Genomic DNA, 461373 nt, shown 5'->3' with positions numbered 1-461373 from the left:
AATTAAGCTTTAACAAATATTTCTATGAACCTGCACCATTAAGAACTTTAGATGAGGTTACGGAAGATATATTGGCTTTGGAGAAAGAAGGAGATGGGCTTTTAGCTGAAATTTTAAATTTTTAAAATGAAAAAATACGACAGCTATAAAGACAGTGGTGTAAAATGGTTGGGTGAAATTCCCGAGCATTGGAACGTCAAGAGATTAGGCGCAATCTTAGAAGATATTTCAATTAAAAATCAGCCAGATAAACCTTTGTTATCAATAACGAGAGAAAAAGGTGTCATCCTAAGAGACTTAGAAGATGATTCTGAAAACCATAATTTTATTCCTGACGATTTGTCTGGCTATAAATTTTTGAAGAAAGGTCAGTTTGGAATGAATAAAATGAAGGCTTGGCAAGGTTCATATGGTGTTTCAAACTATGATGGGATTGTTAGTCCAGCTTATTATATTTTTGATTTAAATTCACAGATAGTACCAAATTATTTTCATAAAGCGATAAGAAGCAAATTTTATGTTGCACATTTTGGTTCGGCTTCTGATGGAGTACGAATTGGTCAGTGGGATTTGTCAAAAAGTAGAATGAAAGAAATACCTTTCTTTATTCCTCCACCTGAAGAACAACAAGCCATAGCCGAATTTCTAGATGAAAAAACTGCCAAGATAGACCAAGCCATTGCCATCAAAGAAAAGGAAATAGAGTTGCTGAAAGAAAGACGGCAAATTCTGATACAGGAACTCGTAACTGGCAAAAAAATCTGGGACGGCAACCAATGGACAAAACCTACCAAAACCAAAGACTCTGGTGTAGATTGGATTGGAGAGATTCCTGAAGATTGGAAACTAAGTAAGTTGAAGTCATTTTGTGAAGCTTATGGTAGAATTGGTTTTCGAGGATATACTACATCAGATTTAGTTGATGAAGGTGAAGGAGCTATTACAATTAGTCCATCAAATATTAAAGAGAATGATATGGAATTTGAAAAGAATTCTTTTCTATCTTGGGAAAAATATAATGAATCACCTGAAATTAAAATAAGAGAGAATGACATACTAATTGTGAAAACAGGTTCTACATATGGCAAGATTGGAATGGTTAAAAGCCTACCCCAAAAGGCAACAATTAACCCACAATTACTTGTTTTAAAAAATATAAAACTAAATGTTGATTTTTTATATGAGTCATTAAAATCTAATTGTTTTAAAACTCAAATTGAAAAAAACGTAATTGGTTCAACAATACCTACTATTTCAGAATCCAAAATTTTAGGTTTTGTAATTCCTGTTCCAATTGACAAAAAATATCTAACAGGAATTGTTGATAGATTAAAGAATATTAATGAAAAGTATTTTAAAATAATTTCAATAAAGCAGCAGGAAATAGAAAAGCTTAAGGAGTACAAAACCGTACTAATAGATAATGTGGTAACGGGGAAAGTGAGGGTAACCTAACCAAAGTCATTTTTTATTTAATTAATTTTGCTACAATAAAACTTAAATATTTTCTTGAAGGTACACCATAACATAGGAAGAATTAATTTTTTGCTGGCTCTTTATCAGATGTCAGAAGAAGAATTATTGTCTATAATTAGTGGCGATTTAAAAAATCCCATTACGAAAGACCAGATTTGGACAGAAGAAATAAAAATTTCTCATCTTAAGAAAATTGATAAAATCTTTAACAAAGGCATCCAATATTACCTTGACCCAAGCACACCTGAAAAGAATAAGGAAGCAAGTATATTTTTTAGAAAAACAGAATTAGGTGGGGAATTAAACTTAGGTGCAAAGCAGATAGTAAATCAGTTTGAAGAAACAAGCCTGTCATTGTCGGCTCTTGCAAAATTATCTGATGTAAAGTTTGAAAGAGTACTTCCAAATTATTCCGTAACAAGTTCTCCAAAACAAGCAGGGAAAGAAATCAGGGAAAAGCTAAATCCAATATTCAAAGTTCAGCCTAAGGAATTTCTTGTAGAATTGATACGGGTTTTAGGTTATGCCAATATAATAGTTTTTGAATATGTGGAGCACCATGCTAAAATTGAGAAATCAAACATTGATGGTTTTTATATAAAACCCAATAACATTGTACTCAAAAGAAATCAACGGTTTTTCAGAAGAGAAATTTTTACCCTAATTCATGAATTAGGACATTACTTATTAGATGAAGAAGTTGCAGAAGAGGTAAATTATAACTCGATGCAAGCACCTATCAACAAAATTGAAAGATGGTGTAATGAATTTGCGTATTATTTTCTTGTTGCAGAGTATGATAAGATGATTTCGAATGTAGAATTTGCCAGTCCCAAAAATGATTATCATCATGACTTGATTACAGAAGTGTCTTCTAAAACTCATCTCAGCAGAACTGCTTTGATGACGAGGTTGCTGATTAATGAGAAAATAAGTCCAGCTTATTATCAAAAATTCAAAAAAAATCTTCAAGAAGAGTTTGAAGCTAAAAGAGAAGAAGAGAAAAAGAAACGAGAGCTTGACAAGGAGATGGGTGTAAAAACTTTTGCACAACCAGCTGTTCCCATAAAGTCCCCATTAGTAATCTCCACTTATCAAAAAGCATATTTTGAAGGAGCGATTTCAGAATATGAATTTTGCCAGAAATTAAATATTAAATCGGAAAATTTTGAAAGGTATATCTATGATAGCAGTAATTGATTGTAGTTCTCTGTTGTCATTAGCCAGATATTACCTACCCAATGACAAGAAAAATAAACTTTACGAATTCCTAAAAAAGAAAATTGAAAATGGGGAGATTTTAGTCATTGATAAAGTCTTAGAGGAGGCGAGATTTGTCTCTCAAAAATTAGTCGTGCAAAGATTGGATTTCTTGAATGATAAAGAATTTTGTAAAAAGAATCAAGTAGGAGAAAAGACTGAAGATTTAATTCCGTTTGCACATGAAAGGTTTTATAGAATGGTTGACAATAGTTTTGCAGTAAGAGCATTAACTAATCGTTTGTCTTCAGCTGAATATGAAGTTGAGAAAAAGTTATTTCTTAATTCTGCTGATATTAAGATGATTGTAAAGTGTCATAATTTTAAAAATGCAGATATTGAAGCAGTTTTGATTACTGAAGAAACAAATAGAGCGAATGATAGGAAATATTTCAAAAAAATTCCAGCGATATGCGATTTCCTAAATATTAGAACACTTAATATTCAAGAATTTTTAGAGTTGCAAAATGAGTTAGTTATCGAAATAAACTAATAATTAAATGAAATCCCAAACCAACGAAAAAGCTCTCGAAGTAGCCATAGAAAAAGCTTTGGCAGGTTGCTCCACCGAAGATATTAAAAACGGAATAGTAGCAGAATCTCAGTCACCTTATGGTGGCAACGGCTTTTATATCGGAAGCCCTGATGATTACAATGCCAAATTTGCAGTAGATGAACACCGATTCTGGAACTTCCTGGAGGAAACCCAAGCTGAAGAACTTGAAAAGCTAAAACGTCAATCAGACTGGAAACTCAAGATTCTGGACAGATTGGATAAGATGATTAAGAAGTATGGAGTTCTAAAAATCCTTAGAAAAGGTTTGGATGTTGATGATGCTCATTTTACTTTATTCTATGTTTATCCTTTACAAAATAGCAGCAAATCCGTAAAAGAAAACTTCGAAAAAAACCAGTTCAATGTAACTCGTCAGTTAAGGTATTCAGAAAGTAATCCCTTAGAAGAAATAGATATGGTAATTTTCCTAAATGGAATTCCTATAATTACCATAGAACTTAAGAACCATTGGACAGGGCAGAATGCCAGAGTTCACGGCATTAATCAGTACATGTACAAACGGGATATTGCCCAACCTTTATTAAATTTTGGAAGGTGTATTGTACATTTTGCTGTTGACACCGATGAGGCTTATATGACTACAAAATTGGCTGGTGGCAATACATTCTTTTTACCTTTCAACCTGGGTAATAATTTTGGAAAAGGAAACCCACCAAATCCTTTTGGGCATAAAACCAGCTATTTGTGGCAGGAAGTTTTAACCAGACAAAGTATTGCCAATATCATCCAGCATTTCGTGAGGTTTGATGGCACTGACAAAGATGCTTTGACTAAGAAAACACTGTATTTTCCAAGGTATCATCAGTTAGATGTTGTGAGGAAACTTATTGCAGATACAGAAAAGAACGGAGTGGGAAAAAGGTATCTAATACAGCACAGCGCAGGTTCTGGTAAATCGAATTCCATAACATGGTTGGCTTATCAATTAATCGAAGCCTATCCTGAAAATGCATTAAGTGCTGGTACAAGAAGTTTGGATGACCCTTTATTTGATTCAGTAATTGTAGTAACAGACCGAAGGTTGTTGGATAAACAGTTGAGAGATAATATCAAAGAATTCTCTGAGGTAAAAAATATCGTTGCTCCTGCATACAACTCCAAAGACTTGCAGACAGCACTTGAAACTGGGAAAAGAATCATCATTACAACTATTCAGAAATTCCCATTTATTGTGGACGGAATTGCTGACATGAGTAATAAGCAGTTTGCCGTGCTGATAGATGAGGTTCACTCAGGAAACAGTGGCACAGCAGCAGATAATCTTAACAGAGCTTTAGGAGCCAATGAAGACCAGGATGCAGAGGATTGGGAAGACAAGATTAACGAGGCAATGAAGTCACGTAAAATGACTCCAAACGCATCTTATTTTGGATTTACAGCTACTCCCAAGAATACGACACTGGAAAAGTTTGGTGAACAGCAAGAAGACGGTTCTTTTAAACCTTTCCATCTGTATTCTATGAAACAAGCAATTGAGGAAGGATTCATTCTGGATGTTCTTGCCAATTACACTACCTATAAGAGTTATTATGAACTGACAAAATCAATTGAGGAAAACCCTTTATTTGATACAGCCAAAGCTCAGAAAAAACTGAAAGCCTATGTTGAAAAACATCAGCAAACCATCAATACGAAGGCAGAAATTATGCTGGAGCATTTTCTGGATACAGTTTATAAGCCTAAGAAACTGAAAGGAAAGGCAAAAGCAATGGTAGTAACCCAAAGCATCGAATCTGCTATCCGTTATTACAAAGCTCTTCAAAACCTTTTGAACCAAAGAGGGAATCCGTTCAAAATTGCAATTGCCTTTTCAGGTGAGAAATCAGTTGATGGCATAAAATATACTGAGGCTCAAATGAATGGATTTTCAGAAGCTGAAACCAGAGAAAAGTTTGATGAAGATGAGTACAGAATTCTGGTTGTAGCTAACAAGTATCTCACAGGGTTTGACCAGCCCAAATTGACTGCAATGTACGTGGACAAAAAGCTTCAGGGAGTTTTGGCGGTGCAGACATTGTCCAGATTGAACCGTTCAGCCAATAAACTGGGTAAGAAAACGGAAGACCTTTTTGTGTTAGATTTCTTTAACTCTACTGAAGATATCAAGACCTCGTTTGACCCATTCTATACATCCACTACTTTAAGTGGTGCGACAGATGTTAATGTGCTTCATGAAATTAAGGATTCTTTAGATGGTACTGGAATCTACGAACAGTTTGAAGTTGATGATTTTAATCAAAAATATTTCAATGGCGTAGATGCCCAGCAATTAAGTCCAATTATTGATGTTGCAGCGCAAAGATTTAATGTAGAATTTGAACTTGAGGACAAAGAAAAAGCAGACATTAAAATTAAGGCTAAACAGTTTGTGAAAATTTATGGACAAGTTGCTTCAATATTGCCTTTTGAAATTATTGGATGGGAAAAACTATTCTGGTTCCTGAAGTTCCTTATCCCTAAACTGATTGTAAAAACTGGTGTTGAAGGTCTTGATGAGCTTTTAGAATCAGTTGACCTTTCTACATACGGCTTGGAAAGAAGTAAACTTAATACTACGATTCAACTTGATGACTCTGAAACAGAAGTCGACCCACAAAAGGCAACGGTTAGAGGAGCTTACGGAGATGAAAATAAAGACCCACTGGAAGAAATTATCAAAAATTTTAATGAGAAATGGTTCCAGGGATGGGAAGCAACTCCTGAAGAACAAAGAGTGAAGTTCTTAACTCTTAGTAAATCGGTTCAGGCTCACCCAGATTTCAAAGTGAAGGTTGCCGAAAACCACGATGCCCAAAATCGTGAATTAGCACTGAAAAAAATTCTGGATGAGGTAATGGCTCAACAACGTAAGCAGGAGCTTGAACTTTATAAGTTATACGCTCAGGATACTTCCTTCTACCAGGCATTTTTGAATACTATGAAACAGGTGATTAACGTAAGATAAAAAATTGATTATGTACTATCAAGAAATCGCAGACAAAGTTTTGGGACAGTATTCTCCCCATCGAACATTAAGAACTGTTTTCGATTATTTATCCGATGAGTGGACGAGAACTACAATTGATAAAAAGTTGGAAATTTTGGAAAAAATGCTTGACACTGAAGAAATTACCCTGGGACACATCCTTCAAGAGTATAGACATTATTATACTGAGGAACTATCCAACAAAGCATACGTTGTCGATGCTATAGAAGAATCTTTGGAGATTCTACTTACGCATTCGTTAAAAAGAAAATCCCAATGAAAACTTTATCTTCTTACAAAGGCTTGATTAATGAAATGCCCGTTCAAGAACAGGCATTTGTAACAAAACGCATCACCTGGGAAAAGAAAATTGATACAAAAATTCTTGATGAGATTTTTGTGGGTTTACCAGAAAGGAAAATTTCCAGAAACGATATTTTTTCAAAGTGTCCCATTGACCTTTTTGTTTATTTGGTGATTATGTGGGGTTATCCAAGAGGAATGCGTGGTCATTCCAATGATACTGCAATTTTCGAAAACATTAATGAGCTTTCAGAAATAATCAATTTACCACGAAGAGGTTTGGTCATTGAAAATGAACTGGAAGATGTTCTTCAGAAACTAAGTGATTTCCCAGGATTAGGAATATCAACAATTTCAAAATTGCTTTATTTCAGGACTTGGAAATTTGGAGATTATGATGCGTTGATTCTTGATGAAAGAATATTGCGGGTTTTTCAGGCAAAGGTCTTTGAAGAATTTGAAAACCTTCAAAACCTATCCAGGCATAATGCGCTGAAATATTACTTAGATTATCTAAAGACAATGCACCGAACTTCGAATCAGCTTAAGGTTAGTCCAGTAAATCTGGAAATGTTTTTGTTCATCTTCGGCAATAACTTGAAGTAAATCTTCTTCCCCACATTCTCCCCACATCTAATGTTGAAGAGAAAAATTACATCATTTGTTTTTCAATAATTTAAAATTGGACTTGTGAAATTTTGCTTTTAAACTATATAATATGAACACAAAAGCCAGATGAACCCAATGCTGACCAATAGTTTATGAACCTCCTGCTCCACTTTAATAAAAATAATCAATTGATTTTCAGTTGGTTATTTTTTTTGCTTAATTTCTTATTTTAAACCAAAAAATTCCCCCAAAATCAATTGGAGGAATTTTATTTAGCTCGAAAGCTTATTTCTTAATTATTTTCTGTCTGTCCGCAGACAGATTACTTGTCTCATTACAATTGAGGTCCCGCAGAAACCAATCTTCTTCCTTCTTCAGTATCGCAATACTGCTCAAAGTTTTTCACATATTGCGCACCCAAATCTCTTGCTTTCTTCTCCCATTCTGATGCATCGGCATAAGTATGTCGAGGATCAAGAATTCCTTCTGAAACGTGTGGAAGATTTGTAGGGATTTCAAGGTTCAAGATTGGAACAACCGCTTTTTCAGCACCATCAATCGATCCGTCTATGATGGCGTCTATAATTGCGCGTGTATCTTTCAGGGAAATTCTTTTTCCGGTACCGTTCCATCCGGTATTTACCAAATACGCTCTTGCTCCGTGTTCCTTCATTTTCCCGATTAAAGTTTTAGAATACATCGTTGGGTGCAAAGTGAGGAAAGCCTCACCAAACGCCGGTGAAAACGATGGTTGTGGTTCGGTGATCCCTCTTTCTGTTCCCGCCAATTTTGAGGTATATCCGCATAGGAAGTGGTATTGCGCCTGATCGTCATTCAAAATAGAAACCGGAGGCAACACTCCGAATGCGTCTGCAGACAGATAAACGATTTTTTTCGCATGTCCTGCTTTGGAAGGCAACACAATTTTGTTGATATGGTAAATCGGGTAAGAAACTCTGGTGTTTTCCGTAATTGAATTGTCTTTGTAATCCGCTTCTCCGTACTCATTTACGACCACATTTTCCAATAATGAATCCCTTCTGATTGCGCGGAAAATATCCGGTTCTTTTTCCTCGGTCAAATCGATTACTTTCGCATAGCATCCACCTTCGTAGTTGAAAACGCCATCATCGTCCCACCCATGCTCATCGTCACCGATCAAATATCTTTTCGGATCTGCCGAAAGTGTGGTTTTCCCGGTTCCTGAAAGTCCGAAGAACAAAGCCACATCACCTTCTTCGCCTACGTTTGCTGAGCAGTGCATGGAAGCCATACCTTTCAGCGGAAGATAGTAGTTCATCATCGCAAACATGCCTTTCTTCATTTCGCCGCCATACCAGGTTCCACCGATAATCTGCATTTTTTCGGTGAGGTTGAACATCACGAAGTTTTCAGAATGAAGCCCCTGTTCTTTCCAATTTGGATTCACGGTTTTGGACCCGTTCATCACGATAAAATCCGGCTCACCAAAATGTTCCAGCTCATAAACTGAAGGTCTGATGAACATATTGGTCACAAAATGCGCTTGCCAAGCCACTTCCATAATGAATCTCACTTTGATCCGGGTATCCGGATTGGTCCCGCAAAATGCATCTACTACATAAATTCTCTTGGAAGTGGAAAGTTGTTTCAAAACCAATTGCTTGCAGCTTTCAAAAATTTCGGGTGTAGTCGGAAAATTCACTTTTCCATCCCAGTTGATGGTATCTCTGCTGATATCATCTTCCACGATATACCGGTCTTTTGGTGAACGGCCAGTAAAAATTCCCGTCTTTACTGCTACCGCTCCCGATTCGGTGACTGCACCTTTTTCGAAACCCTTATTTCTGGTTGACATTTCTGCATTATACAATTCCTCGTAGCTGGGGTTATAAACGACTTCCTCGTAACCTGTAATTCCCAGCTCGTGCAATTGCTGAATGATTTTGATGTTCTTCATAGCGACTTTTAATGTAGATTTTAAGTTAAAAAGCAAAATTAGCCATTAAAGAAATTTAATGACCTTTAAAATTACTGATATTCATCAGATTCTGCAAGAAAAATCCGCTACAGTATTGTATTATGAATCAAAGAATTAACTCGTCCCATTCAAAAATTGTGGAGAAATCTCTTCCCGAAAAATACTCCCTGAAACCGGAAAATTTGCGACTTAAGACAAAATCACCACCCCATGCTCCCAGACTTTTGACAAAAACCGGGGCATTTTCGAAATATTTTTCCTTCACCGTTGCCATTCCGAGAAATTCAGAAAGTCTGCACTCATGATCCTCCATCTTTTCTGAAAATTTTTCAAGATCACCGGTCAGAAAGATTTCGTGGGTCAAAGCAGAAAGTTGCGCAATGAGATCCGGAGATTTGGGTTTTGAGCGATACATCTCGATTCCCTTTCTGCTGTCCTGTTTCCGGTTCAAATGAATGAAAATCAGCTCGCTTCGGAACTCTGGTTGGAAATGGAGTTTTTCTGTCTTCCGCTCCCCTTTAAGATACCGGTAAAAGATGGCCGATTTTGCCTGCGCAACCGCTATGTCATAACCACTGCCGCCAAGACAGCTTGCATTCAGTTCGAAGGCATCAATTTCAGCCCAATCCGAGAGATTAGTCATCAAAGTGGAACTGCTGCCCAATCCGAAATCAGCAGGAAACTGAAGATTGGTTTGTATTTCGTAAGAAGTGCTTCCCTGAAATTTTAGGGCAGAGCTTTTTTGAACTTGCTTTAAGACCTTTAAGACAAACCGCGCGGAATCCGGAATGTTGGCTTCTGTAATTTCCCAATGCTGATAATTGATTTTAGCGCTTAACCAAGGTTGATTTTGGTGAAAGGCATTCCAGGAAATCATAGACTGCCCGTCCTCCATTTCCACCACAGATAATTCCTGCCCTAATTGGGTGGGAACGGCAAGCGCCAAAGCACCGTCCAAAACAGCATACTCCGAAGTGAGCAGCAATTTTCCGGGTGAAAAGAAACTTCTTTCTGATTCAGCTTTCAATTCTATATATTAAAGATTGGGGCTGTAAATCCAGCCAGCTTAATGGTCTGAAATGAAACGGACTCGCTTCAACACTGCTTCAGTGCAGGCAAGTCCGGATATTCTTAAAAGTAGTCTTATGAAACTCAAACAGCAGAGGAAACAATGACACTACCATCTATTTTCCTGATCAGTCCCTGCAGTGTTTTCCCCGGTCCTACCTCCACAAAGTCAGAGGCTCCTTTTTTGATCATATGTTGAATAGACTGCGTCCATTTCACAGGTCCTGTTAACTGTGCGATCAGGTTGTTTTTGATTTCTTCGGCATCATAAACCGCCGTGGTCGTGATGTTCTGATAAACATCCATCGTGGGTTTGTAGAACTTTGTTTTGTTGATGGCTTCAGCTAATTTTTCCTGAGCCGGCAACATTAATGGCGAATGAAACGCACCGTTTACAGGAAGGAGCAATGCTCTTTTTGCGCCGGCTTCCTTCATTTTTTCGCAAGCCAACTGAACGGCTTCAGTTTCACCGGAGATGACGAGCTGACCGGGGCAGTTGTAATTCGCAGGAACCACAATTCCAGGGGTTTCCTCGCAAACTCTTTCCACCACATCATCTGCAAGTCCGAGAATTGCAGCCATGGAACTCGGATTCGCATCACAGGCTTCCTGCATCGCTTTTGCACGCGTGGACACCAATTTTAAACCGTCTTCAAAGGTGAGAACTCCATTAGCCACCAAAGCTGAAAATTCACCCAGAGAATGTCCTGCAACCATATCCGCTCCTATTCCGTTGACCGTTTTTAAGGCCGCAAGGGAATGGATGAAAATGGCGGGTTGGGTAACTTCTGTTTTCTTCAGGTCTTCCTCCGTCCCTTGGAACATGATGGAAAGGATGTCAAATCCTAAAATATCATTGGCAGAATCCATGATGTCTTTAATGTCTTTTCGGGAATCATATAATTCCTTACCCATTCCGACAAACTGGGAACCCTGACCAGGAAATACAAGTGCTTTCATAGTTTATTTTTAAAAATAATGGATGGTTCACGATCACATGGTGCCATCAGATATCGCTTGTTACAATTTATTGAGGAACCAGACGTACCACTCGGTAACCTTTGTTCACGTAAGCTCCTGTTTTGGTTTTTTCGAATTCAAATTTAGTGGCGAGTTGGGTTTGAACCTTGTTCATCTGTTTAAAGATTTCGCCTTTTTTATTTTCCCTGCTCAACATGTCGTTGACCACATCAAACCCGATAATTGCGTATCTGGAAGGTGTTTTGCAATATTTGCTTTTGAAAGAGGCCAAAATTTCCTTTTCAAAACTGCCGTCGGTATCAATCTTTCGGTCCATTAAATAAACCAGATTAGTCTGACTCAGTTCGTCCACTTTTTTCTCAAAAGACGGCGCGAAATACATGCTGAACGCCTTGATTCCCTGCACCTCTTTGGAAAGTGAAATCATTTTTGCCGCAAAAGCATCACCAACCGAGGAATTGTCACTGGCCAAAATCCCAATGACCGGCGCTGATTGTCCTGTCATCATATTCTGATCCGGCTGAATCTCTGCAGCGGAATTGACCACGGTGATTTTGGGATTTTTCAGCGATTTTTCCAAACCGGTTTTCAGATAGTTGGCACGGGTTTTTTCGCTGTCGGCCACAATATAGATTTTTTGGTCCTGGAAAACGTCTTTCACTTCTTTGATGATGCGGTCTGCATAAACTTGGTCGTTGGTCTCAATAATGACCAGATTGCTGTACCCTAAAAGATCATCGGAATTGGCAAAGGGTGCCACTACCGGAATCCTTTTGTCTTTCACAAAATCCAGCACCTCCAAAACGTTTGATTTAAAAAGCGGACCGATAATCAAATCGGTATTGTCTTTATTGATTTGGGTGAGAGAATTCTTGAAACTGCTCTCATTTCCTGCATCAACCACTTTCACATCAAGCTTCTGACCACTTTGCGCGCTTCTTTCAATCGCCAATTTTGCTCCGGAAAGGAAATCGAAAGACAGTGCTCTGTATTTGGCATCATTACTGTCAAATCCGAATGGAAGCATCAGCACTACATTCAGTGCGTCTCCGGTTTTTTTCACATAGCCGGCTTCCAGTTTTTTGATTTTCAGGACCATCCCGGTTTTCAGGCCGTTTGCCAGATTCGGATTGAGCGAAAGAAGTTCATCTAAGGTAATCCCGAATCTGTTCAGAATTCCAAAAACGGTGTCGCCATCCCGAACCGTATAGGTCACATAATCATCCGCTGCTGCGGCCGGATCTGAAACCGTGGAAGATATGGCGGAAGAAGTATTTCCCGAAAACTGCCTGGAATCGGAACCGGCTGAATGCTCCGTTTCAAAATTGGCGGAATCATCTGCCTTGATTTTGATGACATCGCCGGGTTGAAGACCTTTCGCCTCCAAACCTGGATTCAGGGCGAATAATTCTTTTTGGGTGATGTTAAAGGTTTTGCTGAGCTTATAGTAATTGTCTTTCGGCTGCACTAAATAGGAGTCATCCGCAACTTTTTCCGAAGGTACTTTCACATCGGTTTTAGTGGGAACCGCTTCGGTCCTGCTGCTATTTACTGCAACCTCTGATACCGGCTTCTGGGTACCGCCATATTTTTTTATGTTGGCCAGTGGAAGCGTCACCTGATCCCCGATTTTCATATGGGAATCCAGATTGGGATTCAGTTTCCGAAGCTCGGTTTCCGAAATTTGGTACTGTTTGGTAATTCCGTAGATGGTTTGTTTAGGCTCCAATACAATTTTGCCCAACGCTCCTGAAGTCGCCTGAGGGTCTTTCGCAACTTTCCCCGATTCAGGAGTTTTAACACCTTGTTTTTCTGTTTTCTGCACTGCCAGAACTTCGCCGATGGAGATCTTTCCTTCTTTCACATTCGGGTTGAGTGTATAAAGCTCATCCACAGTCAGTCCGTATCTCTTTGAGATATTATATGGATTGTCACCTTTTTCAACCGTGTGTGTTTTTTGTGCGGAAACCGCCGCAAAAGCGATGACACCAGATAAAATGAAAAACTTTTTAATCATGTTTTGTTTCTAACGGATTACAAAAATAATGCTTTAAAATTAAAGTGAAAAAATTATCAATTGTGACTTTTCAGCATCCATTGCGTGGTAACAATTTCTGAGCCATTCCTTGCCGGATTCCGAATAAAAAACCGAAAAATTGAACACCCTTTCTTGCCAGATCTTTCCGGGATGCACCTTCAAAAACAGCTGCTCTAAACGTTCCAGTTTTTCCTGCTGCTTGATCTTTTCTGCACGGAGAAGCCGTTTTCTCATCCTCGAAAAGGACTTTAACTGACGCGCTCTTTCCGCATTCACCAAATTGCCGAAAGACTGATCTGTGAGTGCTGCCTTAGCTGAAATCCGGTCAAACTGATTCATTAAAGATTTTTCTTCTTCGTCCAAAAGACTTTTGATTTCATGGTCATCCAGCAGAATGCCCTTCGAAACTGAAGCAAAATTCCTGAACCAATCTTCAATTTCCAGGCCCAAATTTTTGCTTTTGGTTAATGTCTTTTCAGGCACGAAAAGCATCGAATTTCTGGGAATCAAAACCGGAAAAGTGAGATGGGTTTTCCTGAAATAATCCTTCAGCTCCAGCCAATACATAATTTCGGCATTTCCACCGATATAAGCCAGATTAGGCAAAACCTTTTCCTGAAAAACCGGCCGCATCAATGCATTGGGACTGAATCTTTCGGGATGATTGTCCAGTTCATTCAAAATTTCCTCCTCAGAGAAAAAAAGATCCGTATCAACCACGTGGAATCTTCCGTTCTTGAACTCAATCCTGTTCCGGGTTTCCGTTAAATAAAAAAGATTGATTTCCCGCGGGTTAACCTGCACTTTTCCATATTTTCCGGTTAGAAAATCAACGGTATCTTTTGTAGCATTTTGTAATTCCTGATGAAGGAGTTCATTTTTGAATACTTCCTTCATTTCAGATTTCAACGAGGCTTCATCCCCATCAATTATGATTAATCCGTATGCTGAGAAAAGCTCTTGAACCAAAAGTTTAGTGCATTCAGCAAGCGTTTTCCCTTTTTTGTAGGCACGTTTCATCATCAGAATCAGTTCTGTCCCAAAAACAGTGTCTTTAAACTCATTTTCAAACTCGGAAATAAAGAAATCGTCTTCCAAACGGATTTTGCCGACTGCTCCGCCAGATTTCGCTTTGGTTTCATAATAGCCGGTTTCGGTCCGGAAATGGTTGATTTCCTCAAAATCATGATCTTCGGTGGCCATCCAAAAAACAGGAACAACTTTTCTGTCCGGGAATTTTTGGTTTAAGAATTCGGAAAGCTTAATGGTCTGCAAAATTTTATACACAAAAAAAACAGGCCCCGTAAAAAGGTTGAGTTGATGACCGGTGGTTACGGTAAAAGTGTTTTCATTCGTCAGCAATTCCAGATTTTCTTTTTGCTGATCCGTTAATTGGAGGTCGGCATTTTGTTTTTGCAAAACACCGCAAAGTGTATTTCTCTGTTCTGAACCGAAGTTTCCAAACTTCAGAACAAATTGTCTTTCAATGTTTTCGGAGCTGAATACAGTGTGCTCAAATCCATCAATTTCCCTGTTCAGGAAATCCTTGATGATTTGTGGAATGCCCTCGATGGAGGTGAATGGTATGTTGGTGAGGTTTTTCAAAACTGTTTTGGTAATACCGGTGTTTTATTTAATTTTTTATGAATCCCGAATAATCCCCTGCTCTGATTCCCTAATCCCTAAAGCCTGTCTGCCGACACGTAGAGAAGTGGAGGAAGGAACTTTCTTTGCAGTAGATCACAAATTTATGAAAGTCATTTCTTTATCATTCCAAACCTGGAAAGCCAAAAATTCAATTCCCTTCAGGGTCGGGGAAATTTGGATCTTTGGTTTTTGACAGGATGTTATCAACTGTACTTTCTATTTTATTTAATACTGATTCTACGTTTTTCATCACATTTTCGTTCGTGAACCGGATAACTTCTGATCCGTTTCAAGCCAATATAGCGCTTCTTACCTTATCTTTTCAAACTGTTCCTTGGTACAATGAAAAGCACCATCAATTCCAATGATCAATTTCAACTGATGAAAATAAAAATCTGCACTACAAAATATCTATCGGATGTTGCCTCCTGAACTTCAGTCCCCGTAATTCATTTGCTCCCAAATGTTCCCCTAAAAACTTTTCCGCGTCAGTTGCAAAATGCCTTAAATACCGTTCCTTTGAAAAAGAATCTTCGGGCGCTCCTTCCCACATTCCATCGTCATATCCTGGTTTAAATTTCTTCATGATGGTCATCAGCTGAAAAGATACCAGACAATTCCCAGATTAAACCGGAAATCGTAGAGCGGATAATTGGGTGCGGTGAAAGATTTGTTTTGCATGAAGGTGGTGTTCAGATGCTGCGCTTCGATGAAGAAAAACATTCTCTTCACTTTCAAATTGAAATATACATCGCCGATGGGCTCTCCTCCGATGGAATAGGAATTCGATCCGGGCAAAATAAACTCGTTTAAGATGGGCGAAAACTCCCTGGATGCAAATTTGGTGAAGTAATAGATTTTGATGCCGGTTTGGATTTCGGCGACCTCTTTAAATGCTTTTGTCTGATAGAAAAAATTAAACCTTCCCACAAAATTTGGCATGGGGTATAATTCCTTGTTGGTGAGTGCACTTTGGAAAAGCACCCGCGGATTCAGATGGAATTTTCCGTAAGAAAAAGTAGCTTCACCACCGATTTGGGAAATATTTAATGACGAACCGCTTTGCTGCGGCTGCGTGTTTGAATCCAAATACGTGTAATGATCAATCCTGAAATAATTGGCAAAAATCAAGCTACGGAACCATTTCAGGTGCACATCACCACCGATTTCTGTAATGGTTTCGTTTTTGGGCCGGTCCAGAAAGAAATTGAATTTTCTGTAAACCGATGGGTTCATCAGGAGATTAAAGCTTGGCGATGCCGTTTGAAAATTCACTTTGGCATTGACAAAATAATCTTTGATGGGTTCAAATTTCATGAGGTTTTGGGAACGCAGAAAACTTCCGAACTCATTTCCATTGGAAAATTCCAGGTTGGAATTCAGCTGAACTTTGTCCCAAAGTTTTATCAGAAGATTACCAACCGCGCCGATTCTGTTTTCTGAAAGTTCCTGCGGAAAACCGGCAAACGGTTCTGCAAAAGGTGCTCCGATACCGAGTTTAATCACTTGGTGACGGACACCCGCATCCAGTTTAAAGTTTTTCCGGTCGAATAGGACACTGATGGTATTGCTGAGATTTTCAGAATACTTCTTGGAAGAAAGCGGGTAATCCACCAAATCTTCAGGTACTGAGAAAAAATACGGTTCCGGCTGCGATTGGTTGTAATAATATTTATTTCCCTGATGAAAAATGGTATGGCGGATTTTGAATGGGAATTTCTCTGATGAAAACGGCCGGAACTCATGACTGAAATAATATCTCCGGTAACCGAATCTGGAATCCGAAAACTGTAGATTAACCGGGAGGTTGAGCCGGGTATTGAAATTGCTGTTTCCACCCAGAAACAGCGAAACATCGGAGATTCCACCATTTTCTTCATTATTCACGTTGGAATGAAGGTAATGTGCGAATGCTTCGTATTTGGAATTCTTTGATTTGAAATGTCCGGAAAAAATAATGTTGTTATTCGATGCAAGATCATGCAGATAGAAACCGAGTGAGCGAAGCCCCATATATTCCACTGCAAAGTTGAAATTTTTACCGATATTCTGGGTATAGGTCGATTGGAGCGCTGCACCACTGCTCACCGAATTATGGTAGATGAAAGCGGTAGTCGGGGTTTTTACATCATAATATTTAATATCGTCAATTCCGGGAATAAAATGTGATTTTCTGGCCGGAAGAAGTGAAAGATTCTGCTCGGTGTTCACTTGGTAAACCATGGGGTTAAAGCCTGAACCGATATTGGCAAACTGAATATTCCCAAAATTATCGCGGTTGTTGTACTGACTAAAAATGAATGTTTTATCCTGCGTGAAATCGGTATCAAATATCTTTTTCTCTGAAAACCGGGTTTGGTATTGGTAATCGTAAATAGTCGGTTTAAAGATTTTCAGGGAATCTCTTTGCCCGGAATCGATAATGAGGGTATCCTGCGGTTTGATTCGGTTGGAATCTGTTTTGCTGATCACCTGCGCTTGGATGGTGCTGCAAAAAACCATTAGGCAGAGAAGGAGGTACTTCATTTTTTTTCTTTGGTGTACAAATTTAAGAAAAGTGGGGGAATAAAAAAGCCGCAATCGGTGGATTGCGGCTTGGGTTGTTTTTTAAACCAATTAATATCCAGGGTATTGAGTTAAGTTTTCATTATTATTTAGCGAAATTTGTGAGATTGGCAAAACGTATAATTTATCTCCCGGCTGTACGCTACAGTTCATAGCACAGTTAGATGGCTTCACGATAGGAAGATTGTATCTCTTCAAATCTAGGAATCTTTGCCCCTCTGCAAAAAGTTCTTTTGAGCGTTCTTCTAAGATATCATTTAAGATATTTGCACCTGTATAAACGTTACCGTTTCTTGAAGCGGCAAATGCATTAAGTTCTGCAAGTGCTTGCGGATCTTGATTGGTCAAATGCAGGGCTTCGATTCTATTAAGATAAGCTTCAGAATATCTCAGGATTTTGATATTTCTCTTGTAGTTTCCTCTTTCAGTAAGTCTTGGATATTTCCCTATCCACCAACCATTACTTGCCGTTGGAACTGCAGGTGCGGTATTGGAAAACAATCCTCTTCTAGCATCAGTGGAAGCGAAACTGGTATAAAAAGTATTATTAGCTAGCAAAGATCTTTTTGGGTCTTGTTTCGAAAAGAAGCATGGAAGCGATACATTGGAACCAATTCCCGTAGCATTCTGGGTTAGAGTATTGATGTCTAATTCCCAGATGGTTTCCGGTTGCTTCTCAGCAACACTGTCGGAACTCCCAGCAAAATAATTAACATAAGTTGCATTTTGGATTGGTAAACCGGTTACAGGCTTGAACGCACCCGATGGCGCAGAAGCAATAAGTTGGTCAGTAAGTTGCAAAGCAAGTTGCGCATCTCCAGAAGCGCGTCTTGTCAAATAGACTCTAGACAGTAATAATTTTGCTGCATCTTGGCCTAAAAGTACTGACGATTCCGGTTGGGAATCAGCGTATATTGCTCCATTCTTTAAGTCTGAAATAATTTGATCATAAACTTGTGCTACAGTCGCTCTCGCCGGCTTAATCAATACATTATAATTTTCAAGCACGATAGGCACACCGTATTCCTGATTCACTCCAGAAGTTGGAGATGGTGAATAATAACTGGCCAAAATATAATACGCATAACCACGAAGAATATAGGCTTCGCCTTTTATTCTCATCACATTAGGATTACTTTTTACAACCGTATTGTTAATAATTAAGTTTGCATTAACAATTAAGTTATACATCTTGCTATAAAATTCAAACTGGTTTTGGTATCCAGAATAATTCATGTTATAGGTTGTCAAATAACTTCCGTTTGATGTGTTAAAGATTTTGTCTCCTAATATTTCGCCAAAGATAATAACTTCTGTACCTAAAGCATTTGCAGATGCAATATTGAAATAGGAGCTATTCAATAACTGCTGTAATTGTTGTTCCGTAGTAATTAGCTCTATCGGATCTTCATTGTTGGGAAATAAATCTAGTTCCCTTTCACTACACGAGTTCGAAACATGTAATAATAGGATCGATACTAAAATTAAAAAATATTTTTTCATTATAAATTTTCTTTTTTGTTAAAAGCCTAATTGAATTCCCAAAGAAATTGTTCTAAGTACAGGCGATGAATACCAATATCTACCTTTTCCAATCCAAGACCATGAGTTTGAAGTAGATTCTGGATCGTAATTCAAATTCTTGTCAAAAACATATGTCAACAGGTTGGTTCCACGAGCATAAATCGTAAGATTATTTAGTCCTGTTTGTTCTTTAAACAATTTACCAAAAGAGTAAGAAATTCTCATCTCTTTCAATCGTAAATGGTCTCCCTTACTGATAAAACGTGAAGACGCCAGTCTGGATTCAGTAGGGTTTCCTAGCACAGCTTTTGGATTATCATTGCTGTAATTTTCCATGCCGGGTGCATTTGTCCAAGAATCATATAACGCTTCTACGACTTGGTTTCTATTCGGGAATCTACCATCGTGGAAAGTGTATGAACGAACTCCATTTTGTACATAGAAATCAAACTGCCCAGAAATCATGAAACTTAAGGAGAAATTCTTGTACTTAAATTCATTGGTAATACCAATATTATAAAGTGGGAATGCGTTTTTGCCTAACCAAGCTTTTTCAGCATTATTTTTATTATTGGTTACGTCTGTTCTAGTATCGTCAGTGTACCACAATCCATCTCCTGCCTTAATTCCTTTTGTAGGATTATCTTGTTGAGCTACACCTGCCCAGATCCACGTATAATATTCTCCAAAGATATGTCCGGGAGCAAGGGCTACCAATTCATTAGTATCATCTGCCGTACCTGGGAATTCATATAACGGAACGCTCAGTTTTTCTAGCATATTTTTGTTATAAGAGCCATTCGCAGAAATATTCCATGAGAAATTTTCATTTCGAACTGGGATTGCATCAATCGTCAAATCGATACCTTTATTGCTAACAGTTCCAACATTTGCCTTGTACTTTTCAGTATCGGATGGACCTCCAGCTTCTGATGCAGGAAGGAAATAGAAAATTGCTTTATCTGTCACTTTGTTGTAAACATCGATCGAGAATTTTAATCGGTCATTAAAAAGACCAAAATCTAATCCAATGTCAAGATGCTTGGATTCCTCCCAAGTCAACTCTTTGTTTCCTGGAAATGAAATTCCCGCATTTCCCGTATAAGTGCCCCAACCTGTAGATCCATAACCTAAAGTTGCATATTGATTATATTGACTATACCATTGATCCGCATAAGGAATATTTCCTAGTACACCATAACTTGCACGTAATGTAGCAGATGAAATGGCTTTTGGTATAAACGCTTCATTTCCAAGATTCCAAGATCCACCGACTGACCAGAAGTCACCAAACTTTTTTTCTCCCAAAGTAGAGTTACCATCTCTTCTGAATTGCCCAGAAAGGGTATATTTGCTATCTAGGGTATAATTCAATCGGCTGAAATAAGAAATTTGCTTCCATTGCTGATCGCTATTATAGGCATACATTTCCTCCGCAAAATCAAAGTAAGGACGAGGATCCGTCATCGTGTAACTCCAAGCTTGCAGATTATTATATCTGTGATCCTGATATTCAATACCTAAATATGCTTGAAGATTATGTCTTCCATTAAAAATGTTTCTGTATGAAAAAGTGTTTGACCAGTTCCAATCAAAAATCTGCGTACGCATATCTGCAAGAAATCCTTTTTCTCGATCCATATTTGTATAAACAGGATGCCCAGCCAATACAAGTTGCATTTCTTTCATTAACTGCAACTGCATACCATAAAGTGAATTAAAGTAAAAGTTCTTCGCAAACTGATAATCCATATTTGCTGAACCAATAATGGTATTGATTACAGAATATTGGCTGGTTTCATTCAAGATTCCAAGTGGATTGAAACCAGATGTCATCTCGTTTGGATCTTTAGGCCAGGATTCCTCATTGTATTTACCATCGATAAAAACTGATCTCCATGGAGACAACATGATAGACGATGTAACTGGGTTTGCAGATGCTCTACCTCCAAAATACGTATTTCTTTTAATATTGGAATAATTCAGATTGAGTCCAAACTTCAGTTTTTCTGACGCCTTGTGATCAATGGCAGAATTAATACTAAGTCGGTCAAAAGATGAAGTCTTTACTAATGGAAGGTTCTCATAATAGGACCCACCTAATCTGAAAGAAGTGTTTTCACTACCACCAGAAGCCGAAAAATTATAGGTATTAACAACAGAACTTGTTCTGTTGATTACTTTCGTCCAATCTGTATATTGTCTTGACTGCTTTATTGGCTCGCTATCAGGTATGAAATTATTATAATAATACTGTGTCGCTTCCTCCAAAGTATTAAAATGAGTATTTACCAGCTCCGTATTATCCGCCCCTTGAGAGTTCCACATCAACATTCCTCCATATTTCAGATATTCGTCGCCATTCATCAACTTCATTTTGTCGAATGCACGATCTTGAACACCTGTTTCTGAAGAAAATTCAAAACGGGTTTTTTGATTATATTTACCTTTTTTAGTCGTAATCAAAATTACGCCATTTGCACCTCTGGAACCATATAATGCCGTGGCAGAAGCATCTTTCAAAACATCCACCTTTTCAATCGCGTTCGGATCAATTGCAGCAAGTGGATTCCAGGATTCCATCATCGAAGCATTATCTGCACCTTTACCCACGACTACTCCATCAATTACATATAGAGGATTTGGGGTTCCCAATAATGAAGCTACCCCACGGATGGTAATCATATTTGAAGATCCCGGATCACCACTCGCAGAAGAGAAGTTCAAACCGGCAACCCTTCCATTCAACACGTCATCAACGGATGAAAATGGCGTCGATTCAAAATTCGCTTTGGATACGGTGTTGTATGATCCCACTTTTTGCGCCGGATCAAGCTTAATCCCTCCAATCAAAACAACTTCCTGAATTTCTCTTGTCTTGGTTGCAGTGTCCTTTTTAGCTTTCTGAGCGATCAGCGTGCCTCCTGCGAAAAACAGCACACCGATACTTAAAACTCGTAGTTTTACATTCATATTAACACTATTTTAATATTTTAAGGGACAAATATGTTAATTTTTTTTAAGATACGCAAATGGAATTTAATTATCTCCATTCTTTTTTCCAACTGCTTATGATTTCCACATCCAACAGCAATTTATTTCAGCAAAATATTAATGGAAAAACCACTTGCATTAATGACCCTTCAAAATGCATATGCGATCCGTTAGGAGCCATATAAAAGCAAACTGCGTCGGTTGACGCAGTTTGTGAAAAAATTTAACTGATATGATTTATTTCGAAAAAATTCTTTCAAAATATTGCAATACAATCTTAAGCAATAATTAAAGGTTCGGATTGTTATTCACTTCTGCCTGAGGAATAGACAAAGTCAGTCTGGGATCATCAAAGCTGAAGGATTGCCCTGTGAAGAACAGATGATTTGATCCTCTGGTGATCGTGGCCTGATTCCTCTTCATTGCCAAATAACTTTTACCCTCTCCCCAGAGTTCAATTCTGGTCTGAAGATAAATCTCCTTTTGCAAAGCCGCTCCACTGAGGGAATCGATATAACTGGTATCGTTCAGTCTGTGGCTCAGGTAATTTTTCAAGATGGTTTTAGCCTGTGCTTCACTTCCGGATTTCGCAAGTGTTTCTGCAGCTAGCAAATAAAATTCATCCGAACGCATAAACAGATAATCGGTGGTGATAATTCTTTGACCTCCAATAACTCTTCCGGGAGCATAAAATTTGTTAACCGGAACCGCTGGATAATCTCCATCTTGTGTCGCAGGCTGGTAAACATACCCTAAAGGATTGGACGGAGTAACAGCTACTTCATCAATGGTTGCAAACTGCTGCTTTCTGATATCATCAGTCCTCATAGAACTGTACAATCCTAAATCAATCGATTTGGCGTCCCCTGCCCAAGAGTATGAGTAGGTGAAAATATCTGTTTGTCCCCACCAACTGATTAAATCCAGACCGTTTGCCTCGGAGATATCATATCCCCACATCCAGCTGCTGGTTTTTAGGTCATTGAAGCCGCCTCCAGATCCTGAATCGATCGAGAAAACCGCTTCTGATCTGCTCGTCACAGGATATGCTGCCATAATCTGTTGTGCCAAAGCCGCCGCCTTTACATTGTTTTCGTTTCCACCCATTGCTGCATAGGTATAGGCAAGGAGTCCCTGAGCTACCGATTTATTGATAATACCTTTGTTGGCCCTGCTGAAACCTTCAAGCAGCTGAATTGCTTCAGTAAGATCCTTTACAATCTGTGCATATACCTCAGATTGCTTAGCTCTTGGTTTTGCAATGACACTGGTATCAGTGTATAACGGAACGGATTTCGCTTCCGGATCATATTTTGGCGTGAAAAACTGCAGTAAATAAAAATAAGAGTAGGCCCTCATCGCCTTTGCCTGACCCATGGCAAATTTATCGGTACTATTTGTTGGAACAGCATCATTTCCACCTAAGCCTGAAATTACATCATTGGCAGCATATCCAATCCTGTAATAATATCTCCAAGGCTGGTAATTTGTATTTTGTGTATAATCCACCGGAGCGGTAAGGTTCGCAACATTCCGGTACCATCCATAGGTTACCCCACTTAAAACCATATCCGAGGAAAGTAGATCCGACAGAATATCATAACCCTTTTGCCCAAAATCATCATGTCCGGTAGTTCCTCCTGTTCCGGTATCAACCATCATCTGATACAAGCCATATAACTTTGCCTGTGCTGGTGGGTTTGAAAGTGTTTCTGTGGGTTCACTCTGCAAAAATTCTTCCCTGCAGGAAGTAAGCGTTACTAAAAGCCCTAAAAAGGCACTCAATATTATTTTCTTTGTCATGTCTTTAATTTAATTAAAAAGTTGCTTTTACACCAAATGTAATTGTTGAAAGTGGAGAATATCTGTACATGGTACTTGCACCATCATTTGACCGCCCACCAGTTTCCGAGGTAGTCGGGTTGAAACCTCTTCTTTTAGTCTGCAGCCACAGATTATCCCCTGATACAGAAAGTGTTAATCCATTGAACCCTATTGATCTGGCATATTGACCAGGTAAGTTATAGGCCACTCTCACATTGTTCAGCACCAAATAATCAGATTTGGTCAGGAATCTTGTGGACATACTGTTAAAATTGGTATCCCCGGTCCTGTTACTGGTCAATCTTGGAACATTGGTGATATCACCGGGATTTTGCCATCTGTCCATGATATCTTGATGCCAGTTGTTATTTCCTACCACCGAGTTATGCATTAAGTTGGCATATGCATCATCATAAGAATAACCACCGATGCCATACAGGAATTGAGCGGATATTGAGAAAGCCTTGTAGCCCGCATTCAAAGAGAACGCACCGCGAAGATCTGGAATAGCAGATTTACCTATGAATTTTTGCGTAGCCTGTGCATAGACCTCAGTAGTCCCTTCCATCACATTCGCATTAGGGTTTTGAGCCATGTACTCATGGAGCGATGAGATCTGTTCGCCGGAATCAAACTTGCCATTATTATTGGCATCTACATAGTGTACAGTCCATTGTGCAGCACCCGTATCCGGATTTACACCTGCCCATTCTCTCATGTAGTAATCATACAGTGAATGACCAGCTGCTCTCCCGAATCCCGCCTCAGAAATATCCAGAAGTTTTTCCAGACCGGTTCCGTCATCTATCGGCATTCTGGTCAGTTTGTTTCTCAAATGTTCCCCATTGATGGAAAGATCAAGATAGAAGTTTTCTTTGTTGATAATATGCCCTGTAAACGCAAACTCAATTCCCTGATTAATCATCAGTCCATCATTTACTTTAGTAATGGCATTACCGGTGGATGGGGCAAGTCTTTTATCAAAGATCAGGTTGTCTGTGGTTTTATGGAAATAATCCACGGATCCCTCAATGATTTTATTTTTAAATAAAGTGAATTCTGTACCCACATCAAAAATCTTTGATTTTTCCCAGGTCAAATCCGGGTATCCAATCCTGTCAAATGCTGCTGAAGGCAGTCCCATGAAGTTTCCTGGGTTATACACATTGTAACCCGGGTAATATCCCATATTCTGATCACCTGCGTATTTCGAAACCAGAGACTGGTTACCAACAGTTCCGTAATTGGCCTTCAGTTTAAGACGATTAATAAAGCTGATGTTTTTCATGAAGTCTTCTCTGTTCACTACCCAACCCAATCCAACTGAGTAGAAAGTGTCCCATTTGTTGAACAGAAATTTAGAACTTCCATCACGTCTTACACTACCGGAGAACAGGTACTTATTGTTATAATCATACATCACCTGACCAAAGTAACTTTCGAGTGTGTAGTTATAGACATAAGAATAGGCCGGACTCTGATTGATTGCGTTATTAAATTCTGAACCATCCGGAATGATAAGTCCATATTTTGATGCGGAAAGGTAGTTGTACTTCCAGTCAGTAGTTTCGTGCGCAGCAAAAGCCTGAACCCCATGGTCACCAAATCGGTTCATATATCTGGCCAGCTGCAGGAAATTCCAGGAGAACAATTCCGTTCGGACTTTATATAATGAACCAAGCATCGACGCAGCACTTCCATAATATGGATTGCTGTAATCATTCCTTGAGTTATTGTAATATTGCCCTCCGAACCTGGTCTCTAAACTCAACCCTTTCATCAGATCTGCCTTTAGGAAAAAGTTTCCGTTAATCTCATGTTTTTTCCTGTTATCCAGGTCGTATGTAGCATCTGCAATGGAATTGGTAAGTGCTCCAAACCCTCTACCGGTACCATAATCATACTGGTAACCCCCGAAAACCGGATCATTAACAAATCCTCCCTGAGCATTTCTTAGGAAAAGTGGATAGATGGATGGAATATTATCCACAAACCAGAAAATACTTCCACTATCTGCCGATTGCCCGTTTCTGTTAGTATTGGAATAGGCATATCCGAGATTAAACTCCCCTTTCAACCAGGGTTTTGCCTGATGAGTTAAATTAAGTCGCCCACTGTATCGTTCGTAGTTGGAGTTGATAATGTAACCTTCGTCTTTCAAATAGCCCAAACCTGTATAATAAGTAGTTTTTCCTTCACCACCACTGATGCTCAGATTAGTTTCGCTTCTCATTGAGGTCTGGAAACCATAGTCACTCCATCTTTCCGGATCATATTTTCTGGTAACTCCCGGTCTCACTTGGTGGGTTGCAGGATCAATCAACTGTGCTGCGGTCGCATTCCACATATTATACTGTGGTCTGATCCCCGCTGAAGAAAACAGGCGGGTGTTCGCATAAGCAACCGGATCTGCTGATCCACTTAACTTCCCTTGGTTATAAAGTGCTTCCCATGAAAGTCCGATGTATTGCTCCGGACTGGTAATCACATCATACCTGGGAATCAAAGGACTGTTAAATCCAATTTTAGTCTCAATCGTGATTAAATCCTTTCCGGCCTTCCCTTTTTTAGATTGAATCATCACCACTCCATTTGATCCCCTGGAACCATAGATTGCTGTTGCTGCCGCATCTTTCAATACAGTCATGCTTTCAATGTCCTCCGGGTTCAGTGCAGATACATTACCATTATATGGCAAACCATCTAATACATATAAAGGCTCCCTGTTTCCACTCACCGATCCAAATCCTCTGATCCGGATATCTGGCTCAGATCCAGGTTGACCTGAAGACGTCATTACCCGCACACCGGCTGCCTCACCAGTCAAGGCTTGCGCCACATTGGACACATTCTTCTTTGAAATGTTTTCAGTCGATACCTTCGAAACAGAACCCGTGTAGTCTTCTTTTTTCACTGCAGTATATCCCACAATGATTACCTCATCAATTTCTTTAGTCGTTGCGCTATCTTTCTGCGCCAATGCAAAATGGCCACCGATAAAGAATAGAGCTCCGGCTGTCAAAACTTTAAATCTCACATTCATTTTAATATTATTTTAATATTTAGCCCGCAAATATGTTAAAAATATTTAACCTAAACAATTATCGTTATAGCGCTGATCCCTCTTATTCACGCAATAAAACGGAAAAAAAAATATTGTGCCAACTTAAAATTAGACAACCCTCAACTTTATTCATGGATTGTTTACATTTCGACAGCCCGCCATCGGTTTTGGTATCTGTTCTACAATGCCCATATTTATATTTTAGAACGTTTCCATTTTAGACCCTTGGCAATAAAAAAACCTGTCCGAAGACAGGCCTTAATCAATTATTTTATGCTCTAGAAATGAATTATTTCAGTTTCTTCTTCACCGCTACTTCTTCATAAACTTCCAGGATATCGCCGATCTCAATATCGTTATATCCCTTGATATTCAATCCACATTCGTAGCCTTTTGTTACTTCTTTTACATCGTCTTTGAATCGTTTCAAGCTTTCCAGCTCTCCATCGAACTTCACGATTCCGTCTCTCAGCAATCTGATTTTAGAGTTTCTGGTGACCTTACCGCTCAGAACCATACAACCTGCGATTGATCCTACTTTAGAAATCCTGAAAACTTCTCGGATTTCCACGTTGCCAATCACCTGCTCTTTAATTTCAGGAGACAACATGCCTTCCATGGCTTCTTTCACGTCATCAATGGCAGCATAGATTACAGAATAGGTTCTGATTTCAATTTCTTCCTTGTCTGCCAAATCTTTTGCGTTTGCACCGGCTCTCACATTAAACCCAATCATAATCGCATCTGAGGCGGCAGCTAATAGGACGTCGGATTCGGTAATCTGACCAACTCCCTGGTGAATGATGTTCACGCTGATTTCCTCGGTGGACAAACTTTGCAATTGATCGGAAAGTGCTTCCACTGAACCATCCACGTCACCTTTAAGGATAATATTGAGTTCTTTAAAGTCGCCAAGTGCGATTCGCCGGCCAAGCTCATCAAGAGTTAGGTGTTTTTTGGTTCTGATAGATTGTTCACGCTGCAATTGCTCCCTCTTGGTTGCAATGGTTTTCGCTTCTCTTTCATCTTCAAAAACCCTGAATTTATCTCCAGCTGTCGGCGCTCCATCCAATCCTAAAATAGTGACTGGAATAGAAGGTCCGGCTTCCTGCATAGGTTTTCCTCTTTCATCCAGCATCGCTTTCACTTTACCGTGATTTTTTCCGGCCAAAACATAATCTCCCACTTTCAAAGTTCCGGCTTGCACCAACATGGTAGTCACATAACCTCGTCCTTTATCCAAAGAGGCTTCAATGACCACTCCGTTTGCAAGTTTATTGGGATTTGCCTTTAGTTCCAGCATTTCCGCCTGAAGCAACACTTTCTCCAGAAGCTGATCCATATTGTTTCCAAACTTCGCCGAAACTTCCTGCGATTGCACATTTCCGCCCCATTCTTCCACCAAAATATTCATGGCAGAAAGCTGTTGGCGAATATTGTCAGGATTAGAGTTCGGCTTATCTACTTTGTTTAAAGCAATAATCATCGGAACTCCCGCCGCTTGCGCGTGGGAAATCGCTTCTTTGGTTTGAGGCATCACGTCGTCGTCTGCTGCAATTACAATGATCACGATGTCGGTGATTTGCGCACCTCTTGCACGCATTGCGGTAAACGCTTCGTGACCCGGAGTATCCAGGAAGGTGATTCGCTGACCGTTTTCCAGTTTCACGTTGTATGCACCGATATGCTGCGTAATTCCACCGGATTCACCGGCAATTACGTTTGTTTTTCTGATATAGTCAAGTAGCGAAGTTTTACCGTGATCCACGTGTCCCATTACGGTTACAATGGGAGCTCTCGGCACCAGATCTTCTTCCGAATCCGGTTCCTCTTCTGCCACCGATTCTTCTAAATCCGCATCAGAGAATTCAATTTTGTATCCGAATTCATCTGCCACCAGCAATAAGGTATCCGCTTCCAGACGCTGGTTCATGGTCACCATGACTCCAAGCGAGAAACAAGCTGAAATCACCTCGGTCGGACTCACGTTCATCAGGCTTGCCAATTCCCCCACGGTGATGAATTCCGTCACCTTCAGAGTTCTGTCTGCTGCATCAATTTCCTGCTGAAGCTCATCCTGTTCCCTTCTGTAAACTCTTTTCTCTTTCCTGTATTTTGCCCCTTTGTTTTTACCTCCTTTCTGGGTCAGTTTTTCCAGGGTTTCTTTAATTTGATTTTTAACTTGCTCATCGGTCAGTTCCACTGGCATAGTTGGGGCATTCCTTCTGCTTCCGCCTCTCCTGTTTTGTCCGCCGCCTTGCGGTGCACCTCCGGGACGGTTTCCGCCCTGCCCTTGCGCAGGTCTGTTTCCTTGTGTGCCGCCTTGAGTCTGCTGATTTCCCGCTCCCGGTGTTCCAGGTTTTTCGATGCGTTTTCTCTTTTTCTTCGCACCGGCTCCTGTAGATTTTGGTTTGTTGAACTGGGAAAGGTCAACGGTCTGTTTCAGGATTTTCGGCCCGTCCAGTTTTTGGTAAACGGTCTCAATTTTTTCAGGCTGCGAAGTTCCCGCTTCCTGATTTGCCTGTGTTTTCGGGTTTTCTGTAACTTTAGGAGTTTCCACATTTTTAGCAGGAGTTTCCTCTACTTGAGGTGCTGGTTTTTCCTGCTTTTCAACCGCTGTTTCTTTGTTTGCTTTTGGTTTGTGTCCTTCTATCTGCGAAAGGTCAATTTTATCCAGAATCTTGAACTCCTGCCTTTCAGAGACCGGCTCAATCACCGGCTCCGGTTTGGATTCCGGCTTTGCAGCTTCCTGTGGCTCAGGTTTTTTAGGCTCCAAATCGATTTTGCCCAAAACTTTTGTTTCAGGTTTCACAGAGGCTTTCGCACGGATCACTTCCGGTTTCGAAGGTTCAATTTCAAGTTTTTCTTCCGGAACCTTGGTGATCACTACCTCGTGCGAAGCTTTCTTTTGTTCACTATCTTTCGCAAACTCTCCGCTCAACGCATCATATGCCGATTCATCCAATTGCGCGTTCAGGCTTCCGTCAAAATCGATTTTCCGTTCTTTCAGAAAATCCTTGAGACGGTCCAATGAAATATTGAATTCCTTTAACGCTTTATTTACTCTAATTTTGGGCATGTATAATCTAAACTATTATTTAAAAATTTTGGCAAAGTTAACCTATTTTAACTTTAATGACCGTTTTTTGCAGATTTAAGGAGCATAAAATCCCCGAAGCTCAGTCAAATTATCATTTGTGGTGGATTAATCCTCAAATTCTTCCCTTAAGATTTGCTTGACTTCCTCGATGGTTTCTTCTTCCAAATCGGTCATGTTCAACAGGTCATCTGTATCTTTATCTAAAACACTTTTCGCTGTGTTTAATCCTACTTTCTGGAACTCGTCGATGATCCACTGCTCGATATCGCCCTCTTCAGTTCCGGCAAATTCTTTCAGTTCCACGTCATCATCTTCACTGGTTTCTCTGTAAACGTCAATCTCAAATCCACTCAACCACGAAGCCAAACGGATATTCTGTCCCTGTTTACCGATCACTCTGGAAATTTCCTCCACCGGCGTATAAACCAAAGCGTAATTGGTTTCCGGATTGATTTCGATCTTGTTCACAGTTACATTTCCAAGTGCTCTTTTCACCATGATTTCTGGATTTTTAGACCATTGGATCACATCGATATTTTCATTCTTCAGTTCACGTACTACACCATGAATCCTGGAACCTTTTACCCCCACACACGCTCCAACCGGGTCGATTCTGTCATCATAGGCATCCACGGCAATTTTTGCTTTTTCACCCGGGATTCTCACTACCTTTTTCAGGATGATGGTGCCGTCCTGGATTTCCGGGATTTCTAATTCCAGCAATTTTTCCAGAAATTTCGGAGCGGTTCTGGAAACAATGATTTGAGGTTTTGATCCTTTGAAATCTACACTCTCCACAATTGCTCTGATGTTTTCTCCTTTTTTAAAAAAGTCTGAAGGAATTTGATTTTCTTTAGGCAGGATGAATTCATTGTCTTCATCATCCAACAAAATTACATGTTTGTGACGGATATGATGAACTTCCCCCACCACAATCTCGCCAATTCTGTCGTGGAATTGCTCATATAAAACCGCATTGTTGTGCTCCTGCAATTTGGTTGCCAGAATCTGTTTCAAAGTCAAAATACTTCTTCTTCCCAATTGTTCGATCGGGATCTCCACCGTGTAATCTTCGCCTACCTCGAAGGTGGGATCGATTTTCTTGGCTTCGGAAATTTCAATTTCCAAATCGTCGTCTTCAGACATCTCATCTTCTACAATGGTTTTATTTAAAAAGATCTGGAAATCTCCCTTATCAGGATTCACAATGACGTCGAAATGGTCATCAGAATCAAATCTCTTTCTCAAAAGGGTTTTCAGTGAATCCTCAATGATTGCCATCAATTCCGTTTTGCTGATGCTTTTTTCTTCCTTGAAATCGCCAAATGCTTCTATCAGTGCTAAACCGTTCATAATATAATATAAATGATAATAGATTGTCGATGAATGATTGAATCACCATCAATCCAAAGTTATGTTAAAATTTTATTGCAACCAGTGCTTTTTTAATTTCGGTGTAGGGAATTTCTTTCTCTTCCACCACATCCATTTTTCCTTTTCCAATTTCTTTTGGTTTTCGGTAGCGCAGAACCAAAGTGATTCTGTCTTTGTCCACCTTCCCCAATTCGCCTTCTATTTTGGTGTCATCTTTCAAAAGGACATCCAAATCGCGGCCGATATTTTTCCGGAACTGTCTCTCGGAATTAAGCGGCTCGCTCAAACCCGCACTCATCACCTGAAGTGAAAAATCGTGTTCTTCCCGATCCATATTGAATTCAATGGCTCTGCTCGCATCCAGACAATCTTGAAGGGAAACCCCATGATCGCCATCCAAAATCACTGTCACCTCGTCAGCTGCAGAAATCTTCAGATCAATCAGGAACAAATCTGCCCTTTCTGCAAGAAAGCCGTTTAATAACTCTTCTATTTTACTTCTGAAATCCATATTCTCAATCATTTCGGTACGAAAAAAGGCTTTCTTCCGAAGGCCTTTTCATTTTTTTCCGTAAATCCGGTTGCAAAGATAGGCATTTTATCTGAAAAAGCAAAAATTTAATTCTTTAGGAAAAAATAAACATTGATAATCAACAATATAACCCATTTTCGAAATCAAGCCAATTCGCCATTGGGCTTGCAATAATTTCGGCAAACAAAAAAAGTTAAGACAATTTTTACCTATTTTTGTCCTCTAATTGGAGCAAAAAAAAGATGAATATCACAATCGTAGGAACCGGTTACGTGGGTCTGGTCACCGGAACAACTTTGGCAGAGTTGGGAAACAATGTCTATTGTGTGGACATTGACAAAAAAAAAGTGGAAGGAATGCGAAATGGCATCGTTCCTATTTACGAACCCAATCTGGAGGAAATGTTCCTGCGGAATATTCAGGCACAAAGATTATTTTTCACTACCGAATTAAAAGAAGCACTGGATAAAAGTGAAGTCATTTATCTTGCTTTACCCACTCCACCCGGAGAAGACGGCTCTGCGGATCTGTCCTATGTATTAAAGGTTTCCAGTGATATAGGTGAAATGATGACCGGTTACAAAGTTATTGTCAACAAATCGACCGTTCCCGTGGGAACTGCAGACAAAGTTCGGGAAACCATTGCTGCAAAAACCACCATTCCTTTTGATGTGGTTTCCAATCCGGAATTTTTGCGCGAAGGTTTTGCTCTGGAAGATTCCATGAATCCTGCAAGAGTCATCGTGGGAAGCAGCTCCGAAAAAGCAAAAGAAATCATGGCTCAGATTTACCAACCCTTTACCAACACAGGGATTCCCATTATTTTCATGGATGAAAAATCCTCTGAGCTCACGAAATATGCCGCCAATTCATTCCTTGCAGTGAAAATCACTTTCATGAATGAAATCGCCAATTATTGTGAAAAAGTGGGTGCAGATGTGGACAAGGTGCGCCTTGGAATGGGCAGTGACGACAGAATTGGGCATCGGTTTCTTTTCCCGGGAATCGGTTATGGTGGAAGCTGCTTTCCAAAAGATGTCAAAGCACTGATCAAATCGGGAAAACAGGAAAATTTTGATTTTCAAATCCTGGAAGCAACCGAAAACGTGAACCAAAAACAGAAAACCATCCTGGTTTCTGAAATTGAAAATTATTTCAACGGAGATCTAAAAGGTAAAAAAATTGCTTTGTGGGGACTTGCCTTTAAAGCAAATACAGATGACATCAGAGAAGCTTCTTCTTTAGACAACATCCGGATGCTAATGGAAAAAGGCGCCGAAATCATTGCTTATGATTCCATCGCCGAAGGAAATGTGCGGAAAATATTGGGCGACCAAATTTCCTACGCCAAAGACATGTATTCCGCTTTGGAAAACGCAGATGCACTTTTAATCGCCACTGAATGGAGCGAGTTCAAAAATCCAAATTTCGAACTGATGTCAAAAAAAATGAGAAACAAAGCCATTTTCGATGGTAGAAATATGTTTGCCATCGATAAAGTAGAAAACTCCGGATTTTATTATAAGTCCATTGGAAGGAAAACCGTGAAATAAGTGAGTTTTAGTAAGAATTAAACTGTTGGAATTTGAAATTAAACCTATTTTCAAAACTCGTTTTCGCTGCGGCGCTGGCTTTCTTAGCCAGTATTTTCATCTATTTTTCCTATGCAAACGTTTATTCTTCGGTTCTTTTTAATGAGGAGACTTTTCATCAGCAGTACGGCAACGGGATTTACCAGTACCGGATTCTGAGCAGCTACATGCTGGAATCGGTTGATGCGCTCATCAAATCAATGCCTTTCGGGATCAAGATCACGCCTTACCTTTGGGACAAAGGTGCAGATCCGGGTTTTTACATTTCCTTCGCGGTTCTGAATACTTTTTTCACCGTCCTTTCTGCGATCATGATGGTTTTCATCACAGAAAGCAAATATTTCATTGCCACTGAAACAGAAAAAACCCTCTTGATTTCTGCGTCACTATTCGCAATAATCATTACCCAGTTCGTCATTGTTCCATACGATTGCAGCAGTTATTTTTTTCTTTTACTGTTTTTTTGGGTATTTTTAAAATTTCTGCACAAAGAATCATGGTCCATCTTAGCAGTGCTGATGCTGATCATGGTCATTTCATCCCTGAACAGGGAGACTTCGGCGCTTTCCATTTCCCTCGCGGCCACCATTCTGTTTGCGAAATCCGGCACCGGAAAAAAATTCCTGATCCCGGTTATTTTCCTGGTCCTGTCATTTGTGGTCGTTTATTTTGGAGTACGGCTCTATTTCGGGAGATTCGCAACCCATGACAATAACCTTCTTGCGCTTAATTTCAGACTTTTCAGAAATTGGCTGGGAATTTTCTTTTGGCTGGTGTTTTTTGCCTTCTCGCTCATCATCGCGAAGGACAGAACCGCGGTCAGAAACATTGTGATCTTCCATTTTTTTGCAATTCCATACATCTTCATGTCTTTTTATGGGGGAATTCTTTATGAAACCCGACTTTATGTACCTTTATTTTTGACATCAGTATTCCTCGGAAGAACAGAATTGAACAGAAATTGAATAATTTGGTTTATTTTTGTTAAAGATACATTGTGCACAAATGACCGAACCACAACAACAATGGACAGAAACCATTGAATCCCACCATTCCCTTTTCGGGCTTAAGCTTGGCGAAGTCTGGCGTTACAGGGATTTGATTTACATGTTTGTGAAACGGGATTTCGTTTCCAGTTTCAAGCAAACGATATTGGGACCGATTTGGTTTTTCATCAATCCGATTTTCACCACGCTGGTTTACATCTTCGTGTTCGGCAACCTGGCGAAACTTCCCACAGACGGCGCTCCAATGATTTTATTTTATCTGGTGGGAGTCACTTTATGGAATTATTTTTCAAGCTGTCTGACCGGGACTTCTTCCACTTTCACAGGAAATGCATCGATTTTTGGTAAGGTTTACTTTCCGCGCTTAGTCACTCCAATTTCGGTAGTAATTTCCAACCTCATGAAGTTTGGAGTGCAGTTTCTGCTTTTTCTTTGCTTTTTCTTTTATTATTGGTACAAAGGGGAAGTTGATCCCAATTTATGGATCTTGGCGACTCCGTTTCTCATTTTACTGATGGCAGCGTTTGCACTGGGAGCGGGAATGATTTTTTCTGCGCTGACCACGAAATACCGGGACCTCAACATGCTTCTGGGATTCGGCGTCAGTCTTTATATGTATGCGACTCCGGTCATCTATCCGGTTTCTGCACTCTCCGGAATCTGGAAAAAATTAGCGATGTGCAATCCGCTCACCGGAATCTTTGAATGTTTTAAATACGGTTGGCTCGGCAAAGGGGATTTCTCGGCTTTAATGCTGGGAATCAGCACCTTGATAATTTTCATTATTTTAGCAATTGGAACCATCATATTCAATAAGGTAGAAAAAAGCTTCATGGACACGGTTTAATTGTCGCTGAGCACTGGGTAATAAGAAATGATTAATCTGCAAAGTAGAATTTCAAAATAAAATGCTGGCTTTAAAAGCGGAAAACATATCAAAACAATACCGTCTCGGTCAAGTAGGAACCGGAACGCTTTCGCATGACCTGAACCGATTATGGGCGCAACTCCGTGGGAAGGAAGATCCCTACCTTAAAATCGGCGAGTCTAATGACCGCACCACAAAAGGAAATTCAGACTATGTTTGGTCACTGCGCGATATCAACTTCGAAATTGAGCAAGGCGATGCTGTGGGAATTATTGGCCGCAATGGAGCCGGCAAATCTACGCTCCTAAAGCTTTTAAGCAAAGTCACCAAACCCACTACCGGAAGAATCCATACCAATGGAAGAATCGCATCTCTTTTAGAAGTGGGAACCGGTTTTCACCCGGAAATGACTGGGCGTGAAAATGTGTTTCTGAACGGAGCCATTTTGGGAATGACCAGAAAAGAAATCACCAGAAAATTTGATGAAATAGTGGATTTCTCGGGAGTTGAAAGATATATCGATACACCGGTGAAACGCTATTCTTCGGGAATGTATGTGCGTTTGGCGTTTGCAGTGGCGGCACATTTGGAATCAGAAATATTGATTGTGGATGAAGTTCTGGCAGTGGGAGACGCGGAGTTCCAGAAGAAATGTTTGGGGAAAATGGGCGATGTGAGCAAAGGCGAAGGAAGAACGGTTTTGTTTGTGAGCCATAACATGGCGGCGGTCACAAATCTCTGCAAATCCGGCATGCTTTTAGACAAAGGATTGCTTTTGAAATCCGGTAACATCGAGCTGGTAAGTGCAGCATACAAGCAACTCCGAACAGATGGCTACCAAAAATATCTTGCTCAGAAAGAAAAGGACATTTATGTCACAGAAGCCGAAATTCTTGGAAACCATGCCGAATTCTATAGCAACGAAGCAATCAGCTTCCGGTTTAAAATTGAAAATCGCTTGAAAAAAATGGACAATACCTATATTTTAGTGCGGATCATGGATCATGATGAGCAACCTTTATTTTCCTCTGAACGAACCATTAAGGACATCGATATCTTCACTTTCGAAGTTCCTGCAAATACCCTTGTAAAGGGAAATTATTTCCTTAGCATTTATCTCTACAACCCGGGAAGTTCTCCATATGATGTGGTGGAAAGATGCTGCGAGTTTTCGGTGATTAATAATAATGAGGATTTCGCACACCTGGAAAATTTCAATATAGGAAAAGTGTATATGCCAACTGCATGGAAATAACCGACTTTCAGCTATAAACGTTATGTGGAGCCTTGTTAAAAACAAAATAATAGAAAAACTCTTCTTTCTCCTTGAAAATTACAGGGAAAGGAAGATTTATGCCGATAAGAAATCAATCCCATTCAAAGCTGTGGGATCCCATTTCAACATAGGGAACGATTATCGGATTTCTGGCTCAAAATACATCAGTATTGGCAATAATTTTTGGTGCCTGAACCGATTAAGGCTTGAAGCGATCGACCATTACAACCAGGATAATTTCTCTCCGGAGGTGATCATCGGTGACCATGTAAACATGAATAATGACGTGCATATTGCCTGCATCAACAGAATTGAAATTGGAGATCATTGCTTATTGGCCAGCCGAATCTACATTTCAGATCACGATCATGGCGCATTCACAAAAGAATCATTAAGAACCGCGCCCAACAAAAGACCGCTTATATCAAAAGGACCGGTAATCATTAAAGACCATGTTTGGATTGGCGAAGGTGCTGTCATCCTGGCAAATGTGACCATTGGTGAAAACGCAATTATTGCCGCTAATGCAGTGGTTACAAAAGATGTTCCTCCCAATTGTATTGTTGCGGGAGTTCCTGCAAAAATCATCAAGAGAATCGAAAATGACTGATTACAAAAACTTCAGATCACCATATTAAACAACACCATGCCAAAAGTCTCCATCATCATTGTCACCTACAACGCCATGAAATGGGCGGAAAGATGTTTCTCAAGTTTGAGGAAATCATCGGTTCCCCTAAACTGCATCGTGGTAGATAATGGCTCTGAAGATGGAACTCAAGAGTTCATCAAAACCAATTTTCCAGAAATAGAATTCATGCAGTCGGTAGAAAATGTAGGTTTTGGGAAAGCCAATAATATGGGAATTGAGAAGGCATACCAATCCGGCGCAGAATTTTTCTACCTGATGAATCAGGATGCATGGATTTTTGAGGACACCTTTGAAAAACTTTTAAAAGTGTACAGCAACCATCCGAGAAAAGAGGAGATTGGGATTTTGAGCCCGATGCATTTGGATGGAAGTGAACAGAAACTGGATTTTCATTTTGAGCGGTATCTCGGAAAAAACACCGTTCACAACAGCATCATTTCAGATCTCTATTTAGGAAATGTACAGGCGTTTTATGAAGTTGATTTCGTCAATGCAGCACATTGGTTGCTGCCGAGAAAGACCATTGCTGAAATTGGAGGGTTCAATCCCTATATTTTTCATTACGGTGAAGACTTCGAATATGTCAACAGGGTTCGTTTTCGAAACTTAAAAATATTAGTTTCCGCGGAAAGCAAAGTGGTTCATGATGCGGTGCAGGGATTCTATAAAAACGAGCCCAAAACCAAGAAAGAAATGCTCACCGAAACCAGAATTTCTGCAAGAAAGCAAAGAGAAAACAGATATTTTGACCCTGCTTACGATTTCGATTTATGGCAAGAAAAAAAGGAATTTATCAGCAATATGATCAAACTTGCGTTAAAGGGAAAATTGGAGGAATCCAGGTATCACTACCAATTATACCAGTTTTTCTTGAAACGGTTTCCCGCGATCATCCAAAAAAGAAACCTCATTTTGAATGAAAAACATCCGTTTCTCAATCTTTAGTCAAAAGAATTGCACGCCACCGATAAAACAAATTTTAGATGAAAAATATTTTTTCTTACGCCACTAATCTGACTTTGAGAATCAAAGACATCCAGCGTCATCAAAAAAAAATAATGGATCTGCAATACGAAACCATTTGGGCAAATATTTACCATGACTGCATCAAAGGAAACCGTGAAATTGAATCACTCCCGCTGAATATCGGCCGCTTTGCAGGAAATTACACATTTTTTTATGTGCTTTTCCGAATTATGACGGATAAAAAGCCGAAAAGAATCATCGAATTTGGATTGGGAGAATCGTCAAAATTTATTTCGACTTTTATAAAGAACGATATTCACGAAAATGTTCACACCATTGTGGAACACGATGAAAATTGGCAAAAAAACTTTGAAAAATCATTCAGTTTCTCCGCCGAAAGTCAAATCGTAATCTGTCCGTTAATCACCAAAAATGTAAAAGGATTTAATGTTAATTCTTATCAGAATATAGAAAATACTATAACCGAAAAATATGATCTATACGTTGTTGACGGTCCTTTTGGCAGCGAGAGATATTCCCGATACGACATCGTAGGTTTGTTGACCCATTTGGAAAAAGGTGATGATTTTATAGTGATTCTGGATGATTACCACCGGTCAGGAGAAAAAGACACCTTAGCGGATATTGAAAACCTACTGAAGGAAAAAGGAATCGCTTCCGAAACCGGAATATACCGCGGAGAAAAATCCGTAGCCGTGGTGGTGAGCGAACACAATAAATACTTTACCACATTGTAGCACCTATGGAGCCTGTTTTAATTTCCATCATCATTCCCACTTACAATCGGGCAGATCTGCTCCCCGAAACCTTGGATTCTGTCTTGAACCAATCCTATGAAACCTGGGAATGCATCATCGTGGATGATGGAAGTTCTGACCACACCCCCGAAATTGCAGACCAATATACCCAAAAAGATGCCCGGTTCAAGTTTTTTCAAAGACCAGCCGATCGGAAAACGGGCGGAAATGGAGCCCGAAATTTCGGTTTTCTAAAATCAAACGGAAAATATATAAAATGGTTGGATAGTGACGACCTCATTGCGAAAGACCTTTTGCAAAAGGAAACACAATTGCTTTCCCAGGAAAATCCCGACCTCATTGTAAGCAGCTGGATGTATTTTGATTCCGCAAACACCCATTTTCCGGAGCGGAATCGCCTGGTAAAAGCAGCTCCAAAAAATGGCATTGATCTTTTGAACAAAATGGGTGAACTGGGCGAGTTCACTCCGCCGCCAAGTTACTTGCTCAAGCGGGAAATTGTGTATTTAACAGGATTATGGAACGAAAACTTAAGAAACAATCAAGACGGCGAATTTTCTTTTCGCTTCCTCAATTACTGCACCTCAATTAAATATACAGATACAATCGGCACCATCGTTCGAAAAGACTCCACAGAAAAAGCGATGCAAAAACAAATAAGCGGAAATATGGAAGCAAGGCTCAAGTCTTGGCAGTGCATTGAAAGCATGATTGAAGCCCGCGAAAATCCGCAGCAACTCGCAGCATACATCGAAGGTCACCAATCAATTCTCTACCACGAATTAAAAAATACCGGGAACTGGAAATTAATCTTAAAATTCAGGGGCTTTTTCCGCAAAAACATAAAATCGGAAAGGAGCAGGAAAGCTAAAGCCAAATTCCTCTATTATCAGTTTAAAAATTTTTTCAGTTAATCCGCTTCAATATGAACAGACCAATAAGCATTTGCATTCTTTCCTGGAAAAGCGAAAAAACGCTCCGGAATACTTTGGATTCCTACCAAAGAAATGGTCTGTTGGATTTTTCGGATGATATTACAGTACTTTTTCAAGAAATTTCTGAAAATGACGCATCCATCGCCAAACAATACGGGCTGAAATTTTTGGAGTTGCATGAAAACATCGGCATCGGAAAAGGCATCACCCAACTCATCGAAAACGCGAAATATGAAATCGTTCTCTTTCTGGAACATGATTGGGAATTGATTGAAAAGAAAGAAATCCTCAAGTCCAGATTACATTCCGGTATTGAACTTTTAGAAAACGGATTCGACATTGTTCGCTACCGAAGCAGAAAAAACCCGGGATTCCCCGTTCATTCGCTTCGGCACAAAGGAAACGAACTCGATTATTTTGATGATTGGCACCAGGTAAAGGCTCCCCATTTGCTGGAATCCCTTTATTGGCTGGATCCGGCGGAAAGCTTTCCGGACAAAATTCAAAAACAGGGCGATTATTTCACCACCACCGCAAGATGGGCAAACTGGACCAACAATCCGTTTCTTCTGAAAAAAGATTTTTACCACAAGAACATCGCCGAAATTGCTGTTTCATCAGAACATTTTGAAAGAGACATCGCCGAGTGGTGGGTAAAGCAACCATTTAAAATTGCGCAGGGAGAAGGTTTGTTTATGCACCATGATTTGGGAAAACATCCCAAAACCTCCACTTTATCAAAGATTACAAAAAAAATAAAAACCGGATTCAAAAAACTTTTTCCATGAAAATCCTTTTCCATGAAAACGAACTGAATTACCGCGGAACTTCCACCGCGTTGTTCGATTATGCTGATTTCAATGAGAAATTTCTGGGGAACGAATCTGTGATCGCTTTTGACAAAAACTGCAAAACCAATCATCCGCTGGGAATCGAAAAATTCAAGAACCGTTTTGAGGTTTTCGGCTATGAAGATTTTTCAGAAGTAGATGATTATGTCAGAAAAAATAATGTCGAACTTTTATATGCCATAAAAAATGGCGACAATGACGGGATTATTTCCAAAGAATGTAAAACCGCAGTTCATGCGGTATTCAAACATTTCGAGCCGCATGGAGATGTTTACGCCTATGTTTCGGAATGGCTTGCCCAGGAAATGACCGGCGGAAAATATCCGTTTGTTCCCCACATGGTGAATTTTTCGGCAGATACCGATGAAGATTTGAGAAATGAATTAAACATTCCCAAACATGCAAAAGTATTTGGTTATTTCGGCGGCGCGCAAAGTTTCAACATTCCATTTGTTCAGAAAACGGCGGAGGAAATTGCCAGAAAATACCGGGATTATTACTTTATCTTCATGGGAGTGGATTCATTCATCAGGAAAAGTTGGTGGAAAAGCGAGTTGAAAAATATCGTTTTTCTGCCGCCGAGCAACGACGTTTTATACAAACTGAAATTCATCAATACCTGCAATGCCTTATTGCATGCGCGCGAACGGGGCGAAACTTTCGGAATTACCGTCGCAGAATTTGCATTAAAGGGAAAACCGGTCATCACTTTCGCCGATTCGCCCGAGAAAGCGCACCTCAAGCAGTTGGGAAATCAGGCCTATTATTACCGCAACAAAAAGGAGTTGAAAAACATTCTTTTGGAGAGCGAGCTGAATCTTTCTGCCCGAGAATTGTACGGCAAATTTTTGCCGGAACCGGTGATGGAGCGGTTTAAAGAAATTTTCATCAGGCATTGATTTTTAAAACGTATTTTGCATTACAGTAATCCCAACATTACAAATAATTAAACCATGTGCGGAATCGCAGGAATTATATCACCCAACGCTAAAAAATATTCTGAACAAATCCAGAAAATGACCAACGCAATGATTCACCGCGGTCCGGATTCCGGGCACCATGAATTTTTTGAAAATGCGGCACTCGGTCATCGGAGACTTTCAATTATCGATTTGTCGGAAACCGGTAAACAGCCCATGTTTTCGCAAACTAAAAAAGCATGTATCGTTCTGAACGGCGAAATCTATGGTTATCAGGATTTAAAGAAAAAATACGGCGATTATCACTATCGCGGAAGCTCGGATACCGAAGTGATTCTGGCGATGCATCAAAAATCTGGCAAGAAATTGCTGCACGAACTTCCGGGAATGTTTGCCTTCGCCATTTGGGATGATGAAAAACAGGAACTTTTTTGTGCAAGAGACCGGTTTGGCGAAAAACCATTGTATTATGCAACCGGAAGAAACGGGGAATTTATATTCGCCTCAGAAATCAAAGGAATTTTAGCATCCGGTTTGGTAGAACCGAAAATCAATCACGAAGCGCTTTATCACTTTCTGCAATATGGTTATGTGAGTGCTTTTCAAAGCATTTATTCCAACATTTTCACGCTTCCTCCTGCTCATTTTCTAGTATATTCTAATGGAAAAATTTCGACCGAAAGATATTATGAAATCCCAAAAAATGACTTGAACATTTCTCTTTCAGAAGCGAAAGAAGAATTTACGGCGCTGCTGAAAAAAGCCATCCAGAAGCAAATAATAGCGGATGTGGAAGTGGGCAGTTTTTTAAGCGGCGGTTTGGATTCCTCCACCATTGTAGCGATGGTGAATGAATTTAAGAATAAACAAACCACCATCAGTTTCGGGTATTCCGGTGAACACAGCGAACTGGAATTTGCAGAAGAAATTGCCCGGAAATACCAAACCAATCACTTTGAAATCCAGGAAAACCGAGGAAATATCGCGATGGATTTGCTTAAAATTGCTCCCTATTTTGATGAACCGTTTGCAGACATGAGCTTTATTCCTCAGTTCAAAATCTGCGAAGCAGCTTCAAGACACCTGAAAGTGGTTTTGGCAGGCGATGCGGGCGACGAACTTTTTGGCGGATACAGTTTCTACCGCATAGAAAACCTTTTAAGAAAGCATTTCAGTTATCATCATCCTTTGGTGAAATTCGGACTGAAGCAGTTTGGGAAATTTCGTGAAACCTCTTTTCTGACTAAAGAAAATATTGCCCACAAAAATATTTTAGACTACCATCAAAACAGCGTGCGGATTTTTTTTAACCCGAGCCAAATTTCCGAACTGGGAATCAACTTAAAATACCATCAAAGCTATAGTTTTAAGGCAAATCCGGATTCCTTGAACGACATCATGCGGACTGATCTGGAGAAATACGTTCCCGGAAATATGCTGGTGAAATCTGACCGGATGGCAATGGCCAATTCGTTGGAAGTAAGAACGCCTTTCTTAGACCAGGATTTCGCAGAATTCTGCATCCAGCTTCCGGAAAACCTCAAACTCGATGCCGAAAAGGATAAGATGATCCTGCGTGAAGCGATGGGGAATTACTGGACAGAAACCATAAGAAACCGTCACAAACAGGGATTTGGATCTTCCGTTGAAAATTGGTTTGCAGAAAAAGGATTGATGGATCTGTCGGATGATTTATTGAAAAACAAGACTTCAGCAATTTTTGAATTGATTAATTTTGAGGCGGCGCAAAAGTTTCTGAACAAAGGAAAACAGCATTGGAATCTGCTCCAACTGGCGATTTGGGCAGAAAACAATCAGCCACCAAACTCCTAAACCCGAATTCCACCTTGAACATTTCCGTAATCATTCCGGTTTACAACGCTTCCGCTTTTTTAAAGAAAGCAGTAGAATCTGCCGTGAATCTGGAAGAAGTGAAAGAAATTCTGTTGATTGAAGACGCTTCTACCGATCATTCTTTAGCATTGTGTAAAACTTTGCAGAATGAATTTCCAAAAATTAAACTTTTCCGGCATCCGGACCAAGGAAATCACGGAGCCGGCGCAACGAGAAATCTCGGAATGCAGAACGCAACACAGGAGTTCATCGCATTCCTGGATGCAGATGATCACTATCTTCCGAACCGTTTTCAGACTGACCGGGAAATCTTTAAGGACCCCACAATCGAAGGCGTTTTTAATGCCGTCGGAACCGTATTTCTCACTGAAAAAGGAAAAGCCGAGTTTCAGGCAAAATTCAAAAATACCGAACTGACCACGGTGAAAAAACCGGCAGAAGGAAAAGATGTTTTTTATGGTCTGTTGGGACTCAACAATGATTTCGGAACTTTTTTTCATTTGAACGGTTTGACTGTCAGAACCAAAAGCATCAGAAAAAACCATTTGAAATTTAATGAAAACCTCCGTGTTCATCAGGATTCTGACTTCATCATTAAGCTCTCCTATCACTGTCTTCTGAAATCGGGCAATATTTCGGAACCGGTAGCCATTCGCAGGGTTCATGATGATAATCGAATTACGAAAATCAAACTGTATTCTGAAGTATATAATCAGCGGCAGTCACTGCTGTGGAATTCGGTTTGCAAATGGTCACAAGGCAAGGAAATCAGGAAGGAATATCTTGAACATATTTCCCTAAAGAGAAAATCATTTGAACTATCTTTGAAAAAAGGACTGCCGAAAATTCCGGCAATTATTTCAGCAATCATCCAAAATCCTAAAATCCTAAAAACAAAATATCGTTTCCAATTCTGGAAATAACCTCTGAAAAACTCCATCTCTCAATAAATATTCCACTACACCTTTCATGCAAATCTCCGTCATCATTCCCGTTTACAATGCCGAAAAGTACATCACCAATGCAGTGGAATCCGCACTGCAATTTGATGAGGTTTCGGAAGTGATTCTGGTAGAAGACCAATCTCCGGACAACGCATTGGAAGTGTGTGAAAAATTGGCTGAGCGATTTGAACGCGTGAAGCTTTTTCAACACCCCGACAAGGGAAATCACGGAGCCGGCGAAAGTCGGAATGTCGGAATGACAAATGCCACCGGAGATTTCATCGCTTTTTTGGACGCAGATGACTTTTACCTTCCCAACCGTTTTGACGCGGAAAAGGAATTGTTTAAAAATCCTGATATAGATGGGGTTTATGGCGCCATCGGGGTTCATTACTGGTCAGAAAAGGCAAGGGAACAGTTTTATTCCATTTACGGGGAAAAACTCGCAACCGTTTATGAGCCGCATCCTCCGGAAGATGTTTTTCCCGGTTTAATCGGCATGAGAGGAAGTTTTGGATTATTCAGCATTAATGCTTTAACCATCCGAAAATCAGCTTTAGATCAACTGGATGCGTGGATGAAAAAAGATTTAAAACTTCATCAGGATACGGATTTTTTAATGAGATTGGCTTTTTACACCAAACTCTATCCCGGCATTTTGGATCAGCCGGTCGCCGTTCGCGGCGTGCACGAAAACAACAGAATTTCGAAAGTAGATTCAGGGAAAGTGAAAGCAGCACATTCCAGAGTCCTGTTGTGGAACCACCTTAAAAACTGGGCAGAAAAAGAACCGGAAATGCCCAAAGCAGAATTGCTTCAAATCACCAGAATTCAGCGCAGTTTTGAAATCGCCAACTCGCCTTTCTTTAAAAAATGGAAGATGATTTTGAAGTATTTGGTTTTGGATTTTAAGAGTATTCGAAGCGGTTTGTATAATATTAACTTCAGAAAAACCCTATTCCAGAGATGAGTAGGAATAACTGGATTGAGTTTTGGAACCGGAACCAAGTTGGTTTTGATACCATTATGGCAAATACCACCAAATATTTCACCATACAATATTTCAAAAAATTCCCAATTTCCTCAAAAGAGGTCTTGTTAGATTACGGTTGTGGACCGGGCTTTTTCCTGCAAAATTGCACCCATTTTTCCAATTCATTTTTCGGGGCAGATATTTCTGGCAAATACATTGAATTTTGCGGCAATAAATTTAGGAATCATCCCAACTTTGCGTTTTTTCACATTCAGGATCCTTTTGATTTTTTAAAAACCACATCATTGATTCGCGACCATCAAATTACCAGAATCGTTTGTTTGAGTGTGTTGCAATATTTTCCTGATGAAGAAACGGTCACGCAATTTTTGGATCATATTTTCGATTCCCCAAAAGTTCATGTGGTATTTGGCGATGTGATTCCGAAGAAAAGCAGCATCCTGAGAGAGACCGTGCATGTGTTTTGGGAATCCTTAAAAAATGGATTCTTGAAGGATTACCTGATTTTCATGACGAAGACTTTCTTTTCGGAGTATTTTTGGAGAAATAAAGCTCCACTGCTTCAGCTCGACAAAAGTTTTTTTGAAAATTATGCGGTCAAAAACAATCTAAAATGGGAGTTTCTAAATCTTACCATTCCAAAAACGAGGTTCACTGCAGTACTCTCCAATCGGGAACAATAGTGAATCCTATTTGATGGAGATCGTTTTCAGCCGATAATAGTTTTTCAGATTCTTTTCCACCGAAGTATCTTTCGTGGGATCACGGTCAATATAATCTTCTCCGGTCTCCAATAATACTTTTCTATCAAGATATTTTGAGAACCGATAATTGAATCCGGAGTCCAGAACCACATCGGGCGACTTTTTCCTTTGCGTCTCAATCTCTGAAGTAACCCGTTCAAAATTTTTATGCGCATGAATAGAAATTACAGCCGCAAAAACAAAGAAAATCAGCAAGAAAACATTCACCATAATCTGAAAAATTCCGGTTTTGAAAAAGACGACATTTTGCGAAAAAAAGATAAAAACGGATACAATTAAACAGATATTACTGAAAAAAAGAACCCGGGTTCCGAAAAATGGCGAATAGGCAGCAATGATCAAACTCAATATTCCCGCAATGGAAAACCAAATCATCCTATAGAGTTCCTTTTGCACCAATTTATTTCTAAAAAAATATACTAAAAAAGGCATCAAAACCAATAGCGAAGCCAATCCAAAATTATAGTAGTAATCTATTTTGAAAATCATGTTCCAATTTTCAAAATATCGGGCAAAATCAAAATGGTAAGGTTCTTCTCCAGCTGCTTGAAATCTTACTGCATTGGCAGGTGCAAAAAATAACAGCAGATAACCAAAAATCACTGCAGCCGATAAAATGAATAAATTTTTATTGGGCAATTTTCTCCACTTTAAATATTTCACCACAGAAAAAAACAGATACATCCCTATTACTGCAGGAACCGTGTGTTCATTTCCAAGTCCGGTAAAAATACCAATCAGGATCAGCAACCACTTTTGCACCATCATTTCATCTAACCATGCTTTTTTGTAAACAAATTCGTCAATGATCAAAAAAAGATAACCAAACGAAAAAATGTGGGTAAAAGTGTAATTTCCACTATAGGGAATGTAGAAAAACATTTCCCCGAAATAGTTGATCAGTAAAACAAATCCCGCAATAAGGAACAAAAATTTTTTGACCGGTATTTTCTGAAATTCAAAATTTCTTCGGAAAACCACCAAATAGATCAACCCAAAAAACGATGCAAACAGCAGGACCGAAAAAATAGGCTGCAAGTACCTGCTACGTCCGACCAGGTTTGAAAAAAACTGTCCAATTCTGGGATTAGTCTGCCAATAGGAATGGTAATATTCCACAAAAGGATTGGTGTAACCTGCCAAATAATAGAATTGGTCGCGGAGAACGGGGTAAAAAAAACCGCAGAAAAGAACACTGCAGAATACAATGCCCAAGGTAAAAGCATCAAAAATACTAATCTTCATTTTTGATGATTTCGTTATAATAAAGTGGACGATTCTTCACCTCAATATGTATTCTACCAATATATTCACCAATCACACCCAGAAAAATAATCGTAATGGAACTGAAAAAGGTGGTGATGGAAAGCAGAGTCAAAAATCCGGTTTTGTCTTCGCCATACCAATAACTCCGGTAGATCGAATAGAACAGTACGCCGAACGAAAATAAACATCCCAAAACACCTACACCAAATGCAATACGCAAAGGTTTCACCGAAAACTGTATCACACTGTCTATGGCCAACTTATACAATTTCAGAAAATTGTATTTGGTGCTTCCGGCGTTTCTCCTGGGCGCGGCAAACTCAATGATATGTGCATCTTGCATACCCACTAAAGAGAGCATTCCGCGAAACATTCTGTCGGTTTCATTCAATCTGTTGATCCACAAAACGTATTTTTTATCGAGTAACCTGAAATCGGGCATATTCCGGGGAATTTGCAGATCAGAAAACGAGTTCAAAATCCAGTAGTATAAATTTCCCAGTATTTTGTATCTCCAGCCTTTGCCGTGGTTGTTTGTTCTTTTCGTGAGCACCAGTTTTCGGCCGCTCTGCCAAAGAGTGATCATCTGGGAAACCAGTTCCGGCGGATGTTGCAAATCGGCATCCATAAAAACGACCGCAAATTCATCAGATTTATTTTTGATTTCATCGGCAACATAATTCAAACCTGCGGTCATTGCGATTTCATGGCCGAAATTCTTAGATTGATTGACAATGGTGAGATGGGGAATCGTTTTTTGGGATTCCAATAAAACCTGCAAAGTCAAATCATCGGAACCGTCATTCACGAAAACCATTTCATAGAGGAACTCCTTTCCATCGAGATTTTTCTTCAGCGCATCAATCAAAGACAGAATGTTTTCCTGCTCATTGTAGGCGGAAATAATGATAAAAACTTTTTTCATATCATTAGTGTTTAAAAAAAATCCCCACAAATTTTCCTTCGAAATCCACCACGGTAGGTTCAATATCATTCTTTTCGCAGAAGTCCTGAAACGCAGAATTATCATTGATATCATCACTGATAAAAACGCCGCCCTTTCTCAGTCTCGGATAAAGCTGTGCATACGCCCAACTCATTCCTTCATAGGCTTTGTCGGAATCATAGTGAACCACATCAAATTCCTGAGCTTCACCGAAGATTTTAGGTAAGGATTCTTTATCTGCGTGTCGAAAAAGTTTCCAATTGGATTTCAATTTTTCCGGAACTACACAACCTACATATTGGTCACCATTTTGACCCAAATAAGGCATATCTGAACTGTAAAGCATTCCGTTTCTGGGAGCCAATGAAAGCAAAGCCGCAAATGAGGACCAACCATAAGCAACCCCTGTTTCCACGACATTTTTCGCGTTGGTATATTCACATGCCGAAAAAATTAATTCCAATGCTGCCGCTCCACCCATTTTTACGGGGCAGGATTTTTCCTTTTGCTGGGCAGCTTTTAATTCTTCCGGAAAAAGTGCAGAAAACGGTTTCATTTCAAAACCAAAGAGACTCCTGATCGCTTCCTCTGGTGAAATCGCACGCGCCGATGCCCACATTAAAGTTTTTTCTTTTCCTTGGAATGCGGCATTCCTGCTGAAGATATTTTTGATGATTTTTCTTCCCAGTTCAGGGTAAAGGTCGGGTCTTTTCAAATAACCAAAAAAGGTTTTTGAAATGCGTAGAATTTCATTCACTGTGTTTTGCTTTGAACAAAAATAAAGAAAATCTTTCGATTGTTGTGAATTGTTTATCAAATCCTTACAAATGCCTCAAATTCTTTTTCAAAGCAAAGTTCGAACTCTGTCCTTCGCGAATCGTCTTTGAAAAAAGATACGAACCGGGAATCCAAATTCCTCAGATATTCCTCGCTGTCCAAACTGTTGATACCCGGATGCAGCATGATTTCTACCGTCTCGTAACTTTTGCTTTCCCTTAAGAATCTGAACAAATTTTTTGAACGGACATCACAGGTATTCATCATGCAATAAAAACCGATCTTTTTTTCACCTTTATTAAAAAGTGAAAGTGTTTTCAGAAGTATCAGTTTAATGATGTTCGCTAAATTAGTGGTGGAACCATTAAACTTCAGACTTTCAAAAAAATTTTCATTGATTTCCCTGATTCTTGGAATTTGATGCTTTTTGGCGAGTCTCCGCACGATTTTGTTGATGGAAGGAATAATGTGAACATGTTCATGGCCGTCAATATGGGAGATTTCGATTCCATTTTCCTTAATTTTTAAAATCTGGTTTTCAATCTCATTTTCTAAAGATTCCAGCACCTTTGACGTTTTCCTCAAAAAAAGAAGCTTCGCAAAAGTCCAGTCAAGTTTGCCATTTTTTGCCAAGACATTTTTGTCATATAAAGCTTTTCCACAAGTTAAAGTGACATGAACTCCAATCCTGAGATTCTTGAATTTCGGGATTAATTGAATGGCATCCTGAAAATATTCCGTATTGGCCATCAAACTCGCGTGAGTAAGGTAACCTTCTGTATTTGCTTTTAAAATCGCCTGATTGACTCCCACCGAAAACCCAAGGTCATCTGCATTAATGATTATTTTTTTCATCTTTTTTCGGAAATTGAGAAAATTAGTGACTGTTTTTACGGTGTTCAAAATTACTAATTTTCAGACTGTTTTTAAAAAAGCAGCTATATTTGTGAGCTATTACATTTCAAATAGCCATTTAACTGTGATTGCAGCATCTGTGATTTTAATTTTGAGATTAAGTTTAAATGAAATTCTCCATCCTTATCGCCAATTACAATAATGGAAAGTATTTTCAGGAATGCTACCAAAGTCTGCTTTCACAAGACTATCCAAATTGGGAAGCAGTCATTCTAGACGACTGCTCCACGGACAATTCGGTGGAGGTCATGAAGAATATCTTTAAGGATGACGCACGCTTTCGATTTTACCAAAACGAAAAAAACGAAGGAGTCGGATTTACCAAAGGAAAGCTGATTGAACTTGCACAAGGCGAAATTTGTGGTTTCGTGGACCCCGATGACGCAATACTTCCAACGGCCATAAAAAAAGCGACAGCCATTTTCGAGAAAGAAAAAGATGTGGTTTTAACCTATTCCAGATTGATCAAATGTGACGAAAATTTGCAGCCGCTTGCTGAGAATAAATCGGCAAATCAGATTCCAAACGGCAATCGCTACTTTTTTAATTGCCCGATCGTCATCAATCATTTCGTCTGTTTCCGCCGGAAAACTTATTTCGAAACCGAAAAAATAGATCCCAATCTGAAGATTTCGGAAGATCAGGATCTTTATCTCAAGTTATACGAGCGGGGAAAAGTAAGATTCATTGACGATGCCAATTATCTGTACCGTTTTCATGCGGGGGGAATTTCACAAAACGACAACAAGCAGAAATCCCGCGAATTTTGGGGCGAAGTAATTTTCAAAGCAATGAAAAGAAGAAACCTAAAAGTCATTCATGGCAGAAAAACTCCCCAGAATTACAGGAATTCCGAGGAAATTTTCGAACTCCTGCATTACCAGAATTCCATTCCATACCGAATCAAAAAAAAACTCATCGTATTTTTCCAAAACTTTTTCTAACCCATGTCACAAAGCACTAAAAAATTCTTTCCGGCGCTTACTGGTTTTCGTGCAATTGCCGCTTGGATGATATTTGTGCTGCATTTCTTTCCTTTTAACAATCCGATTTTTCCAGATTTCATCAAGAAGTTTGTGCAGGAATTTCACATCGGTGTCGATATGTTTTTTGTTTTGAGTGGCTTCTTGATTACTTACCGGTATTTCGGCCAGAAGCAGATGAATCTGGGAGAAATCAGGAACTATTTTATCAATCGGTTTTCCAGGATATATCCCATGTATTTTTTAATCACCTTGGGCGTTTTTGCAGATTTCATCATCAGGAATCAATATTGGAACCATGAAAAAACCATAGAAGCGATCCTCAGTTTCACTATGACAAAGGCGGTTTTTGCCAAATATTTTTTCTCTGCCGGTATCTCGCAGGGATGGACTTTAACCCTGGAAGAAATGTTTTATTTCACCGCACCCCTTTATTTTCTGTTTATCAAAAAGCACAAATTCTGGCTGATTGTAATTCCGGTCTTCATTTTTGTCTTCGGAATCTTTCTCAGAAAAATCACTGCAGTTCCGGAAAATACTTGGGGATTTATGCAAAAGAACTTTTCCTACTATATTTTCGAGTTTTTCGCGGGAATGTTTCTTGCCTTGGTTTTCACCGGTAAAAAAAACCATCTTCGAAGCCAGGGATTCTTCACCTATTTCGGGATTTTTTCAATCGTTTTGTATCTGTTTCTAAATCCGTTTGGGTACAGCAGTCCAGATTTTATTCGGGCGTCACAAACCATTTTATTGGCGGGTCTTGGAATTCTGCCACTTTTTTGGGGTCTTTTGCATGAAGAAACTTTCATAAGTAAATTCCTGTCAACCGACTTCATGGTCTTACTCGGCAAAAGTTCCTACATCTTCTATCTCATTCACAAAGGATTTATCTCGATTTTTATTTACGAATATGTTTTCCCTAATGTTTTGGCAATTTTTATTATCTTGAACATTATTTCGATCCTGATGTTTAAATACCTGGAAGAACCCGCAAATCAATGGATAAGGAGAAAGTACATACCGACCAAAAAATAAAACTGCTCTTTCGTCACCGGTCCATGGAAATGGGCGGCGTGGAAAAAGTGATGCTCAGTTTGCTGAATCATCTCAACAAAGAGAAGTTCCAGATCACGGTTTTGCTCAATCTGAACCAAGGAGAACTTCGGGATGAAATTCCGGATCAGGTGCGGAAAGTATTTTTAGCAGAGGGAAAAGAAGATTTCTCAAAGAATTTCTTGATCCGAAAACTTCAACTTTTTTTAAGGAAAAGAAAACTCAACAAATTCCGGGAAAACCCCAAAATCATCGACCAACAAATTTTGAAGGAAAACTTCGACATTGAAATTGGGATGACTTATAATGATTTCGAGGCGGTATTGAATTCTACCAACAAAAACTCGAAAAAAGTCGGCTGGTTTCACTCCGAAATCCACCTGCCAAAATTGCAGCCACTGGTTCCAAAAATTCTGGAGCATTTCCCGCAATTTGATTATATGGTTTACTGTTCAAAAAGAATCAAGGATTTAATGCACGAACATTATCCGAATTTGGATTACCCGAAAGAAAGCGTGATTATTAACGCCGTTCCCATTGAGGAAATTAAAAGAAAAGCTCAGTTAGAGGGAAGTGGGGAGATGAAAAAACGAAGCAGCATAAAACCGGAACTTGCAGAAGTCCATGCCGAAAATTTTTCGGAGGCCAAAAGTGAAAGCAAAATTCCGCAGTTTATTTCCATTGGTCGCCTCCACAGCAGAAAAGGATACCACAAATTAATGGCAGCTCACGCCAAATTATTGCAGGATGGATTTGCACATTCCGTCCTGATCATTGGTGATGGCGAGGAATTGCCGAATCTTTTGGAACAGCGGAAAAAGTTGGGTGTGGAAAAAACCTTCGTCTTTGCAGGAAATAAAATGAATCCGTATCCGTATTTGAAAAACTCGGATTTCTTCATCATGCCGTCTGAAAGTGAAGCGTGGCCATTAGTTATTGCAGAAGCTTTGATTTTGCAGAAACCGATTATTGCGACAAAAGTGGGCGATGTGGAAACGCTGATTGCACATCGAAAAACCGGCTACCTCATCCCATATGAAACTGATGAAATGTACAGCGCCATGAAGGAATTTTTAACCAACGGAAAATTGGTTTCGGAAATCAGGGAAAATTTGGTGGGGATTGAAAAACAGTTTGATAATAAAAAGATTTTTGAGGAAATCGAAAAAATATTCTTTAACTTAGTTCAGTCTAAAATCTAATTTTTCCCTAATGATCATGCACTTTTTCTACAGAATTATTTTAAAGATCAATACATTTTGTGAAAGTTTGGTTGGAAAAGCCTACATTGAAATCTGCAAAGCAAGAGGCTTAAAGGTGGGAAAAGACGTTATTTTCGTGGAAGCCCCGAAATTTGGCTCTGAACCCTTCCTCATAGAAATTGGCGACCGCACCAAAATCACCGCAAACTGCACTTTCATTAATCATGATGGAGCCATGTATGTCATTCGGTCCATGGAAAAATACAGCGATGCGCGCAATTTCGGACGGATTAAAATCGGGAAAAACTGCTTCATAGGAAATAACTGCACGATTCTTCCGGGAATTGAAATGGGCGACAACTGTATTTTAGGAGCAGGTTCCGTATTAAGTTCATCAATGCCCTCCAATTCCGTTTTTGCGGGAGTTCCCGCCAAGTTCATTTGCTCCATTGAAGAATATGGCGATAAAGCATTGAAAAACAACGTAATGTATCCAAGAGAATTAGAACCCACCCGTAAAAAACTCGAAGATTACATCCGGAAAAATCTTCCTCACACCTACAAACCGATCAAATAATAGCTTGTTTTCGTGGAATCCAAAAAGAAAATCCTCATCAGAATCGGCTCTCTGCGTCATGGTGGCGCAGAAAAAGTGTTGACGACTTTTCTGAAAAACCTGCCCGAAAATCAATACGAAATCGATTTACTTTTAAACCTTTATTCCGGGAAATATTTGGCGGAAATTCCCAAATGGGTCAATATTTTGTACCTCAACAAAGGCGAAATGATTACCACCAACCGAATTCAGGATATTCCACGAAAGGCATTTCGGGTTCTATATCAAAAGCTATTGAAAACTTTTCCGAAAATCCTGTACTCCACCATCTTAAAGGGGAAAAAATACGATATCGAATTTGCGGCAATTCACGGATTTCGGGACGAAATTTTGAATTCGCCATTACCCTCATCCAAAAAAATCGTCTGGATTCACAATGATTTGAGAAAGACCCATTTCCAAAATGATCATGAAATCCGAATATTTTTTGGGTTTGATAAAATCATGGTCATCTCTGAACAGATTCAGCATGATTTTCAGAATTTGGCCAAAAATGAAGAGGAACGAAACAGAATTGTGAGGATCTACAATCCTTTGGATACGAAGGAAATTCACTTGAAGTCAGATGCCCCAAAATCTCCGGAAGGGATCTTAAAAACCTTTTCCAACCTGGAAAAACCGATTCCAACCTTTGTGGGTGTGGGAACTGTTTTTCCTCAGAAAGGTTTTGACAGATTGCTCCATGTTCACAAAAAATTGCTCAATGAAGGATTTAGGCATCATGTGAAAATAGTGGGAGACGGCTACGATTTTGAAAAAATAAAAAAGCTGAAAAAAAATCTGGGAGTGGATGAAACTGCAGAAATGATTGGGTTTACCAATAATCCATATCCTCATGTTAAAGAAGCAGATTTCTTTATCTTGAGTTCAAGATATGAGGGTTTTCCAACAGTACTTTTCGAAGCAATAACATTAAAAAAGAACATCATCGCCACAGACGTTTCGGGAGTACGGGAAATGTTGCTCGACGGAAAACTGGGTTTAATCGTTGAAAATTCCGAAGAAGGAATCTATGAAGGAATTAAAAAAGCATTAACCGATCCTGGAAGTTTTGAGCCCTATCAACGGGAACTGAGAAATTATGAGATGCCTTTTAATCTGGAAAATTCCGTGAGCTCCATAATGAAAATCATCGATGAACTTTAACCTTAATGGGTAAAGAAATTTCATTCTTTACTTGATGGATAGGAGAAAATCTGTTCAATTCTGTGAAAATTGTGAGATAAAAATTATCTTTGTTCCAATGTCTAAAACAACCATCCAAAAAGATTTCTATCGGGAAAGCGGGAAATGGCTCTCCACTTTAGAGATTTGGGCAAAATGCATCAATCCGAATCTGCATTTCGTCTATCTTTTAAGGAAAACCCAGCAATTTCCGAAAAAATCATTTTGGGGAATTTGGTGGCGTTTGATTTTGAGACATCATCAAATTAAATACGGTTTCCAGATTTATCCTGAAACAAAAATCGGGGAAGGTTTTTACCTGGGACATTGGGGAACGGTGGTGATCAATCCAAAAGCGAAAATCGGCAAAAACTGCAATATTGCGCAAGGTGTCACCATCGCACAGGCAAACCGGGGAAAAAATGAGGGAGTTCCCGAAATCGGAAATGAAGTTTGGATTGGACCCAACGCAGTAATCGTTGGCCGTATAAAAATCGGCGACAATGTGTTGATCGGCCCGAATTCCTATGTCAACTTTGATGTTCCTTCTAATTCTGTAGTCATCGGTAATCCCGGGCAAATCACCGAAAGTAAAAATGCAACCGAAAGTTATATTAACAATAGAATACCGTGATTAAAATCTAAAATCAATTCAGTCTAAAAATGAAACAGTCTTACCAAAAAATCTTCGAAAACAACGAAAAATGGATCCAGAAAAAATTGGAACTGGATCCCCAATATTTTGACACACTCGCAGCAGGTCAAAATCCACAGTACCTGTATATCGGTTGCTCAGACAGCCGTGTTTCTGCAGAAGAATTAATGGGATTGACCCCGGGAGAATTATTCGTTCACAGAAATATCTCCAATGTGGTGAACACGCTTGACATGAGCTCCACAGCGGTGATCCAATATGCGGTGGAACATTTGAAAGTGAAACACATTATCGTTTGCGGACATTATGGTTGCGGTGGCGTGAAAGCCGCGATGACTCCACAAGATTTGGGATTGCTGAATCCTTGGTTACGGACCATCCGCGACGTTTACCGACTTCACCAAAAAGAACTTGATGCAATTGAAGATGAACATGCACGCTACGACAGACTGGTAGAATTAAATGTGGAAGAAAACTGCATCAACGTGATCAAAATGGCATGTGTGCAGGAACAGTATATTGCCAATCATTTTCCGATTGTTCACGGATGGGTTTTCGATATGAAGACGGGAAAAATCATCGACCTGGATATCGATTTTGAAGAAATCCTCAAAGACATTCAAAAAGTGTATGACCTCACCAATACAGAATGGCTGATGAGCAAGAAAAATAATAAAAATTTTGACTAAGATGGTCTAGATTTTCGGATTTCCAATACTGCATATTGACAGATAGAATTTGTGATTCTTCTCTTTCGTCCTGAGAATCGTATTTTAATCATTTTCCGTTAAATGCAGACATCGTATTTTGAATTCCCGCGAAAACAAATGACAGAGAGGCTTTCGCAAAAAGACCGATCCTTTCTTGCAAAGTTTTCAGCTCCTCCTCATTCCATTTTCCGAGGACATAATCCACCTGTTGACCTTCGGAGAAATCCGCAGAAATCCCGAAACGGATCCTTGCATAGTTTTGGGTTTGAAGCTGTTCGTTGATGCTTTTCAGACCATTGTGACCGGCATCTGAACCTTTTCCTCTCATTCGTAATGTTCCGAAGGGAAGCGCCAAATCATCCGTGATAATGAGCAGGTTTTCCAAGGGAATATGCTCTTTCTGCATCCAGAATCTCACTGCATTGCCGGAAAGGTTCATGTAGGTATCTGGTTTTAAGACAAATACTTTTCTGCCTTTGTATTTACCTTCCGCCATCAAACCGAAATTCGCAGATTTGAAGGGTGCATCCATTTCCGCAGCGATTTTTTCAGCAACTTTAAACCCGACATTGTGCCGGGTTTCAGTATATTCTTCGCCTTTATTGCCAAGACCTACGATGAGGTATTTCATTTCATGGAATTATTTGTAGGTATAAATGATATACTCGTCCGCAGAAGATGTAGTCTTCATAGGATATCCCTCGCTATCATAAATATGAGTGTAGTTGGTGGTTTCTGCCGGCGTACCGGTCGCCGAAATCTTCAGCTGCAAATGGTTGTTTGCTGATTGCAAAAATGCTCCGTGTGGTCCCATTCCAAACATATAGGAAAGATATTCCGAAGGAAGCAGCTTATACGGCGATTTTTTGTCATCAAAACTTATGTCGTACACTTGGTCATCCGGACTCATTTCAAGTTGTCCATCAAAATTATAGATTCCGGTCTTGATAATTGTTTTCACAATATTAGAGCCCGAATAGGTGTAATTCCCCTCAATATAGCTTTTCATCGGAATAGGAAAAGTGAATTCATGGATTGTTGCCACTTTGGTGAGTTTGCTTCCGGAGTAGGTAAAAGTAGAAGTGGTTTTAAGCAATCCGGTGATATCGCTGGTCAACTTAGAAACATTGGATCCGCTGTATTCCAAAGTAGCTGTTTGACCCGCACTGGTTAATTTAGAAATCCTATTATTTGAATTATAGGTAATCAACGTCACATTGCCATCCTGATCAGTTGTGGAAACAAGCTTTGTTCCTTCGTACTGGAAAGTCAATGTTTCGTCAGACATTTCACCCGTTTCCAGATCAATCGCATGGGATTCCATTTTTGTCAGCAACCTTCCGGAAGGTGGTGTTCCACCGCCTCCAGTTCCACCGGCTCCATCAACACCGAAAAGCAGATCACCGTTTTGATCTCTTGCCGGTTCACAGGAAAAAACGATTAATAAACTGAATGCAAACGTAAAAAAATAGAGTAACTTTTTCATTTCTAAAGTATCTTGCGCAAATGTAATGTTTTTTTTTGAACGGAATTTTGGTTGGAAAATTACTTTTGGTAAAATTTTTCAAGCAAGTTAACCTCGCAACCGGCAACTTATCTGCCGGTAACCTACCGATTGTTTTTGTAAAATATGGCTTTTCTCAAATCATAAAATCCTTTCCAAAACTCCGGTCACTTCATCCACATTCTGCACATTCTCTTTTCGCATCATCAACTGATTTCCTTCTGCTGAATGTTTCTCCTTTAAGGTTGCTTCTTTCGGATTCATTGATAAATACGAAATAATATGCCGGAATTTATCGCTCTGGTAAAATTTATCCTGCGGATTCGATGGGAAATAGCCGAGGAAAATCCCGTTCTTCACCACGATTTTCTCAAAACCGATTTCTGCGGCGATCCATTTTAGTTCTACAGATTTTAAAAGATTTTTGGCTTCTTTTGGCAAGATTCCGAAACGGTCAACCAATTCACTTTCAAATTTTTGAAGTTCTTGCTTATTTTGGATTTCCGCCAGTTTTTGGTAAAGTGAAAGTCTTTCCTCAATACTTGAAACATAAGAATCCGGCAACATCAATTCCAAATCGGTATCGATATTGACTTCCTTCGTGGACTTGAATAACTTCTTCCTTTCCTCCTCATTTTCAAAAAGATGGTCAAACTCTTCATCATTCTGAAGTTCATCCAGCGCTTCCTGCATAATTTTCTGATACGTATCGAAACCCATTTCGTTGATAAAACCGCTTTGCTCACCGCCGAGCAAATCTCCAGCGCCACGGATTTCCAGATCCTTCATCGCAATCTGGAAACCGCTTCCCAAATCAGAAAACTGCTCGATTGCTTCCAGCCTTTTTCTCGCATCTGAAGTCATCATATCAAATGGTGGCGTGATCAGATAACAGAACGCTTTGCGGTTGCTGCGACCAACTCTTCCCCGCATTTGGTGCAAATCCGCCATTCCGAATTTCTGCGCATCGTTGATAAAAATTGTGTTGGCATTGGGAACATCCACCCCACTTTCCACGATGGTCGTGGAAACCAAAACATCATATTTCCCTTCCATAAAATCCAAAACATTCTGCTCCAACTGTTTTCCTTCCATTTGTCCGTGACCGGTGATCACACGGGCATCCGGAACGAGACGCTGAATCAGTCCCGCAATATCTTTCAGGTTTTCAATTCGGTTGTTAATAAAGTAAACCTGTCCGTCTCTTTGAATTTCATAGGAAACCGCATCGCGTAAAATCTCCTCACTAAACCCAATAATCTGGGTTTCCACCGGTTGCCGATTTGGGGGTGGCGTTTTTATCACCGACAAATCCCTTGCCGCCATCAGAGAGAATTGCAGCGTCCGCGGAATCGGAGTCGCGGTCAAAGTCAATGTGTCAATATTGCTTTTTAAGGTTTTCAGTTTGTCTTTTACCGAAACACCAAATTTGTGCTCTTCATCGATGATTAAAAGACCCAAATCCTTAAATTTCACTGAACTTCCGACCAACTGATGCGTGCCGATCACGATGTCGATTTTTCCGTTCTTCAGGCCTTCCAAAGTCTCGGATTTTTGTTTCGCAGTGCGGAAACGGTTCATGTATGAGATTTCCACCGGAAAGTCTTTCAGTCTTTCCTTAAAGCTTCGGTAATGCTGAAAAGCCAGAATCGTGGTGGGAACCAAAACCGCCACTTGTTTTCCGTCCGTTGCCGCTTTGAACGCTGCACGGATTGCCACCTCAGTTTTCCCGAAACCTACATCGCCACAGATCAAACGGTCCATCACGGTGTCGTTTTCCATGTCTTTTTTCACATCGAAAGTAGCTTTTTCCTGATCCGGAGTATCTTCGTAAATAAAACTGGCCTCCAGTTCATTTTGCAGATAAGAATCGGGGGCGAAAGCAAACCCCTTTGCGGTTTTCCGCTTGGCGTAAAGTCTTATGAGGTCGAAAGCGATCTGTTTGACTTTCGCTTTGGTTTTTTGTTTCAAAGATTTCCAGGCAGGCGATCCGAGTTTCGAGAGCACGATTTCTCTTCCGTCTGGACCATTGTATTTCGAGATTTTGTGCAAAGAATGAATGGATACATAGAGCAAATCATTGTTTTTGTAAACCAGTTTGAAACATTCCTGCACTTTTCCGTTATTATTCACTTTCACCAACCCCATGAATTTCCCGATTCCGTGGTCGATATGGGTAATATAATCGCCTACCTTCATCTGCATCAAATCCTTCAGGGTCAGTTGTTCTGATTTCGCGAATGCATTTTTTGCCTTAAACCTTTGATATCGATCAAAAATCTGGTGATCAGTGTACACTGAGATTTTATGGTCCAAATCCACGAATCCGGAATGCAACTCAGATTTAAAGGATTTAAAGGGAATATTTTTTTCCAAATCCTGGAAAATTGCTTCGAGCCGCTCCTTTTGTTTTTCGGTGGAACATGAAATCCAGGTGTCAAAACCATCATTTTGCTTCTCTTCCAAATCTTCAATCAAGAGTTGGAAATTCTTATTAAAAGCAGGCTGCGAAGTCTGATTGAGTTGGACTGTCGCAAATCCGGAAGACTGCAGCGTTGACGAAAAATCCAGCCAGTGGAATTTTTTGATGTCCTTTCTAAGATCTTCTTCTGAAACGAAGAGTTCAGCAGGTTTTTGATGCTTGATCACTGCACTTAATGAAGAAAATCTTTCTCCCGCTTTTTCATAGAAATCCTTGATCTTGGAAAAACCCAATTCTGCATTTTTGGTAATAATCATCAGGTTTTTGGGAGCCATTTCCAACAGTGAAACCTTGGTTCCTGTCACTGAAAAATTCATATTGGAAACCAATTGAAATTCCCTTACTTTATCCTTTGAAAGTTGGGTTTCAATATCGAACGTTTTGATGCTTTCTACCTCATTTCCGAAAAATGTAATTCTGAATGGCTCTTCACTGGAGTAAGAAAAAACGTCCACAATTCCGCCCCTCACCGAAAATTCGCCGGGTTCAGAAACGAAATCGGTCAACTGAAAATTAAAGTGGTTCAGCAATTCTTCGGTAAAATCGAAATCCAGGGAATCACCGACTTTTATCGTGTGGGAAATTTGATTGAAGTCTTCTTTTTTCATCACTTTTTCCGCCAGAGAAGAAAACGGTGCCACCATGATTTGCGGTTTTTTGTTGTGGTGGATGTTGTTCAAAACTTCCGTTCTCAAAACCAAATTCGCATTCTGTGTTTTTTCCAATTGATAGGGATCCAGATGCGTCGGTGGAAAATACAGCACGTTTTCTTTTCCGAGCAAATCTTCCATTTCGGCAGAAATATAGAGCGCATCTTCTTGGTCATCCGTCAGAAAGAGAACCGACTTCTTTTGAACTAAAAATAATTCCGCTGCGAAAACCGAGGGAAAAGAACCCGCAAATCCTTTTATAGAAAGGTGTTTGTGTTGCTCGATTTGATTAAAAATTTCCTTCCCGAATTCATTTTGCAGGAGATTCGGAAGAAAGGTTTCATTAATTTTTTTTAAACCCATTACTAAAAAGTGTTTATTGAATGTCGCGATCAATCCAAAACGACAAACGCGATTTCGGGACTTCTCCGAAATCGTGATTCAAGCCGCAAATTTAGTGAAACTTCCGGAAAGGGAATGTGAACAGGAGCAGACAAGAGCATTAATCGCAAAGATTAATAGAAGAACTTTCCTATTTATTTAAAACCTAAATCCCTTCTTCTGTATTCTGATCGTCTTTTAACCAGACGGATTCTGCAAGATATTGATCATCTGGATAATAAATAAAGAGGCAATTTTTCCCTTTAATCGTGTTGATAATCGGCACTGCCAATTCTCTCGGAACGGCGGGACAACCCCAGCTTCTGCCGATACGGTTTTGCGATCTGATAAACTTCTCGCTCACATAATCTGCGCCATGCATCACAATCGCACGCTGGAAAGCGTTGTCATTAAACCCGTTATCCATTCCCAAAAGTTTCAGGGAATATCCATTTCCCCCAGTATAGGTTGATTCTGTAATATAAAAACCGAGGCTGCTTTGGTAGGAACTTTCACGGTTTGAAAAACTTTTTGCAAACTCCTCGCCGGTATTTTTTCCGTGTGCGACTAAAGAATTAAACAAAACTTTCCGCTCATTCAAATCAATGATCCAAAGTCGTTTTTGAGTAGAAGAAAGAGAAAAGTCACCAATGCTTAGAAGATGGGAATCGGCATCAATCTTCCCGGCTTTTTTCAGATTGCTGAAACCCAGGTATGCTGTCTCAAAAACTTCGGCACGGAGCGTATTTGATGATCCGAAATCGATCGATTCGTAAATCTCCGCCGCAGCTGAGATCGTATTCGTTTTGGTATTTTCAGCAGCTTGATGCTTTAAGGGTACAGAAGAAACTTTGGTTGGATTTTCAGATATATTTTTGGAATGAATTTCATTTTTGTAAAAAGATGTTGCAATAAACAAGACCAGACTAAGTGACAAAAGGATTTTCCTCATTCGATATTATGTTAAATAAATTGACCGGCGCAAATCTACAAAGATTTAGTTTTCAGAATATTGTATTTAAAATTTTTAACGGTTATTTATGAAAATTTAACGGGATTTTCTTCTTTACAATTAATTTCGCTAACTTTGCAGAATCATGTTCAAGGCATTGAAATTATTTCTGATTGTGCTGAGTTTGGGGGCGTTTGTCCTTCCAAAACAAATGCTGTTTGCTCAGCAGACAGAGCAATGCTGCGAACAGAAAAAACAGGAAGACCGCTGCTGCAAGACTGAAAAAAAACAACCTTGTCACAACAATACTTCGAAAAAACATTCCGATCAGAATCACTGTGGAAACGATTGCGCAAATTGCCATTCCTGCTCCCTTTTTTCTTTTTTTAATTTCGTTTCCCCGGAAATCCAGGAGTCTCAATCGGTTCATTTGGTAGAAACCAAACTGAATTTCAAATACAGCGTCTGCTTTATTTCCAACAATTTTCAAAATATTTGGCAACCGCCGAAAATAGCTTAATTTATTGAATCACAGCCAGAAGTCTGTTCTTTTGGCAACTATTTTTAAATTAATTTATTTTCGAAATATGAAAACTTTATTGAAAGTATTTTTTGCTTTCTCCATCTTATTTTCAACCTTTTTGTCTGCGCAAACCATCACCAAATCAACATTTTTAGTCAAAGGTGAATGTGGAATGTGCAAAGACCGAATTGAAACCACCGCCAAAAAAAATGGTGCAGCCTCCGCAAGTTGGAACGCAGATACCCAAAAACTCGACTTAGAATTCGACGCCAACAAGGTTTCCGCAGATGAAATCCTAAAAAAAATCGCCGAAGCGGGACATGACAATGAGCGATTCTCCACTACAGAATCGGTTTATGAAAACCTTCCCGCCTGTTGTCATTATGACAGGTCACCTTCTTTCCTGAAGGCCAATGTCACTGAGCAGCCCCAAAAGAAAGACCATGAGTTTTTCGTTCGCGGGAATTGCAGTTCCTGCAAAGCAAGAATAGAAAAAGCCGCAAAAGATGCCGGTGCAAATTCCGCAAACTGGGATGTGGAAACCCAGAAAGTGACTTTGGATTTCAATCCCACAAAAACTTCTGCAGAAAAAATCCTGAAAAAAATTGCAGATGTTGGTCACGATAACGAAAAGTATAAGGCTTCAGACGATGTTTATAAAAACCTTCCAGGCTGCTGTTTGTATGACCGGAACCTTCCATTCGGCGTAAAAGGAGAATTGGCGCACAGTGATGAAGAGCCAACTCCCAAAAACGATTCTCCTTCCAAGGCAGACCATGTCGGTAAAACCCTGGAGGAAATCCGATTGGTAAAACTGAAAGAAGCAACCGCATTAAGCAAAAAGGAAGCAGGTTTGACTTACAACATTGGGTCAAAAGAACTGCTGAAAGCTGCATGCTGTAATCTTTCCGAAAGCTTTGAAACCAACGCCACAGTTGACGTTTCCTTTAGCAACGCCGTTACCGGAACCAAACAGCTGAAAATGCTCGGTCTGGACCAAAAATATACCGCATTGACTAAGGAGCTTTTCCCAGAAATCCGCGGACTCGCTTCTGCATACGGACTGAATTTCATTCCGGGAAGATGGATTTCGGGAATCCAACTGACCAAAGGAGGAAGCACGGTGACCAACGGCTACGAAAGCATTACCGGACAAATCAACACCGAATTTCTGAAATATAAAAATGAAAACGAATCTTCAATCAATCTTTTTGCAGATTTGAATTTGAGGACTGAAGCCAACATTACTTCCACCCAAAAACTTTCCGAAAAATGGAACCAAAGCATTCTGCTCCACGGAAACGGAACTTTTGGCGAAGCAGATTATAACGATGACGGATTTTTGGACCAACCCAAAGGAAACCAGCTGAATGCGGCTTATTTGTTGAATTTCGATGATTTGAATGAGAGTGGTTTCGGTTCCCATTTTGGGATTAATTTCCTGAAAGACGAAAGAATTGCAGGACAAAAGGGATTTGATAAGAAATTACCGCAATCTGCACAGAGTCTTTATGGCGTTGGAATAGATATTTCAAGAATTCAGCTTTGGAATAAAACCGGATATATCTTTAAAGGGAAACCTTACCAAAGCATCGGTTGGATGAACCAATTCACCCATCACGAGCAGGATAGTTTTTTCGGTTTTAGAAATTATGACGGCAAACAAAACACCTTTTATTCCAATTTGATTTTCGAGGGAATTTTTGGGAATACCAATCACAAATACAAAACCGGAGCGAGTTTTCTGTACGATGATTTTAATGAAAATTATCTGATTCAAAATTATAAGCGAACCGAAACCGTGCCCGGAATTTTCTTTGAATATACTTTGACCGGCGAAAAATACACTTTGGTTGCAGGAGCCAGAACTGATTTCCACAATTTGGCAGGAACACAGTTTACTCCGAAAATCAACTTTAAATATGATTTTACCCCAAAAACCATTCTGCGACTCTCTGCAGGACGGGGTTTCAGAACTGCGAATATCTTTGCGGAAAATCAACAGTATTTTGCCTCAAACAGACAAATTGAAATTTTAGGTAATGGTGGAAAAATTTATGACCTAAAACCTGAAATCGCCTGGAATTACGGAATAAGTCTGCAACAGGAATTCCAGTTGTTCCAAAGGAAATCCACCGTTGTAGCCGATTTTTTCAGAACCGATTTCCAAAATCAGGTTTTGACGGATTTGGATGCATCGCCTCAAAAAATGCTGTTCTATAATTTGGACGGAAAATCAGCGGCAAACTCTTTTCAGACCCAGTGGGATTTCTCCCCTGCAAAAAATTTCGATGTGCGTTTGGCGTACAAGTATTATGATGTGCAGGCAGACTATCTTTCTGGTAGAAAAGAAGTTCCGTTTATGGCAAAAAATCGTGGATTTGCTAATTTTTCGTATTCTACCCATAAAAATGACAAAGGCGGTTTCTGGAGTTTCGATACTACTTTAAACCTGGTCGGAAAGCAAAGAATTCCTAATACCAAAAGCAATCCGGCTGAATTTCAGCTGCCGGAATATTCAAATTCCTACGCTACTTTGAACGCACAAATCGCAAAAGATTTCAATAAAAATATTCGTGTATATTTGGGTGGAGAAAACCTCACCAGTTATACCCAGACTAATCCGATTTTGGATGCAAAAAATCCGTTCGGAAACTATTTTGACGGGGGAATGGTTTACGCACCGATTATGCCCGCAAATGTCTATATTGGAATTGATTTGAAATTTTAGAAAATATGAAAAGAGTACCCTTGTTGATGATTGTTGCCGCCTCGATTTTCTGGTCGTGCGACAAAAATAAGACCGAAACCGATTTGAAAGAGCATGCAAAAGTGGAATCTGCAACTGCCGATTCTGCTTCCGTAAACTCTACCCAAACGGAAACTGTGCAATCGGAAGAAGCCGGAAATGCTTCCACAGAAGCCAAAGCCGTTGCAGCAAATAATGCCGAGAAAAAGCCACAGCTTAATCCGCCGCACGGAGAACCTTTCCACCGTTGCGAAATTCCTGTAGGTGCACCGATTGACAGTCAACCTGCACCAACTCCGGCTCCGCAAATGATGCCGCAAAGTGCTGCAAACAACAACTTCAACACGAATCCGATTCCATCGGCTCCGCAACCGGTTGCTGCACCTTCTGCACAGAATCTGGGACCCAAACCGGCACTGAATCCACCACACGGAGAACCGCATCACCGATGCGATATCCAGGTTGGAGCACCTTTGATTTGATTTTAAATTAATGGATATAAAAATGCGGAATCTGGAAGGTTCCGCATTTTGTTTGTATTGTAGAGAATTTCTGATCTAAATTTTCACGAGCAAATTTCTGAAATTCGTCTTCTCATCGATAATTCTCCGCAAGTCAGCCACCGGAACCCTTTCCTGTTTCATGGTGTCGCGGTCTCTCAAAGTCACGGTGTTGTCTGTCAAAGAATCGTGGTCCACCGTGATGCAGAACGGCGTTCCAATCGCATCCTGTCTTCTGTATCGTTTTCCGATGCTGTCTTTGTCTTCGTAAATCATGTTGAAATCATATTTCAAATCGTTGAAGATTTTCTCGCCATATTCGCCAAGTCCGTCTTTTTTTATCAAAGGCAAAATCGCAGCTTTCACAGGAGACAAAGCAGGAGGAAGTGCTAGAACCGTTCTTTCTGAGCCGTCTTCCAAAACCTCTTCTTTCAGGCAATTGGAGAAAATCGCCAGGAACAGTCTGTCCAAACCTACCGAAGTTTCCACCACGAAAGGCGTGTAGCTTTCATTTCTTTCACTATCGAAATACTGCAGTTTTCTGCCTGAAAATTTTTCATGCGCCGATAAATCGAAATCAGTTCTGGAGTGAATTCCTTCCAATTCCTTAAATCCAAACGGAAACTTAAATTCGATATCTGCAGCTGCATTTGCATAATGAGCTAATTTTTCATGATCGTGGAATTTGTAGTTTTCATTTCCTAAACCTAAAGCCAAATGCCAGTTCAAACGTTTTTGCTTCCATTCTTCATAATAACCGAGTTCGGTTCCAGGCGGAACAAAAAATTGCATTTCCATCTGCTCAAATTCCCGCATCCTGAAAATAAACTGTCTTGCAACGATTTCGTTTCTGAATGCTTTTCCGATTTGGGCAATTCCGAAAGGAAGCTTGTGGCGGGAAGTTTTCTGCACATTGAGAAAGTTTACGAAAATTCCCTGCGCCGTTTCCGGACGAAGATAAAGGTCGGTTGCATTTTCCGAAGCCGCACCAAGTTTGGTTCCGAACATTAAATTGAACTGTCGGACATCGGTCCAGTTTTTTGAGCCGGTATCCGGATCGGCGATTTCCAATTCTTCGATGAGTGCTTTCACATCGGCTAAATCATTGTTTTCCAATGAGCGCGCCAGTCTTTTCAGTATCACCGATTGTTTTTCACGATATTCCAAGACTCTTGGATTAGTAGATTCAAACTGAGCTTTATCGAATGAATCACCGAATCTTTTTTCTGCTTTTTCGATTTCTTTCTGCGCTTTGTCTTCCAGTTTTGCGCAGTAATCTTCCAGCAAAACATCGGCTCTGAAACGTTTTTTGGAATCCTTGTTGTCTATAAGAGGATCATTAAACGCATCTACGTGACCGGAAGCTTTCCAAATGGTGGGATGCATAAAAATCGCAGAATCAATACCCACGATATTTTCATTCAGCTGAACCATCGCCTTCCACCAATATTGCTTGATGTTGTTTTTCAGTTCCGCTCCATTTTGACCATAATCATACACCGCCGAAAGTCCGTCATAAATCTCCGAACTAGGGAAAATAAAACCGTACTCTTTAGCGTGGGAAATCACCTTTTTGAAAACATCTTCCTGTTTTGCCATCGTATTTTGAATTTGTGCAAAAATAGGGAAATTAATGGTGAGGATAAAATGCAAAAAAGCAGAAAATGAATCTGCTTTGGTAGGGTGAAAAAGAATTTTTTCTTAAAAATGATAACTCAGCGCAATTCCGTTTCCCACATTTTCTAATTTGAAATAAGGCTGAAAACCTGTTGATCTTCCGTTTTCAATCTGAACAGCTCTATCGGAATTCTTTTTTGCCGCCACTGCGAAGGGAATTGCAGCTCCGACAAATCCCGCACCCAAAAGGAGATAACCGATTCCATAAGAACCTTTTGTCTGTCCGTAAACAGGTCCGGATGGCGTTTGACCAACTACACCTTTTTCCTCTTTGGTGAGCAGCATGGGAATACTTACCCCGATTCCCGCACCCCCAATCACCCCCAAAACGGTTGCGATGGTGCCATTTGTACGTGCTTTTTTCATGGTACCCAATGCTTCAGGATTTTTGAAAACCTCTTCATACTCTGACAGTTTATAGGTTTTCCCATCTTTCACCAGTCGGTTTTTCTCCAAACTCACCTGTGAAAATAATGATTGAAAAAAAAGAAAAAAGCTAAAAAACAACAGTTTTTTCATAAATAATTTTTTTTCGAATATACATACAAATGTGCTTGTGCCAAAATGAATTTTCATTACCAAACCCACATATGCTGATAGGGGTCGTAATTATACCTCATCACCGTAGAACTGAATGTTGCATTTTTTAGATTCACGACGAGTAGATTTAAGGTACTTTCATGAACCACATAAAACGCCTTGATAAAGTTATATTTTGTTTGGTATTCTTTATGGAAGAATACGCTCGCAAGACAACTGTTGGTAGAGTAAACCTGAAACTTGCGCACCTTCCAATTTTTGTCAAAAGTCAATAATCGATACCCCGTCTCTGGTTCGGTCGCTCCACAAAAACCCTGCTTATTAAAATTGGAGTCTCTCTCGAAATAGAAAAGAATCCTGTTTTCCTCTTTGTCTTCGAATGTTGAAATAATCTCGTTTCCACCATATTCATCCAGAACTGTTCGAAGATTATATTTTTTTCCGTTGGGCAGACTGAGCCATTCATTTCTTAAGGTGATGTCCAAATCATCTTTATAAATTTGAATTCGATAATTCTTATTGTGGTATTTCATTATTCCATTTTGCGATCTTCCCGATCCTTGTCGAATTTGCAGGAACTCAGTAAAATTAGAGAATTCCGGACAGGGCGAAATCCAACAAAATAACTCTTCGTCTGAAATTTGTTTAAAATCCTGCTCACTGGCAAAATTGTACAGCATTAAATTACCGTCATAGAATCCCATCAAAGGAATTTTCCGCTTATATTTATCATAATAATACCATCCTTTTACAGTAAAAACTTTATCGTGCCATCCGGAATGACCCAGGTATTCCAAATACATGGTAATTGGTTGTCCCGCAATATTTCCTTTGAAAGTGGCTGAAGTTTGCCAATCTTTTTGCAGCGAGATCTTCGGATCTTTAAATTGGGCTAATAAAAAAAAGCTTCCCATCAGGAAACAAAAAGTGATCATTTTTTTCATTGTGATAATTGGTGTTAATTTCTATATAGCAATGAAAATTCAATGCCATATTTAACATTTCATTAAGAAGAATTTAGGATTTATTTAAGATTTTATTGTAGGCAATGATTTTTGTAATTTTACCGAACAATAATTCCTATGTACAAATCCCTGATCCGCCCGATTTTATTCAGACTCGATCCCGAAAAAGCGCATCACCTCACTTTCTTTATGTTAAAGAATTTTGGTTGGCTCGCAAAAGTTTTTCTACCAAAACCGATTGAGGACAAAAGGTTGGAGCGTGAAGTTTTCGGGCTAAAATTTAAAAATCCGGTGGGTTTAGCAGCCGGTTTGGACAAAAATGCAGTAGCGTTCAAAGAGTTTTCAAATCTTGGATTTGGATTTGTGGAAATTGGTACTCTCACTCCGAAACCGCAACCAGGGAATCCACCCAAACGACTTTTCAGGCTGATTGAAGATTCGGGAATCATTAACAGAATGGGGTTTAACAATGAAGGAGTTGATGCCGCTATTGACAGATTAAAGAAAAACAAGAACGTCCTCATCGGTGGAAATATCGGCAAAAATAAAGGGACGCCAAATGAAAATGCAGTCAGCGATTACCTCCACTGCTTTGAGAAACTTTTTAATTTTGTGGACTATTTCGTGGTGAATGTCTCCTCGCCAAACACCCCGAATCTGCGAGAACTTCAGGACAAGGAGCCTTTAATGAAACTTTTAGGTGAACTGCAAAACCTCAATGCAACAAAAGAAAAACAAAAACCGATCCTCTTGAAAATCGCACCGGATTTATCGGATGACCAGTTATCAGACATCATCGAAATCGTCAAAGAAACCAAAATCGCCGGCGTAATCGCAACCAATACCACCCTTTCCCGAGAAAACCTAATATCCGAAAACAAAACAGAATCTGGCGGTTTATCCGGGAAACCATTAACAAAACGCTCCACCGAAGTCATCCGGTTTTTATCTGAAAAAAGCGGAAAAGCTTTCCCGATCATCGGAGTCGGCGGAATTCATTCGGCAGAAGATGCCATCGAAAAACTGGAAGCAGGCGCAAGTTTAGTGCAGCTTTATACGGGATTTATTTATGAGGGACCGGAGTTGATTCGGGAAATTAATAAGAAGATCCTTGAAAGATTTTCTGTGTAAAGTTGTTCCTTTTTTCTACCTCTGAAAATCAAAAACGCTATCAATCAAAAGATTAACAGCGTTTTGAGTACCTCGGACGGGACTTGAACCCGTACGTCCTTGCGGACACAGGATTTTAAGTCCTGCGTGTCTACCAGTTCCACCACCAAGGCAGGTAGATAAATGAGCGAAAAACGGGATTCGAACCCGCGACCCCGACCTTGGCAAGGTCGTGCTCTACCAGCTGAGCTATTTTCGCAGTTTCGGAGCATTAATTGATGCTCCAAAGTTTTGTGTGCGGATGAAGGGACTCGAACCCCCACGCCTCACGGCACCAGATCCTAAGTCTGGCGTGGCTACCAATTACACCACATCCGCTACTGAACGCTGTTCTTTTTTTTTGGTGAGTGCAAATATAAAAACTTTTTCTCTTTCAGGCAAAGAAAAATTTGGAAAAATATTGCCGCTGTTGAATTTCATCCCGTGTTTCTGAAATCTGAAATCCCTTGTAGGCTATTTTCCAATATTATAGAAAAAAATCCCCCATAATCATTAATTTAAATTTACTGCTTTTGGGCGTCGGCACTAATAATTTGAAAATTTAAATAGGAATCCTTAAGAATTTTTCGTTCCCCGTTTTATTTTCTCTCTGTAATTTCTTACTTTTACATCTTATAAAATTTGATTATGGAATTACAAGGAACAGTGAAGAAAATATCTGAAATCCAAACTTTTGCGAGCGGATTTCAAAAAAGGGAAATGGTGATTTTGACCGAAGAACAATATCCACAGCCAATTAATATAGAGTTTCTGCAAGAAAAAGGAGACCTGCTCAACAACCTGAAAGAAGGTGATAAAGTGAAAATCGGAATCAATCTGAGAGGCAGAGAATGGACTTCACCGCAAGGCGAGGTGAAATATTTCAACTCCATTATCGGTTGGAGGGTAGAGAAATTGGATTCGACCAGTAACTTCAGTGAACCTACGGAAGCGGCTTCAGTTCAAAGAGCAGAACCGGCAAGTGAAGTAGCGAAAGATGGTAATCCTTTCGGAAATGAGGAAGAAGACGATTTACCTTTCTAAAACATCTGAATATAAAACTAAAATCCTGCTGAAATAGTGGGATTTCTTTTTCAAAAATGGTTAGGCTTCCTTCCAATGAAATTTCATTCCCCGATCCGGAACTTTTGATTTCGGACTCCGGTTTGATGGCAATTGGTGGCGATTTATCTCCGGAGCGATTGCTTTTTGCTTATCAACTTGGTCTCTTCCCCTGGTTTAATGAGGGCGAAGAAATCCTTTGGTGGTGCCCTGATCCGAGATTTGTCTTGTTTCCAAAGGATCTAAAGGTTTCCAAATCGATGAAGAAAATCCTTCGTGACAAAGTTTTCACCTTTACCGAAAATCAGTGTTTTCGAAAAGTGATGGAGGAATGTAAGAACACCTTTAGAAAAGACCAAGATGGAACATGGATTTCAAAACAGCTCATCGATTCTTTCGAAATCCTTCATCAGCAAGGTTTTGCGAAAAGTGTAGAGGTTTGGCAACATGAAGAATTGGTCGGGGGTTTTTATGGCGTTCAAATCGGGAAGGTTTTCTGTGGCGAAAGCATGTTTTCCAAAGTGAGCAACGCCTCGAAAGCCGGATTCCTGGATTTTGTTCAAAAAAATGCAGAACACTTCAAACTGATCGATTGCCAAATCCACTCCGAACATCTGGAATCACTTGGCGCAACCATGATTCCAAAACTTGAATATTTAAAAATTTTAAAAGAAAATCAATGAACCACGAAAGAGAAAAATGGATACTACTGATAATTTTGACCATCATTTGGGGTTCATCATTCATTCTCATCAAAAAATCTCTGGATTATTACAATCCCTTTGAAGTAGGGAGTTTGCGAATCATGATTGCCGGATTATTATTGATGCCGGTCGCATTTTTAAACATGAAGAAGTTTCCGAAAAAAAATCTGAAATGGCTTTTGCTCGCAGCGGCGTGCGGAAATTTCTTCCCGATGTATCTTTTTCCCATCGCGGAAACCAAAATTAGCAGCAGCGTGGCGGGAATCATCAATTCCATGGTGCCGATATTTGTCATCTTAATCGGTCCGTTTCTGTGGAAGGAAGTTTCCACGAAGTTTCAAAAAATCGGTGTAGCAATCAGTTTCGCCGGCGTTTGCATTCTAACTCTCGGAAGCCATGAAGCAGGCGAACTCAAACTCATTCCGATTGTATTATTATTGTTGGCCACTTTGATGTATGCGATCAACGCTTTGACCGTGAAAAAAAAACTAAATCACGTGGAACCGATAGCACTTTCCGCATTTGTTTTTGGATTTGTACTTTTTCTGCCATCTTTAATTTCACTTGCTGTTTCAGGATTCTTTCATGATTTCCACTTCACGAAAGGAAATTTCATCGGAATTGGATTTGTTTCATTGCTCGCCATTTTCGGAACCGGTTTGGCGATGATGCTGAATTACAGAATATTGCGGATCTCCACGGCTTTGTTTGCATCCACTGTTACTTTGCTGATGCCGATTGTGGCGGTAATCTGGGGAATTATTGACGGAGAAAAGCTCACCTTCATGCAAATTTTCGGCGGCGTAGTTATTATGGGCGGTTTGATTTTCCTAAGGTCCAGACCGACCCACAAAAAACAAAAAACTGCATTGCCCGAAGACAGCGCAGTTTGAAATAAATCTAATAAAAAGTAAAAATGAAAGGCGACAAAGATATGTAATTGATTCCATACCAACCAAATTTTTTTTAACAAACTCTAAAAAAAAATTAAAAACACCTTTCTCTATCAGAATTTTGCTAAATTTGACTGATGTTTATCAAAGATTATATTTCCAAAGACTACCCCGCATTTAATGTAAGTGATTCGATAGAAGAAGCCAGCGAAACCGCAAAAGAATTTGGCTACTCACACGTTTTTGTGAAAAAGAAAGGGGTGTTTCAAGGTGCACTGAGTCAGTCTTTTCTAGAGGAAAGCCCGGAAGGAAACCTGTCTTCACTCGCGATTCATTTTGAAAAGTTCGCCATATTGGAAGACAGCCACTTTTTTGATACCATTAAACTTTTCCACACCTTCAACGCCAATGTGGTTCCCGTGATCAACAAGGAAGAAAAATATCTGGGATATATCTCTACCGATGATGTTTTCAGCGAACTGTCAAAATATCCTTTGGTTTCGGAAATGGGCGCCATGCTCATTGTGCAGGTTCACGAAAAAAATTATTCCATGACCGAAATCTGCAAAATCGTGGAGTCCAACAATTCGAAAATTTATGGATGCTATATAAGTGCGATGGTGGAAGACGAAGTGAGGATAACGATAAAAATCAGCTGCGACAATTTGACCTCAATTGATGAAACCTTTGAAAGGTACGGCTACAGCGTAGTTCACAAATATTACAATGACGAAAAAGAAGAACTATTAAAAGACCGTTTCGGATTCTTTCAAAAATATCTTGAATTTTAAGTAATGAACGCAGCCATCTACACTCAAAAAAACGATCTGGATACCTTTCTTTATCTGAGCAAATTCGTTTCCGAACTGGAGAAACGCGGAGTAAAGTCCATTCTTTACGAAGAAATGGCGAATGCGCTGCAATTTTCAAATATATTCGAAACTTTTACCAATAAATCTGATTTGCTGAAAAAAGGGGTAGATCTTTTTTTCACTTTCGGTGGCGATGGGACCATCGTGAACTCCCTGCTCTTCGTTCAGGATTCGGGGATTCCGGTAGTAGGAGTAAATACAGGTCGGCTGGGATTTTTGGCAAGTTTTACCAAGGAAGAAATCTTTTTGGAATTAGACGACATTATAAAAGGAGATGTGAAAATCAGCAAACGCTCCGTAATTGAGGTGGTTTCACCAAGAGAAGGAATGTTTTTCCCGTATGCCTTAAACGATGTTTCGATTTCCCGAAAAGAAACCACCGCCATGATCACCGTGGACTCCTATATTAATGACGAGTTCCTGAATATCTTCTGGGGCGATGGTCTGATAATTTCTACACCTACCGGTTCCACAGCTTATTCGTTGAGCTGCGGCGGTCCGATTATCGAGCCCAATAATAACAATTTCGTGATCACGCCGATTGCTCCACATAATTTAAATGTTCGTCCGCTAATTGTTAATGATGACGTGGAGATCAGATTAAGGATAAAAAGCCGGGTTCCGGAATATTCCATATCGCTCGATTCGCGGTTGTTCCATCTGGAAACCGGCGTGGAAGTCCATATCAGAAAGGCTCCATTCGAGATTTCTTTGATTCATCCAAATAATTTGAGCTTCTACGAAACCATTCGCCAAAAACTGCTTTGGGGGAATGATAAGCGAAATTAAATTAATGTGTAGCCGCGATGAAATTTAAACTTCTCTTTATTTTCCTGTTTATAGGTTCATTTTGTTTTCCCCAAATGTGGATCAATGATCTGGACCAGGCAAAAAGACTGGCAAAGACTGCCAATAAATTAATCATCCTGGACTTTACCGCCAATTGGTGTAAACCATGCAAGGAGATGGAACGCGAATACTGGAACAACCCAAAGTATAAAGAATCTTTGGACAGCTTCATCGCAGTTTCGATTGATTTTGATTCCGAAAAATTCCTGAGGTCCTACTATGACGTAAAGTCTATTCCAAATGTAAAAATCATTGATTACCAAGGAAATGTCATCCACCAGTCTTTAGGTTTTTTGAATGCAAAGATGTCTGATTTGGAATTTGGCGGCTTTCCTCCCGACGTCTCTTTGCTTTATGAAACCCTCGAACTTCAAAAACTTAAAAACCCATCTGATGCAGAACTGATCGAACTGGGCAGCGCTTATCAAGGTTTGGTTCAAAAGTCTACGAATTTCAGAGCAAAGAACGCATTTGCCAAATTAAGTGACATTTATTTCAGCAAATGCATTAAGAAAACCGAAAATGAGGACTTCAAAGAAAAAGCGGGTCTTGCAAAAGCTTTTAACAGTGTACTTACCGACAATCCAAAACGGGCGCTGAAAAACATAGACCTCACCAAAATTTCCGATGACAATAAGCTCTTTGCGCTCTATGTCCTTCTACATGCTTCTTACTCCACTGAAAACAGCGCAGATGCTGAAAAATGGCTCACCGAAATTGAAAGAACCGGGCAAGAGGATTGGATCAGAAACGCCCAAAAACTAAAGGCTAAATACTCCAAATAATTCCTTTAGTTTGCTTATCTTTACGTTTCTAAAAAAGTAAAAATCAAATCTTTTAAAAAAATTAAATTATGAGCAGAAAGTTTCCGGCAGGTGTTGCCACAGGACAAATGGTTACAGACATTTTTCAATATGCGAAGGAAAATAAATTTGCACTTCCGGCAGTCAATGTGATTGGTTCAAGTAATATGAATGCCACCATGGAAACGGCAGCAAAACTCAATGCACCGGTGATCATCCAGTTTTCAAATGGCGGAGCAGCATTCAATGCTGGAAAAGGAATGAGCAGCGATGGTCAAAAGTCCGCAATCTTAGGCGGAATCGCAGGTGCACACCACATTCATACATTGGCGGAAGCATATGGAGCAACCGTGATTTTACATACTGACCACTGCGCAAAAAAATTATTGCCATGGATTGACGGATTGATGGATGCCAACGAAGAATTTTTCGCAAGAACCGGAAAATCCCTATATTCATCTCACATGCTGGATTTATCTGAAGAGCCAATTGAAGAAAACCTGGATATCTCATGCAAATATTTCGAAAGAATGGCGAAAATGGGAATGACTTTGGAAATTGAATTGGGAGTAACTGGTGGCGAAGAAGACGGAGTGGACAATTCCGGAGTAGATTCCTCTAAATTATATACCCAACCGGCTGAAGTGGCTTACGCTTATGAAAGACTGAAAGCGATTTCGCAAAACTTCACCATTGCAGCGGCATTCGGAAACGTGCACGGCGTTTATAAACCGGGAAACGTGAAACTGACTCCTAAAATTTTGGACAATTCCCAGAAATTCGTTCAGGAAAAATTTGGAACAGGAGCAGAACCTGTGAATTTCGTATTCCACGGCGGTTCCGGTTCTTCACTGGAGGAAATTCGTGAAGCAATTGGTTATGGCGTCATTAAAATGAATATCGATACAGATTTGCAATTCGCCTATACAGAAGGAATCAGGGATTATATGATCGGAAAATTGGAATATTTGAAATCCCAAATCGGTAATCCGGATGGTGAAGACAAGCCCAATAAGAAATTCTATGACCCGAGAGTTTGGGTGAGAAAAGGCGAAGAAACATTCGGAAAACGTCTGGTCCAAGCTTTCGAAGACCTTAACAACGTCAATACGCTTTAAGAAAACTGAAGTATTTAAAAAGAAATTTTCTTCTCGGAGAAGATTTCTTTTTTTAACTTTGACCCCGAAATGTTCAAAATTTCAAATATTTCAATTCTATTTTTTTTAATGATCAACATTTGGAACTTGAAATCTACCTGTCAGAGGACAGGTCTGCAACCTTAAACAAATTTTACAATGGCATTCGACTGGTTTAAAAGAAAAACGCAAAACATCACCACTTCCACGGAAGACAAAAAGGATGTCCCGAAAGGACTTTGGCATCAAACACCGACTGGGAAAATCATCGAACACGAAGAACTGAAAGCAAACAACTATGTTTCACCAGAAGACGGATTCCATGTGAGAATCGGATCCAACGAGTTTTTCTCCATCCTGTTCGATGACAACAAATACACGGAACTCGACGCGAATGTGGAAAGTGTGGATATGCTGAATTTTAAAGACACGAAAGCTTATTCTGACCGTTTGAAGGAAGTGAAATCAAAAACCAAACTTACCGATTCCATAAGAAATGCAGTGGGCACCGTAAACGGAACCAAAATGGTGATTTCCTGTATGGATTTCGCTTTCATCGGTGGATCACTCGGCTCGGTGATGGGCGAAAAAATCCGCAGAGCAGTTGATTATTGCATCGAAAAGAAACTTCCCTACATGATTATTTGCCAATCCGGAGGAGCCAGAATGCAGGAAGCCACCTATTCATTGATGCAGCTCGCAAAAGTACAGTCCAAACTGGCACAACTTTCCGAAGCCGGACTTTTGTATATCGCCTATTTGTGCGACCCTACTTTTGGAGGAATTACCGCATCATTTGCGATGACCGCAGATATCATTATGGCGGAACCAGGAGCTTTGATTGGATTTGCCGGACCAAGAGTCATCCGCGAAACCATCGGAAAAGATTTGCCGGAAGGTTTCCAAACATCAGAGTTTTTGCAGGAAAAAGGATTTGTGGATTTCATCGTGAAAAGAACAGAAATCAAACAGAAAGTTTCACAAACCGTGAATCTTTTGACAAACGCTTAATTTTTCAACAGTAAGGAAATCAAACACTTAAGGGTGAATTAATTGTTGAATCATCATGGTTTTCGCAGCCAAAAAAATTGAAGCGCTTTTGATTTAACAGTAAATAAATTCTTTAGAATTTCTGTACAACATGCTGCATGGATTTCTTAACTTTTTACATCCCTTAAAGATTAAAAGAAAAAAATTGAAAAACCCTGTTTTTAATCTGTAACAAACCAATAAAAATCTCACCTCATTGGGTGGGATTTCTTTTATGAGGACTGCAAGAATTTTTATAAATACCTTAAAAACACTGAGTTTAGCAAAAATCGTCAAACTTCTAAAATTGACGGTGCCACATCCTCTTTTCACCATCCTGAGTTTTTTTGCCACCATCAAGAGTTTCACACTGGCTCAAATGTATTTCCCAAAGACCAATTCCAACAACGGAATTGGAAACGCTTTTCGGCATGCGCTTTGGACCTGTCTGATTCTGATGTATTGCTGCAAAATCTCATCGCCGAAAAAGGCTTTGCAATTCTGCAAGAGAATGACCAATCTGCACGAGGAATTGTTCCCCAACGAACCGCTTGAAAAAGAAATGGACCTGCACAACAACAAAGTCGGAATGGACCTTTTCATGGAAATGCTGCAGGGAATCCACCGCCAGTTTTTTGAAACCAGCTTCTTTATCGAGCAACTTTTATATAAAGCCAAAACTGCCCGGATTCTAGAAAATTTGGACGAAGATTACGGAAACGAACTGATCTATCTGAGGGGAAAAGAAAATTGGGAAGAAATTCCCAAAAGCTTAGTTTCTGAAAATTCATAAAAAAATTCCGCCAATTGCTGAGCGGAATTCTTAATATGTTTTCTTGAATTTTCTGAATCATTTTTTTTCGTAAAGATTGACTACCTTTTGAGAAACTCCGGTATTGCTGAAACCACCGTCGTTATAAAGGTTTTGCATGGTCACTTTCTTGGTCAGGTCAGAGAACATCGCGATGCAATAATTCGCACAATCCATCGCATCAGCATTTCCGAGTGGTGACATATCTTCCGCATATCCCATGAATCCAGTAAAACCTTTCACCCCGCTTCCTGCAGTCGTCATCGTAGGCGATTGAGAAATCGTGTTCACACGCACTTTTCTTTCCCCCCAATAATAGCCGAAAGTTCTTGCGATGCTTTCCAAATAGGATTTGTTGTCCGCCATATCGTTGTAATCCGGGAATGTTCTTTGAGCAGCAATATAAGTCAGAGCCAGGATTGAACCCCATTCGTTCATGCAGTTTTTTTCCCAGGCAACTCGCATCACTTTGTGGAAGGAAACCGAGGAAACATCCCAACCTTTTTCGAGCCAGTCGTAATTCATTTCGGTATAGTGTTTCCCTTTTCGCACATTCACCGACATTCCGATGGAGTGCAAAATGAAGTCAAGTTTGCCAAATTTAGCGATTGCTGCGTCAAAAAGTTTTTCCAAATCTTCAATCGAGGTTGCATCTGCACCGATTACTTCAGAACCGGTTTTTTCAGCAAGGGCGTTCAGTTCGCCCATTCTCATTGCGATTGGCGCGTTCGACAGGATGAATTCTGCACCTTCTTCATGGCATCTTTCAGCAACTTTCCATGCGATTGAATGTTCGTTCAGCGCACCAAAAATAATTCCCTTTTTCCCTTTTAGTAATCCGTATGACATAATATTTATTTTCAACAAAAGTAAGAAATATATTGTTTTAGGCATAAAAAAAGGAAGTCAAATTGCTTTGACCTCCTCTCGTTCATTGAAGTATGATTAGTTAGTTGATTTCCTAAATTCGGATTTGACATCTTCTGCGGCGTCTTTGGTTTTTTCCCAGGCACCGTCGGCATAATCTTTGGCTTTATCCCATGCGTCAGAAATGGCGTCTTGGGTATTTTCCCAGGCATCGGCTGCGTTATTTTTTGCACGTTCTATCCAGCCTTCGCGAGTTGGCTCTTCGTTATTATCACGCTTTTCACGGATATATGCCTTTGCTTTTTCAGCATATTCGTTGATGGTCCATCGTGCTTTTTCTACGGCATTTTCTGCCTTGTTATAATCTTGTGTGTCCATAATAATATCTTTGAAATTAATAATTTGGTTAATCGAAAAAAATCTAATTAGATAAATAACGAGATCCAATAACTGTTCCGTTGACATTTTAATATTATGTTAAATTTTATTTAAATATTTCATAATACCATAGAAAAATATCCAATACTCCATTTTTCCTTTAAAATCATTTACTTTTACCTAAAATTTACAAAACAATGGAAATCATCCGCTGCGCTTGGTGCGAAAAAGACGACCTCTACCGAAAATACCATGATGAAGAATGGGGAAAAGCTGTTTACGACGACGATAAGATTTTCGAGTTCCTGGTTTTAGAAAGTTTTCAGGCGGGACTTTCCTGGCACACCATTTTAAAAAAAAGAGAAAATTTCAAGAAAGCCTTTGAGAATTTCAACTATAGAAAAATCGGAAAATATCAAGAAGAAAAAATCGAAGAGTTGATAAATGATGCAGGAATCATCAGAAATCGGTTGAAGATTTTAGCCACCATCAACAATGCCCAAAAATACATGGAAGTGCAAAAAGAATTTGGAACGTTCAGCAAGTACATCTGGGATTTTGTAGGCGGCAAACCGATTGTCAACCATCCAAAAACCTTGAAAGAAGTTCCGGCCACCACAGAAATCTCAGACGCATTAGCAAAGGATTTGAAAAAACGAGGCTTCAAATTTCTCGGCTCTACAGTGGTTTACGCGCACATGCAGGCAACCGGAATGGTTTGCGACCATTTGGTGGATTGTCATTGTAAATAATTACCAAGAAAAAAATTACCAATGCATCCGTCAAAAGAAAAAATCTCTTGATCTGATTACATCGGTAAGTTAAGAGCTTATTACATTAAGGAATAATCCGCTCCAAAACCCACTCAATCATATTTTTCTCTGAAGCGTGGTGGTCGGCTGAAAATTCGCCGCGTCTTCGGTTGGCAATCACGCAATTCACCGTCAATGCTTGGTGTCCCAATAATTTAGAAAGTCCGTAAATTGCTGAGGTTTCCATCTCGAAATTCGTGACCCCCAAATCGTTCAATGTTTCCAAAAACTGGTCATCGATAGCTTTCAAGCGGAGTTGTCTTCCTTGCGGCGCATAAAATCCAGGAAAAGTAGCGGTATTTCCGTGGTATTTTGCGTCTTTATAATAATCCGAAATATCTTCCGCCCAATCTGAAAAATACAGCATCGGTTTGATGTTTTCATATGGGAATTTCTCCAAAAAGTTTTTGGAAAACTCATTTTCAAACTGATAATCGGAATAGAAATGAAGCAGGCCATCTAATCCCACCACATTTTGGGTAACGAGCATATTGTCCACTTCCACATCGGGATTCACACTTCCGCAGGTTCCCAAACGGAAAAGTTGGAGCGCAGTATGTTCGGTTTTGAACTCCTTGTTTTTCAGGTCAATATTCACCAAAGCATCGAGTTCGTTCATCACAATATCGATATTTTCAGTCCCGATTCCGCTGGACATTACGGTAATTCTCTCGCCACGGAGAGTTCCGGTGTGGGTGTAGAATTCCCTTTTATTTTTCTTGATTTCAATGGTGTCAAAATATTTCGAAACCTTCGGAACACGATCAGGGTCGCCCACTAAAATGATTTTTCCGGCAATATCTTCCGGCAATAAATTGAGGTGATAAACGCTTCCGTCTTCATTCAGAACCAGTTCGGAAGCCGCGAGTTTATTGAGCATAAAAAAATTGTTTAAAGTTTAAAGTTTGAGGTTTGAAGGATTGGAGTTAAGCCAATTCAATGGTTTCGATTTTCATGTTGCAATTTTCAAGTCGCACAAATATGCACTCAAAGAAATCTTCTGCGAAGCGAATTCAAATTATTTCTTCATCCTCCCACCCTTTTCGTCTTATATCCCATTTCCTGTAGGATTTTCATGATTTTGTCCCGATTATCGCCTTGGATCACTATAATTCCGTCTTTTTCAGAACCACCAATTCCGAGTGTGGTCTTGATTTTTTTTGAAATTTTTTTCAATTCCTCATCACTTCCCTCGAAACCTTCGATCAGTGTCACGGGTTTTCCGTTCCGTCCTTTCTTCTCAAATTTGCAGACAAGCGGCTCCTTTTGCACGAATTTCTCCTCCGGCATTTCAAAGTCCTGCTCTTCGTGTTCTGGAAAAAGGTTTTGGAGTTGATCTCTTAAATCCATGAAGCAAAATTAAGGAAATAATGGTTCTAACGAACGCTAAATTGAAAATTTCTGCTCGTATAAAAATGTGATTTTACTCAATTTAAGACGATTGTACTAAAAATATGATTGGAATCTATGAAATATTTAGAAACTTTAGAGAATTCATGTCCTGTGCGGTATAAAAATTTGTTAACAGCAGATTTGGGTAAAAATGATTAATCCATAAGGTTTCAACGCATTGGCAAACCAAAATTAACAGATTCCATTTTCTATAAATAATTTCAATCGTTAAGATTTCCCAAAACCTAAAAACAAGTTCGTTTCGTTCCGAACCATTTCAATACCTTTGCATCTCATTTGAATAAAAATGAAAATCGACAATAGTATTTTTCAGGATTTAGTGAAGTTTTATGGTGAGGCATTTCATCTTCCGCCACTTTCTGCAAAGATTTACGCCTATCTCATTTTTGATTTTGAAAGGAAAGGGATTTGTTTTGACCAGTTCGTGGAAATTTTTCATGCGAGTAAAAGTTCGGTCTCCTCAAATCTACAACACCTGCTTACTTCCAATCTCATCATGGATTTCACTCCAATCGATGCGCGGAAAAGGTATTTCGTGATTAACCCCAAGTATATTCAGATCCGTTTCCAGGAAATCATGCGGAAAATGGCAAACGAAATAGAAATTTTGGACAAACTGCATCGATTTCGAAACTCAGATGATGAGAATTACAATGAAAAATTCGAAATTTACAAATCGCTTTTACGTAAAAATATTGAAAATATTCAGGAAACCCTCACGAAATTATAGTGTATGAAAAACCAACTTCTAGTATATTCCATCGCCGCATTCAGCATGATCGGATGCACCAAAAAGGATGAAAAAAAACCGGACGCCCCCAAAGAGGTCCCAGTAGTTTCGGTAGATCAGCGAAATGTGACAGGTTACCAAACATTTCCGGCATCCATTCAGGGACGGGTAAATAATGATGTCCGCGCAAAAATCCAGGGCTACATTACCCAAGTCTTGGTGGATGAAGGTCAACATGTAACGAAAGGGCAGCCACTTTTTCGACTGGAAACCAACACCTTGACTCAAACCGCGGATGCCGCCAAAGCCGCCATCGGAGCCGCTCAATCCTCGGTCTCTGCCGCAAAAGCGAACGTCAATGCCGCGCAAGCTGCGGTAAATGCAGCACAGGTCGAGGTGAACAAACTAATTCCTTTGGTGCAGAAAAATATCATCAGCAACGTACAATTGGAAACTGCGAAAGCAAATCTTTCAAAAGCACAGGCACAACTTTCCCAAGCGCGTGCTGCCGAATCGCAGGCAAATGCCGGAGTTTCGCAGGCAACCGCCAATTATCGCGGCGCACAAGCAAACATTGATTATTCCATCATCCGTGCTCCGATTTCCGGAGTGATTGGAAAACTTCCATTAAAAATGGGAAGTTTAGTCGGGCCAACTGATCCCACTCCATTAACCACCGTTTCAGATACGAGCGAAGTTTATGCTTATTTTTCAATGAACGAGAAAGAATACCTGAATTTTCTTGAAGATTCTAAAGGAGCTACCGTTCCTGAAAAACTGAGAAATATGCCGCTGGTGGAACTTGAACTCGCGAATGGAAGCACTTATCCAGAAAAGGGAAAAATCCAGACTGTAACCGGGCAAATCGACGCACAAACCGGAACCATTCAGTTCAGGGTTGCGTTCCCGAATGCCACAAAACTGCTGAGCAACGGAAACAGTGGCACTATTAAAGTACCTAAACTGTATGAAAATGCCACCATTGTTCCGGAGAGTGCCACTTTCGAGCAACAAGGTTTAGTCTATGTTTACAGAGTGGAAAAAGATACCGCGAAGAATATTCTGATCGGCGTGACCGATCGGGTGAATAATTTGGTGGTCGTGAAAGACGGCGTGAAAAAAGGCGAGACCATAGTTGCACAAGGAGTTGGACAGATAAAACCAGGAACCGCCGTAAAATCTAAGCCAGTTCAGTTCGACGATATCGTTAATGCCATAAAACCGATTTTCTAATGGTAAAACATTTCATAAACAGACCGGTTTTTGCATCCGTAGTTTCAATTCTCATTGTGATATTGGGCGTTTTGGGACTTCAGGCACTTCCGGTGACACAGTATCCAGATATAGCGCCGCCCACGGTGAGTATTTCTGCAAATTACACCGGAGCGAGTGCGGAAACTGTGATGAACAGCGTAGTGATCCCAATTGAAGAACAAGTAAACGGTGTGGAAGGAATGGACTATATTTCTTCTTCCGCAGGAAATGACGGTTCGGCGAGAATCCAGGTGTTCTTCAAGCAGGGAATCAACCCAGATATCGCTGCAGTAGAAGTCCAAAATAAAGTCCAAAGAGCAATTCCGCTTTTGCCCGCAGATGTTACACGATCCGGAGTTACTGTTCAAAAGCAGCGAACCAGCGCATTAATGTTCCTTTCATTTTATACCGAGAATCCTGACCTGAATGAGGTTTGGTTACAAAACTACCTGAATATCAACGTTATTCCTGAATTAAAAAGAGTGAACGGCGTGGGTGAAGCACAGGCATTTGGCGGAAAAAATTTCTCCATGAGGGTTTGGATTGATCCCGCAAAAATGGCGGCTTATGGTTTACAACCCGCCGATGTAACTACTGCGATCAACGAGCAGTCGCGGGAAGCAGCGGCAGGACAGCTAGGACAAAACAGTGGAAGCGCATTTGAATACGTGATCACCTATAAAGGAAAATTTAACGAATCTCAGGATTATGGTGACATTATTCTGAAATCTCTTGGAAACGGGCAGTTTCTCCGGTTGAAAGATGTCGCCGAAATCAAACTCGACGCTCAATCTTACACTACAGTTGGAGAAAATAACGGTCGAAGTTCGGTGAGTATGGGGATTTTTCAAACTCCAGGCTCTAATGCGCAAACGATCATCAACGACATCAAGAAATTCCTGGAAGAAAACGCCAAAACTTTGCCGAAAGGAATCGGCTACACCATTAACTTTGATACCAACGATTTCCTGGAAGCATCAATCAGTAAAGTGGTGACCACACTTCTCGAAGCATTCTTGCTCGTCTTTTTGGTGGTCTACATTTTCCTTCAGGATTTCCGATCCACCCTCATTCCGGCAATTGCGGTTCCGGTTTCGATTGTGGGTTCGTTTTTTTTCTTGAACTTATTTGGATATTCTTTAAACCTGTTGACGCTTTTCGCTTTGGTTCTGGCAATCGGAATTGTGGTAGATGACGCGATTGTGGTGGTGGAAGCAGTCCATGCTAAAATGGAACACGGAATCAATGACGCCAAAAAAGCGACAGTTTCTGCGATGGATGAAATTACCAACGCCATTATTTCGATAACTTTAGTAATGGCGGCAGTTTTTATTCCGGTGACTTTTATTACCGGACCAACCGGAGTTTTTTACCAGCAGTTTGGGATTACGCTGATTGTTGCGATTTTGATTTCGGCGGTTAACGCTTTGACTTTAAGCCCGGTTTTATGTTCCCTATTTTTGAAGCCCAATGCCGCACATCATGAAGAATACTCGAAATTAAACTTTCATCAGAAATTTTTCTATAAATTTAATGTGGCGTTTAAAGCAGCGACCAACCGCTATGGGCGGGCTTTTGTTTATCTTTTAAGACATAAATGGGTGACTTTGATTATCTTCGGCTTGGGCGGATTATTTTTCTGGTGGTCCAATTCCACCATGCCAAAAGGATTCATTCCGAAGGAAGACCGCGGAATTATTTTTACAGATATCTCACTTCCACCTGGAGCATCAATGGAACGGACTTACAACGTCTTAAAAGGTTTGCAGGAAGATGCAAGGAAAATCCCAGGAGTGGCAAACGTCACCTTCACGGCGAGTCGTGGGTTCATGTCTGGAAGCGGCTCTAATACGGGACAGGCATTTGTGAGGCTAAAACCTTTTGCCGAAAGAGCTCATGACGCAGACCTTTCTGTAGAAACCATTACCAAAAAACTGTTCGGGATTGCCTCGAAATATCCGGATGCTAAAATCGTGTTTTTCTCACCACCAAGTGTTCCCGGATTTGGTTCCAGCGATGGTTTTGCCGCCGTCTTACTAGACAAATCTGGAGGTGAGCTGAAAGAGCTGGATAATGTTTCAAAGAATTACATCGGCGCACTGATGGAAAGACCAGAAATTCAGTTTGCCAACACCTCTTTCAACACGAATTATCCGCAATACGAAATGATTATCGATGTTCCGAAAGCGAAGGAAGTCGGAGTCAACATTTCGGACATTTTGAGCACGATGCAGGGATATGTCGGCGGAGTGTATGCCGCGGATTTTTCGAAATACGGAAAGCAGTTCCGGGTGATGGTTCAGGCTTTTCCTGATGCGAGAAAAGAACCGAATGACCTTAACAGTATTTTTGTGAGAACTTCATCGGGACAAATGACACCGATTTCCCAGTTTGTGACCATGGAAAAAACCTTTGGACCAAAATCAGTAGAAAGATATAATCTGTTCACCTCTATTTCCATTTCAGGATCCAACAATCCAGGATATTCAACCGGCGATGCGATCAAGGCGGTGCAGGAAGTTGCGGCACAGAAATTACCCGCGGATTATGTAGTGGAATTTACAGGTTTATCCAAAGAAGAGATGAATTCCGGATCACAAACCGCCATCATTTTTGTACTGAGTTTAGTCTTCGTCTATTTTATTTTGGCAGCGCAGTATGAAAGTTTCCTGCTGCCTTTAGCAGTGATTATTTCTCTTCCACTGGGCGTTGCAGGCGCTTATTTTGGGCAAAAAATTGCCGGTTTGGAAAACAATATCTATTTCCAGATCGCTTTGATTATGCTCGTGGGATTATTGGCGAAAAACGCCATCTTGATTGTGGAATTTGCGGTGCAGCGAAGACACCATGGCGAAACTTTAGCGATGTCGGCGATTAATGCAGCAAAAGCGAGATTAAGACCCATTTTGATGACTTCTTTTGCCTTTATCTTTGGGATGCTGCCGTTGGTTTTCGCATCAGGAATCGGTAAAGTGGGCAACCAGTCGATTGGAACGGGCGCTGCTGCGGGACTATTAATAGGAACATTCTTCGGGCTGATTGCGATTCCTGTTTTATACGTGATTTTCCAATGGTTGCAGGAAAAAATAAAGCCAATCAAAATGGATGAGATTAATTTGGCGGAATAAAAATCTGCATGGAAACAAATCATCTCGTTTCAAGAGCAATTGTCAAAAAAAATAATATGAAAAACATATTCAACATAAAAATTCTGATTTTATCATTTGTAGGAATTCTAACGCTTTCCTCTTGTATCTCGCGCAAGAATTATGAGAGACCGCAAGATTTTGTTAACGAAAATCTGTTCCGAACTGATCAACTTCCAGAAGATTCTTTGAGTATCGCGACCGTTTCCTGGCGAGAGATTTTCACGGACACCGTGCTGCAGAAACATATCCAGAACGGTCTGGACCATAATCTCGACATCAGAATCGCACTTCAGAACATCGTGGCTGCAGAATCCTACCTAAAACAAAGTAAAGCCGCTTATCTTCCGACAATTGCAGTGGGACCAGGATACACTTTTCAGACTCCGTCTTTGAACTCGGGAAGCAGTCAACTTACCAATGAAAGAAGATTTAACAATACTTTTGATTTAAGTGGAAACATTACGTGGGAAGCCGACATTTGGGGCAAAATGAAAGCTTGGGAAAAGGCCCAATACGCTAATTACCTGGGAACGACCGCCGCACACAAATCGGTGAAGACGGATTTGGTTGCAGCCATTGCTTCTGCCTACTATCAGCTTTTAACTTTTGACGAACAGAAACGGATTATTCATGAAACCATTGTTTTAAGAAAAAAAAATCTGGAAACCACCAAAGCGCTGAAAGAAGCCGGAACTTTAACCGAAGTGGCGGTACAGCAAAGTGAAGCCCTGGTTTTCAATGCAGAATCACTGCTGATCAATATCGAGACCCAGATCACGCTTTTGGAGAATACCATGAGTCTGTTGATGGGCATTCCTTCCCAGAAAATTGACAGGAGCACTTTGGCCCAACAAAAAATGCCTGCTGAGTACAAAACCGGTTTTTCGGCCAATCTGTTGTCGAACCGCGCCGATGTGATGCAGGCTGAATATGGTTTAATCTCCGCTTTTGAATTGACCAATGCCGCGAAAGCACAGTTTTATCCAAGTCTAAGGATTGGCGGAAGTGGTGGAATCCAAAGCATAGACATTGACAAACTGTTTAGTGCAAATTCTCTTTTTGCGACGGTGATCGGAAGTCTGACCCAGCCTATTTTGAACCAGAGACAAATCAGAACCAATTATGAGGTGAGCTTGGCCAACAAGGAAAAAGCGTATCTCAATTTCAGGAAAACCCTTTTGAATGCCGGGAAAGAAGTTTCAGATGCTTTGAAAATCTATGATTCACAGGATGCCTTTATCGACTTAAAAAGAAAAGAACTTCAGGCGTATCAAAATTCAGTGCAGTATTCTCAGGAATTGGTGAATTATGGTATGGCAAATTATCTGGAAGTGCTGAATGCGACGGTAAATTCCCTAAATGCTGAACTGAATATTTCCAATGCCGAATATGCAAAAATGAACGCGGGAGTTGAGCTTTATCGCGCTCTTGGAGGTGGATGGCGCTAAACCTAATAAAAATAAAAGTTCAGAGATTCCTCACTTCTTTGAGAATGAAAGCTTGAGATCGAAAAAAAAATTTTATACCTAATCAGTTTTCAAATCAGTCAAATGTTTTCGGTAATAAAACATCGGAATAATCAGCAGCAGAATTAATGGTTGAATAACAAATCTTCTCATATAAAAGGAAAACAGGTATCCAATCTCGAATTTGGAGTACACACAATACAGATAAATTGGAAAAGTGATTGCGAAAACAATCGAAATCAGAATCGCCGCTTGAATTGTCCAGTTCCAATTCTTAAAAACACAATGAACCACTACTGTTGAAAACAACAAATTCAGCAAAAATCTGAACAGGTGGTTTATGACCAACTTCCCCCAATCGAAATCCGGGAAAAGTGCATGCTTATTGGCTTCGTGAAAAAAATTCAGAAAGGGATCGTAGAACAACTGGTCTTCCACCACCCGAACTGCTACCAATCCCGAAATCCCGAGAATGACTAAAAACCAGTTAAGAACCTTCATGATCCGGAGTTTTTAGGGCAAAGAATTTGATCCAAATCAACCAAAGTACAACAACACTTCCATAGATAATCACCGGAAAAAAGAAGTTATGGGAGATTTTTCCGTATTCAGGGTATTTCAGAAAGACAAAATTCAAACCAACAATTCTTGAAACATTCATAATATGCAGAAAAAGCAATCCCAATCCTGCAAAAACAAAGGTTTTGATTCCTTGATAAAAAGCAAAAATAAAGGCAATGAACAGAACCATTACCGACACGGCATTGCAACCTTCCACCATTCTGGAAACATATTTTCCTTCCATCAGAAACCATGTAGTTTCCTGTGTTGGTTTTCCCTCGATGAGTTCCGTCTGGTAATTGCAGGTGTTTTGCACCCATCCCGCCTGCTCTGCAACCCAGGTAGAAATTGGATCCAATCCAGAATTCTTAAATTCATTCAGATAAAATTGATATGCCAAAACCAGCCCCACATAAATCAAAATGAACCGGAGAAGGATTTTCAGTACAGGTTTGAAATCTTGCAACATGCTACAAATATAATCTTTTCAGAAATTCTATTTTCGCTATATTTGTAAAATATGACCACTGAAAACGCGAGGCATTTCTTTGAAAAATACACCGGTGCTAAATCATCGGAATTTTATATTTTGCCGAAAAGCGGTTCTTCCAGGATGAATTTTGTGGGCGAAAGTTCCGGTCAAAAATTCATCATCACTTTTAATGAAAATCTTGCCGAGAATGAAAGTTTCTATTATTTCTCGAAAATATTTTCTGATCTGGGTCTGAATACTCCGCAAGTTTTGAATATCTCGAAAGACCGCAAACTCTATATTCAGGAGTTTTTGGGAGAAAAAACCTTATCAGAAATCATTGCAGAAGAAGGTCCAACTGAAAAGACCAGGTTTTTGGTTGAACAGGTTTTGCGAAAGCTTTTCGAAATTCAGCGAAAAACTGAAAACATCATAGACTGGACAAAGACATTCGAGTATGAAAAGTATAATGAATTCCCCATCACCAATGATTCATTTTATTTCAAAAGTTTTATCGCTGATGTTTTAGAAATCCCGTACCATAAAGGAAAACTGCTGAAAGAATTTAAAAAACTCACTGCCATACTCTCAAAGCTGGAGCCGAAAGGATTGATGATCAGGGATTTTCAGGCGAGAAACATTATGGTGAACGACCAAGGTGAAGTTTTCTTTATCGATTATCAATCCTCCATGAACGGACCACTGATGTATGATGTGGTTTCTTTCCTTTTTCAGGCAAAAGCCAATTTTACAGAAGAATTCAGGAATGATATGTTGGAATATTATTTCAGTTTATGGGAAAATGATTCCTCTGAGCATCAAACTAAGAAAGAAAAAATAACTCAACTAAAAAACTCGTTGAAGCCGATTCAACTGATTCGCTTCCTACAGGTTTTGGGAGCGTACGGCTTTCGAGGATTGATTCAAAGGAAAGAACATTTTATTTCCAGCATCGAAAAAGGAATTGAAAACCTCCACAGTTTCTCGGAAAATTGGCAAGAAATGAATGATTTCCCAGAATTAAAGAACTTGATCTCAATTTTGAAATCTGATGAAACCTCACAGAAAATCCAAACGATCATAACCCAATAAAAATGAGCCTAACCATAGAAATACACAGTTTTTCATATAAAAAAGGAGGAATCCCAAAAGATGAAAGTGGAAACGGAGGCGGATTTACCTTCGATTGCAGAGGAATCCTGAATCCCGGCCGAATTGATGAATACAAACAGCAAACCGGCTGTGATGTGGGCGTTCAGGAATATCTGGAAACAAAAACCGAAATGCCAAAATTCCTGGAATTGGTCAAAAACCTTGTTTCCATTAACATTAACAATTACCTGGCGCGCGATTTTGAACATCTGCAAATCAACTTCGGATGTACCGGCGGACAGCACCGCTCGGTTTATGCTGCGGAAAAAATCGCTACATTTATACGGGAAAAATACCCCCAAATTACCGTAAAACTCAATCATGACGAACAACCTCAATTAAATTATCATGTTTAAAAACCCTTTCTCATTTGATGGCAGAATCCGCAGAACGGAATTCGGAATCTCCTACCTTATTTACACCGCTTTTGCTGTTGCAGCTCAATTTTTTTTGAGCATGTCACGGGAAACTAATAATCCGGCATTGATTTTTGTGTTTCTAGGAGCTTACCTCCCACTATTTTGGTTTTTGCTGGCACAGGGTGCGAAAAGATGCCACGACCGAGGAAATTCCGGATGGTTTCAGCTCATTCCCTTCTACGTTTTGTGGATGCTTTTTGCAGACAGTGAAGTGGGCGAAAACGAATATGGTCCCAATCCGAAAGGTATTGGAAATGCAACCGAAATCAATGAAATAGGAAGAAGTGAAGCCATTTAAATGAAAGCATTAATCTTTGCAGCAGGAAAGGGAACCCGGTTAAAACCGTTTACCGACCACCACCCAAAAGCATTGGCCGTGGTGAACGGAGTTCCGCTATTGGAACGCAATATAAAATATCTGCAAAGTTTTGGGATCAATGATTTCGTGATCAATGTGCACCATTTTGGCGAACAAATTATAGACTTCTTAAAAAAGAACGACAATTTCGGGGCGAAGATTGAAATCTCAGATGAGCGAAAAGAACTCCTGGAAACCGGAGGCGGACTGGTTTTCGCAAAAAAATTTCTGGATTTCGATGAAAATTTCCTGATTATGAATGCCGATATTTTGACGGATTTGGATCTGAATTACTTCGTGAATTACCATTCCGAGAAAAAAGATTTTGCTACATTAGCGGTTTCTGACCGAAAAAGTTCACGTAAACTTCTATTCAACGAGCAAATGGTCTTAAAAGGATGGCTCAATGTGGAAACTGGCGAACAAAGGCTTGCAGAATTCAACAAAGACTTCAAATCATTGGCTTTTAGCGGAATACACTGTGTGAATCCCGAAATTTTCAAGAAAATTAAAAGAACGGGCAAATTTTCAATCATGGAGGAATATCTGGATTTAATGGGCACGGAGACCATTTACGGATACGAACATTCGGCAAAATTGATTGACGTGGGGAAACCCGAAGCTATTTCCGCAGCTGAAAAACTATTTAAGTAAGATTATGTCTAAAATAAAAAGAGGAAAAGGACTGATCAGGGAAAACACCGGAGACGAACTCGAATTCGACCAAAAAGTACAGAATTCCTTTCGTGAAAAAACCTGGGACCAAACCGTGACGAAAGACAGCTGGATGGTCTTTAAAATAATGGCCGAATTTGTTGATGGGTATGAAAAACTGGCGAAAATCGGTCCGTGTGTCTCCGTTTTTGGATCTGCACGATTGAAGAATACCGATCCTTATTACCAGGTAGCGGTGGACATTGCCGAAAAAATCACTGAAATCGGTTTCGGAGTGATTACCGGAGGAGGTCCGGGAATCATGGAGGCCGGAAACAAAGGAGCTAGGAAAGGCGGTGGAAAATCAATTGGGCTGAATATTGAACTTCCTTTTGAACAGCATTTCAATCCATTTATCGACAAAGGGTATAGTATGGATTTCGACTATTTCTTTGTGAGAAAGGTGATGTTTGTGAAATATTCCCAGGGATTTATTGTGATGCCTGGAGGATTCGGCACACTGGACGAGTTAATGGAGGCCATGACCCTGATCCAAACAAATAAAATTGGCCGCTTCCCGATTGTCTTGGTAGGCACTACATACTGGTCCGGACTCTTGGATTGGTTTAGAAATACTTTGCTGGCCAGCGGGATGATTTCGGAAGAAGATTTGAACCTTTACCGAGTGGTGGATACGGCTGAAGATGCGGTTGCTCACATCAAGGCATTTTACGATAAATACACTGTTGACGTGAACTTTTAATTGGCATTATATTTGAGATTATAGCTTTACAACTTAACGAGATGAAAAAAATTTTACATATAGCAGGAGTTTTTGCATTGATGGTAATGATGAGTTTTGCGGTGGCGGATTTTTATTCCTCAATGACGAAAGTAGATTATGTGGAAGGCAGCAAGACTTTAAAGTTTACTACAAAAATGAACACCTCACATGTTTCTGACGCCATCAAGATCAATCCCAATACGGCAGGTTTTGAAGCAGAAGTAAAAAAATACGTGAACAATAATTTTGATGTGTATGTGAACGGAAGTCCCAAAGTGCTCACTTTCACAGGTAGCCAGGTCAATGGTGAATCCGTTTGGATTTATTTTGAAACCGGAGGAGTAACCGAGATCAACACGATAAAAATAAAAAACACCATCTTGCTGGGTACTTTTCCCAAACAGCTTAATCTGGTCAACATCGCCTACCGGGGAAATCAAAAAACGATGAATTTCCAGCGGGGAAAAGAAGTAAATGAAGCCAGTTTCTAAAATTGGTTTTCCAATAAAGCAAATGAATCTGTCTCAGAAATGAGGCAGATTTTTTTATGGGAAATCATTTGCCATATACAGACCATCACACGGCACTTCAAATCAGGTCCTAATCAATCAAATATGGGCAAAATCAGAGGTGATCATAACCTCCTGTTTCGGAAATCCAGATCTTAAATTTTTTGGGAAACAAAAGAAATACAGGCATAAAAAAACCGTCTTAATCACAAGACGGTTTTCAATTTTTATAAAATTTACGCAGAATTACTGAACAAGAATATTGTCAATCTGTATCGTAGTAGTGATTCCCGCACCATTTCCGGAATATTTAAACAAGATGAAACCATTTCCTGTATTTGGGAAAGTGTAACTGCCTGCAGGCACGAAAGTTCCATATCCACCAGCCGGCCAACTGGTGTTGATTCCTGTAAAACTTGCAGTAATGTCTGTCAAAGTAGCCTGTCCTACATCTCCAAGAGGCGTGTAGTCTGTAGAGGTATAAACTTTCAACGGTTTACCATTATCATATCCTCCATTCACATCGAAAGTTAATTTCTTACCTTGTACGAAGCTGATCGGTACAATGAAGTAAGTTTCTACCACAGTAGTACCACCATTATTGTTGGTTGTGGCGCCATTTGCGGTCAGCTGGATGTATTTATTGCCAGAAAAAGTTCTAACTTCCCAATATCTAGCACCTAGGAAGGCGTCATTAACATATGCCGGGAATGTATTAAAATACGGAGAGGTTGCAGGATAACTCTCAAAATTTTCACTCAAAGTGGTTGGATAAGTAATCGCTGTACCACCTTTTGGTGGATTTGGATTAAACCTAGGTCCATCTGCTTTTATTTTTACATCTTCTAAACCTCGGATGATCATTTGATAGTTGGCATTATACCTACTCACAACAAAAGTTAAATCTCCTTGTCCTTTAGGCAAAAGTGCAGCACCGAAAGTTGAAAAACCAGAACTTCTAAGAACGGTTGAGCCACCTGTTGGATCTTCAATTTTCCTGTCAGAATCTACACCAGCACCACCCACAAAATCTACATATGATTTGTTGACAGGATAGATCTCATTCTTGTTGAACTGCACGTTTGGTACAGTTACCAATGTATTAAGGTATTTTTCCTGCATTGCGACGGTCAGATTCGGGAGTGCCGTAGGTTTGATAGTTGCTATATCCATCGCATTTCCGTTACAAACGGCGGATAAATATCTGTTTAACAAAACGCTTGGAATTCTACCGATTGCAAAATTGGGATCCACAGAACCGATTTTCCAAGTTCCTCTGTCCAAACCTAATCTCAAACCTTTTGCGTTAATTCTAATGTGGGTCCCGATTGGGAAATCCGCAAAATTGCTCGATTTATCCACTTCTATCTGAAGACCTACAGTGGGGTTTTCCGGTTTATCCTGAAAAGAGATTGTTTTGTAGAAGTTACCGTTTTCATCGCTGGAGACGACATAACCGTCAAAAATCTTATCTTCAGTAATCAAGACATAACCCGAAGCAGGGGCCATCGCTTTGAAATCAGCCATGCTGATGTTTGGTGCATCAAATTTGTTGTTACAAATAATCGGCGGGGTATCCCACTCGTCCTTGTTTACACAAGAGCTTAGTGCAATTGCAGAAGCGACAACTGCAAAAGCGGATTTTAGAAATTTTGTGATATTCATTGTATTGTTCTTTTTTAAATTTAATTAAAGGTATTAAAATCTTACTTGAAGGTTGATGAAATACGATCTTCCCTGAGTGTACCAATATTTCGGTCCGAATAATGGGAATTCACGGCTTTTTTCAATCAGATACGTATTATATTTCACGTTTCTCACTTGCTCAAAACCACCGGTAATATATTTGGTGTTATCCAAAATATTGTTTACCGATGCGGTAAGCATCACATAATAGCTTCCGAATCTCCACGATTTACCAGCATTTGCGTTCAAGAAGAATGCTGATGGAAGCTGAACCTGTTGCAAAAGTTCACGCAATTTTTCAGGAGTCACGCCATCAAAAGGAGTACCTGTGACAGGATTTTGAACAAAATTTTCAGTCCTCAAAATTGCCGCCGGATTCAAATAATTATCATCCAGATAATTCCAGCTTGCTCCAAACCACCAGTATTGTGGTGAGCTGTATCTGAATCCTAGAGAGAATGCCTGCTGTGGCGTTCCTCCTTGTTTATATCCGTTCAAAGATGCTTTGCCGAAATCTTGGTAGGATTTGCCGTCTTTCGAAACTCCTGCCGCATCAGATGCGAAATATAAATGTGGGTCATTTCGGTAAGTAAAGTTCCCGTAACTTGCAACTCCCTGCAAAGATAAAGTAGGTAATACTTTCACGTCAACACCCAATTCTGCACCCACATTTCTCTTGTCCACATTAGAAAGGACTTCGGTCACAAATGCACTTTGCACGGTGCTCTCATCACCTTCCTGTCCATTCTTTGAAAGCGTGATTCCATCCGCGAAATATCTGGTAACATCGGTGCTGTTCTGGGTATCCACCAAATATCCAGTCAATCGGAATTTCACGAATGGTGAGTTCAAAACATAGCTCAAATCATTGGCATTCACATAAGAATTCTTAACATTTGGCGCAGTGGAAGAATTAACTCTCGGATTGATGAATAAATCTTCCAAGAACGGAGCTTGTGAGAATGTGGCACCGTTGTAAACAAAGAAGTTTCTTCCATCTACTTTATAGATAACTTGCCCTTTCAAACCAAAATCAAAGAATTCATAGTTTGGACTTTTTCCGAATGAATCAGCATAAAGATAATGGTGATAAAGTCCTTCTCTGGAGGAAGTCGAATAAGCCGCCAAACCTGAAACGAACACATCAAATTTCCCGGACTGGAATTTGAATCCCGGATTCATTTTCACTTCCTGACGGGACAAGATGTAGTCATAAGTCATTTTATCTCCTACCCTTTTCGCCACATTGGTTTCACCCTCATTATAAAGTCCGCTCTTTCCCGGATTGTTTGTCGCAGCAAACGGGTCTCTGTTTAGAACAAAATCTGCTCCTAACAAATCTTTCACTTCCCTGTATAATTCAGATTTGTAATTTTCGTAAGAAAGGTTCAGGATAAATCTGGAAGTATCAGAGAAATTGTAGGTATAATGTGTTCCCGCATTGAAGATCTTGTCGTCACTCACATCATTAACCTGATAATACAAAGCTTTCCTGCCCGTTTCTCCATAATAGGTTCCGGCAGGCTGGGTCATGTTTCTTCTGTAAAGTGCTTCCCAATTTAACTGGGTAAAATCAGCTCCGGATCTCCACCCCTGAAGTGCGGTTTGAAAAGCATCCTGAGCAGTGGTAAGATTTCCGAGTGGATCAATTACCGAAGCGTTCGGATCTAAAGAATCATAGTAACTTGGCAACCATCTGTAATAAGTTGGTGAAGGGTTCTGAACTCCTTGCCAGTCCAATCTTGCGCTTTTATCCTTGCCCCACTGGTAAGAAATAGCAGTTGCCAGGCTGGATTTTTTATTGATCTTCCAGAAATCCTGCATCTGCACGATCGGCTGGAAACCGGCTCTTACTCTTTCACTTCTTTTCTTGCCATCTTGCCATCCCCAGTAGGAATTGTAATGAACACCTCTGTAATCATAAACCTCCTGAGTACTTGGACTGGAAGTAGATCTTCGGTATGGTGATGCAAATGCATTTAAAGTGATGGTATGTGCATCATTGATTTTTTTCTCAATTCCTAAGAATCCGCCGTAAGCATCATAGAAAGTTCCTTCCTGGATTCCTTCCTGTGCCCATCTTCTTGCTCCCATCACGGTGAAAGCCCATCCGTTTTTGTTCATTCCGGAGGTATATCTCAAAGAAGCACGGTTATTATAGTTTCTGTTGGTCAATGAGTATGTAGCCTGGAAACCTTTTCGGTATTCGCTTGCGTTGGTATTTTTAAAGATTACACCGCTCGCTCCACCAAATGCATATTCGGAAGGTGCGTGATTTGCCGCAGTTTCAGGATATCTGGTGATTTCATTAAGTCCACCCCAGTTGCTGAAATCTACGTTTCCGTTGTCGGATTTCACCATGGAGATCCCATTCATCATGGTTTCGCCGGTTCTTCCGTCTATACCTCTTGGCCGAAACCAATATGCGCCCAAATCATAGGCGGCAATTCTGTTGAAAACATCCTGAGAAGACTGCAGCAAGCCGACAGTTGTGCCTTGGCTGGAATTTTCTTCATCACCAGTATTTTCAATGATCACAAGTCCCTGATCAGCACTGCTCAATGTCGAGTAAAGCGTGATCACTCCCAAATCTTTTCTCTTTTCCTCGTTAATGTCAAACTCCATTACTTTGGTTTCGTAATTCGGCTTCGTAATCACGATCTGATAATGACCAGCTTTCAGGTCCACAAACTGGAAATAACCAATCTTGTCTGCCTTGACATCATTTTCAGAACCTTTCAAGTCAACCTCTGCGCTTTCCACCGGTTTTCCGTCCGCATCTTTCAAGTATGCGAAAACAGTAGTCTGCGCAAAATAAAAAGAAGCTGGAAGCAGCGTAAACATGGAGATTAATGATAGCTTTTTAATCATGTTTATAATTTAATTTTAACTTTCTTGACAATTCCCAATCCATATTATGAGAATTGGGATTGCAAATTTAGTCTAAAAATCAGTAGCTTAAAACTTTTTAACATAAATTTACTTAAATTTCCCTTAAAACTTTTATCATGATAAAATATAGTCGGATCGATTGTAATTTATTATTAGATTTGCACCTCAAAACCTTATTTTATTTAAAATGAAAAAATTCCTCACTTTGTTAGCGATCGCAATTTTTTGCTATTCTTTTTCCCAGCAGAAAGGTCAGCTGCGAAGAGTGGCCACCATCGGGTTCCTAAATGTGGAAAACCTGTGGGACACCATTGCTTCCGCAGATTATATTGATGGGACTAAAGACATCAGCAATCCTGCCTTTCACAGAAGCGTTCCTTTGGATTCATTAAAATACCTGGAAACTACCGAAGATTATAAAGGAGAATGGAGCGACAACCTCCTGAAAGGGAAAAAAGTGGTAAGAAACCAAATCCTTTCCGATGATTTCACGCCGAGAAGCGGAAAAAACTGGAACACCAAAAACTACAAACAAAAGTTGGCCAATGAAGCTCAGGTCATCTCCGAAATGGGGGCACAATACACCAAAACCGCTCCTGCAATCGTGGGACTTATTGAAGTGGAAAACAGACAAGTGATTCAGGATCTGATCAAGCAGCCACAACTCGCAAAATACGATTATGGAATCATCCATTATAATTCTTATGACGCAAGAGGAATTGATGTGGCCCTTATTTACCAGAAAAGACGATTCACCCCTACCAACTCACTGAAAAAGGAAATCAAAATATTTGATGACGGAAAACGAGTTTATACCCGTGATATCCTAGTCGTTACCGGATTACTGGACAACGAAAAAATCGCAGTTTTCATGAATCACTGGCCTTCAAGAAGTGGTGGCGAAGCAAAATCAGTCCCTAGAAGAAACGCTGCAGCAGTGGTCTTGAAACAACAAATGGACAGTGTCCGTGCTATCGATCCACACATCAAACTTTTCGCTATGGGAGATTTTAATGATGATCCGGTGAGTTCAAGTCTGAAGAACTATCTAAAAGCAGCTTGGACCCCAAAAGATCTTAGTCCAGATACGCCTTATCTGAATTTGATGTACCCACTTTACAGGAAAGGAGTTGCTTCTTTGGCTTACCAAGATGCACCCAATCTCTTCGACCAGATTATTGTTTCCGGAAATTTGATTTCTGATCAGGTCGGGAAAGAATATTCCGTATACAAAACCGAAATTTTCGCACCGCCTTACCTTATTACCAAAGAAGGAAACTGGAAGGGTTACCCGTTCCGATCCTGGAATGGCGATAAATTTACCGGCGGCTATTCCGACCACTTTCCAGCTTTCGTAGTGGTGCAGAGGGACAATTAATAAAATGATATCTGCAATCATAAAACCGCTTTCGGGCGGTTTTTTTATGCACAATCATTTCCATTCACAAGACAAAGAACTCGTTCACACTATTTTATTTATCTTTAAAGCAAAAAAATGAGGTTTTATATTTACATTTGCTGCCTTTTTTTGTGGTTTTCTTTTTCTTCCTGCAACAGCAGTGATCCCAGCAATTCCAGAGGATACGTAACAGGAAAAATCACCGGAACACAGGTAGATTACAATACCATAACCATAAAACTTATTAGCGATCAAGTGATTGTGGCATCGACAGCTCCAGACGGTTCTGGTGATTTCACGCTTTCAGGACCGCTTCCCAACCCAACTTTTTCTTTGGTTTTGAATAAAAAAATCAAAACCTTTTCTGCCTCGAAGAATGGTTGCGAACTCTCCGCAGATAAACTGCAGATCAGAATTCCGACCGGAAGTACCTACATCACTTTTAATGAAATAATTCTGGAATGATGAGAAAACTCGCACTGCTTTTTTTGCTTTCTTCCACCCTGCTTTTTTCGCAAAAGAAAAAGAAATTTGATCTGGATGTGGTCGCAAATATTGATGCCAAAATGATTCTGATGACCGCCGTGGGAAACAATGCATTTTCCAAGTTGGTCAGACCTTTTTTTGGTTTTGGATTCGGCGGCAATTTGATGACGCCCATCAATTTCGGCGTAGGTTTGGATGTGAACTTTCTTTATTCCAATGTGATTTATGGCGAAGAGAGCAAATACGGAAACATTGGTTCCCCGTCTATCACTTCCTTTGATTTTTTCCTCACACACCGCGATTATCTTTCCGAAGATTTTTTTCTCGAGGAAATGGCCGGATTTACTTTTTACCGACAAACCAATCTTTTCATCGATGAAAAAAGTGCCAAAAACGTCAATCTGGGAAGCGGAATTAACCTCGGCGCAAAACTGATCTATATTCTGACCGATCCACAGCAGGTTTTTCTTTCTGCAAAACTCAACACCTATAAAACCAATATTTACAACGAGAATAAGGACATTGAAAAGTTCTATAACCAATCCACTTTCATAAGTTTTGGATTGGGATACCGATATCAATTCTAAAAAAAGTCCATCTTGATTGAAATCAAGTTTTCTTGCTAAATAAAACGCTACCTTTCCAAAAAATCAGGAATGAAAATAATATCACTTTGGGCGGCAGTTTTTCCAATGACTTTTTTGTTGACAACCAGCAGATGCGAACCGCAATATGTAGACAATTCCAGAGTCTTCGTAGAAGGTAAAATCTCCGGAAACGCCAATGCTCAATTACCGCTCAAGATTTCCGCGGGAAACATCGTGATCACGGAAACCCAAACAAAATCCGACGGCACTTTCAAAATGGGCGGTCCCGGAACAAATTCAGAAAAACACCTGGAAATCGGCCGAAAAATCATTTCTTACCAAAGCAATGTGGAATGTAAACTTTCCTATGATTCCACCACGATTGTACTGCCTTCAGGGAAAAGTTATTTCAAATTTTCAAACATCAATGTTGCGCTATGAAAAAATTTGGTTATTTGTTTTTGCTGATGGCTATTTCACTGTGCGCACAAAAGAGAAACAACTTTAATTTTGAAGTAAAAGGAAACACTTATACCGGTATTGGCAATAATTACATCGCCGATGGAACGGGAACTTTCGCGGGTTTCGGACTTGGTCTGAGTTTTTTTGTCATCAAAAATTTTGGTATAGGATTCGATTTTGATAAAGCTTACGGCAATGTAAAAGAGCAGTCGGTTTTCGGGAATCTGCACAGTCCGCAATTTACCAGCGGAGATATTTACGCGTTTTACCGTCATCCGATTTCGGAACGTTTTGATGCTGAAGCATTTATTGGTAGTGGTTTCAACAGCATTGTAAGCAAATCAAACTACAGCAGCAAGGATTTCCGGGAAGGTGGTTCCAGTTTTATACTCGGTGCAAAAGCACTTTACGGCATTTCTTCTAAAAAGAAAATCTATGTTTTTGCCAGTCCGAAATTCTATTTCCTGACCAATTTCACGGAGATGGATGATTCCGCTGTTCAAAAATATTATGCAAAACCCACACTTTTTAATTTTTCGCTTGGACTAAGATTTTATCTTTAAAATCATCTAAATTTGTCCTATGTTAAATTTCATTAAACGGAAAATCGCGCTAATCTGGGCGAAAAGACACGTCAAGGAAACCGAAAGCTTTAAGAAAAATGCTCTTGAAGACCAGGAAAAGTTATTGGTTTCTTTGGTAAAAACTGCCGGAAAAACACTTTTTGGAAGAGAAAGAAATTTCGAGGAAATCACAGACATTCTCACCTTCCAGACTCAAGTTCCGGTTGCTGACTACGAAGATTTGAAACCCTACATCGAAAAAATAAAACGAGGCCAGAGCAATATCCTTTGGCCAGAAACTCCTGAATATTTTGCAAAAACTTCCGGAACGACTTCCGGTTCAAAATACATCCCTATTTCCAAGGAAGGAATGCCGTTTCAGATCGCAGCTGCCCAAAGTGCCATTTTTCATTATATCGCCCAAAAAAACAATGCAGATTTCGTTTCAGGAAAGATGATTTTCCTGCAGGGAAGTCCGCAACTGGAGGAAATGAACGGAATAAAAACCGGGCGACTTTCCGGAATCGTGGCTCACCATATTCCAAACTATCTCCAAAAAAACCGTTTGCCAAGCCTGAAAACCAACCTCATCGAAGATTGGGAAACCAAAGTGCACGAAATCGTAAAAGAGACCGAAAAGGAAAACATGACCTTGATTTCCGGGATTCCGCCTTGGCTGATCATGTATTTTGAAAAATTGATTGAAAGAAACGGCAAGAAAATCACCGACTTATTCCCCAATCTGCAGCTCATCATCACAGGCGGTGTCAATTACGAACCCTACCGCGAAAAAATGAACGAACTCCTCGGGAAAAAAGTGGATATCATACAGACTTTTCCGGCGAGCGAAGGTTTTTTTGCCTTTCAGGATGATTTCCAAAAAGAAGGTCTATTGCTTTTGACGAATCATGGAATTTTTTATGAATTCATTCCACTTGATGAATATGGAAAACCGGATGCCAAAAGATTAACTTTAAAAGAAGTGGAACTCAACAAAGATTATGCGTTAATTCTCACGACTAATTCCGGACTTTGGGCCTACTCGATTGGCGACGTGATTCGTTTTATTTCAAAAGATCCCTACCGGATTTTGGTTTCGGGACGCACGAAACATTTCACTTCCGCTTTCGGGGAGCACGTCATTGCTTTTGAAGTGGAAGAAGCCATGAAGGCTACCGTAGAAAAATATCCTGCACAGATCACGGAGTTTCATTTGGCACCACAAGTGAATCCAAACGCTGGTTTGCCTTATCACGAATGGTTCATCGAGTTTGAAAAAGAACCTGAAAACATCGAAGACTTCAGAAAAAATCTAGACGAAGAGTTACGGAAACGAAACACTTATTATGACGACTTGATTGCGGGAAATGTGCTGCAGCCGTTAATCATTACGAAGCTAAAGAAAAACACTTTCCATGATTACGCAAAATCCCAAGGAAAACTGGGCGGGCAAAACAAAATTCCGAGACTGGCAAATGACCGGAAAATTGGAGATTTTCTGGAGAAGTTCAAGATGTAGAAATATCTAATTCGAAACCATTTTCAGTCCGACCACTGAAGCGATCAGCGTGCAGACAAAAAACATCCGCCAAAAAGCGGCCGGTTCATTAAAAATAAAAATCCCCGCCAAAACTCCACCCACCGCACCGATTCCGGTCCAGACTGCATAAGCGGTTCCAATCGGAATGGGATTATTTCCATAAGATATCGATTTATACATCAAAAACATACTGATAAAAAGTGCGACCACAAATCCGCCCCACCAAAACATACTTTCCTTTCCGGAACTTTCCTGCGCCTTTCCAAGACATGTAGCAAATCCGGTTTCAAATAATCCGGCAATAATCAAAATAATCCAGTTCATAAAGTTTTTGTTTCAGGCCTGTCTCCCGACAGATAGATTTTAAGGTTTAATGTTTCAGAAAAAAAACAAATTCACTTGCGGAGTAAAATTCATGTTCAATAGTTCATCTTTCTCAATTTCGGCACCGAAGTTCCGACAATCAAAGCGACCAGCAAAGTCATCGTTCCACCAAAAACTACAGAACGGACAACGCCCAGAAGTTTTGCGGCAACTCCGCTTTCAAACTGTCCCATTTCATTACTTGACATGATGAAAATGGAATTCACACTCAAAACTCTTCCGCGGATGTATTCCGGGGTTTTCAGCTGGACAATCGTTCCACGGATGACCACAGAAATTCCATCCAACATTCCGCTGAGCATCAACAATCCAAAAGAAAGCCAATACAGTTTTGAGAATCCAAATCCTATGATGCACAACCCAAATCCGGCAACCGCAAAAAGCAGCATTTTTCCCTGATTTTTCTGTAACGGAACAAATGCCAAAAATGCGATAATGCACATAGAACCTATATCTGAAGCGGCATTCAGCAAACCGAAACCTTCTGAACCAACCTTTAGGATATCAGTTGCATAAACCGGAATCATCGCCACCGCTCCACCGAAAAGTACCGCAAACATATCGAGACAAAGTGCACCCAAAATCTCTTTAGTCTTGTAAATATAGGAAATTCCTTCGCGCATGCTTTGCATTACATTGATCTGCTTTTTCTTGATTTCAGGGTGGTGTTTATTCAGCAGCCAAAAGAAAACCGACGAAAAAATCATCATTCCCACCACCACCAAAACAGTTCCGGAAATATCAATCCAGTGAATCATGAATCCGCCTAAAGCGTGACCCGTAACCGAAGCCGTGAGGAAAGTTCCTTGGTTTAAGGTAATCGCGTTCGGCAAAGTTTCGCGCGGAACTATTTTGGGAATCATGGATGGAATAATCGGTCCCAAAAATGCGCGGCAAAATCCGGTTAAAAAGATAATCGTATAGATAAAATACGTGATATGCCGATTGTCTAAATGCAGCAAATTATCACCATAAAAAGCCGGAATCGCTAAAAGAGCAATCAGGAAAACATAGGCATAATTGCAGATCAACAACAACCTTTTCTTTTCGGAATTATCGATGACGTGTCCCGCATAAAGCGCAGTGGAAACAGCCGGAATGACCTCAGACAAGCCGATCAAGCCAATCGAGAACGGATCGTGGGTCAACTGGTAAATCCACCATCCCATCAAAGTAGCCAACATTCTGAAAGACAAAACCAGGAAAAACCTCCCGGTCATCAGATTTCTGAATTCCCTGATTTTAAGCGTACGGATCGGCTCAAGTGAAAACATTTTGCAAAAATAGTTTTTAGTTTTGAGATACCGGTCTTGGACAAGAGATTCCTAGATTATATGCATTAAAAATTTTGAATTTTAATGAGATACGCTACATCCCTGGAAGCTATCTTACGCTCTCTTTTTAAGCTGATCTTCTTATATTTTGTCCTTGTCTTTCTGGTAGAGGCTTTAAGTTCACATGCAAATTATAGCGACATTTTTCAACTACAAGATGATCCTGCTTTCGGCTTTTTTCTTCCCCGAGATGACATCCAAACCTCAATAAAGTTGTTCCCTAATCTTCTAATGATTTCTCCCACTTTTGCAAATATTTCTTCGGAATTATCACTTCACTGTCATAGTAGCATCTTGTTTAATTTTGGGTTTTATTTTCAATCTAAATATTTTTCTAACTCTATATAGCGAAAAAACAGATAGCATCTCTTCCAACAACTTGATCACAATTCCACTTTGGAAGTCCATTGTATTAATTTTCAAGTGGACAACTTTTAGATCCAGAAGCTCCAATAACATTTGAATAGTAGTAATTTCATTTGATTTTCCGAATATTCTCAATTGCCCAAAACACATACCTTTAACTGTGATGAACATAATATTCTCAAGCGGGTGTGATTTTTTCTTTCCAATACCATGTCTATAATGCTTTTCGCAAAGTCAAGCTATATGTTCACATGTATGATGAACAGAAAAACATCTGCAAAGCAAATCCTGGAAAAAAATGCGATATGTTTAAAATCAATATTTTTTATAAAGAAAAAAAGTCGGTTTTTGATTTTATTTTAATGTTTTTAATGCATTTAACCTGCAAGGTTTCGTGATTTCATTCGTTGAATGTTCGCTTTTAAGGCTTCCAAAAAGACCATTTTTCGCCATTAAATACGGCAAGTCTTTTGGCACCTACTTTATTGACATATACGATCATTCCCGGCGAGGGACTAGGAATATTGTTCACATCAGAAACCTGCGGTAGCATCATTGCTTTTGTAGTGGATTCCAAAACCAAAACACCGTCGGTCACCGTGGAAGTATTCGCCCCGATAATTACTTTGGCATCTGCCGTTTCCACGACAGCAGCAGCAGTGGGTTGGCTTGTCAGCACCGAGGTAACATTTGCCCCCTGTCCACTGAGGTCCACCCAACTGCCGTTATAATACTTCACTCGAGCATTTATTGGATCTGTCGCATCCAGCACAATTGATCCCTGAGTCGGGCCGCTTGCCAAAGTGCGAACATAAGGCAAAATAATTCCTTTATTATTGGTATTGGCAAACTCCAGCAATACTGATGTCTTATTGCTTGCTGTTCCTACATTGTCACCAATAATTACCTGAGAAAATAAGGTGCCTGATAACACCATTGCTATTGTTATTATTAAATTTTTCATGTTTTTTATAAAATTAAATTTCAAATTCATGTTTTTGGAAAGTTTAAAAAAAGTCTTTTCCCTGTTATTCATTTTACGGGCAGGCTACAGTGGAGAAACAACTCCAAATACCATCAGCATAAATCTTAAGACATTTGCTGAATGTATCATAAACCATCATTCCTTCTTGCGGATTGGTGATTCTATTCAAATGATTTATCGCCGCCGTTTGCGCAGGATCAGAGGTCATTCTTGTAATTACAAACCCCTTTGTATTGGATTCTAAGACCGTATATGCAGATTGTCTGTTTATTGGCCAATCAGCAGCTGTACTTCCTGCTCTTTTTAATAAAGTAATCCCATGTTTTGTAGGAAGACCGGCAATTGCGGTATTGGAATCATTATAACACGCAAGAGTAACTACTAAAAGGTTATTGGTCTTAATATTATTACAAGATCCACCAAGGCCATTGTTGGTACATTCGGATTGCGCATCAGTTGGTAGAATGGTAATATTAGGATTGGTAGCATCCGGATCCGTGACATCATTGGTACGGAGAATTGCAGCCTCCACAAGCTGATTTCCCGCCGCTACCAAATTATTCACTATTAAAGAAATGACATAATTAATTTCACAGCCATTAGGAAGATTAAGATTTGAAGAATAAGTATGGGTTGAATTGTCATAACTCATTGCCACACTTTCGCTTCCACAGGAGTTTGAGTTGAAGGCTACATTTTGCGGTGATAAACCGTTCGGAATTTTGAAGGTGAATTTTGCACCTGCAACATCACTTAGTCCGCCATTTTTTACTGCAATGGTATATGCAACCTGATCCCCTTCCATGGCATTGGTCTTATCGGACACAATAGAACTCACCATTAAATCTGCACTTTTAACTGTAACACTTGTACTAACAGTGACTTCTTCTGCTTTAATAAAAGTCCAGGTATCTATTGCTTTTTCATCACCAAATTGTCCCGAAGTACCCGTTCCACCAACTCCCCATATATGACCATTGATAGTACTATTGATTCCGGTGCTATTTGCAGGTGGCAAGTGACTGTTATTTATGGGATTGGGTTTAGAACCGTTTGAAGTTGCATTAGTGATATCAGAATCATTCCAATAAACAATATTGGAAACAGCTGGCCCTGATAAATTGTTATAATTTAATAGTTCCACGATGGTTCCAAACCTATTGTATTCCATATCGATATAAGGAAAATGAACCTCTGCGCCTTGTAGTTTGACTGTAATACTTAAAGGATATGTACCTACAGGAGAAGCATTCCCACTTCCATCTTTGCTATCCCAATAAATCTGGTTTGCTCCGGCAATAGAAGCCCCAGTGAGTGTACGGGAAACAAAACTCGGATTTGCAGGAGTACTTTGAATGGTAATCGTGTAATTTCCCTGCACATCTGCATTAAATCTTATATATCCCCCTTTATTACTTACCTGTCCGGGAGTTCCTTCAACCCCGACTAACGAAACATTGGTAACATGCGGTGTTACCACAGCATTTTTCAACCATGTGGTTGAACCCGGAACCGCTCCCGATGATGAAGTTGGCAAATCACTACTAGGCAACGTATAGAACATTTTATGAGTAATATTCTGATTGGTATCTGCATTATTCGGGTTTTGTACTTTACCACTTAAAAACGTGTCAGTTGATCCGTTCAAACTTTTATAAATGGGCAACTGTGTAGCTGAATTCAAAAAGCCATTATTATTTACAAAAAAAGTAAAATAAATCCCGTTATTACCATTGTTACTCACCCGATAAGTGTAGCCATCTTTAGTAAGCGTATATATCTTTCCGAAAAAACCATTAGAATTAACCTGCCCCGTTCCGTTACTAAAATTCAAAACATTAGCATACACACGCCCCGGAATAAAGGCATTATTGGCTGAATTGATAACGGAAACATCCCATGCCATGATACCAGCATCATTCGTGCTTTGCGTCCAGTTATCGTTTGCATTAAAAGTAGTTTGAGGATCCGCTGTTCCTCTTGCCCAAAATTCTATCCGGTAAATACCCGCACCATTTGCGGGAACCAGATAATATATTGGGGTATATCTTCCAGCAACTGATCCGCCAAATAGTTGCGGACCTGCTAATTCTGCGGTGCGATTACTTATCACTCCATTAGAAGTATTATCTACAACCAATGTTCCGCCTGGTGAATACAATCTAATCTTCGCAGTGCCTCCAGTATTTTGCGCACTGGATGCCAAAGTGATTCTTTCGCCAACTTGGGCGTAAACATAATGAACTCCGTTATTAGGAAAAGGCCAGTTAACAGTAGGCGCTGTGCTTGCTCGAAGGCAGGCACGCACTCCTGCGACACCACTCGGGTAAAGATCTTTTGATCCATCAGCAAATAGTAAATTACTACAAAAGATAGTGACAGAAACCATCAATATGCGAAACATATGTATAGGCTCATGCCATGAATAAAATTTTTTTTTCATGATATTTGTGTTTGTTGTGTTTGTGTTTTTATATATAAGAGTTATGCAAAAATCAGCTCCTCATATATGATTTCATTTTAAGAAAAAAGTATTCTTTCTAAAGAAAATGGAGGTGGTCTAGAAAATAAGAACTGCGAAAGCGCTGCTGTTTTAGCAAAATACACCGTATAGAAGTTCATTAAATAAACAAATACAGGGACATAAAGTTCTGCATCTTGAGACAGAACAATATGCAGTGAAATAAAAACAGGAGTGATTACCGAATTTCGGTTGTTTGGTAAAATACAGGAATCAAGACTTTCATTTGATCTGCCGTTTTTAAATAAAAACTTCGGCTTGGCTAATTTAGGAGGATCTGTATGATCAGTTTTTGTAACCTTCTTAGCGATCGTAGTCTGTTTTCTGATTTTTGACTCTGATACTTTTTTACAGGTACTACTTTTCGAAGCAGCTTCTATCTTTACAACCTTTGCATTCGTTGATTCTTCTATGCCATAGATAAATGCATTTTCAACAATGTAAATAATCCCTTCCTGACTTTGCTGCGGGATATTAATTTTTAATGCGGTTGCATTAAAAAATAGAGGCATGCCCAGAAGAGGCAACATCATCAATAAAGAAAAGATAGAACAAAATTCAGTGTTCTCAGATATTGATAATGTTGCTCTAAAGAATAATTTTTCTTTCAAGCTGTGTTTTTGTGTTTTTTCAGAACAATCCTCAGTGAATTATCCTTTTACAAAGATACGACAAAATAGAAAATACATCACAAGTAAAGACCAGCCATAAACGGTGTATTACACATAATGGGTTAAAACACCCTAAAAATTTGAGAATGCACACATTGTTTAAAAAACACAGCAAGATAAGTTATAATGCATATTGCAAGTTAATTATTATTAAATATAAGTTTTAATATCACAATTACAGATCACTCTATATTATTAATGCAATTTCAAAAATAATCAGAAATGACCCTAAATAAAAAATATTCTAGCTGCCTTAAAAACAATTTCCTAATCAAGCAGACCCAAAATGACTTACCAACATAACAATTCAATGACAACCAACGTTTTAACATTAATATTTCATTTTTTGTTAGTTAATAAAATCTTAAAATATAGTAAAATTTATAACTTTGTCACATGACTCAGAAGGAAACACTATCATCTTTAATCCACGGAAATTTTGCTAAAGAACTCTCTATTTCAGATGGCAAACTACCGCCAAATGCGGTAGATTTCGAAAAACTGGTCATCGGAACTTTTTTGATTGACAAGAAAGGACTCGATTATTCCATCGATTTATTGACGCCGGAAGTTTTCTATGATCCAAGACACCAGGAAATTTTCCGCGCGATCCTGAAACTGTTTGAAGGAAACCACCCCGTGGATTTAATGACTGTGATTCAGGAGCTGAAAAAAACCGAAAGACTGGGTTTTGCCGGTGGTGATCACTATATCATCGATTTGACGATGGGGGTTTCTTCCAGTGCGCACATTGAGTATCATGTTCGAGTGATTTTGGAAAAATTTATTCTAAGGAGTTTGATCAATGTTTCCGCAAACGTCATCGACAGTTCCTACAAAGAATCTACCGACGTTTTCGAGCTTTTGGATAAAGCCGAACAAAGTTTCTTCGAAATCACCAACGGAACCATCAAAAAAGGTTTCGACACGGCAAATACTTTGGTAAAACAGGCCATCGAAACCATTAAATCCTTAAAGGATAAAGAAGGACTCTCCGGGATTCCATCAGGTTTTCGAGACATTGATAAAGAAACCGGCGGTTGGCAAAATTCTGACCTCATCATCATTGCGGCTCGTCCGGCGATGGGTAAAACAGCTTTTCTTTTGTCAATGGCCAGAAATATCGCAGTTCAACATAAAATTCCATTGGCTTTGTTTTCTCTGGAAATGGCTTCGGTACAGTTAATCACCAGAATGATTGCTTCCGAAACCGGAATTTCCTCCGAAAAATTAAGAAAAGGGCAAATGTCTGATGAAGAGTGGCAACGGCTTTTCTCCAACGTTTCCGAACTGGAAAATGCACCCTTATTTATCGACGAAACGCCTTCACTATCTGTATTCGATTTCCGTGCGAAATGCCGAAGACTCGTGATGCAGCATGGCGTGAAAATCATCATGGTGGATTACCTTCAGTTGATGACCGCAAATTCCGGAAAAGGCGGCGCAGGAAACCGCGAACAGGAAATCGCGATGATCTCCCGATCTTTAAAGGCCATCGCTAAAGAATTAAATGTTCCGGTGATCGCACTTTCGCAGTTGTCACGAAGCGTGGAAACCAGACCGGGGAAAAGACCTCAGCTTTCCGACCTCCGTGAATCCGGTGCGATTGAGCAGGATGCGGATATTGTGTCATTTATCTTCCGTCCGGAATATTATAAAATTACCACTTGGGACAACGATGAAGACGGCGCAGAAACTTCTACCGAAAATCAGGCGGAACTCATTATTGCAAAACACAGAAATGGTGCTACAGCAGATGTGAGGATGTCTTTCTACAAAAATATTGCAAAATTTGCAGACCTCGATTTGTTTGGAAGCGGATATGGTTATCAACCTTCAAACTTTGGTCAGCAGGAAGAACCAAGCGGTTTTGACCGAATCAGAACAACCATCGATCCGGGTGCAGCTTTCGGCGCGAATGACAACCAGAATCTTTCCGGCTCTTCGATGAATGATTTGGATGACGATGATGATTTTGCCTATTAATCTACCCATATGACAACTTAGCAATCCGCCAATCAGATTGCTACATTATTACCTTTACCCATTGTTACATTGAGTTTAAAAATCGAAATCTTCACCGACGGAGCGTGCAGCGGAAACCCCGGAAAAGGCGGTTACGGAATCGTGATGAAAGTTCCCGAAAAAAATTACGAGAAACAATATTCAAAAGGATTCCGTTTGACCACCAACAACCGCATGGAACTTCTGGCGGTCATCGTCGCACTCGAAAAACTGAAATCTTCAGACAACGACATCCATATTTTTACCGACAGCAAATATGTTTCTGACGCCATCAACCAAAAGTGGATTTATGGCTGGATCCGCAAAGGCTTTAAGAATGTGAAAAATCCGGATTTGTGGCAAAGAATTATTCCTTTGCTTAAACTTCATAATCCCACTTTTCATTGGGTAAAAGGTCATGCCGGACATCCAGAAAACGAAATCTGCGACCAATTGGCGGTAAAAGCGGCTCAAGCCAACAACTTGGAAACCGACTTGTTTTTCGAGCAGCAGAGAGATGGAGGATTGTTTTAGGCTTCGTGGGAATTTTGCTGAGCAAGTCAATTGGCTGCGCTGTCAATTTGGCTACACAAGTGAATTGATTAGCGCAATTAGATTTAGAAAAATTTAAAATTCACTCCGAAGAAAATTCACTCCGAAGAAAATTCACTCCGAAGAAAATTCACTCCGAAGAAAATTCATTCCTCAAAAACTCAGCTACTCCCTGCTCAATCACTAAACTTCACAACCACTCTTCCTCCGAACCACCAAAATCGTTATCTTTGTTAGATGAATTACATTGATGCCTTAGAAAGGCGCTATTCCGTGAAAAAATTCGATATCGATAAGAAAGTAGCGCCTGAAATTTTGGAAAAAATCTTGGAAGCTGGGCGACTTTCTGCAAGTTCGCTTGGTCTGCAACCTTATAAAATTTATGTGGTGGAGAATCCAGAGGTGTTAAAGCGACTCCAGGATGCGTTTTATAATCCTTCGCAGATTACCACTTGTTCGCACCTGATTGTGATTGCCGCAAAACGCAACCTTGAAGAACAGTATATTGACGGTTATTTTCGCCATATCAGTGACGTGAGAAACGTGACCATGCAGACTTTGGAAGGGTTCCGAAACAGCATCATGAGTTTCCGGGACAATATTGAAAAAGAAAACCTGCTGCACTGGAATGAAAAACAAGCCTATATTGTGTTGGGAAATCTCATGTTTGCGGCAGCTTTGGAAAATGTGGATTCATCACCCATGGAAGGATTCCGCCAGGAAGTAATTGTGGAGACTTTAGGATTGGACCATGAAAAAGAAAAAGTGAGTGTGACTTTGGCTTTAGGTTATCGTGCAGAAGATGACCCATTCCAGAAAATGAAAAAAGTGCGCAAACCAGGCGATAAGCTTTTTAAGTATATTTAAAATGTTGATTAATGAAATCAGCCACAAATCCCGAATCCCGCAACTCGTAACTCGAATCCCGCAACTCGCAACTCAATGATAAAAGCAGACGTACTCGTAATCGGCTCCGGAATTTCCGGACTTTCTTATGCTATTAAAGTTTCAGAGAAAATGCCGGATGCCAAAATCATCATCGTCACCAAAGCCGATGAAGACGAAAGCAACACCAAATACGCTCAAGGCGGACTCGCTGTGGTCACCGATTTCGACAAGGATAATTTCCAGAAACATATCGATGATACGATGAGAGCCGGCGATGGCGAAAACAAGCTAGAAGTAGTGGAAATGGTGATTAAAGAAGGACCCGCAAGATTTCGCGAACTTGTGGAATGGGGAACGAAATTTGACGAAAAGGATGGCCATTTGATGCTCGGAAGAGAAGGCGGCCACACCGAAAACCGAATCGTTCACCACAAAGATATCACCGGCGCAGAAATCGAAAGAGCCCTTTTAGCCACGATAAAAAAATCACCGAATATTAAGATGATGGCACATCATTACGTTATCGATTTGATAACGCAGCACCATGTTCCGGGCAAGATTTTCGATATGGAGAAAATTGATTGTTACGGTGCCTATATTCTGGACGAAAAAAACAAGAAAATAAAAAAAATTACCGCAAAAATCACTTTGGTTGCAACCGGAGGAGCAGGTCACGTCTATAAAAACACTACCAATCCAATTATTGCAACCGGTGACGGAATTGCTTTCGTACACCGAGCACGTGGAAAGGTTTCGAATATGCAGTATTACCAGTTTCACCCTACCGCACTTTTCTCGAAACGTGACGGAATGTTGTTCCTGATCTCGGAAGCAGTTCGCGGGGACGGCGCAAAACTCCGCCTGAAAAATGGTGGAAAATTCATGCATAAATATGATGAGCGCGAAGAATTAGCATCCCGGGACATTGTAGCAAGAGCCATCGATAACGAATTGAAAATCAGCGGAGACGAATACGTTGGATTAGATTGCAAGGAAATGGATCATGAAAAATTTGTGGAGCATTTTCCCAATATTTACCAAAAATGTCTGGATGAAGGAATTGATCCCTTTACAGAGATGATTCCGGTGGTTCCCGCCTGTCATTATTTAATGGGCGGAATAGAAGTGGATATGGATGGTCAGAGTTCCATCAAAAACCTTTTTGCGGTGGGAGAATGCACGAATTCCGGACTTCACGGAGCGAACCGATTGGCTTCAAATTCTCTGCTGGAAGGTCTGGTTTTTGGTCACAATGCCGCAATGAAAACGGTGGAACTCCTAAAAGTCAACGACTTTAATTTTGATGACTTAAAAGCAGTTCCCGAATGGAACGAGGAGGGAATGAAAATGATGGACGAAATGGTGATGGTTTCTTATTTAAGAAGACAACTCCAGGAAATGATGAGCGATTTGGTAGCGATTGTTCGAAGCAATTCCCGGTTGGAACTTGCCAAAAAGAAACAGCGCGAAATTTACGAAGCCGTGACTGAATTGTACAACTACTCTATTCTCTCGCCACAACTTTCGGAACTCAGAAACCTGGTGAATGTGTCCTATCTGATCATTAAACAATCATTGCTAATGAAGGAGAATAAAGGAAGTTTTTACAATAAGGATTTGGCGAGTAAACCACTGACGATCAACGAATAATATTCAAACTAATTTAAAAAAATAATGAAACGCCCATCTTACGTAACCGATAAAGCATTAAAAGAATTCATCCAATCCGCACTGGAAGAAGACATCAAGGACGGCGATCATTCCACACTTTCCACCATACCGAAAGACCTGGAGCAGAAGGCAAAACTTTTGGTTAAAGAAGACTGCATTTTGGCAGGAGTTGAACTGGCGGAAATCATCTTCAAACAGTTTGACAAAAACCTGAAAGTGGATATCCTCATCAAAGATGGCGAGAAAGCGAAAGCGGGTGATATCGCATTTTACGTGGAAGGAAGCGCTCGTTCGATTCTTTCGACTGAAAGACTGGTTCTGAACTGTATGCAGCGCATGAGCGGAATTGCCACGATGACTTTCGAGTGGGATTCCAGGCTTTTAGGGACCAAAACAAAATTACTGGACACCAGAAAAACAACCCCGAACTTCCGGATATGTGAAAAATGGGCAGTTGCAATTGGCGGCGGAACCAACCACAGATATGGCCTTTTCGACATGATCATGTTAAAAGACAACCATATCGATTATGTCGGAAGCATCACCAAAGCTGTAAAAATGGCAAAAGATTATGTAAAAACACAAAAGAAACCTTTAAAAATAGAAGTCGAAACCAGAAATCTGGCTGAAGTGGAAGAAGCCATCAAATCTGGTGCTGACCGAATTATGCTGGATAATATGGATGTTCCGACCATGAAAAAAGCAGTATCGCTCATTAATGGAAAAGCTGAAAGTGAAGCATCAGGTGGAATTACCAGAGAAATGCTGAAAGATGTGGCAAGTACAGGAGTTGATTTTATTTCGGCGGGTGCACTGACTCATTCGGCTGAAAACATCGATCTGAGTCTCAAAGCGGTAAAATAGATTATGAATTACATAAGATGTCGGGACGCTTATTGATAAATTTTTAAAGATATTTTTATTGCGTCAGAGATACAACCCATCTGTTTTCTATTGACATTCAGTGTTTTATTTCTTTTTTTCAACAAACTTTTAAATATTAACATAATGTTAATATTGCTTTGATTTAATAAGATTAATTTCGCAGCGAATTAAATTAATCTTAAATCATAGTCAAAATGAATTTAAATCCAATTAAGAAACGGGTACTGATTGCCGCTTTGGCCTTCACTGGTTTTGGTGCGGTGCATGCTCAGGTTACTACGAGTAACATGACCGGTATTGTAACACAGACCGATGGCAAAGCAACTTCTGGCGCTACAGTTACTGCAACCCACTTACCTTCTGGAACCGTTTACTCGGCAAAAGCAAACGCTTCCGGAAATTACAACTTGGCAAACATGCGAGTGGGTGGACCTTACAAAGTTGAAGTGACTCAACCGGGAGAAAAGCCTGTTGTTTATGAAGATGTCTATTTAGAACTGGGACAACCTTTTGTGTTAAATCCAGTAGTTAATGAAAAAACCACTCAAATCCAGGAAGTGGTGATTACCGGTGCTTCCAGCAGAAACATCAACAAAACGGGTGCTGCAACCAATGTGGGACTCAAACAGATTCAGGATTTACCGCAAGCTAACAGAAGTATCACAGAATTTACGCGACTTACTCCGCAGGCAAACGGCAACTCATTTGCCGGTAGAGATGCAAGATATAACAACTTACAGATTGACGGAGCCAACTTCAACAACGGATTTGGATTAAGCAGCAACCCACTTCCGGGCGGGAATGCACAACCGATTGCTCTGGACGCCATCCAAGAAATTTCCGTTAACATCGCACCATTTGATGTGACACAGTCCGGTTTTACCGGTGCGGGAATTAATGCGGTGACTAAATCCGGAACCAACACTTTCCATGGATCTCTTTATGGGTATTACAATGGTAAAGACCTTAATGGCTGGAAAGTCAACGGTGAAGAAATCGTAAAAGACAAAAGCCAGCGCGTTGGAGCAAAAATGACTAATGGTTTGACAGTTGGTGGTCCCATCATCAAGAATAAATTGTTCTTCTTCGTTAGTGGGGAACGCGAAATCGCAACTGGAGCAAATGCATCGGGAGCTAATCTTTGGAAAGCCTCTCAAAATGGAGTTTCAGACGTTGCCAATAATATCACCAGAGTTAAAGAATCGGATCTGATCGCGGTTCAAGACCACTTGAGAACAGTTTGGGGCTACGATCCTGGCCGCTATCAAGGCTATGCAAATGAGGCAATACAAACCGGTGACAAAATCTTGGCTAGAATCGACTGGAATATCAGTGACAAACACAAATTAGCGGTTCGTTACAATATGCTTGATGCCAAATCTGATGCACTGGCAAACGGAAACTCAGGACCCTCTCCCAGATCCTCGTCAAACCGGGTAAGTGACAAATCTATGACCTTTGAAAATGGTAATTACGGTTTCAATAATACCGTTTCTTCCATTACCGCTGAATTGAACTCAGCATTTACCTCTAATCTCTCAAATAAATTCTTGTTTACTTACTCAAAAATTCAAGACAAGAGAACCACTCCTTCAGACAGACTTTTCCCATTTGTTGATATTTGGGACGGATCCGCAAACGGATCAAACTACATAAGTTTCGGTACGGAGCTATTCTCTTATCTGAATGATGTGGTGAATAATAATTTTTCGTTCACCAATAACTTGACCTATAATGCAGGAAGACACACCTTTACCGGTGGCGTTGCTTTTGAATTGCAAAAATTCGGTAACTCCTACACCAGAATGGGAACCGGTTACTATCGGTATGCATCTGTTGCCGATTTCCTGAAAACGGGAACTGCCGCTGAAGTGGCACCAATCATGTTTGGTCTCACTTACCCTTACGCAGGACAGGATACTTACGCAAGAATCAACTTCGGACTTGGCTCGGCATACGTACAGGATAGATTTGCTTTGAATGACAAATTGAATTTCACTTTGGGGCTTCGTGCAGAATTGCCAATGTACCTCAATGATCTTACTGCAAACCCGTCCATCGATAATTTGACATTATTGGATGTAAATGGCAATCCTAAAAACTACTCTTCTGGGAAATGGCCAAAATCCAAAGTAATGCTTTCACCAAGATTTGGATTCAATTATGATGTGATGGGTGACAGATCTTTAACTTTAAGGGGTGGAACCGGTATTTTCACAGGTAGAGTTCCATTTGTGTGGTTAACCAATATGCCTACCAACGCCGGAGTTCTTCAGAACACCATTGAACCGGGAAGTTATGCAGCAGTGGCACCATGGATAGGACAAATCAGATTCCATCCGGAAGACATCTATTACTATGTCAATAACCCTGTTTACTACACCCAAGGTGGGCAACAGGTGACTCCATTTATCACTTCGCCATCAGGAGGAGTTCCATCTTCTTTTGCTTTGGTGGATGATACCTTCAAGATGCCTTCAGTATGGAGATCAAGTTTTGGAATCGACTACCGAATTCCGCAAAGCCCTATTACACTGAGCACAGACATCCTTTATACAAAAGATGTAAATGCAGTATTCCAATTCGGGGCAAACAGAAAACAATCAACAAAACAAATGGTTTATGCAGACCGGGTTTATTATCCAGATGCTGCGTCTTATACCTATAATCCTGCGATTGGAGCAAACAGCGCAACGGTATTGACCAATACAGATACCAAAGGACATGCATTTTCTGCAACTTTCGGTGCATCGGTAAGACCTTGGAACGGACTTTCAGGATCAGTATTCTACACCTTCTCCGAGTCTAAAGAAGTATCTGCAAATGCCGGTTCCAGTGCAACTTCAGCTTGGGGCGGATCACCAACAATCGATTCTCCAAACCAGGACTTCCTGAGCATTTCTGATTATTCAGTGCCTCACAGAATTGTAGCGAATTTCACTTATGAACTTAAGAAAACAGGAACCACTTTCGGGGTTTACTATAATGGAGCTAATCAAGGTAGATATTCCTACTACTATTCCAATGACGTCAATGGTGACGGAATTGCTAATGACCTTATGTATATCCCTCTGGATTCCAACAATATGAAATTCTCAGACATCACCACAGGCTCTGGAACAAACGTAACTGTATTGTTCACCGCACAGCAACAACGTGATGCTTTTGATCGGTTCATCGCTGATAATGGACTTGAAAAATACAGAGGACAAATCCTTCCAAGAAATGAGTTCTTGCTTCCTTGGCTGAACCGTTTTGATGTAAGATTAGCTCAAAACCTTTTCAAAGACATGGTAAGCAAGGGAGACAAAGTACAGATTTCATTAGACATCTTGAATTTTGGAAACCTATTGAATTCCAATTGGGGAGTAAGAGAAACTTCTGTGAGTTCTTATGGTGCAGCGATCCTGGCAAGAGCGGGAAGTCTCTCAGCAGATCCATCATTCACCATGATGAGAGACGGTAGCGGATTGATCGCGGCGCCTACCAGACCTGTAAGCACCTCTGCTACTACCTGGTCAGCAATGCTTGGCTTCAAATATTCTTTTTAAGAAAGTCTATTCATAACACTATTTAAGATCCCGGCAATCGTCGGGATTTTTCTATCTTTGCACCTAATCATTAAAAATATTAAAAATGAATTTCAATGTAATGCTTAATGCACACCGTGGATTTGCTTATCTGATCTTACTTTTAACGATTATCTATGTAATCGCACTTCTTTTCACGATGTTTGGTTACTCCGGAAAAATCACCAAATTTTTGAGAAAATCAAGCCTTTTCACGATGATCTCCTTTCACACTCAAGCTTTGATCGGTTTGATCATGCTGTTCTTTTTCTCGCCAGGTTTCAAAGAAGCCAGAGAAACCGGAACGTTAATGAAAGATGCAGTGGCAAGAAATACCTATGTGGAACACCCCACCGCAATGATCATCGCGGCAATTTTGCTGACGATCGTGAACAAGAAATTCAAAACAAACGACAAGATGAAAATGTCTTGGGCAGTATTGGCGTTCATCGCAATCGCATTCATGCTATGGGCATTCCAGTGGAAAAGGCTTTTTGGTGGATAAACACCGCAGACATTAAGAATTCCTGTCGGTAGACAGACCTAAACTCATACAAAAAAAATGAAAGTAGCAGTTGTTGGCGCTACCGGAATGGTGGGCCAAATTATGTTGAAAGTTCTGGAAGAAAGAAACTTCCCGGTAACCGACCTTATTCCGGTCGCTTCTGAAAAATCAGTTGGCAAGAGAATCACTTTTAAAGGTAAAGAATTCGAAATTGTTTCGATGCAGACCGCTATTGATCAAAAGCCGGAAATCGCATTATTTTCTGCGGGAGGAGATACTTCCAAAGAATATGCGCCAAAATTTGCAGCAGCCGGAACCACCGTGATCGACAATTCTTCCGCATGGAGAATGGATCCGGACAAAAAACTGGTCGTGCCGGAAATCAACGCAAAGGAACTTTCCAAAGACGACAAAATCATTGCAAACCCAAACTGCTCCACAATTCAGCTGGTCATGGTACTTCATCCTTTGAACCAAAAATATAACTTGAAGAGGGTGATTGTTTCCACTTACCAATCTGTGACAGGTACCGGAAAAAATGCGGTTGACCAATTAAATGCAGAAATTGCGGGAAATGATGAAGTTGCAAAAGTGTATCCATACGAAATCTTCAAAAATGCACTTCCACAATGTGATGTTTTTGCGGATGATGATTACACAAAAGAAGAACTTAAACTGATGAAAGAGCCGAAGAAAATCATGAATGATGACAGCTTCAACTTAACGGCAACCGCAGTTCGTGTTCCGGTTCAGGGAGGCCATTCCGAAAGTGTAAACATTGAGTTTGAAAACGATTTCAATTTGGATGAAGTTCGAAAGATCCTTTCAGAAACTCCGGGAGTCGTGGTACTGGACGATGTGAAAAACAAAATCTACCCGATGCCGCTTTATTCAGAAGGAAAAGATGAAGTTTTCGTAGGAAGAATCCGAAGAGATTTATCCCAGCCGAAAACCATGAATCTCTGGATTGTGGCCGATAATTTAAGAAAAGGAGCTGCAACGAATGCGGTGCAGATCGCGGAGTATTTAGTTGATCATCAATTGATTTAGAAATTATTTCATGTTTTTGGTTAAAAATATTGTGATGACCGCCATTGAAAAAAAATAGCTTAGAAACTTATCTGCTTCAAATGGAGAAGTGAAGTCCTTATGCAAAAATCGAGAGTATGGAAAGAGTACGGAAATCACTCAAAAAAAGAAAAGTCCAAGAAAGGGAACGCAAAAGAAAATTTATTGCTTCTGCTGTTGGATTCGGTTCCAGACCTTCCGATGAAATCATCAAGGAAATAAAGGAAAGCAGACATTTTATAAACAGAGAATTCAACTTACCATGTATCTTTTAGACACCAATATCTTCGTCCATTTCCTTCGTGATCAATTCAATATTGCAGAAAAAATCAAAAATATTGGATTCAGGAATTGTTTAATTTCTGAAAGTACAGTTTTAGAACTCTATTTTAGTGCAGAAAAAATCCAAAACAGGATTCAAAGATAAAATTCCCCGCTCCATGCGGGATTTTTTATTCTTAGACGCCTCAAACAATGTTAATAAAAACATCCAAACATAGATGCCGTTAATTCAAACTTCATCCAAATCCAATTTCGCTTTCCAAAGAAATGTTGCAATTGCGGGGATCATACTCTTTATCGGAAAACTGATCGCTTGGCATCTGACTAATTCCGATACGGTATTTTCTGACGCCATGGAAAGCATCGTGAACATCATCGCCGCATTCATGGGGCTTTATTCGCTCTATCTCGCTGGAAAACCGAAAGACCTGGATCACCCTTACGGACACGGAAAAGTGGAGTTTGTCACTTCCGGAATTGAAGGAGCTTTAATCATTTTTGCAGGCATCATCATCATTGTGGAAGCGGTGGACTCTCTGCTCCATGGCAACGAGCCGAAAAAGCTCGACTGGGGAATTCTGATTATCGCGGCTACAGCGGTCATTAATTATCTGATGGGGTACATTTCCATTAAAAAAGGAATCAAAGAAAATTCTTTGGTGCTGCAAAGCTCTGGAAAGCATTTGCAGAGCGACACCATTACCACATTGGGAGTTGTAGCGAGTTTGATTCTGGTTTATTTCACTGAAATTTTCTGGATTGATGCGGCGGTTGCGCTTATTTTCGGTGCATATATCATATTCATTGGTTATAAAATCATCAGAAAATCCTTAAGCGGAATCATGGACGAAGCCGATCTGGACATGCTTTCGCGACTTGCCAAATTACTCAACGAAAACCGAAAACCTGAATGGATCGATGTTCACAATATGAGAATCCAACAACACGGAAGCGGTCTCCACATCGATGCGCACCTCACTTTACCATGGTATTTTGAGCTAAGAAAAGCACATGAAGAAATGGAGAATGCCTATAAGTTAATCGCCGAAAATACCGACCGGAATATCGAGTTTAATTTTCATTTGGATGACTGTAAACCTTTCTCCTGCGAGATTTGCGGGTATTGGGAATGTCCGGTTCGTGAAAGACCTTTCAAAAAAAGAATCGAATGGAATCAATCGAATATTTCACAGGTCAATAAACATTCCGTAGAAACCGATTCTGCGGCAGATTCCAACACCTAGAAAAAGGAGGAATTATTTTAAATTCTTGAAAAATTCCCACATCGCAATTCCAGCGCAAACCGAGACATTAAGCGAATGTTTTGTACCCAATTGTGGGATTTCCAGAAAAGTGTCATAAAGCGGAAGAGCTTCTTCGCTCAATCCATCTACTTCATTGCCCAAAACCAGGGCGTATTTTCCTTTTTTGTCTATGTTAAATTCGGTAATGATTTCCGAATGGGTAGTTTGCTCAATTCCCATGATTTTGAAATTTTCCTTCTTCAAATACTCGATGGCTTCCGTGATATTCTTCTTATAAATCCAATCTACACTTTCTGTGGCGCCCAATGCAGCTTTGTGGATTTCCCGATGTGGTGGTTGTGGCGTGATTCCGCAAAGGATTATTTTCTCGACCAAAAAAGCATCCGCCGTTCTAAAAACCGAGCCCACATTGTGCATGCTTCGGATATTATCCAAAACCACAACCAGCGGAATTTTCTCGGTCTGCTTAAAAGTTTCAACGTCGATTCGTCCTAATTCTTCGAGCTTCAGTTTTTTGGTGGAGGGCATTTTCGTATTTTTGACAAAAGTAATGAAGAAAATAGGAAACATAAAACCCGGAGAAATCTTATTGGAAGAATTTTTGGTTCCGCTGAAAATTTCTCAATATCCATTGGCGAAAGATTTTGATATTTCATAAACCAAAGTTTCGGAAATCATTAAAATAAACCTCAGAATCAGTGCGAAGACTGCTGCAAGATTAAGTGACATTTTCAGGAAATTCATCAAAGTTTTGGTCGGGAATTCAAAATGACTTCGACATTGAAAACGAGATTAATGAAAAATGAAAAGAAGTGCAAAGAATTAGCAGAATCAAAAAATCGAAAGAGAAAGATCTTGTTTGAAATAGATACAGAAACTCAAATATTTAACCAAACAATTAGTGGTATCTTTTTTTTTGTAGCTACCTTTTTTTATCTTGCAGAAATTTTCCACACAAAAAATGGCCAAGAAAGAAACCCCTTTAATGACGCAGTATAACACGATCAAAGCAAAATATCCGGATGCTTTGCTGCTGTTTCGTGTGGGGGATTTCTATGAAACTTTCGGGGCAGATGCGATTAAGGCTTCACAAATCCTCGGAATCGTTTTGACCAAAAGAAACAACGGCGATTCACAGCTGGAACTGGCCGGATTTCCGCACCACTCCGTTGATTCCTACTTGCCAAAACTGGTGAGAGCCGGACTTCGTGTTGCAATATGCGACCAACTGGAAGACCCTAAAACCGTGAAAGGAATCGTGAAAAGAGGGGTCACTGAATTGGTAACTCCCGGCGTTACCTTCAACGAGCAGGTTTTAAGCTCAAAGAAAAACAATTTCCTGCTTTCCATCCATAAGGAAAAAGAGAAATTCGGAATGGCGCTGGTTGATGTTTCCACGGGAGAATTTTTGGTTTCCGAAGGAAATCTGGAGAAACTGCTGCATATCGTTTCCACTTTTGATCCGAGTGAAATCATCTACCAAAGAACAACAGAACTCCCGGCTCAACTTAAGAATAAGAACTCCTTCAAACTTGAAGATTGGGCGTTTCAGCATAATTACGCTTATGAAAAACTCACCAACCATTTCAAAACCAATTCATTAAAGGGATTTGGTGTAGATGAAATGAAATTAGGAATTATTGCAGCCGGAGCAATTTTTGCTTATTTGGTGGAGGATACTCACCACGCTCTTTTACAGCATATTACGAAAATCCAACTCATTCCGCAGGATGATTATCTGATGATGGATCAGTTTACCTTGAGGAATCTGGAAATCGTTTATCCAAGCAATCCGCAAGGAAAATCGTTGCTCGACATTATCGACAAAACCTCCACTCCTATGGGAGGAAGATTGCTGAGAAGGCGACTGATTCTTCCCTTAAAATCTTTGAATGAAATCAACAGGAGGTTAAACCTGATCGAATTTTTCAACACGGAAGATGATCTGAAATATGAAATCCTCCAACTTTTAAGATCTATTTCCGATTTGGACCGTCTGCTGGGAAAACTGGCTTCGGAAAAAATTACGCCCAAAGAACTCGGATATCTCCGTCAAAGTTTGATGAACATTCACCAAATCAAAAACTTGCTTCATTCTTTTGATCAGGTTTTGGCTTGGCTTCAACCCTTGACTGATTTGGAAGACCTCATCAAATATTTACAAAACTATCTGAATGAGGAACTTCCGGTGAATATCACCAAAGGAAACGTCATTAAAAATGGTATTTCAGAAGAACTGGACCGGTTGAGAAACCTTCAAAACAAAGGAAAAAATTTTCTGGACGAAATGTGCGAAAGGGAAACCGAACGTACCGGAATTTCGAGTTTGAAAATCAGTTTCAATAATGTTTTCGGATACTTTATCGAGGTGAGAAATACGCACAAAGATAAAGTTCCCAACGATTGGATCCGGAAACAGACTTTAGTGAATGCCGAAAGATACATCACCGAGGAACTCAAGGAATACGAAGAGCAGATTCTCGGTGCCGAAGAGAAAATTTCGAAAATAGAACATGAACTCTACCGAAAAGTCTGCGAAAATGTGATGATCTACATCGACCAAATTCAGGAAAATTCCAGAATTATCGCTGAATTGGATTGCGGAGTAGGATTGTCCGAACTGGCTGTTTCCGAGAGTTATACAAAACCCATTCTGAATGACACGCCGGAAATTTCATTAACCGAAGCAAGACACCCGATTATTGAAAATGCGCTCCCTTTAGGCGAAAAATACATTCCGAACGACTTGTTTCTCGACCGGGATTCGCAGCAGATCATTATGGTAACCGGACCTAATATGGCGGGGAAATCCGCAATTCTGAGGCAAACCGCAATCATTTGTCTGATGGCGCAAATCGGAAGTTTTGTTCCTGCAAAGCACGCTGAAATAGGGATTCTCGACAAAATTTTCACCAGAGTAGGAGCAACCGATAATATTTCGGCAGGTGAATCCACTTTCATGGTGGAAATGAACGAAGCCGCGAATATCCTCAACAATATTTCTGAAAAAAGTCTGATTCTTTTAGATGAAATCGGTCGAGGAACTTCTACTTACGATGGTGTTTCCATAGCTTGGGCAATTGCGGAATACCTTCACCAACACCCCACCCAACCGAAAACTTTGTTTGCAACACATTATCATGAACTCAACGAAATGACGGTGAATTTCGAGCGGATCAAAAATTTCCACGTTTCGATTCAGGAAAATAAGGGCAACATCATTTTCATGCGGAAACTCGTTCCCGGCGGAAGTGAGCACAGTTTCGGAATCCATGTGGCGAAATTAGCGGGAATGCCTTCTACGGTGGTAAATCGTGCGAATGAGGTTTTGAAAACTTTAGAAAAAAGTCGTTCCCAAAAAAACGGCAAGGAAAAAACCAAGGCGATTACTGATGAAAACCTGCAGCTTTCATTCTTTCAGTTAGACGATCCGGTTTTGGAAAACATCCGCGAAGAACTGACGAAGATCGACATCAATACTTTGACGCCGATTGAAGCACTGATGAAACTGAACTCGATTAAGAAGTTGATTGGAAGGTAGTTTATGTGGGTCCGTTGGTGAGTGGGTGTGTTGAGTGTTTGAGAGTGGGAGAGTTTGAAAGTAAAGTGATATTGTATTTCTTCTTTATATACCAAAAAAGATGCTTGTTTTTTTCTATGAATTCTGCACGGGAATTTGATTAACTTAAAGAATTTAATAGTGGGACAATTGTCGAAAACGACCTCCATTTAGAGTATAAAATGAAGACAAAATGATAAGATTTAAAGAAATTAACTTATTCAAAAACCATCACCAATGGCATTGCAAACCGACATCTTACCAAAACTCCATTAATTGTTGCCGGGTTCCATAACGTTTTGATTTTTGTTACTGCTTTAATGGCTTCTCCATTAAATGCCTGAACTTCTCCAATTGCTTTAATGTCCGACATCGATCCATCTCTTTCAACGATAAAAGTGACTTTAGTCGAATCATTCCTTTGTTCATTCGTAACTTTTTGCTGTTGAAATTTTTCATAACCTGAGTTCGGAACTCATTAATTCCGCCAGGAAAATCTGCCCTTTTTTCTACAAGATCATAAACAACTTCAGCAGTATCTGGTTTTTTTTCAATCGTTTCCTGTGCATAAGTTTGAACTGCCAGAAGGAAAATAAGTAGGAATAAAATGTACTTCATTTACTTTTCAAAATTGTATTTCTTTAACCAAAATTCTGCAATTCCACCAATTTCCGGTAAATTCCATTTTTTGCGAAAAGTTCCTGGTGGGTTCCCTGTTCCACGATTTCACCACGTTCCATTACCACAATCCAGTCTGCTTTTTGAATGGTTGAAAGCCGGTGCGCAATGACCAATGAAGTTCGGTTTTCCATCATTTTTTCCAAAGCATCCTGAACAAATCTCTCGGATTCGGTGTCCAAAGCAGAAGTTGCTTCGTCCAAAATCATGATCGGTGGATTTTTCAGAACGGCTCTTGCGATGGAGACCCGCTGTTTTTGTCCTCCCGAAAGCTTGTTGCCATCATCGCCGATATTGGTGTAATATTTTTCAGGAAGATTTTCTATGAATTGATGGGCGTTTGCAATTTTTGCAGCAGCAATTACTTCCGCTTCGGTGGCATCTGGTTTTCCCATCAAAATATTGTTGAAGATGGAATCATTAAACAAAACCGATTCCTGAGTAACCATTCCCAAGAGGTTTCGGTAGTCCTGCACTTTCAGTTCCTTCAGATCAATTCCATCGACCAGGATTTCACCTTCTGAAACATCGTAGAATCTTGCCAATAAATTAGCAATAGTCGTCTTCCCGGAACCGGACTGTCCGACCAAAGCGATGGTTTTTCCTTTGGGCATCGTAAGGTTAAAATTCTTTAAAATGACATTATCTTTATCGTAATAAAAACCGATGTCTTTGAATTCCACCTTATCTTTCAAGGTGGAAATCGGAACTGGATTTTCTGCCTCATCCACTTTTAAATCATAGTCCAAAACTTCCGAAACACGGTCCAAACTCGCCATTCCACCCTGAATGGAAGAAATCGCATTGGATAGTTTTTTTGCAGGATCCAGAATCTGGAAAAACAGGCCAATAAACGCTAAAAAGGTTACAGGATCGTTATTGGTTCCGTTGATGATGCTTTGTCCGGCAAACCATGTAATCAAAAGAATCGTGATGGAACCGAGAAACTCGCTCGCCGGAGAAGCCAATTCCCGTCTTCTGCTCATTCCGATCGCGTATTTCTGCCAATTATCGTTAGTCGTGTTGAATCGGTTTTTCAAAATCTTGTCGGCGTTGAAAATCTTGATCACTTTGGAGGATTTCAAAGTTTCGTCCACCAGGGAAAATAGATTTCCTAATTCTTCCTGAGCTTGAGTCGCTTTTCTTTTCAGGCTTTTTCCCACAAAAGAAATAATCCAACCCATGATCGGGAAAACCAAAAGTGAAAACAAGGTCAGTTTTGCATCTAAAAGAAAAAGGGTGATCAGCGTGGAAATAATCATGAAAGGCGAATTGATCAAATCCACCAAAGCTCCCATAATTCCGCCTTCCACCGCACCGATATCGTTTGAAATCCTGGAAATCATGTCGCCTTTTCGCTGTTCGGTAAAGAACGAAACGGGCAGTTTCAGAAATTTGTCATACATCGCCGTGCGAAGATCTCTAGTGATTCCCACCCGGTAATTCACCAAAAAATAGGCACCTAAATACCGGAAGAGATTTCTGAGCAAAAATGCAATTGCTGTAATTCCACAAAGCCACGCTAAAACAGTTACCGCACCGTGTGCATCGATATTGAGCTGGATTTTGTAATAAGCCATATCTTTCAGGTAGCCGAAATAATCGCTCAATCTTCCGCTGTACACCGGAGCTTTGGAGGTATCAATTCCGTCATCCAGTTTGAATACGATTCTTAGAATTGGAAGCATCGTAATGACCGAAAAAATACTGAGCAAAGAATAGAGAATATTAAAGAAAATACTCCCGAAAAAATACTTCTGGTGTGGTTTTGCGAAAGATAGAATTCGGTTGATCGGCTTCATTCAATGAAATTAAGTCGCAAAATTACGGAATTTGAATTTGATGGGGATCCTTTTAGTATTTCCTGCCAAAAAAAACAGTTCCCAAAAGGAACTGTTTCACTCAAAAAAAATCGTTGTGAGTTTAGCGGAGTCTGTCCACAGATTTTACGAGCCTTTCGTCTTTCCGGATGTAGATGTTTGCAATGAGCAAACAAATGATAGACAAAAACGGAAAAACAGGCTCAATACCCTTCTCAGGAAAATCAATTCCTCCGGATAAAGTGAGTAGCCAATACGCCAATAAACCGAGCAACAAAGCGTTTATCATCATGCTGATCTTATTCAGCTGGATCTGTCTTTTTCTGTCCTTATAACTCAGAATACTGATGAATCCAAACAGGACCAAAACCACACACGCGATGGAAATAAAAGGTGTAGGTCCGAAAAGCGAAAAATCCTGTCCTGTCACGAACAGAAAAACCGCCCCCAAAATCGCCAGAAATATCCATACTGTCTGTATTCTCTGTAACATCTTATCGGATTCTAAGTTGCAAAAATAGCGATATTTTTTTGCATTATTAAATTTTTAGCTTAGATTTGCACTATTATTGATCTCATTAAGAAAAGTCGCCCGACTTAATCTTCTTGCTTACACACACTTATATAATACCTTTTTTACGTAACATTTATGTTCAACATCGAAACGTTAAGGTCGAAATCCGCTTCGGATTTAGACAAAATCTCGAAAGATTTAGGCGTTAAAGTTGCTAAAAACAGCACCGATAATGATAAGATTTTTGCCATTTTAGACTTTCAGGCTTCAAACACCAAAGTAGCAAAAGATTATTACAACGCCACCGAAACCCCTATGAATACAGAAGAAAAACCGGCTCCTGCAGTGAAAAAACCGGCTGCAAAGAAACCGGCACCCAAAAAGAAGACCGAAAAACCGGCAGAGATTTCCGCAGAAATTCCTTTCGAAAAAACTGAAACCCCTGAAGTGGTAGAAATCGAAAAAACAACGGAAAACGCTACCCAGGAGACAAAATCGCAAATGACTGCAGAACAAAATAGAAATCCGCAGAGGAAAAAAAGACAACGAATCCCGACTCCAAAAGAAGAAGCAGTTTCTGAAGCAGCTTCCCCCGGAGATTCCGCTGAAAAGGAAATCAGTGCGGAACCGCCAAAACCGCATCCAGCGAATGAAAATCCGAACCGGAATCAAAACGGGAACAGCAATCCTAATCAAAACGGGAATCAAAACGGGAATCAAAACAAGCAGCAACACCCACACAAAAACCCACACAAAAACAAAAACCAAAGTGTTGAAAACCAGGATGAAAACCCTAAAAAAGAATTTAATTTTGATGGCTTAGTGACCATTGAAGGCGTTTTGGAAATCCTTCCGGATAATTACGGGTTCCTTCGCTCATCAGATTTTTCCTACATTTCTTCCCCAGACGACGTTTATGTTTCTACCAATCAAATCAGAAATTATGGTCTGAAAACCGGGGACACCGTAAAAGGAATTGTTCGCTTACCAAAAGAAGGGGAGAAGTATTTTTCTTTATTAAAGCCTACAGAAGTCAACGGCAGAGATCTGGAATTCATCAAGGATCGTGTTGCTTTCGAGTTTTTAACACCGTTATTTCCTGAAGAAAAATTCAACCTAACCGGGAAAAACTCCACCCTTTCCACAAGAATTGTTGATTTGTTCACTCCCATTGGAAAAGGACAAAGAGCAATGATCGTGGCACAACCGAAAACCGGTAAAACGATGTTGCTTAAAGATATCGCGAATTCTATTTCGGCAAACCATCCGGAAGCTTATATGATGATTCTTTTAATCGACGAAAGACCGGAAGAAGTTACCGATATGGAAAGAAATGTGAATGCGGAAGTGATTGCGTCAACCTTCGACGAACCTGCAGAAAAACATGTGAAAGTAGCCAACCTTGTTCTTTCAAAAGCACAAAGAATGGTGGAATGTGGCCATGATGTGGTAATTCTCCTCGACTCTATTACAAGATTGGCGAGAGCCTACAACACCGTCACTCCAGCTTCAGGAAAAATACTTTCTGGTGGTGTAGATGCAAACGCGCTCCACAAACCGAAAAGATTCTTCGGAGCGGCAAGAAATATTGAAGGTGGTGGCTCTTTAACCATTATCGCAACTGCGCTGATTGATACAGGCTCCAAAATGGATGAAGTTATTTTCGAAGAATTCAAAGGAACCGGAAATATGGAACTTCAGCTCGACCGAAAAATTGCAAACAAAAGAATTTATCCGGCGATCGATTTGGTGGCTTCAAGTACCAGAAGAGATGATTTGTTGCTGGATGATACTACGCAGCAAAGAATGTGGATCCTCAGAAAATACCTTTCAGACATGAATCCTGTGGAAGCAATGGAATTTGTGAACAAAAGCATCAAAGGAACCTTAAACAATGAAGAGTTCTTAATGTCGATGAACAGATAAGACAAAAACCAGGTTAAAAACAATTGGGCACTTCGGTGAGTTCTGATTGTGATTAAATTCTGAATGTTAATTCAGATTAAATAACTGCAAATTTTGCAATATAATTTAAGGAGATGTCTTTTGGCATCTCTTTTTTTATTGGATTAAAGATGCCTATCGCATATTTCAATACCATCTGAAGAAATTCATCGTATATTTTATTAAATTCTGTGACTTGAATATTCTGTTTGGTTTTGACCTTTTGCATCAATTGCATCCATTTTCACCCATTATACCGATCATATTCCACCGATTTCATCAATGTTAAAGATTTATTAAAGTAATACGGCTATTTTGGAATTGGTCTAAATAATGGCTAAATTTGGGTATTCATTAATTAAACATAAAAGTTATGGCATTCGAATTACCGAAATTAGGTTATGCTTATGATGCATTAGAACCTACAATAGACGCAAGAACGATGGAGATTCACTACACGAAACACCATCAAGCATATGTAAACAACTTAAACGCTGCAATTGCGGGAACTGATTTGGAAGGAAAAACCATCGAGGAAATCTGCAAGACAGGAACCGATAAAGCTGCTGTTCGAAATAATGGTGGAGGTCACTATAATCACACCCTTTTCTGGGACATCTTGACTCCGGGCGGAAGCAAAGTTCCGGTAGGAAACGTGAAAGCAGCGATTGAAGCTTATGGCGGATTTGAAAAATTCAAGGAAGATTTCGGAAATGCCGCAAAAACAAGATTCGGTTCCGGCTGGGCCTGGCTGTGCAAAAAAGCCGACGGTTCCGTTGCTGTTTGCTCTTCACCAAATCAGGACAACCCTCTGATGCCGGTTGCAGATTGCCAGGGAACTCCGGTTTTGGGACTCGATGTTTGGGAACATGCGTATTATCTTCATTACCAAAACAGAAGACCGGATTACGTGACCGCATTTTTTGATGTGATCAACTGGGACAAAGTGGAGGAAAGATTCAATAAGTAAACATTCAATCAAGCTGCCCGAATAATCGGGACACTTAGAGAAAAAAAGGTTCTGGAGTTTTTCCCGAACCTTTTTCTTTATCGCACCTCTCCCATACTCAAATTATTCATTTTAAGTCCATATCTCCACTGCACGAAAGCAAAAACCTGGTAGAGTTTATATTCGAACTTTAAGCCATAATTTTCCTGGGAATCATAATCGATGGGATTTTCTATAATGTTCGGAAATTTTCTCGCGTAATAATAGGAATTCCACTCACTGACCAAAAAATTATTTTTTGTTTTTAAATAGGATTCAGTGTACATTCCCATCGGTTTTGCAACTGCGTTCAGAAAATAGTTCCATTGCGGATCCAGGACTTCCAAATCCCATTCACCGTCATCATTTTTCTCGGGTTTCAGCGCCACTGTTTTGCCATCTTTCGGCCCTGTTTGTTGTGGAGCACAGTTGAGCGTGAGGAGAAAAATTCCAAGTAAGAATAATATCTTTTTCATTTTGATTTTGGTTTTGTTGGTTAATCAAATATACCTATTATCCATCATAAATCACGCCATGTTTTATTCAGCAAAAAACCTCCTAGTAAGCTGGGAGGTCTAACCAAATTAAAATAATGAAACGCTATTAGTTTCCTTTGTATCTCTTGTCTGGAGTACCATCCTTTTTGAGATGCTTATTGGCTTTGTACCTTTTGTCAGGTGTGCCATCTTTTTTCATCTTTGCGGCTGGTTTTGCTGCCATTGCTTTTGCGGCCGGAGTTTCTTTTTTCACTTCGGATTTGGCTGCTTTCTCAACTTTTGCCGGAGCTTGTTTTGTGGTAGTTGGTGCCACTTGCTGTGCATTTGCCAATCCCAGTCCTAAAACCAGTGAAAGTGCTGCGAATAATTTTTTCATAGCTTTTATTTAAATGGTGAGATAATTTTCGTTGTGTAAAACTAAACAAATTCTATGCTCTAAAACACAGTGCTGATGTACTTTAACCAAAATTTATCGCTTCTTAAAAAAACATTAATCCCAGTGTAGAATCAAGATGCATCATTATAGATTCCAAACCTTCAGTGAAGTGCCATCTATTTCAGTTCTATAGGATTGCTGCTCTTTCTGATTTCTTCCTTTACCCGCTCCTCCATTTGCTTTCTCATGTTGGGATTTGGAGTTCTCATTCCGCCTCCACCGCCACGCATTTCTCGACCTGGCCCGCTTCTGCCTGAACTCATTTGTGCAGTAAAAAAAGAGACCGGATCTCTCCTGAATGCTTCGTTCTGCTTTTCGTAATCCTTCCTTTTTACCTTAATCACTGATCCTCTGGAATCTGGATTCTGAATTTCTGCAATTTTTTTGGCTTCCTTCAAATCAAAAGAATAATCACCTTTAGCATCTTCTACTTTCACGATCAAACCGGGAAGTCCAGCGAATTTATATGGACCGTCCTGAATAGGGACATCAGTGGTAAACCAAGCATACCATGTTCTCCCGGCAAATTCGGTTTCGGCTTTTTGAGTTTTGTAGTCGCCAATCTTTAAGGTTTCGGGAAGAACTTTCCAATCAATAGTCCGGTCTTCCTCATAGGCATACTGATCTCTCGCGATTCTAGATTTAAAGGTTTTCACCCCACTTTTATAATCTTTCTCAATGATGAAATCAATGTTGGAACGCAAACTCTGCATTTGGCTCCTGTCGAAATTAAAATTTCCCGTTTCCCGCGCTCTACTTAAAATGGAATCCCGTTTCATCGATTTTTCAGAATAGAAAATCGACTTTTGAGCGTTCACATCCAGGTAGGCATTTTCTGACCTCACGTCGCCTGGATTTTCGGAATCAGGCTTCATGGTCACCTGATAGATGAATCGGTTGGCTTGTGCAAAGTAAATATGCACGGAAAATCCCAGTAAAATCAATCCTATTTTTTTCATGTTTTTTTGATATCTAAGTTTTTGATGCCCAAATCTAGCAATAGTTAAAATAGGTTTCCCCATGCTATTAAAATAATTGTGGGTGAACAACTTTGGTTTTCATTTTATTATTGTTAATTTTGCAATCTAAAATCATTCTAAATAAAAATAGTGATAAAAGTTAGCGATCAAGCAAAAGAAAAAGCAGCAGTTTTAATGCGGGAAGACGGCTTCAATCCTGAAACCGACTATATTAGAGTCGGTGTGAAAAGCGGTGGTTGCTCCGGTTTGGAGTATGTTCTAAAATTTGACACCGAAAAAACTGAATCAGACCAAGTCTTTGAAGACAATGGTGTGAAAATAGTAGTAGATAAAAAATCAATTCTTTACCTCGCTGGAACCATATTGGAATATTCTGGTGGACTCAATGGAAAAGGATTCATTTTTAACAACCCAAACGCAAACAGAACTTGCGGATGCGGAGAAAGTTTCTCGCTTTAAGGAAAATTGAGAAGAGAAATTTAAAATATCGCCTTTGGGCGAATTAAGTAAGAAAAAATGGCTAAATATACCGAAGATGATTTAAGAGAAGATCTTAAAACAAAAGAATACGAAGCAGGTTTTTATACCGATATCGAATATGAGGAATTCCCCATCGGGTTGAATGAGGAAATTATCCGAATGATTTCCGCAAAGAAAAACGAGCCGGAATGGATGACGGAATGGCGTTTGGAGTCTTACCGAATCTGGTTGAAAATGGAAGAACCCAACTGGGCGAATGTGAAATATGAAAAGCCCGACTTCCAGGCAATCGCCTATTATGCAGCTCCTAAGAAAAAACCAGAATTGGCAAGCCTGGACGAAGTAGATCCGGAATTGCTGAAAACTTTTGAGAAACTGGGAATCAATATCGAAGAACAGAAACGCCTTTCTGGAGTTGCGGTGGACATCGTAATGGACTCGGTTTCGGTGAAAACCACTTTCCAAGAAACCTTAAAGGAAAAAGGAATTATTTTTTGCCCGATTTCCGAAGCTATCCAAAAATACCCGGAACTGGTGAGAAAATACATCGGGAAAGTAGTTCCAAGAGGGGATAATTTCTACGCAGCATTGAACTCGGCCGTATTTTCAGACGGAAGTTTCTGCTATATTCCAAAAGGCGTAAAATGCCCGATGGAACTTTCTACCTATTTCAGAATCAACCAATCGGGAAGCGGACAGTTTGAAAGAACCCTGCTTATCGCCGATGAAGGCAGTTATGTTTCCTACCTCGAAGGTTGCACCGCTCCCTCCAGAGACGAAAACCAATTGCACGCCGCAGTTGTGGAACTCATCGCAATGGAAGGCGCCGAAATCAAGTATTCCACTGTTCAAAACTGGTATCCAGGTGATGCCGAAGGAAAAGGTGGCGTTTTCAATTTCGTGACAAAACGTGGGCTGTGCGAGAAAAATGCAAAAATCTCATGGACTCAGGTAGAAACAGGATCTGCCGTTACCTGGAAATATCCTAGCTGTATTTTGAAAGGAGATGGCTCGATTGGCGAGTTTTATTCCATCGCAGTGACCAACCATTTCCAATATGCAGATACCGGAACCAAAATGATCCATATCGGTAAAAACACGAAATCAACGATTATTTCCAAAGGAATTTCCGCAGGAAAATCAAACAACTCGTATCGGGGTTTGGTGAAAGTAATGGCTACTGCAAAAGGCGCAAGAAACTTTTCACAGTGCGACTCGCTTTTGATGGGGAATGATTGCGGAGCACACACTTTCCCTTACATCGAAGTAAAAGAACCCACTGCACAGATCGAGCACGAAGCAACAACCTCGAAAATCGGTGAAGATCAAATTTTCTATTGTAACCAAAGAGGAATCAGCACAGAACGTGCAATTGCATTGATTGTGAACGGATTCGGAAAAGAGGTTTTGAACAAACTTCCGATGGAATTTGCGATTGAGGCCCAAAAACTTTTGGAGATTTCCCTGGAAGGAAGCGTTGGATAAATTGTTCCGAGTTTCAAGTTCCAAGTTTGCGATGGGTCACCTGAGTCAAAATAAAAAATAAAAAGAAAATTTCAGGAACATAAAACCTGAAAACGATCTGTCGGCAGACAGGCTTAAAATCTGAAGCATAATAAGAAATGTTAGAAATCAAAAACTTACACGCCAGAATTCAAGATGGCGCAGAAATCCTGAAAGGAATAAATCTACAAATCAATCCGGGCGAAGTTCACGCCATAATGGGTCCGAACGGAGCAGGAAAATCAACGCTTTCATCAGTCATCGCCGGTAAAGAAGATTATGAGGTAACAGGTGGCGAAATCAATTTCGAGGGTGAAAATATCATGGAAGATGCTCCTGAAGATCGTGCCCACAAAGGAATTTTCATGTCGTTCCAATATCCGGTAGAAATTCCCGGAGTTTCTGTAACCAACTTTATCAAAGCAGCGATCAACGAAACCAGAAAAGCAAAAGGCAAAGAAGATATGGGCGCAAAAGAAATGCTCGGTCTGATTCGTGAAAACTCCGAAAAATTAGGGATTAAGAAAGATTTTCTTTCCCGTTCGCTCAACGAAGGTTTTTCCGGAGGTGAGAAAAAAAGAAACGAAATCTTCCAAATGTTGATGCTCAACCCGAAATTGGCCATCCTAGATGAAACCGATTCTGGTCTGGATATCGACGCTTTGCGAATCGTTGCAGACGGGGTGAACTCTTTCAAGAATGAAGGAAATGCTGTTCTGCTCATCACTCATTATCAAAGACTTTTAGACTATATCCAACCAGATTTCGTGCACGTTTTGGCAGATGGAAAAATCATCAAAACAGGCGACAAAAACTTAGCTCTGGAGCTGGAAGAAAAAGGTTACGACTGGCTGCTTAATTGATTTGAAATCGTTTGCAAATTTGAAATAGCCTGAAAAAACAAGCTGCATCAGATAACGGCAAGCAAAATCAAATAACATCAAACAACAAAATGGCTTTATTAGAAAACATACAGAATAACTTCACCGAATTCCTTTCCAATCAAAAGAATTCCACTTTGCACGAACAAAGAGATTTGGCACTAAGGAAATTCTTTCAACTGGGCTTCCCCACTAAAAAAGATGAGGAATACCGATTCACCAATTTAAAGGAAATTACCGAAAAAAATTACAATTTCTTCCCCGCAGAAGAGAATTCCGTTTCCCAGGAAATGATTGATGAACTGCATTTCGGTGAGGAAGATTTCGACTGGGTGACCTTTATCAACGGGAAATATCATCCGTCATTATCAAAAATAACTTCTGAAAATATAGAAATAGCAACTTTCGAAGATGCAGAAAATCATCCGGAATTTCAAGAATACTTGAACACCATTGCTGATAACGGACTTGCTTTTACGAATCTGAACCTCGCGTATGCGAATACAGGATTATTTGTGAAAGTTCCCAAGAATACAGCGATTAAAAGACCAATCCACATTTTCTACCTCTCACAGGGTCAGAAAGAAAATAGTTTTTATGCCGTCAGAAATCTGCTGGTTGCAGAAGAAGGTTCACACATCGAGATCATTGAAAGTCACCATAATTACGACGGAACTTTTGTCCTGACAAATACGGTTACCGAAATTTTTTCCGGCAAAAACGCAAAAACCGATTGGCATAAACTGCAAAATGACAGCGACACTTCCTACATGATCGACCATACTTTCGCCAAACAGGAACGAGACAGTTTAACTACGGTGAACACTTTCAGTTTCGGGGGAAAACTGGTGAGAAATAATCTGGACTTTATTCATAACGGACAGAATATCAACTCTTTCATGAACGGAATCACCATGATTGGGAACGAGCAATTGGTAGATCACCATACCGCGGTTCACCACAGAGAACCGAATTGTGAATCCTACCAAAATTACAAAGGAATCTACAAAGACCAATCAAAAGGTGTTTTCAACGGGAAAGTTTTCGTGGACAGAATCGCTCAAAAAACCAATGCTTACCAACAGAACAACAACGTTTTGCTGAACGAAGGAGCGATCATCGACACCAAACCGCAATTAGAAATTTTCGCAGACGACGTGAAATGTTCACACGGCTGTACCATTGGTCAGCTCAATGATGATGCGCTTTTCTACTTGAGAGCACGCGGCATTTCCAAGAAAGAAGCACAGGCAATGTTGCTTTACGCATTTGCAAACGACGCGATGGAAAACATCGACATCGAGCCGCTGAAAGTAAAAATATCCAAAATTCTGGCAGAAAAGCTGGAAGTGGATTTGGCTTTCGAGGAGATTTTTTAAAGACAAAATCAAACAATCCCAAAATGATAAAACGTGTTTCCGGACACGTTTTTTTATTCTTTTTTTTTAGGGCGACAATTTCCGTACTCCACTCCCGCTTTTTTTCTTTGCCAAAGCTAATCCTGCAAAAAGAAAAAAGAGCTCCGTTCAGTCCGGGTCGCAGTTCATTTTGCTAATCAAAAGTTCATCTGAAAATGGATGTAGAAAATATTTTCGGGAAAATTACCGTCAAAAAACCCATGACCAAATGCCGGATGCGGCAAATTTCTTGATTTGTGGTCTCGGATTAGAGAGCGATAATTTCGCGGGTTTCGGATTTCCACAAAAAATTTTTCAACGAAAAGGCAGCGGAATATTACTGAAGAATGGGAGCGAAATCCGAATGCGCTCCATCAACCCAAAAACCTCTCCAAAATCTCACAAGCCGATTTCGGCAAATTCGTTCCGGGACCGAAAATAAAGTCTGCTCCATTCGCAAACAGGAAATCATAATCCTGCTGAGGAATTACGCCACCCACCACGATTGTAATGTCTTCTGCACCGAGTTTCTTTAATTCCGCAACTACTTGGGGAACCAAAGTTTTATGACCTGCAGCCAAAGAAGAAACACCCAAAATATGGATATCGTTTTCCACGGCCTGTTTGGCGACTTCTTCCGGAGTTTGGAAAAGTGGTGCCACATCCACATCGAAACCCATATCGGCAAATGCGGTTGCTACCACTTTTGCACCGCGGTCATGACCGTCTTGTCCCATTTTCGCGACCATAATTCTCGGTCTTCTTCCTTCCTGATCCTCAAATTTTTGGGTCCATGAAACCGCCTTTTCGAAATATTCGTTTTTACCTGCATTCATCGCATAAACTCCTTGAATTGTTCTGATATTTGCTTTATACCTGCCAAAACTTTCTTCCATCGCATCGCTCATTTCGCCCAAAGTCACCCGTCTTCTGGCGGCTTCAATGCAGATTTCGAGAAGATTTCCGTTTCCGGACTTTGCGGCTTCCTTTAATTTTTCGATAATTTCAGCAACTTTTTCCGGATTTCTGCCGGCTTTGATTTGGTTCAATCTTTCGATTTGTTTTCGCCGAACCTCAGAATTGTCGATGTCTAAGATCTCCAATTCCATTTGTTTAAGGCTTGATTTAAAGGAATTTACCCCAATAATAAATTCTTCTCCACTGTCGATTTTGGCCTGTTTTTTTGCAGCCGCTTCTTCGATTCTCATCTTCGGAATTCCTGCTTCGATGGCTTTGGTCATTCCGCCCTCTTTCTCCACCTCATCGATGAATTTCATGGCTTCATCAATCATTTGCTGGGTTAAAGTTTCCACCAGATGGCTCCCACCCATCGGATCCACCACGTCGCAGATTCCGCTTTCCTGCTGTAAAATAATTTGGGTATTTCTTGCAATTTTCGCTGAATAATCAGTTGGCAACGCGATAGCTTCATCCAGCGCATTTGTGTGGAGAGACTGAGTTCCGCCCAATGCGGAAGATAATGCCTCAATCGCCGTTCTGGTAATATTGTTAAATGGTTCCTGCTCTGTCAAAGACCAACCGGAAGTTTGCGAATGGGTCCTCAAAGCCAAAGATTTCTGGTTTTTCGGATTAAATTGCGCCAGCAAATCTGCCCAGATAAATCTTGCTGCACGCATTTTGGCGATTTCCATGAAATGATTCATTCCGATTGCCCAGAAAAAGGAAAGTCGTGGAGCGAACTCATCGATATTCATTCCTGCTTTAATGCCCGTTCTCACATACTCCAAACCATCCGCTAAAGTATATGCCATTTCCAAAACCGGTGTTGCTCCGGCTTCCTGCATGTGGTAACCAGAAATCGAGATGGAGTTGAATTTCGGGATGTTTTTCGAAGTATATTCGAAAATATCTGCGATAATTTTCATAGAAGGAGTCGGCGGATAAATATAGGTGTTCCGAACCATGAACTCTTTTAGAATATCATTCTGAATCGTTCCGGAAAGCTTGTCCTGGGAAACTCCCTGTTCTTCAGCTGCCACGATATAGAAAGACAAAATAGGCAATACCGCGCCATTCATCGTCATTGAAACTGAAATTTCATCCAGCGGAATTTCATGAAACAAAATCTTCATGTCTTCCACCGAATCTATAGCGACTCCGGCTTTTCCCACATCTCCTACCACTCTTGGATGATCAGAATCGTAACCGCGGTGGGTCGCCAAATCGAAAGCCACGGAAAGTCCTTTCTGGCCCGCCGCCAAATTTCTTCTGTAAAAGGCATTGGACTCTTCTGCGGTTGAAAATCCTGCATATTGACGGATTGTCCACGGTTTCTGAACATACATCGTGGAATAGGGACCTCTTAAATAGGGAGCAATTCCAGCAGCATATTTTTGATCTGTAATGGTTTTGGAATCGTTTTCGGAATATAAGGATTTCATTTCAAGTCCATCTTTCTCAAAAAAATAGGGAAGCTGGTCTTTGGTATTGCTGGTGAAATCAGGATATCGATTCTGAATTATTTTGCGCATTAAGTGAATATTTACAGCTAGTAAAGTTACGAAATTTTAAAAAGCCATTATTTATTTAAACCAATTTTTGTAAGTTTGCTAACTGCCGAACCGAATGATAAGCAATTCCAATAAACTATTTCTCGTATCGATTTTTCTGCTGTTTTCTGCAGGTTTGTTCGGGCAACAAAAAATACTGAAGGGAAAGGTCATCAATGCACAAAATGGCGAGGCGATGGCTTTTGTACCCGTTTACATTGTTCATTCTAATGGGGATAGAACAACAACAACCACTGATTTTGACGGTTTTTATGAAATTCTCTACGAAAATAAACCGGATTCTCTAGTGGTGAAATATGACGAATTTTTACCTAAAAGTATTTTCCTTCAAAACGATTTTTCAGAGGAATTGAATCTGAACCTCACTCCCTTTGACGGGAAAAAAAGTAGAGCCAAAGCGAAAAACATTGAAGGAATTGTCATCAAAAGAAAGAAAAAATATGCGAATCCCGCTTGGGAAATCCTGGAAAAAGTAGTTGCCAACAAACCAAAAAACAATCCCGATAAACTGGAATTTTATTCCTACGAAAATTACAGCCGAATGGAAATCTCGATGAGTAATTTCGGGAAAAAACTGGAGAAAAGAAAGGTTTTCAAAGACATCCGAGGAATCATGGAAGCCACGAAAGATGTTTCGGGTGAAGACGGAAAACCGGTGATGCCCATCTTTATTTCTGAAAATCTATCCGATTTTTATTTTAGAAAAAATCCGCACAATACCGCAGAATTCATTAAGAAAACCAAAGTGGAAGGGATTGGGATCGAGGATGGCAGCATGTTTTCTCAGCTTCTGACTTCCACATTCATCAAGTATAATTTTTACCAGAATTATATCCGGATTTTAGGTAAAGACTTTCTTTCGCCGGTAAATGATAATTTTAAGCTCCTCTACGATTACGAATTGGTGGACCGCGATGTGCAAATTGATAATCTGGGATATTACCGGATCAACTTTAAACCAAAAAGAGAATCAGACCTTGCCTTTGAAGGTACCATGCTGATTGCACATGGAGATTACGCGCTGTACAGAACCGATGCAAAGGTGATGCCCAGTGCGAATTTAAACTTCATCAACAACCTGAGAATTCAGCAGGAAATGAATTTTCTACAGGAAAGTGAAACTTGGTTTCCTGCGAAAACACGGGTTTTTGTGGAAACGGCAAAGCCGGGAAAGGAAAGTGTGGGAATTTTCCTAAAATATTACTCTTCTGCGAAAGATATTGAAGTCAATAAGCCGATCGAAGATTCCAGATTCCACAAGGAAATGGTGGTGCTTGAAAATGCTTCAGAAAAAGACGAAACATTTTGGAATAAAAGCCGGCATGATTCACTGACGACTTCGGAAAAGAAAATGTATGGAATGATTGCGCAGGCCAAGAATCTTCCTTCTGTGAAAACTTATCTGGACATTATCGATGTCATCACGAATGGCTACTATAAGGCAGGAAAAGTGAGTTTCGGACCTTATCTCTACACGATTGGTTACAATGACTACGAAGGACTCCGGTTGCGGGCTGGTTTCAAAACCAATCAGGATTTCAGCAAGAAATGGATTTTGGGTGGCTATTTGAGTTATGGTTTTAAAGATGAAAAAATCAAATACGGAGCAAGTGCAGATTACATTATTTCACGCGAGCCGTGGACTCAAATCGGAGTCAGCTATTTTCACGATTTGGGACAGGTTGCCTTTATGTTTGAGGACTACTCCATGCGCAGAAACAATATTTTCGATTCCTTTAAGAAGAATGGCAAAATGACTCTGCGGCGACCTTTTTGGCAAGATCATTATGAGGCGTATTTTCAGACGGATGTCTTGAAGACCTTAACCGAGAAAATCACATTCAAGCATTTTAATTTTGATCCGCTTTTTCCTTTTTCGTTTTCTGAAGACGGGAACAAGGAAATTAAGGATTTTAAAACCACGGAAATCATCGCCGAAACCATTTGGCGACCGGGACGAAGAATTCTTCAAACCCGAAACAACAAACAGCTGAACCTGAAGGACAACGTTTATAATCCAACCGTAACTTTCCGCTATACAAGAGGAATCAAAGGTATTTTTGGAAGTGATTTTGATTATAATAAATTCAGTTTAAATATTCAGCAAATTATTCCCATGGGGATTTTGGGAAGAGGTGAATATTCTTTAACTGGTGGAATTATTCCGGATAAAGTTCCTTATCCACTATTGGAAAACCATTTGGGAAACTCGTTTTTGTTCTACAACAAATACGCATTCAACACGATGCATTTTTTCGAGTTCGTGAGCAACAAGTATGCGTCTATGCAATACACCCAGAATTTGGAAGGTTTATTGACCAACAGTATTCCGCTCATCAAAAAGCTGAATTGGCGAAACCACCTGACTTTCAATTACCTGATTGGTGAACTCGATCCGGATTTTGTGGAAGGAATGGGTTCTGCCCATTTTGTGCAACGCAGCTTGAATAATCAGCCATTTATGGAAGTGGGTTACGGGATTTCAAATATTTTCCGTTTCGTACGAATTGACTTTATTCATCGGTTGAGTCATCTGGAAACTGTCCCGAATCACGAAGCGCCACCGAAATTCAGGATGAAGGTTTCCGTACAAATAAGGCTATAAAAAACTGAACTGCCAAAAAGTAGTTCAGTCCTATATCTTAATCGAAAACTCTTAATAATTTTCCTCCTCGCCTTTCATTTTTTCTGCATTTTCCGCCATGATTACCGCATCGAACATTTCTTGCATATCACCGTTCATATAGGCATCGAGGTTATAAATCGACTTGTTGATTCGGTGGTCCGTCACTCTACCTTGCGGATAATTATAGGTTTTAATTTTTGCAGAACGGTCACCTGTGGAAACCATCGATTTTCTTTGAGCTGCAACATCTCCCTGAATTTTTTGAAGCTCGATATCATATAATTTCGTTCTGAGCATTTCCATTGCCAATTCACGGTTTGCCAGCTGAGAACGTGCTTGCTGACAAACAACCACTAATCCTGAAGGTTTGTGCGTGAGCTGAACTTTCGTTTCCACCTTGTTTACGTTTTGTCCACCTGCACCTCCGGAACGCGAAGTCTGCATTTCAATATCGGCAGGATTTAATTCAAAATCCACTTCTTCGGCTTCCGGCAATACTGCCACTGTGATTGCAGAAGTGTGAACTCTTCCCTGAGATTCAGTTTCCGGAACGCGCTGAACCCGGTGAACTCCCGATTCGAATTTCATAATTCCATAAACACCTTCACCTTCCACCTTCAAAATCAATTCCTTATATCCTTTCGAAGCTTCGTTGGAATCTGTGATTTCGTGTTTCCAACCTTTTGATTTAAAGTACATTGCATAAGCTCTGTAAACATCTTCCACGAAAATTGCCGCTTCATCGCCACCGGTTCCTGCACGAAGTTCCACGATCACGTTTTTATCGTCGGCAGGATCTTTTGGGATTAAGAGGATTTTCAATTCTTCTTCCAGTCCAGGGATTTTTTCGATGGCTTCATTTTTTTCAATTTTGGCCAATTCCACGAAATCTTTATCGGAACCGTCTGCAATAATTTCATCAGATTCCTCGATCGTGTTCAAGGCCTGTTTATATTGGTCAAAAACAGAAACAATCTTTCCCAGATCGCTGTACTCCTTATTCAATGAGGAATATTTTTTTTGGTCCGAGATGACATCGGGTTGAATAATCAAATCGGCAACCTCGTTGTAACGCTGCTTGATGGCTTCTAATTTTGGAATCAGTGACTTTGACATTTCCTTGGAATTTGTGGGTGCAAAGGTAGGAAAAAGATAGCAGAGAAATTAAAGGAAAGAAAACAGAAGATAGAAGAAAGAGGATAGACGATCGGGAAATGCCAAAAAATGGCTATACCCATAAATAATAAAAAGTCGGCTCCAAAAACTGGAACCGACTTTGAATATATTGTTTTGCTTTGTGACCGCATTTCCCAGAATTTAGGTGGGTATGCAGTGACATCAACTAGTGATGACCGTGATCGGTGTGCAGGAACGGACCGCGTCCTTTTGGATTGCTGTAAATTACTTCTGCTCCTTGCTCCGGCAAAGTTTTTCTTCTCACCTCTTCTGGATCAAATGGTTTTGTTTTTCCGAAATATTCCATTAAACCGGAAGTCAACCAAATTGGAATGATATATCCGAAGAACATAAAGATGCACCAAAATCCTATGAGGAACATGATTACAAAATAAACGGTCCAAAGAAATTGGTAAAACGGCCAGAATGATGATAGAATCGTTAACATTTCTAAATAATTTCAGCAAAAATAGGATAAATTTCGGTTTATACAAAAGTTTCAGCCCTGATTTTTGCTTATTTAAACTGATTTTAAGTTGCGCTTAATTCTGCTGATTGTGGATTAAGTGAATTAATGAGCAATACTTGCAAAAAAGTCATTCCCTTTATCATCCGTAATAATGAATGCCGGGAAATCTTTCACTTCTATTTTTCGCACAGCTTCCATTCCAAGTTCCGGAAAATCCACCACTTCTACGGATTTGATGTTTTCTTTAGCTAAAATTGCCGCAGGTCCTCCAATTGATCCGAGGTAGAATCCGCCGTATTTACCACAGGCATCCGTCACCTCTTTGGAGCGGTTTCCTTTCGCCAACATCACCATACTTCCGCCATTTTTCTGGAATTCGTCCACATAAACGTCCATTCTTCCGGCAGTAGTTGGTCCGAAACTACCTGAAGGCATTCCGTCCGGAGTTTTTGCGGGACCGGCATAATAAACCGGGTGGTTTTTGAAATATTCGGGCATCGGTTTTCCGGCATCCAACAATTCTTTGATTTTGGCGTGGGCAATATCTCTCGCCACAATCAGAGTTCCGTTCAGTTTCAATCTGGTTTTGATCGGATACTTTGAAAGCTCTGCCAGGATTTCCGGCATTGGTTTGTTCAAATCGATTTCAACCGCTTTTTCCAAATGTGGCGGCGTTTCGGGTAAAAATCGTTTTGGATTTTCTTCTAATTGTTCTAAAAAGATACCTTCTTTGGTGATTTTTCCTTTAATATTTCTGTCTGCAGAACAGGAAACTCCCATTCCAACGGGACAACTTGCAGCGTGTCTTGGAAGTCGGATTACTCGAACATCATGGGTTAAATATTTTCCACCAAACTGTGCTCCGATTGAGGATTCCTGACAAATTTTTTGAACTCGTTTTTCCCATTCCAAATCGCGGAACGCTTGACCACCCATATTTCCTTCAGTTGGAAGATTATCGTAATAACCTGCGCTTGCTTTTTTCACTGCCGCCAAATTCGCTTCGGCGGAAGTTCCACCAATAACCAGCGCCAAATGATATGGAGGACAGGCTGCAGTACCTAAATCCATGATGGTTTTTCGGACGAACTCATCCAAAGATTTTTCGTTCAGCAACGATTTCGTTTTTTGGTAAAGGAAGGTTTTATTGGCAGAACCGCCGCCTTTAGCCAAAAATAAAAACTTATAGGCATCACCTTTTTCTGCATAGATATCAATCTGTGCCGGAAGATTGGAGCCAGAATTCTTTTCCTCAAACATCGTCAAAGGAACGATTTGGGAATATCTTAAATTACGGTTTTGGTACGTATTGTAGATTCCTTTTGAAATCCATTCTGCGTCTTCAACTCCGGTGTACACATTCTCTCCTTTTTTTGCGACACAGATTGCAGTTCCGGTGTCTTGACAACTTGGAAGCGCACCTTCCACTGCAACTGCGGCATTCTGTAAAAGATTGTATGCGACAAATCGGTCGTTGTCAGTTGCTTCTGGGTCTTCGATAATATTTCTGAGCTTTTGTAAATGAGCAGAACGAAGCATAAAGGAAACATCCGCCAAAGCATTTTCTGCAAGCAGTTCCAATCCTTTTGGATCAACGGTTAGGATTTCTCTGTCGCCGAGTTTTTCCACTTTCACATAATCGGAAGTGAGTTTTTTGTATTGGGTGTCGTCTTTTAAAATAGGAAAAGGTTCCTGATAATGAAATTCCATTTTTGATTTTTATTGAAGGGTAAAATTAAGGAAATTTCAGGTTTTGGGGAAATGAGATTTTGCAGCAAAAATCACCACGAATGCACCAATTATATTTTATGTACATGTAAAATAAATCTTATGCAAAACTAAACTTTGCTGTAGGTAAACTTAAGATTTCTCAATACAACAAATACTTTTTCCCGCTATTTCTCCATCCCGCAAGATTCTGGTATTTCACAAAATAAATCTTCAAATCGGCTTGGTTGGCGTAATTGACAAAATAGATTTTTTTGTCTGCCTGATTTGCATACTCCGTAAAAAACCATCTTCCCTCATTTCCTGAAGCTTGGTTTTGGTATTTTACTTTGTACACTTTCAAATCCGCCTGACTTTCATATTTGACGACATAGACTTTTAAGTCTGCCTGACTTTGGTAGCCAACAGAGTATATTTTTTGGCCGGGAAGATGGGTGAAGAGGAATGTGAGAAGAAAGATGATCAGTGTTTTCATAAACTTGGTTTATTAAAGTAAATGTAGGGAAATCTGCTCTATAATTAAAAACCGCAATCTTAAACATGGCTGGTTCGCTCCAACTAAGAAAATCAATACGAAAAAGCCATCAATAAATTCATAAAAAAAAACAACATTTCACCATTAACTTTCATCATGGAAAATCGAAAATTAAAATTCAATTTTTCCGTAACTTTAGAAATCTAAAATAGAAAATCATGAAATTCCGTACAGAACACGACACCATGGGTGAAGTTCAGGTTCCTGCAGATAAATTCTGGGGCGCACAAACCGAACGATCAAGAAATAATTTCAAAATAGGACCAGAAGCTTCAATGCCTCACGAAATCATCGAAGCTTTTGCGTATTTAAAAAAAGCCGCGGCTTTTGCAAATTGTGATTTGGGAGTTTTATCCTCGGAAAAACGCAATATGATTGCCAAAGTGTGTGATGAAATTTTAGAAGGAAAACTCAATGATCAATTTCCGTTGGTGATTTGGCAAACAGGTTCTGGAACACAATCCAACATGAATGTGAATGAAGTTATCTCTAACCGAGCTCATGTTCTCAATGGCGGAAAATTGGGCGAAACATCAGAAATTCATCCCAATGATGACGTCAACAAATCCCAATCTTCCAACGATACTTATCCAACTGCGATGCATATTGCGGCGTATAAAAAAGTGGTGGAACATACTTTGCCCGCAGTTGAAAAATTGAGAAATACCCTTCAAGAAAAATCAGAAGCATTTAAAAAAGTCGTAAAAATCGGAAGAACGCATTTGATGGATGCAACACCTTTAACTTTAGGTCAGGAATTTTCCGGATATGTCGCACAACTCGATTATGGAATGAAAGCGATTTCAAATACTTTGGATCATTTGCAAGAATTGGCTTTAGGCGGAACCGCGGTTGGAACCGGATTGAACACGCCAAAAGGTTACGATATTTTGGTCGCAAAATACATTTCGGAATTCACCGAACTTCCTTTTATTACTGCCCCGAATAAATTTGAAGCACTCGCTTCTCACGATGCAATCGTAGAATCTCATGGTGCTTTGAAACAACTCGCGGTTTCACTTTACAAAATTGCACAAGATATCAGAATGTTGGCTTCTGGACCTCGTTCAGGAATTGGCGAAATTCATATTCCTGAAAATGAACCTGGCTCATCCATCATGCCCGGAAAAGTAAATCCCACCCAAAACGAAGCAATAACGATGGTTTGCGCACAAGTTCTGGGAAATGACACCACTATTTCTTTTGCCGGAACTCAGGGAAATTTTGAATTGAATGTTTTCAAACCGGTAATGGCGTTCAACTTTTTGCAATCTGCTCAACTTTTAGGCGATGCTTGTATTTCTTTCAACGATCATTGCGCAGTAGGAATTGAACCGAATTATCCAAGAATTAAAGATTTATTGGAAAAATCTTTAATGTTGGTTACTGCTCTAAACACGCATATCGGTTATGAAAACGCCGCAAAAATTGCGAAAACAGCTCACAAAAACGGAACAACTTTAAAAGAAGAAGCAATTAATTTGGGACTTTTAACAGCGGAACAATTTGACGAATGGGTGAAACCAGAGGATATGGTTTAATTACTTCATCAACTCTTCCGCCTGCTTCATAGCCGCCTCTGTGATTTTCGAGCCGGAAAGCAGCTGCGCAATTTCTTCCACTTTTTCTTTAGGGTTTAACAGGATAATCGTCGATTGTGTTTTCCCGGAGATGTCTTTTTTCACGACTTTGTAGTTATCGTCGCCTTTTGCAGCCACTTGTGCGAGATGAGTGATCACAATGAGCTGCATGTCTTTTGCCATTTCCTGCATCACATTTCCCATTTCCTGGGCCACTTTCCCTGAAACTCCGGTGTCGATTTCGTCTAAAATTAAGGTCGGAAGTTCAGCATTTTCAGCCATCAATTTTTTGATGGACAGCATCACTCTTGAACGTTCTCCACCGGAAATCGCGGTTTGAATCGGCTTTGCTGGAAATCCGGAATTTGCCTGAAACAAGAGCTGAACTTTTTCTTTTCCAAAATTGTTGAAAGTGGACGTATCTGAAAGTTCTACTTCAATTCTTGCTTTTTCCAGGCCCAGTTGTTTTAATAATGATTCCGTTTTCTGAATGAAGATGGGAATCGATTTCTTCCTGTTTTCTGAAAGTTTGGCAGAAGATCTTTCCAAATAATTCTCCGCTTCCGCTATTTTTTCTTCCATCTCAGAAATATATTGCTGCAGTCCCTCAAAACCACTTTGCTCACCGGAAAGCCGGTCACGGATCTCTTGCAATTCACTGATTGACTTCACGTTATGTTTTAAAAACAACGAATTAATCGTATTCAGTTTTGCATTCAAATCAAACAAAACTTCGGGGTTGGTTTCGATTTTTTCGGACTCGTTTTGAAGCTCGAAAATAATGTCTTTAAACTCCAGGAAATTTTCTTCCAATCTTTGATTCAGCAATGAAAACTCATGTGAAAGCGAAGCCACTTTCGACAGCTTATTCTTGATTTCGTTGAAAGAATCGAGCAGTCCGATTTCCTCCAAATCAAGTTTTGCAAAAATCTGCGAAAGATTTTCGGCAATCGCCTCGGCATTTTCATTTTTGCTGATGGCATTTTGCAAATCGTCTAAATCCACTTCATCCAAATTCGCTTCGAGCAGCTCATTCAGCAAAAAAGTCTTATAATCGCTCTCTTTATTTCCTTCGGAAAGCCGGGTTTTTAAATCCCGTAAATCTTTCTCAAGTTTTTTAAAGTGGTAGAATTCGTTTTGGTAATTGACAATCAACTTCTTATTGGCTGAAAGTCCATCAATAATTTTGAATTGATATTCCTCTTCAAATAAATTGGAGGATTCAAATTGCGAATGAATATCAATTAACTGAGATGACAGGCTTTTCAGCGTTTCCAGTGTGGTTGGAACATCATTTATAAACGCTCTGGATTTCCCGGTCGGCAGAATTTCCCTTCTTATGACGGTATGCTTTTCAAAATCCAGATCGTTTTCTTCAAAAAAGTTTCTAAAGTTTTCATTGAGCTGAAATTCAGCTTCAACGATACTTTTAGTTTCAGAATTCTGGATGGATTTTGTATCGGCTCTTTCCCCCAAAATCAAACGCAGCGCACCCAGGATAATGGATTTTCCCGCACCGGTTTCTCCTGTAATTACCTGTAAACCTTTGTTTAATGTAATTTCAAGCGAATCGATCAGGGCAAAATTTTGAATGAAAATCCTGGAAAGCATTTTTTTGAAGTACGAATTACGAAATTAGAATTACGAAATTAATGCTGTAAAAATACGAAATACGAAATTAGAATTACGATAATAATGCAGCAAAATGAGGCTTCGTCGCAAATTAAGAATGAAAATCTGCATCATAAAAAAAGACTTTCTGTTCCGGGTAAGTCACAAGACCTCCCTACAAAACAGCCGCTATTTCCATTTATTCCATTTACTGTCGATATCTTTAGGGGCAAAGGTCACGAACAATGCCTTCAGATCAGACATGTTCACCCCGGCATTATTTCCGTTATTGAAAATATCGAAGATTTCCTGTTTTTTGGTATCAATGAAAAGATTGATCGGGTAGTTCATCTGGAAGCTGTTTTCATAGGTTTTCAGCTGCATCAAGGCATCGAAAATAATTCGCTTTGCGGATGACTGATCTTGCTTTGCTAGGTTATCCAATCCAGCTCGGTGATAGGTGTAATAGAGGTTTCGCAATGTTGACTGTTCAGGTTTCATGAGGTTATCGATCAATGCGCCTCGTGTTCTGGTTCCTTCCATCACAGACCAACCGGCAAAATTTTGGTTTTGGGAATTGTTGGAGATTTTCAGTGCTTTTTCAAAATATTCCTGTCCGCCACGAACTTTAAAACTGTCGCCGTCATAACCCAAAATGGTGTACACATAAAAGCTAATGACATCAATCAAGTTCTTCCCGGAAAATTGTCTTTCATTAAAAACCAGATTTTCATTTTCAGTGTATTCAAAGGAAAAATTGGTGTCATTGATATTGATTAAGGGACTTTCATAAGTAGAGCCGAAAACCGGACGAACCGCCTGCACCACTATGCTTCCCTTGAAACCACTGTTCCCGCTTCTTTCATTGATCACAATTGCAAAATTGCATTTGATCTTTTCGAAATTCTGAAGTCGCTTTCCGGTCCAACTTGTGTTGTTGATGAAATCGCGCAGACTTTTTTCGAGTGTTTTATACACCTGGGTATTGCTTCCGGCAATTTGTTGCGCGTTGATTTGCACGGTGGCCAAAAGTTCCTGCGAAAAACTGGCGTTCACGCAGAAAATCAGCATGAATATGGTGAGAATTTTCTTCATTTTTGACATAAAGTTTGAGAACGGAAATTTAGCAATATTATTTCAGAATCTGGGCTTCCACGAAATTTAAAATATCTTTTGCCACTTCATTTTTGGACTTTAACGGGAATTCTGAAAGTTCGTTTTTGGTAAGAATTTTAATTTTATTGGTGTCATTCTTAAAACCCGCTCCTTCATCGCGAAGCGAATTCAAAACGATCATATCCAAATTTTTCTTTTCCAGCTTTGATTTTGCGTTTTCCTCCTCATTCTGGGTTTCCAAAGCGAATCCTACCAAAAATTGTTTGGTCTTTTTTTCGCCCATTGTTTTTAAAATATCCGGATTTTTGATTAATTCGATGGTTAAAGAATCCTCACTTTTTTTGATTTTTTCTTTGGCCACTACTTTCGGTGCATAATCGGCAACAGCTGCACTTGCAATGGCAATATCCGCCATTTCATAGAACTTAAACACCTCATCAAACATCTCTCTTGCTGTGGTCACTTGGTGGATTTCAATATTTGGATCCCCGGTTTTCTGCGAAGTGGGGCCAGAAATTAGAATTACTTTCGCTCCCCTATTCGCGGCTTCTTCCGCCAATGCAAATCCCATTTTTCCAGAGGAATGATTCCCGATAAACCGAACGGGGTCAATCGCTTCATAAGTCGGTCCCGCCGTGATTAAAACGGTTTTCCCATTCAGAGTCTGTCGGTTTTGGTTTGAACTAAAGCAGTACTCAATTTGCTTCAGAATCGTTTCCGGTTCTGCCATTCTTCCCTGCCCGATCAGTCCACTTGCGAGTTCGCCCATTTCTGCTGGAATGATGAAGTGTCCGAAATCTTCTGCCAATTCCAAGTTCTGTTGGGTCGTGGGATGCCGATACATATCTAAATCCATCGCCGGTGCGATCAACACAGGACATTTTGCAGACATATAGGTTGCCATCACCAAATTGTCGCAAAGTCCGTGGACCATTTTTGCCAAAGTATTTGCGGTGCAAGGAGCTATGAGCATCAAATCCGCCCAAAGTGCCAATTCCACATGATTGTTCCAGGTTCCGTTTTCGGAATAAAAATCTGAAAAAACCGGTTTTTTCGAAAGCGTTGAAAGTGTCAGTTGAGAGATGAAATCTGCTGCGGAAGGCGTCATTAGCACTTGAACTTCCGCTCCTTTTTTAACCAAATCCCGGATTAGGAAATTGATTTTGTAGGCAGCGATTCCGCCGGAAATGCAAATGATGATTCTTTTTCCCTGAAGTGTCATGGAGTAATTATTTAAGCGAAACGAATTTACTCAAAATTTTAGAAATGCCCGAGTTCATGGATACGAAAAAGTCCCAGAAAAAATTTCTGAGACTTTTTTAATAATTAAGAAAATAAATAATTAATTTTCTGATTCAGTGCTTGTGTTTCTGAAATAAATTTCGTCATCCAACCACTCCTGAATTGCGATTGAAGTTGGTTTAGGAAGTTTTTCGTAATGTTTTGAAATCTCGATCTGCTCCCTGTTTTCAAAAACCTCTTCCAAAGTAGAATTGTGAACCGCAAATTCGTCCAATTTATTGTGAAGCTCAGAACGGATCTCTGCATTGATTTGCTCTGCTCTTTTCCCCATGATCACGATGGCTTCATAGATGGAATCCACTTTTTCTTCGATCTTGTCTCGGTCGTAAGTGATGGTCGTTAATTCGGCTTTAGAATCTTTTACGCTCATTTTCAGTTCTTTGTTAAGTTTTGAGTGTGCAAATATACACTTTATTTTTTTGGCAAGAAAGTTAGGGCTGAGTCAGTTTTAGGCTGTCGGTTTTTAATTTCTCCGCAATTTCCTTTTCTTTCTCGTAATGCTGTTTCAATTCGGCCTCTTTCTGTTTTTCCAGAAGCTCCTGCTTTCTGGCCTCCACCTTTTTTTCCAAAACCAGGAAGTTCTCTTTTTCTTTTTGGAGTTTTGCCTGCAGATCTGCAGCAGTTTTTGCGTTTTCAGAATTGGGAACTTCTCTTTCCACCTGTTTCGTGAAAGCCAATGCGCTCTCGATACGGTCTTTTTTCAGGTCATATACGGAATTCACCGCGAGTTCGTATTTGGATTTCAGCATGAAATCGTAGATTTTGGGTCTCAATTTCGTACTTGGAAAATCTTCCAATACATTTTCTAAGGCCACGCTCGCTGCCCTGTAATCTGCCATTTTATAGTATTGACGAGCATTTTCGTAAGCTTTAAACTCTAATTTGTAGCTCAGCTCCTCAATCAGTTCATTAATGTTTTTGCTCCTTTCCGAATTGGGGTAAGTATTGATAAAGTTTTGCAGTTCATTGATTGCAGAATTTGTACTGGTTTGATCCAGGTTATAGTCCATGGATCCTTGATAATAGCACAGTGCAGACATGTAGGCTGCTTCTTCCACCCGGCTGTCTTGCGGAAAAGTCACCGAAAAATTCTTGAACTGGTGTCCAGCCAATTTGTAGTTTTTGTCGTAATAATTGGCATATGCAGAATTGTAAACCACGTTTGGAGCATCATCTGTTCCGGCTACAAGGTTAGAAAGTCTCTCGTAAAGGGCAATCGCGTCCCGCCATTTTTTCTTTTCGAATTTTTCATTTGCCACCTTCAGGATGAAGTCTTTATCAGCACTCTTCATCGCTTTGTCTTGCAATGATTGGCAACTGGAAAACAGGTAGAAAGACAGTATAACAAACAGTATCTTTTTCATAAATCATTAAAAGCAGAGCAAACTCTGCGGTTCAGTTTGCAAAAATATGATTTTTTTGCCAATCCGCCTTTATTTATGATTATTTAACTAAATATTAATGAGGCTGAAACCCAAGCACAGAGAAAACCGTTACCAAAAGATTTGTAAGGACTTTCTTCTCTGCTTCCTCCAGGTAGTTTTCGTCTTTTCCAGGAACATATAGGCTGAAGAAATTCTTATTTCTAATGGCAAACAGAGAAGTCCCGATAATGGTGGATAAAAGATCCTCCGGCTTTGGCGCGTTCGTGAAAACCCCGCTTGAAATTCCCTTTTTAATCACCTCTTCCATTTTAGTGGCAAAGGTGGTGTAAAATTCCATCATGTCCTGCTTCAAACTATCGTCATGGCGCATTTCCTGGGTCACAAAACCGTGGAAATAATTGAACTTAAACAATTGGCTGACCACATATTTCACCAATTCTTTCATCTGCATTTCCGGCTTTCCATCGCGAATAATCTCCGCGAATTCGGCAAAACTCTCCCTCGTTTTTTGAATCCTGTAGCGGTAAAGATACGCCATCATTTTTTCCTTGGAGCCAAAATAATAGGAAATCATGGCAACGTTGATTTTCGCCTGATTGGAAATATCTCGCACGGAAGTCCCGTCAAAACCCTTCTTGGCAATGAGCTTTTCTGCTACATCCAAGATATGCATTTGCTTTTCTGTAAATTTCCTTTTCATCGCTGCTCTTATTTTTTTGATAAAGTTAAGAAATAATTAACAAATTTTAAAACAAATGTTTAATTATTTTCAGTTTTGAATTAATTATTTTTGATGATGAAATTTTTCGACTTTCATCATCATCACCCTGAAAATAAATTTGGAATCTACAATCTGAAGTTCGGAGAATCGGTTCCCAATCATTTTTTTTCCGCAGGTATTCATCCCGATTCAATTTCAGAAAATATTGAAGAACATTTTCTTTGGCTTCAGGAAATTTCAAAAGAGAAAAACTGCGTCGCCATCGGAGAATGTGGACTGGATGGAATAATTCATGTAGTAGAAAAATTACAGGAATCCGTTTTTGAAAGGCAAATCGAAATTGCCAATGAAGTCCGTAAACCATTGATTATTCATTGTGTGAAGAGATTTTCGCAGCTGATGCATTTTAAGAAAAAAGCAAATGTACCGATGATTGTGCATGGTTTCAACAAGCGGAAAACAATAGGCGATGATTTACTTCAGCACGATTTTTTCCTGAGTTTTGGAAAATCTGTTTTGCATAATGTAAATTTGCAGGATTTTGTGAAGGATTTCCCATTGGAAAAAATTTTTCTGGAAACGGATTCGGCTGATTTTGAACTCCGGGATTTGTACGAAAAAGTTGCGGAACTGAAAAACCTTGATTTAGAAGAATTTGGCCTGAAAATCACGAAAAATCTCCGATTTTTAAATATTATTGCCCCAAATGAAGAAAAACTGGCTTGAAAGAACCGAACTGCTGATTAAAGAAAACAATCTGGAAAAACTCAAAAACGCCAATATCTTGGTTGTTGGTTTGGGCGGAGTGGGCTCATTTGCGGCAGAATTTTTGGCCAGAGCCGGAATTGGAAAAATGACCATAGTTGATGGAGATTCGGTAGATTTGTCCAATATCAATCGGCAACTTCCGGCACTTCATTCCACGGTTGGGAAACTGAAAACCGAAATCATGTTCGAACGTTTGCGCGACATTAATCCAGATCTGGAACTCCAAAAACGAGACGAATTCCTGAACCCGGAAAATATGGAGGAAATTCTCGATTCGCAAAAATTCAATTATGTTCTTGACTGCATCGATAGTGTCTCGCCAAAAATCGCTTTAATCAAAGCTGCCAGGAGAAAAAAAATCAAAATCGTGAGCTGCATGGGAGCCGGTGGAAAAATCGATCCGTCTAAAGTGATGGTGCGCGACATCAGCAAAACCCACAACTGCTTTCTGGCGAAACAGGTGAGAAAACGATTGAAAAAAGAAGGAATCAACAAGGGTTTCAGATGTGTTTTCTCCAACGAAATCCAAAATGAAGAAAGTTTAAAAATGACAGACGGCAGTAATTTCAAGAAATCTTTCTACGGTACGATCAGCTTTATTCCTGCCATCTTTGGACTCTATGCAGCTGCGGAGGCAGTGAATTACTTACTCCAAAAATCCAAAGAAAAATAGATGTTATTTTGACCCAAAAATATCCAAAAAAAGAAAAGCTCAAAAAAAAGAGCGAAATCGATTTGCTTTTTGCGAAAGGCAAGTGGCACTCCTGTGGAAACCTGCGGATTATTTCACTGGATCTGGAAAAAAAACCACAGGAAGGTTTAGTGGTGAAGAATCAAAAGGTGGGGGTTTCTGTTTCTAAGAAATATTTCAAAAATGCGGTGGACAGAAACAGAATCAAACGGCTTTTACGCGAATCCTACCGTTTGAACAAAAGTATTTTCATCTCAAAATTCGGAGCCAATTCTATATCCATGCTCTTTTGGATTTCAAAAAATATTCCGCCTCATTTTTCCGATCTGGAGCAGGAATTTCTAAATCTTTGTGAATCAAAGAAATAAAATTCAAAATAGTGCTGGTTTTTGTAAATTTGCTTGAGTTTAATCTTGAAAAAACACAAAAAAAATGCTGGACACTATTCCTTACTTGCCATATCTCTTTAGTGCTTTTATCGGAGTTGGATTAGCTGCGGCAAGCGGTTTCCGGGTTTTCCTACCCATCTTTGCCGTGAGTTTGGCTTCGTATATGGGCTGGATTCCAATGAACGAGAGTTTCCACTGGTTGGCTGGTTGGTCTACTTTAGTCACGACCGGAATTGCAACCCTGGTTGAAATATTGGCTTACTACATTCCATATGTGGATCATCTTTTAGACACCATGTCTGTTCCGCTCGCCACCATTGCCGGCTCTGTATTGTTTGCAAGTCAGTTTGCGGACATCGGTGCATTTCCACAGTGGGCTTTAGCATTAATTGCCGGTGGAGGAACTGCAGCTGCGATCAGTACGGGATTTGCCGGAACACGCGCCGCATCTACTGCTACAACAGGTGGTTTAGGAAATTCCGTGGTAGCGACTACCGAAACTGCGGGAGCCGGAATCATGACTTTTTTAGCGATGGCTGCTCCGATTATTGCCTTTATTTGTGCGATGATTCTGATTGTTGTGGTTTTAATTTTAGGCAGAAATATCTGGAGGAAATTCCGGAATATCAAATCGGTCAAAACTTCAAAAACCATTGATGTGGAAGAGGTGAAAAGACGACATTTGGAATGAAATAACCTGAATGAAATTTTTGCCAATCTCACCCTGGAACGGATTTTCTATCAGATCAAAATTCATTTCTGAAAAAACATCTTCACCGCCACCACAAACATCAAGATTGCAAAAACTTTCCTTAATGTTTCCTGAGACAAAGTGATGGCCGTTTTACTGCCGAGATAAGATCCAAGGACGAAGCCGCAACAAAGAAGAAGCGCGGTTTTTATATCGACGTTTCCGGTTTTGTAGTAATTCATCACCCCGAAAATCCCCACCGGAATCATCAGCAAAGCAAGTGTGGTTCCCTGCGCTTTGTGCTGCGTAAATCCGAAGAGCAAAACCAAAACCGGAACCATGATGATTCCGCCACCGATTCCTACCAAACCGCTTAAATATCCGGCTAATAAACCCAGGAGAATAATTCCCAAAATGATCGTCATGTCCATTTTCATTTTATTTGCTTTGTCGCAGTTCCTTGATTTCCTTGATTTTATCTTCAAAATGAGATTTCTTTTCAGGGAACTTGTTAGAGAGAATTTCGTAGGCTTTCACCGCTTTTGAATACAACTTTTGTTCAATATAAAGTTTTGCTAAGGTTTCTGTCATCAAATGGGAAATATCATCGCTTTTCTCTTTCACCACAAAACTAGAATCTTCTTTCAGTTTGGAAATTTTAGGCTCATTTTCTATGAATTGATCAATGACTTTATTTTTGATTTCTGTAATAGAAATTGCAGTTTTTTCTTCAGTTTTTGATTGATTTCTGTCAATTTTCAGCCAATTTTGCCAAGTATTGATAAAAACGGGGATGTTGCTTTGCTCTGAAACTTCATTTTTATCAGTCTCAATGGGTGAGACGTTTTCGCTAAAAAAAGAAGCGTTAATTACAGGTGGTTCATTATTTTCCGATGAAATTTCAATACTAGAATCATCAGTTTTTGATTCCACCGTCTCCAGTTTTTGTGGTTCCTCATTTCTTGTTTTCGGGATTAATGAATCCGGAGTATTGCCCGAAAACGACATTGGTTTCCATTCTTTGCTTTCTGAGGGAATTGGTTTTTGATGGATTTTGGTTGCTTTTCCTTTGATTCCGTCTATTTCTGGCTGAAATCCTTCCGTTTTCGATGAATTTTCAACTTTATGATATTCATTTTCCCCATGCTTTTCAGAAGGCTTTTCTTCTTGCTGGATCGGTTTCTGATTTTCTATTTCAGCTTGTTTTCCAATGACGAAAGCTTCCGTTTGCGCAAAATTGACATCGAAATTTTGCTGTTCTGATGCCTCTTTTTGCTCAGTAGTCTTCCGGTCTTTTTGGGCGGATTTCATTTTTGCTTCCACTTCTGCAATCAATCGCTGCATCTCAATTTCGTGCTTATTAGGAGTGGATTTGGGTTTTTCAAAGTGTTCCAAAGTGGGATTCCCAGCCGGTATTTTTACCGAAGACAAAAATTCATCTGTTCCTGAAAAGCTCAATTGCACAGGATTCTCGATAATCTCATGTTCCACTGAAATTACCCTTTCATCAATTTCAATTTCTTTGCTGAAAGTTTCCGAATCGTCCAAACTTGAGAATTGATTAACCCCTGATTCTTGAGATGCTGCAATTGGAGACACTTCTGCTTCCGGCACAATATCCTGGGTTTCCTGGAAGTTTAGTGGCGCAGGTTTATCGCTTACTATTTCCAATTCTGAAACTGCTTTCCCGTCGATCATCTTTTCTTTGCTGAAACTTTCTGCTTCCCTTGCTATCGGAAAATCAGATTTTCTTTGAGGGGATTTCTTTTCCTCTGAAGATTTCGACTTAGCCATTTCAATGTCAGGAACGGCATTTGCCTTTTCTTTTTCAGTTTTGTTAATCAGGCGATACAGAATTTTCTTATCAGTGGTGTAAGCGGCAGTTTCGGAAAGTTTCTGGTGATAATTTTCGGGATTAAAGCGGTGGATTCCATATAACTGCAGCGCCCGAAGACTCTGAAGATATGGATATTTTTCCACTTCCGTATTCAGCAGATCAAGATCTTTTGGCTGAAACTGCTCGGGATTCTTTATTAACTCTAAAACTCTTGTGTCCATTTTACCAGTTGGCTACAATATCATTAAAAATCTTGTTGATAATTCTCTCATTCACAATCTTGACCTGCGTTGCCTCAATCGTATTGATATCTAGATCACTGCTGAAAACAGCCTCGTCTGAATAGGTTCTATCAAAACTTTTGTCGGGTTCGATTTTGTTTTCATAATGTACTTTCACGGTGATGGTCATCTTGTTTTGTGCCGCCTGAATAATTCCGCCTGGAGCATTGACTCCACTGGAAATCGTGGTCGGAGAAGAAGGATTATAATCTACTATTTCCCCTTCTATCAGGATATCGGGATTGTTTTTTGTCCCTTTTAAAGTGGTTCTCTGCAAAAAACGGTTTTGGATATCGATTGAAAATTGCTGTGCCAGACTTGGGTTCACCAAAGCGGCATTATTCAAAAAGTCGTTGATCTGAATTGTTTTGGTTTCAGGACTCAGAGACGAACCGGTGAAGGAATAACAAGAGCCCAATAAAAAAAAACAACAACCCATGCACCAAATTTTTAGAAAATTGATGTTTGGGAACTTATATTTTGCTATTCGGGTCATCTTAATCTTCGAGATTATATTGTTTAATCTTTCTGTAAAGTGTTCGCTGGGAAATTCCCAGTTCATCTGCAGCTTTGTTCCTTCTGCCGCGATGTTTTTCCAAAGCTTTTAGGATCAACTCCCGCTCATTGTTTTGGAGGGAAAGTGAATCTTTTTTTGTTTCTTGTACTTCTACTTCTTCCACGTCTTCATAGTCTTGATCCTTCTCCGTGACAAAAGTCGGGTGGTGGATCTGGTTCGATGGACTGCTCTCAAAATACAGCAGCGAGTTTGGGTTCTGAGCGGTGTTTTCAGGGGTGAAAACTCTGTTGATGAGATTCTTTTCCTGATTGCTAAAATCGCTGTTCCCTCTGTTTTTTATCAATTCCGAAGTTAAGGATTTTAAATCATTTAAGTCGTTCCTCATATCGAAAAGAATCTTGTACATAATTTCTCTTTCATTGTGAAACTCGCTAGTCGATATGCCGGAAGTTTTATTCACCACTGCCGGAAGATTCGCCTGCATCGGTATATATTCAGCCAATTTCACGGAATTGATGCTGCGGTTTTGTTCCACCACGGTCATCTGCTCTACTAAATTTCGTAATTGCCGAACATTTCCCGGGAACGGGTACTGCTCCAGGTAATTCACTGCATCTTCAGTCAATTCCAATTCAGGCATTCTGTATTTTTCTGCAAAATCAATTGCGAATTTTCTAAAAAGAAGGTGGATGTCTCCTTTTCTTTCCCTTAAAGGCGGCATATCAATTTGAACGGTGTTGAGCCGGTAATACAAATCTTCCCGAAATCTACCATCATTGATGGCATTCAACATATTGACGTTGGTGGCGGCCACAATCCGCACATTGGTTTTCTGAACCTGTGATGAGCCAACTTTCATAAATTCACCGCTTTCTAAAACGCGAAGGAGACGCACCTGTGTCTGAACCGGCAATTCGCCGACTTCATCCAAAAAAATGGTTCCACCATCCGCCACTTCAAAATACCCTTTTCTGGTAGAAGTGGCACCGGTAAAGGCTCCTTTTTCGTGGCCGAAAAGTTCGGAATCTATCGTTCCTTCAGGTATCGCGCCGCAATTGACCACGATGTAAGGTTGGTGTTTTCTTCTGGATTCCGCATGAATAATTTTCGGGATAAACTCTTTCCCGGTTCCGGATTCGCCGATTACCAAAACGGTAATATCGGTGGGAGCAACTTGTATGGATTTTTCCAAAGCACGGTTCAGAGCGGGAAAATTTCCGATGATTCCGAACCGGGTTTTTATGGATTGTAGTTCTGTCATAAATCTATTCTTTCAAACTAGAAATTTGAGGTTCGAAGTTTTTAATGGAAGTGAGCCAGTTGATATTGATATTAGATGGTTTTCCCCAAAAGTGTTCCCTGGGTATTTCCATGAACAAATACAGACACAATGTCGCCCACTTTTTGTCCTTCCAATTTATCAAAGACACAAACTGCGTTTTGGGAATTTCTTCCTTTCCATTGGTTTTCATTCTTTTTGGAAGTTCCTTCGATCAGGATTTCGTGGGTTCTTCCTACATAGCCTTGCATCCTTTTTCGGGAGAGCTCACCTTGTAATGCGATTACTTCGGTTAATCTCCTTTGTTTCACTTCGGCCGGAATATCGTCTTCCATTCTCTTATGAGCCGGAGTTCCGGGTCTTTCGGAGTAGGCGAACATATAGCCGTAATCGTATTCCACTTCGCGCATCAAGCTTAAAGTCATTTGGTGGTCTTCCTCAGTCTCCGTGCAGAATCCCACAATCATATCTTGCGAAAATGAGATATCCGGAACAATTTCTTTGGCCTTTTTAATCAGAGCCAAATAATCTTCACGGGTGTGTTGACGATTCATCAACTCCAATATTCTGTTGCTTCCGCTTTGTACGGGAAGGTGGATGTATTTGCAGATGTTGTCGTGTTTCGCCATCACCTCGAAAACGTCGGTCGTCATATCATGCGGATTTGAGGTAGAGAAACGGATCCTCATTTCCGGAACAGCTTCGGCAACCATTTCCAAAAGTTTGGCAAATCTCACCGCGGTAAGCTGCTGCATTTCAGATGCCTTCGCAAAATCTTTTTTGGGGCCGCCTCCATACCAAAGATAGGAATCCACGTTTTGACCGAGAAGGGTGATTTCTTTGTAACCATTGTCCCAAAGGTCTTTACATTCCTTGATAATCGAATGCGGATCGCGGCTTCTTTCCCTACCGCGCGTAAATGGAACCACGCAGAAGGTGCACATATTGTCGCAACCGCGCGTAATAGTGACAAATGCTGTCACTCCGCTTCCGCCAAGACGCACTGGATTGATGTCTGCATAGGTTTCTTCCTTTGAAAGGATTACATTGATCGCATCTCTTCCGTCATCTGTCTGCTTCAAAAGATTTGGCAAATCCCGGTACGCATCGGGACCGACGACCAAATCCACCAGGTGTTCCTCCTCCAGGAATTTTGTTTTCAGCCGTTCTGCCATGCAACCAAGAACACCGACTGTAAGATTGGGGTTGGTTTTCTTTTGATTCTTAAATTGGGAAAGCCGCATTCTCACGGTCTGTTCCGCTTTTTCACGCACGGAACAGGTATTGAGCAAAATCAAATCTGCCTCTTCCTGATTGGTAGTGGTGTTATATCCAATGTCGCTCAGAATGGATGCAACAATCTCTGAATCAGAGAAGTTCATTTGGCAACCATAACTTTCCAGAAAAAGTTTTTTGGTATTTTGGGGTTTCTCGGCGATTGCGAGCGCTTCGCCCTGTTTGGTTTCGTCTATGTATTTTTCTTGCACTTTGACTAAATTTTGAGATGGTTTGATGCGAGTTGAAACCTGTTAATGTTTTCAAACTTCCTTCGACAGGTTCAAACCAAAAGTTAGGGTGCAAAGATACGGTTTTTTGTGCCAAATTGGCAGATTAATGAAATTCAAAATTAAGCGGTAATTGATAACGAAACAGCTCGGTGCGAGAATCATAATCTTTAGGCAAGATCCATCTATCCTTTATTTTAGCAATCGCATTTTTTATATTTTGCTCCAGCTTTGCGTTATACGGGGAAGATTTGGTAATCAAGTCAACAATCTGACCTTCTTTATTAATTTTGAAAAACACTTCACAGCTCATTCGACCCTGAGATTCAGGAATCTCAATGAATTTCATAAACTTATTTCGAAATTCCTCAAGGCCACCCGGAAATTGCGGGATATTTCGATCGATTCCAACACCAACATAACCATCAACAAATTCATCGAACAAATCTGCCGGAACTATATCGAATTCATAGATGGCATTTAATTTTTCCCTGTTGTATTCCGCTGGCTTCCATTTCGCGAGGTACTTCAAAATATTTTTAGAAAGATCATACGCGCATTTGTTACTTTCAATATAGGCTGAATCGGGATTCTTCACGAATAAAACCGAAGCATCTTTCTGCACAATCAGCTTCACTCTGTATTTTTGAATAGGATTCGCACATTTCTCAATTTTATTGTCAATTATTGCTTGGTGAATGTCTTTATACAATTGCTTTTTTCCTCCGGGATATGCTTCTTGTCCGTAAGGATATTGGTCATAAATCACCGTTTCTTGCGAAAAAAAATTCTGATGGAAAAACACCATAAAAGCAACCGTGAGGAATAATCTAACTTTCATATTTCGGATGATGTCCATTAAAAAACTTTATTTTTAAATCACATTAATAATACTCCACTTCCGTAATCCCCTTAATGGCGAAGCTGAAACGGTCTTCAATTGGGCTTCCATTGATTGTGGCGGGTTTCCAGGTTTTTGAAAGGATGTTGATTGCGTTCTTGATTTCCTTATCAAACTGCTCCACTCCGGAAGATTTGGTGATGACGATGTCTTTCACCTTTCCATCGGTGGTCACAGTAAATTCCGCCATGATGACAAAGAGATCATACCAGTTGAAACGCTTCTTGTCGAATTTCATGACAAAATCTTTGGAAAAGTTTCTTCTTTCGCCAGTTTTCTTGTCGTAATAAATTGGCGGTGTATAATTTGGGACATAACCTTCCCTGTAATTCTCGAAAAGATCGGCCGGATAAATAATAAACCTCGCTACTGCAGATTGCTTGACTCCGTCAACCACGGCGGGATTCCACTTATTCTGATATTTTGCCACCTCTCTTGCGAGATTATATGCGCACTTGTTGTTTTTCGTATTTTTTTCATTGAGATCCTTGATGAACTGAATGGATCCCTCTTCCGTAACTAGTATTGAGAACTGATAAATCTCGTTTGGATTGGAACAGGGCTGAAGATCTTTTTCTTTGATGATATCATGAAAATCTTTATAGTAAGCTTGATATCCCCCCACGTACGGTGCTTGAAAATCCGGGTATTTTTCTAAAACCTGGGCATTGAAGAAAAGGGTGAGAAAAAGAAAAATCGGGATAATTTTCATAGTATCAGTTAAAAAAATTAAATATGAATAAAACTAAAGAACAATGTTTAACGAAGATTTTTTTATTCCTTCCGGTCAATTAATCATGGTCATATACCTCGGTATTAAAATTCACTGTATACCAAAAAAAAGATTTCACTGCGCGATCATCTTTTCTGGCGGGCTCCCATTTTTTATTGGGTTTCTTTAAAACATAGTTCAAATCATCAATTAATGACTGCTGATTTTTTACCTTCGGAGAAACATCGATGATTCTTGCGATCCCGCTATCGTCAATGAAGAGCGTGAAAATCATCTTCCCCACAACATTGTAATTTTGGTCCACGGCATAGCTTAATGCCCTGTTAAATTCGCGTTTGAGCCTTTGTTCGCCTTCTTTATAATAAGGGTCTTTATCCCAGGTTTTTTGCTGGGAGAAAAACAGGGTTCCCATAATTAATACTAAGAAAAGCATAAATTTTTTCACAAATTAAATTTTCCTAAAATTAAAAAACTTTGTGTAACGCACAAAGCTTAGTTTGAATTCTTTTCACTTTCCGATATTCCGGAAATCGCTGATGACGCAGCCAACAAAAAAACTATATTTCTGTAATTCTTTCTGCTCCTCCTCTTGGCGTCCCGAAACTTCGGGAGACCCTCTGATTAATCCCGAATAATCGGGACTCTAACCAACTGAGCCAAGACTCCGGTCAATTCAGTATTCGTGTCAATGATTTTCCGGATAAACTTTGAAGATTTCTGCTTCTTGATAAATCTCTCGATCTTCATCGCGTCTGATTCGTTTCCAAGAACTTCAAATGCCGCCATTAATTTCCACGGACGGTGCTTCGAGGTAAATGAAGTCTCGGAAAATTCGTTGTGCTGCAGAAAACGCCTTGAAACATCGGTGGTGTAACCGATATAATAAATCCCCGAAGATTCTGAAAACAATATGTAAATATAGAAGATCATAAAAAAAAACCACCAGATTTCTCTGATGGTGTTTGCTCCTCCTCTTGGCGTCCCGAAACTTCGGGAGACCCTCTGATTAATCCCGAACAATCGGGACTCTAACCAACTGAGCCAAGACTCCGGTCAATTCAGTATTCGCGTCAATGATTTTCCGGATAAACTTTGAAGATTTCTGCTTCTTGATAAATCTCTCGATCTTCATCGCGTCTGATTCGTTTCCAAGAACTTCAAATGCCGCCATTAATTTCCACGGACGGTGCTTCGAGGTAAATGAAGTCTCGGAAAATTCGTTGTGCTGCAGAAAACGCCTTGAAACATCGGTGTTGTAACCGATATAATAAATCCCCGAAGATTCTGAAAACAATATGTAAATATAGTAGGTCATAAAAAAAACCACCAGATTTCTCTGATGGTGTTTGCTCCTCCTCTTGGCGTCCCGAAACTTCGGGAGACCCTCTGATTAATCCCGAATAATCGGGACTCTAACCAACTTAGCCAAGACTCCGGTCAATTCAGTATTCGTTTCAATGATTTTCCGGATAAACTTTGAAGATTTCTGCTTCTTGATAAATCTCTCGATCTTCATCGCGTCTGATTCGTTTCCAGGAACTTCAAACGCCGCCATTAATTTCCACGGGCGGTGCTTCGAGGTAAATGAAGTCTCGGAAAATTCGTTGTGCTGCTGAAAACGCCTTGAAACATCAGTGGTGTAACCGACATAATAAATCCCCGAAGATTCTGAAAACAATATGTAAATATAGAAGATCATAAAAAAAAACCACCAGATTTCTCTGATGGTGTTTGCTCCTCCTCTTGGCGTCCCGAAACTTCGGGAGACCCTCTGATTAATCCCGAACAATCGGGACTCTAACCAACTGAGCCAAGACTCCGGTCAATTCAGTATTCGCGTCAATGATTTTCCGGATAAACTTTGAAGATTTCTGCTTCTTGATAAATCTTTCGATCTTCATCGCGTCTGATTCGTTTCCAGGAACTTCAAACGCCGCCATTAATTTCCACGGACGGTGCTTCGAGGTAAATGAAGTCTCGGAAAATTCGTTGTGCTGCAGAAAACGCCTTGAAACATCGGTGGTGTAACCGACATAATAAATCCCCGAAGATTCTGAAAACAATATGTAAATATAGAAGATCATAAAAAAAACCACCAGATTTCTCTGATGGTGTTTGCTCCTCCTCTTGGGCTCGAACCAAGGACCCTCTGATTAACAGTCAGATGCTCTAACCGACTGAGCTAAGGAGGAATATTGCCTTTGCTTTTAGCGTGTGCAAATATATAAAGTTTTTTATTTCTGCCAAAATATTTTCCCGGAAATTATCAAAAACTTCCAGTAATCCACTTGAAGATGTCGTTTCCAAAGATCAGAACCATTAATCCGAGCAGAAAAACCACCCCGATCATCTGTGCATTTTCCAGGACTTTTTGTGGAACCGGTTTTCCGGTAACCATTTCCCAAAGCGTGAAAACCACGTGTCCACCGTCTAATCCCGGGATCGGAATCAGGTTCAGAAAAGCCAGCCAGACCGAGAACATCGCAGTGAATCCCCAGAAAAATGTCCAATCGATGGACACATTTCCTGCCTGATCCTTTGCAATCGGCATTTGGTTAATGATTCCAATTGGTCCGGAAACTTTTTTGTAGCCTTGAACTTTCTTATTGAAAACCAGTTTAAATTGTTTGATCTGATAAGTAAGTACTTCGATGGATCTGGTAAAACCTCGTCCAACAGCTTCCGCAAACGTAAAATTCTTTTGTGATATGAATTTCTGGATTTCTTTAAACGATCCAAATCCAATCTTTCCTTCCGCATCCACCGGAACCACCAACGGAACAGTGTTTCCGTTTCGGTCCACTGTGATTTTTGCTACTTTTCCCGCTAATGGATTGAGCAACACAGGAACTTCGTCGTAATACTTTACCGGTTGGTCTTCCACACTTATGATGCGGTCGCCAATTTTTAAACCGGCGTCAACAGCAGTTTTCGAGGTCAAAGTATCTATAACTGGCGAAAGTCTTGGTGACAGGAAACTCTTCATTGCATTATCCTGAAAAACCATTGCTTTTCCGTCATCACTTGTGTTGAATGTGACTTCTTTCCCGTCTCTAAGTACGGTAATATGGTCACTGAGCAAAACGTCAAGCGTTAACTTGTCAAGATTGGTTTGGGTCTTTCCATCCACTTTCAAAATCTTGTCTCCGTCTTCAAACCCCATTTTTTTTGCTGGAGCGCCGTACTTCATGGTGATTTCAGATTTCCCAGTATCGAAAACGGTTTCACCTTTCGCATAGGAAAGCCAGGAATAAATAAACCAGGCCAAAAAGAAATTCACGGTGACTCCTCCCAACATAATGATCAGCCGTTGCCAAGCGGGTTTGCTTCTGAACTCCCATGGTTGTGCAGGTTTCTTCAATTGCTCGGTGTCCATACTTTCATCCACCATTCCGGCAATTTTCACATAACCTCCCATTGGCAACCAGCCGATTCCCCATTTGGTTTCTTCGGGATGCTTTCTCCAATCATCTTCAGGGAGTTTCTCTAAATCTATTGGAACCTCTTTTTTCTCTCCATTGACTTCCACGATCTGGGTATCCGGTAAATTCTTAGAAAGGAACTTATATTGCCATTTCCCGTTGACTTTTTTCATAGCGAAAAGAGAAAACCAAGGATCGAAGAATAGGAAAAACTTCTCAGCTCTGGTTTTGAACCATTTTGCGGGTATAAAATGTCCTAATTCATGAAGGAAAACGAGAATAGATATACTGAGGATAAATTGGAGTATTTTTAGGGTAATTTCCATTAAAATGTATTAAAATTTCGATTTGCGAAGATACGAATTATCAAAAGCATGCCAAACAAAAAAGGTCCTCATTTTGAGAACCTTTTCTTTTATCTTAAATCTTCATTACAGATTAAATGATACTCCCAATGAACCGTTGTTACCAAATTCTCCGTAGATACCTACATTATTGTTGAAGAAATATCTCACGCCTAAGTGAGCTCCAAAATAAGTTCCACTTTTACCCAGCAAACCCAAGTCAATACCTGGATAGATATCCCATCTTTCCGGCATTCCGAGCGGTTCTTGCAGGTGGAAATTCACACGCCCGAAAACTCCAAAATCATCATTTGCATATTTGTCATTGCTATGGTTAAAAAAGAAATTAGCACCCGCTCCCAAAGAAACAATGCTTCCTAAACCATAATCATAAGTCGCGGTGATACCAGTTCCATAACCCCAACCATTGAATCCTACCTGGATTTTCTGATCCCCTTTTCCGTTCCAAGCTTGTGCAAACGCAGACTGTCCTAAAAAAAGCATTGCGCAAGCAAATACTAACTTTTTCATAATGTTATAATTTAATGTTATACTCTGCTGTCTGCAAAAACAAAGCCAAAATTAATCTTTATTTAAGAAAGTAATAGGAATTTTTGTATATTTAATGATGTTTTTAACTATCAAAATATGCAATGTTTAAAAATATCAGCAATCAATCTAGACATCATCTGGAAAGATAAGATGGCTAACTTCAATCTTTTAGAAAAAGAATTAGAAAATATTTCGGCAGACCTATTTCTTTTGCCGGAAATGTTTTCCACCGGATTTTCCATGGAACCGGAAGAAATTGCAGACCGAAACCATGAGAGTCTGAATTGGCTAAAAAAGTTTGCCGAAACTAAAGATACGGCAATCTGCGGAAGTGCCTCCATTGCCGAAAACGAGAATTTTCGCAACCGACTCTATTTCGTAACACCAGGCGGTGAGGCTGCTCATTATGACAAAAGACACCTTTTCTCCTATTCTGGCGAGGATCAGGTGTATTCGCCGGGAAATGAAAGAGTGATTGTGAACTTCAAAGGCTGGAGGATTCTGCTGCAGGTTTGCTATGATTTGAGGTTTCCTGTTTTTGTTAGAAACAATGGTGATTACGACGCTATTTTCTATGTAGCGAATTGGCCGGAAACAAGAATCGATGCGTGGAACACTTTATTGAAAGCCAGAGCGATTGAGAACCAGTGCTATGTTTTCGGGGTCAATAGAATCGGTACTGATGGAAATAGTCTCCATTATCCGGCGAGCACCTACTGCTTTTTTGCCGATGGAAGCGTTGTTTCCGAGGTTGAGGGAAATATCGTTTCCGCAGAATTTGACGGCGAAAAACTTCTGGAATTCAGAAAACGTTTCCGGTTTCTGGATGATCGCGATGAATTCGAGATCAAATACTAATTCGCAAAGCGTTTCAAAAGTTCCGTCAAAGTATTCACATCATGCACGCCGCTTTCTTTCCAAAGCATATCGCCATTTTTGAAAACCGCCAAAGTGGGAACTCCCCGAACTCCGTATTGCGCGGCAATTGATGGAAATTGGTCCACGTCCACTTTTACGATTCTTGCCAATTCGCCCACATTTTCCTTCACCGTATTCAAAACGGAAGACTGCACTTTGCACGGACCACACCAGGTTGCAAAAAAATCGATGAGCACGGGTCTTTCTGAATTGATCAGTTCATTGAATTTATCGTTCATCTTTTAAAATCGTTCTAGGTTAATTTTTTAAATCTTTTAAACTAAACTTTTAGTTCTGAGCCTCGGTATCTTTTTTGCTCAAGGGAATTTCGCAATTTCCAGATGCACAACCAAACCGGAAAATTGCCATCGCCATAAAATAAATTCCTACAGGAATCATCCACCAGTTCTGGTCCTTGAATGCGACCATCGCGAAGAAAATTCCGCCCACTAAATAGAGGATCCTTCTCAGGTTCCAATTTGCCAATATGTTTTTCATTCGTTCAATTTCTTTTGAAGGGTATTCCAACCACCTCCGTTATATGCTTCAAAACCGTTTTGCTGAAGGATTCCTTTTGCTGAAGCGCTTCTCATTCCGCTTGCACAACAGGTGATAATCGGTTTCTTTAAGTCTAATTTTTTTATTTCCGATGCTAATTTTTGCAGCGGAATATTTTTCGAATTTTTAATATGTCCGTTTCTGAATTCCACTTCCGTTCGCACATCAATGATTTGTGCGCCATTTTTTACCAATTCCCTGTAATCAACAGTGTTTCCAGTAAATAATTTTTTAATGAAATCAAACATCTTTCTTTGCTTTTGATGATTTGTCAAACATAGAAAAGAGCAGGAATCCCATGAACATACCGTAAACAGAAGAATTAATTGGTTTTGAAGTGATTGCGCAGCTTCCGGAATTGCATCCGATAAAGTGATAATAGGCATATCCCAAGATTCCGCCGACAAAAATGCCGATGATTCCCAGTTTATATTTTAAGATCAGATTTTTCATGATTATAATTCTTGACTTACCATAAAAATATTTTCATCAGACAGTCCGTGTGCTTCGTGCTCCACTTCTACGGGAATTTCAAAAACATCAAACTGTTTTAAAAAATGGTCTTTCCCATCCAGGATAAAATTAATTTCCCCTTTCAAAACGACCAAAGTGGATGGAACCGGAGCAGTATGCTTTTTCAACACTGCATTTTTTCCAAGTGCGATGGCGAAATACTTCAGTTTTGCGCTTTTCTTAAGGTAGAGTACATTCGGTTTTTCGGTGCTGAAAGTGATGTTTTCTAATATATTCATGGTTTGATGTTTTGAATGGCGGAAACGTTTTCCAAAGTCTTTGCAGAAACCACGTTTTCTATTCCATGTTTCCTTAGAATATCCAAGGCAGATTGTGCTTGAAGTCCGCGGTTGCAAAACACCACCACCTGTTTTTGCTTCCGGAAAAACTCCAGGTTATTTTCGATTTCTGCCAATGGAATATTTACCGCATTCTTCGCAGTTTTTTGCTCAAATTCTGCCGGGATTCTCACGTCCACCAAAGTGGTTTCGGGACTGTTGACCATTTCCACCATATTGGGTCTTTGCACTTCCACATTGTGTACTGCGGTTGTACACGAAACGGCTGCAAATCCGGCAATCATTATGCTTATTAAGAATTTCATTTTTTTTTTACTTTAAGATTTACTCTGACAGACAAAATTCGTTCTCGGAACAGATGTTTCCTTGATTTTATTGAAGCCCCCCTCAATCTCGGAAAAATTTCTGATTCCCCTAGAATTCAGGATACTTGCCGCAATCATACTTCTATAACCTCCTGCGCAATGGATGTAGAAATGTTCATTTCTGTCCAAAGTTTTCGCCCAATCATTGATTTGGGAAAGTGTATGGAAATGTGCATTACTCACATGTTCGGCTTCAAATTCGGATTCCTTTCTCACGTCAATTACCTGGGAATTCTCATGATATTCTTTCGCAAATTCATCTGCAGAAATTCTGTTCACAGAATCAATTTCTTTTCCCAAATTTTTCCAGGATTCAAACCCGCCGTCTAAATATCCAATGACGTTATCAAAACCAACTCTCGCCAATCTCGTGATTGCCTCTTGCTCGGTTCCCAAATCTGTAACCAAAATAATTGGGTGTTTCACATCCACAATCAGCGCGCCTACCCAAGGTGCAAAATCCCCCTTCAATCCAATATTGATGGAGTTTGGAATATATCCCCGGTAAAAATCCGCGGCATTTCTGGTATCTAAAATCAATGCACCGCTTTGTTCTGCCACATTTTCGAACTCAGCTGCTGAAACGGGATGGCTTCCTTTTTTCAGCACGTTTTCAAAACTTTCGTACCCACCTTTGTTCAGAGCCACATTCATCCCGAAATATTCCAGCGGCGCTGCAAGTCCGTCTAAAACCTCTTTTACGAAGGATTCTTTGTCCGGTTGGTTCAAGGCATAATTGGTTTTTTTCTGGTTTCCCAAAGTATCCATGGTTTCCTTCTGCATATTCTTTCCACATGCAGAACCCGCTCCATGAGCTGGATACACCATGATCTCATCTGGAAGCGGCATGATTTTGTTTTGCAGGCTATCGTACAGAATTCCTGCGAGTTGTTCAGAAGTCATGTTGGTTGCTTTCTGTGCTAAATCCGGTCTTCCAACATCACCAAGAAACAGGGTATCACCGCTGAAAATTGCGGATTCCTTTCCATTTTCATCGATCAGGAGATAAGTGGAACTTTCCAAGGTGTGTCCCGGCGTATGCAACACTTTGATTTTTACCTTTCCAATTTCGAAAATTTGGTTGTCTTCTGCAATAATGGCATCAAATTCCGGATTTGCAGTTGGTCCGTAAATAATTGGAGCGCCAGTTTTTTTTGATAAATCCACATGTCCCGAAACGAAATCTGCATGAAAATGCGTTTCGAAGATATACTTCAATCGCACTCCGTCTTTGGCGAGCCGATCAAGATAGGGTTGGGTTTCCCGCAAAGGATCGATGATGAATGCCTCGTCTTCTGACACCACATAATATGCTCCCTGAGCGAGACAGCCGGTATATATTTGTTCTATTTTCATATTGATAAGATATTAAATTAAATACAATTTCGGCATTAACCATACCAAAATTGAATATGAAGCCAAAAAGTCAATTGATGGCATCAATCACTTGATTTCTTTATTGGTAATCGGAGGAATTTCCCTCTTTGTCGGTCAGTTTTCCTGCTCTTCCATCTTGCGTCATCTCCCACATCACCTCTTCATTGGTGAAGATAGGGTTTCCTTTCGCATTGGTGGTTTTGGCAGATAGTTTCAGTTCTTTGTCTCCGGTTTTCTGAATCTTTACCGCAACTACACCGCCTTCCGCAAAGTAGGTGACTTGGATTTCTTCACCTTGATCATTCTTAAGCTTGGACGCTTTCTGAACGAGGCTTTCTTCTTTGGAATTGCGATCCGTGATGGGTTTGTTTTCACTTTGTTTTTTGCAGGCGTTCAGAAAAAATAAAGCGACTAAAAACAATGTAAGTTTTTTCATATCTAAAAATGTTGTTGAAAAAATATTTCTTTTAAGATGATAAAAATTCCCATTCCCAGGACAATCCAGCCGAAAAGTGGTTTTAATTTTCGTCCGTCCATCCGTTTTGATATGGCAATTCCGATAAATATCCCGATAATCGCCAATCCGCTAAAAATGAGAAGAAATCTCCAATCCTGCTCCACCATTCCCATAGTACTCAAAAAACCCAATGAAGAATTCATCGCAATGATGAACAGTGAGGTTGCCACCGCCTTTTTCATTTCCAAACCAAGCAGCATCACCAAAGCCGGAACGATTAAGAATCCGCCTCCTGCGCCGATTAATCCAGTGACAATTCCAACCAGAAGTCCTTGTGAAATGAGAATGGTATAATTAATGTCATCATCGTTCCTCACTTTTGGCCGCTCAATTTTGCGAATCATTCTGAAAGACGCAATCAGCATTAAAATGGAAAACAGAAGCAGCAGGAACATGTCTTTGGTCAGCGTAATTCCCCATCGGTGGATAATGTAATGCGGCAAATGCGGCAAAACCAACCTCCTGGAAAAAAGCACTCCCAAAATCGACGGAATCCCGAAAATTAATGCAGTCCTGAAATCCACCAACTGCTGCCGGATGAAACCCACACTTCCCACCATACTTGTAATTCCAACGACAAAAAGCGAAAGCGCAGTTGCTGTAACCGCATCAAATCCAAAAACATACACGAAAATCGGAACGCTTAAAATACTTCCGCCACCGCCGATAAGTCCCATGACGAGACCGATGATGATTGCTGAAAGATAACCGATGATTTCCATGAAATATTTTTGGCAAAGTTAGTTTTGATTATTTAAAAACACCGTGACCAAAGTTACAGAAGAAATTCAAATGAGGCAGAAATTAGGAAACCGATAGTATTTTATAGGAATTGCTGCCAATTTCCACCCGATCTTCCACTTTTTTCCCTTTGATTTTCTTAAAAATCGGCGCCTCCTCAGAAAAAGAAATCACGTCTTTACCATCCATCTTGAAAACGGGGACCGGAATTCCAACAAATAGGTAGTTTTTATCTGTTTCTATAATGGTTCCATTTTCAATTTCATCATGAACAGCCTCCAGTTCAGCCTGCAAAAATGCAAGATTTCGCTGCGCTTCTGCCAACATTTGTTCATAGCGGAGCTGCATGTCTTTGGCCTGACTGATATGGGAATAATCTTCGGTGTCATGGGTGCTTTCCTCATCCATATCAGCTGCGGTCCTATAATTATCTGTGGTTTCCTGCAAACCCAGAATGGTTTTTTTTTGTTCGGCGATGATGCGCTCTATGATTGCTTTCCTTTTCATTTCAGTTGATTTTTTGTCCTACAAACTATTTCAACACACCAAAATACATGAATCTTGCGGAGATCCTAATCACTGCATAGATGTTTTTGGCACTAAACAAATTTAGTGAAAAATAATTTCCGAACACCTTAAAACCGTCATGCGAAAAGTCATAACCGCATTAAAAACTATAATTCACATTCACAAAGAAATTTCTTCCTGGTCTTGGAATATTGTTCCAGTCGGCATAGGTGGTATAATTCCTGTTCAGTATATTTTCGGCGCCTACTTTCGTGAAGATCTTGCTGTGTCCAAAATCAAAACGATATCCTAAATTAGCATTAAAAAGAATAAAGTCCGAAACGGGTTTTTCTCCATAAACGGCGCTGTAATCGTGATGCTTGAAATTACCTTTCACGGAAAATTCCGTATTGAACCTGCCTTTTTCAAAGTGGAGTTTTGTGAAATAAGAAACCGGACTGATAAAAGGAAGATTCACGTCCTGAAAATCCTTTCCGCGGCTGTAAACAATTTGGGAAGTCCATTTCAATTCCGGTAAAACCTTTATTTCGGAATCCAGACTTACATTAAAAATGGTGGCATAATCAAGTGCGGAATATACCTTGACTCCTTTTGCGCCAATGGTCATCGGGATAAATTCCGGATTGATTTTCCCCACGATATAATTCGAAATATGGAAGTAAGAGGAAGAAATTTTTGCAAAAAAATCGGTTTTCTTTAAGCTGATGTAGGCGTTTCCTTCCAAAGAATTTTCATTTTTCAGATATGGATTTCCGATATAATCGTAATTTTCGAAACTATTGAACAAATAAAACCCGTACCCTTCAGAAACAGAAGGCGCTCTATCTCCGAACCCAACTCCGATTCCATATTCCAAACCCAACTGATTTCTGCTAAAGTTGGCAGAAAAATTTTTCAGGATTCTGCTTTTTTGCTGGGTCATATCGGGATAAAAAATCCTCATGCTGTTCAGCGCAAACTCATTGTCAATTTTGTTGGAATGATAACCTGCAGATGCGGTAAATTTCAGCTCCACGAAATCATCAATCTGAAAATGGTCTTCGATGAAAATTCCCTGATAAAGCGTCTTCACATCTGGCCACGTGTACATAAACATGGCACTTTCGGCTGGATTTGCCGGGTACATCGTCATTTCCGCGAGGGATTGATTATAGTATCCGTTCAAATTCAAACTCATGTGGTGTCTTTCAAAATCACTTCTGAATTTGGAATAATATCCAGCGGTTTTGCTCCAACCCGGCATATCCATGTGAATCGGAACAGCTGGACGTTTCGTGTCGTCCATTCTGTGCGTAATGTTGTTGTAATAAAGTTTGGTTTCCCAATCTTTGATGAAAAAATCAGCAGGAAGGATCTGAAATTTTAAAGAACCGATCAACGCTTCTGCCAAAGAAACATCCATTGGCAACGCAGGATAACCTACGTCATTGGCTTTGTCATAAATCACGGAGGCTTCAATCAATTTATTTTCGTCAATTTTCACCCCTGAAATTCCGGAAATATTAAACTTTCGAAATTGGGAAAACGGGATTTCCTGATGGTTTCCTGCCCAGTAATTTTCCGCATCGCGGTTCATGAAATTGATATCCGCATAAAATCTGGAATTCCGATAGCTTGTCGCCGCCCCAAAAACCTTCTGGTTGTTCACACTTTCGAAACCGGAATTAATCCCGAAGCGAAATCTTTCGTCACCCAAACTGCTTTTTTCACGAACCAGATCGATGGAACCGCCAATTGTGCTTCCATGGGCAGAACCACCTTGTCCTGAAGAAATTTCCGCCTTGGCAAGATTAGAAACCTCCACATAGGAAGTCACAGGATCCATCTTGTCCGTACACGCACCGAAAATCCGCATTCCGTCAATCGTGACCAGGGTTCTTTCGGTCGGCATATTGTTGATGAGCGGCTCCCAAGCATAAGCACCTCGTTTCAGCATGTTGATGGTTGCGGATTGCTCCAGATATTCGTCCACGGAACTCAGCGGTTTCGCCTGCTTCTGTGAGATTTCTTTGGTTCCAATGACGATGACTTCCTGGATATTGCTGTGTTTTAGGGAGTCGTGCTGAGTTCCCTGAGCAGAAAAGTTCAGGTAAATAGCAGTCATAAAAAACAGCGCTATTGTTTTTTTCATTTTTCAGAATTAAGTGAAAAGCAATGTCCACCTTGATTTGCAGACATTGCCTCTAAGAATGATTTTCAGAATTCGATTTCGAAGTAAAGCGAACTAACGGGATTGGCATCGGTTACAGGTTCTCCCTTTAAAACAGTGCCATCAGCTTTTGCAAGTTGCAGGTTGAGTTTCCAGTAACCTGTCATGGTCAGCGAAAGTTTTCCGTAATAAAGTCCACCTGCCTGTGTTTGTTTGGCGTCCACATTATTTGGTGACGAGTGGTTTCCCATTCCCGGCATTCTTGGGTCAAGTTTCACGGTAAGTCCGTCTGCAACAGGAAAAGTCATCATATCCTGCATTTTCCATACGCCAACTGTCCAATCATTTACCGCAACTTTTGGAGTTTTGGGTTCAATGTAGGCCACGATATACCTACTGTTGTCTGACCCCAAAAATGAGCTGACCGTTTGCTTGGATTCCTGCGGCACCGAAACTCCCGTGGTTGCGGAATAAGCGGTTCCGTTGATCGTATAGTCAATTTTTAAATCCCAGTATTCGGCAGCGTTTTCAGCCATTTGAAAAACGATGTATCCTCCATATAAAGTTCCGTCTGAGGTTACTTTTTTGATCTCAGATTTTGGGCAGGAGTGAGTCATTGAAGTCATGTGCATCAATGGATTCCAGGTCGCAGTAGCGTTTTTCTCGTATTGGTTGGTAGATTTGTTTTTGATTCTGAATTTCAGATTATTGTAGCCCTGTTTTGTGGTTCCGGATGCAGAATACAATTCGATGATGTGGGTGTCATTCGCCACTTCCTTAATCTTGGTCAAGCCATCCAGCTCATTTACCGGTGGAGTTACTGGGTCGTCAGAAGATGTTCTACAAGAGGAAAGGAAAAGTGCCATTGCGAAAAATGCAATGAATATTTTGATTGAAAATTTCATTTTTTTAAATTTTTGATATTAAAGGATATTCGTTTTCAAAGAGGTTTCCTCTTTAAAAACAGTATTTGTTCCGTTCAAAAAAAGCGAACAGAACGGGTCAATCAAAAATTTAGATTTGTGGCGGGTGTGGAAGAATATTGAAGTAACCTTTATTTACGGCAAATGGCGTAAAACTGCTTGTGGTTTTTGGTTTTTTGAAACCCGTCAATTTCTCAAAACCTATTTCCAAAGGTTTTGTGGGTAGAAGGTTGAACTCGAAGCTGCTCTTCAGAATTTTAAATGGTGAGTTTTCTTTTTCGCTCGACTTTTTCATTTCGCATTTTCCATGACATTCCATCTGTGGCTTATCTTTGTTCACACAATGCATTTCATAGAAATTCCGGTTAATCTGATAATCCACCAAAAGCAATGAGTTCTGGAAGCTTACCAAAAAAATAATTGCGGATAATATGGAAACGAAAAAGATTTTCATTTTGACGTTTCAAATTTAAGACTTTTTTGTCCGAATATTAAAATGATATTGGTCAGTTTGCCGACCCCAAATTTAAACATTAACAAATTTAAAGATAAGGAAATTCCGAACCAATTATTTGCAACTAAATTTTCCTTTAATCTCTAATCTCTTAAGCGCGAATTTTTCATATTATTTTTTATCTTTATCCTTTCAAACAAATCTAGAAGATGGCAGATAAAGCGAAATTCATTCAGGAACTTTCCACAAAATATACTCCAAAAGGCGAATACATTACCCTGGGAAAGGGAATGCTCGATGGCGAAGTCGTTAAGGAAGTGGATGTTACCATTCCCCTGAAAACAGTAAACCGACACGGATTAATCGCCGGTGCCACAGGAACAGGGAAAACCAAAACGCTGCAGGTTTTTGTGGAACAGCTCTCCAAAGCCGGTGTTCCGTCTTTGGTTCTCGATATCAAGGGAGATTTTTCTGGGATTGCAGAACCGGGAGTTGAAAATGCCATCATTCAAGACCGCTACGCAAAAACTGGTTTTAGCTTTACGCCACAGAGTTTTCCAGTGGAACTGATGTCGATTTCAGGTGAGAAAGGCGTGAAACTTCGCTCCACCGTTACTGAATTCGGTCCGGTTTTGCTGGGAAAAATCTTACAGCTCAATGATACCCAGCAAAGTATCCTATCTATCGTCTTTAAATATTGTGATGACAAAGGATTGCCTTTAATTGACCTCGAAGATTTGAAGAAAGTCCTGCAATACATTACCGATGCAAATGGCGGAAAAGCCGAACTGGCGCAGAATTACGGAAATATTGCTCCGGCTTCGTTTGGTGCGATTCTCCGTTCGATTGTTGCGCTGGAACAACAGGGAGCGGCACAGTTTTTTGGCGAGCCGAGTTTTGACGTATATGATCTGCTCGCAAAAGAGGGTGAGAAAGGCGTTGTCAGTATTTTGAGAGTGGGCGATATTCAGAATAGACCGCAATTGTTTTCCACTTTTATGCTTTCACTTTTTGCGGAAATCTATATGACTTTCCCGGAAGAAGGGGATTCCGGCAAACCAAAACTCGTTTTGTTTATTGACGAGGCCCACTTGATTTTTAATGAAGCCTCAAAAGCCTTATTAAATCAAATTGAAACCATGGTGAAACTCATCCGTTCGAAAGGAGTCGGGATTTATTTCATCACTCAGATTCCGGGCGATGTTCCTGAAAACGTCTTGTCTCAGTTAGGTTTAAAAATTCAGCATGCACTTCGTGGATTTACGGCGAAAGACCGAAAAGAAATAGACAAAGCCGTGGAAAACTATCCCACTACCGAATATTACAAAGCAGGCGAGCTGATTCAAAATCTAGGAATTGGTGAAGCATTTATTACCGCTCTTGACGAAAAAGGTATTCCCACACCGTTGGTACATACTTATCTGATTTCTCCAGAATCCAGGATGGATGTTCTAACACCCGGGGAAGTTCTTGATCTTACAGCTCAGTCTGCATTGGTTGCAAAATATGAAACCCCCGTGAACAAAGAATCTGCTTATGAAATACTGATGGGAAGGATGAATGTGGCCGCAGAGAATCCCGCTCAACCGGCGGTAAAACCGGCGAAACAGGAACCGGGAATGTTTGAGCAAGTCATGAAATCCAGCGCAGGAAGAACCGTGACCAACATGATTGTCCGGGAGGCGACCAACGCATTTTTAGGAATGATCGGGCTGAAAAGAAGGAGATAAAAACTGCGAGTGGGTTTTGGCTAAAAGCTGATTGCCATGCGATATAAGTTAAAACAATGTATTCAATAATCGATATAGAAAGTAACGGAGCGGGTTTCAGGAAGGAAAGCATTATTGAGGTCGCAATTTACAGGTATGATGGTCACGAAATCGTGGACCAGTTTATTTCACTGGTTAACCCGCAAAGCGAAATCACTCCTTTTGTGCAAAAATTGACCAAGATTACCCCGAAAATGGTGAAAACCGCACCAAAATTCCATGAAATCGCGAAAAGAGTAATAGAAATCACCGAAGGTTCCACTCTGGTTGGTCACAATATAGATTTTGACTACCGAATGCTTCGGCAAGAGTTTAAGAGACTGGGTTATGACTTCACCATCAACACTTTAGACACCATTCCACTGGCCAAAAAATTGATTCCCGAAGCGGAAAGCTACTCGCTGGGAAAACTGGTGAAATCACTGGGAATTCCGCTGAGCGAGCAACACAGAGCAGGTGGAGATGCGCGTGCAACTTTGGATTTGCTGAAATTGCTGATCATCAAAGATGAAGACTCGGAGATCATCCAGCAGCAGTTTGAAGACAAGAATTCCAATTCCTATGTCAATAAGGTTCGAAATCTAACCCAGGATTTACCTTCGGAAAGGGGAATCCTCTACTTTCAAAATGCGGATGGCAAGATAATTTTCTCGGATTTCGTAGATGATTTGAGCAAATCCGCCAAAAAGATTTTCACATCCAAATTGAAACGCTGGGAAATCCTTCAAACCGAAACCGAAAAAATTCATTACGAACTTACCGGAAATCATATCCTTGCCAAACTGATGATGAAGACCAAGGGTTTGCATAAGAGGGAAACGCTGTCTTTTGGGCTTTATTATAAGAATGGAAAATATTTTGCCGATAAAATATCGCAGCAAAAAGAGGAAAAACCCATTATAAAATTCAGATCTTTTACTCAAGGATTAAAAGCAGTGGCACATTTGAAAAGCAACGAAAACTTGAGCGATGCGGAAGATCTGCTGAAATTCATCGACCTGAAAAAGCGCAATGAGCTTTGGCTGTCCACCGGAAGAACCTTAGGTGAAAAATCATTTTTGCTGTTGGAAAAAGGTGCCTTAACCGGCTATGGATTCTATGAATTTCATACCCAGATCAAATCGAAAAAGCAAATCAACCAACTGAAAATCGAAATCAAGACTTCCGCTCACGATCTGCAAAATGATCTGAAACTGGGACTTTTGAAAGGTGATTTCGAAATCATCCCACTTCCGAAATAGCATCTCATTTTGGGGAACCTCATTACGCTTTTGGCTATTTTTACTTCAATTTGAACCGCCCTGCTTATCATTTCCATAATTTTGGAATCTGTTGTTTGGAAAATATTTAAATTTGCGTCTTATAAAAGAGGTCGATTTCTCTACTTCAAACTCTAAACATCAAATAAATAAAGTGACCAACAAAGAATTATTAAAAATCGCCGAGCAGTTTGGAACGCCGACTTATGTGTACGACGCCGATTCCATCAAAACACAATATGAGAAACTCACCACCTCTTTCCACAAGACAACGAGGTTCTTCTATGCGTGCAAAGCGCTTTCCAATATCAATATTTTGAAATATGTGCAGCAATTGGGAGCTGGATTGGATTGTGTTTCCATTAACGAAGTGAAACTCGGACTGAAAGCAGGATTCTCCAAGGACAAAATTTTATTCACACCAAATTGTGTGGATTTGTCAGAGATCGAGGAAGCGATGTCTTTCAAGGTGCACATCAATATTGACAATATTTCAATTCTGGAACAGTTTGGAAATAAGTTTGGGGGTTCTTATCCGATTTTTGTGAGAATCAATCCGCACATTTACGCCGGTGGAAACCACAAAATTTCGACAGGACACATTGATTCCAAGTTTGGAATTTCCATTCACCAATTGAGGCATATTGAGCGGATCATGAAGTCCACTCAACTTTTAGTGGAAGGACTTCACATGCATACCGGAAGCGAAATTAAAGATCCGGACGTTTTTCTGCAAGGTCTGGAAATCATGTTTGAACTTGCCGATCATTTTCCGGATTTGAAATATCTGGATATGGGAAGCGGTTTCAAGGTTCCTTATCAAGAGAGTGATATGGAAACTGATGTGAAAACTTTAGGCAAAAAAGTGGAAAAAGCTATTTCAGATTATGAAAAAGAGTCGGGCAAAAAATTCCAGCTCTGGTTTGAACCCGGGAAATTTCTGGTCAGCAAATGCGGCCATCTTTTGGTGAAAACCAATGTCATCAAACATACCACCGCAACTACTTTTGCGGGAGTGGATTCCGGTTTCAACCATTTAATCCGTCCGATGTTTTATGATTCCTACCATATCATTGAAAACCTCTCCAATCCAAAAGGTTCCGAAAGAATCTACACCGTGGTGGGAAACATCTGCGAAACCGACACATTTGCTTGGGACAGAAAAATCAACGAAATCCATGAAGGTGACATCTTAGTATTCAGAAACGCAGGAGCTTACGGTTTTGAAATGAGCTCCAACTTTAACTCCAGATTGAAACCCGCAGAGGTTTTGTATCTTGATAAAAAAGCCCACCTCATCCGAAAAAGAGATGAGTTTGAAGATTTGTTAAAAAATCAGATCGAGGTACTTTAATTTTCCAAACAAAAGCGGTTCAGAAATGGGCCGCTTTTTTAAGGGTTTTTCGTAACTTTACTTTCCAATTTTTTACCAATGAGAAAATTAATTTTTTTATTCATGTTTGCATTTTCGTTTTTTCATGCACAGGAAATCGAGGAAATGCAGGAAGGCTACTTTTATGCCGAAGGAAGCAACAGTTTTTTTAGAGTAGATATCAAAAAACCTTTTGATTACTACAAGAACACAAAATGTGGCGACAACCAGAATTTTGTCCGTGCACAATTTGAAGGTGGTGATGCGGCTTTCACCCGCGAACTTTTCAAGTATATTTCAGCTTATGTGGACAAGCAGATTTATGTGGTAAACGGCAATTTTTTCCTTCATGTGGATATTGATGCCAAAGGAAAGGTGACCCATTTAGACATCACTCCGAAGGTTGAAAACAGCGAAATGTTTTTGAAGGATTTGTCATATGCATTCAGTCGCGTAAAAAAGAATTGGACTCCGTCAAAATGTGATGGAACTCCGGTGGATTCCAAAATCAGGATCAAGGTGAATTTCGTGACGGAGAGTGGGGACTCTTAACTTATAATCACTGACTTCAAAAAAAGAAAGCCACCGGCAAGAACTGGTGGCTTCCGTATTTAATTTCCTGCTTATTTCTTTTTCACTGCTTTTGCAATATTCACAATTACTTTTACCGCTTTTTCCATGGATTCCAGTGCTACATATTCATAAGGTCCGTGGAAATTGATTCCGCCCGCAAAAATATTCGGACAAGGTAATCCCATGTAAGACAGCTGCGCACCATCAGTTCCGCCGCGAATTGCCTTGATTTTCGGGACAATGTTTGCATCTTTCATCGCCTGTTCCGCAATTTCAATGATGTGCATTTTTCCTTCAAACTGTTGCTTCATGTTCCGGTACTGTTCCTTGATTTCAATTTCCGCAGTGCCATCGCCAAATTTCTTATTGAATTCTTCCACTTTTTCGGTGATGAATTTCTTTCTTGCTTCAAATTTTCCGGCATCGTGGTCACGGATAATGTATTGAATTTTTGCTTCGGAAACATCAGATTTTAAGTCCGTCAAATGGTAAAATCCTTCAAAACCTTTGGTGGTGGAAGGAGTTTCATTTTCTGGCAACATCTTGATGAATTCTGCCGCCAATAAAGACGCATTCACCATTTTTCCAAACGCATAACCTGGATGCACGCTCAAACCATGGATCTTTACCACTGCTCCTGCTGCGTTGAAATTTTCATATTCCAACTCACCTACTTCACCTCCGTCCATCGTATATGCCCATTCTGCACCGAACTTTTTTACATCAAATTTATGCGCACCTCTTCCGATTTCTTCATCCGGCGTGAAACCGATTGCAATTCTTCCGTGCTTAATATCTGGATGTGCCAAAAGATATTCTGCAGCAGTTACAATTTCCGCAACTCCCGCTTTGTCATCCGCACCTAGAAGTGTGGTTCCATCAGTGGTGATCAAAGTTTTTCCGACGTAATTTTTTAAACTTTCAAATTTTGAAGGAGACAACGTAAACCCAGTTTCCCTGTTTAAAACCAGATCGCCGCCATCGTAATCATCCCAGATTTGCGGATTCACATTTTCACCGGAAAAATCAGGTGAAGTGTCGTAATGTGCAATGAAACCAATCACCGGTTCGTCGTCATTTTCCAAATTGGATGGGACATAAGCATAAATGTACCCGTTCTCATCCAAAGAAACGTCTTCCAATCCAAGGTCTTTCAGTTCCTCAAAAATATATTTGGCGATATTCCACTGTCTTTCTGTGGAAGGCGTGGTTTCGCTTTCCGGATCACTGGTAGAATAAATTTTAGCGTACTTAATGAATCTGTTCTGAAGTTTCAGCTTCCATTCGAGGTTAAATTCAATCGTCGTCATAAACTGTATTATTTTCAACAAAGTTAAGGATTTTGCGGTGAATTTGTTTCAGGTTTCAGGCATCAAATTCCATGATATTGCTTCCTTTTGGAAAACTTCAGTCCTGCATTTCCAGCTTTCCTCAAAATGATTATCTTTACGAAAATCTTAAACGGAAAAAATGTTTCTTACCGAATGTCCAAGAGATGCGATGCAAGGTTGGGGTGAATTCATCCCGACACAAAAAAAAATTGAATATATCAACTCGCTGATGGACGTTGGTTTCGATGTTTTGGATTGTGGCAGTTTTGTTTCGCCGAAAGCGATTCCACAAATGGCAGATTCGGGAAGGGTGATTGATGAGATCGACAAGGGGATTTCCAACACCAAACTTTCCGTGATTATAGCCAATTACCGGGGTGCCGAGAAAGCTCTGGAACATCAACAGGTGGATATTTTGGGGTTCCCGTTCTCTATTTCCGAGACTTTCCAACATCGAAATACGAATAAAAGCCAGGAAGAGGCATTTGAGGACATCGTGAAAATCGCAGATCTTTTAAAATCTGACGGAAGGGGTTTAAATGTTTACTTCTCCATGGCTTTCGGAAATCCTTATGGCGAAATATGGAGATGGGAAGATGTGGATTTCTGGGCAAACCGCTTCCATGAAATCGGCATTAAAAACATTCTGCTTTCAGACACTACCGGAACCGGAACTCCGGAACAAATAGAACTTTTGTTTGAGAAAATCCCCGTTAAATATACTGAAATAGAGTTTGGCGCACATTTCCATAACCGGTATGAAGACTCTTATCCAAAACTGAAAGCTGCTTATGACAAAGGCTGCCGAAGATTTGATTCTGCGATCAAGGGAATCGGCGGTTGTCCGATGGCGAAAGATGATCTGGTAGGAAATATGCCCACAGAACAGGTCATCAACTTTATGGCCAAGGAAAAAATCCAACATTCACTGAATTTGCTCCACTTCGAAAGTGCTTTTAATAAAGCAAAAGACATATTTCATTTTTAATCATGTCCATGTACCGAATTGTTCTACTTCCGGCTATTTTTTTCTTTGTTTCACTTTCTGGGCAAAATTCTGAAATTGAAGAGATGAGGAGAATTGACAAAAAATACGATTCTATGCTGATTGCATATCAAAAAAGTGCAAAAGATTCACTGGCAAAGATTTCCAGAAAAGAACGGCTTAGAATAATGGCACTGCACGAAAATGAAGTCAATATGAATCGCAGGAAACTTAAGTTCGGATTACTTGAAAAAATTAAGCAAAGGGAGACCAGCGAAGAAGACACCACGTTTAAAGAAATCGGAACAAAATGCAATAACAACGGAGATTCAATGAAATTCCCAACTTTAGCAAATAAGAGTCTGTACAAACCAACCGGATCACCTGATGTGCCCTCTGAATCTGGACTCCAACAAGAGCTAAAAAGCACGGTCATATTTGTAGTGAATTCTTCGGGTAAAATTAAAAATGTACGAGCTTCCGGTGACCATCAAGATTTTAATCGAGAACTTGAAATCACAATGTACAAAATTGAAAAATGGACTCCATTATGCGTAAATGGAGTTACCACGACGAATCGATTCCGACTCCCTGTAACAATGAACTTCAAATAAACATGACTTCAAAAGTAATCTACACCGGCGATTTGCGTTGCGAATCCGAACATCTGCAATCGGGATCAAAAATAATCACTGATGCTCCAACTGACAATCATGGAAAAGGTGCCGCCTTTTCACCCACCGATTTATGCGCCACTTCTTTGGCACAGTGCATGCTGACCACGATTGCGATACTGGGAAAAAACAACGGCGTAGAGATCGAAGATTCCTATGCGGAAGTCCAGAAGGTGATGAACCCAAAACCGAGAAAAATTGCAGAGATTGTCTGTGACCTTTATTTCAGGGGAAACTATTCCGATGAGCAGAAAGCCTTTATTGAGGAAACCGCGATGACTTGTCCGGTTGCGTTGTCACTGAACGCGGATTTGAAGAAGACGGTTCGTTTTCATTATGGAAATTAAGGATTTTCCAAAAAAATGAGTAACTGTTAATTTTTGATTAAAATCATATCGCATTTACTTGAATATTTGACAATAATCTATATCTTTATCATTCAATAAACTCAAACTATGACGGCAACAATTACTTACTTGGGAGACTTCAAAATTGTCTCTGAACATGACAAATCAAAAGCGGAAATCATAACCTGTGCGCCACTTCGTGAAGGCGGAACTTCCGAGTACTTTTCACCATCCGATATCTTTGGAATTTCTTACGGTCAATCGATGCTGATGGCAGTTGCTGTTTTGGGAAAACCCAGAGGAATCGATATTACAGGTGCCAAATGCGAACTAAAAAAATCCACGCATCCCGATCCAAAAAGAATTGGAACCATTTTCTGCATCGTTCGTTTCCCAAAAAATTATTCAGATGATGACAAACAATTCATCGAGAACACTGCATTGAATTGTCCGGTTGCATTATCAATTCATCCAAATGTGCAGAAAACTGTAATTTTCGAATATCCTGATTAATTCTTCGGGTTATTCTTAAATAATTTCTCCACAAAGACTTTCGCTTCCGAACTTGGATTAGATTTCAGTTCGGAGGCATTTTTTTTATGAAACCCGTAAGAGTTTTGCAGGTCCTTTTCCGCTTTCGTCTTTTGAAGAATATATTCCTGAACCCAGTAATCAAAACGTTTTTCCGCCTGATTTTCACGGTTTTTGGCAAAGGATTTATTTTTGATTTTTAAAGAAATCAAAGCCTCAATTTGAGCAAAAACCTCGTCCAATCCTTGATTATTCAGTGCGGAACCAAGTAAAACCGGGACTTTCCAATCTTTTTCTTTCGAGTGCATAAAATGCAGCGCCCGCATCAGTTCAACCTTGGTGTTTTTTGCTTTATTCAAATTCTCTTCGTCCACTTTATTGATGAAGATCAGATCAACCATTTCCATGATTCCCCTTTTGATTCCCTGCAATTCATCGCCACCGCCGATTATTTTCAGGAACAGAAAAACGTCGGTAATGTCTGAAACCAAAACTTCGCTTTGTCCCACTCCCACGGTTTCTATCAAAATAAAATCATAACCTGCCGCCTCGCAAATCAGCATCGTCTCAAAAGTGGTGTTCGCCACTCCGCCCAAAAACCCGGAACTTGGAGAAGGACGGATGAAAGCATTTTCTTCTTTTGCCAATTCTTCCATTCTGGTTTTATCCCCTAAAATGGAACCTTTACTCAATGAAGAACTCGGATCGATCGCCAATACGGCCACTTTTTTCCCTTTGGAAATGGCAAGCCGCCCGAAATTTTCGATGAAAGTGGACTTTCCCGCACCCGGAGTTCCGGTAATTCCGATCCGGATTGACTTTCCGGTAAAAGGCAGGATTTCTTTCAGCAATTGTTCCGCAAGGATTCGGTGTTCCGGCTTTTTGCTTTCCACCAAAGTAATCGCTTTCGCAAGGAGGCGTTTGTCGGAGGATTTTATACCTTCTGTAAGTTCTTTGATGGAAAAATTCATTGAATCAAAAATACAAATTCTTTTAGGAAATCAGTTCAATTCCCAAACCCGGTTCCTGGGAAACGAAAATTTTCCCGTTTTCCACAAAACTTCCTATCGCAAAATCGTTCGAAATGAGATTCGCCCCATCCAAATCGGCAAAATCACATAAGGATGCAACTGCAATTCCGGCAGAAATCCCGACCGAAGATTCGGTCATACATCCGATCATCACTTGATATCCCAGATTTTTAGCTTCACCAATTAAATCCAACGCAGGCGTAATGCCGCCACATTTCATCAATTTTATGTTGATCGCCGAATAATGGGGAAGCAGTTTCTCCAGATAGGAACCGTTTTGGCAGTCTTCATCTGCCATCCAAACTGCGTTTTTATTTTTATCTAAAATCTGGTATTGTCCAATTGGTCGCGGTTGTTCGATATAGAGGAAGCGCTTGGACCATTCATTTTTCTGCAGGAAATCGCAGTCAGCATCAGAAAAACTTGTGTTGGAATCCAAAGCGATTTTTTTTCCGGTTTCTAAAAGTTTGAAGACGTTTTCATGGTCTAATCCATTGCATTTTACTTTAAAATGATTCCAATCTGAATCTTTAATCTTCTCGATTTGTTTATCGATTGGAGCGATACTGATCGTGTAGGACGATTCGGGGAGTTTTAACTCTTTGAAACCGTTTAACTCTGAAAAAGTTTTTCCCTCCAGTTTTCCAAATAAATCCCAATATGCACCATCTAATGCGGAAGTGAGAAACGAATGAAGATTCAACCCGACTAAAAATCGGTAGAAATCTTTCGGATGGATTATTTGCTGATTTTCAATGGTTCCTTGAATTTTCTTTAACTTTAAGATCAGTTCATTGAGATCAATTCCGTAATAATTAATGGCGACACATTCACCGTAACCGGTTTTGCCTTGGTGTGAAAGCGAAATCAAAAGTGCATCCCGAAAATCGTAATTTCCATAAGAAATGGAAAAAGTTTCTTTCAAAATGAGTTTCGTTCTTTTCCAGGTGAGTTCCATCAACGATTTATTTTAAAGAGATTCCAACAAAAATAAGCAGAAAATTCTTTATTTTTGAGAACATTAAATATTAAAAATTATGAAAATTTTAGCCGTTGCTGCAATTCTTGGATCCACATTCATCGTTTCATGTACCCCGAAAACTCCCGCTGCAGCCGGAACCAAAACCATTTCTGCCGAATATCTCTCACAGGGAAAAACCATCTTTGAAAATTCCTGCAAAAAATGCCACGATTTACCCCAACCAACCGATCATTCTGCACAAGCTTGGGTGGGAATCATGAATTCTATGGCGCCAAAAGCAAAACTTAACGAGGAGCAGCACCAAATGGTTTACGACTATGTTGTTTCGGTAAAATAGGAATTCCGTGGAACTGAAACCTGAAATATCCTGGTCGGATTTTGAGAAAATCGATATGCGGAGCGGAACCGTCATTTCCGTTTCAGATTTTCCGAAAGCCAGAAACCCGTCGTACATTTTAGAGATTGATTTTGGGGAATTGGGAATCCGGAAATCTGCTGCTCAGATCACAAAACTGTATTCTAAGGAGGAACTCATCGGAAAACAGATTATCGCGGTGGTGAATTTTCCGAGAAAACAGATCGCCAATTTTTTCAGCGAATGTTTGGTTCTGGGTGTTTATGGGGAAAATAAGGAGGTTACGCTTTTATCTCTGTCGCTTGAAGTGGGGAATGGTTTTCAGGTGGGGTAATTCGGTCCTGGAAAAAATTTCTTAAATTCACCTGTCAATAATAATGTCAATCATGCTCAAAAACATCCCTTTAGAAAAAGTACTCTTTCTGGACATAGAAACGGTTCCGCAATTTGGAAACTGGGATGAACTGGAGGAATCCGAACAAAAACTGTGGGACAAAAAAACGCTGCATCAGAGAAAAGACGATTTCACCGCTGAGGAATTCTATAAAGAACGTGGCGGAATCATGGCAGAGTTTGGAAAAATCATCTGCATTTCGGTGGGGATTTTGGATAAAAGTGAAAAACTTAAACTCAAAAGTTTTTATGGCGATAACGAGAAGAAACTTCTGGAAGAATTTGGCGAAATCTTCAACAGCCCAAAACTCCACGATGTAATTTTGTGTGCACACAATGGGAAGGAATTCGATTTCCCGTGGATTGCGAGAAGGTTTTTGATCAATGGAATGGAACCGCCGAAGCCTTTTCAATTATTCGGAAAAAAACCTTGGGAAATCCTCCATCTTGATACGATGGAACTTTGGAAATTCGGGGATTACAAATCTTATGTTTCTTTGGAGTTATTGGCCCATGTCTTCGGAATTCCCACTCCGAAGGACGACATAGACGGTTCAATGGTCGCGTCAATGTACTGGATAGAAAAAGACTTATTTAGAATTGTTCAATATTGTGAAAAAGATGTCTTAACTTTGGCAAATATTTTCCGCCGGATGAGGCAGGAAGATTTATTGAAAAAATCAGAATAAAAACCGCTGGAAGCTTTTTGCTGAAAGCCGATTGCCAAATGAAATATACCGACGACCAAATTGCCGATATCGGCGAAAATATCATTAGAGTCCTCAAAACCATTTATGACCCGGAAATCCCAGTTGACATTTACGAATTGGGGCTCATTTACGATGTGCAGATTTCCGATGAAGCGGCGGTGAAAGTCATCATGACACTTACTTCACCGAACTGTCCTGTTGCGGAAAGTTTGCCCGCAGAAGTGAAAGAAAAAATTGCACTGGTGGAACATGTGACCGAAGTGGACCTGGAACTCACCTTCGAACCAACCTGGAACCGCGACATGATGAGTGAGGAAGCCCGTTTTGAATTGGGGATGATTTAAGGACAAAAATATTGTCTATTTCTTATTTTCTGAATTTTCCATGATATAGCCATCATAAGAAATCGGCTGCCGGTCATTAGAATCAATCGAAAGATAAGCTTTTCCATTTTTGAAAACTTCCAAAATCATCTTTTTCAGAAATTGCTGGTCATTTGTGCTGATTTGAAAAACAGTGCTTCCTTTTCTACCGGCAGTTTCAGTTATCTTAAAATCCTTGGAAACGAAAAGATAGCCGTTCTTTGCAGTATCGTAACTTGGATGATACATTCTGCCAAAATAGGGCAGATTCACATTCAATTCATTTTTCTTAATCACCAAAGTATATCCATAATCCAGATCCAGGATTCTGCTGGCGGAGGAGTTCGGAAATGAGTTCAATATATTGGTCACATCTCCAGCCATTGGATTGGCCCGTTTCGCCATAAAGGTGAATTCCTGCGAATCAAGAATCGTTGCCAATTTCTCAGCCGACACGGAACTTGGAGCGCCTGATTTTGAGGCACATGAAAACAAAAGCATGGGAATAATTAACACCATGATCTTAAGCAGATTTTTCATAATTTGAATTTTTACTTTTTGATTTGCGAAAAAGGTAATGGTTAAAGTTAAAATTTTTATTTGGAATAATAATTGTTTTAAAAAAGGATATTCAAATTCAACGCTATGAAAAACGTAAATAAATTTTTATCCGCCGGAATTTTGTCCATCGCACTGATTGCATGTACAACCAATCCCATTACCGGCAGAAAAACATTGCAGCTGGCAAATAATCAAGAGATTGCCGCTGCAGCTTTGCAACAATATCAGCAGGCGCTTTCTACAGCCAAAGTGATTTCTGGAACCACTGCTTCCAAAAGCGTGCAAAATGTGGGACTGCGACTGAAGAATGCTGCAAACAATTATTACAGAGGCATTGGCCGGGAAGCTGATATTGCGGATTATCAGTGGGAGTTTAATCTATTGGATGATAAGCAAATCAATGCCTGGTGTATGCCGGGAGGAAAAGTAGCGGTTTATACCGGTATTTTGCCGATTACCAAAACCGATACGGGACTGGCTGTAGTTTTGGGGCACGAAATTTCCCATGCACTTGCAGGACATGGTAACGAAAGAATTTCTCAGGCGATGGTTGCACAATACGGTGGAGCAATTCTGGGAAGCACCATCTCGAACGCTCAGTTATCTCAGATTTTCCAGCAAGCATACCCAATCGGAGCACAGGTAGCCCTGCTAAAATATGGCAGAAGCCAAGAATTGGAAGCTGATGAAATGGGTCTATATTTAATGGGAATGGCTGGATATGACCCCAGAGAAGCTTATCCTTTCTGGCAAAGAATGGAAGCTGCAGGTAGCGGAAACCGACCACCGGAATTCCTTTCAACACACCCGAATCCAGAAACAAGACGCGCAGACCTGGAAAAACACATGGCAAAAGCGCTTCAATATTACAAAACCGCTGGCGGGAAAATCTAGATCACGAAGCAATAAATTTCACCTTCCCGAAAAATTATTAAATTTGGGAAGGATTTTTTTAATTTCCACACCATGAAAAATTTACACTTTATTGGATTTCTGCTTTTGGGCATGGCTTTCCTGCTTTACTATATGCTTCCACAGTTTTCAATTATGAAACTTTTCGAACCTATCAGTTTGATGGGAATCCTGGCGGGAATCGGAATTGGTCTGATCATAGGAGGAATTGTGGGATATGTGAGCAAGGGAACCGCACTGAGAGAAGAACAAAAAAGAAGAGAACTGAAACAACTCAAAAAAGAAAAGGAGGAACTGGAAAAACAGGCTGCAGAACTCGCCAGCCAATCGCCAAAAACTCCCATTGTTCCTACACAAAATAATAATCCGCAGAATTACTGATCTGCGGATATTTTTTTTCTAATTGATTATGACTTTAGAACTGATAACCTAACCCAAAAATTACCATACTTGGTCGGCTGTCATATCTCACCACGTAATCCGTTGGATTTGTTTTATTGATAAAATCCCGCTGATCCTGACTGAATGCGCCTTCAAATCTTGCATTCAAAATCATTTTTGAAATTTGAACCTGAGCACCAAATTGGTATCCCAATAAAAATTTATTCTTGGTATCTTCCGTGAAATCCTTGAACTGATCGTTTTTGTCAAAGTTATAAGAAGCAACAGGACCTGCGAAAACCCCTAGTGTTTCGCCAAAAAGATTATATCCTAATAACACGGGAATGTCAATGCGATTGCTTTTAATCTCAAGCGTTACATTTTCATCCGGAACATCAAATTCTGATTTAAAGGTGGTGTAGTAGATTTCGGGCATGAGGAAAAAAGAAGTCACGGGAAAATCAATTTTCGCAGAAACTCCGAAATTAAAACCAATATTGTTTTTGCCGGATTCTTTGTAAGCACTGGTTGCCGTATTAGAGATCGCTTCCCAAGTGGGTTTATCGGTTTTGAACAATAAATTTCCTTTGGCAGCTAATTTAATTTGGGCAGTGACCAGTGTAGTTGCTGCAATTAAAACTAGGCTAAAAATCTGTTTCATTAGGATTAGGTTTAGTTATTATATTTTCTATGGATGTCTTATTTGTTTCTAAGAAATATTCACGCAATTCTTTGAACAACTCTGATGAATAAACGAAATCAATCAGGTTTTTATTTCCCGCATTGATCAAAATCTCTTTATTTCCTTCCCACTCTTTGATTCCATGCCGAAGGTAAACAATCTTTTCACCAATCGTCATCACAGAATTCATATCGTGGGAGTTGATGATGGTGGTGGTATTATATTCTTTGGTAATTTCAAGAAGCAGGTCGTCAATAATATTGGATGTGTAAGGATCGAGTCCGGAATTAGGCTCGTCACAAAAAAGATATTTCGGATTGTTCACAATTGCTCTTGCTATGGCAACTCTTTTCTGCATTCCCCCGGAAATTTCAGATGGGTATTTCCTGTTGGCCTTATTGAGATGGACCCTTCCTACCACATCAAAAACCCGACGTTTTTTTTCGCGAAACGACAGATTCGTAAACATATCTAGCGGAAACATAATGTTTTCCTCTACTGTCATGGAGTCAAACAGGGCACTTCCCTGAAAAACAGTCCCAATCTCCGATCGCAGCGACATTTTTTCGTCCCGCGACATTTTATTGATATCTCTGCCATCAAAAAGAATTTCGCCCGATGTGGGTTGGTAAACATTCAAAAGACTTTTCAGGAACACGGTTTTCCCCGAACCGCTCTGCCCGATGATCAGGTTGACTTTTCCTGTCTCAAAAGTGGTACTGACTCCTTTCAGCACTTCCACTCCATCAAAGTTTTTCTGCAAATCTTTAACTTCAATCATCAGCTGAGGAACATTTGGGTTAAAATTAAATTCATGATGATAATCGCCACAATGGTCCAAACAACAGCTTGTGTACTTGCACGGCCTACCTCCAGCGAACCGCCTTTCACATTATATCCGAAATAAGCCGGAATGGTTGCAATCAAAAATGCGAAAACCACCGTTTTGAAAAATGCATACCAGATAAAATGTTGGGGCATATAAATTTGAACACCGGTGATATAATCTGCCCTGCTCCAGTTCCCGGTGGCGAGTCCAGCCAAATAACCGCCCCACAATCCGATGAAAATACTGATGGCTATGAGCAGCGGATTAAAAATGATGCTGGCCAGAATCTTAGGCATGATCAAGAAATTCGGCGAGTTCACGCCCATGATATCCAGTGCGTCGATCTGCTCGGTAACCCTCATTGTACCAATACTTGACGCGATATACGAACCCACCTTTCCCGCCAAAATCACGGAGATGATGGTGGGTGCAAATTCCAGAATCAATACCGCTTTTGTAGCATACCCGATAAAAGCTTTAGGAATCGGGATTGATGAGGCGCTGAAATTGTTGAACATCTGAATCGCCACCACTGCTCCCACGAAGATTGAGGTAAATAAAACCAAACCAAAGGAATTCACTCCCAAATCGTTGATTTCGCGCAACAATAATTTGCCAAAGACAGACATTTTTTGCGGTCTTTTGATCGATTTCGATAAAAGAAGAAAATAAGCGCCAACTTCACTCAAAAATCTTTTTAACATTCCGCTAAATTAGTGTTTTTATTTTTTTGAGAAGATTTTAATTGGCATTTTTATCTCCGGCGATTACCAGGAAAATGGTTTTCAGGATGATGACGAAATCCAAACTCAAACTCCAGTTTTTTACATAAAAGGCGTCTGCTAAAATCCTTTTCTGCATTTCAATTTCCATGTCTTTGGCGGCATCTCCGCGAAGTCCGTTCACTTGGGCAAGTCCAGTTACGCCAGGCTTCACGAGGCTTCGAATGGAATATCTTCCGATCTTCAATTTATAGAAATCATCCACCAAAAGCATATGTGGTCTTGGTCCCACAACTGACATGTCGCCTTTCAAAACATTTAGAAACTGTGGCATTTCATCCAGGCTAGTTTTCCTTAGGAATCTGCCAATTTTGGTGATTCTCTTATCGTTTTCCTCCGTGGTCTTTGTCGCTGAATCTCCGTTCACGCACATGGTTCTGAACTTGATACAGTTAAAAACCTGATCATGAAAACCATATCTTTTCTGAACAAAAAACACGGGGCCTTTGCTGCCGATTCTGATGGCTACTGCAATAATGGGAAACAGCCAGGAACATATTCCTATCAGAACAATTGCTGAGAACAGGATATCAATGCTTCTTTTCACGATCGCATTGGTCAGATATTCCAAAGGAAATTTGGCTCGCACCAAGATAGGCTGAGTTTCAAGATAATCCAGATCATACTGAAAAAAATTATTTTCAATTATACTGGGAATCAGAGATATGCGGATTTTGTGTAAATCTGCAAGTCTGAATATTTCTCGCTCAAACTCTCTGGAACCGTTCTTGGGTTCATTAGAAAGGTACATGGTATGGATTCCATTCTCCTCCCAAAAATGCGTTAATTGAGCAAAATCGTTTCTGTCTGTCTGTGGATAATCAAAAATTTTGAAACCATAATCTTTTCTTTCTTCGAGGATGTTCCTCAAGACTTGTGCAGAGGCATCTTCGGTCAAAAACATTACGTTTCGGTGGTTGATCCCCAAAGTTCTGAAGTACTTTAATGCAAAAAATATCAACGATTTTGTGAGGCAAAGAAAAACAAACAGACTCGTTGCGATGAGAAATCGATCCTGCTTGAGAAAATCATTATTACTGACCTTCGCCAACAAAATCACTCCGAAAATAAAAATAAAGATGTGGGTAATGAGCCGTTCCAAATAAATTGTGTAGGTAACGTTTCGAGCGATGGAGTATAATCGGGTTCTGCCGCTGAGCAAAATCCAGAACAAGGTAAGGAGAATTAAGGAAAGCAGGTTTTGTTCCCAAATATCGCGATCATATTTGAATTCATTATTACGCAGAAAAAAAAACAGAAAAACCCCAGCAATAATTGCTACATCCAGCAAAATGAAAATGACCTTGAAATATCGAGAAAATCGAATTTTTTGCATAAATCCTTATTTACAAAGATGTAAATTTACCAATAATCACGGAATATTCAAATATTTGTGGGTCTGAACTGATGCTTTCCATTTCGGATTCGCCAAAATGAAATCGGTGATTTTGGGGTACATTTCATTTCGCTTGCTCCATTCGCTTTGCAGGTACAGCTCACAATTTGCTGAAACTTTTGAAGCCTGTTCCTCTGCGAACTTAAAATCGCTATTGTTATACACAATCATTTTCAGTTCATGGGCTTTTGCATAGATGTCCTCAGTTGGTAATTTGGTTTTCTTTGGCGAAAGGGTGATCCAGTCCAGTATGCCGCTCATTTCGTAGGCACCGGAAGTTTCGATATGGATTTCGCAGCCGAGTTCTTTCAATTTTTTGGTCAAGACCTCCAGATTATACATCAAAGGTTCACCACCGGTCAAGACAATGGTTTTACAGTGTTTTGCGGCAGTTTCCGCAACTTCTTCCGCGTTCATCAAAGGATGCAGATCAGGATTCCAACTTTCTTTCACGTCGCACCAATGGCAACCCACATCACAGCCTCCCAGTCTGATAAAATACGCAGCGTTTCCGGTGTATGCGCCTTCACCCTGCAATGTGTAAAAATGCTCCATCACAGGAAGCATTTTACCTTGTTTTAATAATATTTCTTCTTCTTTTGTCATAATTTTCCCCCTAAAATCTTTTCTGATAAAGCGTTCAAACCCGCTCCACAAATTTTGAAATCTGTTTAATTTTCTGTCTTCGGTTTCCTTTTTTCAACAGAAATTAATCTTTATAGATAGTGTGCTTGTAAGCCAAAATAGTGTTTTTCAGCAACATCGCTCTCGTCATTGGTCCCACTCCGCCCGGAACCGGCGTAATCCAGCTTGCTTTGGGTGCGCAACTCTCGAAATCCACATCGCCTTCCAAATGATAACCTTTTTTTGAATCATCCTCCACTCTGGAAATTCCCACATCAACCACCACTGCTCCCTCTTTGATCATATCTCCTTTTAGAAATAATGGATCACCCAACGCAGTAATCACGATATCTGCATTTCTGGTGAAATCCTCTATATGTGGTGTGTAAGAATGAGTTACTGTAACTGTGGCATTTCCGGGAAAATCTTTCCTTCCCATCAAAATGCTCATTGGTCTTCCTACGATTTTGCTCCTCCCGATAATCACACAGTTTTTACCTTTGGTTTCAATATGGTATCTTTCTAAAAGGGTCAGGATTCCAAATGGTGTTGCCGGAAGAAAAGTACTCATTTCCAGAGCCATTCTTCCAAAATTTTCAGGATGAAAACCATCTACGTCTTTGTGCGAATTGATCGCCATAATCACCTTTTCCTGATCCATCTGTTTCGGGAGCGGTAGCTGCACAATGAAACCATCAACTTCAGGATCCACATTGAGTTCCTGGATTTTTTCCAACAATTCTGCCTCAGAGGCGGTACTTGGAAAACGCACCAAGGAGGATTTAAACCCTACTTCAGCGCAGTCATTGATTTTGCTTCGAACATAGGTTTCACTCGCGCCATTGTTTCCAACGAGGATTGCCACCAAATGAGGCGCTCTTTTTCCAGATGCCAGAATTTTCTCCACATCATTTTTGATCTCTTCCTTAATTTCTTTGGAAACTTTCAGTCCGTCAAGAATTTGTGCCATTTTTTACTTTTTTAGATTTATTTCAATGTTACTTTTTTTGCATAAAGTAATTCATCAAACCGTTGGTTGACGAATCATGGGACTCCACCTTTTCATGGCTTTCAAGTTCGGCAAGGATTTTTCCCGCCAAAACTTTTCCCAGCTCTACCCCAAATTGGTCAAAACTGAAAATATTCCAAATCACTCCCTGTACAAAAATTTTGTGTTCATAAAGCGCAATCAACTGACCTAATGAAAAAGGAGTTAATTCATTGATTAAAAATGAATTAGTAGGCGTGTTTCCATGGAAGACTTTGAAATTCACCAAAAACTCCACTTGCTCTTCAGATTGGCCTGATTTGATTAATTCTGCTCTGGCTTCTTCTTCAGTTTTTCCAAAAGCCAACGCTTCAGTTTGCGCGAAGAAGTTGGCCAATAATTTTTCCTGATGATCTGCAACCTGATTTGGGGATTTCACAAAAGCGATAAAATCTGCAGGAATCAATTCGGTTCCTTGGTGAATCAGCTGATAAAATGCGTGTTGACCGTTGGTTCCCGGTTCTCCCCAAATAATCGGTCCGGTTTCATACTGCACAAATTCGCCATTTCTATCCACACATTTTCCGTTGCTTTCCATGTCGCCTTGCTGAAGATAGGCCGCGAAACGATCCAAATATTGTGAATAAGGCAAAATCGCATAGGTAGGTGCATCAAAAAAGTTTCGGTACCAAATTCCAAGTAATGCCATTAAAACCGGAACATTTTCTTTGAAATCTGCAGTTTGAAAATGAACGTCGGTTTCATGAGCTCCTTTCAGCAACAGTTCAAAATTTTCATAACCTACTGCGAGTGAAATACTCAATCCAATCGCACTCCAGAGTGAGTATCTTCCACCGACCCAATCCCAAAATTCAAAAATATTCGCTTCCGCAATTCCGAACGCTTTAACCGACTGAATATTAATGGATAAAGCCACAAAATGTTTTGCCACATCTTCCTGTTTTCCCTCCTTTAAGAACCATGATTTTGCAGATTCTGCATTGGTCATCGTTTCCTGTGTGGTAAATGTTTTTGAGGCGATGATAAAAAGGGTGGTTTCAGGATTAAGTGTTTTCAAAGTTTCCGCAATTTGATTTCCATCTACGTTTGATACGAAATGTACATTTAATCTGGTCTTAAAATGTTTGAGTGCGGAAACCACCATCACCGGACCCAAATCTGATCCACCAATTCCGATATTCACCACATCGGTAACTTCTTTCCCGGTAAACCCTTTGTGCTCCCCGGAAATGATGCTTTCTGAAAACGATTTCATCTGATCAAGAACCTTCCTGATTTTGGGTTTAATGTTTTCGCCATCTACCAAAACCGGCTGATCTGAAAAATCCCTCAAAGCAGTGTGAAGAACCGCTCTTCCTTCGGTTTCATTGATTTTTTCACCAGAGAACATCGCGGAGATTGCTTCTTTCACTTTACATTCAGCTGCTAAGTTTTGAAGAAGTTCAAACGTTTTTTCGTCAATCAGGTTCTTAGAAAAATCAAAAAGATAATTTTCCCTTTTCACCGAAAACTGGTCAAACCTTTTTGGATGAGCCTGAAAAAGGGATCGCAGTTCGAAATCATTTTGGGCAAAATAATCGTTGAGACTCTGCCATGCTTTGGTTTGGGTAGGGTTTATTTTTGGAAACATTTTTTTAGGTTTCAGTTGATATTGGCGCCTTCCTCTGAATAATCAGATTTTAAGGCTCTTTATTAATTACTTTTTTGTTCCGGCGTTTCTGCGGTATTGCTTTCAACTTTAGAAATGCAAAATTAAGGATTTCAGATGACTGTACTTAATTACCGAATATGATTTATTATTTATATTTGAAAGAATTATATATTGATCGGAGATGAAACCCGTTTTATTTTTGGCTTTGTGTTTTGTAATTTTTTCAGCTGCTTCGCAAGAAACGAAATGGGGAAAACTGTCTCCGGAAGAGATTGCGCTTACGGAAGTTTCATATGAACCCACTGCAAATGCGGTGAAACTTTCAGAAGTAGGCAAATTAAAAATCACCGATTACGGTTACGAACTCGAAGAATATGGCCGAACAAAAATACTTGCACCTTCCGGATTCAGCAAAGCTGAACGAAAATGGAGCTTCATGGCTAAAAGATTGAATGACAATGTGGTTTTAAAAGGTGCACAAACAATTAATATTGTTGATGGCAAAGAAGTGATTTCACCAGTTGAGAAAAAAGACATTATTGTGAACAACATGAATGGAATTAAAGAAATCGCGATTGCTTTTCCGAATGTCCGTGTAGGTTCCGTCATCGAATACAAAGTATTGATTTCCAGACCTTATGACTTAGCTGCATCTCCTTGGAGTTTTCAAAATGAGATACCGACCTTATCATCAAAACTCAGTCTGGAACTGGCAACACGTTTCGCTTACCGTGTCATTCTCAACGGAGCCAAATTAACCAAGAAATACAGCGGCAAAAAAAACGTGAGAAATTGGGAACTTTTCAACCTCCCGAGTTCACAGGTTTTTACACATGTTTACAATCCTGAGGATTTTCGGGAAAAACTCTTCTTTCAGTTTACGGCGGAGAAACAATTCCACGGAACTTACTATTCAGAAAATTCCTGGAGCGGTTTTAAAAAAGTGGTGAATGCCGATTTGTTAAAAACCACAAAAAATGTGGATTTTGGCGCGATTGCAATGAAAATTCCTACTGGTGCTACAAAGCTAGAAACTTTAAAAAACACCCTGGAATATCTTCGACAGAATTTTGAATGGAACCGGTATGTCTCTTTTCACACCGGAAACATGCAGGATGATTTTCTGAGGACAAAAAAAGGAAATTCCGCCGATTTCAATATTTTACTACAGGGAATTCTGAACAGGAAAGGAATTCGTTCTGAACTGGTCATCAACAGTCTGCGAAGCACCGGTCAGATCATTACGGCGTACCCCATTTTTTCAAGGTTGCAGACTTTGAATAATATAGTGGATATGGACAATGGTGAAAAACTCTTGATTGACGGTGCCACTTCTGAACCTAAAAACCTGAAATATCCGTCACTAAATTTCTTCAACAATATTGTTCTGGAATTGGAAAACCCAGCCGAATCTTTTCTGCCCATTTCTCCAAACCTATCGGAGTTTATTTCTGTTCAGGACTTGGAATTAAGTGATACGCAGGGAAAACTATCCATCCAGGACCGTGTGAACGGCTATTTGGATTCACCCAATTTTAACCCTGATGATTTTTATGTTTTCCGGGGAACAAAAAATCAGAATTCAGAAGAGATCCATCATAAAGAATGGAAAATCAGGGAGTCCACAGTTTCTTTTGAAAATCCTGCCGAATCGTTTTTAATGATAGAAAACCCATTTACAAAAACCATACGTGAGTTGACCATAGAAAAAAACCGAGATTATCCCATCATGCTGGATTTTCCATTTCAGGGAACCGTTCAGCTGAAAACAAAACTCCCACCCAATTTTTCAGCAAAAACAGATGGTTTTGATCAAAAAATTTCGGCGTTTGGCGGCAATTTACAGTTCGTACAGGGAAGTGAAATAGTTGCCAATCAACATGTTTTCACCTGGACACTTTTGGTTAACAAAGTTATTTTTAATCCAAGTGAATTCGCAGATTACCAAAGATTTATCAACAAAGTGAATGAGGCTATTTCAAAAGCAGCTATAATTAGAAAAAACTGAGTCCATCCAAAAAACCTCCGGAAAATTCCCGGAGGTGAAAGATTCTGAACAGGAAGGGATCAAGAAACATCCTGTTTTTCAAGTTTTACAGCGGACTTTCTTTTCTTGAATATCCAAAAAGCAATTCCGCCCATTGCGATTAATGGCCAAATTGAAACCAAACCGACCGTCAGTTTTTGAATCAGATAAAACCCTTCGACAAAAGCGTTTTTCAGATCATAGAGAAAGTTGAATTTGTATTTGTTGTCGATACTTTTGGAGTTGATGACCGGGATTTCTGCAATGCGCAATTTCGGCTCCTTAAGGTAAATATCCACGGTGGAATATTTCAGCTGATCAGTCATTTCAAAACCAGCCACTTTTTGGTGATTTCCTTCACCTATGTTTTCGTCGCTCAATTTCACTTTGTCTTTGTCAGCTTTTAGTTTATCAATGTTTTCGCCGGTTTTCGCATTTCTTTTGGCTTCCAGTTCGGCAAGTTTAATGTTGGAAGTGACATCTTCCGCAAGGATTACTCGGGAATTCAGAAATACTTTTTTGTCATTGATCAAAGTGAGAAAAACTCCCAATTTTTCCGTTGGAACTCTAACCTGCATTGAATTTTCAGTTTGGAATTTTCTGACCAGAGTGGCGTTTTCATCGGAAGTATTGAAATTTTCCTCAGACGCAATCCGCGAACTTAAATTACTTGAAGTCACGAATCCTCCCAAATCCTCCAGATTTTTTTCAATGGAAATGGTGGCTTCATAAACATCTTTCACTTCCATATTGACATCTGCGGTTTTGATGAACTGTTTGTCTTTCACCTGCATGGTTGCGACCGAGGAAACGGAATCTGAAACCGCTTCGGCGAAATCTTTTGAAATGGGAACTGCACTGTCTGCAGCATATTCGCCGGAAATTTCATTTTTATGGCACGAAAAAAAAGTTGCAACGATAAGCGAACCCAAAAGAATTTTTGATGCTGAATTTTTCATAACGGAAATATTTTTTGATTTGTTGAAACCAAATTTCAGTATGAATTCGGGAAGAAAATTGTAAATGGATATTAAACCAATTGTAAAGTAAATCTACAATTTTAACAGACTGACTGTGAGCTCTTTGTAAATAATCACTCTTTTTCGTGCAAGGTGATGTTCTTGGTAATCTTATATTTTCGGCGTGGCTTTCTGATTCTGGTTTCTTCGCCGAGAAGTTTTCCCCAAGGTTGAAGACCTTCTACCCTTTCAAAAATAATTTTCAAAATGGCCAAAAACGGAATACTCAAAAACATTCCCGAAATTCCCCAAAGAGCTTCACCTACCAATAATCCTATAAAAGTAAACAAAGCATTGATCTTCACTTTGGATCCCACCACCAAAGGCAAAATGATATTTCCATCAATCACGTGAATGCCCACGTAGCCAAGAAGCACGAAAAGAGTCGCTGTTCCTCCGGTGGCAAATGAAATCAGACAAGCAAGCAAGCAAGAAACGAAAATCCCGATATAAGGAATCAGATTCATCAAACCGGTTAAAACGCCTAGTAAAATCGCGTATTTCACACCAAGTATCGTCAGCAAACCACTGGTCAGCATACTCACAATGAGAATCTGAATAAAAAGACCGGAGATATAAGACTTGATGATTCTCTGTATTTCCGCCATCACATCATGAACTTTCAGGGTATGTTTTTCGGTGAAAACCGAAACGATGAACTGGTAAAGAAGCCTTCTGTAATTTAAAATGAAAATAAAAAACAAAATACTGAAAATCACGAAAGCCAGGGATGATGAAAACATGGCAACCGTAAAACCCAAAATTATGCCCGTGGAAGAAAGCAGCTTTTCCAGTCCCTGGTTTATGTATTTCCACTGGTTGCTGATATTGAGATGAAAAGTTTTCGAAATCCAAACCTGCAGTTCCAGCAGTGATTTGTTGACCTGTTTCTGCAAAATGGGAAAATCTTTTGTGAAATCACTGAGCTGCGATGCAAAAAAATAAAGAATCGCTGTGAGAACCACGCCCATTACCAGTACTGAGGAAAACGTGGAAAGCGACCGGGTAAACTTCAACCTTCTTTCCAAAAACTTAGCAAAAGGAAGGAGCAAAAGCGCCATTAAAAAAGAAAAAAACAACGGCGCCAAAATGGTTTTACCAATCGTCGCCAAATAACCCACCGTCAAAATGCTGATTAAGACGAAGGTTAATCTAACCAGAAATGGGAGTTTAATTTCTTGCATGGGTCAGTGTTTGGTTTCTCGAAACAAAGAAACAACAAAATTTTTCTTGCGATTTAGTTTTTTTATGAAATCTTGATTCTTGATCATTCCCTTCTGGAAAAGTCAATTTCCCCTTTTTCCGACAAATCACTGCAGAAACAATCAGCTGCCTTTTTTCTTCATCAATAATATAACGACTGTGATAAAGGAATTTTGAAAGAAGATGAAGCCAGATGTTTTCGCCCTACATCACTTCGTTTGCCAAATCAAAGATAAAAAAATACCACGAATGCAGATTAATTTTTTCTTGCATTCGCGGCAAATTTTCTTTTCCGAAAAGTTATTCCTCAATCGCCAAATCAATTACTTCTCGCATTCGCTTTACATAATTGATTTTCAAATCTTTCAAGTAATCTTTTTTGATTTCTTCCACATCTTTTCGGTTCGCGTCAGAGAGAATGATTTCCTTGATTCCGGCTCTTGCTGCAGCAAGTAATTTTTCTTTGATTCCACCAACTGGAAGTACTTTTCCGCGAAGCGTAATTTCGCCGGTCATTGCCAGGTGCGGTTTCACTTTCTTATTCCTAAAACTTGAAACCATGGAAGTCAGCATCGCAATTCCAGCAGAAGGTCCGTCTTTCGGAGTGGCTCCTTCCGGAACGTGGATGTGAATGTTTTTTTCCTGTATTTCTTCGTTGGAAATTCCCAGTTCGTCATATTTTGCTTTAATATATTCCAAAGCTATCGTGGCAGATTCCTTCATCACTGTTCCGAGATTTCCCGTCATCGTAAGATTTCCTTTTCCTTCGCTCAAAATACTTTCGATGAAAAGAATATCGCCACCCACTTGCGTCCACGCCAAACCGGTAACTACACCTGGAGTTCCAGTAATTTCCGAAATACTTTTCGGGCGTGGCACACCCAAAATCTCATCCACTTTTTCGATTGAAATTTTTGGATCATACTGAGATTCTATTGCGGTTTGCAAAGCCACCCATCTTGCAATCGACGCAATCTGTTTCTCCAGTCCGCGAACACCGCTTTCGGAAGTATGTGCATCGATGATGTGCTTCAACTCAGCATTTCCCAGTCTGAAGGATTTGGCATCCAAACCATTTTCCTCCATTTGTTTTTTAAGGAGATGTCTTTTTGCGATTTCTACCTTTTCTTCTAAAGTGTACCCTGCAATTTCGATGATTTCCATCCTGTCCAGAAGCGGCCGCTGAATGGTGGAGAGCGAGTTTGCTGTCGCAATAAACAATACTCTGGAAAGGTCGTAACCCAGTTCCAGGAAGTTGTCATAAAAAGAATTGTTTTGTTCAGGATCCAAAACTTCAAGCAGGGCAGAACTTGGGTCGCCATGAACGCCTTGACCAATTTTGTCGATTTCGTCTAAAACTATCACCGGATTGGAGGTTCCTGTTTTTTTGATGGACTGCAAAATTCTTCCCGCCATCGCACCGATATAGGTTTTTCGATGACCGCGGATTTCGGATTCATCGTGAAGTCCGCCGAGTGAAACCCGCGCATATTTTCTTCCCAAGGAATCGGCAATAGATTTTCCCAGTGAGGTTTTACCAACACCTGGAGGTCCCACCAAACAGAGAATCGGTGATTTCATGTTGTTTTTGAGTTTCAGAACCGCCATGTGTTCCAAAATCCTTTTCTTTATGTCTTCCAGTCCGAAGTGGGCTTTATCCAGAATCTTTTGAGCTTTTTTGATGTCGAAAATATCTTTGGAATAATTTTCCCAAGGCAAATCCGTAAAAAAATCGAGATAATTTCTTTGGACATTATAATCGGGTGAGTTTGGGTTTTGTCTTTGGAGGCGGCTGATCTCTTTTTTGAAATGCGCATTAACCTCCTCATTCCATTTGATTTTTTTAGCCTTTTCTAAAAGTTCCTCCACATCAGAATCCGGACCACCCCCCAATTCTTCCTGGATTGTTCTCATTTGCTGATTCAGAAAATATTCCCTTTGACTCTTATCGAGTTCCTTGTTGGTTTTTAGATGAATCTGGTTTCTGAGCTCCAATTTTCGGAATTCGTCGTGCATCAATTCGTAAAGTTTTTCAGCTCGGGTCAGCAGACTTTTTTCTTCCAGCAGTTTCTGTTTTTCTTCGGTCTGAAAATTCGCATTGGTGCAAATGAAGTTCAACAAATCTTCATTGTTGTTCAAATTGTTAATCGCAAAGTTCGCGGCATTTGGAATATTGGGATCCAATTGAATAATTTTTAATGCTAAATCTTTAATATTTTCCAAAAGCGCCTCGTATTCCTCCGTCTTCTTGGTAGAAATATCTTTCAGTTTAATGATTTCCGCCCTAAAAAATGGAGTTGAAGAAGTGAAAGATTTTACTTTAAATCTCTGAAAACCTTTGGTAATCGCGGTGGTATTTCCATCCGGAAGTTTGATGATTTTCACAATTTTCGCCAATGTTCCCACTTGATGCATATCCGTAAAAGTAGGCTGATCAACCTGCGAATTTTTTTGGCTTAAAATCCCGATAAACTCATTGTTTCGTTGGGCTTCCTCCAGAAGTTTTATGGACATTTCCCGACCTGCGGTAATGGGAATCACCACTTTGGGAAACATCACCATATTTCTCACAGGGAGAATCGGGAATTCTTTCTGGTCATTATTTTCTGGGGTTTCCAAGATATCATTCAGATTAATTTCTTCAGCCACAATGCTGAAACCATCGCCCATAATTTCTTCAAAGTTCATATCTTCAAATTCTGTCATAATATTCCTAATGACAAATTGTCATTTTAATTTGAGTTTTTATTAAACCTTTTCAGCTATCTCTATGATAATGCTCTCTATAAAAAGGCGCCAATAAAATCACAACCATTGTGCCACACGAAAATTTAGACAAAATTTCCATATTCCCAAAAACCCACCTGATAAATAAGTTTTTAATTTTTTTTCTAATCTGTTAAAAATGTGTATTTTCGCAGACTGATAAAATTATACAAAAAGATGGCAGTTTTAGGCGAGATTAGAAACAGACCCTGGCTTTTGATGGGGATTATCGCAGTGGCAATGTTAGCATTCGTGGTAAATCCGGACAGTTTGGAAAAATTATTTGGAGCAAAACCGGGCGTTTACGGGAAAGTAAATGGCGATGAAATCACCAGAGAAGATTACGACAACCAGCTATTCATTCTTCAGCAACAAGCCCAACAGCAGGGCAGACCGACAAAAGGTTTGGAAGAACAGGCATGGCAACTGACCGTGCAATCCAAATTAATCAAACAACAGTTTGAGAAAATGGGATTGAAACTGACTGACGAAATGTTCTGGAACCAGCTACAGTTTGACCCGATGTTTGCCCAAAATAAGGAAAATTTTGACGCAAAAGGAAACTTCAAAATTCAAGAAATCAAAAAACAGGTCGAAGAATTAAAAGGAACCAATGCGGAAATGTATAACAACTGGCTGAAAACCAGACAAGCCATTGAATATAGAATGATGGCAAGGCAGGTTTTCGCAAATATTTCCGCCGGTGTAACTGTGGCAAAAAAGGAAGCCGAGGAAATCATGAGACAACGTGACCAAATGGCGGAGATCGATTTCGTGAAAATTGATTATGATACCTACGCTCAGAAAAATCCAGTGAAAGTGACCCGCGAAGATTTAGCGGCCTACGTGAAAAAACACCCGATCATGTTCAAAAGAGATGCGAGCAGAAACTTGGGAATCGTTCATTTTCCAGCAGTTCCAAGTGCCGCCGATGACGCAGCCACTTTAAAAGAAATCAACAAGCTGTACACAGAAGGAAGCGACATGAGTGAAGGGAAAGAAAATTTCCAAAATACTACCCATGATTCCATGTATGTTGCTCTGAATTCCGATATCCCATTTAATCCACAATATTTCTCTGCCCAGCAACTCCCTGCACAGATCAAGGACAAAGTGTCTTCGGCTTCGGTGGGAAGTACTTTCGGCCCATACAAAGAAGGGGAATTCTATGTGGTTTCGAAATTACTTGATAAGAAACCTTCAGACTCCACCCTTTCCAGACATATCTTAATTTCTTACAAAGGTAATCAGGCAGGTGCAGATGTGACAAGATCCAAAGAAGAAGCGAAGAAATTGGCAGATTCCATCGGTGCAGTGGTGAAAGCTGATCCGGCAAAATTTACAGAGTTCCTGAAATACTCCTCTGATCCGGGTTCTGCCGCTCAAGGTGGAAGTGTGGGTTGGACGACTCCATCAACTCCTTTTGTTCCGGAATTTCTTCATTTCCTGGCAACCAACACTAAAGGTGCAACCGGAGTAGTGGAAACCCAGTTCGGTTACCATATCATCAACATCGAGGATAAAAAATCTGGCTCAATGGGCTATAAAGTTGCGAACCTGGTAAAGCAGATCAAAGCTTCTGATAAAACTGAAAACGATGTTTATACCAAAGCAACTAAATTCATCCAGCAAATTCAGGGGAAATCCTTCAACGAGTTTGCTAATGCAGCCAAGAAAAGCAACTACCAATTCCTGAATCCTACAGAGGTAGGTAGATTCCAGGGACAAATACAAGGTTTGGGAACCGATAAGGACGAAGAAGTCATCGCGTGGGCTTTCAACAAGAAAAGAAACAAAGGCGATACAGATATCTTCACCGTGGAAGGAACCGGTGACAGAATCGTGGTGTACCTGAACGGAATCCAAGATGCGGGAACAGCCGATCCAGAAGCAGTAAGAAACCAAATTGAACCCATAGTAAGAAACCAAATGATTGCTAAACAGATCATCGCCAAGATCAATTCTGCAAAAGCGAGCAACCTGGATCAAGTCGCAAAACAATTCAGTGCAACCAGACAATCTGCACAGGTTAATTTATTGAATCCGCAAATCGCCGGCGCAATGGAACCGAAAGTTAGCGGTGCCGCATTTGGAGTGGCAAAAGGAAAACTTTCGAATCCTGTGGAAGGCATGACCGGAGTTTACGTCTTGGTGAAAAAATCTGAAACGATCAACAAACAACCGGGAGATTTGAAAGAAATTACAGATGGTATGCAAAGACAGAATGCGCAACAGTTCGGGCAAATGTATCTGAAGAGCCTTCAGGATAACGCAAAAATCAAAGATTACCGAATTGAGATTTACAACCAGCAAGCTGCACAGTAAAATTTCGATCAAATTCTATATAAGAGCGACCTTCAAAAAGTCGCTTTTTTTGTGCAATTAAGCTAGCTGACCGCTAATTGGTTTATTTAAAATGTATTATATTTGTTCATTAAAATCCAGAAAATAGTGAAATTCACCAAAGAAATAAAAGCTGGTCTCATCGCACTTTTTGCCATCATTGGTTTTGTGTTTTTGTTTCAGTTCATGAAGGGCAAAAGTCTATTTACCACAGACAATATTTTTTACGCAAAATTTGACAATGTAGAGGGTCTTGCTGCCTCCAATCCAGTTTCTATCAACGGATTGAAAGTTGGGCAGGTTGACAGAATCATTCCGATTACCGAGAAAGATGGGAAAATCCATTTCGTGGTGAAAGTAATGGTTGATGATAATTTTGAGTTTTCAAAAAAATCAACCTTAGAAATTTTCGAACCGGGATTAATGTCCGGAAAAGAAATGCGGATCAATCTAGCTTATGGACAACCGATGGCAAAGGACGGCGACACATTGGAAGGTGCCTTCAAACTTTCGCTGATGAATAATATTTCGTCCCAAATCGGCCCGGTAAAAGATCAGTTGCAATTGGTTCTGAAAAGAATTGATTCCCTGACCAATAATGCCAATCAGATGCTGAATGATGATAACAAAGCAGCAATAAGGGCGCTACTCATCAACCTGAACAAAACTGTTTCCGCATTTGAAGGAACCTCCAGACAAACCAATGCGCTTCTTGCCAACAATGATCCACGAATCCAAAAAGTGCTTGACAATGCGAATCTCGCTACCATAAGTGCGAAAACCGCAATCGACAAATACGGAAGGGTTGCGGACGAAGTGGATGTGAAAAAGCTCAACAATGCCATCGACAAACTGAGCCAGACCTCGGACAAGCTAAACAGTGTTATTTCCGGCATACAAAATGGCGAGGGTTCACTTGGCAAATTGACTAAAGATGAGGAACTTTACAAAAATCTCAATGAATCATCGCAAAATCTCAATAAGCTGATTCTCGACCTGAAGGAAAACCCGAAACGCTACCTAAACTTTTCCGTTTTCGGCAAAAACTCTTCAAACTAAAGACTAAAAACATTCAATATGCAATATATTGACAATATTATTTTCTTAATCGCAATCGCAGTAGGTTTTGGGCTTTTCTTTAAAAGCTTAAAGGAAATTCACCGAAATATCAAACTCGGCAAACAAATCAACCGCAGCGATCATCCAGCTGAAAGATGGAAAGTCATGGGAAAAGTAGCACTCGGCCAAAGCAAAATGACAAAGCGGCCGATTGCAGGGATTCTGCACATCTTTGTGTATGTGGGTTTCGTGATCATCAATCTGGAATTGTTGGAGATTATAGTGGATGGAATTTTCGGGAAACACCGTTTTCTTGCTGAAGTTTTAGGGGCTTCAATTTATCGAACTTTCACCGCTACTCTGGAGGTTCTTGCTTTATTGGTCATCATCGCAGTAGTGATTTTCTTTATCCGAAGAAATTTTTACGGCGTGAAACGATTGACGATGAAGGAACTTTTCGGTTGGCCAAAACATGATGCGAACTGGATTCTGGTCATCGAATTTGCCTTAATGATGGCATTCTACAAAATGAATGCAGCCGATTGGGTACTTCAGCAAAGAAATATTTTACCCGAACACGGAAGTTTTCCGATCTCATCCAATACTTTGGGACTGATTTTTCAGAATTTCAGCGACGGATTTTTACATTTCACCGAGCGAGGAGCATGGTGGTTTCACATCATAGGGATTCTGTTTTTCATGAACTATCTCTATTGGTCCAAACATTTACATATAATTTTAGCATTCCCGAATACTTGGTTTTCGAACTTGAAACCGAAAGGACAATTCAATAATCTGGATTCGGTAACCAAAGAAATCAAACTGATGATGGATCCCAACGCAGATCCATACGCAGCCGCACCAGAAGCTGATGCCAATGCGGTTCCGGAAAAATTCGGGGCGAATGATATTTTTGACTTAAACCAGGTCCAGCTGCTGAATGCTTATTCTTGTACGGAATGCGGAAGGTGTACCGCAGTTTGCCCCGCGAATATTACCGGCAAGAAACTTTCACCGCGAAAAATTATGATGGATACCCGAGACAGATTGGAAGAAGTGGGAAGAAACATCAACAAAAATGGAAAATTTGTGGATGACGGAAAAAAATTGCTGGACGACCACATTTCCCGGGAAGAAGTTTTGGCATGCACCACTTGCAACGCTTGTGTTGAAGCTTGTCCGGTGTTGATTGATCCGCTTTCGATCATTGTGGAATTGCGCAGATTTATGGTGATGGAAGAATCCTCAATGCCGCACGAATGGCAACTGATGAACAACAATATTGAAAACAACGCTGCTCCATGGCAGTATAATCAGCAGGATAGATTAAATTGGGCAACTGAGTAACGGAACAATTTATCAATGTGAAAATGGAATAATTGCAAAGCAGAACCGCCTGTAATTTTTATCCAAATTGGCACATTGGTAAATGATTAAATTGATATATTTAAAAAAATGGAATTCCAAATAAAGACTATGGCAGAATTTGCTGCCGAAGGAAAAATGCCAGAAGTTTTGTTTTTCGTGGGCTGTGCAGGAAGTTTTGACGACCGCGCGAAAAAAATCACCAAAGCTTTATGCAAAATCTTGCACAAGGTAGGAGTAGAATTCGCCGTGCTGGGTCAGGAAGAATCCTGCAACGGAGATCCTGCAAAACGTGCCGGAAACGAATTCATCTACCAAATGATGGCATTGACCAACATTGAAATCCTGAATGGCTACGGAATCAAAAAAATCGTAACCGCTTGTCCACACTGTTTCAATATCATCGCAAACGAATATCCCGGATTAGGTGGAAATTACGAAGTGTTGCACCATACCCAATTCCTAAAAAAACTAATGGAAGAAGGCCGCCTGAAAATTGAGGGTGGAAGTTTCACAGGCAAAAAAATAACTTTCCACGACCCATGTTATTTGGGAAGAGGAAATGGGGAATATGAAGCACCAAGAGACCTGCTCAGAAAGCTCGATGCGGAACTGGTGGAAATGAAACGCTGTAAATCCAACGCACTTTGTTGCGGAGCAGGCGGAGCTCAGATGTTCAAGGAACCCGAAAAAGGAAACAAAGACATCAATGTGGAGAGAACCGAAGAGGCTTTAGAAGAAAAACCAGACATCATCGCCACCGGATGTCCCTTCTGCATGACCATGATGACCGATGGAGTGAAACACTTCAACCGAACCGACAATGTAGCGGTGAAAGATATTGCGGAACTTTTGGCAGAAGCAGGGGATTTGTAAACGAACCTCAAGAAATACCCATTTAAGAAAAATGAACTGAATTTTCACCGAGATTCAGTTCTGTTTTTTATTTGAACGGGTGAGGGAGATGAAAAAACAATGACAGGATTTCCATTTTCCGACTTATCATTTTACGGAATATGCTATTATTCACGGTTCCTTTTATAAGCAACCAGCTAAATCCTGAAAAATTGTAACTGAAAAAATTGCCTAAATTTGTCCCCTAAAATAGATAAAATGAAAATAGAAACATCCACCATCATAGAAACCAACGATTACCGCGTGATCATTTTTCCCGCATCCAGACCATTCACCACCAAGGAAGCCAAAGTGATCTCTGAGAAATTATACGATTTCCTGGCGGATTGGGCTGCACATGACAAAGCGCTGTCTTCGTCATTTAAAATAGAGAAAAATCAGTTCATCATTATCTGCGTGGATGAGGAAAAAGAAGAAGCTTCCGGATGTTCCATCGATACTTTGGGCAGATTTATGAAACAAATCGACCAGGAATTTGAATTGGGTCTTTTTGACAGAATGAAGGCGTGTTTTGTGGAAAACGGCGAAATTAAAACCATGAAATTGCAGGATTTCAAAAAAGGACTGAAAGAAGGCACTATTTCAAAAGAAATCCAGGTTTTTGATTTTTCCAAGAATACCTATGTCGCATTTTTAAGCGATTTCCTGCTTCCTTTGAACAGAAGCTGGGCGGGAATTTACGTGGATTAAATATGCTGAAAATATTTGAAACCTTTTCAACGAACCAAAAGTTGAAAGGGTTTTTTGTTGATGGAAATTAAAAGGTTATTTTTGTAAAGCAATCAACACCATGTCCAAAATCCTTTTCCTTACTACTTCCCACCGATATGATGATGACCGGATTTTCCATCATCAGGCGAAAGAACTTATGGAACAGGGAAATGAGGTAAAGATATGCAGTCTTTGTGCTGATTTTCAAGGCATTATAGATGGGATTGAAATTGAATCCTATTCTGTTTTAGATCAATCTTCGGGAAAAAAAATCGAGGTTTTTCAAAAAGTCATCAATTCGTTTCAACCGGATTGTCTCATTGGCTCGGAACCATTAGCAATCATCGCAGCAAAAAAATATTCGAAAGGAAAAAAAGCCGGCATTATTTATGACATCACCGAATGGTATCCTTCCATGCGGATGGTCGCTGATTTTAAATTCCCTTTAAACATCATTCATGCAGTGAAGTTTTTTTTGATTCAGCTGTATGCTGGATTTCTGAGCACTCATTTTATTTTTGGCGAAAAAACCAAACAATTTCCGCTGGCTTATTTTTTTCCGTTTAAGAAAAAGCTCTTTTTACCCTATTTTCCGGATGATAAATATGTTTATCAAAACATTAAACCCTTAAATCCCGACAGAATCAAGCTTTGCTATACCGGACAATTTTCCGAGGAAAAAGGAATCGGGAATTTCTTTTCGGTGATCGAAAAACTCAAAGATAAAAAGCCAGATTTGAATGTTTCGGTTTTATTGATTGGAGGAACTCGAAAAGAAAGAGACCAAATTTATTTCGAGAATTTATTAAAAATATATCAGTTCAAAAATCTGGAAATCAAGAAATCCACTTCCTTCGAGACCTTTACTGAAAACTATTCCGATGCTGATGTTTGCTTTGATTTAAGGGCAGTGAATTTTGAAAACCACCATTGCAGCCCGATCAAGATTTATTATTACGCCGGTTCAGGAAAACCGGTGATTTACACCGATTTGAAGGCGACCAGAAACGATGTGGAGGTGGATCAATTCGGATATTTGGTCAACCCGAAAAATTCAGACCTGATTGCAAACTTAATTTTGAAATACGTTGAGAATCCAGGCTTGTACCAAAAACACGCAGAAAACGCCCGAAAACTTTTCGAAAAAAAATACAACTGGAAACTCATCAGCAAAAATTTTGTGGATTTCGTGCATTTAGCCTTAAAATAAGATGAAACAAACTGCTCTACAGACTTTCGTTTCCAGATTTTTGATCCTGATCTTAAATTTGGGTCTGGTTATTTTCACCACCAATTATTGGGGAAGTTCAGGCAAAGGCATCATCTCCATTGTGATTGCGGATTTGGCGCTGGTTGGTTTTGTGGGAAATATTTTCGTGGGAGCGAGTGTCACTTATTTCGCTTCAAAATTTAAGACCGAACAGATTTTGCTTTACGCCTATCTTTGGGCGATTTTATCGGGAATTTCGGTTCCGTTTCTCATCAGTTTTGTCCATGAGCAAGAATTTTTATCCTATTTGATCATTCTATCGGTTCTCACTTCTTTGCTTTCTGCAAACATCAATCTTTACGTGGGAAGGCAGCACCTCAAAAACTTTAATATTTACACGATTTTGCTGCAGGGATTGCAAATTCTTTTTATTCTGGGATTGGTTTATCTCTTTGATAAGGCTGAAGTTCAAACGTATTTTGTGAGCCAGATTCTGTGCCTGCTGGTTTTGTTTGCGGTAAGTACTTTTCAGATTTTGAAACACTGCGAGTTCTCAAATATTTCATTTTCAAGAGACCTCAGCAAAAAATTATTCGATTATGGCTGGAAAATACAGGTCAGTTCATTTCTGCAGTTCCTGAATTACCGGCTTTCATTTTATTTCATCGAGTTTTTCAAAGGTTTGTCCAGCGTGGGAATTTACTCGATCGGCGTTGCACTTTCTGAAGCAATTTGGATGGTGAGCAGAAGTTTATCCGTTGTTCTGTATTCAGATGTGGTCAACACCACCGATCCCCTTGCAGCCATTATCAAAACCAAGATTTCACTGAAAATAAGCACTTTGGTGTCATTTTTTTTCATTCTCATGTTACTCTTGATACCCGCAGAAATCTATGTAATGATTTTTGGAAAAGATTTCGGGCAGAGCAAAGAGGTGATCCTCCTTTTATCTCCCGGGATTTTGGCGATCGCCGCGAGCAATATCGTGGGATATTATTTCGCCGGCATCAATAAACTTCGGATTTTAAATGTGAAATCGATCATTGGTGTATTATTCACGATTGTCGGTTCATGGTTGCTGATTCCAAGGTGGGGAATTGCCGGAGCATGCATCGTGACCACGGTTTCCTACTGCGCTTCATCTGCTTTGCTTTTTTGGAAATTTTACCAGATTACAGACTTCAAGATGCGGGACTTTATCTTGTCCAAAGGCGAAATTTCACTTTTGCTAAAAAGTATCCATCTGAGAAAATAATTATCTTTGCCTTAATGAAAAATCTGATTGCTGTTTTACTGGTTGTTTTTTTGGCATTTCTCTCCTGCAGAAATGAGGAATCTGGAAGTCAGCAAATTGACCAGATGATCAATCTTTATATAGATTCTGCCAACCAAGATATGCTAAACGCGAAAATTCCCGGCTCATATATCAATATCAGAATGAACGACGTGTACGGAATTACCGACAATGCACCGGTTTCCTTTAATCCAAAAAAAGATGCGGACACCATCAGTTACATTGAATATGTGGCGGGTGCAAAAAGAAAACTTATTGATTCCAGCGGAAACAACAAAACTTATCAGTCTAAAATCGCATTGATTCTCACTAAAAAAGTGAATGATACCAACCGGATTTCCAATGACACCATGACCATCAACTATTCATTTTCTCCGGCATTGTTTCAGGTTTCAAAAATTTGGTACAATGGCATCCTGAAATTCACAAAAGTTGATGGGCAGCCAAACATCGTGAAAATCACCAAATAATCGTTAAATTTGCAATTCATTGCTTGTGCAATATTTTGTTGCTCATCACTCATTACTTATTACCCATTAAGATGTTACAGGTTAATTTTTTGCGCGATAACAAAGAACGTGTTATCCAAGGTTTAAATAAAAGGAATTTCAAACAGCTGGATTTGGTTGACCAAGCCATTTCGGAAGATGACGAGAGAAAAAAACTCCAGTTCGAACTCGACCAAAATTTGGCGGAAATGAATAAAATCTCGAAAGAAATCGGGATGCTGATGAAACAAGGAAACAAGGACGAAGCTGAATCTGCCAAAGCAAAAACCGCAGAATACAAAGAAAATTCGCAAATTCTTCAACAAAAATTGCGGGATTCCGAAAATAAGCTTCAGGAAATTCTCTATCAGATTCCCAATATTCCAAACGAAAAAGTAGTTGCAGGAACTTCAGCAGACGACAACGAAATCGTTTACCAATCCCATGATGTGCAAGGTTTAGGAGAAGGCGCAATTCCACATTGGGAACTGGCGAAAAAATACAATTTGATTGATTTTGAACTCGGTGTGAAAATCGCCGGTGCAGGATTTCCTGTTTATTTGGGAAAAGGAGCGCGTTTGCAGAGAGCGCTGGTTCAATTTTTCTTGGACACCAATACTGATGCAGGTTATCTGGAAGTGAATCCGCCGCATGTGGTGAACGAAGCATCCGGATACGGAACAGGTCAACTCCCTGATAAAGAGGGACAAATGTATTTTGTAAATGAAGACAATTTGTACTTAATTCCAACGGCGGAAGTTCCGGTGACCAATATTTACCGCGATGTTCTGTTGGAAGAAAAAGATTTACCCATTAAGAATACTGCCTTCTCACAATGTTACAGAAGAGAGGCTGGAAGTTACGGTGCACATGTTCGTGGCCTGAACCGACTCCACCAATTTGAAAAAGTGGAGATCGTGCGGATTGAAAAGCCAGAAAATTCTTACGCTGCTTTGGAAGAAATGGTGGAGCACGTGAAAGGAATTTTAACCGATCTGGAATTGCCGTTTAGAATTTTGAGACTGTGTGGCGGCGATATGGGGTTCACTTCTGCCATGACATATGATTTCGAGGTTTGGAGTGCGGCTCAGGAAAAATGGCTGGAAGTTTCATCCGTTTCCAATTTCGAGACGTTCCAGGCAAACCGGTTGAAATGCAGATTTAAAGGCGAAGGAAAAACGCAGTTGGTTCATACTTTGAACGGTTCCGCAATGGCTTTGCCAAGAATTATGGCAGCTCTTTTGGAAAACAACCAAACTGAAAATGGAATTAGAATTCCTGAGAAAATTGCGGAATACGCAAGATTTGATATGATTTAACCAAAATTTGAATCTGAAAAAGAAATCAGGGATTATCTGGAGTATTGCTCCTTGCGAAGTTACTTTAGCAAAGCGATTGCAGGTCAATTCTCCATTCTCCTTGTTCTACTCGCTCACAAAATAAAACCCTCTCGAAATTTCGGGAGGGTTTGTTGATTACTTAGTAGCTTCCAGCGAAGTTTTTCTGAATTCTTTGAGCATCTTCTCCAAAGCCAAAGTAGATTTTCTTGCTCTTGTTCCCGCAGCTTTGTTTCCTTTTTCTGCTTGAGCATCTGCTTCAGTTTTGAAATTTTCAAATTCTGCACTGATTTTTTCGATTAGTTCTTTCATGTGTAATTAACTTATTTTTTGTTAAGCCCCAAAAATAGGGATAAAATCTATATCATGGTGAAAAGATAAACCAAATTTGTAAAAAAAAATTCGGTCGCACCCACAATCTTTTTGTCCTTATGAGCAAATTTTTTCCGCCATCCGGCAAATTGTTGCTGCGAATTATGATAGGAATGGTGATCGTGTCGATTTGCTGCCCGAAATCATGCTTTAAGATTTCGCGTGGTTAATCATATTTGCGTCAATATTCACTTGCAGCTGCATGGCGATTTTCATTCCCAGCTCAATATTTGCGCGGAAAAAGTGACACAACTGACGATTGATGATTTCGTCTCTTTTCGGGCCGGAAATTCCTTGCATGGACTGCACGATATTATGGACCAAATGTTCGCGTTCTTCCTGGTTCATCGCTTTGGTGTAAAGCAATCCGGGTTGGGTGAAATGGTCATCGTCATTTTCATTTCTGTTGAAATTTGCAACTCGGGCACTGTCTAAATCATATTCAAAATCCTGATATGATTCATCCGGTTTGATTCCGTCAAAACTGTTCGGAAAATAATTCGGAGCATCCTGATAATTCGACGAATCCGCCATGAAACCATCTCTTTGATAGTTATAGGTTTGATAAGGACAACGGTTCACTTCCAACAAATGGGAGTTCACGCCCACTCTGTAGCGATGCGCATCTGGATAGGAAAATAATCTCCCCTGAAGCATTTTATCGGGAGAAAAACTGATTCCGTTCACCAAATTCGAAGGCGAAAAAGTGGCCTGTTCCACATGTGCGAAATAATTCACCGGAATTTCATTCAATTCCAATTCACCCACTTCAATTAAAGGAAATTCGTCATGGAACCAGACTTTCGTCACATCAAATGGATTCCAGCGGAATTCCTGGGCTTGTTCCTCGGTCATGACCTGGATATACATGGTCCACTTTGGAAAATCACCTTTCTCAATCGCATCCACTAAATCTTGCTGACCAAAATCCGGGTTTTCACCTTTCATCCTGATGGCTTCTTCATGGGTAAAATTTTTGATTCCCTGTTTAGATTTGAGGTGGAATTTCACCCAAACACGTTCATTTTCAGCATTTATCATCGAAAAGGTGTGCGAACCGAAACCATGCATAAACCGGTAACCAAAAGGAGTTCCGCGATCCGACATCAGAATTAAAACCTGATGCAGCGATTCTGGATTGAGTCCCCAAAAATCCCACATCGCAGTGGCACTTTTCAAGTTGGTTTTAGGCAGACGTTTTTGGGTATGGATAAAATCCGGAAATTTTTTAGCGTCTTTGATGAAAAACACGGGCGTATTATTTCCGACCAAATCCCAGTTCCCGTCTTCGGTGTAGAATTTTATGGCAAATCCTCTTGGATCTCTTTCAGTGTCGGCACTACCCTTTTCACCACCCACTGTGGAGAAGCGGATAAATATTTTGCAGGAGTTTCCAATATTTGAAAAAACCTTTGCTTTGGTATATTTTGAAATATCGTGGGTCACCGTGAATTTCCCGTAAGCTCCTGTTCCTTTTGCATGGACAATTCTTTCCGGAATTCTTTCACGAACAAAATGCGCCAGATTTTCTTGCAGCACAAAATCCTGCAACAGAACCGGACCACGCATACCAACCGTTTGTGAATCCTGATGATTTCTGTAGGGATTTCCGGCCGAAGTGGTGAGTTTTTTACCTTCCATGATGATCAATTTACGAACTCCAAATTTATTTAAAAATAATGGAAATCCCACAAATAGTAGTTACCTTTGTCATAGACAAAATTAATGAAATGAATATTCAGCAATTGGAATACCTGATCGCAGTTGATAAATACAAACACTTTGGTAATGCGGCTCAAGCGTGTTTCATCACGCAACCTACATTGAGTGCAATGATTCAAAAGTTTGAGGATGAATTAGAAGTGAAGATTTTTGACCGCACCACTCATCCGATCAGAACTACGGATGTGGGAACCCAAATCGTCGCTGAAGCCAAAAAAGTAATCGATGCCATAAATGAGCTGAAAAGCAAAGCCAATTTGCTGAATAACATCCTGGCTGGAAAATTGAACCTTGGAATCATTCCCACTGTTGCCGGTTTCATTTTACCTACCGAAATATTTGATTTTCTGAAGGAACATTCGAAAATTGAATTCAATGTAAAGGAAATGACCACAGATAACATTATCAAGGCGCTGAAATCCGGAGAACTTGACGCTGGAATCATCTCAACACCGTACACTGCGGCAAACGAATTTTATCAGGATTTTCTTTTCAACGAAGAATTGATGTTGTATTCTAGTGAAAATGCATCAAAAGGAAAAGACGACACGTTTGTGGTTCCGGAAGAAATTGACGTGCAAAAGGTTTGGTTGCTGGAAGAAGGAAATTGCCTCAGAACTCAGTTTGAAAACATCTGCGAGTTAAAAGAAAATTCCATGAAGCCTAAAAATCTGGAATATCTCGCATCAAATATTTCGACTTTGATTCAGATGGTTGACAAATTGGGCGGCATCAGTATTTTGCCTGAACTCGCTGTGAACCAGCTCTCCGACGAGCAAAAACACAAAGTGAAAAGATTCCGCGCACCGTTTCCGTACCGTGAAATCTCTGTCATTTATTACAAACCAACTTATAAGCAGAAAATCCTGGATGAGCTGATCGCCTTTGTTTCTAATTCCATGAAACTCAAACTGAATTTTTCAAAAAATCCGGAAGAATACGTGGCTGTAAAACCACAGTAATTTTTATTGCATGCATTATTTTGTGGTTCAATAATTTGTATATAAATTTGCACCCGAATAATATCACGAGGAAAAATTTGAACTGATTGCAACCTCACAAAAAAATGCTAAAACAGATTTTTCTTGTTTTTAGTTTCTTTTGTAATCTACCTTATTTTTCTCTAAAATTCTAACTAAAAACAAAAGAAATATGTCTTATCTATTTACCTCTGAATCCGTTTCAGAAGGACATCCAGACAAAATTGCGGATCAGATTTCAGATGCGTTGATCGATAACTTTTTGGCATTCGACCCCAATTCCAAAGTGGCGTGCGAAACTTTGGTGACCACCGGACAAGTCGTTTTGGCGGGTGAGGTGAAATCCACCGCATACCTCGATGTGCAGGATATCGCCAGAAGAGTAATCAATGGAATTGGCTATACAAAAGGCGAATATATGTTTAATGGCGATTCGTGCGGCGTGATTTCTGCCATCCACGAACAATCACCAGATATCAATCAGGGAGTTGACCGCGTTGGTGAAGATGCCGATTTCGAAACTCGCGCAAATAATCAGGGTGCAGGAGATCAGGGAATGATGTTTGGTTATGCCACCAATGAAACCGAAAACTACATGCCGCTCGCTTTGGATTTGGCTCACGCCATCTTGAAAGAACTCTCTGAGCTTAGAAAAGAAAACGCAGCCATCAACTATCTTCGTCCGGATGCAAAATCCCAGGTAACCATTGAATATTCTGACGACCACAAACCAATCAGAATTGATTCGATCGTGGTTTCCACTCAGCATGATGATTTCGGAAGTGAGGAAGCAATGCTGGCAAAAATCCGAAAAGACATCATTGAAATCTTAATCCCTAAAGTAAAGGCAAAGCAAAAAAGAGAAATTCAAGACCTTTTCAACGACCAAATCAAATACCATGTCAATCCTACCGGAAAGTTCGTAATTGGCGGACCACACGGAGATACAGGACTAACCGGTAGAAAAATCATCGTGGATACTTACGGTGGAAAAGGCGCGCACGGAGGTGGTGCATTTTCTGGAAAAGATCCGTCAAAAGTGGACAGAAGTGCGGCATATGCAGTGAGACATATCGCCAAAAACCTGGTTGCAGCAGGAGTTGCAGATGAAGTATTGGTTCAGGTTTCTTATGCGATCGGCGTTGCAGAACCATGTGGACTTTATATCAATACTTATGGAACTTCCAAAGTTAATCTCACGGATGGAGAAATTGCCAAAAAAGTGCAGAAGATTTTCGATCTGCGACCTTATGCCATTGAGAAAAACCTGAAGCTTAGAAATCCAATATATCAGGAAACCGCTTCCTACGGACATATGGGAAGAGATTATTATGTTGCCGACAAAACATTCCGGGCTGCAAACGGAGAAGAAAAAACCATTAAGGATTTGGAATTCTTCACCTGGGAAAAACTAGATAAAGTGGATGAAATCCGGAAAGAGTTCGGAATTTAATTCCGGTCCAACAAAATTGAACTGCTTTTTCAGAAATGATTAAGCAGTTTTTTTTTAACTTTAAGACCGAAATTGTATCATGAATCATGAATAGGAAATCTTTGCTTTTTTTTGTACTCTTATGCTGTTCGGGATTTGGCATGAAAGCACAAATGACGATGCATAAACTGCTGACGGCAGGATATGAGTACCAAAATCTGAGTTTCGGCGAAGTGGGCGGGAAATTACTTTTTTTGAATAATGACGATTTGGTTTACCGACTCGGAGTTTCTGCATTAATGGGATCAGTGGATTCTAAATTCGTGGTGATTCCAAAAGTACAGGGAGATATTTTGATGAATTTTGAGCGAAATGTGGACTTCTACCATTCCTGGTATTTTTTGGCGGGCGCTGAAGTAACCACTAAATTTATAGCTCCAAAAATCGGTTTCACCCTGTTTGGAATTGTCGATTTAACGGGTGGTTATGCTTTTCCGCTTGATCAGAATGGAATCAATGGCAAAAAATTGAATGGCTTTAATTTGAATTTCACGGTCAATCTGCCGATACCTTTTTTGAACGACATGATAAAATAAAAAGATTTTTTTAATTTTTTGACTTTCTATTAACAAAGTATTAACTTTTTTATTAATTTAGCCCACTCAACAAAACAACAACTATCGATTAGATAATTCTACTTTTATTCTAAATTGACCGAAAGAAGGGCCCAAAATAATTTGGTGCTGGAATTCGTGGACTTAAAAATAAAGAAAAGAGTTATGAACACAAATACCGATAGCTGGCTGATTTCCCATTTCAAGAACGGCGACGAAAAGTCACTTGCCATCTTAATTGAGCGGCATCAAAGTGATCTCTTTACATTCATCTACTATAAAGTAATGGATGAGGATCTTGCCAATGATATTTTCCAGGATACTTTCATGAAAATCATTGTCACGCTGAAGGAAGGGCGCTACAATGAGGAGGGAAAATTCATACTTTGGGCAAAAAGAATTGCACATAACCTGATTATTGACCATTACAGATTGAAGACCAAGCACAACAAAGTCTCCGAATCTTCTTATGACAATGATGAGTTTTCGATTTTTGACCTGCTTTCTTCGCAGGAAGAAAATATTGAGGAACAGCTCGTCAGCAGACAGATCAAGGATGATTTGATGAAAATGTTGAAATTCTTGCCAGAAAATCAGCAGGAAGTAATCAAACTTCGATTCTTCGATGGCCTGAGTTTCAAAGAAATTGCTGACCACACAGACTCCAGTATCAATACAACGCTCGGTCGGGTTCGTTATGCGCTCATCAACCTGAGAAAAATCATGGAGGAGCATAATATTATTTTAACACGATAAATAATATTTTCAAAATAGTTTCGTTTTTAAGTCAAATCAGGATTGCCTATGAAAAAATTTGACATTTTAAATGAAAAACTTTTGAAACCAAAAAAGCAAACCATTGACTTTTTACTAAGTTATTCACGAAACATCGAAGTGGTGAAAACCAAAAGTAAAATCCACATTGTTTCCAAGAACTAATCTTAAATTATCTAAATTTGTGCTGTATGAAAATTCAGCACATTTTTTTTGACCTCGACAACACATTATGGGACCACCGCAAGAATGCGTACCACACTTTAAAAGAAATTTTCCGGGCAGAACGGGTTAAAGAAAATCATCATCTGGATTTCGAGGACTTTCACCGAGAATATTTTACCATTAACGAAAGACTTTGGGAACAGATAAGAGATGGCGAAATAGACAAGGAATACCTCAGAAAACACCGTTTTTACGATTCTTTCCTGTTTTTCGGGATTGATGATTTCGAACTTGCGCAGGCTTTCGAGAACAATTTCCTGGACACCATCCTGAATTACAATGATTTGGTGGAGGGTGCGTTCGAAATCCTTGAATACCTTTCCGCAAAAGGTTACCACATCCACATTCTCTCAAACGGCTTTAAGGAAGTTACTTATAAAAAATGTGAACTCTCGGGAATCCAAAACTATTTTGAAACCATCACTTCCGCAGATGAAATCAATATCCGGAAACCACAGCCGGAAATCTACGATTATGCGCTAAAAAAATCCGGCGCTAAAAAAGAGGAATCCATCATGATCGGCGATGATTGGATTGCCGACGTGGAAGGTGCAAAATCTTTTGGACTGAAAGTAGTTTTCTTTGATGTATTCAGCGATAATTTTTCAGGTGAAGATATTTTGGTGATCAAAAAACTGGAAGAACTGCGACAGATTCTTTAAGTACAATTATTTTTTCTGGGAATCTCCCACAAAATCCAAACTCACTGAATTCATGCAAAAACGCACCCCGGTTGGTTCCGGTCCGTCATTGAAAACATGACCCAGATGTGAGCCGCATCTTTTACACAGCACCTCTATTCGCTCCATTCCGTGCGAAGTGTCGCGTTTATAGATCACACCTTCTTTATCAGCTTCGAAAAAGCTCGGCCATCCGCAGGTTGAAGAGAATTTGGCATCTGAGCGGAAAAGGTGATTTCCACAAACCGCGCAGTAATAGTCGCCTTTCTCATCAAACTCATTGTACTTCCCAGTGTGGGGTCTTTCTGTTGCAGCCTCTCTGGAAACGGCATACAACTCGGGTGAAAGAATTTTTTTCCACTCTTCATTAGGTACGGTGAGCAAAGTTCTATCGGTTCTGGAGTAATATGGATTGGTTTTTGTGGTTGAATTTTCCATTGAAGTAGATTTAATAGGTTGCTGTGTTTGCGAACAGGTTTGCAAACTCAAAAGTAGCATTATCGAAATTAATAATTTCATTACTCCAAATTTACTAAATTTGAATTAAATGAATGATCAACAGAAACGCTTTTCACTCCGAAAATTCAAGGCATTCGCCACCGGACTTTTTCTCCTGATGGCGGTAATTTTCATTATAACCACCATACTTCAAAAGACAGATGATTCCCACTGGATCGGCTATATCCGGGCTTTTTCCGAAGCGGCAATGGTCGGAGCTTTGGCGGATTGGTTTGCGGTGACCGCTCTTTTCAATTATCCTTTGGGATTGAAAATTCCGCACACCAACCTCATCGAAAACAGCAAGGAAAGAATCGGTGACAATCTGGGAAATTTCGTGGTGGAAAATTTTCTTTCACCACAAAATATCCGTCCCTACATCTTAAAATTAAAGGTTTCAGGTTTCGTGGGTGAATGGCTTTCCAAAGACAGAAACCAGGAAAATCTGGTTCGTGAACTTTCGAATATCCTTTTGGATATTTTAGCCAAACTTGATGATTCCGCGGTGGTTCTATTCATCGGCAAAAAAGCAAAAGAAATGTCCAATGATTTGAAAATCAACCAAATTGTAGGAAGTGGAATTGAATATGTCCTCCATAAAAACGACCATCAACGATTAATCACCAATCTCTCGAAACAGATCAAGGATTATGTGATCCAAAACCGGGAAATGGTGCAGGACAGGGTGAAAAAAGAAAGTTATTTTCTGGTCCCAAAATTTGTGGATGATGCGATTGCCCAAAAAATAACTTCGGGTCTGACCAAGTATTTCGAGGAAGTGGAAAATGATTTGAACCATAATTTAAGAACCGAAATCACCAGAAAACTCTATGAATTCTCGCAGGAAGTGCAGCATGAGGCAAAATGGCAAGAGGAATTCCAAGGCATTAAAAATGATTTCCTGAAAGAGGAAAAACTTCAGCAATATGCTAAAGACATTTGGCAATCCATCAAGAAAACACTTTCAACCGAATTAACAGAGGAAGTAACATCGCTGAAAAATTACCTCAAAAAAAATCTGACCGAACTTTCACAGAATTTGAAATCCGATGAGAATCTGCAGCATAAGATAGACCACTGGATTCGTTTCACCATCTACAAATATATTTTGAAAAACACACATCAGTTTGGGGCATTAATCAGTGACACCGTTGGAAATTGGCAGGGTAAAGAACTCTCTGATAAACTGGAACTGGAAGTGGGAAAAGATCTGCAATTTATCCGTGTAAACGGAACTTTGGTGGGCGGATTAGTGGGTTTAATTATCTACACGGTGGCTCACTTTTTCATTTAATGACCGCTTTATTCTTTTTCAAGTTCTTATTTTCGTAATTTTACTTGCACCAAAATCAAAAAATATCATGGAAAATAATCATCTAAAACCACTTTCAGAAGTGTACAACACTTTGCGAAACAGAGGGATTACAAAAGAAATCCGGATGAATGACGACCACCAAATGGTTCTGGGCGAAAACGAAAAAGTCTACAGTTCGCCAAGTGATCTTTGCATCGTGAAATCTTACCGTTTTGAAGGCATGAGCAGCGCCGATGACAACGCAGTACTTTATATTTTGGAGGACAAAGACGGCATCAAGGCGACGATCCTGGACTCATATGGTTCCGAGAGCAATTATTCGGGTCCTGAATTTGGAAATTTCCTGCGCCAAATCCCTTTTGAGGAAAAGGAGGAGTATAATATCGACTAGTCTCTGTTTACACCTCCAGTTCAATTACGTATCCTTCATGGTTTCTCACATTCATGGAATTTCCGCCATCGAAGGAAAGATATTGACCTTTAATACCTTTTAATACCGCCTCGAATTCTGGATTTTTATCCAAAGTGAAGGCATTGATTTTTTCCGGTTTTTCATAAGGATAATCGAATTTCATGATTTCGCCTTCTTGGGAATAGAAATTTTTAAAACCTTCGGGAAAATATTGCGATACCTTCTCACGGAAATCGGCTAAATCCAGTTCATCCTCGAAATCGTCTTCCAACATTTTTCGCCAATTGGTTTTATCGGGAAGATGTTCTTTGAGTGCAACTTCAATCATTCCTGCTTCATATCTGTTTTCAGTTCTGGCAATGGGCAATGCGAAAGTGGCACCCTGGTCAATCCATCGCGTTGGAATCTGGGTTTCACGCGTCACGCCCACTTTCACATCACCGGTATAAGCGAGATACACCACATGCGGTTGAAGCTGGATTTCTTTCTCCACCTCCAAATCGCGTTCCTGGATCCCAAGATGAGCCGTGGAAAGTTCTGGACGAATGATGGTGTCACTGGCGTATGGACTTTCAAAAAAGCATTTTTTGCAGAAACCCATCCTGAAGATTTTCTCATCGTTTCCACAGTTTACACATTGATAACCAACGTGTTTTACTTTAATTTTTCTTCCAATCAACTGATTCATGCTGATTAAATCGTGGGATAGGTTCAGAAAATATTGGATAGGTTTCCCGTTTTGGGTGGTCATTTTTAGGATTTGTCCGTGGAAGTGCATGTAAGAATTTTGAGTAAATTTAAGGAATAAAATTTGAAGTTTTAATTTGTATTTTTGTATCAAATTAATGGGATGGAAACAGTAACGATTTAGATCAAAAAGAATTGCGACATTTCATTGATGAAAAGGATATCGAGGGCTTCTAAAGTTGGGATTTTTGAAGAAAGCAAGGAGTTCACGAATTCTGAAATATTAAAATTATTGCAGCAAACAGAAAAATAAGGATAATCCTGAATATTTGAAGCAGAAGTTCAAACCTGTTGATGCGAATAAATTATTGGAAAATATAATGTCAGAGTAGGTGAAAAAGCATAGCAGGATTTGAAAAAGCGCTGCAAATCCGGAAGAAAAACCGATATTCATAAAATTGAGACTTTTTTCATAGAACTTTCCGAAAACCCCAGAGAAGGAACTGGCAATCCGGAGCAATTAAGACATCTATACTCTGAAGCAGAAGAATCAATAAAAAAGATCGACTTGTTTATCAAATGTCATCGTTCCGGTACTTTCCGTTTTAGGGCATTACTCAGACAAATAAAATCCACAACCAATACACCATGCATTACCTCGTCACCGGCGGAAGCGGATTTATCGGCTCGCACCTAGTAGAACATCTTCTAAAAAATAGACATTCTGTCATTAATGTTGACAATTTTGATGATTTCTATGATTATAAAATCAAGGTGAAAAACACCTTGGAATCCGTTGGCATTGACCAGGAATTTAATTTCACCAACAAAAGCCGGGACATTCAAAAACTGATTTTTGAAACCTCACGCAAGAAATATCAACTTTATTATCAAGACATTAGAGATAAAAAAGGCTTAGAAAAAATCTTTCAGAAACATAAAATAGACCAAGTCATCCATTTGGCAGCTTTGGCCGGAGTGCGCCCATCCATTGAGCGACCGCTGGATTATGAAGAGGTGAATGTGAAAGGCACCATGAATTTGTGGGAACTTTGCAGGGAATTCAAAATCAATAAATTCGTTTGCGCTTCGAGCTCAAGTGTTTACGGTGAAAGAAAAACCATTCCATTTGCAGAAACCGACGCTGTGGACCACCCTATTTCACCTTATGCAGCAACCAAAAAATGTGTGGAAATTTTAGGTCATGCTTATCATCATCTCTACCAAATCGATATGATTCAGCTAAGGTTTTTTACCGTTTACGGACCGAGACAAAGACCAGATTTAGCGATCCATAAATTTACCAAACTAATTTTCGAAAACAAAGAAATTCCTTTCTATGGCGATGGTTCCACTTCCAGGGATTATACTTACATCGACGATATTATTGATGGAATCCTAAAATCCATCCATTACCTGGAAACCCATGACCGTGTTTACGAAATCATTAACCTGGGTGAAAACGAAGTCATTGAGCTGGAAGAAATGGTGTCCACCATAGAAAATCATCTGGAAAAAAAATCTGCCAAAAAAGTACTGCCAATACAACCTGGAGATGTGCCAAAAACCAACGCAGACATTACAAAAGCCAGAACCTTATTGGGTTACAATCCAACCACAAAATTCCAAAATGGCACAAAAAAATTTGTGGAATGGTTTTTGAGAAATGCCCAGTAGCAATTGGAAATAGGCAATTATTTTCAAGCAATCAGGCAATTTGCCGGGAGAAATCAGCAAAACGCTAAAAATCAGCATTAAAACGCTTTGATTTCTCACCTAATTTTTTACTTTTGCAAAAATTTAATTTATGTACTGGACATTAGAATTAGCATCTTATCTAAGTGACGCACCTTGGCCAATGACGAAGGCAGAACTTATTGATTACGCAATCAGAACGGGTGCACCAATGGAAGTGGTAGAAAACCTTCAGGCAATCGAAGACGAAGGTGAAATCTACGAATCAATTGAAGAGGTTTGGAGCGACTATCCAACCGACGAAGACTTCCTTTGGAACGAAGACGAATATTAATTAGCTACTGGCTTCTGGCAAATTGCCTTTAGCCATTTTTATATAACAAACAACGCGATTAGCCAAACGCTAAAAGCCAAAAGCAAATATGGGTTTATTAGACAAAGTTCTGAAGGGTTTCCTGGGTGACAAAAATGCCACCGACCTGAAGGAAGTAAAAAAAGTTTTAGCAAAGATAAAAGCCGCAGAACCAAAAATCCAGGAATTAACTGACGATGGTTTAAGGGCAAAAACAGCCGAATTCAAAGAAAAAATAAAAGCAGCAACCGCCAATATCTCGTCGCAAATCACCGATCTGAAAGAGCAAATCAAAAAATCCACCAACGTGGACGAAAAAGAAGCACTCTTTGCAAAAATTGAAAGTTTAAAGAAAGATTCCTATGAAATTGAGGAAAAAGTACTGAACGATATTCTTCCGGAAGCATTTGCACTGATCAAAGAAACCGCAAGACGTCTTGCACAAAACGGTGAGATCAAAGTAACTGCTACAGAAATGGACAAAGAACTTGCTTCAACTAAAGATTTCGTTGAAGTGCAGGGAGAGACCGCAATCTGGAAAAATCACTGGGATGCAGCAGGAACCGCAGTAACTTGGGACATGGTTCATTATGATGTTCAGTTTATTGGAGGGGTAGTTCTTCACAGCGGAAAAATTGCGGAGATGGCGACAGGTGAAGGTAAAACTTTGGTAGGAACTCTGCCCATTTACCTGAATGCGCTTCCCGGAAGAGGAGTTCACGTGGTCACCGTAAACGACTATTTGGCAAAACGTGACTGTGCCTGGATGGGACCAATCTATCAGTTCCATGGTTTGACCATAGATTGTATTGACAATCACCAACCCAATACCGACGCGAGAAGAAAAGCTTATCAATCCGATATTACTTATGGTACCAATAACGAGTTCGGTTTCGATTATTTGAGAGACAACATGGTGACTTCACCAGACGAATTGGTTCAGGGAGAATTAAATTTCGCCATCGTGGATGAGGTGGATTCCGTTTTGGTAGATGATGCCAGAACGCCGTTGATTATTTCCGGACCCGTTCCGCAGGGAGACCGGCAGGAATTTGATACTTTGAAACCATCGGTAGACCGAATCGTGGAAGTTCAGAAAAAAACCGTTTCCCACATCTTCAACGAAGCCAAAAAATTGATCGCTGCCGGAAATACCAAAGAAGGTGGATTCAAACTTTTGCAGGCTTACAGAGGTTTGCCGAAAAACCGACAGCTGATTAAATTCCTTTCAGAAAGTGGAAACAAAGCACTTCTTCAAAAAGTGGAAGGACAATACATGCAGGACAACAACCGTGATATGCCGATTGTTGACAAAGACCTTTACTTCGTCATCGATGAGAAAAACAACCAAATCGATTTGACCGACAAAGGTGTTGAATATATGTCCGCAGGAAATGAGGACAAAGATTTCTTCGTCCTTCAAGATATCGCTACCGAAATTGCAGAACTGGAATCTAAAGGCCTCAGCAAGGAAGAAGAATTTGAAGCCAAAGAGAAATTGTTTGGTGATTTCGCGGTAAAATCTGAAAGGGTTCACACTTTAAACCAATTATTGAAAGCCTACACTTTATTTGAAAAAGATGATGAATACGTGGTGATTGATGGCGAAGTGAAAATCGTGGACGAACAAACCGGACGGATCATGGAAGGAAGACGTTATTCCGATGGACTTCACCAAGCGATTGAAGCGAAAGAAAACGTGAAAATCGAAGCAGCAACACAAACTTTTGCTACCATTACGCTTCAGAATTACTTCCGTATGTATAACAAATTGGCGGGAATGACCGGTACTGCGGAAACAGAAGCCGGTGAGCTTTGGGAAATCTACAAACTTGACGTGGTAGTAATTCCAACCAACCGACCAATTCAGCGAGATGACAGACAAGATTTGGTTTACAAAACCAACCGTGAAAAATACAACGCGGTCATCGAAGAAATCGAAAGACTCACTGCACAGGGAAGACCTGTTCTGGTGGGAACAACTTCGGTAGAAATCTCCCAATTATTGTCCAGAGCGCTTCAATTAAGAAAAATCCAACACAATGTACTGAATGCGAAACTCCACGCAAAAGAAGCTGAAATTGTTGCTTTAGCAGGAGGACCCGGAGTGGTTACCATAGCAACGAATATGGCAGGTCGTGGTACCGACATCAAATTGCAGGGTGACGTTAAGAAGAACGGCGGTTTGGCAATCATCGGAACTGAAAGACACGATTCCAGACGTGTTGACAGACAGTTGAGAGGTCGTGCCGGAAGACAGGGAGATCCGGGAAGTTCACAATTCTATGTTTCTTTGGAGGATAACTTGATGCGACTTTTCGGTTCAGAAAGAATCGCGAAAATGATGGACAGAATGGGCCATAAAGAAGGTGAAGTGATTCAACATTCCATGATTTCCAAGTCCATTGAAAGAGCACAGAAAAAAGTAGAAGAAAACAACTTTGGTATCCGAAAAAGATTGTTGGAATATGACGACGTGATGAACAAACAGCGTGACGTGATCTACAAACGAAGAAAAAACGCATTGTTCGGCGACCACTTGAAATATGATATTTCCAACATGATTTTTGATGTGGCGCAATCCATCGTTACCAAAACGAAAATAGAAGGTGATTACAAAGATTTCGAATATGAAATCATCAAAAATTTCACCATGGAAGCACCAGTTTCTGAAAATGACTTCAAGACCAAACAGGTTCAAGAATTGACGAATATCGTGTTCAAAGCGGCTTCCGAAGATTACCAGATGAAGCTAAATCTGTTGAAAGAAAAATCGTTCCCAATCATTGAAAACGTTTACCAAAACCAAGGTTCGATGTTTAAGATGATCCAGGTTCCGTTTACAGATGGAATTAAAACCATGACCATTGTAACGGATTTGAAAGAAGCTTACGAAACACATTGTGACTCATTGGTAAACGACTTCGAAAAGAACATTTCACTCGCCATCATCGATGAAAACTGGAAACTTCACTTGAGAGAAATGGATGATTTGAGACGTTCTTCACAAGGTGCGGTTTATGAGCAGAAAGATCCGCTTGTGATTTACAAACAGGAATCCTACTACCTTTTCAGCGAAATGGTGGAAAAAGTAAACAAGGAAATTGTTTCGTTCTTATTCAAAGGAGAAATTCCGGCGTAAGAAACAGCGACAAATATCATAAAAACTTCTTCAGAAATGGAGAAGTTTTTTGTTATTGAAAAAAACATGCTTCACATAATAACCATTGTATGAAGAATATTGTAAATTTTCAACAACCACAAATTATAAAATCTTATGAAAACAGTCTTTCTTTTACTCTTTCTTTTTGTCGTGCTCTCATGTGGTAGAAATTCTTCCAATGATGCTACGCCGCAAGATGTATTACCGGCTGCAACCACTTCGGGGGCAAACACCGCCGGTTGCCTGGTAAACGGAAAAGTTTTAATTCCAAAGAATGGCAGTCAAAGTATTGGGGGGCAACCGCTCTACGGACTACTCTCGAGTGTTGGGCCAAATTTCAATTTTCCGCCAGTAGGCAATGACACATGGGATTTATTGATAACTAACCATTCCACTAAAAATTCATTATCAATTAATTTAGAGAATTTATCTCAAGGCATAGGAGAATATCAATTAAATTCATCAAACACGATAGCATATAAGGATGGAAGTGGTAATTATTTTACTTCTTCTAACAATTCCGGTATAGTAAAAATAACCCGATTTGATTATTTATTAGGTATTTATTCCGGTCAATTTTCTTCATCATTAAAGAATAGTAACACCGGAGAAATTATCGAAATTAAAGAAGGTAGATTTGACATTAATTACACCACCCTAAACCATTAAAATCATGAAAAAATTTTACACACGACTCCTACAGATTATTTTCTGTAATTTTTCGGTAGTATTTGTTGTGTCGCAGACAAAAACATATACGCAATCAATGGACAGTTTGCTTGTATATCTTGACAAAAGCCAGATGGTGACTCCAATATTGTATGACCGGGTATTTTCTAATTACAATAGTAAACGACAAATATCATAGAAACTTCTTCAGAAATGGAGAAGTTTTTTTTGTTAGAAACAAAACATGCCTCAAATCATATTCATTACATAAAAAACTATTGTATATTTACATCAATCACAAAAAATAAAATGATATGAAAACAGTCTTTCTTTTACTCTTTCTTTTTGTCGTGCTCTCATGTGGTAGAAATTCTTCCAATGATGCTACGCCGCAAGATATTTTGCCGGCCGCAACCACTTCGGGGGCAAACACCGCCGGTTGCTTGGTAAACGGAAAAGTTTTAATTCCAAAGAATGGCAATCAAAGTATTGGGGGACAACCGCTATATGGATTAACGATAAATGCGATTGATACTAATTATTATATAAATATAAAAAATTATTCTACAAATCAACGAGTGTACTTTTACATGTATAATGTTACTGCTTCTGGGGATTTTATTGTAAACCAATCAGGAGGGTATGGATCGCCTACAACTCAAATTACGCAGATGTATCTTGAGTTTGATGGAAAAATTTTTTTGTCATCTGATAATTGTGGTATAATAACAATCAATAGATTTGATTATCCATATTTCTCCGGAACATTTACAGCAACACTATATAACAAAGAACAACCAACAGAAAAGATACAAATAACTGATGGCAGATTCGATATTAATAGATTAACATTAAACAAATAATATTATGAAAAAACTCTCCAATATTTTAATCTCATTTTTTTCAATACTTTTTTCATCAATCAATATCTATGCACAAACAAAGACATATACGCAATCGATGGACAGTTTGCTTGTATATCTTGACAAAAGCCAGATGGTGACTCCAATATTGTATGACCGGGTATTTTCTAATTACAATAGTAAACGACAAATATCATAGAAACTTCTTCAGAAATGGAGAAGTTTTTTTTGTTAGAAACAAAACATGCCTCAAATCATATTCATTACATAAAAAACTATTGTATATTTACATCAATCACAAAAAATAAAATGATATGAAAACAGTCTTTCTTTTACTCTTTCTTTTTGTCGTGCTCTCATGTGGTAGAAATTCTTCCAATGATGCTACGCCGCAAGATATTTTGCCGGCCGCAACCACTTTGGGGGGCAAACACCGCCGGTTGCTTGGTAAACGGAAAAGTTTTAATTCCAAAGAATGGCAATCAAAGTATTGGGGGACAACCACTTTACGGACTAAAAGAATTTTTCGGAAATAATTTCTATCCTGGAATGAATGATTTTTGGCAACTAGAAATTTCTAATAAAAAGGATTCCAACGGTTACTCCATTTTTTTATGGATCAATAATATGTCTGCTGGAACGGGAAACTATGTTGTCAATCAGTCGAATGGTTTATTATATGAAGAAGGACCAAACAACAATCAAATTATATTAATCTCGCCAGAAGGGAAAAAATATCTTTCCTCAACAAATAGTGGAAATATTTTTATAAGCCGTGCAGAAGTTACTTCTTCTACCAACATAATTTCTGGTACTTTTAGTTGTAAAGTATATAACATAGAAAATTCATCTGATATTATCAATGTAACTGATGGTAGATTTGACATTAATTACACCACTCTAAACCATTAAATTCATGAAAAAATTTTACACAAGAATTCTACAGATTATTTTCTTCAATTTTTCGATAGTATTTGTTGTATCTCAAACAAAGACATATACGCAATCGATGGACAGTTTGCTTGTATATCTTGACAAAAGCCAGATGATGACTCCAATACTGTATGACCGGGTGTTTTCTTTTACAGATATAGACAGAGCAGTAAAGGATACAGTTAGTTCAGATTATTTTGTTCAATCTTGGAGCGAGCTGTATCGGGCACATAATAATGCGCCTTTTCTCAATCCGGACCAGTTAAAAGATATGTCAAAACAAAGTGCAAAAGTTAATAATGTAGAGATTGGGCTTTTAAACCTAAAATTCGACTATCTCAACTTTGGGGATCAAAACAATCCCAATATCAATATAAATGACGGTTATTTTAGAAATGTCCCCGGTAAAAACCCGTTCTCTCAAAAGACAATTTCTATTGCTGCTCCAATTTATTCTCAATTTAATTCCGGCGCAGTCACCTTTTCCCTCAAAAATGATTTTGTGGTGCAGGATGAATCCATACCAAAGGTCACCTCAATAAATGTAGATATTGGTAATGGGACTACACAAACTTTCCAAGTCAACGGTTTTGCTTCAAAACCGATCAATCCACCTGTAGTGATTACCTATACTTCTTCGGGAAAAAAGAATTTAAAATTCACCCTGATTTTCTCGGATAATACAACTAAAATTCTATACAGCAGTATTGATGTAAATATACCTCAAACTGGGAATGCACCCAGTGGGACATACAATGAATGGGAAAATTTTATCGGAGTTAACGGTATTAACAACACGATTCCCTTTCAGGGATATGGCGAAAATAGCGCAACGAGTGGAAAATTGGAATACAGGACTTACTATAATACGATTTCTAATCCCGGATATGATCCTGTTACCAAAACATTCAGTATCCAACCCAAATTGCGAAATCCCGTTTATATTCTGGATGGATATGATCCTGGTGATAAAATAAGCATAGACATGTTATATGGTTTTATGGCATATGACATTGATAATATACCAAATAATGGAAATGAAAAAAACTTGATTGAAGATATGAGAGATAATGGATTTGACGTCACCCTTGTTAATTTTCCGAACGGTGCAGATTTTATCGAAAGAAATGCGATGGCAGTAGTTGCCTTACTCCAAAGGGAAAATTTAAAACTTCAAGAAAATGGCAGTAGTAATCAAATAGCATTAATAGGTCCGAGCATGGGTGGTTTAGTGAGCAGATATGCACTCGCATATATGGAGAAAAATAATATTCCGCATAATACCAGATTATGGGTGAGTTATGACGCACCTCATTTAGGTGCCAATATTCCAATTTCAGCCCAAAGCAATTTATATTTTTATGGTTTTCTCGGAGGGAATGAGGTGGCAAAAACCAAATATTCAGAAAACTTTTTTTCGCCTGCGGCAAGAGAAATGTTAATAGAGCAATTAGATGCTGCAAATCCGATGAAAGGTGTCGGCGGACAAAATAATGGGGACCCCGTTAGAAATTTATTTAGACAAAACCTTATTAATAATGGCGTTGCGAACTCTAACGGTTTTCCGCAGCTGAGTAGGAATATTGCTATTTCTAACGGAAATACAGATATGACAAAAAACGTAAATGATGGTCAATGCTTGTTGGAAATGGCAGCGTTTAAAAAAATACTAGGATTTAATTATAAAGCGGCAACACTCGTTGACTATGCTCTTCCATCTTATACTACAAATGCATTAAATTTTGAAGGAAAATATACAAAGACAGGTTGGTTTACAAATGGCAATATTTTTTCAATTACGATTCTTAATACAAAAGTTTATAGAACCAATAATAATTTTCATGGCTCAATGGATGCAGTACAAGGTTCAAAATACAATACGATGATGATTATGAAAGAATCATTTGAAGAACCATTAAATCAAATGACATCATTTCACGAATGGAGACAAGGACCATATTACCATACCTTTATGCCCACTGTAAGTACATTGTCCTTGAAGAATCCTAATTTTAATTGGAATGATGATATTAGTAGAAATCTTCTTTGTAATAACGAGATTCCATTCAATACCTATTTTGTTACAAGCCAAAACGACATGCATGTTGCATTTGACCAAGAAATCGCAAATTGGCTGAGTGAAGAAATTAAAGGGAATTTTCAAAGTCCTCATTTATCACTGAAGAACGTAACATTATCTGCAACAAAGACAAATCTATGTGTAAATGAAACATTTCATGTTCAAACAAACGTAACGCTATTATGTAACCTTCCAAGCAATTACTATTGGACTGTTTCAAATAATCTTCAACTTATAGGGAGCAATACAAGTTCAGTAATTGAAGTTAAAGCATTACAAAACGGTTATGGTTTTGTTGAGTTAAATTTTGATAATGGCCAAAAAGTTACACAAAAGATTTGGGTCGGAGCAAGTTCGTTACAAATCGAACCAGCATCTAACAATACAAATTATGTAACGTTTTATGCTGTTAGCTCAAACCCAAATTTAACTTTAGAACAGCAAGGGATTACATCAGAGAATGTCAAATGGAAAAGACTGGACAATGGTGTCATAAAGACAGGATATTCCTATTTTGCCAATGCTCCCGGTTATAATTGGAGTTTTGATGTTGAAGTTAAAGCAACCAATAGTTGCGGTACTTATACAACTTATGCCACAATATCTCCACCACCACCTGTTGATTGTACAATTTATAAATTAACTAAAAACGGAAATTCTGAGGATTATTCGGTTTCAAAACAAGTTGAGCCACCATGTCCAACAGCTCCAAATGGCTCTGGAAGACAAATTGACGAATATCAAATTACGGTTGCCAACAGCATGGGGGTTATCGTAATTTCCAAAACAGGAGATGGCTTCGATATGAGCGGATTTCCGACAGGAATGTACGTGGTAAATATTCAAAAAGACAATCAGGTGGTTATTAATCAAACGATAATTAAAAATTAATGAATTTTTATTTTCAATGAAAATGCCTGAATGCAGATTCATTCAAAATTAGTAAACGACAAAGATCATAAAGACTTCTTCAGAAATGGAGAAGTTTTTTGTTAACCTACTATTAATTTTTGTATTTTTAAAACTTAAATTTACAAACGGATGTCATTAATAGATTTGTCGAAACAGGTTGCGTTAGGAGTGGACATTGGCGGTACCAATACCAAATTCGGTTTGGTCAACCACCGTGGTGAAATTCTTGCAAAAGGAAGCATCAAGACCGACGAATATGAGAAAGTAGAAGAATTTATCGACGCCCTTTATGAAAAAGTTTCGCCATTAATCAAACAATACTTTTCAGAAAAACAATTTGATGGAATTGGAGTTGGTGCCCCAAATGCGAATTATTTCCGGGGAACCATCGAACAAGCTCCCAATCTGCGGTGGAAAGGTGTGGTTCCATTTGCTGAATTGATGACCAAAAAGTTTGGTGTTCCCTGCACGATGACGAATGATGCAAACGCAGCCGCTTTGGGCGAAATGATGTTTGGTGCCGCACGCGGAATGAAGGATTTCATCATGATGACACTGGGAACCGGCGTAGGTAGCGGAATTATTTCCGGCGGAAAATTAATCTATGGCCACGACGGTTTTGCGGGAGAATTAGGACACACCATCGTAAAACCGGGAGGAAGAAAACATTGGAGCACCGGTTCTGAAGGTTCTTTGGAAGCTTATGCATCTGCAACGGGAATAGCAATTACCGCAAAAAAAATGCGCGCAGAATTCCCGGATTCAATGCTGAATGATTACCGCGAAGAGGATATCGATTCAAAAGTGGTTTACGAATGTGCCAAAAAAGGCGACCCGACTGCAATCGAAGTTTTCAGATATACCGGACAAAAATTGGGAGAAGCGCTTGCCAATTTCGTGATGTTTTCTTCACCGGAAGCAATTCTACTTTTTGGCGGCGTCATCAAAGCCGGGGATTTTATCTTAAAACCGACCAAACTTCACATGGAAAGAAACCTATTACCAATTTTTAGAAATAAAGTGAAATTGGTTTTCAGTGAATTGGACGAAGCGGATGCAGCTATTTTGGGAGCGAGCGCTTTGGTCTGGGAAAAATAAAAAACATTCACATAAAAAATCGCCACTGATTCGCGAATATTTTCGTCAAGAATCAGTGGCAATTATATTTCTGGAATTGAGTACAGAATTCGCTAATTTTCCTCGTCGTCATAATATTCAAAAAGAAAATCATTGTAGGGAAACCTCGAAATATGGATTTTCAAAACCTCGTCGTAAATCATTTTCTTCATTTCGGGGAAATTCTCTTTGGTTAAAGCCGAAATAAAGACCGTCGGATATTTGGATTTCGACATCCAGGTCTTTTCCCATTCTGCCAGAGAAATATTCTTTCTGTTGGAAGGCGTCAAGTCATCTTCTTCTTTTTTCTCGTAAGCAAAAGCATCGATCTTGTTGAAAACCATAATCATCGGTTTTTGATGCGCTCCGATTTCCATCAAAATTTGATTCACGGAATTGATATGGTCTTCAAAACTGTCGTGGGAAATATCAACAACATGAATCAGCAAATCCGCTTCACGAACTTCATCCAAAGTCGATTTAAAGCTTTCCACCAATTGTGTCGGTAATTTTCTGATGAAACCAACGGTGTCCGTCAACAGAAAAGGTAAATTCCCTACTACCACTTTTCTCACCGTGGTGTCCAAAGTGGCAAACAGTTTATTTTCGGCGAAAACCTCTGATTTCGAAATCGCGTTCATCAAAGTGGATTTTCCCACGTTGGTATATCCAACTAATGCGACACGTACCATCTTTCCACGGTTTTGTCTTTGGGTGGACATCTGTTTATCGATGGTTTTCAGTTTTTCCTTTAATAGTGAAATCCGGTCGCGGATAATTCGCCGGTCGGTTTCGATTTCGGTTTCTCCGGGTCCTCTCATTCCAATTCCACCACGCTGTCTTTCCAGGTGGGTCCACATTCTTGTCAAACGTGGCAAAAGATATTCGTATTGTGCGAGTTCTACCTGAGTTCTTGCATAAGAAGTTTGTGCTCTTTGCGCGAAAATATCCAGAATCAAATTGGTTCTATCCAGAATTTTCACCTCCATTTCCTTCTCAAGATTTTTCAGTTGTGAAGGTGAAAGTTCATCATCAAAAATAACAGTCGTAATTCCGTTTTCCTTGATATAATTTCTGATTTCATCCGCTTTTCCGCTTCCGACAAAAGTTTTGGAATCCGGTTGCGACATTTTTTGGGTGAAACGTTTATCCACAGTTGCTCCTGCCGTAAACGCCAAAAACTCAAGTTCATCAAGGTATTCCTTAAGTTTTGCTTCGTCTTGATTTTGGGTAATTAAGCCCACCAAAACGGCTTTTTCGTATAAATGTTCTTTTTTTTCTAGCATAGGTTAATTGCGTTCAGCATTCCTGCAAATTTAAGAATTTTATTTCCGGGAGTTTAAATCCTTTACACAAAAGCAGGGAAAGTCACACTTCCTTTCCGCCAAACTTCCACTTCATCCAAAGCATAATCACCGCCGTCATAAAAACAACAATATTGGTGAGAATCACAGAAATGCTGTCTTTCAAAACTCCATAACCAATCCAAATAATAGTACTTGCAAGAACAATCATAAAGGTGTGCACGGAAATATCCTGAACAGATTTTGATTTCCAGGTTTTGAAGATTTGTGGAACGAAGGTGATGCAGGAAAGGAAACCTCCGAGCAAACCGATGATTTCAGGATTGATGTCCATAAGTAATAAGTGATATTTGAGACTTCAAATCTATGAAATTCACCTCGTAATTCAGGCTTTTTACCACTATTACAAAAAAACACTTCATGACCATATTACTGAAATCAATCCCAGTCTGATGTGATAAATTTCATGGTTTCTCCCGCATCATTGGAAAGTGTAAGATAATGTCCGTTGATTTTGTACTTAGACATGCTTGGTAAAGTTTTGGCGAAAGCGGTCTCCAAATCCATGTTATTTTCGCAATACATCATCGTGGATCCAATGCCAGAAAATCTCACCAAACCATCCGAATAAAATTCTGCGGTAAAAAACATTTTATTACAACCCATTTCCGCTCCGTATTGATTGGGATTGGTTTTCGCGGAAGTCAAATCCATATTTGCACGGTTTTTCACCATCAGATCCCGACTGAAATTTTGAAATTCAACCAGCATCCATTGACGGTTTATACCTTCATAAACTAAAGTTTTAGTTGAACAGTTTTGAAACAGAAAAATTGCGATTAAGAAGATCAAAATCCGACCAAGTCCTTTCATAATATTAATTTTCAACAACACCGCCATTATTGTGCCGTAATTCCTAAATTTGATTTCAGAAAATAATTAAAAATGACTCAGAATTATTTTAGTTTTGAAGGCGAGATTCAGAAAGCGGGCGAAATCAACGCCGCATTCGTAGAATTCCCGTTTTCGGTACAGGAACTTTTCGGGAAAAAAGGCCAGGTCAGGATCCAGGCGATTTTTGATGGAAAAGTGGAGTATCGTGGAAGCTTGACGAAAATGAATTCAGATTGCCATATTTTGGGTTTAACTCAGGAAATTAGAAAGAAACTGGGGAAATCATTTGGGGACACTGTTTCCGTGAAATTGTGCGAAGACAAAGAAGAGCGAATCGTGGAAATTCCCGAAGATGTGAAAATTATTTTCAATGAAAATCTGAAGGCAAAGGAATTGTTTGATGCGATGAGCTATACCCACAGAAAAGAATACATCCGCTGGATTGTGGAAGCCAAAAAGCCTGAAACCCGCGAAAACCGAAAAGTAAAAATGATCGAAATGATTCTTGCAGGAAAAAAAGGAATATGATGGAAAAAAAAATAATAGAAACTGAAAGACTTCTCCTGGAACCTATGTCAACCGACGATTCGCAGTTCATCTTCGAATTGTATAATTCGCCGAACTTCATCAGATTTATTGGGGACCGGAATATCAAAACCATTGCTGATGCTGAAAATTACATCAGAAACAGATTCCTGCCGCAGATCGAAAAACTGGGTTACGGAAACTATTTGATTACCAAAAAAGAAGACGGCAAAAAAATCGGCAGCGTCGGAATTTTCGAGCGTGACGGTTTGGAAGTGCACGACATCGGATTTAGTTTTCTACCAGAGTTTGAGGGAAAAGGTTATGGTTGCGAAGCCGCCTCAAAGCTGATGGAAGTTGGATTTAAAGAATTTGGCTTAAAGAAAATTTCGGCTATTACTACGAAGGAAAATATTTCTTCTCAAAAACTGATTGAAAAACTAGGCCTAAAATTCCAAAAAATGGTGAGCCTGCCGAATGACGAAGAGGAATTGATGTACTATGAAGTTGAGCAATCTGCGGAATCCATGTAATCAGAAAGAGGGAAAAACGTGCTTAAATTCTTGCTGATCACTCAAATGAAGCAGATCTAAAACAGAAAATAATCATCTACCCTAAAAAAAAACGCATCAAAAGTGATACGTTTTCTATTTTTTTCCAAGACCAAATACACTGTGCAACAGTCTGCTCCCACCCAATCTCAGTTCGCTTTCCAATCGACCACTGCACGAATAAACGCTTCAGCATTTTCCAGTGGGATATTGGGTAAAATTCCGTGTCCTAGATTTGCGATATAACGGTCTTTTCCGAATCGGTTAATCATTTCGTTCACCATTTTTTTAATTGTTTCCGGTGTGGAATGCAATCTCGCTGGATCAAAATTTCCCTGCAAAGTCATCGTGTGGTTCGTCAAAACCCTCGCATATTCAGGTCGGATCGTCCAATCAACTCCTAAAGCCGAAACTTTCGACAAGGTCATTTCCTCCAAAGCGAACCAGCATCCCTTTCCGAAAACTACCACGTGAGTGAGCGGACTCAATGCTTCCACAATTTGGTTGATGTATTTCCACGAAAACTCCTGATAATCCTCCGGCGACAACATTCCGCCCCAAGAATCAAAAACCTGAACCGCGGAAACACCTTTCTCCACTTTTCTTTTCAGATAAGCAATGGTGGTATCTGTGATTTTCTGTAATAATAAATGGGCAGCTTCCGGATTTTGGAAACATAAAGATTTCGCAATATCAAAAGCTTTTGAACCCTTTCCTTCTACACAGTAGCAAAGGATTGTCCAAGGTGAGCCGGCAAAACCGATCAATGGAATATCATTGTCAAGTTTTTGCAAAGTCAGTTCTATCGCATCGAAGACATATCCCAAAGTATCATTAACATTCGGAACTTCAATATTTTGAACTTGTTCCATGGTTCTGATCGGCGTTTCCAACCAAGGTCCGACGGAATCCACCATTTTGAAATCCATTCCCATTGCTTGCGGAACCACCAGGATATCCGAAAATAAAATCGCGGCGTCTAATGGATATCTGCGAATCGGCATCATGGTGATCTCAGCGGCTAATTCCGGTGTTCTGCATCTGGTGAAAAAATCGTATTCATCGCGCATCGCACGGAATTCCGGCAGGAATCTCCCTGCCTGTCTCATCATCCAAACCGGTGGTCTTTCTACGTTTTCTCCTCGCAATGCCTTTAAATACAGGTCGTTCTTAATCATAATATTTCATTTTACGCTCATTTTTCTTGAGCATCATATTTTGCAATTAAACTCAGTAAATCATCCATGTTGCTTTCTGAACTTGTAATTACTTCATTTTTTGTAAACTTTTTAATCTCACTTTCTGTGGTTTCCCCGATGGAAAAAAGCAGGTATTGATCAAGCGAATTATGCTTCGCAAAACTTCTCACACCGCTCGGGCTGAAAAAACAAACCGCATCATAATCTCCCGAAACCTGCGGATATAGCAACTGCGTTTCATAGATGGGAACCTTCTTGTAGGAAATGTTTTGCAGTGGCAATGCATTGTTGAGCACGTTTAAAGCGAGGTTACCGCAGAAATGGAGGAATTTTTCCTTGTTATTATTTTTGATGATGAAATCGGCAAGTTCTTTGGCATGTTTCGCCACCTTGAACGTCCCGAATCCGTTTTTCCTAAGCTCTCTTTTTGTCTGTAAACCCACTGCATAAATCTTGTTGAAATCTCTCTCCACGAAATTTTCATTGGGCATAAAACCATTTTCAAAAAAAGCCTCCACCGCATTCACGCTGGTGAAAATCAAAGAATAGGCCTTTAAATCATAAGGTTTCACTTTCAAATGTTTAATCTTGATCACTTCCATAAAGTCATAAGAAAAATGATTCCCCAGTTTTTTGGAAATCATTGATTCATTGAATTTTTTGGTGAAAAGGATTCTCATTTTTATCTAGGTAATTGGTAAATAATCGCTTCTATGCGCTTGTTACAATTGGGTTTTGATTTGCTGCATTATTTCTCTTCCGCCATTCCTGATGACTTCTTCGGCGAATTTCTTACCGTAATTCACTCCTTCTTTATAGGTAAAAATTTCGTCTGTTTCAATGCAGTTTTGTCCATCCAGTGAACATAATCTTCCCCGGAAACGGATTTCATTCTTGTCATTAATTTCGGCAAAAGCACCAATCGGGGCGGTGCAGCCTCCTTCCAACGTGTTCAGAAAATTTCTTTCGATATTGATACAGATCTGAGTCGGAAGGTGATTAATTTCTTTAAAAACCTCCTTCATTTCCGGATCGTCACTTCTACCGGTAATGGCCACTACTCCTTGTGCAGGTGCTGAAATCATGATCGGAATTGCTTCATAACGAATATCTAAACCCATTCTTTCAATCGCCGCCAAGGAAAAAAGCGTGGCGTCAAAATCTTGTTCTTCAAGTTTTCGCAGGCGTGTCTGCACATTTCCGCGGATATCTGAAAATTCCGTATCCGGAAATTCCTTTAGCCAAAATGCTCTTCTACGGAGGGAACTGGTGGCGATTTTCAAATCCCGCAAATCCAAAGTCTCAGCATCTGGTTTTCTGACCAGCACATCCTGCGGAAAATCCCTTTTTAAAACCGCGATGATTTCAATGTTTTCAGGAAGTTCGGTAGGAATATCCTTTAAGGAGTGTACGGCAATATCCACTTCATGATTCAATAAGGCAATGTCTAAATCTTTGGTGAAAATCCCCGTGATTCCCATCGCATAAAGTGGTTGCTGAAGATTTTTATCGCCAGAAGAAACAATCGGCGTGATTTCGGTACTGTAATTTCTGTTTTGCAGATTTCGTTCGACTTCCCTTGCCTGCCAAAGTGCGAGCGGCGAGTTTCTGGTTCCGAGTTTAATGCTTCTCATTGAATTCCTTGTTGGGTTGTTCCACTAAAATCTCATGCATTAACTTGCTGATCTCCTCAGCTTTCCATGGATTATCGATGATATATTTCGCAAAACGGTTGGTGATTTTCTGGATCATTTTCCCAGAAAGTTCCATATCTTCTATTTCTATATATTTGTGTTTTTTGTGAATATTGTGCATTTCATTGCGTTCCATGTTTTTCAGAACGGCTTTAAAATGGTGAATGTTAGGTGCCAATTTTCTTTTCTTTTCCCATTCCAGAAAATCCCTGGTCATTTCTTTAATGATTTCCTCGGCTTTGGGAATTTCTTTTTTCCGCTGAACCATGGTTTCGCTGATGTGCAGGGAAAGTTGATCCACATCCACCAAACTGACATTCTGGTTATCCGTGATGTTTTTTTCCACATTATTGGGAATCGAAAGATCGATGACAAGCGTTTCTTTTCCGTTTGGGAAATGGCTTTTGTTGATGATCGGGTGTTTTGCTCCAGTTGCTACAATCAGGATATCAGTTTGTTTCAATTCTTCATGAAAGTCTGCAAATTCAATGTGTGGAATCTGATATTTTTCAGCGATCTTTTCTGCTTTATCTTTGCTCCGATTGGCGATTTTTACTTTTGGTTTGTAAACGTGTTTTACCAGATTTTCTACCGTGTTCTGACCAATTTCTCCAACTCCCAACAACAAGATATTCTTGTCAGAAATCTGTTGCTGATTTTTCAGGATATAGTGAACTGCGGCGTAAGAAACAGAAGCCGCCCCATTTGAAATTTCGGTTTCATTCTTGATTCTTTTCGAAATTTGAATGGCTGAATTGATTGCTCTTTCCAAGAATGGATTTGAGTTTTGCTTTTCTTTCTTGAAACGGTGGTATGCATTTTTGATTTGACCGATGATTTCAAAATCACCAATGATCTGGCTTTCCAATCCAGCTGCCACACGGAATAGGTGATTCAATGCTTCTTCGTGTTTCAGGATGTTCACGTATTTCATGAACTCGGTGAGACTCACGCCGGTGGTTTTGCAGTAAAGTTCTGCAATCAAAAGGTAGTTTTGGGAAGTGGTGTAAATCTCGGTTCTGTTGCAGGTGGAAACCACGAAAGCGTCACCCAAATTCTCTTCATGAATTTCGTTGACAAAACTTTTGACATTTTCATCAAAAAAGGCAAATTTCCCCCTGGTTTCGGCATCGGCTTTTTCAAAACTGATGCTCAAAACGGCAAAATTGGCGGTTTTGTGAATGTTTGGATCGGTATTCATAAAGCAACGGCAAATTTAAGACTTTATATTGAATAAAAGAAAGGCTGGAAATATGAGGATTATCATCGAAATCTATCAAATCCGGACTTCAGATTTTCTCAGTAAAATTTCTTCCAATTCATATTTTGCCTTTAAAATTAACTGATTCACAATTTTTTACAACCGACAAAACAATCTTTGGCTAAAAAAGTTTAATTAAAAACCCCGTTCAACTTTAATAAAACTTTAACGGAAATTAATTAGGACTAAATTCATAAAACAGTTCTAAATTTATATCTTTGTACACTTTAAAAAATCAGCAGAAAAATGGGGTTATTTGATATGTTCACGCAGGATATTGCGATTGACTTGGGAACAGCAAACACACTAATTATACATAACAACAAGATTGTAATCGACCAACCTTCTATCGTTGCAATCGAAAGAACTTCTGGGAAACCAATTGCAGTGGGCGAAAAAGCAAAACACATGCAGGGAAAAACCCACGAAGATATCAAAACAATCAGACCTTTGAAAGATGGCGTAATCGCTGATTTTCATGCCTCTGAACACATGATCAAGGAATTCATCAAACAAATTCCGGGAATTAAGGGAAAACTTTTCCAACCCACCTTGAAAATTGTGATTTGTATTCCCTCCGGAATTACAGAGGTGGAAAAAAGAGCGGTTCGTGATTCCGCACAAAAAGTGAATGCAAAAGAAGTCCGTTTGATCTATGAACCAATGGCGGCCGCAATCGGTGTAGGAATCGACGTGCAGAAACCTGAAGGAAACATGATTATCGATATAGGTGGAGGAACAACAGAAATCGCTGTGGTTGCTCTTGGAGGAATCGTTTGCGACAAATCCGTGAAAATTGCAGGCGACGTTTTTACCAATGATATTGCTTATTACCTGAGAACCCACCACAATTTATACATCGGTGAAAGAACCGCTGAAAGAGTGAAAATCGAAGTAGGTTCCGCCATCGAAGAACTGGATGTGGAAATTGAAGATATTCCGGTTCAAGGACGCGATTTGATTACCGGAAAACCGAAAGAAATCATGGTGAACTACAAAGAAATCGCAAGGGCTTTAGACAAATCCATCATAAGAATCGAGGATGCAGTCATGGAAACCTTATCTCTGACTCCTCCGGAATTGGCGGCAGATATCTACAAAACCGGAATTTATCTTGCGGGAGGCGGCGCACTTCTCCGCGGATTGGCAGACAGACTGCACAAGAAAACCGGGCTCCCTGTTTTCGTAGCGGAAGACCCACTGAGAGCTGTAGTTCGCGGTACAGGAATCGCACTGAAAAACATGGACAAATTCAACTTCCTGATTAAATAACAGTTAATTTTTACGACACATTCTGATGGGATTTTTGCTGAGATTATTTTCGAAGAACGGTTTGTTCGTCTTCTTTATATTCCTGCAAATCACTGCATTGGTGTTGATTTTCAGCAGAAACTCCATGCAGCAATCATGGCTTGCCGCACAAACAGCGGCATTCAATTCCTGGGTTTCCGGGTATATTGATGAAGGCGCTTCGTACCTGAAACTCAAGCAAATCAATGACGAACTGGTGAAACAAAACAAGGTATTGATGGAGCAGGTTTACGGAAAAGGAACTAGCGAAATCCCACAATTCAAAAAAGTTCACGACACGATTGGCGGCGGACAAATCTACACTTTTGTAGATGGCGAAATCATTTTTAACAGCATCAACAGAAAGGACAACTACTTCACCATCAACCGCGGAAAACGCGACGGAGTATTCCCAAAAATGGGAGTGATGGCGCCGAATGGAATCGCAGGAATCGTTATTAACACTACGGATTCTTACGCTTTGGTTCAATCGGTTTTGAGTTTGGATAAAATCAAGATCAATGCCGCCCTGAAAAAATCGGGATATTTCGGAACTTTGACTTGGCGAGGTGACGATTCCAGAACCATGCATCTCTCCGATATTCCAAAATATGTTGCCCTGCAAGTGGGAGACACCGTGGTCACCGACGGTAAATCTGCCATTTTTCCAAGAGGAATAATGATCGGGAAAGTTGCCGGTTATCAAGTGGACAACAAAACCGGTTTCTGGGATATTTCTGTGGAACTGAGCGAAAAAATGGGAAACCTGAGCAAGATTTATGTGGTCAAAAATTTAAAGAAAGCAGAAGTAAGCAGAATTCAGGATACTTTGCAGGCAACGATAAAACGGGAAAAATGATAAGCAGAACACTTTTTACAGATGTATTAATAATTGCTTTCCTGGTGGCTTTGCAGATTTTCGTGCTCAACAGAATCACCCTTTTCGGAAAATACACGCCGGTACTTTATCCGGTTTTCGTGATGTTTTATCCTTTTTTCAGGAATAAATTTCAGTTTCTGGCATTGAGTTTCTTATTAGGTTTATCTATTGATGCCTTTCTTTATACTTGGGGAATCAATGCATTTGCAACCACGATAATCGCCTATTTTAGGACATTGATTTTCAGAACCTCTACCGATACTTCCACTGATTTCTTTTCTTTTCAGAGCTTACAATGGATGCAATTTCTGTTCTTTATTGGGTCCAGTATTTTCGTTCATCAGTTTCTAGTGCAATACATCGAGTTTTTCAAATTCAGCAGATTCTTAGAAATCTTTCTAAATGTTTTGGCAACCAGCGCAATTTCATTTATATTTATCCTGATGTACGCATTGGCTTTTAGGATTAAGCAGAGAATTTGAAATCTAACCTTTTTTTAACATTAAAAATTATCAGGTGGTCTTTTTAAAAGGTCACTAATCAATGAAATCACAATATCTAAAAATAACCGTTATTTTGGCTCTTCTTGCTTCTATTTTCATAGCGAGGCTGGCTTATTTGCAGTTGTTTACCGACAGATATGCATTGAATGCAGCGAATACATCCATCAAGACAGAATACATCATTCCGCAAAGAGGGGTGATTTTCGACCGAAACGGTAAAATCATGGTGGGAAACCAGCCATCCTATGAAATTTCCTACACCGAGGCATTGATGCGGCCGGATTTTGATACCGTGGATTTTTGCCAGTTGATGAAGATCAGCAAATCCGATTTCAAAAAGAGGATTGATGCCCTAAAAAAAGAAAAATACTACTCCAAACTCACCCCGATGACTTTTATGAAAAATCTAAGTCGTGAGGAAATCGCACGAGTTCAGGAAATTATCTTCAAATATCCAGCATTTAATATTGTTTCCAGACCACAAAGACAATACGAAGTTTCCACTTCGGGAAATCTGTTGGGATATACCAATGAAGTCAACGACCGAGACATCAAAAGAGATTCGCTCTATTATTTGCCGGGCGATTTCATCGGAAAGACCGGCGTGGAAAGATCTTATGAAAAAGAACTTCGCGGTGTGAAAGGCGTTCAATACATCCAAAAGGACATCCGCTTGCGAAATATTGGTCCCTACAAGAACGGAACATTGGACAAAGATGTGATCACCGGAAAGGATATCACTTTAACCATCGACTACGATCTGCAGCGCATGGCGGAAGAAATGATGGTGAACAAGCAGGGAGCCATTGTGGCACTTGATCCCACGAATGGAGAGATTTTGGTGATGGCAACCGGACCCGACATTGACCCCAATCTTTTTACCGGACCGGAAAAAACCAAAAACCTTTACCGTCTTCAGATGGACACGCTTTACAATAACCGGCCAACTTTTGACCGATCCGTTCAGGCGGCTTATCCACCGGGATCTACCTTCAAACTGTTAACCGCCGCCGCAGCTATGCAAATGGGCGTGATGAACGAAAACACCATTTTCCCTTGTGGAGGTGGGTTTTATTATAAAGGATTAAGGATCAAAGGTCACGGCGGCGCGGATCCATTGATTCCCGCCATCCAGGTTTCCAGCAACTGCTATTTTTCTTATGCCTTCATCGCCATTATGAACAAATATCCGGGAAATCCCACCAAAGGTGTTGATGAATGGAAAAAGATCATGAGCAGTTTCGGGTTGGGAGAATTCCTGAATAACGATTTGGCGGTTGGTTCAAAAGGCAGAATTCCAAGCGGGGAATTTTATGAAAAACGAAGCGGCAAAAAAGACTGGAGTTCCGACTACACCATGAACGGATCCATCTTCAACGGAATGGGGCAAGGCGACGTATTGCTAACTCCAATGCAAATGGCAAATGCAACCGCAGCAATCGTCAATAAAGGATGGTACTACACCCCCCACATTGTGAAAGCCATTGATGGAAAACCCAATCCGGATCCGAGATTTAAAGTTAAACATAAAACGCTGGTAGAACCCAAATATTTCGAACCCATCATCAAAGGAATGGAAAGAGTTGTTCTGGCAGGAACTGCGCGAGGTTTGAGATCCAACGACTTTACCATGCTCGCCAAAACCGGAACGGCACAGGTTCCGCAAGGAAAAGACAACTCGATCTTCATTTTGGCTGCTCCGGCAGAAAACCCGAAAATAGTAGTTGCAGCGGTAATGGAGCATGCCGGATTCGGAGCAACATGGGCAGGACCGGCCGCAACGGTGATTGCCGAGAGATATTTGCTGGGCGATTTGAAAAGAGAGCATCTTTACAAAAAAATGACTGGTGCGAGTTTCATGCCAGAATATAGAAGACAGTGGATCGTGGATTTGAAACGGAAAGGACTTTATAAAGAACCCAATAAAGATTCTTTGAAAATCCTTCAAATTGAAGACAGTTTGAAATTTATAAAAAACGAAGCTCTGAGAGAACGACTCACTTACCGAAGAGATTCCATCAGATACAGACTTAAAACCAGTACCCAGAAAAAATGAAATGGACACAAGGAATCGATAAATTGGGGATTTTCCTGTATTTGCTACTGTGTTCATTTGCCGTGGCAAATATTTACAGCGTGGATCCCGCAGCCGGAATCAAGCAGGGGACTTTTTTCGTGATATCGATATTCATCGGAATCATCATTTTCTTCATGCGTGCCAAATTTTTCGAAAATTCTGCCGGAATGTTCTATATTTTCGGAGTACTGCTTTTGGTAGGGCTTTTCCCTTTTGGTAAAGAAGTTTTGGGGCAAAAAAACTGGTACCGTTTCGGCGGATTCAGTTTTCAACCGGTGGAATTTGCAAAACTTGCGGTTGCGCTGATGCTGGCCAATTACGTGGCAGGTCCTGATTTTAATCTGAAATATCGAAAATCACTTTGGACTGCCTTAGCAATAATCGGCGTTCCCGCGGTCATCGTTTTGGCGATTCCCGATGTGGGTTCCTTGCTGGTATTTACCGCGTTTTTTATCGCTTTATTTCGTGAGGGATTATCGGGTTGGTTATTCGGAATTGGGTTTATTTTTGTTGCCGTATTTTTGGTTTCTCTTGCGGTGGATCCGATTTATGTTGCAGCGGGAATTGTACTGATTGCCGCCATTGTTATCTTTTTCAACTATCAAAAAATTCACTGGAACGTAATTTCCATTGCGGGAATTTTCGGTTCAGTTTTACTCCTTTGCGGGATTGCCTTTGGAACTCCGAAGATCCTGGAAAAATTACCTAAACACCAGAGAGAGCGAATCGAGGTTTTGTACAAAGGTGAAAAGGCCTTTCGCGATACTTCGGGTTACAATTTACTTTATTCCAAGACAGCAATTGGTTCCGGGGGATTTTTCGGCAAAGGATACCGTGAAGGTTCGGTGACTCAGGGAAAATTTGTTCCGGAGCAAAGCACGGACTACATTTTCTGTACGGTGGGCGAAGAATGGGGATTTCTGGGAAGTTCGTTACTGGTTTTGGTTTACACCATTTTCATCGGTAGGATTTATTACCTCTCGGAAAAGCAGAAGTCTATCTTTAACCGAGTTTTTGGATATTGTTTCGCATCGATCCTTTTGATGCACTTTGCCATCAATCTTGGTATGGTGATGGGGCTTTTCCCTACAGTAGGGATTCCGCTGCCATTTTTCAGTTCTGGTGGCACTTCCCTGCTCACGTTTTCAGTAATGACTTTTATTTTCTTTAAATTGAATTACGCAGACCGGAATAGTTTGGTGTAGTAGATTCTTGTTCTGAAGCTAAGGGAATTTTGAACTTTGTAAATGGATTTAGCTTAAAATATTTTAAACATTCTGTATTTATTAAGATTGGATAGATTTTTCCCCACAAAAAAAGCCGCCCGTTCCGGCGACTTTATTTGATCAATTATTGGTGAGGTCCTAGTTATTCGCGAAATTAGATTCCACTAATTCGGGAGTTAGCACCCGCTTTGCAAATCGGTATTTCGGTCCCCAGTAAGAGTCATTCAGCGAAGAAATCATCACACCGCGTGAGGTGGCAGCATGGATGAACTTCACTTCACCGTCTTCGTCCACGCTTTCTATAATTCCTACGTGGGAAATTCTGTTTCCGCCTTTGTGCGAGAAAAAGATTAGATCTCCTTTTTGCAGGTGTTCCTTTTCAACATTATCCCCTTCCTGTGCTTGTGCGGCAGCGACTCTTGGCAGATTCATTCCAGCGGCACTGAAAACTGAAAGCACGAATGCAGAGCAGTCAATCCCTCTTCTGGTCATTCCTCCATATCGGTACGGAGTTCCCAGATAGGACTCTGCTTCGGTTAAAATTTCGTCGATTTTTTTGGTGAATCTGATGGTTTTTGCAATCTCCTCTTTTTTGATGGCTGCTTCCATGCTTTTCGCGGCTGCTGCCTTTTCATCCGCAAAACTGGTGAGTAATTGTGCTTTTGCGGTTTCTAATTTTTTATTATCTATTGAGGTAAGTTTGGCATTTGTTTTGTACTCGTTTGAGTAATTAGCCGGCGTTGAAACTACATAGTTGGTAACACATGATTGTAGAGAGAAAGTAGCGATAATACCGGCAACATAAAACAGAACTCTTTTCTTCATATATATTTATTTGTCCGTGTTAAAAAAGTAATATTTGTTTTTAAACGCAACACAAAAATAGGTATTCGAGACAAAAAAAGGGTGAAAACACCTTTTTTGAAAAGTTCTTTTAACACATTTTAACATTACTTTTTTGAATGTTAAAGAAATAGGAGTCGCAATCCCTTTATTTAAGGGATTGCGTTTTTATTTTTATTAAGATTCCTTAACATTTATACAGACCGTCTATTTCGGTTATGCAATCCTTCTATAAAACCCGGTGGAAACAAAAAAAAGCCCGGAACATTTCCGGACTTCCATTATTTTTCTCATCATTTGTTATCTTGTAAAAAGCAGTTCCCGATATTTGGTCATTGGCCAAAGTTCGTCATCAACTAACATTTCCAGTTCGTCGGATGCATTTCTTATCTCATCGAAAAGCGGTTTGACCTCATTGCAAAACGCTTCAGCCATTTTGTGTGAGTCTTCTATTTTTTTTGCTTTTTTGGTTGCAGCCAAAAGTTTTTCCACCCCTACTTTCATCATCGAAATATGCTCTGAAATTTCAGCAATCATGCTCATCTGCTCTTTCGCCAATGTTTTGAACTCTTTATCGCCAAAAATCTCTTTCAGTCCTTTCACATTTTCGATCAGCCTGTTTTGATAATTGATGGCACATGGAACGATATGGTTCCTTGCAATATCGGCTAACACGGTTGCCTCAATGGAAACCATGGTAGAATATTTCTCCAACTTGATTTCATTTCTTGCCTCGATTTCCCGCTGTGAATATATTCCGAGTTCTTCATAAAGTTCCACAAATTTTTGGTCAAGTTCCCTGCTCAAGGCTTCCGGAGTAGTTTTCAAATTTTTTAATCCGCGTCTTTTTGCCTCTCTCGCCCAATCTTCTGAGTATCCGTCACCTTCAAACATGATGTTCTTGGAGACTTTGATGTATTCCCTCAACACATTAAAAATGGCTTCGTCTTTTTTCAGACCATTTTCCAGCAGGCTATCCACTTCTTTTTTGAAATCCCGCAACTGTTTTGCTACAATGGCGTTCATCACGGTCATTACTTCAGCGCAGTTTGCGGAAGAACCTACCGCCCTGATTTCAAATTTATTTCCTGTAAACGCAAATGGCGAGGTCCTGTTTCGGTCTGTATTGTCCAACAAAATTTCCGGAATTTTCCCTACCACATTCAGTTTCAGTTCTGTTTTTTCTTCTGGCGAAAGTTTGCCATCCGTCACTTTTTCCAGCTCTTCCAAAACACCGAAAAGTTGTGTTCCAATGAATGCGGAAATAATTGCAGGCGGAGCTTCGTTTGCTCCCAATCGGTAATCATTACTCGCAGAAGCGATACTCGCTCTCAGCAGATCCGCATAATCATGAACCGCTTTGATGGTATTCACGAAGAAAGTCAGGAACTGCAAATTCTTTTTCGGGTTTTTTCCCGGACTTAATAGATTTTCGCCGGTATCGGTTGCCAAACTCCAGTTGTTGTGCTTCCCGCTTCCATTCACTCCTGCGAAAGGTTTTTCGTGGAAAAGGATGTGGAAGTGGTGTTTGTGCGCTACTCTCGCCATTAAATCCATCAAAAGGGAATTGTGATCCACGGCAACATTCACTTCTTCAAACATCGGTGCCAATTCGTATTGGTTGGGCGCAACTTCGTTGTGACGCGTAGTCACCGGAATTCCCAGCTGCATACATTTGATTTCCAGCTCCTTCATAAAGTTCATCACTCGGGTTGGAATGGATCCAAAATAATGATCATCCAACTGCTGTCCTTTCGCGGGGGAATGTCCGAGCAGCGTTTTTCCCGTAATCACCAAATCCGGTCTGGATTGATAAAGAGCGGAATCCACTAGAAAATATTCCTGTTCCCAACCCAAAGTGGGAGTCACTTTGGTCACATTCTTATCAAAATAGGATTTGCAGATATCGGTTGCGGCGTCATCCACTGCACTTAGTGCACGCAAAAGAGGAGCTTTATAGTCTAAGGTTTCGCCAGTATATGAAATAAAAATGGATGGAATACACAGAGTCGTCCCCAAAATGAAAGCGGGAGAAGTGGGATCCCATGCCGTGTAACCTCTTGCTTCAAAAGTGTTTCTGATTCCTCCATTCGGGAAAGATGAAGCATCTGGTTCCTGCTGGATCAACATGCCTCCGGAAAATCTTTCGATCGCCCGATCACTTTCGAAAGGAGTGAAAAATGAATCGTGCTTTTCTGCGGTAGTTCCGGTTAAGGGCTGAAACCAGTGGGTGTAGTGGGTAACTCCTTTGCTTAAAGCCCAATCTTTCATTGCCACTGCAATTTGGTCAGCAACATCACGCTGGATTTTGGTTCCCTTTTTTATCGCATTCTGAATGGAGGTGAATGCTTCTTTGGTTAAATAAGACCTCATCGTCTCCTCAGAGAAAACATTTTGGCAGAAAAGCTCGGATAGTTTTGCGGGAAATTTAACCGCATTGTCTCTTCTGAAATCTTTGAAAGAAAGTGTTTCTAGCGCTTTAAACCTTAAATTTGACATAATGCATCTGTTTTGATAGGGCAAAGTTAATACAAAATACGTTAAAAAACATTTTTACCCCATATTTTTTAGGGGTGTTAAGGAAATTTTAATTTTTTTATAGTTTGGTTCAATTTTAAGATGAACAATGATTAATCACCTCTATAAACCAAAAAATAGGAAATTTTGCGGGTTTGTATTATCTTTGCCAAAAGATACACCTATGGTAAATTCACGAGCAAGGGAAACCACGGAAGCGATTGAGCGGCTTTATGTTTCCATGCGTCACTTATTCTATCGCGGTTTTTTCAAACCATCCGGGATTTCCGGAGAAAGTCTTAGAAATTTGTTATTGACCATCAACCCCGAAATCTACGGGACAATGGGCATCCCCAACAAGGTTGAACTCAATGGATTGCTTTATGTTTTGGATCGGCTTCCGGAAGGAATCGAGGAATGTTCATTCATTCACCTGACTTCCGACGAAGGATTTGAGAAAGGAAGTTTCGAGGTTATCGTACCGAAAAAAAGAAGAAGAAACTGCTACAGAATTGATGAACACCAAATGAACATTGAGGTTCTTCTGGGCCGTTCAGAGATTTATGATATTTTGACCCACCTTACTTTCCTATATATTGAAGCGGACAAAATCCGGCACCTCGCCTTCGTCTCAGATGAAAACGACAAGCCAACCAGGGCCTGGAAAATCATCGAAGAAGTGGCAAAAGGGGAAAAAAAATTAAGCCGAAAAGAAAAAGAAGTAGCACTCATCCATCTTTCTTCACTTCTGGGAAGAACCTTTGATGAAACCCTGGAAGCTTACAACAACTTTGGCGACGATAAAAATCCGGACCGACTTTTCAAAATCATCTATCATCTAGGAAACGAAAGTTTTAATGATGATAAGAAAATCCGAGAAAGGGAAGTTCACTTTTCTGCGATTTTAAGGGAAAGAGTCGGACACCATTTTTTCGGTGAAAAATGGGCGAATAAAGTGAAGTCGGTTCTGGCAGAAAACCATCTGCATATGAGACCTTTGCACATTATTTCCGCTAATATGCATTCCGTGAAAAATATGCTCTATGGAAACGACGCCCTGGGAAAAAAGGCCACGAAAAATGTAGATTACAAAATGTATGAGGAGATTTCTAACAAGAAATCCCTGCAGGAAAAAGTCCTTTCCTATTCCCAAGAAGCGGGACTGATCTCCATTGACGACCAAAGCGGAAGTAATATTGCAGTGCAGTTGATCGATTTGTCTAAAACCGATTTGAAAAACACTCCTTTTTCGGGGATCAAGTTTTCTGGAGATGACGTGGTGATGGTTTTTGATTATGCATTCGGTGAACAGGCGTATGAAATCATGGACGAATTGCTTAGACCATATGAATACAATGGCGAAATTTACACCATGAAGGTGAAATCCATCTCCATCATGGGAAAAGCAGGGATTCTGATGGGTGAAAAAGGTGATATCATGATTCCAACTTCACATGTTTTTGAAGGAACTGCAGATAATTACCCGTTCCAAAATGCACTGAAACTTTCCGATTTTCAGGATGACGAACTGAAAGCGTTTGAAGGTGGAATGGTCACCGTTTTGGGAACCTCTCTTCAGAACAAGGACATTTTAAAATATTTCATGGAAACTTCCTGGAAAGCGATCGGGCTTGAAATGGAAGGTGCTCATTACCAAAAAGCGATTCAGGTGGCATCAAAAATCCGCCACCACATTTCGGAGGATTTGTTTGTAATGTATGCTTATTATGCATCAGATAATCCATTGGAAACCGGCTCCACACTTTCTTCGGGCGGACTTGGCTTGACCGGCGTGAAACCTACTTATCTGATTACCTATCGGATTTTGGAGAAAATCTTGGAAAGCGCGAAAACCCACCCCAGGAAATAAAACGAACTTTTTTTAACTCAAATCCTTTCATTCAGCCCGATTGAAAGGATTTATTATTGGGGTTCACCTGAAATTTGAAATTATTTTAAATCTCTATCTTTGGTCAAATTTTATTTTAACAATGCAGAAACTTCTTGTTACCCTCCTCATTTCGGCGATTTCCACATTAGCTTTTTCGCAGCAGAACGCCTATTATCAGCAATCCGCAAAATATAAAATGGATATTGATATTGACGCACAGAATTTCACCTACCAAGGAAACCAAACTTTAACCTATACCAATAATTCGCCCGATGAATTGAAAGTGGTCTATTTTCATTTGTACTGGAATGCTTTTAAACCCAATTCCATGATGGATCAGAGAGTTCAAAGCCAGGGAAAAAACGGGGATTCCCGATTGCAAACTAACGGAGTTTCAAGATTGGCTTCGATTCCGAAAAGCGAAGAAGGCGCCCAAAACATTCATTGGATCAGGCAAAACGGAAAGGATCTGAAGTTTGAAATCCAGGAAACCATCATGAAAGTAGAACTGAATGCTCCGATTCAACCCAATTCTTCCACCACTTTTACGATGGAATGGGATGCGGTCATTCCACAACAAATTCGTCGTGCGGGAAGAAACAACCGTGAAGGAATCGATATGTCGATGACGCAATGGTATCCGAAAATTGCTGAATATGATTACGACGGATGGGCAACTTTTGACTATATCGGAAGAGAATTTCATGCGCCGTTCTCTGATTTTGAAGTCAACATTAAAATCGATAAACAATATGTCATCGGTGCGGGTGGAACTCTGGAAAATCCTTTAGAAGTAAAAGGTTATGACCCAAATGCGCACATTAAATTTGATTCCCAAAATAAGGCAACCTGGAAATGGACGGCGAAAAATATTCTCGATTTTGCTTTCGCTGCAGATAGAGATTACACGGTTGAAAGTTTCACGATTTTGGACGGGCCGAAAATCTATTACGTTTATCAAAAATCAGAAAAAACCAAACTTTGGGAAGAGTCGAAACCATATGTCACGAAGTTTTTCCAGCTGATGAATACCACTTTTGGGAAATACGCTTACCCTTCCTATTCTTTTATTCAGGGTGGTGATGGCGGCATGGAATACGGAATGTGTACTTTGATGCTCGGTGAAGGAAGAAGTTTGGAAGGTTTGGTGGGATTGATGGTTCACGAAGGCGGACATTCTTGGAATCAGCAAATGTTGGCGTACAACGAAAGTGTGCGACCATGGATGGATGAAGGTTTTACGAGTTATTATGATGATTTGATCATGCACCAACTTTTTCCGCCGAAGGAACCGGTTGCAAATCCTTTTGTAAGTTCAATTAATTCGTATATTGGTTTTACTAAAACCGGAAAAGAAGAACCTGCAGTTTGGTTGGCTGATCATCACGATAGCGGAAGCGCATATTCCATCGCTTCTTACGTGAAAGGAAATCTTTTCTTGGTTCAACTCGGATATATTGTTGGCGAACAAAATTTGTCTTTAATTATGAAAGAATTTTTCAACCAATGGAAGATGAAACATCCGACGGAAAGAGATTTCCTGCACATCGCCCAAAAAATTTCGGGAATGGATTTAAAGTGGTTTCAGCATTATTGGATCAATACCACGAAAACGATTGATTACGCCATTAAAAATGTAAAATATGATGCCAATTCCACCACCATTACGTTAGAAAATAAAGGAGGAATTCCAATGCCGATTGATTTTTCGATTTTAACCAAAGACAAAAAAGTGGTGAACTACCAAATCCCAATGAGCATGACGCACGTTTGGAAAAGCAAGGATATCTATGGTGATTTTAAGACTTTGGATTACTGGAAATGGACTCAGAAAGAATATACTTTTACGATTCCTTACAATAAATCGCAGATTTCCGCTTTGGGAATTGATTTTTCACAAAGATTGGCGGATGTGAATCAGGCGGACAATTTTGTGGAAGTGAAATAAAGCTATTTCCTTTCTGATTTCAGCTCTGAGTAAGATCCAAAATCACTTATCAACAATCTATCATAAATAAATGACTTCAATCGTAATCAACATCGGCAACACCAACATCAGATTCGGACTTTTTGATGGTGACCACTGTCATATTTCCTGGATCATGAATACCAAACCCTACCGAACCAGCGACGAATTACAGGTGCAGTTTATGATGATGTATCAAACCCACGGAATCGATGCTGAAAAAATCGACAAAATCATTATCGGTTCTGTGGTTCCACAGCTGACCCACGATATTTCCCGGGCAATCCAAAAAATCCACGGTAAAAAGCCGGTAATGGTCGATCGAAATACGCCCTCCGAAGTGCAACCGAAATCCCGACAAATGGGATCGGATATTTACGCAAACCTTGTCTCCGCACATCATCTTTACCCCGGAAAAAAGAAAATCATCCTGGATTTTGGAACGGCTTTAACGGCTAGCTGCATTGATGAGAAAGGCGAAACATTGGGAGTCATCATCGCTCCTGGAATCATTACTTCCTTAAATTCTTTAGTCGGTGAAACCGCACAACTCCCTGAAATTGAACTGGTAAAACCAAAAAAAGTTCTGGGATTGGACACGGTTTCCTGCATGCAAAGCGGAATGGTTTACGGATTTTTGGGAATGGTGGAAGGTTTTATCGACCGTATTAATGAAGAGGTGGGAGATGACTGCTTCGTGATTGCCACTGGCGGAGTTTCACACATTTACAAACCATTGACCGATAAAATCCATGTCGCGGACAGATTGCATACCTTGAAAGGATTGTATTTTTTGGGGAAAGATCTTTAAAGAGCCAAGCGTAAAGTTCTATCTCTTATTCCGAAAAAATTCCTTCACTATTCCTGAACTTTCGTTTTCTAAAATACCGAAAACAATTTCTGTCTTCGGGTGAAGCGACAAATTCTTATTGATAAACCCTCTTTGTTCGTCTCTCGCTCCGATTACTACTTTAGAAATCTGCGACCAGTTCAACGCACCGGAACACATCACGCAAGGTTCAAGGGTGACGTACATCGTGCAGTTCCGCAAATATTTGCCGCCCAAAAAATTCGCAGCAGAAGTGATTGCCTGCATTTCTGCATGTGCAGTAACATCGTTTAAAGTTTCGGTAAGGTTGTGCGCTCTTGCAATAATTCTGTTTCCTGAAACAATGATGCAGCCTATGGGAACCTCATCTTTCTCTAAAGCAGCTTCTGCTTCCTGCAGCGCTATTTTCATAAAATATTCGTCGGTGAACATCAGATTTGTTTTAAGAAACTATTCAAAATTCATGACTAAAGGAAGCCTGAAATGGTACCGAACCGGTGTTCCGTTCACCAAAGCCGGGTCAAATTTTTCGGGAAGGAGATACATGGCAATTTCCGCTTGCCGGTTGAAAGTGAAATTGTCTCCCACTGCATGCACTGAACTGATACTTCCGTCCCTTTCAACCACAAATTCTACACTGGTTTTCAGCAGTTCCTGATTCGCCAAAACGGCATCTGAATAAAACAAATCCGCCACTTGCCCCCGAAGATTATTGAATCCTCCGGGATATCTGGCTTCTTGATCCAGGTCATATTTTTTGGGATTAGGCACCTCCACTTTTGGTAGGGGATGAACTTTCAAACGCTCTAAATCTTCGCGGTTTTTTACCTTGATTAAAGCACCGACCAGTGCGGAATTTTGAACACTGTCGATTCTGCGGATGAATTCAGAAAAATCTTTTTTGATATTGACTTTAGCGGCAAAGTCTGACTCTGAGTCAAACTTTTTTTTGAACTCATTATTCAGCATAAAGCGCTGATAATCAAAAAAGCTTTTCACCGCCTTGAACTCAGTATTTTGCTGGCCAAAAAGGAAATTCAACATGAAAAAAAGGCTAAAAAAGAAAAACTTTTTCATTAGGAATTAATCTTTGGTAAATGTAGAAAAAAATTCGGAAGAAGTCGAAAATCATGATTTTTCAGAACTCAATTTTCTCCCTTTTCTGGGGTAAATCCATTGAAGTGGCTGTCAAACAATGCCATATGATGATTTTTGTGAAAAATAAAGACGAGGTGTCCCATAAAATCTTTGCAACAAAAAGCGACCGTGTTCATAGCAAAGATGGCAGCGGCATTTTTTTCTGGTGAATAACGGTACTTTGAGAACCCCACCACCTCCGTTTACCAAAAATAGAAAAAACCTGCCTGTCGGCAGAAAGGTGGAGAGTCTGACCGAAATTTGAAAGAAGCCAAAATGGTAAAGCTCCAAAAAAAATCCCGACAATAAATGACGGGATCATGGTATATTCTTTTCGAATCTTATTCTGCTGTTGGAGCTTCTGTTGCTTGAGCTTCAGCTTCTGTAGTTGCTTCTGCTGTTGCTTCTACTTCTTCTTCATCTTCTTCCTCTGCTGCACCTCCTTTCATCGCAGTTCTAGACATCTTAACAGCTACTACAACCGCATTGTCCGGATGCATGAAAGTAAATCCGTTGGTTTTGATGTCTCCCACGTACAATTTGTTTCCGATTTTCAAAGAAGTAACGTCGATTACCACTTCATCTGGAAGGTTTGCAGGGATTGCTTTCAGTTTCAGTTTTCTGAAAGACTGGCGAAGAACTCCACCTGCCACAACACCTTTTGCACGACCAGTGATTCTTACCGGAACCTCCATGATAACTGGTCTGTCTTCTGACAGCTGATAGAAATCTGCGTGTAGGATTTTGTCTGTAATAGGGTGAAACTGGATGTCCTGAAGTACGGCAGGAATAGTGTTTCCGTCAACCTCAATAGATACCGTGTGTGCTTCAGGAGTGTAAACCAACCCTTTGAAAGATTTTTCTTCCGCAGAGAAGTTGATGGTTTCTGTACCTCCGTAAACAACACAAGGGACTAAATCAGCATTACGTAAAGCTTTAGTAGACTTTTTGCCCACGCTTTCTCTTTTTGTACCTTGAATTGTAATTGATTTCATTATGAAACGTTTAAAAATTTAGGGTGCAAAGGTACAAAAAAAGTAACAAGAATCAAGTAATCTGTTCGATAGCTTCCATTTTTTTGAAAAAAAAAGACTTCTACGGAAGCCTTTTTTTCTTTAATTTTATAGGAATGCAGCTTAAATAATAAACTTGTCGCTGATCGATTTGTGTTGGTGAACCATTTTCATCACGTCTGCGAAAAGTTCGGCACACGAAAGGACCTCAATTTTTTCAGTCAGGTCCGTTCTCACCGGAATGGTGTCTGTGACGATGACTTTTGAAATTTTTGAATTCTCCATGTTTTCATAAGCTTTCCCAGAAAGTACCCCGTGTGTAGCCATTGCGCGGACAGATTTCGCACCGTTTGCGATGAGAATATCTGCAGCTTTGCAAAGTGTTCCGGCGGTATCGATCATATCGTCAATGAGGATTACATTTCTGTCTTTCACGTCACCGATCAGAAACATTTCCTCTACTACATTTGCTTTTTTTCTCTCTTTATAGCAAATGACCACTTCTGCACCAAGATGACCCGCGTAGTTTTTTGCCCGTTTTGCACCTCCCATATCCGGTGATGCAATGGTGAGGTTGTCTAGCTTTAAATTTTGTATGTATTCAATAAAAATGGTAGATGCGTAGAGGTGATCTACCGGAATTTCAAAGAATCCCTGAATTTGATCCGCGTGAAGATCCATCGTCATGATTCTGGTGGCACCCGCTGCAGTGAGCAGGTTTGCGACGAGCTTTGCACCAATTGGTGCTCTGGGTTGGTCTTTTCGGTCCTGTCTTGCCAAACCGTAGTAGGGAAGAACCACGGTAATGCTTTTTGCGGAAGCTCTTTTGGAAGCGTCAATCATCAGGAGCAGTTCCAGGAGGTTGTCAGCTGGCGGAAATGTGGAACCGATTAGGAAAACCCTGCCGCCACGTACAGACTGGTCTAAAACCGGTTCAAACTCTCCGTCACTGAATTCCTGTACCTTGATTTTACCGAGTGGTTGTCCATAATATCCGGCAATTTTTTCTGCTAAAGCCTTACTTGTTCTGGTAGAAAACAGGTAACTTGCTTGATCTGTCATTTTTACTTTTTTAATAGAGCACAAATTTATAAAAAATAAAACCACCCAAAAGAATTTCGGGTGGTTTTTGAGTCTGTCCTATTTTCCTATGTTTTAAGGGAAAGTAACTCCGCTGTATTTATTCACGTTAACAAATGGCAAAGTAGAGCCATATTTTGAATTAATGGCTTTGATAAACTCGTTGGCCAAAATAGCGTAACCTCTTCCGGTTGGGTGCACACCGTCCAGGGAGAACGAACCGCCAGTGACGAAAGTTGCCGTGTATTTCACGCCGTCGAACTGGATTCCAGAGGTGGAACTCAACTGAACCATTTTCGCATTAGCATCTACAAATGCATATCCCTTCGCGTCTGCTGCTGCTTTTATGGTCTGGTTATAAGCTGTGATAGCGGCATTTACTTCTGCAACTTCTGTGGAAGTAAGTACATATTTATCTTCGAATGGATAGGCAATTCCTCTTGAAGCTAAAGATGCAGGAATGGTAGGTGGCAAGGTGGCGTTTGACCCTATTGCAGATTTGGTGGTCAATGGAATAAGGTCACCCGCTTTCGCCTGACGAGCCTGTCCATAAGTCGCACCTAAGTACGGAGCAAGAGCTACCAGTGTAGGATTCCCGGAATTTGCAGCAACCAAGGTAATTTGCGCACCCAGATCCGCAATGCTTTCATCCTTCAACAACAAAGGATTTGCTGTGGTTTTCGAAAGAGGCTTAATTCTTTCTCCTGCACCCAAAGCAGTAAGGATTTGATTAAGTGGTCCGTAAAGCTGAGCATTAAGCGCATCAATGTTCGCATTTCCAGCATCAACACTTCCTTGTCCCAATACCGCTACAGTAAGTGGATTGTAAGGAATAGTGGTAAGTGATGGAATTGAAGTCACACTTGGGATATTTGCTACAACACCTTTTGCGTTGGTGGTGGCAATCTGACTGATGAGCATATTGTAATAGGTAGCAAATTCTGTTGGCGGAGTCAATGGTTCAATGGAGCTATCACCACCTGCAAGCGCATACAATAAAGCGTCATTGTTCCCTATCCACAATGAAAAGAATGTAGGCTGTTGCTGAAGAAAATCTGCAATTACCGAAGTGGTCGTGGAACTGGCGAACCTTACAAAGTATGGATTTGCTGTTTTGGGGTTGGTCATCAAACCTGCCGGGTTTCCATATCCCGGAGCAAGTAAGTGGGAAACCCGTGCACCGGGAACCCCCATATTGTTATAAGGACGGCCCGCTGAAACATTGTCCAAATTCGCGCCTGGAGCGCTTGGAACTGGAGATAATGCCCCATCCACCACTTTAAGGGTAAGTTTTCCGTAAAAACTGGTTCCTCCACTTGCAGTGAATAAATCGGTAAATCCACCAACATTATTAGGCATCATGGGTTGCTTAAAAGTACCACCACCGGCTAGTTTCATTTGTTGGGCAATCATTGACGGATAAGATTCATTCTGACCGTCAGAATATAAAGTGCCGTCTCTATATCCGGCAGTGAGTGAATTTCCTAATGCAATATAGTTTGTAAAATCCGCATTGCCTTTCGATACCACCACGCTGCTTACATCGCGATCGAAGTCTGTTTTACAGCTTACTGTAAATAAAAGTGCTGAAACAGCAACAGTTGAAATTAATATTTTTTTCATAGTTATATCTTAAAATGCATTATAAGAAAGACCTAAACCAAAATAATAAGCTTTGGCTTTAGCCTGTCCGTTAAAGTTATAGAACTCGTTATTGACCTGTCTTGACTTCTGAAAATTATATGCTCCTGAAAGGTCAATTCCGAATGACTTGTATTTATATCCGATACCGCCTGTGATCACGTTCGCTTCGAAGGACGGGCTTTCTGCACTGAAATCTTTATCTGCGTACGGAGTCTCATCATGATAATAGCCTAACCTACCCGCAAAATTGTCGGTAAACATATACTGTGTTCCAAATCTCCAAGTTTGGGTGCTTTTCCAATTTTTCGGCACTACTGAAACTGTTGGGTCAGTCGGTTGGTTTCCTGCTGGTGCATGGTCAAAATCCAGAATCAAAGTATTGTACTGATCCCAACCAGAATAATTGAAATCTCCGGAAACCTGCCATTTCGGAGTCACTTTGTAAGTCACACCGATGGTGTATTCATCAACCAAAGGCAAAGTAGCTTTGAATCCGTCTTTTCCTGCTGCGTCCAATCCCAGTGAAGAATAAAGACTTTGAGAGATATTAAATGTGGCAACACCTTTTTTGGCTTCCATATCCACCGGTGAGCGGTACGCCACACTTACATCCAATTTATCGGTCGGTCTGAAATAGAAACCTAAGCCGAACCCTGTTCCAGTGGCTTTGTCATCTTTCAGATTCACAGATCCGCCGAGCTGGTGAACCGATTTGGTCCAGTCTACAGTACCTTTAGCATAGATGAAGCTACCTCCCAAAGAAACCCAGGGAGCCAGTTTCACGGAAACCATCGGCTGAAAATACAGTGCTTCCAATTTAATTTTTTGCACAATTTCACTACCTGCCCAGTTATCCGGCCATTCTACAGTGCTTCCGTAAGGAGTGGCAAAACTAAAACCAACTGAAACATTATCAAGCACTTTGTAGGCTATTGCCGCATAGACTGGTGTTCCCAGAGGATTATTGGTAGAAGCTGATTCTAAAGTCTGAAGATTCTGATAATCAACTTGCGCCTTAATACCAAATCCGCCCGCAGCTACACTTAACTTATTCGGAATGAAAGACATTCCCGCTGGGTTGAAGAATGCAACACTCGCATCTTCCGCATGAGCACTTGTATGCGCCATCGCCAATTGTTTCACGCCTTGCAGGGAAACTCGAAATCCTCCCGCATAAACAATTGCGCCAGCCAATAGTGCTGTAGTTACAACAATTTTTTTCATAAAGTTCTTTATTATTGGATTCAAATATAAAATTATTTTCTAAACATTTGTTAATAAATCTTAAATTTTTTTAAACAGAAATGTTACTAAAACCACCGTTTAAGTCTTAGACCAAATTAAAATATATACAAAATGCCTTTCCATAGTAATTTCCAATGTTTTTCCGGCAGCCACCTCGGGTAGTGTTTAAATCAAATGTCCGTTCTGAAAATTTAATTTTTCCGAGGTTTTGTGATTATATGATTGACATAATATTTTATGGATCATTATGAAATCCACAAAAAAGTAGGCGTTTTATTAAACATCAAAATTAAAGCACACAAAAAAGCCGCAGTACAAGTTATACAAAAAAAATTATACTAAATTTGCAGATATTATATAGTAAAAATTATGAGTTGTGGATGCAAAACATCCGGCGATTCGTCTCATTCATGCGGAACCAAGTCCCAGAATGGCTGTGAAAAAGTAGATACCTGCGGAAATAGCTATAAATTAAGCGTTTTCGATTGGCTCTCTGACATCAATAATCCTCCACAATCCAAATTTGACTTTGTGGAAGTGAGATTCAAGAACGATCGAAAACAATTTTATAAAAACGTACATCATTTGCCGCTCCACATTGGGAGTGTAGTAACAGTAGAGTCGAGTCCCGGTCACGATACAGGCGTAGTAAGCCTCACCGGAGAGTTGGTTAAAATTCAGATGAAAAAGAAAAAGGCATCTGAAGAAAATCCTCTCAAAATTTACCGAATTGCCAACCAAAAAGATGTGGAAGTTTGGCAGGAAGCACGGAAAAAAGAAGAATCCGTGAAAATTCAGGCAAGAAAAATCGCGTATGCGCTAAACCTTGCGATGAAAATTACCGATGTGGAATTTCAGGGCGATGGTCAAAAAGTCACCTTCTATTATACTGCGGATACCCGAGTGGATTTCCGGCAGCTGATTAAGGAATACGCCATTGCATTCCGAACCAAAATCGACATGAAGCAAATCGGCTTCAGACAAGAGGCGGCGAAAGTTGGAGGAATCGGTTCGTGCGGAAGAGAATTGTGCTGTTCCACCTGGCTCACCGATTTCCGCTCCGTCAATACCAATGCTGCGCGCTATCAGCAATTAAGCATCAATCCGCAAAAACTGGCAGGACAGTGCGGAAAATTAAAGTGCTGTTTGAATTATGAGCTCGACAGTTATCTGGATGCTTTGAGCGATTTCCCTTCTTCATCATCAACTTTGGACACTGAAAAAGGAAAGGCATTCTGTATTAAAATTGACGTTTTTAAGAAAAGAATGTGGTTCGCTTATGTGGATCATTCCATGGCATGGTATGATTTGGAGGTTCAGGAGGTGAAAAAATTAATCGCGCAAAACAAACGGGGCGAAAAAACCCCGCCGCTTGAAGATTTGAAAGCAGTGGATATTCCAACAAAATCGGTGGACTTGATCCAAGAAAGCAATATCGAAAGATTTGACCGAAAAGGAAGAAATCAGGGAAAAAACCAGAACAGAAGAAATTCCGGCGGCAACCAGAAATCAACTGTAAATCAACGCCAAAAGCAAAAACCCGAGCACCGCGCCCCCGAAAACAAAGCCGCGGAAAAACAACAAGGCGAAAGAAAAAAAAACAATCCAGAACGAAACCAACCACAAGCTGGAAGTCAGCCGAACCCATCTCAAAAAAAGTTCAAAAAGAAGTTTCAGCCTAAACGTGATAACAATGCATAAGATTGTAGCGGCATTTTTCGTTCTGTCGGCGGTTTTGAGTTGCAGAAACGATTCCGAAAAAGTCTATATGAAAAACCTGGATGGCGCCTGGAACAAAAAATCAGAACAGAAATTTGACTTTCAAATCACTGATTCTCGAGATCCAAAAAATATTATATTTGTTCTAAGGAACAATAGTGAGTATCCTTACAGCAACATTCGGCTGATCGTCAATTTTTTGGATGTGAAGTCTAAAAAGAAAAATACGGATACCCTGAACTATATCCTTGCCAAACCCAACGGAGAATGGCTTGGAAAGGGTTTTGGAGATACCAAGGAAATTATGTTTCAATACAGGTTGAACTACAAATTTCCCCAAGACGGCAATTACTCGATTGGGATCATCCAAGCGATGAGAACCGATAACCTGAAAGGAATTGAAGATATTGGTGTAAAAATAGAATCGGCAAAACCGTAGCATCATTTATGGAAAACACAAAAAACCAAGGAACCAAGGCAAAATCCACGTTCCCTCTTCCCCCTAAAAAAGTGAAAAACCGTAACTGGAAAAAATGGGTAAAGTTCATTTGGCTCGGACTGATTGCTTTGGTTCTGGGTATTTCTGCATTATTTTTTGCAGTTTCCCAAGGATTTTTAGGAAGCATGCCCGATGTGAAGGAACTAGAAAACCCTGATATCTACGTGGCTTCCGAAATTTATTCCTCAGATGGGAAACTATTGGGCAAGTTCGAAAAAGAAAAAACGATGCCGGTAACTTACAAGGATTTGCCACCCTATTTAATCTATGCACTTCAGGCAAAAGAAGATGAACGTTTCAAGGAACATTCCGGTATCGATCTGCAATCTGTAGCGAGAGCGGTAGCTTTTGGCGGAAAACGCGGTGGTGGTTCCACCATTACGCAGCAGCTTGCGAAACTACTTTTTACCGGAAGCGCATCACAAAACAGGATTCAGCGATCTTTCCAAAAACTCAAAGAATGGGTGGTTGCGGTAAGTTTAGAAAAACGATACACCAAAGAAGAAATTATTACTCTGTATTTCAATAAGTTCGATTTCGTGAATAATGCAAACGGAATTGAAATGGCTTCACGAATCTATTTTAATAAAAACGCATCCAAATTAACCCTGCCAGAAGCCGCAATGTTTGTAGCAATGCTGGAAGCTCCGGTGGCAAATAACCCGCTGAGAAATCCTGAGCGAGCCAAGCGAAGAAGAGATGTGGTTTTGGATCAAATGTTAAAAACAGGTTACCTGGATCAACAAACCTATCAGAAAGCCATTGACACTCCGATAACCTTGGATTATCATCCCGTGAAATCGATCGACGAAGGATATTCTGCGTACTACAAATATTATCTTAGAAAAGAAATCGACAATTATTTAAAGGATTACGAAAAGAAAACCGGAAAGACCTTAAACCTCTATAAAGATGGTTTGAAGATTTATGTTACCCTCGATTCCAAAATGCAGACTTATGCAGAGGAAGCGATCAGGGAACATTTGACCGATCTTCAAAAAAGATTTGATGCGGAGCAGCGCGGCAGAAAACAAAGACCTTTCTATTATCTTAATGACCAGCAGATCAACAATCTAATGGTTCAGGCCATGAAAAGAACCGGAAGGTACAAGCAGCTAAAAAATGCCGGCGTATCTGAAGATTCCATCATGATTGATTTCAAAACACCAATCAAAACCTCCAGATTTACCTGGGATGGCGAAGAAGAAGTGGAAATGTCTCCGTGGGATTCCATCCGTTACCACAAACAGATTGCGCAAGCTGGATTAATGTCGATGGTTCCGGGAACTGGTGAAATAAAAGCTTGGGTAGGAGGAATTAACTGGCAGCATTTTCAGTATGACCACATCAAACAGGGAAAAAGACAGGTGGGTTCCACTTTCAAACCTTTCGTTTATGCCACCGCGATTATGAAATTGGGTATGACGCCCTGTTCCACCGTTTCCAACGCAACTTATAGAAAAGGAACCTGGACTGTGCAAGGTTCCGGTGGAATGCTGACCTTACGAGATGCGCTCGCTCATTCCAAAAACCCTGTCGCGGTGCGACTTATTGAAATGACCGGCGTTCCAAGTGTCGTTCAGTTGGCGCGGGATTTAGGCGTCACCGAAGAAATCCCCAATAATTACCCCGTTGCACTAGGTTCATCGGATATCACCATTTACGAAATGCTTGGCGCTTACAGCACTTTCGCCAATTATGGAAACTATATCAAACCCGAAATGATTTGGCGTATCGAAGACGCAAACGGACGGGTCATCAAAGAAGTAAAACCGGTGACAAAGGAAGTGATGAACGAACTTTATGCCTATACAATGGTTGACCTGATGAAAGGGGTAGCAGAATTTGGAACCGCTTCCGGGGAATTAGGCAGAAGAGGGGTTCCTAAAGGCGTGGAAATAGCCGCAAAAACCGGAACCACCCAAAATAATTCCGACGGTTGGTTTATCGGAATAACGCCGAATCTGGCAACCGGAGTCTGGGTCGGTTGGGAAGACCGGGCCACCCACTTCTGGGGAACCGGCGAAGGACAGGGAGCAAAAATGGCATTGCCAATCTGGGCTATTTTTATGAAAAAAGTTTGGGCAGACAAAGAACTAGGAATCTCACCCGAAGACAAGTTTGTGAAACCGACGAACTGGACCGGAAGCTGCTCAGACCTGCAAGGTTTAGGCGGATATGGTGATGAAGGCGGTTTGCAGACGATCGAGGAACTGAAGAATCCAAAACCGGCGGAATCCGGAAATTCAAACAAAAATTCAACAGGGAAAAAAGAAGAAAATGTGAATGAAAACCTCCACAGCGGAGACGAAATTGATTTTAATAAATAGCGGAAACCTTTTGTAACCTTAAAGGAAAATGATCAAAAATCCACTTTTTCTGGCTATAGTATTCTCCTTTCAATTGCTGTTATCGCAAAAGATAGCAATTCAACCGATCAATGATGCATGTAACCCATACAAAATGGGATTCATGGGTTTGGCAACGGAAAACCAATATGCGCAGTTTGTTCCGCATTCCGGCTTACTGCAAATAAAGGGTTTGGATTTTATAATCAATCCGCAAAGCAAAAATTCCAGTTTCTATTTTAATATTTATAGAAATGAAAATGGGCAACCTGGAAAAGTCATTCATCATGTTCTGGTAGAGACCAGGAAAAATGTGAAAAGCCAATTGGTTTCTATCGATTTTGCTGGCTTGGATATGCAAATTCCAGAGCAGGGTCTATTTTGCGGAATTGAATGGATTACTGTTTCTAAAAACAAGATGGTTCCCGATATGGTTTTTGGTAAGCAGAATATAAACTTCTATTATCCGAATATTTCCAACAAAAAATCAGAGGCGGAAATTTTGTGGGTATTCAAAAATGATAATTGGGAAAGAAAAATTGATGATGCTTTGGAACGTAATGCTCTGGACATGGAGGTTTCAATGAAAGTTGATATTGCGCCCTTTTAATTCTGTAGGTGTGGCTGATTTCGAATGTTTACAAATATCAAGAGTCTTACTTTAAATAACATTTATCCTTTCAAACCACTGAAAGGATATTTTTTTCCCGAACTTTGAACCATGAATCTTGATAAAATCACCCAGCAATACCTCAACACTTTTTCCGGAGATTTTTCCGGAAACCCTATGCAGCGCCAAACCCCGAAAATTTTGTTCGCGACCACAGCTGTTGCCGGGTTCCATAATCCGGAACTGATGGTCTTCAATCAAAAACTTTCCGAGGAAATCGGTTTGGGCAACATTGAAAATGAGGAGGATCTGAAATTCATCAATGCCGAAAAAATTCCCGAAAATCTGAAAACGTACGCCACCGCTTACGCAGGTCACCAATTCGGAAACTGGGCGGGACAACTTGGCGACGGAAGAGCAATATTTGCCGGAGAAATTGAAAATTCCAGCGGACAGAAAACCGAACTCCAATGGAAAGGAGCCGGAGCAACTCCCTATTCCAGGCATGCAGACGGAAGAGCCGTTCTGCGTTCCTCAGTTCGGGAGTACCTCATCAGTGAAGCAATTCATCATTTGGGAATCCCAACAACACGTGCTTTGTCACTTTCTTTAACCGGGGAAAAAGTGGTGCGCGACATGATGTACGATGGAAATCCGGCATATGAACCAGGTGCAGTCATCATGCGAACTGCCGAAAGCTTTCTTCGTTTCGGGCATTTCGAACTGATCGCTGCCCATAATGAAATTCAAACTTTAACAAAACTTGCCGATTTCACCATCGAAAAATATTTCCCGGAAATTAATAATGAAAGTCCTGAAAAATATGCGGAATTCTTTCAAATTGTTTCCCGAAGAACTGCCGATTTAATGGTAGAATGGTACCGAGTCGGATTTGTTCATGGCGTGATGAATACCGACAACATGTCGATTTTGGGATTGACGATTGATTACGGACCGTTCTCTTTTTTGGATGAATACAATTTGAATTTTACGCCAAACACCACCGATTTACCCGGAAGAAGATACGCTTTCGGAAACCAGGCGAAAATTGCACAATGGAATCTTTGGCAATTGGCGAATGCGCTCTTTCCATTAATCAAAGACGAAAAAAAATTAGAGAAAACATTGAACGAATTCAATACTGCATTTTGGAAAAAGCATGATGAAATGATGGCGAAAAAGTTTGGTTTCAATGAAGTATTGGAAGGAGACGACCATTTTTTTACCGATGCCCAAAAATTGCTGGAAGATTTGAAATTGGACTACACCCTGTTTTTCAACCAGCTGGAAAAAATTGAAGAAAACGTTGATGCAAAAGAGCTTTTCAAAGATATTTCCTATTCCTTTTTAAGTGAAGAACAGTTTCGGGTTCTGGCTGATTTTATCCAAAAATACCAAACCCGATTGAAGAAAAATGCCATTTCAAGACCTGAATCTTTAGCGATAATGTCAAAAACCAATCCGAAATTCATCCTCAGAAACTATATTTTATTTGAATGCATCGAGGAGTTGAAGATCGGCAAAAAGAATTTGCTGCATAAAATACTCACCGCTTTGGAAAAACCATATGAAGAAATCTTTCCGGAGTTTTCACAAAAACGACCATCGAAATATGATGGACAAACCGGAAGTTCCACGCTTTCCTGCAGTTCTTAAATTTCACTATTTTTGCCAAAAATCAGCATTTTGAACTTCAAACAAAAATTTTCTGACTTCCTGAAAACGGTCTTCCCAGCCACAAAATTTGAACTTCTTTTATTCTTAATTTTTCTGGGGATTTACGGAATTTTAGGATCCTGTATCGCGATGAATTACCGGATTATTTTTGATGACCGGATTCCGTGGGATGCGTATTTCAGTTTTGATAACCGTGCAATTGTGATGACCGGAGGAGGATTTGAAAGACATCCGCTTTCCAATTATTTTTTCAATTGGATCAGGGAATTTGCCTTCATCATTTCTAATGGGAAAAAGGACGAAATATTCCGTTTGGTTTTAGCGTGGTGCAGCAACTTCGCGGTGAGTTTGGCTTTGATTCAGATGTACAAATATTTGAAAAACATCATTCAGCTTCCAAAAACGATTTCCTTATTGATCATCGTTTTTTTCTCATTTTTCACCACCACGATTTTGCTTTCATTCACCCCTGAAACTTACACTTACACCTTGTTTTTTCTGGTGCTGTTTAATTATTACGCAGCTTTAAAACTTAAAAAAGAAGAAAGAATTTCCACCGCTTCTATGACTTTGGCAACCGTTTCCATCGGCGGTTTAACGGTGACCAACGCAGTGAAAGTATTTATCCCGCTTCTTTTCGAAAACGGTTTGTTTAAAAGTTGGAGGAAATTGGGAAATGCTGCTCTTCAGGTTTTTGTTTCCGTTGCCGTTTTTGTGCTGCTTTTCCTTTATCGTTTGGATTTCAATTACATGAGGTTTTTCGAAAAATCCGGCGAGCAATATGAAAAGTTTTCAAAACCCAAGGTCACGCCCCTTTGGGACATGATCTACTCTTGGTTTTTCGGAGGGAATATGCTTTTCTCCAACTTCTTGATCCGGGATTACCACAACAAAAAAGGATTCCAATACAAAGCCCTTTTTATGGATGTTTATACTTCCGTGGTTCCGTATATTTTCGTCGGTTTAGTGTTGGTTTTGGTTTTTTGGGCCTATTTCAAGAACTTTAAGAACAAGCTGGTCCAGATTTTAATGATTTCTTTTTTTGTGGATATCATCATCCATTGTGTCCTGAAATTCGGGCTTCACACATCCTATATTTATGGCGGTCATTTTATTTTTGTGGTTCCACTGATGATGGGCTGGCTTTTTTCTTCGTATAAAAATTCCGCGAAAATGTTGACTTTTCTATTCATTACGGTTTCAATACTGTTGTTTTATTTGGGTATGAATAATGTACTTCGAATGGGCGAGTTTTTTGCTTTCCTGAATCAGTACTACCAATGATTTATGACTATTGAAAAAATAAAATTGCCACCCATTCACGAATAAAGTTTTCGTGTATTGGTGGCAAATTTTGCTGATATTTTATCCGATTTTCTTTAAATCGGCTGATTTCTTCGGTATTCGACTTCCGTCTTGCCAGCTTATTTCTTTTTCGCCTTCACTTTATCTGCTTCCTCCTTAATGAAGGGATATTTCTGCTGCATATCTTCCAGAAGATTAGGATCGAGTTCAAGCGCTACAGCAAGCACGTTTCTGCCCTCTTTCTGATTGTTCATGTGGAAATAGCAATTGCTGAGCTGATAATACAATTCTGCCCGGTTGTGCTTCTTTGTCGCCGATTGCAATGTGGAAATCGCATCTTCATATTCACCTACCAACATGAGCACTTCTGAGAGCGCATACCAATTGTAAAACCGCTGCGGTTCAAAATCGACCAGTTTTTTCAGACATTCCAGACTTTCTTCAAATTTTCCAGAGTCAATGTAAAGAAAAGCCAATCTTTTCTGGTAATCCAAATTGTTTTCATTGAGCGAAACTGCTTCTTGGGCAAAATGCAGCGCTTCCTTCATTCCTCCCATTTCCTCGTAAATATAGGATTGCTCCATCATGGAAAGGTAAAACTGTGGATCATCCCGCAATGATTTTTGGAAGCAGTTCAGGGCCAAAAGAGGCTGTTTGTTTTCTTTGTAGCACAATCCGATTTTGTAAAACGTAAAAGATTTGGTGTATTCCAATTCCAGCATTTCCTCGTAAACAGAAATCGCCTTCATCCACTCTTCCATGGCTTCGTAGCACGCCGCTTTATTCGCATAAACTGCGATCGCCTCTGAATTGATGGCTAAGAGATAATCAAATCCTTTGATGGCTTCCTCGTAATTTTTTCGGTTGAAGAAAAACTGTCCATATTCAAACCAAGCGATTTCGGAAAAAGGATACTTATCCAGATAGTCGTTCAAAAACTTGATTGCCTCGTCGCTTTTGTTGAGCTGATTGTAGCAAAACATTGCATTTTCTAACGCGTATTCATCTTGGTGCTCGAACAGCAGTGCCAGTTTGTAATGTTTCAGTGCGTTGAAAGGATCTTCCAGATTCACGTATTCATCAGCAATGAAAATGTGGAGGAAATTTTCCTCTTCTTTCAATTCCAGAGCTTTTTCGCAGAATTCTATCGCTCTTCTCGGATTTCCGAGACTCGAGTAATATTTTGCACAACACACCAGGAAGTCTGTACTTTCCATGGAGGATTCGCGCAGTTCGTCCATGAGTTCCTTGGCACGTGTGTACTTTTCGAGTTCCAGCAGAACTTCGAATTTTTTTGTTTTTAATTCTAGGGAATTGGGGTGGATTTTCAGTGCGTAATTGGTTGCTATTTCCGCATAAGAAACATCACCGATTTCCAGGTAGTAAATAATGATTTCATCGAACTCTTCTGTCTCAAAGTAAAGTTCCTCATTATTTTCGATCATCTGCTCAAATTTGATGACCAACTCGTTTTCAAAAAATTCTTCCAATTTGTTTTCTCAAATGTTTTTTCAATGCCGGAATTTACCTTGCAGACTTTGAAAAACGTTTTAATTATTAACTTTCTGTTGAAGAAGAAAAAGAACAGACCAGTCCTTAATCTTTTCTTCTATTTCCTTAAATATTCAACTATTTCCACAAATCCTTAGTGAGAATTTTCTCAATAGTCCCTTTTTTTGCGTCATCAAATGAATCTTTCAAATGCTTTCGATTTTCTTTCGCAGAAATCAAATATTTCGTTTTCTTCATTCTCTTTATCAAATGACGGGAGTAAAAAAACTTTTTCTAAAATTAATCAAATTTTTTCTAAAAATCAAAATATTATTCAGACTTCCGTCTCCTGTCTAAATTCCACTTCCCACTTTGAACTTCAAATTTCGTGTTATCTTTTCAAATTAGACTCTTGATCTTCGCAATCATCTTCTCTCCCAATTCATCAGCTTCTTCCTGAGAAAAAGCCTCGGTATAAATCCTGATGATCGGTTCTGTGTTCGATTTTCTTAAATGAACCCAGTTGTTCTCGAAATCTATTTTCACGCCATCCACCGTGGAAACTTCCTCCTTTTGATACTCGTTTTGCATTTTTGTTAAAAGCGAATCCACGTCAATATCCGGAGTAAGCTCTATTTTCTTTTTTCCCATGAAATAACTAGGGTAAGTCGCCCGAAGCGCGGAAACGGTTTTGTCTTCTTTTGCTAAATGGGTCAAAAACAGGGCAACTCCCACTAAGGAATCCCTTCCGTAATGCAAATCAGGATAAATAATTCCTCCATTTCCTTCGCCACCGATGACTGCATTTTTTTCTTTCATTAAAGTCACCACATTCACTTCTCCCACTGCACTTGCAAAATATTCCGAACCAAGATTTCTCGCCACATCTCTCAATGCGCGGCTTGAACTTAAATTAGAAACCGCGGCTCCTTTTTGATGTCTCAACAAATAATCTGCAACAGCAACCAAGGTATATTCTTCGCCGAAGAGTTCACCGTTTTCATCTACTAAAGCCAATCTGTCAACATCCGGATCCACCACAATTCCCAAATCAGCTTTCTCTTTTTTCACCAGTTCGCAAATGTCTCCCAAATGTTCCTTCAAAGGTTCCGGATTATGTGGGAAATGTCCGTTGGGTTCGCAATAGAGTTTGATGACATTGCAACCCAGTTCCCGCAGTAGTTGGGGAATGGCGATTCCTCCGGTGGAATTCACCGCATCGACCACGACTTTGAATTTTTTCGCTTTGATTGCTTCTGCGTCCACCATCGGTAAATTGAGAATTTTTTGGATATGGATGTCGAAAGCGTCGTGCCTTTCTTCGTATTTTCCCAAAAAGTCAACTTCGGCATAATTGAAATCCTCGTTTTCTGCCAATGCCAAAACTTCGGCACCATCTTCGCCATTGATGAATTCGCCTTTTCCGTTCAAAAGTTTCAGGGCATTCCATTGTTTTGGATTGTGTGATGCGGTGAGGATAATTCCCCCGTCTGCATTGAGCTCCGGAACCATCACTTCCACAGTGGGCGTGGTTGAAAGTCCTAAATCTATCACGTGAATTCCCAGTCCCTGCAAAGTTGCGGTAACCAAAGAATTCACCATCGCGCCGGAAATTCTCGCATCGCGGCCGACAACAACCGTTAAATCTTTTTTGTTTTTATTATTTTGAAGCCAGGTTCCGAAAGCAGAAGTAAATTTTACCACATCGAGCGGCGTAAGGTTTTCGTCCACTTTTCCGCCGATGGTTCCGCGGATTCCGGAGATGGATTTGATTAAAGACATGATCCTGTGTATTTTTCAGATTTTAAACTGCTGCAAAAATACGAATAAATAAAGTAGGGGAAATTAAGGGACTTAGAAATTTGATAGGATGAAATGATACTCTCAAATTCAAATATTGATGGCATTTCTTAGGAATAAAGTGAGAAAAAGAAGATCCGCATGCAGAAAATTTTCAATGCCCCCCACACTTATCACAAAACGGATCCTGCCCATGTGTTTTCTTTTGGGTAAAGTTGTTCCTGATCCATCTGATAAAAAAAACGATGGCTCCTAAAACCAAAACCGCAATAATGATATACTGTATTAGCAATGAATTTTCCATTTCAATGAATCTTTATTAAATCATGTTGCAAAATCTAAACCAACTTGTCTTCTTAATAATCGCCTTGCTTTCTTCACGATCTATTTAAACAGCTGATACACAATCAAAGACGCAATATACGCCAATCCCGACATTCCGAAAAGTTGCGCCATCGTCCATTTCCAGGATTTGGTTTCCCGGTAAACTACCGCCAAAGTGGAAACACACTGCATCGCAAACGCATAGAAAAACAGAATCGAAATTCCGGTTGCGAAACTGAAAACTTTTTCACCATTCGGATATCTGTCGTTGCGCATTTTGTCTATGATTTTTCCTTCCGGAGCTTCATCATCCAAACTGTAAAGTGTGGACATCGTGCCCACAAACACTTCTCTCGCCACGAAGCTCGTTAAAATTCCAACACCCATTTTCCAGTCATATCCTAAAGGTGCAATCACCGGTTCGATTCCTCTACCCATTTTTGCGAGGTAGGAATTTTCAAGTTTTACGTTAGTTGCAACGACCTCGTTTGGCTGTTGTTTCGGTCCGATGTAGCTGAAAAACCAGATCACGATGCTGAAAAAGAAGATGATCTTTCCGGCACCCGTGATGAATTCCCAGACTTTAGTTAAGGTCAGCTTAAAATCATATCCAAAAAGTGGCGTTTTGTAGGCAGGCAAATCCATCACCAAAAAGGATGAACCTTTACTTTTGATGATTTTTTTCAAAAGCAGTGACGCCATCAAAGACATGAAAAACCCGAGAAAATACATCGCCATCAAAGCGATTGCCTTATAGCTGATTCCTCCGAAATATTCGTTGGGAATAATCAGCCCGATGATGATGCTGTAAACCGGAAGCCGGGCTGAACACGTCATAAACGGAGTTACCAAAATAGTTATCAGTCTCTCTTTCACGTTTTCAATGTTCCGCGTGGACATAATCGCCGGAATCGCACAAGCTGTTCCAGAAACAAGCGGAACGATGCTTTTTCCGTTTAAACCAAATGGACGCAGGAATCTATCCATCAAGAAAATAACCCGCGCCATATATCCGGAATCTTCCAATAAATAAAGGAAATACAAAAGAATACCAATTTGTGGCGCGAAGACGGCAATTCCACCAATTCCGGGAATGATTCCGTTTGCGATTAAGGAATTAACCGGACCTTCCGGAAGATATTGATTTGCCAATGCGGAGAGATTTAGGAAAAATTCAGAAATCCAGTTCATGGGATATTCTGCTAAAAAGAAAACGCTTTGGAATATGATTAAAAGTATCGTCGCAAAAATCACGTAACCCCAAACTTTGTGGACCAAAACCTTGTCCAGCTTTTCAGTCAGAAGTTCTTTAAATTGTGGTTTTTTTGAAATGACGTTGGAGATGATCTTGTCAATTTCCTGGTAACGGCGAACGGTTTCCTGGGTTTGCAACCTTTTGGGAACCAGACATTTTCGGTCGTCGTCATTCATCTGTTCCTTCACCGATTCCAGCTTCCCAATGTACGTGTCGGAAGCAAGCAAAGTCCAGATTTTGTACTGGCTTTCTTCGTGGGTTTCCTGCAGAATCTTGAATACCATACCTTTTTGTTCCAATGGAATTTCAAAGGAAACTTTATCGGATTTAGCAAAACTATTCTGGAAGATTTCTTCACGCAGTTCGTCAATTCCCTGGTTGTGTTTGGCGTCTGTCTTTAAAACTTTCACGCCCAATTCCCTTGAAAGGTCTTCGAAATTGATCGTGATTCCCCGTCTTTCGGCTTGATCAATCTGATTCACCACCATTAAAACGGGAATCCCCAGATCCTGAATCTGCTGGAAAAGCAGCAATCCCCTTTTGATGCTTAAAGCCTCTAAAATATACACTACTCCGGCATATTTCTGCTGTTCGTCGATCAAAAATTTTGAAAAAATGGCTTCGTCTTCAGAAGTGGGATAAATACTGTAAGAACCTGGTAAATCTACCACTTCTACCTCTTCCCCATTAAAAGTGTAGTCTCCGGAATGACTTGCCACAGTAACTCCCGCGTAATTTCCGGTCTTTTGCTTTTTGTTACAAAGCAAATTGAATATGGTTGATTTCCCTACATTGGGATTCCCAACCAGAAGGATTTGTTTTTTTGTTGGACTGCTTTGCATTGATCCGATCCTAAATCCCTCTATTTTGGAAGGATTTCAAGATATTTTAAGTTAAAGTTTCTACAATAATAAACCGAGCTTCCTCTTCTCTGAGCGCAATTCTGTTCTTTTCGTCACCGAACTCAATATAAAGTGGACCTTTGAATGGCGCCTGATAAAGAATTTTGAAAACGGTATCCGGCAAGAGTCCCATTTCGATGATTTTGTTCGGCATTTTCAGGTCGTCATTTTGGTAACCAATGATTTTTCCGCCCTTATTTCTGGGAAAACAACACAGTTTATTAGAAATATCTTCTTTCAATTCTGATAATTTGAAGCGCAAAGATACGTTATTTAAATTTAATCTAAATAAGGATTTTCCGTAAATTGACAAACATCATGAAAAACCTTGAAACAGAATCTGAATCAAGGTTAACAAATATAATATAGTGGAATGAATGTTATTTTTTAGACTTCGCTGCCACTGCAGGAATCTCAATCGGATTGTTGTTTGATCCAAAATAATCTTTTGCCCGCTTTTCCTGCTCTTTAATCATTTCACCCAAAGTCATGTCGGAACCTGGTAATTTCATGGACATTCTTTCTGCCGTCATGAAAGGTCTCGCTTCCGCAATGGGATCTGCTTTAAAACTCTCATAAGCTTTCTCAAACTTTTCTCTCGTGGTAGGAATTACAGTAGGTGACATTCCGTATCTGGCGTTGATTTTGTCCGCTTCTGATTCCTCGGAATACTTGGTGATTTTTTTGTTACCTTGCAATTCCCAGGAATAATTATTCCCTTCATCTTGAATTTTCACGATGAGACCAGGAAGCCCCGAAAATTTGTATGGTCCGTCTTGAAAAGGAATATCTGTAGAAAACCAGGCCGTCCATTTTCTGCCACCGAATTCTGTGCTTGCTTTCTGGGCATTATATTCTCCGATCTTTTGTTTCTCATCAGAGATTTTCCAATCGAATTTCAAATCTTCGTCATAGCCCATCCTTTTTCTACCTATTTGGTCAGAAAAAGTGGTTTTCATATTTGGATATTCTTTAGTTACTTTATAGCTGAATTTCGGCATTCTGACTGATTTCATCAAATCCTTAAACGCTCCCGATTTTTCCATCGCATCCACTTCAGCTTTAATAATTGAATCTTGCGCCGGAATTGTAAAATCCTGATAAATAGATTTTTTCGCAGTAATGTCCAGAGAGGTCATCACTTTATCCATTCTCGCAGAATCTTTCTTCGGTTTAAAAGTTAATTCATAAAAGAATCGGTTGGCAGTTTCCTGAGCATTCAGACCCATAAAAATGGTTAAAAGAAAAAGTGCGAAGAATTTTTTCATTGATTTGATTTTATCAATTAGTTTTAAATTTTCAGGAAATGTTACAAAATTTTATGAAATATTTATAAGTCCATTACACCAAAAATCAGCAAATACAACGTACATTTATACTCTTAAAACCATTCAAAATGAACACATTACCCAACCTCAGAGCAGAACTAAAGCAGGAATACGAAACTACGAAAAAATTCATCGAGAATTTTCCGGATGAGAAAAACCAATATGCGCCTCATGAAAAAAGCATGAAGATGATGCCTCTTGCAACGCATATCGCTGAAGTTTTTGCGTGGCCAGCAATGATTTTGGACACCACCGAACTCGATTTTGCAAAAGGGGATTACAAACCTACCGTGCTGAACACCAAAGCAGAGCTGGAAAAAAAATTGGATGATGATTACCGTGCCGCAAAAGCCGCATTGGAAAACGCAGACGAATCCGCATTGGATCCAAAATGGACGATGAGATCCGGCGACCAGGTCTTGGCGGAATGGTCAAAATATGGTGCTATCCGACACGCATTGGATCAGATTACCCATCACAGAGCGCAATTGGGCGTTTATTACAGAATGAATGACATTCCAGTGCCGAAAAGTTATGGACCAACTGCTGATTACCAGGGTTTTTGATCCCATCTACAAAAGTTCAGTAATGATGAAACCCGCTCCAAAAAGCGGGTTCTTGTTTTTTAAAATGAGATGGATGAGGCATTAAGGTTTCAGCTCTATCCAGTTGTTATTTTTCTTCATTTCATCCCGGGCATTTTGTTCCATCGCACGAAGAATTTCCTTTGGATCGGTAAATTCCTGTCCATTGATGTTCACCTTGATTTTGGAATTGGGTTGGTTCATGATTTCACGAATTCCCTGAACCGGATCGTTTTGATACTGTTTGAGCTGCTTAATGTACTGCTGCCGATTGACTTCCAGAGGTTTTTTCTTCACAAATGGAATATCTTTTCCTTGCGTATTGAGTTCTTCTTCTTTTTGAGCAACCAATTTCTTGATGCCTTTCAGCTCCATTTTGTGGCTTCCGGAATCATCGGAAACCTCCACAATCAATCCCGGAAGTCCGGAAAATTTATACGGCCCGTCCAATACGGGAACTTCGTTGGTAAACCAAGCGGTCCAATTTCTTCCAGCAAAACTGGCGGTGGCTTTTTGCATGTTAAACGCTCCGATCTTATTTTTCTCGGGCGTAATCTTCCACTCTATTTTTCGGTCTTCCAAAACTTTGTAGGAATCGTTTCCGATTCTAGCAGTCAGATAGGTTTTGTATTCGGGATAGGTTTTTTCTACTTCATAATTGATTTCTCCACCACGGTTCTGCCGAGAGACAGAAATGTTTTTCATTCCCGCTGCCATTTGCTTTTTAATGCTTTCATGAATGATGGAATCGCTTTCAAATGTATTTTTGCTGTAATATTTCGAGCCGTCTTTTTGGATGTCGAGATACATCCATTCAGTTTTCAGGCTGTCCACTTTCGTAGAATCGGGCCGGAAAGTATATTGGTAAATCATTCGACTGCTTTGGGCCGAAAATAGAGCTGAAAACAGGATTAACAGCAAGGACAGTTTTTTCATAACTCAAGTTTTAGTTTGTCAAATTATAAGATGCTTCGGGTTTCTACTTAAAATTAAACTTCACCGTAAACATTACCTGACTTGGACGAATGTTGATCGCGGTTCTGGAAATGGAATTGGTTGCGGCATCTACGGAGATCACTTCATAAAGGTTCTTATTGGCAATATTCAACCACTTCAGTTCAAAATCAATTTTCTTTTTTGCCCAAGTGTACTGGTAAGAAAGATCATAGAAAGCATTGCGGTAACTTTCATTCAAAGTTTTGCTGGAAACATCGTCCCAGTTAAAACCAATGGTGTGATTTTCAAACGGATAAACAAACAGAGCCAGGTTATGGTTCCATCCGGAAGTTTTGAACTGGGTATTGGTGGTCAGATTCTTATTCTGGTTCCAGCTCATAGATATATTGTAATCCAAACTCATCCACGAAAAGTACGTGTTATTGAATTTGAACCCAAAAGTTTGTCCATTATTCTTGGATTCCTGCACTGCACCGAACAGCATGCTGAAACTATTGGAATCTCGATTGGTAAAGCTGGTTGAAATATTCGATTTGAATTTTGGGAAATATTTCCCGATTTCCGCCCTTTCATTTTGGGATACCGGCGAGTTTTTGAAGGCGATCATTTCAACCGCGTTTCCGTTTCCGGAAATAGTTCTGTTGGCGATCAAGTTGTTGGTGGAATTATTAAAACTGTATCCCACATTAAAAAACAGGTTATTCAGTGGATTTCGGTATTCTAATCTGAAACCGATTGACCGGTTGATATTTTCAGGAAGCGCACTGTTTCTGATACTTACATTTAAGGGATTTGTCAACAAATATCCTCCATAAAGTGAACCAAAGTTTCCGAAATTATAGTTGATGTTTCCAAATGCCCAGATTTTGAAGAAAGAAGCAAAATCATAACTTAAAAACATGCTCGGCTCGAAAACTGTTTTGCTGATTTCACGTGAAACATTCCTTACTTCGTCCTGATAATCAATTCCATAAAAATTCATCGGCAAAGTAAGGTTGAAATTCAAGGCGTTGTTTTTATAGTTGAAACCTATTTGGCTATAAGGTTGAAGCTGGTTCCAATGCAGGTCGTTTCTGAAGGTATCACCCAATGAGTTGAAACTTCCTGAATTGCTTCCCGAAAGCAAAGAATTCATATTATTAAAACTCAAATTCAATCCCACTTCTGGAGTTAAAGTCCATTTTTTATAAGTAAAACCCACGGATGCGGAATGATTTACTTCCACAGTTCTCAATCCGATGTTTTGTTGAAGCTGCTCATAATGATCTGCTTCTGGAAACGAGTTTGCATTGTAGGAGTAAGATCCGGGATTGACATTCAAAGTTTGTCTGTCATTTTTAAAATTAAGGTAACTCATGAAATTCACCAGTTTTTCCTTCCACGGAATAATGGTGCTCAAGGAGTTCTGGAAACTTCCTGTTGGTGATTCGATCGCTTCTGCACCGATTTTTGTTCCAGTTTCCGAGATGCGACTTGCATCGGCTCGATCAGCATTCCAGAAACCGTTCCAGGTGGTGGTATTTTTAAAGAATCCTTTTTTGGCGTTTTTAGAAAAAATCAATTCCGCCTTAGAGGAGTTGGTGTGGAATTTATTGCTGATATCCTGAGAAACGGTCAATCCATCTGGAAAAATGTTGGACGGGCTGTAAACCGTTTCGAAATAGGAATCCCTGGAAACCGTATTATTAGAATAACTCGCACTTGCCTTCAGCTCCCATTCTTTATTCTTAAAAGGATTGGTCAACACGTTGGCCGAAAAGAAATGCACGTTATTCATCAGATACCTTTTTTCAGGGAGATTCGGTGTATCGGCACTTTCCACGGAAATCCAACTGGATTGCGCAGTCTGAACCCGTCTTCCTTCAAAGCGGTTTCCAAAAGCGAGAAGATTTCCTTCTTTTTCCACGGTTTCGCCATTATTATTGGCTTTATAATTCACCACCCACTGATTTTTTTGGCCGAAAAACATGGGCGTCAGTTTCACATTCCACAACAGTGGATCAAAACCTGCTCCCACTTCTCCCCTTCCGGTCATGGTCACGGTTCTTTTTAGTTTCACATTGATTGCCGCATTTTGTGACGGCACTTTATCCTGAAGAATTTTCACCGGTTGGTGGTTTTCCATCACTTCCACTCTTTGCACCGCATCTTTCGGCAAGGAATTGTTGATGGTCCCGTAACCGCCTTCCATCAAATCTTTTCCGTTCACATAAAATTTATTAATCGGTTCGCCTTGGTAAAGAATCGATCCGTCTTTATTCACTTCCACTCCGGGCAGTTTTTTCAGCACATCTGCAAGCGTTCGGTCTGATTTGCTTTCGAATGCTTTTAAATCATAAGAAATGGTATCTCCTTTTTTGGTGATTATTTTGGATTTCAACTTTACTTCCTTGATTTCGGTTGCGTCAGAATCCATTTTAAAATCAATGTTTTGGTTTTGATTTTTTACTGTTCTAAGGATTGATTTCTGGTTAAAAGCTTTAATCTTCAGCTCAATATTGGGTTCGTTTGAAGTAAAAGTCACCTTATATTCACCCTTCGAATTGGTGATTGAAAATGCCAGAATCGCATCTTTGCCAGGTTCTTCCACAGTGACACTTGCACTGGGAATCGGCTGACCACCATCATCAGAAACTTTCCCTGTGATCACTGATTGTGCCAGAGAAAAGGAAGAAATTGATAAGAAGAAAAATAAGAAGATTTTATTCATAAAGGAGTTTTTCCATTAGTACTCCGGAACGACTTTTTGTTACATCCGGCCGTGGGTGCAGACTTTCCTTCAAAATCCGAAAAATAATCTCAAATGCTAAGATTAACGCAATTCAAAATTTTGTTAATTTTGCAGAATTAATATTCTCATAACATGGGACTTCATTTAAAACCGATCGATATCGTGGACGATATCACGGAACAAGATTTTAGGGAAAAATATCTAAAGCCAAGAATACCGGTAGTGATCAAGAATATGGCCAAAAAATGGCCGGCTTACCAAAAATGGACCATGGATTATATGAAGGAAGTGGTGGGAGATGTGGAAGTTCCGCTTTATGATTCCTCCAAAGCAGATCCATCTGCGCCAATCAACGCTTCCGCCGCAAAAATGAAATTCGGCGATTATATTGATTTAATAAAAACCACGCCGACCGATTTGCGGATTTTCCTTTTTGACCCGATCAAATCTGCGCCGAAATTATTGGAAGATTACATTGCCCCGAAAGATTTAATGGGCGGTTTTCTGGACAATTATCCGAGTATGTTCTTCGGCGGACAAGGTTCCGAGACGTTTCTGCATTTCGACATTGACATGGCGCATATTTTCCACACCCATTTTAATGGACGAAAGCATATTTTACTTTTCGATTACAAGTGGAAGGAGCGACTCTACCAAATTCCATACGCCACCTATTCGCTGGAGGATTACGATATTTCTAACCCTGATTTCGAGAATTTTCCCGCTCTGGACGGAGTGGAAGGAATCGAATGTTTTCTGGAACATGGCGACACCCTATTTATGCCGACCGGGTGGTGGCACTGGATGAAATATCTGGACGGAAGTTTCTCCATTTCCCTTCGTGCTTGGGACAAATCCTGGGCGGTGAAGGCTCATTCGCTATGGAATTTGACCGTTCAGAGAAATTTCGACAATTTCATGAAGCGCCGATACAAAAAAAAGTACATGGACTGGAAGGAAAGTTTAGCCATAAAAAGAGCAAACCGTGCCCTGAAAAAAGGGTTGCCGAAATAAATAAACGCCTCGTCTGAATAGATGAGGCGTTTATTTTGGTTGGAGATCTTTTGTGAAGTTTCTCACGGAATCCTGTAAACTGGATATGCTCCAACCGTTCCTTCATAGTAATCCGAATGTTTGTAAATCCAGTCGAGTTGGGCTTTTCCGTCTTTTTGCAATTCTGGATTAAGGCTTTTCTCCATCTCAAATGCGGTTCGCAAAGCGGAATTATTCTTTAACAAATCTGCCGCAGTATCTTCAAAAACATAATCAGAATAATATTCTTTTTGGCTCAGAATTCCATCGAAAAAGTTCCAGTTGAAGAAGGAGTCAACCGCTTCCGGCTCCAAAGTTTCCAAAAGATATTTCACCCCATTTTGTCTGGTTGAAACCAGCAAGTCGCCTTTTCTGAAATGCATCACGCTCACTTCTTTCCTCGCAAAAGTATCATAGTGAAGATAATGTCCTTCATAAGGGTTTTTCAGGGTTTTGAAATCGGAAATTCTGTATGACTCTACAGTAATTGAGGAGTCTTTCGGCAAAGCGGTCATCCGGATTTGGTTTCGCTTCAGATAAGCAATCACTTGATTTTCAGACTTTGGAATGATATAATAGGAAGGAATCGCGATTTCTTTCGTCGTTTTAAATTCATCGTAAAATTTCACTTTCTTGGTAAAAGGTTTTGCCTTATCGTAAAACAATCTTGGCTGTCCGGAAACTGCACTTGGCTTATTTCCGGCTTCATATCCTTTAAAATCAATCATTTGAACTTTCGTGCTGTCTAATTTCCATTGGATCGGATATTTTTTTCCGGGTTGCAATTCAGTTAAAGTTTCTGCCATCAACTTTTGGATTTCACTGGAATTTTTCGCAACATAATTGATGGAACTCAGCATGTATTCGTAAGTTGCACGAACCCGGTCTTTGTAGGGTTTCAGCATGTGTGTTTCAGCCACGGTTCCCAACGTGTTGAAAAGCGTGGTGTAACCCGTCGCATATCGCGGAGAATCCATAAACGCGGGAAATCCTTCATCCGGAGCATCGCCGTGGATATTGACATAAGGAGTGTAAAGAATTCCCTTTTTGTCCAAATCTTTCAAAATTTCAGGTTGCATTTTCTGATTGAAATAATCGCCCAAAGATTTTCCTAATCTTTCCTTATTCGTTGAAATATAGGTGAAAAGATATTGATAATCTGCTCCGTTACTTACATGATTGTCAATGAAATAAATTGGTTTGAAAGTCTGAAAAATTTCCTGAAAGGTTTTGGAATTTTCGGTATCGTTTTTAATGAAATCCCGGTTCAGATCATAATTCCTTGCATTTCCGCGGAAACCATATTCTTCAGGTCCGTTTTGGTTGGCTCTGGAAAACTTTCCCCTCCGCAACATTCCCGAAATATTGTAGCACTGTATCGCCGCGATTCTCAAATTTTTTACTTTAATTTTTCCGGTTGCCAAATCCCGCATCAGCATCATCGTGGCATCAATTCCGTCTGGTTCACCGGGATGAATTCCATTGTTGATGAGGATTACCGGAGTTTTTTTGTCTTTGGTATTATTGAAAACCACCACTTTAATCGGTTCGCCAAGATCATCCTTCCCAAAATTTTCAATGGAAATCGTTTCAAAATTCTGGTCCAGTTCGTCGTAATATCTCAGCATTTCAGCGTAAGTAGGCGTTTGGTTTCCGTTGCCATTTTCGAACGGGGTTTGGAATTTTTGGGCAAGCAAAATATTAGAAAACAAAATGAGAACAGCTGCAATGAATTTCATCTATGGGAAAATTTGAGAGCGAAAGTACAAATTTCGGGGGATTTTTCCGTGGGAAAAGGTTGGTGGATATTTTTTGGAATGTGACTAAACTTTACGCCAATTAAAATCGAATTAAGCAAAACTGACGATCCCGAAAAATACATCAAAAAGGTCAAAAGCAAGTCAATGCGTCATTCACTGATTTATAATGCTGAAAATTTTGGCTCTCCAATAGCAATCGCTTCTCATTCTTTTAAAATGTCGTTCAAAGCATTGGAAATGTTAATTAGAAAAAAAATTTAAAAAAGACAATAAAAAATTCCCGAAAGAAAATCGGGAATCACGACAATTTACGCAAAAAATTGGTCTTATTTTTTCTGATCACCTTTCTTAGCGGTGTCTGAGGATAAACTCAAAGCATTTCTTCCGTCCATTTCTCCCCTTTTATAGCCAGCAGAGTATTCTTTTTTTACTTGCAGTTCGTCGAGGTTGGTAAGTGTTTCGCCCCTTCTTTCATAACCTAAAAATTTGGTGTCCGTACTCAAATTGTTTGCACTCCAGTTCAAATTTGTCGGAATGGATGTTGGTTTGGTTTTAGTCACTGAAAAATACCCTCTCACATAACCTTCATCAAAGCCACCCATCATCTGGCTGAAAATAAGACCAGAGATGAGCAAAGTTCCTAATAGCAATACTTTTTTCATAATTCGAAGTTTAAAACTAGTTTGATACTCATTGGAAATCAGCCTATTGGAAATCCGATATTCAAATATAGTAAAATAATCTCAATAAAATGTATTTAACAAAAAATTCCCGAAAAATTTCGGGAATTTACATTTTTTTCAAGAGCAGCGTGCAAAGTTGCCTCTCTATATTCTGTTTAATCATTCAGCTTCAGTACTGCCATAAATGCGGATTGCGGCACTTCTACCCTACCGATTTGCTTCATTTTTTTCTTACCTTCTTTCTGCTTTTCTAGGAGTTTTCGCTTTCTGGAAATATCTCCTCCATAACATTTTGCAGTAACGTCTTTTCTTAAAGCTTTGATGGTTTCTCTCGCAATCACTTTAGCTCCTAAAGCCGCCTGTACAGCGATATCAAACTGCTGTCTCGGGATCAGTTCACGAAGTTTTTCGCACATTCTTTTTCCGATATAATAGGCATTGCTGTCGTGAATCAAAGAAGATAGCGCATCCACCATATCACCGTTGATCAGAATATCCATTTTAACGAGTTTGGACGGTCTGAAGCCAATCGGATGGTAATCGAAAGAAGCATAACCTTTGGAAATAGATTTCAAACGGTCGTAAAAATCGAAAACCACTTCTGCGAGCGGCATGTTGAAAACAAGTTCTACACGGTCTGCAGTAAGATAACTTTGGTTAACGATTTCGCCGCGTTTTTCGATACATAAAGTCATTACCGGACCCACGAAATCGGATTTGGTAATAATCGACGCTTTGATGTAAGGTTCCTCCACACGGTCGAGCAACACCGGATCTGTCATTTCAGACGGGTTGTTGATGAGGATCATCTTGTCCGGATCCTTTTTGGAATAACCGTGGTAAGAAACGTTGGGAACCGTGGTAATCACATCCATATTAAATTCCCTGTCGAGTCTTTCCTGAACGATTTCCATGTGAAGCATTCCCAGGAATCCGCAACGGAAACCAAAACCTAGTGCTGCAGAACTTTCCGGTTCGAAAACCAAAGAAGCGTCATTCAGTCTCAGTTTTTCCAGTGAAAATCTAAGTTCTTCGAAATCCTCAGCTTCAATAGGATAAATTCCGGCAAAAACCATAGGCTTTACTTCTTCGAAACCTTCAATCGGAGCCTCAGCGCCGTTTTCAAAAGTCGTAATGGTATCTCCCACTTTTACTTCGCGGGCATCTTTAATCCCGGAAATAATATAGCCTACATCTCCGGTAAGAATTTCTTTTTTAGGTTGCTGTTTCAGCTTTAAAGTTCCCACCTCATCAGCTTCGTACATTTTCCCGGTCGCCATGAATTTAATTCGCTGGCTTTTTTTAATGCTTCCGTTCACGACCTTGAAATAGGCTTCAATTCCGCGGAATGGGTTGTAAACAGAGTCGAAAACTAAAGCCTGCAAAGGCGCTTCAGGATCCCCAACCGGAGCTGGAATTCTTTTAACAATCTGCTCCAGAAGATCGTGAACACCTTCGCCGGTTTTTCCGGAAACGCGTAAAACATCTTCGTATTCGCAGCCAATCAGGTTCATGATTTCGTCTGTAACTTCCTCGGGATTTGCTGAAGGCAAGTCGATTTTATTAAGGATTGGAATGATGGTTAAATCGTTTTCCAAAGCCAGGTAAAGGTTGCTTATCGTTTGTGCCTGAATACTTTGAGCGGCATCTACAATAAGAAGCGCACCTTCGCAGGCAGCAATGGAGCGGGAAACTTCGTAAGAGAAATCTACGTGTCCCGGTGTATCGATAAGATTTAAGATGTACTTTTCGCCGTTCAGCTCGTAATCCATCTGGATCGCGTGAGATTTTATGGTAATTCCGCGTTCCTTTTCCAGGTCCATATCGTCCAATGTTTGAGACTGTAACTCTCTCTGTGTCACGGTATTGGTATATTCCAAAAGCCGATCCGCCAAAGTAGATTTACCGTGGTCGATATGTGCGATGATGCAGAAGTTTCGTATGTTTTTCATTCAGTTTCTTGATAGTGTGCAAAGATAAAAAAAACAAGAGACTTTCTGTGGTGTTGAGCACTACTTTGTAAAGCTGTAATCGCCGGCAAGAAAATCCAGCACACAGAAAATCTCATTGTTCTCCACTTCATCTTTAATTTTCAGTTTCTCCAGATAAAGAATCAAATCACGGCTTCCCTTTTTTCTATTTTTATTAAACCTTTCAAACCAATTCTGTAGGTCATCCGCAGGATTGGAAGTGGGAAAATGGAATTGGTAATTTTGTCCTCTGGAAACGAAGTTCCCGATGTTTTTATCCTGTCTTCCATCAATAACAGTAAGACTATTTGTGGTTCCGGAATAGTCCTTCACTGGATAATTTAAGGAAATTTCGTTTTTAATTTGCCCCATGAAAAAGATGGGGAACAGGAGTAATACAATTGCTTTTTTCAAGTATAGCGAAGATCATAAAAGTAATTCTGAAAAGAACGACCTCCACAAAAAAATCTGTAGAGGTCGTTCAAACATTAAAAAAATAAACTATTATGGTCGCCTGCGCTGCGGTGCGGAATTCTCCGAACCGTCTTGTTTTCGGTCTAGAATTTTATTGCGGATCTTGCCTTCGGTTTGGTACATCTGCAACAATTGTTGTGGGCTGATCACTTTCAGAAACTTTTCTGCGTATGCTTTGCGATTGTCCAAAAGTTGCTGCCCCACTTCGAAACTCAGATTGAGTTGTTTTTTTGCTTCCTCATCATTCATATTTTCGTAATTCTGATTAGAATTGAATTTGCTCTTGATCTCATTCTGCTTGTCCTGGTATTCTGCGTAGAGTGTCTTGAACTCGGTTTGATCACTTTTTTGTACATCCAGCTGCGAAACAATCATGTTTTCTCTGAACTGTTTCAGCAGTGAAATCCTTTCTTCCGGGCTCATCTTTTGAATGATTTGTTTTCGCTGTTCAGGCTTCATGGCTTTCCAGTCGTACTTTTGTTCTTGCGCAGATACACTTTGTCCTGCAAAGATTGCTATCAGCAGTATCATAATCTTTTTCATGCGCGGTTTTTCTTAGTTATATAAGTCCAGATAAAGGTCCTGCTCTGCATTTCGACCCACAGTTGCCAATTCAGACGTGCTGAAACCGGACAGAATCTGATCCATCTGAGATTCAGTATTTTGATCCGCCATTGCGGGTTTCTGTGCTGCAATTCCAGCATTGGTTTGTGAAGCAGCCGTGATTGGTTTGGCACTCACGATCTGTTTTTCAGCAGCAATTGTATTCATATCCTGTTCCAAAGTAGGGTTTTCCACCACTACCTCTTTTACCGGTTTAGCCTTTTGAATTGCGGCGTTGGAAGATGGATTTTCTACATTGGCAATCGGCACTTCACTTATATTGATCGGCGTTCCGCTGCTATTGCCTATGTCTGAAAAGTAAATCAATCCGAAGAAAATGGTAATGGAAGCTGCTGCCGCATACATCCAATTCATTTTCACAATCCTTCCACTTTTTCTGCCAATGGTAGGCGCTACTTGCTGCATCACATTTTGCTGCATCTCCTCAAAGAAACCTACTGGCGTGGTGTAAATATTTTTTCGTTCTAAATTTTCGATGTCTTGTGAAAATGACCGAATATTCTGCAAGACATTTTCCTGCAGTTGGTCTAAAAACCCCTCCGGCGTTTTATAGACGTTTTTTCGTTCCCAATTTTCTATATCAAAATTTTTCATCAGTTTAATCATTAATTTCGCGGGGTTCATTCCGAAAAATTCTCCTTTACATAAACTTCCACTTTTTGTTTGGCGTAGTGGTAATTTGTTTTCAGTGTTCCGACGGACATATCCAGAATTTTTGAAATCTCTTCGTAGGGAAGGTCTTCGTAATACCTCATCGTGAACACTAATTTTTGCTTTTCAGGCAAAGTTTGAATTGCCTTTTGAAGCAGGATCTGTATTTCCTCGGCTTCTGCTTCCACATTTTCTGCTACCAAGTTCTGAAGATATATTTCGGCATCTTGATCCGTTTTCTGCATTTTCTTCATCCTGTTCAGTTGCTGAAGTGCTTCATTGGTGGCAATCCGGTACAACCAGGTATATAACTGGCTGTCCTGCTTGAACTGATGGAAGTTCTGGTAGGCTTTAATAAAGGTATCCTGCAAAACATCCTGCGCCAAATCATGATCTACTATCAACCTTCTGATATGCCAATACAGCCGGCTCTGGTAAGCATCCATCATCAACCGAACCCCGCTGTCACGCGATTTTTCGCCAGACATCAACTCGATAATTTCGGTTTCCTTGATTTTCATCCGAATGCTCATTGTTTTGATGGTAAATTTATTAAAAAGTTAAATAACAATTTCAATTTTTAGTCCAAACCTAAATCTTTATCTTTGTTACATGAAAATCGTGATCATCGGTTCCGGAAATGTTGCCTATCATTTAGCGAAGGCTTTTTGTCAAAATAAAATTGAGGTTTCACAGATTTTTGGGCGAAATGAAAATGATTTGAAATCGATTTCCGATGAGCTTCAAATCCCGTTTTCAACCACCAAATTAGCGGATGCAGATTTGTATTTGATCAGCGTGAAGGATGATTCCGTGGCTGAAGTATCGAAGATTATTTCTAAAGAAAACTGTTTGGCAGCGCACACTTCGGGATCGTTGCCGAAAGAAATTTTAGTAGGGAACTACCGAAAAGCTGGTTTCTACCCGCTGCAGACCTTTTCAAGATCAAAAGAGCTGGATTATTCCAAAATACCCTTCTTTGTGGAAGCCGAAAATAGAGACGATTCTGAACTTCTGCAAAATCTCGCCCTTAAAATTTCAAAAAATGTAATGGAGTCTGATTATGAAAATCGAAAATACATCCATTTGACGGCGGTTTTTTCATGTAATTTCGTGAATCATCTTTTTGCCAGAGCCAAAGAAATATCGGATTCGCAAAATATACCCTTCGATTATTTCCTGCCTTTAATTGACGAAACAGTTTCGAAAATCCACCATATGGAACCAAAACTGGCACAAACCGGACCTGCCGTGCGAAATGACGAAAGGGTTTTAATGGTTCACGAAGCATTAATCAATGATGATGAACATTTGAAAATCTACCGCACCATGAATGAATCGATAAAGAAAATGTATGAGCTATAAATCAAATCTGAAAAATATAAAGGCGTTTGTCTTCGATGTGGACGGTGTTTTCACTGATGGGAGCGTTTACCTGATGCCAGACAAAAACATGTGCCGCGTCATGAACGTGCTCGATGGTTATGCAGTCGTAAAAGCAATTAAAGAAGATTACAAAATCTGCGTGATCACCGGCGGTGATGATCCCATGGTGAGAAATCGGATCCATTATTTGGGAATCACAGATTATCACGCAAAAATTTCAAACAAACTCGAAAAATTTGAAGAATTCAAACAAAAATACAATCTTCAAAACGAAGAAATTTTGACGATGGGAGATGATTTGCCCGATATTTCAATGATGAAAATTTCCGGAATTTCAGCATGTCCCGAAAATTCGGTCGCTGAAGTGAAAGCATTGTCAGATTATATTTCGCCAATTCAAGGCGGGAAAGGCGCCGTGCGCGACGTCATCGAACAGGTGATGAAAGTTCAGGGAAAATGGATTCTGGACGACACAAAAAGCACATAGCATATTTCAGATGGGTACAGTCTTAAAAACAATCCTTTTCAAAAAACCCTGCCTTCAACCAGAAAACAGCAGGTTTATCCTCTTTGCTCTTTTCTCAATCCATTAAATCAATTATGAAAATTTTACTTGCCTCCAATTCGCCAAGACGAAAAGAATTGCTTCAAAGTCTAGGTTTTGATTTTGAAGTTGTGTCCGTGGATTGCGACGAAGTTTATCCTGATGATCTCGCCACAGAAAAAGTGGCGGAATACCTTTCAGAATTAAAGGCAAATTCTTTTAGAAAATTGGAAGAGGGGGAAGTTTTAATCACTGCCGATACGGTAGTCGCCATTGATCATAAGATTTTGGGGAAACCCGAAAATTTAGAAGACGCCACCGAGATGCTGCAAAAACTTTCGGGGAAAATGCACGAAGTTTTTACCGGAATCACGATCAGGACTTTAAATAAAACCATCACCAAGACAGATGTGGCAAAAGTGGAATTCGAACCCATAAGTATCTTGGAATCTGAATTTTATATTAAAAATTTCCAGCCATTTGACAAAGCGGGAGCTTACGGAATTCAGGAATGGTTGGGCATGGCAAAGATCAGGAACATCAGCGGAAGCTTTTACACCATCATGGGTTTGCCGACCCATCTGGTTTACGCAATTTTAAAAGATTTGGAATAAGTCTGCTTCCAATTCAAAAAATCATTATTTTTACGGAAAATAATCAAATCGGTCTTACAATAAAATGCAGATTTGAAAGTTATATTTGAATAATGAAAAAAGCTATATTTTTCCTTTTGGCATTTACTGTTCTAAGTTCCTGTTCCTCCAGGAAAAAGGCAAATAAATCTACATTTCTAAAAGGATTTTTCACGTATTACAATACGCTTTTTAACAGCAAAGATGCCTTGCAGACTGAATTTAAAAATCGGGACAAATCGCATAAAGATAATTTCTACGATCCCTATATTCCGCTGTTGACTTATGAAGATCAACCGCTGGGAAGTGATTTGGGTTCTAGCGGGAGTTTCGGGAGTGAAGCTCGTCCGGGAGGTGCGGGGAGTTTTGGTTCGTCTGGTCCTGGAGTTCCGGGAAGCGGAATGCGACCGACAGATAATCCGGGCAATAAAACCGGAGCCACTATTCTGGAAATTTCAGAGGCGAAAGCCTTGAAAGCCATCGCAAAATATTCTGTGATGAAAGGTGGGGTAGAAAAAAATAAAGCCATGTTTGATGCCAATATTTTGTTGGCTCAATCAAGACTTTACCGCGGAAAAGTGCTGGAAGCACTGGACGGATTAAATTATATCTTCAACAACATGCCGAAAGATAAAAGAATTCCTTTGGCAAAGATTTATCAGGGACTCGCTTATTCCAAAATGGGTGATTTTTCTCGTTCCGGTGAAGTTTTCGCGGAATTGAAAGGAGATAAAATCAAGAAAGATTACCAAAAACTTCTTAGCATTTATTATTCTGAAATGCTGCTTCAGTCCGGGAAAAAAGATCAGGCGGTGGATGAACTTTCAAACGCTTATGCCTTAAATAAAAACCGGAAATTGCGAAGCAGAATCGCATTTCTGAGAGGTCAAATCCTGAATAATCTGGGAAGAAGTGAAGAAGCAAGAGAAAGTTTCGTGAGTGCATACAAAAACGCAAACGATTTCGAATTCGAGGTGAAATCCCAAATTGAAATTGCAAAAACCTTCAATGGCAAAGGGGATGATTATGAAGGCGCAAAAGCATATCTGGAAAAAATTGGCAAAAAAGGAACATATGCGTCCCGCAAAAACGAATTTCTTTATGCTTTAGGTTTAATGGCGAATAAAGCCGGAAAGAAAGAGGAGGCGCAGGAATATTTTGCCCAATCACTGAAAGAAAAAATGTCTGATCCCCAAATTCGCGGGCTGGATTATTTTGAAATCGGAAAAGGCCATTTTGAAAAAAGTGATTACCTGGCAGCAGGTGCTTACTACGATTCCGCGCTATCAGTGATGACGTATGAACCAACTAAAATCTTGTTGGAAGAGCAGTCTAAGAACATCAAGCAGGTTTCTGCCAATTATTTCCTGGTCAAGAAAAATGACAGCATCATCGCATTGACCAAAATGCCTGAGAACGAAAGAATCGCCTATTTTACCAAGGTCATCGATCGAATCAAAGAAAAAGAGGCGAGAGAGGAACTGATCCGAAAACAAGCCGAAAGAAATAAGGGTTTTGACACCGGAGATTATGGCGCAAATTCTATTTTTGCGGGAAATAATGGTGGTTTTCAGGATTTTGGTGATTCCGGGAAGGGCGGTTTTTATTTTTCAAATATGAGCACCGTCTCCAAAGGGGAATCCACTTTTAAACAAATCTGGGGGAATCGTTCTCTAGGTGATAATTGGAGAACTTCTGCCCGAACTACCTCCATCGAAGACCTAAAAAACGAAGCGATGGGCATTGCATCTGCTCCGGATCCGCGAAGACTTGAGCCCAGTTTCTATATTGAAAAAATACCGACCGATGCCGACGAAATTTTGGCTCTGAAAAAAGCACGTGACACGGCAAGTCTGGGATTGGGAAGAATGTATGATGCCTTTTTTTCCGACACGCCACTCGCTACAAAAACGCTATACGATTTGGTGGACAACAAACCTGTGGAAGAGGTGGAACTTCCCGCACTGTATCAGATTTTCGTGATGAATTATGAAAAAAATCCGAGTGCTGCAGAACGGGCAAAACAGAAAATTTTGACGGATTTTCCTTATACTTCTTACGCAGAATTTGTAAAAAACCCTAAAAACACAAAGTTTTCTGCATCCGCACCTGAAGTTGAAAAAGCGTATTCCGAAGCTTATGACCTTTATGCCGCCGAAAAATATGACGAAAGTAAAGCCTCGATAGAAAACTCTTTGGGCAAATATCCAAATGATGCGCTGGTTCCAAAATTTGCTTTGCTCAATGCATTCAATACCGGAAAAACGGCTGGAAAGGAAATCATGATTCTGCAATTGGAACAAATCGCCCTGAATTACGCCAAAACGCCCGAAGGCGAAAAAGCAAAAGAAATGTTGAAATACCTGAAAAGCGAACTGGAACTGCAAAAAACAGATGAAAAAGGAAATATGATCAAAGAAAATTCATTGCCGCTAGCAAAACCCGAATCTGAACCGGTAAGGAATAATCCAAGAGCGGAGAACCCAGGACAAATGTCCACAGGACCAGGAGCTCCGGGCGCAAATATTCCACAGAATGTTCAGCAACTTGAAAATCAAAAACTAAAAGTCGAACCCAAAAGGCAATAATGAAAAAGCGAAGATTATTCTTCGCTTTTCTTTTTCTTAACTCCCTGAAAATCCTTTAGATAAAACGGCTCAAAATACGCAACATCTTCAAAATCCTTTTGATTAAATTTTTCCACCGATTGCCTGATTAAATATTTTGCCGAAGGAAAAACGTCCTCTTTAAATTCGGCTCGCTCCAAATTGAAAACATCTTTCGCTTTTTTTGCACCATCGCCGATAAAAATGATTTTTTTATCCACAAATTCCTGGAACGAATTTTCATCTAAAATCTTCGCTTCGGTTTCTGCGATCATTTCACCTGTAATTCCATCAAAAACGGCACAATAAACCTCCATTCTTCTAGCATCAATCAATGGAATGATCAAGTCATAATTTTGGTTTAAAAACGGTTCAACCATCGTTTCCAAGGAATTCACAGCTATCATCGGAATGTTCAGTCCATAGCAAAACCCTTTTGCGGAAGCAGCTCCAATTCGAAGTCCGGTGTAAGAGCCCGGTCCTTTTCCGACCGAAACGGCATCCAAATCTCCCAATGTAATTTCTGCGCCTTCCAACGCCCACTTCACAAAGGTGTGCAGCGATTCACTCTGTTTATAATTTTCTGAAACTTCTTCGCAAAGACACAGGAGTTTTTCACCGTCTGAAATAGCGACTGAACAGTTTTTTGAAGAGGTTTCCAGGTGGAGGATTTTCATTTTTTTGATGTAATAATGGGTTATTATACAAATGTGATAATGAACGATTTATTTAGATTTTGCAAAGATAAGTTCTGTTTGAACGTGAATCACGATTTAACTAAAAAGATTACCTTCTTCGTTTACAATGACCTTTGTTTTTCGGTATTCTGTGGGTTTTTCGCGGCTTCGCTGCCACAAAAAACCACCCGAAAATAGTATGAAAATCATTTCGAGTCATCAAAGGTGGTGAGAAATCTGCTCTTTTGAAAGTTTCAACATCAGCACATCATCTAACCAAATAATCATCATATGGACCGGTGAATGGTTCTGGGTTCGCTTTGTGCACTTGGATAAATCGTGAGGTCAGAAATTGTGACGTGTTTCGGCGCATTCACACAATAAGCGATTGCATCTGCGATATCTCCAGCTTTTAGGGCTTCGTAACCCGCATAAACAGTTTTAGCCTTCTCTTCATCACCTTTAAACCGAATTTTCGAAAAGTCTGTTTCCACTGCTCCGGGTTGAATGTTGGTGACTTTGATTCCAAATTCTGTGAGTTCCAGTCTCATTCCCTCAGAAATTACATCCACTGCACGTTTGGAAGCGCAGTAAACCACTCCGTTCGGATAGGTTTGTCTTGCTGCGACTGAAGAAATATTGACGATATGTCCGGATTTTCTTTCCTTCATTCCGGGTATAATCATTTTGGAAACATAGAGCAATCCTTTTACATTTCCATCGATCATGGTGTCCCAATCGTCTGTTTTACCCTCGCTTAGCGGTTCCAAACCATGTGCGTTTCCAGCATTGTTGATGAGGACATCAATGTTTTTCCAGTTTTCGGGAAGGGAGTTGATGGCATTTTCAACCTCCGAAAGATTTCTGACGTCGAAGTTTAAACTGAAAGTTTCGCTGAACGGTGAAGTTTCTTTTTTCAGCTGTTCCAAAGCTTCATTTCTTCGGCCGCAAATAATGATTCTGTATCCTTGCTTTGCGAGTAATTCTGCGGTGGCTCTTCCGATTCCGGAAGTGGCACCGGTGATGAGTGCTGTTTTCATTTTAATTTTAGAAATACATTAATTTGGTAATTTATCCCCCGTCAAAAACCTGGAAGGCATCTTCAATATGCATGATTTGTAAAACGCCAGATTTATCGGGAAGTACAGTAATAATATCAAACCTTACTTCTTTGTCGATTTCATTTTCGCTCATGAAAAAATCGGCGCAGGTGATGATGGATTTGATTTTCTTTTTGGTCACAGCTTCCTGTGGTTCTATGAGGGTATCATAACTTCTTGCTTTCACTTCTGTCACCACGATCAAATCCTCATACTCTGAGACAATATCGATTTCCAACCGTTCGAAACGGAAGTTTCTCGCCAAAATTCCATGTCCTTTTTTGGCTAAAAAATCTGCGGCTAAATCTTCCGCTAATTTCCCGAAATCGTTGTGTTCAGCCATAATTACTTGTTGCAAATGGATGCAGGTTGCAATGATTGCTTTCCTATATTCTTTTTAGTATTTCAAGGTTAAAAAAAAGCGTTTTATTACTCCGAAAAAGGAGAAATCTCTACGATTTCACCCGAAGGTAATTTTTTGCTTTTTCTCCACCTCAATCTTGACCTGAGCACCTAAAATCAGCGGTCGGTTGTCATAAATATGTCCATTCGGAAACCCGAAAACGGCTGGAAAATCATATTTCGCGATCCGCTCGAAAATAATTTTATAAGCAAACCCATCAAAACTGTCTTCGTAGTTTTTGTTGTCTTTTTGGTCGCCCATATTGGTCATTCCACCGATAATGAGTCCCTTAATTTTTCGGAAAACACCAGCCAAATCAAGCGACATCAACATTCGGTCTAAAGCATAAAAATGCTCACCGATATCTTCAATAAAAAGGATTCTGTCATTAAAATTAAAGGAGTAGGGAGTTCCCAAAAGTGCATAAATCAGCGCTAGATTTCCGCCAATCAATTCACCTTCAGCTTTTCCATTTCTGCTGAATTCGTTTTTCTCAATGGTATATTTCGGAAGTTTTCCCTTTAGAATATCGAAAGTCAAACCATAACTTTCATCGGATACCCCGAAACTTGAAGTTTTAATGGTTTGTCCATGAATCGAGGCAAATCCATTTTTCAGCAAAAAACTTTGAATGACCGTGTTGTCCGAATATCCAATATACCATTTCGGGTCTTTTTTAAACTTTGAAAGCTTCAAATGTCTGAGCAAATGCTGACAACCGTAACCCCCTCTCGAAGCCCAAATTGCGGAAACTTCATCATTATTTAAAGCCCAGTTCAAATCTGAAATCCTTTCTTTTTCGGTTCCGGCATACTGGTACCCGTTTGCAAATTTCGTATAGAGGTTTTTTCCGAGCACCGGTTCAAATCCATTAGCTTTAATAATCTCCAAACCTTTCTGCAATTGAGATTCTTCCACTGCTCCTGCTGGAGAAATGATTGCAATCCGGTCACCTTTTTTTAATGATTTTGGAAATATAGGGATCATTTGTGAACTTGTTTTTGTTCGGTCTTTTCGGCCTGCTCCAATTTCTTGTCAAATTGGTTAAATTTTTTGAAACTTTGAAGAAAAATAAAGATGCTGAAGGCTACCAAAATAAACCCAACTCCTCTTCTAATAGTGTTTGCAAGGCGTTGGTTGAGTTTATCGTGGAATTGTTTTGCAAGTGAAATTTTCAGGAAATCAATGAGTAAATAAGTCCCTACAACCAATCCCATATAGAGTAGAAAATCTCTGATATCAGGATAAGCGTTTCTCACAGAGACCACGGTCACCAACCAAAAAAGAACCACACCAATGTTCAGAATATTAAATAAAAAGCCGTTCAGGAACGTTCTGCCATAATTTTGGTTGATGATTTTTTCCTCACCGTGCAGGTGCATTTTCGTGCGAGAAACCATCATATAAAGTGCGTAAATAAAGACAATAAATGCAGTTATTCGGTAAAATCCGGGGTGTTTGTCTATAATTTCCACCAGATCAGCGCTGGCAAAATAGGAAGCGGCTATACATATTATATCGGCTACAACCACTCCTAAATCAAGTGCTAATGCATGTTTTGGACCGCGAGAAAAACTGGTTTCGATCAGGAGGAAAAAAATGGGTCCGATGAAAACCAGACTCAACATAATTCCCAAACCCACCGAAGAGAATATAAGTTCAAGCATATTTCAAAAATTCTTAACGTATACTGAGCGAAGACTTCTTTTTGCTCCGCACAAATATACATTTTAAGATTTATTTAGAAATTTCGGAACGTACCGCTCTGGGAAAACTTCTATTTCACGATCTTAAAGTCCAGCTGTTTTTGAACCAGATTTGCTTTCATGACTTTGATTTTCACTTCGTCACCTAATTGATATTGATTACCCGTTCTGGTACCGTAAACAAGATGATTTTTAGCATCATACATATAGGAATCGTCCATTAAATCACGTAATTTGATCAATCCTTCTGCACCGTTTTCGGGGATTTGAACCCAGAAACCAAATTCAGCAACACCGGAGATTACACCCGTAAATTCCTGGCCCAAATGCTTTTCCATGAACTTCACCTGCATGAACTTAATGGAATCCCGCTCTGCATCGGCTGCGAGTCGCTCCATATTGCTGCAGTGTTTACATTTTTCTTCATATTCCTGCTTATTGACGGATTTTCCACCATCCAGGTAATGTTGCAACAGACGGTGTGCAATCAGGTCAGGATACCGGCGAATCGGCGAGGTAAAATGGGTGTAAAATTCGAAACCAAGTCCATAATGTCCGATAGGTTCTGTGGAATAAATCGCTTTGCTCATGGAGCGCATTGCCAAAGTCTCAATCATGTTTTCTTCGCCTTTTCCCTGAACGTCTTTCAACAGTTTATTTAATGATTCGGCTACTTTTTTGGTATTTGCCAAATTCAGCTGATAACCAAAACTGCCGACAAAATCGCGCAATGCCTCCAATTTTTGCGGATCCGGATCGTCGTGGATCCGGTAAATAAAGGTCAGGTTTGTGGGTTCGCCTTTTCCACTCAATGAAATATACTCCGAAACCTTCCGGTTTGCCAACAGCATAAACTCCTCAATCAAATGGTTGGAATCTTTGCTCATCTTAAAGTAAACTCCAATCGGCTCATTGTTCTCATCGAGGTTAAATCTCACTTCACTTCGATCAAACGTGATCGCACCTTTGTTAATCCGGTCTTTGCGCAAAATCTTTGCTAAACGGTCTAAAGTGAGTATTTCCTCGGTCAGATCCCCGGTTCCGGTTTCTATTCTTTCCTGTGCCTCTTCATAGGAAAAACGTCTGTTTGAATGGATCACGGTCCTTCCAAACCATTGGTTTACTACATTTGCGTTGTCATCTAATTCAAAAACGGCAGAAAAAGTGTATTTATCTTCATTTGGACGAAGCGAACATACGTCATTGCTCAAAACTTCGGGCAACATTGGAACCACTCTGTCCACCAAATAAACGGAATTTGCGCGGTTGTAGGCTTCGTCATCAAGGAGGGTTCCGGGAATCACATAATGCGAAACATCCGCGATATGTACTCCGATTTCCCAGTTTCCATTCGGCAATTTTTGGAGTGAGAGCGCATCATCGAAATCTTTGGCATCTTTAGGATCAATGGTGAAGGTCAGTACATTTCTCATATCGCGGCGTTTAGCAACTTCTGAATCGTGAATGTTCCTGTCGATTTCATCTGCTTCTTTTTCCACTTCTTCTGGGAAACTATAAGGCAATCCATACTCCGCAAGGATGGAGTGAATTTCGGTTTCGTGTTCACCGGGAGCACCCAGAACTTTAATGATTTCTCCTTCTGGATTTTTGGAATCAGAATCCCATTTCAGCATTTTCACCACTACTTTGTCTCCATCTCGGGCAGTGAGCATTTTGCCTTTCGGAATAAAAATATCGGTATTGAGGTATTTTTTGTCGCTTACCACGAAACCGAAATCTTTGTGCTTAATAAGCTGAAAAGTTCCCACAAATTCTTCGCGACTCCTTTCAATGACTTCTAAAACCGAACCTTCCATTTTCTTTCCTTTGAAATGATAGGTTACAATCAGCACCGTATCTCCTTGCAAAGCATGTTTCACGTTTTTGGCGTGAATAAAGATATCGTTTTCCATACCTTCTACTTTTACATAGGCGTTTCCGGTTTGGTTAAAGTCGATGACTCCGGTCAAAGTACCTTCAATCTTAAGGTTTACGATGTATTTTCCCTGTTCCACTTCCTTGATTTTGTCCTCCGCACGAAGCTTGTGCAAAGCCTGAATGACCTGTTCTCTTTGGCGCGGATTCCGGTAATCGATTCCTTCTGCAATCTGCTTGTAGTTATATATTTTGCTGGATTTTTCATTCATAAAACGCATAATTAAACGACCGATTTCCTGAAGTTTATGGTTGTTTTTATGGGATATGAAATTTGATTTTTTTGGCATAAATGGTTTATGTTTTTGTTAAGTGTTAAAATGAGGAACTTATGTGAAAAAATTCCCCGATATATGGAATGAAGAGGTGGATTGGAGGGGTTCAGATACCCGAAATCTTCTCCACTCTTTTTTGGTGCCGTCCTCCTTCAAAAGGAGTTTCCAAGAATCTCTCCACAATTTCAAGAGCAAGTTCTTTTGCGATAAATCTCGCAGGGATTGCCACCATATTGCAATTGTTGTGCTGTCTCGCCAATGCTCCCAATTCCGGCATCCAACATAATGCGCAACGGATTTTTTGGTGTTTGTTGGCACTCAATTGCACACCTTGTCCGCTGCCGCATATCAGAATTCCCAATTCGTTTTCTCCGTTCTCTACTGAGGTTGCGGCGGGATGAACAAAATCCGGGTAATCCACAGAATCTAAAGAATTAGTTCCGAAATCCTGTATCTCATATCGGGAAGAAAGTTGATTTTTCAAGTATTCCTTGTATTCGAAACCTGCATGGTCGCAAGCAATAGCTATCTTTTTCATTTTTTAGATGGATTTAGTGGTGTGCTTACAAATTTATGACTATTAAAATAAAAAAAAGGATTGATCGCATTTATATTATAGCACCAGTGATCAATCTATCTTTTGTTTTATATGTTACTATCTGATTTACTGACCTTTAAATAACTTGTCATTCAAAACCAGAGCTATTTATTACGTTTTGGCAGAACTTAGAAGAGGGGAATAGCTCAAAAACTTATGACCAAAATGAGTGCAAAATCCAGTGAATTCATGTGGATAACTTTATGAAAGATTCACTTTTTTAATTCATATTAAATTCATATTGCACAAAAATGATCATGTATCCTCCAGATAAGTTTGCAAAATTTTGATGCCGAAATCATGATGTTCTCCATATCCTTATTGCAAAGAAAAGCTCTGTTCAGGAGTTATCAACAATTGTTAATAAGCGTTAAAAATAGTTAAAAATCAATGCATTAATTTGTGAATTGAATATGAATTGAAGCACAACTTAATGTGATGAAAAAAGATAAAGTATCTTATCCACATTTTCCACAGCTACAACAACATCATTCATATTCTTTTTTATAGAAAAGGAAATTAATGTTGAGGAAATGAGTTTTGCTAGTTTGTGGAATTTTATTCAGAAATTAATTTCTAATCGTGGGATTAAATCTTAAATTTGTGAAACCAAAATCAAGCCATTTATGAAGACGATTCTAGATTATAATTTTAAAGATCAAAAAGCCTTGGTGCGTGTGGATTTCAATGTTCCGCAAAATGCAGATTTACAAGTAACTGATTCTACAAGAATTGAAGCGGTAAAGCCAACGGTTGAGAAAATCTTGAGTGATGGTGGCTCAGTAATACTGATGACGCATTTGGGAAGACCGAAAGGTAAATTTTCTGAGGAGTTTTCGCTGAAGCACATTATTCCTGATATTGAAAAAGCTTTTGGCAAAACGGTGAAGTTTTGTCCGGATTGCATTGGGGAAGATGCCATGAATATGGCAAAAAATTTGCAAGGCGGCGAGATTTTATTGCTGGAAAATTTGAGATTTTATAATGAAGAGGAGCTTGGAGATCGCGGATTCGCAGAGAAATTATCAAAGCTGGGTGATGCGTATGTCAATGATGCTTTCGGAACCGCTCACCGAGCACATGCTTCTACAGCAGTAATTGCACAATTTTTTCCTTCAACTAAGTTTTTCGGTTTATTGATGGCAAAGGAATTGGATGCCATTGAAAAAGTATTGAAAAAAGGTGAAAAGCCTATTACGGCGATTTTGGGTGGTTCAAAAGTTTCCACAAAAATTACGATAATTGAAAATATTTTGCCTGCGGTGGACCATCTGATTATTGGTGGCGGAATGGCATTTACATTTATTAAAGCTTTGGGCGGACATATTGGAAACTCATTGATTGAAATAGACAAACAGCAACTGGCACTTGAAATTATAGAAAAGGCAAAGGCAGAAAATGTAAAGGTTTATTTGCCCGTAGATGCAATTATTGCTGAAGAATTTACTAATGATTCCGCAAGAAGGGATTGTAATATTTACGAAATTCCGGAAGGATGGATGGGGTTAGATGCAGGTCCGAGAAGTCGGGATATTTTTAATGATGTGATTCTTAATTCCAGAACTATTCTTTGGAATGGACCAATTGGTGTTTTTGAGATGTTGAATTTTGCTGCAGGAACAGTTGCCTTAGGAAATAGTATCGCCGAAGCTACCAGGTTAGGTGCTTTTTCACTTGTTGGTGGTGGGGATTCTGTGGCGTTTGTGAAACAATTCGGTTATGACGACCAAGTCAGCTATGTTTCCACGGGCGGTGGAGCAATGCTGGAAAGTCTGGAAGGAAAGGAGCTTCCTGGAGTTTCTGCGATAAATAATTGAATGAACTAATATTTTAGTTTTAAGGATAATGAGCAAGAATAACTTGCTCATTGTTATTTTCAGAATCGTGCAAACAATCCAAAACTGATGAAGTCAGCTTGAACCTTATGCGCCGTCATCATTGATTCTGCACCGAGTTTTGGTGTGATATAATATCGTAGTCCGGCTTTCCAGTAGGTTTTTTGGTCATATGGACTTTTGAAATAGAGATAATAACCATAATTGGCATTAAAGGAAATCTTGTTCATTTTTATTTCAGCACCTACGCTGCTGCCAATTCGCCAGTGTTCCCACGATTTACCCCAATAGGGAACAGAATCATCATAGACTTCCGGATTAAAGACTTGATCGTAGTAAACCGCGTCCAAACCGATCTTTAACCCAATAGTATTGTTGATAAAGTGCGAATAAGCGGGAGAAATTGCGATACGATAGAATGCATCCTTGATTTTATATTTCCCACGTTGGCCAACTCCGATACCAATTTCGAATGCCTGTTTTTTCACTTGCAATTCTGGTTTTTGTACTTCTTTTTTGTCCGCAGAAAGATTAATATTCCTTTGAATACCAATGGATGCAGAAATAGTGTTTACTCCGGCATTGGGTAATTGAATTGCGCCGTTTGAGAAGTGCAGGAACGAGACGCGGGAAGTCAGTGCATAATCTCTTGCGAAATTGTACTGAACCCCTAAACCTGCATCAAATAACGCATTGAGATGACTGCCAAAAAAATAGGAATCAGGATCGGTATGAACCGTTTTGGTGATGTAGGCAATGCCAAGAGTGGGAGAGAAGAGTAGATTAAAATCACCCAATTTTGCCAGCTGAAAATCCACATTTACTGTGGCGGCGAAAATTTTGCCAAATCCATAATTTCTTCCCCATAGATCATGTTGCATTTGGTCCAAGTCCAAAAAGATCAGATTATACTTAATATTTTTTGCAGAGAGAAATTTCACCCATTCTTCTTTTCGGTTTTCTACATGGGTTCCAAAAGTTAGGGAATGTCCGGAGATATAGTTTTTGATATCGCCTTTTATTTTTCCAACACTTTGTGCGGCGAGGAATTGGTAACCAATAAAATTTTCACTGGTATTTTGAGAGGGGAAAAGTAAGGGAATTACTGTGAGTAAAAAATAGAATTTCTTCAATATGTTTAAATTTGAATAAAAAATTGACGTTCAGAAACGGCTCAAAAATACAAAAACTATTTTTTCTCGACTAAGTAGACCAAACTGGAAAATTCGCCCGATTTTACCGCCTTAAAATTTGAAATTACTCCGTAAAACATTCCTTTGAACCAAAATAGTGGTGATTTCTTATATTTTTCGCTGAGCATAGAAATATAGAAAGCGTCCAAATGTAAAGGTTTTATTTTTTTCAAATGCCACTTTTCGTTGTTCATTAATTTTTCCATTCCGGATTTTGAGAAATGGAAAACATGGCGGGGAACATCATATGCTGCCCAAAATTTTCCGTAATGCTGGGCATCGAAGGAGGTATGGTTTGGAACTGCAATTATCAGTAAACCATTGGTTTTGAGTTTTTTATGAAAAATATTTAATATATATTGCTGATTATCAATATGTTCAAGAACGTGCCACAAAGTTATGGCATCTAAAGTGTCATCTGCGATCGAATCAAGATTAGATAAAATTTGTGTTTTTGCTACTTTTTTAATAGCGGCATTTCGTGCCAATTGATTCGGTTCAATTCCATAGGTCTTAAAATCATCTTCTATAAACTTGAGAAATTCTCCTGCGCCACATCCGTAATCCAACACTTTTGCATGAAGGAAAAGTTCCTTTGCCAGAATATTTCGTTTGTAATTCAGATTGAATCGTTGGATAAATTTATACAGTTTTTCTTTTAAACTTCCCGAATCCTGATGGTGAGAAATATAATCCTTGCTTTCGTAATATTTATCCAGGTTGTGGGGCAGTGGAGTAGTCCGTAAAATTCCTGGAATTTCTGTTTCCACGATTTCAAAATTTTCTTGGGTTAGAAAATGATCTTTAATTTTCATTAATGAATATTTATTTTAAGGACTAGATATGGAAATTTGATTATTTTTCTGTCAATGTTTCACGTGAAACAAATTCGGATTACCTACCAAGGTATATTAAGAGCACATTAATATCTGCCGGTGAAACACCGCTGATTCTGGATGCTTGTGCAATGGTTCTCGGTTGAATTTTTTGGAATTTTTGCTTTGCTTCTGAAGAAAGAGAAAATATTTTAGAATAATCAAAATCATCTGGAATTTTGATGGTTTCCAAACGGTTCAGTTTTGCCACATTTTCTTTTTCCTTTTCAATATAGCCACGGTATTTAATGTTGATTTCTGCCTGTTCACGAACTTCCTCACTATAATTTTCAGTAGCAGTTTTAATGAAATCAATTTCATTTAATTTGTCCAAGGTCATATTCGGTCGGGTCAAGATTTGGGCAGCTCGGTAAGCTTGATCGACTGGAGCAGATTCTATTTTTTCTAAAATTGGATTAATGATTCCTGGTTTCAGAGATGTTTCTCTCAAGAAACCTTCCAATTCATTACTTTTTGCAATTTTTTCTTCTACCTTTTTCAATCTTTCGTCTTTGGCCAAACCTAAACGATGAGATTTTTCGGTTAAACGGATATCGGCATTGTCCTGTCTAAGAAGCAATCGGTATTCTGCGCGGGAAGTGAACATTCGATATGGTTCCTCTGTTCCTTTGGTAATCAGATCGTCGATCAATACTCCTATATAGGCTTCGTCGCGGTTCAGCGTGAATTCTTCCTTATCGTTAACTTTGTTGTGTGCGTTGATTCCTGCTATTAATCCTTGTCCTGCAGCTTCTTCGTACCCGGTTGTACCGTTTATTTGTCCAGCAAAGTAGAGGTTTTGAATCAATTTGGTTTCCAAAGTGTGATTCAATTGGGTAGGGGGGAAGTAGTCATATTCAATGGCGTAACCAGGTCGGAAAACTTTAACATTTTCAAATCCAGGGATGTGTTTCATAGCCTTTACTTGGATTTCTTCCGGGAGAGATGAGCTGAAACCGTTCACATAGATTTCTACTGTTCTCCAACCTTCTGGTTCCACAAAAAGTTGATGACGGTTTCTTTCTGCGAATCGGTTGATTTTGTCTTCAATACTGGGGCAATATCTTGGTCCAATACTTTGGATAGTACCATTAAACATTGGACTTCGGTCAAATCCTTCACGTAAAATCTCATGAACGGTTTCGTTGGTATAAACGATGTGGCAACTTAATTGTTTTTCGAGTTTTGGAGCATCCAGATATGAAAATTTTCCAGGATTTTCATCTCCCTTTTGTTCCTCCATCTTTGTATAGTCTAAGCTTCTGCCGTCAACTCGTGGTGGTGTTCCCGTTTTCATTCTACCTGCCTGAAAACCTAATGAAACCAGCTGTTCGGTTATTCCAAATGCTCTTGGTTCACCCATTCTGCCTCCACCAAGTTGTTTATCTCCTACATGAATTAGGCCATTGAGGAATGTTCCATTGGTCAGAACTACTGATTTTGCCCTGATCTGAATCCCCAATGAAGTCACAACTCCTGTGACTTTGTGATTTTCAATGATTAGACTTTTCACCATATCCTGAAAAAAATCCAGATTTGGTGTATTTTCTAATGCCAATCTCCATTCATATGCAAATAACATTCGGTCGTTTTGCGTTCTGGGAGACCACATTGCCGGACCTTTCGATAGATTGAGCATCTTAAACTGAATGGCAGATTGATCAGCGATAATACCGGAGTAACCACCCATTGCATCAATTTCTCGCACGATTTGTCCTTTTGCGATTCCGCCCATTGCCGGATTGCAGCTCATTTGACCAATGGTCTGCATGTTCATGGTGACAAGTAAAGTTTTTGAACCCAGGTTGGCAGCTGCAGCCGCGGCTTCACAACCTGCATGACCTGCTCCAACTACGATGACGTCATATATTTCGTTAATCATTTTATTAAAGGTAGATGATGTTTTTATGTGTAAATGTTTCACGTGAAACATTTTTAAGATTTTTTTAGCATATCTCATGGAAACTCGCCCGATTACAGCCGATGCGCCGCAACAATCTTTGGATATTTTATTGGAGGGGCGATGATGAGTTCTGCCTGTCTGCAGAGAGGATACAGCGGGAGAATAGCTCCTAAAGAATACTTAAATAAAAATCTTCTTTTGCTCGCATTTCTGCAATTTCTTCTTTTGTTTTGTCTTTGTAGCCAATCAAATGAAGAATTCCATGTGCCAAAACCCTGTGAAACTCTGAGTTAAAGTCTTTTGCTAATGTTTTGGAGTTTTCTAAAATGCGCGGCAAAGATACAAAAATATCAGCGGAAATGGTTTTGCCCTTCACATAGTCGAATGTAATGATGTCGGTGTAGTAATCGTGATCCAGAAAATCCCGGTTTACTTTCAGTAGATACTCATCATCGCAGAAAATATAGGTAATCTCACCCAGTTTTCTGTTCTCAGAAATAATGAGTTCTTCCAGCCATTTAATACTGGTTGGTAAAATTTCAATTTTGTCTATATTTTCGAAGAAAAAATGTATCATAGTTTTAAAACCAGTGTCCCAAAATTACACTGAAAATTCCGTTACTTGTGGTAAATGAGCGGCTGTAATTGAGTTTAATTTGGCCGAATGGAAGTCTGTAACCTGCAGTCAACCCAGCAGAAGTTTCTGCGATATGGAAGATCTCATCGACTTGTATTGCATCAAAAAGATTGGCAAAATTGAGATCTGCAATCGCAAAATAGTTTTTTAAAATCTTAAACTGGACTGCATTTGTGGCAGTAAGTATATTGTTTGCATGGAGGTAACCAAATTCATATCCTGGAAACGGGGTGAAATTATTCGCATTTTGTTCAAAGATTCCGCCGATCTGATATTTATAGTAAGAGTTTAAGTTGTCACCCACGGTGAAGCCACCGAAAAGATCCAATTTATAGGTCATCCATGAATTGACAGGAAAGTTCATTTTGGTGCTTATCTTTGCTTGAAAGGGCTTTTCCTTCTTTTCCTTATCAAATAGGTCAATTATTTTTCCCTCCACGTTCAGATAGAATCCACGTGTTGCGAAATTTTTTTCATCGCGGGTATCACTTTTGATGAAAAAGTACGGATTGATGAAATTTTTGCTGTCTATGGATTTTCCCACGTTTGTGCGAGCTTCATAATAATCATGACTAAGACCTGCTCCAATTGCATAACGGTCTTTCCATACCGATTGAATATATGCTTCGGTACGGTACCAGTTCCAGGTGTCACTGGTGTATCCGTTGAAATCTTTCAAATCCAAGGTCATCCCGGAACCATAAATTCCAAATCCTGGAATGTATCCGTTGTCAATGAAATAATTGAAGTAATATCTTGGTTTATCACCCACCACCACATCCAGCGAAATAATAGCATTTCGGAATAATAGCCTTTTGACTGTAGCATTGAGTAACATTCCCGTTTTGAATACTTCATCATAGTGCAAACCTAATTTTAAGAAAAACCGGGTGTCATCTTCGCTTACATCTAGCATCAGATAATTCTTGTCATTCTTGGTGACCAGATCATAGTTGATTAATTTATAATTGTTGGTTGCATAAAGTTTGTCCACCATTTTATTGATGGTTCCATAAGTCTGAATGGAAGGCAATTTCAGGTTCATCTTTCCTAAAATGTAGTTTTTTCCGAAAATATTGGCATTATCCAGTTCTAGACTATCAATTTTGTAAACATTGGAGTAAATGGTATTTGCCGGAGAACGTAAGAGCTGCTTTTCCCGCTTTGGCAAAAGTGACAATACGTCGACATACTTTTGTGCGACCACAAATCCAGAATCCAGAATCGCTTTTTTGGCATCGTAACTTGTAGCATTTAATCCTTTCAGGTTCGGATGAATAGTAATGTCTGTGTACTGTGATTGGATCTTTGTTTCCTTTTTTATTCCGAAATCAATCACCTGGTTCAATATAGAAATGGCAGACTGCAATTCATCGCGATTGGCTAAAGTTTGGCTCAAATCTACTCCAATAACCACATCTAATCCTTTGTCTTTTAATGGTTTAGAAGGAAAATTAACGGTTATAGCTCCGTCGATGTAAATGGAGTCTCCAATTTTTACAGGATCCATCAAGCCGGGAAATGCAGAACTTGCCATGATGGAAGTTACCAAATCACCTTTCTCGAAAATTTCCATTTTGCCACTTTCTAAGTTGGTGGCAACACACATGAAAGGAATGGGTAATTTTGAGAAATCGTCAATATTTGAAACGTTTTTAAAGAGTTCCTTCAATAGATAAATGTTCTTTTGCCCCGTAGAAATAGCTTTTGGCAAAAAATTTATCCTACCTTTGGATACGGGTATCGTAAGAAGGTATTTGTCTACAGATTTGTTGAAAAATGAAGTCTCCTGGCGTGTTTTTTCGTTGGCAATGAGCGTAAAGAAATCCGTATCCATTACGATTTTTTCAATTTCTTCGCCTGTATAACCTGATGCATATAGTCCGCCGATAATAGCACCCATACTGGTTCCTGAAATGTAGTCCACTTTAACTCCAAGAGAATCAAGGACTTTCAAAACTCCAATGTGGGCAAATCCTTTTGCTCCTCCGCCAGAAAGTGACAAACCGATCTTGGCATTTTTTGGAACTTTAAAACCTTCCTTCACTTGAGAGAAGTGAAAAGTTGCAAAAAATAGAAGAAAAAAAGGAAATATTTTTTTCATTAATCTTTAATATAGATTCTTTTTACCCGCCGAGAAATCGAGGTCAAAACCTCGTAAGGTATGGTTTGGCAGTAATCTGCAAATTCTTCCAAACTTGGATTGGAGTTGAAGATGATTACCTCTTCGCCTTCTTTAGCAGGAAATTCACCGATGTTGATCATCATCATGTCCATGCAGACATTACCAACAATTGGGAAGGTATTATGGTCAATGCCAACTTTTCCCCTTTTATTTCCAATAAGTCTAGGTATTCCGTCTGCGTAACCTACTGGAATAGTGGCTATTCTGGTAGCATTTTCTGCCTTGAATCTGCGGTTGTACCCCACGGACTCTCCTTCGTTAACTTCTGAAATTTGCGAAATCACTGTTTTAAATCGAACTGCACTTTGCAATTTCTTCTTAATTTCCGGATTTGTTGAAATTCCTACCATTCCGATGCCGATTCGAACCATATCAAATTGATAATCTGAATAATGTACAATACCAGAAGTATTTAGAATATGCCGAATCGGTTCATCATTTAATGCAGAAATTAATTTTTCTGAATTATTTTTAAAAATATTAATTTGATCCAAAGTGTATGCTTTTTCAGCTGGATCATCAGAAGCGGAAAGATGGCTGAAAATACTCTTAACTTTCACATGCGTTGATTTCAACTTGTGGATGAGCTCATCCAGCTCATTTCCTTTAAAACCAAGTCTATGCATTCCCGTTTCCAGTTTAATATGAATTGGGTATTTTTGCTGGATTCCTTTTCGGATTAATTGTTCGTTGAACAGTTCTAAAACGCGGAAACTGTAAATTTCAGGTTCCAGGTCATAATCAATGATGATATCGTAGCTGTGCTGTTCGGGATTCATCACCATAATAGGAGTTGTGATCCCATTTTTTCGCAAATCCACTCCTTCGTCTGCATATGCAACTCCCAGATAATCAATGTGATGATGTTGTAAAAATTCAGCGATTTCATATCCTCCCAATCCGTAGGAATAGGCCTTCACCATGGCCATCATTTTGGTTTGCGGCTTCAGCAGCGACTTATGGATATTGATATTGTGAAGAATTGCATTGAGGTTAACTTCCAGAACCGTGTCGTGTTTTTGAAGTTCCAGATGGCTTTTTACTTTTTCGATTTCAAATTTCCGGGCACCTTTTAAAAGAATCAATTCATTTTCAATCAGATTAAATTGCTGATTTTCAATTAAATGTTTAGTATCAATGAAAGTATAAGTTTCAGAGGTAAATAAACTTTCAAACTTTGAAATTTCTTCACCAACTAAGAAAATTTTGCTGAAGTTCTGCTGATTGGTTAAGTGGGCCACTTCCTCATAAAGCTGATCCGAGTTTTTACCTTCCACAAAATCGGTCAAAACCAATGACTTTTTCTGCTTGTTGTATTCGTTAATGAATTGATACGCAATTTTCAACGAATCCAGATCCAAGTTAAATGAATCATTGATGATTAGATTGTTACGAACACCATTCACGCTTTCCAAACGCATTTCGATCGATTTCAGCGAATTGAGTTTCTCAATGATTTTGGAATTGGATAGACCGAATTCCTTTAAAGCGGCAATTACGCAAAGTACGTTGCTCAAAGTCGCTTCGTCTCTTTTTGAAACCGGAACCGAAAATTCTTCATCGAAATACTTTATGATCAGATTTGAATTCTTGTTCTTCCAATCGTTTTTAATGAAAATATGATTACTGGTTTTTAAACCGAATGATATTAATTTTTTGCTTGAGTAGATGTCATTAATTTTATTGCGAACCAGGTCGTTATCACCATTGAAAATGATAATCTGAGCATCTTTGAATAATGAAATTTTCTCATCGATCAGTTGCGATTCATTTTCGAAATTGGAGGAATGCGCCGAACCAATATGTGTTAAAATTCCAATCTGAGGAGGAAATATTTCTTGCAAAATCTGCATTTCATTCGGTTTAGAAATACCAACCTCGAAAATCCCGAGCTGATGTTTTTGGTTGATTTCCAATAGTGAAATTGGAAGTCCAATTTGGGAATTAAAACTTTTTGGACTTTTTACGGTATCGAACTCGTCAAAAAGCGATTGATAAAGCCATTCCTTCACAATGGTTTTTCCGTTGCTTCCCGTAATTCCAATGGTTTTCAGATGAAATTGAATCAGGTGAAATTTTGCCAAATCCTGCAGAAATCTCACGGAATTCTCTGTGATAATCCATGTAACATTCGGAATATCTTTGAGTTGATGTTCGGATATGATCACAGAAATTCCTTTTTCAACGGCAGAATTAATATATTTTTCGCCGGAGTTTTTCGAGGTATTGATTGCGAGAAATGCGGTGTTTTGAACAGAGAAAATATTTCGGCTATCGAAGGCGATATTTTTGACAACGATATGTTCATCACCAATTAATTGAGAATGGGTAAGTTCGGCAAGTTGTTTTGTAGTGTAGTTCATCTAGTTTTTCTTCGACATTTCTTCATTAAAAACTTTTCTGCTCACGGCTTCGTAACTTTCGGTTTCGCCGAGCTGCACCAAATCGGTACTCGCAGAAGTTCGCATGGAATAATTGGCAAGATTTCCGGTTCGCTTGCAGATGGCGTGAACTTTCGTCACATATTCTGCGGTCGCCATGAGATTCGGCATCGGGCCAAAAGGTCTGCCTAAAAAGTCCATATCTAAACCCGCAATCACTACACGTATCCCGTTGTTTGCCAATTGATTGGCGACTTCCACCACACTTTCGTCAAAGAACTGGGCTTCGTCAATTCCCACCACATCGCAGGTAGAGCCGAGCAGCAAAATTTCGTTGGGACTTTCCACCGGTGTGCTGCGGATTTTGTTGAGATTATGCGATACCACCTCTTCTTCAGCGTATCGGGTATCCAGTTTTGGTTTAAATATCTCTACATTTTGTCCCGCCATTTCTGCCCTTCGAAGTCGGCGGATCAATTCCTCAGTTTTTCCTGAAAACATGGAGCCGCAGATTACTTCCATCCAGCCGCTTTGTTTGGCGTGATTAATTGTATTTTCTAAAAACATTTGTTAAATTAGCCGTAATATTTAAGATATCAAAATTAAGGAATTTTAATAGAATCTATAATGGAAAATATCCAGGAAATACAGGATAAGATTTTTTTTGAGGCTAAAAATGCGCTTGAATCACTTTCAAAAATTACTTCGATAGACGAACTTTTGGCAAAGCAGGATTTGTTTTCTGAAGTTACCGATAGAATTGCTTTTCTCAGAATTTTAGAAAAAAACATTGATTTTCTTACTGTAGAAGAGACAATGCAAATTATTGATAATCAAGAATTAAACCTAAATTTCGATAATGAACCCGCAGTAAAAATGGAGGAGATTCCAGATGATTATTCTTCGGATGAGCATGAAATGGAGGAAGAAGTTCTTTTCACCAATGAGTTAAATGAGATTGACGAAGTAGGTTATCAAACTGAGCCGATTTCCGAAGTGGGCATTGAAGAAAATCTAAATGAAGAGTTCCAAACCATTCAAAATGAAGATCAAGTGGTGACAGAGGAATCGGATTCATCCACTTATGCATCGCGTGTTGCACAGAAAGAGCAGGAATTCAATGAGTTGGAGGAAAGACGGAGAAAAATAGTGGAGTTCAACAAGGAAGATGTGGCGCACGAACAAAAGGAAGAAGTGCTCCACGAGAACAAATCCGGAGAGCATCACCATGCCGAGAAAAAATTTAAATTGGCAAATATCAAAGGCTTGAAGGCGGTGCAGAGTTTATTTGATGAAGATCCGCTCGAAAAATTTAATGAAGAAGAATCGAAAAATGAAGTCCAAAAGGAATCAGGAAGCCTCTTGAAGACCAATGTTTCCACAGATTTTATGGAGGCTGAAAAGAAGAAACCAGAATTCAAACTGGATTTGAATGATAAAGTGGCTTTCACTAAAATTTTGTTTAAAGGCGATGATGAAAAGTTGAAAACAACCATTGAAAAACTGAATTCCTTTGATAATCTGGAAGAAGCGAGACATTATCTGAGCGATATCTATTACGAAAACGATTGGTCCAAAGCCGATGAATACGCGCAAAGATTGTGGCATCTCGTAGAGAATAAATTTTTGTAAACATCTTTTCAGTATCCCATAAATTCATGATCAACAATATCAATCAGTTCCAGAACCCTTTCTTCATCGGAGTTGCCGGAGTTGGAATGAGCGCAATTGCGCAATACTTAAAGGGAATCGGGAAAAATGTTTCCGGCAGTGACCGCTATTTTCACCCGAACGAATACAACAAAACCAGAGAACAGCTCGAAGCAGAAGGAATCAAATGCTTTCTTCAGGATGGAAGTGGAATTGACGAAAATACAGATTTAATAGTAGTTTCCACAGCGATTGAAGATACTGTCTTTGAAGTTCAGAAAGCCAAGGAGCTGGGAATTCCTATTATCAGACGAAGCGAACTTTTGTCCGTCATCGCGAAAAGCAAAAAAACCATCGCAGTTGCCGGAACTTCCGGTAAATCAACCACTTCGGCGATGCTGTACCAAATTTTGCTGGATGCAGGTTATGAACCGAGCATTATTTCCGGGGCAGGTCTCACTTCCATTATCAAAGAAGGAAAGATCGGAAATGCTGCGATAGGAAAAGGAGATTGGCTCATCATAGAAGCGGATGAAAGTGACGGTTCCGTGGTGCAATACGAACCGGAAATCGGATTGCTGTTAAATATCGACAAAGATCATCAGGAAATTGAAGAACTGATAGATTTATTTACCATTTTTAAAAATAAAACCAAGGGTTTATTCATTGTCAATCAGTCAAATACATTGGCTAAAATGTTGTCTGCAGATCCTGATCAGGATTTTGGTTTTGAAGATGAACATGCACGATACAGCGTGACCGATTTTAACCAGAATGGTTTTTATCTGTCGTTCCGGGTTCTTGGTCAAGCGGTGAATATGAACTCCATCGGAAGGCATTCCGCCGAAAATGCAGCTGCTGCAATTGCGGTTGCCAATCAAATTGGAATTGATCTGGAAATTTGTGCGGACAGTCTGGAACATTATAATGGGATTTACCGTCGCCATCAAATTCTCGGACAGAAAAACGGAATTTGGGTCATCGACGATTATGCGCACAATCCGGCGAAATGTGCAGCTTCGATAAAAGCTTGTCAACCATTGGCGAAAAAGCTGATCGCCTGGTTTCAACCACACGGATACAAACCGACGAAGTTTTTGAGAAACGATTTTGTAGAAGAAATCTCGCATGCATTGCGACCAAATGACGAAATTTGGATGAGCGAAATTTTCTACGCCGGAGGAACCGCCGAGAAAGATATTTCTGCAAACGATCTGGTAAAGGATATTTCTGCGAAAGGAAAAAAAGCTTTCTTTGTGGAAAACCGAAATGATCTGTTAGAAGAACTTCGTCCTGAACTGACTGAAGGAACCGTTCTGCTTTTAATGGGAGCGAGAGATCCGAGTTTGGAGGAATTTTGTAGAGATTTATTTGAAAAACTGTGATATTTTTACAACAAATACTATTCACCACGTAAGTCACAAAAGTTTTTTGAAGGATGATGGTTGAATCTTGAAAGTACCATTAAGCTTATGTCTTATCTGAGCTTTAGAATAGATGGATTTGATCGATGTCTGTTGTGATTTTTGTGGTTCAAAAAAATGAACGGAACTTTATTTTTCGTGCCGACACCAATAGGAAATCTGGAAGATATGACTTTCAGGGCAATCAAAGTTTTGAAGGAAGTGGAGTATATTTTATGTGAAGACACAAGAACTTCAGGCGTTTTGCTGAAGCATTATGAAATATCTAAACCGCTGAAATCGTATCACTTACATAATGAACATCACAGTACGCAAAAAGTGATCGAGGATTTAAAAAACGGGCAAAATATCGCCATCATCACCGATGCTGGAACACCCGGAATTTCGGATCCCGGATATCTTTTGGCAAAAGCGTGCGCCGATGAAAAAATCGAAATGATTTGTTTGCCGGGAGCAACGGCTTTTGTTCCTGCTTTAGTGGTTTCCGGTTTGCCGAACCACGATTTTTATTTTGCGGGTTTTTTGCCAACGAAAAAAGGCAGGCAAACGAAATTGAAACAATTGGCCGCGGAAAAGAAAACCATTGTGTTGTACGAAAGTCCACATAAAATTAATACGACTTTAGAACAGATCAAAGAGTTTTTCGGCGGTGAAACCAAAATCAGCTTGAGCAGAGAAATCTCCAAAAAATTTGAAGAAACCAAACGTGGAACGATCGGCGAGTTGATTGAGTTTTCTAAAAGCAAGACTTTGAAGGGCGAGATCGTGTTGGTGATTAATAATGCTGAAGCTAAAACTGATGAGGAAGAAAAACCCTTATCAAAAAACAAATACAAGAATTAATAAACAAAATATGGGATTATTACAAGGAAAAGTTGCCCTCATCACAGGTGCAACAAGAGGAATCGGAAAAGGTATTGCAGAGGTTTTTGCAAGAGAAGGAGCTAAGGTTGCATTCACCTACGCAGGTTCCGTGGATAAGGCAAAAGCATTGGAAGAAGAACTTTCCAAAATAACTACCGTGAGAAGTTACCAATCGGATGCGTCGGATTTTGATGCAGCCCAAAAACTGGTGGATGAAGTGATGGCGGAATTCGGGCAGATTGACATTCTCATCAACAATGCCGGAATTACCCGCGATAATTTGATGCTCAGAATGTCCAAAGAAGATTGGGACACCATCATCAAAGTGAATCTGGATTCGGTGTTTAACCTCACGAAAGCCGTGATTAAACCGATGATGAAGGCCAAATCGGGTTCCATTATCAATATGACTTCCGTGGTTGGAGTGAAAGGAAATGCAGGTCAGGCGAATTATGCCGCGTCAAAAGCCGGTGTAATCGGGTTTTCAAAATCAATTGCGTTGGAATTGGGTTCGAGAAATATACGATGCAATGCAATTGCACCAGGTTTTATTGAAACGGAAATGACAGCCGCTCTGGATGAAAAAACCGTTCAAGGTTGGAAAGAAGCGATTCCTTTGAAACGTGGCGGAACACCTGAAGATGTTGCAAATGCCTGTGTTTTCCTAGGTTCTGAAATGTCCGCATATATTACCGGACAAGTTCTGAATGTGGATGGCGGAATGCTCACTTAGAATGAAGGTTTTCGATAGGATTTTTCTTGCTTTGGCGATTACGATTTTCGTCGTTTTTGGATATTTTTCATTTTTTAATGTGTACCAAACCGACGATTATATTTTTTCGTTTTTTACCAGGAAATTTGGTTTCTTAGGTGCGGTCGCTGATCTTTATCTTCATTGGGGCGGAAGATATTTCGGCTATTCCTTAAACCTGCTTAATCCTGTCGCGATTGATACACAAAATATGCTCCCGAAAGTTTATCCAATGCTGCTGATGGTTTCATTTATCGCAGTGGTTGCATTGAATTTTCGGGAGTTTTTTAAGTATTCGCTTTCGGATTCTGTGAAGAAGGCGTTTTTGTTTTTCTTCTTTTATACAGTATTGTTGCTCAATATTTCAGAACATTATTTCTGGATTACAGGCTCCACTGTTTATTTTTTGCCTGTAATTTTTGCCGGTTTTTTACTTTTTTGTTTAAAGAAACTTCATGATGGCAGGGAAAAAGTTTGGCTATATATCTCTTTGATCCTGATTGTTTTAGCGATTGGAAATAACGAAATTATCGCACTGATTTTAGAAGGATTACTCATGGCGAATTTCCATTTTAGAAAAACCAAGACCAATCTTCTTTTTTTGGTAGTGTCCACCATCTGTATTTTGATCAGTTTTCTGGCACCGGGAAATTTTGGAAGAATGGCGGAAAACACTGATCCTTTATTTATTTTATGGCTGAAAAGATTTGTTTTTTTTGCGGTCGATCTTTTTCATTTAACTTTAAAATCCATTTTGATTTTACCACTATTTGTCAAGGTTTTTGAAAAGGAACTCAAGGAAATTATCGCGAATTCCTGCCGGAAAAATTTGATATTATTGTGGGGAATCTCCTTTGTGCCAATAGTTTTCCTTGCTTTCCTTATGAATGGAATTGGAAGACAGTTTGAAAATATAATGATTTATTATTTTGTTTTGTCTTCCGTTTTGGTAGTTTCCTTTCATGTAGATTTTAAGAAATTTTGGTGGATCTCCGCTTTGGTTTTGTTGGTACCAAGAATTCATATTTTCCCGGATCAATATTCCCATTTTGACTTTAATTTCAATCTGTATGATATTGGGAATGATTTGGCTAAAACCGATTTGGCAAAATTTGAGGACCAAGTTAATGACCGGATTTTTCGGATTCAGTCAAGTTCAAAAGATTCTGTGGTTGTACCAAAAATTTCAGTTGTTCCAAAAGTTCTTTATTTTGACGAATTATCAGCACTAGGCGAACCGAAATCTTACACCAACGATCAGCTGGAAAAATATTTCAAAAAAAAATCCATCACGACAGAAAAGTAATTTTTTCGTGATGGAATTTTATGGATAAGCCATTTAGCTATTTACTGTTTTTTCGCCCAATTCTCCATTTTTCTGTCCAAAACATCCAATGGGAGACATCCTTGGTTCAGAACTTCGTCATGAAACTTGGCCAAACTGAACTTGGAGCCGAGTTGTTGTTGGTATTTGTACCGCAATTCACTGATTTTCAGTGAACCTATTTTGTAGCCTAAAGCTTGTCCCGGCATCGCCATATACCGCTCTACTTCGGCAGTTGCGGCCGCTTCGTCATAGGCAATATTGCTCAGAAAATATTTTGTGGCTTCTTCGCGGGTCATTTTTCCAGTGTGGATTCCAGTATCTACTACCAATCGGACCGCACGCAACATTTGGTCACTCAAATAGCCCATTTTTTGGTAAGGATCCGTATAAAGTCCGAATTCTGGTCCCAAAGTTTCGCAATAATGCGCCCAACCTTCACCATAAGCTCCGAACCAGCCGAAACGCATAAATTTCGGGAGCTTGGTGTTTTCCTGCTGCAGAGAAATCTGGTAGTGATGTCCCGGAATTGCCTCATGCAGAAAGAGCGATTCCATTCCGGAAGTTACGTTAAATTTTTTTGGATCCGGAAGTGGAATGTAAAAAATCCCTGGTCTTTTTCCATCGGGAGTTCCCTGGATGTATTCCGCACTTGCGGTAGCTTCTCTGAACTTTTCGGTTTGTCTGATCTCAAAGGGTGTTTTCGGGGTGACGGAAAACATCGATTTCAATTTCGGTGTAATTTTCGCCAATACTGCATTGAAAGCATCCAGAACTTCTTTGTTGGTTTTGTATGGCATCGCTTTCGGGTCTTGTTTTAGATGGTTGATGAATTGTTCCAAGGTTCCGTGGAACCCTACTTGCTGTTTCACTTTTTCCATTTCGTTTCTCAACATCGCGACTTGCTCCAAACCGATCTGGTTGATTTCATCAGGGGTTTTTCCCGTGGTGGTCCAACTTTTCACGTAGTAAGCATAGATTTCATTTCCTTTTGGCAACGCGTTAATTCCATCAGTATCACGAGCTTTCGGCAAGTATTCGGTTTCCAGGAAATCGCCCATTTTTTGATAACTCGGAATGATTTTCTTGGCAATCATATCCTTGAACAAAACGGAAAATTTATCTTTTTGCTGCGCCGTGAAGCTTTTCGGAAAATGTTTGACGGGTCCGAAAAAAATATTTTTGTCAAAGTCGGAAGTGGTGATTTCATCAGCTTTCATCTGCACGATCATTTTTGCCACCAGTTTTTTCGGTAAAACATAATTGGCCTTCATTCCGGCACGGAAGTTTTCAATGGCGGAATCCATCCAGATCGGGAATTTTTCAACTCTTTTTAGCCAATCATCATAATCCTTTTCTGTTTTAAAAGGTTGGCTTCCCTCACCGCTTCCAAGTAACGGAAAATCCAGCGGTAATCCGCCAAATTGGGTAAAAGGAATATATTCCGGATGATAAGCGTACCGTTCAATTTTGTCTTTTAAAGTATAGTCTAAAACATCGTAAACCGTTTTCTGGTCATCACTTAGTTGGGTATATTCTATTTTTTTTAACTGATTTTGAACCGAGTTATAGAATGAGATTTCACCGGAAATGAAATCTTTGTCGATATTGATCGGCAACTGGTCGTTGTAGCGCAAATCTCCTTGCGCTGTTGCTTCAAGCGGATAAAGTTTCAGGTATTGCTCATAATAATTCGCTGCGATCGAATCCAGCTGAAGCGGCTTGGTTTCCGCTAATGGAGTATCGGACTTTTTGCAACTTACCACCATTAAAACGAGCACTAAAAGTGGAATACTTTTTAAAAGGAGTTTTTTCATTTTAAATATTTGAAACGCTAAATTAGGAAAAGTTTCGGGATGCGGGATACGAGTTATGCGATTCTGGTTACGGACTACATGGCACGAAGTTCGGGTTTCGGTTTCAAAAAACCAGATTTTCTATTGATCTTGCTGGAAGTGAAATGATTGAATTACAGTGTTTTATATGTTTAAAAATTTGTTTTGAACTTATTGATCCGGAATGGGTCCGAGAAAAAGGGAATATAAGAAAAGATAATGCCGATTAAACCTAAAACCTTTCACCATGGAACCCGGATCCCGCAACTCGAATTTCAGACCAAAAAAATCTTTTGTACAACCAACCAATTTTCTATCTTTGCTTGACAGGTGTAATGATCAATTAAATAAAACAAATTTTTTCTCTAAAAATGAAAGGGATTTTAAAAATCTATCACCCCGAAGAAACCCTTAAATACAATATCAAAAGCACTTACTGCAAAGCGGTTTATATCAATAAGGAACATTTTCTTGAAGTGGAGATCATTACAGACGATTCGCTGGATCATGTGGATGACGACTCTCTTCAGTACAATTTCCCACAGCTTTCGCTTAATGTTTTTGATTTCCCGATCGATGATTCAGAAATTGCCGGGAAAACCTTTACCATCCATGATTCTGATGAAGAAATCTACACTGATGTAGATCTTTTTGATGATGAAGACGCTTATCTTTATGACAGCGAGCTTTCCTTTGAAAAAGATAGTGATGGCGAACTTCAGCTCTCTTGGAAAGGGAATATAGACGATTTCTACACGGGTTCAGATGAGCCCATTCCTTTTAAGTTAAAATGCAATTTCAAACAAGATGAAATTGTGGTAGAAGAGGACTAGTTGGTCACATCTGGATCAGCACTTTTTTCCGAAGATTCCTTTCATTAAGACCATTTTTAGTGATAGCAGTCGCATGATGCTGAAAAAAATTTCCGCGTTGGGCTTTAAAGCCACTTCATCAACTGCCTTTAGAAGTAAGGTTTTGCAATATTAAGCCGGTTATTCCGTTAGTTTTTAATAAAAAATAATTTTAAATGTTTTTACAAACCGCCGTTCAACCCATGAATCCTCAAACACAGGAAACCGTTTTTTCTTTCTGGAAGATCATGTTTCATGGAAACCTTTTTGCCAATGTGGTGATGATCACCGTTCTCGCTTTAGGTGTTTTTGCTTTATATATCTTTTTCGAAAGACTTTTTTACATCAATCGGATGCTTAAGATCAATGACATCAATTTGATGAACAATATTGAAGACATGCTTCAGGAGGGAAGAATCCAGGCTGCAATCGATTATTGCGAAAGACTGAATACGCCAGAAGCCAGAATTTTGGAAAAAGGAATTACCAGAATCGGAAGACCGATTTCAGATATCGTGAGCGCCATGGAAAGCCAAGGACAAATTGAAGTTTCCAAACTGGAAAAAAATCTAAACTTACTGGCTTCAGTTCCCAGTTTGGCACCAATGTTGGGACTTTTAGGGACGGTAATCGGAATCATCATGACTTTCTTCGCCATGTCTAATGCAGAAGGTTCATTTTCACCGAAAACCTTATCAGAAGGGATTTACACAGCATTAGGACAAACTGCGACCGGTTTGGCGGTGGCGATTCCTTCGAACTTTTTTTATAACCTGCTCTTGACCAAAATCGATAAGTTCGTCCTGAAAATCCAGCACCTTTCCACAGATTTCTTAGACATTATCAATAAGCCCGCCTAAAAATGAATTTTAAAAGAAGAAATAAAGCAAACCCTGATTTCAGTCTTGCCGCAATGGTGGACGTGATTCTCTTGTTGCTCATCTTTTTTATGGTGACCTCTTCTGTGGCGAATCAAAGCGCAATCGACGTGAAATTGCCAAAAGGCGACGTGGAAAACCCAAATATTCCCAATGAACTGGTGGTGACCATTAAAGAAGATGGTACTTATTTTGTAGATGATCAACCCGTGAAAAAAGAAGATTTGGAATCATTTGTGGTGAAGAAGATGCAAAATATTAAAGCCCAATCATTTACTATTCGTGCCGATAAAAATTCGCTTCACAAGGACGTGGTGTTTGTGATGGAAATTGCGGAAAAACATAAGCTAAATATAGCAATTGCCACCTCCCGGGAAGAATAAAAAGGAATGACCAGTTACAACTATTACGATAAAGATGACAGCAAGGATCGGCTGAAAAGTGCTATAATCACAGGAGTTATTTGGGCGCTCATACTCTTTTTTGTGTTTACCTATACCATTACGCAACATATTCCCGAAAAGAAAGAAGTAGTTACCACCATGCTGATCAACTTCGGCGACAACCGAAATGGAAACGGCGAAGAAGAACCCGCTTCCCAAGACGGAAGTGTGGCTGCACAAAGTGAAATCACCTCTACTGAACCCACTTCGGAAGAGTCTCCGAATAGCAGATTAGAAGTTGTTGCAGAACCTGCAAAACCGGTCAATGAAAAAATATTAACCGGAAACAACCCCAAAATTTCTGCTCCGAAAATGGAAAAATCCACGGAGACCAAAGCAGTTGCGAAATCTGCAAACACTCCATCAGCTTCCACCAAAAAGTCTGGAACAAAAGCTACTACTGCAAATGCTAATGCCGTAACTGGTGACGGAAAGGGAACTGCCGCAATCGGAAACCTAATCAAAGGTCGGGGAACCAAATCCGGAACTCAGGGAACAGATGGTACAACAGGAAATACGGGTGATCCTCTTGGCGGAGACGGAAATGGCGACAGCAAAATCGGGGTGGATCGAAAACTCATTGGATTTATTCCCGGAACCATGGGAAGAGGCGGAGCACAACCTTCGCACAACTGTTCTGCCAGCGGAACCATCAATATTGCTTACACCGTCGATAAAGCAGGAAATGTGATTTCCGCAAGACGTTCGAGCGGGGTTTCAGATCAGTGTGTAGTGAATACCTCCGTGGATTGGGTGAAACGGTACGTGAAAGCTGAAAAGGCAAATACCGCTTCCACTGGAACTTACAGGATTACTTTTTAAAATGACCACTGAGCAATACCAAGAATCCATCGAATGGCTTTTCACGCAGATGCCCAATTACCAAATTGATGGGCAAAAAGCATACAAGCCGGGACTTGACAATATCAAGAAACTTTGTGCTTACTTTGGAAATCCACAAGACCAAATCAAAAGCATCCACATTGGCGGAACTAATGGGAAAGGTTCCACAAGTAACATGCTTGCTTCGATTTTGCAGGAATCTGGCTATAAAATTGGGTTATACAATTCGCCCCATTTAATTGACTTTACAGAAAGAATCAAGATAAATGGCCAAAATTGCGACAATGAATTTGTCTATGATTTTATTCAAAAACTAAAAAATCTTCCGGAAGATATCCGTCCTTCTTTTTTCGAATTTACAACGATTATGGCGTTTGAATTTTTTTGCCAACAGAATGTGGATTACGCCATCATAGAAGTAGGTTTGGGAGGAAGACTGGATTCTACCAATATCATCCATCCAATGGTTTCCGCCATTACCAATGTTCAGCTTGATCATCAGAATATTTTAGGGAATACCATTGAAGAAATCGCAGCAGAAAAGGCGGGAATCATCAAGGAAAATGTCCCGATTATTTTCGGTGACCAGAATGAAACTGTAAAAAATATTATTTCGGAGACCGCAAGAAACAAAAATACGGGACTCATTGACGCTACTTTAATTAAGACTGATTTAAAGAGTGATTTGAAGGGAAATTACCAGAAAAACAATATCCGTGTAGTTTTAGCTTTGGTTGAAGAATTAAAAAAACAGGGTTTGAAAATCTCCGATGAAAATCTCAAAAACGGTTTGCTGCATGTGCGTGAAAACACCAACTTCATAGGTCGTTGGTTTGAATTTTCAAAAGATCCGCTCATCATTTGCGATACCGCTCACAATCAGGCGGGTTTGGAGATGGTTTTTGCTCAACTAAATGAGATACCAAAACACAAACATATCGTTTTAGGGTTTGTCAACGATAAAAAAATCGATGAGGTTTTGCGGATACTTCCCGGAAATTCCACTTATTACTTTGCGAAACCGGCGATTAACCGAGGTAGGCATCCCTTAGATTATGAAGATATGCTGCGAAAATCGAAAATTAATTACAAAATATTTGACGAGGTGCAAAGTGCTTATCTTTCTGCAAAACAACACCTTAAAAAAGGCGAAATGATTTTTATCGGCGGAAGCAACTTTGTAGTGGGAGAATTTTTAGAAAAAAATTTGTCAAAATAAAAAAACCTTGTATATTTGCCGAACCAAAAACGGAAAGGGTTCTTAGCTCAGTTGGTTCAGAGCATCTGGTTTACACCCAGAGGGTCGGGGGTTCGAATCCCTCAGGACCCACTTTCAAAAGAAAATCTCACAGAAATGTGGGATTTTTTTGTTTTTCTGCGGTTCTTTTCTGAAAAATTCCCTTTCAGCTTCCAAAATCCACCTTTCGGTTAGAAATTATTTGTAACATATTTCTGTCGGTCTATCTTCGTACAGTCAAACGGAAGTTTAATTCTAAGACTTAAAACATGGAAACCTACTCCAAAACCACTGAAAACCCAAAATCCCGGGAAGCGCTGAAAAAAGAAAGAAGAATCAAAGGGTTCTACATTCATGCAACCGTTTACGTCTGTGTAAATTTGTTTATTATTTTGGGTGGAATGTACAAAAATGAAAAAAATCTGGTTGTGATGGATACTTACTCCACCGCCTTTTTCTGGGGAATTGGACTGCTCGCACATGGACTTACCGTTTTCGGGGCAGATTGGGTTTTTGGTAAAGGTTGGGAAGAAAGAAAAATTCAACAGTATCTGGAAAAATAATTCCTGTTGGAATTTTAAAATTTCATAATTTTAGAAAATGTCAAGAAAAGAAATCATCACGCTGCTTTGGATTTCCGGGGTAACCGGATTGTTTTTCTTTCTGTTTTTTACAGATGAGAAAACACCGCAAAATCTGGCGATCAGTTTCCTGGTTGCATCACTTTACAGTTTCCTGATCGGCGGGGGAAATGGTTTGGTAAACAGATTTCTAAGCAAGAAATATTCATGGATCGACCAAACGAGAACACGGACTATCTTAGGAGTGATCGCTATTTTGCTGGTGAATGTGGTGCTGGTCTTGTTTTGTAATTACATCAATTTTATTCTGATCCAGGGACGGTCACCGTCTGGTTTTTTCAAAGGATCGATAGGATTTGTCAACTGGCTGATTATCAATATTGCCTTGCTGATTTCAACTTTCCTACATGCAAGAAGTTTTATGAACGAATGGAAGAAGGCCTCCCGAAAGGAAGTGGTGGAACAGAAACTCATCGCCAAATCCGCGAATGCACAGTTTGAATCTTTAAAAAACCAGCTTGATCCGCATTTTCTTTTTAATTCGCTGAATGTTTTGAGTTCTTTGATTGATGAAAATCCAAATCAGGCGCAAAGGTTTACCTCCTCCATGTCAAAAATTTACAGATATGTTTTGGAGCAAAAAGATAAGGATTTGGTTACGGTTGAAGAGGAGCTCGATTTTGCGAAAACCTACTGCGATTTGCTGAAAACCAGATTTGAAGACAGCGTGAGTTTTAAGTTTGAGGTGAAGGATGAGGTCAAGAAAAGTTTCGTGGTTCCACTTTCGCTGCAACTGCTTTTGGAAAACAGTATCAAGCACAATTATGCCACTTCCGCAAAACCGTTAAGCATCAGGATTTTTTCACAGAGTGGAAACCTCATTATCGAAAATAACCTTCAGGCAAGAGAACAGGTGAAGGAAAGTGCCGGAATCGGACTTTCAAATATCGTCCAGCGCTATTCTTTAATGACCAAAAGGAATGTTTTTATTGAAAAATCCGATGACCATTTCAAAGTAAAAATTCCTATTTTAACTGAAAAAATCACCGAAATGAAAACCTCAAACTCCGTCGAAATGGCTGCCTATGAAAAAGCCGCAAAAAGAGTGGAAGAACTCAAAGGATTCTACGGAAATCTGATCTCGTACTGTATTTTTATCCCGTTCTTGTTCCTGATCAACTGGAAAACTTCACCCAGTTATTGGTGGGCGTTCTGGCCGATGTTTGGATGGGGAATCGGTGTGATTTCTCATGCAATTAAAACGTTTGGAATTGGCAATAACTGGGAAGAAAAGCAGATCCGGAAACTGATGGAAAAAGAGAATAATGCAACCCACTGGAAATAACTCTGAGATGGAAAATTCTAGCGAAAACCTTAAGTATCTTCGTGCTCAAAGGAGATTGAAGCAACTGAAGGGATTTTATATTCATTTGGCGGTTTACCTGGTGATCAACCCTGCAATCATTTTTGCGAACAGTAAAAAATTGGGTTTCACGGATTTGATGACTTATTCCACTGCGATTTTGTGGGGATTGGTGATCATCATTCATTTGGTCAGTGTGTTTTTCTTCCGAAAGTGGGAGGAAAATAAGATGGATGAATTAATGAAAAAAATTAATGAGACGGATAATGGAAAATAACATTCAATACAGAGAAGCAAAGAGAAAAATCAAAGAAAGGATCGCTTTCGTCTATTTTAGCATCCTGTATCTGGTCGTTTTGGGGGCTTTTTTATTTATTGACTTTTACGACCTTAAAGTTGGATTTATCACGGAAGGATTAAGTATAGACATCCGCAATATCCTGCTGACATCACAATTGATTATTTTGCTGATGTACGGGATTTACCTGTTTTTGCCTAATTTTAGAAAATGGGAGGAAACAATGATTGATAAACTCACCCTGAAATTCAAAAAGGACAAAAATGGAAGATAACCTCAAATATCAAAGGGCAAAAAAACGGGTAAAAGAAATGAAAGGATTCTATATCCATGTTGCCGTTTTCACCATGGTGAACCTGCTTCTGTTTGGCTTGAACGTCACCAAAAAATCAGAGATTGCATATTGGAGTTTTCTCACCCCTTTAATTTGGGGCATAGGTCTGCTTGCACATGCGCTGTCTGTTTTTCTACCGAATTTTATTTTCGGAAAAGACTGGGAAGAAAGAAAAATTAGGCAGTTTATGGAGAAGAATCGCTAATTTCAGTGCCGCATTAGATTACTTGAAATTTCTTAAACAATCAATATCATTTAAAAAACCATGATCCGCACCGTTATCATTGAAGACGAAAAACCCGCCGCAAGAAAACTCGAGAGATTATTGGGTTTATTCACTGATTTAGAGTTGGTTAAAACAGTTAATTCAGTGGAAGAAGGAATTGCCTGGTTTGCGGAAAATCAGCATCCGGATCTGATTTTTTCCGACATTGTTTTGGGAGACGGACTGTCTTTTGATATTTTTGAAAAAGTTCCCACCAAAAGCTTCATTATTTACACCACCGCTTTTGACCAATATACCTTGAAGGCATTCAAACTGAATTCTATAGATTATCTGTTAAAGCCCATCATGGAAGAAGATTTGGAAAATGCCATTAATAAATACAAAAGTTTCTTGCCTATAGAATCCTCCCATAACTCACATCAAGTCAAGGAATTAATTAAGAATGAAAGACAGCGGCTTTCGAGGATTTTAGTGAAAATCGGATATAACTTGAAGATTGTTCAGACCGATGAGGTTTCCTGTTTTTTCAGCGAGAACAAAATTGTTTATCTCCAAACAAAAGAACGACCTTTCCCCACCGATTTCACCCTGGATGATTTACAGGAAGTTTTGGATGATAAGAAATTTTTCCGTGTAAACCGACAGTTTATCATCAATTCAGATCATATCAAAAATATCCACACCTCCCCATTTTTTAAAGTTGAACTCGATTTTCAACCAGAGGAAGAAATCACGGTAAGCCGAGATCGGGTAAAGGATTTCAAGGATTGGTTGAGTCGGTAATTGCAGCGAATATTTGGAGATTATCTAATATCTGGAGCAAATTTAATTTCGGCAGGCAGCAAAAATCATTAAATATAGATTTCCCTACTTCGGTCTAAAATCTTTTAAGAAATCACGCCGCTTCCTAACAATTCATCCTCCAAATACCAAGCGGCAAACTGTCCTTCAGCAATTGCCGATTGTGGATTTTCAAATTCCATGAAAAATGCTTCTTCAAATTGGAAAAGTGTTGCATTTTCAAGGGGTTGCCGATATCGGATTCTGGCCTTTACTTTTAGGGATTCGCCATTTTTTAAGCGTAGATCTTCACGAACCCAGTGAACCTCAGTGTTTTCGATCTTTAATGCTTTGCGGAAAAGACCCGGGAAATTTTTTCCTTCGCCCACGAAAAGCAGATTGTTTTGCATATCACGATGAATGATAAAGCACGATTCTTTGTGTCCGCCAATTCCCAAACCTTTGCTTTGACCGATTGTGAAATAGTGCGCACCCTGATGTTTTCCGATTACTTTTCCGTCTGTTTTTCGATATTCAATCTTTTTTGAAAGAAACTGCAATTCTTCCAATTTTGATGAAAATTGAGGTTTTTCTTGGTGAAATTCAAAAAAATCATCAAAAATCTCTACAATTTCGCCTTCTTTTGGTTGCAGCTGTTGCTGAAGAAATGTGGGCAAACTCACTTTTCCGATGAAGCACAAACCCTGCGAATCTTTTTTCTCCGCCGTTACCAAACCGATTTCTTTTGCGATTTCGCGAACTTCAGGTTTCGTCAGTTCGCCAATCGGGAACAATGCTTTCGAAAGCTGCTCCTGATCCAGTTGACACAAAAAATACGACTGATCTTTATTGTTGTCTTTTCCGGCCAGCAAATGGAAAACCTCTTTGCCATTTTCGTCAAAGGTGGAAGCAACTCTTGCGTAATGACCGGTTGCCACTTTATCTGCACCCAAAGACAGTGCGGTTTTCAAAAAAACATCGAATTTTACTTCGCGGTTACACAAAACGTCGGGATTAGGAGTTCTTCCTTTTTCGTACTCGGCGAACATATAATCCACAATTTTTTCCTTGTAGAGTTCGCTCATGTCGATGACCTGAAATGGAATTCCCAATTTCTGGGCCACCATCAAAGCATCGTTGCTGTCCTCGATCCACGGACATTCATCCTCCAAGGTGACAGATGCATCGTTCCAGTTCCGCATGAAAAGTGCAATCACCTCATGTCCTTGCTGTTGTAAAAGATAAGCTGCCACAGAAGAATCGACACCGCCGGAAAGTCCTACTACTATTTTCATAAAAATGCTACGCTTTCGTCAAGGGAAAGTTTTGCGGTGCAAATTTACGAATAATTACTTTCTCCATTTTCTTCACCACTCTTTCTGGATCAAAACTTTTTACCTGGCGCTTATTCATTCTGTCTTGTATCTTAGGAAAAATGGTATAAATTTGGGTCATATAAATTTGTTTAATGGCAATAATTATGAAAAAAATACTTTTATTTTCGCTGTTGGTTTTAGGATTTATTTTGAATGCGCAAATCGGTGGTTCAACTAAAATCGGAAATGAGGATTCAAAATGGACTTTCGGAGGATATGCCGGTTTAGGGGGTTCGGTTGGAAGCGGTGGCAGTGGAACCACGGTTTACATCACTCCGAGAGTAGGCTATATGGTTTCAGAAAATTTCGAAACCGGAGTTGCTGGGAACTTCTCCTGGAGCAATTCTTCCTATTATTCCTCCACGATGATTGGTGTGGGTCCTTTTGTGAACTACTATTTTTCCAGAACTTTCTTTTTGGGTGGAATGTTTCAGGAATATTTCATCAACCAAACCAATAAAGTCACGGATCAGAAGTACTCCGGAAATGAAGCAGCACTTTATCTCGGTGGTGGTTACATGCAGCGGTTAGGCGACCGGACTTACATTCAAATCGGCGGAATGTATAATGTGCTTTACAACAAGGACAAATCAGTTTTCGGCGGTGGATTTATTCCGCAGGTGGGGATTGTGTATGGATTGTAATTTTTTTTGTCTCGCTGATTGTGCCAATACCGCAAATTATTGCTGTTCAGAATTATTTGCGTGATCCCTAAAAAGCTGCGGGGAACAGACACAAAAAAAATCTCCCGGAATTTTCAGGAGATTTTCTCTTTGTCAAATTGCTGTTACGGTTTATTTGCCAGAAAATAATCCGCTTCCGCTTTTCCCCAATTGGGGTCAAGCCTTGTTTTGATGGGGTAAACTTTAAACTGGTCTAAAGATTTTTGGAACAGATCCAAACCTCTGGTTTTGCTTCCGCCGAATTGTTCGGGTGTAAAATACGTGTCTTCCGCCTTCATCAAAGTGATTCGTGGGTTTTCGGGATCTAGTTTTTCTGCCTTGCTCAGTGCTTCGGCAGCCAACATTCCTTCACTCATAAACCGTTGTTGTGGATTCACCATCATTTTCAAACCGTGAACCATTTTTTGCAGAATCAGGATTTCAGCATTGTCCTTGCTGATTTCGGATGCTTTGTCCAAGAATTTCTGGGCTTGGTCTGCAATGGGGTCTAAATCTGCGGTATTTCCTTCACGCATAGCGATTCTTCCTTTTTGGATGGTGGCAAATGCGGCGTAATAATAAGGAAGCCACTGTGTTTTTTCCTTGTCGCCGATTCTGATAAAATCATTGGAAAGTGCTGTGAAATCGTCTGCAGAAAGGTGGTTTTCCACTTTGGCTACTTTTTCTGTCATCGCCTTTTCGTAGGCGGTTTGTGCAAATGCGGTAACTCCTGTGAATAGCACAATTGCGAGGAATAGTTTTTTCATTTTATTTGAATTAAATTGTTTTTGTTGTGATGAATCAAAGGTATTTCAAAAATTTTCTGCTTAAAATTATTTTTTGCCGAAAGGTTGGAATGAGTTGCTGAACTGCATTTTGGTGCTTCTAATTTCGTACTTGGTGTTTTTAAAGATTATTATTAATCGCGTCATTCGTTTTATCCACCCCGAAACTGATGAAAGCACCTACGAACACAAAGGTATTCACTGGGGGAACCACCGCCGAACTTCTTAATCCGTCATTCGAAAAATTGTAACCATATACATTTTTACTTCCTAAGATATTGGAGATGCTTAAAACCAATACTGTAAATGCTTTTGAATCTTTTTTGCCCAAATTCGGCAGGTAATTCACACTGAAATTCAGTCCGCTGTAATCTTTCACAGTTCCTTCATGCCGAAGAATGTTGGTTCCGTTTTGAGAAACGATATCGTAATATGGTCTTCCGGAAGCATAAGTGTAGGAAACGTTGAAACCTGTTTTCCAGTCAGTCACGAATTTTTTAGCCACCACGGACAGCGTATGTTTTGCGGCAAAACTCGGGATGAGCGAAATCGGATAATTCATGAAATCCCTTTTGGTGTCCAAAAATGAATAAGAAATCCAGTAATCAATATTTTTGAAAGTTTTTTTATCGCGCCAGAAAATTTCAGCGCCTTTTGCATTTCCGTTTCCATCATTGTTAATGGCGGTTTGAACATATTGATTTCCAATGGTTTTGGTCAGTTTTTCATAATCTTTATAAAATGCCTCCAACCGGAAACTTCTACCTTCCGAAGTTTTTTGAATTTGCAAAATATAATGTTCCGCTTTTTGGAAAGTTAAGGGCACATCGGAGTTTAAGTATTTACTTTCAGGATTTTGGTAGAAAATTCCGTACGCCAAAGAGGAGGTCCAATCCTTTGCAAGCCGGTAAGCCAAAGCAAATCTTGGAGCGAAATTGGTTTTATTTAAATAGGAAGAGTTTTCTGCCCTGAAACCAATTTTTGCCGAAAGATTATTGCTGAAGCCCAAATCAGTTTCTGCAAATCCCGAAGAAATCAAATCGGTGTAGTTTTTGTCTAAATTATTGGTTTCGTGCGTGTTATTGAATTCCATGCCACCTCGAACCGCACTGATTCTGTTGATTTTTCGTTCCAAAACCGTTTTGAAATTGAAATAATTTCCCTTATTGTTAAAATCCGTTTGTGGCGTTTCTGCATCGTTTTTAAAAGTGGAAAAATTTAGTTGGGTGTCGTTTAATGAATAGGATGTCCCGACGCTCAGCAAATATGCGCCGATTTTTTGTCTGAATGAAAGGTTGTGATACATATTTGCGGCATTTAAATCAACTTTGGTTTGATCATATTCCGGTTCCAGACTGGGTGATTTTACTGCCATTTGATTGGTGTCAAAATTTCCATAATACTTCAGCATTCCACCTGATTTGGTCTTTATCCTGAAATTGGCATCGCCGCCAAATCCCTGAGCGGGTTTGGTGAAGTCGGTATTGTACTTGAGCATCTTATGTACCAAATCTAGGTTGAAGTAACTTAAACTCGTTCCGAAAGAATAAGTTTTGCGATCGGAAAGTTTCTGATAACTTCCACTTGCAAAAAGCGGTGAAATGCCAAAATCGTAAGAAGTAGTGGAGGGCAAATCCACGCTTTCCAAAATCAAAACCCCAGAAAGCGCTTGTCCATAAATCGCGGAATAACCGCCACTGGAAAAGATATTTCCCTTGAACAAGGAGGTATTGAAACGGTCTCTACCCGCAATTCCCGGCACTGAATTAGAAAAATAATTATTGATTAAACTTCCATCCATGAAGATCTTGGTTTCTGCACCGGTTCCACCGCGAACGAAAAGTCCTTCGCTTTCGCCTACTTTTTGCACGCCCGGAAGATAGTTTAGCGCCGCTGAAATTTGTCCGTCTGCTCCCGCCGTGGTATAAATATCAATGGGAGAGAGCAATGCGGTCGCCCTTTTTTTATCGCTTGCTTCTATGGAACCCGCGGTAATCGTAACTGCCGCAATTTCGGAAATCTGTTCTTTCAGGTCTGAATTGATAACCAATGAAACATCACCAATCGTAATGGCTTTTTCAACCTCTTCAAATTTAGGGTTTGAAAATATGAGGGTGTGATTTCCTTTTTCAGCGGTTTGAAAGGAATAGTTTCCCTTGTCATCTGTTGTGGCGCCGTCATAGGTGTCTTTTAAAGTAACGGAAATATCTTTTACTCCTTTATTTTTAAAGTTCACTTTTCCGGAAATAGTAATTTGGGCATTAAGAATAAAACTTAATGTGGTGAAAAGTAGGATGGTAAGATTTTTGATGCTTTTGGTTTTCATGGGATTTGAAATTTACGGTTCAAAAGTACCGGCATTTATTTTTTTGTAAAAGTAATTTTTTCTGAATCGTCGAAAATGATTCCTGAAGGGTTATTTTGTGAAACATTCCGTAAATTGGAAACTTTATAAACATTAAAAAAATAATACGATGAACGCCACTCAATTATCTTTGCTTGCATTCAGCTCAGTTTTGGCTGTATCCTGCACTACGACAAAAAATTATGCCATCCAAGCAAAAAGCGGAACCGACACACAGGGAACTGTGAAGTTTGTACAAACAGGAAAAATGGTGAAAATGGATTTGAACGTCTATAAATTAACCCCGGGAATTCATGCGGTCCACATCCACGAAAAAGGAGACTGCTCTGCAGCGGACGGAAGTTCCGCAGGTGGTCACTGGAATCCAACCGCCCATCAACACGGAAGATGGGATCAAGGCGAATTTCACATGGGTGATATCGGAAATATTAATGCAGATAAAGATGGAACCGCAAGGAAAATTTTCAAAACTGACAAATGGTGCATCGGCTGCCAAGATGAATCCAAAAACATCATCGGTAAGACTTTAATCATCCATGCCAAAGAAGATGATTTCCATACCCAACCGACCGGAAATGCCGGTGGAAGAGTGGGTTGTGTGGAGATTAAGTAATTTAGGAAATGGTTGAGATTTTGGAATCTTAAGAAAGCACTTTAAACCAAATCAAAACACCTTGCCAAATTTGACAAGGTGTTTTTCTATTTGTACCCGACGGTTATTTCGCGGTTTCCTTCTCTTTCACGCCTTCTCCTTCTAGCGCGTCCTTGGTGTCGTTCAGTTTCAGGACGATGGTTTCTCCTTCTGAAATCTGCTTGTTCACCAACATTTCTGCCAGTAAATCTTCGATATATTTTTGGATGGCACGTTTCAAAGGTCTTGCTCCAAAATCTTTGTCCCAACCTTTCTCTGCGATAAATGCTTTTGCATCGTCGGTTAACTCAACTTTGTAGTTCAGTTTTTCGAGACGTTTGTACAGTTTGTTCAGTTCCAAATCGATGATTCTGGAAATATGTTCTTTTTCCAAATTGTTGAAAATCACGATATCGTCGATTCTGTTCAGGAATTCAGGAGCGAATGCTTTTTTCAATGCGTTTTCAATCGTGCTTCTGGCTCTTGCATCAGAAGTGGATTTCTTGGCAGAAGTGCCAAATCCAACCCCATCACCGAAATCCTTCAAATCTCTGGTTCCGATATTGGAAGTAAGAATCACAATCGTATTTCTAAAGTCGATTTTTCTTCCCAAAGAATCGGTCACAAATCCTTCATCCAAAATCTGCAACAGGATATTGAAAACATCGGGATGTGCTTTTTCAATCTCGTCTAAAAGTACTACTGCATAAGGTTTTCTGCGAACAGCTTCCGTCAGTTGACCGCCTTCTTCATAACCCACATATCCTGGAGGCGCTCCCACCAGTCTGGAAACTGCGAATTTCTCCATGTATTCGCTCATGTCGATTCGGATTAAAGCGTCATCGGAATCAAAAAGTTCTCTCGCCATTACTTTTGCCAGTTCGGTTTTTCCCACACCCGTTGTTCCAAGGAAAATAAACGTTCCGATTGGTCGGTTCGGGTCTTTCAATCCGGCTCGGTTTCTCTGGATGGCTTTTACTACTTTTTTCACTGCTTCTTCCTGTCCGATTACTTTTCCGTTCAGCATTTCGTCCATTTGCGCCAGTTTGTCTAGTTCGTTTTTACCGACTTTTGTTACTGGGATTCCACTCATCATGGAAACCACTTCTGCCACATTTTCTTCGGTGACCACTTCTTTTTTCTCTTTCACGTTTTTGTCCCATTCTTCCTGAGCCAAATTCAGTTCAATCTGCAATCTTTCCTCTTCATCTTTCAGTTTACGGGCCTCCAGATAATCCTGTGCTTTTACTGCTTTCTGTTTCTGTTCTTTAATTTCCTCGATCTTTTTTTCATGATCGATGATGACGGTAGGAACTTTCATGTTTTTGATATAAACTCTGGAACCGGCTTCATCCAAAGCATCAATCGCCTTATCCGGCAAAAATCGGTCAGTAATATATCTCGCGGTCAAATTCACACAGGCATTAATCGCTTCGTCCGTGTAAATCACATTATGATGATCTTCGTATTTGTCTTTGATTTGATTTAAAATCTGCACGGTTTCCTCAATAGTGGTCGGTTCCACCATTACTTTTTGGAAACGTCTTTCCAGTGCACCGTCTTTTTCTATATACTGTCTGTATTCATCTAAAGTAGTTGCACCGATGCATTGGATTTCACCTCTCGCCAAAGCTGGTTTGAACATATTGGAAGCATCTAAACTACCGGTAGAACTTCCTGCGCCGACAATGGTGTGTAACTCGTCGATGAAAAGGATCACGTCACGGTTTTTCTCCAATTCTGTCATGATGGCTTTCATTCTTTCCTCGAACTGGCCACGGTATTTTGTTCCGGCCACCAAACTTGCCAAATCTAGCGTAATCACCCGTTTTCCAAAAAGAACGCGGGAAACTTTTTTCTGCTGAATCCTTAACGCCAAACCTTCTGCAATAGCGGATTTACCAACTCCCGGTTCACCAATCAGAAGTGGATTATTCTTTTTTCTTCGGGATAAAATTTGGGAAACCCGCTCAATTTCCTTTTCACGCCCGATTACCGGATCAAGTTTTCCGTCTCTGGCGAGCGAAGTAAGATCACGTCCGAAGTTATCTAAAGTCGGGGTCTTGCTTTTTCCCGAACCGATATTTCCGGTTGGTTTACGCATTTGCCCGAATTCTTCTCTTTCTTCATCGTCGTCATAGGCACTCATTTTCGGATTCTGCCCGGAGTTTTTAAGCATCGTTTGATATTCTCTGGAAACTCTTTCATAGTCGATATCATAAGAGCTTAAAATATTGGTAGTGGGGTCTTCAGATTTGTACAGGATTCCTAGAAGAAGATGCACCGTATTGATTTCGGTTCCCTGGTATTGCCTGCATTCCAATTCTGAACGCTTCACCGCCTGATCCGCCATTTTGGTGAACGAAATTTTGTCATTGTCCACGGAAAAAGGATTTAGGCTTGCAATGGCCATCGTTTCTATTTTTCTTCTAATCTGTGTCAAATCCGCCCCAAAATTTTGCAAGATATCTTTCGCGGAATTTTCTGTTTTGATAATTCCTAAAAGGAAGTGTTCCGTATTCAGAAACTCGCTCTGCAAACGTCTTGCCTCGTTTTTGCTTAGTTTGAACACTTGGTCCAAACCGCTGGAAAATTTATGATCCATAATATAATCGTCTCAATCTAATTATTAAAGATAAAAAATAATCTTTAAGTCTATCTCAAAGTTACAAATACTTTACCAAAAATAAATAATGACTTTATGGCAGAAAATATTTTCTCATTTCACTGGAAATGACTAGGTTTGTCACCCCAAAATTTTAGATATTATGAGTCCGGAAATTACCAATTTTGTAGGTTATGGCGCATCGTTTTTCGTGGTGTTGAGTTTCATATTGAAAGATCTCCGAAAAATTAGAATTGTGAATCTCGTTGGTTGTATGCTGTTTGTCCTATATGGGATTTACAGCAATTATCTTTGGCCAATTATCATTCCGAATGCTATTTTGTGCGGGATTCAGGTCTTTCATTTGGCGAAGGAAAAATCAGAATAATTGAATTGAAAGAATTCTCAGTTTCTAAATAAGTCATCACTTTTCCTTACAGGACCGTAGAGAGCTGCATTGATATTCATTTCATTTTTTTTCATTAAATTTCAACAATGAAAGTTTTGGTAAGCGTTTTCAATAATCTCTTTACAGACCAGCGTGTAGAAAAGGTTTGCAGAACTTTATCCGAAAACGGTTATGAGATTGAACTGATCGGAAACAACTGGGGAGGACTCCCCGAAATGACGCGACCTTACCATTTCTCCAGAATTCCGCTAAAATCACAATCATTAAAGCTCGCCTATCCTGAGTTTAACTGGAAACTTCACAAAATCCTTTTACAGAAAGCGGATCAAAATACAATCCTTCTCTCAAATGATTTGGATACCCTTCTGGCAAATTATCTGGTTTCTAAAAGATTAGGGATTCCACTGGTTTTTGACAGCCATGAGATTTTCACAGAAATGCCCGCAATTAATGGGCGTTTCACCCAGAGAATTTGGCGGACATTGGAACAAACCATCCTTCCAAAGCTTGATTTCATGATGACCGCCAGTGAAAGTTATGCCGATTGGTTTGAAAGAAAGTACGGAATCAAAAGACCCACTGTAGTTCAGAATTTCCCGGCTGGAATTGAAAATCCGCAGAATTATTCCGAGATCAATCAGAAGAAAATCATTCTTTATCAAGGAGTTATCAATCCTTCACGAGGTTTGGACAAAATGATTCCGGCAATGATGGATATGGAGCATGCTGAATTTTGGATCTGTGGAGATGGACCCAGAAAAGACGAATATTTGGCTTTAAGTAAATCTTTAGGACTGGAAGAAAAGGTAAAATTCATGGGCAAGCTCTTACCGGAAAAACTTCGTGAAATCACAAAAAAGGCAGATGTGGGTTTAAGCATTGAAGAAAACAACGGACTCAGCTACTTTTATTCTATGCCGAATAAGGTTTCGGATTACATCCAGTCCAGAGTTCCGGTAGTGGTTTCCAATTTCCCACAGATGGGAAAAATTGTCGACCGGTTTCAGGTGGGCGAAAAAATCAACCATCATGATGAACTTGTCGAGAAGATCAATATCGTTTTGGAAAATGGCAAAAAATTCTACGAAGATGCTTTAAACAAAGCATCCGAGGAACTCTGCTGGGAAAAGGAGGAACCGAAAATCATTTCGCTTTTCAAGAAAATAACCCAATGAAGGTTCTCATTTCTTCAGGGTTCAAACCTCCAAATTTCCTTATCTTTGCAACATGACCATCAAAGAAAAACAACAGCAGCTTGTTGACGAATTTGCCTTTCTGGAGGATTGGGAGCAGAAGTACGAATACATTATCGATTTGGGGAAAGAACTGAAGGGACTTCCGGAAGAAAAAAAGACGCCGGAAAACCTGATCAAAGGTTGCCAATCGCAGGTTTGGATTGATGCCGATTTCAAAGACGGAAAATTGTTTTTCAATGCCGATTCCGACGGGATCTTGCCGAAAGGAATCGTCTCGCTTTTGATATCGGTTTACAGTGGACATTCTACCGACGAAATTCTGGATTCCGACTTTAAATTCATAGAGGATATTGGTTTGCAGGAGTTTCTTTCGCCATCCAGAGCAAACGGTTTGATGGCGATGACCAAACAAATCAAATTTTACGCAGTAGCATTCCAGCTAAAGAAATGACACAGATTTTGGCATATCGGTTTTCCGCTTTCGGCGATGTGGCAATGACGGTTCCCGTGATTACCGAATTTCTAAACCAGAATCCGCAAGTGCAGATCATCATGGTTTCCCGAAAAAACTTTCAGGATCTGTTTGAAGGAATTCCCAATTTGATTTTCAAAGGTGTGGATTTGGAGGATTATAAAGGGATTTTCGGAATGTGGAAACTTTCAAAGGAGTTGCAGAAGGAATTTCAGTTTGACTATGTTGCGGATTTGCATGATGTCATTCGGGCAAAAATTCTGGATCGGATTTTTAAGTTAGAAGGAAAAAAGGTCTTCAAAATCAATAAAGGCAAAAATGAAAAAGAAAAATTGACCGATATCTGGAATCTCGACAAAGTGAAACTGAAACCTACCACTGAACGCTATGCAGAGGTTTTTCGAGAGATGGGATTCAAGGTTGAACTTTCACATCAGTTAAAGCCAAAAAAAATTCAGAAATCGGGAATTGGGATTGCACCTTTTGCCCAACATCAGGGAAAAATGCTGCCTATTGAAAAAACTTTTGAAGTTGCCAAAATCCTTTCAAAGAACCATAAAATTTATTTTTTTGGGGGTGGAAAAAAGGAAGTGGAAGCCTTAAACAGTTGGCAGCTCCAAATCCCAAATTCCGAAAATCTTGCCGGAAAACTTACTCTGAATAAAGAATTGGAAAAAATTTCTGAGCTTGATCTGATGATTTCCATGGATTCCGCTAACATGCATTTGGCGAGTTTGGCGGGGACCAGATGCGTTTCAATTTGGGGTTCCACTCATCCTTTCGCTGGATTTCTCGGTTATGGGCAAAGTGAGAAAGATGTGGTTCAGATCAAAGATTTGACTTGCAGACCATGTTCGGTTTTTGGCGACAAGGAATGTTACCGCGGTGATTGGGCATGCCTAAACGAAATTTCTGCACAGCAGATCATCAATAAAATATAAAAAAATCCACTCTCGTTTGAATGGATTTTTGATTTTTACATGAATTTTTCGCCTTTTTTCAAAGTCCGCAAATCCTGGACATACTCCTTGATCAGCTGGTCATTGTCTCTCGGGCAAATCAAAAGCGCTTTGTCGGTGTCCACGATGATGTAGTTCTTTAACCCATCAATGATTGCCGCCTTATTCTTACTTTTAATCCGAATGATATTTCCCTTCGAATTATAGGTCATGATATGTTTTGATTTGATGGCGTTTTTGGCATCATCTTTTTCTGCATTTTCATAAACAGAAGTCCAAGTTCCCAAATCGCTCCAACCCAAATCGGCAGGAATCACGTATACATTTTGGGCTTTCTCCAGAATTCCGTTGTCAATCGAAATCTTGTTCACTTTCGGATAAATCAGATCGATGCAGGCAGATTCGCCTTTCGCATTGTATTCGCAACTTTGAAAATGCTGAGACATTTCTTCCAGATAGACATCGAAAGCCGCAAGAATGGAGGTCACATTCCAAATAAAAATCCCTGCATTCCACAAGAAATCTCCACTTTCCAAAAAGGTTTTCGCAATTTCCAGATCCGGTTTTTCGGTGAAGGTCTTTACTTTATAATATTCTGCTCCCTTTTTTTCCACAAACTGAATATAGCCGTAACCGGTATCAGGACGCGTCGGTTTGATTCCCAAAGTAATCAGGTAATCATTTTTCTCGGCAAGACTGAAAGCGAGTTCCACTTTTTTCAGGAATATATTTTCCTTTAAAATTAAATGGTCTGCAGGAAGCACTATCATATTCGCATTCGGATTCAGATCGGCAATTTTTTTCGCCATATAGATATTGCAGGCAGCGGTATTCTTCATCATCGGTTCACCCACAATGTTTTCGGGATTTAATTCCGGCAACTGACTCGCGGTGAGCGAAACGTATTCCCTGTTGGTAATGACGAAGATGTTTTCTTTTGGAACCACTTGGCTGATTCGGTCATAGGTTTGCTGAATCATCGTTCTTCCGATTCCCAAAATGTCCTGAAACTGTTTTGGATATTTCTGGGTGCTCATCGGCCAAAATCTGCTGCCGATTCCTCCTGCCATGATGACGCAGTAATTATTTGATAATGTCATAATTAGCTTATTTTTTCAACTCTTGCCAATGGTTTGAAAATATAGATTTTTCCAGAAGCAAGGTTTTTACAAAGATAGTTAATTTTGCGCTTCTCTTGGATGAGGTAGGGTTGTTTCCGGTAGAGAAATCGTTCGCCGATCTTCAGTTCTTCGACATAGGAACTTTCATCCTGGAAGTTTTCAATGTGGAAATATTTCACCAGATCAGGACTTGCCATAAAGTTGGCTTTCGGCGATCTGGAAAACTTGAAGATGATGGGTTTTAAGTCTTCGGAATAAATCGAAATACTTTCTAAAAGCATCTCCCGGAACGTGTGCTTCCATTCCGTGCCGTGCGGCAAAATTCTTCCTCCAAACTGTTCAAATGCTATCAAATGAGCCAATTCATGAGTAAGCACGAAAAAGAAAAGTTCTGGCTGCAGCGTGGAATTAATCGTTATTTGGTGAGATTTGTCCGGCATTTTTCGGTAGTCTCCCAATTTGGAATTTCTCCCTTTCGTAATCTTAATGTGGATATAATATTCGCCAAACCACTTCCTGAGAAATGGCAGTGAGTTTTCTGGCAGATATTTTTCTAAAGACGAGACAGACATTTGAAGTATGAATTGCGAAATATGAGTTACCATCTCGATAATCGGGACGAATTACAAAAATAGGGATATAATTTTCAAGTTCACATTCCGTATTTACCTGAGGATATTGACTTCATCGAATCATCGGGTGTCCTTACAAAACAAAATTCCCTTAAAGAGTTAAGGGAATCCCAGCATAGAAATTCAGCAGCTTCATGCTGAAGAGATAGTTGTATTTTGCCTGTGCAACTGATCCTTGGGCGTTTGCGTAATTGTTTCTGGCAATATTGAGATCGTAAATAGTAGTTCGTCCTGCCTCGTAACTTTTTTCGGCAAATTCCAAAGCGAGTTTTGAACTTCGTTCTGCTTCCATTGCTGCAAGATACCCTTCATAATTACTTTCTGCATCAAACTGGGCCTTTTGTACATTCTGCAAAACTTCTTTCTTCTGTTGCTGCAAAGTGGTTTTCGCAATTTCTTCGTTGATTTTCGATTGCTCCACATTCAGCCGGGTAATTCCCTTATTGAAAATCGGAATATTTGCTGACAAACCCAGTTGTTGACCGAAATTGTCTTTGTACTGCTTGAAAAAACCACTTTCTTTAATTGCATTTCCGTTGATGTCGATTCCCGCAGTGTTCGTGACTAAAGAGTTGAAATAGGAAGTTCCGATTCCCGCAGTTGCAGAGACAGTGGGCCAAAAAGCTGTTTTTGTAATTTCCGTTTGAGCTTCGGCAGATTTGATTCTGGATTCCGCGGCCTTAATTTGCGGCTGATTTTCATACGCTTTACTGATGATGTTTTCCGCGGAATATAATGGTGCGTCTAAAACTGAGTTTAAAGGAACATCCTGAATGTCGAAATTTTTGTAATCCGGTAACTGCAGAAGCATTGCCAATGAAAAAAGACTTCTATTCGTGTTGATTTCCGCAGTTTTTACATTTTGCTTTTCTCGCGCCAGAGCTGCTTCCGCTTCTGCCAAAACGGTTTGTGCGGTGGTTCCAACTTCGGTAGTGATTTTCGCTCTTTTGTAGAGTTTGTCGGCATTTTCCAGTGCGCTGTTGGAAATTTTGGTAATTTCACGATTGAGCAGAACGGACAAATATTGCTGGGCAATCTGCAATGAGATATCGTTTTTTATACGGTCCACATCAAACTGACTCGCCTGAACATCATATTCGGATTTGCGGATATTTTTTTCAAGTCTTCCGTGATTAAAAACCAAAATATCTGCTCCCACATTCGCACTGTTCGTGAAATTGTCATTTCGGCTGGTGTTTCCGAATACATCCCGACCTTGCCCGAAATTCACATTATTATTGATGTTTCCGGAAACCGACGGAAGATATTGCTTTTTCGAAATCTCCAGATTGTTGTCTGAAATCTTTTTCGAAAACTGATTCTGAATAACTTGGAGATTATTTTCAACCGCATAATTCACACATTCCTGCAATGACCATTTTTTCTGCGAAAAAGCAAATGCGGAAAAGAAACTTAAAACGAAAAGTAGCGACTTCTTCATTAGGAATTTTAATGAATAAGACGAAAAAACCCGGATTTTGTTACAGTGAATTTTTCAATTCCCCAATCCTCGTCATCACCGGCATTGAGAAAATTCCACTTCTTTGAAGGTAAGTTTCGTAAAAAACTTTCGCTTTTTCCGCAAAATCTTGGCTTGGATTTTCCTTGTTTTTAAAATAGAAGAGATGTCCCAACAGTTCAAAATACGGAATGTGATGCGAGGTGTCCTTCGCATCGATCAAACCGGTGATTTCCTCAGCAGATTTTGAAGCCAGTTCCTCAAAAGTCATTTTGAAGGTGTCGTTCATATTGGTTTCGAAAACTCTTTGCTGTTCTTCGGGAAGCATTCCTTCGTTTTTTCCCAGAAGCAATGTTGCCAACATTTCGCTGAACTGTTTGACGATGCGGATGATGTAGTCTTTGTCGTGGATCATAATTTTTTGGTGCAAGTTGCAGGTTGCAATTGATGCGGGGTTTAGAGATTATTTGGATGTTAAGTTCGCCAGTTGTTTTTCACCCATTCAAGGTAGTTGTAGATTTTTGCTCCTAATTGCGTATATTTTTCAAGTAGATATTGGAATTTTTAAGGTTTAATTTCGGGTTAAACTCTCAGAATTTTTTTGATGTGGTTTGAGGTTTCATCGCAGTTACTGTGTGAAATTCTCAGAAAACGCAAATAATCTTGTTGATACATTCTTCTGCCATAGCCTTCTACTATATTGGAATTTACAGAATCCGCCGAACATCTGATTTGGCTGCCCCAATTCGTAAAGTTCGTGCTTTGGCAACCGAAAAGATATATGATGAATTTCAGCAAATAACTCAAAAGAAATATGATAAATATCCAACTTAGTATAACTCATAACTTTTTAAATTAAATTCATATATCAACATAACCGCACCATGTATCTTGCACCTCGTAACACGCATCAAAATTTAAGCAAAAAACAAATAAGCCAAAACCACGGAAGTTATAATTCCCACCAAATCAGCGAGCAGCATTGCAGTAACCGTATATCTCGTGTTTTTTACTGCTACTGCACCGAAATAAACAGCAATCACATAGAAAGTAGTGTCCGAACTGCCCTGTAGAACTGCCGCCAATCTTCCCTGGAAACTATCCGCGCCGAAAGTCTGCATCGTATCCACCATCATTCCTCTGGCGCCGGAACCGGAAAGCGGTTTGATTAAAGCAGTAGGTAATCCATCGACAAATCTCGTGTCAAAACCCACAACAGAAGCAAACCATTTCATCCCGTCAATGATCACCTGAAAAACACCGGAAGTTCTGAGCAATGAAATCGCAATAAGCATTCCGACCAAATAGGGAATGATTTTCACGCAGGTCCAGAAACCTTCTTTTGCACCATCGATAAAGGCATCGAAGACGTTTATTTTTTTGTAGATTGCTCCTGAGATAATAGCGAAAAATATCAGGAGGATAATTCCGTTGCTCAGCAATTTACTGAAATCATCTAATCCTTCCTTGCTTAAATTCACGAGGTAAACCACGAGTAAAGCTATAATCGCAGAAATTCCCCCCACATATGCCAAAACAACCGGCTGAAAAAGATTGATTTTCTGGTAAAGCGAAACGATAATCATTGCCGCCATCGTGGCTGCAAAAGTAGCCATCATACATGGCAGGAAAATGTCGGTCGGCGTGTGAGAACCCATCGAAGCACGGATTGCGATGATGGAAACCGGAATTAAGGTCAAACCTCCCGCATGAAGACAGAGGAACATGATTTGGGAATTACTCGCCCGGTCTTTGTCTGGATTCAAGGTTTGCAGACTTTCCATCGCCTTTAATCCAAAAGGAGTTGCGGCATTATCCAATCCCAAAAGATTGGCAGAAAAATTCAACAGCATGTGTCCAAAAGAAGGGTGGTTTTTCGGAATTTCAGGAAAGAGTTTTGAGAAAAATGGCTGGATAAACCGCGAAAGCAAATTGATTCCGCCTGCTTTTTCGGCAATTCCCATAAAACCCATGAAAAGCGTCATGATCCCGATCAAACCCAGACAGATTTTCACGGCGGTTTCGGAAGTTCCAATGACTCCGTCGGTTTCCTGAATCCGGTAGATTTTTACCACAGATTTTGCGGAATCGGTTTTATAATGAATCCTGTTTTCCTCAAAATTGGGTTTTAGTAAAAGGGAATTTTTAATTTCCGGATTCAGCTCGTTGAAATTTTTGGTGGCAATTTGCACGGTGTCACCGCTTTTTCCAACGACTAAATCGTTATAAATCGCTTTGTAATTGGGAGAAAATAGATACTTGATACTTGCAACAATAATGGCGACAATAATGAACGCACTCCAAATTCTGCTTAAAACCATTGAGAAAAATTTGAGTAAATGTAATAAAAAGTCCGAAGCCGCAAAGTGGAACTCAGTAGAAATTACCCGGAAATGAATTCTGTGGGTAAAAAATGGAGTTTTTTTTTAACCGATTTTCAAAAAAAATCCTGAGATCAAGGAAATCAGGACGGTCTTTATTTTTAAAACTGTTTTACTGCATTGCTAAGTATTCCACCCCGTGATTACCTTCTTCACGCTGCTTCTTATCGAAATGCCGGTGGAAATCTGCGTAGTAATCCTCATAATCTTTATGCTTTTTTTGCAGAAATTTTCTGATTCCAAAAAATCCCAATCCCAAGATAACTCCTAAGCTTCCAGCCAACAATATTCCGGTTTCTTTTCTCATATTTAAAATTTTGCTGATAAATTTAAGCAATTTTTGTTCCCAAAGTATTCGGGAAAGTTTTAAAGTTTGTTAATGTTTGTGCGAGTGGGCAAAAATCAATTAAAATCTCTATTTTTGAAAAAAGTTAAAAATGAGATTTAATGCAATGATTCTTTCTGCAGGCGTGGTTTTTTTGGCGTCTTGCGGAACTCAAAAAATGACCAACAATTTTCATTATCCGGAAACCAAGAAAGTTTCCCACACTGACGAATATTTCGGCACCAAAGTAGAAGATCCTTATCGCTGGCTCGAAGACGACCGCGCCGAAGACACCAAAGACTGGGTAAAAAGGGAAGTGACTTTTACCAATGATTATCTGTCTAAAATTCCCTTCCGTGAAGAAATTCGTTCACAGCTGAAAGATATCTGGAATTATGAAAAAATAGGCGCACCTTTTAAAGAAGGAGATTTTACCTATTTTTATAAGAATGACGGACTTCAGGCACAATCCGTTTTATACAGAACCGACAAAAACGGAAAAACGGAGGTTTTCCTCGATCCTAATAAATTCTCTGAAAAAGGAACCACTTCTTTAGCCGGAGTTTCATTTAACAAAAAAGGAACTTTAGTAGCTTATTCTATTTCTGAAGGTGGAAGTGACTGGAATAAAATAATCATTATCAATGCTTTAACCAAAGAAAAGATCGATGAAACAATAGTGGATGTGAAATTTTCAGGAGCATCTTGGTTGGGTGACGAAGGCTTTTTCTATTCCAGTTATGATAAGCCGAAAGGAAGCGAACTCTCAGCGAAAACAGATACCCACAAAGTGTATTTTCATAAATTGGGAACCAAGCAGTCGCAAGATCAGTTGATTATTGGAGGAGAAAATTTCAAGAGGCGATATATGAGCATCGGTGTTTCAGACGACGAACGTTTTGAAATCTTGAGCGCATCAGAAGCGACCAATGGGAATGAGCTGTACATCAAAGATTTAATGAATAAGTCGGATTTTATTCCGGTTCAAAATGGATATGATTTCAATACTGATTTTGTGGATTCAAAAGGCGATTTTATCTATGCTTTGACCGATAAAAACGCTCCAAACATGCGTTTGGTGAAATTCAACATCAACAATCCAGGCATTTGGACCGACGTAATTCCGGAAACCGAAAACGTGTTAAGTGTTTCAACCGGAGGTGGTTACATTTTTGCGAAGTACATGAAAGACGCTGTGACTTCCGTGAAACAATTTGATTATGATGGAAAACTGATCCGCGAAATCCAGTTGCCCGGAATTGGAACGGCAAACGGATTTGGGGGCAAAGAAAAAGAGAAAGATCTGTATTTTTCGTTTACGAATTATATTACGCCGGGAACCATTTATAGATTTAATGCAGATACCGGAAAATCTGAAGTTTACCAAAAACCGAAAGTAAAATTCAACCCGGATGATTTTGTTTCGGAGCAGGTTTTCTTTACCTCGAAAGACGGAACAAAAATCCCGATGATGATCAACTATAAAAAAGGAACACAACTCGACGGGAAAAACCCCACGATTCTTTATTCCTATGGCGGATTCAATATCAGTTTGCAGCCAGCCTTTTCTGTGGTAAACGCTATTTGGATGGAAAACGGCGGAATCTATGCCGTTCCGAACATTCGGGGCGGTGGTGAATACGGAAAAAAATGGCACGATGCAGGAACAAAAATGCAGAAGAAAAACGTATTCAATGATTTCATCGCTGCAGGCGAATATTTACAGAACAAAGGATATACTTCCAAAGATTACATGGCACTTTCCGGAAGATCAAACGGCGGACTTTTGGTGGGTGCAACCATGACGATGCGTCCAGATTTGGCGAAAGTCGCATTTCCGGGAGTGGGAGTTTTAGATATGCTCCGTTACAACAAATTCACGGCGGGAGCAGGTTGGAGTTATGATTACGGAACTGCCGAAGATTCCAAAGAAATGTTCGAATACTTGAAATCTTATTCCCCGGTTCACAATGTTCGAAAAGGAGTTTGCTATCCTTCCACCATGATTATCACGAGTGATCACGACGATCGGGTGGTTCCGGCACACTCATTTAAGTTCGGTGCGGAATTGCAGGAGAAACAAAGTTGCAACAATCCTGTTTTGGTAAGAATCGAAACCAATGCGGGTCATGGCGCTGGAAGAAGTACCGATCAGGTCATTGGTGAAAATGCGGATTTGCTGAGTTTCGCACTATACGAAATGGGTTTAAAAAGTCTGAAGAAATAGTGCAAAATGTTGAAAACTTCCTGAGAAATTCGGGAAGTTTTTTCGTTTTAAAATGATTATTTTTGTGCGTTTAAGAAATGTCAGATATCATCAAACTTTTACCGGATCATGTAGCCAACCAAATCGCCGCCGGTGAAGTGGTTCAGAGACCTGCGTCCATCGTGAAGGAACTGATGGAAAATGCGGTAGATGCGGGTGCCACAAAAATTGAACTCATCGTGCGTGAAGCGGGCCGAAATCTAATCCAGGTTGTGGACAATGGAATCGGAATGAGCGAAACCGATGCGAGAATGGCTTTCGAAAGACATGCCACCTCGAAAATCAGCACCACGGAAGACATCTTCCATATTTCGACCAAAGGTTTCCGCGGCGAAGCATTGGCTTCCATCGCTGCGGTGGCACAAGTGGAGTTGAAGACCAAAACCAAGGACGCCAAAACCGGAACCAATATCTACATCGAAGGTGGTGGTTTTCAGTTTCAGGAACCCATTCAAACAGCGGAAGGATCAAACTTTTCGGTGAAGAATTTATTCTACAATGTTCCGGCGAGAAGGAAATTCCTTAAAAACAACAATATAGAACTCCGCCACATTATTGATGAGTTCCAAAGAGTTGCATTGGCACACGAAAATTTGGATTTTGAACTTTTCCATAATGACGACATTATCTTTCGATTAAGGAAATCCAGTCTGTTGCAGCGGATTATTGAGATTTTCGGGCGAAAGCTGCAGCCACTTTTAGTTCCTATCAAAGAAGATTTAGGTTGGGTGAAGCTCAATGGATTTGTAGCCAAACCTGAAGGAGCCAAAAAAGTCCGCGGTGAGCAGTTTTTCTTTATCAATGGCAGGTTTTTTAGAAGTGCCTATTTCAACAAAGCGGTTCAGGACGCATTTGAGGGTTTGCTTTTGCCCGGATATATTCCGACTTTTTTCCTTTTTCTGGAACTCGATCCGGAAAAAGTGGATGTTAATATTCACCCACAAAAGACGGAAGTGAAATTTGAGGACGAAAATCTGATTTATGCACTGATCCGTTCCACAATAAAGAAATCCCTTGGGATTTACAATGTTGCGCCGAGTTTGGATTTTGACCGGGATTCCAGTATTGATGTCTTCATGCAGCAAAAACCCAATGCCGGAAGCTTCAAGGCGCCGGAAATTTCGGTGGATCGGAATTATAATCCGTTTAAGGAAGAAGTTTCCGCAGGCGAAAAGATCGCTATGACCGAAATCTATCAGCAGAATATTTCAGCAGAACCCTCAAAAATTAATTTGTTCGAAGACGAGGATTTTGACGAAGATCTGATGCGGCTTCCCAATGGATACTGGCTTTTCAACAGAAGCGGAAAAACGCTGATGCTGGATTTGGGAAGAATGCACCGACTGATCGTGAGCGAAAGAAATGCAAAGAAAAAAATCAGCAATGAACGGCACACACTGCTTTTTTCGCTGGAATACCATATGAATGAGATCGAAAAGAATAAGTTTCGCTCCATCAAAAAATATTTGCCCGAGTTGGGTTTTGAAATGGTGATTGCCAATGACAACGTTTTGAGGATTGATGCGGTTCCCGAAGGTTTGAAAGAAACACAGGTCATGAAATTCATGGAAAACCTTTTTGAAATTTTGGAATACAAAACTGAAGACGAGTTCATGAACTTTTATCGGAACCAATGGAATAAAGTCCAAAGTAAATCCCGTTTCGATTTTCTATATAAAATGGATGCCGAACAAGTCATCAAAGACTTCACAGAGCTGGGTTTCCCGGAATATTTACCCAATGGAAAAAGATGTTTTATCGAAATTCCATTAGAAGAATTAAAAAATAAATTTTAGAACATTATGTTTCCTAGACTGACACCGATTACCAAAAATATCATCATCTTAAATGTAGTATTTTACCTGGTTTCCAATTTCCTTTGGCCACAACTTTATGATATTTTTTCCGCATATTATATTGGATCACCATTTTTCCGGGTTTGGCAAATCATCACACACATGTTTATGCACGCACCAATTGGCCATGGAATCGGCTTGACTCACATCCTATTCAATATGATTACTCTGGCGAGTTTCGGACCGGTTTTGGAGCAGGTTTTGGGCGAAAAGAAATATGTAATTCTTTATTTTCTCAGTGGAATTGGAGCATATTTCTTAAACTGTGGCTGGAATTTTTTCGAGATTTCACAGGGTGTCAATTTGCAGGACATTTATTCCATACCGATGATGGGTGCTTCCGGAGCGATTTTCGGGATTGTTGCCGCATTTTCCACTATGTTTCCGGATGCAAAATTGTACTTCATGTTCATTCCTTTCGGGGTGAAATCAAAATACCTTTTGCCGGCAATCATCATCATTTCGCTGTATTTAGGATATAGCGGAACGATGGGCGGAATTGCGCATTTCGCGCATATCGGGGGTGCAATTGTGGGATTTATTTTGGCTAAACTGTGGAAGGACAATCAATACAGGATTAATTAAATTTCATTTTTGATGGAGAAATTTCAGCGCATATTATTGGTCGTCCATTTCTTCATTGTCATTTTTTTGTTGGGAACACTGCTCAATGATTATGTAAAACCCTCGAGTTTTCCCTTGCTGAATCTGCTTTCTCTGGCTTTTCCAGTTCTGATAATAATGCATGTTTTGATGATTATTTTTTGGATTTTAGTTCAAAAGAAAACAGCTTTAATATTTATTCTTTTTACTTTTTTCCTCATTCACCCTGCAAGAAGGTGGGTGAATTTTAGTGGGAAATCGAAAGATGCGGCTAACCTTAAAATAGTTACCTTAAATGGACATTCCGGGATTATGGGTGAAAAAGCAATTCAAAGCTACTTGAACAGTGTAAATCCGGATGTGGTTTTCTTTCAGGAATCCAGGTTTTATAAACATGAAATCCTGAACTTGAAAGATTTGAAATACCGTTATAAATGTTTCATCGTAGAATTACATTCCAAGTTTGAGATTTTAGAAGCTGGATCAATTTTGGATAATCCGCTTCAAGGCAGTTCATTTTATGCGGATATTAAGATTAGTGACCGGAAAATCCGGTTGGTCAATGTGTACCTAGAGCCATTCCGATTCAATAAAAAGATGTTTAAGTCGAATGTTACGATTTCCACTTTCGGTCAGCATTTGAATACATTTGAAAATATTTTCTTAGTTCATCAAGGGCAAGTTGCTATCATTAAGAAGTTTTTGAATGAATCGCCATATCCAGTTATTTTGGCAGGTGATTTCAATGCGGTACCCAATTCCTATGAATATTATCATTTGGGAAAGGGTTTGAAAGATGTCTTTATGGAAGTTGGGAACGGTAGCTCGACCAGTTTTCATGATTACAAATTTCCTATCCGGATTGACTATGTTTTTTGTTCCAGGGAAATCAAGCCCATAAGTTACAAAGTGGACCGTTCGGTGAAGATTTCGGACCATTTCCCTGTCATCGCTGAATTTAAAATTGATTAAAAATGAAGAACCTACTATTTTTTACCCTGTTTTTATTGTTTTTTTCATGCGGGAAAAACCATTCTGAGCATGCTGTGATCGTTAATCAGGAAAGTGCGGTGCCGCCTTATGATACTATAGCAAAAGATTCCTTTTCGGCGGGTGCGGTTTCCGTGGATGTGGCGAAACGGATCAGAATGTCATCTCAAAAATATCAGGATTCACTAAAGGAGAATAAAAGAAAATTAGAGGAGGAAAAACTGGCAAATAAATTGAAGGAAGAGCAAGATAAGGCAGATAAAAAATTGAACGAAGAAAGAAAAAAAGCTGATGAAGAGGCCAGATTAAAGAAGGAAAAGCAAAAAGCTGAAGCAGGCGTGCCGGAAAACACAACAAACCCTTAAATTGAGAAACACCAAATACAATGTTATGAAAACTTTCTTTTTAACAGCAGGACTGATTGCTCTCAGCGTGATCGCCTGCAAAAAATCCGAAACTAAAATCCAGACCACGGAAAATCCTGATGGCAGTGTAACCACCACAACTATTGAAACAGAAAAGACCACAATGGTGGATACCGCGAAAATCAACGCCACTGTGGACCAGGCAAAAGAAAAACTGAACGAAGCGGGAAAAAAAATCGACGAAGCGACTAAAAAAACCGGTGAAAAACTGAAGAAAGCCGGCGAAGACGTGAAAGATGCCGCCGCAAAAGGGGCAGAAAAAGTGGAAAAAAGCGCTGAAAAGGTCAAGGAAGACCTGAAGAAGAAATAGATTTGATTCCGTTGATCTTTCAGCGGATTTTTTATTGATTCATTTTTAGCAGCGGCTCGATATATTCCCGGTCATTGCTCAATCTGGGAACTTTATTTTGACCGCCAAGTTTCCCACGTTCAGACATCCACTGGTAGAACAGCTGAGGTTTTGCAACGTGAACTACCGGTTTTTTTAAAGTCATGTTGTTATATCTTTTCGCTTCGTAATCGGAATTGAGCGATTTCAGGTGATGATCGAAAACCTGGGTGAAATATTCCAGATCCGCGGGATTTTTACTGAATTCAAAAATCCATTCATGGGCTCCACTTTCGCCATTTTGCATAAAAACGGGAGCTCCCGTGAAATCGGTAATTGCGGAATCAGTGGCTTCACAGGCTTTCGTCAAAGCGGTTTCCACATTGTCGATCATCAGTTCTTCGCCGAAAGCATTGATATAATGTTTGGTGCGGCCAGAAATTCGGATTCGGTACGGATGAACAGAGGTAAACCGAACGGTGTCACCGATCAGGTATCGCCAAAGTCCGCTGTTTGTGGTAATCACCATTGCGTAGTTTTTACCCACTTCCACTTCTTCCAGAGGAATCGCATGCAGATTGTTGAGTTCAAATTGGTCCATCGGGATAAACTCATAGAAGATCCCGTAATCGAGCATTAAGAGCATTTCATCACTTCCGGAAACGTCCTGGATGCCAAAAAATCCTTCTGAAGCATTGTAGATTTCGTAATAATTGATGTCTTTACCGATAATTTTCCGGTACTGTTCACGATAGGGTTTGAAACTGATCCCGCCGTGGAAAAAGACTTCTAAATTAGGCCATAATTCCGAAATCGTAGCGTAACCGGTTTCAGCCAAAGTTCGTTGAAGTAAAACCATCATCCAACTCGGAACGCCGGTCAAACTTCCCACGTCTTCGTTTTTTACTTCAGAAATAATGGCTTTCAGTTTGCTTTCCCATTCAGACATTAAGGAAACTTTCTTGCTTGGAGTCGTCGTAATTTCTACCCAAAAAGGCAGATTTTCAATCATGATGGCAGACAAGTCGCCAAATTTCGTGTTGAAGTTTTCATACAGTTCTGAACTTCCGCCAAGTCTCAGGTTCTTGTTGGAAAATAAATTATTTTCCGGATGGTTATTCGCATAAATCGAAAGCAAATCTTTTCCCGCCTTAAAATGGCAATCTTCCAAACATTCATCAGAAATCGGAATGAACTTGCTTTTTGCGTTGGTGGTTCCCGACGATTTTGCGAACTTTCTGATATTTCCCGGCCAAAAAATGTCGGGATTTCCCTGTCTTGCTTTTTCGATGAATGGTTCAAAATCTTCGTAAGTTACGATAGGCACATTTCGCACAAAATCGTCATAATTGGAAATGGAGCTGAATCCATAAATCTTTCCATAATCGGTGTTTTCGGCGAAATAGAGTTGGGAAAAAAGCACGCCGTTTTGCGTTTCAATCGGGTGTTTCATAAAGTTCTGAATCTGGTCGATCCTTTGCCGGATAAACCAATTGACCACCGTATTGAAAAGAGCCTTTGTTGCCATCGTTAGCAAATATAATGCTTTTTGATTAGATTTTCCAGTTGACTTTAAATAAAAATTCCGCTCAATCGAAGGGAATTTTATCTAAACTAAAACTTTCGTTTTCCGAACTTTCAAAACGATTTTAGGTTTGATAACCCAATAGCTTTCTTGTCTGGTAGAAGAATCTTTCGATCAATCTTAAATCTTGCGTGACGATTTCTGCATTTCCTTTCAATTCTTTATCGAATGGAAGCGTTTTATTATATGATGTCTTTAAACCATTCGACAAAATGATGTCCACATAATAATTCCCTTTCTCATCCGGAGTTAACGAAATGTTTTGAACCTTTCCTTGTACGATACCATATTCTTGATAGCGGTAGTTGTCCAGTTTGATCAATACTTTTTGTCCAGTCACAATTTTTCCGGAATTTGTTGCAGGCACCAACATTCTTCCTACAATTGCTTCTTTATTTTGTGGTAAAACGGAAAGAATGATTTCTCCACTTTTTACAAATTGGTTTTCACCCCAAAATTGCGTGAAACTTACTGTTCCATTGGTTGAAGAGGTTAAGAGGTAATTTTGCTCCCATTGTTTTAAGGATTTACGCAGCTGTTCAAAAAGTTGCAGAGTCTGTGAAGAATAACTTATCTTATCTTTTTCTGTATTAATTGCTACACCGCTTTTTGTTTTACGAAGATTAGAAATTCCTTCCTGCAGTTGCGATAGGGAAATATTAATATTCTTTAGATTTTGTTCCGCTTGAAGAAATTTAATTTTTTCATTTTCAACCTCCATTTTAGAAATTACGCCTTGTTCAAAAAGCGTTTGTGAACGTTGAAAATTCTTTTTGCTTAAGTCATATTTTGCATTCTCCAAGTGAAGTTGTTGTTTTAATGTTGCGATTCTGGAATTATATTCTGTTAAGCTTTGACTTGTCGCTAAATTTTCAGGAGCGTATGGTTGAAGCCTAGTAAATAATTTTTCATCTTGAAAAGCCTTTGCAAAATTGTTGTAGTCTCCCTGCAATTCACCTAATTTGAATTTAGAAGCCTCATTGAGTGGAAAAGTAAAAATCATTTTCGGAGAGATGGAATCGATGATTTTCTTTAATTTCAATACATCTTTGAAGTTTGCCGTAGATTGTAATACCATTAAAATATCATCTTTCTTTACTTCTTGATGATCTTTAATCAATATTTTTTCAATTTTGGAATTGGTTCTTGCTTCTAGTTTCTCCGGCGGATTTTGTGAGGTGACAATAATTGGTGCGGGAATAAACTCGGGATATTTGATGAACCAGCTCATCAATAAAATCATGAGTAGAATGGCAAAAACAATGGAGTTTCCCCACCTAATCATCCAATGGGGCGGTCGCGTGAGAATGTCTTGCACGCTTTCGGAGCGAAGTTCGATATGATCCAAAATGTTCTTTCTTTCTTCCAATTTTTCTACATTTTTAAAACTTTGTCAAAGATTTCAACTTTGACAAAGTAAATTAATTCCCCAATTCCAATTGATTTTTCACCAATCGGTAATATTCTCCCTTTAAAGCGACCAATTCTGCATGGTTTCCTTCTTCAACGACTTTTCCTTTATCCAAAACAATGATCTTATCGGCATGTTTTACAGTTGATAAGCGATGGGCAATTACGACAGCCGTTTTTCCCTCAAAAAATTGTTCGAGGTTTTCCATGATGACTTTTTCATTGTTTGCATCCAAAGAGCTTGTGGCTTCATCGAAAAAAATAAAGTCGGGCGATTTATAAACTGCTCGCGCAATAAACAGCCTTTGTTTTTGTCCACCGCTGATTCCGATTCCCTCATTTCCGATTTTGGTGTTGTAACTTAGGGGTAACTCTTCTACGAAATCCTTTATGTTAGCGATTTCAACGGCTTTTCTTAATTTTTTTTATCGATATAATCTTCGCCGATCGCAACGTTTTGTGCAATGGTGTCGTTGAAGACATAGCCTTCCTGCATGACGACACCACAATGGTCTCGCCAAATTTTGGGAGAAATATTTTTCAGATTTGAATTTCCGAGTTTTATTTCTCCTTTATTGGGTTCATAAAATTTCATGAGCAGCTTCAATAGGGTCGTTTTTCCACTTCCGCTTGCTCCAACGATTGCCGTTGTTTTCTGATGAGGAATGGCAAGATTGAGATTTTCAAATACAAATTGGTCAGAACCTGTATATCGGAAAGAAACGCCGTTTATTAGGATGTCTTTTTTAGGGATTTCTGAAACGTATTGTTCGTCAGTATTTTCTTCGTCTTCTTTATCGTGGATTTCTTTCAATCTTTCCAAAGAAATACTCGCGTCTTGGGTTTGCTTGATAAAATCGATAAGCTGGATTAAAGGACTATTCAATTGCCCGATAATATATTGTACTGAAAGCATCATTCCTAAAGTCAAATTTCCGGTCAAAACCAATTTTGCAGAAAGAAAACTCACCAAAATATCTTTCATCTGATTGATGAAATTTCCACCCACTGATTGCCATTGTTCTAACGAAAGTGACTTGATTTGAATTTTAAAAAGCTTGACTTGTAGAAATTCCCAACCCCAACGTTTTTGTTTTTCTGCGTTATGCATCTTTATTTCCTGCATCCCATTCACGATTTCGATAACGCTGCTCTGTTCTTGAGAAACTTGAGAAAATCTTTTATAATCCAGTTCTTTTCTTTTTTTGAGGAAGAATAGAATCCATACTACATAACAAATGGCGCCCACTAAATATACTAAAAACAAACGATAATCATATAATAGTAAAACGATGCTGAAAACAATAAGGTTGACCAATGAAAACAATGTGTTGAGCGTGGAATTGGTCAATAGTTGCTCGATTCTATGATGATCGTTTATTCTTTGTAAAATATCGCCGGTCATTCTGGTATCAAAAAAACCGATAGGAAGCTTCATCAGTTTAATAAAGAAATCGGAAATAATCGAGATATTAATTCTTGTAGAAAGATGGAGCAAAATCCAACTTCTAATTACCTCGATTCCCATTCTGCCGATGAAAAGCATGATTTGGGCGAGAAGTACAAGGTAAATAAAGTTCAGGTCTTGATTTTGAATTCCTACATCCACGATACTTTGGGTAAGGAACGGAAAAATTAAGGAGAGTAAACTCCCCGCCAACAAACCTACTGCAAGTTGGAAAACAAGAGATTTGTACTTCAACAGATATTTTGATAAGAAACGGAAACTCGCCTTGTTTTCTTTCTCATCAAATTCGTTTTGGTAAAAAGCGGGAGAGGTTTCTAAAATGAGAGCAATTCCTTCCTCGGTGTTTTCGTTGGCATTTTCGCCAATCCACATTTTGATGAATTCTTCTTGAGAATATTCGATTAAACCATAACTTGGATCACTGACTCTAATTGTAGTCTCATGTCCCTTATCTACTGTCTTTTTACGTCTGATTTCATATACCACCACAAAATGCTGCTTGTTCCAATGGACGATGCATGGAAGCGGAACTTCCTCAATCAAAGTTTTGAAATTAATTAGCACGCCTAGACTTTTAAAGCCCAAATTTTCTGCCGCATCGCTCAGCCCGAGTAACGAGCTCCCTTCTCTTGTCGTTTCTGAAAGATTGCGGATTTGTTGTAGGGGAATGGTTTTGCCATAGAATTTGGAAATTATTCTAAGGCAGGTTGGTCCGCAGTCTTTGGCGTCGGGTTGTTTATAGAAAGGAAAAACTTTTTTTATTCTCATTTTTTCTTGACCAAATCCTGCATCCCATAAAAGTTGATGGCTTTTTCTTTTAATGGATTGGTGCTCCATTCTGCCCATTCTCCTGTGTAGGGATCATACCCACATTTGAGTGGCTTGGATGTGTCTAATCCTTCTGCGCTAGAGTGTGTGCGTTCTGTGTATGCTCGACAGTCTGTACAGATATAGCGAAACTCACAATCTTTACAGACTTCTATTTGGTCTTTGGTAAGGTTCCAGTATTTTTTAAAATCCTTGTGACCAAGTGCTTCTTCTAATGTAGTGTCCCTAATATTGCCGAAACTTTGCGGCATTGCGGGGCAGTTCCTGATATCGCCATTGATGTCTATTGCAATTTTTTTGTGGAGACAGGAATTATGATTTTTGGAAAGCGTAAATGTTTCTAAATTTTTGGAAAAATAAGATTTCTGAACTATTCCACAATGTTTTTCAGATGATATATTTTGTTTTAAGTAAACTATATCTCTACTTAGTACTTTATCTATTTTACTTTCTTTTGAATTATAAACATTAACTCTGAATATTTTTGGACAACTCAAAATCATATTCTTTAAAGTGATTTTTAATTTTTCTTCAAAAGGAATTATTAACTCAATACTACGTAAAGTCGAGTCTTGCAAAGACTTGATGAATTTTTGCAAATAACTTGCAGAAAAGTCAAAACATCTTATTTGCAAGTATTTAATTCTTAAGTTATCTATATAATAAGACAGATTTTCTGTGTAATAATTAGAATTTTTCGAGAAATCAATAATGCAACTAGTTATTGCTTCTGGAACTTCATATCTTAAATCTATTGGTATTAATTCTTCAATTATTTTATTATCTAAGAAGCCTATTTCATTTTTTATTAAAAAAGTAACATATTTGTCAATGGTAGAATGGTTTTCTGTACCAAAGATTGCTCTAATCTTTTCTATATCATATCTTTTGAAATCATTTTTAAGTAATTCATAAAGATCATTTGGAATGTAATAATATTGTCCTCTCTGTGTGTCACATATTAAGCTTCTATAAGCCCCACTTACTAATAGACAACATTCAAATATATTGAGAAATTTCATTTTTGGTCAGGCTTATTTGTAAAATTCAAATATACTTGTAAGTCGATTAAATTGTTTCGAAAGCGGAGTTGATCAATTTTTTTAGGATTTTTCACCGGACTTATTTCCATTTTTTTTGTTTTCGGATTCAAACGCATTTGTGTCCCATAAATTTGCTTCTTTCCCTCATTCATATTTATTCTATCTGTAAGATATGTATAATACTGAGGTTTAATATTGGGGTATGGACGAGAAAACATTTCTAAAATTTCTTTTTGAAAAGGCACGTCAGAGTCGCTATGCTGTGCAACGAACCAAACAGTTTTCAATAAAGAGCAATCACAATCATTTTCTGCTATTTTTTTGAAACTATATTTTGATAGTGCTTTTTTTATGCTTTCTCTGTTTTGATTATCATTATCTATTATCACACTCATTATACTATCTATCGCTGCTTTTGTTCCTGTGAAATATTTGTCAGGTAATTGTCTATAATACTGATCTCTATACATTATTTCTCTAAAGTTGTTTCTAAGGCTATCATAATCAGAAGATTTACAAGAAGTTAATTCATTATAATAAGATATAGATGAAGAATCTAGAGTACATTTACTGATTTTGGATGTGTTATTTTTAATGTATCTCTTGGCAATTGATAGATAGACAGAATCTTGAGAAATTTGCAGGTAGTTTAAAACCCTTGCTTTCTTATTTTTATCGAGGTGCTTTACATTTGGAAATAAATTTTGATAAGTAAAATCGGATAACTCTTTTTTCTCACCATTCATTAACAAATTATCTGCTATTTTGAAATATTCACGCAAATTATTGTTTGTGCTATGAAAACTTGTACAATTTACCAAGATCAGAAAGACCAACAAAACACTAAATAATTTCATCAAAGTTAATAATTTTAGAAATTGGAGAAGTTGGCGGAAGTACTTCATATCCATTTGTTTGAAAAATTTTCGAATTGCTACCGATGTATAAGGTTTGAACAGCCGATTTCGATGTTTTTATTCTTCTTACAAACCAATGAGACAAAGGCAAAGAAGATCTTTTAAAGTTTAGTCTATTTTTCATGACAGTTTTTCAATAATAATTTCGCTAATTTCTTCTCTAAAAAATAATTACAAGGACTGGAAACCATACCAAACTGACCAACGGGATTAATCTCCAAAAAGTAATATTCCCAATCTTTATCCACAATCATATCAATAGAACATGTAGCTAATTCTAGCTCTATAATCATTTTTCTTAATTTTTTTTCAATATTAACTGGAAGTTTGTAGGGAACGAAACGATTTGGTTTTTGATGATTATAATTTCTAAAATCTAATTGTGTTTGCTTATCATTTTGAGAAAAGATTGCCATTGAGTAAAATTTTTCATCACAATAAAATATTCTCAACTCAAATTTCTTTTCTATTTCTTCTTGAACCTTGGAAGGAAAAAAATAATTTTTGTCAGTATTTGAAAATTTGATTTTACTTGTAAATAAAGCAAATATTTCTTTGTCATCAGAATATGTTGTTGCTTCTCCTATTGCTTTTGTTACTAATTTTTTAAAGCCTGACTTTTTTTGGATACTTTCTTTTGAATTTGTTACAAGCGTGAAAGGAATTTTTAAACCATGTTTTTTTGCTATGCAAATATTATTAAGTTTATCTAATCTTTGTGAATATTTGTTAATCCAATGCGATTTTGAGAAAAAATATTCAAAATATCGATAGATGCCGCCTAGTTCTCCCATTAAGTGAAGTTCTAAATTTTTGTCACTTTCATAATTCTTGAAAAAAGGTAAAATATCAAAAACGTTTTCATCATAGGTTCTCCTAAACCAAATAGTTTTTATTTTAGTGTGATCTATAATTTGACTTTTAAACTCAAAACAATTGCTATTTATTTCTAAAGAAAAATCTGAAGATATTAAATCTTTACCATTAATTCTGAGAATATCTTTTTTTCCAGATGTAAATAGCCAATCCATAACTTTATCAGTTGTGGTTTCTCCATTATCTTTACTAAAAATAATAATACTCATTAAGTTTAGATTAATTAAAAAACACACAAATATTTATTGTGTGTTTTATTAGTGAAAATCTCTTAATTAAACCATAGGAGCAATCCAGTCATACCTCACTCTATCTATACTGTAGAGGTTATTTCCAACTTGAGTTACCTCGTTTCGGTAGGTGTCTCCTGGCGAAGCTCCACCAAAAACATTTCCCATGATTTCTTTCTTAAATTTTTTCTTTTCTAATTTTTCTAACTTTTTCATAATAAATAATTTATCGGTTGATATTAAATAATTTATCGACGTTATCGTAATTAAATTTCTGTATCCATATTTAGACTTTTTGCGAATCAAAAGTATCTTAAGTCACACGTTTTAATTACTTTGTTAAAATTCTTATTTCTAAAAAACTCAAATTATCTCCTTTTATTGTTTTTGAATAAAATGCAATAATGGATAGCAAGCAAATAATAAAAGCGAATGTACGGTTTGAAATAGTTTTGTTTTTCAGCTTTTAATTGCTAAATTAATAATTTATGAGCTCCGTGTTATATAATTAATATGCATATTTGATACAAATAACATGTGCATAAAATTATATTATCTATTTTTGTTAATCAATATTTTTTTTACTATGAAAACAAAATTACAAGAAATTCGCATCAGCAAGGGTTTATCTCAAGAAGATGTTGCGAATTTGGTTGGAATGACCCAGCCAAATTATAGTAGGAAGGAAAATGGTCTCACCAAAATTTCTAAACCAGAATGGGAATTGCTTACAAAAAAATTAGATGTTATTCTAGAAGATATTTATGAAGAAGAACCTAAAACAACCATTATTGATGCGAATATTAAAGGGAATAGTTTTAATTCAGGTATTATTAATATTACGATTCCGGATTTTATTTTGAATTATATTGAGCTTCTACAGAAACAAAATGAAAAACTCGAACAAGAAATCCAGCGACTAAAAGATTTCCTATAAATTTAAAAAAAATCCAATCAAATGGAATTCATTTGGACTAACGTTTTAGCTTTATTAGACTCATAGCTTTTATTATGTTCGATAAAACAATGTGAACCCCCTAAGTTTTAAAGCCCAAATTTTCTGCCGCATCGCTCAGCCCTAGTAACAAGCTCCCTTCTCTTGTCGTTTCTGAGAGATTGCGGATTTGTTGTAGGGGAATGATTTTGCCATAGAATTTGGAAATTATTCTAAGGCAGGTTGGTCCGCAGTCTTTGGAGTCGGGTTGGATGTAATTAGGAAAACTCTTGATGCTTTTCATTAATTATTTCTTCATCTTCCAACAAATCATCAAGGAAATAGAAAATATCTTCACGGTCATATTTGTCGGGGAACCGGTTTCCATTGATTAAAAAAATGGGCGTGAAGCTTAGACCCTTTCTCAAATTTTCTGAACCAATTTCTTCTAAATCTTTAAGACTTCCTGTTGCAGAAACCGGGTATTTCTTTAAAAAATTGTTTTCATCTTTCTTCTCAAACCAAAAATGGACTGCTTTTAAAAAGCCTAATTCACCTTGAGCAGAGTAAGTGTTATTTAATGAGCCTATGATGTTTTCCAGTTTTTCATCTTGATTTTCAGTTAAATAATTAAAACGAACTTGAGCAGAAATTTCTTCGGGATATTTTTGTAAGATATTCTCTAATATTTTGTGGGCATCCTTACAATATCCGCAGAACGGATTGGAAATTAATGTGATATGCAGTTTTGATTTTTTATTTCCAAAGAAAAATCTTGCTTTCGGGTTCTTGAAGTCAACTTGTTCAGTGTCTAAAAGTTCTCTTCTAAAGATTTCATAATTTCTTTTGAATCGTAGGTTCTTTATATTTTCTGTTTTGTATTGTTCTTTTTCTTCAATTGTTTTTGAAATATAATGAATAAGAAAAAAGGTGCACAAAATTATGAATAATGTTAATAACAATTCTGTAATTGAGAAGTTTTCTCGAAAATTGAAAAATGAAATCACAAATTGCAAAACCAAAATACCGATTACCAAACCACAGACCTTGCAAAAAATATTTTGCCTTATTTGGTAGTAAACGGAATAAATAACACCCAATAACGACAAAGAAGTAATCCCAATAAACAAAAGGCTTTCTTTTGCTATGAATAATGGTAATATTGCTAATGCAACAAAATAAATAAACCCAAAGTCAGAAAACTTCAGCCCGAAAAGTTCGAAATCATTGGATTGAATTATTTTTTTGCACCCATCTTCTGAAGTGTTTTGTTTTGTTCCCGCTCCGCAGAAGGATTGCAGAACGACTGATTCTGAACCAAACTTTTCCTTGAAAATCTCCGAAAAGATATAAACCCCTAAAAATGAAAGAATTTGAAATACAAAACTCCAAATATCCCAATGGATCAGGTTGTTTGTAAGCAAAATTGCAGTGCCAAAAAATAAAGCGAAATAATAAAATGTGTTTTTAGTAGTAATAGTTTTTTCAATATACTTTTTCTCGAAAAGAAGTATGAAGTTTTCCGAATATTTTTTCACATCTTCAAAAGAGACCATTTCTTCTTTATCGCTAAATATTTTTGCCTGATCGCCAATTCTATGAATCAGCGCGAACTCATTTTTATGGATTGTGATAAATTCTTCCGGTAATTCCTCCCAATATTCTTTTTCCAGATTGTACGCTTCATTCTTTACGCCCAAAAAATTAAGCGTGTCACTAAACGCCAATGCGGAAGGATAGTTGGGATGGGATTGGAATTGGAAGAGGAATTCTTGAGAATCTAAATTTATTGAATCTATAAATAAGTTTAAAGATTTCATTTAATAAACTAATATAAATGTTTTTTTATCGATTGGATTGTCATATCTTGATAACAAATCGTTCACATATTTATTCATATCTTTATATGCGTCACCTTTCTCACCATCAAATTGGTAATCGAAACTATCATTTTCATTTATCATAATTCGAAAATTGTGAGAACCAGGATCTTTTACAAATTCAGAAATCATTTTATCTAAATCATTTCTTTTGATTAATGCAGATTGAGAATTTAAAATTTTAGAAGCATCATATTTTTTTTGTTTTGAAATCTCTACCATTTCAAAACTGTAATCACCGTCATCAGAACATACCAGCAAAATCAAACCAGGAAGTCCATAAAATTTGTAAGGTCCATTAAAAATTGGAACTTCTGGAGCAAAATAGGCATACCATTTTCTATTTTCAAATTCTATATAAGCTTTCTGTACTTTATAATTTTTATATGTTGTTGTATAATCCGTAATTTTCCATTTTAATGGGATTGTTTCTTTTAATTTGAAATTAAGGCCGTTAAAACTTCCAATATAAGTTGAGCTTTGACCGCTTTTTAAAATAGAAAACTTTAAATACGGTTTTTCAGAAGTCTCATTATTTTTAAAATTGTCTTTTTTTAATAGGTTAGGATTGAAAAAAAAACTTGCTGTTTGTTTGCTTTGCAAAACCATGTATTCGGTCTTAAAAGAAGTTAAGGAGCTCTTTTGCGGTCTGAAATCTACCTTATACAAAATTTCATAATCTTGGGAATAAAATAGAGATCCTAGAAATAATAAGATTATTAAAAAAAAATTATTGTGCATTTTATATGGATTAATTTCTTAATTTTCTTCAATAATAAAAAAGGGGAATTTTGTAATTCCTCTTTTTTATTACCAAAGAAATTTTAGTCAAAAAACAAATCAACATCCTGCATACTGGTAGCATATACCACCGCATGCAGCTGGACTACTAGCGCAAAAACTAGCTGGTGGTTTAATACCATTTCCTCCACAATGACAATTTGGCTCTTTACATCCCGCTGCTCCACCATTTAATGTTTTCATTTCTTTTCTCGAAAGTTTTTTAAGATTTTTCATAATAAAAATTTTTAAATTGTTCTGTGTCATTATTAACATTTCAAACTTAAAGCTAATTATCATATCAAATATATAATTATTTTGCGAATTGTTTGCAAAATACTGCAAAACATAAATATTCTTTTAGTGTAGTAATAATTACTTGGCATGCATGATGTTTTTTTTAAGCCATAAATTATTATTTCTTATTTTCGTAAAAACATTCCCGCTTGGAGAAAACTAAACTAATTGAAACTCGAAAATTGAAGGGGTTGTCACAAAGTTTCTTAGCCGAAAAACTTTGTGTGACCGTTTCCAACTATAATCGTAGAGAAAGAGGACAGACTAAAATTTCTCGCGATGAATGGCAAAAATTGGCAAATGCGCTAGAGGTTCCTTTAGAAGAAATCTATGAACCAGAAGAATCACAAGTTTTTATTTTCAATGATAGCGCAACTGGAAATGTTAATTCCATAATCAATTATAATGTTCCTCTTTCTATGTGGGAGACGCAAAAGAAATATATCGAAAAACTCGAACAGGAAATCCAAAAATTAAAAGATTCTCTGTAAGATTACAAAAAATTCCGCTCAACAAAGCGGAATTTCTATCTCAACTAAAATTTTAGTTTTAGCAAAATTCATCATAAGCCGCTTGCAAATTCGCTGCAATTGCACCTGCAGGATTTCCTTCAATGTGGTGTCTTTCCAACATGTGAACCAACTCTCCATCTTTGAAAAGTGCCACACTTGGTGAACTTGGGGGAATTGGTGCCATAAATTTTCTTGCTTCTGCAACCGCTTCCTTATCATAACCTGCAAAAACGGTTACCAAATGATCTGGCTTTTTATCGCCGGTCAATGAGAAAATAACTCCAGGTCTCGCTGCTCCTGCTGCACATCCACAAACAGAATTAACCATCACCAAGGTAGTTCCTTCTCTTTTAATCGCGTTGTCCACTTCTTCAGGCGTGGTTAAATCCTGGAATCCTTTATCGGTAAGTTCATGCTTCATCGGCATTACTAAATCTTCTGGGTACATATCTTTATCTTGTTTTAAAGTTAAAAAAATCAGTTCAATTTTTGTTTTGCAAATTTAATGATTATAAAAATGAAAACGATGTTATAAATTTGATTAAAATCATTCCAAATCTTCCGGATGGACATTTTGACAGATTTTAAAATCGCAAGCCGGCTTTCGGAAATATAATGAATAAGCATATTCCGTGAAATGAAAATCATAAAGGCAAATAGATGTATTCAATATCATTATTATTGGCGATTTCCGCAGATATTTGTCAAAAATTAATTAATTATAAACCCAAAAAACAGAAGCCCGGAACAAATTTGCTCCGGGCTTCAACAATCAAATCGATATGCAAAGGTTGGATATCCCAATTGAACTACGAAGTGCGCGGTGAGCGGTGCGAAACAATAAGTTCCGCCTTCGTATTTTCGCTTTCGTATCTATCTGTCGGCAGACAGGATTTGTACTTAGGAAAGCAGTTTCTTCGCCATTTCCGAAATGCTTTTCCCGTCGCTTTTTCCAGCGAGGAGTTTGCTTGCGGTTCCCATCACTTTTCCTAAATCTTTGATGGTTTCCGCACCGGTTTCTGCGATGATTTTTCTGATTTCTGCTTCCAGTTCTTCGTTGGAAAGTTGTGCGGGAAGGTATTTTTCGATCACCTTCATTTGCGCTTCTTCCACTTCTGCCAAGTCATTTCTTCCCTGTGCGGCGAACTGTTCAAGCGAATCTTTTCGTTGCTTGATCATCCGTTGCAAAATGGCGATTTCCTGTTCCGCGGAAACTTCTGCGCCTTTTGCTTCGGTCTTTAACAATAAAATCTGCGATTTCACGGCCCTCAGAGCATCCAAAGCAACTTTGTCCTTCTCTTTCATGGCGGTTTTTATCGCCTCGTTGATGGTATTTTCTAGACTCATAATTTTTTTCTTTTGCTCAAAGCCTTCCGTAATCAACATTTTTTAATGGCATGTTGCCGAAAACGGATTGCGGAATGCCGAAAGCCATTAATCCACATCCTTATTTAAAAAACGGTTTTCCCGCACCTGCATTTTCCCGTCGTTTTCAGAAAGGAAATTGCTGATTCTCTGCTGGGAAGCATTTTCATTTCCGAGTGATATGTTTTTTCTTCGGAATGCGGGAACCGACTCGAAATCACTTTCCTCGTCCAGGTTTTGGTATCTGGAATTGAATTCTTTCAACTTGTTTCTTCGTTCCAAAACTTTTTCATTCGGTGTTTTCTTGGTAATGAAAGTGAATTCGTCTTCAATCTCAAATTTCTTTAATGCTTCAGTTTCTGTTACCGGATCTTCTACCACCTTTTCCACAATTCGCTGAACCGGTTGCTGCTTGATTTCTGCCGTTGGTTGCGGTGTTTCAACTTTCGGCTCCTCAATCGGTTCGTTTACGAAAAAACTGAATTCTATTGGCTTTTCTTCGGTGAAAGAAGATTTTATGCTTTCTGCTGGTTTTTCTTCATCTCTGCGGTCTTCCACTTCGAAACTGAAAGATTGTGAAGCGGGTTCTTCATAAAGGTCATCTTCGTAGGAAAACAGGTCCAGTTCTGCAGTGGTTTCTTCTTCACTGATCACTAATTTTTGGGAAGGGATCTCTTCTTGGATTTCGAATTGCTGAACAGGTTGTTCTTGAGCTTTCGGCTCCTCCAAATCAAAAAACCGAATTTCTGCAGGGTGCTCTCTTTCGATTACCGGCTTCTTTTCAACCGATTTTACCTTAAAATCAGGAGTATGCATTTCATCTTCTTCATCCAGCACAAATAAGCTTCTGGTGGCGAAATCTTCTCTTGTGATTTCTTCTTTTTCAGCTCTCGGTTTGAAGGGAGATTCCTTTTTAACGGGTTTTTCTAAGGAGTCGGATAATGAAAATTTGATGGTTTCGGTAGTTCCGGAATGTTTCATGTTATCTTTTGCGAAACCTGTCGCAATCACCAAAACACTCACCGAATCGCCTAATTCCTCATCGGAACCAACCCCGAAAATAATTTCTGCGGTGTGCCCTGCTTCTTTTTGGATGTGGTCCATGATGACGCCGATTTCATCCATGGTCACTTCTTCGGAACCACTTCTGATCAGGAGCAGTACATTTTTGGCACCGGTAATTTTGTTGTCATTCAGCAATGGGGAATCCAGTGCTTTTCTCACCGCGTCTTCCGCTTTGTTTTCGCCTGAAGCGATTCCGGTGGACATCAAAGCGGTTCCGGAATTTTGCAGAACGGTTTTCGCATCCCGGAAATCGATATTGACATCGAAATAACCGGTAATCACTTCTGCCATTCCTTTTGCGGCATTGGTCAATACTTCATCAGCTTTTGAAAATCCGGATTTAAAACCCAGGTTTCCAAACTGTTGACGGAGTTTATCATTGTTAATGACGATGAGCGAATCCACATTATTTCTTAGTTTTTCAAGTCCTAGTTCTGCTTGCTCCAGACGCCGTTTTCCTTCGAAACTAAAAGGAACCGTCACGATTCCCACAGTAAGGATTCCCATGTCCTTCGCGGTTTTGGCGATGACCGGCGCGGCTCCGGTTCCGGTTCCACCTCCCATTCCCGCGGTGATGAAGACCATTTTGGTGTTTTGTCCCATCGCGGTTTTAATTTCTTCGATGCTTTCAATGGCTGCTTTTTCGCCCACTTCCGGGTCAGCTCCGGCTCCAAGTCCTTCTGTAGTGGACATTCCCAGCTGCACTTTGTTGGAAACCGGGTTATTGTCCAGTGTTTGAGCATCGGTATTGCAAATTACGAAATCCACGCCGTGGATTCCCCTTTCATACATGTGCTTCAAAGCGTTGTTACCGCCTCCGCCAACACCAATTACTTTAATGATGGATGAATTTCCTTTTGGCAAATCAAATTGAAATCCGGTGTTTGTAGTATTTTCCATTTCCTTTGTTTTTTTTTGACTGTTTGCTGAATGATAATTGATTTTCTTTTGCAATGATAATCTATGGTTGAGCTACCAATCATCAATTATCATGTATCATTGATTCTTATTCTACTTCTTCGAAAAACTTTTTTACGCTGGCCATGATTTTTTCGCCAATGGTGAGTCGGTTCGGTTTTCTTTTTGCCGGCTGAATTTCCGGTTGTTCTTCAGTTCTGAATTCCGGTTGTTCATCTACCACTGCATTTTCTGGCATAGTTTCCACTATTTCCACTATTTCTTCCGGCTTTTCTGTTCCGTTTTTTCTATCGCGAATTTTCAAACTTTCCATTAAAAGACCAATTGCGGTCGCGAATTCAGGACCTTTTAGCAACTGGTTTTTATCATTGACCACATATTCATTGGCAAAACCGATTCGGCTATCGAAACCGGTGGTGTAATTTGCTAGCTGACGAAGGTTTCGAAGGTTGGAACCGCCACCGGTCAAAACGATTCCGGCAATCAGTTTTTTCTTTTGCTCAAAAGCTCCGTATGCTTTCAACTCGGTGTTGACCATTTCTAATATTTCCTCCACTCTTGCGTTTACAACTTGGGCTAAAGTTTTCAAGGAAATCTCTTTATCAGGTCTTCCGTGCAGTCCAGGAATTGTAACGAAAGTGCTGTCTTTTTCAAGATCGGGAACGGCTGAACCGAATTTCACTTTCAGCTGCTCCGCATGTTTTTCAATGATGGAGCATCCTTCCTTAATGTCATCGGTGATGATTCCGCCTCCATAAGGAATTACGCAAGTGTGACGGATGATATTGTCCTTGAAAATTGCGATATCCGTGGTTCCTCCTCCGATATCCACAATTGCAACGCCCGCTTCTTTTTCCTCTTTGGTTAAAACAGCTTCCGAAGAGGCGAGTGGCTCCAAAGTGAGGGCTTCCATTTCCAGACCTGCTTCGTGAACACATCTTGCAATATTTCGGATGCTTCCCATTTGTCCCACTACTACGTGAAAGTTGGCTTCCAATCGTTTTCCGTGCATTCCGATGGGTTCTTGGATTTCGCCTTCAGAATCAATTTTATATTCCTGCGGAAGAACGTGGATGATTTCTTCACCCGGAAGCATTACCAACTTTTTCACCTGCTCTTTTAGAATTTCGATATCTTCTTCGGTAATGTATTGGTCGGGATTTTCCCGCATGATATAGTCCGAATGTTGAAGCGAACGGATGTGTTTTCCGGCGATTCCCACCGTAACTTTGTGAATGGGAACGCCAGAACTGGATTGTGCTTCGGCCACGGCGGATTTGATGGACTGGATGGTTTGGGAAATATTGTTCACGATCCCTTTGTGAACCCCCAAACTTTTTGCTTTTCCAACGCCGAGAACTTCAATTTTTCCGTGGGCGTTTCTTCTGCCGACGATCGCCACAATCTTTGTGGTACCGATGTCGAGGCCTACTGAATACTCGTGATTTTCCATTGTATGTCGATTTGATTTATTCTATTTTTATTTTTGCTTTCGGCTTGGTTTCCGGTTTTTTCTCGGAATTTTTCGCCGCGGTTTTTGGTTTTTCTGCCGGTTTTGAAGTTCCTTTTTCTGTAATTTCCTTTCTTGGTTTTGTTGCTGCGGTTTCTTTCTTAATTACCGGTTTTATAGGAACTGCTGCTTTTTTCTTTTCTGGTTCTGTGTTATTTGGTTTTGCCGCAGTTTTTAATTCTGGTTTTTTTTCTGCAGACTTTTCTTCTTTTTTGATGATCGGAAGATTCAGCTTTTTCTCGGCTTCTTCCTTTTTTTGGTTAATGACGGGCAGTTTGGCCAATTCTTTTTTCCCTATTGCAATGGCACTGTCATTTTCTTTAAAGTTGGGATTTAGGGTGGTGACAATCTGGTTGTCATATTTCATCGATATTTTCCGGTATTTTTCCGGTTGTTGGTAAACAAGGTATTTTTCAACAAAGGTTTTAAAACCTTTCACCTTAAAGTCAATATGGTCTAAATCCCCAATCTCTACCTTGTAATTCCCTTCGCTGGTCAACAGTTCATAATTCTCGCCTTCCTTTACAATGCCGATGAAGTACTTTTTGCTAAACTCGTCACTGTTGATTTTACTGACCAATTCTGCCAGTTTGGGATATTCTGATTTTTTCACATTTCCGGTGACCAACATGCATGGGAAAGAATAATTTCTGGAGATCGGGAATTCTGTTCCTTTTTCGTCCACATAGAAGTCTTTACCGTTGTTATTTAACCTGAAAGCCGGAACTCTTTGTTTGATGTCCAGATTCAGATTTCCGTTTAGGTTCAGATAAACGTTTGCGCTGTCCACTGCAGGCAGTTGGTTCAGTTTTTTCTCTAGTTCCGGAATGTTGATGTCGCCGATCCTTTTACTGGGATTTGATTTGTTCACAATTTCCAGGATGTCCTTTTCATCCACGAAATATACAGGAGTTTTCGTTTTCACCATGTTTACAGAAACTTTCTCCATGGATTTGTCATTGAACCTTTTCAAAGAGAAGCTCAATAGAAATCCGAGGATGATTACCGTGACGGCAATTTTCAGTATTCTGTATTTGTTTTTCATTTGGTTTTAATCAAAGTCCCTAATTGTTAATTCTCATTATTATTTCTTAATCATCGAAGATGAAAGCCACTTAACGATTTCATCATATAAAGTGTCAATATTTCCGGCTCCCACCGTCAATAAAACATCAAAATCTTTTTCTTGTATTTTGTCAAAGGCATCTTCCAATGTGGAAACTTCCTTTTTCGCTGATTTTACTTGATCTAAAAGCCATTTTGAGGTAATTCCTTCAAAATTTTCCTGTAATTCTCTTGCCGGATAGATGTCGAGCAAAATCAGTTCATCGGCTTGTTCCAGACTTTCTGCGAAACCTTCAGCGAAATCCCGGGTTCTGCTGAAAAGATGAGGCTGAAAAGCGACCAGCAATTTTTTTTCCGGATAAAAATGTTTGATCGAACCTATCACCGCGTTCAACTCTGTCGGGTGATGTGCATAATCGTCGATATATATTTTTCCGTTTTCAAAATGGTGTTTGGTATATCTTCTTTTGATGCCTTTAAAATCCGCAATTCCCCGTTTCAAAGTTTCAAAACCAACTCCCATTGAATTCAGCAGTGCAATTGCTGCAGTAGCGTTTTCCACATTGTGGATTCCTGGAATTTCCCACACAAAATCCAGTGCAACTGCGTTTGCTGAATGAAAATCGAAATAGATTTTATCGCCCATTTCCCGGATGTTGTTGGAGTAGAAATCGGCTTCTTCATTCACCGCGTAGGTTTTTGCATTTCGTCCTATTTCAATTCCCTTTCGGATGAAAAGGTGGTTGTTTTCAGGAACCAGATTGGCAAAATCCCGAAATCCTTTTTCGATGGTTGCCTTGTCGCCATAAATATCCAGATGGTCTGCATCAATCGAAGTCACGATTGCCCAATCTGGTGAAAGGTTTAGGAAGCTTCGGTCGTATTCATCGGCTTCTACAACGGAAATCTCACTTCCATTGAAATGAAAATTAGATTTGAAATTTTCGGCGATCCCACCCAAAAAGCAAGAAAACGGAAGATTCGCCTCTTTACACAAATGCGCCACCAAAGACGAAGTAGTGGTTTTTCCGTGGGTTCCTGCAACTGCAATACAATTGGTGTTTTCAGTAATCATTCCGAGAACTTTTGCTCTTTTCAAAACCATGAAACCATTTTCGTCAAAATAGTTGAGGATATCCAGTTTTTTGATGGCGGGTGTATAAATAACCAGCGTATTTTCCGGATCTAGACTCTTTATTTTTGGAGTGATTTCGTCTTTAAAAACAATATCAATTCCTTCCGAGATCAGTGCGGAAGTGAGTTTTGTCTCGGTTTTATCATAACCCAAAACATTTCCTCCGATGGATTTGAAATATCTGGCGATTGCCGACATTCCAATTCCGCCGATTCCGATGAAGTAGAAGTTTTGATAAGTATTTAAAGGTTTCATTTTTTATCTTATTTCCTGCTTGTCTGACGTTTTGTTAGATTTCGCAGCTCTGATTTATTTTTTTATAGTTATGCTCTTTATTATTTCATCCACAATTTCCTCTGCTGCTTTTGGTTTGGCAAAGAATTTCAGGTTTTCGCTCATTTCTTTTCTCAAGTGTTCATTCTGGCAGATTTCCATCAGTGTAGGAAGAAATTTTTCCTTCATTTCGGAATCTTTCACCATTCGTGCTGCATTTTTTTCAACCAAAGTCATCGCGTTTTTGGTTTGATGGTCTTCTGCGGCAAATGGAAACGGAACCAACAGAACAGGTTTCTGTGCTACTGCCAATTCCGAAATTGCGATTGCACCGGCTCTGGAAACAATCACATCAGCTGCGGAATACGCCATTTCCATATTTTTGATAAACTCCACTATTTGGATGTTTCTATGCAGTTTTGTTTGGGTTTCCTGCTGAATGGTTTTAAAATCGGTTTTTCCCGTTTGCCAGATCAGCTGAAAATCTTTCGCTATAATTTGGTCCAGATTTTCTTTCCAGCCGTTATTTAAAGTTCTAGAACCTAAAGAACCGCCAACGGAAAGTATCGTCAACTTATTTTGATCTAAACCTAGCTTTTCTTTAGCCAATTTGCGGTCAACTAAGTCGGCGATGATATTTTGGCGAATCGGATTTCCTAAAAACAAAGTTTTGGTTCCCTGGAAAAATTTATCCATTGCTGGATACGCCGTGAAAACAGCTTTTGCTTTTTTGGAGAGGAAAATATTGGTTTTTCCGGGTAAGGAATTTTGTTCCTGCACAAAAATCGGAATGCCTAATCTGGAAGCCATAAATAACGCTGGTCCGCTTGCAAATCCACCGGTTCCAACCGCAAAGTCGGGTTTGAAATTCCTGATGGTTTTCCTGGCCTTGATCAAACTTGAAATGACTTTAAAGGGGAGTTTGAAATTGCTCAGCAAATTTCCACGGTCAAATCCGGCAATGTTTAATCCCACGATTTGATATCCCGCTTGTGGCACCTTTTCCATTTCCATTTTTCCGTATGCTCCAATGAAGAGGAATTCAGCATTGGGAAGCCTTTTTTTGATTTCATCTGCGATGGCGATTGCCGGGAAGATGTGTCCTCCCGTTCCGCCTCCGCTCATGAGAACGCGAAACGCACTCTTTTCATCACGGGGGATGAAAGCCTTTGATTGTATGTTTTCGTTAGTACTCATTTTTCTGTTGTTCGGATTTAGGTGCTTATGCGATATCGTTGATTTCCTCTATACTCTGTTTTTTGCCCATTCCTTCTTCATCATAAACCTGGATTCGGGAACTGACATTCAGAATAATTCCTAATTGCAGATACGTAACGAGCATGGAAGTTCCGCCATAACTGATTAACGGCAATGGCTGCCCTGTAACCGGAATGAGATTTACGGCGACCGCAATATTGACAGAGAGCTGCACGAAAATCATGATGCCTAAACTGATGACGAGCAAACTGCCGAAAAACGCTGGCATTTTGCTGGCAATCATCACAATCCTTATAATCATGATGAGGTACAGCGCAATCAAAACCGCAGCTCCTATAAATCCATACTCTTCTACGATGATCGCAAAGATGAAATCGGAGGCAGATTGCGGCAGCATTTGTTTCAGTGCGCTTTTCCCAGGTCCCATGCCGGTAATTCCGCCGTGCACGATGGCTGCTCTTGCCTGCATTACCTGATAGTTTTTGGCCTTTAGACTTTCGTCTTCTAAATCGGTTGTTTTTTTGGAATTTGTAAAGGTTTCGATGCGGCTCATCCAAGTGTGGACACGGTTGCTTCCAATCAGGTCGGTCTTTAAAGCTAAAAATAAGAAGATGCCGATTGCCACACCGGAAAGTCCTACAAAACCGAAAATATATCTCTTATTCAATTGCCCGACAAGCATCACTGCCAATGAAACCATCAGAATCATCAGTGCTGTGGAACCGTTGTCTTTCGCAACTAATCCAAAGACCAAAAGAACCGGACCAAATATGTACAAAATGTTTTCAATAGGAAGCCGTTCCCGCTTGATTCTTTTGGTTAAATACCTGCACAAATAGATGACCAGCATCAAATAGGCGAATGAAGACGGCTGGAAAGAGATTGGTGTACCGGGAATTTTAAGCCAACGGGAAGCGGAAGCTCCATCGATTTTTTGTCCGGTAAACATGGTTAAGCCTAAAAGAATAATCATGAACCCGAGAAGAATTGCACTGAGTTTGCCGATATACTCGTATTTGAAGACCCCGACTCCACGCATAATTGCCAAACCAAGAACCACAAAGAACAGATGCTTGATCAAATGCGAAGTGGTGGTTCCGTTATTCACAATATATTCCAGGTTGGAACTGGCGGAATACACCGGAAACACGGAAAAGAACGAGATCAATAAAATCACGCTCCAAAGCACTTTGTCGCCTTTCAAAAGTTCGAATTTGCTTTCTGTTTCGTTCATATTTTGTCCCAAAATGGGGGTGGTTAATTGATAATTTTTGGGTCCGCTGACTTTAAAACTTCTTCTTTGAATTGTCTTCCCCGGTCTTCATAATTTTTAAAAAGATCAAAACTAGCACAACATGGGGAGAGCAAAACGGTGTCGCCACTTTCTGCCAGTGATTTGGAAACGCGCACCGCCTGTTCCATGCTGGATGTGCTGTAAATCAACTCTTTTTTATCTTTGAAAAAATCGATAATCTTTTGGTTATCAATACCCAAGCAAACAATTGCCTTTACTTTTTTCTTAACTAAATCTTCAATTTCTGTGTAATCGTTTCCTTTATCAGTTCCGCCCACAATCCAAATTGTTGGCTGTTTCATGCTTTCCAGGGCATAGTAGCACGCATTAACGTTGGTTGCCTTGCTGTCATTGATGAAGTTTACCCCGCCGATGGTCGCCACCTTTTCCAGTCTGTGTTCTACTGCATGGAAATTCATCAGTGAATGTCGAATGCTTTCATTGCTGATATTCAATAGTTTACCTGCAATGGAAGCTGCCAAACTGTTTGCAACATTATGATTTCCCACCAGAGAAAGTTCATCAATCTTCATGATGAATTCGTCCTCCCATTTCACGTCGATACTTTCACCCTCGACAAAACCCCCTTCATTTAGTTTTATTTTTGTAGAAAATGGAATCATTTTCGCTTTGATTTCGAGTTTTTCCAGCAGGTTCATGCTCATTTCATCATCCTTGTTGTAAATGAAGAAATTGTCATTTTCCTGGTTTTCTGCAATCCGGAATTTTGCCAACGCATATTCCTCGTAGTTGTAATTGTACTGATCAAGATGGTCTTTACTCAGATTCAACAACAATGAAATGTAAGGTCTAAAATTTTGAATATCATCTAATTGGAATGAGCTCACTTCTAAAACATAATAATCGAAATTTTCTTCTGCAACTTGTCTTGCAAAACTTTTTCCAATGTTTCCTCCTAAACCCACATTGAAACCATCATTTTTCAAGATATGGTAGATCAGAGAGGTGGTGGTGGTTTTGCCATTGCTTCCGGTGATTGCGATGATTTTTGCGTTCGTAAATTCCGAAGCAAATTCAATTTCAGAGGAGAGCCGGATTCCCTTTTGATGGATTTTTTGGATGATTTCCACCTTTTTTGGGACTCCCGGTGATTTCACGATCCAGTCTGCACCCAGAATTTGTGCTTCGTCATGTTTTCCTTCTTCATATTCAATTCCGGATTCGTCCAGGATCTTTCTGTATTCGTCTTTGATCGTGCCTTTGTCGGAAAGGAAAACCTCCATCCCTTTCTTTTTCGCAAGAATGGCTGCACCCACTCCGCTTTCGCCGGCGCCTAAGATTACTATTTTCATTATTTTTTCCAATGGTGATGCTAAGGATAAATTACAAGTTGATTATCCGTGCCAATTATCTAATTTTTAATGTGATTACACAAATGATCGCGAGCATTACTCCAATGATAATCATCCGGTTAACGATTTTGCTTTCGTGATAACCTACTTTTTGATAATGATGGTGAAGCGGCGACATTTTGAAGAACCTATTATTTTGAGCATATTCCAACCCATATTTTCTTTTTCTATATTTAAAGACTGCTACCTGCAACATCACGGAAATGTTTTCCACCAAGAAAATTCCGCAAAGGACAGGAATCATCAGTTCTTTTCTTAAAATAATCGCCAAGACCGCTATGACACCGCCCAACATCAGACTTCCGGTATCGCCCATAAACACTTGTGCCGGATAAGTATTGTACCAGAAAAAGCCGATGACCGCACCCACCAAAGCAAGTGCAAAAATGGTGGTTTCACCCATATTCGGGAGGAACATGATGTTCAGATAGTCTGCGAAAATGATGTTCCCGGACAGGTAGGCAAAAAGTGCCAAAGTGAGCAGAATGACCACACTGGTTCCAGCAGCCAGACCATCAATTCCGTCGGTAATATTGGCTCCATTTGAAACTGCGGTTACAATGAAAATAACCATCGGGATAAAAACAACCCACGACCATTCATGAGCTTTCTCCGGCGACATCCAAAAGAGCATTCCACTGTAATCGAACTCATTGTTTTTCACAAATGGAACGGTGGAAACCGTTGATTTTTCGGTCGGCATAAAGTTTTTTTCCACATTGTTTCTGTTCACCACTTGGGCATCCGCATATTTCCTTTTCACGGTAATATCTGAATGGAAATACATGGTGATTCCCACGATCAAACCCAACCCAACCTGTCCGATGACCTTGAATTTTCCGCTTAAACCTTCTTTATTTTTTTTGATTTTCTTTAAGTAATCGTCCAGAAATCCAATAGCTCCCATCCAAAGCACAGAAATGATCAGCAACACAATGTAGATGTTGAAGATTCTGGTAAAAAGCAAAACCGGGATCAAAGTGGCGAGAATGATGATCAAGCCGCCCATCGTGGGGGTTCCTTCTTTCTGCTTCTGACCTTCCAAACCCAAATCTCTCACCAATTCGCCCATCTGTTTGTTTCTGAGATAGTTGATGATTGTTTTGCCATAAATTAGTGCGATAACCAGTGACAATAGAACTGCCATTCCCGCTCGGAAGGAGATAAATCTGAACATCCGAAGTCCTGGAATGTGGATTCCGTTTGCGGTTAAATATTCATAGAGATAGTATAGCATCTTTATTGTGGATTTTAGGTTTAAAGTTTTAGGTTCTTCATGTATTACTTTTGATTTTCACCTGGTTACCTTTTTGCATTATTTCGACATTAACTTTGAAAGTTCCATGACCAATTCTTTATCATCAAAATGAATTCGTTCCCCATTAATTTCCTGATAATTCTCGTGTCCTTTTCCTGCGATGAGGATGATGTCTTTCGGTTCAGCAAATTTGATTGCCATTTTTATCGCTTCTTTTCTGTCGGGAATTGAAGTGTATTTGCTGAAATTCTGTGGTTCTATTCCAGCTTCGATTTCTTTGATGATCTCATTAGGATTTTCTGTGCGCGGATTGTCTGAAGTAATGATGGTCAAAGTGGATTTCCGGGTGGCAATTTTTCCCATTTCGGGGCGTTTTGCATGATCCCGATCGCCGCCACAACCGAAAACGGTGATTAATCGTTCATTTTTTGTTCGGATTTCATTGATGGAATCCAATACTTTTTCCAATGCATCTGGAGTGTGTGCATAATCCACGATGAAGAAAATGCCGCCATCGGATTTCAGGGTTTCAAATCTTCCTTTTACCCGTTGAAGTTTTGAAATCGCCTGTAAGATATCATCTTCATGAAAACCACTTTCCACCGCAACCGCAAATGCCAGAAGCAAATTGTAAGCGTTGAATTTTCCGGTCAGGGTAGTCCAGAATTCTCTTCCGTTGAAGTTCAATAACATTCCATTAAAATCAACTTCCAAAATCTTTCCGTGGAAATCCGCCATTGTTTTCAAGGCGTAAGTTTTCTTTAACGCTTTCGTGTTTTGAAGCATCACCAAACCATTTTTGTCATCGATGTTGGTAATTGCGGTTGCATCCGGATTCAGTTCGTCAAAGAATCGTTTTTTCACTTTCAGGTACTCATCGAAAGTTTTGTGGTAATCCAAATGATCGTGGGTAATATTGGTAAAGCCCGCAATTTTGAAATGCAGCCCTTCAATTCTGTCCTGATGGATTCCGTGCGAGGAAACTTCCATGAATACGTATTCACAGCGGGTTTCCACCGCTTTACTTAAAATCTTATTTAAAGTCAAAACATCTGGCGTGGTGTGGGTGGAAGGGAAAACTTCGTCATCAATTCTATATTCCACCGTAGAAATCAATGCGGTTTTAAATCCAAGATGTTTGAAAATATCAAAAAGCAAAGTAGTTACTGAAGTTTTGCCATTGGTTCCCGTAATTCCTATTAAGTTTAGCTTTTCTGATGGATTTCCATAAAAATTGGAAGCCATTTGTCCCAAAGTTTTTGACGAATTTTTCACTTTCAAATAGGTGGTTTTTTCATCTAAATTTTTGGGTAAATCTTCGCAAACGATGACCGTTGAACCTTTATCAATGGCAGAATTTATAAAGGAATGACCATCAGAAACCGTGCCTTTCACTGCAACATACAGCGAGTTTTCGACCGCTTTTCGGCTGTCGGAAACGATTTCGGAAACTTCCGGATTTTCATTTCCGTGAAGTTCCAAAATGGGGATTCTGTGGAGTATTTCTTTTAGGTTCATTTTCTATGTGGTTTAGACAAATTACGTTTTGTCCTATTGTAACTGCAGATAAATTCTCTGGTTTTTATTAATGGTGGTTCCTTCTAAAGGAAACTGTTCCTTGATTCTCCCAACGCCCTTAAAATCAACACGGTAGCCAGCGTTTTCCAATTGTGGAATAATGTTTTTGCCGATCATTCCTACCACATTAGGCATTTGGTTTTCGTTCATGGCCAAAGTGGCATTTGGTTCTATCATTTTGCTTAAGTCCACTTTTTTGTCCACCAACATTTCCTGTTCCACGTTTTGTGGCGTTTTCAGGAAAGTTTTTCCGGCAATTTCTTTAAAGACCGGTGCGGCGACGGTGGCGCCGTAAAAACCTTTAGAATTATCCGGCTGGTTGATCATCACGAAACAGGTGTATTTCGGGTGGTCACTGGGATAAAAACCTGCAAAACTTGCTTGATATTTTGCTGGACCAGTTTTCCAGTATTCAAATCTGGCGGTTCCGGTTTTTCCGGCCATTTTCAGATTCGGGGTGAAAATGCTTTTTGCCGTTCCCTTTTCTACCGCTTTTGTGAGCGATGAAGTCATGAGTTGAATTGCTTTGGCTGATGCCATTTTGTTGACCATCACTTGCGGTTTTGCTTCATACAGAACTTTTCCATCTTTCATTATTTTTTCAATGAAGAGTGGTTTCAGCATCTTTCCCTTATTGGCGATTCCATTGTAAAAGGTGGTCATTTGCAGTAAGTTAAACCTTGACGAATAGCCGTAAGCAAGTGAAGCCAAGGTAGCCGCATTCCATCTTTTATCCTTTGGTGTCACAATGTAGGGTTTTGTAATTCCAGGAATCTCGATTTCCATTTTGTCGAACATTTTCCATCTTCGCAGGTGGTCCAGGAAAACTTTGGGTTTATCCGCATAGAATTTGGTGATCAGTTTGGCGGAACCCACGTTGCTTGATTTTGCCAAGACGTCTGAAATCTCATAAACTCCGCCTCCATGACCATCTGTAATTCTCTGTTTTGCGTAAGTCCAAATACCATTTCCCACATCCACTTTTGTTTCTTCATCAATGAATCCATCGTCCATTGCCGCCAAAAGTGACACCGTTTTGAAGGTGGATCCCGGTTCGGTAGCATCTTTCAGGGCGTAATTATAGGCATCCACATAAATTCCGGGTTCGGTTCTTCGGAGGTTGACCATGGCTTTCACTTTTCCGGTTTCCACTTCCATCACCAACACACAGCCGTGGTCTGCATCAAATTTTACGAGTTGTTTTTCCAACGCAGAATGGGCGATATCCTGGATTCGTAAATCGATTGTGGTGTAAACATCTTGTCCGTCGATCGGTTCTTTTACCTTCCAGTAATCGATTGGTTTCCATTGACTTGAGTTTACTCTTTGTTCCAGGCGGGTTCCGTTTGTTCCGGTCAGATATTTCGAAAATGCCCCTTCTAATCCAGATTTTGTAATGCCGTTGTCCATTCCGATGGTTCCGGCTCCGATCTGGGTAGTTGCCAGTTCTCTTTTGAAATTTCTGTCGATGATGAAACCGCCCTTATTTTTTCCTTTCTTGAAGATGGGGAAATTCCGGATTCGGTCATACTCGTCAAAATCGAGCCCTTTAACCAAAGCGTAATATTGGTTTTTTGCCTTTTTCTGCTGATCGAGCCGGTCCCGGAAATAACTCCTTGGTTTACCGAACATTGCTGACAAAGAATCCGTCAAAGCTCCTATATTATTGTTGTAAACCGAGTCCTTGATTACTTTAAAATCCAGATAAACATCATACCGCATCACGGTGGTTGCCAAAATGGATCCATCCGCTGCGAAGAGATTTCCGCGGGCGGCATTCAGGGTGGCTTCTCGATAATTTTTGTTGATGTAGTCGTCTTTAATTTCTTGTACGTTGGTGTTTTGCAGAAAGAGAATCTTGCCGAGAAACACTAAAAACAGGATGAAGGCTGATCCTGCGAAAAGATAGCCCCACCTCAATGTCCTTGAGCGTTTTTTTTCAAATTCATTTTGCACCGCCATCAGTACTGTCTAGTTTTATTAAAAGTTTATGCGGGTGATTTTCTAGCGACAAAAGTGAATCCTGAACCATTTCTTTACCGAGTTCGGATTCCAGTTTCACTTTGATCAACCTGCTCTGTGCATATGCGTTTCTGGATTTATATTCTTCAGTCTGTTCTTTTAAATCATTGACATGCTCGATTTTTTTGCTCACCAAGTGATTGCTGTAAATCATAATCATCAGCAACACGAAGACCAACAGGAAATATTTGTAATGAATTTTCACTTCATCACGGTTCAGAAAATTCCCTTTTATGATATCAATAAAAGTGAGTTTTTTCTGTGGGCGATATGTCCTCTTTTTGATTGCCACGTTCTGTTCCTATTAAAATTCACCATTCAACCTTGATGAATGAATGGGGAAGCCAATTCACAACTTTATTCCCGTTCTCAGTTTTGCACTTCTGGCTCTGGAGTTTTCTTCAATTTCTGCTTCATGGGGAACGGTTGCCTTGGTTTGCAGAAGCTCAAATGCTTTGTCATAATTGCCGTAGATATCTCTTTTCGGTTCACCTTCGAACATTCCGTTTTTTAAGAATCTCTTTACCAAACGGTCTTCGAGCGAGTGATAAGAAATGACTACCAATCTTCCACCCGGTTTCAAGATCTTGTAGGACTGAAGCAGCATTTCTTTTAAAGCCTCCAGTTCCTGATTCACCTCAATTCTAACGGCCTGAAAAACCTGTGCAAAAAATTTATTTTGTTTGTGAGGTGGAATATAGCTGAAGAGTTTTTTAAGATCTTCCGTGGTTTCAATCGCCTTTGTTTTTCTGTGATGAACGATTTCTCTTGCCAATTTTCTTGCTTCGCGAAGTTCGCCGTAATGGTAAAAAATGTCAGCCAAATGTTCCTCCTCATAATCATTGATCACTTTCCTGGCATCCAAACCCTGCATCACGTTCATCCTCATATCTAGTGGAGCGTTACTTCTGGTCGAAAATCCTCGTTCCGCCGCATCAAATTGGTGGGAAGAAACTCCCAGATCGGCGAGAATTCCATCCACAGCAGAAATTCCGTACATCAACAGTGAGTTTTCCAGAAACCTGAAATTTTGGTTGATCAGTGTAAACCGGTCATCCCGGATGGTGTTTTCAAGAGCGTCTAAATCTTGGTCGAAACTGAAGAGTTTTCCCTTGTCAGAAAGCCTTTTCAGGATTTCCCTTGAGTGGCCACCTCCACCGAAAGTCACGTCCACATAGATTCCGTCTGGATTTGTGACCAAATCATCAACACTTTTCTTCAGCAATACGGGGTTGTGATAACTCATTGTTCATCTGCTTAGCAGTGATCGGTAATCCACTGCATTGGCAATTTTTAAGTTAAGTATTATTATTTCTTGATGAAAAACGCATCATTCAATCCGGGGTAAATTCACCGGTTGCATCAAAATTTCCCATTACGTCTTCCGTCAATTGGGCAAAATCGTATTCATCAGTTTTGACGTTTTCTTCATAGCTGGTTTTATCCCAGACTTCGAAATAATCGATCATGCCGGCGATTACAATTTCTTTTTCGAGATTTGCAAACGATTTTAAATCTTTGGCAATAAGGATTCTTTCGGCTCTGTCAATTTCCACAGTTTTTAGTCCGGCGGTATATTTGCGGATGAATTCCAGGTTTTTTTTCACAAACCGGTTCAGTCTTCCAATAGTTTCCATCCTTTGGTTCCAGGATTTCATCGGATATACTTCAAGGCAGCTGTTGAAAACCGAACGTTTCACTACAAATTCCCCACCGAGATCTTCCAGATGCTTTACCGCTGATGAAGGCAGTTTCAGTCGGCCTTTATCATCGATTTTGCACTCGTATGTCTCGTAGAAATTAATCATTTGGGACAAATTTATATAATAATTTTGAAATTTTCCCACTTTTTCCCACTTTTTGACTTAATGTTAATAAGTTTTGAAATCATCGGGTAATCTATTGATAAAAAATAAGTTAGCGATGGTCTGGTTTTTGAAAAACAAATGGAGGTGAAAAACATCATATTTGTTGAATATTGTCACATTAACCAATACTTTTGATGTGAAAAAAATTAATTTTGAGGTTAAATTTGTATTTTTGCAATCGCCTATTGAGGAAAATTTATGTTATTTAAAAAGAAAAAAACCAAACAATTCAAATATCTAGCGGAAGGTGAAGGTCGTCCGATCGTTCTTTTGCAGGGATTGATGGGTGGTCTGAGTAATTTCACCAAACTGATTTCTTATTTTTCGGCGAGGGGATACCGTGTATATTTTCCTGATTTACCCATTTACGATTTGCCTGTACTCAATACCAATCTCACCTCCATCGCGAAGTTTGTGGCGAGGTTTATAGAAGAAGAAGTGGGTGAACCCGCAATTGTAGTGGGAAATTCAATGGGAGGACATGTCGGTTTGATTTTGACCTTGGCTCGTCCGGATGTGGTGACGCATTTGGTGCTGACAGGGAGTTCGGGATTGTATGAACGTTCATTTGGAGACAGTTTTCCGCGAAAAAGTGACCGAGACTATATCAAGAAGAAGGCTGAAGAGGTTTTTTATGACCCCGAAATTGCCACCGAAGAATTGGTGGATGAGGTTTTTTCAATTGTGAATGACCGGGGAAAGGGGATCAAAACCGTGATGCTTGCAAGAAGCGCCATTAAGCATAATATGGAAAAAGAGTTGCATAAAATACCGGTTCCTACCTGCCTAATTTGGGGAAAACAGGATAATGTAACCCCGCCAGAAGTAGCCATCGAAATGGATAGGCTGATTCCAGACTCTCACCTGTTTTGGCTGGATAAGTGCGGACATGCAGCAATGATGGAAAAACCTGATGAATTCAATGAAATCCTATTCAACTGGTTGGAAAATCGAAAAAAATAGACGAGGTGGAAGTTTAACTTCCATTTTTTATTTCACTAAATTTGAATAAAAATAGAGATGGTTATCAAGACAGCTGAATTTGTGAAAAGCAGTGAGAAGTGGCAAAACTGCCCAGAACCGAACCTGCCGGAATATGCCTTTATTGGAAGATCAAATGTGGGAAAATCATCACTGATCAATGCGCTGATGAACCGTAAAGATTTGGCGAAGACCTCTCAAACTCCAGGAAAGACCCAGTTGATCAATCATTTTCTGGTGAATGACAACTGGTATTTGACAGACTTGCCGGGATATGGCTATGCCAAAGTTTCGAAAAGCAGCCGGAAAGATTTTGAGAAGCTGATCACTAATTATATCCTGAACCGAAAAAACCTGGTGAATCTTTTTATCTTGGTAGACTCCAGGCATTCACCACAAAAAATTGATCTGGAATTCATTGAATGGTGCGGAGAAAACTCCATTCCCTTTTCCATTGTTTTCACCAAATCAGATAAACTGAAACCCAAGGAATCCGAATTGAAAGTGGAGCATTATAAAGCTGAACTGCTGAAAACCTGGGAAGATTTGCCCGAGACTTATCTCACTTCGGCAGAAAAGAAAACCGGCGGTGAGGAAATCTTGAATTTCATCGCGAAAACTAATGCCTTCCTGGAAAACAATCATGTCAATTTTGTTTGATCTTTTTCTTTAGATCATGATTCTGGATAATTAATTAGATATGGATATTCTTTGGAAAATAAAATCCTTCGAACAATTGACCACCGAAGAACTTTATAAAATCATGAAAGCGAGGATCGAAGTTTTCGTGGTGGAACAAAACTGCCCGTATCCGGAACTTGACGGATTTGATGGGAAAGCGGTTCACATTTGGGGCGAACTACAAGATGAGTTGGTCGCCTATTGCAGGATTTTTGACCGCGGTGTTAAATATCGCGAAGCATCAGTTGGAAGAGTGCTTACTGCTCTAAAATATCGGAATTTGAACCTCGGAAAAACGGTGATGACATTCGCAATAAATGCCATTGAAAACAGATTTCGGACCCACGAAATCAGGATTTCTGCGCAGGATTATCTCCTTAGATTTTACACTGGATTTGGATTTAGAGATACCGGCAAGAAATATTTGGAAGATGACATTCCCCATACTGAAATGGTAAAAATTCCATTTCATCCATAAAATTACCTGGAGGTTGAAAGTTGATTTTTTGTTTTTTTTCAATTCAACAAATTTGTTAGGATTTTGCCTAAACATCAAATTTATCACAACTTTATTTGCATATTAATTCCGAATTATATACTTTTACAAAAAATCATTAAACTTATAAGATTATGAAAAAACTTTTACTTTCAGTTTTTGCTGTGTCTGCAATGATGACTCAGGCACAAAGTTGGATAGCACAGCCTACTAATTTCCCTGCAAATTACGGTATCGATGAAATGGTAATTATCGACGCCAATACCGTTTGGACTTTCCCTTATGACGGAAGCGGAACTGCAAATAGCTATCCTAAAATGATTGGAAGAACTACTAATGGTGGTGCCACTTGGACTGCAAGTGCCGTTTCCGGCCCAGGTTCAAATGCTTTGTTCTCTGATATTGCTGCGATTGATGCAAACACGGCTTGGATTGTAACTGCTCCTTTTGCTGCGGGAACGAATGCAAACAGAGTTTGGAAAACTACAAATGGCGGGACTTCTTGGACCCAACAATTACCGGGATATACTTCGGCTTCCTTTGCTAACCACGTGTATTTCTGGGATGCAAATAACGGTTGGACTTCCGGGGACCCAACTCCCGCCGGTTCAAAGTTTGAAATGTACAAAACTTCAAACGGTGGAACTTCTTGGACAGCGATAACCACAGCACCGACAGCGATAAGTACTGATGAATTTACCTATGTGGGAATTAAAAAAGTTTTGGGTGACCATATCTGGGTAGGAACAAGCCAAGGACGAATTCTGCACTCACCAGACCGTGGTGCAACTTGGACTGCAGCTTATTCACCGGTACTTGATTTTGGTGGGGTAATAACTACCGGTTCTTCTGGAGAAATGGCGTTTAGTTCTGCATCAAAGGGTCTTTTGATCGCAGTTGACGGAGCTGGATCACCGGCTACAGCAACAGCTTCACTTTATGAATCTTCAGATGGTGGTGCAAATTGGGATCTAATCACGCCTACGGGAACTTTCTATTCTGCAGGTATTTCCTATGTGCCTGGAACCGCGAATACCTATGTTACAACCGGTTCTAATTTCCAGGTTACAGGATGGATGGGTTCGGCATATAGTACTGACGGTGGTCATACCTGGACTTCTATTGATACGGATGAACAAAGAACAAAGGTTCAATTCCTTAATCCTACTACTGGTTGGGCTGGACAGTTCAGTGATGGACCTGCAGGAACTAGAGGTATCATGAAGTTTTCCGGTAACTTAGCGTTGGCTACTTCTGAAACCGCAGTGAAATCCGCTTTGAAAGTTTATCCTAACCCAGCAACAGACGTGGTGAATGTAACTTCAAACAAAAAAATTGAATATGTGAACATTATCGATCTTTCCGGAAAAAGAGTTGATGGTGCAAAAGGAAGCCAAATCAACGTTTCTAATTTAGCTAAAGGAACATACATCCTTCAGGTGAATTACGGCGGAGGTGCAGTGGAAAACACAAAATTGATCAAGAAATAATTTTTTCTAAATCATAATTGTTCAAAAGGGTCTGAGAAATCAGACCCTTTTGCTTTTTCTGGCTGACTTTTGCCTTTCAGAATTTGAAATGATTTGCTTAAATTAGCGCAATTAAAATTTTACTTATGAAGCGAATATTATTACTGCTCACCTTTATGCTGAGCTTTTTACAAATCAGAGCAGATGAAGGAATGTGGCTTTTGTCCATGATCAAGCGTCTCAATGGAGTTGATATGCAGAAAGAAGGTCTAAAACTAACCCCCGAAGAAATTTATTCGGTAAATAACTCCAGCCTGAAAGATGCCATCGTGCAGTTTGGCGGCGGATGTACCGCTGAGATCGTTTCCAAAGAAGGTTTGCTTTTTACTAATCACCACTGTGGTTATGGACAGATTGCAGCACTTTCAACTCCGGAAAAAGATTATTTGACCAATGGATTCTGGGCCATGAAAAAATCTGAGGAAATTCCTGCAAAGGGACTTTCTGTAAGGTTTTTGGTTAGAATGGATGATGTTTCGGCAAAAATTAATTCTAAATTAAATAATAACCTGTCAGCCGAAGAAAGAAAAAACATCATCGATGCAGAATATAAAGCCATTCAGAATGAAAATTCCCAAAACGGAAAATATACGGTGGTCGTAAGAGATTTCTTTAATGGAAATGAGTTTTACTATTTCGTTTACCAAGATTTTAAGGATGTAAGATTGGTGGGGACTCCACCAAATTCATTGGGAAAATATGGTGGTGACACTGATAACTGGGAGTGGCCAAGACATACCGTGGATTTTTCTGTCTTCAGAGTTTATGCGGATGCCAATGGTAATCCTGCCGAATATTCGCCGAGCAACGTGCCGATGAAGCCTAAACATGCACTTCCAATTTCACTTAAAGGCTACAAACCTGGCGATTTCACAATGATTGTGGGGTATCCGGGAAGAACAAACCGCTACTTGACTTCGTTTGGAATTGAGCAAATGGTCAATAAAGATTATCCAGCTTGGGTTCAGTCATCTAAGTTGGCAATGGATGTGATGAAAAAGTACATGGACAAAGATCAGGCGACCAAACTTCATTACGCTTCCCAATATGCCTCAGTTGCAAACTACTGGAAAAACCGACAGGGAACAATTGATGCGGTGGAAAAAAATGGAACGGTTGCCGATAAGAGAGCACTGGAAGAAAAATTTCAGACTTGGGCGCTGCTTCCAGAAAATGAGCCTGTTTACGGGAATGTTCTAGCAGAAATCCAATCCAATTACAAGCAGTTCTCCAGCAGAAATGTGGAGCGAAACTATGCCTCTCAGTTGCAGCGTAATGCAAAATATCTGGGAATTGCCTACCAGTTGGGATCTTTGCTGAAAACTTATGTGGATCAGGACGATGCCGGAAAAGCAGCGATGAAAACAAAAGTTACCGACGGAATTGCAAGAATGTATGATGGATTGAACACGGAATTGGAGGGTGAAATGATCAATTCAATGGTTGGGCTTTATCAACAGAAAGTAAGCAAAGATGTTGCTTCCCCAACGCTGCTGTCAGTAGATGCAGACAAGCTTTCCACAGTTGCTTTTTCTTCAATTTTCGCAACTAAGGAATCTGCAACCAACTTTTTGAATAACCCAGACAAATTAAAACTTGATTCAGACCCATTGTTGAAAATTGCCAATGGCTTTAGTGAAGACCAAAAATTATTGGCTGAAAAATATTCAAAAGTTGATGACGCATTTGCAAAAAACAGCAGAATATTTTTGGATGGACTTAGAAAATCACAGCCAAATCACTCTTTCTATCCAGATGCAAATTCTACGATGAGATTGACTTACGGTTCTGTGAACACCTTGCCAGAAAGAGCAGACAGAAATTATTACGGAATCAGTGAAAAAGATAACTATTACACTGATACCAGAGGAATGGTCGCCAAATACAAGAAAGGTGATGAGGAGTTCGACTTGCCGCAAAGATTCCTGGAACTGGTGAAGAAGAAAAATTTCGGACAATACAAAGACAAAAAAGGATTTATGCCTGTAAACTTCCTTTCCAATAATGACATTACCGGTGGGAACTCAGGATCACCAATTCTGGATGCTCATGGAAATCTACTGGGTCTGGCTTTTGACGGAAACAGTGAAGCTTTGAGTGGTGACATTATCTTTGACAAAAAATGGCAAAAAACCATTAACGTGGACGTCAGAATGGTACTTTGGACGATTGACATTTACGGAAAAGCAGGTCACTTAATCAGTGAAATGACTTTGGTGAAATAGAAATCTTATCATAAATCATACGAAAGCCGCAATTTGAGTTGCGGCTTTTTTGTGTTTTTAGAATCCTGTTTTAGAATCACCGATAAACAAAATTGAATGAAAAAAAATTCTAGAAAGGTAGATCGATTTTTTCAGGATCAATAAATTCATTGGAATAAGGATCCAGGAGATAACTGAGCATCGGTCTTTGATGCCGGATGATATGTTCCTGCCGAATCCCGTAAACTTCCCAATAATTGGCCAGTAATTGCGCATATACTTTTTGGTCCCAAAAACCAAAAAGAGGTCGGTTCTGGTCAGCAAGAATAGGAAGTGACTCGATAATTGCCTCGTTATCAGTGTATTCAATATTGTAGTTTGGTTTGTACTGCAGAAGATAATCTGAATAGTGAAACTTTGCGTACAGTTCTTCGTACTGAACCGGATGTAAAACATGACCGTTCATTTTTGCCAGAAGTTCCTGCTCCTTTTCGGCAATTGCGCCGTTATCCTGCATGTGGATGATGAACCCGAACTTATCAACGCCCATTGTGAATAGTAAGTTGATCATGTCATCGCGGTAGCTGAAAATGTCTGCCGAATATTTTAAGGGAAAAACCACTAAAGACCAAGGTTTTCTTCCGATGAATTTTACCGGTTTTATCACGGACTGGATCATCAAATGAAACAATCCGAATCGTTCTTTCAAGTCTTTTGAAATCTGGAATTCTTCGCCTATTTTCGCCATCCTTTTCTTTTGGTGCTGAAATTCGTGGTGCATGATTCCGTAAACGATTTTTGCCGACCACTGAAAAATCAATTCTTCATCCAAAGCCGCCATTCCTTCATATCCCTGCCGGTACGCTTTCTGGATTTTTTCTTCCAATTCGTCGAAAGCACTTTTCACTTCCGGCGTGCACGGAAGCTTTAAATCCCGGTAGCGGAATATTTTCTCCTTTTCCATCATTTCAAACGGGTCGTCGCCAATTCTAAAATGCTCAAGCAACCATTCCGGGAAAACCGATATTGATTCCAGACTCAGCTTCCCGGTGAGGAAACAGAAACTTTCATCAAAAATTAATTCATCGAACGGGTTGTAAAGCTCTAATGCCATGAGTATCTGGTTTGCTGATTTTGAAAGTGCAAAGATAGGGCTTTTCAGAAACAGCTCCGTAACGGAAGGTTCTTCAAAATAGAATTTCGGGGCAACAAGTAATCAAATGAAAAAAATTAAGACTTTTCATTAAAAAAGTGGAGACTCATGCTCCACTTAATTATTTTACTGCTTCGGGTTTCAACATTCCCAATTCGCCATAATGTTTTTTGAACTTGGCCACTTTCGGAGCCACCACGGCGCTGCAATAAGGTTGGTTGGGATTGGCGTCAAAATACCCTTGATGATAATCTTCGGCAGGCCAGAATTTTTCAAATTTCACGATTTGGGTAACATACTTTCCATGCCATCTTCCACTTGCTTCAGAGGTCTTCAGGGCTTGTTCGGCTCTTGATTTTTCCGCATCGTCTTTATAAAAAATCACTGACCGGTACTGAGTCCCGATATCGTCTCCCTGTCTGTTCAGTTGTGTAGGATCATGCAGAAAGAAAAACACGTCCATCATTTGTTCATAAGAAATAACAGCAGGGTCATAACCCACCTGAACCACTTCGGCATGTCCGGTTTCGCCGGTGCACACTTCCTGATAAGTAGGATTCGCTTTGTGTCCGCCGGAATATCCGGAAACGACTGATTCCACTCCCTTCAGGTTTTCAAAAACACCTTCTACACACCAAAAACATCCGCCACCAAACGTGATGTATTCTAAATTTTGATTGTCCATTTTTTGATTTTTTTTGATAGGCTTTTCAGTTTCCTGTCCGTTACAGCAAACTAAAATAAGGCTCGTCAAAATTACTAAAATCTTATACATATTCTAATAACGGTTTTCTATCGTGAAAATTTTATTTATAATTCAAGTTTTGCGAAGAAGCTGATTTTGCCCAGAATGTTTACTTTTGCTTTAAATCTTTGGTTCCATGATTTTAGTAGAAGAAATTCAAAATGCATTAAAAGAACTGGCATTGCCGGAAAAGAAAGATTTTTATCCTAGATTTTTCAAAGCGGGAAAAGGCGAATATGCGGAAGGCGACAAATTCATCGGAGTAACCGTTCCTGATCAAAGGAAAGTGGTGAAAGCATATTTCCAAAAAATTTCGCTGGAGGAATTGCGGGAACTCCTCTCTTCAAGAATCCACGAATATCGTCATAGTGCACTATTGATGCTCGTTTCAAAGTATGAAAAATCAAAAGATCCCGACGAGAAATTAGAGATCGTAAAATTTTATTTAAAGAATAGGAAACATATCAACAATTGGGATTTGGTAGATAATTCCTGCTACAAGATTTTGGGCAGGCATTGTTTAGAAAATCAAGAGGATGAATTGCTCAGAGCGCTCGCAAATGAAGATCGTTTGTGGTCAAAGAGAATGGCAGTAGTGTCCACCATGTTTCATGTCAAGAAAGGAAAATTTGAGCTGGTGAAAGAACTGGTCTTAAAAAATTTATCTCACGAACACGATTTGATGCACAAGGCAAACGGTTGGCTTCTGCGCGTAATGGGACAAAAAAATGAAGACGAACTTTTGGCGTTCCTAAAAGATAATTATCACAAAATGCCCAGAACCTCGCTTCGATACGCTATCGAAAAACTGGACGAAGATTTGAGACAAAAATTTTTAAAAGGTAAATTTTAATGGAAAATCTTGTTATGCTGCGGGAATCGGTTCATTATTTTCTGCATTTGGTCTTTCCGGTTTTCATTGCGAAAGTTTTCTTCAAGCCAGATTGGCGAAAAGCTTACTTCATCATGCTTGCTACGATGCTGGTGGATTTAGATCATCTTTTTGCAAATCCTATTTTCGATCCAGATCGCAATAGTATTGGTTTTCATCCAATGCACTCTTATCCGATGATTGCACTATATTTTCTAGGTTGCGTCTTTCTCCATGGAAAGTACAGAATTATTGCCGTCGGTCTTTTCTTCCACATGGTGACCGATTTTCAAGACTATTTTCTTTGGAAAAAACTGTTAAATATTTATTAAGAAAATCGATTAATTCTAAATTATTAATAGATTTTATATATTTTTGTACAAAAGATGAAATTCAAAAAACTACTGCACTGGACCATTATTCTTCCCGTAATTTCGGCAATTTTTTATCTTGGCGGATTTCTGAACGGTGGTGTTGGTGGAAATATTATAGGAGTGATACTGCTTTTTGGGACTGTGTTTGCTGCGGTTCACCATGCGGAAGTGGTGGCACACAAAGTTGGTGAGCCATTCGGAACTATTATTTTAGCCATCTGTATTACTATTTTAGAAGTAGGATTAATCATCTCGTTTATGCTTTCAGGAAGTGAAGGCGCGATGACTTATGCTCGTGATACCGTTTTTGCGGCCGTCATGCTGATTCTCAATGGAATTCTCGGGATCTGTATTTGGCTCGGGAGTAGAAAATACAAGGAGCAGTTCTTTATCACAAGTTCGGCTACCACTTATTTGGTGAGTCTTGTAGCCATTTTGGTTCTTACCCTGATCTTACCGAATTATACTCAAAGCATTCGCGGACCGTTTTATTCTAATGCACAGTTGGTATTCGTTTCGTTAGCTTGTCTCACGATTTATGGCAGTTTCCTGATGTTTCAAACGGTTCGTCACCGGAATTATTTCGTGGTGGAAGAAGCGGATCACACTACGCATGAAGCCGATCCTCCCACTAGCCTAAGGACATTTGTCAGTCTCATTCTGCTTATTATTTGTCTTGCTGTGGTGATTTTCATGGCAAAAGGACTTTCGCCAGTCATTGAGGACTTCGTGGAAAATATGGGTGCACCAAGAGCTTTGGTAGGAGTAATCATTGCATCAGTTGTCCTTTTACCGGAAGGTTTGGCGGCAATTCGGGCTGCAAGAAACAATCAGATTCAAACTTCAATCAATCTCGGACTGGGTTCTGCTCTGGCCAGTGTGGGGTTAACGATTCCCGCCGTTTCAGTCGTTTGTGTAGTTTACGATATTCCTTTTGTTTTGGGACTGGATATGAAATCCATTATTTTACTTGCACTTTCGGTATTCATCGTGATGTTGTCGCTCAGTCGTGGAAAGACGAATCACCTTTACGGAACTGTTTTGCTGGTGAATTTGGCGGCATATATTTTCACAGTGATTGTGCCTTAAGTACATTTTTCTCACCAATATCTCAGATCCTCCTTGCGATTTCCATTTTGTGTCCCATCAAAGTGGCAATATTGCTGGCTTTGTAGATGGCCATTTCCGCCATTTCACCCTCAAAGATTTCTTCCACCACTTCCGTCCAAAGTTTAACCCAGTGCGCAAAATGATGTTTTTCCAAAGGAACTTGAGCGTTTATCGGGAAATGCACCGCCATCGGATTTCCCTTATAAGAAATCTGTCCAAAAAGCAGAGTCTCCCAAAACGCATACATTTTCGGTAAATGATGGCTCCAATCCGTCTTCGCCACTTCATTAAAGAAAAATCCGATGGTTTCATCCTTTTGCACCTTCGTATAGAAACGGTTGACCAAAAGTTCAATATCTTCCCTTGTCTCCAGTTTTTTCATATTTCAAAATTACAGAATTTTAAACCAATGGGGATTCAGCAATGATTTTGGGCGGACAATTCGCGCTATCCGCTCATACTCCTCATTCGGCGGCTCCACTCCGCTCCGCCGCCTCACTCCGGGGTAACCGCTACTATCGCGGCCGCAAGTCTGTCATTTTTCCACATTTCGTCATAATCATCCAAATATCTTTTAAATTTGCAGAATGGATCTGGAATTTTATCAAAATCAGGCGCTTCTGAAACAAAAGGAACATAAAAAATTCCTCGAAAACCTGAAGAAAAAACCACCGAAAAATCTCGATTACCTCGTTCAGGAAACGCATGAAGCTGTTTTTGAGAGAATAGATTGCCTGAAGTGCGCCAATTGCTGCAAAACAACCGGACCACTTTTCACAGAAAAAGACATCGAAAGGATTTCCAAACATCTGAGGATGAAACCTTCGGATTTTGAAGATAAATTCCTAAAGGTGGACGAAGACCGGGACAAAGTCTTAAAAAATCTTCCTTGCCATTTTCTCCATGAAGATCATACTTGCTCTATTTATGAAGTCCGCCCAAAAGCGTGTCGAGAATTTCCGCATACCGACCGGAAAAAAATCTATCAGATCAACCATCTCACTTTGAAAAATACGGTGATTTGTCCGGCTGCTTTTGAATTTGTACAAGAACTTCAGAAGAATTTAGACCAAATGTAATAGGAATCCCCTTGATCTTAAGAGCAATTTCCCGGAGGTCAAGTTTATTTTGTTAATTTCATTTAAGATTCAAATGATAGTACACAATCTCCTGAAACACTGCAATTCTTCTTCGCTTTTGCGGTGCTAAAAAAAAATAAAAAGCACTGTTTGCCAGTGCTTTTCATCTTTCATTTTACTTTTCCCATTTTCCCGGGACAGGAATATAACCAAAAAGTCGGAAGATAATCCGACTTTATTTTATACCACTCCTTGAGCCAACATGGCTTCGGCAACTTTCACGAAACCGGCAATGTTTGCGCCTTTTACATAATTCACGTAACCATCTTCTTCGGTTCCGTAGTCTTTACAAGCTTTGTGGATTCCGATCATGATTTCTTTCAACCGTGCGTCAACTTCTTCAGAACTCCAGTTCAAACGAATTGAATTCTGGGTCATTTCCAGACCTGATGTTGCAACACCTCCTGCATTAGAAGCTTTTCCTGGAGAAAAGAGTACTTTATGATCAAGGAAATAATTGATCGCATCCAGGTTACACGGCATGTTTGCGGCTTCTGTCAAACAAATGATTCCATTTGCAACCAGGTTTTTAGCATCGTTTAGATCCAGTTCGTTTTGAGTTGCAGCAGGAATTGCCACATCACATTTTACTTCCCATGGACGTTTTCCGGCATGGAATTCTGCTTCTGGGAATCTGGTTTTATAATCTTCTGCACGGTTGTTCCCGCTTGCTCTCAGTTGTAATAGATAGTCGATTTTCTCGCCTTTGATTCCGTCTTTATCATAAATGTAACCATCTGGTCCGGAGATTGTTACCACCTTTGCGCCAAGTTCAGTGGCTTTTTTCACCACTCCCCAAGCTACGTTTCCGAAACCAGAAACACATACTGTTTTACCCACGAAATCATGTCCAATCGTTTTCAGCATTTGTTCAGCGAAATAAACCACACCGTAACCGGTTGCTTCCGGACGGATCAATGAACCACCATAGGCTAATCCTTTTCCGGTAAGTACACCGGTGAATTCATTTCTGATTTTTTTATACTGACCGAATAAATATCCGATTTCTCGCGCACCTACCCCAATATCGCCTGCCGGAACGTCGGTTTCTGGACCAATATGTTTGCAAAGCTCAGTCATAAAAGCTTGGCAGAACCTCATGATCTCCATATCAGATTTTCCTTGCGGATCAAAATCGGAACCTCCTTTTCCGCCTCCCATTGGAAGCGTAGTCAAGGAATTTTTAAAAGTCTGCTCAAATGCCAGAAATTTCAAAACGGAAAGATTCACGGTAGGGTGGAACCGAATTCCCCCTTTGTATGGACCAATCGCCGAGTTCATTTGAATCCTGAACCCGCGGTTGACCTGGATTTCACCACGGTCATCCACCCACGGAACTCTGAAAATGATGGTTCTTTCAGGTTCAGACATTCTTTCCAAAAGTTTCATCCCGTTGTATTCCTTTCGCGTTGCTATAAATGGAATTACCGTTATGGCAACTTCTTTTACGGCTTGAATAAATTCGGGTTCATTTGGGTTTTTTGCCTCAATTTTGGCGATAAATTCTTGAATTTTTTGCTCTATATTGTACTGTTCCATAGAAGGTGAGAATTATTAATAACAAATTTAGATTTTTTTATGAATTGTACAAGATTTTTTTTCAATTTGAATAAATATCAACAATTTTAATAATTATGTTTATTAATGTGATAATAACGCAATTAAAAATGTGGAATTTTAAAGATTAACCAAATATCAATGAATTATTAAAAATTGTTTAAAATCACATGGCGAGATATTGTCTCCCCGAAAGTGCTTTGACCAGTCCCAAAAGTTCAAGTTGGAGTAGATCGGGAAGGATCTTGAAAGTGGGGATTTCTAAATTTTCAGCCAGTTCATCCAGTGATAATGGTTTTTCCCTATGGAGGCAATTTAGTATGGTTTGTTGGTGTTCAGGCAGTTGGATCTTTATTTCAGAGCTTGGAAACAGTTCTCCGGTTCTTGCGTGATTTTTTATGAAACCGATTTGTTCCACTAACGAAGTAATGGTGGAAATGGCGGTCGCTTTATTTTGAAAAATCAGTTGATTGCAGCCTTGGCTATATTTGTCTGTGATTTTTCCAGGTAGTGCAAATACATCCCGGTTGTAATTATTGGCAAAAGTTGCCGTACTGATGGACCCACCTCCGAATGCGGTTTCTACAACGATGGTTGATGGCGAAAGTCCTGCGATCACCCGATTTCTCTGAATGAAATTCTCGCGATCTGGTTTTTGGGTGGAGTTAAATTCGGTGAAAAGAGCGCCTCCCTCGGCAAGAATCTTTTCTGAAAGCTTTTTGTTTTTCTGTGGATAAAGGGTGTGGAAACCATGTGCTAAAATCGCAACCGTGGGAATATTGAATTGGACCGACATTTCGTGCACCTCGGTATCCACACCTAAAGCTAGTCCGCTGATGGTCTGCAGTTTTTCATGTTTTACCGCTTCCAAGAAATCGTGGATAAAATGCTTTCCGTAGGATGAAATGTTTCGGGTTCCGACAATGCTTACAGAATGCAATTCTGGATTAAAATCCCCTTTCTGATAAAGAATTGCAGGCGCATCATCGCATTCCTGAAGGAATTTAGGCAATTCACCAAGATGTCTGATGTTGATTTTGATCTGATGTTTTTCGCAAAATTTCAGTTCTTTTTCGGCAAATTTCAAATGTTCGGGATTGCCGATTTCATGTGAGATTTTCCTGCCAATTCCATAGATGTTGTTTAAGCCAGATTTTGAAAATTCCCAAACGTTTTTGGCTGAACCTACTTCGCCCACCAATTTCCGAAAAATGATGTCACCGATTAATGGACAATGGCGAAGAGCCAACGAATAGAAGGTTTCTTCCGAGAACATGGTTGTTATTTTTATCAAATATATTGAAAAAAATCCAGATTCCAGAGTTGGTTCTTAGTGATTTTCAGAGGAATCCTTTCTTCGCAGTTCATCCAGGTGATCCCAGATGTTTTCCTTCTTTCGGTAAGGTAATTCCTCAAAATCTTCTGGATGTGCCTCCTTGTAATCCTGCCAAAGTTTATCATCTTTTTCGCTGTAATAATTCGGAAATTCCCAGATGAATTTTTTCTTCTTGTCCCCAATATTTCTAAAAAGAAAAGCCATTAAAGTACCGATGATGCCACCTGAAAGATGAGATTGCCATGAGATTCTGCTGGGTGCAGATAATGTGGAGAAAAGTTCTTCCGGCATCATTCCCCAAATCAATCCGCCATAATACAACGCAACCAGCATTGAAATGGTAAGCAATTTCATATTCCAGCGGAAAACACCACTAAAGAATAGGAAAAATGCCAGAACATAAACAATTCCGCTGGCTCCGATGATGCACACGTAATTGAAATTCCCGGTAGCGATATCGATGGGCGGCAAAAGCCAGACCAGAAACCCGGAAAGTAACCAACCCAGGAAGAATACTTTTTTGGCAATAATCGGGTAAAATTGGAATAGAAGAAAAATGAGCACAAAGATCGGAACTGAATTTCCGAAAATATGCTCCAAATTCCCATGAAGAAACGGGGAAAAAATGACCCCTTTCAATCCTGCCGGAACCAGCGGAATGATGGCGCCACTGCAACCTTCCAACCAACCGATATGCTGGAACAGGTAACCGAGCCACATCAAGGAAACCATTATGGCTGCGTAAATCACCGCTTTGTAATTCAGAGAATCGTCTTTAAACATTTGGTTTTTTTTGACAAATGCATTGCCAAATAAATAATTAAGTAAATATGGCTATTTTTTTTGCAAAACAGATAAAATTTAAGACAAAAAGTATTAAAATCACAATTCAAGGGTTTTACCAATTTTGTCAATTGTCTTAAATTTGCACCCAATGAAAAAGATCACGCTTCTAATGTTTGTTTTGGTTTCGGTTTCCTTATTTTCACAAATCAGAAGAAATCTTCAAAAACAAATTGATTCCATCTCTCAAAAGAGATGGGATTCTGCGTCAATTAACCTGGACAGCATTGCGAATCCCAAATTGGTAAAGCTGAATGTTCCGTTCAAGGACACTATTGTCATCAGAGACAAGGTGCCGGTTTCTGATGTGACCCGCGATTTTCCGGTGACGCCATATCAGGTGATGCAGCTCCCGACTCCGGTGAAGTGGTTTTATTTCGGGCAAAACAATTTGGTCTTTAATCAGTCCACTTTTACTAACTGGAATTCTGGGGGGAATAATAATATCGGGATTATCGGGAAAATCAATTATAACCTGATGTATAAGAATGGTAAACATTTTCTGGATAACACCCTGAAAATGGGTTATGGTTTTGTTTCCGGAACCGGACAGGCCGCAAGGAAGACCGAAGATTACATCAATTTGGTTTCAAATTATGGTTATGAATTTCGCAAGAACTATTATTTCTCCGCTGGTTTTCAGTTTCTGTCGCAGTTTGCAACGGGTTTTAATTATTCGGTCACACCGGATCCTACTTATGATGACCGAATCTCTAAGTTCTTCGCACCGGCTTATTTGACAATTGGTTTGGGGGTTTCTTATAATCCGAATGAAAATTTCCAGATTATTTGTAGACCGGTCAACGGGAAGTTTACTTTCGTGATGGATCCTTTTTTGCAGAAGGCGGGACGGTATGGTTTGGAGCATGACGGGCAAAGTGTAAAATCTGATGTCGGTGCATTGCTGAATGTGCTTTACCGGATTAAGATTTACGAAAATATGACCTTCACGAATCAGGCCAACTTTTTCAGCAGTTATGTTTCACACCCCGATCGAGTGGTTTTTAGCTATAATGGCACTTTGGATATGCGGGTGAACAAATTTATCTCTGCGGTAGTGAGCTTGGATCTTCTTTATGACCATGACCAGATTGAAAAACTACAAATGAAGCAGACTTTGGGAATTGGTTTCTCTTATAAATTAGGTCTTGAAAATAAGGAGCGCGATAAGAAAATGATCAAGCAGCTTATCGTGAAATAGGGAATTCCCATCATATTCTCTTTAATTTTGAACACCATAAAACCAATTCATTTTTCTGCATTTCTGGAAGCGCTAAACTGAAATTGGAACTACCGATTCCAGAATTCGCGGTCCAGACTGCGATATTGAATTGCTTCGGAAATATGCGCTGCATTTACGTTTTCAGCGGATTCCAGATCGGCAACCGTTCTGGCCACTTTCAGGATCCGGTCATAAGCTCTGGCTGAAAGGTTGAGTTTTTCCATTGCGTTTTTGATGAGCATTTGTGAATCGTCACCCAGTTCGCAATGTTTCTCGATGTCTTTCGGGCCCATTTGCGCATTATAATGAATTTCTGATTCGGCATATCTTCGTTGCTGAATTTCTCTCGCCCTCAGTACCCTGTTTCTTATTTCATCACTCGTTTCGCCTTTCCTTTTGTCTGAAAGCTGTTCGAATTCTACCTTTTGAACCTCGATGTGTATATCAATCCGGTCGAGTAGTGGTCCCGAAAGTTTATTCATATAACGCTGCATTTCGATCAGGCTCGAAGTATTATTGGGATCATCCGGAAAGTATCCGCTAGGACTTGGATTCATACTGGCGACCAACATGAAACTTGCAGGATAATTCACGGTAAATTTCGCTCTTGAAATGGTCACTTCTCGATCTTCCAAAGGTTGACGCATGACTTCTAAAACGGTTCGCTTAAATTCTGGCATTTCATCCAAAAACAACACACCGTTGTGCGCCAAAGAAATCTCGCCCGGTTGCAGATAGCTTCCTCCTCCGACCAATGCCACATCCGAAATTGTGTGATGAGGACTGCGAAACGGGCGAACCGTCATCAGAGAAGTTTCAGCACCAATTTTTCCTGCCACAGAATGAATCTTCGTGGTTTCTAATGCTTCCTTTAAAGTCAAAGGCGGCAAAATACTGGGAACCCTTTTCGCCAACATGGTTTTTCCACTTCCGGGAGGTCCGATTAATATAATATTGTGTCCTCCTGCTGCAGCCACTTCCATCGCGCGTTTAGCGGTTTCCTGACCTTTGACTTCAGAGAAATCAAAAGGGAAATAATTGATCTTATCCTGGAATTCTTTTCGGATATCAATCGTAGTTGGGGTAAGCGGAATTCCATCATTAAAAAAATCGATCACTTCTTTGATGTTTTCCACACCATAAACTTCCAGCTGGTCTACAATTGCTGCTTCCCGGACATTTTGTTTCGGTAAAATAATTCCTTTGAAACCCTCTTCCCTGGCTTTTATGGCGATGGGCAAAACGCCTTTTATTGGCATTAAACCACCATCCAGTGAAAGTTCACCCATGATGAGGTATTCGCCTATATTTTCACCTTTAATATAGTCGGATGACACTAAAATTCCCAGCGCAATACTCAAATCATAAGCAGTCCCTTCTTTTCTGATATCAGCAGGAGCCAAATTGATCGTGATTTTCTTTCCGGGAATCTTGTAGCCTACATTCTTTAATGCTGCAGAAATTCGGTAGCTGCTTTCCTTAATCGCGCTATCCGGAAGTCCCACTACATGATAGCCAACACCGGAAGTGTCCACATTGACCTCGATTGTAATGGTTTGGGCGGAAACCCCATGAATGGCACTGGCGTAAATTTTTGTCAGCATGCTCAGTCTTTTGAGCTAAAATTAATAAAAAATTTTCGGGAATGGATTGTTTACATTCCAATTGGCACAAAAAAAGGGGAAAACACGGTAAAGCGCTGAAGCAGAAAAAATAATTTCCGGAAGTTTCCGACAATGCGGCGAAAGAAAAACCATGCCTGGAAAAAGTGGGCAGTATTGGGTTCGAACCAACGACCTCTGCGATGTCAACGCAACGCTCTAAACCAACTGAGCTAACTGCCCGGAAAGCTGCAAAAATACAAAAAAGTTTCTCTAAAAATACTTTTAAGATATGAAAAAGCCATCGAAATTTTCCGATGGCTTAGCTGTATTGAGAAGTTTTGTAAGACTATTTCATTTCCGCTATCACATTCACCGCTTCCTGCAAATACAAATCTTTTTGCAGATTTTTTGTCCAGTTTTGGGTTTTTTTGGTGAAGGCTTCATCGCTTTTCTCACGAAGCGCTTCGTCAGGATTTAAGCTAAATTTTAATCCATTATTGAATTTTTCCAGTGCTTTGAACTTTTCAATCTGGGATTTTCTTGCCTTCATCACCTCGTCAAATTTTGTTTGATTGAGCGAAATGGATTCTTCTTTGTCAAGTTTTTCCTTCCATTGCGCGGATTCCTGCATCAGTTGATAGGTTTTGTTGTTTTGCAACCTTGCCTCTATCCCTTTTTGTAATGCCTGCACGGAAAAATAATTCACCGGTTGATAAGCTACTGCCGGAATTTTATCCCAAGCTAAAGCGTAATCGTCATATCGTTCACCGATTTCCGCATAGGTAAAGAAATCCTTCATCTGAATGTCTGATTGAATTCCTTTTCGCTGGGTGGATTCACCGGTAACCCTGTAGAATTTTTGAATCGTTAATTTTAATGATCCGAAATCGTCACTGGTATTCAGGAACCTGTTTAGATCTACGAATGATTGCACGGTACCCTTTCCAAAAGATTGTGGTGAACCGATAATCACGCCTCTTCCATAATCCTGCATTGCACCCGCCAAAATTTCAGAGGCCGAAGCGGAAAGTTCGTTCTGCATAATGACCACCGGACCCGTCCAAATGGGGGCATTGGTTTTATTTTGCAGCGTCTGGATTTTTCCATTTCCGTCTTTTACCTGAACATAAGGACCTGCGTTCATGAACAATCCCATGATGTCACCAACTTCGGTCAAACTTCCACCACCATTATTTCTAAGGTCCAGAATTATTCCCTGAACTCCTTGTGGTTTCAGTTTTAGGATTTCATTTTTGATGTCATCGGAAGCATTTCTGCCTTTCGGATCTTCGAAATCTGCATTAAAGCTCGGTAGGTTGATGAATCCGTATTTTTTTCCATCAGGTGCGTTGATGACGATGCTTCTCGCAAAAGTATCTTCAATCGCTACCTCCTCGCGAATCATGGTCACTTCTCTGATGGATTTGTCTTTTTTCTCCACAGTCAGCGTTACTTTCGTTCCTTTTTCACCACGAATCAGCCGAACAGCTTCGTCAGACAACATTCCCACTACATTTACGGCGTCCTCATTTGGTTTGGATTTCACTTTCAGGATTTTATCGCCTTCTGTAAGTTGTTTCGATTTCCAGGCAGGAGCACCTATAGTCAAAGGACCTAAATACAGATAACCTCTTTTCTCCTGGATGATGGCGCCGATTCCAATCACTTTTCCTTTAAAATTAAGATCAAAATCCTCCTTGTTTTTTGGTGAATAATAATTGGTATGCGGATCAAAAACTTCTGTGTAAGCGTTCATGTAAACGGTGAACCAATCCATTTTATTTCTTTTCTTGAACCTTCGGAAAGTGTCTGTAACAAGGTCTTTCACCTCGTTTGTCGCTTTTATTCTTTTTTGTTCCGGTGTTAAAATTTCCAGCTTAATGGTGTCCTTCAGATTGAATTTTTGCACAGAATCTTTTTTCTCTTTTTGGGATTCTTCCTTCGCTTTCAGGGATTCCATTTCCTGGAGGATATTGTATTTGATGTATTTTTTCCATTCATTCTTAAGCTCGGTGGCATTGGTCGCATTTTTCTTTAATTTTGGCTCAAGAGTCAACGTTTCATCTTCATCCAAATTGATTGGTTTGCTCAAAATATCCTGAGTGATTTTATCGATTTCATCCACTCTTTGGTAAAGTCTGTCAATGGTCAATTTGTAGAAAGTCAAGTCGCCTTGATTCAAATAATCGTCAAGTTTAGTCTTGTGTTTCGCAAATTCATCCATATCCGACTGCATGAAATACCTTTTCGAGGCATCCACCATTTCGAAATAATGCTTGTAAACTTCCTGTGAATAGGCATCATTAATCACTTTAGGCGAATAATGAAGATAGGAAAGCGTATTTTTCACACTCACCATGATGGTGGACATCTTTTCATCGTCATTTCGTGGCGAATTAAAGCAAAATACCAAACTGGTGAGCGGAATAAAAAGCAGTAACGTATTGATTCTAAATTTTTTGAACATATATTGTTTCTAATAAATGATTGGTTGGGTTTTTCCCTGTTTCGTTACAGGATTTTACAAAGTATCAAAATTAATACCTTATTTATATTCGAACACTATTTTTTTAAGTATTTTTGTGGGGAAGCTCTTTTTTTTAATGGAAATTAAATCAAAAGAAGATTTCCAAAAACTAAAAATCTCTAAAATTTAATAAAAATATATGCAAAGACCTTTGATTTTGGTGACCAATGATGATGGAATTACCGCTCCCGGAATTAGGAATTTAGTGGAATTTATGAACGAAATCGGTGAAGTAGTGGTGGTTGCACCCAATTCACCACAGTCTGGAAAGGGTCACGCCATCACAATCAATCAGACTTTGACTTTTGAAGAAATCAGTTTGGAGGGGCCACAAAATGATTTTTCGCTGAGCGGAACTCCGGTGGACTGCGTGAAGTTTGCCTTAGATAAAATTCTTCCACGTCGCCCAGATTTGGTGGTTTCAGGAATTAACCACGGCGCAAATTCTTCGATCAACGTGATCTATTCCGGAACGATGAGTGCGGCGGTGGAAGCAGGAGTAGAAGGACTTCAGGCGATTGGTTTCTCTCTTCTTGATTTTTCCTGGGATGCGGATTTTCTTCAGGCCAAAGAACATATCCAAAATATCGTGAAAAAAGTTCTGGAAAATCCTTTGCCAAAAGGAGTTGTACTTAATGTGAACATTCCTAAACTCAGCAAAGACGAGATTAAAGGAATCAAAGTCTGCAAACAAGCCGACGCAAAATGGGAAGAAAATTTCGACGAACGAATCAATCCGCACGGAAAAAAATATTATTGGTTAACCGGCTATTTCAACAACATGGACAAAAGCGAAGATGCAGATGAAACCGCACTTTCCGAAGGATATATTTCTATTGTCCCCGTAAAATTTGATTTGACGGCACATGAATATTTGAAAGAATTAGAAGAAATAATGCAGTTTTAACCATGGGGAAAAATCAATATAAATTGGTGGAATGGTTCCTGAGAATATCGCTGAGCATCGGGTTTTTGTCTGCTGTTGCAGACCGTTTTGGAATATGGCCGAAAAGGCTTTCTAAATGGGGAAACTGGGATGCATTTTTGACTTATACCCATTCGTTGCTTCCGTTTCTTACCTCCAAACAATCTTGGTATGCCGCATTGACCGCGACTTCACTGGAGATTTTTCTTGGGGTGATTCTTTTGGTCAATTTTCGGACAGTGTTGATGGCAAAAATCAGTGGATTTCTGCTGTTGGCGTTTGGAGTTTGTATGGCGGTTTTCCTCAATATTAAGGCACCGTTGGATTACTCAGTGTTCTCTGCTGCTGCAGCCGCTTTTGCGCTGAGTTTGATCTATAGGAAATAATCGATGGTATTGATTCGAACTCAACTTTTTTTGAAGAATTGTTCAAAATGAATTCAAAACTTGTACTCAGCATATTTTTTTTAATGCTCTCCAACTGCATGTTCGCTCAAAATGACTTTTCAGAAAGTCCATTAAATGCTGCGTTCGAAACAAAAGATGTTATAAATTTTTGGCTTGCATTCGATAAAATGGGAACATCCGAAGAAAACCCATTTAAAGATTATATTAAAAACGGCACAGTCGCATTAAAAGCATATCCTTATCGTGTGATGAGTGCGGATTCGCTTTTTGCGATGGTAAACAGTAAAAAATCTGAATTTGAATTAGGGGGTTGGAGTCCAAGCAAAATCAAAATGAATAAAAAAAATGATTTTGAAAGAACCATCACATTAAAAATACGTACACCGGCAAGTTTCAAATTCACAAAAGGAAATTGGGAAAGTCAAGCCGAAGTGAGCGGAATTGAGAAAGGCAACAATATTTCTTTGGAAGTTCTTAAGCCTCATGCAAAAATAAAATATCAAATAAAAAGTTGGTTTTAAACAGATGTAATAAGAAATAAAATGAGAATAGAATATGAAATAAAACTGGGTTTTAAAGACGTCATGATTCGTCCAAAAAGATCTACCTTGAAATCCAGAGCGCAGGTAAGTCTGGAGCGGACATTCACTTTTAAAAACTCCCGGAAAAAATGGATCGGCGTTCCAATTATTGCAGCAAATATGGATACTGTGGGAACTTTTGAAATGGCAGAAGCGCTTTCGAAGGAGAAAATAATGTCGGCAATCCATAAGCATTATACTTTGGAAGAATGGGACAATTTCCTTAAAAATCAAACTGATTCGATTTATGAATATATCGCATTAAGCACCGGAACGGGAAAAGCAGATGAGGAAAAAATCAAGCTGATTATGCAAAAACACCCGAAAATCCAGTTTCTATGCATAGATGTTGCCAACGGATATTCCGAACATTTTGTGGATTTTGTAAAAAGTGCCAGAAAGAATTTCCCCACCAAAACCATCATTGCGGGAAATGTCGTTACGGGGGAAATGGTGGAGGAACTGATTTTGGTTGGAGCAGATATCATCAAAGTCGGAATCGGTCCCGGTTCGGTTTGCACCACTAGAATTAAGACCGGAGTCGGTTATCCGCAACTTTCAGCGATCATCGAATGTGCAGATGCAGCGCACGGACTTGGTGGACACATTATTTCTGATGGCGGCTGCAAAATTCCCGGAGATGTGGCAAAAGCATTTGGTGGAGGTGCAGATTTCGTGATGCTTGGTGGAATGTTTGCCGGACACGATGAAAGTGGAGGAGAAATCATGGAAGAAAACGGTAAAAAATTCAGATTATTTTACGGAATGAGCTCACAAACCGCTATGGATAAACATTCCGGCGGAGTTGCAGAATATCGCGCTTCTGAAGGAAAGACAGTGAAAGTTCCCTACAAAGGACCCGTTTCGGAAACCGTGAAAGATATTCTGGGCGGCGTTCGTTCCACGTGTACTTATGTGGGTGCTTCTGAGCTGCGCGAACTGTCCAAAAGAACGACTTTTATTCGGGTTCAGGAACAGCATAATGAGGTTTTCGGAAGTTAATCACCAGATTTTCCTCTAAAAAATGAGCGCTCATGGAATTACTTTGAGCGCTTAATTTTTCTTGATTGTTTTGTTTAAATATTACTTCTCAAATAACATTTTCGTCAGGAAATCTTTATCCCGGTTTCCTCTGGCGGGAGAATATTCCCTTCCGTAAAAAATAATCTGAAGATGCACTTTGTTCCATTTGTTCTCAGGAAAAAGTTTTTTCGCATCCTTTTCGGTTTCCGCCACATTTTTTCCTTCCGTCAGTTTCCATTGTTTCATCAGTCGGTGAATGTGGGTGTCCACTGGAAATGCAGGAAATCCAAAAGCCTGACTCATTACTACACTTGCCGTTTTGTGCCCAACTCCGGGAAGCTCCTCCAGCTCTTCAAAAGTTTGGGGAACAATCCCTGCATGTTTTTCAACCAGAATTTCCGACATTCTTTTCATATTTTTTGCCTTTTGGTTGGTTAATCCGATTTCTTTGATCAGTTCGCGGATTTCTTCAAATTCCAGTTTCGCCATTTTCTCGGGAGTATCGGCGGATTCAAAAAGTTTTGGGGAAATCTGGTTCACTTTCTTATCGGTGGTTTGCGCAGAAAGTGCCACTGCCACCAGAAGCGTGAACGGATCTTTGTGATCCAGTGGGATCGGAACTTCAGGATATAATTTTTCGAGCTCCCGTAAAACGGTTTCGGCTCTTTGTTTTTTGGTCATTTTAAAGGTAACTTTACACAAAATTAATAAAGATGCTTAAAATTGGCGACAAAATTCCAGATTTTGAACTGCAAAATCAAGATGGTAAACCGGTAAAATCTTCAAAACTCTTCGGAAAAAAGTTGGTGATTTTCTTTTATCCAAAAGCAAATACTCCCACCTGCACTGTTGAAGCCTGCAATATCAATGACAACATTTCAAAACTGAAGAAGGCGGGATTTCAAATTGTGGGGATTTCTGCGGATTCGGTAAAAAAGCAAAAAAGCTTCCACGAAAAGTTTAGTTTTAAATATGATCTGCTTTCAGATGAAAACCACGAAGTCATTGAGAAATTCGGGGTTTGGCAAGAGAAAAACACCTTCGGGAAAACCTATATGGGAATTGTGAGAACCACTTTCCTTTTCAACGAAAACGGGATTTGCACTGGTGTTATTTCCGATGTGAAGTCAAAAATCGCCTCAGAACAGATTTTACAGACTATTTAGTAATTGCCACGAATGCACCAATGTTTTTGGCATTTAATATATGATTCATGAAGTAGTGGCAAAAATCGCTGAGCGCAATTAAGAAAGCATTCGTTGCGCTTTTCGAACTCCATCTGCCAAAATATCGATTTCTTCCAAAGTGTTGTACACCGCAAAACTTGCACGAACGGTTCCGGCAATATTGAAGAAGCTCATAATGGGTTGAGTGCAGTGATGACCGGTTCGCACCGCAATTCCCATCTTGTCCAAAATCATTCCCACGTCAGAAGAAATTCCGACCCCTTCCAGATTGAACGAAACGACACCGGTTCTCATCGCTTTTTCGCCGTAGATTTTTAAACCGTCAATCTCCAAAAGTTTTTTCTGGGCATAATTGAGCAACACATTTTCGTGAGTTTTTATATTTTCTAGTCCGATGTTTTCCATAAAATCAATTGCTGCGCCTAATGAGATATTTCCGCCTACATTTGGTGTTCCCGCCTCAAATTTGAACGGCAAATCTGCATAAGTGGTCTTTTCAAAAGTACAGGTCGCTATCATTTCTCCACCACCGTGGAAAGGGTTGATTTTTCGCAGAATCTCTTCTTTTCCGTACAAAATTCCGGTTCCCATCGGTGCATACATTTTGTGCCCGGAAAAAACAAAGAAATCGCAACCCATTTTCTGGACGTCAATTTTTTGGTGTGGAACAGATTGTGCACCATCAACTACCGTGATTGCGTTTGAATTGGCACGGGTTTTCGAGATAATTTCTTCAATTGGATTGATGATCCCCAATGCATTGGAAACCTGATTAACAGAGACAATTTTTGTTTTTTCGCTTAAATTCTTATCCAGAAAATCGAGCTGCAAGACACCGTTTTCATCCATAGGAATGACTTTCAGTTTGGCGCCGGTTCTTTCGCAGAGCATTTGCCAAGGAACGATATTCGAATGGTGTTCCAGATGGGAGATGATGATTTCATCGTCTGCTTTTACCAAATTATTTAGTGAATAGGCGATGAGGTTCAACCCTTCAGTGGTTCCCTTCGTAAAAATGACCTCGAAATCATTCTTAGCATTGATGAATTTTTGAACTTTTCGCCGCGAATGTTCCATTTCCTCCGTTGCAATCTGGCTCAAAGTATGGATTCCGCGGTGGACATTTGCGTTGATTTCAGTATAATATTTTTGCCAGGAATCTAAGACGTGCAGAGGTTTATGGGAGGTGGCTGCATTATCGAGATAGACCAAGTCTTTGCCGTTTATCTTTCGGGATAAGATTGGGAACTGTTTTCGGATATTTTGTAAATCGAACATTTTTATTATTTAGAATGGTTCAAATTTACGGAAATAAAACATATTAAATCTTAAATGGAAATCGCCCACAAAGTTTAATTTTAAATCAGCTTATCGAAATAAATTGAAATATCAGTTTTGGAGTGAAAAATTAAAAATTTTTCACCACTTCATCCACAATCAAACCCACAAGTTTCGGCCGGCCTTTTTCATCCTGTGGTTCGTCTTTATAAGTTCCGGTTCTCACCACCACCATTTTTTTATCGGGAATAATGATGATGTACTGTCCATAAAGTCCTCGAAAATAGTAGTGTTTGATGGTGGCGTCATTATTAATCCAAAGTCCCATCCCATACACTCCGTTCGAGAGTTTGGTTGGCGTCCGCATTACTTCTAAGAAAGTTGGATTCATGATTTGCTGATTGCCCACTTTTCCGTCATCCAAAAATAATTGTCCGAGTTTTGCGTAGTCCCTGGAATTGGATTGGATGCAGCAAAATGTTTTTTCCATTCCGTTTTCATCCACGGTCCAGTCGGCATTTTGTTCCATTCCGAGGGGTTTCCAAAGTTTTTCAGAAGCATATTCTGCAATGGATTTATTAACAGCCCTTCTTATGGCGAATCCCAGAAGCTGGGAAGCACCGCTTTGATATTCGAACTGGGTTCCAGGTTTTTCTTTGAATCCACGCAGGAAAACCGCTTCTGCTAAGGATCTTCCATAATAGGCTTTTGCATTCGGAAGGAATGGATTTCTGTAATTTTCTTTCCAGTCCAGTCCGGCTTCCATTTTCGCCAAGTCGCCGAGAGTGAGGTCTTTTCCGAATTCCACATGCTCATAATTCTTATAGAAATCAGAATATTTTTCGTTTAAACCTTTGATTTTTTGATCCTCTATCGCTTTTCCCAGAAGCATTACGTTCACCGCTTTTGCCATAGAGAAAGAATTGGTTTTCGTGGTTTTGCTATGACCATTCCAATATTCTTCGTGCAGCAGTTTTCCATTTTTAATAACTAGAAAGGAAACTGTATTTGATTGACTTAATACTTCAACTAAATCTTTCGGTAGCGGTTTTTTATTGTAGAGCGAATCATTTTCCCAAGGTCTAGATTCCCCTTTTGCAATGATGTGGGAGGGAAAATAGGTTCCGTCGCTGATGGACGAACCGGTTTCGCCCCGCAGATAGGTTTCACGAATTCCTTTAAAAAGATAATCATAGCCGAAACTGTAAGCCAGTGCGATGAGTAAAGCCAAGGATGCGACAAAACCTTGAAGGGTTTTTCTGAACATTAAATTAATCTTTTGCACAAATTTAATGTTAAAAAAAGCATTAAATCAAACGCCCAAACTTTTTCTCACTTTTGCTAAAGTTTGAGCCGCGATTTTTCTTGTTTTTTCTGCACCTTCCTGCAATTTTTCTTCCAGTTCGGGCAGGTTGTTCATGTAGTAATCGAATTTTTCTCTTTCGGTTTTGAATCTTTCCATAATCAAATTCAGGAGTTCGGTTTTTGCGTGACCGTAACCAAAGTTTCCGGCAAGGTATTTTTGCCTTAAAACTTCCGTTTGCTCGGCAGTAGCGATCAATTCATACAGGGCAAAAACTTTGTCGGTTTTTGGGTCTTTCGGTTCTTCCAAAGATTTGGAGTCGGTCTCAATTGCCATGATCTGCTTTTTCAGCTGCTTTTCCGGTAGAAAAATATTGATGATATTTCCTCTGGATTTCGACATTTTTTGACCATCGGTTCCAGGAACATATTTCGTGTCTTCCTGCAGCTCCGCTTGCGGCAGAACGAAAACTTCACCCATTTGGTGGTTGAATCTAGCACCCATGTCTCTCGCCATTTCCAGATGCTGCAATTGGTCTTTTCCCACGGGAACAATTTCGGCATCATACAGCAAAATGTCTGCGGCCATCAAAACGGGATAGGTGAAAAGTCCGGCGTTCACATCTTCCAGACGGTCAGCTTTATCTTTAAAAGAATGTGCTAAAGTCAATCTTTGATATGGGAAAAAGCAAGACAAATACCATGAAAGTTCGCAAACTTCAGGGAGGTCGCTTTGTCTGTAAAAGAAGGTCTTTTCTGTATCCAATCCGCAAGCAAGCCATGCCGCCGCGATTTCATAAGTGTTTTGTCTTAATTCTTCGGCATTTTTGATCTGGGTTAATGAATGCAGATTCGCAATAAAAAGAAACGATTCGTTTTTTGGGTTTCTAGAAAGTTCGATGGCGGGAATTATCGCCCCCAATAGATTTCCAAGGTGCGGCGTTCCTGTAGCTTGTATTCCGGTGAGGATTCTTGACATTTTTTTTTAAGAATAAGTATTGAATGATAACAAATTCCCGCAAAAATACGGAAAAGTAAATTTTGGTGGAAATGAGGTTTCTAAATTCCCGACTTTTTCTAAAAAAAACCGCTCATCACTGAACGGTTTTCAAAAGTCCGTCTCCAAAGGAGAGGGATTGAGGGTAAGGATTAATTCGCCTCCATCTGCTTAATCAGATTCAATGCAGAACCTGCCTTGAACCATTCGATTTGAGGTTCGTTATACGTATGGTTTGTTTTCACGATATCTTTGGTTCCGTCCGCATGAACGAATTCCAAAGTAATCTGTTTTCCTGGAGCAAATTGATCCAAATCTAAGAAGTTCACCGTATCATCTTCCTGGATTTTATCGTAATCCGCCTTGTCCGCAAAAGTTAATCCAAGCATTCCTTGTTTTTTCAAGTTTGTTTCGTGGATACGTGCGAAAGATTTCACCAAAACTGCTTTCACACCTAAATGTCTCGGCTCCATTGCAGCGTGTTCTCTGGAAGAACCTTCCCCGTAATTTTCGTCGCCAACGACGATGGTTGGGATGTTTGCTGCTTTATAAGCTCTTGCCACGGCTGGAACTTCACCGTATTCGCCGGAGATTTCGTTTTTCACTTTATTGGTTTCCATGTTGTAGGCGTTCACAGCCCCAATCAACATGTTATTTGAAATATTATCGAGGTGGCCTCTGTATTTCAACCAAGGTCCCGCCATGGAAATATGGTCGGTTGTACATTTTCCAAATGCTTTGATCAAGACTTTAGCGCCGGTAATGTTTTGTCCGTCCCAAGCTGGGAATTCCTCCAGAATCTGAAGTCGGTCAGAAGTTGGACTTACAATTACTTCCACTTTCGAACCGTCTGCAGAGGGTGCTTGATAACCGTTGTCATCCACATCAAATCCTTTTGGAGGAAGCTCCATTCCAACGGGTTCGCTCAATTTTACGGCTTCACCTTTTTCGTTAATCAACGTATCTGTGATGGGATTAAAGTCTAATCGGCCTGCAATTGCCACTGCTGCAACCATTTCCGGAGAGGCCACGAAAGCGTGTGTATTTGGGTTTCCATCTGCTCTTTTCGCAAAGTTCCTGTTGAAGGAGTGAATGATGGAATTTTTCTCTTCTTTTTCGGCACCTTCTCTGTCCCATTGTCCGATGCATGGTCCGCAAGCATTGGTAAAGATTCTTGCAGATTCAAATTTTCTGAATGAATCCAGGAAACCGTCTCTTTCCGCGGTGAATTTCACCTGCTCTGAACCCGGGTTGATTCCCAGAATTGCTTTTGGTTTCACCCCTTTCGCGAAAGCATCTTCCACAATTGAAGCTGCCCTGGACAAATCTTCGTAAGAGGAGTTGGTACATGAACCGATTAATGCCCATTCCACTTCGATTGGCCAACCGTTTGCAACTGCTTTATCATGGAATTCTGCTACCGGAGTCGCCAAATCCGGTGTGAAAGGTCCGTTCAAATGTGGAGTTAAAGTATTCAAGTCAATTTCGATAACCTGATCGAAATATAGTTCAGGATTTGCATAAACTTCGTCGTCACCAGTTAAGTGCTCTGCGATTTTATCTGCTTCATCCACGATGTCTTGTCTGCCGGTTGCAGCGAGATATCTTCTCATGGAATCGTCATATCCAAAGGTAGAAGTGGTAGCTCCAACTTCCGCACCCATGTTACAGATCGTTCCTTTTCCTGTGGTAGAAATGGATTTCGCACCTTCACCGAAATATTCGATGATGCATCCGGTTCCACCTTTCACGGTTAAAATTCCGGAAACTTTAAGGATGACATCTTTTGGGGCGGTCCATCCGTTTAATTTTCCGGTGAGTTTTACCCCGATCAATTTCGGCATTTTTAGTTCCCATGGCATTCCAGACATCACATCCACCGCATCTGCGCCACCTACTCCAATGGCTACCATTCCCAAGCCTCCTGCGTTTACAGTGTGTGAGTCGGTTCCGATCATCATTCCACCTGGAAATGCGTAGTTTTCTAAAACAACCTGGTGAATAATTCCCGCTCCCGGTTTCCAAAATCCGATGCCGTACTTATCGCAAACGGAACTTAGGAAGTTAAAAACCTCGGAGTTTTTATTCAAAGCTACCTGTAAATCTTTTTCGGCGCCCACTTTTGCTTGGATGAGGTGGTCTGCATGGACGGTTGAAGGGACCGCAACTTTTGCTTTTCCTGCCTGCATAAATTGGAGAAGCGCCATCTGCGCGGTCGCATCCTGCATCGCAACTCTGTCTGGAGCGAAATCCACATAGGAGTTTCCTCTTTCAAAAGACCGCTCTGCATTTCCTTCCCAGAGGTGGGAATAAAGAATTTTTTCTGCGAGCGTGAGTGGCTTTCCAACTGCTTTTCGTGCTGCCTCTATTCTTTCCGGATAGTGTGCATACACCTTTTTAATCATATCAATGTCAAAAGTCATATCGGTATGTTTTTAATGAAAATTTCGAAGTTCAAAAATACGAAAATTTTCAGCAAGGAGCAGACTTTAATCATTTAGATTGAATATAAATATAATGTGACACATCTATTTGCGGCTCATTAACTGATGCTTATGACAAATAACTACCGGAAATTTGGCCATCGAAAAATTAATTGGTGCTGTGAATCCGAAAATTATTACTTTTAACCAATTTTCAAATTGCACTTTAAATTGATATCGTTTTTTAAAAAAAACAGCCGGTATTTTTTTATTATTTTAATTTTGGCTTTTGGGGCGGTTTATTTTATATATAATCCGGCCACTAATCTTTTTTTTCCGGCATGTCCGTTTAAAACAGTTACAGGATTGGATTGTCCTGGATGTGGTTCGCAAAGGGCTTTCCATGAACTACTTCATCTCAATTTCAGAAAGGCGTTCGGGTATAATGCTTTAATGGTGGTTTCTATTCCTTATGTGATGATGGGATTGCTCTTCAGTTTTCCAAATAACAGAAGGCTTTTCCCAAGAATAAACCGTTTCTTATTTGGCTTGGAAACCATGTTGCTGATTCTTGGAATAATAGTTCTTTACTTTGTTTTTCGAAATCTATAAGGATGTCATTTTATTTTTCGTAATTTCGCATGTAGAAATAAAGGGGTGCCTTGAAAAGCTGAGATTATACCCAATGAACCTGGAACAGGTAATGCTGTTTAGGGACGTTCAAATTTTGAAATACGAATCCCGATAGTGATCGGTATGAAGAGCGAAAGCTTTCGCAATTCCTACTTCGTAATTCTGATTTCCATAATCACCCCTTTTATTCAATTAATCTTAAAAATTAAAAGAATGAAAGGATTATTTTTTTTAGGACTTCTCAGTCCGGCTGTGTTTTATGCACAAATTCAAAAGGATTCGGTTAAAACCACAGAAATTGAGTCCATCAATTTTACCAGACGACTTCCTGTCGCAAAAGAAATCATCAATGTTCAAAAGGATTTGGAACAAAAGAATCTCGGGCAGGATCTGCCGATTTTGTTGAAAAACCAAATGTCGGTTATCTCAACTTCCGATGCGGGAAATGGCGTTGGATATACCGGTTTCAGGATCCGCGGAGTGGGTGGAAACGGGATCAATGTGATGATGAACGGCGTTCCATACAACGATTCCGAAAGTCAGGGGACTTTTTTTGTGGATGTTCCGGACTTGACGAGTTCTGCATCACAAATTGTGATTCAGCGTGGCGTAGGAACTTCGACAAATGGAGTTTCTGCATTTGGAGCGAGCGTGAATGTGATTTCTAAAAATCCCGATAGGAAATTTTATGTAAGATCAGATAATTCTTACGGTTCTTTCAACACCTATAAGTATTCTGCTGAAGTTGGTTCCGGGAAATTCTGGAAAAACCGACTTTCTGTGATGGGACGGTATACGAAAATCCATTCCGATGGTTATATAGACCGCGCTTTTTCGGATCTGGATTCCTATAATTTCACTGTTCTTTTTGAGGAAAATAAGACGAAACTCCGTTTCATGGCTTTTGGCGGAAAGGAAAAAACCTACCAAGCGTGGAATGGAATTGACAAGGCGACATGGGAAACCAACCCGAAATTCAATCCTTCGGGAGCGATTTATGATTCGAACTGGGAAAATGTCATTGGGTTTTACAGTAATGAAACCGACAATTATCGTCAAAATCATTACCAATTGCTATGGGAGCAGAATTTCAATGAACACTGGAATTTGGAAACCACTTTTCATTATACCAAAGGAAAAGGCTACTACGAAAACTACAAGCAGGACGCGAAATTCTCAAAATATAACCTGCCCAATCAAGGCACTGTTACGCGTTCCGACTTCATCAGAAAAAAATGGCTGGATAATGATTTCTATGGCGGAGTTTCTACAATTTACGGAAAGTTCGAAAACCTGGATCTCAATTTTGGAATCGTTGGAAACCAATATTACGGAAGACATCATGGCGATGTAACCGGAGTTTATTTTCCAGAAATCAATGGGTTTGAATATTACCGGAACCGCTCGATCAAGAATGAAATGGCTGGTTTTGCAAAAGCGATTTTTAAGGTCAGTGATTTCGAATTTTTCGGTGATTTACAGTTGAGAAACATTAGCTATGATACCAAAATAGTACAGTCTGGAGATGGCGAAGGGGCTGATTTGGATAAGAAATGGCTTTTCTTCAATCCGAAATTCGGGGTGAACTATAAAATCTCACAAGGAAAAATTTTCCTATCTTATGCACACGCGCACAGGGAACCGAATCGTGATGATCTTTTTGCAAACCCTGAAACACAACCTGAAAAACTCCATGATTACGAGGCGGGAATTGAAAAATCTTTTGGAAATTTTTCGTTCACTACGAATCTGTACTATATGAATTATGTAAATCAGTTGGTTTTGAACGGACAGATCAATAATGTGGGCGAATTCATCCGCGTCAATTCCGGGAAAAGTTACCGAATGGGAATTGAGCTTGGAGCGCTTGCAAAACTTACTGAAAAATGGGACATTTCGGGAAACCTTACATTAAGCAAAAACGAAAACTTAGATTTCAAAAACGAAACCGATTCCGGAATCGAAAATTTGGGAGACACGCCGATTTCTTTTTCTCCGGACGTCCTCGGAAATATTCTGCTGAACTTCAGTCCAGGAAAAAATTTGAGTTTAGGTATTCAGAATCAATATGTTGGAAGCCAGTTTTTAGACAATACCAATAATCCTGATTTGAAACTGAAAGATTATTTCCTCACCGATTTTACCGCAAGATATACCTTAAATCTGCAAAGAACAGAGGTTAATTTCAAACTTTTGGTGAACAATCTCTTTAACAAAAAATATGTGAACAACGGCTATGTTTATGATGGACCGATTTATTTTGCACAAGCCGGAACCCATTTTTTGTTCGGAATGAGTATCTTGTTTCAATAAATAAAAAAAATGTAAATTCCTCCTAAAAATAATGAATCAGCAAAGGTATTTGCTTCAAATCATTGAAAAAGGCTACCTAAATGTAGTCTTTTTTTATTTTGATAAAGCCCCCAAAAACCATAAATTTGCCATGTTATGAATCTTCCTTCCCTCATTCTCGATTCGCTGCGGCAAAATGGTGCCACTTCCGTTAGTGGTTTCGGGACTTTTTTTTTGAAAAATGCGAATGCAAAGATGGATCAGGATGCGAAAAATATTTTGCCTCCTGGAAGTGAAATTGCCTTCACTGCAGATTTTATTGGGAAGAATATAGATTTGGCGAGTTACGTTTCTGCAGAAAAGAAAATTCCACAGATTGATGCGGAAATTGAGGTCAGGAAATTGATCAATTACTGGAACGGGACTTTGCATAAAGAGAAAACACTCTCGGTGGATCATCTTGGCACATTTTTTTTGAATGATGAAAAGATCCAATTTTCGGGCTTAAGGACGGAGCACCTTTCGCCGGATTTCTATGGACTGGAACAGATCAATATTTCTGAAATCAAGAACCCAAAAACAAAGTCCAAAAAAAAATCTGAGAAAAGCTCTTATCAATTCCATAATTCCGGGTGGTGGATTTTGCCGTTGCTCATCGGAATCGGCGTGATTACCTATTTTGGAATTTCTCAACCTGAATTCATTTTTGGCAAGAAATCTTTCGATAAAATTCCGGCTCAGAAACCCAAAAAGAAATTGGTAAAAGATCCTGCGAAAGTTGATTCCGCGAAAATAAAAACCGATTCTCTTTCGTCCGATTTCCTTCCGAATGACGGAACACTGCCTGAAAGTCAGGTGAAAAAATGAAATTTCCAAAACATTTTAGAACTCAATGGGAAAAATAAAAAAAGCTTCAGAATCCTTGACGATCATGACGAATATCGTGCTGCCCAACGAAACCAACTCGCTTCGTAATCTTTTCGGCGGCGAACTGCTCGCAAAAATGGACCGCTGTGCGTCGATCTCAGCAGCGAGACATTGCGAAAGAAGAGTGGTAACTGCGTCTGTGAATCACGTCTCGTTCAAGGAACCTATTCCGGAAGGTGGAATCGTGGTTTTGGAATCCAAAGTGTCCAGAGCGTTTTCTACTTCCATGGAAATTTATGTGGATGTTTGGTTAGACGATCCGATTAATCAGAGAAAAATCCATACCAACGAAGGAATCTACACCTTCGTGGCGGTGGATGAATTCAACCGGCCGATTCCGATTCCGCAGATGGAGCCGGAAACTGAAGTGGAAAAATTAAGATTTTCAGCTGCTTTGAGGCGGAAGGAACTTTCATTAATCCTCTCTGGAAGAATGAAGCCGATGGATTCGGTGGAATTGCGCAAATTGTTCCAACAATCAGATACAATCTAGGTAAAACATTCAAACTCGCATCAAAATGACCGTCTTGTTATTAGACAAAAACCATCCCTTAATTACTGAACAGCTTTCTGCGAAAGGTTTTAAGGTCGAGGAAGATTTTGATTCCTCTTATGATGAAGTCCTTAAAAAAATTTCAAATTATGATGGGATCATTATCCGCAGCAGGATCCCGATCGACAGAAACTTTCTGGAAAACGCAAGCAATCTGAAATTTATAGCAAGAGTAGGAGCGGGACTGGAAAATATCGATGTGGATTTTGCGGAAAGTTCAGGCATCAAAGTGATCAGTTCGCCGGAAGGAAACCGCGATTCGGTTGCGGAACATGTTGTGGGTATGTTGTTGATTTTGATGAACCGTTTGTTCATTGCGTCAAATGAAGTGAAAAATGGAATTTGGAAACGTGAGGAAAACCGAGGTGACGAACTGATGGGGAAAACCTTCGGGATTATCGGGTACGGAAACATGGGAAAAGCTTTGGCGAAAAGGCTCTCAGGATTTGGTGTGAAAGTTATTTTTCATGATATTTTGCCAAACCTTACTGATGCATTTGGAACCCAGGTTTCACTGGAAACGCTTCAAAATGAAACCGATATCTTAAGTCTTCATACTCCAATCACTCCGGAAACTTACCATTTAATCGACCAAAAGTTCATTTCTGAAATGAAGAAGGATTTCTATTTCGTGAACGCGGCAAGAGGTAACAATGTGAAAACTAAAGATTTAGTTGAAGCCATTAAAAATGGAAAAGTGAAAGGTGCAGCTCTGGATGTTCTGGAATATGAACAAGCCTCTTTTGAAAATCTGGATCCTTCTACTTCGGTAGGTGACATTGAAAATCAAGATTTGAAGTTTCTTCTGGAGAGCGAAAAAGTGATCGTGACGCCTCATATTGCGGGTTGGACGATTCAAAGCAAAGAGAAGTTGGCGCAAGTGATTGTGGATAAGATTTTGATGGAATTTCAAAATTCTTAACAAATCTTTATGACTCCAGTCCTAAAAAACTCACTGAAAAACTTCTTACCTTGCGGAGATTTTTGACCCCAAAATTTTCTGATGAAGTTTCTCAAAAGTATTTCTATACTCATCCTTTTAAGTTTTGTATTTCTTTCCTGCAAAAAAGATTCAACAAGTAATGACGACGGACAGAGCTCAAATACTGCGTTGCCCAATTTTGGAAATATTGACTTAGGCAGTGTTTTCAGCAGCAAGGATGATCAGCTCAAGAATCAGGATTCCATTGTTTCCGTCATTAAAAAATATTATGAAAATGTTTGGGAGAAAGGTGATTTGTGGGGTGGATTTCTGGTAGCGAAAGGTGATAAAATACTTTACGAAAACTATCGTGGATTCGGCCAGGACCAAAATGAGGAACCCATCACAGCGACTGTGCCGCTTCATGTGGCTTCCGTTTCCAAGCCGATTACCGCAATGGCGACACTGAAACTTGTGGAAGGTGGAAGAATTGGTCTTTATGACCATGTCACCAAATTCTTCCCTAAATTTCCTTATCCTAAAGTGACGGTTTACAGTCTTTTAACTCAAAGAAGTGGTTTGCCGAAATATGAGTATTTTATCGAAAAAATAGCGCCGAAACCTGCAGAACTTTCCAAGAAATTCATAACGAATCAAGATGTGCTCCAATTGCTGATTCGTTATAAGCCGGAACTTTCCCGCGATACCGACACAGGGTTTGAATACTGCAACACGAATTTTGCGCTCCTCGCATTAATTATCGAGAAAGTAACGGCAATACCGTTTCCGGAGGCGATGCAGCAAATTGTTTTTCGGCCTTTAAAAATGAAAAACACCCACATTTTTGAAGAGAAGGATACGCTGACTGCAGCGAAATCTTTTTACCAGCGCGGACCGAAAGTTTATCCTTATGACCGTCTGGATTTGATTTACGGCGATAAGAATGTCTATACCACACCGAGGGATTTGCTGAATTTTTCAAAGGCGATGTATGCCAAAAATTTCCTTCGGCATGATTTGTATGATTTGGTTTTCCAGCCGCACAGCAATGAAAGACCCGGAGTGAATAATTACGGCATCGGTTTCCGGATGAAGGTTTTCGACGCCAATGAGAAATTAACTTATCACAATGGATGGTGGCATGGAACAAATTCTGTTTTCGGACATTTGCTAAAATCAAAGGTGACCATCGTGGCCATTGGAAACAAGTATTCCAGGAGGGTTTATTCTGCATTGGCACTTTCGGGTCTGTTTGAAAATTTCCCTTATGAAATGCAGAAATTCCGAAAAGAAATGAACGAAAATGACAGTTTGCAGAAAGCGAATCCACAGGGAAATCCCGATTCTTACAGCGAATAATTTCTTACTTTTGTTCAAAATTTATCAATGAAGAGAATTCTTCTTCTTTTAATATTCAGTTTGATTTTGTTTTCGTGTGCTAGAGTCGGATCACCGGTTGGAGGCGACAAAGACACGATTCCACCAAACGTGGTGGGAAGCAATATAGACACCGCCAGAATTAACGTTCCGGTGGACATCAGAGAACTACGGATTGATTTTGATGAGTACATTACGCTTAAGGAAATCAATAAAAACCTGATTATTTCCCCACCCATCAAAATCAAGAAAATTCTTCCATCCGGCATGGCGAATAAGTATTTGGTGATCAAATGGGACGATACGCTGCAAGCCAATACAACTTACAACTTCAATTTCGGAAATGCAATCGTGGATAATAATGAAGGGAACGCTCTAAAATACTATAATTTTGCGTTTTCCACCGGGAAGAAAATTGACGATTTATATATCAGTGGCGAAGTAAACACGTTAGTTCCTAATAAAAATGCTAAAGCAGACGAAAAAAATCTGGTGGTCGGGCTTTATCAGGTAAAAGATACCATGAATTACCGGCAAAAACCGTATTATATTACCAAAGTGGATCCGGATGGCTATTTTGAACTGAATTACCTGTCACCGGGAAAATATCGGATTTTGGCATTTGATGATACCAATTCCAATTCAGTTTTTGATGCGGGTAAGGAAAACGTAGGTTTCATCCAGGATGAGGTGAATTTGGATAAAAGTATTTCAGGTCTGAAAATTAATCTTTTTCCTTCCAAAAAAACGGTTAGATACACTGAAATGAAGGAAGTTCCGGGCGGAATTCTAATGTTTTTTGAAGGAAATCCCGATCAAGTGAAGGTGACCGCAAAAGGAAACAAACCGGAAAATTACAAAGTCACCCATCTTCCAAAATCTGATTCCGTGTATATTTGGTTTGATGCGAAAAAGGAAAATCTAGGAATTACACAGAGCGAAAATTTGAAGTTTGCTTATGATAATGGGGTGAAGAAGGATTCAGCCTCGATCTTCTACCGGTTCAATGCAAAGAATGAGATGACGATTTCTAATGCAAAAGGAAACCTGCTGCCGCCAAAGCAGGATTTTGTTTTCAGTTCGAATTATGAGGTGGATAAAATCCAGCCGGAAAAATGGAAACTCGTTTCAGACAGTATCCAACAAGAATTTACCGCGAAAATATCTGAGAAAAATCCTTTTGAAATTCAGCTTTCGTCCCAATTTAAGGAAGGAAAAAAGTATTCCCTGACTGTGCCGAAAGAAACGGTTTCGTCCTTTTTTGCCAATAATGCAAAATCTTACCGGTTTGATTTTCAAGTGGATAAGACTGAAAATTATGGAATTTTTTTCGTGACCTTAAAAAATACGCCCACTCATAATTTTTGGGTGCAGATGCTGAACGAAACGGGGGATGTTGCTTATTCAAGATATGGAAGGGAAACCCAACTTATTTTTAATTCCATCAAACCCGGAAGGTACCAGCTGAGGATCTTGGTGGACAATAATGAAAACGGAAGTTGGGACACTGCCGATTTTGAGAACAATAAATTTGCGGAAGACGTCTATATTTTCGAGAAGAAAATTGATATCAGACCATTATGGGAAATTCGGGAAAACTGGGATCTGAGTCCTAAAAAAGAGGAGCCGAAATCGATTCCGGAATCACCTGCAAATCAGCTGAAGCCTGAAACTCCAAACGCTAATATTCCAAAAATTATTAAATCTAAATGAAGACCTTCCTGAAAATATTTTATTGGTTCCTGATCGTAATCGCGCTGATCCAGTTTATTCCGGTTGACCGAACTAATAAGCCGGTTGACCAAAAAATAAATTTTGTGACGGTTTTTCAAACACCCAATAATGTGCAGGAAATTTTGAAGAAAGCTTGTTACGATTGTCATTCCAATGAGACAGTTTATCCGAAATATGCCTATGTGGCACCAATTTCCTGGTCCATCAAACACCACATCAACAAGGGAAGGGAACATTTGAATTTCTCGGAATGGGGAACTTACAACCAGGATCTGAAGAAAAGCATGCTTGATAATTCTGTTAAATCCATCAAAGGTTATGTCATGCCGATGCCGGGATATATTGCGCAACATCCTGAAGCCAACTTGACGAAAGCGGAAAGGGTTTTGCTGGTGAATTATTTTGAGGAGATTTTGAAGTCTGGGAGCTATTAAATCTTACAAAATCCCCATTCCCAGAAAGACCGAGAAGATGATCAAAGCGATCGCTACGAACTTCTGCAAAAAAGAGATCGTTATTTTCTTCAGTATTTTATTGCCAAGATATGCGCCAACAAACGCTGAAATCGTGGCTAGAATGACGAGGTTCCAATTTAGGGATTCGCGGTGATTGCTGATGTTTTCAAAATAAACAGATAGTCGGGAAATATCAATTAAACATGCAATCGCAATTCCGGTCGCAATAAATGACTCTTTCGTTAAACCTACCCGAATCAAGAATGCGGAACGCAAAGCGCCTTGATTTCCGGAAATGCCACCAAAAAAACCGCTTAATAGTCCACCGATTGGCAAATATTTTTTATTGAACTGCAGGTTTTTCAACATGGGAAGCAGGTCAAAAAGGGAGAAGAAAATCAGTAAAACTGCTATGATCACTTTGATTGCCGTGATTTCAAAAATTTTTCCAAGTAGTTGATATTCAAAAAACGGTTTTAATTCCGAAAGATAATTCAGCAGATAAGCTCCCAAAAAGGCAGCCGCAATCGCCGGTATCCCGAAACGTAGCAAAACCCGCTTGTCAATGCTTTTTCCTACGAGGAAAAATTTGAAGACATTGTTCAAAAAATGCACAATCGCTGTCAAAGCAACAGCAATTTCAACTGGGAAGAAAACAGCAAAAACGGGAAGAAGAATTGTCCCCAAACCAAACCCGGAAAAGAATGTTAATCCCGATGCAAGAAATGCCGTGATAATGATGATGACTTCCTGCATGAGAAAAAACTATTGATTTGCTCTTCTTGGTCTGTTAAAAAGTGAAATAATCACTCCTGCAAAAAGCCCAATCGTTTTCACGGAAGAAAATGATGAACCATTTGGAAGAAATGCACCGATAATACAGAGGATCGCTGCCAAATACATGGGATACAGAAAATTTTTGTTGGCCAACATGGGTGCCTGCAAAAAGAAACTTGCACCAATTAAAACATAAAAAACCTTTTGGAAAAATAAATTGTTGAGTTCCGGGGATAAAAGATTGAAAAATCCGATGACCAGACAAATTAATGCTGCAATCGACAAAACTCCCTGAATGAGTGCGGTATCCTTTTTCATTAATAACTTTCTTCTTGGTTGGGAAAATCTGCCCTTTTCACATCTTTTACATATTGGGAAACAGCACCCGTGATTTCAGTATATAAATCCAGATATCTTCTGAGGAATTTCGGTGTGAAATCCTTGTTCATTCCCACCATATCATGGTAAACAAGGACTTGTCCGTCGCAATCAGGTCCGGCTCCTATTCCAATGGTTGGAATGGAAATGCTTTCTGAAACTTTTTTGGCTAAAGCGGCCGGAATCTTTTCCAAAACCAAGGCAAAACAGCCGAGATCTTCCAAAAGTTTGGCATCACTCATCAGTTTTTCTGCTTCTTCATCTTCCTTTGCCCGAACTTTATAGGTTCCGAACTGATAAATCGACTGCGGTGTCAATCCTAAATGTCCCATTACCGGAATTCCGGCGTTCACAATTTTTTTGATGGATTTTTCCACTTCTTTTCCACCCTCGAGTTTAATTGCGTGAGCTTCGGATTCCTTCATGATTCTTACTGCGGATTCCAATGCTTTTTCGGGATTGGACTGGTAACTTCCAAATGGCAAATCTACCACTACTAAAGCTCGATCCACACCACGAATCACACATTGGGCATGGTAAATCATCTGGTCCAAAGTAATCGGCAAAGTGGTTTCATAACCCGCCATCAAATTCGATGCGGAGTCGCCCACCAAAATCGCGTCGATTCCACCGGCGTCCACCATTTTCGCGGTGGTGAAATCATATGCCGTAAGCATAGTAATTTTTTCTTTGTCGAATTTCATTTTTCGCAAAGTCTCGGTGGTTATTTTTTTGATTTCGGAATGTACACTCATTTTAAAGTAGCTAATAATGAATAATAAAAAATGAATAATTGGAGGGGGAATAATAATATTGGGGAATCACAAATAACTGCATTTCGGCTGCATTCTAAAAAGCAATCCCCGAATTTGAGGCATTAGCAACTATTATTTCCCACTTATCAATTATATGATAACGTGACCGAGCTTAATCAACTTCTCGTGATTCAGGATTTTGATAAGGCGGCCTTCAACTTCGATTAATCCGTCTTGTTTAAACTCGGAAATGAGGCGGATCGCACTTTCTGTGGCCGTTCCGATGATGTTTGCGATTTCTTCTCGGGTTAATGAAATTCTGATAAATCCTTCCGGATCGGTTCCCAACTTTTGCTCAAGGAGTAAAAGGATTTCTGCCAGTCTTTCTCTCACTGTTTTTTGGGCCAGGAAAGTCACGGTGTTTGAAGATTCTCCCAGTTCGAATGCGATTTTTTGCAGCATCACGAAGGCCAGTTTCGAATCCACTTCCAGTAAATGCAGGAAAACATCAGACGGCAGAAAAGAGGCTTCCAATTCGGTCATTGCTTCAGCTTTTGCCTGGAAGTCTTCGCCGCAAAGAATGGATCGGTATCCAATCAAATCACCTTCTTTGATAAAGCGTAAAATCTGTTCCTTGCCATAAACACCCATTTTGGAGAGTTTTGCCGTTCCGGTTTTAATGAGGTAAACGCCTTTAGCAATTTCTCCGTCTTCAAAAATAGTTTCGCCTTTATGGAATTTCACCGTTTGTCGAGAAGACAGGTACTTTTCGAAATCAGCTGCAGAGAGCGTGTTTCTAAATGATTCTTCATTAAAAGTGCTTTTCAGACTCTCTTCAATAAGGGTTTGTTTTTCAAGTGACATATTATGACATTTATCAGCAAAAATAGGATAATTAAACCCGAAGCACAAATTTATTTGTCATAATTTTGCCTGTTAAAATTTTATATAAATTGGCTGAAAATTGTTTTCACTGCGGTCAGGATGTATTAAAGGAACGGGTTTCCTTTGATGAGAAGATCTTTTGCTGCATTGGTTGCAAGTCTGTGTATGAGATTTTGAATGTCAATGATTTAGGCAATTTCTATGAACTCAATAAACGTTCGGGAATTCGTCCGGATGGAGAGAATATTTCCCAGTTTGATTACCTGGACACCCCGGAAATTTTCGGCAAAGTCACTGATTTTTCGGAAGGAAATACCAGTTTGGTGACCCTGAAGATTCCGGTAATCCACTGTTCATCATGCATTTGGTTGCTTGAAAGCCTTCAGAGTTTGAATAAGGACATCAATTATTCGCAGGTTAATTTTACCAGAAAGACGGTTCAGATTTCCTTTAACCATAAGGAGCTTAAGCTGAGTGAGCTGGCAAAGTTCCTCACCAATTTAGGCTACAAACCGGTTATTAATTTAGAGACTGCGGAGAAAAAAGAGGAATCCTATGACAAGACTTTGCTCATAAAGTGGGCTATTGCAGGATTTGCGTTTGGAAACGGAATGTTTTTTTCCTACCCGGAATATGCCGCGGAAGTGATGGGAACGAGTGATTTTTGGTTTGACAAGTATAAGAACCTTTTCCGGTTCATCATGTTTTTGCTGGCAACACCCGTGGTGTTCTATTCTGCCTCTGATTATTTCAAATCAGCTTGGTTTGGTTTAAAGAATAAGATTGTCAATATAGACGTACCCATTGTTCTGGGAATCATAATGCTTTACGGAAGAAGTATTTATGAGGTCTTGACCAATTACGGAGCGGGTTATTTTGACACATTATGTGGGCTTTTGTTTTTTATGCTGATGGGGAAATTATTCCAGAAGCGAACTTATAGCGCCCTTTCTTACGACAGAGATTACAAATTGTTTTATCCGATTGCTGTTACTAAAGTTGATTTTAAGGGGAAACAGGAAAATATCCTGCTGTCTGAATTAAAAATTGGTGACCGAATTATGGTTCGAAACCAGGAAATCATTCCGGTGGATGCGATCTTGATTAGTGGTGAAGGAAATATTGACAACAGTTTTATCACCGGTGAAAGTGCATCTATTCCGAAAGTGGCGGGCGACAAAATTTTTGCCGGCGGAAAACAAGTAGGTTCGGCATTGGAGCTTGAGGTCATTAAAACGGTGAATCAAAGTTACTTAACCCAACTTTGGAACAAAGAGGCTTTTAAAAAACACGAAACAGGACTGGATACGCTGACGAACCATATTTCCAAATATTTCACTTTTGTTATTTTGGGAATCACTTTATTTTCAGGTATTTACTGGATCCAGGAAGATTTTGAGAAAATGTTTCAGGTAGTTGCCGCGATTCTGATTATTGCCTGTCCGTGCGCATTGGCGTTATCTGCACCGTTCACTTTTGGTCACGTGATGCGGATTTTGGGGCGGAATAAATTCTATGTGAAAGACACTTTGACAATTGAGAAAATCTCGAAAATTGACACTTTAGTCTTTGATAAAACCGGTACGATCACGCATCAGAAGAAGGCCGACATTAAATTTGAAGGAGCGGAAATCCAGGATTTTGATCTAAAGAACATCAAAAGTCTGATCAAAAACTCCAATCACCCCTTATCAAAAGCACTATATGACTTTTTAGAAATTGAGGACGGGTATTTTCCGGTTGAAAATTTTAAAGAAATCCCAGGAAAGGGCTATGAAGCTTCTGTTCGCGGAACGGTTTACAAAATTGGGTCTGCCACATTGGTTGGTCAGGAGTCAAAGAATTTGGAAACTGCTGTTTATATTGGAAAGAGTGACGGATTTCTGGGAAAATATATTTTTAAAAATGAATACCGCGAAAATTTGAAGTCTTTATTCAAAAAGCTTTATGGTTACAAAATCCACATCCTGAGTGGCGATAATTCTTCTGAAGAAAACATGCTGAAAACCATGATCCCGAAAATGGAAGGAATGGCGTTCAACCAAAGTCCGGAAGATAAGTTAAACTATATCAAGGAATTACAAGATAAGAATCAAAAAGTGGCGATGTTGGGGGATGGATTAAATGATGCGGGTGCCCTGAAGCAAAGTAATATTGGGATTGCAGTGGCAGATGATACCAATTCATTCACTCCTTCTTCGGATGTCATCATGTCCGGTGAGAAAGTGGTGGATCTGAATAAATATCTGCAATTTTCAAAGGATGCGATGACGATTGTAAAAATGACTTTTGCGATCAGTTTGTTCTATAACGTGATTGGAGTAAGTTTTGCAGTGGCGGGTTATGTTTCTCCACTTTTTGCGGCGATTCTGATGCCGATTAGTTCGATCACGGTGGTGGCATTCACATCGGCTGCCACATGGTACCGAAGCACTAAATATTTCAGAATCAATCGCTAATAATATGCTTTCTTATTTAGAAGGGTTTTAAATTAACAATAATTAACAGTCTTTAGATAAAAACATAATTTTTGGCTATTTTTGAGCAACATTATTTTTAAATTTGCAGCAGCGTGGATATACTCTATTTGATGATTTTGTGCAGCGTTACCCTGGCTGTAATCTTTTTGATCATTTTTATTGTAAATGCCAAAAAGGGACAATTTGAGGATGATGAATCGCCGGCAGTACGTATTTTACTTGATAACGAGATTATCAAAGAAGAAACAGAATCAGGCAAGGAAAATGAGGAGGATTTAAAAAAAGATATTGAAGAAAAAAGTGATTAATTTATATGGAAACACAAAAGTTTAGTTATGACAACGGCATTGTGCGCGCATTCCTTTATGCTACCGTAATCTTTGGGATTATCGGTTTCTTATTCGGACTTACTGCCGCTTTGATGCTTTTCTATCCGGAACTTCCTGAATATTTCCTTGGAACCGATGATGTAACCATCAAAAGTTTGCAGAGCGGGAATTTGCAGGGTTTAATCAATTCACATGGTGCTTTCGGTTTTGGCCGTATCAGAATGATTCACACCAGTGCGGTAATCTTTGCATTTGTTTGTAACGGTTTTTTTGCCGGTGCATATTACTCGCTGCAAAGACTTCTGAAAACAAGAATGTGGAGTGATACGCTTTCATGGATTCACTTCTGGGGATGGCAATTGATGATCGTTGCGGTAGTGATTACCTTCTTTTTGGGAATCAATACTTCAAAAGAATATGCTGAGCACGAATGGCCAATCGATATTCTGATTACAGTAATTTGGGTGATTTTTGGTATCAATATGTTCATGACGATCTTGAACAGAAGGGTTCGCCACCTGTATGTAGCCATCTGGTTCTATTTGGGAACTTGGGTTGCGATTGCCATGTTGCACATCTTCAATAACTTAGAGGTGCCATTGTCATTTACAGGCTGGAAATCTTATTCCGCATATGCCGGAGTTAAAGATGCTTTGGTTCAATGGTGGTATGGTCACAATGCGGTAGCATTCGTATTGACGACTCCTATCCTCGGATTGATGTACTATTTTCTTCCAAAAGCTGCAGACAGACCGGTATTCTCTTATAAATTATCGATCATCCACTTCTGGTCATTGATTTTCGTTTATATTTGGGCAGGTCCACACCATTTACAATACACCGCAATTCCTGGTTGGGCACAAGCTTTGGGAACAGGATTCTCTATCATGCTGATCGCTCCATCTTGGGGTGGGATGTTGAACGGACTCCTTACCTTAAGAGGAGCATGGGATAAAGTTCGAGAAAATCCAGTGCTAAAATTCTTTGTAGTAGCAGTAACCTGTTATGGAATGGCCACTTTCGAAGGACCGGTTCTGGCTACCAAAACCTTAAATAAAATCGGCCACTTTACCGATTGGGTAATTGGTCACGTACATATTGGTGCCCTTGGTTGGAATGGTTTCATGACATTCGGTATGATCTATTATTTACTGCCGATCATGTGGAGAACCAAGCTATGGTCTACTAAACTGGCAAACTGGCATTTTTGGTTGGGAACTTTAGGAATTATTTTCTATGCGGTCCCTTTATATATCGCTGGATTTACACAAGGTTTGATGTGGAAGCAATTCAACCCAGACGGAACTTTGGTTTACAAAAACTGGTTGGATACAGTGACTGCGATTATTCCTTATTATGAAATGCGATTTGTGGGAGGGTTGCTATATATTACCGGTGCTATTTTAATGGCAGTGAATGTAATTGCAACGGTGAGAAGCGGTTCATTCCAAAAAGAAGTTCCGGCGGAAGCACCTGCATTAGCTAAAATCAGCAAACAAAGAAAAGAAGGAGAAGGACTTCACCTGTGGATTGAAAGAATGCCGACTTTGTTGACAGTACTTTCATTCGTTGCGGTAGCAATCGGTGGTTTTGTGGAAATTGTTCCAACATTGACGATCAAGGATAATGTACCTACTATTGCCGCTGTGAAACCTTATTCACCACTTGAATTAGAGGGTAGAGACCTTTATATTAGAGAAGGCTGTAATGCTTGTCACACCCAGGTTATTCGTCCGTTCCGTGATGAAGTGGTAAGATTTAATGGCAAAAACGGGCAATATTCCAAAGCTGGTGAATTTATTTATGACCGTCCATTCCTTTGGGGTTCCAAAAGAACTGGCCCGGATTTACACAGAGAGGGTGGTAAAAACCCAAGTTCATGGCATTACAAACACATGTTGAACCCTAGAGTTACTTCAGCAGGTTCCATCATGCCACGTTATCCTTGGTTAATTGCCAATGATTTGGACAGAAGCAAAATGGTAGCAAAAATCGAATTGATGAAAAATGTTTTCGATGTTCCATATACACAAGCGGAAATCGATTCAGCTAATCAATGGGCAGATAACCAGGCAGCACACATCGTGAAACAGATTTACTCTGAAGCAGCCGACGTGAAAAAAGCATATGACGAGAAAAAAGCAGCAGATCCTGCAAATTTCACTCCCCTGGAGAAAAAGGAAATCATTGCTTTGATTGCTTATCTGCAAAGACTGGGAACAGACATTAAAACAACTGAAATAAAAACAGCAAGCACAAACTAATTCATAATTAAAGTAGTAATCGAATGATACCGCAAAGTTTTAGGGACATATTGTCAAACGGTGAGAACGCAGGTCTGCTTCAGACAATCGCCCTACTTCTTTTCATTATATTTTTTCTGGGGATTCTTTACTTCGTATTCTCCCGCCCGAAAAAGTATTATGATGACGCTGCAAACGCACCTCTGGATGACGACAACAACATCGAAGATGAGCGTGATGAAGATGACGGTAAAGACGCTAAACTTTAATTTTTTAAAAATTAACTATTATGAAACAGAGAACACCCGTATATATTACAATTCTTGTAATACTAGTGATTTTATTCATTGTGTACTTCATGTTTGTGCAGAACACTTCATTCCTCACTTCTCCGTACTTCTGGGGAACTGTGGTTATCAGTGGGGTATTGGCTTTAATTCATCATGCAATTGGCGACCTGATTGAGAACCAAAAATTCTCCAAATTGTCCCAAGCAGAGAAAGACCAATATCTTGAACTAAAGAAAACTCCTTATTTCAAAGGACTTTATCAGAGTGCATTCCAAAAACAATCAAGCACCGAAGAAAAAGACATCCTCATTGACCACGGTTTTGATGGAATCATGGAGTTGGATAATCAGTTGCCGAAATGGTGGCTTGGACTTTTCTGGTTTGGGGTGGCCTATTGCATCGTTTATATCCTTGCCTACTCCTTCACCGATTTCGCGCACCAGACAACCGAATATGATGCGGAATACAAAGCACAAACTGCGAGTATTGCCGAATACATTAAGAATACGCCGCCGCCTACAATTGATAATGCAGTTTATTCGCCAGACAATATTGCCGCCGGTGAAGAGGTTTTCAAGACCAATTGCGTATCATGTCATGGTGACGGTGGAAAAGGTGGAATCGGACCAAACCTGACAGATAATTCCTGGATCAACCAACCGGAAAAAACACTATTTAAAAATGTTTTCCACGTTGTGGAAAATGGTTCGCCAAACAACCCTGCAATGCAGGCATGGGGAAAAAATGGGGTGCTAACCGGATTTGATATCCAAAATGTGGCTGCTTATGTTTATCACATTAACCAAGAAGTACAACCAATTACTCCTGCTCAAGGTGGTGCTGCTCCGCAAGGTACAGTCGCTCACTGGGAGAAATAAAATTTAAATTAATACATATAGGGAAGCACGTTTCGGTATCTTTAAATCAAGGGATATGGAACGTGTTTTCTTTTTTAAAGGCAAATGAACAAATGGCAGACGATCAGCAAATTTACCGCGATGAATTAATGGGCGGCGAAGGCCAGGTAATCGAAGCAGAAACTTTTAGGGATTCCGTGGGAACCATGGATCAAACCGGAAAGAGAAAGTGGGTTTTCCCTAGAAAGCCAAGTGGAAGGTATACGAATTACCGTACGCTTGTCGCAATTCTTTTACTTGCGGTGTTTTTTACCCTCCCCTTCATCAAAATCCACGGAAACCCACTATTGTTAATCAATATTTTGGATCGGCAATTCTTTATTTTAGGACAGCCATTTTATCCGCAGGATTTCTTTATCCTCGCATTGGGCGCGATTACCTCCATTGTTTTCATTATTTTGTTCACGGTGGTTTTCGGAAGGATTTTTTGTGGCTGGATCTGTCCGCAAACCATTTTCCTGGAAATGGTTTTTAGAAAAATAGAATATGCCATTGAAGGCGACCGAAACAAGCAGATGAAACTGGACCGACAGGAATGGAATGCAGAGAAAATCTGGAAGAGACTGCTGAAATGGGGGGTTTTCATCATGATTTCTATGGTCATCACTCACTGGATGTTCATGTACATTGTTGGCTATCATGAAGTATTTAGAATCATGCGGGAAGGACCTTTCGTGAATTTAACCAACTTCATGGTCATGATTCTTTTTACCGCTGCATTTTACTTCACATTTGCCTGGTTCCGCGAACAGGTTTGTACCTTGGTCTGTCCTTACGGCCGATTACAGGGGGTATTGATTGATAAACAGACCATCAATGTTTACTATGATTTTAAACGAGGAGAAAACCGGGCAAAATGGCGAAAAGGCGAAGATCGAGCAACCGCCGGAAAAGGAGACTGTATTGACTGTAACCAATGCGTAGTGGTTTGTCCCACGGGAATCGACATCCGAGATGGCCAACAGTTGGAATGTGTTAATTGTACCGCCTGTATCGATGCCTGTGACGAGGTAATGGTGAAAGTTGGATTGCCAAAAGGATTGATCCGATATGCAACCGAAGATGAAATTGAAAAAGAAGTACCATTCAAGTTTACCTCCAGAATGAAAGCATACACTGCAGTACTGATTTTACTGGTGGCATTCCTCGGATTCTTGCTTGGAAACAGAGGTTCTATGGAAGCTAAATTCATCAAACCGGCAGGTGCGTCTTATTTTGTGAGAGACGGCAAGATTACCAATACCTACAATTATACTTTCCTGAATAAATCAAATAAAGACCAAAAAGTGACCATAAAAGTCATTGAGCCGCAACACGGCGAAATTTCACTCAGCGAATCCGGAACCATTTTGATGAAGAAGGATGACATGATCAGAGGGACGGTAAATATTTCGTTCCCGGAAAAAGAAATCAAACTTTCAAAACAAAACGTGAAAATCGGCGTTTATGATGAATCAGGTAAACTTTTAGACTCTTTCGATACTTATTTTGAGGGACCATTTAAAATTCAATTTTAATTATTAATGTTAAAGAACTTTCATTGGGGACACGGCGTTGCCATCGCGTTGGCGGCCTTTATAGGATTTATCATGTTTATGGTTCTGGTTTTTCCGAATGGTAAGCAGAATTCCGAACTAATTTCCGATAACTATTACGAAGACGAACTGGCTTACCAAAAAGTCATTGACGCCAAGAAGAATGCCGAGCAACTCGCAGAAAAACCTGTTTATCAACAAACAAAAGACGGAATAAACCTTACTTTTCCCGCTTCCGGAAATCCAGATGGAAAGAACATCAGCTTCGTGCTTTTCAGGACAGATGACAAGAATCTGGATGTGAAAAAGGATGCATCGCTTGATGGCAGCAACTCGGTCCTGATTCCAGCCAAAGTGCTCAGAAAAGGGTCTTATACTTTGATGCTAAAGTGGAAGAGGAACAATAAACCATACCAGTTGGATTACGACGTTCTATGGAAATAGCGCTCATCATCTCTGCAATAGGACTTGGTTTCGCATCCGGATTCCACTGCATTGGAATGTGCGGACCCATAGCTTTGTCAATGGGTTTGACTAAAAAGCAATCCACCAATTTTTACCTTCAAAACCTAATCTACCAGTTCGGAAGAATCTTCACTTATTCATTTTTGGGAGCAATTCTAGGCATCGTCGGACAAGGTTTCGAAATGGCCGGAATACAAAAATACTTAACGGTTGCAGTGGGAATCATCTTGATTGTGATGGCGGTTTTCTCATTTGGTGGTAAAGATTTCGCATCCAAAATCCCTTTTCTCTCCAAATTGCTCTACCAAGTAAAAATGAATCTGGGAAAATTGCTGCAGAAAGCCGATTACCGTTCCAGATTCACCACCGGGATTCTTAATGGATTTCTTCCTTGCGGAATGGTTTACATGGGATTGACCGCGAGTTTAGCGGCAGGAGGAATCCTGGAGGGTGCAGGTTTCATGGCTCTTTTTGGTTTGGGAACGCTCCCTTTCATGTTTTCGGTGGTTCTGCTCGGAAGTTTAATGACCAACGCATTTCGAATCAAAGTCTTGAAAATAGTTCCTGTGATGATGATCATCCTGGGTGGATTATTCATCCTACGCGGAATGGAATTAGGGATTCCCTTAATTTCCCCTAAAAAAGAAGCGCTGAAAGTCATTCACAATACTTCCATCGAGCATCAGCAGGGAAATCACGAAACTTGCCATTAAGCAAGATTCTGCATTTTTTCTCTGGAAAGAAATTCGCCACTTTCCGCAAATATCCAAATTTTGATGTTTAGAATCCAAGTATTCATAAAATAATTCAAAAGGTTTTATCTTATCAAGAAAAAGTAGTAATTTGCATTATCTTAAATGATTCAATAACAAAAAACAAATATGTCATACGAGAATATCATTTTCGAAACAGAGGGATCAATCGCCACGATCACCATCGATCGACCTCAAAGTCTGAATGCGCTAAATGTGAAAACCATTTCCGAACTCAGTGAAGCATTGGATCATATCGCCAAAGATCAGCGTATCCGCGTGGCGATTATCACCGGAAGTGGGGAGAAAGCATTCGTTGCAGGTGCGGATATCAAGGAGTTTTCAGATTTTAGCAGCGCAGAAGCCGAGGAGCTTTCCAGAAAAGGTCACCAAAGCATGACCGATAAGATTGAAAACTTGAACAAACCCGTTATTGCTGCAATCAATGGCTTTGCATTAGGTGGAGGATTGGAACTGGCTATGAGTTGCCATATCCGCTATGCTTCTGAAAATGCCAGACTCGGACTGCCTGAAGTGACTTTAGGATTAATTCCAGGGTATGGAGGAACCCAAAGATTGCCAAAATTGGTTGGAAAAGGTTTAGCCAGTGAAATGATTTTCTCGGCAAAAATGATTTCCGCTCAAAGGGCGAAGGAAATTGGATTGGTGAATGATGTTTTCAGCCTGGAAGAACTTTTACCAAAAGCGAAGGAATTGGCAATCACGATTTCCAGAAACTCTCCGATAGCTATTTCAAAGGCGATAGAAGCGGTAAACCTTTCTGAGACCGATGCTGGTTTTGAAAAAGAAATCAAATCTTTCGGTGAGCTATTCGAGCTGGAAGACAAAAAAGAAGGCATTGCAGCTTTTATTGAAAAGAGAAAACCGACTTTCTAAACCATAGTTAAAGAATTGTAGCCTTGATATTTATAATAGTACCAAAGATAAATGATCGTCACTAAGTTTGACATAGCGTATCTGAAAATGGCCAAAGAATGGGCAAAACTTTCTTACTGCAAAAGAAGACAAGTCGGAGCACTGATCGTAAAAGACCGGATGATTATTTCTGACGGATACAATGGAACGCCTTCCGGCTTCGAAAATTGTTGCGAAGACGGTGCAGGAAAAACCCATTGGTTCGTTCTACACGCTGAAGCCAACGCAATTTTGAAACTGGCCGGATCCACCCAATCTGCAAGAGATGCAACACTATATCTGACCCTATCCCCGTGTAAGGAATGCAGCAAACTCGTTCTGCAGGCAGGAATAAAAAAAATAGTTTATGTGGATGATTATTCTGACAACGACGGAATAGAATTTCTCAGAAATCATGGAATAGAAATATTGAAAATATGTGATGAAGACTTAACCTAGAAACCAATAATAACACAATTAAAAACACAAAAAAATGACATGGGATGAAAAAATTACAGACTTCGAAAATTTTCTAAGATTCGAGCGAAACTTTTCTGAAAACACACTTGATGCTTACTTGCGGGATATTCGAAAACTCCGCGATTACTCGGAACAGGAACTTGAAAATACCGGTCCTCTCGAGATTTCTCATGAAAATATACAGGAATACCTGTTTCAATTTTCCAAACAAAAATTCAGCGAGCGCACTCAGGCGAGATGGATTTCGTCCATCAAAGCATTTTTTAATTATCTTTCCGAAGACGAAGTTCGGGATGATAATCCTTCCATTTTGCTGGAAGGTCCCAAATTGGGGCTTTATCTTCCGGACACGCTGAGTCTGCAAGATGTGGAACGGATCATTAATGCCATTGATGTTTCCACGGATCTGGGACAAAGGAACCACTGCATGATTGAGGTCCTGTACGGTTGCGGTTTACGGGTTTCGGAATTGATTGATATGAGGATTTCCAACATCAATTTTAAAGAACTCTACGTAAAAATTCAGGGAAAGGGAGATAAAACCAGGTTTGTTCCGTTGGCAGAGTTTACCGCAAAACTGATCAAAGATTATATGCGAGATGTTCGGGTGAAAAGCAAAATCAACAAAAGATGTGAAGACATCCTTTTCTTGAATAGCCGCGGATCTGCCATGTCCAGGGTAATTGTCTTCATCATCATCAAAGAGTTGGCCGAAAAAGCAGGGATCAGTAAGAAAATTTCGCCGCACACTTTCCGGCACTCGTTTGCCACGCATCTTTTGCAAAACGGGGCAGATCTGAGGTATATTCAGGAAATGTTGGGACATTCCAGCATTACTACCACCGAAATTTATACCCATCTGAAAAATGAAGAACTTCGGGACGTCATTATCAATTACCATCCAAGAAACCGGGTTGTCAATGGATAAATTAAAGTTTTGTCCAAAATGTGGCCATGAAACCCTGATCTGGGATGGTGAAAAAAAATGGAGCTGTTCAAATTGCGATTACGTTTTGTTTCACAATGTTGCGGCTGCAGTTGCCCTGGTCATTCGTTGCGCCGATGAAATTCTGTTCACCCGCAGAAACCAAGAACCCCAAAAAGGAAAATTAGATCTGGCGGGAGGGTTTGTGGATCCCAAAGAAGGTGCCGAGCAAACGTGCAGCCGCGAGCTTCTTGAGGAATTGAAACTTAAGGTGTCTATTTCAAGACTCCGCTATCTGGCGAGCTTACCGAATGTTTATCTTTACAAAAACATCTGGTACAATACTTTAGATCTTTTTTACGAATACGTGGTTGACGAAAAGTTCGAGGTTAATATGGAGTTATCAGAAATTAGCGAGGTAGTATGGATTAAGAAATCTGAAATCAATGTGGATGAAATCGCTTTCGATTCGCAAAAGCACTTCTTTGAAAATTTGTATTGACAGGTGTTCTTTACATTAAAAGGTCAAAATCACATTCTTTGGAAGTGCAGATTTTACCTTAATTTTGGAGCCATAAATTTTATCCATGAACGAAAGTCAAAACTTCAGTGCCTCGCAAATTATTTTTGAAGACAATCACCTGATGGTCATCAACAAAAAGGTGGGGCAGCTCGTTCAAGGCGATAAAACCGGTGATTTTTCACTGCTGGAACTGATCAAGGATTTCATTAAAAAACGGGATCAAAAACCGGGAAATGTTTTTTTGGGTTTGGTGCACAGAATCGATCGGCCAACTTCCGGATTGGTCATTTATGCGAAAACATCAAAAGCCCTTTCGAGATTGACCCAAATGGTGAAAAACCGTGAAATCAAGAAAACGTATTGGGCGGTGGTTCCAAAAGAAATGATTCCGCAAAGTCAGCGGCTGATCCATTTCTTGCAAAAAAACGAAAAAACCAACAAAGCCACTGTTTTCCCAAAACCGACTCCCGGAGCGAAAGAATCTATCCTTAATTATCAGGTAATTAAAGTGTTGGATAATTTTCAATTGTTGGAAATCGATTTGGAAACCGGTCGTCATCATCAGATTCGTGCTCAGCTGTCTAAAATCAGAGTTCCAATCAAAGGCGATTTAAAATACGGATCCGCACGCTCAAATCCGGATGGCGGAATTCATCTTCATGCCAGAAAATTGGAGTTCGTTCATCCGGTAACAAAGGAACATCTTGAAATCATCGCTCCGGTTCCCGAAAATGATTCGGTTTGGAAGGCGTGTGAGTGAAATGGGAAAAAGTTCGGATTTGTACTACGGAATGATGACCCTCTCCCCACCAAACTTGGAATCCACCCCGAAAAGCAAATCCACAAAAACCTTTGCCCTGGCAAAATATTCACGGTTTTTGGTTTTCAGCCCGCCCATTTCTCTCACGTCTGTAGCATTGAAGCCAAAAGCTTGGATATTGTTTTTTCGTGCAAGATAAACTGCTCTTTCATTATGGAATTTTTGCGAAACGATGATGAAGGATTTTTGTCCAAAAATACTTTCGGCCCGAAGTACCGAATCCAACGTACGGAAACCGGCAAAATCCTGGTAGATTTTATCCTTCGGAATTCCGCGGGCAATGAGCGCGTTCATCATATCTTCCGGCTCGTTATAATCCTTTTGGGAATTGTCGCCGCTTACGATCAGGTATTGTACTTTTCCGGATTTATAGAGTTTTTCGGCGGCATCGATGCGGTATCTGAAATAGTAATTCGGGTATCCTCTTCCGGTTTTTTCGCTGGTTCCCAAAACCAGACCCACTTTTTGATTGCCAAGTTTGGAGAGGTCAGAAGTGACATATTTTGCGCTGCTTTTGGTAACCGTCAAGTTGGCTAGCCAAACAGAAAAAATTCCCAACACAAAAAGTATCAGGAACAGGGAGGTTATTTTTTTTAAAACTTTCATCAGAACTTACTAATTTCGTCTATGTTCTTTTTTCTAAGGATTAAAATTCCAATCCATTCGGGAAAGCCTTTTTCCTGAAAATCAACAACAAAGCCGCTCCAACGGTAATCGCGGAATCCGCAACATTGAAAATATATTTAAAGAACTCGATGTGTTTTCCGCCAATCAACGGAAAGTTTTCAGGAACATTCCAGTCCACCAGTGGGAAGTGGAGCATGTCCACCACGCAGCCTTTCATAAAAGACGAATATCCCTCGCCAATAGGAACGATTTTGGAAACTCCGCCGTAATCAATCCATCTTTGGATGTTTTCTTCGTAAACACTTCCGCTGTCAAAAATTAATCCATAAAACATCCCGTCGATCAGATTTCCGATAGCTCCTGCAAAAATCATCGCCATCGGAAGCAAAAGATAATTGCTGTGAATTCCCTCTTTAAGCCACTTTCTGAAAAGATAAATCATTCCGCCAATCAGACAAAGCCGCACGATGACCAAAAAATACTTCCCGATTAATCCGCCGAAATGAAATCCATACGCCATTCCCGGATTTTCTACAAAAGTGAGCCGAAACCAATCCTGTCCCAAAACGGGAATACTTTCTCCCAACTGGAAATGGGTTTTGATGTAGAATTTGGATGCCTGATCAATAAAAAGGATGAGTAAGGTGATGAGTGCTATTTTCTTCATGATGAGAGGTTAGATTTGGAGATGAGAGCTCGGGTTTTTCATCCTATTCTCAGTTCTCTTCGTCCTGTGTCTATTTTCTTGGTTTGGTTTCTTTTTTTACAGATGGTCTGTTTTCAGTTCTGGGATTCCGGGTGTGAAATTTTTCAAATTTGATACCCATTTCCTTCAAGGTGCTTTTCAGCGCATTGAGTTCCATTTGGTTTTTGGGGTGAACGATGATTGATTCCATTTTCTTATTTTTTGGTGGGGGCGTTGTTAAGGCTTTGAGACTTAACAATGCTTTATTCTTATTTTTTCGATAATTCGTCCAACCTTTTTCGATCTTTTTCAGACAAATCATCTATTCCGTTTTCGCCCATTTTACTCAGCAGCTGGTCAATTTCCTTTTTTCTGGAAATCTTTTCAGAATTGAATTTGTCGTCAATGGTATAATTTTTTTCTTCATCTGGCAAAACTTTCTCCTTAATTTCTTTGCGGAAAAAATAGGCGAAAATAATGGCGACGGCCAAAATAATTAATACTGTATTCATGAGTAAAATGGCTAAAATATAAAATGTACAATGCATAACGTATTTTTTGGAACACCTTATACAATGCACATTTTAGTTAGTACATTTAGACGAGTTTACCGCTGCATATTCTTTGCCTCAATGCTCAGCGTAGCGTGCGGAACAGCCATGAGTCTTTCTTTCGGGATGAGTTTTCCGGTTACCCTGCAGATTCCGTAAGTTTTATTTTCGATGCGGATTAATGCGTTTTTCAAGTCACGCAGGAATTTTTCCTGTCTTCCTGCCAGAATGGCGTTCTGTTCCTTACTCAGCGTTTCCGCGCCTTCCTCGAATGCTTTGAAAGTCGGCGAAGTATCGTCGGTTCCATTATTTTGGTCATTCAGGAAACTTTCGTTGATGAGCATCAAATCTCTTTCAGCCTTGGCTATTTTTTCCAGAATCACTTTCTTAAATTCCTGTAAATCTGCATCGCTGTATCTTTGTCTGTCTTCCGTCATAATAATTTGGTTCAATGGGTTCAAATGGGTAAAAAAAATTCAATAAGATCGAACAATGTTAAACTTTTTCTACGTTTACTTTAAATTTCAGATCCTCAATCTCGATTTCGTCAAAAATTGACAGTGAATTTACAAATTCTATTTGATTGCACAATACTTCTGCTGAAATATATGGCGTATTGTTGATAATTTCTTTCCTGAATGCCGAATTTTCTTCCAAAGTGATTGAGATTCGGTCGGTTAGATCAAAATCCTTGTCTTTACGCAAATTCTGAATCCGGTTGATGAATTCCCGGGCAATTCCTTCAGATCTTAATTCATCGGTGATCGTCAAATCCAATGCCACAGTGATTTTTCCTTCACTGGTCACGGTCCATCCCGGAATGTCTTTGGTTAAAATTTCCACATCTGCCAATTCGATTTCGTGTCCAGAAATCGTCATGGAGCCTTCTTTTTCCAAATTAGCAATTTGGTCAGAATTCATCGCGTTGATTTCTGCGGCAACGGTTTTCATGTCTTTTCCAAGCTTCACACCCAAAGTTTTGAAGTTCGGCTTGATTTGTTTCACAATCAGATGAGATGCTTCTTCCGCATTGATCAGCTGCAACTCTTTCACATTCACTTCCTGCTTGATGAGCTCCGAAACAGCCAAAATCTGTTCTTCCGTTTTTTGGTCTAAAACGGGAATCATCACTTTTTGAAGCGGTTGACGAACTTTGATATTTTCTTTTTTCCTTAATGAAAACACCATCGAAGTAATAGTTTGGGCCAAATGGGTTTTCTCTACCAGATTAAGGTCGATCAGTTGCTCTTCTACTTTTGGAAATTCCGTTAAATGCACACTTTCGGCACTATCTTTTCCGGTGACGGAATTCAAATCCTGGAACAATTGGTCCATAAAGAATGGCGCAATGGGTGCGGAAATTTTCGCCACAGTTTCCAGACAGGTGTACAAAGTTTGGTATGCCGAAATCTTATCATCGGTGTAATCGCCTTTCCAAAAACGTCTTCTGCAAAGTCTTACATACCAGTTGCTTAAGTTGTCATTTACAAAAGTGTTGATCGCTCTTGCTACTTTTGTAGGTTCATAGTCTTGGTAAAATTCGGTGACTTCTTTCACCAAAATATGTAGTTCTGATAAAATCCACCGATCAATTTCCGGGCGGTTTTCGATCTCTTTTTCTGCATAACTAAATCCGTCAACATTTGCGTAAAGCGCAAAAAACGAGTACGTATTATAAAGGGTTCCGAAAAATTTTCGGCGAACTTCATCGATTCCTTCCACATCGAATTTCAGGTTTTCCCACGGATTTGCATTGGAAATCATGTACCATCTCGTGGCATCAGGACCGTATTTTTTCAAAGTCTCAAATGGGTCCACCGCATTTCCAAGTCGTTTAGACATTTTCTGGCCGTTCTTGTCCAAAACCAAACCATTTGAAACTACATTTTTATAGGCTACCGAATCAAAAACGCTCGTCGCAATGGCATGAAGGGTATAAAACCAACCACGCGTTTGGTCAACACCTTCTGCGATGAAATCTGCAGGAAACGCCTTTCTGTCATCGATCAATTCTTTGTTTTCAAAAGGATAATGCAATTGTGCATAAGGCATTGAACCGGAATCAAACCAAACATCAATCAAATCGCTTTCGCGCTTCATCGGCTTACCTGAATCCGCAACCAGGATGATTTCATCCACATAATTTTTATGCAAATCGATCTTAGCATAATTTTCTTGAGACATATTTCCGATTTCAAATCCTTCAAAAGGATTTTTCGCCATTAATCCTGCGTCGATGGATTTCTGAATTTCGATCATCAGTTCTTCCACGGAACCGATGATTTTTTCTTCTTTCAAATCTTCGCTTCTCCAGATGGGTAAAGGAATTCCCCAATATCTTGAACGGGAAAGATTCCAGTCGTTGACGTTTTCCAGCCAATTGGCAAAGCGACCTTCTCCGGTGGATTTTGGTTTCCAGTTGATGGTTTCGTTCAGTTCCACCAAGCGGTCTCTAACTGAAGTCATTTTCACAAACCAAGAATCCAAAGGATAATACAAAACCGGTTTATCCGTTCGCCAACAATGCGGATAGGAGTGGACGTATTTCTCTACCTTAAAGGCTTTGTTTTCTGTTTTTAAGAGGATTGCCAATTCCACATCCCAAGATTTTTCGGGTGCGGTTCCATCGTCATAATATTCGTTTTTAATGTATTTCCCCCCGAAAATTTCAGGAACCCGATCGCCTTTCAAAAATTTTCCGGTCAAGTCCACCAGTGGAACCAGGTTATCATGGGAATCTTTCACCAACATGGGCGGTATTCCGTTTTCCTGTGCAACGCGGTTGTCGTCTGCACCAAAAGTCGGCGCGATATGCACAATTCCGGTTCCGTCTTCCGTGGTTACAAAATCTCCTACAATCACCCGGAATGCTTTTTCCGGATTTTCGGCCGGCAAAAACCATGGGATCAATTGTTCGTATTCACTTCCAGCCAAATCCGAACCGTTAAATTCTGCAAGGATTTGATAGGGAATAGTTTTGCTTTCAGCATTATAATTGGCGAAATCCTCATCATTTCCTTCTGCATATTTTTTGCCGAAGTTTTTCTCCAGAAGCACTCTCGCCAAAATCACATTGATCGGCTCAAGAGTATATTGGTTGAAGGTTTTCACCAAAACATACTCAATGTCTTTTCCCACCGCAAGTGCCGTGTTTGAGGGCAAAGTCCACGGAGTTGTTGTCCAGGCCAGAATTCGGGTTGGAGTGTTGGAAAGTTGGAGCATGGAAAGTCTGGAAGCCAGATTTTCCGAAAATTTCTTAACCGAAAACTGGGCCACAATTGTGGTATCCGAAACATCCCGGTAAGTTCCCGGCTGATTCAATTCATGGGAAGAAAGCCCCGTTCCTGCTTTTGGTGAATAGGGTTGAATGGTGTAACCTTTGTACAGCAAATTTTTGTTGTAAAGCTGCTTCAAAAGCCACCAAACGGTTTCCATATATTTCGGTTCGTAGGTGATGTATGGATTTTCCAGGTCCACCCAGTAACCGATTTTTTCGGTAAGGTCATTCCAAACGTCCGTATAGCGCATTACCGCTTCTCGACAAGCTTTGTTGTAATCCTCCACCGAAATTTTTATGCCGATATCTTCTTTGGTGATTCCCAATTCTTTCTCCACACCCAATTCTATAGGTAAACCATGGGTATCCCATCCTGCTTTTCGGAAAACTTTTTTCCCGTTCTGGGTTTGGAAACGGCAGAAAATATCTTTAATTGCACGGGCCATCACGTGGTGAATTCCCGGCATTCCGTTTGCCGAAGGGGGCCCTTCATAGAAAACGAACTCCGGTTGTCCTTCTCGGATTTCAACGGATTTCTTAAAGGTTTCATGTTGGTTCCAGAATTTTATGATATGATCTGAAACTGCGGTTAAGTCAAGGTTTTTATATTCGTTAAACTTCTTCATTGTCAGCAAATTCTGTTCGGAAAATTAAGGCTGCGAATATACGGAATTTTTAGCGGAAATCTAGTTTTCCTTTCAGTTCAATTCGTTGCGGCACGGGATTTCAATGATTACCTTCGTTCCTTTGGCGGTGCCGTTTTCTTCCAGGTCGATATAGGTGATCCGATGTTTCTGGTCTTCAAAATAAGTGCCCATCATTTCATTCGCGATCTGGATTCCCATTGATTTGCGATTTTGCTGGGAAGTGGCTTTTGTTTTTTTAGCGGCTTCTTTTCGACCGATGCCGTTATCAGAAATGGTGATTTCAATGAAGCCATTTTTTTTGCTGATTTCAGTGTGAATCTTTTTATAGGAAACGGTGGAAACTCCATGGACAATGGCGTTTTCTATAAACGGCTGCAAAACCATGGGTGGAAGTGTCACTGCAGTGCAATCGATTTCAGGGGAAACCTTAATGCTGAAATCGATGGGTTCGGCAAATCGAAGATTTTCTATTTCCGCATAAATCTTGATCGTTTCCAGTTCTTGTTCCAGAGTGAAATATTTCACCGTGGATGCGTGCAGAATGGTGCGGATGATTCTGGAGAATTTGGTGAGATATGCTGCCGCATTCTCGGTGTCGTGCTCCAGAATATAGTATTTTACTGAGTTCAGTGCATTGAAAATAAAATGCGGATTCATCTGGCTTTGCAATATGGAAAGTTTTAAGTCTGAAATTTCCTGAAGATAATTGATCTGTTGGTTTTCCACAAGCATTCTTTTTTGGCTTTCCGTATGAATCTGGTTTTTCAGCAGTTCGTTTTTCTTGAGTTCACTAACAAAGTTTTCATGGAATATTTTTTTCTCATTGGTGATGATCCGTTGCCGATGTCCCAATGCAACTGAAAATGCAACATTTTCCACGAACAGTCCCATATAAAATATGAAATCGCCCATTTTTTTAGAAATGTTGATGAATGGAAGATTGCGAATTGATTTTTCGCCGATCATGGAAGACAGAAATAAAAAAATGCCCCCAAAAAGAATGTAGTATTTCAGGTTGTTTTTTACTTTCATTAAGATCACAAAAGAAATGATGGTTTGTATGGTAATGAGAATGATGAAGGTTTTTTGAAGAAAGTAAAATTGCTGCTCATTCTTAAAAATCAAAACCATCACATAGCTTAAAATATTGAGCAACAAAAGGATAATAACGGGAATGGTGATTATTTTGTACCACTTTTTATTCATTTTTTTAATGTTCAAGAATGTGGTAAAAAAGAAAAAATAAATGCAATTGAAAGTAAAAGTAAAGAATTGCTTGGAGCGGTAATCAAGCTGAAGGAATTCCTGAAGGTTCAGAATGAAGCCGCTTTCTGCAACCGGAAGATACGCCAGAAATGAAGTGAAAACATACAAGCTGTACAGCAGGTAGGAATTGCTCCGGTTCTTTAAGAACATCATCATGTGGGACGCTGAAAGCAGGATAAGACCACCCAGCGCAAAATATAAAATGCTTCCGTAGGTTTCGTTTTCAATGATGGTTTCAAAAGGACTCATGTTTTGTTAGTGGACCCTGAATTCTGGAATTTCTTCGTGACGACTTAAATGGTTTTTGGTCAATTTTTTTTTAAGGTATTTTGCTTTAGGTCAATCATATTAAGGTAATTGGACGAAAGTAAGAAATTTTATGGTAAATAATCAATATCTCATTTTATAAATGAATTTGTGTGGATGAAAATGAAGATTTCATCGCATTATCTGCTCCAAAACGGTGCAAAAACGGTTTGATGTTCAATTTTTCGAAAACAAACGCAAAACAAGATATGAAAGAATTCCAAAAAAAACGCCGGCAAAAAATGCCAAAATTAGGCTTCCGATGACGTATTGGAGCAAATTGCTCTTCACGAATTCCATGTCGAAAGTGATGTTTTCAAATGAAGTTTCACCACCCACGAATGGCGCACCCACCAATACCGAAAGGAAAATGATGAATGGAATCAGGGGTGGAAAAGTAATTTGCGATGCCATGAAAGTCAGTACTTTATTCAGCTTGAAATAAACCGACAGCGAAATCGCCAAAAAAGAATGCAGCCCCCAAAACGGAGAAATCCCAATGAAAATGCCAAGTGCAATTGATTTTGCCTTGGTTTCATTGCTTCCCTCACTTTCCAGCACATTCTCTTTCAGAAATCTTCGGAATCCCTTTCTCCGAAAATATCTGTAAAAAACCTTTTGGCTTTGGATGCTGTTTTTGATGAAGTTTTGCAATGCTTACAATCTTTTTACAAAGGTAATACCTTAATATATATTGAATTTTAACAAGAGTTTTTTTCAAGTGAAGTCATGAACATGATTTCATGCAAATGAATGCAAAAACCTTGCGGTTTTATGGTGGGTTTCGCAGAAAAATTTGCACTAAAAAAAAATCCTCTACTTTTGCAAAAATTTTCAGGATGTCAAAAAATCTCGTCATAGTTGAGTCGCCTGCGAAAGCGAAGACCATTCAAAAGTACTTGGGAAAGGATTTCGAAGTGAAATCCAGTTTCGGGCATATCCGTGATTTACCCAAAAAGGGAATGGGAATTGACCTGGATACTTTCACACCTGAGTACGAAGTTTCAGCGGAGAAAAAGAAAATTGTAAGCGAACTCAAAGCATCGGTGAAAAATGCCGAAACCATTTGGCTCGCTTCCGATGAGGACCGCGAAGGAGAGGCTATTGCATGGCATTTGGCTCAGGAACTTAAACTGAATGAAGACAACACCAAACGAATCGTCTTCCACGAAATTACCAAGAACGCCATCTTAAGGGCGATTGAAAACCCTCGGAAAATAGACCAGAATTTGGTTAATGCACAACAGGCGCGAAGGGTTTTGGACCGGATCGTGGGTTTTGAAATGTCGCCGGTTCTTTGGAAAAAGGTGAAAACAGGACTTTCTGCCGGGCGAGTTCAATCCGTAGCGGTGAGATTAGTGGTCGATAGGGAAAATGAAATCCGTGAGTTTGTTCCAAAATCTTCATTTAAGGTGGATGGGGTTTTCCAGAATGGAGAAAAGCAGGATATTTCTGCCAAACTGAAAAAAGATTTCGCCAAAGTAGATGAAGCTGAAGATTTCTTAAACCAGGCAAAGAATACGGAGTTCAAAGTTTTGAACGTGGAAAAGAAACCTGGGAGCCGCTCTGCTTCGGCACCATTTACCACCTCCACATTACAGCAGGAAGCAAGTAACCGATTAGGATACGGAGTTACTGCTACGATGCGTGTTGCGCAACGACTTTACGAAGAAGGTTACATTACCTATATGAGAACCGACTCCGTAAATCTTTCGCAAGAAGCCATCAATGCAGCGAAAGCGCAAATCATTTCAGAGTTTGGCGAACAGTATTCCAATCCAAGAAATTACACCACAAAATCGGCATCTGCACAGGAAGCGCACGAAGCAATTCGCCCTACGGATTTTTCAGTGAAATCTGTGGGAGATGCCCAGTTGAATAAGCTCTATCAACTCATCTACAAAAGAGCAATGGCATCACAAATGGCCAATGCGAAAATTGAAAAAACCATCATCGAGATTGGGAATCCAAAACTTCCACAACATTTTGAGGCCAACGGAGAGGTCATTATCTTCGACGGTTTCTTGAGGGTTTATGGAATTACAAAAGCGGATGACGACGATGAGGAAAACACTGAGAAACTGCTGCCAAAAGTGTCGGTAGGCGAAGTCTTGACCTATAAAAAAATCGAAGCCACCGAAAAATTCACAAAACCTACCGGAAGATATACCGAAGCGGCTCTCGTGAAAAAATTAGAGGAGTTGGGAATTGGTCGTCCTTCCACTTATGCACCGACTATTCAAACGATTCAAAACCGCGAATATGTGGACAAACGTGAAGTTTTTCCGCACGAAAGAGAAATCGTGAAAATGACCTTGACCAAAGAGATTAAGAAACAGGTCTTGGTAGAAAAGTATGGCGGCGATAAAAATAAGTTCGTCCCAACCGATATCGGTGAAGTAGTGAATGATTTCCTGACCAACAATTTCGCGGAAATTTTGGATTATGGTTTCACGGCAAAAGTGGAACAGAATTTTGATGATATTGCCAATGGTTCTGAAGAATGGAAGAAAGTTCTGGGTGGATTCTACAAAGAATTCCATCCCAAGATTTCCAACGTGGAGGAAACCGCAGAACGAGCAACCGGAGAACGGCATCTGGGAAAAGACCCCAAATCCGGGAAAAATGTGATTGCCAGAATTGGAAGATTTGGACCGATGGTGCAGATCGGTGAACAGAATGATGACGAAAAACCCATCTTCGCCAGTTTGATGGCGAGCCAAAATATAGCGACAATCACTTTAGAAGAGGCATTGGAATTATTCAAAATTCCTTTCGATCTGAAAGATTTTGAAGGAAAATCTGTAACCGTGGGAATGGGCAGATTTGGACCTTATGTGAAATGGGGAGAAACATTCATCTCCATTCCAAGAGGTGAAGATCCCCTTTCAGTAAATCAGGAAAGAGCGGAAGAAATCATTAAGGAAAAGAAAATCGCAGATGCACCGATCGCTACTTATAAGGGCGAACCAGTGACGAAAGGAACCGGTAGATTTGGCCCTTTCATTAAATACCAGTCGATTTTTGTGAATGTTCCGAAGAAGTATGATTTCGAGAACCTATCGCAAAGCGATATCAACGAGCTGATTGACGCGAAGTTAGAGAAGGAAGCAAACCGCTACATCCAACAATGGGAAAAAGAGAAAATCTCCATTGAGAACGGAAGATGGGGACCATTCATCAAGTTCGGAAAAGGGATGTTTAAAATTCCTAAAAACAAAAAAGACGAAAAATACACCGCCGAGGAGTTAAAGGAGGTTTCTTTGGATGAGGTAAAGAAGTGGATTACCGCGCAGGATAAAAATGCCTTCAAAGAAAAACCCAAAAAAGCGCCGGTAAAAAAAGCAGCTGCAAAGAAAACGGCAGTCAAGAAAAAGTAAAATTTCCGGTATATATAATAGGACAAAACCTGCGGCTGCTTAGTTGCGGGTTTTTTTTTGGTGCGTTTCTGTTGGTTTATTTCGATGAACCATGAGAATTTTGTTAAGAACCGAAACTTCTCTCGTTTTGCGTGTCCTACTTTTGCTCCAAAACTATTTTTCGAACTGTGAATACTTTATTTTCCGAAGGTTTTGTGAATATTTTAAAGTGCTACAGATCGCGAAAAACCGATGGTTTCTAGTATAATTTTGCGATTCCACTTAAAAAAAATAAAAATAATATGGAAAATGATGGTTTACGTAAGATTTTATTTTATACATTTGACCCATCACAAATGAAGTTAAAAATAACCACAAAATGATTTTTTAGAATCATCACACAAAAGATGTTAAAAAGTTTACAACCGAAATGTAATATTTTTTAACCCCATGATAAGACTTTATTTGTTCGTGATTTGCTTGGCGGCAAATCTCGTGACGGCTCAAACCCCAAATTATTCTAAAGCTCCCAACAGCTACATTTTCGATATAGATCAAGCTTCTGCCAATCATTATGGCGGAATCATGATTCCTGTGAAAAAAGCCTACAAGATGTGGGCAAACTACCCATATTTGAAAACCGACGGTGCCAATACCCCAATTCCAGATGGAGAACAACAGGCAAGTCTGTATTGGGAGGATGTACCGGGACTGATCTCAAAAGTTTCCATGGTAAGCGGCGCCACACCAGAAGATGCCAAAATGAAAGTGGAAATAAACCCTGCCAAAGGAAAAGGCAACGCCGTTGTTGCTTTCAAAGTGGCTGGAGTTATTTATTGGAGTTGGCATATTTGGGTGACCGATAATCCCGGCAACGGAATTACTTATTCACATGGTTTTGAAACTGACGCCAACATGACGCCGGTCCAAATAGAATATATGGATCGGAATTTGGGAGCAGTAAGCAACAGTTTTCTCAATGACCAGTGGCAAAAATCTGGCGGATTGATGTATGAATGGGGCCGAAAAGATCCTTTTCCACCGCTGGTTAATAAAGACGGATATTTTTATGAGATCACGGGAGAAGTGGGCGTTTTGAAGCATAAGCAGATTGACCAGACCAATACGATTCCTGTTGTGATCCGGCCTTTTGATGAGATTGAAAAAAATATTCAGTTCTCGGTAAAGAATCCCATCAAATATATCATCAATACTGACGCTACCGGTAATTGGTTTTCAAATAGCAGATACAGAGTTGCCGGAGCAAGCCCAGATTATTTCACCTGGGATTTGTGGGCAGATAATGCCAAAGGTGGAAACAGCAATGCAAATAGTTCCAATACTGCGCTGAAGAATGAGAGCCGTTCCTATGAACTGAAATCCGAATTGGATCCCTGCCCGAATGGATGGCGTATTCCTTCTTATTATGGTCGGGAAACACAAAACAACAACTTGTCTTTTTTTGGAAAGCATGATTGGAACAATGATGATCTTAATGTTAATCTCAGACAGATTTTTCCCAATCAAACCAACCCCAGTTTAGATGGCATCAAGATTTATCCTGGATTAGGTATGGATTTTACTTATGCGCAAGGTGGTGCCCGCAATCTGGGCGTCATCTCTAATCCGGGGGGGTATGTTTATTACCCGAATGATGCTGCACCAAATGCTCCGGTCGGGATCATGTTTCAGGATTCCAATGCCAATGGAGCCTTCTGGAGCGCGACTTTTGGTTTTGACGGGGGCCGCGTATTTTCGTTGGTTTCTGATCCAAATCGTACAACAACTAATGTTGGGATGCATGCAATCTATAATAACCAGACTCACCCCACAAGATCCGGTAATGCGGTGAAATGCATTAAAGATCCTAATTTGGCGCAAATTGGCAACTTTGTTACAGAATATTTCGTTCGCGAAAAAGAAGACTACCGAAACGGTTTAGGAAATCCGAACTCCTATGTGATTGTCAATGAATCATCCATAGAAATTCCAGTCAATAAAGCTTTCTCGGTTTACAATCAGCTGCTTACGGATCATGAGTCCAGAAGTACCTCGAATCTGATCGCGAATCTTTTGTGGACCACCAATCCTGCCATGATCACGAATGTAAAACTGCAGCTTAATGCCCAAGATCCTAGGGAATCCGTAATCATTGTGCAATTTGCACAAGGAGAAACCGGGAACGCTGTAGTCTCTCTACATTCAGGCAATAATACGAATCCCGCTTACTGGAGTTGGCATATTTGGAAAACCGCAAGTGATCCAAGAGAAAACACTTTCACTTACAGCACAGAAACTCCAATTTCGGTTTCTTATAATTTTGTCAACCCCACCCAAAGTAAACTTCCGCCGTTGCAGACTGTATTCATGGATCGGAATCTTGGCGCAGAAGATGCGTCATTAGAGTCGGGAATTTCAAATGGTTTACATTATCAATGGGGAAGGAAAGATCCAATCCCATCCTTTGCCAATCAAAAATCGCAAATCATTTATCTTCCAGAATTTAATAATGGAGGTGCGTATATTCCAAACTCAATTGCAGTAAATGCGACTCAATATGCTCAACAATTCACCAAATCCTATGACCAGTACGGTTCCCAAAACCCTAAGAAGGCAATAAAATTGGAACAAAATATGAAGTTTGCTGCCGAAAATCCATTGATATTTCTATATCAGCAGGGATTAGGGGCGATTTACGATGGTGGCAATCATTTCGCAAATGATTTGTCAAAGATTAAGGATTGGGTTTCTGATGAGCGTTCCCAAGCGGATGACAGATGGGGACACGCGGATAGAAAATCACCTTTTGATCCTTGCCCAAGTGGATGGAGGGTTCCCGACGTGAACTTTGCCAACCTGTATTCTGGTTCCAAAGGAAGTTCACCTTGGTATAATGGTTATAAGAATGATGCATATGGAAAACTGGGTGTCATCCAGGATCAATGGCATGATATCATCAATTATTACGAAGGGCAAACAGTGAGTCAAGGTTGGAAATTCCCTAGTACGACTTTTCAAATTGGTAATTTCCCCAAAGATGGAATGCGTGGCGAGCTGGGTGACAAAAATATTTCTTATGAAAGATCCGGTGTTTGGACTGCTTCTTTAGCGGATTTTTATACCGGTTATGCATTGTCTATGCAATTTCAGGGAAATAAAATGCAGACCGGCGCTGGAGCCTATCCACAAGCTGGTATGTCTGTGAGATGTGCAAAAGATGAAAAACGCCTTCTTGGACTTCCATTGGGAAGCTCACCAACTCTGGATGTGATTTCCGTTACCCAGGCAAACCAGTCAAAACTGGAAATCCAAATCTATCCTAATCCTTTCATGGACGAATTCCATATCGCTAATGCTGATGCAAAAAGCTTTGAAATCTATGATTTCTCTGGAAAACTTCTATTGACAGGAATGGTGAAACAGGGAATGGTGAACGCTTCGGTTTTGCAGAAGGGCGTTTATTTAGTGAAGATTCAACTTAAAAATGGAAAATCTGTAAGCCGAAAAATCATCAGGAATTAAACAGTTAGACTTTGAATATGGAAATTCTATTTTGGGTTTTTTTTGCAGGCTTCTTTTACTTAAATTTGTGCAAAAGCAAAGAATTTACCTAAAACCCAAATAGCAATTTTCCCCATGAATCTTGAAGACATCCTTATTCCGCCAAAAGAGTTTAAAACCGAAAGTTGGCAGCTTGGAAACTTGATTTCCGGTGAAATTCAAGAAAATGGGATTGCACTTGTTTTTTGTTCGGATTACCGCGGGATTAAATTTGGTGATGCAGAAATCAATGATTTCGCCAATGTTCGCCGGGAATTATATGGTCTTTCGAAGCTTGATTTTGAAGTGCCCATCTGCGATTTGGGGGATTTGATTTCGGGACGGACGCACCAGGATTCACACTATATTTTGCAGGAAGTACTTTCCATGTGCCATTACAAAAATACCATCCCCATCATTGTGGGTGGAAGCAATGATCTGGCTTTTTCGCTTTTTTCTGCATTAAACTTTCATCAGAAAAACATCAACTATACCCAGATCTCCAATATCATTTCACTTTCCAATGAAGGTGAGGAGATCAATGAGAAGAATTTTCTGGCCAAGATTTTCAGCTCCAAAAGCTTTAGCATTAAAAATTATCACCACCTCGGTTATCAAAAACATCTGAATGAGATTGATTCCGTAAAACTCATGAAGGAAGTGGAGTTTGAAATCATCCGCTTGGCAGAAATGATGAATTCCACAGAGAAAACCGAACCATTTTTCAGAAGAGCCGATTTGGTCACGGTGAATTGTGATGCGGTGGAAAGTCTGGGCGATGGTTTTTCTGTAAATCCTCAGGTAAATGGCTTGAACAGACGGGAAATATGCGCCTATATGAAAGAGATCGGATTGAGTGAAAATCTGAAATCAGCCGGAATTTTTAACTTTAATGCAGACTCCGCAGCGTTTTTGAATCACCAACTTTTGGCGCAGATGATTTGGCATTTGGTAGAAGGAATTAACATCCAAAATAGTCACCCGAAGGAGAAAAACTTCGAAACGTTTTGGGTGATGGTCGATGATCAGCAGTTTTCTTTCAAGAGAGAGACCTTCACCGACTTGTGGTATTTTGGTGAGAGCGAGAAAAGTGAGGAGCTGGTTCCCTGTTCAAGGATAGAATATGAAAATGCGAAAAGGGGAATTCTCGATCCGCGGCTCTTTAGGGATTAAGTGGACAAGTTTAGGTTAAAATTCCTATTTTTGAGGCTGAAACTCACAAATGATAAATTCCAGGCTTCCTGAAAAGCGGGTTCGCTGCTGTTTTCTTCAGGCGAAGTCGCAGCAGTTACAATGCGAAAATCCACGGATATTTTGACCATTATCTTTAAACTTAACATGATGAGTAGATTCTTGCTTAAAGTTTTCTCTAGTTCAATTTTGTTGATTCTGGTTACTTTAATGACCAAAGTTCCTGTTTATCTCAGCAAGCATTTGCAGGAAGATTCATTCATCACTTGGCGTGTCGCAAGAAATCTCCTGCATTACCGCGTGATTGGCTTTAATGGAGACGAAAGGATTTCCGCTTCCACCACCCATCTTTACGTGGTGGTTTCTGCAATTTTTCAGTTGGTTTTTGGCGAAAACTTTATTTATCCGGTCTTGATATTGAGCAGCATTTTATTTGCACTGGGATCGATTTGGATAGGCAAAATCCTTTTCAGCCAGGATGTTTTGAAAAGGGGATTCTTTGTTGTTTTTCTCAATATGACTCCGCCTGCGCTCACCGCTTCCTGTTTGGGGATGGAGTACGGGATTTTATTTTTTCTTTATTCGGGTCTAATTTATTACGGTATTTTCAAAGACCGAAGATGGGCTTTTGTGCTGTTCCCGATCTTGATGCTTTGGACCAGAATAGATACCGCAATTTTCCTGGGGGTTTTCTTTTTGGTGGATGTGGTGATTCGTAGAAAAATCAATTTTGTATTCATTCTTGGTGGAATTTTGGGCTTGGTCAGCGTCTTAGCCTTTAATTTTCTCTATTTCGGAGCGTTGGTAAATCACACGATTTATGCCAAAAAACTAGCCTATAAAAACCTGACACAAAATTACGGACCGGAATATTTCATTTACCAATGGGCTTACTACGGCGGGCTGATCAAAATATACGCATGGTGGACAGTGGCGGTTTTCCTTGGGTTCTTAGGTTTCTTGGCATTTGCATTTTCAAAAATCATCAAAGAAAAAAGTAAAATTTCATTCCGAATAAAGATCATTTTGGTGGCCATGGTAGTTTTTGCTCTGCTAAAGATTGCCGTTTTTTCTTTATTGAAAGCCTATTTCGATTGGTATTACTGGCTTCCTCGGCTTTTCCTTTTTATTCCGGTACTCTATTATTTCCTAAATATTTTCCAATTGCGGAAAAGAGTATTGATTCCGTATTTAGGTGTCCTCTTTTTCGGATTGTATCTTTTTCAGTTGTGGCAGTCTTTTGCCATTGGTTATATGGAGGAAACACAGCGTGTCCAGATTGCAGAAGACATCAAGGCAGAAAATTTTGGCATGAACCATTCAATTATTCTGGAACCCGCCGGAAAGATTCCTTTTTATACCGGGCTTTATACCTATGATGAGGTCGGACTTGTCAACAAACGGATTAATGAAGAAATGGTAAAGGATGAAAAATTTTGGTGGATGAATTCTGTGAGGGATTTTCAGCCAGACTACATCTTAACGGTGGGTAAGAAACCCGGTGGAAATTATTACCACATGAAACCGGCAGACTTCAAGTATTTCGATGCCCATTACCAGTTTGTGAAACAATATCCCATTGCAGAAATACACCAGAATGCCCCCGAAATTCTGAAATGGATTTACAAAATCCGACCCATCGGGAAAGACTATTTTCTCTATCAAAAAAGATAATGATGGCAAAGGTTTCAATCATCGTTCCCGTGTACAACACCGAAAGGTATCTGAAAAAATGCCTGGATTCGCTGGTGAATCAGACTTTGGAAGATTTGGAAATCATCGTGGTGAATGATGGAAGCACGGATGGTTCACAAATGATCATTAACGGTTTTCAAGAAAAATATCCTGCACAAATAAAATCTTTCACCAAAGAAAATGGTGGTTTAAGTGATGCCAGAAATTTCGGACTTGATAGGGCAAAAGGCGAGTTCATTGGATTTGTGGATAGCGACGATTACGTTTCCCAAAATATGTTTCTGGAAATGTATGAATTGGCGAAAAAAAATTCGGCAGAGTTGGTGATCTGCAATGTGCAGAAAGTAAATGAAAAGGGAGCGGTAACGCAAAAACTCACCCAAATTCCACATCTGCCCGAAAAATTAATTTTGGAGGAGAACTTATCCGTTTTTTCTGACCTGAGCTATTTTGCCTGCAATAAGCTATTCAGAAAGGAATTATTTGAAGGCAGGCGATTCAAAAAAGGAGTGCAATTTGAGGATATTCAGCTGATTCCGCAACTTTTGCTGCAATGTACTACTTTGTCCCAAACGCAGAATTATCACTATCAATATTTGGAAAGATCACAATCAATCACAAAAACGCATACCGAAAAAGGACTTGATATTTTGGAAGCGGTTCGTGAAGTGAGCGCCGTGTATAGGAATTCCAAATATTCTGAAAGAACCGAGGAGCTTAAAAATTTTCAGATTTTGCAAGGTGTTTATACTTATTTGGCTTATTTGGCATTGGTAAAAGAAGAGTCTGTTTACAGGAAAATGTCATTGGCCCAAAAGAAATTCATTAAAGAAAACGGGATTTCTATATCAGAAATCTTTCAATATGAACGATTTGGAAGAAATTATCTCTTATATTTGTCTTTAAGAAAAAAAATTTATTATTTGCTTTATTTTTTGGGTCAACAAAAATTATTGCGAATGCTTTTATAAAAACACGACCACTTTAGATGCCAATTTTACACCCAATTTTCATCTTGATCTTTTTATTTCTTGCGTTTGCAAGTTATTTTGAGATTTTCAGATTGAAAAAAAAACAAAGTGTTTTTGTTTGGATCAGTGGGGTTTTGATTGTGGTCGCCGTGGGTTTTCGGATTAATGTAGGGGCAGACTACCCGGTTTACAAAATGCTTTTTAGTGGCTTCTCGCTGTACACCACCTATGGCGATGTGTGGGACAAGGCACTGCTTCGCCCCAATACCGAAGAGATAGAGTGGATTTTTGTGCTGATCAACAAGCTGGTTTTTGATTTTGGACTTCCATTTTATTGGGTTACGCTGATCATGGCATTAATTGCAGTCAGCCTCAAATTTACTTCCATCTACAAAAATGTGGCTTTCCCTTCTTTGGCTTTGCTTTTTTATTTTATGCCGATTATGTTTTTTGAGGATTCTGGGCAGATGCGGCAGGGTTTGGGAATTGCGGTTTGCGTGGCTTCTTTTAGATTTATCAAGGAGAGAAACCTGATGATGTTTTTGCTCTGCATGTACATTGCGCTGGGTTTTCACAAGACTTCGATTGTGTTCTTACCTGCCTACTGGATTGTGAAGGTCCCTATGAACAGTGGCAGGATTTTTTGGGTTTTGGTGGTGGCTCTGCTTTCATCACCTTTCGAACTTTACAGGTTTGCAGGAGGGTTTTTTAGCTCGATGACGCCGCAAGATATTTCCGGTGCATATACAGGATATTTAGATGATAGGTATTACGGAACGCAAGTAGAAACCGGATTAAATGATTTGGTGAAACTGGCATTTATCACGATATTAATTCGATACGACAAGAAAGGCTGCGAAGAGGTATGGTGGTATGAGTATATGCGCAACCTGGCAGTTTTTGGGATGGCTCTGTTTTATTTTTTCAGGTCAAATGAGATTTTTGCGGTTCGACTTCCGGGAGCCTATATGTTCTTTGTCACCATGTTTTGTATGCCGAATCTGGTTTACGCGGTGAGAGACCGTGCAAAGAAAACTTTGTATGTGGGTTTTATGACCTATTTTGTGATGATGTTCTTTTACTTTGGGAGAGGAAATGGACATCGTGCTGGTTTTACTTCAGACAGATACACCAATGCACTCTGGTAATTTTATGCAGCAGATCAAATTTTTACTCCAGGATTTAGGGATTCCACTTTTTTATGCAAAGTTGGTATTGGGGATCCTGTTTTCGTTTTTAATTACCTTTTATTCCATTCCACCCATCTTAAAGATTTCGCTGCAAAAGAATTTGATAGATGAGCCGGGTGTCAGAAGCTCTCATTTACGAAAGATCCCTAATCTCGGAGGGATTGCCATGTTTTTTTCACTTTCAGTTTGTGCGTCGATTTTTGCATTCGAGCTTTTTGAAATCTATAAATTTCTTTTTGCCTCACTGGTCATTTTGCTCTATATTGGGGTGATGGACGACATCGTGGTGATGCGTGCCTACAAAAAGCTCATCGCCCAAATTGTAGTGACCTCCTTGATTGTGATTGGTTCTGATGTGAGGATCAGGAATTTCTTCGGTCTATTTGCTATCTATGAGCTTAATTATTATGTAAGTGTTTTCATAAGTATATTCACTTTCATCATATTGATCAATGCGTTTAATTTAATTGATGGGATAGACGGTTTGGCTGGAACCTGTTCTATCCTTTGCAGCGCAATGTTCGGAATTAGCTATTTCCGGCTGGGAGAATATAATTACCCTTTGGTGGTGCTTTCGGGCGTGATCATAGGTTCGGTAGCAGGTTTTTTGGTTTATAATCTCTCGGGTAATAATGCGAAAAAGATTTTCATGGGTGACACAGGTTCCATGATTTTGGGATTTCTGCTCGCGTTTACTGCAATCAACTTTATCGATATTTTTATCGACAAAAAACTTCCCCAAGTACCAAGATATTATCTTCAGAGTGCGCCCGCAATTGCCATGGCAATATTGATCCTGCCGATCACTGATACTTTGAATGTCATCATCATTCGTCTGATCCTCGGCAAATCGCCATTCATAGCCGACAGGAACCATATTCACCATTCCTTATTAGATCTTGGGCTGTCACACAAAAAATCAACATTTTATATAGTCTCTCCTTAAAACGCCATCAACATATTGACAATCAATAAATTAATTGTAATTTTTCTTGTTTTTCTTTGCAGGATTTTGTATATTTGAGCATTAAAACCTTGCAAATATGTTGGGGA

General features: G+C 39.7%; 425 protein-coding genes, 6 tRNA genes, 3 pseudogenes and 1 riboswitch (1 of these 435 only partly in view). Of the genes and pseudogenes, 220 read left to right on the top strand and 214 right to left on the bottom strand.

Annotated features, from left to right (window positions below; translation table 11 throughout):
• From L0951_RS04935 to L0951_RS04905, 7 genes are all read left to right on the top strand, one after another.
• Positions 1-125: the 3' end of a class I SAM-dependent DNA methyltransferase gene (locus tag L0951_RS04935; RefSeq protein WP_234109935.1), read on the top strand. Its footprint begins 2224 nt before the window's first position; the window shows 125 of its 2349 coding nt (coding positions 2225-2349); the start codon falls outside the window, past its left edge; it ends in the stop codon at positions 123-125.
• A 1-nt stretch (position 126) separates the two neighbouring features.
• Positions 127-1455 (top strand): restriction endonuclease subunit S, encoded by a 1329-nt coding sequence (locus tag L0951_RS04930; RefSeq protein ID WP_234109933.1) that lies wholly within the window; start codon positions 127-129, stop codon positions 1453-1455.
• A 108-nt stretch (positions 1456-1563) separates the two neighbouring features.
• Positions 1564-2676 (top strand): ImmA/IrrE family metallo-endopeptidase, encoded by a 1113-nt coding sequence (locus tag L0951_RS04925; protein WP_234109932.1) that lies wholly within the window; start codon positions 1564-1566, stop codon positions 2674-2676.
• Positions 2660-3229: a DUF4411 family protein gene (locus tag L0951_RS04920; protein WP_234109930.1), complete on the top strand. Its 570-nt coding sequence runs from the start codon at positions 2660-2662 to the stop codon at positions 3227-3229. The genes L0951_RS04925 and L0951_RS04920 overlap by 17 nt, the downstream gene beginning before the upstream one ends.
• A gap of 7 nt (positions 3230-3236) precedes the next feature.
• On the top strand, positions 3237-6257 hold the full coding sequence (locus L0951_RS04915) for a type I restriction endonuclease subunit R (RefSeq protein WP_234109929.1): 3021 nt from the start codon (positions 3237-3239) through the stop codon (positions 6255-6257).
• 10 nt (positions 6258-6267) lie between these two features.
• Entirely contained in the window at positions 6268-6558 is a 291-nt protein-coding gene (locus tag L0951_RS04910) for a hypothetical protein (RefSeq protein ID WP_234109928.1), read from the top strand.
• Positions 6555-7187: a hypothetical protein gene (locus L0951_RS04905; RefSeq protein ID WP_234109927.1), complete on the top strand. Its 633-nt coding sequence runs from the start codon at positions 6555-6557 to the stop codon at positions 7185-7187. Before L0951_RS04910 ends, L0951_RS04905 begins: the two co-directional genes overlap by 4 nt.
• Positions 7188-7524: 337 nt before the next feature.
• Here the strand turns inward: L0951_RS04905 and pckA are convergent, their stop codons facing one another.
• The 14 genes from pckA to rimP all read right to left on the bottom strand — a co-directional run bounded on the left by pckA (position 7525) and on the right by rimP (position 31840).
• Positions 7525-9129 carry a phosphoenolpyruvate carboxykinase (ATP) gene (gene pckA, locus L0951_RS04900; protein ID WP_234109926.1) on the bottom strand — a complete coding sequence of 535 codons (1605 nt, stop codon included), beginning with the start codon at positions 9127-9129 and terminating at the stop codon, positions 7525-7527.
• A 127-nt stretch (positions 9130-9256) separates the two neighbouring features.
• Positions 9257-10177, bottom strand: coding sequence for a GYDIA family GHMP kinase (locus L0951_RS04895; RefSeq protein ID WP_234109924.1), 921 nt, complete (start codon positions 10175-10177; stop codon positions 9257-9259).
• Between the two features lie 125 nt (positions 10178-10302).
• Entirely contained in the window at positions 10303-11178 is an 876-nt protein-coding gene (fabD, locus tag L0951_RS04890) for an ACP S-malonyltransferase (protein WP_234109922.1), read from the bottom strand.
• 67 nt (positions 11179-11245) lie between these two features.
• Positions 11246-13216 (bottom strand): LysM peptidoglycan-binding domain-containing protein, encoded by a 1971-nt coding sequence (locus tag L0951_RS04885; RefSeq protein WP_234109920.1) that lies wholly within the window; start codon positions 13214-13216, stop codon positions 11246-11248.
• 39 nt (positions 13217-13255) lie between these two features.
• The gene (gene bshC / locus L0951_RS04880) at positions 13256-14842 is read right to left on the bottom strand and encodes a bacillithiol biosynthesis cysteine-adding enzyme BshC (protein ID WP_234109918.1); all 1587 of its coding nucleotides are present in this window, start codon (positions 14840-14842) and stop codon (positions 13256-13258) included.
• Between the two features lie 442 nt (positions 14843-15284).
• Positions 15285-15470, bottom strand: a complete 186-nt coding sequence (locus L0951_RS04875; protein ID WP_234109916.1) for a DUF559 domain-containing protein — start codon at positions 15468-15470, stop codon at positions 15285-15287.
• 8 nt (positions 15471-15478) lie between these two features.
• Positions 15479-17410, bottom strand: coding sequence for a putative porin (locus L0951_RS04870; protein WP_234109915.1), 1932 nt, complete (start codon positions 17408-17410; stop codon positions 15479-15481).
• Between the two features lie 90 nt (positions 17411-17500).
• Positions 17501-18952: a RagB/SusD family nutrient uptake outer membrane protein gene (locus L0951_RS04865; protein WP_234109913.1), complete on the bottom strand. Its 1452-nt coding sequence runs from the start codon at positions 18950-18952 to the stop codon at positions 17501-17503.
• Positions 18953-18970: 18 nt separating this feature from the next.
• Positions 18971-21946 (bottom strand): SusC/RagA family TonB-linked outer membrane protein, encoded by a 2976-nt coding sequence (locus tag L0951_RS04860; RefSeq protein ID WP_234109911.1) that lies wholly within the window; start codon positions 21944-21946, stop codon positions 18971-18973.
• A 309-nt stretch (positions 21947-22255) separates the two neighbouring features.
• On the bottom strand, positions 22256-23770 hold the full coding sequence (locus tag L0951_RS04855; protein ID WP_234109910.1) for a RagB/SusD family nutrient uptake outer membrane protein: 1515 nt from the start codon (positions 23768-23770) through the stop codon (positions 22256-22258).
• A gap of 13 nt (positions 23771-23783) precedes the next feature.
• The gene (locus L0951_RS04850) at positions 23784-26834 is read right to left on the bottom strand and encodes a SusC/RagA family TonB-linked outer membrane protein (RefSeq protein ID WP_234109909.1); all 3051 of its coding nucleotides are present in this window, start codon (positions 26832-26834) and stop codon (positions 23784-23786) included.
• 310 nt (positions 26835-27144) lie between these two features.
• Complete coding sequence (gene infB / locus L0951_RS04845) at positions 27145-29934, bottom strand: translation initiation factor IF-2 (RefSeq protein WP_234109907.1); 2790 nt, start codon at positions 29932-29934, stop codon at positions 27145-27147.
• 126 nt (positions 29935-30060) lie between these two features.
• On the bottom strand, positions 30061-31308 hold the full coding sequence (gene nusA / locus L0951_RS04840) for a transcription termination factor NusA (protein WP_234109905.1): 1248 nt from the start codon (positions 31306-31308) through the stop codon (positions 30061-30063).
• Between the two features lie 64 nt (positions 31309-31372).
• On the bottom strand, positions 31373-31840 hold the full coding sequence (gene rimP, locus L0951_RS04835) for a ribosome assembly cofactor RimP (protein WP_234109903.1): 468 nt from the start codon (positions 31838-31840) through the stop codon (positions 31373-31375).
• Between the two features lie 263 nt (positions 31841-32103).
• On the opposite strand from rimP, the gene L0951_RS04830 reads away from it, so the two are divergent.
• From L0951_RS04830 to L0951_RS04765, 14 genes are all read left to right on the top strand, one after another.
• On the top strand, positions 32104-33414 hold the full coding sequence (locus tag L0951_RS04830; protein WP_234109901.1) for a UDP-glucose dehydrogenase family protein: 1311 nt from the start codon (positions 32104-32106) through the stop codon (positions 33412-33414).
• 32 nt (positions 33415-33446) lie between these two features.
• On the top strand, positions 33447-34418 hold the full coding sequence (locus L0951_RS04825) for a hypothetical protein (RefSeq protein WP_234109899.1): 972 nt from the start codon (positions 33447-33449) through the stop codon (positions 34416-34418).
• A gap of 40 nt (positions 34419-34458) precedes the next feature.
• The gene (locus L0951_RS04820; RefSeq protein WP_234109897.1) at positions 34459-35307 is read left to right on the top strand and encodes an ABC transporter permease; all 849 of its coding nucleotides are present in this window, start codon (positions 34459-34461) and stop codon (positions 35305-35307) included.
• 61 nt (positions 35308-35368) lie between these two features.
• On the top strand, positions 35369-36583 hold the full coding sequence (locus L0951_RS04815; RefSeq protein ID WP_234109895.1) for an ABC transporter ATP-binding protein: 1215 nt from the start codon (positions 35369-35371) through the stop codon (positions 36581-36583).
• A 22-nt stretch (positions 36584-36605) separates the two neighbouring features.
• A complete protein-coding gene (locus L0951_RS04810) occupies positions 36606-37214 on the top strand; it encodes an acyltransferase (RefSeq protein WP_234109894.1) in 609 nt (202 codons plus the stop codon).
• 36 nt (positions 37215-37250) lie between these two features.
• Entirely contained in the window at positions 37251-38201 is a 951-nt protein-coding gene (locus L0951_RS04805; RefSeq protein ID WP_234109892.1) for a glycosyltransferase family 2 protein, read from the top strand.
• A 38-nt stretch (positions 38202-38239) separates the two neighbouring features.
• Positions 38240-38980 (top strand): hypothetical protein, encoded by a 741-nt coding sequence (locus L0951_RS04800; RefSeq protein ID WP_234109891.1) that lies wholly within the window; start codon positions 38240-38242, stop codon positions 38978-38980.
• Between the two features lie 5 nt (positions 38981-38985).
• Positions 38986-39915, top strand: coding sequence for a glycosyltransferase family 2 protein (locus tag L0951_RS04795; RefSeq protein WP_234109890.1), 930 nt, complete (start codon positions 38986-38988; stop codon positions 39913-39915).
• Between the two features lie 11 nt (positions 39916-39926).
• On the top strand, positions 39927-40724 hold the full coding sequence (locus tag L0951_RS04790; RefSeq protein ID WP_234109889.1) for a glycosyltransferase family 2 protein: 798 nt from the start codon (positions 39927-39929) through the stop codon (positions 40722-40724).
• On the top strand, positions 40721-41686 hold the full coding sequence (locus L0951_RS04785) for a hypothetical protein (protein ID WP_234109887.1): 966 nt from the start codon (positions 40721-40723) through the stop codon (positions 41684-41686). The genes L0951_RS04790 and L0951_RS04785 overlap by 4 nt, the downstream gene beginning before the upstream one ends.
• 54 nt (positions 41687-41740) lie before the next feature.
• Entirely contained in the window at positions 41741-43540 is a 1800-nt protein-coding gene (asnB, locus tag L0951_RS04780) for an asparagine synthase (glutamine-hydrolyzing) (RefSeq protein WP_234109885.1), read from the top strand.
• A complete protein-coding gene (locus tag L0951_RS04775; protein ID WP_234109883.1) occupies positions 43507-44484 on the top strand; it encodes a glycosyltransferase in 978 nt (325 codons plus the stop codon). The genes asnB and L0951_RS04775 overlap by 34 nt, the downstream gene beginning before the upstream one ends.
• Before the next feature lie 46 nt (positions 44485-44530).
• Positions 44531-45475, top strand: a complete 945-nt coding sequence (locus tag L0951_RS04770) for a glycosyltransferase family 2 protein (RefSeq protein WP_234109882.1) — start codon at positions 44531-44533, stop codon at positions 45473-45475.
• Positions 45472-46182 carry a class I SAM-dependent methyltransferase gene (locus tag L0951_RS04765; protein WP_234109880.1) on the top strand — a complete coding sequence of 237 codons (711 nt, stop codon included), beginning with the start codon at positions 45472-45474 and terminating at the stop codon, positions 46180-46182. The genes L0951_RS04770 and L0951_RS04765 overlap by 4 nt, the downstream gene beginning before the upstream one ends.
• Positions 46183-46188: 6 nt before the next feature.
• Here L0951_RS04765 and L0951_RS04760 read toward each other — a convergent pair whose 3' ends face one another.
• The 4 genes from L0951_RS04760 to L0951_RS04745 all read right to left on the bottom strand — a co-directional run bounded on the left by L0951_RS04760 (position 46189) and on the right by L0951_RS04745 (position 50107).
• Positions 46189-47508 carry a DUF6056 family protein gene (locus tag L0951_RS04760; protein ID WP_234109878.1) on the bottom strand — a complete coding sequence of 440 codons (1320 nt, stop codon included), beginning with the start codon at positions 47506-47508 and terminating at the stop codon, positions 46189-46191.
• Complete coding sequence (locus L0951_RS04755) at positions 47498-48454, bottom strand: glycosyltransferase family 2 protein (RefSeq protein WP_234109876.1); 957 nt, start codon at positions 48452-48454, stop codon at positions 47498-47500. The genes L0951_RS04760 and L0951_RS04755 overlap by 11 nt, the downstream gene beginning before the upstream one ends.
• Positions 48455-48458: 4 nt before the next feature.
• Entirely contained in the window at positions 48459-49190 is a 732-nt protein-coding gene (locus tag L0951_RS04750) for a class I SAM-dependent methyltransferase (RefSeq protein ID WP_234109874.1), read from the bottom strand.
• Positions 49191-49288: 98 nt separating this feature from the next.
• Positions 49289-50107 (bottom strand): carbohydrate deacetylase, encoded by an 819-nt coding sequence (locus L0951_RS04745; RefSeq protein WP_234109872.1) that lies wholly within the window; start codon positions 50105-50107, stop codon positions 49289-49291.
• A 167-nt stretch (positions 50108-50274) separates the two neighbouring features.
• Between L0951_RS04745 and L0951_RS04740 the strand changes: the two genes are divergently transcribed.
• The 7 genes from L0951_RS04740 to L0951_RS04710 all read left to right on the top strand — a co-directional run bounded on the left by L0951_RS04740 (position 50275) and on the right by L0951_RS04710 (position 56529).
• Positions 50275-51111, top strand: a complete 837-nt coding sequence (locus L0951_RS04740) for a glycosyltransferase family 2 protein (protein ID WP_234109870.1) — start codon at positions 50275-50277, stop codon at positions 51109-51111.
• A gap of 3 nt (positions 51112-51114) precedes the next feature.
• Positions 51115-52185: an acyltransferase family protein gene (locus L0951_RS04735; RefSeq protein WP_234109868.1), complete on the top strand. Its 1071-nt coding sequence runs from the start codon at positions 51115-51117 to the stop codon at positions 52183-52185.
• Positions 52149-53405, top strand: a complete 1257-nt coding sequence (locus L0951_RS04730; RefSeq protein ID WP_234109866.1) for a glycosyltransferase — start codon at positions 52149-52151, stop codon at positions 53403-53405. The genes L0951_RS04735 and L0951_RS04730 overlap by 37 nt, the downstream gene beginning before the upstream one ends.
• 10 nt (positions 53406-53415) lie before the next feature.
• Entirely contained in the window at positions 53416-53982 is a 567-nt protein-coding gene (locus tag L0951_RS04725) for an acyltransferase (RefSeq protein WP_234109865.1), read from the top strand.
• Between the two features lie 12 nt (positions 53983-53994).
• Positions 53995-55167 (top strand): glycosyltransferase, encoded by a 1173-nt coding sequence (locus tag L0951_RS04720; RefSeq protein WP_234109863.1) that lies wholly within the window; start codon positions 53995-53997, stop codon positions 55165-55167.
• A gap of 97 nt (positions 55168-55264) precedes the next feature.
• The gene (locus tag L0951_RS04715) at positions 55265-55819 is read left to right on the top strand and encodes a serine acetyltransferase (protein WP_234109861.1); all 555 of its coding nucleotides are present in this window, start codon (positions 55265-55267) and stop codon (positions 55817-55819) included.
• Between the two features lie 29 nt (positions 55820-55848).
• The gene (locus tag L0951_RS04710; RefSeq protein ID WP_234109859.1) at positions 55849-56529 is read left to right on the top strand and encodes a carbonic anhydrase; all 681 of its coding nucleotides are present in this window, start codon (positions 55849-55851) and stop codon (positions 56527-56529) included.
• An 88-nt stretch (positions 56530-56617) separates the two neighbouring features.
• Here L0951_RS04710 and pth read toward each other — a convergent pair whose 3' ends face one another.
• The 5 genes from pth to L0951_RS04685 form a co-directional block, all read right to left on the bottom strand.
• Positions 56618-57181, bottom strand: a complete 564-nt coding sequence (gene pth / locus L0951_RS04705; protein WP_234109857.1) for an aminoacyl-tRNA hydrolase — start codon at positions 57179-57181, stop codon at positions 56618-56620.
• A gap of 9 nt (positions 57182-57190) precedes the next feature.
• Positions 57191-58036, bottom strand: a complete 846-nt coding sequence (locus L0951_RS04700) for a hypothetical protein (RefSeq protein ID WP_234109856.1) — start codon at positions 58034-58036, stop codon at positions 57191-57193.
• 159 nt (positions 58037-58195) lie between these two features.
• Positions 58196-61549 carry a transcription-repair coupling factor gene (gene mfd, locus L0951_RS04695; RefSeq protein WP_234109855.1) on the bottom strand — a complete coding sequence of 1118 codons (3354 nt, stop codon included), beginning with the start codon at positions 61547-61549 and terminating at the stop codon, positions 58196-58198.
• A 184-nt stretch (positions 61550-61733) separates the two neighbouring features.
• The gene (locus L0951_RS04690; RefSeq protein WP_234109854.1) at positions 61734-62519 is read right to left on the bottom strand and encodes a murein L,D-transpeptidase catalytic domain family protein; all 786 of its coding nucleotides are present in this window, start codon (positions 62517-62519) and stop codon (positions 61734-61736) included.
• A gap of 163 nt (positions 62520-62682) precedes the next feature.
• The gene (locus L0951_RS04685; RefSeq protein ID WP_234109853.1) at positions 62683-63009 is read right to left on the bottom strand and encodes a hypothetical protein; all 327 of its coding nucleotides are present in this window, start codon (positions 63007-63009) and stop codon (positions 62683-62685) included.
• Between the two features lie 97 nt (positions 63010-63106).
• Between L0951_RS04685 and L0951_RS04680 the strand changes: the two genes are divergently transcribed.
• Together L0951_RS04680 and L0951_RS04675 are read left to right on the top strand one after the other, a co-directional pair.
• Positions 63107-65773 carry a TonB-dependent receptor domain-containing protein gene (locus L0951_RS04680; RefSeq protein ID WP_234109852.1) on the top strand — a complete coding sequence of 889 codons (2667 nt, stop codon included), beginning with the start codon at positions 63107-63109 and terminating at the stop codon, positions 65771-65773.
• A gap of 5 nt (positions 65774-65778) precedes the next feature.
• Positions 65779-66273 carry a hypothetical protein gene (locus L0951_RS04675; protein WP_234109850.1) on the top strand — a complete coding sequence of 165 codons (495 nt, stop codon included), beginning with the start codon at positions 65779-65781 and terminating at the stop codon, positions 66271-66273.
• A gap of 75 nt (positions 66274-66348) precedes the next feature.
• On the opposite strand, the gene L0951_RS04670 is transcribed toward L0951_RS04675, so the two are convergent.
• The 3 genes from L0951_RS04670 to L0951_RS04660 all read right to left on the bottom strand — a co-directional run bounded on the left by L0951_RS04670 (position 66349) and on the right by L0951_RS04660 (position 69452).
• On the bottom strand, positions 66349-67890 hold the full coding sequence (locus L0951_RS04670) for a glycine--tRNA ligase (RefSeq protein WP_234109848.1): 1542 nt from the start codon (positions 67888-67890) through the stop codon (positions 66349-66351).
• Positions 67891-67992: 102 nt separating this feature from the next.
• On the bottom strand, positions 67993-68487 hold the full coding sequence (locus L0951_RS04665; protein WP_234109847.1) for a hypothetical protein: 495 nt from the start codon (positions 68485-68487) through the stop codon (positions 67993-67995).
• 56 nt (positions 68488-68543) lie between these two features.
• Complete coding sequence (locus tag L0951_RS04660; RefSeq protein WP_234109845.1) at positions 68544-69452, bottom strand: hypothetical protein; 909 nt, start codon at positions 69450-69452, stop codon at positions 68544-68546.
• Positions 69453-69590: 138 nt separating this feature from the next.
• Here L0951_RS04660 and L0951_RS04655 point away from each other — a divergent pair, with 138 nt between their 5' ends.
• Positions 69591-70604, top strand: coding sequence for a quinone-dependent dihydroorotate dehydrogenase (locus tag L0951_RS04655; RefSeq protein ID WP_234109843.1), 1014 nt, complete (start codon positions 69591-69593; stop codon positions 70602-70604).
• A 68-nt stretch (positions 70605-70672) separates the two neighbouring features.
• Here the strand turns inward: L0951_RS04655 and L0951_RS04650 are convergent.
• The 3 genes from L0951_RS04650 to L0951_RS04640 form a co-directional block, all read right to left on the bottom strand.
• Positions 70673-70756, bottom strand: a tRNA-Leu gene (locus L0951_RS04650).
• Positions 70757-70769: 13 nt separating this feature from the next.
• Positions 70770-70842 (bottom strand) — tRNA-Gly (locus tag L0951_RS04645).
• Between the two features lie 37 nt (positions 70843-70879).
• Positions 70880-70961: transfer RNA gene (locus tag L0951_RS04640), tRNA-Leu, on the bottom strand.
• 309 nt (positions 70962-71270) lie between these two features.
• Between L0951_RS04640 and L0951_RS04635 the strand changes: the two genes are divergently transcribed.
• From L0951_RS04635 to L0951_RS04595, 9 genes are all read left to right on the top strand, one after another.
• On the top strand, positions 71271-71666 hold the full coding sequence (locus tag L0951_RS04635; protein WP_234109841.1) for a DUF3127 domain-containing protein: 396 nt from the start codon (positions 71271-71273) through the stop codon (positions 71664-71666).
• Positions 71667-71722: 56 nt separating this feature from the next.
• On the top strand, positions 71723-72367 hold the full coding sequence (gene aat / locus L0951_RS04630; RefSeq protein ID WP_234109839.1) for a leucyl/phenylalanyl-tRNA--protein transferase: 645 nt from the start codon (positions 71723-71725) through the stop codon (positions 72365-72367).
• Positions 72364-73281, top strand: a complete 918-nt coding sequence (locus tag L0951_RS04625; RefSeq protein ID WP_234109837.1) for a DMT family transporter — start codon at positions 72364-72366, stop codon at positions 73279-73281. The genes aat and L0951_RS04625 overlap by 4 nt, the downstream gene beginning before the upstream one ends.
• A gap of 137 nt (positions 73282-73418) precedes the next feature.
• On the top strand, positions 73419-74072 hold the full coding sequence (locus L0951_RS04620; protein ID WP_234109836.1) for a CBS domain-containing protein: 654 nt from the start codon (positions 73419-73421) through the stop codon (positions 74070-74072).
• A 3-nt stretch (positions 74073-74075) separates the two neighbouring features.
• Positions 74076-74942: an NAD kinase gene (locus L0951_RS04615; RefSeq protein ID WP_234109834.1), complete on the top strand. Its 867-nt coding sequence runs from the start codon at positions 74076-74078 to the stop codon at positions 74940-74942.
• A gap of 17 nt (positions 74943-74959) precedes the next feature.
• A complete protein-coding gene (locus L0951_RS04610) occupies positions 74960-75787 on the top strand; it encodes a thioredoxin family protein (RefSeq protein ID WP_234109832.1) in 828 nt (275 codons plus the stop codon).
• Between the two features lie 68 nt (positions 75788-75855).
• Entirely contained in the window at positions 75856-76923 is a 1068-nt protein-coding gene (fbaA, locus tag L0951_RS04605; protein WP_234109830.1) for a class II fructose-bisphosphate aldolase, read from the top strand.
• A gap of 177 nt (positions 76924-77100) precedes the next feature.
• Positions 77101-77952 carry an acetyl-CoA carboxylase, carboxyltransferase subunit beta gene (accD, locus tag L0951_RS04600; protein ID WP_234109829.1) on the top strand — a complete coding sequence of 284 codons (852 nt, stop codon included), beginning with the start codon at positions 77101-77103 and terminating at the stop codon, positions 77950-77952.
• 253 nt (positions 77953-78205) lie between these two features.
• The gene (locus L0951_RS04595; protein ID WP_234109827.1) at positions 78206-78763 is read left to right on the top strand and encodes a DUF6973 domain-containing protein; all 558 of its coding nucleotides are present in this window, start codon (positions 78206-78208) and stop codon (positions 78761-78763) included.
• Between the two features lie 57 nt (positions 78764-78820).
• Here the strand turns inward: L0951_RS04595 and L0951_RS04590 are convergent, their stop codons facing one another.
• Positions 78821-79630: an enoyl-ACP reductase gene (locus L0951_RS04590; RefSeq protein WP_234109825.1), complete on the bottom strand. Its 810-nt coding sequence runs from the start codon at positions 79628-79630 to the stop codon at positions 78821-78823.
• Positions 79631-79726: 96 nt separating this feature from the next.
• Positions 79727-80026: a hypothetical protein gene (locus tag L0951_RS04585; RefSeq protein WP_234109823.1), complete on the bottom strand. Its 300-nt coding sequence runs from the start codon at positions 80024-80026 to the stop codon at positions 79727-79729.
• Between the two features lie 197 nt (positions 80027-80223).
• On the opposite strand from L0951_RS04585, the gene L0951_RS04580 reads away from it, so the two are divergent.
• On the top strand, positions 80224-80778 hold the full coding sequence (locus L0951_RS04580) for a DNA-3-methyladenine glycosylase I (RefSeq protein ID WP_234109822.1): 555 nt from the start codon (positions 80224-80226) through the stop codon (positions 80776-80778).
• Positions 80779-80863: 85 nt separating this feature from the next.
• Here the strand turns inward: L0951_RS04580 and L0951_RS04575 are convergent, their stop codons facing one another.
• Entirely contained in the window at positions 80864-81718 is an 855-nt protein-coding gene (locus tag L0951_RS04575; RefSeq protein ID WP_234109820.1) for a nucleoside phosphorylase, read from the bottom strand.
• A gap of 146 nt (positions 81719-81864) precedes the next feature.
• Positions 81865-82188, bottom strand: coding sequence for a translation initiation factor (locus L0951_RS04570; protein WP_234109818.1), 324 nt, complete (start codon positions 82186-82188; stop codon positions 81865-81867).
• A gap of 349 nt (positions 82189-82537) precedes the next feature.
• Between L0951_RS04570 and L0951_RS04565 the strand changes: the two genes are divergently transcribed.
• The 4 genes from L0951_RS04565 to L0951_RS04550 are packed head-to-tail and all read left to right on the top strand — an operon-like array spanning position 82538 to position 88832.
• Positions 82538-82981: a transcriptional regulator gene (locus L0951_RS04565; protein ID WP_234109816.1), complete on the top strand. Its 444-nt coding sequence runs from the start codon at positions 82538-82540 to the stop codon at positions 82979-82981.
• 3 nt (positions 82982-82984) lie between these two features.
• Positions 82985-84214 carry an efflux RND transporter periplasmic adaptor subunit gene (locus L0951_RS04560; RefSeq protein WP_234109814.1) on the top strand — a complete coding sequence of 410 codons (1230 nt, stop codon included), beginning with the start codon at positions 82985-82987 and terminating at the stop codon, positions 84212-84214.
• Entirely contained in the window at positions 84214-87363 is a 3150-nt protein-coding gene (locus L0951_RS04555; protein WP_234109812.1) for an efflux RND transporter permease subunit, read from the top strand. Before L0951_RS04560 ends, L0951_RS04555 begins: the two co-directional genes overlap by 1 nt.
• A gap of 56 nt (positions 87364-87419) precedes the next feature.
• Positions 87420-88832 carry an efflux transporter outer membrane subunit gene (locus L0951_RS04550; RefSeq protein ID WP_234109811.1) on the top strand — a complete coding sequence of 471 codons (1413 nt, stop codon included), beginning with the start codon at positions 87420-87422 and terminating at the stop codon, positions 88830-88832.
• Between the two features lie 78 nt (positions 88833-88910).
• Here L0951_RS04550 and L0951_RS04545 read toward each other — a convergent pair whose 3' ends face one another.
• On the bottom strand, positions 88911-89351 hold the full coding sequence (locus L0951_RS04545; protein ID WP_234109809.1) for an exosortase F system-associated membrane protein: 441 nt from the start codon (positions 89349-89351) through the stop codon (positions 88911-88913).
• Entirely contained in the window at positions 89338-89880 is a 543-nt protein-coding gene (xrtF, locus tag L0951_RS04540; RefSeq protein ID WP_234109808.1) for an exosortase family protein XrtF, read from the bottom strand. Before xrtF ends, L0951_RS04545 begins: the two co-directional genes overlap by 14 nt.
• A gap of 51 nt (positions 89881-89931) precedes the next feature.
• Here xrtF and L0951_RS04535 point away from each other — a divergent pair, with 51 nt between their 5' ends.
• The 6 genes from L0951_RS04535 to L0951_RS04510 are packed head-to-tail and all read left to right on the top strand — an operon-like array spanning position 89932 to position 93741.
• Complete coding sequence (locus L0951_RS04535) at positions 89932-90975, top strand: aminoglycoside phosphotransferase family protein (RefSeq protein ID WP_234109807.1); 1044 nt, start codon at positions 89932-89934, stop codon at positions 90973-90975.
• Positions 90976-90977: 2 nt separating this feature from the next.
• Complete coding sequence (locus L0951_RS04530) at positions 90978-91391, top strand: RNase adapter RapZ (RefSeq protein WP_234109806.1); 414 nt, start codon at positions 90978-90980, stop codon at positions 91389-91391.
• Complete coding sequence (locus L0951_RS04525; protein ID WP_234109804.1) at positions 91384-91752, top strand: DUF805 domain-containing protein; 369 nt, start codon at positions 91384-91386, stop codon at positions 91750-91752. Before L0951_RS04530 ends, L0951_RS04525 begins: the two co-directional genes overlap by 8 nt.
• Positions 91753-92466 carry an NDP-sugar synthase gene (locus L0951_RS04520; RefSeq protein ID WP_234109802.1) on the top strand — a complete coding sequence of 238 codons (714 nt, stop codon included), beginning with the start codon at positions 91753-91755 and terminating at the stop codon, positions 92464-92466.
• Positions 92467-92470: 4 nt separating this feature from the next.
• Positions 92471-93229 carry a TIGR00730 family Rossman fold protein gene (locus tag L0951_RS04515; protein ID WP_234109800.1) on the top strand — a complete coding sequence of 253 codons (759 nt, stop codon included), beginning with the start codon at positions 92471-92473 and terminating at the stop codon, positions 93227-93229.
• A 41-nt stretch (positions 93230-93270) separates the two neighbouring features.
• Positions 93271-93741, top strand: coding sequence for a DUF6702 family protein (locus L0951_RS04510; RefSeq protein ID WP_234109798.1), 471 nt, complete (start codon positions 93271-93273; stop codon positions 93739-93741).
• 264 nt (positions 93742-94005) lie between these two features.
• On the opposite strand, the gene L0951_RS04505 is transcribed toward L0951_RS04510, so the two are convergent.
• Both L0951_RS04505 and L0951_RS04500 read right to left on the bottom strand, forming a co-directional pair.
• Positions 94006-95424: a DUF5689 domain-containing protein gene (locus tag L0951_RS04505; protein WP_234109796.1), complete on the bottom strand. Its 1419-nt coding sequence runs from the start codon at positions 95422-95424 to the stop codon at positions 94006-94008.
• Positions 95425-95457: 33 nt separating this feature from the next.
• Positions 95458-98316, bottom strand: a complete 2859-nt coding sequence (locus L0951_RS04500) for a carboxypeptidase-like regulatory domain-containing protein (RefSeq protein ID WP_234109795.1) — start codon at positions 98314-98316, stop codon at positions 95458-95460.
• A 208-nt stretch (positions 98317-98524) separates the two neighbouring features.
• Here L0951_RS04500 and L0951_RS04495 point away from each other — a divergent pair, with 208 nt between their 5' ends.
• The 6 genes from L0951_RS04495 (at position 98525) to L0951_RS04470 (ending at position 103353) form a co-directional block, all read left to right on the top strand.
• Entirely contained in the window at positions 98525-99715 is a 1191-nt protein-coding gene (locus tag L0951_RS04495) for an endonuclease (protein ID WP_234109793.1), read from the top strand.
• Positions 99716-99832: 117 nt separating this feature from the next.
• Positions 99833-100201, top strand: coding sequence for a hypothetical protein (locus tag L0951_RS04490; protein ID WP_234109791.1), 369 nt, complete (start codon positions 99833-99835; stop codon positions 100199-100201).
• Positions 100198-100809, top strand: coding sequence for a hypothetical protein (locus L0951_RS04485; RefSeq protein WP_234109789.1), 612 nt, complete (start codon positions 100198-100200; stop codon positions 100807-100809). The genes L0951_RS04490 and L0951_RS04485 overlap by 4 nt, the downstream gene beginning before the upstream one ends.
• A gap of 69 nt (positions 100810-100878) precedes the next feature.
• On the top strand, positions 100879-101250 hold the full coding sequence (locus L0951_RS04480; RefSeq protein ID WP_234109788.1) for a hypothetical protein: 372 nt from the start codon (positions 100879-100881) through the stop codon (positions 101248-101250).
• On the top strand, positions 101247-101834 hold the full coding sequence (locus L0951_RS04475; protein WP_234109787.1) for a hypothetical protein: 588 nt from the start codon (positions 101247-101249) through the stop codon (positions 101832-101834). Before L0951_RS04480 ends, L0951_RS04475 begins: the two co-directional genes overlap by 4 nt.
• Before the next feature lie 19 nt (positions 101835-101853).
• Positions 101854-103353 (top strand): GH3 auxin-responsive promoter family protein, encoded by a 1500-nt coding sequence (locus L0951_RS04470; RefSeq protein ID WP_234109786.1) that lies wholly within the window; start codon positions 101854-101856, stop codon positions 103351-103353.
• A 6-nt stretch (positions 103354-103359) separates the two neighbouring features.
• On the opposite strand, the gene L0951_RS04465 is transcribed toward L0951_RS04470, so the two are convergent.
• From L0951_RS04465 to L0951_RS04445, 5 genes are all read right to left on the bottom strand, one after another.
• On the bottom strand, positions 103360-103698 hold the full coding sequence (locus L0951_RS04465) for a DMT family transporter (RefSeq protein WP_234109785.1): 339 nt from the start codon (positions 103696-103698) through the stop codon (positions 103360-103362).
• A gap of 95 nt (positions 103699-103793) precedes the next feature.
• Positions 103794-105032, bottom strand: a complete 1239-nt coding sequence (locus L0951_RS04460) for an MFS transporter (RefSeq protein ID WP_234109784.1) — start codon at positions 105030-105032, stop codon at positions 103794-103796.
• Positions 105033-105879: 847 nt separating this feature from the next.
• On the bottom strand, positions 105880-106422 hold the full coding sequence (locus tag L0951_RS04455) for a hypothetical protein (protein ID WP_234109782.1): 543 nt from the start codon (positions 106420-106422) through the stop codon (positions 105880-105882).
• Between the two features lie 73 nt (positions 106423-106495).
• Positions 106496-108886 carry a hypothetical protein gene (locus tag L0951_RS04450; protein WP_234109780.1) on the bottom strand — a complete coding sequence of 797 codons (2391 nt, stop codon included), beginning with the start codon at positions 108884-108886 and terminating at the stop codon, positions 106496-106498.
• 77 nt (positions 108887-108963) lie between these two features.
• On the bottom strand, positions 108964-109575 hold the full coding sequence (locus L0951_RS04445; RefSeq protein ID WP_234109779.1) for a hypothetical protein: 612 nt from the start codon (positions 109573-109575) through the stop codon (positions 108964-108966).
• A 456-nt stretch (positions 109576-110031) separates the two neighbouring features.
• Between L0951_RS04445 and dnaB the strand changes: the two genes are divergently transcribed.
• From dnaB to L0951_RS04400, 10 genes are all read left to right on the top strand, one after another.
• Positions 110032-111621 (top strand): replicative DNA helicase, encoded by a 1590-nt coding sequence (gene dnaB / locus L0951_RS04440; RefSeq protein WP_234109777.1) that lies wholly within the window; start codon positions 110032-110034, stop codon positions 111619-111621.
• Positions 111622-111690: 69 nt separating this feature from the next.
• Entirely contained in the window at positions 111691-112173 is a 483-nt protein-coding gene (gene rnhA, locus L0951_RS04435; protein WP_234109775.1) for a ribonuclease HI, read from the top strand.
• Positions 112174-112428: 255 nt separating this feature from the next.
• A complete protein-coding gene (locus L0951_RS04430; RefSeq protein ID WP_234109774.1) occupies positions 112429-113058 on the top strand; it encodes an NAD(P)H-dependent oxidoreductase in 630 nt (209 codons plus the stop codon).
• A gap of 75 nt (positions 113059-113133) precedes the next feature.
• On the top strand, positions 113134-114729 hold the full coding sequence (gene nadB, locus L0951_RS04425) for an L-aspartate oxidase (RefSeq protein ID WP_234109773.1): 1596 nt from the start codon (positions 113134-113136) through the stop codon (positions 114727-114729).
• Positions 114730-114753: 24 nt separating this feature from the next.
• A complete protein-coding gene (gene nadC / locus L0951_RS04420; protein ID WP_234109771.1) occupies positions 114754-115614 on the top strand; it encodes a carboxylating nicotinate-nucleotide diphosphorylase in 861 nt (286 codons plus the stop codon).
• Positions 115615-115829: 215 nt separating this feature from the next.
• Positions 115830-119186, top strand: a complete 3357-nt coding sequence (locus L0951_RS04415; RefSeq protein WP_234109769.1) for a TonB-dependent receptor — start codon at positions 115830-115832, stop codon at positions 119184-119186.
• A gap of 85 nt (positions 119187-119271) precedes the next feature.
• On the top strand, positions 119272-119709 hold the full coding sequence (locus L0951_RS04410; protein WP_234109768.1) for a hypothetical protein: 438 nt from the start codon (positions 119272-119274) through the stop codon (positions 119707-119709).
• A 57-nt stretch (positions 119710-119766) separates the two neighbouring features.
• Positions 119767-120759: an aspartate-semialdehyde dehydrogenase gene (locus tag L0951_RS04405; RefSeq protein ID WP_234109766.1), complete on the top strand. Its 993-nt coding sequence runs from the start codon at positions 119767-119769 to the stop codon at positions 120757-120759.
• 280 nt (positions 120760-121039) lie between these two features.
• Positions 121040-121204: a PIN domain-containing protein gene (locus L0951_RS13785; protein ID WP_410685947.1), complete on the top strand. Its 165-nt coding sequence runs from the start codon at positions 121040-121042 to the stop codon at positions 121202-121204.
• 73 nt (positions 121205-121277) lie between these two features.
• Positions 121278-122303: a cation diffusion facilitator family transporter gene (locus tag L0951_RS04400; protein WP_234109764.1), complete on the top strand. Its 1026-nt coding sequence runs from the start codon at positions 121278-121280 to the stop codon at positions 122301-122303.
• Positions 122304-122315: 12 nt separating this feature from the next.
• Here the strand turns inward: L0951_RS04400 and L0951_RS04395 are convergent, their stop codons facing one another.
• Entirely contained in the window at positions 122316-122852 is a 537-nt protein-coding gene (locus tag L0951_RS04395; RefSeq protein ID WP_234109762.1) for an RNA methyltransferase, read from the bottom strand.
• Between the two features lie 22 nt (positions 122853-122874).
• Between L0951_RS04395 and L0951_RS13780 the strand changes: the two genes are divergently transcribed.
• From L0951_RS13780 to mutS, 3 genes are all read left to right on the top strand, one after another.
• Positions 122875-122982 (top strand): transcriptional regulator, encoded by a 108-nt coding sequence (locus tag L0951_RS13780; protein ID WP_410685942.1) that lies wholly within the window; start codon positions 122875-122877, stop codon positions 122980-122982.
• Between the two features lie 137 nt (positions 122983-123119).
• Complete coding sequence (locus tag L0951_RS04385; protein WP_234109760.1) at positions 123120-123323, top strand: hypothetical protein; 204 nt, start codon at positions 123120-123122, stop codon at positions 123321-123323.
• Positions 123286-125865 (top strand): DNA mismatch repair protein MutS, encoded by a 2580-nt coding sequence (mutS, locus tag L0951_RS04380; RefSeq protein WP_234109759.1) that lies wholly within the window; start codon positions 123286-123288, stop codon positions 125863-125865. The genes L0951_RS04385 and mutS overlap by 38 nt, the downstream gene beginning before the upstream one ends.
• A gap of 327 nt (positions 125866-126192) precedes the next feature.
• Here the strand turns inward: mutS and L0951_RS04375 are convergent, their stop codons facing one another.
• From L0951_RS04375 to L0951_RS04365, 3 genes are all read right to left on the bottom strand, one after another.
• Positions 126193-126501, bottom strand: a complete 309-nt coding sequence (locus tag L0951_RS04375) for a hypothetical protein (protein WP_234109758.1) — start codon at positions 126499-126501, stop codon at positions 126193-126195.
• A gap of 23 nt (positions 126502-126524) precedes the next feature.
• Positions 126525-128363, bottom strand: a complete 1839-nt coding sequence (locus L0951_RS04370) for an ABC transporter ATP-binding protein (protein WP_234109757.1) — start codon at positions 128361-128363, stop codon at positions 126525-126527.
• Between the two features lie 121 nt (positions 128364-128484).
• Positions 128485-128874 (bottom strand): DUF4293 family protein, encoded by a 390-nt coding sequence (locus L0951_RS04365; RefSeq protein ID WP_234109756.1) that lies wholly within the window; start codon positions 128872-128874, stop codon positions 128485-128487.
• A 156-nt stretch (positions 128875-129030) separates the two neighbouring features.
• Here L0951_RS04365 and rho point away from each other — a divergent pair, with 156 nt between their 5' ends.
• Both rho and L0951_RS04355 read left to right on the top strand, forming a co-directional pair.
• Complete coding sequence (gene rho, locus L0951_RS04360; protein ID WP_234109754.1) at positions 129031-130821, top strand: transcription termination factor Rho; 1791 nt, start codon at positions 129031-129033, stop codon at positions 130819-130821.
• A gap of 391 nt (positions 130822-131212) precedes the next feature.
• Positions 131213-131809: a superoxide dismutase gene (locus L0951_RS04355; RefSeq protein WP_234109752.1), complete on the top strand. Its 597-nt coding sequence runs from the start codon at positions 131213-131215 to the stop codon at positions 131807-131809.
• A 77-nt stretch (positions 131810-131886) separates the two neighbouring features.
• Here the strand turns inward: L0951_RS04355 and L0951_RS04350 are convergent, their stop codons facing one another.
• The 3 genes from L0951_RS04350 to L0951_RS04340 all read right to left on the bottom strand — a co-directional run bounded on the left by L0951_RS04350 (position 131887) and on the right by L0951_RS04340 (position 133719).
• Entirely contained in the window at positions 131887-132303 is a 417-nt protein-coding gene (locus tag L0951_RS04350) for a DUF6146 family protein (protein ID WP_234109750.1), read from the bottom strand.
• A 127-nt stretch (positions 132304-132430) separates the two neighbouring features.
• The gene (locus tag L0951_RS04345; RefSeq protein ID WP_234109748.1) at positions 132431-132700 is read right to left on the bottom strand and encodes a hypothetical protein; all 270 of its coding nucleotides are present in this window, start codon (positions 132698-132700) and stop codon (positions 132431-132433) included.
• Between the two features lie 176 nt (positions 132701-132876).
• The gene (locus tag L0951_RS04340) at positions 132877-133719 is read right to left on the bottom strand and encodes a GLPGLI family protein (RefSeq protein WP_234109747.1); all 843 of its coding nucleotides are present in this window, start codon (positions 133717-133719) and stop codon (positions 132877-132879) included.
• Between the two features lie 150 nt (positions 133720-133869).
• Between L0951_RS04340 and L0951_RS04335 the strand changes: the two genes are divergently transcribed.
• From L0951_RS04335 to sufD, 4 genes are all read left to right on the top strand, one after another.
• A complete protein-coding gene (locus L0951_RS04335; protein ID WP_234109745.1) occupies positions 133870-134199 on the top strand; it encodes a HesB/IscA family protein in 330 nt (109 codons plus the stop codon).
• A 57-nt stretch (positions 134200-134256) separates the two neighbouring features.
• A complete protein-coding gene (sufB, locus tag L0951_RS04330; protein WP_234109743.1) occupies positions 134257-135705 on the top strand; it encodes a Fe-S cluster assembly protein SufB in 1449 nt (482 codons plus the stop codon).
• 137 nt (positions 135706-135842) lie between these two features.
• A complete protein-coding gene (sufC, locus tag L0951_RS04325; protein WP_234109741.1) occupies positions 135843-136586 on the top strand; it encodes a Fe-S cluster assembly ATPase SufC in 744 nt (247 codons plus the stop codon).
• Between the two features lie 89 nt (positions 136587-136675).
• Positions 136676-137983, top strand: a complete 1308-nt coding sequence (gene sufD / locus L0951_RS04320) for a Fe-S cluster assembly protein SufD (protein WP_234109739.1) — start codon at positions 136676-136678, stop codon at positions 137981-137983.
• 392 nt (positions 137984-138375) lie between these two features.
• On the opposite strand, the gene scpA is transcribed toward sufD, so the two are convergent.
• Entirely contained in the window at positions 138376-140493 is a 2118-nt protein-coding gene (gene scpA / locus L0951_RS04315) for a methylmalonyl-CoA mutase (protein WP_234109737.1), read from the bottom strand.
• 94 nt (positions 140494-140587) lie between these two features.
• On the opposite strand from scpA, the gene L0951_RS04310 reads away from it, so the two are divergent.
• Positions 140588-143137, top strand: a complete 2550-nt coding sequence (locus tag L0951_RS04310) for a DUF5686 family protein (protein ID WP_234109735.1) — start codon at positions 140588-140590, stop codon at positions 143135-143137.
• A gap of 51 nt (positions 143138-143188) precedes the next feature.
• Here L0951_RS04310 and prfA read toward each other — a convergent pair whose 3' ends face one another.
• From prfA to L0951_RS04290, 4 genes are all read right to left on the bottom strand, one after another.
• Entirely contained in the window at positions 143189-144274 is a 1086-nt protein-coding gene (gene prfA, locus L0951_RS04305) for a peptide chain release factor 1 (protein ID WP_234109733.1), read from the bottom strand.
• A 226-nt stretch (positions 144275-144500) separates the two neighbouring features.
• A complete protein-coding gene (locus L0951_RS04300) occupies positions 144501-144782 on the bottom strand; it encodes a hypothetical protein (RefSeq protein WP_234109731.1) in 282 nt (93 codons plus the stop codon).
• Between the two features lie 123 nt (positions 144783-144905).
• Positions 144906-146513: a fumarate hydratase gene (locus tag L0951_RS04295; protein ID WP_234109729.1), complete on the bottom strand. Its 1608-nt coding sequence runs from the start codon at positions 146511-146513 to the stop codon at positions 144906-144908.
• 160 nt (positions 146514-146673) lie between these two features.
• Positions 146674-147006 (bottom strand): DUF6150 family protein, encoded by a 333-nt coding sequence (locus L0951_RS04290; RefSeq protein ID WP_234109727.1) that lies wholly within the window; start codon positions 147004-147006, stop codon positions 146674-146676.
• Positions 147007-147224: 218 nt separating this feature from the next.
• Here L0951_RS04290 and fumC point away from each other — a divergent pair, with 218 nt between their 5' ends.
• Positions 147225-148607 carry a class II fumarate hydratase gene (fumC, locus tag L0951_RS04285; RefSeq protein WP_234109725.1) on the top strand — a complete coding sequence of 461 codons (1383 nt, stop codon included), beginning with the start codon at positions 147225-147227 and terminating at the stop codon, positions 148605-148607.
• Here fumC and L0951_RS04280 read toward each other — a convergent pair whose 3' ends face one another.
• From L0951_RS04280 to L0951_RS04255, 6 genes are all read right to left on the bottom strand, one after another.
• Positions 148608-150257: a DNA repair protein RecN gene (locus L0951_RS04280; RefSeq protein WP_234109723.1), complete on the bottom strand. Its 1650-nt coding sequence runs from the start codon at positions 150255-150257 to the stop codon at positions 148608-148610.
• 189 nt (positions 150258-150446) lie between these two features.
• A complete protein-coding gene (locus tag L0951_RS04275) occupies positions 150447-151352 on the bottom strand; it encodes a DUF4835 family protein (protein WP_234109721.1) in 906 nt (301 codons plus the stop codon).
• 37 nt (positions 151353-151389) lie between these two features.
• Positions 151390-152595 (bottom strand): bifunctional phosphopantothenoylcysteine decarboxylase/phosphopantothenate--cysteine ligase CoaBC, encoded by a 1206-nt coding sequence (coaBC, locus tag L0951_RS04270; RefSeq protein ID WP_234109719.1) that lies wholly within the window; start codon positions 152593-152595, stop codon positions 151390-151392.
• 120 nt (positions 152596-152715) lie between these two features.
• Positions 152716-153045, bottom strand: coding sequence for a DNA-directed RNA polymerase subunit omega (locus tag L0951_RS04265; RefSeq protein WP_234109717.1), 330 nt, complete (start codon positions 153043-153045; stop codon positions 152716-152718).
• Positions 153046-153106: 61 nt separating this feature from the next.
• Positions 153107-154039, bottom strand: a complete 933-nt coding sequence (locus L0951_RS04260; protein WP_234109715.1) for an outer membrane protein assembly factor BamD — start codon at positions 154037-154039, stop codon at positions 153107-153109.
• Positions 154040-154133: 94 nt separating this feature from the next.
• On the bottom strand, positions 154134-154760 hold the full coding sequence (locus L0951_RS04255; RefSeq protein ID WP_234109714.1) for a TetR family transcriptional regulator: 627 nt from the start codon (positions 154758-154760) through the stop codon (positions 154134-154136).
• Positions 154761-154853: 93 nt separating this feature from the next.
• On the opposite strand from L0951_RS04255, the gene L0951_RS04250 reads away from it, so the two are divergent.
• The 4 genes from L0951_RS04250 (at position 154854) to L0951_RS04235 (ending at position 157320) form a co-directional block, all read left to right on the top strand.
• On the top strand, positions 154854-155507 hold the full coding sequence (locus tag L0951_RS04250; protein ID WP_234109713.1) for a TatD family hydrolase: 654 nt from the start codon (positions 154854-154856) through the stop codon (positions 155505-155507).
• A complete protein-coding gene (locus tag L0951_RS04245; protein WP_234109712.1) occupies positions 155488-156222 on the top strand; it encodes a ThiF family adenylyltransferase in 735 nt (244 codons plus the stop codon). Before L0951_RS04250 ends, L0951_RS04245 begins: the two co-directional genes overlap by 20 nt.
• 8 nt (positions 156223-156230) lie before the next feature.
• Positions 156231-156608 carry a ribonuclease P protein component gene (rnpA, locus tag L0951_RS04240; protein ID WP_234109711.1) on the top strand — a complete coding sequence of 126 codons (378 nt, stop codon included), beginning with the start codon at positions 156231-156233 and terminating at the stop codon, positions 156606-156608.
• A 64-nt stretch (positions 156609-156672) separates the two neighbouring features.
• On the top strand, positions 156673-157320 hold the full coding sequence (locus L0951_RS04235; protein ID WP_234109709.1) for a DUF4126 domain-containing protein: 648 nt from the start codon (positions 156673-156675) through the stop codon (positions 157318-157320).
• Between the two features lie 62 nt (positions 157321-157382).
• Here the strand turns inward: L0951_RS04235 and L0951_RS04230 are convergent, their stop codons facing one another.
• The 15 genes from L0951_RS04230 to L0951_RS04160 all read right to left on the bottom strand — a co-directional run bounded on the left by L0951_RS04230 (position 157383) and on the right by L0951_RS04160 (position 168670).
• Positions 157383-157751, bottom strand: a complete 369-nt coding sequence (locus L0951_RS04230; protein WP_234109707.1) for a sulfite exporter TauE/SafE family protein — start codon at positions 157749-157751, stop codon at positions 157383-157385.
• 7 nt (positions 157752-157758) lie between these two features.
• The gene (locus L0951_RS04225; protein WP_234109705.1) at positions 157759-159378 is read right to left on the bottom strand and encodes a hypothetical protein; all 1620 of its coding nucleotides are present in this window, start codon (positions 159376-159378) and stop codon (positions 157759-157761) included.
• A 1-nt stretch (position 159379) separates the two neighbouring features.
• The gene (locus L0951_RS04220) at positions 159380-159877 is read right to left on the bottom strand and encodes an LptE family protein (RefSeq protein WP_234109703.1); all 498 of its coding nucleotides are present in this window, start codon (positions 159875-159877) and stop codon (positions 159380-159382) included.
• Positions 159878-159935: 58 nt separating this feature from the next.
• Entirely contained in the window at positions 159936-161216 is a 1281-nt protein-coding gene (locus L0951_RS04215) for a sigma-54 interaction domain-containing protein (protein WP_234109701.1), read from the bottom strand.
• A gap of 71 nt (positions 161217-161287) precedes the next feature.
• Positions 161288-162721, bottom strand: a complete 1434-nt coding sequence (gene miaB / locus L0951_RS04210; protein ID WP_234109699.1) for a tRNA (N6-isopentenyl adenosine(37)-C2)-methylthiotransferase MiaB — start codon at positions 162719-162721, stop codon at positions 161288-161290.
• A 124-nt stretch (positions 162722-162845) separates the two neighbouring features.
• Complete coding sequence (locus tag L0951_RS04205) at positions 162846-163598, bottom strand: hypothetical protein (protein ID WP_234109697.1); 753 nt, start codon at positions 163596-163598, stop codon at positions 162846-162848.
• Between the two features lie 25 nt (positions 163599-163623).
• On the bottom strand, positions 163624-164352 hold the full coding sequence (locus tag L0951_RS04200; protein ID WP_234109695.1) for an energy transducer TonB: 729 nt from the start codon (positions 164350-164352) through the stop codon (positions 163624-163626).
• Positions 164353-164431: 79 nt separating this feature from the next.
• Positions 164432-164806 carry a hypothetical protein gene (locus tag L0951_RS04195; protein WP_234109693.1) on the bottom strand — a complete coding sequence of 125 codons (375 nt, stop codon included), beginning with the start codon at positions 164804-164806 and terminating at the stop codon, positions 164432-164434.
• A 188-nt stretch (positions 164807-164994) separates the two neighbouring features.
• On the bottom strand, positions 164995-165393 hold the full coding sequence (locus L0951_RS04190) for a GIY-YIG nuclease family protein (RefSeq protein ID WP_234109692.1): 399 nt from the start codon (positions 165391-165393) through the stop codon (positions 164995-164997).
• Entirely contained in the window at positions 165380-165688 is a 309-nt protein-coding gene (locus L0951_RS04185) for a GIY-YIG nuclease family protein (RefSeq protein ID WP_234109690.1), read from the bottom strand. The genes L0951_RS04190 and L0951_RS04185 overlap by 14 nt, the downstream gene beginning before the upstream one ends.
• Before the next feature lie 75 nt (positions 165689-165763).
• Positions 165764-166162, bottom strand: coding sequence for a GIY-YIG nuclease family protein (locus L0951_RS04180; protein WP_234109688.1), 399 nt, complete (start codon positions 166160-166162; stop codon positions 165764-165766).
• Positions 166149-166457, bottom strand: coding sequence for a GIY-YIG nuclease family protein (locus L0951_RS04175; protein WP_234109686.1), 309 nt, complete (start codon positions 166455-166457; stop codon positions 166149-166151). The genes L0951_RS04180 and L0951_RS04175 overlap by 14 nt, the downstream gene beginning before the upstream one ends.
• 34 nt (positions 166458-166491) lie before the next feature.
• Positions 166492-166565: transfer RNA gene (locus L0951_RS04170), tRNA-Asn, on the bottom strand.
• A gap of 74 nt (positions 166566-166639) precedes the next feature.
• Positions 166640-168121: an RIP metalloprotease RseP gene (gene rseP / locus L0951_RS04165; protein ID WP_234109684.1), complete on the bottom strand. Its 1482-nt coding sequence runs from the start codon at positions 168119-168121 to the stop codon at positions 166640-166642.
• 105 nt (positions 168122-168226) lie between these two features.
• Positions 168227-168670 carry a DUF6646 family protein gene (locus tag L0951_RS04160; RefSeq protein ID WP_234109682.1) on the bottom strand — a complete coding sequence of 148 codons (444 nt, stop codon included), beginning with the start codon at positions 168668-168670 and terminating at the stop codon, positions 168227-168229.
• Between the two features lie 117 nt (positions 168671-168787).
• Between L0951_RS04160 and L0951_RS04155 the strand changes: the two genes are divergently transcribed.
• Complete coding sequence (locus L0951_RS04155; protein ID WP_234109680.1) at positions 168788-169549, top strand: amidohydrolase; 762 nt, start codon at positions 168788-168790, stop codon at positions 169547-169549.
• Here L0951_RS04155 and L0951_RS04150 read toward each other — a convergent pair.
• The 13 genes from L0951_RS04150 to L0951_RS04090 all read right to left on the bottom strand — a co-directional run bounded on the left by L0951_RS04150 (position 169546) and on the right by L0951_RS04090 (position 178033).
• Positions 169546-169848 carry a thioredoxin family protein gene (locus L0951_RS04150; RefSeq protein ID WP_234109678.1) on the bottom strand — a complete coding sequence of 101 codons (303 nt, stop codon included), beginning with the start codon at positions 169846-169848 and terminating at the stop codon, positions 169546-169548. The two genes, L0951_RS04155 and L0951_RS04150, sit on opposite strands and share 4 nt — an antisense overlap.
• A 49-nt stretch (positions 169849-169897) precedes the next feature.
• A complete protein-coding gene (locus L0951_RS04145; RefSeq protein ID WP_234109676.1) occupies positions 169898-170107 on the bottom strand; it encodes a hypothetical protein in 210 nt (69 codons plus the stop codon).
• Positions 170104-170415 (bottom strand): rhodanese-like domain-containing protein, encoded by a 312-nt coding sequence (locus tag L0951_RS04140; RefSeq protein ID WP_234109674.1) that lies wholly within the window; start codon positions 170413-170415, stop codon positions 170104-170106. Before L0951_RS04140 ends, L0951_RS04145 begins: the two co-directional genes overlap by 4 nt.
• Positions 170408-170620 carry a DUF6132 family protein gene (locus L0951_RS04135; RefSeq protein ID WP_234109672.1) on the bottom strand — a complete coding sequence of 71 codons (213 nt, stop codon included), beginning with the start codon at positions 170618-170620 and terminating at the stop codon, positions 170408-170410. The genes L0951_RS04140 and L0951_RS04135 overlap by 8 nt, the downstream gene beginning before the upstream one ends.
• A 2-nt stretch (positions 170621-170622) precedes the next feature.
• A complete protein-coding gene (locus L0951_RS04130; RefSeq protein WP_234109670.1) occupies positions 170623-170919 on the bottom strand; it encodes a cupin domain-containing protein in 297 nt (98 codons plus the stop codon).
• The gene (locus L0951_RS04125; protein ID WP_234109668.1) at positions 170916-171284 is read right to left on the bottom strand and encodes a rhodanese-like domain-containing protein; all 369 of its coding nucleotides are present in this window, start codon (positions 171282-171284) and stop codon (positions 170916-170918) included. Before L0951_RS04125 ends, L0951_RS04130 begins: the two co-directional genes overlap by 4 nt.
• Before the next feature lie 12 nt (positions 171285-171296).
• Complete coding sequence (locus L0951_RS04120; RefSeq protein WP_234109666.1) at positions 171297-172700, bottom strand: MBL fold metallo-hydrolase; 1404 nt, start codon at positions 172698-172700, stop codon at positions 171297-171299.
• A gap of 100 nt (positions 172701-172800) precedes the next feature.
• Positions 172801-173157: a hypothetical protein gene (locus L0951_RS04115; protein WP_234109665.1), complete on the bottom strand. Its 357-nt coding sequence runs from the start codon at positions 173155-173157 to the stop codon at positions 172801-172803.
• A 2-nt stretch (positions 173158-173159) separates the two neighbouring features.
• On the bottom strand, positions 173160-173960 hold the full coding sequence (locus tag L0951_RS04110; protein ID WP_234109662.1) for a sulfite exporter TauE/SafE family protein: 801 nt from the start codon (positions 173958-173960) through the stop codon (positions 173160-173162).
• 82 nt (positions 173961-174042) lie between these two features.
• The gene (locus L0951_RS04105; RefSeq protein ID WP_234109661.1) at positions 174043-174486 is read right to left on the bottom strand and encodes a hypothetical protein; all 444 of its coding nucleotides are present in this window, start codon (positions 174484-174486) and stop codon (positions 174043-174045) included.
• Positions 174487-174646: 160 nt separating this feature from the next.
• A complete protein-coding gene (locus L0951_RS04100; RefSeq protein ID WP_234109659.1) occupies positions 174647-176638 on the bottom strand; it encodes a TonB-dependent receptor plug domain-containing protein in 1992 nt (663 codons plus the stop codon).
• 65 nt (positions 176639-176703) lie between these two features.
• Positions 176704-177561, bottom strand: a complete 858-nt coding sequence (locus L0951_RS04095; RefSeq protein WP_234109657.1) for a hypothetical protein — start codon at positions 177559-177561, stop codon at positions 176704-176706.
• A gap of 109 nt (positions 177562-177670) precedes the next feature.
• Positions 177671-178033 carry a hypothetical protein gene (locus L0951_RS04090; RefSeq protein WP_234109655.1) on the bottom strand — a complete coding sequence of 121 codons (363 nt, stop codon included), beginning with the start codon at positions 178031-178033 and terminating at the stop codon, positions 177671-177673.
• A 209-nt stretch (positions 178034-178242) separates the two neighbouring features.
• On the opposite strand from L0951_RS04090, the gene L0951_RS04085 reads away from it, so the two are divergent.
• From L0951_RS04085 to L0951_RS04070, 4 genes are all read left to right on the top strand, one after another.
• Positions 178243-179763 (top strand): helicase HerA-like domain-containing protein, encoded by a 1521-nt coding sequence (locus L0951_RS04085; protein ID WP_234109653.1) that lies wholly within the window; start codon positions 178243-178245, stop codon positions 179761-179763.
• Between the two features lie 56 nt (positions 179764-179819).
• Complete coding sequence (locus L0951_RS04080; protein ID WP_234109651.1) at positions 179820-181043, top strand: PolC-type DNA polymerase III; 1224 nt, start codon at positions 179820-179822, stop codon at positions 181041-181043.
• Between the two features lie 172 nt (positions 181044-181215).
• Complete coding sequence (gene lysA, locus L0951_RS04075) at positions 181216-182415, top strand: diaminopimelate decarboxylase (protein WP_234109649.1); 1200 nt, start codon at positions 181216-181218, stop codon at positions 182413-182415.
• A gap of 78 nt (positions 182416-182493) precedes the next feature.
• Positions 182494-182985: a hypothetical protein gene (locus L0951_RS04070; RefSeq protein ID WP_234109647.1), complete on the top strand. Its 492-nt coding sequence runs from the start codon at positions 182494-182496 to the stop codon at positions 182983-182985.
• Positions 182986-183056: 71 nt separating this feature from the next.
• Here L0951_RS04070 and pepT read toward each other — a convergent pair whose 3' ends face one another.
• A complete protein-coding gene (pepT, locus tag L0951_RS04065) occupies positions 183057-184316 on the bottom strand; it encodes a peptidase T (RefSeq protein WP_234109646.1) in 1260 nt (419 codons plus the stop codon).
• A gap of 160 nt (positions 184317-184476) precedes the next feature.
• Here pepT and L0951_RS04060 point away from each other — a divergent pair, with 160 nt between their 5' ends.
• The 4 genes from L0951_RS04060 (at position 184477) to L0951_RS04045 (ending at position 186856) form a co-directional block, all read left to right on the top strand.
• Complete coding sequence (locus L0951_RS04060) at positions 184477-185325, top strand: hydroxymethylglutaryl-CoA lyase (RefSeq protein ID WP_234109644.1); 849 nt, start codon at positions 184477-184479, stop codon at positions 185323-185325.
• Between the two features lie 8 nt (positions 185326-185333).
• Complete coding sequence (locus L0951_RS04055; RefSeq protein WP_234109642.1) at positions 185334-185936, top strand: energy transducer TonB; 603 nt, start codon at positions 185334-185336, stop codon at positions 185934-185936.
• Complete coding sequence (locus L0951_RS04050; RefSeq protein ID WP_410685913.1) at positions 185861-186343, top strand: OsmC family protein; 483 nt, start codon at positions 185861-185863, stop codon at positions 186341-186343. The genes L0951_RS04055 and L0951_RS04050 overlap by 76 nt, the downstream gene beginning before the upstream one ends.
• Before the next feature lie 108 nt (positions 186344-186451).
• Positions 186452-186856, top strand: a complete 405-nt coding sequence (locus L0951_RS04045) for an OsmC family protein (protein ID WP_234109640.1) — start codon at positions 186452-186454, stop codon at positions 186854-186856.
• Here L0951_RS04045 and meaB read toward each other — a convergent pair.
• Positions 186853-187845: a methylmalonyl Co-A mutase-associated GTPase MeaB gene (meaB, locus tag L0951_RS04040; RefSeq protein WP_234109638.1), complete on the bottom strand. Its 993-nt coding sequence runs from the start codon at positions 187843-187845 to the stop codon at positions 186853-186855. The two genes, L0951_RS04045 and meaB, sit on opposite strands and share 4 nt — an antisense overlap.
• A gap of 22 nt (positions 187846-187867) precedes the next feature.
• The gene (locus tag L0951_RS04035; protein WP_234109636.1) at positions 187868-188863 is read right to left on the bottom strand and encodes an enolase C-terminal domain-like protein; all 996 of its coding nucleotides are present in this window, start codon (positions 188861-188863) and stop codon (positions 187868-187870) included.
• Between the two features lie 79 nt (positions 188864-188942).
• Here L0951_RS04035 and L0951_RS04030 point away from each other — a divergent pair, with 79 nt between their 5' ends.
• From L0951_RS04030 to L0951_RS04015, 4 genes are read left to right on the top strand one after another with little or no spacing between them, the layout of a single operon-like run.
• Positions 188943-189224, top strand: coding sequence for a cytochrome C (locus L0951_RS04030; protein ID WP_234109634.1), 282 nt, complete (start codon positions 188943-188945; stop codon positions 189222-189224).
• 7 nt (positions 189225-189231) lie between these two features.
• Positions 189232-189576 (top strand): tRNA-binding protein, encoded by a 345-nt coding sequence (locus L0951_RS04025; protein ID WP_234109632.1) that lies wholly within the window; start codon positions 189232-189234, stop codon positions 189574-189576.
• A 52-nt stretch (positions 189577-189628) separates the two neighbouring features.
• Positions 189629-190324: a 3'-5' exonuclease gene (locus tag L0951_RS04020; RefSeq protein WP_234109630.1), complete on the top strand. Its 696-nt coding sequence runs from the start codon at positions 189629-189631 to the stop codon at positions 190322-190324.
• Between the two features lie 38 nt (positions 190325-190362).
• Positions 190363-190689 (top strand): iron-sulfur cluster assembly protein, encoded by a 327-nt coding sequence (locus L0951_RS04015; RefSeq protein WP_234109628.1) that lies wholly within the window; start codon positions 190363-190365, stop codon positions 190687-190689.
• Positions 190690-190704: 15 nt separating this feature from the next.
• Here the strand turns inward: L0951_RS04015 and L0951_RS04010 are convergent, their stop codons facing one another.
• On the bottom strand, positions 190705-191247 hold the full coding sequence (locus tag L0951_RS04010) for a DUF4251 domain-containing protein (protein WP_234109626.1): 543 nt from the start codon (positions 191245-191247) through the stop codon (positions 190705-190707).
• Positions 191248-191352: 105 nt separating this feature from the next.
• Between L0951_RS04010 and L0951_RS04005 the strand changes: the two genes are divergently transcribed.
• On the top strand, positions 191353-192162 hold the full coding sequence (locus tag L0951_RS04005; RefSeq protein ID WP_234109624.1) for a M48 family metallopeptidase: 810 nt from the start codon (positions 191353-191355) through the stop codon (positions 192160-192162).
• Between the two features lie 72 nt (positions 192163-192234).
• Complete coding sequence (locus L0951_RS04000; RefSeq protein WP_234109622.1) at positions 192235-192561, top strand: hypothetical protein; 327 nt, start codon at positions 192235-192237, stop codon at positions 192559-192561.
• 34 nt (positions 192562-192595) lie between these two features.
• Here L0951_RS04000 and L0951_RS03995 read toward each other — a convergent pair whose 3' ends face one another.
• The 7 genes from L0951_RS03995 to pgi all read right to left on the bottom strand — a co-directional run bounded on the left by L0951_RS03995 (position 192596) and on the right by pgi (position 199513).
• Positions 192596-193222 (bottom strand): outer membrane beta-barrel protein, encoded by a 627-nt coding sequence (locus L0951_RS03995; protein ID WP_234109620.1) that lies wholly within the window; start codon positions 193220-193222, stop codon positions 192596-192598.
• On the bottom strand, positions 193206-194024 hold the full coding sequence (locus tag L0951_RS03990) for an ABC transporter ATP-binding protein (RefSeq protein ID WP_234109618.1): 819 nt from the start codon (positions 194022-194024) through the stop codon (positions 193206-193208). Before L0951_RS03990 ends, L0951_RS03995 begins: the two co-directional genes overlap by 17 nt.
• On the bottom strand, positions 194024-194776 hold the full coding sequence (locus tag L0951_RS03985; protein ID WP_234109616.1) for an MlaE family ABC transporter permease: 753 nt from the start codon (positions 194774-194776) through the stop codon (positions 194024-194026). Before L0951_RS03985 ends, L0951_RS03990 begins: the two co-directional genes overlap by 1 nt.
• 37 nt (positions 194777-194813) lie before the next feature.
• Positions 194814-196190: an exopolysaccharide biosynthesis polyprenyl glycosylphosphotransferase gene (locus L0951_RS03980; protein WP_234109614.1), complete on the bottom strand. Its 1377-nt coding sequence runs from the start codon at positions 196188-196190 to the stop codon at positions 194814-194816.
• Between the two features lie 36 nt (positions 196191-196226).
• On the bottom strand, positions 196227-196856 hold the full coding sequence (locus tag L0951_RS03975) for a 7-carboxy-7-deazaguanine synthase QueE (RefSeq protein WP_234109612.1): 630 nt from the start codon (positions 196854-196856) through the stop codon (positions 196227-196229).
• Positions 196857-196959: 103 nt separating this feature from the next.
• Entirely contained in the window at positions 196960-197844 is an 885-nt protein-coding gene (locus L0951_RS03970) for a bifunctional 5,10-methylenetetrahydrofolate dehydrogenase/5,10-methenyltetrahydrofolate cyclohydrolase (RefSeq protein WP_234109610.1), read from the bottom strand.
• 28 nt (positions 197845-197872) lie between these two features.
• Positions 197873-199513, bottom strand: a complete 1641-nt coding sequence (pgi, locus tag L0951_RS03965) for a glucose-6-phosphate isomerase (protein WP_234109608.1) — start codon at positions 199511-199513, stop codon at positions 197873-197875.
• A gap of 202 nt (positions 199514-199715) precedes the next feature.
• Here pgi and L0951_RS03960 point away from each other — a divergent pair, with 202 nt between their 5' ends.
• Positions 199716-201542 (top strand): DUF3857 domain-containing protein, encoded by a 1827-nt coding sequence (locus L0951_RS03960; RefSeq protein ID WP_234109606.1) that lies wholly within the window; start codon positions 199716-199718, stop codon positions 201540-201542.
• A gap of 59 nt (positions 201543-201601) precedes the next feature.
• Here the strand turns inward: L0951_RS03960 and L0951_RS03955 are convergent, their stop codons facing one another.
• The 3 genes from L0951_RS03955 to lon form a co-directional block, all read right to left on the bottom strand.
• On the bottom strand, positions 201602-202519 hold the full coding sequence (locus tag L0951_RS03955; RefSeq protein WP_234109604.1) for a DUF4349 domain-containing protein: 918 nt from the start codon (positions 202517-202519) through the stop codon (positions 201602-201604).
• Between the two features lie 134 nt (positions 202520-202653).
• Positions 202654-203763, bottom strand: coding sequence for an AI-2E family transporter (locus L0951_RS03950; protein ID WP_234109602.1), 1110 nt, complete (start codon positions 203761-203763; stop codon positions 202654-202656).
• A 319-nt stretch (positions 203764-204082) separates the two neighbouring features.
• Positions 204083-206488, bottom strand: a complete 2406-nt coding sequence (gene lon / locus L0951_RS03945; protein ID WP_234109600.1) for an endopeptidase La — start codon at positions 206486-206488, stop codon at positions 204083-204085.
• A gap of 237 nt (positions 206489-206725) precedes the next feature.
• Between lon and L0951_RS03940 the strand changes: the two genes are divergently transcribed.
• From L0951_RS03940 to serS, 9 genes are all read left to right on the top strand, one after another.
• A complete protein-coding gene (locus tag L0951_RS03940) occupies positions 206726-208873 on the top strand; it encodes a peptidylprolyl isomerase (protein WP_234109598.1) in 2148 nt (715 codons plus the stop codon).
• A 126-nt stretch (positions 208874-208999) separates the two neighbouring features.
• Positions 209000-209950 carry an MlaD family protein gene (locus L0951_RS03935; RefSeq protein ID WP_234110004.1) on the top strand — a complete coding sequence of 317 codons (951 nt, stop codon included), beginning with the start codon at positions 209000-209002 and terminating at the stop codon, positions 209948-209950.
• A gap of 18 nt (positions 209951-209968) precedes the next feature.
• On the top strand, positions 209969-211297 hold the full coding sequence (locus L0951_RS03930; protein ID WP_234109595.1) for a (Fe-S)-binding protein: 1329 nt from the start codon (positions 209969-209971) through the stop codon (positions 211295-211297).
• Positions 211298-211405: 108 nt separating this feature from the next.
• A complete protein-coding gene (locus L0951_RS03925) occupies positions 211406-212191 on the top strand; it encodes a (Fe-S)-binding protein (protein ID WP_234109593.1) in 786 nt (261 codons plus the stop codon).
• Positions 212192-212428: 237 nt separating this feature from the next.
• Positions 212429-212920: a hypothetical protein gene (locus L0951_RS03920; RefSeq protein ID WP_234109591.1), complete on the top strand. Its 492-nt coding sequence runs from the start codon at positions 212429-212431 to the stop codon at positions 212918-212920.
• Positions 212921-213020: 100 nt separating this feature from the next.
• Positions 213021-214151: a glycosyltransferase gene (locus tag L0951_RS03915; RefSeq protein WP_234109589.1), complete on the top strand. Its 1131-nt coding sequence runs from the start codon at positions 213021-213023 to the stop codon at positions 214149-214151.
• Position 214152: 1 nt separating this feature from the next.
• Positions 214153-215406 carry a polysaccharide biosynthesis C-terminal domain-containing protein gene (locus L0951_RS03910; RefSeq protein ID WP_234109587.1) on the top strand — a complete coding sequence of 418 codons (1254 nt, stop codon included), beginning with the start codon at positions 214153-214155 and terminating at the stop codon, positions 215404-215406.
• A 14-nt stretch (positions 215407-215420) separates the two neighbouring features.
• A complete protein-coding gene (locus tag L0951_RS03905; protein WP_234109585.1) occupies positions 215421-215915 on the top strand; it encodes a hypothetical protein in 495 nt (164 codons plus the stop codon).
• Between the two features lie 71 nt (positions 215916-215986).
• Positions 215987-217252 carry a serine--tRNA ligase gene (serS, locus tag L0951_RS03900; RefSeq protein ID WP_234109583.1) on the top strand — a complete coding sequence of 422 codons (1266 nt, stop codon included), beginning with the start codon at positions 215987-215989 and terminating at the stop codon, positions 217250-217252.
• A 156-nt stretch (positions 217253-217408) separates the two neighbouring features.
• Here serS and L0951_RS03895 read toward each other — a convergent pair whose 3' ends face one another.
• Both L0951_RS03895 and L0951_RS03890 read right to left on the bottom strand, forming a co-directional pair.
• Entirely contained in the window at positions 217409-217582 is a 174-nt protein-coding gene (locus L0951_RS03895; RefSeq protein WP_234109581.1) for a histone H1, read from the bottom strand.
• Between the two features lie 210 nt (positions 217583-217792).
• Positions 217793-219283, bottom strand: coding sequence for a catalase (locus L0951_RS03890; RefSeq protein ID WP_234109579.1), 1491 nt, complete (start codon positions 219281-219283; stop codon positions 217793-217795).
• Between the two features lie 89 nt (positions 219284-219372).
• On the opposite strand from L0951_RS03890, the gene L0951_RS03885 reads away from it, so the two are divergent.
• The 6 genes from L0951_RS03885 to L0951_RS03865 all read left to right on the top strand — a co-directional run bounded on the left by L0951_RS03885 (position 219373) and on the right by L0951_RS03865 (position 224051).
• Complete coding sequence (locus L0951_RS03885) at positions 219373-220326, top strand: hydrogen peroxide-inducible genes activator (protein WP_234110003.1); 954 nt, start codon at positions 219373-219375, stop codon at positions 220324-220326.
• 190 nt (positions 220327-220516) lie between these two features.
• Positions 220517-221797, top strand: coding sequence for a methionine adenosyltransferase (gene metK, locus L0951_RS03880; RefSeq protein WP_234109577.1), 1281 nt, complete (start codon positions 220517-220519; stop codon positions 221795-221797).
• An 86-nt stretch (positions 221798-221883) separates the two neighbouring features.
• On the top strand, positions 221884-222372 hold the full coding sequence (locus L0951_RS03875) for a hypothetical protein (protein ID WP_234109575.1): 489 nt from the start codon (positions 221884-221886) through the stop codon (positions 222370-222372).
• 183 nt (positions 222373-222555) lie between these two features.
• Positions 222556-223146, top strand: a complete 591-nt coding sequence (locus tag L0951_RS03870) for an RNA polymerase sigma factor (RefSeq protein WP_234109573.1) — start codon at positions 222556-222558, stop codon at positions 223144-223146.
• Between the two features lie 48 nt (positions 223147-223194).
• Complete coding sequence (locus L0951_RS13680; protein ID WP_262486469.1) at positions 223195-223329, top strand: hypothetical protein; 135 nt, start codon at positions 223195-223197, stop codon at positions 223327-223329.
• A gap of 26 nt (positions 223330-223355) precedes the next feature.
• On the top strand, positions 223356-224051 hold the full coding sequence (locus L0951_RS03865; protein ID WP_234109571.1) for a YjjG family noncanonical pyrimidine nucleotidase: 696 nt from the start codon (positions 223356-223358) through the stop codon (positions 224049-224051).
• Between the two features lie 6 nt (positions 224052-224057).
• Here the strand turns inward: L0951_RS03865 and msrB are convergent, their stop codons facing one another.
• A complete protein-coding gene (msrB, locus tag L0951_RS03860) occupies positions 224058-224507 on the bottom strand; it encodes a peptide-methionine (R)-S-oxide reductase MsrB (protein WP_317207192.1) in 450 nt (149 codons plus the stop codon).
• A gap of 109 nt (positions 224508-224616) precedes the next feature.
• Between msrB and L0951_RS03855 the strand changes: the two genes are divergently transcribed.
• Complete coding sequence (locus L0951_RS03855; RefSeq protein WP_234109569.1) at positions 224617-225861, top strand: DUF445 domain-containing protein; 1245 nt, start codon at positions 224617-224619, stop codon at positions 225859-225861.
• A 67-nt stretch (positions 225862-225928) separates the two neighbouring features.
• Positions 225929-226273, top strand: a complete 345-nt coding sequence (locus tag L0951_RS03850) for a hypothetical protein (RefSeq protein ID WP_234109568.1) — start codon at positions 225929-225931, stop codon at positions 226271-226273.
• A 7-nt stretch (positions 226274-226280) separates the two neighbouring features.
• On the opposite strand, the gene L0951_RS03845 is transcribed toward L0951_RS03850, so the two are convergent.
• A complete protein-coding gene (locus L0951_RS03845; RefSeq protein WP_234109566.1) occupies positions 226281-227072 on the bottom strand; it encodes a DUF2797 domain-containing protein in 792 nt (263 codons plus the stop codon).
• Between the two features lie 557 nt (positions 227073-227629).
• Between L0951_RS03845 and L0951_RS03840 the strand changes: the two genes are divergently transcribed.
• The 8 genes from L0951_RS03840 to L0951_RS03805 all read left to right on the top strand — a co-directional run bounded on the left by L0951_RS03840 (position 227630) and on the right by L0951_RS03805 (position 238746).
• Positions 227630-228658 (top strand): GDP-mannose 4,6-dehydratase, encoded by a 1029-nt coding sequence (locus L0951_RS03840; RefSeq protein WP_234109564.1) that lies wholly within the window; start codon positions 227630-227632, stop codon positions 228656-228658.
• A 130-nt stretch (positions 228659-228788) separates the two neighbouring features.
• Positions 228789-229010: a DUF2795 domain-containing protein gene (locus L0951_RS03835; RefSeq protein WP_002662059.1), complete on the top strand. Its 222-nt coding sequence runs from the start codon at positions 228789-228791 to the stop codon at positions 229008-229010.
• Between the two features lie 88 nt (positions 229011-229098).
• Positions 229099-232170 carry a preprotein translocase subunit SecA gene (secA, locus tag L0951_RS03830; protein WP_234109562.1) on the top strand — a complete coding sequence of 1024 codons (3072 nt, stop codon included), beginning with the start codon at positions 229099-229101 and terminating at the stop codon, positions 232168-232170.
• A gap of 135 nt (positions 232171-232305) precedes the next feature.
• Entirely contained in the window at positions 232306-232860 is a 555-nt protein-coding gene (locus tag L0951_RS03825) for a DUF6252 family protein (RefSeq protein ID WP_048498585.1), read from the top strand.
• 314 nt (positions 232861-233174) lie between these two features.
• The gene (locus tag L0951_RS03820; protein ID WP_048499305.1) at positions 233175-233723 is read left to right on the top strand and encodes a hypothetical protein; all 549 of its coding nucleotides are present in this window, start codon (positions 233175-233177) and stop codon (positions 233721-233723) included.
• Between the two features lie 378 nt (positions 233724-234101).
• Positions 234102-234635 (top strand): DUF5025 domain-containing protein, encoded by a 534-nt coding sequence (locus L0951_RS03815; RefSeq protein WP_234109559.1) that lies wholly within the window; start codon positions 234102-234104, stop codon positions 234633-234635.
• A 4-nt stretch (positions 234636-234639) separates the two neighbouring features.
• Positions 234640-237627, top strand: coding sequence for an esterase/lipase family protein (locus L0951_RS03810; RefSeq protein WP_048499306.1), 2988 nt, complete (start codon positions 234640-234642; stop codon positions 237625-237627).
• Between the two features lie 150 nt (positions 237628-237777).
• The gene (locus tag L0951_RS03805; RefSeq protein ID WP_048499307.1) at positions 237778-238746 is read left to right on the top strand and encodes an ROK family protein; all 969 of its coding nucleotides are present in this window, start codon (positions 237778-237780) and stop codon (positions 238744-238746) included.
• A 92-nt stretch (positions 238747-238838) separates the two neighbouring features.
• On the opposite strand, the gene hflX is transcribed toward L0951_RS03805, so the two are convergent.
• The 3 genes from hflX to L0951_RS03790 form a co-directional block, all read right to left on the bottom strand.
• Entirely contained in the window at positions 238839-240050 is a 1212-nt protein-coding gene (hflX, locus tag L0951_RS03800) for a GTPase HflX (RefSeq protein WP_234109558.1), read from the bottom strand.
• An 82-nt stretch (positions 240051-240132) separates the two neighbouring features.
• Positions 240133-240402: a SemiSWEET family sugar transporter gene (locus tag L0951_RS03795; protein ID WP_234109556.1), complete on the bottom strand. Its 270-nt coding sequence runs from the start codon at positions 240400-240402 to the stop codon at positions 240133-240135.
• Between the two features lie 104 nt (positions 240403-240506).
• The gene (locus L0951_RS03790; protein ID WP_234109554.1) at positions 240507-240839 is read right to left on the bottom strand and encodes an META domain-containing protein; all 333 of its coding nucleotides are present in this window, start codon (positions 240837-240839) and stop codon (positions 240507-240509) included.
• 174 nt (positions 240840-241013) lie between these two features.
• Between L0951_RS03790 and L0951_RS03785 the strand changes: the two genes are divergently transcribed.
• Entirely contained in the window at positions 241014-241490 is a 477-nt protein-coding gene (locus L0951_RS03785; protein ID WP_234109552.1) for a YdeI/OmpD-associated family protein, read from the top strand.
• Positions 241490-242020, top strand: a complete 531-nt coding sequence (locus L0951_RS03780) for a GNAT family N-acetyltransferase (protein ID WP_234109550.1) — start codon at positions 241490-241492, stop codon at positions 242018-242020. Before L0951_RS03785 ends, L0951_RS03780 begins: the two co-directional genes overlap by 1 nt.
• A 167-nt stretch (positions 242021-242187) precedes the next feature.
• Here L0951_RS03780 and hemE read toward each other — a convergent pair whose 3' ends face one another.
• Genes hemE through hemA form a run of 4 tightly spaced genes read right to left on the bottom strand, consistent with a single transcriptional unit; the run spans position 242188 to position 246132 of the window.
• The gene (gene hemE, locus L0951_RS03775) at positions 242188-243216 is read right to left on the bottom strand and encodes a uroporphyrinogen decarboxylase (RefSeq protein WP_234109548.1); all 1029 of its coding nucleotides are present in this window, start codon (positions 243214-243216) and stop codon (positions 242188-242190) included.
• 17 nt (positions 243217-243233) lie between these two features.
• The gene (locus tag L0951_RS03770) at positions 243234-243917 is read right to left on the bottom strand and encodes a uroporphyrinogen-III synthase (RefSeq protein ID WP_234109545.1); all 684 of its coding nucleotides are present in this window, start codon (positions 243915-243917) and stop codon (positions 243234-243236) included.
• Between the two features lie 42 nt (positions 243918-243959).
• Positions 243960-244871 (bottom strand): hydroxymethylbilane synthase, encoded by a 912-nt coding sequence (hemC, locus tag L0951_RS03765; RefSeq protein ID WP_234109543.1) that lies wholly within the window; start codon positions 244869-244871, stop codon positions 243960-243962.
• Positions 244858-246132, bottom strand: coding sequence for a glutamyl-tRNA reductase (gene hemA / locus L0951_RS03760; protein WP_234109542.1), 1275 nt, complete (start codon positions 246130-246132; stop codon positions 244858-244860). The genes hemC and hemA overlap by 14 nt, the downstream gene beginning before the upstream one ends.
• 306 nt (positions 246133-246438) lie before the next feature.
• Between hemA and L0951_RS03755 the strand changes: the two genes are divergently transcribed.
• From L0951_RS03755 to rodA, 5 genes are all read left to right on the top strand, one after another.
• A complete protein-coding gene (locus tag L0951_RS03755; protein ID WP_048499316.1) occupies positions 246439-247464 on the top strand; it encodes a rod shape-determining protein in 1026 nt (341 codons plus the stop codon).
• A gap of 25 nt (positions 247465-247489) precedes the next feature.
• Positions 247490-248341: a rod shape-determining protein MreC gene (gene mreC / locus L0951_RS03750; RefSeq protein ID WP_234109541.1), complete on the top strand. Its 852-nt coding sequence runs from the start codon at positions 247490-247492 to the stop codon at positions 248339-248341.
• Positions 248338-248844 (top strand): rod shape-determining protein MreD, encoded by a 507-nt coding sequence (locus L0951_RS03745; protein WP_234109540.1) that lies wholly within the window; start codon positions 248338-248340, stop codon positions 248842-248844. The genes mreC and L0951_RS03745 overlap by 4 nt, the downstream gene beginning before the upstream one ends.
• A 61-nt stretch (positions 248845-248905) precedes the next feature.
• Entirely contained in the window at positions 248906-250921 is a 2016-nt protein-coding gene (locus L0951_RS03740) for a penicillin-binding transpeptidase domain-containing protein (protein ID WP_234109538.1), read from the top strand.
• Positions 250918-252147, top strand: a complete 1230-nt coding sequence (gene rodA, locus L0951_RS03735) for a rod shape-determining protein RodA (RefSeq protein WP_234109536.1) — start codon at positions 250918-250920, stop codon at positions 252145-252147. The genes L0951_RS03740 and rodA overlap by 4 nt, the downstream gene beginning before the upstream one ends.
• 159 nt (positions 252148-252306) lie before the next feature.
• On the opposite strand, the gene L0951_RS03730 is transcribed toward rodA, so the two are convergent.
• Together L0951_RS03730 and L0951_RS03725 are read right to left on the bottom strand one after the other, a co-directional pair.
• Positions 252307-252993 (bottom strand): C40 family peptidase, encoded by a 687-nt coding sequence (locus L0951_RS03730; RefSeq protein WP_234109534.1) that lies wholly within the window; start codon positions 252991-252993, stop codon positions 252307-252309.
• 318 nt (positions 252994-253311) lie between these two features.
• Entirely contained in the window at positions 253312-255510 is a 2199-nt protein-coding gene (locus tag L0951_RS03725; protein ID WP_234109532.1) for a glutamine synthetase III, read from the bottom strand.
• A gap of 202 nt (positions 255511-255712) precedes the next feature.
• Between L0951_RS03725 and L0951_RS03720 the strand changes: the two genes are divergently transcribed.
• The 3 genes from L0951_RS03720 to L0951_RS03710 all read left to right on the top strand — a co-directional run bounded on the left by L0951_RS03720 (position 255713) and on the right by L0951_RS03710 (position 260196).
• Positions 255713-257398: a DUF6909 family protein gene (locus tag L0951_RS03720; RefSeq protein ID WP_234109530.1), complete on the top strand. Its 1686-nt coding sequence runs from the start codon at positions 255713-255715 to the stop codon at positions 257396-257398.
• Between the two features lie 121 nt (positions 257399-257519).
• The gene (locus L0951_RS03715; protein ID WP_234109529.1) at positions 257520-259367 is read left to right on the top strand and encodes a M1 family metallopeptidase; all 1848 of its coding nucleotides are present in this window, start codon (positions 257520-257522) and stop codon (positions 259365-259367) included.
• Positions 259368-259437: 70 nt separating this feature from the next.
• Positions 259438-260196 carry a type III pantothenate kinase gene (locus tag L0951_RS03710; protein WP_234109527.1) on the top strand — a complete coding sequence of 253 codons (759 nt, stop codon included), beginning with the start codon at positions 259438-259440 and terminating at the stop codon, positions 260194-260196.
• An 18-nt stretch (positions 260197-260214) separates the two neighbouring features.
• Here the strand turns inward: L0951_RS03710 and L0951_RS03705 are convergent, their stop codons facing one another.
• The 6 genes from L0951_RS03705 to L0951_RS03680 form a co-directional block, all read right to left on the bottom strand.
• Positions 260215-260646 carry a nucleoside deaminase gene (locus tag L0951_RS03705; protein ID WP_234109525.1) on the bottom strand — a complete coding sequence of 144 codons (432 nt, stop codon included), beginning with the start codon at positions 260644-260646 and terminating at the stop codon, positions 260215-260217.
• Positions 260647-260664: 18 nt separating this feature from the next.
• Entirely contained in the window at positions 260665-261291 is a 627-nt protein-coding gene (locus L0951_RS03700; protein WP_234109523.1) for an energy transducer TonB, read from the bottom strand.
• A 401-nt stretch (positions 261292-261692) separates the two neighbouring features.
• Positions 261693-262346 (bottom strand): 50S ribosomal protein L25/general stress protein Ctc, encoded by a 654-nt coding sequence (locus L0951_RS03695; protein WP_234109521.1) that lies wholly within the window; start codon positions 262344-262346, stop codon positions 261693-261695.
• 141 nt (positions 262347-262487) lie between these two features.
• Complete coding sequence (locus L0951_RS03690; protein ID WP_234109519.1) at positions 262488-263426, bottom strand: ribose-phosphate pyrophosphokinase; 939 nt, start codon at positions 263424-263426, stop codon at positions 262488-262490.
• Positions 263427-263519: 93 nt separating this feature from the next.
• Positions 263520-265067 carry an SGNH/GDSL hydrolase family protein gene (locus L0951_RS03685; RefSeq protein ID WP_234109518.1) on the bottom strand — a complete coding sequence of 516 codons (1548 nt, stop codon included), beginning with the start codon at positions 265065-265067 and terminating at the stop codon, positions 263520-263522.
• 9 nt (positions 265068-265076) lie between these two features.
• A complete protein-coding gene (locus L0951_RS03680) occupies positions 265077-266312 on the bottom strand; it encodes an OmpP1/FadL family transporter (RefSeq protein ID WP_234109517.1) in 1236 nt (411 codons plus the stop codon).
• A gap of 390 nt (positions 266313-266702) precedes the next feature.
• Between L0951_RS03680 and L0951_RS03675 the strand changes: the two genes are divergently transcribed.
• From L0951_RS03675 to L0951_RS03650, 6 genes are all read left to right on the top strand, one after another.
• Complete coding sequence (locus tag L0951_RS03675; protein ID WP_234109516.1) at positions 266703-268034, top strand: stage 0 sporulation family protein; 1332 nt, start codon at positions 266703-266705, stop codon at positions 268032-268034.
• Positions 268027-268491 carry a gliding motility lipoprotein GldH gene (locus L0951_RS03670; RefSeq protein WP_234109515.1) on the top strand — a complete coding sequence of 155 codons (465 nt, stop codon included), beginning with the start codon at positions 268027-268029 and terminating at the stop codon, positions 268489-268491. Before L0951_RS03675 ends, L0951_RS03670 begins: the two co-directional genes overlap by 8 nt.
• 8 nt (positions 268492-268499) lie before the next feature.
• A complete protein-coding gene (locus tag L0951_RS03665) occupies positions 268500-270881 on the top strand; it encodes a penicillin-binding protein 1A (protein ID WP_234109514.1) in 2382 nt (793 codons plus the stop codon).
• A gap of 28 nt (positions 270882-270909) precedes the next feature.
• Positions 270910-271509 (top strand): hypothetical protein, encoded by a 600-nt coding sequence (locus tag L0951_RS03660; protein WP_234109513.1) that lies wholly within the window; start codon positions 270910-270912, stop codon positions 271507-271509.
• Between the two features lie 111 nt (positions 271510-271620).
• Complete coding sequence (locus L0951_RS03655; protein ID WP_234109512.1) at positions 271621-273165, top strand: protein adenylyltransferase SelO; 1545 nt, start codon at positions 271621-271623, stop codon at positions 273163-273165.
• Between the two features lie 30 nt (positions 273166-273195).
• A complete protein-coding gene (locus L0951_RS03650) occupies positions 273196-274470 on the top strand; it encodes a DUF6080 domain-containing protein (protein WP_234109511.1) in 1275 nt (424 codons plus the stop codon).
• 140 nt (positions 274471-274610) lie between these two features.
• On the opposite strand, the gene L0951_RS03645 is transcribed toward L0951_RS03650, so the two are convergent.
• The 5 genes from L0951_RS03645 to L0951_RS03625 all read right to left on the bottom strand — a co-directional run bounded on the left by L0951_RS03645 (position 274611) and on the right by L0951_RS03625 (position 281531).
• The gene (locus L0951_RS03645; protein WP_234109510.1) at positions 274611-275981 is read right to left on the bottom strand and encodes a tetratricopeptide repeat protein; all 1371 of its coding nucleotides are present in this window, start codon (positions 275979-275981) and stop codon (positions 274611-274613) included.
• A gap of 400 nt (positions 275982-276381) precedes the next feature.
• Positions 276382-277764 (bottom strand): phosphoglucosamine mutase, encoded by a 1383-nt coding sequence (gene glmM, locus L0951_RS03640; protein ID WP_234109509.1) that lies wholly within the window; start codon positions 277762-277764, stop codon positions 276382-276384.
• A gap of 402 nt (positions 277765-278166) precedes the next feature.
• A complete protein-coding gene (feoB, locus tag L0951_RS03635) occupies positions 278167-280203 on the bottom strand; it encodes a ferrous iron transport protein B (RefSeq protein WP_234109508.1) in 2037 nt (678 codons plus the stop codon).
• A gap of 46 nt (positions 280204-280249) precedes the next feature.
• Positions 280250-280504, bottom strand: coding sequence for a ferrous iron transport protein A (locus tag L0951_RS03630; RefSeq protein ID WP_234109507.1), 255 nt, complete (start codon positions 280502-280504; stop codon positions 280250-280252).
• Positions 280505-280643: 139 nt separating this feature from the next.
• Positions 280644-281531: a GLPGLI family protein gene (locus L0951_RS03625; protein WP_234109506.1), complete on the bottom strand. Its 888-nt coding sequence runs from the start codon at positions 281529-281531 to the stop codon at positions 280644-280646.
• Between the two features lie 128 nt (positions 281532-281659).
• Here L0951_RS03625 and L0951_RS03620 point away from each other — a divergent pair, with 128 nt between their 5' ends.
• The gene (locus L0951_RS03620) at positions 281660-282157 is read left to right on the top strand and encodes a DinB family protein (protein ID WP_234109505.1); all 498 of its coding nucleotides are present in this window, start codon (positions 281660-281662) and stop codon (positions 282155-282157) included.
• A gap of 81 nt (positions 282158-282238) precedes the next feature.
• Here L0951_RS03620 and L0951_RS03615 read toward each other — a convergent pair whose 3' ends face one another.
• On the bottom strand, positions 282239-283111 hold the full coding sequence (locus L0951_RS03615) for a GLPGLI family protein (protein ID WP_262908436.1): 873 nt from the start codon (positions 283109-283111) through the stop codon (positions 282239-282241).
• 43 nt (positions 283112-283154) lie between these two features.
• Entirely contained in the window at positions 283155-285842 is a 2688-nt protein-coding gene (locus tag L0951_RS03610) for a carboxypeptidase-like regulatory domain-containing protein (RefSeq protein WP_234109503.1), read from the bottom strand.
• A 153-nt stretch (positions 285843-285995) separates the two neighbouring features.
• Between L0951_RS03610 and L0951_RS03605 the strand changes: the two genes are divergently transcribed.
• The gene (locus L0951_RS03605) at positions 285996-286877 is read left to right on the top strand and encodes a cupin-like domain-containing protein (protein ID WP_234109502.1); all 882 of its coding nucleotides are present in this window, start codon (positions 285996-285998) and stop codon (positions 286875-286877) included.
• 62 nt (positions 286878-286939) lie between these two features.
• Here the strand turns inward: L0951_RS03605 and L0951_RS03600 are convergent, their stop codons facing one another.
• From L0951_RS03600 to L0951_RS03570, 7 genes are all read right to left on the bottom strand, one after another.
• Entirely contained in the window at positions 286940-288634 is a 1695-nt protein-coding gene (locus tag L0951_RS03600; protein WP_234109501.1) for a M14 family zinc carboxypeptidase, read from the bottom strand.
• Positions 288635-288981: 347 nt separating this feature from the next.
• Positions 288982-289317: a hypothetical protein gene (locus L0951_RS03595; protein ID WP_234109500.1), complete on the bottom strand. Its 336-nt coding sequence runs from the start codon at positions 289315-289317 to the stop codon at positions 288982-288984.
• Between the two features lie 176 nt (positions 289318-289493).
• On the bottom strand, positions 289494-291290 hold the full coding sequence (gene lepA / locus L0951_RS03590; RefSeq protein WP_234109499.1) for a translation elongation factor 4: 1797 nt from the start codon (positions 291288-291290) through the stop codon (positions 289494-289496).
• A 60-nt stretch (positions 291291-291350) separates the two neighbouring features.
• The gene (locus L0951_RS03585; RefSeq protein ID WP_234109498.1) at positions 291351-291722 is read right to left on the bottom strand and encodes a hypothetical protein; all 372 of its coding nucleotides are present in this window, start codon (positions 291720-291722) and stop codon (positions 291351-291353) included.
• A gap of 90 nt (positions 291723-291812) precedes the next feature.
• On the bottom strand, positions 291813-292313 hold the full coding sequence (locus tag L0951_RS03580; protein WP_234109497.1) for a hypothetical protein: 501 nt from the start codon (positions 292311-292313) through the stop codon (positions 291813-291815).
• Between the two features lie 24 nt (positions 292314-292337).
• Entirely contained in the window at positions 292338-293000 is a 663-nt protein-coding gene (locus L0951_RS03575) for a hypothetical protein (RefSeq protein ID WP_234109496.1), read from the bottom strand.
• A gap of 26 nt (positions 293001-293026) precedes the next feature.
• Positions 293027-293578 (bottom strand): RNA polymerase sigma factor, encoded by a 552-nt coding sequence (locus L0951_RS03570; protein WP_234109495.1) that lies wholly within the window; start codon positions 293576-293578, stop codon positions 293027-293029.
• A 91-nt stretch (positions 293579-293669) separates the two neighbouring features.
• On the opposite strand from L0951_RS03570, the gene L0951_RS03565 reads away from it, so the two are divergent.
• The 4 genes from L0951_RS03565 (at position 293670) to L0951_RS03550 (ending at position 298207) form a co-directional block, all read left to right on the top strand.
• Entirely contained in the window at positions 293670-294422 is a 753-nt protein-coding gene (locus L0951_RS03565) for a Rossmann-like and DUF2520 domain-containing protein (protein ID WP_234109494.1), read from the top strand.
• On the top strand, positions 294412-294930 hold the full coding sequence (locus L0951_RS03560) for a KdsC family phosphatase (RefSeq protein ID WP_234109493.1): 519 nt from the start codon (positions 294412-294414) through the stop codon (positions 294928-294930). Before L0951_RS03565 ends, L0951_RS03560 begins: the two co-directional genes overlap by 11 nt.
• A 113-nt stretch (positions 294931-295043) precedes the next feature.
• On the top strand, positions 295044-295601 hold the full coding sequence (locus L0951_RS03555) for a Maf family nucleotide pyrophosphatase (RefSeq protein WP_234109492.1): 558 nt from the start codon (positions 295044-295046) through the stop codon (positions 295599-295601).
• 92 nt (positions 295602-295693) lie between these two features.
• Positions 295694-298207, top strand: coding sequence for a tetratricopeptide repeat protein (locus L0951_RS03550; RefSeq protein ID WP_234109491.1), 2514 nt, complete (start codon positions 295694-295696; stop codon positions 298205-298207).
• A 14-nt stretch (positions 298208-298221) separates the two neighbouring features.
• On the opposite strand, the gene tsaB is transcribed toward L0951_RS03550, so the two are convergent.
• The 7 genes from tsaB to rpiB form a co-directional block, all read right to left on the bottom strand.
• A complete protein-coding gene (gene tsaB, locus L0951_RS03545) occupies positions 298222-298902 on the bottom strand; it encodes a tRNA (adenosine(37)-N6)-threonylcarbamoyltransferase complex dimerization subunit type 1 TsaB (protein WP_234109490.1) in 681 nt (226 codons plus the stop codon).
• A gap of 287 nt (positions 298903-299189) precedes the next feature.
• Positions 299190-299942 (bottom strand): SDR family NAD(P)-dependent oxidoreductase, encoded by a 753-nt coding sequence (locus L0951_RS03540; RefSeq protein WP_234109489.1) that lies wholly within the window; start codon positions 299940-299942, stop codon positions 299190-299192.
• A 31-nt stretch (positions 299943-299973) separates the two neighbouring features.
• A complete protein-coding gene (locus tag L0951_RS03535; RefSeq protein WP_234109488.1) occupies positions 299974-300345 on the bottom strand; it encodes a YraN family protein in 372 nt (123 codons plus the stop codon).
• Positions 300346-300462: 117 nt separating this feature from the next.
• The gene (locus L0951_RS03530) at positions 300463-301389 is read right to left on the bottom strand and encodes an LD-carboxypeptidase (RefSeq protein WP_410686003.1); all 927 of its coding nucleotides are present in this window, start codon (positions 301387-301389) and stop codon (positions 300463-300465) included.
• Complete coding sequence (locus L0951_RS03525) at positions 301389-302072, bottom strand: LysE family translocator (protein ID WP_234109486.1); 684 nt, start codon at positions 302070-302072, stop codon at positions 301389-301391. The genes L0951_RS03530 and L0951_RS03525 overlap by 1 nt, the downstream gene beginning before the upstream one ends.
• A gap of 110 nt (positions 302073-302182) precedes the next feature.
• Positions 302183-304336: a ribonuclease R gene (gene rnr / locus L0951_RS03520; RefSeq protein WP_234109485.1), complete on the bottom strand. Its 2154-nt coding sequence runs from the start codon at positions 304334-304336 to the stop codon at positions 302183-302185.
• Positions 304337-304427: 91 nt separating this feature from the next.
• Positions 304428-304859: a ribose 5-phosphate isomerase B gene (gene rpiB, locus L0951_RS03515; RefSeq protein WP_234109484.1), complete on the bottom strand. Its 432-nt coding sequence runs from the start codon at positions 304857-304859 to the stop codon at positions 304428-304430.
• Positions 304860-305545: 686 nt separating this feature from the next.
• On the opposite strand from rpiB, the gene L0951_RS03510 reads away from it, so the two are divergent.
• A complete protein-coding gene (locus L0951_RS03510; RefSeq protein WP_234109483.1) occupies positions 305546-306736 on the top strand; it encodes a phosphoglycerate kinase in 1191 nt (396 codons plus the stop codon).
• A 59-nt stretch (positions 306737-306795) separates the two neighbouring features.
• Here the strand turns inward: L0951_RS03510 and L0951_RS03505 are convergent, their stop codons facing one another.
• The 7 genes from L0951_RS03505 to L0951_RS03475 all read right to left on the bottom strand — a co-directional run bounded on the left by L0951_RS03505 (position 306796) and on the right by L0951_RS03475 (position 316495).
• Complete coding sequence (locus L0951_RS03505; protein ID WP_234109482.1) at positions 306796-307887, bottom strand: acyloxyacyl hydrolase; 1092 nt, start codon at positions 307885-307887, stop codon at positions 306796-306798.
• A gap of 56 nt (positions 307888-307943) precedes the next feature.
• Positions 307944-308762, bottom strand: a complete 819-nt coding sequence (locus tag L0951_RS03500) for a class I SAM-dependent methyltransferase (RefSeq protein WP_234109481.1) — start codon at positions 308760-308762, stop codon at positions 307944-307946.
• Positions 308763-308841: 79 nt separating this feature from the next.
• Positions 308842-310704, bottom strand: coding sequence for a tRNA uridine-5-carboxymethylaminomethyl(34) synthesis enzyme MnmG (gene mnmG, locus L0951_RS03495; protein ID WP_234109480.1), 1863 nt, complete (start codon positions 310702-310704; stop codon positions 308842-308844).
• Positions 310705-310894: 190 nt separating this feature from the next.
• On the bottom strand, positions 310895-311302 hold the full coding sequence (gene ybeY, locus L0951_RS03490; protein WP_234109479.1) for an rRNA maturation RNase YbeY: 408 nt from the start codon (positions 311300-311302) through the stop codon (positions 310895-310897).
• Positions 311303-311306: 4 nt separating this feature from the next.
• Positions 311307-313466 carry a patatin-like phospholipase family protein gene (locus L0951_RS03485; RefSeq protein ID WP_234109478.1) on the bottom strand — a complete coding sequence of 720 codons (2160 nt, stop codon included), beginning with the start codon at positions 313464-313466 and terminating at the stop codon, positions 311307-311309.
• The gene (locus L0951_RS03480; protein ID WP_234109477.1) at positions 313466-315910 is read right to left on the bottom strand and encodes a bifunctional UDP-N-acetylmuramoyl-tripeptide:D-alanyl-D-alanine ligase/alanine racemase; all 2445 of its coding nucleotides are present in this window, start codon (positions 315908-315910) and stop codon (positions 313466-313468) included. Before L0951_RS03480 ends, L0951_RS03485 begins: the two co-directional genes overlap by 1 nt.
• On the bottom strand, positions 315911-316495 hold the full coding sequence (locus L0951_RS03475) for a thymidine kinase (RefSeq protein WP_234109476.1): 585 nt from the start codon (positions 316493-316495) through the stop codon (positions 315911-315913). It lies immediately after the preceding gene.
• Between the two features lie 60 nt (positions 316496-316555).
• On the opposite strand from L0951_RS03475, the gene L0951_RS03470 reads away from it, so the two are divergent.
• The 5 genes from L0951_RS03470 (at position 316556) to L0951_RS03450 (ending at position 321923) form a co-directional block, all read left to right on the top strand.
• On the top strand, positions 316556-317560 hold the full coding sequence (locus tag L0951_RS03470; RefSeq protein WP_234109475.1) for a hypothetical protein: 1005 nt from the start codon (positions 316556-316558) through the stop codon (positions 317558-317560).
• A gap of 26 nt (positions 317561-317586) precedes the next feature.
• Positions 317587-318963: a UDP-N-acetylmuramate--L-alanine ligase gene (locus L0951_RS03465; protein ID WP_234109474.1), complete on the top strand. Its 1377-nt coding sequence runs from the start codon at positions 317587-317589 to the stop codon at positions 318961-318963.
• Positions 318964-319119: 156 nt separating this feature from the next.
• Positions 319120-319845 (top strand): 16S rRNA (cytidine(1402)-2'-O)-methyltransferase, encoded by a 726-nt coding sequence (rsmI, locus tag L0951_RS03460; protein ID WP_234109473.1) that lies wholly within the window; start codon positions 319120-319122, stop codon positions 319843-319845.
• Between the two features lie 10 nt (positions 319846-319855).
• Positions 319856-320599 carry a 3-oxoacyl-[acyl-carrier-protein] reductase gene (fabG, locus tag L0951_RS03455; RefSeq protein WP_234109472.1) on the top strand — a complete coding sequence of 248 codons (744 nt, stop codon included), beginning with the start codon at positions 319856-319858 and terminating at the stop codon, positions 320597-320599.
• 1 nt (position 320600) lies between these two features.
• The gene (locus L0951_RS03450; RefSeq protein WP_234109471.1) at positions 320601-321923 is read left to right on the top strand and encodes a DUF6056 family protein; all 1323 of its coding nucleotides are present in this window, start codon (positions 320601-320603) and stop codon (positions 321921-321923) included.
• Between the two features lie 41 nt (positions 321924-321964).
• Here the strand turns inward: L0951_RS03450 and L0951_RS03445 are convergent, their stop codons facing one another.
• Positions 321965-323758 carry a DUF885 domain-containing protein gene (locus L0951_RS03445; RefSeq protein WP_234109470.1) on the bottom strand — a complete coding sequence of 598 codons (1794 nt, stop codon included), beginning with the start codon at positions 323756-323758 and terminating at the stop codon, positions 321965-321967.
• A 389-nt stretch (positions 323759-324147) separates the two neighbouring features.
• Between L0951_RS03445 and L0951_RS03440 the strand changes: the two genes are divergently transcribed.
• From L0951_RS03440 to L0951_RS03385, 12 genes are all read left to right on the top strand, one after another.
• Positions 324148-324609: a hypothetical protein gene (locus L0951_RS03440; RefSeq protein WP_234109469.1), complete on the top strand. Its 462-nt coding sequence runs from the start codon at positions 324148-324150 to the stop codon at positions 324607-324609.
• Positions 324610-324803: 194 nt separating this feature from the next.
• Positions 324804-325487 (top strand): MotA/TolQ/ExbB proton channel family protein, encoded by a 684-nt coding sequence (locus tag L0951_RS03435; RefSeq protein ID WP_234109468.1) that lies wholly within the window; start codon positions 324804-324806, stop codon positions 325485-325487.
• Positions 325488-325489: 2 nt separating this feature from the next.
• A complete protein-coding gene (locus L0951_RS03430) occupies positions 325490-325888 on the top strand; it encodes an ExbD/TolR family protein (protein ID WP_234109467.1) in 399 nt (132 codons plus the stop codon).
• A gap of 6 nt (positions 325889-325894) precedes the next feature.
• Complete coding sequence (locus tag L0951_RS03425) at positions 325895-326770, top strand: ferric siderophore ABC transporter substrate-binding protein (protein ID WP_234109466.1); 876 nt, start codon at positions 325895-325897, stop codon at positions 326768-326770.
• 1 nt (position 326771) lies between these two features.
• Positions 326772-328010, top strand: coding sequence for a bifunctional folylpolyglutamate synthase/dihydrofolate synthase (locus L0951_RS03420; protein ID WP_234109465.1), 1239 nt, complete (start codon positions 326772-326774; stop codon positions 328008-328010).
• Between the two features lie 36 nt (positions 328011-328046).
• Positions 328047-328121, top strand: a tRNA-Val gene (locus L0951_RS03415).
• Between the two features lie 176 nt (positions 328122-328297).
• A complete protein-coding gene (locus L0951_RS03410; protein WP_234109464.1) occupies positions 328298-328591 on the top strand; it encodes a 2TM domain-containing protein in 294 nt (97 codons plus the stop codon).
• A gap of 37 nt (positions 328592-328628) precedes the next feature.
• Positions 328629-329954 (top strand): 2TM domain-containing protein, encoded by a 1326-nt coding sequence (locus L0951_RS03405; RefSeq protein ID WP_234109463.1) that lies wholly within the window; start codon positions 328629-328631, stop codon positions 329952-329954.
• Between the two features lie 7 nt (positions 329955-329961).
• On the top strand, positions 329962-330249 hold the full coding sequence (locus tag L0951_RS03400; RefSeq protein WP_234109462.1) for a 2TM domain-containing protein: 288 nt from the start codon (positions 329962-329964) through the stop codon (positions 330247-330249).
• Positions 330239-330544, top strand: coding sequence for a hypothetical protein (locus tag L0951_RS03395; RefSeq protein WP_234109461.1), 306 nt, complete (start codon positions 330239-330241; stop codon positions 330542-330544). Before L0951_RS03400 ends, L0951_RS03395 begins: the two co-directional genes overlap by 11 nt.
• The gene (locus L0951_RS03390; RefSeq protein WP_234109460.1) at positions 330534-330809 is read left to right on the top strand and encodes a 2TM domain-containing protein; all 276 of its coding nucleotides are present in this window, start codon (positions 330534-330536) and stop codon (positions 330807-330809) included. The genes L0951_RS03395 and L0951_RS03390 overlap by 11 nt, the downstream gene beginning before the upstream one ends.
• 60 nt (positions 330810-330869) lie before the next feature.
• A complete protein-coding gene (locus tag L0951_RS03385) occupies positions 330870-331613 on the top strand; it encodes a LytR/AlgR family response regulator transcription factor (RefSeq protein WP_234109459.1) in 744 nt (247 codons plus the stop codon).
• 104 nt (positions 331614-331717) lie between these two features.
• Here L0951_RS03385 and mnmA read toward each other — a convergent pair whose 3' ends face one another.
• The gene (mnmA, locus tag L0951_RS03380; RefSeq protein WP_234109458.1) at positions 331718-332905 is read right to left on the bottom strand and encodes a tRNA 2-thiouridine(34) synthase MnmA; all 1188 of its coding nucleotides are present in this window, start codon (positions 332903-332905) and stop codon (positions 331718-331720) included.
• A gap of 185 nt (positions 332906-333090) precedes the next feature.
• Here mnmA and L0951_RS03375 point away from each other — a divergent pair, with 185 nt between their 5' ends.
• Entirely contained in the window at positions 333091-333630 is a 540-nt protein-coding gene (locus tag L0951_RS03375) for a hypothetical protein (protein ID WP_234109457.1), read from the top strand.
• 143 nt (positions 333631-333773) lie between these two features.
• Here L0951_RS03375 and L0951_RS03370 read toward each other — a convergent pair whose 3' ends face one another.
• Both L0951_RS03370 and L0951_RS03365 read right to left on the bottom strand, forming a co-directional pair.
• Entirely contained in the window at positions 333774-334415 is a 642-nt protein-coding gene (locus L0951_RS03370; protein WP_234109456.1) for a hypothetical protein, read from the bottom strand.
• A 139-nt stretch (positions 334416-334554) separates the two neighbouring features.
• A complete protein-coding gene (locus L0951_RS03365; protein WP_234109455.1) occupies positions 334555-336759 on the bottom strand; it encodes a TonB-dependent receptor in 2205 nt (734 codons plus the stop codon).
• Between the two features lie 148 nt (positions 336760-336907).
• Here L0951_RS03365 and L0951_RS03360 point away from each other — a divergent pair, with 148 nt between their 5' ends.
• Positions 336908-337411 (top strand): superoxide dismutase family protein, encoded by a 504-nt coding sequence (locus tag L0951_RS03360; RefSeq protein ID WP_234109454.1) that lies wholly within the window; start codon positions 336908-336910, stop codon positions 337409-337411.
• A gap of 103 nt (positions 337412-337514) precedes the next feature.
• On the opposite strand, the gene L0951_RS03355 is transcribed toward L0951_RS03360, so the two are convergent.
• The gene (locus tag L0951_RS03355; protein ID WP_234109453.1) at positions 337515-340034 is read right to left on the bottom strand and encodes an ATP-dependent Clp protease ATP-binding subunit; all 2520 of its coding nucleotides are present in this window, start codon (positions 340032-340034) and stop codon (positions 337515-337517) included.
• 163 nt (positions 340035-340197) lie between these two features.
• Here L0951_RS03355 and L0951_RS03350 point away from each other — a divergent pair, with 163 nt between their 5' ends.
• The 4 genes from L0951_RS03350 (at position 340198) to L0951_RS03335 (ending at position 343052) form a co-directional block, all read left to right on the top strand.
• Positions 340198-340422: a uroporphyrinogen decarboxylase gene (locus L0951_RS03350; RefSeq protein WP_234109452.1), complete on the top strand. Its 225-nt coding sequence runs from the start codon at positions 340198-340200 to the stop codon at positions 340420-340422.
• Positions 340423-340529: 107 nt separating this feature from the next.
• Complete coding sequence (locus L0951_RS03345; protein WP_234109451.1) at positions 340530-341618, top strand: glycosyltransferase family 4 protein; 1089 nt, start codon at positions 340530-340532, stop codon at positions 341616-341618.
• 52 nt (positions 341619-341670) lie between these two features.
• Positions 341671-342090, top strand: a complete 420-nt coding sequence (locus L0951_RS03340) for a SufE family protein (RefSeq protein WP_234109450.1) — start codon at positions 341671-341673, stop codon at positions 342088-342090.
• Positions 342087-343052, top strand: a complete 966-nt coding sequence (locus L0951_RS03335) for a glycosyltransferase family 9 protein (RefSeq protein WP_234109449.1) — start codon at positions 342087-342089, stop codon at positions 343050-343052. Before L0951_RS03340 ends, L0951_RS03335 begins: the two co-directional genes overlap by 4 nt.
• Before the next feature lie 35 nt (positions 343053-343087).
• Here L0951_RS03335 and L0951_RS03330 read toward each other — a convergent pair whose 3' ends face one another.
• From L0951_RS03330 to L0951_RS03300, 7 genes are all read right to left on the bottom strand, one after another.
• Positions 343088-344170: a mannose-1-phosphate guanylyltransferase gene (locus tag L0951_RS03330; RefSeq protein WP_234109448.1), complete on the bottom strand. Its 1083-nt coding sequence runs from the start codon at positions 344168-344170 to the stop codon at positions 343088-343090.
• A gap of 2 nt (positions 344171-344172) precedes the next feature.
• The gene (locus L0951_RS03325) at positions 344173-344763 is read right to left on the bottom strand and encodes a SprT-like domain-containing protein (protein ID WP_234109447.1); all 591 of its coding nucleotides are present in this window, start codon (positions 344761-344763) and stop codon (positions 344173-344175) included.
• Positions 344764-344914: 151 nt separating this feature from the next.
• Entirely contained in the window at positions 344915-346264 is a 1350-nt protein-coding gene (locus tag L0951_RS03320; protein ID WP_234109446.1) for a TolC family protein, read from the bottom strand.
• 40 nt (positions 346265-346304) lie between these two features.
• Positions 346305-346697, bottom strand: coding sequence for a hypothetical protein (locus L0951_RS03315; RefSeq protein WP_234109445.1), 393 nt, complete (start codon positions 346695-346697; stop codon positions 346305-346307).
• 167 nt (positions 346698-346864) lie between these two features.
• Positions 346865-347080, bottom strand: coding sequence for a four helix bundle protein (locus tag L0951_RS03310; protein ID WP_234109444.1), 216 nt, complete (start codon positions 347078-347080; stop codon positions 346865-346867).
• A 119-nt stretch (positions 347081-347199) separates the two neighbouring features.
• The gene (locus L0951_RS03305) at positions 347200-348603 is read right to left on the bottom strand and encodes a nucleoside recognition domain-containing protein (protein ID WP_234109443.1); all 1404 of its coding nucleotides are present in this window, start codon (positions 348601-348603) and stop codon (positions 347200-347202) included.
• Positions 348604-348775: 172 nt separating this feature from the next.
• A complete protein-coding gene (locus L0951_RS03300; RefSeq protein WP_234109442.1) occupies positions 348776-348970 on the bottom strand; it encodes a hypothetical protein in 195 nt (64 codons plus the stop codon).
• Between the two features lie 130 nt (positions 348971-349100).
• Here L0951_RS03300 and L0951_RS03295 point away from each other — a divergent pair, with 130 nt between their 5' ends.
• The 6 genes from L0951_RS03295 (at position 349101) to L0951_RS03270 (ending at position 355438) form a co-directional block, all read left to right on the top strand.
• Positions 349101-351215: a prolyl oligopeptidase family serine peptidase gene (locus L0951_RS03295; protein ID WP_234109441.1), complete on the top strand. Its 2115-nt coding sequence runs from the start codon at positions 349101-349103 to the stop codon at positions 351213-351215.
• Positions 351216-351292: 77 nt separating this feature from the next.
• The gene (mutL, locus tag L0951_RS03290; RefSeq protein ID WP_234109440.1) at positions 351293-353050 is read left to right on the top strand and encodes a DNA mismatch repair endonuclease MutL; all 1758 of its coding nucleotides are present in this window, start codon (positions 351293-351295) and stop codon (positions 353048-353050) included.
• Positions 353051-353056: 6 nt separating this feature from the next.
• The gene (locus L0951_RS03285) at positions 353057-353695 is read left to right on the top strand and encodes a rhomboid family intramembrane serine protease (protein WP_234109439.1); all 639 of its coding nucleotides are present in this window, start codon (positions 353057-353059) and stop codon (positions 353693-353695) included.
• A 12-nt stretch (positions 353696-353707) separates the two neighbouring features.
• Positions 353708-354685, top strand: a complete 978-nt coding sequence (locus L0951_RS03280; protein ID WP_234109438.1) for an endonuclease/exonuclease/phosphatase family protein — start codon at positions 353708-353710, stop codon at positions 354683-354685.
• A gap of 2 nt (positions 354686-354687) precedes the next feature.
• Positions 354688-355068 (top strand): hypothetical protein, encoded by a 381-nt coding sequence (locus tag L0951_RS03275; protein ID WP_234109437.1) that lies wholly within the window; start codon positions 354688-354690, stop codon positions 355066-355068.
• A gap of 25 nt (positions 355069-355093) precedes the next feature.
• Positions 355094-355438 (top strand): hypothetical protein, encoded by a 345-nt coding sequence (locus tag L0951_RS03270; protein WP_234109436.1) that lies wholly within the window; start codon positions 355094-355096, stop codon positions 355436-355438.
• A 31-nt stretch (positions 355439-355469) separates the two neighbouring features.
• Here L0951_RS03270 and L0951_RS03265 read toward each other — a convergent pair whose 3' ends face one another.
• From L0951_RS03265 to L0951_RS03235, 7 genes and pseudogenes are all read right to left on the bottom strand, one after another.
• On the bottom strand, positions 355470-356984 hold the full coding sequence (locus L0951_RS03265) for a GH3 auxin-responsive promoter family protein (protein WP_234109435.1): 1515 nt from the start codon (positions 356982-356984) through the stop codon (positions 355470-355472).
• Between the two features lie 121 nt (positions 356985-357105).
• Complete coding sequence (locus L0951_RS03260; protein ID WP_234109434.1) at positions 357106-358161, bottom strand: HlyD family secretion protein; 1056 nt, start codon at positions 358159-358161, stop codon at positions 357106-357108.
• 301 nt (positions 358162-358462) lie between these two features.
• A pseudogene (locus L0951_RS03255) lies at positions 358463-360687 on the bottom strand (peptidase domain-containing ABC transporter).
• On the bottom strand, positions 360684-361769 hold the full coding sequence (gene gwsS, locus L0951_RS03250; protein WP_234109433.1) for a grasp-with-spasm system SPASM domain peptide maturase: 1086 nt from the start codon (positions 361767-361769) through the stop codon (positions 360684-360686). The pseudogene L0951_RS03255 and the gene gwsS overlap by 4 nt, the downstream one beginning before the upstream one ends.
• Positions 361766-362695 (bottom strand): DUF6624 domain-containing protein, encoded by a 930-nt coding sequence (locus L0951_RS03245; protein ID WP_234109432.1) that lies wholly within the window; start codon positions 362693-362695, stop codon positions 361766-361768. The genes gwsS and L0951_RS03245 overlap by 4 nt, the downstream gene beginning before the upstream one ends.
• 125 nt (positions 362696-362820) lie before the next feature.
• Positions 362821-363792, bottom strand: coding sequence for a grasp-with-spasm system ATP-grasp peptide maturase (gene gwsG, locus L0951_RS03240; protein WP_234109431.1), 972 nt, complete (start codon positions 363790-363792; stop codon positions 362821-362823).
• Between the two features lie 66 nt (positions 363793-363858).
• Positions 363859-364029: a hypothetical protein gene (locus tag L0951_RS03235; RefSeq protein WP_234109430.1), complete on the bottom strand. Its 171-nt coding sequence runs from the start codon at positions 364027-364029 to the stop codon at positions 363859-363861.
• 370 nt (positions 364030-364399) lie between these two features.
• Here L0951_RS03235 and L0951_RS03230 point away from each other — a divergent pair, with 370 nt between their 5' ends.
• Positions 364400-364750 (top strand): helix-turn-helix transcriptional regulator, encoded by a 351-nt coding sequence (locus tag L0951_RS03230; protein ID WP_234109429.1) that lies wholly within the window; start codon positions 364400-364402, stop codon positions 364748-364750.
• Positions 364751-364853: 103 nt separating this feature from the next.
• Here the strand turns inward: L0951_RS03230 and L0951_RS03225 are convergent.
• From L0951_RS03225 to L0951_RS03210, 5 genes and pseudogenes are all read right to left on the bottom strand, one after another.
• Positions 364854-365042 (bottom strand): annotated as a pseudogene (locus L0951_RS03225) (cysteine peptidase family C39 domain-containing protein); the annotation flags it as partial.
• Entirely contained in the window at positions 365026-365754 is a 729-nt protein-coding gene (locus tag L0951_RS03220; protein WP_234109427.1) for a DsbA family protein, read from the bottom strand. The pseudogene L0951_RS03225 and the gene L0951_RS03220, both read right to left, overlap by 17 nt.
• Before the next feature lie 3 nt (positions 365755-365757).
• A pseudogene (locus tag L0951_RS13775) lies at positions 365758-366303 on the bottom strand (vitamin K epoxide reductase family protein); the annotation flags it as partial.
• 264 nt (positions 366304-366567) lie between these two features.
• Positions 366568-367368 carry a GLPGLI family protein gene (locus L0951_RS03215; RefSeq protein ID WP_234109426.1) on the bottom strand — a complete coding sequence of 267 codons (801 nt, stop codon included), beginning with the start codon at positions 367366-367368 and terminating at the stop codon, positions 366568-366570.
• 99 nt (positions 367369-367467) lie between these two features.
• On the bottom strand, positions 367468-367674 hold the full coding sequence (locus L0951_RS03210; RefSeq protein ID WP_234109425.1) for a bacteriocin-like protein: 207 nt from the start codon (positions 367672-367674) through the stop codon (positions 367468-367470).
• 179 nt (positions 367675-367853) lie between these two features.
• Here L0951_RS03210 and L0951_RS03205 point away from each other — a divergent pair, with 179 nt between their 5' ends.
• A complete protein-coding gene (locus L0951_RS03205; protein ID WP_234109424.1) occupies positions 367854-368195 on the top strand; it encodes a helix-turn-helix transcriptional regulator in 342 nt (113 codons plus the stop codon).
• A gap of 58 nt (positions 368196-368253) precedes the next feature.
• On the opposite strand, the gene L0951_RS03200 is transcribed toward L0951_RS03205, so the two are convergent.
• The 15 genes from L0951_RS03200 to mraZ form a co-directional block, all read right to left on the bottom strand.
• Positions 368254-368664 carry a BrxA/BrxB family bacilliredoxin gene (locus tag L0951_RS03200; RefSeq protein WP_234109423.1) on the bottom strand — a complete coding sequence of 137 codons (411 nt, stop codon included), beginning with the start codon at positions 368662-368664 and terminating at the stop codon, positions 368254-368256.
• 452 nt (positions 368665-369116) lie between these two features.
• The gene (locus L0951_RS03195; protein WP_234109422.1) at positions 369117-369563 is read right to left on the bottom strand and encodes a GatB/YqeY domain-containing protein; all 447 of its coding nucleotides are present in this window, start codon (positions 369561-369563) and stop codon (positions 369117-369119) included.
• Positions 369564-369650: 87 nt separating this feature from the next.
• The gene (gene ftsZ, locus L0951_RS03190; protein ID WP_234109421.1) at positions 369651-371546 is read right to left on the bottom strand and encodes a cell division protein FtsZ; all 1896 of its coding nucleotides are present in this window, start codon (positions 371544-371546) and stop codon (positions 369651-369653) included.
• Positions 371547-371652: 106 nt separating this feature from the next.
• Positions 371653-373017, bottom strand: a complete 1365-nt coding sequence (gene ftsA / locus L0951_RS03185) for a cell division protein FtsA (protein ID WP_234109420.1) — start codon at positions 373015-373017, stop codon at positions 371653-371655.
• A 16-nt stretch (positions 373018-373033) separates the two neighbouring features.
• Entirely contained in the window at positions 373034-374119 is a 1086-nt protein-coding gene (locus L0951_RS03180; RefSeq protein ID WP_234109419.1) for a cell division protein FtsQ, read from the bottom strand.
• A gap of 39 nt (positions 374120-374158) precedes the next feature.
• On the bottom strand, positions 374159-375529 hold the full coding sequence (murC, locus tag L0951_RS03175; protein WP_234109418.1) for a UDP-N-acetylmuramate--L-alanine ligase: 1371 nt from the start codon (positions 375527-375529) through the stop codon (positions 374159-374161).
• A 54-nt stretch (positions 375530-375583) separates the two neighbouring features.
• The gene (gene murG / locus L0951_RS03170; protein ID WP_410686001.1) at positions 375584-376672 is read right to left on the bottom strand and encodes an undecaprenyldiphospho-muramoylpentapeptide beta-N-acetylglucosaminyltransferase; all 1089 of its coding nucleotides are present in this window, start codon (positions 376670-376672) and stop codon (positions 375584-375586) included.
• 97 nt (positions 376673-376769) lie between these two features.
• Positions 376770-377999 (bottom strand): FtsW/RodA/SpoVE family cell cycle protein, encoded by a 1230-nt coding sequence (locus tag L0951_RS03165; RefSeq protein WP_234109416.1) that lies wholly within the window; start codon positions 377997-377999, stop codon positions 376770-376772.
• A gap of 23 nt (positions 378000-378022) precedes the next feature.
• Complete coding sequence (gene murD, locus L0951_RS03160) at positions 378023-379372, bottom strand: UDP-N-acetylmuramoyl-L-alanine--D-glutamate ligase (RefSeq protein ID WP_234109415.1); 1350 nt, start codon at positions 379370-379372, stop codon at positions 378023-378025.
• Positions 379373-379427: 55 nt separating this feature from the next.
• Positions 379428-380669: a phospho-N-acetylmuramoyl-pentapeptide-transferase gene (gene mraY, locus L0951_RS03155; RefSeq protein ID WP_234109414.1), complete on the bottom strand. Its 1242-nt coding sequence runs from the start codon at positions 380667-380669 to the stop codon at positions 379428-379430.
• Between the two features lie 78 nt (positions 380670-380747).
• The gene (locus L0951_RS03150) at positions 380748-382208 is read right to left on the bottom strand and encodes a UDP-N-acetylmuramoyl-L-alanyl-D-glutamate--2,6-diaminopimelate ligase (protein WP_234109413.1); all 1461 of its coding nucleotides are present in this window, start codon (positions 382206-382208) and stop codon (positions 380748-380750) included.
• A gap of 33 nt (positions 382209-382241) precedes the next feature.
• Complete coding sequence (locus tag L0951_RS03145) at positions 382242-384230, bottom strand: penicillin-binding transpeptidase domain-containing protein (RefSeq protein ID WP_234109412.1); 1989 nt, start codon at positions 384228-384230, stop codon at positions 382242-382244.
• Positions 384214-384582, bottom strand: coding sequence for an FtsL-like putative cell division protein (locus tag L0951_RS03140; protein WP_234109411.1), 369 nt, complete (start codon positions 384580-384582; stop codon positions 384214-384216). The genes L0951_RS03145 and L0951_RS03140 overlap by 17 nt, the downstream gene beginning before the upstream one ends.
• A gap of 57 nt (positions 384583-384639) precedes the next feature.
• Positions 384640-385536 carry a 16S rRNA (cytosine(1402)-N(4))-methyltransferase RsmH gene (gene rsmH / locus L0951_RS03135; protein WP_234109410.1) on the bottom strand — a complete coding sequence of 299 codons (897 nt, stop codon included), beginning with the start codon at positions 385534-385536 and terminating at the stop codon, positions 384640-384642.
• 88 nt (positions 385537-385624) lie between these two features.
• The gene (gene mraZ, locus L0951_RS03130; protein WP_234109409.1) at positions 385625-386098 is read right to left on the bottom strand and encodes a division/cell wall cluster transcriptional repressor MraZ; all 474 of its coding nucleotides are present in this window, start codon (positions 386096-386098) and stop codon (positions 385625-385627) included.
• Between the two features lie 258 nt (positions 386099-386356).
• Between mraZ and L0951_RS03125 the strand changes: the two genes are divergently transcribed.
• The 5 genes from L0951_RS03125 to L0951_RS03105 all read left to right on the top strand — a co-directional run bounded on the left by L0951_RS03125 (position 386357) and on the right by L0951_RS03105 (position 392070).
• Positions 386357-387121, top strand: coding sequence for an alpha/beta fold hydrolase (locus tag L0951_RS03125; RefSeq protein ID WP_234109408.1), 765 nt, complete (start codon positions 386357-386359; stop codon positions 387119-387121).
• Between the two features lie 57 nt (positions 387122-387178).
• Positions 387179-387799 (top strand): ribosome biogenesis GTP-binding protein YihA/YsxC, encoded by a 621-nt coding sequence (gene yihA, locus L0951_RS03120; protein ID WP_234109407.1) that lies wholly within the window; start codon positions 387179-387181, stop codon positions 387797-387799.
• Positions 387800-387839: 40 nt separating this feature from the next.
• Positions 387840-388298, top strand: coding sequence for a GNAT family N-acetyltransferase (locus tag L0951_RS03115; protein ID WP_234109406.1), 459 nt, complete (start codon positions 387840-387842; stop codon positions 388296-388298).
• Positions 388299-388450: 152 nt separating this feature from the next.
• Positions 388451-389806 carry a T9SS type A sorting domain-containing protein gene (locus tag L0951_RS03110; RefSeq protein ID WP_234109405.1) on the top strand — a complete coding sequence of 452 codons (1356 nt, stop codon included), beginning with the start codon at positions 388451-388453 and terminating at the stop codon, positions 389804-389806.
• 125 nt (positions 389807-389931) lie between these two features.
• Entirely contained in the window at positions 389932-392070 is a 2139-nt protein-coding gene (locus L0951_RS03105; protein ID WP_234109404.1) for a S46 family peptidase, read from the top strand.
• 109 nt (positions 392071-392179) lie between these two features.
• Here the strand turns inward: L0951_RS03105 and L0951_RS03100 are convergent, their stop codons facing one another.
• Both L0951_RS03100 and msrA read right to left on the bottom strand, forming a co-directional pair.
• On the bottom strand, positions 392180-393163 hold the full coding sequence (locus L0951_RS03100) for a hypothetical protein (protein WP_234109403.1): 984 nt from the start codon (positions 393161-393163) through the stop codon (positions 392180-392182).
• Between the two features lie 160 nt (positions 393164-393323).
• Positions 393324-393977: a peptide-methionine (S)-S-oxide reductase MsrA gene (gene msrA, locus L0951_RS03095; protein WP_234109402.1), complete on the bottom strand. Its 654-nt coding sequence runs from the start codon at positions 393975-393977 to the stop codon at positions 393324-393326.
• A gap of 106 nt (positions 393978-394083) precedes the next feature.
• On the opposite strand from msrA, the gene L0951_RS03090 reads away from it, so the two are divergent.
• The 3 genes from L0951_RS03090 to L0951_RS03080 are packed head-to-tail and all read left to right on the top strand — an operon-like array spanning position 394084 to position 396281.
• On the top strand, positions 394084-394800 hold the full coding sequence (locus L0951_RS03090; RefSeq protein ID WP_234109401.1) for a DNA alkylation repair protein: 717 nt from the start codon (positions 394084-394086) through the stop codon (positions 394798-394800).
• Positions 394800-395150 carry a DUF6122 family protein gene (locus L0951_RS03085; protein WP_234109400.1) on the top strand — a complete coding sequence of 117 codons (351 nt, stop codon included), beginning with the start codon at positions 394800-394802 and terminating at the stop codon, positions 395148-395150. Before L0951_RS03090 ends, L0951_RS03085 begins: the two co-directional genes overlap by 1 nt.
• Before the next feature lie 54 nt (positions 395151-395204).
• Complete coding sequence (locus L0951_RS03080; protein ID WP_234109399.1) at positions 395205-396281, top strand: calcium:proton antiporter; 1077 nt, start codon at positions 395205-395207, stop codon at positions 396279-396281.
• Between the two features lie 22 nt (positions 396282-396303).
• Here the strand turns inward: L0951_RS03080 and L0951_RS03075 are convergent, their stop codons facing one another.
• A complete protein-coding gene (locus L0951_RS03075) occupies positions 396304-396684 on the bottom strand; it encodes a group III truncated hemoglobin (RefSeq protein WP_234109398.1) in 381 nt (126 codons plus the stop codon).
• 205 nt (positions 396685-396889) lie between these two features.
• On the opposite strand from L0951_RS03075, the gene L0951_RS03070 reads away from it, so the two are divergent.
• Positions 396890-397381: a YkgJ family cysteine cluster protein gene (locus L0951_RS03070; RefSeq protein ID WP_234109397.1), complete on the top strand. Its 492-nt coding sequence runs from the start codon at positions 396890-396892 to the stop codon at positions 397379-397381.
• Between the two features lie 240 nt (positions 397382-397621).
• On the opposite strand, the gene gdhA is transcribed toward L0951_RS03070, so the two are convergent.
• From gdhA to L0951_RS03055, 3 genes are all read right to left on the bottom strand, one after another.
• Complete coding sequence (gene gdhA, locus L0951_RS03065; protein WP_234109396.1) at positions 397622-398980, bottom strand: NADP-specific glutamate dehydrogenase; 1359 nt, start codon at positions 398978-398980, stop codon at positions 397622-397624.
• A gap of 184 nt (positions 398981-399164) precedes the next feature.
• Entirely contained in the window at positions 399165-400274 is a 1110-nt protein-coding gene (gene dprA / locus L0951_RS03060) for a DNA-processing protein DprA (protein ID WP_234109395.1), read from the bottom strand.
• Between the two features lie 54 nt (positions 400275-400328).
• On the bottom strand, positions 400329-401117 hold the full coding sequence (locus L0951_RS03055) for a rhomboid family intramembrane serine protease (protein WP_234109394.1): 789 nt from the start codon (positions 401115-401117) through the stop codon (positions 400329-400331).
• Between the two features lie 151 nt (positions 401118-401268).
• Between L0951_RS03055 and L0951_RS03050 the strand changes: the two genes are divergently transcribed.
• Positions 401269-402378 (top strand): DUF3078 domain-containing protein, encoded by a 1110-nt coding sequence (locus L0951_RS03050; protein WP_234109393.1) that lies wholly within the window; start codon positions 401269-401271, stop codon positions 402376-402378.
• Positions 402379-402467: 89 nt separating this feature from the next.
• On the opposite strand, the gene L0951_RS03045 is transcribed toward L0951_RS03050, so the two are convergent.
• From L0951_RS03045 to L0951_RS03035, 3 genes are all read right to left on the bottom strand, one after another.
• The gene (locus tag L0951_RS03045; RefSeq protein WP_234109392.1) at positions 402468-404003 is read right to left on the bottom strand and encodes a YifB family Mg chelatase-like AAA ATPase; all 1536 of its coding nucleotides are present in this window, start codon (positions 404001-404003) and stop codon (positions 402468-402470) included.
• A gap of 165 nt (positions 404004-404168) precedes the next feature.
• Positions 404169-404243, bottom strand: a tRNA-Val gene (locus L0951_RS03040).
• Positions 404244-404349: 106 nt separating this feature from the next.
• A complete protein-coding gene (locus L0951_RS03035; protein ID WP_234109391.1) occupies positions 404350-406470 on the bottom strand; it encodes a carboxy terminal-processing peptidase in 2121 nt (706 codons plus the stop codon).
• Between the two features lie 199 nt (positions 406471-406669).
• Here L0951_RS03035 and surE point away from each other — a divergent pair, with 199 nt between their 5' ends.
• The 4 genes from surE to L0951_RS03015 all read left to right on the top strand — a co-directional run bounded on the left by surE (position 406670) and on the right by L0951_RS03015 (position 409445).
• Positions 406670-407437 carry a 5'/3'-nucleotidase SurE gene (gene surE, locus L0951_RS03030; RefSeq protein ID WP_234109390.1) on the top strand — a complete coding sequence of 256 codons (768 nt, stop codon included), beginning with the start codon at positions 406670-406672 and terminating at the stop codon, positions 407435-407437.
• A gap of 2 nt (positions 407438-407439) precedes the next feature.
• Entirely contained in the window at positions 407440-407841 is a 402-nt protein-coding gene (locus tag L0951_RS03025) for a DoxX family protein (RefSeq protein WP_234109389.1), read from the top strand.
• A 188-nt stretch (positions 407842-408029) separates the two neighbouring features.
• Positions 408030-408383, top strand: coding sequence for a hypothetical protein (locus L0951_RS03020; RefSeq protein ID WP_234109388.1), 354 nt, complete (start codon positions 408030-408032; stop codon positions 408381-408383).
• Positions 408384-408404: 21 nt separating this feature from the next.
• On the top strand, positions 408405-409445 hold the full coding sequence (locus tag L0951_RS03015) for a GMP reductase (protein ID WP_234109387.1): 1041 nt from the start codon (positions 408405-408407) through the stop codon (positions 409443-409445).
• Positions 409446-409526: 81 nt separating this feature from the next.
• On the opposite strand, the gene nth is transcribed toward L0951_RS03015, so the two are convergent.
• Positions 409527-410147, bottom strand: coding sequence for an endonuclease III (nth, locus tag L0951_RS03010; RefSeq protein WP_234109386.1), 621 nt, complete (start codon positions 410145-410147; stop codon positions 409527-409529).
• Between the two features lie 32 nt (positions 410148-410179).
• Here nth and bcp point away from each other — a divergent pair, with 32 nt between their 5' ends.
• A complete protein-coding gene (bcp, locus tag L0951_RS03005; protein ID WP_234109385.1) occupies positions 410180-410632 on the top strand; it encodes a thioredoxin-dependent thiol peroxidase in 453 nt (150 codons plus the stop codon).
• 78 nt (positions 410633-410710) lie between these two features.
• Here bcp and L0951_RS03000 read toward each other — a convergent pair whose 3' ends face one another.
• From L0951_RS03000 to L0951_RS02985, 4 genes are all read right to left on the bottom strand, one after another.
• Entirely contained in the window at positions 410711-411931 is a 1221-nt protein-coding gene (locus tag L0951_RS03000) for an aminotransferase class V-fold PLP-dependent enzyme (protein ID WP_234109384.1), read from the bottom strand.
• 130 nt (positions 411932-412061) lie between these two features.
• A complete protein-coding gene (locus L0951_RS02995; protein WP_234109383.1) occupies positions 412062-413198 on the bottom strand; it encodes a serine hydrolase domain-containing protein in 1137 nt (378 codons plus the stop codon).
• Between the two features lie 45 nt (positions 413199-413243).
• Positions 413244-414212 carry a tryptophan--tRNA ligase gene (trpS, locus tag L0951_RS02990; protein WP_234109382.1) on the bottom strand — a complete coding sequence of 323 codons (969 nt, stop codon included), beginning with the start codon at positions 414210-414212 and terminating at the stop codon, positions 413244-413246.
• Positions 414213-414382: 170 nt separating this feature from the next.
• The gene (locus tag L0951_RS02985; RefSeq protein ID WP_234109381.1) at positions 414383-416653 is read right to left on the bottom strand and encodes an aconitate hydratase; all 2271 of its coding nucleotides are present in this window, start codon (positions 416651-416653) and stop codon (positions 414383-414385) included.
• A 219-nt stretch (positions 416654-416872) separates the two neighbouring features.
• Between L0951_RS02985 and L0951_RS13770 the strand changes: the two genes are divergently transcribed.
• The 8 genes from L0951_RS13770 (at position 416873) to L0951_RS02950 (ending at position 425525) form a co-directional block, all read left to right on the top strand.
• On the top strand, positions 416873-417265 hold the full coding sequence (locus tag L0951_RS13770) for a DUF2752 domain-containing protein (protein ID WP_410685822.1): 393 nt from the start codon (positions 416873-416875) through the stop codon (positions 417263-417265).
• A gap of 33 nt (positions 417266-417298) precedes the next feature.
• Positions 417299-417387, top strand: a riboswitch (TPP riboswitch).
• Between the two features lie 112 nt (positions 417388-417499).
• On the top strand, positions 417500-419599 hold the full coding sequence (locus L0951_RS02980) for a TonB-dependent receptor (RefSeq protein ID WP_234109380.1): 2100 nt from the start codon (positions 417500-417502) through the stop codon (positions 419597-419599).
• 135 nt (positions 419600-419734) lie between these two features.
• Positions 419735-420445, top strand: a complete 711-nt coding sequence (locus L0951_RS02975) for a hypothetical protein (RefSeq protein WP_234109379.1) — start codon at positions 419735-419737, stop codon at positions 420443-420445.
• Positions 420446-420470: 25 nt separating this feature from the next.
• Positions 420471-420998 carry an acyl-CoA thioesterase gene (locus L0951_RS02970; RefSeq protein ID WP_234109378.1) on the top strand — a complete coding sequence of 176 codons (528 nt, stop codon included), beginning with the start codon at positions 420471-420473 and terminating at the stop codon, positions 420996-420998.
• Between the two features lie 25 nt (positions 420999-421023).
• Positions 421024-421980, top strand: a complete 957-nt coding sequence (locus tag L0951_RS02965) for a 2-hydroxyacid dehydrogenase (protein WP_234109377.1) — start codon at positions 421024-421026, stop codon at positions 421978-421980.
• Between the two features lie 81 nt (positions 421981-422061).
• The gene (locus tag L0951_RS02960) at positions 422062-423339 is read left to right on the top strand and encodes a serine hydrolase domain-containing protein (RefSeq protein ID WP_234109376.1); all 1278 of its coding nucleotides are present in this window, start codon (positions 422062-422064) and stop codon (positions 423337-423339) included.
• A gap of 27 nt (positions 423340-423366) precedes the next feature.
• Complete coding sequence (locus tag L0951_RS02955) at positions 423367-425070, top strand: Ig-like domain-containing domain (RefSeq protein ID WP_234109375.1); 1704 nt, start codon at positions 423367-423369, stop codon at positions 425068-425070.
• A complete protein-coding gene (locus L0951_RS02950; protein WP_234109374.1) occupies positions 425067-425525 on the top strand; it encodes a heme-binding domain-containing protein in 459 nt (152 codons plus the stop codon). The genes L0951_RS02955 and L0951_RS02950 overlap by 4 nt, the downstream gene beginning before the upstream one ends.
• A gap of 3 nt (positions 425526-425528) precedes the next feature.
• Here L0951_RS02950 and L0951_RS02945 read toward each other — a convergent pair whose 3' ends face one another.
• The 4 genes from L0951_RS02945 to L0951_RS02930 all read right to left on the bottom strand — a co-directional run bounded on the left by L0951_RS02945 (position 425529) and on the right by L0951_RS02930 (position 428320).
• A complete protein-coding gene (locus L0951_RS02945) occupies positions 425529-426302 on the bottom strand; it encodes a sulfite exporter TauE/SafE family protein (protein ID WP_234109373.1) in 774 nt (257 codons plus the stop codon).
• A 9-nt stretch (positions 426303-426311) separates the two neighbouring features.
• The gene (locus L0951_RS02940; protein WP_234109372.1) at positions 426312-426641 is read right to left on the bottom strand and encodes a hypothetical protein; all 330 of its coding nucleotides are present in this window, start codon (positions 426639-426641) and stop codon (positions 426312-426314) included.
• Entirely contained in the window at positions 426641-427456 is an 816-nt protein-coding gene (panB, locus tag L0951_RS02935; protein ID WP_234109371.1) for a 3-methyl-2-oxobutanoate hydroxymethyltransferase, read from the bottom strand. The genes L0951_RS02940 and panB overlap by 1 nt, the downstream gene beginning before the upstream one ends.
• 150 nt (positions 427457-427606) lie before the next feature.
• A complete protein-coding gene (locus tag L0951_RS02930; protein WP_234109370.1) occupies positions 427607-428320 on the bottom strand; it encodes a Crp/Fnr family transcriptional regulator in 714 nt (237 codons plus the stop codon).
• Positions 428321-428409: 89 nt separating this feature from the next.
• On the opposite strand from L0951_RS02930, the gene L0951_RS02925 reads away from it, so the two are divergent.
• The 13 genes from L0951_RS02925 (at position 428410) to L0951_RS02865 (ending at position 440955) form a co-directional block, all read left to right on the top strand.
• Positions 428410-430800 (top strand): heavy metal translocating P-type ATPase, encoded by a 2391-nt coding sequence (locus L0951_RS02925; RefSeq protein WP_234109369.1) that lies wholly within the window; start codon positions 428410-428412, stop codon positions 430798-430800.
• 113 nt (positions 430801-430913) lie between these two features.
• Positions 430914-431129 (top strand): cbb3-type cytochrome oxidase assembly protein CcoS, encoded by a 216-nt coding sequence (gene ccoS, locus L0951_RS02920; protein ID WP_234109368.1) that lies wholly within the window; start codon positions 430914-430916, stop codon positions 431127-431129.
• Positions 431130-431134: 5 nt separating this feature from the next.
• A complete protein-coding gene (gene ccoN / locus L0951_RS02915) occupies positions 431135-433414 on the top strand; it encodes a cytochrome-c oxidase, cbb3-type subunit I (RefSeq protein WP_234109367.1) in 2280 nt (759 codons plus the stop codon).
• Between the two features lie 23 nt (positions 433415-433437).
• On the top strand, positions 433438-433662 hold the full coding sequence (locus L0951_RS02910) for a cbb3-type cytochrome oxidase subunit 3 (RefSeq protein WP_234109366.1): 225 nt from the start codon (positions 433438-433440) through the stop codon (positions 433660-433662).
• A gap of 20 nt (positions 433663-433682) precedes the next feature.
• Positions 433683-434561, top strand: a complete 879-nt coding sequence (locus L0951_RS02905; RefSeq protein WP_234109365.1) for a c-type cytochrome — start codon at positions 433683-433685, stop codon at positions 434559-434561.
• 92 nt (positions 434562-434653) lie between these two features.
• Positions 434654-436117 carry a cytochrome c oxidase accessory protein CcoG gene (ccoG, locus tag L0951_RS02900; protein ID WP_234109364.1) on the top strand — a complete coding sequence of 488 codons (1464 nt, stop codon included), beginning with the start codon at positions 434654-434656 and terminating at the stop codon, positions 436115-436117.
• A 6-nt stretch (positions 436118-436123) separates the two neighbouring features.
• A complete protein-coding gene (locus L0951_RS02895) occupies positions 436124-436579 on the top strand; it encodes a FixH family protein (RefSeq protein ID WP_234109363.1) in 456 nt (151 codons plus the stop codon).
• Complete coding sequence (locus L0951_RS02890) at positions 436570-437313, top strand: sulfite exporter TauE/SafE family protein (protein ID WP_234109362.1); 744 nt, start codon at positions 436570-436572, stop codon at positions 437311-437313. The genes L0951_RS02895 and L0951_RS02890 overlap by 10 nt, the downstream gene beginning before the upstream one ends.
• 168 nt (positions 437314-437481) lie before the next feature.
• On the top strand, positions 437482-438249 hold the full coding sequence (locus L0951_RS02885) for an enoyl-CoA hydratase-related protein (RefSeq protein ID WP_234109361.1): 768 nt from the start codon (positions 437482-437484) through the stop codon (positions 438247-438249).
• A 51-nt stretch (positions 438250-438300) separates the two neighbouring features.
• Positions 438301-438726 carry a deoxycytidylate deaminase gene (locus tag L0951_RS02880; RefSeq protein ID WP_234109360.1) on the top strand — a complete coding sequence of 142 codons (426 nt, stop codon included), beginning with the start codon at positions 438301-438303 and terminating at the stop codon, positions 438724-438726.
• A 34-nt stretch (positions 438727-438760) separates the two neighbouring features.
• On the top strand, positions 438761-439675 hold the full coding sequence (xerD, locus tag L0951_RS02875; RefSeq protein ID WP_234109359.1) for a site-specific tyrosine recombinase XerD: 915 nt from the start codon (positions 438761-438763) through the stop codon (positions 439673-439675).
• Entirely contained in the window at positions 439668-440174 is a 507-nt protein-coding gene (locus tag L0951_RS02870; protein ID WP_234109358.1) for an NUDIX domain-containing protein, read from the top strand. The genes xerD and L0951_RS02870 overlap by 8 nt, the downstream gene beginning before the upstream one ends.
• Positions 440175-440259: 85 nt before the next feature.
• A complete protein-coding gene (locus L0951_RS02865) occupies positions 440260-440955 on the top strand; it encodes an RluA family pseudouridine synthase (RefSeq protein ID WP_234109357.1) in 696 nt (231 codons plus the stop codon).
• A gap of 24 nt (positions 440956-440979) precedes the next feature.
• Here the strand turns inward: L0951_RS02865 and L0951_RS02860 are convergent, their stop codons facing one another.
• From L0951_RS02860 to L0951_RS02825, 8 genes are all read right to left on the bottom strand, one after another.
• Positions 440980-441624: a vancomycin high temperature exclusion protein gene (locus L0951_RS02860; protein ID WP_410685999.1), complete on the bottom strand. Its 645-nt coding sequence runs from the start codon at positions 441622-441624 to the stop codon at positions 440980-440982.
• Between the two features lie 37 nt (positions 441625-441661).
• Positions 441662-442309, bottom strand: a complete 648-nt coding sequence (locus tag L0951_RS02855; protein WP_234109355.1) for a lipoprotein signal peptidase — start codon at positions 442307-442309, stop codon at positions 441662-441664.
• Positions 442310-442379: 70 nt separating this feature from the next.
• The gene (locus tag L0951_RS02850; RefSeq protein WP_234109354.1) at positions 442380-442538 is read right to left on the bottom strand and encodes a DUF2683 family protein; all 159 of its coding nucleotides are present in this window, start codon (positions 442536-442538) and stop codon (positions 442380-442382) included.
• Positions 442539-442596: 58 nt separating this feature from the next.
• Positions 442597-442839, bottom strand: a complete 243-nt coding sequence (locus tag L0951_RS02845; RefSeq protein WP_234109353.1) for a DUF6576 domain-containing protein — start codon at positions 442837-442839, stop codon at positions 442597-442599.
• 95 nt (positions 442840-442934) lie between these two features.
• Entirely contained in the window at positions 442935-443315 is a 381-nt protein-coding gene (locus L0951_RS02840; RefSeq protein ID WP_234109352.1) for a TraR/DksA family transcriptional regulator, read from the bottom strand.
• A 58-nt stretch (positions 443316-443373) separates the two neighbouring features.
• Positions 443374-446781 (bottom strand): isoleucine--tRNA ligase, encoded by a 3408-nt coding sequence (gene ileS / locus L0951_RS02835; RefSeq protein ID WP_234109351.1) that lies wholly within the window; start codon positions 446779-446781, stop codon positions 443374-443376.
• Positions 446782-446853: 72 nt separating this feature from the next.
• On the bottom strand, positions 446854-448317 hold the full coding sequence (locus L0951_RS02830; protein ID WP_234109350.1) for a histidine kinase: 1464 nt from the start codon (positions 448315-448317) through the stop codon (positions 446854-446856).
• Between the two features lie 234 nt (positions 448318-448551).
• The gene (locus L0951_RS02825; protein ID WP_234109349.1) at positions 448552-449028 is read right to left on the bottom strand and encodes a DUF2062 domain-containing protein; all 477 of its coding nucleotides are present in this window, start codon (positions 449026-449028) and stop codon (positions 448552-448554) included.
• A gap of 185 nt (positions 449029-449213) precedes the next feature.
• Between L0951_RS02825 and topA the strand changes: the two genes are divergently transcribed.
• The 7 genes from topA to L0951_RS02790 all read left to right on the top strand — a co-directional run bounded on the left by topA (position 449214) and on the right by L0951_RS02790 (position 461266).
• Positions 449214-451754 carry a type I DNA topoisomerase gene (gene topA / locus L0951_RS02820; protein ID WP_234109348.1) on the top strand — a complete coding sequence of 847 codons (2541 nt, stop codon included), beginning with the start codon at positions 449214-449216 and terminating at the stop codon, positions 451752-451754.
• A 429-nt stretch (positions 451755-452183) separates the two neighbouring features.
• Positions 452184-455255, top strand: coding sequence for a T9SS type A sorting domain-containing protein (locus L0951_RS02815; protein ID WP_234109347.1), 3072 nt, complete (start codon positions 452184-452186; stop codon positions 455253-455255).
• Positions 455256-455369: 114 nt separating this feature from the next.
• Positions 455370-456446: an arginase family protein gene (locus L0951_RS02810; protein ID WP_234109346.1), complete on the top strand. Its 1077-nt coding sequence runs from the start codon at positions 455370-455372 to the stop codon at positions 456444-456446.
• Positions 456447-456614: 168 nt separating this feature from the next.
• Entirely contained in the window at positions 456615-458138 is a 1524-nt protein-coding gene (locus L0951_RS02805; RefSeq protein ID WP_234109345.1) for a hypothetical protein, read from the top strand.
• 2 nt (positions 458139-458140) lie between these two features.
• Positions 458141-459130 (top strand): glycosyltransferase family 2 protein, encoded by a 990-nt coding sequence (locus L0951_RS02800; RefSeq protein WP_234109344.1) that lies wholly within the window; start codon positions 458141-458143, stop codon positions 459128-459130.
• A gap of 92 nt (positions 459131-459222) precedes the next feature.
• Positions 459223-460278: an EpsG family protein gene (locus tag L0951_RS02795; RefSeq protein WP_234109343.1), complete on the top strand. Its 1056-nt coding sequence runs from the start codon at positions 459223-459225 to the stop codon at positions 460276-460278.
• Positions 460279-460282: 4 nt separating this feature from the next.
• Positions 460283-461266, top strand: coding sequence for an MraY family glycosyltransferase (locus L0951_RS02790; protein WP_234109342.1), 984 nt, complete (start codon positions 460283-460285; stop codon positions 461264-461266).
• Positions 461267-461373 lie beyond the last annotated feature (107 nt).

This window comes from Chryseobacterium sp. R2A-55 (assembly GCF_021401085.1).
Lineage (GTDB): Bacteria > Bacteroidota > Bacteroidia > Flavobacteriales > Weeksellaceae > Kaistella.
This window is presented reverse-complemented; position numbering and strand designations above follow the sequence as displayed.

Excerpts from the sequence above, each read along its gene's own strand:
- L0951_RS02895 (WP_234109363.1), top strand. The coding sequence starts at position 436,124 with ATGTTAAAGAACTTTCATTGGGGACACGGCGTTGCCATCGCGTTGGCG.
- L0951_RS04125 (WP_234109668.1), bottom strand. The coding sequence starts at position 171,284 with ATGAAATTCTTAATAAGCATAATGATTGCCGGATTTGCAGCCGTTTCG.
- L0951_RS04920 (WP_234109930.1), top strand. The coding sequence starts at position 2,660 with ATGATAGCAGTAATTGATTGTAGTTCTCTGTTGTCATTAGCCAGATAT.
- hflX (WP_234109558.1), bottom strand. The coding sequence starts at position 240,050 with ATGCTAGAAAAAAAAGAACATTTATACGAAAAAGCCGTTTTGGTGGGC.
- L0951_RS02790 (WP_234109342.1), top strand. The coding sequence starts at position 460,283 with ATGCAGCAGATCAAATTTTTACTCCAGGATTTAGGGATTCCACTTTTT.
- L0951_RS03150 (WP_234109413.1), bottom strand. The coding sequence starts at position 382,208 with ATGAACCTAAAAGAAATACTCCACAGAATCCCCATTTTGGAACTTCAC.
- L0951_RS03110 (WP_234109405.1), top strand. The coding sequence starts at position 388,451 with ATGAAAAAACTTTTACTTTCAGTTTTTGCTGTGTCTGCAATGATGACT.
- L0951_RS03475 (WP_234109476.1), bottom strand. The coding sequence starts at position 316,495 with ATGTTTTTAGAAAATACAATTAATCACGCCAAACAAAGCGGCTGGATG.
- L0951_RS04555 (WP_234109812.1), top strand. The coding sequence starts at position 84,214 with ATGGTAAAACATTTCATAAACAGACCGGTTTTTGCATCCGTAGTTTCA.
- L0951_RS02930 (WP_234109370.1), bottom strand. The coding sequence starts at position 428,320 with ATGTCACTTGAAAAACAAACCCTTATTGAAGAGAGTCTGAAAAGCACT.
- L0951_RS03660 (WP_234109513.1), top strand. The coding sequence starts at position 270,910 with ATGATCAAAAATCCACTTTTTCTGGCTATAGTATTCTCCTTTCAATTG.
- L0951_RS03955 (WP_234109604.1), bottom strand. The coding sequence starts at position 202,519 with ATGAAAAATTCAGCATCAAAAATTCTTTTGGGTTCGCTTATCGTTGCA.
- L0951_RS03445 (WP_234109470.1), bottom strand. The coding sequence starts at position 323,758 with ATGAAAAAACTCCTTTTAAAAAGTATTCCACTTTTAGTGCTCGTTTTA.
- L0951_RS04430 (WP_234109774.1), top strand. The coding sequence starts at position 112,429 with ATGAATTACATTGATGCCTTAGAAAGGCGCTATTCCGTGAAAAAATTC.
- L0951_RS03470 (WP_234109475.1), top strand. The coding sequence starts at position 316,556 with ATGGAAAATATCCAGGAAATACAGGATAAGATTTTTTTTGAGGCTAAA.
- L0951_RS04070 (WP_234109647.1), top strand. The coding sequence starts at position 182,494 with ATGAGAAAATTAATTTTTTTATTCATGTTTGCATTTTCGTTTTTTCAT.
- L0951_RS03015 (WP_234109387.1), top strand. The coding sequence starts at position 408,405 with ATGAGAATAGAATATGAAATAAAACTGGGTTTTAAAGACGTCATGATT.
- meaB (WP_234109638.1), bottom strand. The coding sequence starts at position 187,845 with ATGAATTTTTCCATCAAAGAACTTACAGAAGGTATAAAATCCTCCGAC.
- L0951_RS04660 (WP_234109845.1), bottom strand. The coding sequence starts at position 69,452 with ATGAAAAAAATGATCACTTTTTGTTTCCTGATGGGAAGCTTTTTTTTA.
- L0951_RS02955 (WP_234109375.1), top strand. The coding sequence starts at position 423,367 with ATGAAGAGAATTCTTCTTCTTTTAATATTCAGTTTGATTTTGTTTTCG.
- L0951_RS03780 (WP_234109550.1), top strand. The coding sequence starts at position 241,490 with ATGGAAAAAAAAATAATAGAAACTGAAAGACTTCTCCTGGAACCTATG.
- L0951_RS04345 (WP_234109748.1), bottom strand. The coding sequence starts at position 132,700 with ATGAAAAAATTATTCGCAGCACTTTCACTGGTTTTAGGACTGGGATTG.
- L0951_RS04470 (WP_234109786.1), top strand. The coding sequence starts at position 101,854 with ATGTTAAATTTCATTAAACGGAAAATCGCGCTAATCTGGGCGAAAAGA.
- L0951_RS03835 (WP_002662059.1), top strand. The coding sequence starts at position 228,789 with ATGTACTGGACATTAGAATTAGCATCTTATCTAAGTGACGCACCTTGG.
- L0951_RS03920 (WP_234109591.1), top strand. The coding sequence starts at position 212,429 with ATGAAAATAGAAACATCCACCATCATAGAAACCAACGATTACCGCGTG.
- murC (WP_234109418.1), bottom strand. The coding sequence starts at position 375,529 with ATGAAACCTTTAAATACTTATCAAAACTTCTACTTCATCGGAATCGGC.
- mreC (WP_234109541.1), top strand. The coding sequence starts at position 247,490 with ATGGGATTTTTGCTGAGATTATTTTCGAAGAACGGTTTGTTCGTCTTC.
- L0951_RS03715 (WP_234109529.1), top strand. The coding sequence starts at position 257,520 with ATGCAGAAACTTCTTGTTACCCTCCTCATTTCGGCGATTTCCACATTA.
- L0951_RS03695 (WP_234109521.1), bottom strand. The coding sequence starts at position 262,346 with ATGAAATCAATTACAATTCAAGGTACAAAAAGAGAAAGCGTGGGCAAA.
- rsmI (WP_234109473.1), top strand. The coding sequence starts at position 319,120 with ATGAACGGAACTTTATTTTTCGTGCCGACACCAATAGGAAATCTGGAA.
- L0951_RS04790 (WP_234109889.1), top strand. The coding sequence starts at position 39,927 with ATGAACAGACCAATAAGCATTTGCATTCTTTCCTGGAAAAGCGAAAAA.
- L0951_RS03465 (WP_234109474.1), top strand. The coding sequence starts at position 317,587 with ATGATCAACAATATCAATCAGTTCCAGAACCCTTTCTTCATCGGAGTT.
- L0951_RS04115 (WP_234109665.1), bottom strand. The coding sequence starts at position 173,157 with ATGAAAAAACTTACATTGTTTTTAGTCGCTTTATTTTTTCTGAACGCC.
- L0951_RS04860 (WP_234109911.1), bottom strand. The coding sequence starts at position 21,946 with ATGAATGTAAAACTACGAGTTTTAAGTATCGGTGTGCTGTTTTTCGCA.
- L0951_RS04405 (WP_234109766.1), top strand. The coding sequence starts at position 119,767 with ATGAAAGTAGCAGTTGTTGGCGCTACCGGAATGGTGGGCCAAATTATG.
- mfd (WP_234109855.1), bottom strand. The coding sequence starts at position 61,549 with ATGGGTTTAAAAAAAATTAATGAAACCTTTCTTCCGAATCTCCTGCAA.
- L0951_RS04370 (WP_234109757.1), bottom strand. The coding sequence starts at position 128,363 with ATGAAGCCGATCAACCGAATTCTATCTTTCGCAAAACCACACCAGAAG.
- L0951_RS03285 (WP_234109439.1), top strand. The coding sequence starts at position 353,057 with ATGTTTCCTAGACTGACACCGATTACCAAAAATATCATCATCTTAAAT.
- L0951_RS03690 (WP_234109519.1), bottom strand. The coding sequence starts at position 263,426 with ATGACAGATCAAGCAAGTTACCTGTTTTCTACCAGAACAAGTAAGGCT.
- scpA (WP_234109737.1), bottom strand. The coding sequence starts at position 140,493 with ATGCGCAAAATAATTCAGAATCGATATCCTGATTTCACCAGCAATACC.
- L0951_RS04635 (WP_234109841.1), top strand. The coding sequence starts at position 71,271 with ATGGAATTACAAGGAACAGTGAAGAAAATATCTGAAATCCAAACTTTT.
- L0951_RS03865 (WP_234109571.1), top strand. The coding sequence starts at position 223,356 with ATGAAAATTCAGCACATTTTTTTTGACCTCGACAACACATTATGGGAC.
- L0951_RS02815 (WP_234109347.1), top strand. The coding sequence starts at position 452,184 with ATGATAAGACTTTATTTGTTCGTGATTTGCTTGGCGGCAAATCTCGTG.
- L0951_RS03905 (WP_234109585.1), top strand. The coding sequence starts at position 215,421 with ATGAAAAATCTGATTGCTGTTTTACTGGTTGTTTTTTTGGCATTTCTC.
- L0951_RS03210 (WP_234109425.1), bottom strand. The coding sequence starts at position 367,674 with ATGACACAGAACAATTTAAAAATTTTTATTATGAAAAATCTTAAAAAA.
- L0951_RS03085 (WP_234109400.1), top strand. The coding sequence starts at position 394,800 with ATGGAAAATCTTGTTATGCTGCGGGAATCGGTTCATTATTTTCTGCAT.
- rimP (WP_234109903.1), bottom strand. The coding sequence starts at position 31,840 with ATGGATTTCAGAAGTAAAATAGAAGAGTTATTAAACGGCTTTCTTGCA.
- L0951_RS04095 (WP_234109657.1), bottom strand. The coding sequence starts at position 177,561 with ATGAAATTTTCAATCAAAATATTCATTGCATTTTTCGCAATGGCACTT.
- L0951_RS04670 (WP_234109848.1), bottom strand. The coding sequence starts at position 67,890 with ATGGCAAAACAGGAAGATGTTTTCAAAAAGGTGATTTCCCACGCTAAA.
- L0951_RS04245 (WP_234109712.1), top strand. The coding sequence starts at position 155,488 with ATGAAGAAAAACTGGCTTGAAAGAACCGAACTGCTGATTAAAGAAAAC.
- L0951_RS03105 (WP_234109404.1), top strand. The coding sequence starts at position 389,932 with ATGAAGCGAATATTATTACTGCTCACCTTTATGCTGAGCTTTTTACAA.
- rodA (WP_234109536.1), top strand. The coding sequence starts at position 250,918 with ATGAAATGGACACAAGGAATCGATAAATTGGGGATTTTCCTGTATTTG.
- ccoG (WP_234109364.1), top strand. The coding sequence starts at position 434,654 with ATGGCAGACGATCAGCAAATTTACCGCGATGAATTAATGGGCGGCGAA.
- L0951_RS02950 (WP_234109374.1), top strand. The coding sequence starts at position 425,067 with ATGAAGACCTTCCTGAAAATATTTTATTGGTTCCTGATCGTAATCGCG.
- serS (WP_234109583.1), top strand. The coding sequence starts at position 215,987 with ATGTTACAGGTTAATTTTTTGCGCGATAACAAAGAACGTGTTATCCAA.
- L0951_RS03265 (WP_234109435.1), bottom strand. The coding sequence starts at position 356,984 with ATGGCAACAAAGGCTCTTTTCAATACGGTGGTCAATTGGTTTATCCGG.
- L0951_RS03035 (WP_234109391.1), bottom strand. The coding sequence starts at position 406,470 with ATGTTCAAAAAATTTAGAATCAATACGTTACTGCTTTTTATTCCGCTC.
- L0951_RS04340 (WP_234109747.1), bottom strand. The coding sequence starts at position 133,719 with ATGAAAAAAATAGGATTGATTTTACTGGGATTTTCCGTGCATATTTAC.
- L0951_RS04130 (WP_234109670.1), bottom strand. The coding sequence starts at position 170,919 with ATGAATATATTAGAAAACATCACTTTCAGCACCGAAAAACCGAATGTA.
- L0951_RS04310 (WP_234109735.1), top strand. The coding sequence starts at position 140,588 with ATGATAAGCAATTCCAATAAACTATTTCTCGTATCGATTTTTCTGCTG.
- L0951_RS04910 (WP_234109928.1), top strand. The coding sequence starts at position 6,268 with ATGTACTATCAAGAAATCGCAGACAAAGTTTTGGGACAGTATTCTCCC.
- L0951_RS03950 (WP_234109602.1), bottom strand. The coding sequence starts at position 203,763 with ATGCAAGAAATTAAACTCCCATTTCTGGTTAGATTAACCTTCGTCTTA.
- L0951_RS04150 (WP_234109678.1), bottom strand. The coding sequence starts at position 169,848 with ATGAACGATAAATTCAATGAACTGATCAATTCAGAAAGACCCGTGCTC.
- L0951_RS04120 (WP_234109666.1), bottom strand. The coding sequence starts at position 172,700 with ATGAAAATAGAACAAATATATACCGGCTGTCTCGCTCAGGGAGCATAT.
- L0951_RS04205 (WP_234109697.1), bottom strand. The coding sequence starts at position 163,598 with ATGGACATCATCCGAAATATGAAAGTTAGATTATTCCTCACGGTTGCT.
- tsaB (WP_234109490.1), bottom strand. The coding sequence starts at position 298,902 with ATGAAAATCCTCCACCTGGAAACCTCTTCAAAAAACTGTTCAGTCGCT.
- L0951_RS04575 (WP_234109820.1), bottom strand. The coding sequence starts at position 81,718 with ATGCTCAATAAACTCGCGGCTTCCGAACTGGTTCTGAATGAAGACGGA.
- L0951_RS04710 (WP_234109859.1), top strand. The coding sequence starts at position 55,849 with ATGAAACAGTCTTACCAAAAAATCTTCGAAAACAACGAAAAATGGATC.
- L0951_RS03610 (WP_234109503.1), bottom strand. The coding sequence starts at position 285,842 with ATGAATAAAATCTTCTTATTTTTCTTCTTATCAATTTCTTCCTTTTCT.
- L0951_RS03990 (WP_234109618.1), bottom strand. The coding sequence starts at position 194,024 with ATGATTGAAGTTAAAGATTTGCAGAAAAACTTTGATGGAGTGGAAGTG.
- L0951_RS03405 (WP_234109463.1), top strand. The coding sequence starts at position 328,629 with ATGTCAAGAAAAGAAATCATCACGCTGCTTTGGATTTCCGGGGTAACC.
- L0951_RS04870 (WP_234109915.1), bottom strand. The coding sequence starts at position 17,410 with ATGAAGTACCTCCTTCTCTGCCTAATGGTTTTTTGCAGCACCATCCAA.
- rnr (WP_234109485.1), bottom strand. The coding sequence starts at position 304,336 with ATGCCAAAAAAATCAAATTTCATATCCCATAAAAACAACCATAAACTT.
- L0951_RS03430 (WP_234109467.1), top strand. The coding sequence starts at position 325,490 with ATGAATTTTAAAAGAAGAAATAAAGCAAACCCTGATTTCAGTCTTGCC.
- L0951_RS02890 (WP_234109362.1), top strand. The coding sequence starts at position 436,570 with ATGGAAATAGCGCTCATCATCTCTGCAATAGGACTTGGTTTCGCATCC.
- ybeY (WP_234109479.1), bottom strand. The coding sequence starts at position 311,302 with ATGATACATTTTTTCTTCGAAAATATAGACAAAATTGAAATTTTACCA.
- prfA (WP_234109733.1), bottom strand. The coding sequence starts at position 144,274 with ATGTCAAAGTCACTGATTCCAAAATTAGAAGCCATCAAGCAGCGTTAC.
- L0951_RS04905 (WP_234109927.1), top strand. The coding sequence starts at position 6,555 with ATGAAAACTTTATCTTCTTACAAAGGCTTGATTAATGAAATGCCCGTT.
- L0951_RS02980 (WP_234109380.1), top strand. The coding sequence starts at position 417,500 with ATGAAAGGATTATTTTTTTTAGGACTTCTCAGTCCGGCTGTGTTTTAT.
- msrB (WP_317207192.1), bottom strand. The coding sequence starts at position 224,507 with ATGGAAAATTCAACCACAAAAACCAATCCATATTACTCCAGAACCGAT.
- L0951_RS04465 (WP_234109785.1), bottom strand. The coding sequence starts at position 103,698 with ATGAACTGGATTATTTTGATTATTGCCGGATTATTTGAAACCGGATTT.
- lepA (WP_234109499.1), bottom strand. The coding sequence starts at position 291,290 with ATGAAAAACATACGAAACTTCTGCATCATCGCACATATCGACCACGGT.
- L0951_RS04655 (WP_234109843.1), top strand. The coding sequence starts at position 69,591 with ATGTACAAATCCCTGATCCGCCCGATTTTATTCAGACTCGATCCCGAA.
- L0951_RS03525 (WP_234109486.1), bottom strand. The coding sequence starts at position 302,072 with ATGCTTGAACTTATATTCTCTTCGGTGGGTTTGGGAATTATGTTGAGT.
- L0951_RS03565 (WP_234109494.1), top strand. The coding sequence starts at position 293,670 with ATGAAAATCGTGATCATCGGTTCCGGAAATGTTGCCTATCATTTAGCG.
- L0951_RS04505 (WP_234109796.1), bottom strand. The coding sequence starts at position 95,424 with ATGAATATCACAAAATTTCTAAAATCCGCTTTTGCAGTTGTCGCTTCT.
- sufC (WP_234109741.1), top strand. The coding sequence starts at position 135,843 with ATGTTAGAAATCAAAAACTTACACGCCAGAATTCAAGATGGCGCAGAA.
- L0951_RS04795 (WP_234109890.1), top strand. The coding sequence starts at position 38,986 with ATGGAGCCTGTTTTAATTTCCATCATCATTCCCACTTACAATCGGGCA.
- L0951_RS03305 (WP_234109443.1), bottom strand. The coding sequence starts at position 348,603 with ATGGTTTTAAGCAGAATTTGGAGTGCGTTCATTATTGTCGCCATTATT.
- lon (WP_234109600.1), bottom strand. The coding sequence starts at position 206,488 with ATGACAGAATTTGAAGATATGAACTTTGAAGAAATTATGGGCGATGGT.
- L0951_RS03605 (WP_234109502.1), top strand. The coding sequence starts at position 285,996 with ATGGGACTTCATTTAAAACCGATCGATATCGTGGACGATATCACGGAA.
- L0951_RS02960 (WP_234109376.1), top strand. The coding sequence starts at position 422,062 with ATGAAGTTTCTCAAAAGTATTTCTATACTCATCCTTTTAAGTTTTGTA.
- L0951_RS04875 (WP_234109916.1), bottom strand. The coding sequence starts at position 15,470 with ATGAAGAAATTTAAACCAGGATATGACGATGGAATGTGGGAAGGAGCG.
- L0951_RS03555 (WP_234109492.1), top strand. The coding sequence starts at position 295,044 with ATGAAAATTTTACTTGCCTCCAATTCGCCAAGACGAAAAGAATTGCTT.
- pckA (WP_234109926.1), bottom strand. The coding sequence starts at position 9,129 with ATGAAGAACATCAAAATCATTCAGCAATTGCACGAGCTGGGAATTACA.
- L0951_RS04740 (WP_234109870.1), top strand. The coding sequence starts at position 50,275 with ATGAAATTCTCCATCCTTATCGCCAATTACAATAATGGAAAGTATTTT.
- L0951_RS03385 (WP_234109459.1), top strand. The coding sequence starts at position 330,870 with ATGATCCGCACCGTTATCATTGAAGACGAAAAACCCGCCGCAAGAAAA.
- L0951_RS03595 (WP_234109500.1), bottom strand. The coding sequence starts at position 289,317 with ATGAAAAAAGTATTGCTATTAGGAACTTTGCTCATCTCTGGTCTTATT.
- L0951_RS04930 (WP_234109933.1), top strand. The coding sequence starts at position 127 with ATGAAAAAATACGACAGCTATAAAGACAGTGGTGTAAAATGGTTGGGT.
- L0951_RS03485 (WP_234109478.1), bottom strand. The coding sequence starts at position 313,466 with ATGAAAAAAATATTTCCTTTTTTTCTTCTATTTTTTGCAACTTTTCAC.
- L0951_RS03580 (WP_234109497.1), bottom strand. The coding sequence starts at position 292,313 with ATGATACTGCTGATAGCAATCTTTGCAGGACAAAGTGTATCTGCGCAA.
- L0951_RS03230 (WP_234109429.1), top strand. The coding sequence starts at position 364,400 with ATGAAAACAAAATTACAAGAAATTCGCATCAGCAAGGGTTTATCTCAA.
- dnaB (WP_234109777.1), top strand. The coding sequence starts at position 110,032 with ATGACTCAGAAGGAAACACTATCATCTTTAATCCACGGAAATTTTGCT.
- L0951_RS04140 (WP_234109674.1), bottom strand. The coding sequence starts at position 170,415 with ATGTTTGATTTCATTAAAAAATTATTTACTGGAAACACTGTTGATTAC.
- L0951_RS04830 (WP_234109901.1), top strand. The coding sequence starts at position 32,104 with ATGAATATCACAATCGTAGGAACCGGTTACGTGGGTCTGGTCACCGGA.
- trpS (WP_234109382.1), bottom strand. The coding sequence starts at position 414,212 with ATGTCAAGAATCCTCACCGGAATACAAGCTACAGGAACGCCGCACCTT.
- mnmG (WP_234109480.1), bottom strand. The coding sequence starts at position 310,704 with ATGATTAACGAAATATATGACGTCATCGTAGTTGGAGCAGGTCATGCA.
- nadC (WP_234109771.1), top strand. The coding sequence starts at position 114,754 with ATGAAACGCCCATCTTACGTAACCGATAAAGCATTAAAAGAATTCATC.
- L0951_RS03885 (WP_234110003.1), top strand. The coding sequence starts at position 219,373 with ATGAATATTCAGCAATTGGAATACCTGATCGCAGTTGATAAATACAAA.
- L0951_RS04410 (WP_234109768.1), top strand. The coding sequence starts at position 119,272 with ATGAATTTCAATGTAATGCTTAATGCACACCGTGGATTTGCTTATCTG.
- L0951_RS02985 (WP_234109381.1), bottom strand. The coding sequence starts at position 416,653 with ATGACTTTTGACATTGATATGATTAAAAAGGTGTATGCACACTATCCG.
- L0951_RS03655 (WP_234109512.1), top strand. The coding sequence starts at position 271,621 with ATGAATCTTGATAAAATCACCCAGCAATACCTCAACACTTTTTCCGGA.
- L0951_RS04000 (WP_234109622.1), top strand. The coding sequence starts at position 192,235 with ATGAAAAATTTACACTTTATTGGATTTCTGCTTTTGGGCATGGCTTTC.
- L0951_RS03675 (WP_234109516.1), top strand. The coding sequence starts at position 266,703 with ATGAGTTGTGGATGCAAAACATCCGGCGATTCGTCTCATTCATGCGGA.
- L0951_RS03720 (WP_234109530.1), top strand. The coding sequence starts at position 255,713 with ATGGTAAATTCACGAGCAAGGGAAACCACGGAAGCGATTGAGCGGCTT.
- L0951_RS03345 (WP_234109451.1), top strand. The coding sequence starts at position 340,530 with ATGAAAGTTTTGGTAAGCGTTTTCAATAATCTCTTTACAGACCAGCGT.
- L0951_RS03845 (WP_234109566.1), bottom strand. The coding sequence starts at position 227,072 with ATGCACTTCCACGGACAAATCCTAAAAATGACCACCCAAAACGGGAAA.
- L0951_RS04810 (WP_234109894.1), top strand. The coding sequence starts at position 36,606 with ATGTGGAGCCTTGTTAAAAACAAAATAATAGAAAAACTCTTCTTTCTC.
- L0951_RS04820 (WP_234109897.1), top strand. The coding sequence starts at position 34,459 with ATGACCGAACCACAACAACAATGGACAGAAACCATTGAATCCCACCAT.
- L0951_RS03115 (WP_234109406.1), top strand. The coding sequence starts at position 387,840 with ATGGATATTCTTTGGAAAATAAAATCCTTCGAACAATTGACCACCGAA.
- L0951_RS04690 (WP_234109854.1), bottom strand. The coding sequence starts at position 62,519 with ATGAGGAAAATCCTTTTGTCACTTAGTCTGGTCTTGTTTATTGCAACA.
- L0951_RS03080 (WP_234109399.1), top strand. The coding sequence starts at position 395,205 with ATGAAATTCAAAAAACTACTGCACTGGACCATTATTCTTCCCGTAATT.
- L0951_RS02850 (WP_234109354.1), bottom strand. The coding sequence starts at position 442,538 with ATGGAATCAATCATCGTTCACCCCAAAAACCAAATGGAACTCAATGCG.
- L0951_RS03625 (WP_234109506.1), bottom strand. The coding sequence starts at position 281,531 with ATGAAAAAATTCTTCGCACTTTTTCTTTTAACCATTTTTATGGGTCTG.
- L0951_RS02880 (WP_234109360.1), top strand. The coding sequence starts at position 438,301 with ATGATCGTCACTAAGTTTGACATAGCGTATCTGAAAATGGCCAAAGAA.
- rho (WP_234109754.1), top strand. The coding sequence starts at position 129,031 with ATGTTCAACATCGAAACGTTAAGGTCGAAATCCGCTTCGGATTTAGAC.
- L0951_RS03995 (WP_234109620.1), bottom strand. The coding sequence starts at position 193,222 with ATGAAACAGATTTTTAGCCTAGTTTTAATTGCAGCAACTACACTGGTC.
- L0951_RS03795 (WP_234109556.1), bottom strand. The coding sequence starts at position 240,402 with ATGGACATCAATCCTGAAATCATCGGTTTGCTCGGAGGTTTCCTTTCC.
- glmM (WP_234109509.1), bottom strand. The coding sequence starts at position 277,764 with ATGTCTTTAATCAAATCCATCTCCGGAATCCGCGGAACCATCGGCGGA.
- L0951_RS03710 (WP_234109527.1), top strand. The coding sequence starts at position 259,438 with ATGACTTCAATCGTAATCAACATCGGCAACACCAACATCAGATTCGGA.
- L0951_RS03910 (WP_234109587.1), top strand. The coding sequence starts at position 214,153 with ATGAAACAAACTGCTCTACAGACTTTCGTTTCCAGATTTTTGATCCTG.
- L0951_RS02910 (WP_234109366.1), top strand. The coding sequence starts at position 433,438 with ATGATACCGCAAAGTTTTAGGGACATATTGTCAAACGGTGAGAACGCA.
- L0951_RS04015 (WP_234109628.1), top strand. The coding sequence starts at position 190,363 with ATGAAATATACCGACGACCAAATTGCCGATATCGGCGAAAATATCATT.
- L0951_RS04395 (WP_234109762.1), bottom strand. The coding sequence starts at position 122,852 with ATGCCCTCCACCAAAAAACTGAAGCTCGAAGAATTAGGACGAATCGAC.
- L0951_RS04215 (WP_234109701.1), bottom strand. The coding sequence starts at position 161,216 with ATGACAGAACTACAATCCATAAAAACCCGGTTCGGAATCATCGGAAAT.
- L0951_RS03575 (WP_234109496.1), bottom strand. The coding sequence starts at position 293,000 with ATGAAAAATTTTGATATAGAAAATTGGGAACGAAAAAACGTCTATAAA.
- hemE (WP_234109548.1), bottom strand. The coding sequence starts at position 243,216 with ATGATTAAGAACGACCTGTATTTAAAGGCATTGCGAGGAGAAAACGTA.
- rseP (WP_234109684.1), bottom strand. The coding sequence starts at position 168,121 with ATGGAAATTACCCTAAAAATACTCCAATTTATCCTCAGTATATCTATT.
- surE (WP_234109390.1), top strand. The coding sequence starts at position 406,670 with ATGCAAAGACCTTTGATTTTGGTGACCAATGATGATGGAATTACCGCT.
- hemA (WP_234109542.1), bottom strand. The coding sequence starts at position 246,132 with ATGAATACCGATCCAAACATTCACAAAACCGCCAATTTTGCCGTTTTG.
- L0951_RS02805 (WP_234109345.1), top strand. The coding sequence starts at position 456,615 with ATGAGTAGATTCTTGCTTAAAGTTTTCTCTAGTTCAATTTTGTTGATT.
- murD (WP_234109415.1), bottom strand. The coding sequence starts at position 379,372 with ATGAAAATAGTAATCTTAGGCGCCGGCGAAAGCGGAGTGGGTGCAGCC.
- L0951_RS04500 (WP_234109795.1), bottom strand. The coding sequence starts at position 98,316 with ATGATTAAAAAGCTATCATTAATCTCCATGTTTACGCTGCTTCCAGCT.
- L0951_RS03340 (WP_234109450.1), top strand. The coding sequence starts at position 341,671 with ATGACCATCAAAGAAAAACAACAGCAGCTTGTTGACGAATTTGCCTTT.
- msrA (WP_234109402.1), bottom strand. The coding sequence starts at position 393,977 with ATGTATAAGATTTTAGTAATTTTGACGAGCCTTATTTTAGTTTGCTGT.
- L0951_RS03685 (WP_234109518.1), bottom strand. The coding sequence starts at position 265,067 with ATGAAAAAAATATTAATTTCAACTGTTGCTGTTTCAGCACTTTTATTT.
- L0951_RS03420 (WP_234109465.1), top strand. The coding sequence starts at position 326,772 with ATGACCACTGAGCAATACCAAGAATCCATCGAATGGCTTTTCACGCAG.
- sufD (WP_234109739.1), top strand. The coding sequence starts at position 136,676 with ATGGCTTTATTAGAAAACATACAGAATAACTTCACCGAATTCCTTTCC.
- L0951_RS04175 (WP_234109686.1), bottom strand. The coding sequence starts at position 166,457 with ATGATCTTCTATATTTACATATTGTTTTCAGAATCTTCGGGGATTTAT.
- L0951_RS04060 (WP_234109644.1), top strand. The coding sequence starts at position 184,477 with ATGTTTCTTACCGAATGTCCAAGAGATGCGATGCAAGGTTGGGGTGAA.
- L0951_RS02905 (WP_234109365.1), top strand. The coding sequence starts at position 433,683 with ATGAAACAGAGAACACCCGTATATATTACAATTCTTGTAATACTAGTG.
- L0951_RS03790 (WP_234109554.1), bottom strand. The coding sequence starts at position 240,839 with ATGCTGGTTGAATTTCAAAATTTCAGTCGGGATCTGATGGTGAAAAAC.
- coaBC (WP_234109719.1), bottom strand. The coding sequence starts at position 152,595 with ATGACACTTCAGGGAAAAAGAATCATCATTTGCATTTCCGGCGGAATC.
- L0951_RS02800 (WP_234109344.1), top strand. The coding sequence starts at position 458,141 with ATGGCAAAGGTTTCAATCATCGTTCCCGTGTACAACACCGAAAGGTAT.
- L0951_RS03535 (WP_234109488.1), bottom strand. The coding sequence starts at position 300,345 with ATGGCTGAACACAACGATTTCGGGAAATTAGCGGAAGATTTAGCCGCA.
- L0951_RS04275 (WP_234109721.1), bottom strand. The coding sequence starts at position 151,352 with ATGAAGAAAATTCTCACCATATTCATGCTGATTTTCTGCGTGAACGCC.
- L0951_RS03125 (WP_234109408.1), top strand. The coding sequence starts at position 386,357 with ATGTTATTTAAAAAGAAAAAAACCAAACAATTCAAATATCTAGCGGAA.
- L0951_RS02855 (WP_234109355.1), bottom strand. The coding sequence starts at position 442,309 with ATGAAGAAAATAGCACTCATCACCTTACTCATCCTTTTTATTGATCAG.
- L0951_RS04855 (WP_234109910.1), bottom strand. The coding sequence starts at position 23,770 with ATGACAAAGAAAATAATATTGAGTGCCTTTTTAGGGCTTTTAGTAACG.
- L0951_RS03075 (WP_234109398.1), bottom strand. The coding sequence starts at position 396,684 with ATGAAAAAACTGGAGACAAGGGAAGATATTGAACTTTTGGTCAACCGT.
- L0951_RS02830 (WP_234109350.1), bottom strand. The coding sequence starts at position 448,317 with ATGAGTCCTTTTGAAACCATCATTGAAAACGAAACCTACGGAAGCATT.
- L0951_RS03425 (WP_234109466.1), top strand. The coding sequence starts at position 325,895 with ATGACCAGTTACAACTATTACGATAAAGATGACAGCAAGGATCGGCTG.
- L0951_RS03820 (WP_048499305.1), top strand. The coding sequence starts at position 233,175 with ATGAAAACAGTCTTTCTTTTACTCTTTCTTTTTGTCGTGCTCTCATGT.
- L0951_RS04610 (WP_234109832.1), top strand. The coding sequence starts at position 74,960 with ATGAAATTTAAACTTCTCTTTATTTTCCTGTTTATAGGTTCATTTTGT.
- L0951_RS04815 (WP_234109895.1), top strand. The coding sequence starts at position 35,369 with ATGCTGGCTTTAAAAGCGGAAAACATATCAAAACAATACCGTCTCGGT.
- L0951_RS04155 (WP_234109680.1), top strand. The coding sequence starts at position 168,788 with ATGCAATGTTTAAAAATATCAGCAATCAATCTAGACATCATCTGGAAA.
- L0951_RS03355 (WP_234109453.1), bottom strand. The coding sequence starts at position 340,034 with ATGGATCATAAATTTTCCAGCGGTTTGGACCAAGTGTTCAAACTAAGC.
- L0951_RS03705 (WP_234109525.1), bottom strand. The coding sequence starts at position 260,646 with ATGTTCACCGACGAATATTTTATGAAAATAGCGCTGCAGGAAGCAGAA.
- L0951_RS04885 (WP_234109920.1), bottom strand. The coding sequence starts at position 13,216 with ATGATTAAAAAGTTTTTCATTTTATCTGGTGTCATCGCTTTTGCGGCG.
- L0951_RS04590 (WP_234109825.1), bottom strand. The coding sequence starts at position 79,630 with ATGTCATACGGATTACTAAAAGGGAAAAAGGGAATTATTTTTGGTGCG.
- L0951_RS04665 (WP_234109847.1), bottom strand. The coding sequence starts at position 68,487 with ATGAAAAAACTGTTGTTTTTTAGCTTTTTTCTTTTTTTTCAATCATTA.
- fbaA (WP_234109830.1), top strand. The coding sequence starts at position 75,856 with ATGAGCAGAAAGTTTCCGGCAGGTGTTGCCACAGGACAAATGGTTACA.
- L0951_RS03245 (WP_234109432.1), bottom strand. The coding sequence starts at position 362,695 with ATGAAGTACTTCCGCCAACTTCTCCAATTTCTAAAATTATTAACTTTG.
- yihA (WP_234109407.1), top strand. The coding sequence starts at position 387,179 with ATGGTTATCAAGACAGCTGAATTTGTGAAAAGCAGTGAGAAGTGGCAA.
- L0951_RS04145 (WP_234109676.1), bottom strand. The coding sequence starts at position 170,107 with ATGAAAAACATATTGGCAAATTGGAACCTGAGAAGGATCCTCTATTTA.
- L0951_RS03375 (WP_234109457.1), top strand. The coding sequence starts at position 333,091 with ATGAAAAAAATACTTTTATTTTCGCTGTTGGTTTTAGGATTTATTTTG.
- L0951_RS03725 (WP_234109532.1), bottom strand. The coding sequence starts at position 255,510 with ATGTCAAATTTAAGGTTTAAAGCGCTAGAAACACTTTCTTTCAAAGAT.
- L0951_RS04355 (WP_234109752.1), top strand. The coding sequence starts at position 131,213 with ATGGCATTCGAATTACCGAAATTAGGTTATGCTTATGATGCATTAGAA.
- L0951_RS04530 (WP_234109806.1), top strand. The coding sequence starts at position 90,978 with ATGAGCCTAACCATAGAAATACACAGTTTTTCATATAAAAAAGGAGGA.
- L0951_RS13785 (WP_410685947.1), top strand. The coding sequence starts at position 121,040 with ATGTATCTTTTAGACACCAATATCTTCGTCCATTTCCTTCGTGATCAA.
- L0951_RS04525 (WP_234109804.1), top strand. The coding sequence starts at position 91,384 with ATGTTTAAAAACCCTTTCTCATTTGATGGCAGAATCCGCAGAACGGAA.
- L0951_RS02970 (WP_234109378.1), top strand. The coding sequence starts at position 420,471 with ATGGGAAAAATAAAAAAAGCTTCAGAATCCTTGACGATCATGACGAAT.
- L0951_RS02810 (WP_234109346.1), top strand. The coding sequence starts at position 455,370 with ATGAATCTTGAAGACATCCTTATTCCGCCAAAAGAGTTTAAAACCGAA.
- L0951_RS04020 (WP_234109630.1), top strand. The coding sequence starts at position 189,629 with ATGCTCAAAAACATCCCTTTAGAAAAAGTACTCTTTCTGGACATAGAA.
- L0951_RS04925 (WP_234109932.1), top strand. The coding sequence starts at position 1,564 with ATGTCAGAAGAAGAATTATTGTCTATAATTAGTGGCGATTTAAAAAAT.
- panB (WP_234109371.1), bottom strand. The coding sequence starts at position 427,456 with ATGAGTGTACATTCCGAAATCAAAAAAATAACCACCGAGACTTTGCGA.
- L0951_RS03360 (WP_234109454.1), top strand. The coding sequence starts at position 336,908 with ATGAACGCCACTCAATTATCTTTGCTTGCATTCAGCTCAGTTTTGGCT.
- L0951_RS04620 (WP_234109836.1), top strand. The coding sequence starts at position 73,419 with ATGTTTATCAAAGATTATATTTCCAAAGACTACCCCGCATTTAATGTA.
- L0951_RS04185 (WP_234109690.1), bottom strand. The coding sequence starts at position 165,688 with ATGACCTACTATATTTACATATTGTTTTCAGAATCTTCGGGGATTTAT.
- L0951_RS04375 (WP_234109758.1), bottom strand. The coding sequence starts at position 126,501 with ATGAAGTACATTTTATTCCTACTTATTTTCCTTCTGGCAGTTCAAACT.
- L0951_RS03770 (WP_234109545.1), bottom strand. The coding sequence starts at position 243,917 with ATGAGAATCCTTTTCACCAAAAAATTCAATGAATCAATGATTTCCAAA.
- L0951_RS03070 (WP_234109397.1), top strand. The coding sequence starts at position 396,890 with ATGGATCTGGAATTTTATCAAAATCAGGCGCTTCTGAAACAAAAGGAA.
- L0951_RS04850 (WP_234109909.1), bottom strand. The coding sequence starts at position 26,834 with ATGAATGTGAGATTTAAAGTTTTGACAGCCGGAGCTCTATTCTTTATC.
- L0951_RS03320 (WP_234109446.1), bottom strand. The coding sequence starts at position 346,264 with ATGAAGAAGTCGCTACTTTTCGTTTTAAGTTTCTTTTCCGCATTTGCT.
- L0951_RS03395 (WP_234109461.1), top strand. The coding sequence starts at position 330,239 with ATGGAAAATAACATTCAATACAGAGAAGCAAAGAGAAAAATCAAAGAA.
- mnmA (WP_234109458.1), bottom strand. The coding sequence starts at position 332,905 with ATGAAAATAGTAGTAGGACTTTCCGGCGGTGTCGATTCTTCTGTGGCA.
- L0951_RS02865 (WP_234109357.1), top strand. The coding sequence starts at position 440,260 with ATGAACGAAAGTCAAAACTTCAGTGCCTCGCAAATTATTTTTGAAGAC.
- L0951_RS03510 (WP_234109483.1), top strand. The coding sequence starts at position 305,546 with ATGAAGACGATTCTAGATTATAATTTTAAAGATCAAAAAGCCTTGGTG.
- L0951_RS03540 (WP_234109489.1), bottom strand. The coding sequence starts at position 299,942 with ATGAAAACAGCACTCATCACCGGTGCCACTTCCGGAATCGGAAGAGCC.
- ftsZ (WP_234109421.1), bottom strand. The coding sequence starts at position 371,546 with ATGGAAAATACTACAAACACCGGATTTCAATTTGATTTGCCAAAAGGA.
- L0951_RS04450 (WP_234109780.1), bottom strand. The coding sequence starts at position 108,886 with ATGAAAAAAAAATTTTATTCATGGCATGAGCCTATACATATGTTTCGC.
- L0951_RS04005 (WP_234109624.1), top strand. The coding sequence starts at position 191,353 with ATGAAAAACGTAAATAAATTTTTATCCGCCGGAATTTTGTCCATCGCA.
- L0951_RS03755 (WP_048499316.1), top strand. The coding sequence starts at position 246,439 with ATGGGGTTATTTGATATGTTCACGCAGGATATTGCGATTGACTTGGGA.
- L0951_RS04050 (WP_410685913.1), top strand. The coding sequence starts at position 185,861 with ATGGACTCCATTATGCGTAAATGGAGTTACCACGACGAATCGATTCCG.
- L0951_RS03550 (WP_234109491.1), top strand. The coding sequence starts at position 295,694 with ATGAAAAAAGCTATATTTTTCCTTTTGGCATTTACTGTTCTAAGTTCC.
- hemC (WP_234109543.1), bottom strand. The coding sequence starts at position 244,871 with ATGAGAAGCATTAAACTCGGAACCAGAAACTCGCCGCTCGCACTTTGG.
- L0951_RS03915 (WP_234109589.1), top strand. The coding sequence starts at position 213,021 with ATGTCCAAAATCCTTTTCCTTACTACTTCCCACCGATATGATGATGAC.
- L0951_RS04365 (WP_234109756.1), bottom strand. The coding sequence starts at position 128,874 with ATGTTACAGAGAATACAGACAGTATGGATATTTCTGGCGATTTTGGGG.
- gwsG (WP_234109431.1), bottom strand. The coding sequence starts at position 363,792 with ATGAGTATTATTATTTTTAGTAAAGATAATGGAGAAACCACAACTGAT.
- L0951_RS04625 (WP_234109837.1), top strand. The coding sequence starts at position 72,364 with ATGAACCACGAAAGAGAAAAATGGATACTACTGATAATTTTGACCATC.
- L0951_RS04090 (WP_234109655.1), bottom strand. The coding sequence starts at position 178,033 with ATGAAAATCTTTTTCGTTTCCATATTATCCGCAATTATTTTTTTGGTA.
- asnB (WP_234109885.1), top strand. The coding sequence starts at position 41,741 with ATGTGCGGAATCGCAGGAATTATATCACCCAACGCTAAAAAATATTCT.
- L0951_RS03620 (WP_234109505.1), top strand. The coding sequence starts at position 281,660 with ATGAACACATTACCCAACCTCAGAGCAGAACTAAAGCAGGAATACGAA.
- L0951_RS02945 (WP_234109373.1), bottom strand. The coding sequence starts at position 426,302 with ATGCAGGAAGTCATCATCATTATCACGGCATTTCTTGCATCGGGATTA.
- infB (WP_234109907.1), bottom strand. The coding sequence starts at position 29,934 with ATGCCCAAAATTAGAGTAAATAAAGCGTTAAAGGAATTCAATATTTCA.
- L0951_RS03665 (WP_234109514.1), top strand. The coding sequence starts at position 268,500 with ATGGAAAACACAAAAAACCAAGGAACCAAGGCAAAATCCACGTTCCCT.
- accD (WP_234109829.1), top strand. The coding sequence starts at position 77,101 with ATGGCATTCGACTGGTTTAAAAGAAAAACGCAAAACATCACCACTTCC.
- L0951_RS03200 (WP_234109423.1), bottom strand. The coding sequence starts at position 368,664 with ATGTACCCAGAAGATTTAGTAATGCCGATGAAGCATGAACTTACCGAT.
- L0951_RS03930 (WP_234109595.1), top strand. The coding sequence starts at position 209,969 with ATGCAATATATTGACAATATTATTTTCTTAATCGCAATCGCAGTAGGT.
- L0951_RS04220 (WP_234109703.1), bottom strand. The coding sequence starts at position 159,877 with ATGGGTTGTTGTTTTTTTTTATTGGGCTCTTGTTATTCCTTCACCGGT.
- xrtF (WP_234109808.1), bottom strand. The coding sequence starts at position 89,880 with ATGTTGCAAGATTTCAAACCTGTACTGAAAATCCTTCTCCGGTTCATT.
- L0951_RS04100 (WP_234109659.1), bottom strand. The coding sequence starts at position 176,638 with ATGAAAAAAACAATAGCGCTGTTTTTTATGACTGCTATTTACCTGAAC.
- L0951_RS03840 (WP_234109564.1), top strand. The coding sequence starts at position 227,630 with ATGCATTACCTCGTCACCGGCGGAAGCGGATTTATCGGCTCGCACCTA.
- L0951_RS04515 (WP_234109800.1), top strand. The coding sequence starts at position 92,471 with ATGTCTAAAATAAAAAGAGGAAAAGGACTGATCAGGGAAAACACCGGA.
- L0951_RS04250 (WP_234109713.1), top strand. The coding sequence starts at position 154,854 with ATGATGAAATTTTTCGACTTTCATCATCATCACCCTGAAAATAAATTT.
- L0951_RS04700 (WP_234109856.1), bottom strand. The coding sequence starts at position 58,036 with ATGAAAAAGTTACTCTATTTTTTTACGTTTGCATTCAGTTTATTAATC.
- L0951_RS04225 (WP_234109705.1), bottom strand. The coding sequence starts at position 159,378 with ATGGACACAAGAGTTTTAGAGTTAATAAAGAATCCCGAGCAGTTTCAG.
- L0951_RS03500 (WP_234109481.1), bottom strand. The coding sequence starts at position 308,762 with ATGAAAATTAAAGATCATTTTCTAACCCAAGAAAATTTTGAAATCGTG.
- L0951_RS04490 (WP_234109791.1), top strand. The coding sequence starts at position 99,833 with ATGAGGTTTTATATTTACATTTGCTGCCTTTTTTTGTGGTTTTCTTTT.
- L0951_RS03025 (WP_234109389.1), top strand. The coding sequence starts at position 407,440 with ATGGGGAAAAATCAATATAAATTGGTGGAATGGTTCCTGAGAATATCG.
- L0951_RS04800 (WP_234109891.1), top strand. The coding sequence starts at position 38,240 with ATGAAAAATATTTTTTCTTACGCCACTAATCTGACTTTGAGAATCAAA.
- L0951_RS03365 (WP_234109455.1), bottom strand. The coding sequence starts at position 336,759 with ATGAAAACCAAAAGCATCAAAAATCTTACCATCCTACTTTTCACCACA.
- L0951_RS03855 (WP_234109569.1), top strand. The coding sequence starts at position 224,617 with ATGAATGATCAACAGAAACGCTTTTCACTCCGAAAATTCAAGGCATTC.
- xerD (WP_234109359.1), top strand. The coding sequence starts at position 438,761 with ATGACATGGGATGAAAAAATTACAGACTTCGAAAATTTTCTAAGATTC.
- L0951_RS04135 (WP_234109672.1), bottom strand. The coding sequence starts at position 170,620 with ATGAAAAATCTGATCTTAAAATATAAACTGGGAATCATCGGCATTTTT.
- L0951_RS03270 (WP_234109436.1), top strand. The coding sequence starts at position 355,094 with ATGAAAACTTTCTTTTTAACAGCAGGACTGATTGCTCTCAGCGTGATC.
- metK (WP_234109577.1), top strand. The coding sequence starts at position 220,517 with ATGTCTTATCTATTTACCTCTGAATCCGTTTCAGAAGGACATCCAGAC.
- L0951_RS04290 (WP_234109727.1), bottom strand. The coding sequence starts at position 147,006 with ATGAAAACACTGATCATCTTTCTTCTCACATTCCTCTTCACCCATCTT.
- L0951_RS03890 (WP_234109579.1), bottom strand. The coding sequence starts at position 219,283 with ATGGAAGGTAAAAAACTCACCACTTCGGCCGGAAATCCCTACAGAAAT.
- L0951_RS04715 (WP_234109861.1), top strand. The coding sequence starts at position 55,265 with ATGTCTAAAACAACCATCCAAAAAGATTTCTATCGGGAAAGCGGGAAA.
- gdhA (WP_234109396.1), bottom strand. The coding sequence starts at position 398,980 with ATGGAACAGTACAATATAGAGCAAAAAATTCAAGAATTTATCGCCAAA.
- L0951_RS03390 (WP_234109460.1), top strand. The coding sequence starts at position 330,534 with ATGGAAGATAACCTCAAATATCAAAGGGCAAAAAAACGGGTAAAAGAA.
- L0951_RS03165 (WP_234109416.1), bottom strand. The coding sequence starts at position 377,999 with ATGAACGAAACAGAAAGCAAATTCGAACTTTTGAAAGGCGACAAAGTG.
- L0951_RS02840 (WP_234109352.1), bottom strand. The coding sequence starts at position 443,315 with ATGACGGAAGACAGACAAAGATACAGCGATGCAGATTTACAGGAATTT.
- nth (WP_234109386.1), bottom strand. The coding sequence starts at position 410,147 with ATGACCAAAAAACAAAGAGCCGAAACCGTTTTACGGGAGCTCGAAAAA.
- L0951_RS04520 (WP_234109802.1), top strand. The coding sequence starts at position 91,753 with ATGAAAGCATTAATCTTTGCAGCAGGAAAGGGAACCCGGTTAAAACCG.
- fumC (WP_234109725.1), top strand. The coding sequence starts at position 147,225 with ATGAAATTCCGTACAGAACACGACACCATGGGTGAAGTTCAGGTTCCT.
- mraZ (WP_234109409.1), bottom strand. The coding sequence starts at position 386,098 with ATGATTAATTTCTACGAGACATACGAGTGCAAAATCGATGATAAAGGC.
- murG (WP_410686001.1), bottom strand. The coding sequence starts at position 376,672 with ATGAGCGGAGGCGGAACGGGAGGACACATCTTCCCGGCAATCGCCATC.
- L0951_RS04460 (WP_234109784.1), bottom strand. The coding sequence starts at position 105,032 with ATGTTTTCACTTGAGCCGATCCGTACGCTTAAAATCAGGGAATTCAGA.
- mraY (WP_234109414.1), bottom strand. The coding sequence starts at position 380,669 with ATGCTATACTATCTCTATGAATATTTAACCGCAAACGGAATCCACATT.
- L0951_RS02965 (WP_234109377.1), top strand. The coding sequence starts at position 421,024 with ATGACCGTCTTGTTATTAGACAAAAACCATCCCTTAATTACTGAACAG.
- fabD (WP_234109922.1), bottom strand. The coding sequence starts at position 11,178 with ATGAAAGCACTTGTATTTCCTGGTCAGGGTTCCCAGTTTGTCGGAATG.
- L0951_RS03235 (WP_234109430.1), bottom strand. The coding sequence starts at position 364,029 with ATGAAAAAGTTAGAAAAATTAGAAAAGAAAAAATTTAAGAAAGAAATC.
- L0951_RS04385 (WP_234109760.1), top strand. The coding sequence starts at position 123,120 with ATGAAAAATGAAAAGAAGTGCAAAGAATTAGCAGAATCAAAAAATCGA.
- L0951_RS04475 (WP_234109787.1), top strand. The coding sequence starts at position 101,247 with ATGAAAAAATTTGGTTATTTGTTTTTGCTGATGGCTATTTCACTGTGC.
- L0951_RS03440 (WP_234109469.1), top strand. The coding sequence starts at position 324,148 with ATGAAAGGGATTTTAAAAATCTATCACCCCGAAGAAACCCTTAAATAC.
- L0951_RS04580 (WP_234109822.1), top strand. The coding sequence starts at position 80,224 with ATGGAAATCATCCGCTGCGCTTGGTGCGAAAAAGACGACCTCTACCGA.
- rpiB (WP_234109484.1), bottom strand. The coding sequence starts at position 304,859 with ATGAAAAAGATAGCTATTGCTTGCGACCATGCAGGTTTCGAATACAAG.
- ftsA (WP_234109420.1), bottom strand. The coding sequence starts at position 373,017 with ATGGAAAATCACGAGTATTCAGTAGGCCTCGACATCGGTACCACAAAG.
- L0951_RS03570 (WP_234109495.1), bottom strand. The coding sequence starts at position 293,578 with ATGAAAATCAAGGAAACCGAAATTATCGAGTTGATGTCTGGCGAAAAA.
- secA (WP_234109562.1), top strand. The coding sequence starts at position 229,099 with ATGGGTTTATTAGACAAAGTTCTGAAGGGTTTCCTGGGTGACAAAAAT.
- L0951_RS03315 (WP_234109445.1), bottom strand. The coding sequence starts at position 346,697 with ATGATCCACGACAAAGACTACATCATCCGCATCGTCAAACAGTTCAGC.
- L0951_RS03810 (WP_048499306.1), top strand. The coding sequence starts at position 234,640 with ATGAAAAAATTTTACACAAGAATTCTACAGATTATTTTCTTCAATTTT.
- L0951_RS03195 (WP_234109422.1), bottom strand. The coding sequence starts at position 369,563 with ATGAGTCTAGAAAATACCATCAACGAGGCGATAAAAACCGCCATGAAA.
- L0951_RS04770 (WP_234109882.1), top strand. The coding sequence starts at position 44,531 with ATGCAAATCTCCGTCATCATTCCCGTTTACAATGCCGAAAAGTACATC.
- L0951_RS03615 (WP_262908436.1), bottom strand. The coding sequence starts at position 283,111 with ATGAAAAAACTGTCCTTGCTGTTAATCCTGTTTTCAGCTCTATTTTCG.
- L0951_RS03055 (WP_234109394.1), bottom strand. The coding sequence starts at position 401,117 with ATGTTTAAAGACGATTCTCTGAATTACAAAGCGGTGATTTACGCAGCC.
- L0951_RS04565 (WP_234109816.1), top strand. The coding sequence starts at position 82,538 with ATGAAAATCGACAATAGTATTTTTCAGGATTTAGTGAAGTTTTATGGT.
- L0951_RS04485 (WP_234109789.1), top strand. The coding sequence starts at position 100,198 with ATGATGAGAAAACTCGCACTGCTTTTTTTGCTTTCTTCCACCCTGCTT.
- L0951_RS03020 (WP_234109388.1), top strand. The coding sequence starts at position 408,030 with ATGGGAACATCCGAAGAAAACCCATTTAAAGATTATATTAAAAACGGC.
- L0951_RS03350 (WP_234109452.1), top strand. The coding sequence starts at position 340,198 with ATGAGTCCGGAAATTACCAATTTTGTAGGTTATGGCGCATCGTTTTTC.
- mutL (WP_234109440.1), top strand. The coding sequence starts at position 351,293 with ATGTCAGATATCATCAAACTTTTACCGGATCATGTAGCCAACCAAATC.
- L0951_RS03785 (WP_234109552.1), top strand. The coding sequence starts at position 241,014 with ATGACTCAGAATTATTTTAGTTTTGAAGGCGAGATTCAGAAAGCGGGC.
- L0951_RS03090 (WP_234109401.1), top strand. The coding sequence starts at position 394,084 with ATGATTTTAGTAGAAGAAATTCAAAATGCATTAAAAGAACTGGCATTG.
- L0951_RS04615 (WP_234109834.1), top strand. The coding sequence starts at position 74,076 with ATGAACGCAGCCATCTACACTCAAAAAAACGATCTGGATACCTTTCTT.
- L0951_RS04200 (WP_234109695.1), bottom strand. The coding sequence starts at position 164,352 with ATGAAAATTATCCCGATTTTTCTTTTTCTCACCCTTTTCTTCAATGCC.
- L0951_RS03970 (WP_234109610.1), bottom strand. The coding sequence starts at position 197,844 with ATGGCACAAATTCTTGACGGACTGAAAGTTTCCAAAGAAATTAAGGAA.
- L0951_RS04595 (WP_234109827.1), top strand. The coding sequence starts at position 78,206 with ATGAGGACTGCAAGAATTTTTATAAATACCTTAAAAACACTGAGTTTA.
- L0951_RS04675 (WP_234109850.1), top strand. The coding sequence starts at position 65,779 with ATGAAAAGAGTACCCTTGTTGATGATTGTTGCCGCCTCGATTTTCTGG.
- L0951_RS03815 (WP_234109559.1), top strand. The coding sequence starts at position 234,102 with ATGATGCTACGCCGCAAGATATTTTGCCGGCCGCAACCACTTTGGGGG.
- nusA (WP_234109905.1), bottom strand. The coding sequence starts at position 31,308 with ATGAACGGTTTAGCACTGATAGAAGCATTTGGCGATTTCAAGGAAGAA.
- L0951_RS03325 (WP_234109447.1), bottom strand. The coding sequence starts at position 344,763 with ATGTCTGTCTCGTCTTTAGAAAAATATCTGCCAGAAAACTCACTGCCA.
- pgi (WP_234109608.1), bottom strand. The coding sequence starts at position 199,513 with ATGTTTCCAAAAATAAACCCTACCCAAACCAAAGCATGGCAGAGTCTC.
- topA (WP_234109348.1), top strand. The coding sequence starts at position 449,214 with ATGTCAAAAAATCTCGTCATAGTTGAGTCGCCTGCGAAAGCGAAGACC.
- L0951_RS03295 (WP_234109441.1), top strand. The coding sequence starts at position 349,101 with ATGAGATTTAATGCAATGATTCTTTCTGCAGGCGTGGTTTTTTTGGCG.
- L0951_RS04735 (WP_234109868.1), top strand. The coding sequence starts at position 51,115 with ATGTCACAAAGCACTAAAAAATTCTTTCCGGCGCTTACTGGTTTTCGT.
- L0951_RS02940 (WP_234109372.1), bottom strand. The coding sequence starts at position 426,641 with ATGAAAAAGGATACCGCACTCATTCAGGGAGTTTTGTCGATTGCAGCA.
- L0951_RS04350 (WP_234109750.1), bottom strand. The coding sequence starts at position 132,303 with ATGAAAAAGATATTATTCTTACTTGGAATTTTTCTCCTCACGCTCAAC.
- L0951_RS04300 (WP_234109731.1), bottom strand. The coding sequence starts at position 144,782 with ATGTTAACGATTCTATCATCATTCTGGCCGTTTTACCAATTTCTTTGG.
- L0951_RS03335 (WP_234109449.1), top strand. The coding sequence starts at position 342,087 with ATGACACAGATTTTGGCATATCGGTTTTCCGCTTTCGGCGATGTGGCA.
- L0951_RS04160 (WP_234109682.1), bottom strand. The coding sequence starts at position 168,670 with ATGAAAAAGTTAGTATTTGCTTGCGCAATGCTTTTTTTAGGACAGTCT.
- L0951_RS04260 (WP_234109715.1), bottom strand. The coding sequence starts at position 154,039 with ATGAAAAAGATACTGTTTGTTATACTGTCTTTCTACCTGTTTTCCAGT.
- fabG (WP_234109472.1), top strand. The coding sequence starts at position 319,856 with ATGGGATTATTACAAGGAAAAGTTGCCCTCATCACAGGTGCAACAAGA.
- L0951_RS03560 (WP_234109493.1), top strand. The coding sequence starts at position 294,412 with ATGAGCTATAAATCAAATCTGAAAAATATAAAGGCGTTTGTCTTCGAT.
- L0951_RS03145 (WP_234109412.1), bottom strand. The coding sequence starts at position 384,230 with ATGGCGGTGCAAAATGAATTTGAAAAAAAACGCTCAAGGACATTGAGG.
- L0951_RS04495 (WP_234109793.1), top strand. The coding sequence starts at position 98,525 with ATGAAAAAATTCCTCACTTTGTTAGCGATCGCAATTTTTTGCTATTCT.
- L0951_RS03000 (WP_234109384.1), bottom strand. The coding sequence starts at position 411,931 with ATGTTCGATTTACAAAATATCCGAAAACAGTTCCCAATCTTATCCCGA.
- L0951_RS04755 (WP_234109876.1), bottom strand. The coding sequence starts at position 48,454 with ATGAAAAAAGTTTTTATCATTATTTCCGCCTACAATGAGCAGGAAAAC.
- L0951_RS04415 (WP_234109769.1), top strand. The coding sequence starts at position 115,830 with ATGAATTTAAATCCAATTAAGAAACGGGTACTGATTGCCGCTTTGGCC.
- L0951_RS03805 (WP_048499307.1), top strand. The coding sequence starts at position 237,778 with ATGTCATTAATAGATTTGTCGAAACAGGTTGCGTTAGGAGTGGACATT.
- L0951_RS04035 (WP_234109636.1), bottom strand. The coding sequence starts at position 188,863 with ATGGAACTCACCTGGAAAAGAACGAAACTCATTTTGAAAGAAACTTTT.
- L0951_RS04865 (WP_234109913.1), bottom strand. The coding sequence starts at position 18,952 with ATGAAAAAATATTTTTTAATTTTAGTATCGATCCTATTATTACATGTT.
- L0951_RS03400 (WP_234109462.1), top strand. The coding sequence starts at position 329,962 with ATGGAAAATTCTAGCGAAAACCTTAAGTATCTTCGTGCTCAAAGGAGA.
- L0951_RS03730 (WP_234109534.1), bottom strand. The coding sequence starts at position 252,993 with ATGAAGAAAAGAGTTCTGTTTTATGTTGCCGGTATTATCGCTACTTTC.
- L0951_RS03985 (WP_234109616.1), bottom strand. The coding sequence starts at position 194,776 with ATGTTAAAAAGATTTTTGAGTGAAGTTGGCGCTTATTTTCTTCTTTTA.
- L0951_RS04105 (WP_234109661.1), bottom strand. The coding sequence starts at position 174,486 with ATGAAAAGGAAAGCAATCATAGAGCGCATCATCGCCGAACAAAAAAAA.
- L0951_RS04455 (WP_234109782.1), bottom strand. The coding sequence starts at position 106,422 with ATGAAAAATTTAATAATAACAATAGCAATGGTGTTATCAGGCACCTTA.
- L0951_RS04480 (WP_234109788.1), top strand. The coding sequence starts at position 100,879 with ATGAAAATAATATCACTTTGGGCGGCAGTTTTTCCAATGACTTTTTTG.
- L0951_RS13680 (WP_262486469.1), top strand. The coding sequence starts at position 223,195 with ATGAAAAAATTTGACATTTTAAATGAAAAACTTTTGAAACCAAAAAAG.
- L0951_RS02885 (WP_234109361.1), top strand. The coding sequence starts at position 437,482 with ATGTCATACGAGAATATCATTTTCGAAACAGAGGGATCAATCGCCACG.
- L0951_RS02995 (WP_234109383.1), bottom strand. The coding sequence starts at position 413,198 with ATGTTCAGAAAAACCCTTCAAGGTTTTGTCGCATCCTTGGCTTTACTC.
- L0951_RS04085 (WP_234109653.1), top strand. The coding sequence starts at position 178,243 with ATGGCAGATAAAGCGAAATTCATTCAGGAACTTTCCACAAAATATACT.
- L0951_RS03300 (WP_234109442.1), bottom strand. The coding sequence starts at position 348,970 with ATGAGAAAAGAAACCGGAATATTGTTGGCTGGAAGCTTAGGAGTTATC.
- L0951_RS03180 (WP_234109419.1), bottom strand. The coding sequence starts at position 374,119 with ATGAAAAACAAATACAGAATACTGAAAATTGCCGTCACGGTAATCATC.
- L0951_RS13780 (WP_410685942.1), top strand. The coding sequence starts at position 122,875 with ATGAAGAAAATAGGAAACATAAAACCCGGAGAAATCTTATTGGAAGAA.
- L0951_RS03215 (WP_234109426.1), bottom strand. The coding sequence starts at position 367,368 with ATGCACAATAATTTTTTTTTAATAATCTTATTATTTCTAGGATCTCTA.
- L0951_RS04295 (WP_234109729.1), bottom strand. The coding sequence starts at position 146,513 with ATGGAATTTCATTATCAGGAACCTTTTCCTATTTTAAAAGACGACACC.
- L0951_RS04255 (WP_234109714.1), bottom strand. The coding sequence starts at position 154,760 with ATGAAAAGGAAATTTACAGAAAAGCAAATGCATATCTTGGATGTAGCA.
- L0951_RS03825 (WP_048498585.1), top strand. The coding sequence starts at position 232,306 with ATGAAAACAGTCTTTCTTTTACTCTTTCTTTTTGTCGTGCTCTCATGT.
- ileS (WP_234109351.1), bottom strand. The coding sequence starts at position 446,781 with ATGAAGAAGTTTAACGAATATAAAAACCTTGACTTAACCGCAGTTTCA.
- L0951_RS03925 (WP_234109593.1), top strand. The coding sequence starts at position 211,406 with ATGGAATTCCAAATAAAGACTATGGCAGAATTTGCTGCCGAAGGAAAA.
- L0951_RS04585 (WP_234109823.1), bottom strand. The coding sequence starts at position 80,026 with ATGGACACACAAGATTATAACAAGGCAGAAAATGCCGTAGAAAAAGCA.
- L0951_RS04570 (WP_234109818.1), bottom strand. The coding sequence starts at position 82,188 with ATGGATTTAAGAGATCAACTCCAAAACCTTTTTCCAGAACACGAAGAG.
- L0951_RS03895 (WP_234109581.1), bottom strand. The coding sequence starts at position 217,582 with ATGAAAGAACTAATCGAAAAAATCAGTGCAGAATTTGAAAATTTCAAA.
- L0951_RS03100 (WP_234109403.1), bottom strand. The coding sequence starts at position 393,163 with ATGGCATTAGAGCTTTACAACCCGTTCGATGAATTAATTTTTGATGAA.
- L0951_RS03875 (WP_234109575.1), top strand. The coding sequence starts at position 221,884 with ATGAATAGGAAATCTTTGCTTTTTTTTGTACTCTTATGCTGTTCGGGA.
- aat (WP_234109839.1), top strand. The coding sequence starts at position 71,723 with ATGGTTAGGCTTCCTTCCAATGAAATTTCATTCCCCGATCCGGAACTT.
- L0951_RS04545 (WP_234109809.1), bottom strand. The coding sequence starts at position 89,351 with ATGAAGGTTCTTAACTGGTTTTTAGTCATTCTCGGGATTTCGGGATTG.
- L0951_RS04560 (WP_234109814.1), top strand. The coding sequence starts at position 82,985 with ATGAAAAACCAACTTCTAGTATATTCCATCGCCGCATTCAGCATGATC.
- L0951_RS02975 (WP_234109379.1), top strand. The coding sequence starts at position 419,735 with ATGAATCTTCCTTCCCTCATTCTCGATTCGCTGCGGCAAAATGGTGCC.
- L0951_RS04915 (WP_234109929.1), top strand. The coding sequence starts at position 3,237 with ATGAAATCCCAAACCAACGAAAAAGCTCTCGAAGTAGCCATAGAAAAA.
- L0951_RS04080 (WP_234109651.1), top strand. The coding sequence starts at position 179,820 with ATGTATTCAATAATCGATATAGAAAGTAACGGAGCGGGTTTCAGGAAG.
- mutS (WP_234109759.1), top strand. The coding sequence starts at position 123,286 with ATGGCCAAGAAAGAAACCCCTTTAATGACGCAGTATAACACGATCAAA.
- L0951_RS04045 (WP_234109640.1), top strand. The coding sequence starts at position 186,452 with ATGACGGCAACAATTACTTACTTGGGAGACTTCAAAATTGTCTCTGAA.
- L0951_RS03680 (WP_234109517.1), bottom strand. The coding sequence starts at position 266,312 with ATGAAAAAAATTGTTGTAACTACAGCACTATTGGCTGGCGCAATTGTT.
- L0951_RS04725 (WP_234109865.1), top strand. The coding sequence starts at position 53,416 with ATGATCATGCACTTTTTCTACAGAATTATTTTAAAGATCAATACATTT.
- L0951_RS04235 (WP_234109709.1), top strand. The coding sequence starts at position 156,673 with ATGCTGGACACTATTCCTTACTTGCCATATCTCTTTAGTGCTTTTATC.
- L0951_RS04055 (WP_234109642.1), top strand. The coding sequence starts at position 185,334 with ATGTACCGAATTGTTCTACTTCCGGCTATTTTTTTCTTTGTTTCACTT.
- L0951_RS04765 (WP_234109880.1), top strand. The coding sequence starts at position 45,472 with ATGAGTAGGAATAACTGGATTGAGTTTTGGAACCGGAACCAAGTTGGT.
- L0951_RS03410 (WP_234109464.1), top strand. The coding sequence starts at position 328,298 with ATGGAAACCTACTCCAAAACCACTGAAAACCCAAAATCCCGGGAAGCG.
- dprA (WP_234109395.1), bottom strand. The coding sequence starts at position 400,274 with ATGTTCTCGGAAGAAACCTTCTATTCGTTGGCTCTTCGCCATTGTCCA.
- L0951_RS03450 (WP_234109471.1), top strand. The coding sequence starts at position 320,601 with ATGAAGGTTTTCGATAGGATTTTTCTTGCTTTGGCGATTACGATTTTC.
- L0951_RS03370 (WP_234109456.1), bottom strand. The coding sequence starts at position 334,415 with ATGAAAAAACTATTCCTCGCAATTGTGCTATTCACAGGAGTTACCGCA.
- L0951_RS04510 (WP_234109798.1), top strand. The coding sequence starts at position 93,271 with ATGAAAAAAATTTTACATATAGCAGGAGTTTTTGCATTGATGGTAATG.
- L0951_RS04760 (WP_234109878.1), bottom strand. The coding sequence starts at position 47,508 with ATGAAGATTAGTATTTTTGATGCTTTTACCTTGGGCATTGTATTCTGC.
- L0951_RS03670 (WP_234109515.1), top strand. The coding sequence starts at position 268,027 with ATGCATAAGATTGTAGCGGCATTTTTCGTTCTGTCGGCGGTTTTGAGT.
- L0951_RS03975 (WP_234109612.1), bottom strand. The coding sequence starts at position 196,856 with ATGACAAAAGAAGAAGAAATATTATTAAAACAAGGTAAAATGCTTCCT.
- L0951_RS03850 (WP_234109568.1), top strand. The coding sequence starts at position 225,929 with ATGGAAAATAATCATCTAAAACCACTTTCAGAAGTGTACAACACTTTG.
- L0951_RS02845 (WP_234109353.1), bottom strand. The coding sequence starts at position 442,839 with ATGAATACAGTATTAATTATTTTGGCCGTCGCCATTATTTTCGCCTAT.
- L0951_RS03275 (WP_234109437.1), top strand. The coding sequence starts at position 354,688 with ATGAAGAACCTACTATTTTTTACCCTGTTTTTATTGTTTTTTTCATGC.
- bcp (WP_234109385.1), top strand. The coding sequence starts at position 410,180 with ATGCTTAAAATTGGCGACAAAATTCCAGATTTTGAACTGCAAAATCAA.
- L0951_RS04680 (WP_234109852.1), top strand. The coding sequence starts at position 63,107 with ATGAAAACTTTATTGAAAGTATTTTTTGCTTTCTCCATCTTATTTTCA.
- L0951_RS03045 (WP_234109392.1), bottom strand. The coding sequence starts at position 404,003 with ATGCTGACAAAAATTTACGCCAGTGCCATTCATGGGGTTTCCGCCCAA.
- feoB (WP_234109508.1), bottom strand. The coding sequence starts at position 280,203 with ATGCAAAGCAGTCCAACAAAAAAACAAATCCTTCTGGTTGGGAATCCC.
- sufB (WP_234109743.1), top strand. The coding sequence starts at position 134,257 with ATGGCTAAATATACCGAAGATGATTTAAGAGAAGATCTTAAAACAAAA.
- L0951_RS04195 (WP_234109693.1), bottom strand. The coding sequence starts at position 164,806 with ATGCTTTTCTTAGTATTAATTATGGGAACCCTGTTTTTCTCCCAGCAA.
- L0951_RS04030 (WP_234109634.1), top strand. The coding sequence starts at position 188,943 with ATGAAAATTTTAGCCGTTGCTGCAATTCTTGGATCCACATTCATCGTT.
- L0951_RS03435 (WP_234109468.1), top strand. The coding sequence starts at position 324,804 with ATGTTTTTACAAACCGCCGTTCAACCCATGAATCCTCAAACACAGGAA.
- L0951_RS04535 (WP_234109807.1), top strand. The coding sequence starts at position 89,932 with ATGACCACTGAAAACGCGAGGCATTTCTTTGAAAAATACACCGGTGCT.
- ccoN (WP_234109367.1), top strand. The coding sequence starts at position 431,135 with ATGGAAACACAAAAGTTTAGTTATGACAACGGCATTGTGCGCGCATTC.
- L0951_RS03280 (WP_234109438.1), top strand. The coding sequence starts at position 353,708 with ATGGAGAAATTTCAGCGCATATTATTGGTCGTCCATTTCTTCATTGTC.
- pepT (WP_234109646.1), bottom strand. The coding sequence starts at position 184,316 with ATGACGACGATTGAATTTAACCTCGAATGGAAGCTGAAACTTCAGAAC.
- L0951_RS03600 (WP_234109501.1), bottom strand. The coding sequence starts at position 288,634 with ATGAAATTCATTGCAGCTGTTCTCATTTTGTTTTCTAATATTTTGCTT.
- L0951_RS04010 (WP_234109626.1), bottom strand. The coding sequence starts at position 191,247 with ATGAAAAATCTGCTTAAGATCATGGTGTTAATTATTCCCATGCTTTTG.
- L0951_RS03050 (WP_234109393.1), top strand. The coding sequence starts at position 401,269 with ATGAAAAAGATCACGCTTCTAATGTTTGTTTTGGTTTCGGTTTCCTTA.
- L0951_RS03980 (WP_234109614.1), bottom strand. The coding sequence starts at position 196,190 with ATGCAAAAAATTCGATTTTCTCGATATTTCAAGGTCATTTTCATTTTG.
- gwsS (WP_234109433.1), bottom strand. The coding sequence starts at position 361,769 with ATGAAATTTCTCAATATATTTGAATGTTGTCTATTAGTAAGTGGGGCT.
- L0951_RS04785 (WP_234109887.1), top strand. The coding sequence starts at position 40,721 with ATGAAAATCCTTTTCCATGAAAACGAACTGAATTACCGCGGAACTTCC.
- L0951_RS04265 (WP_234109717.1), bottom strand. The coding sequence starts at position 153,045 with ATGAGCGTAAAAGATTCTAAAGCCGAATTAACGACCATCACTTACGAC.
- L0951_RS03745 (WP_234109540.1), top strand. The coding sequence starts at position 248,338 with ATGATAAGCAGAACACTTTTTACAGATGTATTAATAATTGCTTTCCTG.
- L0951_RS04400 (WP_234109764.1), top strand. The coding sequence starts at position 121,278 with ATGCCGTTAATTCAAACTTCATCCAAATCCAATTTCGCTTTCCAAAGA.
- L0951_RS03330 (WP_234109448.1), bottom strand. The coding sequence starts at position 344,170 with ATGACATTATCAAATAATTACTGCGTCATCATGGCAGGAGGAATCGGC.
- pth (WP_234109857.1), bottom strand. The coding sequence starts at position 57,181 with ATGAAATACCTCATCGTAGGTCTTGGCAATAAAGGCGAAGAATATACT.
- L0951_RS04805 (WP_234109892.1), top strand. The coding sequence starts at position 37,251 with ATGCCAAAAGTCTCCATCATCATTGTCACCTACAACGCCATGAAATGG.
- L0951_RS04110 (WP_234109662.1), bottom strand. The coding sequence starts at position 173,960 with ATGGAAATCATCGGTTATCTTTCAGCAATCATCATCGGTCTCGTCATG.
- L0951_RS03940 (WP_234109598.1), top strand. The coding sequence starts at position 206,726 with ATGGCAGTTTTAGGCGAGATTAGAAACAGACCCTGGCTTTTGATGGGG.
- L0951_RS03960 (WP_234109606.1), top strand. The coding sequence starts at position 199,716 with ATGAAACCCGTTTTATTTTTGGCTTTGTGTTTTGTAATTTTTTCAGCT.
- L0951_RS02870 (WP_234109358.1), top strand. The coding sequence starts at position 439,668 with ATGGATAAATTAAAGTTTTGTCCAAAATGTGGCCATGAAACCCTGATC.
- L0951_RS03870 (WP_234109573.1), top strand. The coding sequence starts at position 222,556 with ATGAACACAAATACCGATAGCTGGCTGATTTCCCATTTCAAGAACGGC.
- L0951_RS04745 (WP_234109872.1), bottom strand. The coding sequence starts at position 50,107 with ATGAAAAAAATAATCATTAATGCAGATGACCTTGGGTTTTCGGTGGGA.
- L0951_RS03740 (WP_234109538.1), top strand. The coding sequence starts at position 248,906 with ATGAAATCACAATATCTAAAAATAACCGTTATTTTGGCTCTTCTTGCT.
- nadB (WP_234109773.1), top strand. The coding sequence starts at position 113,134 with ATGATAAAAGCAGACGTACTCGTAATCGGCTCCGGAATTTCCGGACTT.
- L0951_RS03480 (WP_234109477.1), bottom strand. The coding sequence starts at position 315,910 with ATGAACTACACTACAAAACAACTTGCCGAACTTACCCATTCTCAATTA.
- L0951_RS03700 (WP_234109523.1), bottom strand. The coding sequence starts at position 261,291 with ATGAAAAAGTTTTTCTTTTTTAGCCTTTTTTTCATGTTGAATTTCCTT.
- L0951_RS04550 (WP_234109811.1), top strand. The coding sequence starts at position 87,420 with ATGAAAAACATATTCAACATAAAAATTCTGATTTTATCATTTGTAGGA.
- L0951_RS04730 (WP_234109866.1), top strand. The coding sequence starts at position 52,149 with ATGGATAAGGAGAAAGTACATACCGACCAAAAAATAAAACTGCTCTTT.
- L0951_RS04230 (WP_234109707.1), bottom strand. The coding sequence starts at position 157,751 with ATGGACATGACGATCATTTTGGGAATTATTCTCCTGGGTTTATTAGCC.
- rsmH (WP_234109410.1), bottom strand. The coding sequence starts at position 385,536 with ATGAGTTATCACAACCCCGTATTGCTGAAGAAAAGTGTTGATGATTTG.
- L0951_RS04280 (WP_234109723.1), bottom strand. The coding sequence starts at position 150,257 with ATGCTTTCCAGGATTTTCATTCAAAATTTTGCCCTGATCGATTCGCTT.